The 357,431-nt window shown below is 57.0% G+C and carries 293 protein-coding genes, 28 tRNA genes, 2 other RNA genes and 3 pseudogenes (1 of these 326 cut by a window edge); 171 read left to right on the plus strand and 155 right to left on the minus strand.

From position 1 onward, the window contains the following. Together SH410x_RS20320 and SH410x_RS20325 are read right to left on the minus strand one after the other, a co-directional pair. A protein-coding gene (locus SH410x_RS20320) for a tetratricopeptide repeat protein (RefSeq protein WP_473670333.1) crosses the window boundary here: on the minus strand, positions 1-1,999 show its 5' portion. It extends 116 nt beyond the left edge of the window; only the first 1,999 of its 2,115 coding nucleotides appear in the window; its start codon is at positions 1,997-1,999; the stop codon falls past the left edge of the window. Positions 2,000-2,042: 43 nt separating this feature from the next. Next, on the minus strand, positions 2,043-3,221 hold the full coding sequence (locus SH410x_RS20325) for a DegT/DnrJ/EryC1/StrS family aminotransferase (protein WP_473670334.1): 1,179 nt from the start codon (positions 3,219-3,221) through the stop codon (positions 2,043-2,045). Between the two features lie 509 nt (positions 3,222-3,730). On the opposite strand from SH410x_RS20325, the gene SH410x_RS20330 reads away from it, so the two are divergent. From SH410x_RS20330 to SH410x_RS20365, 8 genes are all read left to right on the plus strand, one after another. After that, entirely contained in the window at positions 3,731-4,843 is a 1,113-nt protein-coding gene (locus SH410x_RS20330; protein WP_473670335.1) for a transposase, read from the plus strand. 405 nt (positions 4,844-5,248) lie between these two features. Further along, positions 5,249-6,565 (plus strand): Gfo/Idh/MocA family protein, encoded by a 1,317-nt coding sequence (locus SH410x_RS20335; protein WP_473670336.1) that lies wholly within the window; start codon positions 5,249-5,251, stop codon positions 6,563-6,565. Between the two features lie 190 nt (positions 6,566-6,755). After that, on the plus strand, positions 6,756-7,913 hold the full coding sequence (locus SH410x_RS20340; RefSeq protein ID WP_473670337.1) for a leucine-rich repeat domain-containing protein: 1,158 nt from the start codon (positions 6,756-6,758) through the stop codon (positions 7,911-7,913). Positions 7,914-8,572: 659 nt separating this feature from the next. Then, positions 8,573-10,162 (plus strand): alpha-amylase family glycosyl hydrolase, encoded by a 1,590-nt coding sequence (locus SH410x_RS20345; RefSeq protein WP_473670338.1) that lies wholly within the window; start codon positions 8,573-8,575, stop codon positions 10,160-10,162. A gap of 1 nt (position 10,163) precedes the next feature. Beyond that, entirely contained in the window at positions 10,164-11,174 is a 1,011-nt protein-coding gene (locus SH410x_RS20350) for a glycosyltransferase family 4 protein (RefSeq protein ID WP_473670339.1), read from the plus strand. Positions 11,175-11,580: 406 nt separating this feature from the next. Next, positions 11,581-12,666, plus strand: coding sequence for a DUF1559 family PulG-like putative transporter (locus SH410x_RS20355; RefSeq protein ID WP_473670340.1), 1,086 nt, complete (start codon positions 11,581-11,583; stop codon positions 12,664-12,666). After that, entirely contained in the window at positions 12,666-12,968 is a 303-nt protein-coding gene (locus SH410x_RS20360) for a hypothetical protein (RefSeq protein ID WP_473670341.1), read from the plus strand. The genes SH410x_RS20355 and SH410x_RS20360 overlap by 1 nt, the downstream gene beginning before the upstream one ends. Positions 12,969-13,575: 607 nt before the next feature. After that, positions 13,576-13,917, plus strand: coding sequence for a 2Fe-2S iron-sulfur cluster-binding protein (locus tag SH410x_RS20365; protein ID WP_473670342.1), 342 nt, complete (start codon positions 13,576-13,578; stop codon positions 13,915-13,917). Positions 13,918-13,939: 22 nt separating this feature from the next. Here the strand turns inward: SH410x_RS20365 and SH410x_RS20370 are convergent, their stop codons facing one another. Then, positions 13,940-14,914, minus strand: a complete 975-nt coding sequence (locus tag SH410x_RS20370; protein ID WP_473670343.1) for a PP2C family protein-serine/threonine phosphatase — start codon at positions 14,912-14,914, stop codon at positions 13,940-13,942. Between the two features lie 12 nt (positions 14,915-14,926). Further along, entirely contained in the window at positions 14,927-16,021 is a 1,095-nt protein-coding gene (gene rlmN / locus SH410x_RS20375; protein WP_473670344.1) for a 23S rRNA (adenine(2503)-C(2))-methyltransferase RlmN, read from the minus strand. Positions 16,022-16,147: 126 nt separating this feature from the next. Here rlmN and SH410x_RS20380 point away from each other — a divergent pair, with 126 nt between their 5' ends. The 7 genes from SH410x_RS20380 (at position 16,148) to SH410x_RS20410 (ending at position 24,280) form a co-directional block, all read left to right on the plus strand. Continuing rightward, the gene (locus SH410x_RS20380) at positions 16,148-16,816 is read left to right on the plus strand and encodes a ClpP family protease (RefSeq protein WP_473670345.1); all 669 of its coding nucleotides are present in this window, start codon (positions 16,148-16,150) and stop codon (positions 16,814-16,816) included. 74 nt (positions 16,817-16,890) lie between these two features. After that, positions 16,891-17,544 carry an ATP-dependent Clp endopeptidase proteolytic subunit ClpP gene (gene clpP / locus SH410x_RS20385; protein WP_473677361.1) on the plus strand — a complete coding sequence of 218 codons (654 nt, stop codon included), beginning with the start codon at positions 16,891-16,893 and terminating at the stop codon, positions 17,542-17,544. Between the two features lie 319 nt (positions 17,545-17,863). Beyond that, positions 17,864-19,429, plus strand: coding sequence for a Ppx/GppA phosphatase family protein (locus SH410x_RS20390; RefSeq protein ID WP_473677362.1), 1,566 nt, complete (start codon positions 17,864-17,866; stop codon positions 19,427-19,429). A gap of 131 nt (positions 19,430-19,560) precedes the next feature. After that, positions 19,561-20,817 carry a protein-L-isoaspartate(D-aspartate) O-methyltransferase gene (locus tag SH410x_RS20395; protein WP_473677363.1) on the plus strand — a complete coding sequence of 419 codons (1,257 nt, stop codon included), beginning with the start codon at positions 19,561-19,563 and terminating at the stop codon, positions 20,815-20,817. 110 nt (positions 20,818-20,927) lie between these two features. Continuing rightward, a complete protein-coding gene (locus tag SH410x_RS20400; protein ID WP_473670346.1) occupies positions 20,928-22,349 on the plus strand; it encodes a TIGR03000 domain-containing protein in 1,422 nt (473 codons plus the stop codon). A 321-nt stretch (positions 22,350-22,670) separates the two neighbouring features. Continuing rightward, positions 22,671-23,744 carry an FAD:protein FMN transferase gene (locus SH410x_RS20405; protein WP_473670347.1) on the plus strand — a complete coding sequence of 358 codons (1,074 nt, stop codon included), beginning with the start codon at positions 22,671-22,673 and terminating at the stop codon, positions 23,742-23,744. A 20-nt stretch (positions 23,745-23,764) separates the two neighbouring features. Next, positions 23,765-24,280, plus strand: coding sequence for a hypothetical protein (locus SH410x_RS20410; protein ID WP_473670348.1), 516 nt, complete (start codon positions 23,765-23,767; stop codon positions 24,278-24,280). A 39-nt stretch (positions 24,281-24,319) separates the two neighbouring features. On the opposite strand, the gene SH410x_RS20415 is transcribed toward SH410x_RS20410, so the two are convergent. The 5 genes from SH410x_RS20415 to SH410x_RS20435 all read right to left on the minus strand — a co-directional run bounded on the left by SH410x_RS20415 (position 24,320) and on the right by SH410x_RS20435 (position 28,347). Then, a complete protein-coding gene (locus SH410x_RS20415) occupies positions 24,320-25,018 on the minus strand; it encodes a pirin family protein (protein WP_473670349.1) in 699 nt (232 codons plus the stop codon). A gap of 192 nt (positions 25,019-25,210) precedes the next feature. After that, positions 25,211-26,200: a DUF3500 domain-containing protein gene (locus tag SH410x_RS20420; RefSeq protein WP_473670350.1), complete on the minus strand. Its 990-nt coding sequence runs from the start codon at positions 26,198-26,200 to the stop codon at positions 25,211-25,213. Positions 26,201-26,446: 246 nt separating this feature from the next. Beyond that, on the minus strand, positions 26,447-27,127 hold the full coding sequence (locus tag SH410x_RS20425) for a methionine-R-sulfoxide reductase (protein WP_473670351.1): 681 nt from the start codon (positions 27,125-27,127) through the stop codon (positions 26,447-26,449). A 79-nt stretch (positions 27,128-27,206) separates the two neighbouring features. Further along, positions 27,207-27,698: a response regulator gene (locus tag SH410x_RS20430; protein ID WP_473670352.1), complete on the minus strand. Its 492-nt coding sequence runs from the start codon at positions 27,696-27,698 to the stop codon at positions 27,207-27,209. A 37-nt stretch (positions 27,699-27,735) separates the two neighbouring features. After that, positions 27,736-28,347 carry a hypothetical protein gene (locus tag SH410x_RS20435; protein ID WP_473670353.1) on the minus strand — a complete coding sequence of 204 codons (612 nt, stop codon included), beginning with the start codon at positions 28,345-28,347 and terminating at the stop codon, positions 27,736-27,738. Positions 28,348-28,519: 172 nt separating this feature from the next. Here SH410x_RS20435 and SH410x_RS20440 point away from each other — a divergent pair, with 172 nt between their 5' ends. From SH410x_RS20440 to SH410x_RS20495, 12 genes are all read left to right on the plus strand, one after another. Beyond that, a complete protein-coding gene (locus tag SH410x_RS20440; protein WP_473670354.1) occupies positions 28,520-30,475 on the plus strand; it encodes an alkaline phosphatase in 1,956 nt (651 codons plus the stop codon). 145 nt (positions 30,476-30,620) lie between these two features. Continuing rightward, positions 30,621-31,400: an enoyl-CoA hydratase/isomerase family protein gene (locus SH410x_RS20445; RefSeq protein ID WP_473670355.1), complete on the plus strand. Its 780-nt coding sequence runs from the start codon at positions 30,621-30,623 to the stop codon at positions 31,398-31,400. Then, complete coding sequence (locus SH410x_RS20450) at positions 31,400-32,494, plus strand: extracellular solute-binding protein (RefSeq protein ID WP_473670356.1); 1,095 nt, start codon at positions 31,400-31,402, stop codon at positions 32,492-32,494. The genes SH410x_RS20445 and SH410x_RS20450 overlap by 1 nt, the downstream gene beginning before the upstream one ends. Positions 32,495-33,043: 549 nt before the next feature. After that, on the plus strand, positions 33,044-34,555 hold the full coding sequence (locus SH410x_RS20455; protein WP_473670357.1) for a BamA/OMP85 family outer membrane protein: 1,512 nt from the start codon (positions 33,044-33,046) through the stop codon (positions 34,553-34,555). Beyond that, positions 34,552-36,153, plus strand: coding sequence for a BamA/OMP85 family outer membrane protein (locus SH410x_RS20460; RefSeq protein ID WP_473670358.1), 1,602 nt, complete (start codon positions 34,552-34,554; stop codon positions 36,151-36,153). The genes SH410x_RS20455 and SH410x_RS20460 overlap by 4 nt, the downstream gene beginning before the upstream one ends. Before the next feature lie 139 nt (positions 36,154-36,292). After that, positions 36,293-38,323 carry a hypothetical protein gene (locus tag SH410x_RS20465; RefSeq protein WP_473670359.1) on the plus strand — a complete coding sequence of 677 codons (2,031 nt, stop codon included), beginning with the start codon at positions 36,293-36,295 and terminating at the stop codon, positions 38,321-38,323. Between the two features lie 824 nt (positions 38,324-39,147). After that, positions 39,148-40,248, plus strand: coding sequence for a DUF1559 family PulG-like putative transporter (locus tag SH410x_RS20470; RefSeq protein WP_473670360.1), 1,101 nt, complete (start codon positions 39,148-39,150; stop codon positions 40,246-40,248). A 168-nt stretch (positions 40,249-40,416) separates the two neighbouring features. Beyond that, on the plus strand, positions 40,417-40,902 hold the full coding sequence (locus tag SH410x_RS20475) for a carboxypeptidase regulatory-like domain-containing protein (protein ID WP_473670361.1): 486 nt from the start codon (positions 40,417-40,419) through the stop codon (positions 40,900-40,902). A gap of 128 nt (positions 40,903-41,030) precedes the next feature. After that, positions 41,031-41,759, plus strand: a complete 729-nt coding sequence (locus SH410x_RS20480; RefSeq protein ID WP_473670362.1) for a hypothetical protein — start codon at positions 41,031-41,033, stop codon at positions 41,757-41,759. A gap of 159 nt (positions 41,760-41,918) precedes the next feature. Continuing rightward, positions 41,919-42,446 (plus strand): hypothetical protein, encoded by a 528-nt coding sequence (locus SH410x_RS20485; RefSeq protein WP_473670363.1) that lies wholly within the window; start codon positions 41,919-41,921, stop codon positions 42,444-42,446. A gap of 152 nt (positions 42,447-42,598) precedes the next feature. Next, positions 42,599-43,138, plus strand: a complete 540-nt coding sequence (locus SH410x_RS20490; protein ID WP_473670364.1) for a PH domain-containing protein — start codon at positions 42,599-42,601, stop codon at positions 43,136-43,138. Between the two features lie 93 nt (positions 43,139-43,231). Continuing rightward, entirely contained in the window at positions 43,232-44,341 is a 1,110-nt protein-coding gene (locus tag SH410x_RS20495; RefSeq protein ID WP_473670365.1) for a lipid-binding SYLF domain-containing protein, read from the plus strand. A gap of 21 nt (positions 44,342-44,362) precedes the next feature. Here the strand turns inward: SH410x_RS20495 and SH410x_RS20500 are convergent, their stop codons facing one another. The 5 genes from SH410x_RS20500 to SH410x_RS20520 all read right to left on the minus strand — a co-directional run bounded on the left by SH410x_RS20500 (position 44,363) and on the right by SH410x_RS20520 (position 48,316). Continuing rightward, positions 44,363-44,743: a histidine kinase gene (locus SH410x_RS20500; protein WP_473670366.1), complete on the minus strand. Its 381-nt coding sequence runs from the start codon at positions 44,741-44,743 to the stop codon at positions 44,363-44,365. A gap of 167 nt (positions 44,744-44,910) precedes the next feature. Next, a complete protein-coding gene (locus tag SH410x_RS20505; protein WP_473670367.1) occupies positions 44,911-46,119 on the minus strand; it encodes a hypothetical protein in 1,209 nt (402 codons plus the stop codon). Between the two features lie 42 nt (positions 46,120-46,161). Continuing rightward, positions 46,162-46,824, minus strand: coding sequence for a BamJ family beta-barrel-assembly machinery protein (gene bamJ / locus SH410x_RS20510; RefSeq protein WP_473677364.1), 663 nt, complete (start codon positions 46,822-46,824; stop codon positions 46,162-46,164). A gap of 391 nt (positions 46,825-47,215) precedes the next feature. Beyond that, entirely contained in the window at positions 47,216-47,770 is a 555-nt protein-coding gene (nusG, locus tag SH410x_RS20515; RefSeq protein WP_473670368.1) for a transcription termination/antitermination protein NusG, read from the minus strand. Between the two features lie 204 nt (positions 47,771-47,974). After that, positions 47,975-48,316: a hypothetical protein gene (locus tag SH410x_RS20520; protein ID WP_473670369.1), complete on the minus strand. Its 342-nt coding sequence runs from the start codon at positions 48,314-48,316 to the stop codon at positions 47,975-47,977. A gap of 181 nt (positions 48,317-48,497) precedes the next feature. On the opposite strand from SH410x_RS20520, the gene SH410x_RS20525 reads away from it, so the two are divergent. The 4 genes from SH410x_RS20525 (at position 48,498) to SH410x_RS20540 (ending at position 51,852) form a co-directional block, all read left to right on the plus strand. Next, positions 48,498-48,674, plus strand: a complete 177-nt coding sequence (locus SH410x_RS20525) for a Flp family type IVb pilin (RefSeq protein ID WP_473670370.1) — start codon at positions 48,498-48,500, stop codon at positions 48,672-48,674. Between the two features lie 2 nt (positions 48,675-48,676). Beyond that, positions 48,677-49,234, plus strand: coding sequence for an A24 family peptidase (locus tag SH410x_RS20530; RefSeq protein ID WP_473670371.1), 558 nt, complete (start codon positions 48,677-48,679; stop codon positions 49,232-49,234). Positions 49,235-49,392: 158 nt separating this feature from the next. Further along, entirely contained in the window at positions 49,393-50,430 is a 1,038-nt protein-coding gene (gene cpaB / locus SH410x_RS20535) for a Flp pilus assembly protein CpaB (RefSeq protein WP_473670372.1), read from the plus strand. Positions 50,431-50,529: 99 nt separating this feature from the next. Continuing rightward, positions 50,530-51,852 (plus strand): type II and III secretion system protein family protein, encoded by a 1,323-nt coding sequence (locus SH410x_RS20540; protein WP_473670373.1) that lies wholly within the window; start codon positions 50,530-50,532, stop codon positions 51,850-51,852. Between the two features lie 162 nt (positions 51,853-52,014). On the opposite strand, the gene SH410x_RS20545 is transcribed toward SH410x_RS20540, so the two are convergent. The 4 genes from SH410x_RS20545 to SH410x_RS20560 are packed head-to-tail and all read right to left on the minus strand — an operon-like array spanning position 52,015 to position 56,333. Further along, positions 52,015-53,916 (minus strand): hypothetical protein, encoded by a 1,902-nt coding sequence (locus SH410x_RS20545; RefSeq protein WP_473670374.1) that lies wholly within the window; start codon positions 53,914-53,916, stop codon positions 52,015-52,017. A 31-nt stretch (positions 53,917-53,947) separates the two neighbouring features. Beyond that, positions 53,948-54,322, minus strand: coding sequence for a hypothetical protein (locus SH410x_RS20550; RefSeq protein ID WP_473670375.1), 375 nt, complete (start codon positions 54,320-54,322; stop codon positions 53,948-53,950). Continuing rightward, positions 54,315-55,223: a septation protein SpoVG family protein gene (locus SH410x_RS20555; RefSeq protein ID WP_473670376.1), complete on the minus strand. Its 909-nt coding sequence runs from the start codon at positions 55,221-55,223 to the stop codon at positions 54,315-54,317. Before SH410x_RS20555 ends, SH410x_RS20550 begins: the two co-directional genes overlap by 8 nt. A 9-nt stretch (positions 55,224-55,232) precedes the next feature. Then, entirely contained in the window at positions 55,233-56,333 is a 1,101-nt protein-coding gene (locus SH410x_RS20560; protein WP_473670377.1) for a 4-(cytidine 5'-diphospho)-2-C-methyl-D-erythritol kinase, read from the minus strand. Between the two features lie 197 nt (positions 56,334-56,530). Between SH410x_RS20560 and SH410x_RS20565 the strand changes: the two genes are divergently transcribed. From SH410x_RS20565 to SH410x_RS20615, 11 genes are all read left to right on the plus strand, one after another. Then, positions 56,531-57,751 carry an amino acid aminotransferase gene (locus SH410x_RS20565; protein ID WP_473670378.1) on the plus strand — a complete coding sequence of 407 codons (1,221 nt, stop codon included), beginning with the start codon at positions 56,531-56,533 and terminating at the stop codon, positions 57,749-57,751. Between the two features lie 326 nt (positions 57,752-58,077). After that, entirely contained in the window at positions 58,078-60,075 is a 1,998-nt protein-coding gene (locus SH410x_RS20570) for a peptide ABC transporter substrate-binding protein (protein WP_473670379.1), read from the plus strand. After that, positions 60,072-61,001 (plus strand): ABC transporter permease, encoded by a 930-nt coding sequence (locus tag SH410x_RS20575; RefSeq protein WP_473670380.1) that lies wholly within the window; start codon positions 60,072-60,074, stop codon positions 60,999-61,001. The genes SH410x_RS20570 and SH410x_RS20575 overlap by 4 nt, the downstream gene beginning before the upstream one ends. Beyond that, positions 60,998-62,254, plus strand: coding sequence for an ABC transporter permease (locus SH410x_RS20580; protein ID WP_473670381.1), 1,257 nt, complete (start codon positions 60,998-61,000; stop codon positions 62,252-62,254). Before SH410x_RS20575 ends, SH410x_RS20580 begins: the two co-directional genes overlap by 4 nt. Then, the gene (locus SH410x_RS20585; RefSeq protein WP_473670382.1) at positions 62,251-63,318 is read left to right on the plus strand and encodes an ABC transporter ATP-binding protein; all 1,068 of its coding nucleotides are present in this window, start codon (positions 62,251-62,253) and stop codon (positions 63,316-63,318) included. The genes SH410x_RS20580 and SH410x_RS20585 overlap by 4 nt, the downstream gene beginning before the upstream one ends. Next, the gene (locus SH410x_RS20590) at positions 63,315-64,322 is read left to right on the plus strand and encodes an ABC transporter ATP-binding protein (protein ID WP_473670383.1); all 1,008 of its coding nucleotides are present in this window, start codon (positions 63,315-63,317) and stop codon (positions 64,320-64,322) included. The genes SH410x_RS20585 and SH410x_RS20590 overlap by 4 nt, the downstream gene beginning before the upstream one ends. A 322-nt stretch (positions 64,323-64,644) precedes the next feature. Next, positions 64,645-65,853 carry an Lpg1974 family pore-forming outer membrane protein gene (locus SH410x_RS20595; protein ID WP_473670384.1) on the plus strand — a complete coding sequence of 403 codons (1,209 nt, stop codon included), beginning with the start codon at positions 64,645-64,647 and terminating at the stop codon, positions 65,851-65,853. Positions 65,854-66,746: 893 nt separating this feature from the next. After that, the gene (locus SH410x_RS20600; RefSeq protein WP_473670385.1) at positions 66,747-69,128 is read left to right on the plus strand and encodes a peroxiredoxin family protein; all 2,382 of its coding nucleotides are present in this window, start codon (positions 66,747-66,749) and stop codon (positions 69,126-69,128) included. A 381-nt stretch (positions 69,129-69,509) separates the two neighbouring features. Beyond that, positions 69,510-71,564 carry an alpha/beta hydrolase fold domain-containing protein gene (locus tag SH410x_RS20605; protein ID WP_473670386.1) on the plus strand — a complete coding sequence of 685 codons (2,055 nt, stop codon included), beginning with the start codon at positions 69,510-69,512 and terminating at the stop codon, positions 71,562-71,564. A gap of 458 nt (positions 71,565-72,022) precedes the next feature. Continuing rightward, complete coding sequence (locus SH410x_RS20610) at positions 72,023-73,669, plus strand: alkaline phosphatase (protein ID WP_473670387.1); 1,647 nt, start codon at positions 72,023-72,025, stop codon at positions 73,667-73,669. Positions 73,670-74,062: 393 nt separating this feature from the next. Beyond that, positions 74,063-75,076: a glutamate--tRNA ligase family protein gene (locus SH410x_RS20615; RefSeq protein WP_473670388.1), complete on the plus strand. Its 1,014-nt coding sequence runs from the start codon at positions 74,063-74,065 to the stop codon at positions 75,074-75,076. 113 nt (positions 75,077-75,189) lie between these two features. Here the strand turns inward: SH410x_RS20615 and SH410x_RS20620 are convergent, their stop codons facing one another. Together SH410x_RS20620 and SH410x_RS20625 are read right to left on the minus strand one after the other, a co-directional pair. Continuing rightward, positions 75,190-76,107, minus strand: a complete 918-nt coding sequence (locus SH410x_RS20620) for a 3'-5' exonuclease (RefSeq protein WP_473670389.1) — start codon at positions 76,105-76,107, stop codon at positions 75,190-75,192. Further along, positions 76,104-77,462 (minus strand): Gfo/Idh/MocA family protein, encoded by a 1,359-nt coding sequence (locus SH410x_RS20625; RefSeq protein WP_473670390.1) that lies wholly within the window; start codon positions 77,460-77,462, stop codon positions 76,104-76,106. Before SH410x_RS20625 ends, SH410x_RS20620 begins: the two co-directional genes overlap by 4 nt. A gap of 201 nt (positions 77,463-77,663) precedes the next feature. Between SH410x_RS20625 and SH410x_RS20630 the strand changes: the two genes are divergently transcribed. Continuing rightward, positions 77,664-78,575 carry a GDSL-type esterase/lipase family protein gene (locus tag SH410x_RS20630; RefSeq protein WP_473670391.1) on the plus strand — a complete coding sequence of 304 codons (912 nt, stop codon included), beginning with the start codon at positions 77,664-77,666 and terminating at the stop codon, positions 78,573-78,575. A gap of 115 nt (positions 78,576-78,690) precedes the next feature. On the opposite strand, the gene SH410x_RS20635 is transcribed toward SH410x_RS20630, so the two are convergent. From SH410x_RS20635 to SH410x_RS20655, 5 genes are all read right to left on the minus strand, one after another. Beyond that, positions 78,691-80,160 (minus strand): efflux RND transporter permease subunit, encoded by a 1,470-nt coding sequence (locus SH410x_RS20635; protein ID WP_473670392.1) that lies wholly within the window; start codon positions 80,158-80,160, stop codon positions 78,691-78,693. Continuing rightward, positions 80,049-81,980 (minus strand): efflux RND transporter permease subunit, encoded by a 1,932-nt coding sequence (locus tag SH410x_RS20640; RefSeq protein WP_473670393.1) that lies wholly within the window; start codon positions 81,978-81,980, stop codon positions 80,049-80,051. Before SH410x_RS20640 ends, SH410x_RS20635 begins: the two co-directional genes overlap by 112 nt. After that, complete coding sequence (locus SH410x_RS20645) at positions 81,977-83,596, minus strand: efflux RND transporter periplasmic adaptor subunit (protein WP_473670394.1); 1,620 nt, start codon at positions 83,594-83,596, stop codon at positions 81,977-81,979. The genes SH410x_RS20640 and SH410x_RS20645 overlap by 4 nt, the downstream gene beginning before the upstream one ends. Positions 83,597-83,691: 95 nt before the next feature. Next, positions 83,692-85,923: a serine/threonine protein kinase gene (locus tag SH410x_RS20650; protein WP_473670395.1), complete on the minus strand. Its 2,232-nt coding sequence runs from the start codon at positions 85,921-85,923 to the stop codon at positions 83,692-83,694. 72 nt (positions 85,924-85,995) lie between these two features. Continuing rightward, positions 85,996-86,568 (minus strand): ECF-type sigma factor, encoded by a 573-nt coding sequence (locus SH410x_RS20655; protein WP_473670396.1) that lies wholly within the window; start codon positions 86,566-86,568, stop codon positions 85,996-85,998. 435 nt (positions 86,569-87,003) lie between these two features. Between SH410x_RS20655 and SH410x_RS20660 the strand changes: the two genes are divergently transcribed. From SH410x_RS20660 to SH410x_RS20670, 3 genes are all read left to right on the plus strand, one after another. Next, on the plus strand, positions 87,004-88,320 hold the full coding sequence (locus SH410x_RS20660; RefSeq protein ID WP_473670397.1) for an outer membrane protein assembly factor BamB family protein: 1,317 nt from the start codon (positions 87,004-87,006) through the stop codon (positions 88,318-88,320). Between the two features lie 128 nt (positions 88,321-88,448). After that, the gene (locus SH410x_RS20665; RefSeq protein WP_473670398.1) at positions 88,449-89,447 is read left to right on the plus strand and encodes a hypothetical protein; all 999 of its coding nucleotides are present in this window, start codon (positions 88,449-88,451) and stop codon (positions 89,445-89,447) included. Positions 89,448-89,631: 184 nt separating this feature from the next. Further along, the gene (locus SH410x_RS20670; protein ID WP_473670399.1) at positions 89,632-90,690 is read left to right on the plus strand and encodes a hypothetical protein; all 1,059 of its coding nucleotides are present in this window, start codon (positions 89,632-89,634) and stop codon (positions 90,688-90,690) included. 78 nt (positions 90,691-90,768) lie between these two features. On the opposite strand, the gene SH410x_RS20675 is transcribed toward SH410x_RS20670, so the two are convergent. Then, complete coding sequence (locus SH410x_RS20675; protein ID WP_473670400.1) at positions 90,769-91,545, minus strand: 3-keto-disaccharide hydrolase; 777 nt, start codon at positions 91,543-91,545, stop codon at positions 90,769-90,771. A 351-nt stretch (positions 91,546-91,896) separates the two neighbouring features. On the opposite strand from SH410x_RS20675, the gene SH410x_RS20680 reads away from it, so the two are divergent. The 4 genes from SH410x_RS20680 (at position 91,897) to SH410x_RS20695 (ending at position 95,017) form a co-directional block, all read left to right on the plus strand. Next, positions 91,897-92,493 (plus strand): TetR/AcrR family transcriptional regulator, encoded by a 597-nt coding sequence (locus SH410x_RS20680; protein WP_473670401.1) that lies wholly within the window; start codon positions 91,897-91,899, stop codon positions 92,491-92,493. Between the two features lie 156 nt (positions 92,494-92,649). After that, entirely contained in the window at positions 92,650-93,786 is a 1,137-nt protein-coding gene (locus SH410x_RS20685; RefSeq protein WP_473670402.1) for an alkene reductase, read from the plus strand. A gap of 26 nt (positions 93,787-93,812) precedes the next feature. Next, positions 93,813-93,974 carry a hypothetical protein gene (locus tag SH410x_RS20690; protein WP_473670403.1) on the plus strand — a complete coding sequence of 54 codons (162 nt, stop codon included), beginning with the start codon at positions 93,813-93,815 and terminating at the stop codon, positions 93,972-93,974. 11 nt (positions 93,975-93,985) lie between these two features. Further along, positions 93,986-95,017 (plus strand): NADP-dependent oxidoreductase, encoded by a 1,032-nt coding sequence (locus SH410x_RS20695; protein WP_473670404.1) that lies wholly within the window; start codon positions 93,986-93,988, stop codon positions 95,015-95,017. A 700-nt stretch (positions 95,018-95,717) separates the two neighbouring features. Here SH410x_RS20695 and SH410x_RS20700 read toward each other — a convergent pair. The 5 genes from SH410x_RS20700 to SH410x_RS20720 form a co-directional block, all read right to left on the minus strand. Beyond that, on the minus strand, positions 95,718-97,109 hold the full coding sequence (locus SH410x_RS20700; RefSeq protein WP_473670405.1) for a DUF1501 domain-containing protein: 1,392 nt from the start codon (positions 97,107-97,109) through the stop codon (positions 95,718-95,720). Between the two features lie 78 nt (positions 97,110-97,187). Beyond that, complete coding sequence (locus tag SH410x_RS20705) at positions 97,188-100,106, minus strand: PSD1 and planctomycete cytochrome C domain-containing protein (protein ID WP_473670406.1); 2,919 nt, start codon at positions 100,104-100,106, stop codon at positions 97,188-97,190. Between the two features lie 9 nt (positions 100,107-100,115). Then, a complete protein-coding gene (locus SH410x_RS20710; RefSeq protein ID WP_473670407.1) occupies positions 100,116-101,447 on the minus strand; it encodes a DUF1552 domain-containing protein in 1,332 nt (443 codons plus the stop codon). A gap of 309 nt (positions 101,448-101,756) precedes the next feature. Further along, complete coding sequence (locus SH410x_RS20715; protein WP_473670408.1) at positions 101,757-106,136, minus strand: DUF1592 domain-containing protein; 4,380 nt, start codon at positions 106,134-106,136, stop codon at positions 101,757-101,759. Then, the gene (locus SH410x_RS20720) at positions 106,133-106,840 is read right to left on the minus strand and encodes a GntR family transcriptional regulator (RefSeq protein ID WP_473670409.1); all 708 of its coding nucleotides are present in this window, start codon (positions 106,838-106,840) and stop codon (positions 106,133-106,135) included. Before SH410x_RS20720 ends, SH410x_RS20715 begins: the two co-directional genes overlap by 4 nt. A gap of 376 nt (positions 106,841-107,216) precedes the next feature. Here SH410x_RS20720 and SH410x_RS20725 point away from each other — a divergent pair, with 376 nt between their 5' ends. The 8 genes from SH410x_RS20725 (at position 107,217) to SH410x_RS20760 (ending at position 119,800) form a co-directional block, all read left to right on the plus strand. Further along, on the plus strand, positions 107,217-108,524 hold the full coding sequence (locus SH410x_RS20725; protein ID WP_473670410.1) for a cytochrome-c peroxidase: 1,308 nt from the start codon (positions 107,217-107,219) through the stop codon (positions 108,522-108,524). 173 nt (positions 108,525-108,697) lie between these two features. Then, a complete protein-coding gene (gene dusB, locus SH410x_RS20730) occupies positions 108,698-109,720 on the plus strand; it encodes a tRNA dihydrouridine synthase DusB (RefSeq protein WP_473670411.1) in 1,023 nt (340 codons plus the stop codon). A gap of 139 nt (positions 109,721-109,859) precedes the next feature. After that, positions 109,860-110,795 (plus strand): glycosyltransferase, encoded by a 936-nt coding sequence (locus tag SH410x_RS20735; RefSeq protein ID WP_473670412.1) that lies wholly within the window; start codon positions 109,860-109,862, stop codon positions 110,793-110,795. 55 nt (positions 110,796-110,850) lie between these two features. After that, the gene (locus SH410x_RS20740; RefSeq protein ID WP_473670413.1) at positions 110,851-112,179 is read left to right on the plus strand and encodes a hypothetical protein; all 1,329 of its coding nucleotides are present in this window, start codon (positions 110,851-110,853) and stop codon (positions 112,177-112,179) included. A 2-nt stretch (positions 112,180-112,181) separates the two neighbouring features. Further along, positions 112,182-113,654, plus strand: a complete 1,473-nt coding sequence (gene pseG / locus SH410x_RS20745) for a UDP-2,4-diacetamido-2,4,6-trideoxy-beta-L-altropyranose hydrolase (RefSeq protein WP_473670414.1) — start codon at positions 112,182-112,184, stop codon at positions 113,652-113,654. 2 nt (positions 113,655-113,656) lie between these two features. Continuing rightward, a complete protein-coding gene (locus tag SH410x_RS20750; protein ID WP_473677365.1) occupies positions 113,657-115,123 on the plus strand; it encodes an anthranilate synthase component I family protein in 1,467 nt (488 codons plus the stop codon). Between the two features lie 54 nt (positions 115,124-115,177). Beyond that, positions 115,178-115,798, plus strand: a complete 621-nt coding sequence (locus tag SH410x_RS20755) for a DUF3467 domain-containing protein (RefSeq protein WP_473670415.1) — start codon at positions 115,178-115,180, stop codon at positions 115,796-115,798. A gap of 465 nt (positions 115,799-116,263) precedes the next feature. Next, complete coding sequence (locus SH410x_RS20760) at positions 116,264-119,800, plus strand: PPi-type phosphoenolpyruvate carboxykinase family protein (protein ID WP_473670416.1); 3,537 nt, start codon at positions 116,264-116,266, stop codon at positions 119,798-119,800. A 1,011-nt stretch (positions 119,801-120,811) separates the two neighbouring features. Here the strand turns inward: SH410x_RS20760 and SH410x_RS20765 are convergent. From SH410x_RS20765 to SH410x_RS20780, 4 genes are all read right to left on the minus strand, one after another. Beyond that, a complete protein-coding gene (locus SH410x_RS20765) occupies positions 120,812-121,714 on the minus strand; it encodes a rhomboid family intramembrane serine protease (protein ID WP_473670417.1) in 903 nt (300 codons plus the stop codon). A gap of 100 nt (positions 121,715-121,814) precedes the next feature. Then, positions 121,815-122,516, minus strand: a complete 702-nt coding sequence (locus tag SH410x_RS20770) for a YceH family protein (RefSeq protein WP_473670418.1) — start codon at positions 122,514-122,516, stop codon at positions 121,815-121,817. Between the two features lie 116 nt (positions 122,517-122,632). Then, complete coding sequence (locus SH410x_RS20775; RefSeq protein WP_473670419.1) at positions 122,633-124,477, minus strand: hypothetical protein; 1,845 nt, start codon at positions 124,475-124,477, stop codon at positions 122,633-122,635. Between the two features lie 47 nt (positions 124,478-124,524). After that, complete coding sequence (locus SH410x_RS20780) at positions 124,525-125,433, minus strand: hypothetical protein (protein WP_473670420.1); 909 nt, start codon at positions 125,431-125,433, stop codon at positions 124,525-124,527. A 271-nt stretch (positions 125,434-125,704) separates the two neighbouring features. On the opposite strand from SH410x_RS20780, the gene SH410x_RS20785 reads away from it, so the two are divergent. Together SH410x_RS20785 and SH410x_RS20790 are read left to right on the plus strand one after the other, a co-directional pair. Beyond that, entirely contained in the window at positions 125,705-127,990 is a 2,286-nt protein-coding gene (locus SH410x_RS20785; RefSeq protein WP_473670421.1) for an AMP-binding protein, read from the plus strand. Between the two features lie 252 nt (positions 127,991-128,242). After that, on the plus strand, positions 128,243-128,428 hold the full coding sequence (locus SH410x_RS20790) for a hypothetical protein (protein WP_473670422.1): 186 nt from the start codon (positions 128,243-128,245) through the stop codon (positions 128,426-128,428). A 209-nt stretch (positions 128,429-128,637) separates the two neighbouring features. On the opposite strand, the gene SH410x_RS20795 is transcribed toward SH410x_RS20790, so the two are convergent. The 7 genes from SH410x_RS20795 to tsaB form a co-directional block, all read right to left on the minus strand. Further along, on the minus strand, positions 128,638-129,030 hold the full coding sequence (locus SH410x_RS20795) for a hypothetical protein (protein WP_473670423.1): 393 nt from the start codon (positions 129,028-129,030) through the stop codon (positions 128,638-128,640). Positions 129,031-129,181: 151 nt separating this feature from the next. Beyond that, positions 129,182-132,445 (minus strand): serine/threonine-protein kinase, encoded by a 3,264-nt coding sequence (locus SH410x_RS20800; protein ID WP_473670424.1) that lies wholly within the window; start codon positions 132,443-132,445, stop codon positions 129,182-129,184. A gap of 141 nt (positions 132,446-132,586) precedes the next feature. Continuing rightward, positions 132,587-133,492, minus strand: coding sequence for a 1,4-dihydroxy-6-naphtoate synthase (locus SH410x_RS20805; protein WP_473670425.1), 906 nt, complete (start codon positions 133,490-133,492; stop codon positions 132,587-132,589). Then, positions 133,489-134,346 (minus strand): 4-hydroxy-tetrahydrodipicolinate reductase, encoded by an 858-nt coding sequence (dapB, locus tag SH410x_RS20810; protein WP_473670426.1) that lies wholly within the window; start codon positions 134,344-134,346, stop codon positions 133,489-133,491. The genes SH410x_RS20805 and dapB overlap by 4 nt, the downstream gene beginning before the upstream one ends. 55 nt (positions 134,347-134,401) lie before the next feature. After that, positions 134,402-135,433, minus strand: coding sequence for a ThiF family adenylyltransferase (locus tag SH410x_RS20815; protein ID WP_473670427.1), 1,032 nt, complete (start codon positions 135,431-135,433; stop codon positions 134,402-134,404). Between the two features lie 40 nt (positions 135,434-135,473). Beyond that, an RNA gene (rnpB, locus tag SH410x_RS20820) (RNase P RNA component class A) lies at positions 135,474-135,906 on the minus strand. A gap of 133 nt (positions 135,907-136,039) precedes the next feature. Beyond that, positions 136,040-136,846, minus strand: a complete 807-nt coding sequence (gene tsaB, locus SH410x_RS20825) for a tRNA (adenosine(37)-N6)-threonylcarbamoyltransferase complex dimerization subunit type 1 TsaB (protein ID WP_473670428.1) — start codon at positions 136,844-136,846, stop codon at positions 136,040-136,042. Between the two features lie 129 nt (positions 136,847-136,975). Here tsaB and SH410x_RS20830 point away from each other — a divergent pair, with 129 nt between their 5' ends. Both SH410x_RS20830 and SH410x_RS20835 read left to right on the plus strand, forming a co-directional pair. After that, complete coding sequence (locus SH410x_RS20830; RefSeq protein WP_473670430.1) at positions 136,976-137,734, plus strand: metallophosphoesterase family protein; 759 nt, start codon at positions 136,976-136,978, stop codon at positions 137,732-137,734. 4 nt (positions 137,735-137,738) lie between these two features. Beyond that, entirely contained in the window at positions 137,739-138,497 is a 759-nt protein-coding gene (locus SH410x_RS20835; protein WP_473670431.1) for a metallophosphoesterase family protein, read from the plus strand. 618 nt (positions 138,498-139,115) lie between these two features. On the opposite strand, the gene SH410x_RS20840 is transcribed toward SH410x_RS20835, so the two are convergent. The 4 genes from SH410x_RS20840 to ilvB all read right to left on the minus strand — a co-directional run bounded on the left by SH410x_RS20840 (position 139,116) and on the right by ilvB (position 147,695). Then, positions 139,116-143,750: an Ig-like domain-containing protein gene (locus SH410x_RS20840; protein WP_473670432.1), complete on the minus strand. Its 4,635-nt coding sequence runs from the start codon at positions 143,748-143,750 to the stop codon at positions 139,116-139,118. Between the two features lie 265 nt (positions 143,751-144,015). After that, complete coding sequence (locus tag SH410x_RS20845) at positions 144,016-144,930, minus strand: serine/threonine protein kinase (protein ID WP_473670433.1); 915 nt, start codon at positions 144,928-144,930, stop codon at positions 144,016-144,018. Between the two features lie 2 nt (positions 144,931-144,932). Beyond that, positions 144,933-145,790 carry an acetyl-CoA carboxylase, carboxyltransferase subunit beta gene (gene accD / locus SH410x_RS20850; protein WP_473677366.1) on the minus strand — a complete coding sequence of 286 codons (858 nt, stop codon included), beginning with the start codon at positions 145,788-145,790 and terminating at the stop codon, positions 144,933-144,935. 123 nt (positions 145,791-145,913) lie between these two features. Then, the gene (gene ilvB / locus SH410x_RS20855) at positions 145,914-147,695 is read right to left on the minus strand and encodes a biosynthetic-type acetolactate synthase large subunit (protein WP_473670434.1); all 1,782 of its coding nucleotides are present in this window, start codon (positions 147,693-147,695) and stop codon (positions 145,914-145,916) included. 194 nt (positions 147,696-147,889) lie between these two features. Between ilvB and SH410x_RS20860 the strand changes: the two genes are divergently transcribed. From SH410x_RS20860 to SH410x_RS20870, 3 genes are all read left to right on the plus strand, one after another. Continuing rightward, positions 147,890-148,318, plus strand: a complete 429-nt coding sequence (locus SH410x_RS20860; RefSeq protein ID WP_473670436.1) for a fluoride efflux transporter FluC — start codon at positions 147,890-147,892, stop codon at positions 148,316-148,318. Continuing rightward, positions 148,315-151,317 (plus strand): hypothetical protein, encoded by a 3,003-nt coding sequence (locus tag SH410x_RS20865; RefSeq protein WP_473670438.1) that lies wholly within the window; start codon positions 148,315-148,317, stop codon positions 151,315-151,317. The genes SH410x_RS20860 and SH410x_RS20865 overlap by 4 nt, the downstream gene beginning before the upstream one ends. Positions 151,318-151,708: 391 nt before the next feature. After that, positions 151,709-152,836, plus strand: a complete 1,128-nt coding sequence (locus SH410x_RS20870; protein ID WP_473670441.1) for a hypothetical protein — start codon at positions 151,709-151,711, stop codon at positions 152,834-152,836. Positions 152,837-152,845: 9 nt separating this feature from the next. Here SH410x_RS20870 and SH410x_RS20875 read toward each other — a convergent pair whose 3' ends face one another. Then, positions 152,846-153,754, minus strand: a complete 909-nt coding sequence (locus SH410x_RS20875; RefSeq protein WP_473670443.1) for a metallophosphoesterase — start codon at positions 153,752-153,754, stop codon at positions 152,846-152,848. Positions 153,755-153,787: 33 nt separating this feature from the next. Between SH410x_RS20875 and SH410x_RS20880 the strand changes: the two genes are divergently transcribed. Continuing rightward, positions 153,788-155,521, plus strand: coding sequence for an outer membrane protein assembly factor BamB family protein (locus SH410x_RS20880; RefSeq protein WP_473670445.1), 1,734 nt, complete (start codon positions 153,788-153,790; stop codon positions 155,519-155,521). Positions 155,522-155,584: 63 nt separating this feature from the next. Next, positions 155,585-156,325: a bacillithiol biosynthesis deacetylase BshB1 gene (gene bshB1 / locus SH410x_RS20885; protein WP_473670447.1), complete on the plus strand. Its 741-nt coding sequence runs from the start codon at positions 155,585-155,587 to the stop codon at positions 156,323-156,325. Between the two features lie 103 nt (positions 156,326-156,428). Here the strand turns inward: bshB1 and SH410x_RS20890 are convergent, their stop codons facing one another. After that, positions 156,429-157,124, minus strand: a complete 696-nt coding sequence (locus SH410x_RS20890; RefSeq protein ID WP_473670449.1) for a DUF8091 domain-containing protein — start codon at positions 157,122-157,124, stop codon at positions 156,429-156,431. A gap of 338 nt (positions 157,125-157,462) precedes the next feature. Between SH410x_RS20890 and SH410x_RS20895 the strand changes: the two genes are divergently transcribed. The 3 genes from SH410x_RS20895 to pgi all read left to right on the plus strand — a co-directional run bounded on the left by SH410x_RS20895 (position 157,463) and on the right by pgi (position 162,921). After that, positions 157,463-158,635 (plus strand): MraY family glycosyltransferase, encoded by a 1,173-nt coding sequence (locus SH410x_RS20895; protein WP_473670450.1) that lies wholly within the window; start codon positions 157,463-157,465, stop codon positions 158,633-158,635. A 38-nt stretch (positions 158,636-158,673) separates the two neighbouring features. Further along, positions 158,674-161,229 (plus strand): O-antigen ligase family protein, encoded by a 2,556-nt coding sequence (locus SH410x_RS20900; protein WP_473670452.1) that lies wholly within the window; start codon positions 158,674-158,676, stop codon positions 161,227-161,229. A gap of 66 nt (positions 161,230-161,295) precedes the next feature. Further along, positions 161,296-162,921 (plus strand): glucose-6-phosphate isomerase, encoded by a 1,626-nt coding sequence (gene pgi, locus SH410x_RS20905; RefSeq protein WP_473670454.1) that lies wholly within the window; start codon positions 161,296-161,298, stop codon positions 162,919-162,921. A 210-nt stretch (positions 162,922-163,131) separates the two neighbouring features. On the opposite strand, the gene SH410x_RS20910 is transcribed toward pgi, so the two are convergent. After that, positions 163,132-163,419: an FmdB family zinc ribbon protein gene (locus tag SH410x_RS20910; protein ID WP_473670456.1), complete on the minus strand. Its 288-nt coding sequence runs from the start codon at positions 163,417-163,419 to the stop codon at positions 163,132-163,134. A 410-nt stretch (positions 163,420-163,829) separates the two neighbouring features. Between SH410x_RS20910 and SH410x_RS20915 the strand changes: the two genes are divergently transcribed. Further along, complete coding sequence (locus SH410x_RS20915; protein ID WP_473670265.1) at positions 163,830-164,192, plus strand: hypothetical protein; 363 nt, start codon at positions 163,830-163,832, stop codon at positions 164,190-164,192. Beyond that, a complete protein-coding gene (locus SH410x_RS20920) occupies positions 164,173-165,264 on the plus strand; it encodes a hypothetical protein (RefSeq protein WP_473670458.1) in 1,092 nt (363 codons plus the stop codon). The genes SH410x_RS20915 and SH410x_RS20920 overlap by 20 nt, the downstream gene beginning before the upstream one ends. On the opposite strand, the gene SH410x_RS20925 is transcribed toward SH410x_RS20920, so the two are convergent. Continuing rightward, entirely contained in the window at positions 165,158-165,820 is a 663-nt protein-coding gene (locus tag SH410x_RS20925) for a hypothetical protein (RefSeq protein WP_473670460.1), read from the minus strand. The genes SH410x_RS20920 and SH410x_RS20925 overlap by 107 nt on opposite strands. 253 nt (positions 165,821-166,073) lie before the next feature. On the opposite strand from SH410x_RS20925, the gene SH410x_RS20930 reads away from it, so the two are divergent. After that, positions 166,074-168,227: a recombinase family protein gene (locus tag SH410x_RS20930; protein ID WP_473670462.1), complete on the plus strand. Its 2,154-nt coding sequence runs from the start codon at positions 166,074-166,076 to the stop codon at positions 168,225-168,227. Positions 168,228-168,231: 4 nt separating this feature from the next. Here SH410x_RS20930 and SH410x_RS20935 read toward each other — a convergent pair whose 3' ends face one another. The 3 genes from SH410x_RS20935 to SH410x_RS20945 form a co-directional block, all read right to left on the minus strand. Then, on the minus strand, positions 168,232-168,846 hold the full coding sequence (locus SH410x_RS20935; protein WP_473670464.1) for a transposase: 615 nt from the start codon (positions 168,844-168,846) through the stop codon (positions 168,232-168,234). A gap of 327 nt (positions 168,847-169,173) precedes the next feature. After that, the gene (locus SH410x_RS20940) at positions 169,174-169,743 is read right to left on the minus strand and encodes a hypothetical protein (protein ID WP_473670466.1); all 570 of its coding nucleotides are present in this window, start codon (positions 169,741-169,743) and stop codon (positions 169,174-169,176) included. Then, positions 169,740-170,864, minus strand: a complete 1,125-nt coding sequence (locus tag SH410x_RS20945; RefSeq protein WP_473670468.1) for a hypothetical protein — start codon at positions 170,862-170,864, stop codon at positions 169,740-169,742. The genes SH410x_RS20940 and SH410x_RS20945 overlap by 4 nt, the downstream gene beginning before the upstream one ends. Positions 170,865-171,677: 813 nt before the next feature. Between SH410x_RS20945 and SH410x_RS20950 the strand changes: the two genes are divergently transcribed. After that, positions 171,678-171,977 (plus strand): hypothetical protein, encoded by a 300-nt coding sequence (locus SH410x_RS20950; RefSeq protein ID WP_473670470.1) that lies wholly within the window; start codon positions 171,678-171,680, stop codon positions 171,975-171,977. Positions 171,978-171,995: 18 nt separating this feature from the next. Here the strand turns inward: SH410x_RS20950 and SH410x_RS20955 are convergent, their stop codons facing one another. Continuing rightward, on the minus strand, positions 171,996-172,223 hold the full coding sequence (locus tag SH410x_RS20955) for an AbrB/MazE/SpoVT family DNA-binding domain-containing protein (RefSeq protein ID WP_473670472.1): 228 nt from the start codon (positions 172,221-172,223) through the stop codon (positions 171,996-171,998). 323 nt (positions 172,224-172,546) lie between these two features. On the opposite strand from SH410x_RS20955, the pseudogene SH410x_RS20960 reads away from it, so the two are divergent. The 3 genes and pseudogenes from SH410x_RS20960 to SH410x_RS20970 form a co-directional block, all read left to right on the plus strand. After that, positions 172,547-172,753, plus strand: a pseudogene (locus SH410x_RS20960) (four helix bundle protein); the annotation flags it as partial. 35 nt (positions 172,754-172,788) lie between these two features. Beyond that, positions 172,789-173,118, plus strand: a complete 330-nt coding sequence (locus tag SH410x_RS20965; protein WP_473670474.1) for a DUF1801 domain-containing protein — start codon at positions 172,789-172,791, stop codon at positions 173,116-173,118. Between the two features lie 2 nt (positions 173,119-173,120). After that, a complete protein-coding gene (locus SH410x_RS20970) occupies positions 173,121-173,675 on the plus strand; it encodes a sugar O-acetyltransferase (RefSeq protein ID WP_473670476.1) in 555 nt (184 codons plus the stop codon). Between the two features lie 39 nt (positions 173,676-173,714). On the opposite strand, the gene SH410x_RS20975 is transcribed toward SH410x_RS20970, so the two are convergent. The 4 genes from SH410x_RS20975 to SH410x_RS20990 all read right to left on the minus strand — a co-directional run bounded on the left by SH410x_RS20975 (position 173,715) and on the right by SH410x_RS20990 (position 176,388). Beyond that, positions 173,715-175,019: a hypothetical protein gene (locus SH410x_RS20975; RefSeq protein ID WP_473670477.1), complete on the minus strand. Its 1,305-nt coding sequence runs from the start codon at positions 175,017-175,019 to the stop codon at positions 173,715-173,717. Further along, the gene (locus tag SH410x_RS20980) at positions 175,000-175,362 is read right to left on the minus strand and encodes a hypothetical protein (protein WP_473670050.1); all 363 of its coding nucleotides are present in this window, start codon (positions 175,360-175,362) and stop codon (positions 175,000-175,002) included. Before SH410x_RS20980 ends, SH410x_RS20975 begins: the two co-directional genes overlap by 20 nt. Before the next feature lie 127 nt (positions 175,363-175,489). Then, complete coding sequence (locus SH410x_RS20985) at positions 175,490-176,044, minus strand: GNAT family N-acetyltransferase (RefSeq protein WP_473670479.1); 555 nt, start codon at positions 176,042-176,044, stop codon at positions 175,490-175,492. Beyond that, positions 176,041-176,388 (minus strand): CoA-binding protein, encoded by a 348-nt coding sequence (locus tag SH410x_RS20990; RefSeq protein ID WP_473670481.1) that lies wholly within the window; start codon positions 176,386-176,388, stop codon positions 176,041-176,043. The genes SH410x_RS20985 and SH410x_RS20990 overlap by 4 nt, the downstream gene beginning before the upstream one ends. A gap of 399 nt (positions 176,389-176,787) precedes the next feature. Between SH410x_RS20990 and SH410x_RS20995 the strand changes: the two genes are divergently transcribed. Continuing rightward, positions 176,788-176,859 (plus strand) — tRNA-Phe (locus SH410x_RS20995). Positions 176,860-177,162: 303 nt separating this feature from the next. Here SH410x_RS20995 and SH410x_RS21000 read toward each other — a convergent pair. Continuing rightward, positions 177,163-177,285: a hypothetical protein gene (locus tag SH410x_RS21000; protein ID WP_473670482.1), complete on the minus strand. Its 123-nt coding sequence runs from the start codon at positions 177,283-177,285 to the stop codon at positions 177,163-177,165. A 456-nt stretch (positions 177,286-177,741) separates the two neighbouring features. Between SH410x_RS21000 and SH410x_RS21005 the strand changes: the two genes are divergently transcribed. The 12 genes from SH410x_RS21005 (at position 177,742) to SH410x_RS21060 (ending at position 182,658) form a co-directional block, all read left to right on the plus strand. Continuing rightward, positions 177,742-179,595, plus strand: a complete 1,854-nt coding sequence (locus tag SH410x_RS21005; protein ID WP_473670484.1) for a group II intron reverse transcriptase/maturase — start codon at positions 177,742-177,744, stop codon at positions 179,593-179,595. Between the two features lie 142 nt (positions 179,596-179,737). Continuing rightward, positions 179,738-179,809: transfer RNA gene (locus SH410x_RS21010), tRNA-Asn, on the plus strand. Positions 179,810-179,894: 85 nt separating this feature from the next. Next, positions 179,895-179,966 (plus strand) — tRNA-Gly (locus SH410x_RS21015). 106 nt (positions 179,967-180,072) lie between these two features. Next, positions 180,073-180,147, plus strand: a tRNA-Gln gene (locus tag SH410x_RS21020). A gap of 2 nt (positions 180,148-180,149) precedes the next feature. Beyond that, positions 180,150-180,225: transfer RNA gene (locus tag SH410x_RS21025), tRNA-His, on the plus strand. A 16-nt stretch (positions 180,226-180,241) separates the two neighbouring features. Next, positions 180,242-180,314: transfer RNA gene (locus tag SH410x_RS21030), tRNA-Asp, on the plus strand. 107 nt (positions 180,315-180,421) lie between these two features. Further along, a tRNA-Glu gene (locus SH410x_RS21035) sits at positions 180,422-180,496 on the plus strand. A gap of 239 nt (positions 180,497-180,735) precedes the next feature. Then, a tRNA-Ala gene (locus SH410x_RS21040) sits at positions 180,736-180,806 on the plus strand. 280 nt (positions 180,807-181,086) lie between these two features. Next, positions 181,087-181,165, plus strand: a tRNA-Arg gene (locus tag SH410x_RS21045). Positions 181,166-181,478: 313 nt separating this feature from the next. Further along, on the plus strand, positions 181,479-181,643 hold the full coding sequence (locus SH410x_RS21050; protein WP_473670486.1) for an SEC-C metal-binding domain-containing protein: 165 nt from the start codon (positions 181,479-181,481) through the stop codon (positions 181,641-181,643). 76 nt (positions 181,644-181,719) lie between these two features. After that, positions 181,720-181,790: transfer RNA gene (locus SH410x_RS21055), tRNA-Cys, on the plus strand. A gap of 496 nt (positions 181,791-182,286) precedes the next feature. Further along, positions 182,287-182,658 carry a hypothetical protein gene (locus SH410x_RS21060; protein WP_473670488.1) on the plus strand — a complete coding sequence of 124 codons (372 nt, stop codon included), beginning with the start codon at positions 182,287-182,289 and terminating at the stop codon, positions 182,656-182,658. 74 nt (positions 182,659-182,732) lie between these two features. Here the strand turns inward: SH410x_RS21060 and SH410x_RS21065 are convergent, their stop codons facing one another. Beyond that, positions 182,733-183,080, minus strand: a complete 348-nt coding sequence (locus SH410x_RS21065; RefSeq protein ID WP_473670490.1) for a four helix bundle protein — start codon at positions 183,078-183,080, stop codon at positions 182,733-182,735. Positions 183,081-183,165: 85 nt separating this feature from the next. Between SH410x_RS21065 and SH410x_RS21070 the strand changes: the two genes are divergently transcribed. Together SH410x_RS21070 and SH410x_RS21075 are read left to right on the plus strand one after the other, a co-directional pair. Then, a complete protein-coding gene (locus SH410x_RS21070) occupies positions 183,166-184,824 on the plus strand; it encodes a TROVE domain-containing protein (RefSeq protein WP_473670492.1) in 1,659 nt (552 codons plus the stop codon). Between the two features lie 135 nt (positions 184,825-184,959). Next, on the plus strand, positions 184,960-185,349 hold the full coding sequence (locus SH410x_RS21075; protein ID WP_473670494.1) for a DUF2721 domain-containing protein: 390 nt from the start codon (positions 184,960-184,962) through the stop codon (positions 185,347-185,349). 151 nt (positions 185,350-185,500) lie between these two features. Here SH410x_RS21075 and SH410x_RS21080 read toward each other — a convergent pair whose 3' ends face one another. Then, on the minus strand, positions 185,501-185,899 hold the full coding sequence (locus tag SH410x_RS21080; protein ID WP_473670496.1) for a GNAT family N-acetyltransferase: 399 nt from the start codon (positions 185,897-185,899) through the stop codon (positions 185,501-185,503). Between the two features lie 338 nt (positions 185,900-186,237). Here SH410x_RS21080 and SH410x_RS21085 point away from each other — a divergent pair, with 338 nt between their 5' ends. Continuing rightward, complete coding sequence (locus tag SH410x_RS21085) at positions 186,238-187,296, plus strand: ADP-ribosylglycohydrolase family protein (protein WP_473670498.1); 1,059 nt, start codon at positions 186,238-186,240, stop codon at positions 187,294-187,296. Then, positions 187,296-188,255 carry a M28 family metallopeptidase gene (locus SH410x_RS21090; protein ID WP_473670499.1) on the plus strand — a complete coding sequence of 320 codons (960 nt, stop codon included), beginning with the start codon at positions 187,296-187,298 and terminating at the stop codon, positions 188,253-188,255. The genes SH410x_RS21085 and SH410x_RS21090 overlap by 1 nt, the downstream gene beginning before the upstream one ends. Positions 188,256-188,328: 73 nt before the next feature. Here the strand turns inward: SH410x_RS21090 and SH410x_RS21095 are convergent, their stop codons facing one another. Then, positions 188,329-189,015, minus strand: a complete 687-nt coding sequence (locus SH410x_RS21095) for a hypothetical protein (RefSeq protein WP_473670501.1) — start codon at positions 189,013-189,015, stop codon at positions 188,329-188,331. 79 nt (positions 189,016-189,094) lie between these two features. Between SH410x_RS21095 and SH410x_RS21100 the strand changes: the two genes are divergently transcribed. Continuing rightward, the gene (locus tag SH410x_RS21100; RefSeq protein ID WP_473670502.1) at positions 189,095-189,517 is read left to right on the plus strand and encodes a toxin glutamine deamidase domain-containing protein; all 423 of its coding nucleotides are present in this window, start codon (positions 189,095-189,097) and stop codon (positions 189,515-189,517) included. Positions 189,518-189,520: 3 nt separating this feature from the next. After that, a complete protein-coding gene (locus tag SH410x_RS21105) occupies positions 189,521-189,805 on the plus strand; it encodes a YrhB domain-containing protein (RefSeq protein ID WP_473670504.1) in 285 nt (94 codons plus the stop codon). A gap of 494 nt (positions 189,806-190,299) precedes the next feature. Here the strand turns inward: SH410x_RS21105 and SH410x_RS21110 are convergent, their stop codons facing one another. Then, the gene (locus tag SH410x_RS21110; protein ID WP_473669018.1) at positions 190,300-191,754 is read right to left on the minus strand and encodes an IS701 family transposase; all 1,455 of its coding nucleotides are present in this window, start codon (positions 191,752-191,754) and stop codon (positions 190,300-190,302) included. Positions 191,755-191,908: 154 nt separating this feature from the next. On the opposite strand from SH410x_RS21110, the gene SH410x_RS21115 reads away from it, so the two are divergent. Continuing rightward, positions 191,909-192,172: a hypothetical protein gene (locus tag SH410x_RS21115; protein ID WP_473670506.1), complete on the plus strand. Its 264-nt coding sequence runs from the start codon at positions 191,909-191,911 to the stop codon at positions 192,170-192,172. A gap of 105 nt (positions 192,173-192,277) precedes the next feature. Here SH410x_RS21115 and SH410x_RS21120 read toward each other — a convergent pair whose 3' ends face one another. The 4 genes from SH410x_RS21120 to SH410x_RS21135 form a co-directional block, all read right to left on the minus strand. Then, complete coding sequence (locus SH410x_RS21120) at positions 192,278-192,646, minus strand: hypothetical protein (RefSeq protein WP_473670508.1); 369 nt, start codon at positions 192,644-192,646, stop codon at positions 192,278-192,280. A gap of 25 nt (positions 192,647-192,671) precedes the next feature. Next, complete coding sequence (locus SH410x_RS21125; RefSeq protein ID WP_473670509.1) at positions 192,672-193,115, minus strand: hypothetical protein; 444 nt, start codon at positions 193,113-193,115, stop codon at positions 192,672-192,674. After that, positions 193,112-193,570 carry a hypothetical protein gene (locus SH410x_RS21130; protein WP_473670511.1) on the minus strand — a complete coding sequence of 153 codons (459 nt, stop codon included), beginning with the start codon at positions 193,568-193,570 and terminating at the stop codon, positions 193,112-193,114. Before SH410x_RS21130 ends, SH410x_RS21125 begins: the two co-directional genes overlap by 4 nt. Positions 193,571-194,959: 1,389 nt before the next feature. Next, entirely contained in the window at positions 194,960-195,247 is a 288-nt protein-coding gene (locus SH410x_RS21135; protein WP_473670512.1) for a hypothetical protein, read from the minus strand. A gap of 29 nt (positions 195,248-195,276) precedes the next feature. On the opposite strand from SH410x_RS21135, the gene SH410x_RS21140 reads away from it, so the two are divergent. The 5 genes from SH410x_RS21140 (at position 195,277) to SH410x_RS21160 (ending at position 199,166) form a co-directional block, all read left to right on the plus strand. Next, positions 195,277-195,429, plus strand: a complete 153-nt coding sequence (locus SH410x_RS21140) for a hypothetical protein (RefSeq protein ID WP_473670514.1) — start codon at positions 195,277-195,279, stop codon at positions 195,427-195,429. A gap of 96 nt (positions 195,430-195,525) precedes the next feature. Beyond that, positions 195,526-195,732, plus strand: coding sequence for a hypothetical protein (locus tag SH410x_RS21145; protein ID WP_473670515.1), 207 nt, complete (start codon positions 195,526-195,528; stop codon positions 195,730-195,732). A gap of 679 nt (positions 195,733-196,411) precedes the next feature. Continuing rightward, a complete protein-coding gene (locus SH410x_RS21150; protein ID WP_473670516.1) occupies positions 196,412-196,537 on the plus strand; it encodes a hypothetical protein in 126 nt (41 codons plus the stop codon). A gap of 646 nt (positions 196,538-197,183) precedes the next feature. Then, positions 197,184-198,422 carry a di-heme oxidoredictase family protein gene (locus SH410x_RS21155; RefSeq protein ID WP_473670517.1) on the plus strand — a complete coding sequence of 413 codons (1,239 nt, stop codon included), beginning with the start codon at positions 197,184-197,186 and terminating at the stop codon, positions 198,420-198,422. 168 nt (positions 198,423-198,590) lie between these two features. Further along, entirely contained in the window at positions 198,591-199,166 is a 576-nt protein-coding gene (locus SH410x_RS21160; RefSeq protein WP_473670518.1) for a phosphatase PAP2 family protein, read from the plus strand. A 660-nt stretch (positions 199,167-199,826) separates the two neighbouring features. Here SH410x_RS21160 and SH410x_RS21165 read toward each other — a convergent pair. Beyond that, the gene (locus SH410x_RS21165) at positions 199,827-200,219 is read right to left on the minus strand and encodes a hypothetical protein (RefSeq protein ID WP_473670519.1); all 393 of its coding nucleotides are present in this window, start codon (positions 200,217-200,219) and stop codon (positions 199,827-199,829) included. Between the two features lie 85 nt (positions 200,220-200,304). Here SH410x_RS21165 and SH410x_RS21170 point away from each other — a divergent pair, with 85 nt between their 5' ends. Then, positions 200,305-200,787, plus strand: coding sequence for a hypothetical protein (locus SH410x_RS21170; RefSeq protein ID WP_473670521.1), 483 nt, complete (start codon positions 200,305-200,307; stop codon positions 200,785-200,787). Positions 200,788-200,872: 85 nt separating this feature from the next. Here the strand turns inward: SH410x_RS21170 and SH410x_RS21175 are convergent, their stop codons facing one another. After that, positions 200,873-201,205, minus strand: a complete 333-nt coding sequence (locus SH410x_RS21175; protein WP_473670522.1) for a four-helix bundle copper-binding protein — start codon at positions 201,203-201,205, stop codon at positions 200,873-200,875. A gap of 116 nt (positions 201,206-201,321) precedes the next feature. On the opposite strand from SH410x_RS21175, the gene SH410x_RS21180 reads away from it, so the two are divergent. The 5 genes from SH410x_RS21180 to SH410x_RS21200 all read left to right on the plus strand — a co-directional run bounded on the left by SH410x_RS21180 (position 201,322) and on the right by SH410x_RS21200 (position 206,689). Then, a complete protein-coding gene (locus SH410x_RS21180) occupies positions 201,322-203,769 on the plus strand; it encodes a heavy metal translocating P-type ATPase (RefSeq protein ID WP_473670524.1) in 2,448 nt (815 codons plus the stop codon). Positions 203,770-203,897: 128 nt separating this feature from the next. Beyond that, a complete protein-coding gene (locus SH410x_RS21185) occupies positions 203,898-204,176 on the plus strand; it encodes a metal-sensitive transcriptional regulator (protein ID WP_473670526.1) in 279 nt (92 codons plus the stop codon). 149 nt (positions 204,177-204,325) lie between these two features. After that, complete coding sequence (locus SH410x_RS21190) at positions 204,326-204,709, plus strand: hypothetical protein (protein ID WP_473670527.1); 384 nt, start codon at positions 204,326-204,328, stop codon at positions 204,707-204,709. Positions 204,710-204,828: 119 nt separating this feature from the next. Continuing rightward, positions 204,829-205,128: a hypothetical protein gene (locus SH410x_RS21195; protein WP_473670529.1), complete on the plus strand. Its 300-nt coding sequence runs from the start codon at positions 204,829-204,831 to the stop codon at positions 205,126-205,128. Positions 205,129-205,225: 97 nt separating this feature from the next. Further along, a complete protein-coding gene (locus SH410x_RS21200) occupies positions 205,226-206,689 on the plus strand; it encodes a PP2C family protein-serine/threonine phosphatase (protein WP_473670531.1) in 1,464 nt (487 codons plus the stop codon). Between the two features lie 194 nt (positions 206,690-206,883). On the opposite strand, the gene SH410x_RS21205 is transcribed toward SH410x_RS21200, so the two are convergent. From SH410x_RS21205 to SH410x_RS21220, 4 genes are all read right to left on the minus strand, one after another. Next, the gene (locus SH410x_RS21205; protein ID WP_473670533.1) at positions 206,884-207,342 is read right to left on the minus strand and encodes a hypothetical protein; all 459 of its coding nucleotides are present in this window, start codon (positions 207,340-207,342) and stop codon (positions 206,884-206,886) included. Between the two features lie 439 nt (positions 207,343-207,781). Continuing rightward, positions 207,782-208,927 carry a hypothetical protein gene (locus tag SH410x_RS21210; RefSeq protein ID WP_473670535.1) on the minus strand — a complete coding sequence of 382 codons (1,146 nt, stop codon included), beginning with the start codon at positions 208,925-208,927 and terminating at the stop codon, positions 207,782-207,784. A gap of 113 nt (positions 208,928-209,040) precedes the next feature. Next, positions 209,041-212,556: an efflux RND transporter permease subunit gene (locus tag SH410x_RS21215; RefSeq protein WP_473670537.1), complete on the minus strand. Its 3,516-nt coding sequence runs from the start codon at positions 212,554-212,556 to the stop codon at positions 209,041-209,043. 11 nt (positions 212,557-212,567) lie between these two features. Beyond that, positions 212,568-214,691 carry a heavy metal-binding domain-containing protein gene (locus tag SH410x_RS21220; protein WP_473670539.1) on the minus strand — a complete coding sequence of 708 codons (2,124 nt, stop codon included), beginning with the start codon at positions 214,689-214,691 and terminating at the stop codon, positions 212,568-212,570. Between the two features lie 970 nt (positions 214,692-215,661). Between SH410x_RS21220 and SH410x_RS21225 the strand changes: the two genes are divergently transcribed. Then, complete coding sequence (locus SH410x_RS21225; RefSeq protein WP_473670541.1) at positions 215,662-217,422, plus strand: TolC family protein; 1,761 nt, start codon at positions 215,662-215,664, stop codon at positions 217,420-217,422. 166 nt (positions 217,423-217,588) lie between these two features. Here the strand turns inward: SH410x_RS21225 and SH410x_RS21230 are convergent, their stop codons facing one another. The 6 genes from SH410x_RS21230 to SH410x_RS21255 all read right to left on the minus strand — a co-directional run bounded on the left by SH410x_RS21230 (position 217,589) and on the right by SH410x_RS21255 (position 226,062). Then, complete coding sequence (locus SH410x_RS21230; RefSeq protein ID WP_473670543.1) at positions 217,589-218,140, minus strand: RNA polymerase sigma factor; 552 nt, start codon at positions 218,138-218,140, stop codon at positions 217,589-217,591. Between the two features lie 96 nt (positions 218,141-218,236). Beyond that, positions 218,237-218,815: a class I SAM-dependent methyltransferase gene (locus SH410x_RS21235; protein ID WP_473670545.1), complete on the minus strand. Its 579-nt coding sequence runs from the start codon at positions 218,813-218,815 to the stop codon at positions 218,237-218,239. A 9-nt stretch (positions 218,816-218,824) separates the two neighbouring features. After that, positions 218,825-222,802 carry an efflux RND transporter permease subunit gene (locus SH410x_RS21240; RefSeq protein ID WP_473670547.1) on the minus strand — a complete coding sequence of 1,326 codons (3,978 nt, stop codon included), beginning with the start codon at positions 222,800-222,802 and terminating at the stop codon, positions 218,825-218,827. A 15-nt stretch (positions 222,803-222,817) separates the two neighbouring features. Further along, a complete protein-coding gene (locus SH410x_RS21245; RefSeq protein ID WP_473670549.1) occupies positions 222,818-224,131 on the minus strand; it encodes a DUF3347 domain-containing protein in 1,314 nt (437 codons plus the stop codon). After that, complete coding sequence (locus SH410x_RS21250) at positions 224,095-225,138, minus strand: heavy metal-binding domain-containing protein (protein WP_473670551.1); 1,044 nt, start codon at positions 225,136-225,138, stop codon at positions 224,095-224,097. Before SH410x_RS21250 ends, SH410x_RS21245 begins: the two co-directional genes overlap by 37 nt. A 9-nt stretch (positions 225,139-225,147) precedes the next feature. Continuing rightward, on the minus strand, positions 225,148-226,062 hold the full coding sequence (locus SH410x_RS21255; protein ID WP_473670553.1) for an anti-sigma factor family protein: 915 nt from the start codon (positions 226,060-226,062) through the stop codon (positions 225,148-225,150). A 185-nt stretch (positions 226,063-226,247) separates the two neighbouring features. On the opposite strand from SH410x_RS21255, the gene SH410x_RS21260 reads away from it, so the two are divergent. The 17 genes from SH410x_RS21260 to SH410x_RS21340 all read left to right on the plus strand — a co-directional run bounded on the left by SH410x_RS21260 (position 226,248) and on the right by SH410x_RS21340 (position 239,179). Beyond that, positions 226,248-226,658: a hypothetical protein gene (locus tag SH410x_RS21260; RefSeq protein ID WP_473670555.1), complete on the plus strand. Its 411-nt coding sequence runs from the start codon at positions 226,248-226,250 to the stop codon at positions 226,656-226,658. A 34-nt stretch (positions 226,659-226,692) separates the two neighbouring features. Continuing rightward, positions 226,693-226,932, plus strand: a complete 240-nt coding sequence (locus SH410x_RS21265) for a hypothetical protein (protein WP_473670557.1) — start codon at positions 226,693-226,695, stop codon at positions 226,930-226,932. Then, positions 226,910-227,365, plus strand: coding sequence for a methyltransferase domain-containing protein (locus SH410x_RS21270; RefSeq protein WP_473670559.1), 456 nt, complete (start codon positions 226,910-226,912; stop codon positions 227,363-227,365). The genes SH410x_RS21265 and SH410x_RS21270 overlap by 23 nt, the downstream gene beginning before the upstream one ends. A 49-nt stretch (positions 227,366-227,414) precedes the next feature. Next, complete coding sequence (locus SH410x_RS21275; RefSeq protein ID WP_473670561.1) at positions 227,415-228,221, plus strand: hypothetical protein; 807 nt, start codon at positions 227,415-227,417, stop codon at positions 228,219-228,221. Between the two features lie 969 nt (positions 228,222-229,190). Further along, positions 229,191-229,826, plus strand: a complete 636-nt coding sequence (locus tag SH410x_RS21280) for a hypothetical protein (RefSeq protein ID WP_473670562.1) — start codon at positions 229,191-229,193, stop codon at positions 229,824-229,826. A 31-nt stretch (positions 229,827-229,857) separates the two neighbouring features. Then, positions 229,858-230,226: a DUF1257 domain-containing protein gene (locus SH410x_RS21285; protein ID WP_473670564.1), complete on the plus strand. Its 369-nt coding sequence runs from the start codon at positions 229,858-229,860 to the stop codon at positions 230,224-230,226. Further along, positions 230,226-230,417 carry a DUF2997 domain-containing protein gene (locus tag SH410x_RS21290; protein WP_473670566.1) on the plus strand — a complete coding sequence of 64 codons (192 nt, stop codon included), beginning with the start codon at positions 230,226-230,228 and terminating at the stop codon, positions 230,415-230,417. Before SH410x_RS21285 ends, SH410x_RS21290 begins: the two co-directional genes overlap by 1 nt. 15 nt (positions 230,418-230,432) lie before the next feature. After that, on the plus strand, positions 230,433-231,917 hold the full coding sequence (locus SH410x_RS21295; protein WP_473670568.1) for an AAA family ATPase: 1,485 nt from the start codon (positions 230,433-230,435) through the stop codon (positions 231,915-231,917). A gap of 297 nt (positions 231,918-232,214) precedes the next feature. Beyond that, the gene (locus tag SH410x_RS21300; RefSeq protein ID WP_473670570.1) at positions 232,215-233,159 is read left to right on the plus strand and encodes a hypothetical protein; all 945 of its coding nucleotides are present in this window, start codon (positions 232,215-232,217) and stop codon (positions 233,157-233,159) included. Continuing rightward, complete coding sequence (locus SH410x_RS21305; RefSeq protein WP_473670572.1) at positions 233,156-233,416, plus strand: hypothetical protein; 261 nt, start codon at positions 233,156-233,158, stop codon at positions 233,414-233,416. The genes SH410x_RS21300 and SH410x_RS21305 overlap by 4 nt, the downstream gene beginning before the upstream one ends. Positions 233,417-233,520: 104 nt before the next feature. Next, complete coding sequence (locus SH410x_RS21310; RefSeq protein WP_473670574.1) at positions 233,521-233,736, plus strand: hypothetical protein; 216 nt, start codon at positions 233,521-233,523, stop codon at positions 233,734-233,736. 159 nt (positions 233,737-233,895) lie between these two features. Then, the gene (locus SH410x_RS21315) at positions 233,896-234,120 is read left to right on the plus strand and encodes a molybdopterin converting factor (protein WP_146410036.1); all 225 of its coding nucleotides are present in this window, start codon (positions 233,896-233,898) and stop codon (positions 234,118-234,120) included. Continuing rightward, complete coding sequence (locus tag SH410x_RS21320; protein ID WP_473670576.1) at positions 234,117-235,160, plus strand: hypothetical protein; 1,044 nt, start codon at positions 234,117-234,119, stop codon at positions 235,158-235,160. Before SH410x_RS21315 ends, SH410x_RS21320 begins: the two co-directional genes overlap by 4 nt. 22 nt (positions 235,161-235,182) lie before the next feature. Continuing rightward, the gene (locus SH410x_RS21325) at positions 235,183-235,701 is read left to right on the plus strand and encodes a hypothetical protein (protein WP_473670578.1); all 519 of its coding nucleotides are present in this window, start codon (positions 235,183-235,185) and stop codon (positions 235,699-235,701) included. Then, entirely contained in the window at positions 235,698-236,393 is a 696-nt protein-coding gene (locus SH410x_RS21330) for a ThiF family adenylyltransferase (protein WP_473670580.1), read from the plus strand. The genes SH410x_RS21325 and SH410x_RS21330 overlap by 4 nt, the downstream gene beginning before the upstream one ends. After that, a complete protein-coding gene (locus tag SH410x_RS21335) occupies positions 236,386-236,781 on the plus strand; it encodes a hypothetical protein (RefSeq protein WP_473670582.1) in 396 nt (131 codons plus the stop codon). Before SH410x_RS21330 ends, SH410x_RS21335 begins: the two co-directional genes overlap by 8 nt. A gap of 463 nt (positions 236,782-237,244) precedes the next feature. Further along, the gene (locus SH410x_RS21340) at positions 237,245-239,179 is read left to right on the plus strand and encodes a 3-keto-disaccharide hydrolase (RefSeq protein ID WP_473670584.1); all 1,935 of its coding nucleotides are present in this window, start codon (positions 237,245-237,247) and stop codon (positions 239,177-239,179) included. A gap of 85 nt (positions 239,180-239,264) precedes the next feature. Here SH410x_RS21340 and SH410x_RS21345 read toward each other — a convergent pair whose 3' ends face one another. The 15 genes from SH410x_RS21345 to SH410x_RS21415 form a co-directional block, all read right to left on the minus strand. After that, a complete protein-coding gene (locus SH410x_RS21345; protein WP_473670585.1) occupies positions 239,265-239,489 on the minus strand; it encodes a hypothetical protein in 225 nt (74 codons plus the stop codon). A 55-nt stretch (positions 239,490-239,544) separates the two neighbouring features. After that, positions 239,545-241,593, minus strand: a complete 2,049-nt coding sequence (gene brxL, locus SH410x_RS21350) for a protease Lon-related BREX system protein BrxL (protein WP_473670588.1) — start codon at positions 241,591-241,593, stop codon at positions 239,545-239,547. Positions 241,594-241,604: 11 nt separating this feature from the next. Next, positions 241,605-241,820, minus strand: coding sequence for a hypothetical protein (locus SH410x_RS21355; RefSeq protein ID WP_473670590.1), 216 nt, complete (start codon positions 241,818-241,820; stop codon positions 241,605-241,607). Next, positions 241,820-242,422 carry an ATPase gene (locus SH410x_RS21360; protein WP_473670592.1) on the minus strand — a complete coding sequence of 201 codons (603 nt, stop codon included), beginning with the start codon at positions 242,420-242,422 and terminating at the stop codon, positions 241,820-241,822. Before SH410x_RS21360 ends, SH410x_RS21355 begins: the two co-directional genes overlap by 1 nt. 55 nt (positions 242,423-242,477) lie before the next feature. Next, a complete protein-coding gene (gene pglZ / locus SH410x_RS21365) occupies positions 242,478-245,108 on the minus strand; it encodes a BREX-1 system phosphatase PglZ type A (RefSeq protein WP_473670594.1) in 2,631 nt (876 codons plus the stop codon). 92 nt (positions 245,109-245,200) lie between these two features. Then, positions 245,201-245,593 (minus strand): type II toxin-antitoxin system VapC family toxin, encoded by a 393-nt coding sequence (locus tag SH410x_RS21370; RefSeq protein WP_473670596.1) that lies wholly within the window; start codon positions 245,591-245,593, stop codon positions 245,201-245,203. Beyond that, positions 245,590-245,820 (minus strand): type II toxin-antitoxin system Phd/YefM family antitoxin, encoded by a 231-nt coding sequence (locus SH410x_RS21375; RefSeq protein ID WP_473670598.1) that lies wholly within the window; start codon positions 245,818-245,820, stop codon positions 245,590-245,592. The genes SH410x_RS21370 and SH410x_RS21375 overlap by 4 nt, the downstream gene beginning before the upstream one ends. Further along, a complete protein-coding gene (locus tag SH410x_RS21380) occupies positions 245,811-246,452 on the minus strand; it encodes a hypothetical protein (protein WP_473670600.1) in 642 nt (213 codons plus the stop codon). Before SH410x_RS21380 ends, SH410x_RS21375 begins: the two co-directional genes overlap by 10 nt. Further along, positions 246,449-250,033, minus strand: a complete 3,585-nt coding sequence (pglX, locus tag SH410x_RS21385; RefSeq protein WP_473670602.1) for a BREX-1 system adenine-specific DNA-methyltransferase PglX — start codon at positions 250,031-250,033, stop codon at positions 246,449-246,451. The genes SH410x_RS21380 and pglX overlap by 4 nt, the downstream gene beginning before the upstream one ends. A 2-nt stretch (positions 250,034-250,035) precedes the next feature. Then, entirely contained in the window at positions 250,036-251,802 is a 1,767-nt protein-coding gene (locus tag SH410x_RS21390) for a DUF262 domain-containing protein (protein ID WP_473670604.1), read from the minus strand. Positions 251,803-251,840: 38 nt separating this feature from the next. After that, positions 251,841-255,449, minus strand: a complete 3,609-nt coding sequence (brxC, locus tag SH410x_RS21395; protein WP_473670605.1) for a BREX system P-loop protein BrxC — start codon at positions 255,447-255,449, stop codon at positions 251,841-251,843. 10 nt (positions 255,450-255,459) lie between these two features. Then, entirely contained in the window at positions 255,460-256,089 is a 630-nt protein-coding gene (locus SH410x_RS21400) for a DUF1788 domain-containing protein (protein ID WP_473670607.1), read from the minus strand. Continuing rightward, on the minus strand, positions 256,068-256,658 hold the full coding sequence (locus tag SH410x_RS21405; RefSeq protein WP_473670609.1) for a DUF1819 family protein: 591 nt from the start codon (positions 256,656-256,658) through the stop codon (positions 256,068-256,070). The genes SH410x_RS21400 and SH410x_RS21405 overlap by 22 nt, the downstream gene beginning before the upstream one ends. Positions 256,659-256,679: 21 nt before the next feature. Continuing rightward, positions 256,680-256,901, minus strand: a complete 222-nt coding sequence (locus SH410x_RS21410) for a helix-turn-helix domain-containing protein (RefSeq protein WP_473670611.1) — start codon at positions 256,899-256,901, stop codon at positions 256,680-256,682. A 496-nt stretch (positions 256,902-257,397) separates the two neighbouring features. Then, positions 257,398-259,239, minus strand: a complete 1,842-nt coding sequence (locus SH410x_RS21415; protein WP_473670613.1) for a leucine-rich repeat domain-containing protein — start codon at positions 259,237-259,239, stop codon at positions 257,398-257,400. A gap of 419 nt (positions 259,240-259,658) precedes the next feature. Between SH410x_RS21415 and SH410x_RS21420 the strand changes: the two genes are divergently transcribed. The 17 genes from SH410x_RS21420 (at position 259,659) to SH410x_RS21500 (ending at position 266,787) form a co-directional block, all read left to right on the plus strand. Continuing rightward, positions 259,659-260,039, plus strand: coding sequence for a thermonuclease family protein (locus SH410x_RS21420; protein ID WP_473670614.1), 381 nt, complete (start codon positions 259,659-259,661; stop codon positions 260,037-260,039). Between the two features lie 705 nt (positions 260,040-260,744). After that, complete coding sequence (locus tag SH410x_RS21425; RefSeq protein ID WP_473670616.1) at positions 260,745-261,029, plus strand: hypothetical protein; 285 nt, start codon at positions 260,745-260,747, stop codon at positions 261,027-261,029. Between the two features lie 49 nt (positions 261,030-261,078). Continuing rightward, on the plus strand, positions 261,079-261,771 hold the full coding sequence (locus tag SH410x_RS21430) for a hypothetical protein (RefSeq protein ID WP_473670618.1): 693 nt from the start codon (positions 261,079-261,081) through the stop codon (positions 261,769-261,771). Positions 261,772-262,557: 786 nt separating this feature from the next. Further along, positions 262,558-262,629: transfer RNA gene (locus tag SH410x_RS21435), tRNA-Phe, on the plus strand. 58 nt (positions 262,630-262,687) lie between these two features. Continuing rightward, a tRNA-Pro gene (locus SH410x_RS21440) sits at positions 262,688-262,789 on the plus strand. Positions 262,790-262,957: 168 nt separating this feature from the next. After that, positions 262,958-263,030: transfer RNA gene (locus tag SH410x_RS21445), tRNA-Lys, on the plus strand. A gap of 12 nt (positions 263,031-263,042) precedes the next feature. Continuing rightward, positions 263,043-263,115, plus strand: a tRNA-Ile gene (locus tag SH410x_RS21450). Between the two features lie 28 nt (positions 263,116-263,143). Continuing rightward, a tRNA-Arg gene (locus SH410x_RS21455) sits at positions 263,144-263,216 on the plus strand. A gap of 20 nt (positions 263,217-263,236) precedes the next feature. Continuing rightward, positions 263,237-263,308: transfer RNA gene (locus SH410x_RS21460), tRNA-Ala, on the plus strand. Positions 263,309-263,887: 579 nt separating this feature from the next. Then, positions 263,888-265,741, plus strand: a complete 1,854-nt coding sequence (locus SH410x_RS21465; protein WP_473670484.1) for a group II intron reverse transcriptase/maturase — start codon at positions 263,888-263,890, stop codon at positions 265,739-265,741. 142 nt (positions 265,742-265,883) lie between these two features. Next, positions 265,884-265,955, plus strand: a tRNA-Asn gene (locus tag SH410x_RS21470). Positions 265,956-266,023: 68 nt separating this feature from the next. Beyond that, a tRNA-Gly gene (locus SH410x_RS21475) sits at positions 266,024-266,095 on the plus strand. 108 nt (positions 266,096-266,203) lie between these two features. Beyond that, positions 266,204-266,293 (plus strand) — tRNA-OTHER (locus SH410x_RS21480). A gap of 2 nt (positions 266,294-266,295) precedes the next feature. Then, positions 266,296-266,371, plus strand: a tRNA-His gene (locus tag SH410x_RS21485). Between the two features lie 17 nt (positions 266,372-266,388). Next, positions 266,389-266,461 (plus strand) — tRNA-Asp (locus SH410x_RS21490). Positions 266,462-266,569: 108 nt separating this feature from the next. After that, a tRNA-Glu gene (locus SH410x_RS21495) sits at positions 266,570-266,644 on the plus strand. Positions 266,645-266,723: 79 nt separating this feature from the next. Beyond that, positions 266,724-266,787: transfer RNA gene (locus SH410x_RS21500), tRNA-Leu, on the plus strand. A gap of 16 nt (positions 266,788-266,803) precedes the next feature. Here SH410x_RS21500 and SH410x_RS21505 read toward each other — a convergent pair. Further along, positions 266,804-267,145 (minus strand): SdpI family protein, encoded by a 342-nt coding sequence (locus SH410x_RS21505; RefSeq protein WP_473670620.1) that lies wholly within the window; start codon positions 267,143-267,145, stop codon positions 266,804-266,806. Between the two features lie 241 nt (positions 267,146-267,386). Between SH410x_RS21505 and SH410x_RS21510 the strand changes: the two genes are divergently transcribed. The 8 genes from SH410x_RS21510 to SH410x_RS21545 all read left to right on the plus strand — a co-directional run bounded on the left by SH410x_RS21510 (position 267,387) and on the right by SH410x_RS21545 (position 271,192). After that, positions 267,387-267,462, plus strand: a tRNA-Leu gene (locus SH410x_RS21510). Positions 267,463-267,470: 8 nt separating this feature from the next. Continuing rightward, positions 267,471-267,544: transfer RNA gene (locus SH410x_RS21515), tRNA-Val, on the plus strand. A 105-nt stretch (positions 267,545-267,649) separates the two neighbouring features. Continuing rightward, positions 267,650-267,735: transfer RNA gene (locus SH410x_RS21520), tRNA-Ser, on the plus strand. Between the two features lie 12 nt (positions 267,736-267,747). Then, positions 267,748-267,819 (plus strand) — tRNA-Arg (locus SH410x_RS21525). Positions 267,820-267,958: 139 nt separating this feature from the next. Beyond that, a tRNA-Arg gene (locus SH410x_RS21530) sits at positions 267,959-268,030 on the plus strand. A 706-nt stretch (positions 268,031-268,736) separates the two neighbouring features. Beyond that, positions 268,737-268,886, plus strand: coding sequence for a hypothetical protein (locus tag SH410x_RS21535; RefSeq protein WP_473670622.1), 150 nt, complete (start codon positions 268,737-268,739; stop codon positions 268,884-268,886). 92 nt (positions 268,887-268,978) lie between these two features. Next, complete coding sequence (locus tag SH410x_RS21540; RefSeq protein ID WP_473670624.1) at positions 268,979-270,667, plus strand: TROVE domain-containing protein; 1,689 nt, start codon at positions 268,979-268,981, stop codon at positions 270,665-270,667. Between the two features lie 135 nt (positions 270,668-270,802). Next, entirely contained in the window at positions 270,803-271,192 is a 390-nt protein-coding gene (locus tag SH410x_RS21545) for a DUF2721 domain-containing protein (RefSeq protein WP_473670626.1), read from the plus strand. A 37-nt stretch (positions 271,193-271,229) separates the two neighbouring features. Here the strand turns inward: SH410x_RS21545 and SH410x_RS21550 are convergent, their stop codons facing one another. Next, a complete protein-coding gene (locus SH410x_RS21550) occupies positions 271,230-271,649 on the minus strand; it encodes a GNAT family N-acetyltransferase (RefSeq protein ID WP_473670628.1) in 420 nt (139 codons plus the stop codon). Here SH410x_RS21550 and SH410x_RS21555 point away from each other — a divergent pair. Beyond that, positions 271,609-271,725 (plus strand): annotated as a pseudogene (locus SH410x_RS21555) (ADP-ribosylglycohydrolase family protein); the annotation flags it as partial. The gene SH410x_RS21550 and the pseudogene SH410x_RS21555 sit on opposite strands and share 41 nt — an antisense overlap. A 90-nt stretch (positions 271,726-271,815) precedes the next feature. On the opposite strand, the gene SH410x_RS21560 reads toward SH410x_RS21555, so the two are convergent. The 5 genes from SH410x_RS21560 to SH410x_RS21580 all read right to left on the minus strand — a co-directional run bounded on the left by SH410x_RS21560 (position 271,816) and on the right by SH410x_RS21580 (position 278,648). Continuing rightward, positions 271,816-272,004 (minus strand): hypothetical protein, encoded by a 189-nt coding sequence (locus SH410x_RS21560; protein ID WP_146405612.1) that lies wholly within the window; start codon positions 272,002-272,004, stop codon positions 271,816-271,818. Between the two features lie 846 nt (positions 272,005-272,850). Then, on the minus strand, positions 272,851-274,179 hold the full coding sequence (locus SH410x_RS21565; RefSeq protein ID WP_473670630.1) for a DUF1593 domain-containing protein: 1,329 nt from the start codon (positions 274,177-274,179) through the stop codon (positions 272,851-272,853). Positions 274,180-274,228: 49 nt separating this feature from the next. After that, positions 274,229-275,680: a DUF1593 domain-containing protein gene (locus SH410x_RS21570; RefSeq protein WP_473670632.1), complete on the minus strand. Its 1,452-nt coding sequence runs from the start codon at positions 275,678-275,680 to the stop codon at positions 274,229-274,231. Next, entirely contained in the window at positions 275,673-277,040 is a 1,368-nt protein-coding gene (locus SH410x_RS21575) for a pectate lyase family protein (RefSeq protein ID WP_473670634.1), read from the minus strand. The genes SH410x_RS21570 and SH410x_RS21575 overlap by 8 nt, the downstream gene beginning before the upstream one ends. Positions 277,041-277,553: 513 nt before the next feature. Continuing rightward, positions 277,554-278,648, minus strand: a complete 1,095-nt coding sequence (locus SH410x_RS21580) for a transposase (protein WP_473670636.1) — start codon at positions 278,646-278,648, stop codon at positions 277,554-277,556. An 805-nt stretch (positions 278,649-279,453) separates the two neighbouring features. Between SH410x_RS21580 and SH410x_RS21585 the strand changes: the two genes are divergently transcribed. The 5 genes from SH410x_RS21585 (at position 279,454) to SH410x_RS21605 (ending at position 284,068) form a co-directional block, all read left to right on the plus strand. Beyond that, entirely contained in the window at positions 279,454-280,017 is a 564-nt protein-coding gene (locus SH410x_RS21585; protein WP_473670638.1) for a hypothetical protein, read from the plus strand. Between the two features lie 248 nt (positions 280,018-280,265). After that, positions 280,266-281,483 carry a DDE-type integrase/transposase/recombinase gene (locus SH410x_RS21590; protein WP_473670640.1) on the plus strand — a complete coding sequence of 406 codons (1,218 nt, stop codon included), beginning with the start codon at positions 280,266-280,268 and terminating at the stop codon, positions 281,481-281,483. Between the two features lie 60 nt (positions 281,484-281,543). Then, entirely contained in the window at positions 281,544-282,347 is an 804-nt protein-coding gene (locus SH410x_RS21595) for an AAA family ATPase (RefSeq protein ID WP_473670642.1), read from the plus strand. Positions 282,348-282,393: 46 nt separating this feature from the next. Continuing rightward, entirely contained in the window at positions 282,394-282,714 is a 321-nt protein-coding gene (locus SH410x_RS21600; protein ID WP_473670643.1) for a hypothetical protein, read from the plus strand. Positions 282,715-283,396: 682 nt separating this feature from the next. Continuing rightward, positions 283,397-284,068 (plus strand): hypothetical protein, encoded by a 672-nt coding sequence (locus SH410x_RS21605; RefSeq protein ID WP_473670644.1) that lies wholly within the window; start codon positions 283,397-283,399, stop codon positions 284,066-284,068. A gap of 196 nt (positions 284,069-284,264) precedes the next feature. On the opposite strand, the gene SH410x_RS21610 is transcribed toward SH410x_RS21605, so the two are convergent. Further along, positions 284,265-284,666 carry a hypothetical protein gene (locus SH410x_RS21610; RefSeq protein ID WP_473670646.1) on the minus strand — a complete coding sequence of 134 codons (402 nt, stop codon included), beginning with the start codon at positions 284,664-284,666 and terminating at the stop codon, positions 284,265-284,267. Positions 284,667-284,791: 125 nt separating this feature from the next. Beyond that, the gene (locus tag SH410x_RS21615; RefSeq protein ID WP_473670648.1) at positions 284,792-290,548 is read right to left on the minus strand and encodes an RHS repeat domain-containing protein; all 5,757 of its coding nucleotides are present in this window, start codon (positions 290,546-290,548) and stop codon (positions 284,792-284,794) included. Here SH410x_RS21615 and SH410x_RS21620 point away from each other — a divergent pair. Beyond that, positions 290,508-290,948, plus strand: coding sequence for a hypothetical protein (locus SH410x_RS21620; protein ID WP_473670650.1), 441 nt, complete (start codon positions 290,508-290,510; stop codon positions 290,946-290,948). The two genes, SH410x_RS21615 and SH410x_RS21620, sit on opposite strands and share 41 nt — an antisense overlap. A gap of 145 nt (positions 290,949-291,093) precedes the next feature. On the opposite strand, the gene SH410x_RS21625 is transcribed toward SH410x_RS21620, so the two are convergent. Further along, a complete protein-coding gene (locus SH410x_RS21625) occupies positions 291,094-291,267 on the minus strand; it encodes a hypothetical protein (RefSeq protein ID WP_473670651.1) in 174 nt (57 codons plus the stop codon). A gap of 54 nt (positions 291,268-291,321) precedes the next feature. Here SH410x_RS21625 and SH410x_RS21630 point away from each other — a divergent pair, with 54 nt between their 5' ends. The 3 genes from SH410x_RS21630 to SH410x_RS21640 are packed head-to-tail and all read left to right on the plus strand — an operon-like array spanning position 291,322 to position 295,138. Further along, positions 291,322-293,178 (plus strand): glycosyltransferase family 2 protein, encoded by a 1,857-nt coding sequence (locus tag SH410x_RS21630; RefSeq protein WP_473670653.1) that lies wholly within the window; start codon positions 291,322-291,324, stop codon positions 293,176-293,178. Positions 293,179-293,237: 59 nt separating this feature from the next. Beyond that, positions 293,238-294,086: a LicD family protein gene (locus SH410x_RS21635; protein ID WP_473677367.1), complete on the plus strand. Its 849-nt coding sequence runs from the start codon at positions 293,238-293,240 to the stop codon at positions 294,084-294,086. A 26-nt stretch (positions 294,087-294,112) separates the two neighbouring features. Beyond that, a complete protein-coding gene (locus SH410x_RS21640) occupies positions 294,113-295,138 on the plus strand; it encodes a glycosyltransferase (RefSeq protein WP_473670654.1) in 1,026 nt (341 codons plus the stop codon). Positions 295,139-295,214: 76 nt separating this feature from the next. Here the strand turns inward: SH410x_RS21640 and SH410x_RS21645 are convergent, their stop codons facing one another. Further along, complete coding sequence (locus SH410x_RS21645) at positions 295,215-295,670, minus strand: hypothetical protein (RefSeq protein ID WP_473670656.1); 456 nt, start codon at positions 295,668-295,670, stop codon at positions 295,215-295,217. A gap of 30 nt (positions 295,671-295,700) precedes the next feature. On the opposite strand from SH410x_RS21645, the gene SH410x_RS21650 reads away from it, so the two are divergent. Further along, complete coding sequence (locus tag SH410x_RS21650; RefSeq protein WP_473670657.1) at positions 295,701-296,234, plus strand: hypothetical protein; 534 nt, start codon at positions 295,701-295,703, stop codon at positions 296,232-296,234. 645 nt (positions 296,235-296,879) lie between these two features. On the opposite strand, the gene SH410x_RS21655 is transcribed toward SH410x_RS21650, so the two are convergent. The 4 genes from SH410x_RS21655 to SH410x_RS21670 all read right to left on the minus strand — a co-directional run bounded on the left by SH410x_RS21655 (position 296,880) and on the right by SH410x_RS21670 (position 302,012). Next, positions 296,880-299,381, minus strand: a complete 2,502-nt coding sequence (locus tag SH410x_RS21655) for an SUMF1/EgtB/PvdO family nonheme iron enzyme (RefSeq protein WP_473670659.1) — start codon at positions 299,379-299,381, stop codon at positions 296,880-296,882. Between the two features lie 87 nt (positions 299,382-299,468). After that, positions 299,469-300,077 carry an RNA polymerase sigma factor gene (locus tag SH410x_RS21660; RefSeq protein ID WP_473670661.1) on the minus strand — a complete coding sequence of 203 codons (609 nt, stop codon included), beginning with the start codon at positions 300,075-300,077 and terminating at the stop codon, positions 299,469-299,471. Between the two features lie 104 nt (positions 300,078-300,181). Next, the gene (locus SH410x_RS21665; protein ID WP_473670663.1) at positions 300,182-300,412 is read right to left on the minus strand and encodes a hypothetical protein; all 231 of its coding nucleotides are present in this window, start codon (positions 300,410-300,412) and stop codon (positions 300,182-300,184) included. 1,420 nt (positions 300,413-301,832) lie between these two features. Further along, a complete protein-coding gene (locus SH410x_RS21670; RefSeq protein ID WP_473670665.1) occupies positions 301,833-302,012 on the minus strand; it encodes a hypothetical protein in 180 nt (59 codons plus the stop codon). A gap of 211 nt (positions 302,013-302,223) precedes the next feature. Between SH410x_RS21670 and SH410x_RS21675 the strand changes: the two genes are divergently transcribed. The 3 genes from SH410x_RS21675 (at position 302,224) to SH410x_RS21685 (ending at position 305,400) form a co-directional block, all read left to right on the plus strand. Then, on the plus strand, positions 302,224-303,765 hold the full coding sequence (locus tag SH410x_RS21675) for a hypothetical protein (protein WP_473670666.1): 1,542 nt from the start codon (positions 302,224-302,226) through the stop codon (positions 303,763-303,765). Positions 303,766-304,342: 577 nt separating this feature from the next. Further along, the gene (locus tag SH410x_RS21680) at positions 304,343-304,609 is read left to right on the plus strand and encodes a hypothetical protein (RefSeq protein ID WP_473670668.1); all 267 of its coding nucleotides are present in this window, start codon (positions 304,343-304,345) and stop codon (positions 304,607-304,609) included. A 419-nt stretch (positions 304,610-305,028) separates the two neighbouring features. Beyond that, a complete protein-coding gene (locus tag SH410x_RS21685) occupies positions 305,029-305,400 on the plus strand; it encodes a hypothetical protein (RefSeq protein ID WP_473670670.1) in 372 nt (123 codons plus the stop codon). A 292-nt stretch (positions 305,401-305,692) separates the two neighbouring features. Here the strand turns inward: SH410x_RS21685 and SH410x_RS21690 are convergent, their stop codons facing one another. The 3 genes from SH410x_RS21690 to tnpA all read right to left on the minus strand — a co-directional run bounded on the left by SH410x_RS21690 (position 305,693) and on the right by tnpA (position 307,028). Next, the gene (locus tag SH410x_RS21690) at positions 305,693-306,307 is read right to left on the minus strand and encodes a hypothetical protein (RefSeq protein WP_473670672.1); all 615 of its coding nucleotides are present in this window, start codon (positions 306,305-306,307) and stop codon (positions 305,693-305,695) included. 143 nt (positions 306,308-306,450) lie between these two features. Then, positions 306,451-306,639: an IS66 family insertion sequence element accessory protein TnpB gene (gene tnpB / locus SH410x_RS21695; protein WP_473677368.1), complete on the minus strand. Its 189-nt coding sequence runs from the start codon at positions 306,637-306,639 to the stop codon at positions 306,451-306,453. Then, the gene (gene tnpA, locus SH410x_RS21700) at positions 306,564-307,028 is read right to left on the minus strand and encodes an IS66 family insertion sequence element accessory protein TnpA (protein ID WP_473670673.1); all 465 of its coding nucleotides are present in this window, start codon (positions 307,026-307,028) and stop codon (positions 306,564-306,566) included. Before tnpA ends, tnpB begins: the two co-directional genes overlap by 76 nt. Positions 307,029-307,588: 560 nt before the next feature. Here tnpA and SH410x_RS21705 point away from each other — a divergent pair. Both SH410x_RS21705 and SH410x_RS21710 read left to right on the plus strand, forming a co-directional pair. Next, positions 307,589-307,747, plus strand: a complete 159-nt coding sequence (locus tag SH410x_RS21705; RefSeq protein ID WP_473670675.1) for a hypothetical protein — start codon at positions 307,589-307,591, stop codon at positions 307,745-307,747. Positions 307,748-308,182: 435 nt separating this feature from the next. Beyond that, entirely contained in the window at positions 308,183-308,992 is an 810-nt protein-coding gene (locus tag SH410x_RS21710) for a hypothetical protein (RefSeq protein WP_473670676.1), read from the plus strand. A 380-nt stretch (positions 308,993-309,372) separates the two neighbouring features. On the opposite strand, the gene SH410x_RS21715 is transcribed toward SH410x_RS21710, so the two are convergent. From SH410x_RS21715 to SH410x_RS21790, 16 genes are all read right to left on the minus strand, one after another. Continuing rightward, positions 309,373-310,140 (minus strand): hypothetical protein, encoded by a 768-nt coding sequence (locus SH410x_RS21715; RefSeq protein ID WP_473670678.1) that lies wholly within the window; start codon positions 310,138-310,140, stop codon positions 309,373-309,375. Between the two features lie 57 nt (positions 310,141-310,197). Further along, entirely contained in the window at positions 310,198-310,431 is a 234-nt protein-coding gene (locus SH410x_RS21720; protein WP_473668466.1) for an IS66 family transposase, read from the minus strand. Positions 310,432-310,705: 274 nt separating this feature from the next. Then, positions 310,706-312,019, minus strand: a complete 1,314-nt coding sequence (locus SH410x_RS21725) for a reverse transcriptase domain-containing protein (RefSeq protein ID WP_473670680.1) — start codon at positions 312,017-312,019, stop codon at positions 310,706-310,708. Between the two features lie 649 nt (positions 312,020-312,668). After that, positions 312,669-312,878, minus strand: a complete 210-nt coding sequence (locus SH410x_RS21730) for a hypothetical protein (RefSeq protein WP_473668462.1) — start codon at positions 312,876-312,878, stop codon at positions 312,669-312,671. Positions 312,879-313,625: 747 nt separating this feature from the next. Then, positions 313,626-313,934 (minus strand): hypothetical protein, encoded by a 309-nt coding sequence (locus SH410x_RS21735; RefSeq protein ID WP_473670682.1) that lies wholly within the window; start codon positions 313,932-313,934, stop codon positions 313,626-313,628. Between the two features lie 100 nt (positions 313,935-314,034). Continuing rightward, the gene (locus SH410x_RS21740; RefSeq protein ID WP_473670684.1) at positions 314,035-314,505 is read right to left on the minus strand and encodes a hypothetical protein; all 471 of its coding nucleotides are present in this window, start codon (positions 314,503-314,505) and stop codon (positions 314,035-314,037) included. Positions 314,506-314,618: 113 nt separating this feature from the next. Next, positions 314,619-315,170 carry a hypothetical protein gene (locus tag SH410x_RS21745; RefSeq protein ID WP_473670686.1) on the minus strand — a complete coding sequence of 184 codons (552 nt, stop codon included), beginning with the start codon at positions 315,168-315,170 and terminating at the stop codon, positions 314,619-314,621. 673 nt (positions 315,171-315,843) lie between these two features. Further along, positions 315,844-316,308, minus strand: a complete 465-nt coding sequence (locus SH410x_RS21750) for a hypothetical protein (RefSeq protein ID WP_473670688.1) — start codon at positions 316,306-316,308, stop codon at positions 315,844-315,846. An 813-nt stretch (positions 316,309-317,121) separates the two neighbouring features. Next, on the minus strand, positions 317,122-317,388 hold the full coding sequence (locus tag SH410x_RS21755; RefSeq protein ID WP_473670690.1) for a hypothetical protein: 267 nt from the start codon (positions 317,386-317,388) through the stop codon (positions 317,122-317,124). 278 nt (positions 317,389-317,666) lie between these two features. Beyond that, the gene (locus SH410x_RS21760; RefSeq protein WP_473670692.1) at positions 317,667-318,119 is read right to left on the minus strand and encodes a hypothetical protein; all 453 of its coding nucleotides are present in this window, start codon (positions 318,117-318,119) and stop codon (positions 317,667-317,669) included. 996 nt (positions 318,120-319,115) lie between these two features. Beyond that, positions 319,116-319,766, minus strand: a complete 651-nt coding sequence (locus SH410x_RS21765) for a hypothetical protein (protein ID WP_473670694.1) — start codon at positions 319,764-319,766, stop codon at positions 319,116-319,118. A gap of 13 nt (positions 319,767-319,779) precedes the next feature. After that, positions 319,780-320,193, minus strand: coding sequence for a DUF4275 family protein (locus SH410x_RS21770; RefSeq protein WP_473670696.1), 414 nt, complete (start codon positions 320,191-320,193; stop codon positions 319,780-319,782). Between the two features lie 26 nt (positions 320,194-320,219). Then, positions 320,220-321,059: a hypothetical protein gene (locus tag SH410x_RS21775; protein ID WP_473670698.1), complete on the minus strand. Its 840-nt coding sequence runs from the start codon at positions 321,057-321,059 to the stop codon at positions 320,220-320,222. A 135-nt stretch (positions 321,060-321,194) separates the two neighbouring features. Next, positions 321,195-321,833, minus strand: coding sequence for a protein phosphatase 2C domain-containing protein (locus SH410x_RS21780; protein WP_473670699.1), 639 nt, complete (start codon positions 321,831-321,833; stop codon positions 321,195-321,197). Positions 321,834-321,947: 114 nt separating this feature from the next. Beyond that, the gene (locus tag SH410x_RS21785) at positions 321,948-322,304 is read right to left on the minus strand and encodes a hypothetical protein (protein WP_473670701.1); all 357 of its coding nucleotides are present in this window, start codon (positions 322,302-322,304) and stop codon (positions 321,948-321,950) included. Positions 322,305-322,493: 189 nt separating this feature from the next. Further along, a complete protein-coding gene (locus tag SH410x_RS21790) occupies positions 322,494-323,087 on the minus strand; it encodes a YcxB family protein (RefSeq protein ID WP_473670703.1) in 594 nt (197 codons plus the stop codon). On the opposite strand from SH410x_RS21790, the gene SH410x_RS21795 reads away from it, so the two are divergent. Beyond that, positions 323,086-323,313 carry a hypothetical protein gene (locus SH410x_RS21795; protein ID WP_473670705.1) on the plus strand — a complete coding sequence of 76 codons (228 nt, stop codon included), beginning with the start codon at positions 323,086-323,088 and terminating at the stop codon, positions 323,311-323,313. The two genes, SH410x_RS21790 and SH410x_RS21795, sit on opposite strands and share 2 nt — an antisense overlap. A 501-nt stretch (positions 323,314-323,814) precedes the next feature. Here the strand turns inward: SH410x_RS21795 and SH410x_RS21800 are convergent. The 15 genes and pseudogenes from SH410x_RS21800 to SH410x_RS21870 all read right to left on the minus strand — a co-directional run. Further along, positions 323,815-324,156: pseudogene (locus SH410x_RS21800) on the minus strand (zinc-ribbon domain containing protein); the annotation flags it as partial. A gap of 437 nt (positions 324,157-324,593) precedes the next feature. Further along, entirely contained in the window at positions 324,594-324,749 is a 156-nt protein-coding gene (locus SH410x_RS21805) for a metallophosphoesterase (protein ID WP_473670707.1), read from the minus strand. After that, a complete protein-coding gene (locus SH410x_RS21810) occupies positions 324,694-324,999 on the minus strand; it encodes a VOC family protein (RefSeq protein ID WP_473670709.1) in 306 nt (101 codons plus the stop codon). Before SH410x_RS21810 ends, SH410x_RS21805 begins: the two co-directional genes overlap by 56 nt. 100 nt (positions 325,000-325,099) lie before the next feature. After that, on the minus strand, positions 325,100-325,468 hold the full coding sequence (locus tag SH410x_RS21815; RefSeq protein ID WP_473670711.1) for a hypothetical protein: 369 nt from the start codon (positions 325,466-325,468) through the stop codon (positions 325,100-325,102). A gap of 523 nt (positions 325,469-325,991) precedes the next feature. Beyond that, positions 325,992-326,165, minus strand: coding sequence for a hypothetical protein (locus tag SH410x_RS21820; protein ID WP_473670713.1), 174 nt, complete (start codon positions 326,163-326,165; stop codon positions 325,992-325,994). A gap of 105 nt (positions 326,166-326,270) precedes the next feature. Further along, on the minus strand, positions 326,271-326,738 hold the full coding sequence (locus SH410x_RS21825; protein ID WP_473670715.1) for a dual specificity protein phosphatase family protein: 468 nt from the start codon (positions 326,736-326,738) through the stop codon (positions 326,271-326,273). A gap of 955 nt (positions 326,739-327,693) precedes the next feature. After that, a complete protein-coding gene (locus tag SH410x_RS21830) occupies positions 327,694-327,960 on the minus strand; it encodes a hypothetical protein (RefSeq protein WP_473670717.1) in 267 nt (88 codons plus the stop codon). Between the two features lie 111 nt (positions 327,961-328,071). Further along, positions 328,072-328,428, minus strand: coding sequence for a hypothetical protein (locus SH410x_RS21835; protein ID WP_473670719.1), 357 nt, complete (start codon positions 328,426-328,428; stop codon positions 328,072-328,074). Between the two features lie 420 nt (positions 328,429-328,848). Next, positions 328,849-329,940: an IS630 family transposase gene (locus tag SH410x_RS21840; protein WP_473668492.1), complete on the minus strand. Its 1,092-nt coding sequence runs from the start codon at positions 329,938-329,940 to the stop codon at positions 328,849-328,851. Positions 329,941-330,834: 894 nt separating this feature from the next. Continuing rightward, entirely contained in the window at positions 330,835-330,984 is a 150-nt protein-coding gene (locus tag SH410x_RS21845) for a hypothetical protein (protein WP_473670721.1), read from the minus strand. Positions 330,985-331,537: 553 nt separating this feature from the next. Then, positions 331,538-331,876 carry a hypothetical protein gene (locus SH410x_RS21850; RefSeq protein WP_473670723.1) on the minus strand — a complete coding sequence of 113 codons (339 nt, stop codon included), beginning with the start codon at positions 331,874-331,876 and terminating at the stop codon, positions 331,538-331,540. Positions 331,877-332,200: 324 nt separating this feature from the next. After that, entirely contained in the window at positions 332,201-332,455 is a 255-nt protein-coding gene (locus tag SH410x_RS21855; protein ID WP_473670725.1) for a hypothetical protein, read from the minus strand. Beyond that, on the minus strand, positions 332,452-332,925 hold the full coding sequence (locus tag SH410x_RS21860; RefSeq protein ID WP_473670726.1) for a hypothetical protein: 474 nt from the start codon (positions 332,923-332,925) through the stop codon (positions 332,452-332,454). The genes SH410x_RS21855 and SH410x_RS21860 overlap by 4 nt, the downstream gene beginning before the upstream one ends. An 853-nt stretch (positions 332,926-333,778) precedes the next feature. After that, on the minus strand, positions 333,779-334,039 hold the full coding sequence (locus tag SH410x_RS21865; RefSeq protein WP_473670728.1) for a hypothetical protein: 261 nt from the start codon (positions 334,037-334,039) through the stop codon (positions 333,779-333,781). A 157-nt stretch (positions 334,040-334,196) separates the two neighbouring features. Beyond that, complete coding sequence (locus SH410x_RS21870) at positions 334,197-334,667, minus strand: hypothetical protein (protein ID WP_473670729.1); 471 nt, start codon at positions 334,665-334,667, stop codon at positions 334,197-334,199. A gap of 1,610 nt (positions 334,668-336,277) precedes the next feature. On the opposite strand from SH410x_RS21870, the gene SH410x_RS21875 reads away from it, so the two are divergent. Together SH410x_RS21875 and SH410x_RS21880 are read left to right on the plus strand one after the other, a co-directional pair. Next, positions 336,278-337,177: a hypothetical protein gene (locus tag SH410x_RS21875; RefSeq protein WP_473670730.1), complete on the plus strand. Its 900-nt coding sequence runs from the start codon at positions 336,278-336,280 to the stop codon at positions 337,175-337,177. 348 nt (positions 337,178-337,525) lie between these two features. Beyond that, positions 337,526-337,798 (plus strand): hypothetical protein, encoded by a 273-nt coding sequence (locus tag SH410x_RS21880; protein WP_473670732.1) that lies wholly within the window; start codon positions 337,526-337,528, stop codon positions 337,796-337,798. Positions 337,799-338,081: 283 nt separating this feature from the next. Here SH410x_RS21880 and SH410x_RS21885 read toward each other — a convergent pair whose 3' ends face one another. Next, on the minus strand, positions 338,082-339,983 hold the full coding sequence (locus tag SH410x_RS21885; protein WP_473670734.1) for a hypothetical protein: 1,902 nt from the start codon (positions 339,981-339,983) through the stop codon (positions 338,082-338,084). Positions 339,984-340,121: 138 nt separating this feature from the next. Next, positions 340,122-340,495: a transfer-messenger RNA gene (gene ssrA, locus SH410x_RS21890) on the minus strand. Between the two features lie 279 nt (positions 340,496-340,774). Here ssrA and SH410x_RS21895 point away from each other — a divergent pair. Then, positions 340,775-341,107, plus strand: coding sequence for a zinc ribbon domain-containing protein YjdM (locus SH410x_RS21895; protein ID WP_473670736.1), 333 nt, complete (start codon positions 340,775-340,777; stop codon positions 341,105-341,107). Positions 341,108-341,458: 351 nt separating this feature from the next. Here the strand turns inward: SH410x_RS21895 and SH410x_RS21900 are convergent, their stop codons facing one another. From SH410x_RS21900 to SH410x_RS21945, 10 genes are all read right to left on the minus strand, one after another. Beyond that, on the minus strand, positions 341,459-341,848 hold the full coding sequence (locus SH410x_RS21900; RefSeq protein ID WP_473670737.1) for a CoA-binding protein: 390 nt from the start codon (positions 341,846-341,848) through the stop codon (positions 341,459-341,461). A 224-nt stretch (positions 341,849-342,072) separates the two neighbouring features. Beyond that, a complete protein-coding gene (locus SH410x_RS21905; protein WP_473670739.1) occupies positions 342,073-346,689 on the minus strand; it encodes a DUF6797 domain-containing protein in 4,617 nt (1,538 codons plus the stop codon). 341 nt (positions 346,690-347,030) lie between these two features. Next, positions 347,031-350,393, minus strand: coding sequence for an efflux RND transporter permease subunit (locus SH410x_RS21910; RefSeq protein ID WP_473670740.1), 3,363 nt, complete (start codon positions 350,391-350,393; stop codon positions 347,031-347,033). A 31-nt stretch (positions 350,394-350,424) separates the two neighbouring features. Continuing rightward, positions 350,425-351,534: an efflux RND transporter periplasmic adaptor subunit gene (locus SH410x_RS21915; protein WP_473670742.1), complete on the minus strand. Its 1,110-nt coding sequence runs from the start codon at positions 351,532-351,534 to the stop codon at positions 350,425-350,427. A gap of 221 nt (positions 351,535-351,755) precedes the next feature. Beyond that, positions 351,756-352,874: a DsrE family protein gene (locus SH410x_RS21920; protein ID WP_473670743.1), complete on the minus strand. Its 1,119-nt coding sequence runs from the start codon at positions 352,872-352,874 to the stop codon at positions 351,756-351,758. Between the two features lie 135 nt (positions 352,875-353,009). Continuing rightward, positions 353,010-353,489, minus strand: coding sequence for a bacterioferritin (locus SH410x_RS21925; protein ID WP_473670744.1), 480 nt, complete (start codon positions 353,487-353,489; stop codon positions 353,010-353,012). Between the two features lie 575 nt (positions 353,490-354,064). Next, the gene (locus tag SH410x_RS21930) at positions 354,065-355,495 is read right to left on the minus strand and encodes an MBL fold metallo-hydrolase (protein WP_473670745.1); all 1,431 of its coding nucleotides are present in this window, start codon (positions 355,493-355,495) and stop codon (positions 354,065-354,067) included. A 32-nt stretch (positions 355,496-355,527) separates the two neighbouring features. Further along, a complete protein-coding gene (locus tag SH410x_RS21935; protein ID WP_473670747.1) occupies positions 355,528-356,352 on the minus strand; it encodes a sulfite exporter TauE/SafE family protein in 825 nt (274 codons plus the stop codon). Next, positions 356,340-356,888, minus strand: a complete 549-nt coding sequence (locus SH410x_RS21940; RefSeq protein WP_473670749.1) for a rhodanese-like domain-containing protein — start codon at positions 356,886-356,888, stop codon at positions 356,340-356,342. The genes SH410x_RS21935 and SH410x_RS21940 overlap by 13 nt, the downstream gene beginning before the upstream one ends. Positions 356,889-357,003: 115 nt before the next feature. Then, positions 357,004-357,339 carry an ArsR/SmtB family transcription factor gene (locus tag SH410x_RS21945; protein WP_473670751.1) on the minus strand — a complete coding sequence of 112 codons (336 nt, stop codon included), beginning with the start codon at positions 357,337-357,339 and terminating at the stop codon, positions 357,004-357,006. Positions 357,340-357,431: the final 92 nt, after the last annotated feature.

The following is a 357,431-nucleotide window of genomic DNA, read 5'->3' on the forward strand; positions in this document are numbered from 1 at the left end:
AAATGGTTGCCTCGCGTGTCCTCCCCAAATTCTCAAACGATTTGCCCGCCTGCACGAGAGCGGCGGCGGTCCATTGATCACAGTCGCCGATCGCTTCAACTTGGCGATACGCGGCAATGGCTTCCGAAAATTTCTCCTGCATGAAAAACGTCTCGCCAATCATCCATTGAGCGCGCCCTCGCAAATTCGTATCGGCGCCGCTCGAACGGACAATTTGCTCGAGTAACGCCCGGCCGCGATCAAAACGCAATTGCCGAATCTCGAGATTGGCTGTCAATAAATTCGTCATCGCAACGCCACCCGACGACTCGCCCGCTCGTTCCGCCTGCATCGCGACGGCACGAGCAGCGGCAATGCGGATATCCGCCTGGGCAATGGATCCCACCTCGGCCGCTGTTTCAGCCAACCTCAACAGTGTCGCGAAATCATCGGCACCACCGTCATCGACGATGCGTTCCCAAAGTCTCAACGAGCGTTTTGTTTTGCCGCTCTGCAAGAGTGCCTCGGCGAACAACCGTTCGACATGCAAAGACCGACCGCGAGCGGCAGCAGCCTGTTTAGCCGCCTCTGTGTTTTGAGGTTCATCTAAACCGGGTTCATCTTCGGCAGCCATTGCCAGCATGGACCATTGACCGGTACGTCCTGCCCAGCGGCAGGCGGCTTCACGAACGGGACCTGTGATCAAGATGCCCGATTTCTCTTGCATCGTTGCACTGAGACTGTCGGGATCGCTGAGGCTCTCATCTCGCGCCGACAACCACCTCATCGCGATCCGCTGAGCGGCCGCTGAATGACCGCTTTGCTGCAGATGCTCGAGGACGTGGGTCGCGACTTTCCCCTGTTCATCGATCAACGCCAAGGCGGTCGCGTATGCGGTTTCCGCTTCGGGATCGCCCGCGGTCGCCGAGGCGAGCACCCCAGTTTGTAGCACATCGAGATTCCCCGCTGTGATGGGTGACATCAGCACATATTGAGATCGCTCAATTAAATACGTCTGCAGTGATTCGGATTGCTTGAGATCCGATGCGCACGCTGTCTTGACGGCTTCACAGGCCGCCGAGGTGCGCGGATGTCGGCGCAGTAATTCTGTCCGAGTTGATTCAGCACCCTCCAGATCGTTGAGGCGAGTCTGGCAATTCAACTTCAGTAAAAACGCTGACGCAGCGTCGGAATGCTTGGGATGATGCTGTAAGAAATCCTCGACGGCCGCAAGCGATTTCTCAAGATGATCGGGTTTGCCGCTCTCTTCGGCAGCCATCACGAGTGTCCATGCGTAGCCCAGTCGTGCTGTGGCGATATCCACCCCAACCTGTCGCGAGGGATGCTTCTCGAACATTTCGATGGCGAGCCGGTATGCCTTCCCGGCGGTGAGCTTGTCGTTGCTATCGAGTGCTCCTGCGGCAATGGCGAGCAGCGTGTCTCCGGTACGGCTAATGATGGCCGCCTCGTTCGCCGACTCTGCCGCGAGCGCCGACCAACGCAGAGCGTCGGCATGACGTCCGCAGGCTGTGAGCGAGGACGCCGAGGCATTCCAAATGACCGCGGCTTTCTCGCCGGGCAGTCCCTCCGTGTCATTATCAACGAGGCGTTCACTGATCGCCGAGGCGGTGTGATAGATTTCCGCGGCCTCCTCGCGTCGCTGCTCTTGCTCGCACCGTCTGGCAATACGAACGACCGCGGCAAGCGAGCGCAGGGTCGGCTGATCACGCAGGTCGAGCGAGGAGACTGCGGCGATGGCAACGTCGAGGTCGTCACTGCCGACAGCTTCCTCCGGACTTAGAATCGCCTCAGTCGGCTCGTCGGCAGCAACTGCCCACGAGCACGTCGGTAGCAATACCACCAGGGCGAGCATCGCAGATAGCAACCCACCACTCCGCCTTGGATTGCCACCACAAAACTGCCTACGCACGCGCAGCCTCGATGCTGCCGAGATGCAGTCGGGATGCCTATGCCAGAGGAAGTTGGGGTGACCGAGCGTCGAGTCGTCCGTCCGCGCCATCGTGATTACTCGCCGGGAGAAAAGAAGTCTATCGTCTGTGGGTTCAGGCAGCGGCTTTGGCAGCGACTGCGTAGAACGATCCGATCGCTTCGACCACACGGCACTGTTCGGCTTCTGTCAAAGAGGGGAACACCGGAAGGTTGAGCACCTCGCGGCTGGCCCGTTCCGTTTCCGACAATCCGTTGTGCCGGAATTCCAGATTTTGAAAGCATTCTTGTTCATGCATCGGGACCGGATAGTAAATCTCGGATCCAATGTTGCGTTCGGCTAAGAAGCTACGCAATTGATCACGGCGTCCGCCACCGATGCGAAGTGCGTACTGGTTCCACACATGGAACGCATTTTCGTCGCGAACCGGCAGGGTAATCGCATCGTTGTCAATCACGCCCGCGTCCTGCAGGAGACGGTCGTAGCGTGCGGCGACTTCCGTGCGTGCGTCAATGGCGTCGCCGAGATGGCGAAGTTTGACTCGCAAGATAGCCGCTTGGAACGTGTCGAGCCGGCTGTTGATTCCCACGACTTGATGGTAGTAACGAGGCCGCATGCCGTGACCGGCAAACAATCGCAATCGATCGGCCAGTCCTGCGTCAACGGTTGTGATCATGCCTCCATCGCCCATGCCGCCAAGATTTTTGGTGGGGTAGAAACTGAAACAGCCGATCGCACCCCAGCTGCCGGCGGGGCGGGAATGGTATGCCGCACCGATAGCTTGAGCGGCGTCTTCAACCACTGGAATGTCATGCTCACCGGCAATCTGACAGATGCGATCAATTTGGGCGCATTGCCCGAACAGGTGAACGGGGATGATGGCTTTGGTGTGCGCGCCAATCAAGGACTCGATGGAATCAGGGTCGATGTTAAACGTTCCCGGCAAGATGTCAGCAAACACCGGCGTCGCACCGAGCCGGGTGATGCAACTCACCGAAGCAAAGAACGTGAACGACGGCACAATGACTTCGTCGCCAGGTCCAATGTTCAGCGCCATCAGAGCAAGCAGCAGCGCATCGCTTCCCGAAGCACAGCCAATCGCATTGGGGACTTGGCAATAGCCTGCCAGTTCGCACTCGAGTTCGGTCACGTCGGGACCGAATAAAAATCGACCGCTATCAACCACATCGGTCAACGCTTCGATGAATTCCTCGCGGTGTGGCCCATTGTCACGATTGACATCAAGGAGTGGCACGCCGGCGGGATTTGGTTTGGTTTGGGGCTGTTGGGCCATGAGAGTCATCATCCGTGAAATTGAGCGAGGAAAACCCGAAATTCCATTTTCGGCTTGCTCATGCGACTGCGGTAGCCGTGAGCACTCAAGATCATGTGTACGACTCTCCGGCATCATGGGTCAAGAGAAAAATAGGGTAATCTGGGCTGCTCAAATTTGTTGGTCTCTGCCGTATCTGCATTTCGCAATTTCATTCCGAACGCTAGCAGAATCACCAAGCTCCCCCCCCCTCTCCGGAACCAATGCGTCGATCAATCACTGACGAGATACCTCACCACCCCAGCGACTCAATATGAGAGAATATGAGGGACAGAGCTTGACACCGAGGTATTTGACTTATCCCAACACGAGGTATAGCCTTCATTAGATGAGTTTGCCGGTTCTCTTCCCTCGAGAGGTGAGAGAATATGAGGGACAGAGCTTGACACCGAGGTATTTGACTTATCCCAACACGAGGTATAGCCTTCATTAGATGAGTTTGCCGGTTCTCTTCCCTCGAGAGGTGTGAGATGGTTCGCTTGGCGCGGAGTGAAGTGTTTGATCCTGATGAGGTGGTCATCGGGCATGTCATTTCAAGGACATGCCGTCGCTGCTACCTCCTCGGAAACGATGAGTTTTCCGGGAAAAACTTCGATCACCGCAAGGTCTGGATCGAAGAGTACTTGCAGCAATTTGCCGCCTGTTTTGGGATCGACCTGCTGGCGTTCTCGATTCTTTCGAACCATTTTCATCTGATTTTAAGATCCCGGCCCGATGTGGTGGCGACTTGGAACGATGAAGAGGTGGCGCGGCGGTGGTTGATGCTCTGTCCCCATCGCCGTAAAGCGGATGGTTCCCCGATGACGCCATCGCAGCCCGAGATCAAATCGATTGCAGGGTGTCCTATTCGACGTGCCGAAATTCGCAAACGTTTGAGTAGTTTCAGTTGGTGGATGCGGTTGCTGTGCCAGCGTGTGGCAATGCGGGCAAATAGGGAGGAAGAGGAAAACGGGAGGTTTTTCCAAGATCGGTACCGGGCGACCCGGTTGGCCGATGAGGCCTCGCTGCTGGCCTGCGCCGCCTATGTGGACTTGAACCCGATCCGAGCAGCGATCTGCGAGACGATCGAGCAGAGCGATCACACATCGGTACAAAGACGAATCGGTGCGTTGGTGGAAGCGGTACCCGGGGAAAATCCGGGGCGGGTAGAAGACGGTGGCGGTGGGGAGACTCGGGACGGGCGGAGTCGTCGGCCGACAATGCTGGGCGATGAGTTTCTGTCGCCGCTAACGATCGACGAGGCATCGGATCCAGTGGGTCCGTGTGCGAGCGAGTCGGGCAGACGGTGTAGCGACAAGGGATTTTTGGCGATGCCGCTGGAGAGATACCTGGAGCTGCTGGACTGGACGGCGAGACAGGTGGCCCCTGGCAAGAGTGGTTGCACGCCGAAGACGCTCTCACCGGTGCTGGTCCGCCTGGGGCTCGATGCGGAGACCTGGTGTGAAGTGGTCCGAGATTTCGGGAAGTTGTTCTGTAGCGTGGCCGGACGGCCTGAGTGCGTCGATTCGATGCGCTGTCATCGGACGCAGCGGCGGTATCATCTGCGCCGCCGAGCCCGCGCGTTGCTGACGGCCGCGGATTAGTTGCGACTTTCGATACCTCCGAAGTGGTGGTTGCGATGGCCCAGCGATGAAGGTGCGCGCCCGGCTGGCTGCTTGAGCACCTATTCGGCGTCAATGGCGATTTGAGAACGAAAAACGCACGTCTACCCAGCTGCTGGGAAGCTAGATCCGGCGGGCCGCACCAAACTAAATAAAATTCGATGCGTTGAAAAAATGCTCTGTCCCCATAGTTGTCCCTTGAAAAAATGCTCTGTCCCCATAGTTGTCCCGTAATGAAATGCTCTGTCCCCGTAATTGTTCCTCCGACGCGGCAGAACAACTCGTTCTTTTTTTTGTTATACTGCGTAGCATGAATCCGGGGCCTTCCACCTCGCTTCCCCTTCCACGCTTGATCTTGCGTAAACACCTCCACGAAAGCAGAAATCAATGATCGATCAGCCCAAGCAAATTCAACCCCCTAATCGTCGCCAGGTACTTCGAGGTGCGGCAGGGTTCGCATTGTCGGCAGGTGTCTGGAGTAGCGTAGCGGCGGAACCGTCGAAGTCTGCAAACGACAAACTGAAAATATTATGCGTGGGAACGGCCAATCGGGCTTCTGCCAATGTCAACGGCGTTCAGTCGCAGGACATCATCGGGCTCTGCGATGTGGACCAGAACTACTTGGACCGAGCGTCATCCCAGTTCAAAGACGCGGCGACGTTCAATGATTATCGCGAAATGATTGATGCGAAAGCGGACGAGGCGGATGCGATCGTGATCGCCACGGCCGACCACAATCACGCACCTGCGGCGATTCGCGGCATCAAGGCGGGGCTGCATTGCTATTGCGAGAAACCCCTGACACACACCGTCGAAGAGGCCCGCATCATCGCGACGACGGCCAAGAAGATGGGCGTCGTCACGCAGATGGGGACACAGATTCATGCTGAAAACAACTACCGACGTGTTGTCGAAATCGTTCGAGCTGGGGTGCTCGGCGACATCAAGGAAGTCCACGTTTGGGTTGGCAAGGGCTGGGGCGGTGGTGAACTGCCGAAAGAAACGAGCGCTCCACCGGCCCACTTGAGCTGGGACCTGTGGCTCGGGCCAGCACCGGAACGCCCCTACGCCGCAGGTCGTTATCACCCCGCACAGTGGCGTCGGTGGTGGACCTTCGGGCAGGGAACCCTCGGCGACATGGGGTGCCATTATATGGATTTGCCGTTCTGGGCATTGGATCTGAAACACCCGGTTTCGTGCGAAGCCGAAGGAGCTGAGGTTCATCCCGAGACGTGCCCGTTAGGCCTGATCGTTCGATATAAGTTCCCCTCGCGTGGAACCCTGCCACCGGTCAACCTGACTTGGTACGACGGAAATCTCACGCCGAAGGAAGTCGCGGGCGAACGGGTGCCGGGCAGCGGCGTGATGTTCGTTGGCACCGAGGGCAACTTGTATGCGAACTACAGCAACTACAAGCTGTTCCCGAAAGAGAAATTCGCTGATTTCCAGCCCCCCGAAGAAACGATCCCGAACTCGATCGGTCATCACGCCGAGTGGATCCAAGCGTGCAAAGACGGCTCCCCAACGACGTGTAACTTCGACTATTCCGGAGCACTGACGGAATCGGTGTTGCTCGGCAATGTTGCTTATCGAACCGGAAAACAACTCGACTGGGACGGCGAGAATCTCAAAGCGACCAACTGCCCCGAAGCGGATCAGTATCTACGCAAAGAGTATCGCGACGGCTGGGAAGTAAAAGCGTAGCCGCTGCCCAATGTGGAGTAACGGGCGGTGCTCAAACCGTGAAAAAGACGAGACGAAGCGCTGCTTGTTAACTCCCTGCCTCCCATCTTCCTGTCCAATTCCTGTATGTGATTTTGGACAGGAAGATGTTTCGATTCCGATTCCGATTCCGCTGCCCCCCATCCCACCCACAGACCTCAGAGAGATTCACTTGCGCTACACCCTTCGATCGAAATCAAGCTACCTCCTCGGCTTGATCATTTTTGTTTCCGGTTGCGGCTCGCGTGATGATCGATCCACGACTGACAAGTCGCTGGAGTCCCCTTCCATCTCAGAAGAAGCTGCGGTTGTAGAAACGACACCGCAGTCGGTAAAACCCTCGGATCCTCCCGCCGCAGTCTCCAAGGTGGAAGCACTCAACGGTAAGTTGCGGCGTGATGGCAATGGGCAAATCATCGAGGTCGACCTGAGGGGAACCGATGTCAGCGACGATGGGTTGCAAGCATTGGCTGATTTACCACGATTGCGTTCGCTGCTGCTCGCCGAGACGGCGATCACCAACCAAGGACTGTCCCACGTCGGTAAGATCCAGTCGCTCGAGAACATCGACCTGCGTGATTGCGCGATCGGCGATGATGGATTGGCTCACTTGACCAACCTAACGAAACTCAAAGCACTGCGACTTTCGGGAAAAAGCGGTGACTGCGACGTCAGCGACGACGGGATGGTAAGCGTCGCCAAGCTGAAAAACTTGAAAGTGCTTGCTGTGGATTTCTTATGGGTGAGTGAAGCAGGACTGCAAGAAATTAGCAGTCTTCAAAACCTCCAAGAACTTTACATGGCGGGGACGACCATTGGTGATGAAGCGATTGAGGTGATGGCCGCGTTCCCCAATCTCAAGAAACTGCGCATTGCAGGTACGGGTATTGGCGCCGAGGGCATGAAATCACTTCCCAAATTGACTCAGCTGGAAGAACTGGATCTAAGTGAGTGTTCGCAAATTTCCGATGACGCGATGCCACCTTTGGCTGAGATGAATTCGCTTAAGAAACTGAATGTGTGGCGTCTGAACATTTCCGATGCGGGAATCGAACCCATCAAAAATCTCACGAATTTGCAGTCGGTCAATCTGGACAACACACGATTGTCTGATGCGGGGCTGCCCTTTCTGAGCGGCTTGAATCAATTGACGTTTTTGCACCTCGGCTCGACGCTGATCACTGACGCCGGCCTCCCGAACCTCGAAGGCTTGAAGGCACTCAAGGATTTGAAACTGACTCGTACCGCAGTCACCGAGGAAGGGGTTGCTGAACTAGCGAAGAAACTGCCCGAGACGGACATCCAGCTGAAGTACATCGCTGGACAGTAGCGACGAAAGTCAAACGACTCAGTATCAAACATTGGCAGCAAAACCCTTGGGCTCATCCGACAGACGGATGAGCCCTCTGATTCGCCGCCTTGATGCCGTGGCGGGGCAGGCTGTTGATTCAGCGGAAGTTTGACCGGCAACCGCGAGCCGAATGCACTAAGGCAGCGGGCAACGCGAGCTACCCGGCCGCTCATGCGACTTGGCCCATGAAATCAACACGCCGCTAGGCGTTCAATTCGCTGTCGAACGCTTCGCGACCGACCGCTCTGCGCGCGGCAACCTTGACGGTGTTTTGGCCCGTCAGATCGCCCCACCGAATCTGCCGAAGAGGCAAATGATTTTTCGGTGGATGCACCTGCCGCGATGATGTCATGTGGCTCGATTCGCGTTCAAGCGACTGCTGAGCGGGCTAAAGAAGCGACACGTATTGCTTTTCGAATTCCAACCTTTGCCACTGTTCTTTGCTGGGCATTCGGGTAGAGTCGGATGGCGAGTGTGGACGACGTTGTCGCCATCGTGCGGCGACCGGGTACTCTCGCTGGGGCGATTCGGATCTTTTACGATCGGTCTGGCGGTGCCCCTTCGTCGTTCCAACAAACTGGGGATCAGTCGATATGGTGCGCGGAGATCAAAGGCGGGTTCGCTGGTGGGAAAGCGGGGTGATTTATCAGGTTTACCCCCGATCGTTTCAGGATAGCGATGCCGACGGCGTGGGTGATCTTGCCGGCATCGAGTCGCGGTTGGATTACCTTGCTGGCTTGGGAGTCGATGCGCTCTGGCTATCACCGATTTTCCCCTCGCCGATGGCGGATTTTGGATACGACATCGCTGACTATTGCGGCATTGATCCCATATTCGGCGATCTTGCGGGGTTCGACCGATTACTTTCCGCCGTCCACGCGCGGGGGCTCAGGTTGCTGCTCGATTTTGTCCCCAATCATACGTCTGACCAACACCCTTGGTTTGTTGAAAGTCGGGCATCCCGCGAGAGCCCGAAGCGTGATTGGTACATTTGGCGTGACCCGGCACCCAATGGCGGGCCGCCGAACAACTGGATCAGCGACTTTGGCGGCTCGGCTTGGGAATGGGACGAGGCGACTGAGCAGTATTACCTTCACGCGTTCCTGAAGTCACAGCCCGACCTCAATTGGCGTTCGTCCGATGTTCGCGAAGCGATGATGGCGGTGCTGCGATTCTGGTTTGACCGCGGCGTCGATGGGTTTCGGATCGACGTGCTGTGGCACATCGTCAAAGCCGAGTCACTGCCCGACAATCCGATCAATCCGGACTGGCAGCCCGGCCGCACCCAGCGTGACCAGCTGATCCAGTTCCACTCGACGGACCAGCCCGAAGCGCACGCAATCTCTGCTGAGTTCCGCGCCCTGGCCGACAGCTACGGCGACCGCGTTCTGGTCGGCGAGATCGCTTTGCCGAATGATCGCCTCGCCCGATGGTACGGCACGCCAGATCGCCCTGAAGTGCACCTGCCGTTCAATTTCCAGTTGATCGAAAACGCCTGGGATGCCGCTGAGCTCAGGCGAACGATTGCCGACTATGAGTCTTCGCTTCCGGAATTCGGCTGGCCCAACTGGGTGATGGGAAGCCATGACGCTGCGCGGATCGCATCGCGAGTCGGCGAGGCGCAAGCACGCGTTGCCGCGATGCTGCTCCTGACCCTTCGGGGCACGCCAACGCTATACCAGGGCGACGAAATTGGCATTGGCGAAGTAGCCATTCCACCCGATCGCGTTCGCGACCCCCAGGATTTGCGTCAGCCCGGCCTCGGGATCGGGCGGGATCGTTCGCGCACACCGATACCGTGGGATGCATCGGCCTATGCGGGGTTCAGCACCGTCGATCCGTGGTTACCGCTCAACGAAGACTGGCCGGTGCGCAACATTGCGGTACAGGACACGGACACCAGCTCACTCCTGTCGCTTTACAGGACCCTGCTCGCACTACGGCGTTCCCACGACGCTCTTTCCATCGGAGACATCACTCTCATCGACGCGGCCGAGGACGTGCTGGCCTACCAGCGACGACATGCCGGCGAGTGCTTGCTGATCGTGCTGAACCTCGGCAGCAAGGCGCGACCGTTGATGCTGCCGACCGATACATGCATCGCGGAAGTACTGGCATCGACGCGACTGCCATCAACCGTCGAGTCAACACATCTCGCGATTCGTCCGGTGAACGACATGCTCGCCCCTGACGAGGGCCTCATCCTACGACTGAAAGAGGAACACTGATATGCGAGTCGCGATGTTGGCCCCGATTGCATGGCGCACGCCGCCGAGAACCTACGGCCCTTGGGAGCTCGTCACCAGCATGCTGACCGAGGCGTTGGTTAAGCGTGGCGTTGATGTGACACTGTTTGCGACGCTCGATAGCGTCACGCAGGGGACGCTCGATGGCGTCGTGCCAGCACCGTACAGCGAGGATCCGTCGATCGACGCAAAGGTCTGGGAATTCCGCCATCTGGCCCATCTCTTCGAGCAAGCTGGTCGGTTTGATTTGATTCACAATCAGGCGGACTTTCCCGCGCACGCATTTTCGCGTCTGACCGACACGCCGATCGTGACGACCATCCACGGGTTTTCATCCGACCGCATCCTGCCCATGTATACCGAGTATCAGGACGTGGTCCACTACGTCGCCATCAGCGATGCGGATCGCTATCCAGGCCTTCGCTACGCCTCAACAATTCATCACGGCATTCCTCTCGAGGATTTCCCGTTCAATCCGATAGGTAGCGACGATTTACTCTTCTTCGGGCGTATCCATCCCGACAAGGGCGCGGCGGAAGCGATCGCCGCGGCGCTCGCGAGCGGACGTCATCTACACATGTACGGGATCGTGCAGGACGCTGACTATTTTGAACGGGAAGTCTTGCCCGATGCTGACGGTGTGTCGGTAACGTATCACGGCGTGGTCGGTGGAACGCAGCGTTTAAACGCTCTTGGTAGCGCACGGGCGCTTTTGCATCTCATCAATTTCGACGAGCCCTTTGGGCTTTCGGTCATCGAGGCGATGGCGTGTGGCACGCCCGTCATCGCCTCGCGGCGTGGATCGATGCCCGAGCTGATCGACGATGGCGTCACGGGCTTCCTCGTCGACAGTCTCGCCGAAGCGCATCAGGCAATCGAGCGAATCAACGAAATCGATCGCTCCACCGTTCGTCGCGCCGTGGCGGATCGATTCAGCATCGATCGGATGGCCGACGCCTATCTAACACTGTATCGCCGCATCCTGGGTGTCTAAGCACATCCGATCAAGTCTTTCCGTTTAACCGCCCAGGCATCGCTCCGCACGAGCTGGCGAAAAGCGGCCCGCTGGCCACGCGGTAAAACGAGTGACGCCGAATGATCTCGTGTGATGTCTTTCGCGTCACGACCAGCAACCTGCTACCGCTAATAACTTACTGTCTGAAATTGTGGTCGAACGCTCCGCGGTCGACTCTTCCGACCGCGGAGCGTTCGGCCACTTATTTTCCGCTCGCTCCTAAAATACCGATCGTGCCAGCCGAGACCACTTGACCAACCGGCCGCGACGGGGAACAATCCGCTAAAGTTAGCCTGGGCTAAGTCACTACCCAGGCCATTTTTGACACTCGCAAGTTAGCCAAGGCTAATTCTTGGCGAGCAAATCACTAAGCAGGAGCTTCGCGGTGCAGAGAGAGAAACGACGTCCACCCAACGCGTTCACGTTGGTCGAATTGTTAGTTGTGATTGCGATCATCGGCGTACTGGTCGGATTGCTGCTGCCGGCGGTGCAGGCGGCTCGAGAGGCGGCGCGGCGGATGTCATGCAGTAACCGCCTGCGGCAAGTAGGGTTGGCCAACCAGAATTATCATTCAGCGTTCAATCAGTTTCCGTCGGGATATCGTTCTTTTGCGACGAGCAACGGATCCGCCCCGGCAGCGGTTCAGATGGATCCCGTCACGTGGGACGCCGGCCCCGGGTGGGGCTGGGCGGCGGCGTTATTGCCGTTCGCTGAGGGTTCGGCAGTCGTGAATGGCCTACGGTTCGACCGACCGATCTGGGACCCTGCCAATCAGGCGACGATTGCGACGACGCTACCGATGTTCCTATGCCCCAGTTCAACCGGTGGTGACGCTCCTTTCGAGGTGCAAGATCAATCCGGGCAGCCCTTATTGATCAATGGCCGCGCCCTCCGATTGGGACGTAGCCACTACGTCGCCAGTCATGGTCAAGAGAGCTGCTGGGGTGAATGCGGATCGGCGGCAACCGGAGAGGTTTTTACAAATATCTACACCTCGGAAACAAAAATCGTAAGGATTGATGGTGATGCGGGGCGGGTTGCCGACGGGCCATTCTACCGAAATTCAAGTACCCGGTTTCGAGATGTGCTCGACGGCACGAGCAATACAATCTTTTTCGGCGAGCACAGTTCGACGCTCAGCGAGAAGACTTGGGTGGGCGTCGTCCCAGGTGCCTTCACGCACCCCCAGTTTCATTCGCCTGAAAACGGTCCCGACGCGGCCGCGACGTTGACGCTCGTCCATGCCGGTCCCTCCGGCGGCGAGCTCGACATCACTGGCAGCCCGATTATCCACCCGGTGAATTTTCCGACCTACCACGTCGGGCAGATGTACTCAGAACATCCAGGCGGCGGTTTTGTCGCCATGGGTGATGGATCGGTGCGGTTCGTCACCCATTTCGTAGATCTGATTTTGTGGGCAGAGATTTCCAGCATGGCTGAAGGCGAAGTAATTGATATGGAGCAACTGTGATGAAGACAAAAATTGCTTTCGTCGCGGCCTTAGCGATGATTTCGCTATGGTGGCTGTGGCCGCAAAAAGTAGCGTTGCGTGAGACAGAGTACGATATCGCGATGGCACTCTATCGCGTGTGCAACCAATCGAGCAACGAAGGGCTGGTGAAGATTGAAGCGTTACTGGACGAGCACCAGGACACGGATTCTGATGGCATTGATTCGCCCTTGAAACCCATCGTCGCGACCGCCAAATCGGGTAATTGGCAGGCGGCGGCCCAGGCGTGTCGCCGCATCCTAGACGATCAGGTCGTGCGGTAAAGGGAGCCGAAAGTCAAGGAAATTAATACGGATCATCTGACCGAAGCGTGCGCCGGAGGTTTGGGAGGCATGTCTCAAGTATCCCATGATTTATTTGTGGGATTGGATTGACAGCGTTAGCCTGCCTGCCGGGAAATGAGACTGGGCCTGCCAAGAAAAACGGAGCGAAGCTCTGCAGAGGTGCGGGCTTGGCAAGGGATCTCCCGGTCGATGGTACGCCAATGGTGTTGCCAGTCCCTGCCGAACATTCCTTCGGCAGGGACGCTTCTTTGAAAACAGATTGGATACTGGAGCGATGCCTTCAAAAAAGCTTCCACTGTACTCCCGCGCCCCCTTTCGTCGGATGAGCCATCAAAACGGCAATTGGAAACGGCCCAGTCGCTCCGGTGCTCGGCGAGATCGGTCGTTTGCGGTGGCCCACGCCGTGGTTGAGATTCGGCACCGAATCACCTGTTTTCACACCGTTGCATCATTCAATTTTCGATTCTTATCTTCTACTTTTCCAGAAATCCTGCTGCTCGCATGGGTCCGAGCCATTCGGGCGAGCCGCGTGGTCGGATAGATTTGATTTTTGAACCAAATTAAGTTCCTTGATCCACGATGCGCAGTGTCTACCAGCTCTCTCCTGAATCAATCCTATCGCGTCACCATCATTTTGCTCGATGGTGAAACGCACACGGTTGAGTTTCGCCGGCACGCTTACAACAACCTGATGGAACTAATTGTCAACGAATTGTACGAGAACATCGGTGATTGCAAGGGGCACGCATGGTGCGGCACGTGTCACGTCGAGATCGTTTCGGGCGTGCTCGCCCAAGATATGAATCGTGATGAAATCATGACCCTGGAAAAACTGACAAACACGGTTTCGTCGAGTCGATTGGCGTGTCAGATCATGACGGATGAGTTGATCGACGGGATGGTGTTTCGCGTATTGGGCGATGTTTAAAGATGCCTGATCGACGGCGAACCTAACCTGGCAGCGTGTCCTCGTCGGCGAATTGTTTGACGGCATGTTCATCGCCAGGAGCGATCGATGCTGTTTTTGAGCTGCATGACTCACCTGGGGCCAGCTCTTCGTCGCGAAATTTTCGGTGGCGAGGCTGGGAGACAACCACAGTAATATTATCTTCGCCGCCTGAGGCATTGGCCAGTCCCACGAGACGATGGCAGATGCTTTGGATGTCGTCGCCACCCTCGGCGACGACTTCCGCGAGTGTTTCGGTCGATAGATAGCGGCTCAATCCGTCACTGCACAGCAGCACCGTATCTCCCACCAGCAAATCGGCGCGGCGGACTTCGGCGACCAATTCGTGTCCGCCGCGACCGCCGAGCACATTCCAGAGCACATTGCTCCAACGGCTGTTCGCCTCCTCTTCGGGCTTCATCCCGCCCGAATCAACGAGTTTCTTCGCCAGCGTGTGATCCGTCGTCAATTGTTCGCACTGTCCGTTTCGAATCAGATAGCAGCGGCTGTCGCCGACGTGCACCACGTACATTCGCGGCCCAATGATGTAGGCCATCGTCAGAGTCGTGCCCATTCCTCGTTCCGAGTCGTTGCTCGCTGATTCGGCGAGAATCTTCGCATGTGTTTGCTGGACGAGATCTTTGAGCGCATCGACAAACGCGTCGTCTCGACCGTCGGCGAGATGAAAAAAACAGTGCATACGGTTGAGCAGCTGGGCGATCAGGTGATCCAGTGCGACGCTGCTGGCACGCCGACCGGCGGCTTGCCCTCCCATGCCATCGGCGACAATCAGCAGTTCACCCCGAACGCGTCCGAACAGGGTCGTGCTCGGCTCGATCGGCAGACTCGTCGTCTTCACGACCATCGATTTGCGAAGTTCGGCGACCAAGAATTGGTCTTGATTTTCGGTGCGACGACGCCCCACGTCTGTTAGCCCGCAGGCATGGTTGCGACATGGCTCAGGAGAGGCGGCGTTCATCAAACGAACTCACTACAGATGGGGGGGTGCAGGCTCGACGCTTGCGAGTGTACCAAATTGTGTGCCACCAAGGTGCTGGCGAATCCGATTCTCCTTTCGCACCAATTGGCCGCAGGCGGCATCGATATCCCTACCGAGCGAGTAGCGAACGGTTGTTTTCACGCCCGCGGCCTTGAGTCGAGCGGCAAAATCGACAATCTGCTCAGGCGTGGAGGCCTGTAGATGAGGTGCGTCATCAATTGGATTATAGGGGATCAGATTGACATGGGCCCGCAAATCCCCCAACCAAGCGAGAAGAGCCTCGGCGTCGTCGGTTGAATCGTTGAGCGCCCTCAGCATCAGGTACTCAATCATCACCTCGCGGCCCTGGACCCGCTGGCATTCACCGAGGACGCGGCGCAATTCGGCGAGCGGGTAGCGTCGCGCCAGCGGGATGATTTTCTCTCGAATTGCTTGATCGACACTATGCAGGCTCAGCGCCAGATTAACTTTCGGGAACCGTTCGGCGAGTCGCAACATCGCGTCAGCCACACCCACGGTAGAAACGAGAATGCTGGCGGGAGACCGGTTGAACTGGTCGCCAGCGGTCAGGCAATCCAGGGCCGCCACCAGATTCGCCTCGTTATGAAACGGCTCGCCCATGCCCATGAACACAATATTATCGAGTCGCCCGTCTTCGGCCGCGAGCAATTGCCCGGCCTGCAAGACCTGGTCGAGGATTTCAGCGCTGCTGAGGTTGCGAGCGATGCCCATTTTCCCCGTTGCACAAAAGTCGCAGGCCGCCGCGCAGCCAACTTGGCTGGACACGCAGAGGGTCGTCCGCCCCGTCGCAATGCGCAGAACCACGGACTCGATCAGCATCCCGGTGGCGGTGCGAAAAAGTAGTTTCGTGGCCCCATCGACAGCGGAATCGAACCGGCGGTGCAGTTTGAGAGTATGACAATCGACGCGGTCGGGTGCCGGAAAATCCGCGAGTGCCACAGCGTCGGGACGAAACTGCTTGAACAGCCGATTGCGGAGCGCGCGTAGGTGCTGGGGGTCAAAACGGTGCTCACGTCGGAGCCCGTCAAGGGCGGTCGCATCAAAAATGGAGATCGGTTCGGACACGTTCGGAAGGATCTTTCAGAGGGAATGAGGAGGCTTTCTTGGCAATACCGGTCTTGCCACCTGAATGCGAATCGCGAACACTGACGGCTGAGAACTCACCATAGTACCCCTGAAGGTAATTTTCGCATGTCCGATCCGTTTGGTTCCTTTTCGCCACAGCTCGCCGGTGGCGTCGACTCGATCTCCGATCATCGCTTGGCGGCCAGCCATGCCAGTCAGGGCTATCAGCGTCAGCGTCAGATGACGCTCGGCGATTTGCTCTTGGAAAATCGCATTGTTTTCATGCAGGGCGAGATTCACTATGCCAATGCGAATGAAATTGTGATGAAACTGTTGTACTTGCAGAGCGAGAATCGCCGCAAGGACATCCACTTTTACATCAATTCCCCCGGCGGCAGTGTCACCGCAACTCTCGCGATTTACGATACGATGCAGATGGTATCGTGCCCCGTCGCGACGTACTGCGTGGGTGAGGCGTGCAGTGGGGCAGCGGTTTTATTGGTCGGCGGTGCCAAGGGAAAACGCTTCTGTTTGCCGAACAGCCGGGTGATGATGCACCAACCGATGGGCGGTGTTTCGGGTCAAGTCAGCGATATTGAGATTCAAGCGTCGGAAATGTTCCGATATCGCGATAAACTCAATCAAATTATCAGCAACCACAGTGGCAAATCGGTCGAGCAGATCGCCAAGGACACCGATCGCGACTTTTTCCTCTCAGCGGAACAAGCCAAAGAGTACGGTTTGGTCGATGACCTGCTGAAAAAGGAAGAAATCCCTGCTGACGACGAAGATTGACCACTGAGGCTGCCCTCTCCATTTTCCTGAAGTGCGTGCGAAATCGAGTCCCAAACATTCGCTCGCCGGGGGGCATCGCCGCTCGTCCCAATCGAAACAATTCAACTACTAACGCCAAAGAATCTGATATGTCAATCATCCCCTACGTGGTCGAAAGCAACGGCCGCGAAGAACGCACGTACGATATTTACAGCCGTTTGCTCAAAGACCGGATCATTTTCCTGGGCCAACAGGTCGACGACCAGATCAGCAACGCGCTCGTCGCGCAGTTACTGTTTTTGCAATCGGACGACCCCAAGGCTGACATTCACATGTACATTAACTCCCCCGGTGGCAGCATCACGGCGGGAATGGCGATCTACGACACGATGCAATTCGTCAGCTGCGACGTGGCGACATACTGCATGGGCCAAGCCGCATCCATGGGCGCGGTGCTGTTGACGGCAGGGGCCAAGGGAAAGCGATATTCGCTGCCCAACGCCCGAATCATGATCCACCAACCGCTCGCCGGCATGCAGGGAACCGCTCGGGAAGTCGAAATTCACGTGGGCGAACTGCGTCGGATCAAGAATAAAATGAACGAGATCATGATCGAGCACACGGGCCACTCGCTCGAAAAGATCGAAGAAGACACCGACCGCGACCGTTTCATGTCGGCTGACGAAGCCTGCGAGTACGGTTTGATCGACAAAGTGGTCAGCAAAGTCAGCGAAGCGGAGTCCGCGTAAGTCACCTTTGTTGCGAGTTGATCGCTACGCTCGCCAGAGCGTGGCCGAGTTGACAGAGTTGATTGCGAACCCTTCCGCCGTCCGGCGGCGGTAGTGATTCGCGATTGACATCCATTCCCCCTTCGTCTAGTGGCCCAGGACGTCGGCTGATCCAGCCGGAAACGCTCGTTCGAATCGGGCAGGGGGTGTTTGGCGAAGACTCGCCATTAAGGCTATGATGGTAGTGCGTTTTCGCCTCCGATCGTTCCCGCCAACGTGATTTATGACGCCATCCACACCACCATCGACCGGCACGCCCCCCGAAACGGCAGCGGTGTCGATGATGTCGGCCGCGCACGCGATCCCAACGCCACTGCGAACTGTGGCGGTGATCGACATCGGCGCGATCAGTATCCGCATGGCCGTCGCGGAGATTCATGCCGACGGCCACATTCGCACACTCGAATCACTTCTGCAGCCGGTCGACTTGGGGCGGGAAGCGTTTGATACGCGCCGGCTCAGCCGCAAGGGGATCGAGCGGGCGGCAACCGTGCTGCGGAGATTCCGCCGCGTGCTCAGCGAATACGGTGTGACGGACACGAAAGATATTCGAGTCGTCGCCACCAGCGCCATACGCGAAGCGATCAACCGCATCGCATTTATCGACCGGGTGTATGTCGCGACCGGCCTCGATGTGGAACCCATCGACGAAGCGGAGGTCAATCGGATCACGTACATGGGCATCACGCCGATGTTGATGGCCCGTCAGGAAACCGCCGAGGCGAAGTCTGTCGTGATCGAAGTCGGCAGCGGCAGCACCGAGCTATTAATGATTCGCAGCGGCAACGTGCTGCATTCGGACTCGTTTCGGTTGGGTTCGCTGCGACTGATACAAGAACTCGACGCCTCCGGACTGCGAGGTGCCAAACTCCGGCACTTGCTCGAAACACACGTCCGCCGATTTGTCCACCGGATCGCCCATGAGCTCGAGGCGGATGCCCCCATGCAACTGGTCGTGATGGGCGGGGACATCCGCTTTGCTGCCCACCGCTTGATCGAAGACTGGGACGAGGCTTCGCTGGCCAGACTCGCCACCTCTAAACTCGAGAAGTTATCGACACAGATTCTCTCGATGAGCGAAGACGAGGTCGTGAAACGTTTTGGAGCGACGTTCGTCGAAGCAGAAACGCTTAGCGTTTCGCTATTGGCCTACACTCTTTTCGCCAAGCACTTTGAGCTGTCGCACTTGTTTGTCAGTGGTGCCAACCTGCGAGACGGGTTGCTTGCCGACATGCAGCAAGGAGGCAATTGGACGAGCGAGTTCCGTCAACAAATCATCCGCTCAGCCGCTTCGCTCGGTGGGCGATATGCGGTCGATGCCGCACACGCCCATGCTGTCGCGGAACTCGCGCGACGTTTGTTTGAGCAACTCGCTGCGGAACACCGACTCGATGCACGGCATGAAGTCCTGCTGTATGTCGCAGCGTTGTTGCATGAAGTCGGGCTGTACGTGAATTTGCATAGCAATCACAAACACGCGTATTATTTGATTCGAAGCAGCGAGCTGTTTGGGCTGAGCCAGCACGAACTGCACCTCGTCGCGTTGGTGGCCCGTTATCATCGGCGTGCATCCCCCCAGGCGGCTCACGAGGGTTACGATGCGTTGGACCGGAAAGACCGCGTGGCGGTGACGAAGATGGCCGCTCTACTACGGCTCGCGATCGCGTTGGACGACACCCGTAGCGGACGTATTCGCCAAATTCGATGCAGCATCGAAGAGATGCAGATGGTCATTGTGGCTCCTGGAGTCGATGATGTTTCGCTCGAACAGTTGGCCATGCGCACCAACAGCGTTTTGTTCCGGGACATTTTTGGCGTCCCCGTGTTATTGAGAGCAGGAGAATAGATTTGACGAAGCTTGCGGGACTCCTTCTGGTTCTTTTCTTAGCGTCCGATTGCACTTTCGCAGGAGCGCAACACGCCCCCCTCCTTACTCCGCCTCATCGGCTAGCGACAACCGTGCCCGAACCTTCGCGAATTATCCTAGCCCAAACCAGCCCGCGTGGCCCTCGTTTGGGAGCCCCGGTTGATCCCTATGCCGAGGCTCGCCGACGGTTGGTTGATACCCGCATTCGTACCGCGGGAGTCACCAACGAACGTGTGCTGGACGCGATGGAACAGACGCCCCGTCACGAATTTGTGCCCGCGGCGGTTCGCAACCAGGCCTATTTTGACATGGCACTGCCGATCGGGTCGGCCCAAACGATCAGCAGCCCCTTCATCGTCGCGTCGATGACCGAGACCCTGGACCCTCAACCGACTGACCGGGTGCTCGAGATTGGTACCGGCAGTGGCTACCAGGCGGCCGTACTCAGCCCGTTGGTGGATGAAGTGTACTCGATCGAAATTGTTGAGCCGCTGGGGGTGACCGCTCGCCAGGTGCTTGATCGACTCGGCTACGACAACGTTTTCACGAAGATCGGCGACGGCTTCAAAGGATGGCCGGAGAAGGCTCCGTTCGACAAGATCATTGTCACCTGCAGCCCCGAGTCCGTCCCCGTGCCCTTGGTCGAGCAGCTCCGCGAGGGTGGTTCCATGATTATCCCGGTCGGCGAGCGGTACCAACAAACGCTCTACCAGATGATTAAGAAAGACGGCGAGTTGGTCCGCCAACCACTGCGCCCAACCCTTTTCGTCCCAATGACCGGAACGGCTGAGGAAAGCCGCCACACGCTTCCAGATCCCAAGCACCCCGCACTCGTCAACGGTGACTTCGAATCAGCAACCGCGTCCAGCACCGGCGCCGGGGACAGCGTGGATGATGGGGGCAGTGATTGGGAGGGGGGGCAGGCCGAGTCGGAAACAGACTCGGAATTTGTCGCCGGTTGGTACTACGGCCGCCAGGTGCGGAGAGTCGTCGAGCATGGCAACGCGATGGCGCGATTCGAAAACGAGACTCCAGGGCTAGGCTCGCATTTGCTCCAAGGGATTGCGATCGATGGGGGCCATGTCTCAAGTATTCGCCTGTCAGCGAGAATCCGTACGCATCGTGTCGTCAAAGGCCCCGATGCAGACGCTTGGCCGATGCTTGCGATCAGCTTCTACGACGCCAGTCGCCGTGATCTCGGCATGTCCACGTTGGGGCCTTACCGGGGAACGCGAGACTGGCATACCGACGGCCGCGTGTTGCGCGTACCGCCCACTGCGAAAGAGGCTATCGTTCGCATCGGGCTGTTCGGAGCCACCGGGCAGATTGATTTTGACGATGTCATCGTTGAGAAAATCGGCCGTTAAATTTTACCCAACCTGCTTGAACCTCCACCTATGTTGACTATCCTATCTAATTAGCAAACTCGGCAATATCAAGTTTGCCCTGCCGAAAATTCACAATTAGAATATCGAGGATGAAGGACATGAGGTGTTTTCACCTATTGAGTTGCCTCGCCCTAGCACTGACACTCAGTGCCACGGCAGAGGCAGGTGGCTCGTACGGAAGCTACGGCAGTTATGGCGGTAGCTCCGGTGGCGCTTCCTACGGCAGCAGCGGGGGCAGCCACGGTGGTGGTTTACTCTCTCGGATGCATGCTCGTTTCGCCGCAAACCACAGCGGTTCGTCAGGCGGCAGCTTCGGCGCGTCCTCGGGCGGCAGCAGTGGTGGATCGTCCGGCGGGACGTATGTAGCCAGCTACGCGTCCTCAGGAGGATCATCCGGCGGATACACCGGCGGTGGTCTGTTCAGCCGATTGCGCGCCCATATCGAAGCGAAACGGGAACGCCATGCCGCCCGCCGTGCTGCACGTAGTGGATACTACGCCAGCAATTACTCCTCCGGTGGCTATTCCTCCGGTGGATATGTCGTGGGCTACTCCAGCGGCGGCGCAAGCAGTGGTGGCAGCAGCGGCGGCAGCAGTGGTGGGTACTACTCGTCGGCCATCTCCTACGGCAGCAGCGGCGGCTATGCCGCTCCTGCAGTTTATGGCGATCCCATGATCCAATCAAACTACCCGATGGACGGATATCCCGTGGAATACTATCCCGCGGATAACTTCGTGCCAGCGGAGGGATACGACTATCCTGCCGAAAGCGATACGCCCAGCACCAGTGGATCGGCTCCCGCGAGCGACTCGAAGTCCAAGGACAGCTCGGACGCTAAGAGTGACGCAAAATCGATCGGTGACTCGGTCATCGACAACAGTGCTCGCTACGAAGCTCAGAAACCAAGCCTGGACGAAGACACCGCGTTGTTGACGGTTTCGGTTCCAGTTAGCTCCGCACACGTCACCGTCAACGGTCGCGAAACCACCAGCAACGGCACCCTGCGTCAATTCATGTCGCGGGGACTCAAGCCAGGCTACGTCTACGCTTACGAAGTCGTCGTGACCTATGACATCAATGGCCAAGAGCAAACTGACACGAAGACGATCAAACTGCATCCAGGAGATGCAGAGCGATTGGTATTCCAGCAGGATGCTGCGGCGACTGCCGAAGAAGTCACACCCGCTGGTGAGATGCTTGACACCGAATTGAATGAAGCCGAACTCAATTCCGTCGAGCAAGATCAGGCGACGCAAACCGTCGTGCAACTGCACGTTCCTGCCAACGCAGTGGTGACTCTGGCCGGAAACGAAACGAAGGGCTTCGGTCGCGTGCGGACGTTCCGCACCACCCAACTCGCCGCTGGCCAAAGTTGGACAGACTACACCGTCTCGGTCAGTGCGACCGTGAACGGACGTAACATCCGCCAAGAGCGAACGATCAACGTTGCCGCTGGCAGCACCGTCGAACTCGAGTTCGATGTGACCGCCGGTCAGCTCGCGATGCGTTGAGATCAGTTCCGATTGATTTCCCAAAACACCGTGCTGAAGTCTAACTTGAGCACGGTATTTTTATGGAGTGACCGCTCCGCGGTCGACCCTGCCGACCGTCGAACGCTCGGCCACTTATTTTGCGTTGGATGCCACATCCGAGCGTTCGTGTCAAGCGAGTCGCTCAACGCGTTCACCCGCGAAACGAGTGCGCGGTGTCGAACAGAAATACGGAGATCGGACTGGCTCATTGAACCGCTCGGGGGCGATCCTTTTGGATTGGCCCAGATTGTTCCCATGACGGGATCCGTCTAACCTGACGGCTCTAGGGAGGACGTTGGTTTGCTTGAATTTTCACATCGTGCGATGGCGTGCGACTTTGTCGTCTTGGTTCGCGATGCCGACCAAAACATTGGCCAGCGCGCTGTCGCTGACATGGTGCTCGATGCGCTCGAGTCGGTCGATGCCATCGAGCAGCGACTGACGATGTACGATGCCAATAGCGAAATCTCGGCCATCAATCGCGACGCAGGGAATGGTCCCGTGCGAGTATCGGCGGAGACGTTTGCGGTTCTGCAGCAGGCCGTTCGTTTGAGTCAGCTGACCGGCGGCGCTTTTGATATCACCGCCGGACCACTGATCGACGCCTGGGGATTCACTTCGCGGCAAGGTCGCAAGCCGACGTCGGAGGAAATCGCCAGGGCCCGAAGCCTCGTCGGCATGAACCAATTGCGACTCGACGCCGAGCAGCGCACGGTGGAGTTACTCGAGCCAGCGATGCGGATCAACTTGGGGGCGATCGGCAAGGGCGATGCGATCGATCATATGGCCGCAAGATTGAAATCCGCCGGCATCGAGAACTTTCTCATCCATGCGGGCCAGAGCAGCGTGTTGGCTTCCGGGGATCAATTCGATCCGGCGGATCCTGAGCACCCCGATGAGCCCGAGCAACTCGATGAGCCCAAGCAACCCGATGGGTCTCGGCAACCGGATGACGATCCCGAGCACGCCGATCCGCCACGGGGGTGGAAAGTCGGGGTTGCTCACCCCACCAAACCGAACCGGCGCATCGCCGGGATTTGGCTTCGCGACGCAGCGTTGGCGACGAGCGGCAGCGGGAAGCAGTTTTTTCATCATCGTGGCAAACGATACGGGCACGTGATCGATCCCCGCTCCGGAGAGCCCGCCGGCGACATGTTATCGCTCAGTGTCATGACACCGCTCGCCGTTGAGGCCGATGCCCTCGCGACAGGCTTGTTTGTCAACGGCCGCGACCTGGCGAAGGAGTTTGCCGAAGCGAACGATTCGATGCCATTGATCATGGTCGTCGCGGGAACGCGACAAGATTCCGTCGACGTGCAAACGGTCGGACACTGGGACTGGGTTGATCCGCCCCAGGGTACTCAACCGACATGAAGCCTGAGTATCATGCCGATATGAGCGAACCTTCCCAACGAACGAACATTGACACCCCCGCGTCCACGGATGACGCCGCGTTTGATCCGCCTCGGTCGATCGCGCCGGTACGGCAGCTCTCGACACGCGGATTCTTCATTTCCTTGGCACTGGTGTGTCTGTTCCCACTGACCATTTTGAGCGGCTATGCCATTCTCAATGGCAAAGCGACCGAAAAGAAGCTGCCGGTCGGCGTGAGCATTGACCGTCGGCCGATGTCGGAACAGGTTGGTCCGCAACCGGTCCTTGAAGACGTCGTCGTTATCGAGAATGAAGCTGACTTTGCGATCACACATCTCTATGTCGATCTCAACGGACAGTTTTTCATGTATATCGATCAGCCACTAGCAGCCGGCGACACCCTCGTGCTTCCACAGGCCGGCTTCGTGAACCGGACGAGCCAGCGTTGGGTGCCCGGGAACTATGCGATCGACGAGATCACGGTGATGGGAAAGCTGCCCTCGGGTGCTCGCGGCGTGACTGAATTCCAGTACTAGCTCGACGAAATTACTGTTTGAAGAACGCTGGCGAAACGGCTATGCCAAATCAAAAAACATAATTTCCGCAGCCTGGTTCGCGGTCAGTGTCAACTTCGTTTCATCCGAGATCGCCACCGCGTCGCTGGTCTGTAGTCGCTGCCCGCTTAACGTCACGCTGCCACGGAGCACCTGCAGCCAACCAAATCGCCCTTGGGCAAGTTCGAGTTCGACCGTTTGCTCCTCAGCGAGTTTGCTCAGGTACACTCGCGCATCGGTGTGAATTTGGATCGAATCCTGTTCGCCGTCTGGGGACGCGACCAATCGCAGCTTGCCATCGAGCTGCGTATCGGCAAAACGTCGCTGCTCATAAGTCGGCTCAATCCCATTCTGGTTCGGAATCAGCCAGATTTGATAGAAGTGAACCGGTTCCGTTGCGGAAGGATTGAACTCGCTGTGTTGGATCCCCGTCCCGGCCGAGATCCGCTGGAACTCACCAGGCGTCAGGGTTTCACCGTTGCCCATCGAATCCTGATGTTCGAGCTGGCCCTCGAGTACATATGACACAATTTCCATATTGTCATGTGCGTGCGTACCGAACCCTTGGCCGGGTGCAACCCGGTCTTCGTTGATCACGCGGAGGCTGCGGAACCCCATCTGATCGGGGTCGCGGTATCCGGCAAACGAGAACGTATGATAGCTGTTCAGCCAGCCGTGATCGGCATGACCGCGTTCATCGGATCGTCGAATCGCAAGCATATTTCTTCCTTGTTTAGAGTCCGCATCCACATCCCGTTCGTGGGACAGAGAAATCGGCAGGGGCGCGTCCGTATCCGCTGTTTGCAAAAGCGTTGGCGGCGTACCGACAGGCATTTTATGAGCAAACCGCTTCACCCCTGGAGGGCGAAGCTTGGCGCTGCGAAAGATTGCGTCGCGAAGCGATCGAGTTGCTTACGCGTTGAGTGCGACATTGGCGTTGTCGGCGACGTTGACCCACACATGGACATGCGGTGCGCCGCGGTAGTGCCATACGAAACTAGGTCCTTCCAATCGCCAGTTGTCCCAGACTCCATCGTTTCCAATGTCATGATCGGTGTAGTACATCAATCGGCAGGCATCGAGGCCACCTTGGGCTTTCAAGCATGCGATGACCTCATCCTGGTCACTGTGCCGGTAGGGCTCGATTAGTTTTTGCAGGACAACTTGCAGGTGTTCGCGTTGATCCGAGGCCATGTCGCTAACCGGTAGTCCGCCAAGTTCGGCTTGGCTGCGGAAACCAACGGCTTGCTCGCGTGGGGTCTTTGGAACCTGAGCGGCGGCCTGTTGGCGTCCGTCGAGCATTTTGTACAGACCGTTGGCTGCAACCGCTTGCGACCAAAACACGTTACCAGTGTGCGCCGCGTCTTCTTCGTTGTCGGGGGCATGGCCATAAAAGATGGGACCGCCGAAGGCGACGTGATCGGTCGAGTTGCCGTCGCACCGCAGAGTCAGGTGGCGCCCGGTGAGAACCAATTCAAATTTACCATCGCCCGGCGTGCCGAAAATCGCAATCGCCTGCTCGAAGCCAAATCCGCCCATGTCATCTTCGAGTTGTTGGTCGTAGCGTTCGAGCCACTCGGGGTTGATGATCGATTCGAAGATACCGCGAATCAAGTGCTGCTGATCGGCGGTGTAGAAATCATCATTGATGCTCGGGCGGGTGATGTTCCAATTATTGGCAACGTGCGTTCGCAGCAGTCCACGCTTGGGGTCGTGATGATTCCAATCGAAACAGACTTCCTGTTTTTGCTTGGGGCCGAGCGATTCGTAGAGTTGCTGTGTCAACGATTCCGCGGTAGGCGCCGCGGAATCACTCGGCCCGGCGAGTAGGGAGGGAGCGAGCGAGGCAGCACCGAGGAGCGACCCCGTTTGCAGAAGTTCACGACGGCTGAGTGGGGACATGATTGACATTCCTGGGGGAGTGGGGTGGGAATACACATTCTAACACCTGACAGGAGTCCGCTGTCAAATTAGCCACCACTGCGAGGGGAAGCGGCAGAAATGTCTCAGGGCTGTCCTCCGACCTCCCCTTGGCAATCAGGCCTGCCTCTGCAAAGTCATCTGTAACGAAATCGGCATTCCGCGAGCCCCGCACTCCCGGTCTTGGGGAGACGGCTACTCATGCCGGCGAAATATCAGTGGCTCGCTTCAGGGAGTCTGCGGCGATGTTTTTCCACGTAGTGCGACCGGTTTGATCTTGGGTGGCAGTTCTTTGCCTTCGGGAATGAATTTCATCGAGATCGAGTTAACACAGTGACGCGTGTTTTTTTCGGTCATTTGTTCACCCAAGAAAACATGGCCGAGATGGCCGCCGCAGTTTTTGCAGAGGATTTCGATTCGGACACCATCGGCATCGCGTTGGCGATGGATGGCACCCTCCAGTGCATCATCAAAACTCGGCCATCCGCAGTGGCTCTCAAACTTATCGTCGCTCTTGTAGAGCTGCGCGTTGCAGCGGCGGCAGATGTAGGTGCCTTCTTTTTTGGTATTGGTGAAGCCCCCCGGGCCGGCCGGTTCGGTGCCTTTTTGGAGGATCACCCAGCTCTCGAACTGATTCAGCGGATTGTACCGTCCGTACCTGACAGCTTGTTTCGCTTTTTCGCCTTCACTTTCAACCGTGTCGGCGTCGCTCTTGTCTGAATCGGCGTCCACCTTCGTTGCGTTTTCGCTAACGGTGTCCACTGCGGAATCACTCGTCGAGGCCGGACCATCGTCTGCCCGGAGCGGCAACATCACCAGGCCACCGATCAGGGCGGCAGCAACCAAACCAACCACACCGGGTGCGGTGATCGACAAATTTTTCATCAAAGTGGACTCACGCGATCGCATCGAAAACTCTCCAAAGAGGGGCAATCTTTTTGGGTTCTACATCCCAAGCGGGGATTTCGTTCGGTTCATTATACCCGACCTAGGACGTGGAGACGTTCGTGGGCTGATTTTGCTGGCCCGCTGCGGCCACGGCGACCTGCTGCAAATGAATCATCAGCTTCTTATGATCACGGACGACGCGTAGGAATTCATCTTCGCTGACCGGTTTCTGGATGTAATCGTAGACGCCGAGTTCGTCACATCGCTGCCGGTACGTGTCATCCTCGAGAGCGGTCAACACCACCGTGGCGATCCTCGCCGAATCGGGATGAATTTCCAGCATTTCCTCGAGGACATCCAGCCCCGTGCCATCCGGCAGGATCATGTCCAACAGCAACAGATCCAGACGCGGGGCGCGAGCGAAAATGCCAGTGCGTTTCATGAACAGGATCGCTTCGTGGACCGTTCGCACCAGCGTCAAGCGATGGTGCACGCCGCTGCGCCGCAATGCATGAATGGTGATGCGAGCGTCAACCAACCCATCTTCGACCAACAGGATTTCCATTGGTTTGGTACGTGAATCACCCAACATGATAAAAAACCTCCTTCAGGTTTTTAAGCGTCTTCAATCAGTCATGTGTGCAACCCGTGCGGGCGCGTGAGTCGTGCAGTCGAATCAACTCGGCTTCCAATCGTTCATGCGCCGTCAGGTCGGCGGAGAAACGCTCAATCGATTCCACGAGTAACCGTAAACCGTTGGTTTCACAGCCTCGATATTGTAGTTCTTCGGCGAGTTCGACCAAGTCAATGAGTTGTAAATACAGCTTCCGATGCTGATCCGTCACATTGCGTACCATTTGCTGCCGTTCCTGCTCGGCCTCATTCTGCTCTGCAATCGACTGCAACGCCGCGACTTTGTGCGCGGTGGCTGAATCAGCGGAAATCAAACCATACGATTCCTCCAACGCAAACTGCAATGCGAGCAGATCTCGCAATCCGTCTAGGCAGCCAATGAAGTCGCGAAGCAAGGATTGGGAATTGTCAAGATCAAGGGACTCGGGTTCACAGAGGGTACGTAAACGGTGAACTTCGTGCCACAGATGTGGATTACTGTCCTTGATTTCCTGCAAGAATGCAGCATTGACGAGCCAATGGATCGTGTGGTCGTGGTCGGAGTCAGTTTGCGAATTGTGGCCCATTGCCGATTGAGTCGACGAGGAACCAGTGAAGACGGTAGCCATGGCGGCAGACCTCCTTTGCTATTCATCCGAGAGAGAGAAGAATCATTGAAACTAAAGCGGAGCGTGACGCTCGTCAAGCAAATTCCTATGGTGACCACGGAAAACGCGGGAATGATGCTGTTCGGGGGGTGCGGTCCCGGATAATGAATGTAGAGCCCGCAGAGCGCGTCCCGTGCAAAATCGCGACCAGTTCCCACACGTGATTTTAACGGAATTCTCACCCGGTCGCCCTTCCCTCTGCGTGACGGGGCGAACAAAATGGCTGGCGGACCGTCTCCCCGAGTCGCTGATGAGTGTCGCTCGGCTACCCCGCCCCACTTCCCTCTTAGCTGCCATGCCCTCCGCTCTGCCATTGCCCACCACATCGTTTCGTGCTCGGTTCCTGCTGGGGGCGGCACTCTTAGTCGCGACTCCGAGCATCCCCCTGCGAGTCCATCTCGCATCCGCGGATCAACCGAGTGTGGTGGACCGTGTGCTCGACCTGGTCAAAGACACGGTTGAATCGGGCGGCGGCGAATCCGCAGCGACCGACGATCGTATGCGGTTGCTGCAGTCTGACGCGATTAAGCAACAACATGCCCGTTGGGGACACTGGGGCAACCAACCCAAAAAATTCAGTTCCTGGACCAGTCACAGTAACCGCTTGGTGCCGCTCTACACGTTCGGGATGACACTCTCGCCGCTGCGTCAGCGGGGCAGTTTCTACTCGAATTCGGAGCGGATGGAAAAACACTTCGGAGGCGTTCCCGCAGGAACACTCAACCCGAATGCCACCTACCATGATCAGATCGATGTCTACGAATTGCAGCGGATGGCTGCGGACCAAGGCAAGAAGCACATTATCTTGATGGTCTTTGACGGCACGGATTGGCCAACGACCCGTGCGGCAGCGACGTACCAAAACCACGCTGACCTTTACGACAGTGGTCGTGGCCGGGGATTGTCCTTTCAGGATTATCGCGGTGTGCAAACGGACTTTGCCTTGATCGGCACCACCCCCCGACTCCAAGGTGGGAAAGTGGATGTGAATTCGCAGACGGTCCGCGGTGGTGAGAATCCGGTCTCGGGCGGTTTCGACCCCACCCTCGCCGGCCCGATGCCCTGGCAGGAGCGTTCCCTGAGCGCCTACCCCATCGGCGGCGACCGCCAGCAACCTCACACCGTGACCGATTCGGCAGCATCGGCGACCAGCCTGATGTCGGGCATCAAGACCTACAATGCCTCGATCAATGTCACCGTTGATGGCACACAAAGTGTACCGATCGGCCGGGAGTTGCAGAGCGAAGGATTCCGCGTTGGCGTCGTGACCAGTGTTCCCGTCAGCCACGCGACCCCAGCGTCTGCCTACGCGAACAATGTTCACCGTGGCGACTATCAAGACATCGGGCGCGACCTCATTGGTCGACCGTCCATCGCACATCGCCAAAAACCACTGCCGGGCGTCGACGTGCTGATCGGTGGTGGCTGGGGCGAAGGGGCGGGCGAAGACGGAACTCAGGGCGAGGATTTTCTCGAAGGCAATCAATACCTACACGAATCGGACATCAGTGCCGTTGAGCTCAAGCCTGGCGAAACCGATCCCAACCACCGTAAGTATATCGTGGCCCGACGAACACCGGGAAAAGAAGGCCCTCAAGTGCTCGCCGAGGCGGCCCAACGGGCGATCGCAAGCGGCGACCGTCTGTTGGGATATTTCGGGACGAAAGGTGGCCACCTGCCTTTCCAAACTGCCGATGGCAAGTTCAACCCCACCTTTGATGTCAAGGGCACTGAGCGTTACACCGGAGAGGACATTGCCGAGAACCCAACGCTCGCCGACATGACCGAAGTGGCACTTGACGTCCTTTCAGCCCCCGCGCCGAACAGTGATGCCGAGGCGAAGAAAACGATTCCACCATTCTGGTTGCTCGTCGAAGCGGGAGATGTTGACTGGGCGAACCATGCCAATAATCTGGACAACAGTATCGGTGCCGTGCTCAGTGGCGCGGCGGCCTTCAGCAAAATCACGAATTGGGTGGAGAAACACGATGCCTGGGATGATACGGTCGTCTTGGTCACCAGCGATCACGGTCACTTTCTCGTGCTCGAAGATCTGCAGGCGATTGCCGATGCTAGTCGTGGTGAGTAATCCCTTTCGTTAGCGACAGCGAGACCATAAAACACGCCGAATCAAAGCTAGCCATCGTCGCCAGACGGTGGCATGGAAACGCTGGCGAAGGGTACGATTCGGTTGACTGATTCTTTGTCGCGCAGCACCAACAAACTGGTAAGTCATGCAACATATTGATTTAAAAACAGACGGATCGGTCGCATGGCTGATCATGGGACGCGCCGAAAAACGAGCTGCGCTGAACCCCCGGCTGATGCAGGACATTCGCGATGGGTTGGACGAAATCAACCAGGATCTGCGAGTGCGAACCGTTGTACTCAGTTCCCAGGGGCCGAGTTTTTGCAGCGGCGTTGATCTTTGTGTGCTGCGAGAAATCCGGAACCTGCCCGAGCAAGAACAATTGCAGCAGTGGTTGGAATATTGGCGGCAGCTCGCGGAGGTTTGCGAAATGCTGTTGCGGTTCCCCAAGCCGATCATCGCCGCCGTCGATGGTCCCGCGATCGGGGCGGGCTTTGCGCTGACGCTCGCCTGTGATTTGATCGTGGCTTCGGAGCGGGCGAGTTTTTCAGCCGGTGCCGTACAGCGTGGTCTGGTGGGTGGTATCACCGCTGCATTGCTCTCCTTTCGACTTGGCACCGCTCTGGCAGCACGCATGAGTTTGACCGGGCGACCGCTCTCGGCATTCGACGCGGAGCGGGCTGGGCTGCTGTGCCAATCCCCCACACCGGCCGATCAGATCGACGAAACCGCGACGTATTGGGCCAATCAAACCGCCCGCGGTTTTCCGCACGCGATTCGGGCGACCAAGCGGTTGATTAATGAGAGCATTGGTGAGACGATGCTAACCCAACTCGCTGCCGCGGCCGCTGATTGTGCCACGGCATGTACGACCGAAGCAGCGGGTGAGGGCATTGAAGCATTCATCAATAAGTCAAAAAGCTAATGCTAGGTATCGAACTATCTTGGCGGCAATCTGCCGTGGTCGCGGGACTCTTGAGCGCGGTCGTTCTCAGCGGATGTACGCCGACGAGCGAGGGTGAAGTGGCCGTGTACTCACGCTTGGATGAAGAGTATGCCTATCCGATCCTGGATGCCTATGAGCGTTCGGTCGACTATGAGACCAGCGTGGTCGCAGATTTCGATTTCACTTCGAACAGCGGCTCGGTGGAAAATGAAAGGGGTGCGGTCACCAACAGCGCTCCGACCGATGGATTGTTCCAACTGATCCTAGCCGAGAAAAAATCGCCACAGTGTGACGTCTTTTGGGATAATGAAATCCTGCAGACGGTGAGGTTGCAAAAGCTTGGATTGCTGCAACCCCATGACTGGCAGGTCCCCGCGGATTGGCCTTCCGGTTCGATTGCATCGGACGGGACATGGTGCGGATTTGCCGCCATCGCTCGGGTGTTGTTGATCAACACGGACTTGCTCGACGACCCCGCAAAATATCCACAGACGGTGTTGGAGCTGAGCGACCCGAAATGGAAAGACCAGTGTGCGATGTCGCAGCCGGCGTCCGGTTCCACCGCGACGCACTGGGCCGTGCTGCGTGAACGCCTTGGACGCGACGCCACCCTCGATCAACTCGGCGCCATTGCTGAAAACGCTTTGATTCTGCCCAGCAACCAGCAGGTCGCGCGAGCCGTTTCAGCGGGCCGCGTCGCGTGGGGACTGACCGACTCCAGCAACGTGATGATTGAGGAGGAACTTGGCTATCCCGTTGCTGTCGTGTTCCCCGACCAAAAACCCTCGCAACCAGGCACACTTCGCATCCCCAACACGCTCGCAATCCTGAAAGACGCTCCCGACCCGGTCGCCGCCAGCCAGTTCGTCAACTACTTGATGACGCCTGCCATGGAGGATCGGTTGGCGATGGGCCCGACGAGTCAAATCCCGCTAAGCAAGCAGAGCAAATTCCCACCGGCGGTGCTGCCCGGTCATGCCGTACGCTGGATGCAAGTCGATTTTGAACAGGCCGCCGAAGGCTGGGATGAATGGGCCGCCGACGTGAACAAGATTTTCTCGGCCGGGGAATGAGTTAAGAGCAACGTCTCTGGGCGAACCGCGTCCGCATTCGAGACCGATCCTGCCGAGGCGGACAGCTGCCGACGGCCCCCCGAACGAGTAAACGTAAAAGTGCCCTGGCCAAAATCCAATGGCCAATATCGCCCGGCCCCAGTGACGGCGCCCGGCCCCAGTGACGGCGTTGGGTTGGACCTCGCCCACCCGCATGGGCGTTGAAGGGGCGCGAGTCGATGCCGAAGCCTGTCCGGTGGGACTGAGCGTCAACGCGGAGCTTCCCCGCGAAGCGATGGCAGGTAATCCCAGCGTTTTTCACGCGAATCACGGGGTGCCCGGAGGGAAACGTGGCCGATCGGGTGTCGCAGCTTCGCTCCCGCCCCAAGGAATTTTCGGGCGTGATTCCCGGCTGCGGGGTGGTCTTGATTCCAACTAGCTGACTTTCTCCCTTGTGGTGGTGGCCCTGGCATTGGTAGGTACGAACGGCTTAGGCAATCCAGACCAGCATTTTGCTTGGGAGAGTTGCCTCAGCGATGTTACTTTCCGCTCAAAAGGAACCGCTCGGCGATGTCCGATCTTGTTGCCACCGCTTCAGCACTGCACCGCACATGGGTTTTGACAGCCCTGTTGTGTCTCGTTAGCTCAACTGCAGTTGGGCAGATGGGGAGCGGTATGGGAGGCGGCATGGGAGGCGGAGGCGGTGCGCCCGCGCCAGCCGGTCCCACCAAACAAAAATGGGCGGATCATATCCACGCCCAAGCCGGCATGACCTTCCGACGCGAAACAGGTGACTCCATCGTGGGCGCCGTTCGCATTGTCGGCAACCGCAACGTCGCGACAGAGACGATCTACAAGGAACTGCAGACTCGCAAAGGGCGTTTCTACGATAGCGAAACAGTGCTTACCGACGTCCGCCACCTCAATGACATGGGTTCGTTTGATCAGGTTTCATTCGACGTCAAACCCGTCGATTCGGACTCGCCACTGCATGAATCCGAAGTCTTGCCACAAACTCCGGGCGAGGCGCAGACACCGAGTGTGATCGTGACGTTTCGCGTCCGTGAGCGACCGATGGTGACGAAGGTCGACTTCCACGGGAACCGCGGCTTGGATGATCGTGCACTCAATGGTCGCGTGGGGATTACCGTCGGCGACCCATTGAGCGAATTCTCCGTCGAATCAGGACGGCGTCGGTTGCTCGACTACTATCGGGAAGAGGGCTTCAATCAAGCGTCCATCTCCGCTGGAATTGCCAGAGCACAGAGCACCAGTGTTGGGGCGGTTAACATGGACGGCCTGCCACCCGGGAATGTGGTTTTTCGCATCAATGAAGGTCCACTCGAACGCATTACCGATATCCAAATTGAAGGCAGCACCATCGTCAGCGAAGCACGACTGAAAAAGATCATTCAGAGCCGTGGTCCGATGCTGGGTTTTTTGAGTTATATCGGCAACCAAGCTGATTTGAAAAAGATTGACTCGGACGTCGACCAGCTGTCGTCGTACTACCACACACTCGGCTACCTCACCGCCACGGTCGGACGTCGATTCGACTACGACGAAAGTGGCAAGTGGATGACATTGGTGTTCGTTGTCCATGAAGGCCCGCGATTCACGATCGGTGACATCCAAATCATCGGCAACCAATACATTACCGAAGAGTCGCTACGGGCGAGACTCTCGCTACACGCTGGGGATATGTTCGACGGCACGGTCCTACGCCGTGATGTTGGCGAACTCGTCTATGGATACGGCGAACTCGGTTTCATCTACGCCGAAGTCAAACCGAAAACGATCATGCGTGACGAGAATGGAGTAGCGGATCTTGTGTATGAAATCACCGAGGGTGATCGTTGGAAGATCGGCCGGATTCTTGTCAACATTGACGGGGAGCCCCACCTGATGCGTGAGACCACCATGCTGAATCTTCTCGATATGCGTGAGGGTGACTTTATCGACCGGCGGATGCTGGAGATGAGCCGTCGTCGGCTCGAACACAGTCAATTGCTCGAAACGAACCCCGCGATCGCAGAAGCACCGGATATTAAAGTTGTGCCAAGAGAGGATTTGCTGCGATGATCCACGCCATGACCTCCTTCACTAAGACAAGCATCGTGAAATGCACCGCCATCAGCTTTGCCGTGGGCCTCGGTATCGCGACAGATCTGTTCGCGCCTGCCAACGTGCTTGCTCAACAGCCCTACACGCCGCCCTCGGCGTATTCTGTGCCGCCATCGACAACGCCCTACAACGGCCAACCCTACAGTGGGCAGCCGTACAGCGCGCAGCAGTACAACGGGCAAGTCAATACCGCTCCATCGAACAGCGTTCCTTCCAACGGCGTTCAACCCTACGGCAATACCGGCTATAGCAACCCCGGTGCAGCGACACCTCCGAGTCTCTCTGGACCTGGCTATGGTGGGTCTCCCTACGGCAGCGCGACGGCCGCTCAGCCGCCGGTTAACCCCAATACATATGGCGGCAACACGTACACGCCTCCGCCAGAATTGCCGCCCACGTTCTCCTCGCCGCCTTCATCGTTCGGTACCGTTGCCCCCTATCCTCCCTTGGTGACGGGACCGGAGGTTCGGGAGGCGGATCTGATTATCCAAGGATACCCTGCACGTACGGGCCGAGTCATGTTCGGGGGTGCCGTCAATAGTAGTGCGGGTGTCACCGGTCAGGTCACAATCGACGAGCGAAACTTTGATATCTCGCGATGGCCCACTTCGTTTCAAGATTTATTCAGTGGCACGGCTTTCCGCGGAGCGGGCCAAACGTTCCGGCTCGAAGCTGTCCCGGGCAGCCAATACCAACGATACACGGTTCAGTTCGCTGATCCGAACTTACTCGGCTATATGCCGATCAGCATGTCGGTGAGCGGGTTCTACTATGACCGGCGATTCAATAATTGGGACGAAGGGCGTTTGGGCGGCAAGTTGTCATTTGGATATCGAGTCACGCCTGACCTTTCGCTCTCAGCGGGCGTAACGGCCCAGAACGTAAATATCTCCAATGCGAGCGATCCCACCCTGCCGCAGTTGGCCGAAGTACTCGGTGACAATGCGATGTACAGCGGTTTGATGTCACTCATTCACGACACCCGCAACAGCCCGCTGCTCCCCAGCGAGGGGCACTACATCAGTGCGAGCTATGAGCAGGCGTTTGGTGCTTTCGACTTTGGCAAATTTGAAGGTGAATACCGCAAGTATTGGAAGCTGCGAGAGCGAGCCGATGGCTCGGGACAGCAAATCTTAAAATTCATCACGCAGGTTGGCTTCAGCGGCAGCGATACGCCCATCTTCGATAACTTTTTCGCGGGTGGTTACGCAACCCTACGCGGATTCCGCTTTCGGGGGGCATCGCCAGCGGTCCCCAGTGCGAACGGACTCGTTCAAGTTGGGGGGCGATTCCAATGGCTCAATTCCGTTGAGTACATGTTCCCGCTGACCGCGGACGATGCGTTTCGCGCAGTCACGTTTGTTGACTTCGGAACCGTTGAGCAAGACATTGCGATCCATGAGGACAACTTTCGCGTCGCCCCCGGTTTTGGGCTACGTGTGGCGATCCCCATGTTGGGACCAGCCCCCCTCGCATTCGACTTTGCGTTCCCCGTCATGAAGTCGCAGTACGACGACGAACAAGTGTTTAGCTTCTATATGAGTGCCGCCCGTTAAGAACCGCAACAAAAAGGGGCTGAATCTTTCGGACAGCGTAGCTACAATGCAAATTCCCTGGTGAATTTCGTCCTTCCCGTCTAGTTCGGTTGCGCTCATGTTGGTTTCTCAGTGCCCGCGTTGTCATGAATCTGTCTGCGTGCCCGATGCACTCTTGGTTGGCGACGGTCAATCTCACGACTCAGCCGCGAAGGCTCAGTGCCCTTGGTGCCTAGAAACACTCGACGGTAGCGAGTTGCGAGCTATTCTCCCCCCCGCGTTGGTTCTCGTGGGAGAACAAGCGGTACTCAGCTCAGGGGCAAGCCCGGACGATGATTGGGCAGCCGATACGCAAAGTCTCTCGTCTTTGCCGATGGAGCATGCCGTTCCCGCTTCTCAAACGAAGAGCCACTTTCAAGACGCTGAGATCTCGCGGGAGGATCACGGGGCGTACGAACAGCCCGATGAAAGTGATGTATCCGGTTTCGATTCGGTGGAACTGGATCACTCCCACGAAGGCGACGACGGCGCGTTGGCCTTCCAACAGCCCAGTACTCTTCAACCCGGACCTGCCAGCACTCCCAATGCGGCTCCCCCCCAACGGGTCATCAAAATCAGTGTGCCGGGAAAATCCAGCGGGGGAGGCGACAAAGCGGCAGCCATGATGGATATCGACCCATCTCATAGTCGACGCCGCAGCAGAAAGAGATCGCCCCTCAAGACGATGCTCGGTGTTGTTCTGGGAGGTCTGCTCGCCCTGCCAATCGTCGGCCTCATTCTGCATTTTGCGACTGGGCAATATGTGCCCTACATCAGTGACTTTCTCCCCAGCGTAGGCAACGCGAGCACGCGGAACCGTGCCAGTGCTCCCATGCCTATCGACTATTCCCAACCGCAGTTTGCTGAGCAGCCCACGCTCACCGCCCCGGAAGGACAGCCCATCGGAGAAGACATCACCGGTGAAGACAACGTAAACGTGCAACCCAATCCAGCTGACACGGCGCTCCAAGCGATCACGGGCGAACTATCCACCAACACCGGCGCAGACACTGGAAACAGTGGCCTGCTCGATCCGGAGATGGCAGAGAACAACAACACGCTGCCCGACAACTTGATCGCTGAAGCCACACCGCCTGACGATGATTCTCTCAATGTCCTTGCACCTGAAACAGGTCTTCCTGGCAAGACGGAATCGGACCTTCGCATGCCCAATGCTGACGTGCCGGCCAGCGAGTTCGGTGGTAACCTCCCAGTGGACAATGCCTTGATCGACGTCGCCATGCCCGACACTGCGATTCCCAATCGCGAGATTCCCGAAAGCGCTCTACCCGAGAGCGACACGCCCGAACGCAACCTGTTTGACAACACGCTCCCAAGCGACGATGCGACCGATGGCCTTGGATCGGATAGCTTGGATCCCGACAACATGTTGCCCGGCAACACGACAACCGACCGCAAACCAGACTCGACGGAATTCGCAGGCAACGAATCCGAGGACGCCGCTGGCGGTGAGAGCACTGTCCCCCTCGAAAACACCCCCTTGGACGGTGACCCTCTCGTCGCGGATCCAGTCACCCCAGAGTCGACCACTCCCGAGGCGTCCGACATGAACACCATCGTGGAAACAGAGGACACCGTGGAGACAGAGGACTTGTTTGGTGACATGCCAGAGGCCCCCCTTTCAGAAGCAAGCGCCCCCGACACAGCGGAAGTCCCGGCTCCAGCATGGGATGTTGATACTGAAGTCGCCCAGATAACTGTTTCGCTCGATCAAATTAATAGTTTGGCCGCGGACGCTCCCCAACGCAGTGAAATGATTCAGCAGCTTTACGAGTCTCTGTCAGGGCTTGCGGGCAAGGTGCCAGCCGATTCGGCGGCGAAGCTGAGTCCATTACTCAATGAGATTGCATCCAACACAAGTCTGGTGATCGCGTTTGCCAAAGCCACTCCAGTTTGGGTCGGTCGCACGTCGGCAGATCGTGGCGGAGACGGTGTGGTCGTCGTGGGCAAGATGTCCGGTGACGCCACCAATGCAACGTTCACTCTCCTGAGCCGGCAAGAACTGCCCGTCACGCTGCCGCCGTCAACGACGTCGGTCCCAGCGGGTTTCCAAGTCGGACTGGGGCACATCATCGGTAGCGGCCCAGATGCGTCGCTCACCCTCGATTTGCTTGAGAGCGTAAAACAGTAGCAGAGATCCCGCTTAAATTCCAATCTTCCTGGTTCGTGGCCGGCCATGCGGTCGCCGACGGGCCAGCGACTTGGCCTGTCTCGCTCCGGTGCAGAGTAGTTCCTCAGTCGCGACCAGGCGGTTGGTGCCGGGCATGAATTCCTCAACCACGATGATCCCCCTCAACTCTGCAGAACTTGATACCGTTTCTGCCGGCAAATTCAGGGTACGCTTTGGTACCCACCCACGCACCATCATTGGACATGGGAGCGATACCTCGAAAATCTCCGGCGCACCCCTCCGTCAGATGTGCCCAATGCTCTCGCGCGATGCCCGTTTGAACGCACCGCTGGCTCGGTATGTCCCGCGAATCGCAAATGTGTAGCAGGAACGTCCAGCACGATTGTGCGCGACCTCTTTGATTGCGCCTCGAATAGTGGCATTTTGCCGAATGAGATAGGTCAACAGAGCGATAAATCATCTAAAATTGATTTGTGGGCTTGGAAATACTGCTACTTCTGCGCTTAATTCGTGTTAGATTGTTGGGTTACGCTTGGGTTGAACGCCGTTGTTTGACCTGACTGATCGCATGTCACGTTCTCGCACTGTTTCAGCGAGTGAGGTGCGGTCGGACGCTTCTGAAGTTCTGGGTGCAAGCTGTTTATTTCAATGAACTTGCTCGCGACTCGAGGACCCGCGGTGGATATCCGCTCCACAGACGATATCCACCCCAGAGACACTGAGTCACACGTGGTTGGTCTACACCCTCAGCGCCCTGCTGAGATGACCAACCGGGCTCGATTTTTTACTAGTGCATCTTCCTGTGTTTTCATTGAGGAATTTAGATGAAACGAAACTCACCGAAACCTGCTTTTGGTTTCACGCTCGTTGAATTGTTAGTGGTGATTGCGATCATTGGCGTCTTGGTTGGACTGTTACTTCCAGCAGTCCAGGCGGCGAGAGAAGCTGCCCGACGTATGCAGTGCTCCAACAACATGAAGCAACTTGGGCTGGCGATTCACAACTACCACAGTGCCTATGATCAGCTTCCCGCTGCGGCCACCCATTACCATGGCTACGCCAGCGATGCGAATTACCCGAACGTCAGTGCGGCGATTTTCTTGATGCCGTACATGGAAATGAACGCCCTGTACGACGCATTTTCAACGGACGCCAAAACCTCCGCTGGTGGTACCTCGCCGTGGGGTTCCCCCTCGTTGCGAGCGGCTGGACCTCAAGCGGCGTTCATCTGCCCCTCGGCGGCGGGAGGAGAATCGCCCCAGTACAACAACATTTCCAAATGTCTGTACGTCTTCAGTGTGGGTGACGCCATGTGGCACAACATGCGAACCGATGCACAGGAAGCGAGCAGCAACGCAAAAATCGATTCACGCAGCATGTGGGTCAATGGCCTCGGCACAAGCATGCGAGCGTCACGACGAGCCTTTCGCGATGCACTTGATGGGCTGAGCGGCACCATCGCGATGAGCGAAGTCACCGGAGCACCTCGAGATCAAGAACTCGTACGCGGCGACGTGGCTTCCTTCAATGGAATGTACAACGGCTCGACGGCCCTGCCGGGGCCCTGTTTGACCGTACCGATGACTGCAGATCGACTGTCGTATGTCACCGGTGCCGATTGCTGGCGTGGTTTGATCCTCGGTGACGGTCGGACCGTCAACAATCGCTTCACAACGACTCTGTCACCTAATTCGCCATCGTGCGCCTATGGTGGAGGAAACAACAGCTGGGGCACGTATGCACCGACCAGCCACCACCAAGGTGGCGTGCAAACACTCATGTTTGATGGCTCCGTTCGCTTTGTAACCGATTCGATCGATTCCGGAGACTTGAACGCCGTTCAGGTCAAAGTGGGCAAGAGCCCTTACGGCGTTTGGGGAGCGATGGGATCACCGCAAGGCAGCGAAGTCGTCTCGCTCGATTGATGTCGATTTAACGATATCGATTCGCGGTGGCGACCGAGAGGACCTCTGTCCATCTCGGACCTTCGCCGGACTGATATCGCCATGAAAATCTCTTGTGAGGGCTGGTTTCGACTGGCCCTCACTACTTTAAAATCTCAATACACGAACTCTCAATTGTTATCAGCGAAAATGAAGTTTTCTCAAATTGGCGGTGCTTTACTGGCCGGCCTATGCCTGACGCTCGTCGGTTGTTCAGGTGAAGAACGCCCCGCTGGGTTACCGGATTTGCAGCCCGTTAAAATTAAAATTGTTCAAGGCGGCACACCACTGGATGGAGCGAGCGTTCAGCTCATTCCGCAAGACGTGTCGAATAAGTGGGTCAGTGGCGGATCGACTGACGCGATGGGGGAAGTCATCATCATGACCCACGGTAAATACGAGGGAGCTCCCGTCGGGAAGTACAAAGTAACCGTTGACAAGATCACTACCGATGGCCCCGCCGTCGCCGTGGATGATCCCGATGGTGCCCCCCCGGCAACTTCCTACCGGCTCGTCGACGCGAAATTCAATTCGGCGGATTCAACGACCGCAGAAATTACTGTTGCGGAAGGCGCGCCAAGCGAGGAAACCATTGATGTGGGGCAGGCTGTTAAGAAAGAGCTACCGAAACTTTAGGGTTCCCCCCCCAGAGATAACCTTTCTCGAGCGTCAGCCAAGTGCCAGACGCTCTATCGTGAGTGCCGAACTCCGCTTGCACATCCAGCCTTTGATTTCGTAAGACGACTTCAAAGGCTAGCTGACGCATGACCGAGTATTTCACCACATCCGCTCCAACGAAGGTAACCGCTTCTATTTTATGCGGTTGGCTGGTTGTTGCTGCAATGATCTTCTCGGCGCCCACGGCCCACGCTCAGCTGCCGACGGGTTTAACGAAGTCTCGGTGGGCGATGGACGATCCTGAGTACGCGGAGAAATACGCACACGGGGCGGCGAAAACCGACATTGCGGGCAAGCTGAAACAAGCCAATGATGCCCGCTTTATCGACCACCATTCGGGGTATTACCTGTCCGCTGGGCTAACGGCGATTGGAAAATCAGCCAATCCGCTGGCAAGCCTGGAAGGCGGCTATACGGGCTACGGTACCTCGTTCATGACCAGTCGCGTGGGACTGATCGCGGCCGCGAACCAGGACGACTATTTCCTCGGCGGTGAGCTCGGAATGCGATTTCAATCGCCCACTCGTCTGGCCCCCTTCATCGGGGCGGGACTGTTCACGGGCGCATCGAGCGGCAGCGAACCGGCCGAGCATGACAACATCGACAATGATGACGATGGTCGAACCGACGAGCGGAATGAGACAAAACAAACGTTCGATGGTGCGTTGTCGGCAATCTATCCTGAAACGGGTGTCCACTTCTGGTGGACGCCGCGCATTCGACTGACAGGATTTGGACGCTATCTGATCACGACCGACGGCCGGGCCAATGATGCCTGGTACTATGGATTTTCCATCGCATTCTTGTCGAAGTAGCGCTCGCTCCTGCGAACCATCTCGCATTGGGCATGGAGTGAAAATTACTGTCGCAGCATGGCACGGTATCTGCGGTGATAGAAATCCAGTAAGTCGACTCGCCTTCGAATCGACTTATCCTTCGTCCTCTCACCTCCAGACCAAAGCGCGGACTCACTCATGAAATCGATGCGATCCAATGCAAATCGTCAACGCGCCGACACCGAGAACGACACGCCGGGTTTTATCAAACTCGCGTTGGCCGTCTTCATGATCAACATTTTCGTAGTGTTGCTGCTTCTGTTCGGACTCTTAGCCGGTTGGTTTGGGATCAGTGGCGACCGGATGTCCGACGGGACCTACCGACTCGGATTGGTATTCGACGCCCAGGAAGTGGGCGACGACATCGGCAAGACGATGAATGCCGCCAGCAACCTGACCGAGACGGCAAAGTCCGCCACGGCCTTGGAAACCTACGATGGAAAAATAGACGCAATCGATTTGGCGGCTAATCAGATCGTCCTGACGAGTGAAGGCACCGACTACGAGGTGCGATTTACCGATGCGACGGAGTTCGATGGCGACATCGTCCATGACATTAGCGACCTCCAGGTCGGTGACCCCGTGCGGCTGACGGTCCAAGAAAAGGAGGAGCAGTTGTTCGCCGTGAAGGTGAAGGAAGATCCCTCAGCGATGCCCAAGAAATAACGAGTGCTTTCATCAATCATTTTCACCCCATCGAGGTCTAGAACGTGCAGGTATTAGCGTCCAAATGTCCGTACTGCGGCCATACCGTCGAGACCACCGTTGACCATCTCGAAGAACGGATCGTCTGTCCATCGTGCCACAAGCCCTTCGAAATGGAGGTCCCTAGGGTTCCTGTCACATCGGTTCGTGAGATTGATGTTGACCGCGACAGGATTTCCTCCGAGCTGGCGTCCGAACAGGGCGAGCAAACTCTGCTGAAAGTCCACCCCGTCATCTTTCGGCGGCGCCCCGTGGGCACTTTGATCATCGTGTTGGTATGGGCCGCGGCGGGATTCCTTTTTGTGCAATCTCGAGGCGATGAGCAATCCGCCGCAATGGGATGGGTGGCCCTTGGGATGATTGCCTGTTCGCTGCTGGTGATCATGTATTGGTATGTACTGAGCGTCGCGACAACCTTGACGATCACCGATAGCCGGACCATTTTCAGGCAGGGAATCATCCGGCGAGACACCTCGGAAGTTCAGCATGATGACGTGCGAAATATCCAGATCGAGCAGAAATTCGCGCAGCGTTTGGTCGGCGTCGGTGATGTCGGGATTTCGAGTTCCGGACAAGATGATCTGGAGATTGTCGCGGTGGCATTACCGGATCCGTCGGGAATAGTGGACTTGATCCGCCAAAATCAGGACTAAATCTGCGGTGCCATGGGCAGCAAGATTCGCTATAGTCCACAGAATCTCTTGCACTGACCTGTTTGCCCAATCTACCAAGGACCCGGTATTGCCATGTCTCGCCCAATCTCATTTGCTGTCATTTTCATTACCTCGGCCTGTGTTTTTTCCACGGCCTCACTCTCAGCGCAGCAACCGCCGCCGATAATGGCTCCACAGCAAGCGTTGATGAGCGGCCCGACGTCCACGGAAGCCGGAGTCGTTAACGAAGCAGCGGTCGTGCTCCAAGAGTTGACGGCCGACACCACCACGACGGGCATCCCCAAGAATCTGCTCGCTTCTGCCGAAGCGATCGCGATTGTGCCCCATTTCATTCGGGGCGCGTTTGTCGTCGGTTTTAGCGGCGGGCACGGCGTGCTGGTTCAGCGGGATGCGAATCGGCAGTGGCGTGCGCCTGAATTCATCAACATGTTTGGTGGCAGTTTTGGTTGGCAAGCCGGTGTGCAAGCGACCGATCTGGTGCTGGTATTCCGTTCAGCCCGGAGCTTGCAAAACATCCAGCGGGGCAAGATCACGCTCGGTGTCGACGCCTCTGCGGCCGCTGGCCCAATCGGTCGCACCGCGGGTGCCGCGACCGATGGCAAGCTGCAAGCTGAGATTCTCACCTATTCCCGCGCCCGTGGCCTTTATGCGGGTGTGTCCCTGGGCGGCAGCAGCCTGCAGCTGGACATTCCTTCGACGCAGGCATACTACCAAATCACCCCGACCAATCCCGGTATCGTCCCCCCCTCAGCGATCGCTTTGGTCAACGAGCTGACATCGCTTTCCAGTCAAGTGGTCCCCGCACCCGTCGAATCGCTGCGGCCTGCTGAGGCAACCAATCCAATGTCACTGATTAATCCGGAGGAGCAAGCGGCATTGGACCAGCGATCACATACGATCAGTCAGATTGCGACGTCCATCGCCGCTTTACAGCAGAAAGTGGATGCGCAGTGGCAAGAATACCTTGTGCTTCCCGCCTCGTGGAAGGTTCCTGCGTCGGTCACCCCCAGCGAGATTCAGGCCGTCGTGGTTCGCTATGAACGTGTCGCATCGAATCCCCAATTCGCCGCACTGAGTAGCCAGCCTGAATTTGGCGAAGCCCTGCGGTTGCTCCGGCAACTGGCAACTGAGACCGCCGCACAGCGGCAACTCGCCCTGCCTCCCCCGCCCACTCAGTTCTAGCAGGTCGATCCACCCCATCGCTTAGAACATCGATGCCAGGGCATCGTTGAACTGGCCGCGGGTCAGTACGGTGGGGATGTTGTGCTCGCGAGCGGCCCGTATCCGCTCGATTTGGACGTGCGGTGCGTAGGCGATCACGCGCGCCTCGGGATAGTGCGTTTGGCAGAGCGGCATCAGTCCGTCGACGACCTTCGAACGCGTCGACAGGTCAACAATGACATGGCTGACCGGTTGCGGCAGATCGAGCGGCAGGTTTCCGGACAAACGGAACGTGAGCCCTGCCGCCGTTGCAGCAGCCTGCACGCGCGAGGCAAAAATAAGGTCACCGGTTAGAAAGACGACCAGGCCGGTGGGTGAAGGTGCGGAATCGGGAGTCGATGATGTCACGTTCGGTGAAGTCATGGGGTGGTTGATAGCGTATAGGAAGGGAAACGGGACAAAATCGGCGGTTAAGAAACGAGCGGAAAAGTAGTGACGGAATGCCTCTCGGTCGGAATACTCGACGGCGGAGCGTTCGACCAGAAATTCAGCCCATCATTTTTCGTTCGTTGCTCATCGGTTTGGGGGCATCAGGACTGCGGGCCTTGATTGCGAGCTCGTTCTTGACGAATCGCTTCACTGACGCGGCCCAAGATGGCTCGTTCCTCGTCGCTCAATGCCTCCCGCCCGTGCGTGTGCAATCGCTGCAGAATATCGTCGACACGAGCGGCATCACTGGCTTCCTCGCGTTCACGCTTCGCTGTTTCTAGCAGTTTGCGGGTTCGCGCCCGCTGTCGTCGCCCGGCCTGCCACCGGTGGAGCGTGGGGCGAATGCCGACGCGAGAATGCAGCACGCCGGTCTCGCCATTGGCGGCGAGGATTAATTGCGATGCGAGGAGGTCATCACCTCGCGCGGATACAAACAACCACAAGGCCAGCAGGGTCACGCCGCCCAACGCGGGCCATGCTCGGCCGCCTGACTGCGTACTGATTCCGCTGAGCTGGATCGCCAGAACACCGCTGACGAGAGTCGCCAGCGCCATGCCGACGAGCCACCACTGGACCCGTCGCACCGCGTGAATCGCTTTCCTGCGATCGCCCGCGGCAAGGTCGGGCGGACGTGTGAACAATCCGATGACGGCCGACCATCCCACCCGCCCGAGCGATTGTGGCAGTGGCAGCAACTGCCAAAAACCTTGCAAGCAAAAGATCCAACTCGCCGCGATCCAGGGCCGATCGACGGCGGCGATCAAGGCCTGATCCGATTCCATGTCCATTTCCGGACTTCGGACCAGATCCCCGAGTAGACATCCCAAGCACGCGATGCCGACGGACAGCAGCATGAGTGACCATAACGCCAGCACGCGGCTGGCACCGCCGAACGCCTCGAGCAAACGAGGGCGACTGCGAAGATGCTGCAAATCCGGGATCGCTATCCAGACGCCACCGATCGTGAGAATGACGCTGTGCATGACAGAACCGTCGTCACCGAATATTTCCGGGATTCGGGCGTGCTTTCTCGCCGGTACTGGAATCGCAAACAACGCCTGCGTCACCACGACTTGAATGGCCAGACCTGCCAACCAGACCCCTGCCAAATATCCCCAGGCGGGAGGATCCGCACTGCCGGTGCCGCCGATCATCGACGGCATGACCGAGAGCAGCAGAACCGACAGTAATCCCAGCGGCAAGGACAACGCGACCGACCAGTGCAACGAACCGATCGAGCAGAACCACCATCGCACGCTGCGACCAAAGCTGGCCGCAGCGAGAGAGCTAGACAACGGATCGCGACGCATGACTCGTCCGCCCGGAGTCGGCGATGGGGGATTCACAGGATGCTACAGAATTTCGAGCAATTCAACTTCGAAAACCAGCACTTCGTTGGGGCCAATTTTAGGCTGCGAACCACGTTCCCCATATGCCATTTCTGGCGGGATGTAGAGCATCCACTTGGAGCCGACCTTCATTTTCTGAAGCGCCAATTGCCATCCTTGGATGACACCATTGACGGGGAACTCGGCGGGTTCGCCCCGCTGGACGCTGCTGTCAAAGACTTCGCCGTTGGTCAGTTTGCCGGTGTAGTGAACGCGAACGACATCGGTTGGTGTCGGCGAACCGCCCTCACCTTCTGTGAGCACTTTGTATTGGACGCCTTTGTCCAGTTCCTTAACGCCTTCGGCTTTAGCATTCTGTGCCATCCACGCTTTGCTGGCTACCAGGTTTTTGGCAGCGGCTTCGCGGACTTCCGCATTCTTAGCCGCTTGTCGCTTCTGCAACATGGCCTGGATCTTGCCTTGAGCCTCGGCGAGCTGCTCGTCCGTCAGGGCAGGATCTTTGCCCGAGAGTGCATCGCCCAAACCCTGCTCTAATCCAGGGTTCGTGAAGTCAGTACTTTGGAAACCCTGTTGGGACAACGATTGCCCCACCGAGTAGCCGAGGAAGTATCCGACGGGGTCGTTGACGGGCGCAGGTGTGTCTTGTCCGTGTAGCGGCGTCGTCATGGCCAACGTTGTTAAAAGAGAGAGGGATAGTAGCGTCTGTCGCATAATTGAAGCGTCTTCGTGGTAGGAAGGAGGTGGGGCGATGGAAATTCAAGCGTATTTCCGGTGGGTCGCCAATCACCGCGTAACGAGCCACCCTGGAGCGGGCAAGTCGTGTCACAGCGTCTGGTCGCGGGGAGCATAGAATACCACGACCAGAGCACCGTAGCTACCATCGCCAGACGGTGGCCCAGAGCACCGTAGCTACCGTCGCCAGACGGTGGCCCAGAGCACCGTAGCTACCGTCGCCAGACGGTGGACAGTACCGCGAAAACGCAATCAACTCGCCCAAGCTCTGGCATGCCTCACGACAACCATCGTTCTCGCTTGACGCCGAGCAAACGGCGCTGATTCAGCCGATCGTTTCCAGCTGGCAGTCCTCCAGTTTCACGCTGACCCCCTGTTCCATGAAGCGGACTGCGACCAGCAATCGGGTCTCGTTCTCGCGGCGAAGCACAGTGCCTTCGTAGCCCTGGAACACACCGTTGCGAACACGAACCTGCGTGCCGGGTTGCAAGCGGCTTTCCACCGTCAACGGGATGCCGAGCTCGATCAACGCCCGAATCTGTTTCAAGTCATCGAGCAACTGTTCGACTTCGTGAATCTCAGCAGCTTTCAGAACACATCCCGTGCAGATCGCCGCGTGCCGCTCCTCCTCGCCACCGCGTAGAAACACGTAGGTCGAAAACAGTGGCACATAAGAGGTTCGTATCCGGCCTGCTGGCGAGCGAGTCCGATTGAGAATCATGGGGCCGTAATGCCCAACCTCAGCGTCACGAAGCCGGCGCATCACCATCTTTTCCTGACGTGTCCGCGTGTAGAGCAACCACCACGGTGACTGAAGCGATTCGGGTTGGCCCAACAAATCGTCGGGAAAGCAATCAGGCTCGGGAGGTAGAATAGGCATTTTCGAAAGCTGCTAGCGGTTTGCTGCTAGCTTCTAGCTCGGGGGGGGAAAAGTCGGCGGTGATCGCACTGATCCTACCGCCCGACAGGCCTCCAGCCAACCAGGTGAAAGCCAGGAGGGAGTGGTTCGTCCAACCTTGGGCGTTGGTGAGCCGCATCTTCGATGTTGAGGGAACACGGGTAGCAAAACGCCCGCGGCGAGCAGTTATCGGTCCGGGTAGTCCAGCAGACTGATGGGACTGTCGGCTGCGGCGATCTCCCAGAGTCGTCGGTAGGCGCGGCTGACTCGGTCGGTTTGCGTGGCGACGAAGCTCGCGTCGAGACCGCGTTTATCGAACGCGTCGCTCACTTCGACGGGTGGAAACCGTTCATCGACGATGTACTGCGTGAGCACTGGGTTGCATCGCAAATGACGTTCGGGCGTCAGGTGCAATTTCTCCGCATCGAGTTGGCCGAGGACGTATCGCAAGTAGAGATCGCTGTCGACAATCGACGAGACTTCCGCACCGCATACTTCGCAGAGATATCCCTGGTCACACTTTGCCATCACCATTCCTTCACGATCGTTTTCAGCCTGCTCGGATTCTCCAACCACTATAACCGCTCAGACGGCGGTGACTTCAACGGTCAACCGTTCTTAACGGACATCTCTTGCTTTGACTCGCTAGATCCATGAGGTATTTTTCGGCAAGCGAGGTTGTCGCCCATGGAACCTTATGGAGATCGATATGAAAAAATGGATGGAGAGTGTCGTGGTCTTCCTGAAAGAGGAAGACGGTCCCACGGCGGTAGAATACGCTGTCATGCTAGCGTTGATCGGTGCGACGTGCCTGGCCGTCCTGCAAGGCGTCGATACGGACACCGTGAGCGAAGTTAACGACACCACAACGAGCATGGGTGGTTAAGGATGACCACTCTAATGGAGGGGATCGCCGAAAACTGGGCAATCTGGTTGGTCACCGTCGTTTTGATTTTGGCCGCCGTGATTGACGGGCTGATTCTGAAGGTCCCCAACTGGCTGACGTTTCCGTTTGTGATCAGTGGCTGGCTGCACTGCACATACCAAGACGGTATGGCCGGACTGGGCTGCAGTCTACTGGCCACGTTTGTCAGCATGATGTTGCTGCTGCCGCTGCGCAACGTCGGTGGCATGGGCGCCGGAGACGTCAAACTCCTCGCCGGGATCGGTGCATGGTGTGGGCTGATCGTTACGCTCAAAGCGTTTATCGCGACCGCCATCGTCGGCGGGGTCATGGCGATGGGCATGATTTGGATGAGCGGCGATTGGATCCGGCACTATGCCCAAGCGCTGACGATCTTGAATGAATGGAAAACCGTGCGTCGGCCCGAGAAACTTGCCGCAATGGCGCGTCAACGAAAACCCACGATGCTGCTATTGCCCTACGGTATCCCAATGGCCATCGGGACCATTGTGTACTTTGGATACGCCGACATGCTGCTGTAAACATAAACGGATTAAGACGATTCTTTCGAGAATTGCTTGTCGGTTCGAGCGGACTGGGGCCGCGTTCCGATGATGACTCAGAGACGACCGCAGAGATGCGTCCGCGTGTGGACGACAGCGGCACCGGTTCACTTCGGTTACCCCGAGTAAATTCTGTCATGAGCAATAAGACCGTTCCGCTTCTCATCGCTAGCGTGGGCGGCGTCCTTGCCGCAATCGGCTTAACCCTTGGGGTGCAGTCATCATCAGGGGACGCCGCGAGCGTCGCCAGCGTCGAAATTTTCGTATCCGTCAGAACGATCGACGTTGCCGAGGCAATCACACCGGACAAAGTTCGTCTGGAGAAATGGCCCATCGACCGGGTACCCAAGGGTGCCGGCGGCAATCTCGCATCATTTGAAGGTAAGTTCGCGAGGCAGCGCATCTACGACGGCGAACCCATCATGAGTGTTAAGTTAATGGATGAGGTCGCTGATTCAGCTGAGCTGATCCCGCATCATTATCGGGTCGTTTCGATCACATCGAATACCAACCGTGATGCCACCAGTCAGATCCGTCGCGGCGATTTCGTGGACGTGGTCGCCTATTTCACCAAGGGCGATCGATTTCCCGAGCCAACCGCCAAGACCGTTTTGACTGGCGTCCGTGTGTTCGCGGTCGACGATGACATCCACCGTGAAAACGGTTTGATTGATATTGATGCGCGGGCAACACGCTCGATCTCGCTATTGATCCACCGCAATGACACGGCTGCATGGACCTGTGCGACTGAACTGGGCACGATCCGTTTGCCGCTGGCCAGCCCAACGGAAGTCAACGAACGCGCCGACGATCGGGTGCCCAGCCCAACGGCTAGCGAATTCTTAGCATGGTTGTCGGACCAGCAACCGGCGTACCGCGCAGGCGAAACGGAATTGCTGCAGACCGCGGCAACCTCCTCGCTGCCCACACTCGTTTCGGCTCCGCCGCCCGTCGCACTGCCGACTCCCGAGGAAGTCTCCACGCCAATCGCCATCCCGACGCCAATCGCTGCGGCCACCCAGGAAGCGAAAAAGGGTTTCAAGATGCTCAAGTTGTCAGGCGGCGTGCAGACGGAATACTGGATCGATGCAGGCACCGACGTTCCCGTGATGACGCACCAATCCAATCCAGACGACGCTTGGGAAACAGCCGTCCCCTTTTCGCAAAGGTTCTAGACTGGCCAAGCGATGAACCCACGTAGCTGCGTTCGCCAGAACGTGGCCCCACCGTCCGGCGACGGTGGCTACTCGATCCGACCGGCAAGGATGCCAACGATGCGAGCTCTTACTAAGACACGAAACCTTTCAACGTTCGTCGCGCTCGGCGTGATGATCGCTGTTGGATCACTCGCGCAGCCTGTGATTTCAGCGGCATCCGCTCAATCCGCGTCGCGGCTGACATCCATTGCCGCGAATCATCCGATTACCGAGGCGAGCGAGCGGATGGAGTTGACCGTCAGGTCCAGCCGCATTCTCAACTTGGGGAAGCGGATCCCGCGTTTTCAAGTCCACGACGAAGACGTGCTCGGTGCCACTCCGGTGAGCGACCAGCGGATCCAGATCTCGGCCAAGAAACCAGGCACGACCCAGGTCAACGTGTGGGATACTCAGGACAAACTCTACACGGTGGATGTGACCGTCGTCGCCGATGCCAGCCCCATTGACGACCTGCTGAACTCGCAGTTGCCGCTAGCGTCACTCAAGGTGACTCCGGTCAACGAAAGCGCAATCGTGTCGGGGTTCGTAACCCGTCCCAGCGATGCCGAATGCGCGATCGCCATTGTGGAGAAGTTTTACCCGACAGTCATCAATAACATTCACGTCTCTGGGCCCCCCCAAGTGCTCCTCCATACCAGAATCATGGAGGTCAGCCGTACAAAGCTACGGCAACTCGGACTGAACACACCTTGGTGCGACTCGGCTTCATCAACGGCACAGACGGGCCACTGCTTCCGCGTCAATGGTCCATTCCAAACGTTGATCCAAGCACTCGAGCAGCAAGACCTCGTGAAGGTATTGGCTTCGCCCACCGTCGTCGCCACCGACGGTCGGCACGCCCGTTTCGTCGTGGGAGGCCGCGTCCCCAATGTTTTAGCGGGCGATACTGGCCGATTGCATGTCGAGTATCAGGAGTACGGAACGCGCATCGATTTCCTGCCGACCGTGATCAGTTCGAATCGCATCCGTCTGGAGATTCGCCCAGAAATCAGTGAGCCCGACCCGAGTCGCGCGGTCCAAATCGGCTTCACCAATGTGTCGGCCTTCACGACTCGGTACGTCGAAACGGCGGTCGAGATGTACGCCGGTGAAACCATCTTGGTCGCGGGGCTGATGCAGTCACGAGATGTTTCCGTCCTCAAACGCACGCCCGTTCTGGGCGATGTTCCAGGCCTCGGCGCACTATTCCGCCACGTCCGATGTGAACACAACGAAATCGAATTGCTGATCACGATCACTCCCGAGCTCGTTGAGGCAACGGACGTTGAAATCACTCGCAGCATCGACGCTGACCGGGGCTGGGAAGACGCTCACGGGTACGCCCCCGCCAGTGCCCCGGACGAGGATGAAGGCATGATCTACCAAGACAACCTGAGGTAGTGGATCGTTCACGGGCTGTTGATGGAGTCAAACGATCGGACGGCAATACGGCCCCGCACGCCATTAGGTATCGAGGAACGTGAACCACCCGACCACCTACGCGGCTCGGTTCGTGAAATCAACACGCCGCGTGAGTCTCGGTCGAGTCGTCGTCATCCGAGGTTAGGGCTCAGTCGCCGACAGCAATGTCTGCACGCTACCGTCGGGCCAACGCACCTCGAGATTAAAATCAATCCGGCCGTCGGCGTCGAGAAGTGCAACCAGTTGATCAAGTTCTGCCAAGCGTTTGGCGATCAATGTGCCGCTGCGAACGGCTTCCTCGATACGGTCACGCTGGATCTCCAGTGCAACCTCTTGTCGCTTTGCCCGCAGCTTTCGGGCACGCGAAATCGCTGTCTCGAGTTGCAGCAACTGATCGTCGGCGACCTGCAATTGTTGGGTTGTGGCGTCGAGCGTTTCTCGAATCGACTGGGCGTCGGTCCACTGCCATGGCAACCCGGGTCCGAGGCGTCCTCCATACCGCAATCGCATCGACAAGGTCCCCGAAGCTCGCACATCAATCCTCGCCGCCAACTCACCCGAACCGGCCGCTTCCTCGAGAGTGAACACGGCAATACCCCGGGTCCGCTGTGGTGAGTTTTCGTTGATAGGTTCCATCCATTGCACCGAAACGTCGTCCGGCACCTGCAGATTCAGATGCAGGCGCGCGACCGGATTCAAGACTGGGCCACCCAACATCCATTTCAACTTTTCATCTCGCTCGCCCAGGTCAGCGTGAATCGGTCGAGTGTCGAGTCGGGGCCGGAGATAGACCACGTCCCCCTCGGCGGTCGTGATGCGGCCATGGACGATCGAGTCCGCGAGCGGTGCCTTCGCCGCGGAGGAGAGCCAGCGGAACTGCAACGCCGGATCGCGGTCGGTGTCGCGATTCATCTCAAAAACCGCGATCGGGGTGGGGTGATCGCCCACGATCACATTCCAGACATGCTGCGCGGGCTGCAAGTGGAGGTCCGTCTCGGCGGGGAACTCGAGCTGCAGTCGGGTTGGCGCTGACCTGACCGCGAGCACCACGACCGGCGGCGACAAATCAGCGTCCGGTGTCGTTGGTGGACGCGGCAGTGTCACCGCAGTCGTCTGCTGCTGCGGCGGCACCGTCTCCGCAGTCACTTGGGGCACTGCCTCTGCAGACGATTCGTCGTCGTCCCTTAAGTCGGTAATGTCAATCGAGGGCACTTCGACATCGGCCCGGTTCGACTGAGATTCGTCATCGACCTCCTTCCTCCCGGCGGGCAAAAGGGAATCGAGCGATAGGCGTGCTGCAAGCTCGCCAAGGCCGACGTCCTCTTCACGATCGAAGACCGTTGGAACAACCTGGGACTCCACCGACCCTGGCGAGTCGGACGCCACCGACATCGTTTCGAGAGTTGGTGGGGGCGATGAATTGGGATCCGTGGGCGCTGTTGCGATCAACGCCTCGGGGTCCTCGATCGGCTCAGGCGAAAAAGGATCATTGCGTCGAGCCGGAGTCGGCGGGGCGACCGCCGCAACGGTATCGTCTGCGGGCGGCGTGCTCCTCGAGGCGAGTAGGATCGCGACAAGAACTGCAGCGGCGATGCCGCCTGCGACGACAACCAACCTCAGTGAACGTCGACGCCGTGCGTTGGCGACTCGCGGCCGGCGATTGCTGGGACGAAGTTCCCCGGGGTCTAGATCGATCGCCGCTGCCGGAGATTCGACGGGCAGATCCGGTTGGCCGACTTCCGGGAGTGGCTGCTGCGGCGGCGGTGGTTCATCGGACTGGGACAGTGCCTTCTCGGGGGTCTCCTGATCCGGCTGGCGATTCGCCGGACGCATCTCAGGCGGCATGACGGCTCTGCCGAACTCGTTGACCACCATGCGTTGCCACACGGTTGACTCCGCATCGGACTCCGCATCGAAGCCAGCAATTTCACTGGCGTCGAAGTGTGCGCGGGCGTCCTCCATCCACCGCTGGGCAATGTCGGGGGGCGGTACGCCGAGCCGAGCGACCACACTCGCCACAGTTTCAAATGTCTGATTTGCCATCAGTCCATCCCCTACAGTCGGTTCGTCGTGCTCACCGCTTCGACATGAAGGCCCAAAACGATGTGGTCAGTGACAGCGCCATGGCGATGAGCAACGGCGAGGTGACCGTAAACAAGATGAATAGAATCTGCGGCCCACGGCGACTCCGATCGGCAGTCACTTCCGTACCAAACAGGACCGACCACTCCTCTTGGACCTCAGGAATACGGGCGGCGTAGACGAGTCCGGCCGAAATGACTGCGGCGACAACCACCAATACCAACATCGAGGCGATGCCGATTTGCAACACCGGCCGCGACGGCGGCGATGAATTCGTGCTGTTCGCCGGAGCGGTGCGTTTCGGGACAACATTCGTGGCCGCAGTCCGCGCCGGCGTCAACATGGCGGTATCGATGGGCTCAGCCATCGAAGATGCCGGCACCGAATCCAGAGTCTTCAGGGGTATCCTGGCGAGCGGCGCGGCCGCTGTGCTCCTCATCATGGTTCCCCCGACTCTCACGCGATGGCGGGGTGCTCGGCACGAGACCACGAGAGACGCCGCCGGGACGGTCGCGGAAATGGGGACGTGGCAAACTGTTCTGCACACCGCTTTCACCCCGGACGACGATTGCATCCTCGTCGTGCGTGTTGCTTTCGGACGCCTCTGGCGATTGATCGCTGGCTGGCGGGGTGCTGTCGAACAGCCCTGCCCCAAAAGAATCCAACTCCGCATCGTCCGATTTCTCACCGCCCGGCCCGCCGTCCGGCCCGGCGCCCGGCCCGGCGTCCGTCGCGGACGAGGTGACGATGGGTGCTTGCTCGCTGCTCACACTAGGTTCATCCACCGGGCCAACTGCGGACTGCTGCGTCGTTGGAGCAGTCGCCGTGGATGCGGAATAATCGGCTTCTTCGTAGTCACCGGCATCGAATTCGTCGTCGTAGCGACTGCGATAATTTGGTTGGGCCGCCCGCTGCAATTCGGCATTGAACTCATCGATCACCGCATTTTGGATCATCTCGCGGCACTCACTGTTAATCGGGTGCGCGACGTCAGCATAGAGTTTTTGCGGTGCGTCCACCGTGCCACCATTCTGCAGTTTCACTCCGCATTGATTACAGAATGTCGCTCGCAGGTGGTTCTTGCCACCACATCGGTTGCAGTGTCCGGTTAACTTCCGTGACGGCATCGCGACGAATGGGCCATGACTGCCGTCGATAATCTTCAGATCGCGAACCACAAAACTTTGGTCGAGCGTCACCGAACAAAATGCTCGCAAACGATCTTCCGAGCCTTCCATCAACTTGATGCGAACCTCCGTAATCTCCATCACCGTCCCCTATTCGATAAGAATCTCCGGCGCTGCCGGACACGTCGCAACATTTTGCACCAACGCGCCACGCGGCAACCGCTCACGAATCGTCGCGAGCCATGCCAAGTCGACACCAGCCAATCGACACTCATCATCGGCGAGCCAGCCATCGGGAGTCAACCAAATGAAGCAAGCCGAACCACTGCCCGTCATCTGGCAATGGGATGGGTGTCGCCCTAGCGGCTGCTTAGGTTGCCCTAACCTCCGCAGACATTGTATCGCCTCCCCAATAGGAGGTGATAGCCCGCAAGCGGGTGGCGTCAGTGCATTATAGAGAATCTCAGCGTCGGTGTTGTGGTTGCCGCTGGGGTGAACAAATGCATGGATGACATCGAGCCCGCAACGGGGGTGCTCGGTAACACTGGCACGAGCGTAAACGGCAGCCGTCGATAGCGCGATCGCGGGATAGACGACGAGAAAGCGATGCGATGCAGGCAAGTCATAGAACGTCAGCTTTTCGCCTCGCCCGAGGGCGCGAGCCAACGAACCGGGGCCACCGGCCGCAAATTCGGGCGTCGGAGACGCCGCCTGTCCCGCTCGCAGATCCCCCAAGAAAAAGGGCACATCGCTCCCCAGGCAGGCGGCCAGATCGATTAATTGGTCGCTCGTTAGGGCCGCGGCCCGCCCTCCATCGAGATCCGACAAAGCGACAGCGGCCAACCGCAATGTGGCCGCCGCATCACTGCTCGCCCCGCCCATGCCCGCCCCGCTCGGGATGCGTTTGCCCAGTCGAACCGACCATCCGCCCGTATATCCGGTCGCCTCGCTGATCAAAACGAGGGCGCGGTGAACGAGGTTCGACTCGTCCGTCGGCACGTCCAACAACGCATCATCGGGGGCGACGCCGAGTTCCTCCGCGACCGCCTCACGGCTGGGCAACCACTCCACGGCGAGCGAGATTCCCGGTTCGGGTGTCCGCTGCAGCTGCAGCTCGTCCCGCCAATCCATTGCCACCATGACCGTATCGAGTTCGTGAAACCCATCCTCCCGGCGCCCCAGGATTTCCAGAAAGAGATTGAGTTTGGCGGGAGGGGAGGTGCGGTAGAGAGGTCGATGCGAGTCGCTCATTGGTTGCCAATGCGTGTGCAAAAAAAACAGACAGGGCCTTCCGGATCGCCCGGCGAGATCGATCGGGGCCAGTAATTCGAGCAGGGGGTCCGACACGGGCGATCGCAAGCGTAGCGGATGGTCGCGCCCTCGTTGGTTCGCTAGGATAGGAACCTATTCCATTTTGTCACCTCCCATTCTCGCCGTGTGATCTCCGCATGACCGCGTCCGAATCGGCTACTGCCGCCGCTCACCGTTTTGATTCCATCCCCATGGCCGCCCCCGATGCGATTCTAGGGATCACGGAAGCCTTTGTGGCAGACCCACGGGACGAGAAGATGAACCTCTCTGTTGGGGTCTACAAAGATGCCAGCGGGGTGACACCGGTCATGAAATGCGTCAAAGCGGCCGAACAAATTTTGTTAGAGACCGAGAAATCGAAGGGCTATCTTTCGATCGACGGATTGCCGGATTACCGCACCGCGGTGCGTGAGATGCTGCTCGGTGATCAAATCCCCGCGGATCGAGTGGCCGTCGTCCAAACGCCCGGTGGCACCGGAGCCCTGCGTGTGGCGGGTGAATTTTTGGCGACGCAGTGCTCACCGGCGCGAGTTTTCATCCCCAATCCGACCTGGGCGAATCACTCCGCGATCATGCGGGCCGCGGGACTGGGCGTGGAAACCTACACCTATCTCGGCAGCGATCGACGCAGTCTCGATTTCCAAGCGATGATCGACGACCTGACCACCAATACGCGCCCCGGCGACGCGGTCTTGCTCCATGCGTGCTGTCACAATCCGACGGGCGTCGACCCCACCCTCGACCAGTGGAAAGACATTGCGAAGCTACTCGCGAGTCGCGGCCTGATCCCCCTCTTGGACTTTGCCTATCAGGGTTTCGGCGATGGGCTCGAAGCTGACGCTGGGGGGGTACGAACGGTCCTCGAGCACTGCAACGAAGCGCTCGTGTGTTCGTCCTACAGTAAAAACTTTGGACTCTACAGTGAACGCGTTGGCGCCGTGACGCTGATCGCTGCCTCACCCGAAGCGACAAAGACCGCACTGAGTCAACTTAAAATTGTGGTGCGTGCCAATTACAGCAACCCACCACGGCACGGCGGTGCGATTGTCGCCACCGTGATGGCCGACCCCCAACTCACCGAAATCTGGAAAGCGGAACTTGAAGAATATCGTCTTCGAATCACGCATCTGCGGGAGCAGTTTGTCGCGGGCATGAAGTTACAGACTGGTGCACCGGATTTCTCGTTCCTGCTCAAACAAAAAGGCATGTTCTCCTACAGCGGCTTGACCGCCATGCAGGTCGACGAACTACGCAACAAACATGGCGTGTATATCGTCGGCAGCGGCCGGATCAACGTTGCGGGCATGAACGAGAACAAAATGGATTGGCTCTGCCAAGCCGTTGCTGACGTGATGTGAGGACCGCTGAGGCATCCGCATCCGCCGGAGTGATTTCAAAACGCAGAACGCAGAGGTCATTGAGGCCGTAGAGAGTGACGCTCCACGCATTGATTGCCTCGGCCCTTTCATCCATCAACGGATCAATCTCCCTTCGGAAATTGATCGCCAGCCGCCAGAGTTTCCGAAGGAACGAGCAAGAAATAAGTAAGTAAGTAAGTAAGTAAGTAGCTGAACACTCCGCGTTGGGAATGCTTGACCCGCGGAGCGTTTGACCACAAACCCAGACAACCATTTCCTGCTCGTTGCGAAGCGAGTCGCCCTCCGCTCAATAAAGGACTTTCTCCATGCCTCCTGAACTGCGACGAGCGTTTGTGATCTTGGCCCTGGTCGTCACCGGCATTGCCGTCGTGTGGGCGACACAGTTCGACTCGATGCCGCCGGCTGAGTTCAGCATTCAAAACGGCACCGACCCCAAAACGCTTGATCCCCACCGGGCGACCGGGCAGCCGGAGAGCCGGATTCTATTCGGGATTTTTTCGGGTCTGCTGCAAATGTTGCCCGACGGGGAGCCGGATCCGGTCACGGGACTGCAGCCGATGTCGCCCCAACCGGCCGTGGCCGAGAGTTATGAAGTCGCTGAGGATAAACGAACCTACACGTTTCACCTGCGTCCCGACGCGGTGTGGTCCGATGGGGTGCCGATCACATCGGCAGATTTCGTATGGTCATGGACCCGGATGCTGCACCCGGCAACCGCCTGCGAATACAACTTCCAACTGTTCAGTGTCCCCTATGCGGAACAGTTCAACTCGGGCGTCGTTAACGTTGGCGACCGCTGTGAGGTCGAGCTGTTCGATCGGCCGAACCCAGACGGCACAACGGAAGCCGACACCGGTGAGCTGAGTTTTCAAAACTTCCCACGTGGCACGATGCTGTATGGAACATTGAAGGAAATTCGCAAACCGTCCGAACCTGAGTTCGATGACGATGTCGACGAAAAGGAACGCGAGCAGGCCATCTTGGATTGGCAAGAAAGTTGGGTGTACGTGCTCGACATCGCCCAGGAATCCGAGTCGGGCTCAGTGGACTGGGACGGACCGACGACCACGCAGTCGTTCGCCGTCAATATGCAATCGCCGCTCGCTGAGCCTGAAACGAAGCGAATCCACAGCGTGCTCGTCGCTTTCGACAAACTCGGTGGCATGGAAACGCCCGATCCGCATACCTTCATTGTTCACCTCAACGATCCCCTGCCCTATTTCCCTAGCCTGACCGCATACTACCCACTCTTTCCAGTGCCTCGGCACTGCATCGAGAAATACGGCATGCCGATGTGGACCAAAGCGGAAAACATCGTCTCCAATGGCGCCTACGTCGTCAGCATGCGGCGACTCCGAGATCGTGTCCGCTTGGCCAAAAACCCGAAATGGTTCGCAGCTGACCAAACGTCGATCGAGACCATCGACTGCCTCTCGACCGAGGGCCAAAACACAGCCCTGAACATGTACGTGACCGGTCAGATTGACTGGGTGACGGATCCGCCCGTGGCCCTGATGGAGACACTCAGGGAACGCGACGATTTCTATTCGGCACCCATGTTGTCAGTGTATTTCTATCGCCTCAACACGACGCGGAAACCGCTCGACGATCCACGAGTTCGGAAAGCGATCGCACTGGCAATCGATCGACGTCAGATTGTCGAGCAGGTCACCAAGGCGGGTCAGGTACCCGCATTCACGCTCGTGCCGCCAGGCATCGCTGGCTATGAATCGCCGGCGGGCTTTGAGCCCGACCTTGCCGAAGCGAAACGGTTGCTCGACGAAGCCGGCTATCCCGGTGGCCGAGGTCTCCCCAAGATCAGCGTGCTGTACAACACCAGCGAAGCGCACCGGGCGATTGCAGAGGTCATCCAACAACAGCTGCAAAACAACTTGAATATCAAGGTCGAACTCCAAAACATGGAGTGGGGCACGTTCCTGGATAAGATCAACCAACTCGACTATGACATTGCCCGTTCGGCTTGGATCGGCGATTATGCTGACCCGAATACATTCTTGGACCTGTGGGTAACCGACGGTGCGCAGAACAGCACCGGATGGTCCAATGCTGACTTTGATCGTTTGCTAAAAGAAGCCGCTTCGGAAAACGATGCGGATAAACGGATGAAACTACTCGCTGACGCTGAAGCGATTTGGATCGATGAGATGCCCGTGATCCCACTCTACTTCTACGTCAGTGTTAACATGGTCAAACCCCGTGTGAAAGGATTCTTCCCCAGTCCGCAGGACTTGCACCCGTTGCACCTGCTCAGTATTGACCCCAACGCGAGCCAATCTCCATGACGGACTTCCTCCGTTACGTACTCCGCCGATTCGCTTGGATGCTGCTCACCGTGTTGGCGGTATACACGCTATCGTTTCTGTTAATGCGGGCCGTGCCAGGCAACCCGTTTAGTAGCGAACGCAACGTTCCGCCAGCGATCGAGCGCCAACTTCGCGCCCGCTACAATCTCGACGCTCCACCGCTGACGCAGTACACCGAATACCTCGTAGGGATCGTCACTCGCGGTGACCTGGGCGTGTCGATCAAACTGGAGGATTACACGGTCAATGAGGTGCTCGCCGAAGGGTTTCCGGTATCCGCATCGCTGGCAATTTTGGCACTTGTCTTTGCGATCACTCTCGGCGTGACCGCTGGTGTGGTGTCGGCCGTCTACCGCGGCACACCGGGCGATCTCGCCCTGATGGGATCGGCGGTGCTGGGGATCGCGATACCGAATTTCGTGCTCGCATCACTGGCGATTTTGCTATTCGTGTTTTGGCTTCCGCTGTTCCCCGCGGCCGGATGGGGAACGCTGCGTCAGGTGATCCTGCCGGCACTCTGCCTGGGCGCTCCGGTAGCAGCCTACATCGCGCGTTTGACACGGGCGGGGATGCTCGAAGTCCTCGGCCGCGAACATGTGCGAACGGCGTTTGCGAAGGGACTGCCTAAACGCACGGTGATTTTGAAACATGTGTTGCCCGGGGCACTGTTGCCAGTGGTTTCCTACCTCGGTCCCGCCACGGCGAGCGTGCTAACGGGATCGCTGGTCCTGGAGAAAATCTTTGCCCTGCCCGGTATCGGCAGCCATTTCATCTATGCGGCAACGCAGCGTGACTACACGCTCGCGATGGGCATGGTATTAACGTATACGGTGCTGCTGTTCGTCATGAACTCGCTCGTTGATCTTTCCTACGCCGTCATCGATCCGCGAGTGAAACTGCAATGAGCAAAGCACCTTCCCACCCCCCTCGGCCGCCCGGCCCCGATCAAGAAACGCTGACCAAAATCCTGCAGGAATCGCGTGAAATTCGCGGTGTTTCGCTGTGGCAGGATGCTTGGCGGCGACTCCGCCGCAATCGACCGGCGATGTGCTCGTTAATCTTCCTGATCGTTTTGATGCTCGCCGCGATCTTCACGCCGCTGCTGCCGCTGCAGAGCCCGTTGGACAAAGATCTTAACAATCGTCGTTTTCTGCCGCCCAACATGCAGAAGGTTGTTTTGGGCGGACGACCGGGGCTGAAGTTCAAGGACGGGCGATTGACCTCCCAACTCGCGCAGTACAAATCCGACGTGGCCGAGCAGCGAGCCGAAATCATGGCGAACAGCAACGCTGAGCAACGAACAAAGGAACTCGCCCAGTTCAATGATCGCGCTCAGCTCGACCATCCCTTCAACCAATTGTGGAATGACCTCGGCCCGGTGGCCTTTACGATGTGTCGCATCCGTGTCGCCATCTTCGGTGATTGGACGATCCCATCACTGTTTGGCACCGATAAACTTGGGCGTGATTTACTCGCTCGAGTCTTTTGGGGGTCGCGAGTTTCACTCGTCGTCGGGATCGTCGCCACGATCGTGAGTTTGGTCATTGGCGTCAGCTACGGAGCGATCGCTGGTTACTTCGGTGGCCTCACCGACGCGATCATGATGCGGATTGTTGACATGCTGTATTCGATTCCGTTTATCTTTGTCGTGATTTTCCTGGTCACGTTTTTAAGCGAAGACAGTGTGAAGACTGTGCTGGAATATTACGGAATTCATCAGATCACGATTTTCTACATCATCATTGGTGCCATCTACTGGCTAACGATGGCGCGTGTTGTGCGTGGGCAGGTCCTCTCCCTTCGCACCGAACAGTTTGTCGAAGCGGCCCGCACGATTGGTGCGTCACCCATGCGGATTGTATTCAGGCATCTCGTTCCCAATACACTCGGTGTCGTGATCGTGTATCTCACGCTGACGATCCCGTCAGTGATGTTATTCGAAGCATTCCTATCGTTTCTCGGGCTCGGCGTCGCACCGCCAGACGTTTCCTTGGGGCTGTTGCTCAACGATGGCGTCGAGGCGCTTTCGATTGTTAAATTGTTCTGGTGGGTGGTGGCGTTCCCGGGTGCGGCGCTGGCACTGACGCTCTTTGCACTGAACTTTTTGGGCGACGGACTTCGCGACGCCTTGGACCCCAAAATGAAGAATCGCTCATGACCGAGACCCCACCACTCACGCCCACACAAGTCTCGGGCGGCAGTGCAGAACCACTGCTGAGCGTGCGTGATCTGCGTGTCAGTTTCAAGACCGACGAAGGCATGGTCCGCGCGGTGCGTGGTGTCTCGTTCGACGTGCGTCCCGGAGAAACCGTAGCGATTGTCGGCGAGAGCGGCAGTGGCAAGAGCGTGACCAATTTGGCCATGATGGGTCTGGTCCCCAAGCCGCCCGGGAACATTGATGGCGGCCGTGCGATGTTTGCCAGCCAAGATCTACTCTCGCTCTCCGACCGCCAACTGCAAGACATCCGCGGCCGGCACATCGCAATGATCTTCCAAGATCCGATGACCGCACTCAATCCGTTGATGACGATCGAGCAACAGCTGACGGAAATGACGCGGTTGCACCTCAACATGACGCGTCACGAAGCACGCGTGCATGCCGTCGAGATGCTCGGGCTCGTCGGTATCACCGCACCCGAAAAACGTTTGCGAGATTATCCGCACCAATTCAGCGGCGGGATGCGGCAGCGTGTGATGATCGCGATGGCGCTGTCGTGTGAACCGGAGTTGCTGATCGCCGACGAACCGACGACTGCGTTGGACGTGACGATCCAGGCGCAGATCATGGAACTGCTGGCTGATTTGCAGGCCCGCAAAGGTACCGCGATTGTATTGATCACACACGATCTCGGCGTGGTTGCGGGCGTCGCCGATCGGGTGCTTGTGATGTATGCCGGACGCATCGTCGAGAAAGCCGATGTGCGATCGTTATTCGCCATGCCGCGGCATCCCTACACACTCGGCCTACTGGGGTCTCTACCGAACGTGCAATCCAATCGTGACGAGCCACTGGCGGCCATCCCCGGCCAACCGCCGGATATGTCCGTGCCGATCGTCGGTTGTGCGTTTCGTGACCGCTGCCAATATCGCGTGGAACGCTGCCAGATTGACGATCCGGTGTTGACGCGTCGCGCCGATGCGTCTGTCAACGAAAGTGAATCAGACTCTCACATGGCCGCTTGTCATGCCGTTGATGTTGGTGTCAAAGAGGCCGCCCGATGAATGTCCCCGCTGAAACAACCGCCACGCCACCGCTCCTAAGCGTCAAAGACCTGAAGGTCCATTTCCCGTTTCGTCGCGGGTCACTGCTGCGATCGCAGAAATGCGTGATCCGCGCTGTCGATGGAATTTCGTTTGATATCGCCCGAGGCGAAACGCTCGGCTTGGTCGGTGAATCCGGCTGCGGAAAATCGACCACCGCTCGTGCGATCATCAATCTGGTACACCCCACCAGCGGTGACGTTCGCATTGATGGCGTTAATATTGCAGGCATGTCCGACGCCGCGATGCTGCCGTATCGGCGGCGCATTCAAATGGTTTTCCAAGATCCCTTCGCCTCCTTAAATCCACGGATGACCGTCGGCGGCATCATCGGCGAACCGCTCGTCGTCCATTCGCTCGCACGGGGCCGCGATCGGAAACTGGAAGTTCTTCGGTTGATGGAACTGGTGGGTTTGAACCCGCGATTTCTGAACCGGTATCCACATGAATTCAGTGGCGGTCAGAGGCAGCGGATTGGTATCGCCCGGGCGCTGGCGGTACAGCCGGACTTGATCTTATGTGATGAGCCCGTCTCCGCACTCGATGTTTCCATCCAGGCCCAGATCATCAATCTATTGATGGACCTGCAACAGAAACTGGGATTGTCGTATCTGTTCATTGCCCACGATCTCGCCGTCGTGCGACACATCGCTACACGCGTCGGCGTGATGTATCTCGGACGGATGGCGGAACTTGCGTCGGCGGAGGATTTGTATGCAGGTCCCAAGCATCCCTATACAGAAGCGTTGCTATCCGCCGTGCCGGTTCCGGATCCTGCAGTCGCCGCGTCGCGGCAGCGGATTGTACTCTCCGGTGAAGTCCCGTCGCCGGATGTTTTCTACCCTGGCTGCGCGTTTGCTGAACGTTGCCCAGTGAAAATTGATCGGTGCGTTGGCGAGCGGCCACCGCTGCCGGACAAATCGCACGCAGCAGCATGTTGGGTCCGCGAAGAAGCACTTTCGTAGTGAAACAAACAGAGCGTTCGTCTCACGCCCAAAATCCTTGGTGTTGACTCGACAAGCCCCCCCACGGGGGCAGAAATCAGTGTGATCTGACCGGCCGTACTCCCACCGGCACTCCCAACTCCGTTTGAGGGATGCATTGCCGTTGCGCCGGATGCACCAGATGGGAGGCTACGGCAGAAGAGCATCCCTCCGATTTTGCAGGTTGCTTCGGTTTTCTGGAGTGCCCTACATTTACTGCGGCGGCCCCCCCGACGGCGACGAAAAGGAGAGTGTGGTTCTGTTGATGGATCAAACACTCAACTCTTAGTTTCAGGATGAAACGATGCCTTTTTGCCTTCGTCGCTGGCTCGCTGCTGGCGCACTTTTGACGTGCTGCACTCCAGCGTTCGCAGACGATGCAACGGATGCGTCGTTTGGCTTAATGCGCTCCCAGCCGACGGTTCCATCGATCACGTCCATCCCCATCGTGGGACTGACCACCGATAGCCAAGCCGATGCCGTTGCTGTCTCGAGCAACGTCAAACCTCCCCAGTTCTCCTTTTTCCCCGTAGAAGAAGTGGTCGTCCCCGTGACGCTGGCGAGCAGTCAGACGCCCACTGCGGATAGCGTGGTCATGGGAGCGACCGCTCCCTGCCCCATGCCAAGGACCACGTGCTGTGTTCCCCCATGGGAGCATCGATCCGGCGCGTTCGGCGAAGTTCTTCTTTGGCGTGCTCGCAATACCGACACAGCCTATGCGGCCCCCGTCAATGGAATGGTTCCGGCCGGCAGCACCGGGGTGCTCAATAGCGAATTCGATTTTGGATATCGGGTCGGTTTGGTCAAAGGTCTCGATCGCTGTCATAGTATTGTCGCGACGTATACGGGGTTCATCAGTGAGAACGATGACCAGATCTCTGGCACTGCCCTGAGTAAACTATTGATTCACCCCGCCGCACTCAACGCCGCGTCCAACGCGCTGACGGCATCCGGACGCACGGCGTTGGATTTCCATGTGTTCGATCTCGATTACCGTTTCCTACTGCGGGGCAGTGATTGCAGTGCCATCAACATGCTCATCGGAGCACGTTATGCGCACATGGAACAAGACATTGACGCGATCTATCAACCGATCGGAATTGTCGATGCCGTGTCATCGGACATTGATTTCGACGGGGCGGGCCTGCGTTTGGGGCTCGATGCGGAGCACCACGTCAGACACGGCCTGTACGCCTACGGCAAGGCAAACGCCAGTTTCCTCGCCGGTGAGTTCGACGCCAGCTATCTCAACACTCGAGATGGTGCCTACGTATCGTCAACGAATTTCAATGCCGCACGCTTGGTAACGATCCTCGACCTGGAAGTCGGAGCGGGATGGCAGGCGAGCCAAAACTGCCGCATCTCGGCCGGGTATTCAGTCAGTGGCTGGTTCAACAGTATCACGACTGCGGACTGGATCGACGGCGTTCGTGACAACAACAATCACTTCGCCGATATGAGCCAAGCGATCACGTTCGATGGCTTCAACGCCCGTGCGGAACTTCGGTTCTAAGCACGGTGGGGTTATTCATCCGGCAGCACCTCCTTAGCCGTCTGAGCATTCGCTCCGGTTAAATGGAGTGTCGTGGCAAACAGGCTGGTGATTTTGCCCAAGTTCAGCCGGCAATCATGAGCCGAATTTTGGAAGGCATCGGGTAACGCGTGCCCCCCGGATACTGCCGCGACTCGGCTTATTCAATCAGCCGCCCGCGAACGCCACGACGGCTGAGAAACCGAAATAATTCTCCGGACGTGCTCATGTTCCCGTCGCGTTGATGTGATCGTGGAACGCGGGGAGAAGCGGAACCAAGCTCTGCTCTCGCAGCAACCTTCCGAGGGAAACCTCACCGGGGAATATCTCGCCCCGGGATTTCTCGCCTAGGCATTTCTCGCCCCGGGCTGCCGTCAATGGATTCTCGCGTCTGGCGGTGGGTGCATAGCTTCTTGGGTGCCACTGCCACGCCGCGAAAATCCTGCACACCTGGCTCACCGATGCGAAACCCCATCGTCAAACTCGGTGGAGCAGCATTCTCGACCTTTTCTCGGCGTCCTAACGCAGGTAGAGAATGCGCACAGCGTTCGACCGCGAGTCCCTCACTCCTTCCTGAGGAACGAACGGAAAATTACTGTCTAAAATTGTGGTCGAACGCTCCGCAGTCGACCATTCCGACCGCGGAGCGTTCGGCCACATGTTTTCCGCTCGTTCCTAAACGTGTTCCCGATTCCGACGGGAGTGGATGGGATGCCCACGACGACTGCCGCGGCAAGTTCTTCCAAATCCCATCCCTCAGCGACTAAACTGCTACATTTTACCCTGCCCGCCTCCGTGCTCCGCAGTTTGGTCGTTGCCCCATCTCGATGATGATGACGTCCAGATGCCGCCTTCCTCCCTCCGCTTGCCCCACCATGCCGTTTCAAACTTTCTCGCTTGTCGCTGTTGCGTTGATTTTCCTTTCGCCGTCCCCTCTGTTGGCTGCCGAACCGACGGACGAAACCACGACTGAAGAGAACGCGATTGACGCGGGGCACAGCTTCCACGGTGAAGCGTTTAACGAAGGTCCACGGCAAGCGGCAGTGATCGTCCCTGGACTCGCCAAGATCCAATTTCCCACGTCGACCGAGAACGACCAGGCTCAGCAGTTTTTCGAGCAGGGCGTCGCTTTCCTGCATGGGTTCGCGTATCTAGAAGCCGAACGCTCGTTCCGTCAGGCGCTCAAAGAAGACCCCAATCTCGCGATCGCTTACTGGGGCATGGCAATGGCAAACGCAAACAGTCCCAAACGAGCTCGAGGAATGATCGATGAAGCGAAACGACTTGTCGGCGAGCATGCCGACAAGCGTGAAAAACTTTATATCGAGGCACTCGATCATTACTTGCCCACGTTCGGCGAGAAGGCACCCAAGAATGATGCTGAGGCGAAAAAGAAGCGTGCGGAACGTTGTCTATCGGATATGGAGAAGATCCTTTACGACTTTCCAGAAGACATCGAAGCGAAGGCGTTTCTTGTGTTGCGAATTTGGCTCAGCGATCGTGAAGGTGTCAAACTTGCGAGTCGCTTCGCGGTGGACGCTTTGATGAGCGAAATCTTCGCAATCGATCCGACGCACCCCGTGCATCACTATCGCATCCATCTGTGGGACTCGGCACGCCCACAACTCGGTCTCGATTCGGCGGCCAAGTGTGGGCCCTCCATGCCGGGAGTGGCTCATATGTGGCACATGCCAGGACATATCTACTCCAAACTCAACCGCTACGCCGATGCGGCATGGCAACAAGAAGCCTCGGCCCGAGTCGATCACGCTCACATCACGCGAGCACGATTGATGCCCGACCAAATCCACAACTTTGCTCACAATAACGAGTGGCTGATTCGCAACTTGCTATTCGTTGGACGCGTCAAAGACGCGATCGAACAATGCCAGAATCTTATCTCGCTTCCTCAGCATCCCAAATACAACTCACTCGATAAAAAGGGTAGCTATCAGTATGGGCGAGAGCGAATGCTCCAGACGTATAGCGAGTTTGGATTGTGGGACGACCTAGTCAGTGAGTCGGACGGCTACTTTCTGCCTCCGACATCCAATGCGGAAGCTCAAGAGGAGTGGCTCGGATGGCTCGCAGTCGCTCAGTTCCAAACCGGCAATGCAATCGACGGGGCGAGTACACGACGAACACTCCAGCGGCGGCGGCTTGCACTGGAGCTGACCCTGCTCGACCTCGCCGACGAAGCCTCCCAATCAAAGGACGCCGGTGCGAATCAAGAGGGCGATACAACACTGGAAGACGATGCTACAGCGGAAGACGGTGCTGCGGCGGAAGACGATGCCCCACCCGAAGACGATGCAAAAGCGACGCACAAAACGACGGCCGACGAAGTCCGCAAGCATCGAGATAAACTGCGCCGCGTGATCGCGCGAACGTCCGCTGCCGCCGCGGCGCACCGCAAAGAGCCATCGAAAGTCAAGGAGTTCGCGAAAGAGGCGAAGCTCGACGTTCTGATCCAAGCCCAATTCCTGGCGGACGCAGGCGACCTGAAATCGGCGCTTGAAATCGTCAATCAAGAAGTCAAGAAACGCCCGGGACAGGTGCGACCGCAAGCGATCTTGGTCGATCTGCTTTGGAGAAATGGTGATCGCGACGAGGCGAAGAAGCAGTTTGAATCGCTTCGTTCACTTGCCTGTGACGCCGACTTGGATTCGCCGCTTCTGCAGCAGGTTTCCGTCGTCGCCACGGCCCTCGAGATCGAAGGAGATTGGCGAACGAAGAGTGAACCTGCAAAAGACTTAGGCGAACGCCCGGTTCTAGATACCCTCGGTCCGTTGCGTTGGGAACCCTATCAAGCTCCGACGTGGGACGCGAAATCCGCCGAGGGCACGCCCACGAGCGCAGAGCAATTCAGTGGTCGCCCGAGACTCGTGGTGTTCTATCTGGGGTTCGGATGTTTGCACTGCATGGAACAACTGCATGCGTTCGCACCCAAGCTCGAGGCATTTCGTGAGGCAGGCATCGAGATCGTCGCGATCAGTACAGAGGATACTGAAACGCTCGCGAGCGGAATCAACGCGTTTGACAAGCAAATTTCAATTCCGCTGTTTTCAGACGGTGACCAAACCGCTTTCAAGTCCTATCGATGCTGGGATGATTTCGAAGGCCAACCACTGCACGGGACGTTCTTGATTGACTCGCAAGACCGCGTTCGATGGCAAGACATCGGCTATGAACCGTTCATGGACCCTGACTTCTTACTCGAAGAATCGAAGCGTCTGCTCAATCTCAAAAACGAATAGGTGCCCGTCCACGCTTTTACCCTAGTGCCATTGAAAAGCTGCTCTACTGGGACCGTTAGGATATGCTGGCCCCCTACCGTCGCATTCAGAATTTCATTTCCGAATCCATTTTGAATCGCATCGCCAGACGGCACTACGGGTTGCCAAGGCGGGACAGGTTCCAGCGGTTGATTTGCATCGTTTACTAGCGGATCAACCCGCTTGGTTGAGTGCCGATGGTGTGCATCCGTCGCCAGAGGCGAAACCAGATCATTGCCCGATTGGTCGCAAAAACAGTTCGAGACTTGACCGAACACGAACGTTGAGAAGCGTTTCAAGAATAATGCGTTGACTTACGTGAGTCGTGCCCCCACCCAATCCAATCGAATCCAGTCCAGAGCCATGCACCGAATTGTTATCCTATTTGCGTTGAGTCTCCTGTCGTCGCCTGCGTTCGGCCAACCGGCCGCGTATCCACCGACCTTCGATGATGCCCGAGCGGAAACGTACAAAACGATCGATGATGTCGAGATGAAAGTATGGATCTTTGATCCGCCCGGTCACCAGGCCGATGACTCGAGCCCCGCGATCGTGTTTTTCTTTGGTGGCGGTTGGACGACGGGTAATCCAGCTCAGTTCGAGCAGCATTGCCGCTATCTGGCATCGCAGGGAATGGTCGCAATGACCGCCGACTACCGCGTGAGCTCGCGTAACGGGACCTTGGCGGACAAGTCACTCGAAGACGCCGAATCAGCAATTCGCTGGGTTCGACAAAATGCCAAACGGTTGGGCGTCGATCCCCAACGCGTCGCCGCTGGCGGAGGCTCCGCTGGAGGTCACTTGGCAGCCTGCCTCGGAGTGGTTGAGCCACTGAGCACGTCGACAACAAACGAATCCGCGTCCGAAGAAACCAGCAGCGTGCCCGACGCATTGGTACTGTTCAACCCTGCCTTGGTACTGGCGCCCTTCGAGGACATCAGCATGGGACGAAATGATGATGGAACTGACAAGTTCGATAGCATTGCCACACGCACCGGCGTGCCTGCACAGCGGATCTCGCCGATCCACCACATTCATCCTGGACTCCCGCCAACGATCATCTTTCACGGCGAAGCCGACACGACCGTTCCGTTCCTGACGGCAAAACGCTACACGGAACTTGCGACCGCAGCGGGCAACCGATGCGAGCTCGAAAGCTACCCGCACGCCACCCATAGTTTCTTCAATTACGGTCGCGGCGGCGAACCCGGTGAGTACTATCCGTTGACGCTTTCGCAAACCCATGCGTTCCTTCAGTCATTGGGCTACTTGAAAACTCCTCCCGCGATCGCAGTGCCCCAGTCCCAGAACGTGCACTACCGAAGCCATTTCGATCACTCTCGCAATGCCTTCGAGAACGACAAGCGGGGCACGGTAGCATTCCTCGGCGGATCGATCACCGAAATGAACGGTTACCGCGTGATGGTCCAGGCCGACCTGCAAGCCCGCTTCCCGGAGACGCAGTTCACGTTCATCAACGCCGGAATCAGTTCCACCTGTTCTACCACGGGTGCGTTCCGCTTGGATGAGGAGGTCTTGTCAGCGAAGCCAGATCTGTTGTTTGTCGAGTTCGCGGTGAACGACGATCAAGATGCCTCGCACGCGGCGCGTGAATGCGTTCGCGGTATGGAGGGCATCTTGAGACATGCACGTACGGCTCTTCCCCAACTCGACATGGTGGTCACTCACTTCGTGAACCCGCCCATGTTAGAGCAGCTGCAGAATGGCGAAACGCCAACCAGCATGGGGTCTCACGAACATGTGGCAGCCCAGTACGGTGTCTCTTCGATCGATCTGGCCCGCGAAGTGGCCGAGCGGATCACGGCGGGCACACTGTCATGGGAACAGTACGGCGGCACGCACCCCAAAGAACCAGGCAACCGCCTCGCAGCGGACATGATCGCAGACCTACTCGATACAGCCTGGTCGGATCCGATTGCCGATCACCCCCGCAAGCCGTCGCATCGCTTGACAAAGCAGATCGACAAGAACAGCTACACCCGCGGAAAGATGCTGCCTCCCACCGCGGCGAAACGAGGCACAGGCTGGGTTGTCCACCGACCCGATTGGGCGAGCCTGCCCGGATCCAAACGAGATCGTTTTAGCGACAGGCCGCTCCTGTGCAGTACCGAAGTCGGCTCGGAGTGCTCGATCGATTTCACCGGGACTGGAATCGGCCTATTCATCCTCGCCGGTCCCGATGCCGGAGTCATCGAATATTCGATCGACGGCGGCGAGTCGCGAGAGTTGGATCTCTACCACAACTATAGTAAAGGCTTGCACTACCCCCGCACCGTGATGCTCGACGCCGATCTACATCAAGGCAAACACCGCGTCGAAATCCGAGTTGCGAAAACCAAGCACGAAGCCAGCGTAGGCCACGCGGTTCGTATTCTGAAGATCGCAGTGAATCAGTAGAAATTAGGCACGCAAAGAGCACGCCGCCGTTAGCCTGGACCGCTCAACCCATCCGACCTCCCCACCAATGCCCGGTTCTCTCACGCGAAAGCTGTTCTGAAGTATCGTGATTGTAAAAAGCCCCTCGGCGGGCGATAATCCTTTTCTGGTTTGCGGATTGTCCCGCGACAGCGACATGACCACTGAGCCGATAAATGCTTTCCACAAGAGAGTCACAATGGCTCGACTGTTTCGTTTATCATTTCAGGCGTGTTCGTCGCTGTGGGGCTTTCTCATGGCAGATCGGCTGCCCCACCCGAAGGCGGGCGTCCTCCCATCCGACGATCGAGAACACCAACATCGCGTCTACGATCGCCGAGAGTTTCGAGCGTGACGCTGAACATCAATCGCTTTGCCGGCTTCCTCGGCCCCAGAGTGCCCCACCAACACCCTCCCACCGTACGCTATTTGGACCCACCATGCGTTGCTACTCGCACCTAACACCCCTGTTCGCCCTCCTGATTGGCACGACGTTCGTTACGTCGTTAAGTTCGTCACTCGCGCAGTCCCCGGATCCTATCGCGAAGATGCAAGCGGATGCTGTTGCAACACGAAAAGCGGACTGGGGGTATTGGGGCCCCAACCCAGACACCTATTCAAGTTGGAAAACGCATAGCAATCGGTTGATTCCGGTCTACACGTTTGGCATCGATCTCACGGCGGTCGGTGGCGAGAATAGCCTCTATCGTGATGCGGCGGCCATCGAGAATCTCTACGGCTATCTGCCTGAAAAAACACTCAACCCGAATGCGGAGTACTTTGACCAAACAGACGTCTACCGACTACAGAAACAATCCGTCGAATCAGGCAAGAAGCGAGTTATTCTGTTCGTTTTCGACGGCATGGATTGGGACACCACGCGACTGGCGGCGATTGCAAAGTCCAACCGCGTTGGCTACCACCAAGGACGCGGCGAAGGTTTGCATTTCCAAGATTATCGTGGCGTGACGACCGACTTCGGCTACTGCGTGACCAGCCCGCACAATGATGGCACCAATGTGAGTGTCGACAAGCAATCCGTCGTCAATCCCGACGGTAAGGTTCGTGGTGGCTATGACCCCAGCTTGGGCGGCGACGCCCCCTGGAGCCGGATCATGGACGCGGACTACCCCATTGGTAAAAGCAAACAGAACCGACAGGCCTACACCGATTCGTCTGCCTCGGCGACCTCGTTGACCAGCGGCATCAAAACCTACAACTCGGCAATGAATGTCGATTCGATGGGGCGTGAGGCATTGCCGATCGCACGAACACTACAAGATGAAGGCTTCGCCGTGGGCGTGGTAACGAGCGTTCCGATCAGCCACGCGACGCCTGGATGTGCCTATGCCAACAATGTTCATCGCAATGATTATCAAGATTTGACGCGGGACCTGATTGGTCGTCCGTCAATTTTTCATCCCGGCGGTCTGCCAGGCGTCGATGTGCTAATCGGTGGTGGATGGGGAATGGAACTGGACAAAGATGGCTCGCAGGGTCAAAACTTTGCCCCGGGTAACCGCTATCTCGCGCCGGAGGATTTGGAAGCGATCGATGTTAAAAACGGCGGCAAGTACATCGTGGCTCAGCGCACCAGTGGTGTTGATGGTCACGAAGTGCTGAACGCGGCCGTCGAGAATGCCAAAACCGGTGGCGACCGATTGTTCGGTTTCTTTGGTGCCCAAGGCGGTCACCTGCCGTTCCGTACCGCCGACGGCAACTACGATCCCGTCGTCAGCTTTGGCAATCCCAAGCCGGAAAAGGCGGAGGTCTACAGCGAGGCGGATCTGGTCGAAAACGTCAAGCTAAGCGACATGGCGGTTGCTGCGATGGAGGTGCTCGAGTCGCGAAGCGATCGCTGGTGGTTGATGGTTGAATCGGGAGACGTCGATTGGGCGAACCACTCCAACAACATCGACAATTCGATTGGCGCCGTGATCAGCGGCGACGATGCGTTCGCAGCCGTCGTCGAGTGGATTGAACAAAACGGTGGCTGGGACGATACCGCCTTGATTCTAACCGCCGACCACGGACACTATTTCAACCTCGTGCGTCCCGAAGCATTGACTCAACCACTCGACCAGTAGGTTGCCATTGAGAGGGCACATCCGACGAGAGCGTCATTCGCGGTGACGGGGGTTTCTCCCGCAATTCCCCGCGAGCACAAAAAACCCGTTCTCAACGGGGTCAAACGTGCTAGTACTTCGCGACATCTTCACTGCCCCGGATCCCCTAAGTGGTTTTTCCTCAATCACTTACAAAACGCAGTTGTTCTCGCTCGCCGAGAACAACTGCAGTTTCTTGGATCCATCCGGGCACCTCGTGAGTAAATCCAGCATGTTGGATTTTGGCGCCATCACGATATCCAACACCGCCCGAGTGGATTGCCCGAAATGCATGAGCGGGACGCCGCACCGCTTCTCCGGCCCTTTCGTAGACTCGCTCCGGTGCGAGCAACGACGCTCTGGTACGATGCCGCCATGACCCAACCTGCAAACAGATCACCGGTGTGCCGCTTGGCTCCCTCCCCGACCGGCGCCCAACACCTCGGTAACGCACGCACGTTCTTGCTCGCGTACTGGAGCGCCCGAGCTCAGAGCGCGGAGTTGATTCTCCGCATCGAGGACATTGATTCACCCCGCGTCAAACCGTGGGCCACCGATCAAGCCATCGAAGATCTAACTTGGCTGGGGATCGATTTTGATGGCCAACCGATCATCCAAACGCAGCGAACAGACCGGTACCAAGCCGTGCTCAACCGCATGATCGCCGATGACCGAGTGTATCCCTGCACCTGCACCCGGACGGATATCGAGTCGGCGTCGTCGGCGCCCCACGAGCAATCGACACGACCACCCCAGGGACCGACACCCGCACACCATCACGAGTCGACGATCACGGCCGAGTCGACAATTTACCCTGGCACCTGCAGCGACTGGCACGTTGGCGATCCACTGCCCGAGCCCGGCACTTATTGCTGGCGTTTCCGCATCGCCCCGGCCCCCCAATGCTTCGATGACCTCGTCGTCAACCGCGTCCACTGCCACCCGGCCACCGCGATCGGCGACTTCCCCGTCACCCGTAAAGAGGGCGTGGCCGCGTACCAGCTAGCCGTTGTTGTCGACGACATTGACGCGGGTGTGAGCGAAGTGGTCCGCGGCGACGACCTGCTGTTGAGCACTTTCCGGCAACTGCAAATCTACGAATATCTCGATGCCGAGCCCCCCCACTACGCCCACGTGCCGATGGTTGTCGGCGAAGACGGGCGTCGTTTGGCAAAACGTCATGGCGACACGCGATTGTCGCAGTACCGCGATCAAGACGTTGCACCGGAGTCAATCATCGCCTGGGCTGCCCGTTCAGCCATGAGCAACCCGGGATATTTGCCGGGTTCGGAAGAGACCGCCACCTGGGGCGTCCGGCGCTGGCACGATGAAATGATCGAGCGATTGGACTGGTCACGGTTGGCACGAGAGCAGGTGCGGTATCCTTGAATTCGCTGTCGGTGCGATGTATCGCAGCAACGTGACGTATGGATACGAAAGTGTGTTGTTGCACTACGGGGCCCGCACACCCTGGGCGAACGGCGCGCCCAATGAACTCTTCCTTACTTGGGGGTCGCTTCGCTCGGCAACGTTTTCGACTCGGGATCGGCTGCTGGCTCGGGAGTGGCCCGTGTGGCCGCTGCAAGGGTTTCATCTTCGTCATGCTGCCATGGATTCTTCCATTCCGACCAATGGTCCATGTAGTCGGCGCAGGCTTGACAGCCAGTGGCTTGCTGCTCGATCCATTCTTTGGCTTGGCCGACCAGTTCGGTCTCCTGCGGGAGGCTCGCCCGCCCCGTCAACACCATGCTCCGCAGGAAAACGAAGTAGGTATCCAGCACATCGCAGCGACAGTAGTCGCTAATCGCCTTGAGGTCGCCACGGTCATAATAGGACTGGACCTGGTCACCGCTGAGTCCCATTTTCCCTGGCTTGCCGAGCGTTTGCGCGGCGAGGTTCAAGCCGCCGTTGAAACGGGCGGCGGAAAAATTGGTCAGTAGTTCTTGCAGGTCTAAGTGGGCCCCCGTGCTGAAACGATTCCGACGGGACTTGTAGCCGCTGTCATCAAACCACTTTGGAATCGACAACCCGAATCGAAACGCCGCCAATTCCATCAGTGGGATATCGAAAGACCGTCCATTGAAGGTCACCCACTGGGGCATGTGATAAGCTTCCCAGCCCTGCCAGAAATGCTTGGTCATCACATGCGGTCGAAACTGGGGTTCGTCGAGCGATTTGATGTCGAGCAGCCGAAAATCCGCGGTCACTTTTGCGATCACGACCGAGATCGGAACCATAAAAGTGTGCGGGATGAACGTCGATCCGGTTTGTTCGAACCGTTCGGCTTGGTACTTAGCAACGGCCTCTTCGGCAGACAGTTTCTCGCCACTGTAGCGGACAGCGGCGATCAACTCTCCATCGGCGATGCTCTCGACATCAAAAATCAAATGCGCGACGGCGTCACGATTCGCATCGGTCATACGAGTTTCGTTTTTCCTGGAATGGCACAGCCTTCGGAGGGTGGGACTCCCTCGGTAGCCATGTTCTTCGGAAAGAGGTCGAGCGTTGACTTGTCGGTGACAAAATCCCACGTGACTTTCTGACCGGTGTAGGCGGCCAAACGGCCCAGGACGGCGGTCAATGAGCTGTTGGCAGTCTCTTTCAGTTCCACAATTGGTTTACCAGCGCGGATGGAATCAATCAGGTCCTTGTGTTCCTGCTTGTAAGCGTCCGAGATGCTACCGGTTGCCGACCAAACTTCTTTGCCCTGGCGATCGATGATTCGTGATCCACCACTCATGGCCGCGATATGCATGTCCCCCTCGGTCCCATAAATCACACTCCCGTTGTCACCCTGCGTGTTCGGGATTTGCCGGCACATGAACGATACGACGCGGTCGCCGGGGTAGACGTAGTCCAACGACATGCTGTCCCACATTTCGCTGCCTTCGGGACGAGTGAATTGGCCGCCGGCACCGTAGGCCGATTCCGGTGGCGATCCCATCACCCAGTTGATGGCGTCGATGTTATGGACGGCTTGCTCGGTGATTTGATCGCCCGAGAGCCAAATGAAGTGCATCCAGTTGTAGAGTTGGTATTCCAGGTCGCTCATGCCTGGTTTGCGGTTTTTGAACCAGATGGAATTCGAACAGTAGCGTGTCGTGGCGCTGACGATATCCCCGATCGCCCCCTCGCGGATTTTCTGCACGGCCTCGATGTAGTTGGCTTGTCGGCGGTACTGCGTTCCTGTCACGATCGCAGTGCCATTGGCGACCGCACGATCATGGGCTTCCAAACAAACGTGGTAGCCAGCGGGATCGACGCAGGACGGTTTCTCGGCAAAGACATGCTTGCCCGCGTCAACGGCATCGGAGATGTGATAAGGTCGGAAACCGGGAGGCGTGGCCAACAGGACGACGTCGACATCCGGGTCCGCAAGAATTCGCTTGTACGCATCCAATCCCGCATACATCTTGTCGTCGGCAACGTTCACCTTGTCGCCGTGTCGACTGCTCATCCCGCGACGCGTTTGGTCGCACTTTTGCATGTCGAGATCAGCCAAAGCGACCAATGTGATGTTGTCGTTGATGGTCAGCGAATCATTGACCGCTCCGGTACCCCGGCCACCGCAGCCAACCAATGCGATCCGGATGGGTTCGCTGGAGTCGGAACCTTGTGCTTTTTCGCTAGTTGCTTCGGCAGCAGATGCGCCGGATGAAATTGCCAGTGTCGAAGCTGCAATCGCCGAGGTCGCGACTCGGTTTCGTAAAAAATCACGTCGATTTTCATTGGTGTTCGTTGGCAGCGACTCAGGATTACTCTGTTGATTTGTCATAAATTTACACGCTTAGGCGAAGGAAGGACGTGAGGCGGGATGAGCGACCGCGGCAAGTGTTGTCAGGAACAGACACCCGCTCGATGTTGGCCACTCAGACGAAGCTGTCTGTTATTCTACACCAAACTAATTTCTCGCGGGTATCCTGAGTTGATCTCGCAATTTTCAGATCCAAGCAACCATCCACCGAGCGTTTCCACCATGACGACGCAATCTCACTTCGGCTTCGATAGCCCCAACCCCCTACCGCGGGTCTCATCGGCACGTTCTCTGCCGCTACGCTCTCTCGCCGTGCTGACGACGCTGTGGACAACGATGTTTGTCCTGTCGGTGGGCGCATCGTCGCAGGCTATGGGCCAAGAAAAAAAATCGCCGTCCTCCTCGCTCAACGCCACCGATGCGGAGCTGGAAGGGATTCTCTCACCGACCGATCGAGCCAAAGCGGCGCGCCGGTGGGAGCAAGAGATTGCTGGTCTGGACCGGCTCGACCGCACGCAGAGCGATCCAGAGAATGCCGTCATGCTCCTGGGCAGTAGCAGCATTCGGTTGTGGGAGGATGCCGCCGACATGCTGGCGCCCTACCCGATCATCCGCCGGGGCTATGGTGGTGCCCGCTACAGCGACTTGGTCGTGTTCGCTAAGCGGTTGGTCACCCCCCACCAATACAGCGCCCTCGTGGTGTTCGTTGCCAACGATATTACCGGGTCGCGTGAGGACCGATCGGTCGACGCGGTGCGAAAAATGGTACTGCACGTAATCGAGGTCTCCCACAAGCATCAACCCGACGCGCCAGTGCTGCTGGTCGAGGTCACCCCCACGCCATCGCGGTGGGGTGTCTGGCCACAAATCCGTGATCTCAACGCGATGATGCGAGAGGTTGCCCTGACTCACCCTGGGGTGTCCTTCATCAGCACGGCAGAGTACTACCTCGACAGCCAAGACGAGGCGCGGCCGGAACTGTTCCGCCAAGACCAACTCCATCAAAATGAACCTGGATATCAGCTCTGGGCGGACATCATCCGTCGCCGTCTCGATGAAGTGTTGGGCAACCCCGGTTCCGCGAACACGTCGCAAGCTAGCGAAGTCAGCGGTACCCGAGTCGACGCAAACTAGGTTTGCATTGCGTTCGGAACGAGCGGAAAATTACTGTTTGAAATGGTGGTCGAACGCTCCGCGGCCGGCCATTCCGACCGCAGAGCGTTCGGCCACTTATTTTCCGCTCGTTGCGTTAGACAGCGACGGGCACGGGTGCGGGGGCTTCATCGTGATCCGGTTCAGCGGACGTCAGATGGGCGAGTACCTGATACATCACAGGGGCGAGCACCAGAACGACCATCGTGCTGAAGGCGAGCCCGAACGTCAAACTGGTCGCCATCGGTGAGACAATCTGTGCCTCCTTGGAGCGTTCCAAAAGGATGGGCATCATCCCGGCGCATGTCGTCACCGAGGTCAGCAACACGGCGCGGAAGCGGCGGCGGCACCCGTCAATGATCGCGTCGTACTGGGGTAGCCCTTCGGCGACGCGTTGATTGATGAAATCGATTAGAACGATTGAATCGTTCACCACCACACCTGCCAACGCCACGATGCCAAAGATACTGAACAGCGTCAGGTCGATATCCATCACCACATGCCCCACGATCGCACCAATGAACCCGAACGGAATGATCATGAGAATGAGCACGGCCTGCCAGCACGAATTGAACTGAATCGTCAGCAGCAAAAACATGGCGCCCAGGACCACGAAAAAGCCAAGCGTCAGACTGTTGACGGTTTCGTCGGTCTGTTCCTGCTGCCCCCCCCATTCAAACTCGACCCCCGGGAATTCACTGGCGAGCAGGGGCACGAAGTTTTTCTTCAAATCGGAAACCACGTTGAACGCGTTGCCACGGGTCTCGTCCACATCCGCCACAACGCCAATACTGCGCATTTGATTGACGCGGCGAATTTCGGAATATCCTCGTTGCACGTCGACCTCAGCGACCTCACTGAGTGGGCGTTCGGTTCTGTCGGCACCGCGGATACGGATATCGTTAAAACTGACCAGAGTGTTTCGTTCCTCGCGTGGATAACGAACACGGAGCGGGACCTCGTGGCGACCGCGCTGCAGTCGCATCACCTCTTCGCCGTAGTACGAGGCGCGGACCGTCCCGGCCACGTCGGCTAACGAAACCCCCATCGCTTGGGCATCGTCGCGAACCTTGATGCGATATTCCCACTTCCCTTGGCGGGTGTCCGTGGCGATGTCAGAAACATAGGGATACTCTGCCAGTTTCAACTTGCAGCGTTGGATCGCGGCATCGAGTTGATCGTAGTGCTCGGCTGTTGCCATCAAACGCATTTCAATGGGCAACGAAGCGGGACCGCGTGGCGTCGCGGCAAACGCAACGGCTTCGGCACCCGGGAACCCGCCCGACTCCTTCCGCCACATTCGCACAATTTCGTCACTGCTGACGGTCCGCTCCCCGATGTCGTTGAGCTGAATGAACAAGCCACCAATGTGACTGGTCGGCGCGATGCCGACCTCGTCTCCGGATGATCCGACGGTGCGCTGCACCGCCTGGACGAACCCTTTCGGATCGCTCGTCAATTCCTCATCAATCGAGCGTTGATTGACTCGCCAAATGGCGTCTTCGAGTCGCTGTGTCGCCGCATCGGTGATTTCGACTGGCGTGCCATCTGGATAGGTGACCGCCACCGTGATGAATCCGAAATCAATTTTGGGCAGCAATAGAAAGGGCACATTCCCGACCTAACAACGCCCATCGAAAGGATCAGCATACCTGCCAAGGTTGCGATCACGATCGCAGGATTCCCGAGTGACCAGCGGAGGATCGGCGTGTACAGGTTGTCGATGACCCTCGTGAGCAGACGTGACATTGCGGCATTGGCCCTCTGCATCAACCAACCGAGTGGACGCAGTGGGAGTAACAGATACCCGAGCGCGTCAAGAAAACGACTGCGACGATGCGATAGGTGAGCGGGCAAAATCGTCAGACTCTCGAACATCGAGATCAGTAACATGGCCCCAACGCACATCGGCAACACGACCGTCAGTCGTTTGATGCGGCCTTCCATGTACATAATCGGCGCGAATGCGATCACCGTCGTCGTGACGGCCGTGATCACTGAAGGCATCACCTCATAGGCACCGTCAATGGCCGCTTGGCGATAGCTCTTACCCATTTCCCGGTGCGCATAAATATTCTCACCGACCACGATCGCATCATCGACGACGATGCCCAACGCGATCAGAAACGCGAACATGGACGTCATGTTGAGTGTTTGGTTGCCATAGTACATGTAGATGCACGCACCGAGCAGCGAAATCGGGATGCCTAACATCACCCACCACGCCAATCGCATTTCCAAAAATAACGCCAACACCACGAACACCAGCACCAACCCCATCCAGGCATTCTTGCTGAGCAGATGCAAGCGGCTCTTGACGCTAGTGGAACGGTCGCGGAGCGTTGTCATCGTGTACCCCGGAGGCAGGTTTGCCTGTTCTCGTTCGACGAACTTTTTGACCTCCTGCGAGACTTCGATAATATCGTCGGCGCTGGTGGTTTCGACGGATACGAGCACGGCGGGGCGCCCATTGATTTCGTTGATCGTGCCGTCGACGGCAAACTCGTCGCGGACGACGCCTAGGTCACCCACCGTCAAGACCGCGCCACCCGGTTCACTGACCAATGGAATTTCCGCGATGCCCTCACCAACGTCACTCTTGTCGCTGCCGCGCAGCAGGATCTCTTGCGAACGTCCTCGCAAGGTTCCTGCGGGCAGTTCCACATTATTGCCCCGCACAATGTCCGCGACGCTCTTGAGTGATAGGTTGTACTTGCGCAGCGTTTGTTCGGGGATTTCGATATCGATTTGATAGTCGGGTGTGCCCACTAAATCGGCGACCGAGACCGAGGGGAGCGCGAGCACGTCGGTCCGAACTCGCTCGGCGACACGGCGCAGCGAGAGGGCAGCTTCCGCCCTCGCGACAGCTGACTCGGTCGCACTTTCATCGGCGGATTGATAATCGTCCGCGCCACTCTGCTGGTCGCCCGGCCTGTCCATCTTCGGGCCCATCACGGCGATACGGATCGCGGTGGTAAAGTTGGTGTTGAGCCGTATGTCTGGCTTTTCAGCCAGTTCCGGGAAGCTGGGGATTTGGCCGATCAGGGTGGTGACTTCGGTCAGGATGCGTTGGGCATCGGCTTGGTTGGCGTCGGGATCGAGTTCCAGCATCACCGTGCCGATCCCCTCCCGCGCCGACGAAGTCATCTCGTCGATCCCATCGACCGTGTGGATGGACTCCTCGATTTTCTCAAGGATCCCCTCTTCGATCTCGTCGGGACTCGCTCCGGGGTACGCCACCGAGACATTCAGGACGTACAGTTCAAAGTCGGGCCAGAAATCACGGCGGAGTTGCGAGAGGCTGTAGGCCCCCAACAACAACACCCCGAGCATCACGACATTCATCGCTTGCCAATTTTTGACAGACCAGGCAATGATCGACTTCATTGCGCTGCCCCCATCGCATCTCCTGTCTGCACGGCCGACGTCAAGACGTTTGCAGCGGTCTCGCCCGATTCGAATTTCTCCTTCAACCCGGCGTCAGACGTGCCGATATCTGCGGCGACGGGGCCGTGAGCGGGCGTTGCCGCGATCGCCATCCCATCGAGCGGATCACTCACCGGGGACACGATGATGGTCGCCAGGGCCAGCGAAACGTTCTGGCTCTCGTCGGGATGCATGTCAATCACGATCGATTCAGCCAACCGGCTGACGATGGTGACGGGGACGACGCGAAGCCGTCCGTCAACGCTCAGCCAAACGCGATTGCCGGGGCGGATCGCAGTCTCGGCGACCTCATAGAGAGTTTGCTCAGGTCGTGTTTGCATCACGACTGAAACGAACATGCCCCGCGTCAAGTGGTGCCGACGGCCCGCTGAGCCGGAGGACTGCGGTGTGTTGACACGAAATAGGCACGGATAGGTCCGTGTTTGCGGATCGATCCCGGCGCCATCAATGCGTTGCAGGACAGCGGGCCAGTGATGCGTTTCGGATCCGAACTGATACGATATCGTTGCGGGGATAGGCGGCACGCGATTATCTTCGCCCTCTTCGATTTGCTCGAGCGATGCACTTAAGTCGACTGGCTCTGCGATGGTGAGTTCCGGGGTCGCCGATCCGTCGTGCCGATTGAGGCTTCCGCTACTCCAAACCCAAATCATTTGATCGGCGGTGAGATTACAGCGAACCTCGACCGCCGACGTATCTTCGATCGTCACGAACGAGGTGCCCGCGGGGACATATGACTGCTCCTCAACCGACGATGCGACGACGCGTCCGCGGATCGGTGATCGGACCACACAACGAGCGAGATCCAACTGGGCGCGTTGCGACATCACGTCGGTCATCGCTCGTTTCTCGAGTAGCAACTGGCGCTGGGCCTCCAACTCGCGAAAGCGATTTCCAAGTTCGACCAACGATGACTTCGCCGTCAGCTCGGCTCGCTTGACCACATCGAGTTCCGTTGCCGATGCCGCTTGCCGTTTCGCCAATATATCCACACGATCGCGTTCGCTCCTGGCAAGTTCAAACTGCTGCTGAGCCAACTGCGAAAGCTCATGGGTGTTTTCAATACTCACGATGACGGACGCAACTTCCGCAGCTTCCTGAGAGGATTGAGCTCGCAATCGTTTGACTTCCAGTTCGTACTCGATGGGATCGAGCCGGATCAGGACTTCGCCGGCCTCGACCATGCGGCCGGTGCGCAGGTTGGGCGACTGCTCGACGATGGGGCCGGAGACTTCGGTTGCCAAGCGAATTTCACGCAGCGGCACGGCCACTCCGTTGACTTCGATGGGAACGGGGCCTTCGTGAATTCGCAACTCTTGCGTCGTCACGATCGTCTTGCCGGATTTTGCGACTTTGGCCCGCTCGGGGCGCTCTCGCTCACCTAAAAACGTGTATCCGAAGACACAAATTGCCAAAATACCGCCAGAGATCACGACATTCAGGAACCGGCCCAATGTGCTGCGGGCGGGTTCGGCCGAGGCAGCCATGGCCGTCCTGGCGGTGTCCGGCGTGGTTTCGCCGTGATTCAGCGTGGGGGGATCCGGTGTTGCGTTCATAGGGAATGGTTCGTGTGCGGGGTGGCTGTGATTCGTCATGCGCAAGCGGCGCGGGGGCGGGGTCACATAAAAATGACGTAATGTTGAATTGGCACCTATTCGATCGCGGACTTGGCCTTGGCTCGCTGCTGTTCGTAGCGAGGATCGATTGGCAATTTTTCTCCGCCGATCAACTCCGCCGCCTGGCGATGATTGGCAATGAACTCAATCCAATCAAACCACGGGATCGGCGGCACCCCCTGCATTTTGTCCAACGATTCATCGAGCCAACCATCTAGAAATGCCTGCGATTTCTTCAGTGTGTTGTTTGCGTCTTCGTCTCGGCCCACCTTGGAATACGCGATGGCCAGCAGCGGATAACTGATTCCGAGCCCAGCCCAGGTGACATCTTCGCTGAGGGATTGTTGGAGCCGCTCGATTGCCTGCTCGTATTGCTGGGCCTGCAAATGTGCCCAGCCGGCCAAGTACAGTTTGACACCCCGGGGAAACCGCCGACTGCGGTTACTCAGCCCTGGTGGAATGGACGTTTGGCGATCTTCGATCAAGTCCTCCGCGGTCGCGGCGAGTTCGAGGGCGGATTCCACCGACGGTTTCCCCATTAATTCTCCCCGCAATTTTGTGCCTGTCGCGCCACTATTGGAATTCGCCAGATCACTGGTGAGCTCCTGATAGGCTGCGGTATCACCCGTATTGAGAAATAGCTGAGGGACCCCCAGATACTCTGCTCCATCGACGGCCGAACCACGCTGCAATGCCCGGCCGTAATCAGCCGCCGCCATCTCCCACAATCCGAGTTTGGCGTAGAAAGAGCCGCGTTCCATCCACACGTGAAAGTACTCCGGCTGGATCTCAGTGGCGGCGGTATACGCTGCGTTGGCGTCCGCCCAACTGCCCGCTTCGGCATAGGCACGCCCCGAGGCGAGCAACACATTGGCGTGTTTGAGCCGGTTGGTAAATTCCTGCAGGTCTTCGCGAGACTTGTTGGCCTCGTCGGCCGAGATGCGAGCTCGATTCATCGCATCGATGGCCACCCGCGCCTGCCAGATACTGATTGCCGACCCCAACAGCAAGGCGGCCGCGACCAGTGAAACGGTTGTCAGGATGACTCGGTTGCGGCGAGCAAACTTCGAAAAACGATAGAGCGCTGTCGGCGGGCGCGCTTCGACGGGCTGCTCGTTCAGATGTCGCCCCACATCTTCCGCCATCGCCGCGGCGCTGACATATCGGCGATTGCGATCCTTATCGAGCGCCTTCATCACGATCCAATCCAGGTCACCGCGAATGATGGACTCGAGTTGAGCGGGTTCGAGACGTCGGTTTGCCGATAGCGTGCTCGCCCGTTCCCCATTGAGTGTGCTGACCAGTTTGCTCGGGCGGAGCGGTTCCTCTTCGCGGATGATGCGTCGCAGTTCGTCAAATCCCACCTGATTGAGCCGGTCCATCGCCAGCGGAGTTGATCCGGTCAATAGCTCGTACAGCAGCACCCCGAGTGAATAGATGTCGCTCCGTGTATCGACATCGCCCATCGTCATCTCGGCTTGCTCTGGACTCATGTACGCGGGCGTCCCCACCATCGATGCCAATCGCGTATAGATGGTTGTATTCGTCAAACGCTGACCGATTGCTTTGACGACGCCGAAATCGATCACCTTGGCGATCGGTCGGCTGTCTTGTTGCGTCACGAGCACGTTGCTCGGCTTCAAATCGCGATGAATGATGCCTTTTTGATGGGCATGCTGGACGGCATTGCAAATCGAGATAAACAGGTGCAGCCGATCCGCCGTGTTGAGACGATGGTTGTCGCAGAATTGATTCAGCGGGATGCCACGAACCAACTCCATCACAAAGTAGGACTGTCCGCTATCGGTTACCCCAGCATCGAACACACGAGCGATGTTCTCATGATCCATCATTGCCAGCGCCTGGCGCTCGACCTCAAACCGGGCCATGATCTCCTTCGATTCCATGCCGGGTTTGATGATTTTCAACGCCACGCGTCGGCGAACCGGATGCAGTTGATCGGCGACAAACACCAAACCGAATCCACCTTCGCCGATCTGCTCACGCAATTTGTAGGCCCCGAGCATCGTCCCCGGAGCAAACCTCGCGTCGGCCGGCTTCATTTCGTTTTCAAGTGACGTGGGCATGAGTGCCACGGCGGCGGGACTGTCAATCGGATTGCATTCTCGATCGTGTTCACGCAACAACTCTGAGATGGCCATCAATCGGTCCGCGTCACCCTCGCAGGCATCCCTCAGGTACGCTAATCTCGCGTCGGGATCATCAAGTTCCACCGCGCGGAAAAAAATGGACTTTTCGCTTTTCATGATTGAATCCGTCGAGATAGAGCTCGGTCGCATGTTGATGCGACAACCAGGTCATCGCCGGGCCAAGAAAAATCAAGATTTTGAATCCAGGTTGATTTCACGCCCCAACCAAGCTCGCGCGAATGCCCAATTGCGTTTCACGGTACGGGCCGAGACGCCCAACGCCGCCGCAGACTCGTCGACGCTCAAACCGGCGAAGTACCGTAGCTCCACTAACTTGGCAAGCTCGGGTTCGTCAACGGCGAGCTTCACGAGCGCGGCATCCAGATCAAGCAATTCGTCAACATTGGTGGCATCGACCATGGCATCGGCATCCACGATCGAACCGCATTTTCGATCTCCACCCCGCTTGAGACTTTTTCGTCGCCGCGCACTCTCAATCAAAATCCGCCGCATCGCCTCGGCTGCAGCACCAAAAAAATGTCCTCGACTATCCCAGTTGGGGGCGTCGTCACCACAGCCAACGACCCGCATGTAGGCCTCGTGCACGAGAGCGGTCGGTTGGAGGGTATGCCCAGCCGGTTCCTGCTGCATGCGGTGTCCGGCCAGTCGGCGCAGCTCCGCGTAGACCAGCGGCAATAAATCGCTCGCCGCCGCAGCGTCTCCTTCATCGATTCGGTTCAAAATTTGGGTAATTTCTGACATGGGTGTCCGTCCGAAGCATTCCACAACGCTCACTTGCTGATCCGCAGACGCGAAACCCTCAATAAGCTTGCTGGTGCCCGTGAAGCTCGCACATTGTAACTGGAGTCACTCAACTCCGGTAATCTCTTGCCCCGGCGAGGAAAACAACAAAGGGGGCCACGCCACCCCCGTTCGCGGGAGTCCTCGGCGGGCTGGTCTCCTCGGTGGGCTGGTCTGCTCGGCGGGCCAGCGGCGGGGAGACGAATGCGACTCGGATTCGGTTGGCAGGAGGCACTGAACGAGGCCTGAAAAACGCCTAGAAAAGGGCCCGGGAGTGGCACGGAACGACACAAAGGCGAACAACGGCTCGGGTAACGGTCTCACCATCCCGGAACGTCTAGTACAATGTCGTTTTTGAGCCTCCCACCTTTACTGTCTTTCTAGCAAGCAACCGTCATGACTCGATTGATCTTCTTAACGACATTCGCGTTCGCTTTTCTTGCAGCGTTCCACTTTTCAGCGGAAACAGGCTCGGCACAGTGGCCCGATCGACACGGGCCGACCCATGACGGCGTCGTTGCCGACGCTGATGCCGACGTCCTGCCCATCCATTGGACGGACACTGAAAACGTCGCGTGGAAGACACCCCTACACGGTGAAGGACACTCCTCGCCGGTGATCGGCGAAGGCCGAGTCTGGTTGACCACGGCAACGCCTGACGGCAGCCAGCAGTCGATCATGGCGATCGATGAACAGACCGGCGAGATCCTTCACGATCGAGTGCTGTTTGAGAACGAGGGTGTTGAGCCCCTCGGTGGGGCGGTTGGATTCAACAACTACGCCGCACCGAGCTGTGTGCTGGGCCCCGGCGCCGTTTACGTTCACTTCGGTAGCTACGGAACAGCGAAGCTTGACTCGAAGACCGCCGAGGTGATTTGGCAGCGACGTGATCTGCCCTGCCAACACTTTCGCGGACCGGGTTCTTCGCCGCTCCTGTACGAGGACAAACTCGTGCTCACGTTCGATGGTGTCGACCAACAGTACACGACGGCGCTCGATGCCCGAACCGGCAAAACCTTGTGGCGAACCGATCGTAGCACGGACTACCAAGACCTCGGTGACGATGGAAAACCACTGCGTGACGGTGACATGCGGAAAGCCTACTGCACGCCAGCCATCGTCAAGGTCGGCGATCAAGTGCAGCTCCTTTCCGTCGGCGCACGGGCGATGCAAAGCTACGATCTCGAAACCGGCAAGGAGCTTTGGACACTGCGACACGACAGCTACAACGCGGGCATTCGACCGCTCTGGTTGCCCGAGAAGAAGCTTGCGATCATCAACACCGGTTCCCGTGGCGCGCAGCTCGTCGCGGTCCGACTCGATGATTCCACCCAAGGTGATATCACCGACTCGCACGTCGCTTGGGTACGAGAACGTGGCAACCCGCGTTTCGCCAAACCGATCGAACATGACGGCTTGATCTTTCAAGTCACTGACAACGGCGTCTTGGCATGTATCGATGTGGACACGGGCGAGGAAGTTTGGAAAACACGGATTTCCGGCGACTACCTGTCATCCCCCATTCTTGCCGGAGACCGCCTGTACTTCTTCAACCAGAGCGGGCTCGGCACCGTCGTGAAAGCTCAACGTGAACCGGAGACCATCGCGGCTAACGATGTCCCCGCCATGGCCACGACAGCATGTCCGGCGGTATCGAACGGAGCGATCTTCATCCGCGGCAAAAAACACCTGTATAAGATCCAATCGAAGTAGCAAGATGCGTCGGGGGGCGCGGTACCGCGGGTGTCAAAGGTCGCCTGCGATGCTCGCCTTCGATTCTCGCCTGCGATGCTCTCAGGCCGGTCCATCGCCCTTCACTTTTACGCCAAGGCACCTTCCCGATGATCGTTGAGATAAACTGGGTCGCTCGAATCACGCCGGACCGCTGCGATCAACGCCGCTCGCGAGAGTTGCTGCGTACCACACGTCACGACAAAGGGCCGTGGGCATTGCCGTGGGCATCGGGCATTCGCATGGGTCGCTGCGGTCCGTTGAGTCTTGGGCGTCACATGCTCGTCAGCCTAGTGGTGTGGTCAGCGTGTTTTTTTGCGGCGTCCGATTCGCGGTGTCTTGGCGACGAGTCGGCTGCCGATGCACGCATCGATGAAGCGTTGCAAGTCACGACCGACGCTGCCCAGCATTACGACTTTCAGCTTCAGGGAGATCAGTCCGAGCAATTGGACTTTGGTCCCGATTCGGTGTTGCGTTGGTCCAATCCGGAGGCCGGTGAAATTTTTGGAAACGTTTTCCTGTGGACTCGGAGCGGACGGCCGGAGGTTGTCGGCTCGTTTTTGCAGTGGTACTCGCCGTTCACGCACGGTTCGCACGAATTCCAATCGCTCTCGACGAAGCCGCTCCGCGGCATGCGGGGCAACAACACGGTATGGACGACCGATCAGCCTGGAATCGTGTTCGCACCGGTCCCCAACCGTCCCGAACTTGCCGACTCGCCCGCCGTCCGTAGCCGCCAAGCTCGGACGATCGCACGAGGCTTTCGAGTCCGCAAAACGGATCGTGACGGCAACGCCAGCGAACTGCGACTGCTCGTCCATCCGCTCGCTCGATACGGCGACGATACGTCGGAGGTCTTCGATGGTGCCCTGTTTGTTTTTGTGCAAGGCACGGACCCCGAGGCATTCTTGATGATCGAGGCGAGAAAAGAGGGCGACCAATGGCAATGGCAGTATGCACTGGCCCAAATGAACAGCGTTCAATTCGTCGCTACGTATCGCAACCAAGAAGTTTGGCGGACCGACATTTGGCCTTGGGCAAAAGTCCAGAGCGGTCGCGAAACATACACGAGTTTCGGCCCGTTCGAGCGTGGCCAACCGATCCGCTAGGCGTTGAAGACGAAACAGGTCCCAAGGGCGACAAATCCGAACGGGCCGTTCCTGTAACGCGTCCGATCAATGCTCATCGAGAATACTCAAGTGTTCGTCTGACCGTTTTGATTTTCGGCTCAAGCCCCCTGTGAGGGTCGGCTTTTGCTACCCGCACCCAGCATACCTATCCAGAGAGTTCAATATGCGTCCCAGTCTGATGGCATGCTCGCTCGCTTTCCTGCTCATCAACGGCGTGGAGGCCCTACCGACAACAGCACGCGGCGACGATCCGACCTCTCTAAAAACCGATCCCGCGAGGCTCGCCCGTATCCACGCTGCTCAAATGCCGAAGTTTGCCGAGCCGGTGATGTTCGATACTCCGGAAGCCGATGCGATACTCTCGGCGCTGGAGATTTTCCCGGCAGACAACGCCTTCAATCAACTCGTCGACGATTGGCCGCTGCACCCCAACTCCACAAACATCGTCGCCTCGATCGGTGCTGAAAAACCGTTCCGCTACAACCCGGACATGAGCTTCATCATCGTCCCGCCGCATCAGCTGCGCGTCGACGTCAAACTGGCCGAGTACGCGGACGAGTCGGATTCCGGCCCGTTTCCTGTGCCCGACAACATTCCGATCGAAGGCTGGCCAGTGGCCTATCAGCGAGCCGGGAATTCTCGGCTGCTGGCCGAAGTCCAACGACGCCCGGCGAAATACGAAGGAGACCGCCACGCGATCGTGGTCGATCCCTCGAACCGCATGCTGTACGAATTTTTCACCTTCGGAAAGACGACTGACGGCTGGATGGCCGGGCAGTCGTCCATTTTCGATTTGAAGACCAATGAATCGCGGCCAGACGGTTGGACGTCGGCCGACGCCGCCGGCCTGCCGATCTTTCCCGCCGTTGTGCGTTACGATGAACTCAAACGCGGGTCGGTCGAGCACGCCATGCGAATGACCGTCCGTCGCTCGCGGCGTGCCTACGTTCATCCAGCAACGCACTACGCCAGCCAACTGAAGGACGAGAATTTGCCTCGCATGGGCGAGCGGCTGCGGCTGCGTGCAGACTTCGACACCAGCGAATTCTCTCCGCCGGTTCAAGCCATCCTGACCGGATTGAAGCGATACGGCATGCTCGTCGCTGATAACGGCATCGACTGGGCCATTTCCGTCGCTCCCGATCCGCGGATTCCCGTCTTGCACGAAGAGCTGCGCAAGATCAAGGGTGCCGACTTCGAAGTCGTCATCGCTCCGAAATAAACGATCCGCCAAATGATTCCGATGACACGCCGGCGCAATGAGCCTCCGCCAACGCGCCAACGCTCAGGCTAGAGGATTCTACTGAATGACTTCGGCGGTCTGTTCAGGTGTCGTGATTCCGGGGGGCAGTTCGAGAATTCGGATGTTGCGAAAGTGCACTTCCGAGCCTTCCGATTCCAAGCACAGATAGCCCTTCCGCACGGACGAATCGCGAATGGAATTGACGAATTTACCATTGATCGCCAGCTTCACCGTGCCGTCGACACAAACGACATCGTAGACATTCCATTGGCCCACACCCTTGCAACGCAGTTCCACCGACATACTGCGACTGCCACGGGGATGGTCGGGCGTGGCCACCAGTCCGCCAGCGCCGAACAACTCGCCGGAAATGTAACCGATATGGTTCGGCTCGCCGTTTTTCAACGGATGCTGATTGACCCAGTCCAGTTCGAGCATCTGCACTTCCATTCCTTTGGGAAGACGCCTGCCATCAGGGACGGATCCCTCACTCCATGCAAATACCCCCGAATTGCCTCCGGGCTGCATGTGCCGCCACTCGATGTGCAGAAGGAAGTTCTCGTATTGCTTCTCCGATCGCATCACACCGATCGGTGTGCCGCGGCATACCAGCAATCCGTCCTTGACCGTCCAAGTATCCGGATCCGTGTTGACGTTCACCCACCCCGACAAATCATGGCCGTTGAACAGATCAACCCACTGAGGGATTTCCGTTGACATCTCCGCAGCGGGTGGCTCGGCATACAAGTTGGACTCAGCTCTCAGCGAGACGAGCAGACCTCCAAGCATCAATGGGACCATTCCCAATACGTTCATTCGTGAAGTGAGTCTCACCATCGGCTCCTGAGTTGCGTGAATTCGATTCAGCACGGTCGGCCGGGAGTGACACCTTCAATGTCGAGACCGCCGACTCGCGCTCTGCACCGGAGTGTTATACCACGGCTAGACACACGAAAGTTCCTTGCCAGCCTGTTCCGAGGGCGCTTCCTCGATTCCGGTCGGCTTTGCGCTTCATCCGGCGGAAACGCATGTTGTTGCGACGCCGTTGACCCGCCCAAACCCCGGTTGCGAAACGCCGAACGGCTCATGACCCGGTAGCGTGGCAACCTTCCCGCCGGCATTCGCCGGGTCCAAAATCCCCACCACCACTAGACGACCGGTCTACTACATGATAGAATACCCATTATGAACGCCAAGCACTCGGATACTCGCAACCACATTCTCGCCGTCGGACGAACCGCTATCGCCCGGAAGGGATTCCATGCCGTTGGACTGGCTGAATTACTCAGGGCGGCGGAGGTGCCCAAGGGCTCGTTCTATCATTACTTCCAATCCAAAGAAGGTTTTGGCCACGCATTGATCGTCGATTACATGGCCACCTACATAGAGGATCTGAACACGCTGCTCGAAGACGCCCCCGGGAACGCGGCGGATCGACTGATGGCGTATTTTTCGTATTGGAACGAATCGCAAACGGATGAGTCCACGGCAAACAAATGCCTTGTCGTCAAACTAAGCGCTGAGATTTGCGATCTTTCTGCTGAGATGCGGCAGGCCTTGCGGCAAGGTACCGATCAGGTCGTTGCCAGACTGGCCGCCGTCATTGAGGCCGGCCTTACCGACGGTTCGATCCATTCCGATGCACCGCCTGCAAAACTGGCCGAGTGGCTTTACCAACTTTGGCTCGGCGCGAGCCTTTTGGATAAGTTGCGACGCGACAAAACAGCATTCACCGAGTCGATGGAACTAACCAATCGCCTGCTCGGCAGAGGAAACCGTTGACTTTTTACTTGTCATCAATAGACGACCGGTCTACTAAGAAAGGGCGCGTCGTCGCTCGGAACCGTTCTCACTCTTCGAGCAATGGAATCTGAAATGAACACTTCCATGCGATCCTCAGTTTACCCTCCCCAACCAACACTTCAGTGAGTCTCCACAATGACCAACCCATCTGCTACCAACCCACAGCGCCGTCATCTATTCGAACCGCTGCCGCTCGGCGGAATGACATTGCCCAACCGCATTGTGATGGCACCCTTGACGCGAGCCAGAGCGGGAAAGAGCCGCATCCCGAACTCGCTGATGGCCGAATACTACTCGCAGCGAGCGGCGGCCGGACTGATCATCACCGAGGCAACGGTGATCTCGAAACAGGGAACCGGATGGACGGAGTCACCGGGCATTTATACCGATGAGATGACCGCAGGTTGGGCGAAGGTGGTCGAGGCAATCCATGACAGGGGCGGTCGAGTGTTCTTGCAACTTTGGCACATGGGCCGAGCCTCACATAGCGACTTCCATGAGGGCGCGTTGCCGGTGGCGCCTTCGGCAATCGCGATCGCGGGCGACACCATCCATACACCGTTGGGCAAGAAACCATATGAGGTGCCTCGAGCACTCGATACGGTCGAAATCCCGTTGATTGTCGAAGACTATCGGGCAGCTGCCGAACGCGCCAAATCCGCTGGATTTGATGGCGTTGAGATTCATTCGGCCAATGGATATCTACTCGACCAGTTCCTGCAATCCAAAACCAATCAGCGCACGGACATCTACGGCGGCAGCGTCGAGCATCGCTATCGGTTGCTTGGCGAAGTCGTCGACGCCGTGACCAGCGTTTGGCCGGCGGATCGCGTCGGCGTGCGTCTGTCACCCAACGGAGTCTTCAACGACATGGGATCGCCCGACTTCCGCGAGCAGTTTTCGTACGTCGCTGGGCAACTCGACGCATGCAAGTTGGCTTACCTGCATGTTCTCGATGGTGTGGAGTTCGGATTTCACAAGCTTGGAGAGCCTATGTCGCTACGCGATCTTCGCAGTGTGTATCACGGAACCTTGATGGGTAACGCTGGCTACACGCAGGAGACGGCAGAAGCGGCGATCGCGAGAGGCGATGCTGATCTTGTCGCGTTTGGCCGGCCATTTATCAGCAATCCCGATCTCGTTGAACGCTTTGCCAACGGCTCGCCCCTTGCCGATACCGCTCCCATGTCCGTCTGGTACTCGTCGGGCGCCGAAGGCTACACCGACTTCCCGGCGTACTCGGAAACGACGGTCGCGCCGGCAAACTCGTGATCGGTGTCGGCAACGACTTCACTTCAATGGAAACTGGTATCGGCTCAAACGACAACGTCGGGAACATGCTCGACATCGACGTTTCGGGTTCCTCCCCTTCGGGAACCGAAGCCTGTGAACTCGCCGAGGCAACGGTAGCCACGGAAGATATTTTACGAACGACTGAACAAATTCATCTCACCATTTAGGACACCTCACGATGCCTCAATCAAAAACGGTCAACCGACAATTCGTGCTCGCCGAGCGGCCCATCGGAGAACCAGACGAAAACACACTTCGACTGGAAACGGTTGATGTCCCGGAACCCGGCGAAGATCAGATGCTGCTGCGAAACGAATACCTGTCGCTCGATCCTTACATGCGCGGCCGGATGAGTGACGAGCCATCCTATGCCGCCCCAGTCGAGCTGGGCGACGTGATGGTCGGTGGAACCGTTTCGCAGGTGGTGACTTCGAATGTACGCCGGTTTTCCGAAGGAGACTGGGTCGTCGCATTCGGCGGCTGGCAAGATTATGCGCTGTCCGATGGCAAGGGCGTCATCAACCTGGGTAAGAACCCAGAGAACCCATCATGGGCACTGGGCGTTCAGGGGATGCCGGGCCTGACGGCCTGGGCAGGATTGACGCAAATCGGTCAACCGAAGGCTGGTGAAACGCTAGTCGTTGCCGCGGCCAGCGGGCCGGTGGGCGCGACGGTGGGGCAGATCGGAAAAATCCTGGGCTGCCGCGTTGTCGGCATCGCTGGCGGCCCGGCGAAGTGCCAGCATGTGGTTGAAACACTGGGGTTCGATGCTTGCATCGACTACAAGACAACGGATTTTGCGGATGCTCTGACCGCTGCAGTGCCCGACGGCATCGATATCTATTTTGAGAACGTCGGCGGAGCCGTTTTTGACGCAGTTCTGCCGCTGTTGAACCCCTCATCGCGGATTCCAGTGTGCGGGTTGGTCTCACAGTACAATGCAACCTCCTTGCCCGCGGGGCCGGACAGGATGGGATACCTGATGGGCCAGGTGCTGACACGTCGGATCACCCTACGTGGCTTCATCGTCTTTGATGACTTCAGCCACCTCTATCCCGAATTTGCCCGTCAAATGACGGCGTGGGTGAAAGATGGCAAGATCAAATACCGCGAGGAGATGATTGAGGGTATGGAACAGGCACCATCGGCATTTATCGGCCTCCTACGGGGTGCGGGATTCGGTAAACGCGTGATCCACTTGAACGACTGAAAAATCCCGCATTCGGAATGCTCGACGGCTGTCCCCAAGACTGCACCGGGATTTTTTCCCGAGCAATCTGCCGCAGTCGGTAAGGACATCAGAAACAATAAATGACGGACTGACCGTAGTGGATCTTGTTAAAGATCCTGTTATGGAGGGATCTTTAACAGACGCGCCCGACAAAAGTCTCATGCTACCAGCATCTTTCGTGGGCGAGATGCGTTGCCTTTTGCTGTATGGATTTAGCTTTTTTCTTCGAGCGGTCGGTTAGTCAGTGAAAACCATCGAACTACCTACGCAGCAAAGACTTTTCGACCCGTTCGAGGGCGTCATCGGCCCCATGGGGCGAAAGATGATTGACAACGGATGGCAGGGCCTCCCGAGATCCCCGGCTAAAAACTTTTGCACCACCAAAAAAAGTCGCCCGCAGCAAAGCCGCCTAATGTCGGTCGCGTCTGTTAAAGATCCTGTTATGGAGGGATCTTTAACAAGATCCACTACGCCAGTTATTGATCCCGCGTTGCTAAACGACGCATCGGCACCTCGTTTGGGAACGTTATTGCCAGCATGCGCCGGCATGCGGACTGGCGTCCCGCACAGCAGGCTCACGGGCCGCAGGAGTCGATGCCTCTGAATATTCAACACCTGGCACGACCAGCGATCGGCGAGACACAAACACCGAGGGTGCCGGTTGGTGGCAGGGTGTCGCTCATGCCAGTATTGCCTTCACCACATTCCCTTCGACATCGGTGAGTCGGTAATCACGACCGGCGTGGCGATAGGTAAGTTTTTCGTGATCGAAACCCATCAGGTGCAGGATCGTGGCATGGAGATCGTGAACATGGACCGGTTTGTCGACAGCGCGGAGGCCGATCTCGTCGCTGGCTCCGTGAACGATGCCAGGTTTGACTCCCGCTCCAGCGAGCCACGAACTGAAGGCCCACGGGTGATGCTCACGGCCTTTGGCTTCCGCGGTATTGTTGAAGGGCGTGCGGCCAAACTCCGTCGTCCACACGACCAGCGTATCGTCCAACAGACCACGGCGTTTCAAATCCTTGAGCAGCGCGGCGATCGGGCGATCGACATTTTGGGCCAGGGGCACGTGTGTCATCATGTCACCGTGTGCATCCCAGTTTCCTGAGGACCCCGTATCGATCAATTCCACGAAGCGTACGCCTCGCTCGACCAAACGCCGCGCGGCGAGGCATTGCCAACCAAACCCTGACGTTTGGCCTCGCTGCAAACCATAACTTGCCAGCGTCGCATCGCTTTCTTGTTTCATCTCAAACGCATCCGGGACGGCCATTTGCATCCCGAACGCCGTCTCGAAGGTCCGCAGTCGCGCGGCCAGCAACGGATCCCCATCGCGGGTTGCGAGATGCTCTTCGTTGGCCATCCGCAGGGCGGCAAGCTCAAGCTGCTGGCGATCCGCTGGAATCCGAGGGGCAACATTCGCCACCGGTTCTGCACCCGGGACGACAAGTGTGCCCTGATGCGCACCGGGCAGAAAGTCACTGGCGTAGACCTGGGTACCGGCATACGTCTGTTGGGGCGCAATAACGACGAAGCCAGGCAGATTGCGATTCATGGTCCCCAGGCCATACGTCGTCCATGATCCAAGGCTGGGACGAGACTGCGTAAAAGACCCCGTGTGCATGCCCAATGTGGCGTTGTAGTGATTCGAGTGCGAGGTATGCATCGAGCGAATCAACGCGATGTCATCCACACACGTTGCAATGTGAGGAAACAACTCGCTCACCTCCGTGCCGCACTGCCCACGTGGCGAGAACTCCCACTGCGGGCGTTTCAAATAGATCCGTTCGTAGCCCGCTCGCCCTTTGATCTCGGGATGGTCAGCCTCGATCTCTTTACCGTGACCCCGAATCAGTTCCGGCTTCGGATCGAAGGTATCGACATGCGAGACACCTCCGGTCATGAAGAGAAAGATCACCCGCTTCGCCTTGGCGGGAAAGTGAGGCTCGCGAGGGGCGAGCGGCCCAGCATCCTCGGCCATCAACTGCTGCATGATGCCAGGAAATAACAACGATCCGGTGACCGCAGACTGCACAAATTGTCGGCGAGTGGGGAAGGGTGGTTTCATGAGTATGGGAACCTTCGAACAATGGTTGTCTGATTGGATACCGAGCGATTCAGCGACGAATCGCTGACGCTCATTTGCTCAGTCCAGGTAAAGGAATTCATTGCTTGCCAGCAGCACCCGCACACAAGCAGCCCACTGTTCGTCTGGCGAACCCGGATAGCTGGCAACGAAAGCGTTCACGCGATCCTGTTCGGCGGCCGAGGGTGATCGTTGAAACAAGTCACGATACACTTTGAAAGTCCGCGCGTTGTCATCCGTTAGCTTCATCAGGGATGTGGCCAAGGCGGCAGCCTGAGCATGAAAAAACGGATCATTGAGAAAATACAGAGCCTGCGTGGGGACGGTGGTCATCTGCCGTTCGGGGGTGCTGGCGTTGGGGTCGGCGCCATCGAATAAAGCGAGAAACGGATGCCTCCGCTGACGCTGCACCATCAGATACGCACTGCGTTGGGTGGTGTCATAGACGGCGCTGAAGGGGGTGTGCTGGGTAAAAGTCCACGTCGATTCCGGCGGGAACGGATGCGCTTCAGCGGGCGTGGGATCGAGTCGCCCGGAGACCACCAGCAGGCTGTCGCGGATCTCCTCCGCGTTCAGGCGGCGACGGTTGAAGTGAGCCAGCAGGCGGTTGTCAGGGTCCGTCGTCGTTGGTGAGACGCTGCTGCGTTGATACGCCGCCGTGCTCATGATCAGGCGGTGCATCGCCTTCACGCTGAAACCACTGGCAACGAACTGCGACGCCAGCCAATCGAGCAATTCGGGATGTGTCGGCGTCTCACCGCGGGAACCGAAGTCGTTCGGTGAACGGACGAGACCATGCCGGAAATGCCACAGCCAAATGCGATTCACCATCACTCGGGCAGCGAGCGGATGGTTTGCGATCCAATCCCCCAGCTGTCGCCGACCGCTTCCCGCATCGTCGGAAACCGGATCGCCACCGAAGACGGAGAGCCAGCGGCGCGGCACTTCTTCGCCTAGCTTTTCCGGATCGCCACCCTGTTGAACTCGCAAATTTCCCGGAGTCGATTCGACCACGGCATAAGCCACGGGGATCACCGGTGGAGGCTCCGTTTCGCTGGCTCGAATCATCGATGCCGCTCCGATGCGAATGAGCGTCGGACCGACGTCGGCCGCAGCGATGTGGTCGAGCTGAAAGGCAACGCCATCCTCACCAGCGGGATGCACATCGGCCACTCGGCCTGAGATGCTGACCTGGCCGTCCAGCGGACTGATCCACGCGACCGCGACGGGGCGGTTCGCTCCCGGATGGACAAAGAACGACTCCGCCGGCAGTTCCGTCCACACCATCACCGGATGATCCGCCGTGTTAACGAACACCGACGGCTCGCTGCCGATACTCCACTTTTTCAAAGCGAGGCTCCCGTTGATCGAATCACTCTTTTCGTTGAGGAACTTCGGACCATCGGTGACGTCGAGGAAACACCATGTGCCGCCGTCTCGTCCGTCCTGCGGATTCCCCTGTGTGAGGCTCTGAATGAAATCGGCCACACTCCACTCGCGTTGCCCCCCGGCGGTTTCGGTGATCGTCCATTCGACCAGCGTGGAATCTCCGCCATGGCCTGCGTTGGGCGAGACGCTCAGCTGGATGAGCTCGCCCTTCCGCACGTTGATGTGCTGCAGCGATTCTCGCTTGCCAGCGGCGAACGAGACCGACGCTCCTTCGTCTACGTGCGACGACGAGAGCGTGTGGGTGGCGTCCTTGGCAAGGACGCCGATGGTTTTCGATTCGGCGGCGATCGATCCCAGCCGCCGTTCCTGCTCGGCTTCGGCGATTGCGATGCGTCCCCGCCAGGGATTCATCAAGGCATCAATGCCGGCTTGAGGCAGTAGTGGGACGAGGTCGCGTGGCTGTCCTATCGGTTCACAACCTGGGAAAGCGAAGCGAGTGCTGTTGAAAATGCCGGAGAGCGCGTAGTAATCTTTCGCGGTGACAGGATCGTATTTATGATCGTGGCAGCGAGCACATCCCGTGGTGAGCCCCAGAAAGTTTTTGCCCAGGTTATCGATCACATCCTCGTGCATCAGGTGGATGTCCTTGTCGATGTCGTGACCAAAACGCCTCGCAATGGCGAGATAGCCCGTAGCGATGATGCCCTCGCCACGCTGCGTCTGGTCGCGGTCCGCACACACGATGTCACCGGCGAGTTGCCAACGCACGAAGTCGTCATAACGCATGTCGGCGTTGAAGGCGGCGAAGACCCAGTTCCGATAGCGCCACGCGTGCGGCAGCGGCCGGTCGGTGTTCTCGCCCGCCGTGTCGGCATACCGAACCACATCGAGCCAATGACGGCCCCACTGCACACCGTACTGCGGCGACTCGAGGAGACGTTCGACGACATTGGTGAACGCGTCCGGCGATCGATCGGCGATAAACGCATCCACTTCCGCGGGCGTCGGCGGCAGTCCCGTGAGGTCGTAGGTGGCGCGGCGAATGAGTGTTCGCTTGTCAGCGATCGATTCGGGTTGGACATCGTGTCGATCCAGTTCACGTTGAATGAACGCATCGATTTTCGCCGGCGTCGGCGAGCCCTCGGCTGCCGGCAATGGCTGGAAGGCCCACCAGCTTTTTGCGTCTTCCACCTTCATGCCGCCAAGTTTCGGAGCAGCGACGCGAGGGTCGTGGGCGCCCATGGCCACCCATTTCGTGAGGACAGCGATTTCGTCCGCCGAGAGCTTCCCAGCCTTATCGGGCGGGGGCATTTCCAGCGAATCGTAGTTCACGGCCTCGATCAGCAGGCTTTCGTCGGGCTTCCCCGGCACGATCGCTGGCCCCGAATCGCCCCCCATTTCCCAGCCCAACCGGGTGTCCAAAGAGAGGCCGCCCATGGATTTCGTGCCGCTGTGGCACTCATAACAATGCTGGACAAGGAGCGGCCGCACATTCGATTCGAAGAATGCGTCGTCGGCCGCTGCCGCTGCATCCGTTGACGCAGTGACCGCTAGGAAGGCTATCCAAAGTAAAAAGAGTCGTTCGATCATGAGCCTGACTTAGACCTCCTGGAGCATGGTTGTCGCGTCGCCGAACGTTTTGGGATGGACGTCCATCTTGTCCATCATCGAAAGGAATAGGCGGCACAACTGGCGTTCGGGTTTGTCCTGGTAGTCCAGGACACGGCCGCCCTGAATGCGGCCACCGGCACCGCCCAGTAGGATCACGGGAAGCTGGTCGTTATCGTGTTTCGATCCGGCCATCATGCTCGAACAGTGCATCAGCATCGTGTTGTCCAGCAGCGTGCGCTCGCCCTCCTGAATCGAGTCGAGCCTGCGAGCGATGTACGCTACCTGCTCCATGAAAAACTGATTGACCTTCAACCAGTCCTCGCCATCGGAGTGCGATAACAGGTGATGGATCATGTAGTCGATCCCATGCTGTGGTTGCTCGACGCTTGCTAGATTCGGGAACCTTAAGGCGCTGTGATCGTTGTTCAGTTTCAACGTCGTGATCCGCGTGGTGTCGGTCTGAAAACCGAGCACGAGGATGTCACTCATCAATCGCATATGCTCGGCGATGTCCTGCGGAATTCCGTTGGCGGGACGATTCATGTTCGGCGTGTCGAGAGTAGGCCGCCACCCCTGCACGTCGCCGCGTATTCCAGCGTTCTCAATGCGGGTCTCGACGTCGCGGACCGAATCGAGATATTCATCCAGTTTCCGTTGGTCGCCGGTGCTGATGCGGCGTCGCAGGTCCTGAGCATCGGCCAGTACCGCGTCGAGCACACTCTTGTCCCCGGGGGCGACCTCGTCTTTGAAGAGGCGGTCGAACGCGAGCGCGGGGTAGAGTTCCAGCGGCGTCGGCGTCGTGGCTGAATTCCACGAGATGTGCGAACTGTAGAGCATCGAGTAATTTTTGTGGACCGACGGGTTGGAATGCTCGCAGCCCAGCACCAGACTGGGCACCTTCGTCGATCGCCCGTAACTCTGTGCCAGTAATTGGTCGAAGCTGGTTCCCGATCGAATCTCGCCGCCCGATGCGATCGGCGCCCCGGAGAGGATGTTCCCGGTCTGCGAACTGTGGATGTTTCCCTTCCGCGCTTCTTCATGATAGAGGCCACGGACGAACAACAGTTTCTCTCGAAAATCGCGTAGCGGCGCCAGCGTCTTGCCGAGTTCCATCTCGCTCCCTTCGCCCTTCGCCCACCATTGCTTCGAATGAAAACCGTTCCCCGAAAACAGCACCGCCAGACGGACGGGGGCTTCGCTGGCCGGCTCTTGGGCGCGCGGCTGATCCCCCCACACGTTGAACGATTCCAGCCACGGCAACGCCATGCTGACGCCCGCACCACGCAGGAAGAAACGACGTGAGAAATGATGTTGGTTCATGTTGATTCCGATGACGTTGCGAGCTTTCAAGCGGGTCGGGAGATTGGTAGGTGGAACAACGAATGGTTACCCAACGCGTCGCGGCGGCATCGGCGATGCATCGCCGACGCATTGTCGAGGGATCGCCGACGCATCGATCGGCCAGACATCCCGCACACACCGGACGGTTGTTGGAATGAGCCGAGTCGCGTCAGCGGCCGGGTGCGGTGCATGACTCGATGCCTCACAGCATTCGGTTCACCCTCGCCAGCGAAAACTCAATTCAATCAACAGCCCGATAGGTATCAGGTTGCGAAGTCATCAGGCACCTTATTGGGTCCTCTCGGTACTGGAAGAAAACTCGCGCCCGCGGATCTCGCGGAACTGCGGACTCAGGACGATCCGTTCAATGGCGGTGCTCACCCGATAATCGTGCGATTTCAGATCAGCGAGGATTTCGTCCAACAGAGGCTTGTCTGACAGCTGCACGCTGCGTCCCAGCGAATAGCCGAGTAGTTTGCGGCAGAATTGACGTAGAAAGTCGTCTCGACGTTGCTCTAGGAGATACGATCGCAGACCATCCAAGCCGTTTAGCTCTCCTCCACCCGGGACTTTCGCCAGCGTATCGATCGGCAGTCCCGCGGCATCTGTGCTGCGTGATCTGCCAATCGCGTCGAAGCCTTCCAGGGCGAAGCCAAAGTGGTCGATGCGATCGTGACAGCGAGCGCAACTGGGGTCACTGCTGTGACGTTCGATCAATTGGCGTTCGGTCAGCCCGTCGGGGGCTTCGTCGGGCAGGATCGGCACGTCTTTGGGGGGGCGGGGAAGTCTCTCGCCCAGCACGACTTCGCTGATCCAGTTACCTCGTAGAATCGGGCTGGTGCGAGAGGCGCCACTCTGCTTAGCGAGTGTGGCGGCGAAGCCCAACATGCCTCCACGACCACGGGCACGCAAGCCATCGACGCGCTGCCAGCGGTCGCCCGGTGAGTGTTCGTCTGGTAATTCGATGCTCGACAACTCGATGCCGTAGTGGCTGGCAAGTGCGGCGTTCATGAAACTGTGGTCGGCATCCAGCAACGACAACACGGACCGATCCGCCTGGAACAGATCCATCAGAAAACGGACGGCCTCTTCCTGCATCTCGTCGCGCACGCCGATGAAGGTTGGGAAATGCCGCTCGCTCTTTTCGTCCAAATTCTCCAGATCGCGAATGTGCAGCCATTGGCAACCGAACTCAGTCGCGAGCCGCCGAACGCGGCCATCCTGCAACATGCGGCGGGTTTGAGCGACCAGCACCTGACCGGAATGCAGCTTGCCCGAGGCGGCGACGGCGCGGAGTTCTTCGTCGGGCCCCGAAGACCACAGGAAATAGCTCAGTCGCGTTGCCAACTCCCAGTCGCTGACCGGCGTGGAGGTCGCTCCCGGTCCGGCCACCTCGCCGCGATACAGAAATGCGGGCGACGTGAGGACCCGAGCGAGAAGCAGGCGAACGGCTTCCTCATGGGCGACGCCTTTGGTTCGTAGCGTTTGATAGAGATCTCGCAAGTCCTCCTGTTCAGGCCCCGTCAGAGGGCGACGCCACGCCTGCGGAGCAAAGTCGATCACAGCCTGAACCTGGACGGGCTCGAGGGCGACGAGCCGTTTCTGGAACCGCTCGGCGCCGCGCATGATCGGCTCCCGCAACGGCTCCAATCGCTTGTCGCCGTGCGGGGCATCGGGACCGTCTTGCGTTGAGAATTCCCAAATCTGTTCGAATGCGTCGACCAATGTCAGTGCATCTCGACTGACGAAATGCAGGTCCGCCCACAAGCGATCGAGGATGGCGTGTTGGTGATCATCGAGCATTAATTGCGACAGCAGTTTGTCTTCGCGATGAAACAGCGTCAGGGTCACCACTTCGTCCGCCGGCACGATGGTCGTGTAACAGACGGCGGCGGGAAACAACTGGCGAAAGTCATCGAATGCCGCTTCCAATCGTTCGCGAGCCGAGCTCCCCTCCTGGACCAGCACAGGAGCCTCGAACGCCATGGACGGCAAACTAGATGTCCAGGCCCCGTTGAGCTCCTCGGAATTGCTGGAACTGGGACGCAACTGCGTGACGGTTGGTTTCGTGCCGGTGACCTGCATCTGAACGCTACCCTCGCCGCCGCTGGTAGGATGCAATCGCCCCTCCACCACGAACTCCGCGCCGTCGACCAGGGATGCGGGAAGGTGTACTTCGATCAGTGACGGGGCCTGCACGCACAGACTGTTCGCGGCGACATCACCGTCGCCGGGATGTTTGCCGAACAGCGTCGAATCGATGCCGTAGGGGAACTCCGATTCCACAGCATGCGTGCTGCTCGGCGAACGCAATGCGGATGCCGGCGTCGATGCCAGCAGCGGTCCCGTCAGTGACAGCAGCTCTGAATGCGTCGTTCGATCAGGCGAGTCGGCGGGAATCGAATCGAATTCCTGCTGAAGGAGCTGCTGTAGCTCAACCGCGAGACGCGAGCGTTCATCGGCCTCTGCTGCGCGACGCCACTGAGCCAATAGCGACTGACTCGGAACGATCCCCTCAACGCCCGCCGTTTCCGGTTCTCCAAAGAAATGCCAGACTTCGTCGTTGCCAAATCGGTCGGCGTGTGGATTGCCCGCCAAAATGTCGGGGACAATGTCCTTGGCCAAGTCCCACTCTTTCTCGGCACCTTGAATCGTCAGTTCGATTGCCGTGAGATCACAGACGTGGTTTCGCTGGCCCGGACCAATCACCAGCGAGACCATGTCGCCAGGCTGCACCGACACGTTTTCAAAACGTCCCACACTGCTGACGGCATTGCCTGAGGTGACACCACTGGCAAAAGAATCCCGTGTGTTGCCGCGACGTACCTCGAGCGCCCACGTGACCCCGTTGCCGCAGGCGGTGTGTGTGTCCTGTACGTTTCCAGTGATCGTGACGAGCCCCGCTTCCGGACAACGCCAGCCGATGACGGATGAGAGCGCGGGCGAGGGATGCGTGGCAATGCTGTGTGGTTTCATTGTGCCAGGGATCTGGACCGTGACATCGGAAGCATTCGCGAGCACGCTATAGGCCTGTTCGCCGCTCCAACCTTGGATGAAGTCGTAACTGGCTACGCTTTCAGTCTTGCCCGTCAAGAGTGTCCCGATCTTCGCGTCCTGCGATGCCTGGATGCCCAGATAGCTGAGCCAATCGGTGAGTAAGTCACGATCGACAGCATGCTGCTGTGCAAGGATTGCGACGTCGACGGGTCCTTGCGACATCTGCGCCTCGTGTGCGGCGGCGAGGCATTGAGGCACCGTCGAAGCGATCGCGTCGCGCCGCATCGTTAGCTGCCGCACCACGCCACGCAAATCTTTGAGAGGCAGGTCGGGCCTACCCTCAAAAACAATGCGGCCATTTTCCCACAAGGCGAAATCATGCGTGTTGCTGTCGCCCGCGTCGCCAGCCGACAAGTAGACCACGACGTCCCCACCATCGGCGGGAGCAGCCAGCTTCACGCGGAATTCCTGTTGCGATGCCAGTGGCGTCACGGGTTCCATCCACGCCGTCGGACCGCCCGCCTTGCCCAGGTGACCAATGTTCGTGAATCGCCACAGTGAGTGCTGCCACGGTTCGATATCCGCGACCGAGAGTTCTCCGTTTCGCCACTTCGCACGCAATGAGTCCAGCAGCAACGACGGGTGCTCGTCATGGAGCATTGTCCAGAGGAGACCGAGATACTTCCCATTGAGGTTGCCCTCACGGGCGACCGAGGCGATGGTCGCCCTTCCGCTGGCGAGAGCATCGCGATGTTCCGCGAGTGCCGCAAAAAACTTCTCCAGCGGAATTCGCCCGCCACCGTTATGGACCACTCCCGTGCCCCCGACCGTGGTTTCTTCATCCAGCGTCACGGTAAACTGGCGATAGAAGTCGCGGATTCGGACCAGCGACTCGTTCGTCCAATCGCGCCGGGAGGTAGACGGAGAAAATCTCATCCCAGTGGGCAGAAACACCGCGTGGTCGGCAACACTTTTCGCGGCGTCTAGATATTTTGTTAAGAAGGACGGAGACATGACCAGGGCCGCCCCCGTGTTCGTGAACCCCTCACCGGCAGCCCCATCGGCTGGAAACTCCTTCGCCGGATCAAGCGCGACAACGCCCGTTAAATCACGCAGCGTGTAGGTGTACTCCATGTTCGAAAGCCGCCGCAGTACGACATCTCCGGGATCGCCAGCACTGGCGAGTGCCAGCTGATTCAACCGTTCCTGTAGCGATGTTATCAGCCTCGTCTTGAGCTGATCAGGCAGTTGCGGTTCCTCTTTCGGAGGCATTTCGCCATCGGCAACCTGAGCCAGGACCTGTTCCCAAATTTTGGGTTGCGCGACAGGCGTTTGCGAATTTGCAAACGGTTCCAGGTCCAACTCGCCCTCGTTCCGCTCTGTCGAGTGGCATCCAACACAATACTGACGCAGGATAGGCTGAACCGTTTCCTCGAACCCGCTGTCTGCCCCGGTTGCGGAACCGGCGACGAGCAAGGTCCACAGGGCAACGGTGCATCTTCGTGCACGAACCTTCGCGGCCGCTGGTGGAGTCCTCGGTAACGAAATCGCAGAACGGCTTTTCCAGACCTTCGATAAAAATCCGGCGACGGCTCGGCTAGGATGCTTCTGAGTCTCTGGCGAGGCCATCTGCAGCGGTGGCTCGCGAAGGTTCGAGATAGCCAGACTCATACTGCAGAACTCCTGAGCGGTCCTGAGGAACACTCATTGGTCGCGGACGGGAATGACTCCAGGTCCACCATGGGAATCCATTCACGCCAACTGAGGATATGTTCGCGTGCCAGCTTCTCGCAGGCGGCGGCGGAACGGGTTTGAAAACAATGCAGGATCACTTCGTGCGAATCGGCCGTCTCGACTCGCGTGTTCAAATCTCGGTCCCGATGCTGTTGGTGGAAATAGCCCAGCCAGAGTTCCAGTTCGGTACGCAGGGAACGCCACAACTTCAGAAGCCGCGTGTTCCCGGACGCCGCCACAATCATCTGGTGAAAGTCCAGATCAAGCCGGGTTACCTCGTCCAACGCTTTTGCTTTTCGGGTCGCCGAAACATTCTCTTCGAGCAAGCGCTGTTGCTTTCGACTCAGCGGAAAGGCCGCTCGCGCTGCGGCCGGTTCGAGCAGCAGTCGCAGCGAGAACAGTTCCTCGAAATCCTGAGGGGTCAGTTGTTTCACCACCGTGCGTCCGGTCTCGGTGAACTCGAGCAGCCCGTCTCGCTCCAACGCAGCGAACGCCTCCCGCACCGGCACGCGGCTAACGCCCAGTCGCTTGGCTTCAGCGGCCTCGGCCAGCCGAGTTCCCGGAGGAAGCTGCCCGTCAAAAATTTCACGCCGCAGACGATCAACAGCGGAAGCGGCAAGGGTGGAAGGGTTCGCATGCATCATACGGTATACCATACAAGAAAACGGTATACCGTCAAGCAGCTCTCGCCCGTCATCCAGGCGGGGACCTTTCCCGAGGCTGAGAACAGGGGGCCGCAGGCTCGGCCCGACAACCAGCGTAGACGACCGCGAGATGCGCCGGCGTGCGCCTCGGTCACGGCCCGGTTTCGAGCCCCCTTGGCAACTCCTCGGCAGGAGGCCAAGAGAGAGGACGTGTGATTGCTCGATCCGGTGCAATCGGCGTGCAATCGGCGTGCGAAGGTTTGCGTCTTGGTTTAGAATGGGTTACTGCCGGCGAACGGAGTCGACAGATGTCCTCCACACGTCACACTGGGTATTTCGCTGGTTTCCCGCCTCGTTTTTAATTGAATTTGCCATGAATATCACTTTCTCTCCCCATCGACGTCAGTCGCTCAACGGTCGCAATCTCGCGGCAAATATCGCTATTCTTGCTGGCCTGAGCGGCCTGTGCCTGTGCACAGGCGACGTGCGGGCCGACGACACGCAGCCCGCTGCCACCCCCGTCGAAGCAGTCAGCCTGGGAGACCCCTCGTTGACCGAAGGCGTCCCTGGCGAAGGGCCGCTGACGATGGAGCAGGTCGAGCAGTGGCTGGCCAGCCCCAAAAACCACGCGGCGCTCCAGGTGACACTGCCACGGGGGCTCGATGCTGCGGCCGGGAACATCTACATCCCCGAAGACAACCCGATGACGCGGGCCAAGATCGAACTGGGCCGCCAGCTCTACTTCGACCCACGGCTATCCTCCGATGGCACGATCTCATGTGCGTCCTGCCATGCACCGGAACTCGGCTGGGCATTCGATACTCAGTTTGGGGTGGGCGTCAGAGATCAGACGGGCAATCGAAATTCACCTGTTTCCTTCAATCGGATCTTGAGCCAGCTTCAATTCCACGACGGGCGTGCGGGATCGCTCGAAGAGCAAGCCGTTGGCCCCATCGAAAACCCGATTGAAATGGCCAATACCCACGAGGCTTGTATCGAGACGCTCGCCGCAATCCCAGTCTATAAAACCCAGTTCGAGCGAATCTTTCCTGACGGCGTGACGATCGACAACGTGGGGAAAGCTATCGCGACTTTCGAGCGAACGATCGTGACCGGACCGGCTCCCTATGACTACTACGTGCCCTTGGCGACCTTTAAAAAGGCCTTTGCTGACGATCTCGAGTACCTCGACGAGGAACCCGAACTCGCTGAGCAGTACGCGAAACTGAAGGCTGAAGCGGCGAAGAACCCGATGACCGAATCGTCCATTCGCGGCATGGAGCTCACCTTCGGGAAAGCGAACTGCACCAATTGCCACGCCGGTGCGAACTTCACCGATGAACAGTTCCACAACATCGGCGTGGGGATGACGGCCGATGACCCCGACCTGGGACGCTACGTCGTCACGAAAGAGGACAAAGATCGCGGTGCCTTCAAGACGCCCACGATGCGAAACGTCGCCGTGTCCGGCCCCTACATGCACGATGGCAGCCAGAAGATGCTCGCCGAAGTCGTTGAGTGGTACGACAAGGGTGGCCACCCGAACAAGTGGCTCAGCGACAAGATGAAACCGCTGAAACTGACCGACGCGGAGAAAGCCGACTTGGTCGAATTCATGGTCCAGGGATTGACCAGTGACTTCCCTGTGATCGAGATTGGTCGGCTGCCCGCCGCTCCGTAACGTTTCTGTCGATTCGTCGGTCGTTTGCGATCGAACCTGCGAGGGGGAACCGAAGCCCGTCCGGCAGCTACCGTTGCCGGACGGTCGATGAAGCGGCAGCAGATCGCTGCCAACCGCGGCCCACGCTCTGGCGAGCCTCGCCACGAGATCACTCCCTAATCTTTTTGTCTGCCATGCCCGTCACTGCTATCGCTCCGCTGAAAATCGGCAATCTGACCATCGATCCGCCGATCTTGCAGGCGCCGATGGCGGGGTTCACCAATGCCGCATTCCGGCAAATTGTCCGGCAATTCGGGGGTGCGGGCTTGCTCGCGACCGAAATGGTGAACGCGCGCGGGTTCGTGTGGATGGACGAAAACGAAGCCGAACATCCCGATCGGCTGTGGGGAGTGGCCGATGAGCCGCGGCCTTTGGCGGTGCAAATTTGGGATAATGATGCGGCCACGATGGCCAAGGTCGGAGCCCGCTTGGTGGAGGAATATCACGTCAGCGTGGTGGACATTAACTTTGGTTGCCCCGTCCGCCAGGTCACGCAGAAGGCGCACAGCGGTAGCTACCTGCTGCGAGAACCGCAGCGGATGCATGCCATCATCTCCCAACTGGTGCAGGTCTGTGCACCGACCCCCGTCACTGCCAAAATTCGCCTTGGCTGCCACCCCAATAACATCAATTGCGATGAGATTGCTCGCGTGGTCGAGGAGGCCGGTGCGGCGGCCCTGACCGTACACGGGCGCACGGCCGCAGACATGTTTCGCGGCCACGCTGACTGGGACCGGATCAGCGAAATCAAGGCCCACCTGAAGAACATTCCATTGATCGGCAATGGCGATCTCGATAGCCCTGAGAAGGTCGTCACGGCATTCGAAAAATACAACGTAGACGCCGTCATGATCGCCCGCGCCTGTTTGGGGCGACCATGGCTATTCTCCCAAGCCGCTGCAGCGCTCCGCGGAGAGCCGATTCCACCGGAACCCACGATGATCGAGCAGCGCGACGTGATGCTGAAGCATTACCGGCTCGTTGTGGACCGCTTTGGCGAGGAGAAAGCCACCATTTTGATGCGGAAATACGCCTGCTGCTATGCCCAAGGCAAACGCGGGGCTCGGCACTTCCGCACCCACGTCGCCAAAGTCTCCACGGCGGTGGAGTTCCATGCCGTCGTCGAGGAGCATTTTCCGCTCAGCCTCGCGGATTGAGCGTGCCCCCGACGCCCCGACATGCATGGGGGGGCACAAACACCTTGCGGTGATTGGCCTCGGTTTGCTAGCGTCCCACCCGTTACTGATCAACGGCGTGTCTGATCGGTAGGATTGCGGCCATAACCGAAAGCCCAAGATGACTCAGGCCCTTGATCGAACAGCAGTGCACACGACACTCGTTGTGCCTTGTTTCAACGAAGCGAAAAGGCTAGACCACCGTAGTTTCGCGAACTTCCTCCTTGCCAACGACCGTTTTCGAGTGCTGTTCGTTAACGATGGCAGCACGGATGATACCGTGGAAGTACTCAGCCGTATCCAACAATCATCGCCAGCAGATTGTGTGGAGATATTGAGCCTGTCGAAGAATTGCGGCAAGGCAGAATCGGTTCGACAGGGCATCCTACATGCGCTCGAGCGATTTCCCGTGGGGACCGGCTCACCCCCTCACTACCTTGGCTATTTCGATGCCGACTTAGCCACACCTATTGAGGAGATCCCAAGGCTGGTGGACGTGGCGATACGCCGCCAAGACATCTCCGTCGTGACGGGTGCACGACTAAACCTACGCGGACGCCACATCGAGCGTGCGAGAATGCGGCGGTGGTGCGGTGCTGGCTTTGCCCTGATGGCGGACTGCTTGCTGGGCTTGAATATACGCGACACCCAATGTGGTGCGAAAGTATTTCGCGTGCAGGACGGCACCCATGAACTATTTCGCAGCCCATTCATGAGTCGATGGCTGTTTGACGTCGAGCTCTTCGCTCGCCTCCGAACTCTCGCACAGGAAAACGCTGCCGACGATCGACCGGATGCCATCGCCAGGTCTTTCGAAATTTTCGAATACCCTCTCGAGCAATGGCGGGATGTCGCCGGTTCGAAGTTGCGACTTCAAGTATTTCTCTCGGCCCCCTTCGAACTCCTGCGCATCGCGTTGGTATATCGTTTCGGCATCAAACTGCCTGGCCATTTTGAGCATGATCACGAATGCCATCTGGAACCCGTGCATTCGACGATCGAAGCTCCAAACAGGGTGTCGCTTCCGTTTCATGATCCAGAACGCAAGGCCGCATAGGGGCATGTTCGCAACCAGGCCGGTCTACTCTATCGAATGCTATTGAAATTCACTTATGAAACTGAACTTGCAAAGTGGCGTTGATCGATATTCGATCTCGATCTTCGTCGTCGCCTGCGTCATTGGACTGTCTGTTTTCCTCGCCACTCCTGATCGCTCGGTCTCATTTCACTATGAGCACGCCGCCGAGCGTTGGATGCACGGCGAGTCGCTCTATGAAACATCCATGGTCACCGGCGGCGGATTTATCTATTTGCCGCAGGCTGCTCTGATACACATTCCTTTCGCCGTCGCATCGTCGGTGACTCATTGGGAATATAGTGGCGATGTTTTGTGGCGTTTGTTTTCATGGGCCAGCTTCGCGTTCGCCGCCATGCTATTGGTCGCACGCGTATGCCCGGGGACGGGGCCGGACGGACCGGATAAGGAACGAGCGGAAAACAAGTGGCCGAACGCTCCGCGCTCGGAATGGTCGACCGCGGAGCGATCGACCACCATATCAGACAGTCATTTCCCGCCCGTTCCTAACCGGCTCGCGATTCAGTGGCGCGTCGCCTTGCTCACATCCTTGCTGGGGTTGAGTTGCCTACGAATTGGCCAATCGACGTTGCTGATGACTGCTCTGATTCTGTTCAGCGTCGACTCGTGGTATCGCCAAAAGTGGATTGTCTGCAGCTTGATGACGGTCTTGGCAGTGTGCGTCAAACCGCTCGCTGTGGTCCCGCTCCTGCTGTACTTTGCCATCGCCCCCAGGACGCGTGTGCCACTTTTACTCTTTTCGCTTGTTGCGTTTGCCCTGCCGCTCGTTTTGCAGTCCCCCGCGTACGCTTGGCAACAGTACCTCGACTGCGCCACCATGCTGCAGGCAGCATCGGATGCCGGCACATCGGCGAAATGGGCACAGCTATTTGGGATGTGTGCTCAGCTCGGCTTTGCGATTCCCGTTGCGTTTCAAAATCCTGTTCGGATGCTCGCAGCAATTTTGGTTCTCGCCGCGGTGATCCAGGCAACGCGAAATCTGCCCCGGTCTCGACAGTACCTGTGGTTCTTTGGATGGACGGTCATCTACCTGATGCTGTTCAATCCCCGTACTGAAAACAGTACCTATGCGATGGTCGGGCCGCTCTATGGAATTTGGATTGGAATCTGTCATGTCCGAAAGAAATATGTGGCGGGTTGGGCACTCTTTGTGTTGGCTCTTGTGACGATGGGGAGCTATGAAATCGGCAAGTTCATCACACCGGAGGGAGGGGACCCGACATGGCTGGCGCCCCTTTGCTGCTGTTTCTTCAGTCTCTTTCTTGCGATCGAATTCGGTGGCGAGCTGGCGTGCGCACGAGCAAAATCGCTGGATGATTCACCGGCTTGCGAACAGGGAGCCTGAGCATGCCCTGCCCCGTTCTCCTCATTCGTGCTGACGCGTCCGTCCAAACGGGTACGGGGCATGTGATGCGCATGTTGGCCCTGGCCCAAGCATGGCGACGACGCGGTGGCCAAGCCCACCTGCTTTCACGGTCGCTGCCACCAGCCCTAGCGGCGCGTGTCGCGAGCGAATCCATTTTGCTACACGACATGGATAATCCGCCGCCGAGCGATGAGGATGGCGATCAGCAGGTGACGATCGACGTCGCCCACCAGATCGATGCACGCTGGGTCGTCGCCGACGGCTACCATTTTCCGCTGGAATTTCAAAAGGCCATTCGCGACGCGTCACTGCGTTTAGCGGTCGTGACCGATTTCGATTACTGCCCGCTGTGGTCGGCCGACGTAATCGTCAACCAGAACCCGCACGCCTCGCGGGAACCGTACGCGTGTGATGTGGCTGATTGTCAACGACTATTTGGAACCCGGTATGCGTTACTGCGTGAAGAGTTTCTGCGCAAACAGCGCGACACCGAAGAGTCGTCTCCCGCCCGTTCACGACGGCTCTTGGTCACTCTCGGCGGCAGTGACCCCGACAACGTCACCGGCAGGCTTTTGGCCCTGCTCGACTGCTGCGAGACGCCGCCGCTCGAAGTACGCGTCCTCGTCGGAATGGCGAACCCGCATCATGACAGCCTCGCACGGCAAGCCGCCGAGTCGCCGCACCAAATTGAATTGCTAACCGGCGTTGACGACATGCCCGCGCAGTACGTCTGGGCGGATGCCGCGATCACGGCGGGGGGCAGTTCGTGCTGGGAGTGGATGTACTTTGGGCTACGGGCGGCCATTATCGTCATCGCGGAGAACCAGCAACCGATCTACGAGGAGCTCGTGCAACAACAGATTGCCGTCGGGCTGAGGTCGGCCCAGCAGATCGATTGCCATGCCCTTGAGAAATTTCTGCAATCCCTCTCGGCAGGCGATCGGAATCGCGGACGCTACCGGGACTGGGTCGATGGCTGCGGCGCCGATCGGTTCGCAGCGGCCATGGGCACCGGCGTGTGGCTACGACCGGCGATGGCATCTGATCGTCAGATGTACTTTGACTGGGCCAACGATCCGGTCGTCCGTCAGAACTCGCTCCAAAGCAGCGTGATCACGTGGGCTGAGCACTGTGATTGGTTCGACAACCAATTCGATCGCGACGATCGCAGGATGTTCGTCGCCATGCGTGACGAGCAACCTGTCGGACAGATTCGCATGTCGCTGACCTCCGAGGGTGATTGGCTGATCGGATTCTCGGTCGCTGCCGCAGCACGAGGCGGGGGGCTGGGCCGTGAGATTTTACGACTGGGAATCGCCGCGATGCAGCATGCAGGCGTCCGGCGTTTTGTCGCCACGGTAAAGCAGGCCAACACCGCCTCGGCAAAATGCTTCGAGCGGTTAGGATGGGAACGAACCCAAGCCGATCAAACCTATCAATTTCGAAACGCATGACGATGCCCACTGCCAACCGAACGATCCCCGTCGCCCGGCGGCTCGATCGGGCCAGCGGCATGGACCTGACGCCTTGGTTTCAGCGTCTGAGCCGTCTTCCCTACTGCGCGTGGTTCGATTCGGCCTCGGATCACCTGCTTGATCGGGGCCGCTATTCCTTTCTCACAGCGGATCCAGTCGCCTGGTGTCTGGCCGACACAGCCTCCCCCGATCCATGGCCGGTACTGCAACAGTGGTGTCGCAGCCTGCAGCATTGCCCCTTGGCGACTGAGTCACTGCCGCCCTTCTGTGGCGGCATCGTCGCGCTGATCGCCTACGAAGCGGCGTGGTGGCTGGAACCGTCACTGCGGCCAGAGGCCCATGCAGCGACCCCGGCAATACCGGGGATGGCCATCGGGCTCTATGACTGGACAATTGCCGTTGACCATCAACTGAATCAGGTCTGGTTGCTCAGTACCGGATTGAGCGAAACCTTCACGCTCGATGCGGGGCGAGCCGAGAAACGCGCCGATCAGGTGATGCAGTGGCTCGAGCAGACGCCGCCAAGTCAACCACGCCCTGGCGAGCGTGGCGACATCGAAAGTAATCCACGCTCCGGCGAGCATGGTGGCGAGGCGAAGGTAACGAGTAATTTCACCGATCAGCAGTTTGCTGCCGGAGTGCAAGAAATCATCGACCGAATCCGCCAAGGCGACACCTTCCAAGTCAACCTGGCACAAACCCTGACGCATCCGGCCACCTGTTCCCCGGAGTCACTGTACCAGCGGTTACGACTCAAAAACCCGGCTCCCTACGCATCGTATTTTGATTGCGGTGAGTATCAGGTCATCAGCTCATCGCCGGAAGGTTTTCTGCAGGTTCGCGGTGGCGCCGAGGGTGAGCGGATTGTCGTCACACGTCCAATCAAGGGAACCGTGCGCCGCACTGGAGATTTCGCGACCGACACGCGACTCGGGGAAGAACTTCTCGCCAGTGAGAAGGACCGGGCGGAAAACATCATGATTGTGGATCTGATGCGAAACGACTTGTCGCGCGTGTGCAATGACAGCAGCGTGGAAGTCACCGGCCTATGCGAACTCGAGAAGTACCAACGAGTTCAACACCTGGTGTCGACCGTCCGCGGCGTGCTCGGCCCGGATGCGTGCATTTCCGATCTGCTCGCCGCTTGCTTTCCCGGCGGCAGCATCACGGGGGCACCCAAAATGGAATCCATGCGGACCATCGCGAGGTTGGAGGGACGGCCCCGGGGCGCCTATTGCGGTTCGCTCGGTTACGTCAGTCTCGGTGGCGCGGCGGACTTCAATATTTTGATTCGCACCGTGACTCAAAAATTCAACGAACAGAATGCGGCGATCTGGGAGTTCCCCGTCGGCGGCGGCATCACCGCACGCAGCGACCCGCAGCAGGAAACCGAAGAAACATGGGTCAAAGCGGCCAGCCTCCTCGAAGCAATCGAGCTGGCAGACTAGATTGAAGAAGACACTCGGAGACCAACCTCCCGCCTCCCTTTTCGGCCGCGTTCTATGAATCCTGACCAGCCTGAGCCTGATCCCGACCAACCATCACCCGATGAAAATCCCGCGTTGCGGGCGCGGGTTCCTGATCACGTCGCCGGCGGCTGTTTCAGTACTGGCGCGATCGTCATGACGGGGCCAACGGAATTCATTATCGACTTTTTGCAAACGGTGGGACGACCCCATCGCGTTGCTGCTCGGGTTGTGATCCCACATCCTGTGATGCCCCAGTTCGTCGATGCTTTGCAGAAAAATCTGGATATCTATCGCAGTCGTTTTGGTGAGCCCTCGGCGCCGCCGGTCCCGACAAACCCCGACCAGCGACGGCCCACGCCGCAGGAACTCTATGACGACCTGAAACTTCCCGACGAAGTGCTGTCGGGCGCCTATGCAACCGGGGTGATGATCGGACACGGAGCCACCGAATTTGGTTTAGATTTCTTGACGAGTTTTTTCCCGCAATCCGCCGTTAGCGCCCGCGTGTACTTGGCCGCCGGTCAGGTCCCACGCCTACTCGATTCACTCAAGGGCGCGGTGCGTCAACTGCAGGAGCGGCGCAACCCGCCTCCGGAACATCTCGCCGACGAAGGACCACAGAAGCCGACCGAACCGCCTGAGGACATCGCCTGAGGACATCGCCTAGGAATGAGCGGAAGTTTACCGTCTGAGTTGTGGTCGAACGCTCCGCGGTCGACGATTTCCGCCGCGGAGCGCTCGACCATTCCGACCGCGGAGCGTTCGGCCACTTATTTTCCGCTCGTTGCTTCGCGATCGAAATCGCGACGGAAGTCGCTCGAGACCGCGATCCCGCGTGCCCGCAAACCGCTCCAACGGCCCAGGGGTCCATCCGGGGCTGCCGAAAACCGTCGGGGTTCCAATCTCGTACCCGCTGCGACGAACGGGGGGGACTGACGTCAAATTGAATGCCCCTAATTGCGTGTTAACGGCGAATTCGCCACACGTTCAAACGCTGGAACCGCCCTGCCCGCTGTCTCTTTTCCGGCATTTTGATAAGCTAGCGATGCGACAGGGCCTGCTGCCGGCGGGTTCTGCCGCTCTTGCTAAACATCGTTTCCACCCCTGAGAGGCCGCTCCATGTCCTTGCTTCGTGATTCCGCTGAACTGCAAAGAACCGTGGGTTGGGACGCTGAATTGGCTTCATCGCCGGCCGAGCGTCAACGCCGACAAAGTTACCTTACTTTTCAACTCGCGATGGCTGGCCTGACGCCGCCTGATGAGTCCGGACAGGCGCAACCGGAGTCGGCTCTGCCGCGTGAACTGCTAGAAAGTTTTCGCGAACGCAACGCGATTCTGCGCCAAATCCAACCCCCGATCGATGGTCGCATCGAAGCGTTTCTGAAACGATATTTTTCAGATTGCTCGGGTGTCGGATCGCTCAAGTTGCCCACCCGCTCACTCTCGCTCGACCGTCATGGTCAAGCCCGCGAACTCAGCCTCCCGCTGGGGAAAAACAGCTTTGAGAGCGACCTGGTTAAGTCATATCGCTGTTTCAATGGCGTCTTGAACAACCCGCGGTCCGATCGCCGGACGACGGCGGGGACGTTTCACATCGTGGAGGGCAGTTTGCCGATCCCGAGTGACAAGCGTGCTGTGCCGAAGGCCGTGTTCGTGAAGATGTTTGCAGCGGCCATGAACCCGCCCGCTGCTGACCTCGAACTCCCTTACACCAGCGGTTCGCCCGATCCGGCACGGACGTGGGTGTCGCTGATGCTGCGGCCCCTCGTTGCTCCCGCAGTGCAGGGCGTCAGCGAAGCAAAATCGATGGAAACTCGGTTTTTTGCCCCCGGAGTTCACTGCAGTAATCTCGATTTCGTCGAGTCTATTTTTGGAAACGCCGGCGATCCGCTGGTCGCAGGTGCCGACGCGGGTCTGGATGCACGGCACTGGAGCGGTCATACGGGCTGCGTGATCCTAGCGACGCACCTGGTCAAGCTCACCAAGAAAGAAGTCGGACTGCCGCATCATGACGACGCGACCAAGCGGCAACGTCGCGACGGTATGTGCTGGAAGAATGAATCGGAACTGTACAATGACGGTTCCGCATTCAAGCTGACATGCCGAGACGATTCCGGTGTGATCGTGACCTTGATCGCCGACAACTACTACGGCTACTGCAAAAAAGAAGTCAAAACGCAACTCAGTTTCGCCGCCAACTTAATGGGTGGCGCCGAGGAAGAACACGCCGGTGGCGCCCTCGCGTTTGCCTCCTATTCACTTGGCGATCATTTCCAAGTCAACAGCCGTTTGTACAACGGCCAAACCTTCGCGGATGTCGCTGAGCGATACAGTGATTTCGTTGACGTGCAGAGGGAGGGGTATGGAATTGATAAAAACTTCCCGGAAGTCTTGTACATCCCCGAGAGTGCTTTTGCGTCGTTGCATCACCGCCATATTCGCTGGAAAGATGCCAACGGGATGACGCAATCGATCCCGCTATCGCCGGATCAGGTATACATCGCGCCGAGCGGATACAAGCTGCAACTCGAAAAACACACGCACGCACCGAGTTGGCGATTGATCGGCACATCCGCCGAGGGCGTCTTCTGTCACAAACCATGCACGGTCAGCGGTGGTGGCAAGAGCGAGATCAGCAAGAGTCTGCGTGACTACATGTTGTACGGCCCGATCTTTGTCAAAGACCAAGAGAAGGACTTTGCACTCGTCGACGAGATTTTCGCCAAGGATTACAGCACGCGGTGGGCCGACGGCGCCGAGGGGCCTAAAGTCTACACCGACCGTGCCAGTCGCAGTGTGCTCGACCCCACCCGTTCGCTCGGCAGCGTGATTCAGCTGCTGACACCGTCGCCGGAATACAACGACGCCTACAACGAGTGGCTGCGTTCGATTCCTGAGCATGTCTACGCAATCGCCCTGATTGTTAAACGCTTTAGCGGAGCGTCTGCGGACGTGAGCTGGCGCGAGCATTTCCGCGTTGATATTGTCAACGGCTCGCCAGGCCATGAACTCAAACTCGGCGACCGCACACTTGTGGGTAGCTATCTTCGCGTTGGTCTCGAGGACACCCGTTGGCGGACTTTCAAACTTCGCCAGGACTTCATCGCGGCCGCCAAGGTGCAACGCGAGGACGATATTTCCTGTAGCGTGGTCGTCCCAGCGGGCAGCGTGCATTCGCTCGGATCGATGATCAGTGAGGCGGGCAGCTACAAATTCGTCGAGAACTGCGAGTACCGCTTGTTCCAACGGCCCGACGACGCCGTCCATCGTGGTCTCGACAAGCAAACCGAACTTGACCTGTCCGGTCCCGGTAACTTCATCAGCAATTTTGAACCGCTGACGAGCAAGCAGGCCCGCGAGATCATGCGTGACGCGATCGAGTTTGATAAGTTCACCGGTCCGATGGAGGAGTTGATCGAGCAGGCTGCTAACGCCAACGATGGCTTCGTCGTCAGCACCGCGGACCCCCGCATCGTCAACGGCGCCCGAACCAAGAATCCTCGTTATCTCCAAGATCGCCCCGACATGGTGCGTGAATTGGATACTTACGTGGCCATGCGGGGCATCCAGTTGCATCGCAAACTCGAGGCCAGCGAGAGCGTTCTGACGCCCGTGGGCGCCGTGCTTGCCGGTCGCCGCAACAATCCACCTGACCGCGAAGCTGGCATTCGGTCGCTGGCGGTCTATTCGCCGCTGCATTACCAAGAGATGCCCGAGTTGATCATGGATTGGGTCTGCTCCCTCACAGGAAAGAGCCCCAGCACGACGGGAGCCGGCAGTGAAGGGGCACTCACGAAAGGGCCTTTCAACGCATTGCATCCCGCGATTGATATGAACTCCGCCATCGTCTCGATGATCTTGACGCAGCTGGGTGGGTTCAGCACACCAGCGGGACATATCGGCCCGAACTTTGAAGTGGGGCACGATATTTCTCTCTTGATCCCAGAGGTATGGTGTCGGATGTCTGCGGACGAGCGTGACCCGGCACAACTCATTGCGGATCGGATGCTCGAGAAGGTGCAAGATTTTGAGCACAACGGCACCTTGATCCCGGCCAGTCGACTCGGTTACCGGGTGACGCAGAAATTTGTACGAACCTACCTCGCTCGCGTCTTTGATAACCCTGTGAAGATCTTCCCAGAATCGATTTTACGACCGGAGAAGCAGGACTTGGATGCGTTTGCCGATGGGGTCCTGCAAATTGCCGAAGCCCAAACCCGTGTGTCGCAGAGCTACTTCAATGACTTCGGTTACGAACTGGCGTGTCCACCGCTGCGAGCGGTGCTCGACATCATGGCCAAGGGCGAACACAACGGTCACACCATCGATTCGCCCGAGGTTCGCAAGCTATTCGATCGCGACGAACTGATCGCCAGCGATTGGTATCAGCGGCGATTGCGAACAAAACAGACCCACGATATCGCTCACTGGAAAGCCTTTGAGGAGCGATTGCAAGCCTTCATTGACCGGCCCGAGAACGAGGAAGCGGTCGAGCGTCTCGGGCTTCGCCAACGGCTTGAGTATGCTGCCTCGCAGCGGGTATTGGCCGAGTCGGATACCTACATCGATTCGCTCGTCGGCACGATTGGGCTCGACCCCATGAGCCCCGCGTCCAACGATCCCGTGCTGCTTAATCGCCTCGCCGAAACGACTTAGGAACGAACGTAAATTGACGGTCTGAAATTGTGGTCGAACGCTCCGCGGTCCACGATTCCGACCGCGGAGCGTTCGGCCACTTATTTCCCGCTCGTTCCTTAAGAAGCCAGCCACAGGACGCCCCCCCGCGGGGCGTCCTCATGTTGTGACTTCAGCGTTCGCTGAACGCTTCCTGGGCGGAAATCGAAGGTGCCAGGTACCGAATGGCGTTGTCCACGCAATAGAATAGGGACAGGCAAGGAATAGTTGCCTTCGATCGCGGCTTGTATACCATTGCCGACCGGGGGGAAAAGTGGGTGGCCCTCTTTTCCTCTCCAAGGGCCTCGGCCTAAACGATAACCAGGTGCTATTTCGGTTCGCGTGAGCGGTCTTGGACCCCATCCGGGGTCCACTGCCGTCTTCGATTTTGGTTACCGGAGGTGTGCTGCGTTGCAGCGACCTCCGGCTATTGTCTGAAAACCGCTTCGCGGTGGGAGCGAAGCGGGTGAGCGGCGTAGCTCGTGACAGAGCGATGAGGGTGCGAGATTTGTTCGATACGATCGGGATCGTGTCGTGTATCCCGGAGGGATATCTGAGACAATAGCCGGTAAGCGCAGCGCCACCACCGGATAATGAACAGAGAAACTCGTCCGGATCCCGGAGGGATCGAAGATCATCCCACCCGGGGAGGGTAGAACAGGGACAGGCAAGGAATAGTTACCTTCGAGCGTGGCTTGTATACCATTGCCGACTGGTAGCAGTGGCGGCGGGCGCTGGCCGCGAAAGAAGTGCTCCAGTGATGTTCGCAGGACATCCAAAAGCGATTTGTTTTGATCCGAGCAGGTTGCCAATACCGTCCAAATCCGTTGGTGATCACCGAAGAGTTCATTCAGCGTTCGCAGAAACGTCTGCAGAACGCTGAATGAACAGCATCGACGCCCCGAGGCGTGGCGACATTGGGATGGCCCATTGGCTGGCGACGCTTGCACACACACTGTCGGGCCCTTGGCCTGAAAACAGTCCATCAAGTGTTCACCCGGCTGCGGCGGCCAGCATCCACGCACCCACCAAAGTAACCAGCGTGGCGGCCGCGGCCCCGAACTGCACACGCGAGCTGGCGAGTAGGCGTGTGGGCAATAAACTGCACAGACCGCCGATGACGAGCCCCGCCACGAAGCCTGTCACGTGGGCGAGCACATCGGTTCGCTCGCCTTCGAGGCCAAGTGTCGCCAATAACAGGATCCCCGCGACGAGTGGACTCCAACGCTGCATGGCAGTCGCTGATCGCCAATCGGCTTGAGGACGCATCGCCAGTGCCACGAGTATCCCGAGGGCGGCGAAGACAGCCGTCGAGGCACCGATAGAGAGGTGTGCGGGCTCACGGAGGGCCGCGTTGAGCAGGTTCCCGAGGGCGCCACCCCAAACGATCGCTAGCCACGCCACACCGCCACCGAGAATGCGTCCGGCCAGCAATCCGAACACGCTGCCGAACGCGAGATTCGACAGCAGGTGCAGCGTGTCAGCGTGGAGCGTCAATGCGGTCACGGTTCGCCACACTTGGCCCGACATCACCGGCCCCGCACGCATCTCGCCAGCCACCATCCAGTGCACACCGTAGGCTGAAACCTGGTTGAGGACGGCCACCGACACCAAGATCGCGATGTAGAAAACGACTCCCACGAACGCGCCGCCGAGCAACGGGTCACGGGCGGCGACCGGTATCGGCTCAGAGGCTTTGTCTTGCCCATAGGCATCGACTTCGGCGTTGGCCGCAGCAAGGTCATCATCGCTGACCACCACACCCCAGCCCAACTCGGTTCGAGCGAGCTCGGACGCGATGCCGATGGACTCCAACACCATGCAAATCTCTTGGCTTGCGGCGCGGTGCTGGGATTGGAAAACGAGGGCATGCATGTTACGTGACTTAAACTCCATCGTGGACCTTGCTCAAGATCCGTCAGCTTTATCGACAGTCTGCAAAAGAACGCTGCACCTTGGGTCTGGAGCAAGATCCACAACATGGCGGTGTGGCGGCCTACTTTTCCCAATCAGCAAGTTTCTGTTCGAGAGATTCCAGACGTGCGGCGACCTCATCGAGTCGTTGTTGAATCTTGTCGATGCGACTCTCGTTGGCAGCAGCTCCGGGGGCTGCCGCGGGGGGCGAAGTCGGCGCGGCGGCACTGGACTGTTTTTCAACTTTAGCCGCCAAGTGCTGTCGCTCGGTGGGTGTGTAGAGTGTGTGAGCAAACGTTTGACCGCGGCCCGGTGGCGTGATGGCAAACACAAGCCCTTTCTCGGCCAACGCATCGAGTTCGGCCTGCGTGGCGGCCAGATCAGCGAAGGGGTGCATGCGTGATGCCCGAGTGCGAATTTCGCCAACGGTTTGCGGGCCACGCAACATCAGCTCGGTCATGATCGACGCCCCGGGGCTATCGCAGTCAAACCATTCATAGGCGGCATGCCGATATTTCGTCACCCGGCCACTGCCTTGGATCTCACGGACCGCGCCGGCTTCGCGTAGTTCATCGAGAGCGAGTAACGCGTTATCCTCGCTGATGTTCATCTGGGGATCACGATTCGATTTCTGGTTGCTGCCCGTGACGATTGCCGCGAGGCTGAGCGGGTAGGAATCCGGAGTCGTTTTCGCCTTTTCAATTAACACACCGAGGCAACGACGCGCCGTCGCAGAGATCGGTTTGGCAAGTGGCTTGGCGTCGTGGTTGATTTCGTCGCTCATGACAGGCAGTGGGGAGGGCAGGTGGAGGAGGATCGAAAACGGGGGGCGAGCCGCCGCCGAATCTTATCATTTCAGCGGCGGATGCGTAGCCCAGCGGTGGGGCGGCCGAGGATCCCTCAGTCAATCACCACCGCGATCGGGGCACATCCCGCTTTCGCGTCTTGGGCAACGACGACACTCGGTGTGTCTTTACCAGCTTTCACGATGAAGCTCCGGCCCTTGGGAACACCTGGGGTAAACGTCTTGCCTTGGGCGCGAACGGTGTACAGCACTTCATTGTTGGCGGCATCGATCAACTGCACCACGGGGTTCTCAATATCGAAGGACAGTTCACCGAGCTTGCCCCAGGACGGCGGGTTGTAGTTATCAAACTGCGAGATCGTTCGTGGCCAACCGAGATACTGCTTCGCAGTCGGGTCGGTCACGTCGACGTTTCGGGGCCAGCATTCCATCACGATTTCGCGGGTTTTCGTATTGAATCGAACGATGCCAAACCCGGCCGCTCGTGTATTCAGGAGATTGCCAGCGGGTCGTTTTTCAGGATTGGCAGCGGCGTAGTTGGTGATCTTGTTTGCAAATCCGTCGAGCTGATCGCCGGTATATTCCGGCGCGCCGGGCTCGCGGTTTTCGCCGGGCTCGAGTGGTTCCCACCAACGCAGGTAGAGGTTGGCGATCGAGGGTACGCAAAACGACCAAACCGAGTCGCGGTACTCGTCGATGCCGTGATGAAAGAGTGTGGCTAAGTGCTGGTCACCTGCCAAGTGAAACGCGAACGCTTTACGAAGCCCGGCGAGGGCTCGATTACGCCCTGTTTGAGGCCAGCCATTGGAGTCCATGTCTGCGTGCAGACGCCCATTGGCGTCTCCATGAATGTGGGCCCCCCCACAGAAAATCGTTTGCGAAAGGGCGACTTTCATATCGGCATCACGCCAGTCCTGAGCCCACTCGTCAAGGAACTTCAATTGACGGTCACCGAGCAGGATAGCGCCTTCGACATCGACACTTGCGGGGTCATAGTCTGGATTGCGAATATGGTCGGGACGGGGGCCTTGCTTGGGCACTCGGCCGGCGGGACCGGTTTTGAATTTGCGATCTTCGAGAATCGCGAAATCGATATTGCCCCAATTCAAATTGGTGAAATAAACCCCAATGCCCTGATGGACCTTACGGGGATCAACGGGATCGGGAAGATGGCTGGTTTGGGCCCGTTCGACCTCTTTGACATAGACTGCGGGCTTGGAATATCCACCATCTGCGGCCCCGCTGAGAGTCGAGATCTTGCCGGATTCGCCCCACAGATTGGGCTGGCCGGCATCATGATCGTCGGGCAAACAAATCGTCGGACGATCTTTGATGATGTCACCAAAGTCGCGTCCAAATTTCAGCCAAGCGGCCAAGTGCCGGTTGTGGTCGTAGACTTGATCGCCGGAAAAGAACAGCACATCGGCGTCGACTTTGTTGACGTTGTCGATGAGGTCTTGGCGAGAGATGTCACCGCCATGGGCGGGCTGGATAGAGTTGCCCGTAAACCCCGCGACGACAATTTCGTCCTGATCGACTGGGTTCTTGCGAATGGTGCCCTCGTAGAACGCTTCGGTGCCATGTGCGACGCGATACCGTACTGATTTCGAATCATCCCAATTCTCCACACGAAAGGGGGCCGTCCAGCCGGGTTCGATCACGGTCGTTTGTGCCACTTCGGTCCATTGACCCTCTTTCTCAATCTCCAAACGGACGGTCGTTGAATCGCTCGGCGATAGTGGATAGAGCTGGGCGGTGAGCTTCAGGGTGTGGTCATGGACGGTGTACAGGGCAAAACAAATGAGATCCTTTTTAGCGACATCGGGGATACTCAGATCTGCACGCTGTCTTTGCCGGGAACGATTCTGCTGCGCAATAGCCGGGGGACAGGCGAGTAAAAGAGCCAAACAGCAAAGAGCGGTACGATTGAGTAAGTTCATGGTGTTTCCTACTGGAAAAATGATGCTGGATTCTGCGATCGATGAGTTCAAGCGGTGACTTCGTGGGACGGTGGCGTGGAATCGCTGACTGATCGCTGGCGACCCCACAGGATAACAAGATAGAGCGGAATGAGAAAATGCGGTGCCCGCAGAACGGCTTCCTGCAGGAATTGGTCAGCGCCCCAATAGTTCAAACTCAACGACATGCCCGCGAAAGGCCGCGCCACCGCGGTGAGAAATCCCCACACGACCGCGTACATCGCCGCCGGCCGCCGCAGGGGTGGAATGAACATCGCGATACAGACAACGAAGTCGAGGACACCGAAACAACGCAGCAGGATATTTGCCGTTTCGTACTCAACGCCGAGTGAAATGCAGATCATCCCATAAAACGTGCCAGGGGTCGGCCACCATCCGAGCGCATAGCTGCCGTGGCCCGCGAACGTCATGACCACTGCGAGAATCGCGGTGCCGACGGTGACCCGGTGACGAGCGCCCAGCGTGAGCGCCATCACCAGCAGGACCGGAGCGAGCATTTGCCCCCCATGCTCAATGAACATGGGCAGCTGAAACTGAGACTGGACATACTTCGCATAGCTCAAAATGACGAGCAACCCTCCGCCCCCGACCAGAGCCGCCATCTGGAAGTACGATCGAGCGCGTACGGTCAGTGTCAACACCATGCATGCGAGATAGAGCCAACCGATGCGCGCGATCCATTTTTGGAACCAGCCATCCTCGCTACCCGTTCCGACAAATTCGTCCCAACTGATGCCCCATCGATTCGCGAACTCGTACGTGCTGTCGTGCCAGAGCAAGATTCCGTAGGGCCCCTCCCAATAGAAGTGCACCCAGGTCCAGCCCGCGAAGCACAGGAAGGCCGACCAACGCAGCACAAAGACGAGGACTCGGTCGGGATCGCCGTGGTCCGGTGCACTCGGCCCAGCTGATTCCATTTCATTTACTTTCATCGATTGAGGCAGCGAAACAATAAAAACGCAGCGAATTCTAGGTAGCGGCCCTCGCCAGACGTTGCCACCGGCGTGCTTCCTGGTGCTACGGAGCGCGGCATCATCGTCGCTGCATCATAGTCGGTTTTTTAGCGCATCGGCCTCCGCGCCGTGGGCACTGAATTGCTATCATCACGGGTTTGGCCTATTGTCGCGATATTTCCGTGGTCGCCAGGGCTGGCGACGATAACGGCGTGTTTGCCAGGGAGATTTTTTGTTGAATACATTTTATACCGTCCTGATTATTTTCGCGGTCCTGATTGCGATCCTCGGATTCATCGCATGGAAATACCCACGGAGGTTCGTGCGAGCTGTCTTTCGCCCGTTCCTGGAGATGTTCTATCGCGGCCGAACCGTCGGATTGGAGAATCTGCCCACCGAAGGCGGCGTGATGGTCGTGAGCAACCATGTTTCGTGGATCGATGGGCTGTTGATCTTGTGGCTGCTGCCCCGCAATGTTCGCTTTGTCGTCGACGGCGGTAATTTCCACTCAGCACTGGCGAAGTACCTGTCGGGCGCGTTCGATACCATTCTGATGATGGGTGGTCCCAAAGCGATCGGGCGAGCTCTGCGGAGCGCCCGTGAGGGACTCAATAATGGTGACGTCGTCGGGATCTTTGCCGAAGGCACGATTACTCGGACCGGGCAACTGCAGGCGTTCAAACCGGGGATGACCAAGATCCTGCAGAAGACCACTGCGCAAGTCGTCCCGGTGTACATCGAGGGCATCTGGGGCAGCATCTTCAGTTTTTCGGGCGGATGTTTTTTCAAGAAATGGCCCACCCAATTTCGCCGCACGATCACGCTGTATGTGGGCGAACCACTCCCGCCCGAAACACCGATCTCGACGATCCGCACGCGTGTGCAAACCCTCGGTTCCAAGGCTCAGATTGACAATCGCCAGCAATTCCCTGTCTTAGCTCAACGCGTTCTGCGATGTTGGCGCCGCCGTGGAAAACGCATGCAAGCGGCGGACTCATTGGGTGTCGAAGCCAGCGGACGTGACCTGCTGATCCGCACACTGGCACTGCGTCGGTGTCTGGCCCGCGAAGTGTTCACCGCGGACGAGAAATTTGTCGGCGTCTTGCTACCACCCAGCGTCGGTGCGGTTGCCGTGAACGTTGCCTTGGCGGCCGACCGGCGGGTCAGTGCCAACCTGAACTACACCGTCAGCAGTGACGTGATGAATCACTGCATCCGGTCCACGGGCGTCAAACATGTGCTGACGAGCGATCGGTTCATGGAAAAACTCGACCTCGATTTGGATGCCGAAATCGTCTCGCTCGATGAACTTAAAAACAAAGTTTCGACCGCCGACAAAGTGATCGCGTTCCTCCAAGCAACGATTGTGCCTGGGTGGTTGCTCGATCGTATTCTCGGACTGCACAAAATCGCCAGTGATGATCTGCTCACCGTGATCTTCACGAGCGGTTCGACCGGGATGCCCAAAGGCGTGTTGCTATCCAATGCCAACGTCAGCCACAACGTTGACGCCGTGGGCCGCGCCGTGCGACTCAATCAAGACGATACCATCATCGGTGTTCTGCCGTTTTTCCATTCGTTCGGCTATGCCGTCACCCTGTGGGCCGCACAGACGCTTGGCCCCGCTGGCGTGTACCACTTCAATCCGCTCGATGCGAAACAGATCGGTAAACTCGTCGAGAAGTACAAAGCAACTGTGCTGTTGGCGACTCCCACATTCTTGCGAGGTTATTTGAAACGGGTGCCGCCGGAGCAGTTCCAGTCGCTCGACGTGGTCGTCGTGGGCGCCGAGAAGATGCCCTTGGATTTGTTCGATGCTTTCGAGCAGAAATTCGGCGTTCGCCCAGTCGAAGGGTACGGCATGACGGAGATGAGCCCATTGGTCAGCGTGAATATCCCCGTGTCGCGTTCGGTGGCCAAGTATCAACCCGACCGCATCGAAGGCAGCGTGGGTCGCCCCCTGCCGGGCATTTCCGCCAAAGTGATCTCACCCGATGACGCCCGCGAACTGGCCACGGGTGAAGATGGCTTGCTGATGGTCACCGGACCCAACGTGATGCGCGGCTACGCCGGCCAGGACGAGCTGACGAACAAGGCGATCGTTGACGGCTGGTACAGCACCGGCGATATCGCCCACATTGACGCCGATGGATTCCTGCACATTACCGGTCGGCTAAGTCGATTCTCGAAAATCGGCGGTGAGATGGTGCCCCACCTCAAAGTCGAAGAAGAGGCTGGCAAAATACTCAAAGAGAGTGAGGACGACGATCAGTTGCGTGCCTGTGTGACAGCGGTACCGGATGCCAAGAAGGGCGAGCGGTTGATTGTGCTGTACACCGAAACAGTGAAAACGGTCGATGAAATCCGTGTCGGCCTGCGGGCCGCTGGACTCGCCAACCTATTCATCCCCGGCAATGAGGGGTTCATCCAAGTCGACGAGATTCCTCTTTTGGGCACCGGCAAACTCGATCTCAAAGCCGCCAAAGACCTGGCGTTGGAACGAACCTCTGGAACTAAATGAATTTTGTGAGGACGGTCGCAATGGTGATCTGCAAAGTCGGTGCGGAGCAAATCAACGTAAACAGAGTCGACGTTTTTCGAGCTGCCATCGGCGAGTGGCGTCGGCTACTGGCCGGTATCGCCGAGCGGCTAGACAGTTGGAATGTTGTCCCATCACCGACCGTTGAGCTCAATTCAATCGTACGCTGGTACGAGAACGGGTTCCCGCCAGAGCCCATCGCTATCCCCACGAAAAGCTCTGAAGGAGCGCTCGATGCGAGCCATTGACCTGCTAGGGTTTGCCGCTGTGGCCCTGATCGTCGGCCTGGTGATCGGATACCGGATTGGCAAGGCCAAAGGAGCGGCCGCAGGCGACGCTCGTTGCCGTGACAGCGAGCATCGGTTGAAAGAAATGCAGAGCCAGATGAAGCAACTGCTAGGCGTTCCTGACGAGCACTGAGCGGGTAAACGCCCGCAAATGAATAGACCGAGTAGCTACATTCGCCAGAACGCGGGTCCTACTCAACGCCCGGGCAACGCCCGGGCAACGCCCGGGGCGATGCGGTCAAACGCAGCCCGAAGGGCACGCGTTTGACCGTGGATTCCTCAAATTTCTTATTTTCGGGTGCCTCGAAATGCGCTACCGGAAAACCGAATGCGTGCGAGGGACTAGATGCCGGCGTCGGTCGCTGGCAGCTTGTGAGCCTTGATCTTGGCGCCGAACGTTTCGCCGTCGGTGCTCTTGAGTTCGTTGGCCTTTTTGAAACCTTCGAGAATCTTGGCCTTGGCTTCTTCGGGATTGCTCTTGATGTATTCCTTGGGGAAATCTTCGGCCGTGAGATACTTCTTGACGGCTTTGCCGTACTCGTTCCGAACGTCTTCCTTCTTTTCGCCCTTGACGTGACAAATGTAGCAATTGGCCTTCTTGACGGCTTTCTTGAAGTCGTCAGGGGCCTCGGATTCCATCACCTGCCCCTTGAACTGCTTACCAAATTCACTGATCGCGAATGAGGGAGTGGTGAACAAGGCGACGAGTCCGAACATGAGAGCCAAACGTTTCATCGAGGTTTCCTGGGTTACTTAGGTGGGTTGAAAAAGGTAGGAGGGTGAGCAGCGGAGCCGATCACGCCACTATTAAAGTCACTTGGAGGGTGAAAAGTCAAACGCCGATCACCCGAACTGGAAGAAAGTCGCAATTTTTTCCGACCACTCGCTATGGTGAGTCGAGAACGCGTGAGTCCAAGACGGGTACCTGGAATGTTCGCTGCATCGGCAGTTTCGGCAAGCTCTTTTCACGAAATCCGGCAAATAAAGAGCCATCTTGGCGAAAATCTGCTGGAATCAGGTGGCTGATAGGGACCCCATCAGGCAGCGGTTCGGACCAGCGGACTACCCACCGTGGCGTTTCATCGTCTGCCCAGCTCGGCGAGTTCGCAATATCCGCTAGCGCGTTCATGGTCGTCGTCGCCGTTTGCCCGGTCTCGTCGCGGATCAGCAACAGGGGGTCGCTGAGGGTCGTGTCGGTTTCGTAGGCGTTGGACGCGCCTCGGATGCGCAGCCACGACTGGTCGCGGTCCTCGCGAGAAATACCGGTAATCTCTATCTGGGGGACGCCCCGATCGATCACAAACACGCTCTCTTCGGCTTGCCGTTCGATCGACACCGGGTAGGGCGTGCTGACACCTAACCGCATCAAGAGCAGCCCCCGAGGGATGTAGGCGGTGAGCCGCTGCAATGACAATCGAATGGAACCTGACTTGGGTTGGGGGCGGTAAACCGAGCCACCGGTTTCGATCATGCGGCGGGAAACGGCCAGCAGCCCGTTCTCCCATAGCAGCTGCAGTTCGGCGGCAACGTCCATTCGCAGCATCGAAATCTGGCCGCGGATGATCACATTGTAGAGCTCTAGAGAAACCAGCGGCATGGATTCCGCTAGTTCGCTCGCCGCACGCCCCCCGGCCTTGTCACCCGGCGACGTTGATTCGGGATCCGTCACGACGTTAAACGCATGAATGTCGTCACGGCGTGATGGGTTGTCGATCGTAATCGAGCTGTCCGTCAACCGAACTCGCCGATTATCGTTGAGAGCCAACATCGCGCCCCCGTCCGTCTCGCTGGCAGGAACGGTCCAATACATGTGAATATCGACTAATTCGAGCCGGTTGGATCCGACCGTCAACATATCGCTACGCTGCATGTCGACTTCACGGTTGGAGGTGAACACGATGGCCGTCCCCCCTGGCACCGACGAAGAGATCACTAAATCGTCCTCTGCGACCACCACCGGCTCGGTGGCCAGCATGGGTGTATCGATCTCGATCCGCTCCACGTGATACTGCTGAGCCAACTCCAACGCCGCCTGCAGCGTCGTCGTCAACGCGATCCCCTCGGCTTGGGCCTGGCGCGAGAGCATCAGAATCGACTCGGGGGCGACGATCCTGATTTGGTGCGGTGGATCCACCAGCGTGGCCCGTCCTGACTCAAGAGCATCGCGAGCGACCGAGACCGCGTCCTCCATCATTCCTGCCGCGTCAGGTTCACGACTCTGATTTTCGAGACCCACGAACGAGGGAATTCGCGGAGGCAGGGAAATCGTGTCCGCGGCTTCACCGATCGCTCCCGAGCCGATCGGCAGTGGAAAGTTACGCAGGCTCGGCGGGTCACTGGGAAAACGATTCAGACTTCGCGGGGTGACTTCCACACGCGGGGGCAACGGATTCGTGGTCGCCGCGACACTGGATTGCGACGAGGCTGAATCGACCGCGGGGGTCACGGGACCGGGATTGAGCATCGGCGAATATCGTTGCACAGCGATCGCTTGCCCGGTCGCCGCTCCGGCAGCGACGACGGGGAATGCCGAACCGGGCGACGCACTTCGCAAGACCTCTAATCCTGTTCGCGAATTGATCTCGGCAAGATTCGCGTCTCGCGCGACACCCGTGTCGGGCCGTGACATGTCGGTCTCTGACGAGGCCGGGGCCGGCACATTGCGACTCGACGCAGCCGAACTCTCTGATCCGGTCCCAGCACTGGCGGCAGGCGGCGAGGAAGCGGGCGAATTCGCCGCCGCATCAACCGACGCGGGTTCCAAGGTGAAGGGCTGCGCAATCGATGGCCGCGGCGGCGAAAACAGTGGTGGGCCGCCCGGTGGGTGGGTGACGCTCGAGTTCACCACAGAAACATTGACGGGAACGGATTCAAATGCCGAATCGGGAACCGTCGCGGCGACTTGCGAACTGAACTCACGCCGCTGCTGGGACGACAGAACTTCTAGGGCGAGTGCACTGCTCACCAACACGACGGCAGCGACCACCCATGGCAGATGCCGGAGCAATCGCCACACGAATGGGTTCTGCTCCGCCACGGTGACGACGTCCACGCCGCGGCTACGACGGAGGTTTTCACGTAACGCCAACTCCCGTAAATCGGCGATCAGTAATTGTGAATTCTGGTATCGCTGCTCGGGCTTCTTAGCCAACATTTTTCGCAGGATCGCTGCTAAATCATCGCTTGCGTCCTCACGATGCTCGCGAATATCCGGAATCGCTGCGTTGCCGTGATTGAGCAGCTTTTGCAACATCGTCCCACCGGGAAATGGGGGCGATCCGGTGAGCATGTAGTAGAACGTGCAGCCAAGTGAGTACAAATCGCTGCGGATATCGGCCAGCCTGGGGTCGTGTGCCTGCTCCGGCGAAATGTAATCGAACGTGCCCAGCGTCACGCCGCTCGCCGTCATGTCCTCACTGGTGTCAAAATTCTCCGAGCGAGCCAATCCCATGTCGACGAGCTTGATCGAACTCTCTTCGGTCACCACCACGTTGGAGGGCTTGATATCGCGATGCACGATCCCGCGGCGGGATGCGTGGCCAATCGCCTCGGCCACCTGGGCTGTGTAGAAAACGGCATCGTCGAGCGACAACGGACCGTTCTGGGTCACGATGTCGCGGATGTTGCGACCGTCGATGTATTCGAAAACGATGTAGTACCACGGCCCGTCATTGCCGACCTCGAACACCCGTGCGATCAACGGGTGATCCAGCTTCGCGGCGCTCTGGGCCTCATTGCGGAACCGCCGCTGCAGATCGGGATCCCCTTCTGCAAACGGTACGACTTTGACCGCCACGGTGCGTCCCAGGCGATCATCGACGGCGCGGAACACCGCCCCCATGCCGCCGCCGCCAATCTGTTCGAGCAGCTCGAAATGATTCAGTCGCTGGCCTTGCAGCTCCCGCGTCAACGAAGCCGGTGTGTGATGCGTCGGTCCCCGCAACGATCCGCTACCAGAACCTTCGGCGACCGATCGGCTCGACCCCATTCCACCGCCACTGGACGTCGTCTCCAACCGCGATGAGCCCCCGGACAATGCCCTGAGCGGATCTTGCCGAATGACCGTTTCGGCTGCCTCGAGCTGCTCCGCTGTCACCAAATCGTGATTCTCTGCGGACAGAACGTCTCCATTCGATGCCGAGCGATGCACCGTCGAGCCTTCAGGTCGGATTGCAGACGAGGGTTCCATGCAGCCGTGCATCGAGCGAGAGAAGAGAAAAGACGCGGTCCATCACCACCATGCAGCTTAGTTGGTCCATCAGATGATGGCAACAATTTTAGCTCTCGTTGACTATAGAACGCACAACATCGGCTGACGTTCTCGGCTATTTCTCATACCACTCGCTAATTGCGCCATTTCCTGCAATGAATGCCTTCCAGTGGCTCCTAAATCCACCGTCCAGTCATTGACGTACAAATCCACGTGCTGCATCAACACACGGTCATCCATGGATTGAGCGTACCTCCGCATCGCTGGCAACGCCGTCTCAGGTGATTCCCGAGCGATCGCTAAAGAGCGAGAAATCACTTGGCTCACCCGCCGCATCACCTCGGAACTATGCCGCTGGCGCATGACTAACCCACCCAGCGGCAGCGGGCATCCCGTCCGGCGCTCCCAAAGTTCCCCTAAATCGGCCACACGATGCAGCCCCGCCTCCTCGTAGGTGAACCGACCCTCATGAATACAGACACCAAAATCTGCCGTGCCGGCAACCAATCGGGGCATGATCTCCGAAAAAACCACGTGTTCGACCGGCGTCGTGTCGGGATAAAATAAATCGAACAACCATTTCGCCGTCGTGTGCTCGCCAGGGCACAGCGTCAGCGCGGGAGTCTCACCGGATCCGGGTTGACTCGGCGAGCAGTTCGGTTGGCTCGCCAGCAATAACGGCCCGACACCAAAACCGAGGGCGGAACCGACCGGCAGCACCACGACTTGGTCGCCCAACGACAGGGCCGCGTGGAAGCTCGTTTTCGCCAGATCGAATTGCCCAGCGATCAGGGCCCGATTGAGTTGATCGATATCGAGCAAGTCAATCTCGAAGGCGAACCCATCGGTATCGACCCGGCCCTCCAATAACGCAGCAAAGGCGAACGTATCGTTGGGGCAGGTCGAAATGCCAAGCCGCAGCCTCTGTCCGCTGTCGGCGAGAGTATCGGGCCCGACGCAAACCCGCTGCGCTGCCGGATCGCTCATTGGGGCGAGTCGGCCATGCCGAGGACGTCAAACATGTTGTACAAACCCGCTGGCATGGGTGCCCCGTCGTGCCCCCGGACCAGCCATTTGGCAGCCGCGAGTGCCCCGGCAGCGTAGCAATCGCGGTTGCTCGCGGCCACGTTCAGCTCAATCCGCTCCCCCAACATCCCGAACACGATCGTGTGCTCGCCTGGATTGTCACCAACCCGGATCGCGTGATAGCCGATTTCGTTTCGCGTCCGCTGACCGGTATGGCCCTCTCGCCCGTGCACATGCATGACGGGCTGCTCTTCCGCGATGGCCTCGCCGATCAACTCGCCAAACTTGAGCGCCGTGCCGCTCGGCGCGTCGGCTTTGAAGCGGTGATGGCGTTCGAGAATCTCAATGTCCACGCCACCGGCGACGTCACGCAGCGCCGTCGCGATCTGCTGCGCCACACGCATCGACAAATTCACCGCCAGCGACATGCTCGGTGCCCACACGATCGGAATCGAGCGAGCGGCGTCGGCCAGCGAGTTTTTCTGGGCTTCGCTGAGTCCCGTGGTGGCGACGACGAGCGGGCAGGTACTCGCCAAGCAGTGTTCCACGCAAGCATCGAGCGCTTCGGGAAGCGAGAAATCAATCACAACATCCGCGTCGCTGGGCCAGTCCGCCGAAATCGGCACGCCGACGCTACCGACACCCGCAACACTGCCGGCGTCCAAGCCTATTTTAGGATGCCCCGCATGATCGATTGCCGCCGTCACGACAAAATCCGCGTTGGACCTGTCGTTCGTATCCGACGCCAAAGCGACAACACGTTGTCCCATCCGTCCGGCAGCCCCGTGGACCGCAAGTTTGATTGTTTTGCTCATGCCACCAAATTTAACGCCAACCGCTGTACTCGCCCAGGACCGTCAACGGCAACGATCACGAACCGACATAGCGGTCATATAGCGAGCGTGCGTGGGGGATGTCGCGAACACCGCTGATCACGGCTCGGCCGTCTCGAAAGAGCGTCACCATTTGATTCTCGCAAAGCGCCAGTCGCACAAAAAAACGCGAGGAGGTCACCGTGCCGATGGACTGCCATGCTCGCGACATTCGCAGCAGATCGACACTTTGTCCCGATCCCGCGATCTGAACCGCATCCCGGCCACAGAGTAATTCCGCTGCCACGGTGTTCATCCCGGCGTCGAGGAAGTCATAGCGATGGTGAGCGCAGGCCGGGCAGTGGGGATCGGCCTGCAACGCGATCGCGCGAAAGTGATTATTCCACAGGTCAACTGACAAAATCTCGCTGCGAACGCTCGACCGGTTTCCCGAAATCCATTTGATCGCTTCACAGCTTTGCAGGCTAGCGATCAAGTGCGTTGCGGGCGCAATGACGCCTGCGGTGTCACACGTCGCCGTTTCGCCTGGTGCCGGTGGATGGGGCAATAAGCATCGCAGACATGGTGCGGTGGCGGTGAACAGACGGACTTGCCCGGTCGCGCCAATGCAGCCGCCATGCACCCACGGGGTCTTTGATTTCAGCGACCAGTCATTGAGCAACAAACGGGCCGCAAAATTGTCGGTCGCGTCGATGACAATGTCGATATTCTCAAGTTGCCGCGAGATGTTGGCGGGGGTGATGTCGACAACTCGCTCCTCGATATTGATCGACGAATTGATTTCTCGCAGGTGTGTCGCGGCCGCTTCGACTTTCGCCGCTCCCGCCTCAGCGTCCGCTTCGGTGTACAAACTCTGACGCTGTAAATTACTCCACTCCACAAGATCGCGATCGATCAGACGCAGGCAGCCGACGCCGGCGCGGGCGAGTTGGTCGGCGGCGACGGTGCCGAGTGCTCCGCAACCGAGCACCGCGACGCGGGCGGCCTCGATCCTACCCTGGCCAGACTCGCCGATCGGACCGAACTGGGCTTGGCGGAGGTAGCGTTCGTGGGACCGGGGACGGGGCATGGATCGGTTGGCAGAGGGTGCATGATTGACAGAAAAGGACCGAGACAGTGGGCTTGTAAGCCGGGTTTTGTAACAGCGAATTGCTGCCAGTGACCATTTATCTGTGCGCGACGATTGCTCGCCGCCTCAATTGCGACCTACCCGGGTGTCGATAGCGAGGCGGGCCGCCTCATGCACCCTGTTTGGTCTAGCTCCGGATGGGGTTTACCGAGCCGGCCGAGTCACCTCGGCCGCTGGTGCGCTCTTACCGCACCGTTTCACCCTTACCACGCATTCGCGGTCACAGCTCAATCGAGCAAGTGACCGTGAACCGTTCGGCGGTTTACTCTCTGCTGCACTTTCCCTAACCTCGCGGCCGGTCGACGTTATCGACCATCCTGCCCTACGGAGCCCGGACTTTCCTCCAGCAACGAAAGATCGGCGATGGACCAGCCACCGCGACCGCCGCCACCAGCGGTCACCCCGCCCACTGTCTCAGTCAGCCTTTACAATCCCCCGAAATGATCGCGGTGACAAGCCGTTGACTTCGTAGGGAATCGGATCACGGTCCCCTCCGAGGCCGATTGGCGAGCTCGGGACAATGCTCCCAAGCTACCAAGACTCGTTTCACCCCACCTTTTCCTCGGCGGAACTCGGGCGCAGATAGTCAGGCACCAGTTCGAGTGGGTCGGTCGTCTCACCGCGTGCGAACATTTCAGCAGCGACGCGGCCGACGCCGACAGCCCGCACTTCGCCGTCGCCCGACCACTCGCTGAGGTCAATCGAGCCGTCCGCGGACTTGAAAACGGCTCGATCGCCTGCGAAAAGAAATTTATTTTTGTCCTGATCTGAGCCCGGCGTTTCCGGGGCACCCGCCGCCCACGCGAGCTCCGATTTCCACTCCTCGGCGGAGACGATATCGATTTCCGCTGGCTGCCCCGGCAGAAATCTGCCCCGATACAACTGCCCTCGATAGGCTGCCAAACCCACCAGAATCGGGCGTGGCAGTCGCGGCAATGACGCGTGATCGCGATCGGCAAGCATCGATTGTTGAGCCGCGATATTGGCAATCCCGACAAGCGAGTTGACAGCCACCAGCGGAATATCAAGCGCGTAGGCCAGCGTTTTTGCAGTCGTGACTGCAATCCGTAGCCCTGTGAACGACCCCGGGCCCGCCGCCACGGCGATGCTGCCAAGCGAATCGAGCGTGCCGCCAGGGAGATATTTGGCCGCGAAATCCGCGATCAGCGGCGCCAGACTGGCCGCGGCCCGCGTATCCTGTGTGAGCGGCCGAGCCGCAACTACACTGGTGCCTCTCAGCAATGCGATCGATCCTTCCCGCCCGATGACTTCGATGGCAAGTGAATTCGCGTTACTGGATTGGGCGGGTGGCCCAGATATTTCCTGCTGCATAGGTTGTTGCACAATTTTCATAAACGCTACAATCCCCAACTCGCTACCGACGATCGGGAAGCTGGGTCGCAGACAATCGTTTGCATGGACCTGGTAGGCGAGCGAGGTGTTTTTTGAGTGTCCGAGTTTAACTAGGTTTCGAGAGTTTTCGTGAAGCGAGCATTGATCAGCGATATCCACGGTAACCTGGAAGCCTTGCAGGCCGTGATGGCCGACATTGATGCCATCGGTGTCGACGATATCTTTTGTCTGGGTGACATTATCGGCTATGGACCCAATCCCTGCGAGTGCCTTGACATCGTGATGCGCCGCTGCAAGCGGACGATCCTAGGCAATCATGACCAGGCCGCCTTATTCGACCCCGATGGGTTCAACCCGATGGCCTTGAAGGCGATCTATTGGACCCGCGACCAGCTCGATGCGGGCAATGGCAGCCAATCCCAAATCAACGCGCGCTGGGATTTCCTCGGCGAGTTGCCGCGCTTCGTCAATGACGAACCGTATCGATTCGTCCACGGCTCCCCTCGCGACCCCACCAACGAATACGTGTTTCCCGAATACGTCTACGACACGCGGAAAATGGAGATTCTGTTCGGCAAAATCGACCAGTACTGCTTCATGGGGCACACCCATCTGCCGGGAGTTTTTACAACCTCCTGCGAATTCATTCCGCCCGAAGACTGCGATCACACCTATCCACTGGGTTCCACCAAGTTGCTGGTCAACGTCGGTAGCGTCGGCCAACCACGCGACGAGAACCCACGGTCGTGCTACGTCATCCTCGACACCGACGCAAAGACGATTACCTATCGACGTGTGGCTTACGATATCAATGCCACCGCCGAAAAAATTTACGCACAGCCCGATCTCGACAACGCGCTCGGTGACCGGCTCAAACGAGGACACTGATCGGGTGACACGTACCGCAATCTTAAGTGATATTCACGGCAATCTCGCTGCGCTGAACGCCGTGATGGCGGATATTGAATCACAAAAAGTCGATCGCATCGTTTGCTTGGGCGACGTCGTGGGCTACGGTCCCCAGCCATGTGAATGCTTAGACCAAGTCATGGAGTTTGACTTCTGTGTGCTCGGCAATCACGACAGCAGCTCGCTGTTCGACCCGGAAGGGTTCAACGTGGCAGCCGAGCAAGCAATCTTCTGGACGCGCGCCCAGCTTGAAAAAGAGGGCCCCAATCCTGAACTCAGCCGCCGACGAATCGAGTATCTATGTGACCTACCGAGGACGGTGCGCGAACGGGATTGGCTGTTCGTCCACGGTTCCTCCCGTGGACCCACGAACGAGTACGTCTTCCCCGAAGACACTCAGAACGTGAAGAAGATGGAAAAACTGTTCTCGCTGGTGCCCCGGTTGTGCTTCCAAGGTCACACCCACGTGCCCGGAGTGTTCACGGTTGACCACCGCTTCATCCGGCCTACCGAGACAGGCACCGGCTATTCACTCGCCGACCCGCACGCGAAGCTGATGATCAACGTTGGCAGCGTCGGCCAGCCCCGGGACAGCGATCCCCGCAGTTGCTACGTGATCGCGGACCCCGAGGTGCTTGAATTCCGCCGCGTGGAGTATGACATCGAACGCACCGTCAAATTAATCGAAGCGGAAAGCGACCTCGACAACTTCCTGGGCTACCGACTCCGCGAAGGCCGCTGAGCACGGCGTTGGTGTGTGGGCTAGCCACGGCATCATACCGGGCTGGCGATCGATTGGTGGTGGCTCAGTTTCAACTCTGCAGTTGTGTCCACTAACCTAACGCTGCGAAGCGTTTTTGTGCGGTGAACTGCTGGATTCGTAGCGTGGGACCATTGTCCCGAGCGCGCAGGCTGGCGACCGTTTACCGAGAAAACACCCCGGACGGGACAGTGGCCCCGTCCTGCGTTCGGAAAAATTGCTTCACAGCGTTGCCCGCAACCGCGCAGCGGTGGCATGGGACAGCCCCGGACGCCAATCCGGGGTCGTCGTTGCGCAAACATTGGGAATCGCGAAGCGATGGCAGGCGTTTCCAATGTCCTTCCTGCGAACGATCTGATGCTTGAAACACATGTCGTCCCTTCGGGATTGTGCGGTCATCTTTCGCGGCCCCACCCCCTGGACTGGCGTCCAGGGCTATCACCTGCGGTGACTTCGTCACTAAGCGGGGGCGAATAATACGGCGCACCTCCATGCCGTGCGGCCCCAGATATCGTTCCGTTCGACCAGGCAATAAAAAAATCGCCACTCAGATAAGCCTGAGTGGCGATTTTGAGGGTTTCAGAGAGCGGTTACGCTGGCTTAGAGACTATTCAGCAATTCGTCGATCGCGTCCTCGTATTCTGGATAGAGGTCCGTGATGTCGGTCACGTCATCGACATCGCTGAAGACGAAGTCGTTGGTGCCACCGAACAGATCGACGCGAACGTCGCTACCGGTATCGAGCACGGCCAGGTGGTCGGCATCGATGCTGGCCGATTGAGTCTTCAGATCGTTGTTGACGATAACCAGCAACGCATGGTCGCGATCCTGATTCATCAGCAGTTCGACGTACTTGGCATTGCCGAAGTCTCTGCCCACCAAGACTGCCCTTTGAACCAAGGTGTGATCAGTCGATTGGGAGTAGAAGAAGCTCGACGTCTCACCGAAGGTGACGGTGGGTGGGAGCCCCTCGCGATTCGGATCGGTCGTCAGGATGTTTCGGCCTGCGTAGTACTGCGAACCCAGATCTTCGATCACGAAGTTCGCCGTGACAGGGGCTGGATTTTCCGAACCGCCTGCGTCAGGAACGCTGATCGGGATCACACCGTCGGAGCCCTCACCGGCGATCTCCATGCCAGGAGCCAATTCAAAGCGGATCTCATAGTCTCCGGGCGGCACATCTTCGAACGAGTACCGACCACTACGATCGGTGACCACGGTCAGGCTTGTGCCCGCAGCACTGCCGACACCGACCAGATGCACGCGGGCACCGACGAGTGTCGTTTCACCTGTTTCGTAGGTACCGTTGCGAACAGGGTCCGCACCGTTGTTAGCCACCTCACCAATGTTCGAGATCGAATCGAGGAACAGTTGGCCAGTGACCGTCGATCCGATGACGACATTGTCATTGACGGTAATCGAAACGGTCGCGGTATCGCTGCCGCCCTGGCCATCGCTGAGCGTGTAGACGAACGAATCCGAACCCACAAAACCACTATCGGGCGTGTAGGTCACAATGTTGTTTGCAACGGAAACCGTACCGTGGGCAGGCATATCACCGGCTGCGACCGTGACCGTTACGGTATCGGCTTCACCGCCTGGGTTCGGCGTATCGTTGGCCAGCACGTTGATTTGCTTAGCCGTGTCCATCACGACAACAGCCGTGTCGTTGTTGGCGATCGGAGCATCGTTGACGGCGGTAACCGAGATCGCAATCACACCCGTGTCGCTGCCAGCAGAGTTGGTGGCTTGGTAGGTGATCGAATCGGAACCGAAGTAGTCCGCTGCCGGTTTGTAGCTCAGCACGCCGTTAGTGATGGTCGCGGTGCCGTGACTGGCACCGGTAATGAGCGTGATCGTGGCCGTCACTTCGGAGGTCACGAGCAGCGTCAGATCCTTGGTGGTGGTGGCCGCATCTTCGGCGAGCGTCAGTGTTCCGTCAGCGGCAACGGGGGCAGCAATCACATTCGTGACGTTGATCGTGACAGTGGCTTCCACTGGGGGTGCGATGCCGTCGCTGACACTGACGCGGAAAGAGTCAGACCCGCTGTAGCCTGCATTGGGTTTGTACTGAATCAAACCGTTGGACAGCAGTTCGGCGGTACCGTTGCTTGGATTCGTAACCACGCCTGCCGTCAAATTCGTTGAATCGATATCCGTGGCAGCACCGGCGACGTCAATGTCAACCGAACCATCCTCGACAACCGTTCGCGAAAGATCGCCCAACACAGGAGCATCGTTAACCGCATTGACCATGAACGTCAGCGTACCCTCGTCTGAGCCAACCGCATCGGTTGCACGATAGACGACGGTCCCGGATCCGTTGGCGTTTTCAGTGAGATCGAGAACCAGGTTGCTGCCGCTAATTGATGCAACCCCCAGGCCGCTGGCTTGGCTGACGATCGTGTAGACAACCGAACCGGCTTCCGAGGTCGTCAGGGCACCCAGATCGACAGTCACATCGCCGGAATCTTCGTCAACTGCGGGGACGTTTTCGTCGCCAGCGACAGGGGCGTCGAGCACATCAATCACGCTGATCGAGATCGTACCGCTGTCCGAGATGCTGCCATCGGCATCCGTGACGCGGTATTCAAAGCTAAAGCCACCCTGGGCCGCGGTTCCAAGCGAATTAACGACGAGCTGGTTGTTAATGACCGATACAGCCCCCAGCGGCGAGTAGGTCTGATCGGGAAGCGAAACGATCAAGTCGTTCGTGGGTGTTTCCACGTCCGAAGGACCGGTTTGCCCGCTGCCAGGCTGGAGCACGTTGATGGTCCGCGTCGCCATTTCGTTGACGTCGAAGCTCAGTGGCGGTGCGATGGGGGTATCGTTGACGGCGGTGATCTCGACAAAGATCGTCCCACTGGCACTGCCAGCATCGTTGCTGGCCGTGTAGGAAATCGAAACCGGCCCATTATCATTCTGGGCGGGCGTGTAGAAGATCTGCTCGCCGTCGATGCGAACGGTGCCGCGACCGGCAGGTGCAGTCGCACTGTCCAACGAGATGCTGGTGCTGCCGCTATTCACGGTGATCAGATTGTCCGCGGTGAGATCGGCCACCAAGACTTCGCTCGTGACACCGCCACCATTGTCTTCGTCGATGGTAATGTTCTTGTCCGCGGCTGAAATTCCGCTGACGTTACTAACGACGCTGACGGTGACCGTCGCACTGTCGCTGAGTCCACCGGTATCGGTGATGGTGTAAGTGAACGTGTCCGTCCCCGACGCCGCACCGGCGTTGGGGGTGTAGCGAATTTGATCGCCGACGACGGCGATCGTGCCGAGCGTGGGAGCGAGCGAACCCGGTGTGATCGTCAATTCGCTGAGTGGCTCGGAGTTGTCGCCGCCCGCATCATCATTGGCGAGTACCGGGATCAGAATTTCGCTGCCGACATCGACCGACAGAGTCCCCGAGGAGGGGTCATCATTGGCAATCGGCGAATCGTTGACGGCGGAAATGTTGACAGTCACCGTGGCTGTGGCGGTCCCACCGCTTGGTGTCGTGGCGGTGTACACGACCAGATCCGTGCCAAATTTGTTGGCATCGGGCACATACGTCATCACACCGCCGGCGTCGATCGTCCCGACTCCCAGTGCACCCTGTCGGGCCGGCACATCGTAGGTGATCGTTTCTCCGGTCAATGCGCCGGTTACCTGGAGCTGAACCGTCTCGCCATCCGTGTCATCTTCCTGGACAGGCAGGGTCGCATTGTTCGCGGTCAGTTCGCCGGTGTCTTCGCCCACAACGTTGAGCTGGAACTCAGACCGCTCGTCCAAGTGAATGCGGTCCGGCGACACGGTTTCTTTCCCGTTATCGGTACCGTAAACCAGCACACCTTCGAAACCGACTCGAGGTTCGACTTTATCCAGCTTGACGCCGACATTGGTGGCAACCTTCACGGCCCGAACGGGGATACTGAAGGCGTCGTAGGCGGTCGTGAAGCTATAATCTGTGATGATATCGGTCAGCTTACCGACCGGACCGAGCGTTCCGACTTCATCGAAGATGTCGGTGCCATTGCCCTCAACGTCCACGTCAAAGGTTCCGATGTTACGGTCTTGGCCATAGATCAAAGGGCCGAGGCCGTCGTTAAGCGATGGATTCGGCGGAACATTTCTGCCGTCGTTCCGCATGAATGTTTCATAGCGTGACGTCAGAGTGATGGGGTTGAAAGAACCGTCGGGCAGAATCACGTTCTGCTCAATCGTCGACACGGTCTGATCAACACTGTTGATCACCAGACGTGTTTCCAGACGCGGCACGTCAACGTCAGCCAAATCGAGCCCGTTGTATTCCACGCGAACCTGGAATGGACTCGTTGCCGAAGTGGTGCCTGCGCTAACGTCGATTTCGTCGGCGGTGATGTTCAATTCACCCGCGCCGCTGCTCAGCTGCACGATAGCATCGTTAACGAACTGCTCGGTGTCCGAATCGCTGTTGCCCAAGAAGTCGGCCAGTGATGCCGAGACAACATCCGAGGGGTTATCAGCGAAGTAAAACTCGATCGTGCTATTGGGCGTCGAGGCGTTGTCGAGAATCGTGCGGTTAAAGTCGAAACCTTGAATTTCGCCGACCGCTGGGATCAGCACACCGGTTTCGTTGACGAGAATATTGGTCACCGCCTGGAAAACACCAAACGAACTGCTGCGTCCGCGGTCGTCCTGGACAGCAACTTCGAGTTTAAAAATGTCGCCGTTGTCGACGGTGTAACGGACACCCGTTGCCCCGGTGCTGGTCGTGTACGTGCCGTCTTGCGCGATCAGGCTGTCATCGAGATTCCGTGGCGTCAACTCAAACCGCACATCATAATCGGCGGCCCCCTCCGGCCCGTTGAGCTGGTTGATGACCTGCAGAGAATCCAACGCCGAAACCTGGTGATCCGCATTGACGTCCACAAACCCCACGCCCATCAGCATGGCACTCGAGGGCTCACCCTCGGCACTCTCGTTCATGTAGTTGATCACACGCAGAGCGTCGAGGGCCGTCACCTGGCCGTCATTATTAACGTCGAACTTGTTCCAGTAATTGTGTGCCACCGCGTAATCGTCAACATCGTCGACGGGAGGTGCTGCATCCAAACCCAAGCCGAGGTCGCCCGCGAAAAGCTGTCGTTTCTCCAGCATCTCCGTCAATAATCGACGGTTATTCGAAAGTGGGCCACGCGACCGATCTTCGCTGGCTCGGCGTGACTTCGTCGGCTGCACGCGGCGAAGGAGGTGACGCAGATTGTTCATCTGTTTTCTCGGCAATACGGTGTGATGGACAGGGTCGTGAGGAACTTTTGACGCTCATGCGCAGGCAGACAGCGTAATTACAAAAACTGTAAGCTGGTAGGGAATTTCAGTGAGCATCGCCATATTACCTAGGACGCCTACGTTATCAACGTTATCGGCGCTTTCGGTGACGGCCATTAGGCAGAAAGTTGGCAGTGGTGATGAATAGACGAATTGTTCCAGGCAATAGTTCCAAAAAAACTCATGGAATCCGTCTAGACTGCCGCTACTTGACGAACGCAGAGTCGATTTTTTCGCTCTGTTTCAGAAATTCGTCAATCGATTTTAACCGCTTATCCACGTTCGGTTCGATCATTTTCATGATCAAACGGGCCAATCGGGGGTCGACGTCAGGACGCCGCTCGAGCAGATCGGTGGGCTCGGTCGAATCGTGCTGCAGAGCCGCCCGGCCGGTCACAATTTCCCCCTGCCAGGGGTGAGAAAACGTCAACAGACAGTAAAATGTCACTCCGAGCGAGAAGATATCGACCCGTCCGTCCGTATGACGGCGACGAACAATCTCAGGTGACATGTACAGCGGTGTGCCGGTGCGGTTGCCCGGTGTCATGAAGGGCGGGGTCGCGGGAACGGTCAGGCCGAAGTCGATGAGCTTGATGCCCGACACGACTTTTTGGTCCTCGGCTGGCAATGTGCAAATAAAGTTTCGGGGGCAGATATCCCGGTGAATGAACCCGCTGCGGTGCACGTACGACAACGCTTGGGCCATCTCACGCATCAACATCAACTGTACCCCGTCGATCAATTCGAGCCGCTTCCGGACGATGACGTCCTGCATACTCGGGCCGCGAATGTATTCCATCACGAGGATCCGCTGGCCCTTGGTCGTGATGCCGTGCTCGTACGTTTTCGCGATCAATTCGTGCTGCATTTGCATCGCGATCTCGCCTTCAGAGGGCTTTTTCAAGCCCTTGAAACGAGATTCGAAGAGCTCAAATTTCTCGATGTCGAGAATTTTGACACCGACATCCTCTTTGCGTTGGAGATCGTAGGCGACAAAGAAATTGCTCATCGTGCCCGTTGCGGCGGTGCGCGAACGGGCAAAACGCGCGTCGACATCAATTTTCTTCAGTGACGCACTGCCACCGGAAAACATGCCCTTGAGGGAATCGAGCAGGCTCACGGCTATTTCCCGCAGTAGTCGATGGCGCTGGCGATCTCGGTCTTGAGATTTCGTCGCGGCACGATGCGGTCGATATAACCGTGTTCGAGCAGGAACTCGCTGGACTGGAACCCTTCGGGCAGCTCAATACCAATGGTTGCCTTGATTGTCCGCGGCCCGGCAAACCCGATCATGGCCTTGGGTTCGGCGAAGATCAGATCGCCCAGCGACGCGAAACTGGCCGCGACGCCGCCCATGGTTGGGTTGGTCAATACGCTGATGAACAAACCACCGGCTTCGTGATACCGGGCCAATGCCGCGGAGACCTTGGCCATTTGCATCAGCGACAGGATCCCCTCGTGCATGCGGGCACCACCGCCACTGGCACTGATAATAATCAGAGCGATGTTTTGTTCGGTGGCGTGCTCGATCAATCGCGTCAAACGCTCGCCCACGACACTCCCCATGCTCCCCATGATGAACGCACTGTCGGTGACAGCGAACGCGACACGGCGGGCCCGGATCATGCCGGTGCCCGTCACCGCGGCGTCACTCAAACCGGTCCGCTTCTGTTCGCCGACAAGACGCTCGGCGTAGGGGCGGCGGTCTTTGAATTCGAGCGGATCGCACGGACGCAGGTGCTCGTTCATGGGCTCAAACGTGCCCTCGTCGAGCACCTGAGCGATCCGTTCGAATGCGCTGACATAGAAATGGTGATTGCATTTCGGGCAGACATTGAGCTGTTGCTGGACCTCTTTGCGGTACAGCGATGCACCACAACCGTCGCACTTCAGCCACAATCCTTCCGGCACGCCACGACGCCGAGGCGCCGACTTACCCGCGCCAGCCACATCGGTCGCCGCCGACGCTTCAGGAGCCACGGGCGAGTTTGACAGCGTTTTGGCGGCCGTGTTCGGCGACGCGCCAGCCGAATCAGTAGGAACGGTTGTATCCACGGGATAGTCAGCTCGAAAGTTCGAGAAAAAGTGTCGGAAGGGCTCGTCTCAAGCCAAGATCATATCGTCGACGGTCGCGCCGCCGGGGATCATTGGCAAGACGTGTTCTTGATACGGAACCTCGACGTCGAGCAGGAACGGACCCTTGGAGTCGATCATTTCTCGCATGGCATCCTCCAAATCCGCTTTACGCTTGACCGTCGCGGCACCGCAACCGTAGCCCTTGGCGATCTGCACGAAATTCGGGTACCGGTCGCTCGCATATTCGTAACGATCGGCCGAACTCTTGCCCTTGGCTTCATCGTGATGAATCGGCCCCAGGTAGGTGTGGGCACGATTACGCTCCATGAAGCGATCTTCCCACTGCACCACCATGCCGAGGTGCTGGTTATTGAGCAAGAGCACCTTGACCGGCAGTTCTTCGCAGAAACACGTGGCGAGTTCCTGAATGTTCATCTGGAAACTGCCGTCGCCGTCGATGTCGACGACCAAGGCCCCAGGATGAGCCGCTTGCACACCCATCGCCGCAGGCAAACCAAAGCCCATCGTGCCCAGTCCGCTGCTGCTCATCCAAGTCCGCGGTTGGCGGAATTTATAGAACTGAGCCGCCCACATCTGGTGCTGGCCAACGCCAACGGTGATGTAGGTTTCCCGTTGGGCGGTGAGATCGCTCAACGTGGAGATCGCGTGCTGCTGGAGAATGCCGTCAAACTCAGTGTCGTACTTGAGTGGGTATTTCGCCTTCAATTCGCCGCAGTGCCGCTGCCAATCAGCAATATCGGGCTTCTGCACGATCCGGTTCAGTTCCGTCAAAACCTGTTTGACATCACCCCGCACGGGAATATGAGCAGTCTTGTTCTTATTCAGTTCCGATGCGTCGATATCGACGTGGATGATCTTAGCCCCCTTGGCGAACGCCTCTACCTTGCCGGTGACGCGGTCGTCGAAACGCACCCCCAAGGCGATCAACAGATCGCAATCCTTGACGGCGTAATTTGCGTAGGCCGCCCCGTGCATGCCCAACCAATCGAGGGAATGTGGATTATCGGGTTCCACCGAACCGAGCCCCATCAGCGTGGTGACCGTTGGGATACCGGTTTTACTGATCAGGGTCCGCAATTCTTCAGTCGCTTCGCCAAGAATGATACCGCCGCCGGAATAGATCACCGGTCGCCGGGCCATTTTGATGGCGGCCGCGATCTGACGAATCGTTTCGGGGGGCACTGTGGGCGTGGAAGCGTCGTAACCCGGCAAATTCATGGGCGGATCGAGATCCTCGGGCATCTCGCTCAACTGCACGTCTTTGGGCATGTCGACGAGCACGGGCCCAGGCCGGCCGCTCGCAGCGATATGGAACGCCTCCTTCATAATCCGCGGCAAATCCTTGATATCCGTCACGAGATAGTGATGTTTCGTGATGCCACGACAAATCTCGACCATCGGCGTTTCCTGAAACGCATCGCTGCCAATCGAGGCGACGGGCACTTGGCCGGTGATGCACACCAGCGGGATGCTGTCGAGTTTCGCGTCAGCGATTGCCGTGACCAGGTTCGTCGCCCCGGGACCGCTCGTCGCCATCACAACGCCGACCTTCCCGGTGCTGCGGGCATAGCCTTGGGCGGCGAAGGCGCCGCCCTGCTCGTGTCGCGGCAGAATCGTACGAATCGATTCGCCAAACCGAGTCAGTGCCTGGTGCATCGGCATGCTGCACCCACCTGGGTAGGCAAACAGTACTTCGACACCATGGTCGACTAACGATTTGACCAGGACATCGGCTCCGTTCATCACATGCTGCGTGGGCGCGGGTGACGTGCTCGAAGCAGTACTCATCAGCGGTATCTTTCTGTTCAAAAAGGGTGTGTGTGGGGACCGGCGGTAACAATTCTAGCCACTTTGCTGCAGTTTGATGCAGATGGACCTTGCCCCCGAGCGGAAAAACTTCCGATTCTTAACCCCTCAAGTTAAATTCCCCGCAGCAAACTGACAATGGTGAAAACAGGGAAGTGTCCATGATGGGTTGGTCAATGAACGTGCTCGCTGTCGCGATTGGTGGTAGTCTGGGCGCTTTATGCCGCTACGGACTCACCGTTCTGTTTACGCAGGGGCCGCTACACCGTTTTATTGCGGGAATTAGCCACTTCGTCGGCGGAGAGGCGGGTTTCGCCACCACCCTGGCGAATTTATTGGGTTGTTTGCTGCTGGGACTGATTTATCAATGGTCTGAAAGCTTCGCCAGCCTAGGTGAAACACCGCTGAGCCCGCGCATGTTGCTCGCGATACGGGTGGGTGTCCTGGGCAGCCTGACCACTTTCAGTACTCTGATCGGGGATATCACCGTGCTCGGCGGCGAGGGACGCGCGACTGCGAGCCTGACCATGCTCGGCGTGAATCTGATCGGCGGATGCACCCTATTTCTGCTGGGGGCCGCCTCGGTCAGAGGGGTGCTATCATGACCCGGCTCACAGCGTATCCATTGACATGGCTGCTGGTGGCGGTATTGGCCACCAGCCGGGCTCCAAGCTCAGGAGCGGGCGAAATTGACCGTTTCGACCTGGACAGCATTTCGCTCCAGCCGGCCTACATATCCCCCTCGCTGCTGCGCCAGAGTAGCAGCTTGCGGGCGGTCGCGATCTCGCCCCCTCAGCGCACTCCGTCGGGGCCCCGCGTCGCCATTGCCGTGGGAGACGCCGGTGCGATTCTCCGCAGCGATAATCGCGGTGAAACCTGGCACGCGGTGGAACACATTCATCTTGATGGGCCGGCTGATAACACGCCCTTTGGTCGCTCCCCACGCCGCTCCGTGGAGCCACCGCAGATCCCGTTTTGCGATTTCACCGATGTGTTGTGGGCTTCGCCGCTCGATGTGATTGTCGTGGGCGGTGGCTACGAGCCGGTCACGGGGATCAGCCGGGGCGTCTGTGTGGTCAGTCGCGATGGCGGCCAGACATGGGTCCTGGGAGATGCTCACGAACTTCCTCGACTACAGAAATTGCGGATGGGAGGTCCGGTGACAGCGTCTCGGGACCGGCCCCAACGTGAATTGGCCCCCGGCGTGCTCGAGGCGACTGGCGACGTGTCCGAAGCCAGCGGCGTGGATCAGTTCTACAGTTACGACGGCGGGCAAACCTGGGTCGAAGATATCCGAACGACGGATTCGTCGCGGGATGCAAATCGACTCCCCCTCGGCGGCCAATCATCCGTTCCAACTCAGACGATCGAGACACCGGTGGGCCCCGTCACGGTCAACGACCTCACGGTGCCGGGCGATACCGACCAATTCGCGGTGTCCTCGCACGGTCGTATTTGGCGTCGCAGTCAACCGAACTCATCGTGGGAGGCCGTTCGTGGCCAAGGCCGCGGTACCGCGGTCCTGTTCGTCGCGGCGTCACCGGCAGCGGTTCCGTGGTCGCTTGCCGGACGTGAATCACTGCACGAAAACCGTCGCACGGCGATTTTGATCGATACCGAACAATCAGGGATTGGAAAAACAGATCCCATCGCCGAGAAAGACGTCAACCGCTGCCGTGCCGCCGCGACGATGCTGGGCGTCTCCGACGTTGCCTGTGTCGCCAGCAATACTCAGCGAACGAATTGGCTGGCCGAGCATCGGCCTACCGTTGTGGTCCTCGACGAGAGTCTGAGCCCGGCAACCCAGCGGGCCTGGTGGGCGTTGGTCCAGCAGACTCGCACCCGCCCGGCTTCACAATCCGAGCAGGTCCCAGGAACCGATTGGAGTGGCCCCCAACGGGTGATCCTCACCCGCCGGGTAACCGCGGGGTCGGATCGAACGCATGGTTTCAATGAATCGAGCACTGCATCGAACAAGGCGTGGTACCGAAACGATGCCGACCCGCGTTGGCAACGCGCCTGGAATCATGCCTCGGTGCTTCGCGGCAACGCCCTACTGAGCGGTCCCGGCGTGCTCGCCAATGACCTCGCGACCGACGCCCTGATGCTGGCGGCGCCACAGCAGTCAGCGCCGCCAGCGATTGAGATGGCGACGCTCGACGATGCATCGGGGAGTGTTCGCCGCGACGTGGCCCTCGCCGCTGGTCTGGCATTGACCGATGGACAAAATCGCGGGGTTGCCGAAACCCTGACCGCTTCAAACCGCCGTTTGCAGATTTCCACCGCCCGGATGAACCAAACCCGACGGCTGCAGGACGAGCTGCTCAACTTCGGTCTCGCCCATCGCTCGCCTACTGAGCAGTCACGCCTGAGCGACAAAATTGAACAACTACTCGCGGTCACCGCGCCCGAGGATCGCGCACGATTGTTGTGGGATGCCATGGCCGTCGCGATGACCACCGAACATGACGTCCCGCAGGTGCGTGAATCGCTACTGTCACTGATCTCCAAGCATGGCCAACCCGCTGCGATGCGGCGATGGGCGGAAGTCTACGTGGAAACGCTGGCCTCTAGCGTGGAACGTCGCAGCGTGACTTCGCCCGTTCAGATTGCCGACTGGCAACGAAAAACGTCCAAGTCGGTCGGCAACGTCGCGGCAAATTTGGGCGGCGATACTGAATCGAGCGGGACGACCGTAGCCGCAGCGGGACACACCGAAAATGGGCAGACTCTCTCTCCCTTTCAAATTGCACCGGTCTCCTACGAAGAGGAAATCGAACCGCCCGCGCAGCGATACAACGCGGCCTACACGTCGGCGATGCAGTCACCTCAGCGGACCGCACCGGCTGTCATTCTGGTGCCCGAAAGCAAACCGATTCCGTGGCAAGCCACGCGTAACTGGAATTCCTTGGCCACGCCCCTGGGTGAGATTCCCGGAGCCGAGCCGCTGTCACGAACGGATGAAAAGGCAGGTAATTTGCCCGCGCGAATCAATTGGGATTACCACCCGGTCGTCATGGCCGCCCGTGGGATCGTCCCCCAAGATCGCAGTGGTGGCGCGCCGGTGCCGGGACAGGGTGCCATGCATGCACAGGGGACCCGCGACGAGTCTGGCCGCAAGACATCCCGCTACGTTCCACCCCATACCTCCGACCGACCGCTGCTCGACGGTCACGACGATGATGCCTGTTGGACCACCGCCGATCGCTGGACAGGTAATGGCTACGAGGCTCGCTGTGTGGCAGATGAGGACTATCTGTATTTCGCAGTTTCAGCCGCCCAGAGTGATCGCGTGCGATTGTCGTTGGACTGCGACGGTGACTATTTCACTGCCCTGCGATTCGAAATCAGTCGTGACGGGGCTCGCCGCGTCAGCGTTGACGCGATCGGGACGATCTCGCCAGTGTGGTATTCTGCAGTGGCCAGTGAAACGGCCCCATCCGCCTCCGACACAGCTGCCGGGCCGCTGCTCGCCGAGATCGCAATTGCTCGTTCGAGCCTCCCGGCAGCGGTGTGCCGAGTTCAAATCCGCCCAGCCCACTCTCACCCGAAATCGCAATGGGATGTCATGCCCAAGGCCTCCGAGTGGTACCCCACGCGGTAACGCAGAGCCGCTCTGTGGGTCGCGGCAGCAACGGGCTGTAGCGAGCCGGGTGCGACCGCCCTGCCGATTCCCCCGCTTTCGTGTCCCCAAGGCGTTGCAAAGATTTACCGGCGGACGAGCGAAGCCAGCACGGACAGAGACTCATGCGGGCGGGACGCCCACTTCGATCGTCGACAACTCTGACCGCAGAGCGTATCAGCCATCTTTCTTCCGCTCGTTCCGAATTGCTTCGGAAAACAGTCCACCGCGTTGCCCTGCGGCGCTTTGCGACTATGTTTTCGCCTGCAACTGGAACTGACGGTCCAGCCAGAACGCTGGCGTGCCTCCGGCACCTGGCAATTGCAGCATCGAGCCTATCCCGCAGTGAGCCCCGCGCATCCCTACGAAACTAATGACCACTGATTCCCCAGACGCCGCACCGTCCACCACCTCCGCACCATCGGATCCGCCGGGGCGTCAGCGGCCTGCAGCATACGGCCCTGCTGCATACGGGCCCGAAAAACGCTTGTTCGACAAGGTCCACACGTGGGTCGACGTGTTTCCTTGGTTGCGTTTGGTCCGCGTCTGCCGCGTTGCGGGCGGGCCGGTATGGATCACTCACGCGTTGATCATTTCGCTGGTCTGGCTGCTTGGTCTCGCATGGCTGTCGGATCAACCGGTGCGCTCGCTCGGTACGGCGGGCGTCGTGCCGATTTTTGGTTTGCCGCAGGTGAGCTCGACGATGCTGAGCGATGCGTGGGCTGCCCTACCAGGCGGGAACCTAGCGGCGCGGATCGATATTTCGCGGGACTGGAAAATCGCGGTGTGGACGATCTTGCTGTGGTTACCGACCATGATGGCGCTGCTGCGTGTGGGAGCGATCCTGACCGCGGGACGGGATATTCCGTCCTACATCAGTACGTTTCGAGCCGTCGGCGGGCGTCTGCGAGGTGCTGCGGTGATCGTGCTGCTGCCCACTGCCGTGGCGGCGTTCTTTGCCCTGGTTGCCTGGGGCGTGACCTGGCTGGCGGTCGCCCTCGGCGGCGAATCCGAGCAGATGACGTGGGCGACCTGGTTGAGCCTACCCATCGTTTTGCCCGCAACGTTGATTGCCGGCCTGATGATCCTGGGTGGCAAGTTCGCAGTTCCGCTGGGGCTGACCGCGGCGCTGATCGAGCCGGATGCAGACCCCATCGATGCCCTCAGTCGCGGCTACGAATACACGCTGCGGCGGCTGCCCCAGCTCGCCCTGTTGTCAATCGTCGCCCTGGCGATCTCCTCGGTGGTCGTGTTGGGATGGGTTGGATTGTCTCTGGCCACTCGCAGTCTCGCCATGTCCTTCACGCCGACAAACCTGCCTCTGCTATTTTGCCTCACGCTGCTACCTTCTGCGATCGCCGTGATGATGCTGTGGTCGATGCTGGGCGGCATCTATTTGCTGCTGCGCCAGTCCGCTGGCGGTCAAGAAGTCGAAGATCTGGCGATCGATTCAGACCACTGGACGTCCCCCAAAATGCCCTCGGTGCAAGAGAAACCATGACGATCGCCGCTACACCTGTGTCTGGAGTATCACGGGGGCGAAGGGGACGTGTTTGACCGTGGCGCCGCCGTTGTAAAACTCGTAGCCTGCGATGTGCACGCCCCGCAGGCGGCGGTGGGTGTGGCCGAACACGATGCGGCGCACACCGTCGCTGACCCAATCCGGTTGACTGCGCGTCCAACGGAGTAGTCGCAGACAGACATCCTTCCGCCGGTGCGCCACACCAGCGGTCGCCAGGTGCAATCTCGCGTTCACGGCGACGTTGTACATGCTGTTGCGGATCGCGGGAGGCCGAGCAACTCCCGTGCGCTCGTGTTGCCATCGCGACCGATATGCCGCCAATCCAGTATCCACGCCACCGCCTTCGATCACGTCTCCATGAACCATCAAGCAGTCGCCAATGCGGATCGCATCGAGCCCCACGTGAACCGCCGCTGGCTGGATCGACAGCTGGTGCTGCGGCGGCGAATCGGATGGCCCTTGCGGGGTTCCCGCTGCCCATCCAGAGGGAACGATTCCTTCAGAGGGCCCCGCCCATTGCGAGAGGGCGTCTTGAAATTCCGGTTGAGCATCGTGGTTTCCAGTGAGATACACGAATGTCTTCATCGGAAATTCACATCTCCAGCGATCGAGCCAATCGATGGCCAGTTTACGCGATGTCGGACCATCGCCCTCGCACGACCAACAGAAGTCAAATAGATCGCCACCCCACACGCAGACATCCGCGGCCTCAATGGCGTGGCGAATGGCGAGTTCATGGTCGGCGTAACTGCAGCGTGAACTGAGCAGATGTAAATCGGAGATAAATGCTGTGGTGCAGGGCGCGGTTGATTCGCTGCCGCGTCGATCACTGCCAGGTCGAACCAATGTCGCGATATTGGGCAAGTTGTTATCATGAGGGCCGTGGTCGACAGACATTCGCTCGCCTGAAAAATTGAAGCAGTGACAAAGATGACCGAATCGAATGACGGATATTCTGTTTCGGACCAGCAGGGTACTCACGACATCCCGGCCGACAACCCATTCTTACGCCGCTCGGCCGTCTCGGCCATCGTGGGTGGGGTGCTGATTGCGATCGTGCAATATTTTGCGCCGAATTTCGACTATCAAATCGCCTTCTTACTGTGCGTGGGTATCGGAGCCCTCTCTCTGGGGCTGACGCTGTTTTTTTTGCAGCGTGCTGCATGGAGAGCGGGACACGCCTGGCTGGTGCCGATCTCTACGCTCGCCGTTGCACTGACGCTGTTCGGATTGGTTCGCGTTCGCACCCTCTCAGGTGAGATGATCCCACAGATCGAGTGGCGATTCACATCGCACCAAGTTCCCGATCTGCAAACCGAGGTGGCCGGTCCCGACCCCGCATCGGAGCCAAACGCCAGTCGCGGGACCGCCGTCGCAGGGGAGCCTGACGCGAGCGCGGATGCCGATGGAAAGCTCAACGAGAACAGTCCACCGGCGGAGTGGGGGCAATTCCTAGGGACTCATCGCGACGGAATCGTTGAACAGAGAGAGTTCGCGATCCCCGCATCGGCGGCGGAAGTCAACACGCTCTGGAACATCGGCATCGGGGCGGGCTGGTCATCTTTCGCCCTCTCAAACAATATCGCGGTGACTCTTGAACAGCGAGAGCATCGTGAATGCGTGACCGCCTATCGCCTGACCGATGGTGAGCTGTTGTGGATCGTCGACCATGATGCGATGCACACACATCCACTCGGCGAGACCGGACCGCGATCGACGCCGACGATCTGGAACGGCCGAGTCTATGCGCAGGGCGCAACCGGGATGCTTTGGTGCCTCGATCTCGCCAGCGGCGAGGTGCTCTGGCAGGTCGATCTGCTGGAACTGGCCGGGTGGGATCAGACGGAGTCCGAATCCGCTATTACCTGGGGGCGGAGCGCCTCGCCCCTGCTGGTCGATGGCCTGTGCGTGGTGCCCCTGGGCGGGAACGATCGCGTCGACGCCCGCTCGCTCGTTGCCTTCGACGCCGACAGCGGCGAGGTGCGCTGGACAGCGGGCGAGGACCAGATCAGCTACGCTTCTCCACAACTGCTCACGCTGGCCGGACAGCGTCAGATTGTGATCGTCAACGAGAATACGATCACCGGTCATGCGATCGACTCGGGGGCCGAACTCTGGCAAACCGATTGGGCCGGCCAGAGCAACGGCGGCGCGAATTGTGCATCCGTTGTGCCGGCGGGCGAGAACCGGTTTCTCGTCGGCAAAGGATACGGCGGCGGCAGTGCCTTGATCGAAGTCAAACCGACCGAATCCGGTGACGCCTTGGTTGCCGAAGACGTGTGGCGTTCCAACCGGATCATGAAAACCAAGTTCAATCATGCCGTCATCCGTGACGGTGTCGCCTATGGGATCAGTAACGGAGCCCTCCAAGCGATCAACTTGGAATCGGGAGCGCGGATCTGGGAACAGTCCCGCCGCAATCGATCGGGACAGGGGCAAGTCATCCTGGCGGGCGATACGTTGATCGTGCAAGAGGAAATGGGCGACGTCCTGCTCGTCGCGGCCGACCCCAGCGAGTACCGCGAATTGGTCCGCCTGGAGGCCCTCGATCACAAGACATGGAATGTGCCCAGTCTCGTTGGGAACGTGCTCCTGATTCGGAACTCCGTCCAAGCCCTGGCTTTGCAACTTCCAGCTTTGCAACTTCCGCCTGGCGAGAAATGAGCGAAGAAGAGGTGACCGGCATTCATTTTTCGATCCTTCCTTCATTAAAATCGACAATCCATCATGAGCAACACCCTACTGCCGAGTGAGCCCCCCAACCCCGACGAGTTCGAGCCGCTCGATTTTCTCGTCGTTGCCCCGCATCCCGACGATGCCGAAATCGGCATGGGTGGCACGATCATGCGAATGATTGACCAAGGCATGCGTGTCGGTGTCTTGGATTTGACCTCGGGTGAGCCAACCCCTCATGGCAGCATGGAAACCCGAATTCGCGAAACCGCCGCGGCGACCGCCGTGATGAAGTTGACGTGGCGTGGCAATGCCGGCCTGGTCAATCGCGGGCTCGAAAACACCCTTGAGGCGCGTGAGCGGATCGCTGGCTATGTCCGCTGTCTCCGCCCCCGCTGGTTGTTCGCCCCCTACCATCACGATGCCCACCCGGACCACTTGGCAGCGACCTTGCTAACCGAAGCAGCCCGATTCCACGCGAAATTAAGCAAGACCGATATGCCGGGGCCGCGGCATCATCCCGAGCGTTTGTACTACTACTTCTGCATCCACTTGCGTCTGGCTGTCCAGCCCGGTTGGATCGTCGACATCTCGGATCAGTGGGACCGCAAAATGGATGCCGTGCGAGCCTACGACAGCCAAATGGTCGCGGGTCGCCCGACAACGCCTCCCACACAACTCGATCGCATCCGCCATGAAGGCGAGCACTGGGGCCGCTTGATTAACCGCAACTACGGCGAACCCTTCGACACCAAAGAACCGCTCGCCATGAACAGCCTGCGGGACTTGATCTAGATGCCCTGTATGCCGAGCAAACGTCTCCGGCATATCGGGTGGTTTCCTCAACATCCAGCACGGGCCCGGCAGCGCTGAACAAGGGCGAGCGGTTCCGTGGCATTTACGCGGCGCGGTAGCGGACGCCGGATTTGTCGCGGGAGGTGGGCTCGATCGCTCCCGAATGCCGCATCACATAGGCCACCCGCTGGGCAATCCAACGCGGGCAATCGATGGCCGTCGCCAGATCCTGTGTGTTGAAATCGCCCCGGGCAAAATCCGCCAACGGGGTGCCCTGGGGAGCGACTTCGACGGGGAGCAAACGCCATAGATCGGCAGGCTCATGCAACTCAATCGAACCATGGACCTCGGTCAGTTCCGTGTCTTCGATCACGTAGCCCGGGTCGCGGCGTCGACGCTTTTGAGATTTGCGAACCCAACGATGCTGGTCGACATTGATGATTGGTATCTCCACCGTCAGCCGGGGATGCGGAAAAACGTCACGCAAATAAATCAATTCTTCGAAGAGCTCGTGGGGGTGACCGCGGCGCGGACTCAAACGGCGTGAGACGGTGTCGCCGCCCCGGCAGTTGCGGCGACAGATGCGGGTGCGATCAATGGACGGTTTGACGATGCGGACATCGTGCCGCTGGAGCAAGTCAAGTGTTTTTCGCCGAATGGCCGACAAAGAGGCACACTGGATCTCGACGAGTTCTTCGCCCCGGACCACATCAATCCGGTACGCACCCATCGCTACCTCAATCTGATCGGGTGACACGGCGTAATGAGATTTCAGTTGGCGGTGGAGGGAGGTTTCCAAGGTCGGATCACGGTGGGATTTGGGCGGCGAATGGCAGTCACACGTTAGTTACCAAAATCCACGAGAAATGCCCAGTCCTGTTGCTCTCGGCCCCATTAACCGAACAATATGGCGGCGTCTGCGTACCGGCAGCAAAGCGATTGACATTGACGAACCGAACGAGCAGTAGCCACGCTCGCCAGAGCGTGGATTTTGACGTTGGCTTCCATGCTCCACCCTCTGGCGAAGGTCACCTTCAGCGAATCGCTGAAATCGATTCGGAATAGTTGTGTATAACTAACCTTCGCATTGGCACCCTGCCCTCTCACGCTCTCCCTCTCTATCACCCCCTCGTTCCTATGACCGCTACCGTCGTGCTTGTGTTGGCGGTTGCTGGGATCGCGGGAGTGATGAGTGCCTTGGCTCTTTTTCCCGTGCGACGCTTTGCGCAGGCACTGGGGCTACTCGATCGACCGGGCGGGCACAGTAGCCATCTCGTGCCGACGCCGCTGGGTGGTGGGATCGGGATTTATCTCGGCGTTGTGGGCACGGTCGGCTTAGCGATTTTGGCTGCGTGGTGGCTGCAGAACGCTGCCGGCGATCCTGGCTGGCAGCAGCGAATGGCCGATGGGCCGCTGAGCACGCTCTGGTCGGCAGCGACGACGCATGCTGCCGGCGTGTGGTCGCGTGCTGCCGAGGTGCTGTGGCTGCTCGCCGCGGGCACCGTGTTGCTGTTGTTGGGGCTGTGGGACGATCGTCGAGGGTTATCAGTCATCATTCGGCTGGGGGTGCAGTTTGGCATGGCGGCCGCTGTTGTCCTTGGTCTCGGGATCGAATTGACGGCGTATTTCCAAGCCGGGTGGCTGACCAAGACGCTATCGGTGTTGTGGATTGTCGCGGTGATCAACTCGTTCAATATGCTCGACAACATGGATGCGCTCTCCGGAGGCATCGCGGCGATCATTGCTGCCGCGATGGCGATCGTGATGTTGACGACACCGGATCCAGATACCCATCATCCGCAATTGCTCGTCGCGGCATTGCTGGCGGTCGTGGCCGGGTCGCTGGTGGGATTCTTGTTCCACAATCGCCCGCCCGCAAAAATATTCATGGGTGACGGCGGCAGCTACTTCGTGGGCTTCCTTGTTGCAGTCTCGATGTTGATGGCGACGTTTGTGGGCGGGCCAGCACCGGATGGTTCAATCCGACCCCACGCCGTGCTGGCGCCGTTGTGCGCGATGGCGGTGCCGCTGTATGACATGACGACCGTCTTGTGGATTCGAATGCGTGAAGGCCGCAGCCTGTTTCAAGGTGATCACAGCCACCTGTCGCACCGGCTCGTCGAGCTCGGATTGTCACGTACCGCGGCAGTCGCGACGATCCATCTGATCACCGCGACCTGTGGCTTGTCAGCGGTCTTGCTAACACACGTTGATACCGTGCAAGCGATCATGGTGCTGGGGATTGTCGGCTGCATGTTAACCCTCCTGGCGATTTTAGAATCGACTCGCAGTCGGCGGTCGGAGTCGTGAGTCGCAGGGGCCGTCGACACCATGCGGGGCATGATCCCGTGGCCAAGACGCGGCCTGCCTACAGGCAGAACGCCAATGCAGCGGCTCGAGAACGCAGGCAGGATGCCTATGCCACCGTTGCACTGGGGGCAGCAGCGGCGATCACGGTCTGGGCCACGTACTATCCCGCCGATTCGACCGCCGTCGAGCAGGGACATGCGCTGGGCTTAACGTGTTCCCTGATGGGATGGGGGCTCGTTGCGGCGATCATGTTACGAATCCGACCGGCGCTGGATGCCCGAAACCCGGCGTGGTGGATGAATGTCTCCGCGTTGGGACTGGCCGCCTGGGTATTCACAGCGGCTTGGGTGACCGCCGGCGTTTTTTCAACCTCACCGCCCGAAGTCGGTGGAGACATGCGAGCGGCGACCAACGAAGCGTGGTGGTGGATCGCAGCTGCGGGTTTCCTAGTCGTGATGCGGCGGTTGATGGCGAACACCGATCGCCTACGCGCCGTTTTCGGATTGATGCTAGGACTCGGGACGCTGTTGGCCGTGCACTCGCTGCACCAATATTTCGTGTCGCTGCCCGAGACCATGCAAGAGTATCTCCGCGATCCCGACGGCACGCTCGCAATGATCGGAGTGAACGCGCCACCGGGTTCCGCAGCGCGGATGATCTACGAAAATCGACTGCGTGACGGTGGGCCGACCGCGACCTTTGCACTCGCAAATTCGCTGGCCGGACCGCTGGCCATGATCGCGACGCTCTGCGGTGGTTGCTTGACGTGTTTGCTGACGGGGTTTCGGAGTAGCGGAAACTCGCAAAGGGTTGCTCGCCGGGTCGCTGATAGCGAGGACCGCGGCACTGGCGAGGACCGCGGCACCGGCGAGGACGACGCGGATTTCGTCGAGCGAAGGGCGACTCGGGCTCGCTCGCTCGCTCTCAGTGTGATGTTGAGCGCCGTGCTTTGCTTGTTGATCGTAGCGTTGTTGACGACGGGGAGCCGCAGTGGATTCCTGTCCGTTGTGGTCGTCGGGATGGCCTTTGCCGTTTCGTCCGTCTGGACGCGAACCGGGCGTCAGGTGCGCACGGTTCTGGCGATCGCGATGGGGCTGGGCTCGGTGGCGGTCGTCGTGTGGTGGCAAGCCGGGGCCGAATCTCGGTTCGGCCAAGGGGCAGCGGGAGCTCGCCAAACGATCGAACTTCGCTTGCAGTACTGGGCCTCCACTCTCGCAATGGTTTTCGATCATCCGTGGTTCGGTGCAGGGCCCGGCAACTTCCAACTCGTCTATCAGAAATACCGTGACGTGCACGCGCACGAAATGATCGCCGAGCCTCATAATTTCTTTGTCGAAACATTGGCCTGCGGTGGTTGGATCGCCGCCATGCTATTGGCGATGTGCATGATCGCTGGAGGTATGGTTTACCGCCGTAACATGTCGCTGCACACTGCATCCGAACCTGATTCGGTGGCGCCGGATCTCGCACCAGAGAATCGATCAACACGGTCTGGGTTCCTGCAACAAAACAATGAATCGCTGGTTGGCCTGGCCGTCGCGATCGGAGCGTTTGTGGGGTTGCTGGCGGTCTGGTACGCAGGCATTTTCGGCGGCGCGTTGCCCGATTTCGAAGCGCATCAATACGGGATCCCGGCGGCAATCTTAGTAATGGCGACTTGGTCGATGGCGAGTCCATCAGGGGCAATGGGTTTCACGAACCGCCAGTGCCGGCGGATCGCGGCCGCCGCCGCCGTATGCGGTTTCGTGCATTTGTGCTTTTCCGGCGGTTGGACCCTCCCAGGGGTGAGCCTGCTGTTGATCTGGCTGGTCGGAGTCTCCACGGGCGTGCCAGCCAACGCTCGTGTGGCCGAACACTCGCCCGAATCGCGAGCCCCTCAGGAAATGAAATCAAGCATCCCACGTCTGGGCAGCGGATTGGTTTGGGTTGCTCTGATTCTCGTCATGGTGTTCTTTTCACTTCGTCCTGTGGCGCGGACTCGAGCCGCGATGGCAGAGGCCGCCACGCTGCTCGGTACCCATCGTGTCGGCCATGCGGAAGCGGTACTACGATCCGCACTGCAAAACGATCCGCTCGCACAGGATGCGGCCGTTTGGTTGGCTGAGATTGAAAACCGCAAATGGCTGCAACACTTCACTTCGCCGGCGACCGCATCACCTCGAGAATCGAGGGATGCCGACGAAGCAATCTCGGAGGCGATCTCGCGTGCCGGTAACCATCCGACACTGCTGCGTGCGATCGCAGAACTATTGGTCCACCGCTATCAAGTCGGCGGACGCACAGACGACCTCGTACGAGCCCAGCAGATCTTTTCCAAGGTGATGGTACTCTCGCCGACGCAGGAAAGCACCGTTGCTCAACAATCCGAAATCGTCCGCGAATTAACGGCCCAGGGACGCCATGTCGACGGTGATTCGGCTACGCACCTGGCCGCGCGTGCTGAGGAACTGGCCGCCTCAGGCGAGATGGTCACGCGCAAACTCGAACTGCAGCCGATTCTGGTCGCTCGCAAGCTCGGGAACGCCGCGCTGGGGCAACCTGTGCGCGCCCCTGCAGCCGAACTCCTAAGGGACCAGCCGGATGGTCCGAAGTAGCGAAATCGCGCAGAATGACGGCGGCAGCCACCGCCCTTCTCACACCCGTTCTCAATGAAGCCAACCATGACCGACACCCTCAAAAACCTGCCACAGTTCCGAGCGCTTGCTGAGCACTACGACGCGATCAAGGGCAAGCATCTTCGTGACTTGTTCGCCGAAGAGCCCGAGCGTGGCAAGAAACTGTCTGTCGAAGCCGCTGGGCTGTACCTGGATTATTCCAAGAACCGCATCACCGACGAAACGATGGACCTGCTCATCGATTTGGCTCGGGGTTGTGAGCTCCCCGAAGCAATCGAAGCCATGTTTTCGGGTGATAAAATCAATTTGACCGAAGGACGCGCCGTGCTGCACACGGCGCTGCGTGCCCCGGCAGGAACGTCTGTGGTCGTCGATGGCGAGAACGTCGTTCCCGACGTCCACGCGGTGCTCGATAAAATGGCGGCGTTTTGTGACTGCGTTCGTGGTGGTAAATGGGTCGGCCACTCGGGACTGCCGATTCGCAACATCGTCAACATCGGCATCGGCGGTTCGGATCTGGGGCCCGTCATGGCCTATGAAGCACTCAAGTACTTCAGCGCTCGCGAGCTAAACTTCCGGTTCGTCAGCAACGTCGACGCAACCGATTTCGCCGAAGCGGTCGCGGATCTCGATCCGATGGAAACGCTGTTCATCGTGGCATCGAAGACCTTCACGACGATTGAAACGATGACCAATGCCAACACGGCTCGCCAGTGGTTGCTGCACCGGATCGGCGGCGACGAATCCGCCGTCGCAAAACACTTCGTGGCCCTCTCGACCAATGCCGAGAAAGTCAGTGAGTTCGGCATCGATACCGCCAATATGTTCGAGTTCTGGGACTGGGTCGGTGGTCGCTATTCGATGGAGTCGGCGATCGGCCTGTCGACGATGCTGGCAATCGGCCCAGCGGGCTTTCGCGACATGCTCGCGGGGTTCCATGAAATGGACGAGCATTTCCGCAATGCACCGCTGGAAAAGAATCTGCCCGTACTGATGGGCATGCTCGCGGTCTGGTACGCGAACTTCTTCGGCGTCGAAACCACTGCCGTACTCCCCTACGAACAATATCTCAAACGCTTCCCCGCCTACCTGCAACAGCTCACCATGGAGAGCAACGGCAAGTCGACTACCTTAAACGGACGGCCGGTCGACTACCAAACCGGGTTGATCTACTGGGGCGAACCCGGCACGAACGGCCAGCACTCGTTCTACCAATTGATTCACCAAGGCACACGTTTGATTCCCTGCGATTTCATCGCGTTCGCGAAATCACTCAATCCATTCGGTGACCATCACGATATTTTGATCGCCAATGTCTTGGCTCAAAGCGAAGCACTGGCGTTCGGGAAAACGGATGCTGAAGTTCGCAGTGAAGGCACCCAAGATTGGTTGGTTCCACACCGCGTGTTCGAAGGCAATCGCCCCTCCAACACGCTCGTCGGTGAGCGGATGTCACCCGCGATGCTGGGCAAACTCGTCGCCCTCTACGAACACAGCGTCTACGTGCAAAGTGTGATCTGGAACATTGACGCATTCGATCAATGGGGCGTCGAACTCGGCAAAGTTTTGGCCAAAGCCATCATCCCCGAACTGGCCGCCGATGATGAATCGGTATTGGATCACGATAGTTCGACGAACGCGTTGATCGAGCGGTATCGGAAGATGAAGTAAATCCTCACTCTAACCGGATCACATCCAGGTGAATGCCTCGCCGTTGGCGAGGCGGAAAAGTAGTGGATTTTGAAAAAGTTAAAACGAGAACTGAAAAGGTGAAATTCGGTGCGCGCAATCAATTGCGCCACCGCATCACCCAAAATAGAAGCTGCCAAGGACAATGACGGGCGCGAGATTGCCCATCATCCGCTGCACAAAAACCGCCGTTTAATCGGTCTTCTTAGCAGCCGCAGCCTTGCCAGCCGACTTTTCCGGTTTGCTAGCTGACTCGGATTTCTTCGCTTCAGCCTTCGCACCTTTCTTGTAACTGTCGCTGCGATAGTCGGTTTGATAGAAACCGCTGCCCTTAAAGACAATGGCAGCTCCGGTGCCGAATTGGCGTTTCAGCTTTTTCTTTTTGCAAGCCGGGCACTTGGTTTCCGGCTCGTCATGGATACCTTGGAAAATTTCCAGCGTATGACCGCAGGCTTCGCACAAATAATCGTAAGTAGGCATCGTCGTGTTACAACGCAGAGAGGTGGGCTAAGGAATGGGGTAAAGCGAAAGGGGGTCGCGACTGCGAGGCAGTCCGGCCGGACAGAGTCGTTTAAATTAGCCGGTCGAGCATTCGCCCCGGGTAATATGCGACCGACGCGAGAACCGTGGTTAACGCCTAAGCGGCTAATAGACTCGGCAAGATACATTGTTTGTTCATCATCGTGGCGTTGTCCAGCACGGCACCGACTCTACGGTAGCCTTCGGGCGACGGAATGTCTAGAGATTCGCCTACGACGCGAGCAGGACGGGTGCATGACAGGGTTTGCGGCTGGGATTGGGGTCGGCTTGAATTTGGATATGAATTACACTTTGCGGCGTGCAGCCGGGAAGGCTGGGAGCTTTAGAGAACACTTTTCGAGGGAATCGCCATGGAATCGGCATCAGCCACACCCACCGCCCAACAAATCGCTGACCTCGTCATGCAGCGGCTCATCGATGGTGGCGGGATTCCCGATCTCGCCAACGCCAACTTGATGACGATCGAGCAACGGACCATCGAGGAAGTCGACCGGGTCACGCAAATCGTCATGAGCGAACTGCTCGCCAAGCAGTCTCGAGAGGCCGATCCGGTGACCGCCTGTCCCAAATGCGGTATGGAAATGACACCGAAAAAGGCTCAGCATCGCTCGCTGCAAAGTAGACGAGGCCAAGTGAAATTCAAAACCGACGTATCTCATTGCGAGGCTTGCCGCCTCGATTTTTTTCCCTCAGATGAGAACATTGCAGTGTGACATCGACATCGAGCAAACGCCCGCAGTCCTACAGAAAGTTACCATCGCCGCAGCGAGAGACCGTTCCTATGCGGTGGCCAGTCGCAACCTGCGAGACCTCGCTGAACTGACCATCTCTTCCAAGCAATGTCAGCGGATCGCCATTCGCATCGGCAACGAACGACTCGGCGAACAGCAACAAAGCATTGATCGCTACACCGCCGCGAGCATCCCCGAGCAACAGCACGGCCAAAGCCACGATGCACCAGCAAATGATTGGAGCGGACGTGCCGCAGTGATACAGGGTGACGGTGGTCGTGCTCAGATTCGCGATTCGCTTTGGGGGCAGGACAAACCGAGCGACAAAAAGCACCGTTGGTGGCGAGAGACTCAGGCCGGCGTGCTGCAAACGTATCAGTCCAGGCCATCGGACGTGGACCCTCACCCCGAGGTCCCAGAATGTTTGAAAGATCCGCTGTGGATTATTCCCAAAGTGAATGAAATCCATCGCAGCAGCGGTTCATCAAGTGATTCAGGCGAACCTGAGAGTGAGCCATCGCGTGACAGCCAGCCGTCATCAAAGCAATCAGCTTCGGCAGAACCAGCCAGCCAAAACAGCAAGTCGTCACGCAAGGATCACAAGCGTTGGAGCGGCGGTGATCCGTTGGTACAAACGATCGTTGCGACCCGACTGGGATATGATCATCTCGGGTTGGCGTTGGCGGCCGAGGCGTATCGGCGTGGTTTTAACAAAGCCAAAATCAAAGCCTTCATGGGCGACGGCTTGAAAGAAACAGGAAAAGGAAAGAAGGAAAAGGGCCACCCACTTTTCAGCCCGGGCTGCGGCTTGTTTTTGGCCGATTTAGCGACTATCCGCTCCTCGCAGAATGCCGCCACCGAGCATCTGGCTGATTCTGATCCGATTCTCCGATATCGGCGCAGCAGCGACCCCGGAGGGAATCAAAGCGGAAGGTTTTCCGAGCGGGTCAGGCCGAAGATATCCCGAGTGGGTTGTCACGGGCGCAGAGCCAACCTTGACCGCGACGGCTGGCTTCCTCGGCGAGGTGTTCTGGGCTGCCCGCTGCTCGCTTGAACACCCGCCCAAATCGGCTCACGACGTCGCACCAGGCATGGGTATCCAAGCCGATGCGTGTGAGGATCGGCTGCAAGTGCGAGGGGATCGCACCGACCTTGTCACTGCGGAGTTGACGGCCCGTCCAGTCGACCAATTCCAGATAGCTGGCCAACGAGACACTTAGGAAACCCTTCAGGCTGCCTCGCCTGCCCGAGTGATCCAGGTGCGGCCCGACGGGATCGTGCTGCTCGTCAATCTCGATCGGACTCATCCAGCCACTGTGCTGGCGACCGCGGCTTCGCTCCCAGTCATGGGTGCTTTGGCGGGTCCGATCGGAGCATTGAGTCAAGTCGTCAATCCGATCCTTGGCTCCGGTGTACTTGCTTGATTCAGGCGTTTCCGCCATGGCGGCACGAATCGGGTTGAGATCCACGTAGGCCGCACACGCCAACAAACTCGCTTCATCGAGGAGTACCTGTGCCCGAAAACGCCCTTCCCAGAACCATCCCTCGCAACGCGATGGAAATCGGGATTGGCCGATCTGACCAAATCGGGATAATTGACTTTTCCGCACTCAAATCGCTCGTTTGCTGGCTGGAGCGGTACCACCGCAAACAAATCACGGAAGGTCTCCCATGCGCCCCGACGGAAAACCCGCCGCTGTCCCCCCCCGCGCCTATCGTCGCCATCGATAGTAAAAGCGGTTCCTCTCGATCGCGTGTGGGAGCATGCGATCGACCCGCAGACCAAACATCGAATTCTGCAACTCCTGTCGCAAGCAGCGGCCAAGTCATCACTGAAGTCGCCCCGCGGCGAGGAGGACAGTGATGAATAATTTTGCAATTAGCGCGAAGGCAGTTCTCGAAGCGAGCCCAAGGAACTTCCTTCATCCGAAAGTGACGGCGGAGCATCTCGAGCTTGATGCGGCCGTGTATGTCAGACAGTCCACCTGTGCCCAACTACGAGATCATCAGGAATCAACCGCACGTCAGTACGCGATGAAAGATCGTGTCATTGCACTGGGCTGGGAGCCCGACAAAGTGATGGTCATTGATGACGATCTTGGTCTCAGCGGAAGCGGCAGCGCCCAGCGAGAAGGTTTTCGCCGACTGCTCGAATTAATCACCGATCAAAAAGTCGGTCTTGTCGCGGGACTCGAAATGAGCCGCTTGGCTCGCAACTCAAAGGACTGGAGCGATCTGTTTGAAGTATGTGCGATTTTCAATACGTTGATTGCAGATGAAGATGGTGTCTTTGACCCCCATGATCCGAACGATCGACTCGTCCTGGGCCTCAAGGGAATCATCAGTGAGATGGAACTGCACACCATGAAGGTCCGACTGGAAAGAGGGCGTTTGAGCAAAGCTCAGCGCGGGGAGTTGTTTCACGATGTTCCGGTTGGCTATGTCCTCGACGCGCGTGGAATGCCACAACTCGATCCTGACGAATCCGCACGTCACGTGATGAAAATATTCTTTGAACAATTTCAAGTGATTGGTAGCTCTCACGCCTTATTTCATTATTTGTCTGAGCATCACATTCGACTTCCGTTTCGCAACCGACAAGCAGGGGTCACGAACGAGATCGACTGGCGTTTGGCGGCCAAGACGACCGTTTACGAGATGCTCAAACACCCGCTCTACGCTGGCGCGTATGGCTATGGACGTAAAAAAAAGTACGGTCTTAAATCACCACAAAAAACGTCAAAAAAACATCTTCCGCCCGAACAGTGGAAGGTGCTACTGCTTGATCGACATCCTGCTTACATTACATGGCAGCAGTACTGTGATAACCAACAACGTCTGGCCGAAAACGATAGTCGTCCCGACCGCAGTGGTCCGGTTCGCGGTGGCACAGCGTTGTTAGGTGGAATCATCAAGTGCGGCCATTGTGGTCGTCGCTTGTCGGCCAACTATCCGAAGAATTCTCATTCAATGTATGGCTGCTTTCGCCACCGAACGGTCGCCGCTGCCACGCCATGTCACAGCTCGATTCGTTGTGAGATATTGGATAGCTTCGTTGAAAGTAAAATCCTTGAAGCTCTCTCGCCAGCAGGCGTCGAACTGAGCCTGCAAGTGATCGAGAATGAAGAGACGCGGAGGCAACAAATGGAGAAACTGTTTGTTGATCGCGTCGAGCAAGCACGTTATGCAGTTGAGGTTGCTGAGCGAGGCTATCGTCATGTTGATCCGGCCAATCGTTTGGTAGCGGCACAGTTGGAAAACAATTGGGAGCAGTCGCTCATTGAACTGCAAGCCACTGAGCAGGAATTGAACGAGCTACGAGGCCAAGTTTCAACAAAACTCGCACAGGCTCAACGCGATGTGATCCTTCAGTGTTCTCGCGATGTGCATTCACTTTGGAACGAATCGTTAAGCATTGTCGATCGTAAAGAGATCATTCGACTGCTACTACAACAAGTGATCGTAGCGGTCCAGAACAACACTCAGCGTGTCGACGTTCGATTGCAGTGGCGAGGTGGATATGAGAGCGTCTACGAGATAACACGAACGGTCACACTGTATCCGCAGATGGACAACTATCGTGAACTCATGACACGTATGCTTGAGTTGGTTTTGGAAGGGCGTCGAACTCCTGAGGTGGCCAAGATACTTGAGCAAGAAGGCTATCGTTCGCCGCGGCACACCAAGCCGATTTCAGCGTCGATGATCGGTAAGCTGCTAGCGGACGATCCAACAAGTCGTCAGCAACTGACTGCCCCCGAGCCACTTGATGACCAATGGCTTGGTAGCGATCTCGCATCCGCGATTGGAGTCGCTGAGAAAAAATTGAAAGACTGGGTGACGCGTGGTTGGGCGATTGCCGACCAACGACCGTTCGGACGCGTCTGGTTGTTCTGGGCAGACGAGAACGAGGTACAGCGATTGCGTCGGTTATCTGAGCACCAAAGCGGTCAAGGTCGCCCTGCACCACCAGAATCACTTCGGACCCCGCAACGTACTGTCCGAAAGACAAGCTAGAAACTCACGCAGCTACTGCGTAAGCACACGACAAATTCAACTTCTTCCAATTGAGAGTTTCGACGCATGGCACCGCACGTTTCCAAAAGTGGCCGCGAGCTTTGTCCTCGACGTTACTGCGGCGGGCAATATTCTCGGCGAGACAGCGCATGTACCAGCTCACGTCAGACAATCGCTGACGCCGCGAGGCAAGAACCTCCGGCTGATTCAGGATCATGTTCAGTTCCGGTCTCGTCGGCACAGCAGGGCTGCCGTCAGGGTTACGACGTTCGGGGAACAGCCGCAGCCAACGCTGGGCGACCTCTTCGTCCGACCACGCCGCGACGACGTCCGGGCGACTTCGTAAGACGAGGTGCAGGTGATTGCTCATGATCGAAAAAGTCAGGCAATCGATCGCGAACACGGAGGCGAGGAACTCCATTCGGTCGCGGATCCAGCCCCTGCGGTGCTCGAAGGACTCTCCTGTAACGGGATCGGTCCCACAGAGCCACGCCTTGCGGACGCACCTCTCGATACAGTGGAGGATCTGAACCTCATTCGGATCGATCACTTCCCCACGAGCTTGCCTGGGCATCTTCATCACCTCCGTCAGCGTCACGGTCTTGAGCAGCGAAACCATCGGCAATGGTACGCAAGCCGCGATCGAAGGCAACCATTCATTGCCTGTCCCTAATCTACCCTGTGGATGTTTCCATCCGGTCAGGCGATGTGCTGGCCGATCCGTCGACTGGCCAGTCATTCATGCTGAGTCGCGGGCAGTTCAGGAGTCACTCCCCGGGATTGCCCGCGCCCCGACGACCACCTCAACGATGAGGAGTCGCGCCGGAGGATGGATCAAGGGAACCTGCTCGGAGGACGTGACGGGTGTTCCGTCACGGACGATGAGCAACCCCTAAACCCGGAGTGATGCCGATCCGATATCCATGTGGGCCGAATTACTCTCATGTCACTTGCCTTTCGCGATTTTTGCCAATTCAGCGTCACAGATGAATCCGACTTCATCGGCCGCAATCATCGCGTTGGCCCAAAGCTTTGCCTGTTCGCCTCCCGCTTTGGCAACCGTCTTGATCACCGGCTTCAAGCAATCTTCGATCTCCTCGGTCATCAGTCCTTCGTCACTGCAAGCGACTTGATAGCTTCCCTTCCGCATCAGATCAAGCGATAGCCGTTTGGCCTCTTCGAGTTCTCCGGTTTCGACAAGCCGTTTCAGACCGGATTGAACAGCCTCGTAGGCGCCGTAGTTGTAGTCAAAATTGTAATTCAGGCGTCGTTCATCAACCCGTGTCGCCTGCACGATCGCGATTTCAACATCCGTCACGAGAAGCGTTGTGGGCTTCTCGATCTTGAGCCGGCGTTCAAGGTCGCGCTGAATATCGACGTGCTCATCGGCATACTCCCCAAGCAACTCGACAAGCTCCGCCTTCTTTAATTTGGTCAAAGCGGTTCGCGTCAATTCACCGGGTGAGACTTTAAGTTGACTCGGGCGTTTACTCGGTTTAGAGGTTTGACGTTTCATTTGAAATTCAGTCCTTCGGCTTTGAACGCTCGTTTCAGATGTCGTATCGTAGGATATTTTTTTGCAAGACGTTTGGCTGCTTGGTCGGTAAGCCGTGTACCCTGATCACCCGGCAGTGCATCGCGTAGTTCAGCGAGCAGTTTCGCGGCCTTGGAATAGTTGCCCGTCGATCGAGTTTCAACCAGCCGCTCGACTTCTTCGATCGCTGAATCTGGATCACCGCGAAGCTTTTCAAGATGTTTTTGAAGCTTCCTTTGCTCGGCGGTCGCTTCCCTTTTTTCCCGCGTCGCCGTTTTTCCACTGGCCAACTCTCGCAGTTCCGCAAGTGTTCGAGTTCCCTCGGCAACCGGCCACGTCGATGCGCCGGAGTTCTCGCGAATGTCGGCAAGCGATTCGGCGCGCACCGCAGCGGCGTCGCCATCAAGCACACGTCGCATGAGGCCCCGAAGTGTCCCAGCGGTTTGTGATTTCAGCCAGCCATCAAAATTGGGCTGCGAATCAGCATTCTTTGCAAGTGCAGTCGACTCGGAAGCGGCGGCGGCGAGCAAATCCACATCAAGCTCATAGAACCCAGTGAATGCCTCCAATTCCGGAGATAATTTCTTCAGTCCCGCCGGCACCGGCGGCTCGACAACTTCCTCATCCCAATTGCACGCCAGCCAACCAAGGTATAGCAACCGAGTATCGCCACCGATCAAAGCGTCGCGAATCTTGGGCAGCATCGCCGTCATCCGGTCAAATTCGAAATAGTCTTCGCAGTAGCTGCCCCCATCGGACTCCGGCTGAATCGAAAGTACGCCCCCCTTGCCTCGCGGATCTTTTTTCCATTCCAAGCAATAGTCCAGTTCGTATTGCTTCAGCATCTTCGCATCGACCGGCAGCCCCAGCGGCAAACGAAACATCAGTTTGCGAATGCCAAAGTTCGCGTAATGCAGATGCACGTCATAGCCACGCCGCATCATCTCGACAGCGTTGCCGCAAAAATCACTGTAGTGATACTCGACTTCAAACTGCCACCGCGACACATCGGCCCGTGAAGATTGTCGCTCCATATAGGCAAGCTGTTTGTCGTCAAGCGGTTTGTCAACCGCCGCGAATTGGATGTATTGGAATTCGCTCATACTGTTACATTCCCTCAGTTTGCGTCACGATACCGGGCACGAGATTCTCTCAGATTCCAATCTCCCGACAAGGACTCTCGGTGCTGACGAATCCGATTTACTCGTGCGACTGAATTGCTTCCTGAAAAGCCTGTTCAGGCGTGGGATGGAAGATCGCAATCAGCGACGATGTCTCCCAGCGTTCTGGTGCTATCTCGTTAGGAACGTGGGATCAATAACTGGCGTAGTGGATCTTGTTAAAGATCCATCCAGAACAGGATCTTTAACAAGATCCACTACGGTAAACCCGTCACTTATTGTTCCTGGTGTCCTTAATAACACTTCACTGCTGGAGGGTGAAGAGAGTCTCTTCTACCAGAGACCATTTATCGGTAGGCTGGGTCATGAGGGAAATTGTCAGATTCATGCTGATGCGGCATGATGGTGACGCCGCAGGTTGCCCGTTGCGGAAACCGCCAGACTCTGGACGGCATCGACTCCTCCGATCCAGTCGCTGGTGAGATCGGCTACCCCGAAATCAAAGATTGACGAAACACTTTCCCTGCGATGCTCAAAATACGAGATTCCACGATGAATAAACTGCATAGCGTCCGCAAACACAGCATGGGAAATCGACGAAAGCGAGGACGAAAGCGATATTGCATATACTGCGGACACACACCGCGCCGAGGCCAGGGAATCTGCCGCCAATGCGAAGCCCGCCCCAAGGCAGAGAATATCAAGCGACGGAGAACTTGTTTGGCATTTGAAACGCTATTTGGCTTTCTTATGCAAACAAACATTTCGGCCGGAAACATCAAAACCATGCAGTCAATGAGCGACATCGAAGACGATTCTTTTCGCTCCCTGCTGTTCATCGTTCAGGAAATCGCAAGCCTCCATCCCCGCAAGCGTAGGCGTTGGAAATGGCTCCAAAACGAGCAGCCAAGCCTATGGCACCGGATCCGCGACAATGAAAGTTTGGATTGGTTGCGCGATGAGCAAGAGATGACAGCATGCTGGGATTCCGACGAGTTCGAGCACAACATCAACAGCGATCACATCAACAGTTTGTTCGCCGAGTTGGCGTATGACGCGCAGCAAGTAGACGAAGCAGATTCGTACTGGGAGTAACAGTCGTACAGTCTGCCATCACTCGGCCAAACGCGTCAGATCGTCGCTGTACCGTTCGTTGATCTTCGTCAACGACTTGTCGAGGCGAGCTTGCCGGCTCTTGTTGCGGACCGGCCTCACCAAAATGGCGTCACCGTTGGTCGTCAGTTCGAGCTTAGTGTCGGGCGTGATTCGCAACATTTCTAGGATCGGTTTGTCGATCACCAGAGCCAAGCTGTTACCGTGCTTGATCAATGATTTTTCCATCGAATGCATCCTTTGGCCGTGTACACACAGTGCAAACGCTTTTTCTCCAGCACAGCAACACAAAATGCGGCCGTTTTCGGACGAGAGAGGATCAAAGCCTTGGGTGAGACCATTCGCCTCGAACGGCGAAGGTGCCACCATGAGTCTGACATTACTACTTGAAAGCACCACCAACGGCCAACGCCAGCGACGTCTGAACCGATGGTCCGCCTATCGACAGCTAGTCGCCCAAATCTGCGACGGCAAAGAACCGACGCCGACGAGATCGCCAGCGTTCTGGCCGACAACGAACAGACGCGCAAGCGGGCCGTCGCTATCGTGAGGGAACGCGAGCTAGGTCCAACGCTGAGTTCATCAGCAAGATTGAAGGCGGACTTCAGGAACTGGAGGAAACACAGTACTGTGTTGAGTTGCTTGTCCAATCCGGTGTCCTCACTGAGGAACGACTCGATTCTCTCATGGCAGAAGCCGACGAGCTGACCGCCATCCTGGTAACCTGTGCCAAGAACGCAAGAAACCGAAACAACTAATTCATCCTTCATCCCTCCACCTTCATCCTTCCAACATGACTGACGCAGACAAACAGAACCTCATTGAACTGCTCGATTCGCTGGTGATGGCAGCGGTTCCTAAGGCGTCCAAAGTCGCGAAGTACGGCGGGACGCTCTACACGTTGAGGCCCGACGAGAAAGAAGGCCAGTTCTGCGGCGTGTTCCCATACAAAGCTCACGTGCAGTTGTCATTTGCTCAAGGTGCTTCGCTCGACGATCCGGATGGATTGTTTGAAGGTGGCGGCAAGTTCCGTCGGCACCTGACGTACAAGAGCATGGACGATGTCGATGCGAAAATTGTCAAGCGATTCACGAAGGCTGCATCGAAGTTTGGAGACGGGTAGTGATGTCGAGTGAGCGAGACAAAATGCTGGCCGGCGACCTGTACGATCCAAGTGATCCAGAGTTGGCGGAAGCTCGGATGATGGCGAGGGAGCGTTGCCATGTGATTAATACAACCGCGCCCCGTGAGGAGAAGCTACGTCGCAGCATTTTGAAAGAACTGTTCGGAAGCGGTGGAGACTCAGTCTGGCTCGAACCACCTTTTCGCTGCGATTACGGGACCAACATCTATCTTGGCGAGAAGGTGTATTTCAACTTCGATTGCGTGATTTTGGACGTTTGCGAAGTGCGGATCGGGAGCAATGTGTTTATCGCTCCCGGCGTGCACATCTATGCCGCCACCCATCCGCTTGACGCGATCCAACGCCGCACCCAAGAGTTCGGCAAGCCTGTCACGATCGGAAACGATGTGTGGATCGGCGGCAGAGCGATCATTTGTCCTGGCGTAACGATTGGCGACCGGAGCGTCATTGGTGCTGGCAGCGTGGTGACCAAGGACGTACCAGCCGGCTTCGCCGTGGCCGGCAACCCAGCGAAAGTGATCCGGGAGATTGAGTAACTCGCACTCGAAGTAGTTCAGGGTGCATGACAGGGTTTGTTAGGTAAGTTTGGTTTTGGTCTTGCTGCGGCGATGGCGGAAGCCATCGTTTCGCTGGCCTCGACGATGCCAGAAGGCGTCTCGGTCGTGCGTTTCGCTCAGGTCGTCCGCCTTGAGCTGCAGCAGCGGCTCGAGTGACTCATCTCGCCAGAACTTTTCGGTGCCCTTGATCCGCTCGTTGATTTGTTTCTGAGCCGATTCCACCGGCGACGTGGTCACTGGAAGTCCGGCACGCCGATACTCCGCATACTTCATCCGCGAGGCATTGTTGCTCAGGTACGTGATCGCCCGACGCAAGTCTTCGGGAACCTCTTCGTGATCCGCTGCATGCTCCTTCATCGCGGTGATCACCCGAGCGACGTCACCGCTCCATGTCCACTGCAGCCACTGGACATACAACTGCCAGCCGTCTTCGATCCGGCCGCACGATGCAATCGCCCCGCCGTAGACGTAAGCCAACGCGTGCATGATGTCGACGATCGGCGTGTAGTGCGAGAAGTGAGTCGCCCACAACGACCAGTTCACTTTCAAACCGTCGCCCATGAACGCTTTGACTTTCGCTTTGTTGAAGCCACGCCGATGGGCTTCGGCGGCAAGCGCCAAGCCAAGACGGTCGTAGCCCTGCCGGGTCGCAACGATCGTTTGCACCAGCGGATCACCGCCGCTCCAACGCCGGTGATCTTTGCGGGACGACTTGCTGTTTGGGAGGTGTGAATCTGTCGAAGTTGATTGCCTCTGCGATGTCTGGTTGCTCGGTGACGCTTCACTATCGGTGTCACTCGATGAACCGCTACTTCGGTGGATTTCATTGACTTTTGGGATGATCCACAGCGGGTCTTTCAAACACTCGGGCACTTCGGGGTGAGGATCAACTTCTGATGGTTTGGACTGATAGGTTTGCAACACACCGGCCTGAGTCTCTCGCCACCAACGGTGCTTTTTGTCACTCGGCTTTTCCTCTCCCCAAAACGAATCGCGAATCTGAGCGCGACCGCCGTCGCCCTGAATCACCGCGGCACGTCCGCTCCAACCGTTCGCCGGTGCATCGTCGCTTTGGCCGTGTTGTTGCTCGGGGATGCTCGCGGCGGTGTAGCGGTCGATGGCTTGTTGTTGTTCGTCGAGTCGTTCGTTGCCGATGCGAATGGCGATCCGCTGACATTGCTTGGCAGAGATCGTCAGTGCGGCGAGGTCCTGTAGGTTGCGACTGGCCACGGCATAGGATCGGTCTCTCGCTGCGGCGATGGTGACCTTTTGCAGAACCGCAGGCGTTTGCTCGATGTCGATGTCACACTGCAACGTTTTCATCTGAGGGAAAAAAATCGAGGCGGCAAGCCTCGCAGTGAGATACATCGGTTTTGAATTTCACTTGGCCTCGTCTGCTTTGCAGCGAGCGATGCTGGGCCTTTTTGGGCGTCATTGCCTTGCCGCATTTGGGGCAGGCGGTCACCGGCTCAGCCTCTTGAGATTGCTGGGCCAGCAGTTCGCTCATGACGATTTGAGTGACCCGGTCAACTTCCTTGATCGTCTGTTCTTCGATCGTCATCATGTTGGCATTGGCGAGATCGGGGATCCCGCCACCCTCAACAAGACGCTGTACGACCATGTCGGCGATTTCTTCAGCGGTCGGTCGATTCGGTGCCGATTCCATGGCAATTTCCCTTTAATGTGTCACCCAAAGCTCCCAGACCTCCCGGTTGCATGCTCAAAGTGTAAATCATCCAAGGTTTCAAGCCGACCCCAATCCAAGCTGCAAACCCGGTCATGCACCCAGTAGTTCAAGCACTCCAATACTGAGGTAGCCCCAGCACTTGCGAACACTTTACCGTTCCCGCGTTTGCCGCGATCGCTCCATTGGCTAGTTCAAGTACCATCCAAGCATCGGCGTGTTCCGATGGAATGGGGTGTGGTGCCAGAAATCCCAACGGTCCGCCAGGCTGGAATCCAAAACGTCCGTAGTAGTCAGGATAGCCTAAGACGAAAACCAATCGGACGCCCTCCGCTGTGAGTCGATGAAGTCCCTCACGGATAAGTCGTCTTCCCACTCCCGTTCGCTGATGCGATGCGGCGACTCCGATGGGAGCGAGAATCATCGCGGCGACATTCTCTTTCGACGACTCAACGGACACGGAGGTGAAAAGAACATGGCCAACCGCTTCATCGTTTGCTTCCGCGACAAGCGACAGCATTGGTTTCGCGGTCTCGTCATCGAACAAATCATTGACAAGCTGAACGATCGAGCCGCCCTCTTCTCCGAAAGCAGAATGGTGAACGATGGCAATTGCGTTTCGATCGTCATCCCGAGATTCTCGAATTTGAATTTCGTCGGTCATGATTGCCGTGCCAATAGCACGAGAATGCAACTGCCATCGTCGATGACAATGATGCCGGCTTCGCGTGCGGATTCACTGGCCTGCTCGTCTTCAGCTCCGGGTTGCATCCAAATGTGCTTCACTCCGGCTGCGATTGCGTCGGCGACGACTTTGCGAGTGACCTCGGGTGGCGTAATGATCGAGAGAGCTTCGGGGACGAGCGGTAGGTTCAAGATCGACGGGTAGGTCTCACGGTTGGCAGCGAGCAGGGCGCGGAAGACTTTGTTGCCGTACTTGGGTTGACGATTGGATGCACCGGCGACTGCATAAGTTCTTGCCTCGAGAAACTGTTCGATTGAGTTCATTGTGGCGAGTATTTCTTGGGTTTCTCGGCGTTTGGTGAAATAGAAACTCGGATTCGCGCATCTCAATTTTTGTGAAAGCGAGATTTTACGCGAACCATCGGGATGCGAAAGCGTCTATCTCTCCGAACACACAAGTCACATTCATGGACAAGCGAGTAACGAGCTTTCTGATGTTTTTACAATTGAATATTCAATCCAGTCAACTCGAACAGATACACGAAGGCAATGCATTCGGCGGGCAACCGTTGAATATTAATAATGCCCCGGCGTATCCGCGTCTGATGTGACACTCGCTTTCATTAGCGAACGACTTCTTCATGAAGGCTCGGTGTCACGCAGACACCTGAGCCTTTTTTCGTGTCCGCATTGCAGCGGGCAACCCCACAACGAACCCAATTTGGGCTGGTAGCTGAGACGGTCTAGCGGCGGTCTGAAGAACCGCAGACGAAGATTCGAGCGCCTCCCGGCCCACTGACAAGGAAGATATGCGCCGACGGCAAGCGCTGCGGCGGTGGAAGCAACACAACATCGGATACAGGTGCAGATGGAAGCACGCCTGGTTTGGGAGCAGGAGACGGTTTTCATTTGTGGGTGGCTCCGCCACGGGGCGGTTCGGCTCCGAGGTGTCCGACTTTTGAAACGACAACATGGTAGTCGAGGGCTGGTCGCCCAGGCCTTGCTGATAACGAGGTTGTGCCGAGTTCGATCCTCGGGGCTACCACTTTGGAAGTTTGAAGAGTGAATGGTGAAGAGTGAAATTTCACACCTCACCCTTCACATTTCAAACTTCAATTGATTTTTGACAATTTGGTAGTGATGCATTTTTGCGCCCATGATGTAGCGGTAGCCTGCTGCCTTGCCATGGTGCGCCCGGAGATGCGTAACTGTTTTTGCCAACGATGGTTGGCTCCGCTGGAAGAACGCGGATAAAGCAGCAACTTACCTTCGCTCGAAAGGATCGGGGGGACAGTAGCATGTTGTCTAAAAGGCACGTGAGGTTGAACATTAACGACCGAGAAGTGTGCCAGCTAGGCTGTATATGGGTAAAGCTGAACTGCCTGAACTCTAGTTTCCTGAGGCCCAGGCTGCCTATCGGGAATGATGTTGAAACCCGAATTTTCGATGTCGCGGGATAAGTCGTGGCTATCACGCGAACTTCCCATCGAGACGGACCCTCAATGAGAGGGACAAGAAACGAACGGAGGCCCTACGTACAGACCGAAGCGGTTACGTAACCCGGGGATCGCCTAAGGGTGGCAACACCTAAGGTGACGGAGTTCCCATAGTAGTTTGGGGTCGGACCTCAAACGAAGGGGAACAGAACACAGGGCTTCAACGACGGGGATGTTCCGTATGGAAACACAAGCTCTCGAACGATTAGAAGCACTACGCAAGCGAAATGTCGATCGCGATTGGTTGAACTCGGATCTTTACCGACTCCTCTACAGGTCTGACCTGTATGAGGTTGCCTACGAAAAGATTCGCTCCAGTCCGGGAAACATGACTGCGGGAACGGACGGAATCACACTCGACGGTTTTTCATATGCAGCCCTTGGTGGCATCATACGGCAACTGCGAGATGAGAGTTTTCAATTCAAGCCAGCGCGACGGGATTATATCCCGAAAGCCAACGGCAAGATGAGACCACTCGGGATTCCATCACCGAGGGACAAGATCGTCCAAGAGGCCATTCATATGATCCTCGAAGCGATCTACGATAGCCCCCACGGTGCCTATTTCCTGGATTGCAGTCATGGATTCCGACCCAATCGAGGTTGCCATACGGCGTTGCGGGAATTCGGCGGTAAATGGAGAGGGGTGACCTGGATCATCGAAGGAGACATCAAGTCTTGCTTTGATGAAATTGATCACCATGTCCTGATTTCGTTGCTCCGGAAAAAGATTGCGGATGAACGCTTCATCAACCTGATTTGGAAAGCCCTCCGAGCAGGTTATCTGTGGAAACGGGAACGATATCCATCGCTCCTTGGTTCGCCACAGGGAAGTATTTGCAGCCCCATTCTTGCCAACGTCTATCTTCATGAACTCGACTGTTTTGTCGAGGTATTGAAAAGGCGGCATGAACGAGGCCAGCGCCGCAAACATAATCCAGAGTATATGCAGGTTGCCAAGAAGCGGCAACGCTTGCTGAAAAAGAGCGAAGGGCAACGGACATCTGAAATCGACGAGCTTACAAAGCGACTTCGATCATTGCCGTCCAAAGTGATTGACGATCCGGATTTTGTTCGGATCAACTATCTCAGGTACGCGGATGACTGGATTCTCGGAATCATCGGTCCACAATCTCTGGCCGTTTCAATGAGGGATGAGGTTAAATCCTTCTTGAAGGATACTCTTCATTTGGAGTTGAGCATGGAGAAGACCCATATTCGACACGCCAGGACCGAGGAAGCGTTTTTCCTCGGGACCCGATTGACGATAGGGGGATCGAAAACCCAGGAAGCCAAAATCGGAAGTTGCCGGTCATCAAGTGGCCGACGCTACCGAAAGCGGGTAACCGGATGGAACCCCGTGATGAAGGCCCCGACCAGCAAATTGGTCGAGAGACTTCATCAGAAAGGGTTCTGTTCCAAAACTGGATACCCAACATCCAAGTCTGGATGGACGCTGCTCGATGCGGATCAAATACTGAACCTGTTCAACAGCATCAATCGCGGTCTGTTGAACTATTATCGGTTCGTGCATAACTTCGCTTCGCTAACACGCGTCCAGTACATCCTGCGACACTCACTTGCGATGACTCTCGCGCATAAGTATCGGATGACAGTCGGAAATGTCTTCCGGAAACATGGACAAAACTTGTGCTTTCGTTGGCAGCTTTCCAATGGGAAGTTTCGCGAACTTCAGTTCGCGGAAAACACAGACTGGCGAAAAAACACGAACGCGTTCATGGTAAACCCGGAACCCAAAGATATTTTGGGCTGGCATGTTACGCTGCGAGGCAAATCTAAACTTGGATTTCCTTGTCTCATCTGCGGGTGTGAAGAAAACGTGGAAATGCACCACGTTCGACACATTCGCAAGATGGGTGATCGAAAGCCAACCGGTTTTCGATCCGTAATGCGGGCACTGAATCGAAAGCAGATTCCAGTCTGTGCTCCATGCCATCAGAAGATCCATAACGGTGACTACGATGGCATACGCCTGACCGATCTTGCTTACGACTTCAAAGCCCAACCGACGTAGCTGTGTTTGGAGAGCCGTATGCGGTGAAAGCTGCACGTACGGTTCGGAGAGGGGTGGTTGATGTTCCGCGAACTTAACGCGGACTTGGCCATCTACTCTACGCGGAAGTGTGGGTTCGACTCCCACTGGGCGCTTTGCAAAATCCGGTGTGGCCCAATGGTAAGGCGGCTCCCTGTTAAGGAGACGAGTGATGGTTCGAGTCCATCCGCCGGAGCTTCGCGAAGTTTGAAGGGTGAAGCGAGAAGTGTGGAATAGCTCGCTTCGTTCCACACCTCGCCCTTCAAACTTCTGCATATTTCGTGTCCTTGGCCGAGCGGCAAAGGTTCCGGACTTCCAATCCGGCTAGGTGGGTTCGACTCCCGCAGGACACTCTTCTGTTTTGGAAAACTCTCTCCGGCGCGTAGTCGCGACGTGAGCCTTTGAAGCTCGCAGATCGGGTTCAATTCCCGGACGGAGTGCTTTGCAAAGTTTTGTTACGCCGGAGTAGCAGTTGTTGGTCGCTGCACCTCGCTCTGAACGAGGAGTTCATTGGTTCGATTCCAGTCTCCGGTGCTGTGGCCAGATCTGGTGTTGGTTTCCAGAGACTCACTGTGAATGAGTTTGTCGCCGGTTCAATTCCGGTTGGTCACCCTCCCCGAACATTTTCGGTGGCAATTTCCTCTGGGAAGGAAGCTTGATTGTCTATCAAGTCGCTGCGGGTTCGACTCCCGTTGCCATCGCTTTCAATTCGCCGCATTCGACTACTGGCTAGGTCGGCTGCTTCTCAGGCAGCAGGAAGGAGATCGAAACTCCTATGCGGTACTCGCTTCGATCGAAGCAACAAAACGGCGTGGTAGATTCTGATGGCAGAATCGTCTGGTTTTCATCCAGGAGTCCGCGGGTTCGATTCCCGCTCACGTCACTGCGTTTGATAGCGCAATACGGAAGTCACCCGGCCGGAAGCAAGGCCTGCCGCCGACCAAGTGGGAGGATGAAGGCAATGGCCACGGTAGTGACCGATGCTTGAAAACAGCTGCGGTCAAAAACCGTTGCCCAGGTATGCCAACTGGCAGCGAGATCCGGCCCCGTAATCATTAACACAGGGCCCGAGTGTCTGCAGGTTCGATCCCTACTCTGGGTACTGGTATTGAAAAACAACATGGGGCGCTCGTCCAACGGGAAGACGTCTGCTTTGCAAGCAGAAAATCGGGGTTCGATTCCCCGGTGCTCCACTGACGGCTCGGTAGGCAATTGGCAGGCCACCTTGGCTTAGCAACGCGGGATCAATAACTGGCGTAGTGGATCTTGTTAAAGATCCATCCAGAACAGGATCTTTAACAAGATCCACTACGGTAAACCCGTCACTTATTGTTCCTGTTATCCTTAGAACCAGGGATGCTGTGGGTTCGACTCCCTCGCCTTCCGCTTTGAGATAGCGATTTAGCCGTTAGCAAATTTGCGAAGACGACAACCGCTAACAGCAAACAAGCTAGATGCGAACCAGCTTTTCCTGGCTCGATGGTGAAACGGACATCATCTCTGGCTTCTAACCAGAAGTTTTTGGTGCGAGGTTCGATTCCTGGTCGGGCTACTGATGGAAACAAAGCCAGCCGACGTGGCTCGATGTAGAAAGGCACCGCTCTTGGCTGTCATTCTTTTTTAGCGTGACCCATGCTAGTGCGAACCCAGTCGTCGGCTCTTGTGACTATGAAGTATGAAAACAACCAAATGACTCGCGGGTGTGCTGGATCGCATGGCAGTCTCCGAAACTGTCGGACCAGGTTCGATTCCTGGCGAGAGCACTGAACACCAACGATTCCAAACCGCGTTCTCAAACCGGAGCAGACCCATGCGATACCAAAACGACGACGAGCGACTCGACGAAGCCCACTGCTTTCGAGCCAATGAGTAAACGCCGCCGCGGCTATCCGTCGGAAACGAAGGTCAAACGCGGAGTCCGAATGATCCAAGGTAAGCTGCTCGAGGAAAAGCTCGGTCGCAACGACCTATGCCCCTGCGGCAGCGGCCAACGGTTCAAGCGTTGTTGCCTACGATCGGGGCGTCTGTGATGGCGTCAATCGCGATGACTACTTTTAGAGACGACGACTCAACGACACACGCTCGCGGCAACCCCGCGAGCAACAAAACGCTGGCGCCAGATGGCCAGGCAGCCGCTTGCAACCCGGCCAAAGTGGGTTCGACTCCCACCGGTGTTTCTGACTGATCGACTGCAGGCTCGGATTACATATTGAGAATGTGAATCATCTGAGTTGTCCCTTCGTCGATCCGTCTTCAACCAAACCACGGCGACTGCCGGTTCAGACTACATGGTGAGAGCGCGTCGCAATGCGGCGAGGTCGCGGGTTCGATCCCCGCCAGCGGACAAGTGTTCGCGAGTAGCTCAGTAAAAACGTCTGGCCAAAACTTCGTCGCCACCCGCACACGATTGACTGCCCAATCGGACTACATCTTTAGAAGTTTGAAGAGAGAAGGGTGAAGGGTGAAACTTTCAGACTTCTAACTTCACCCTTCACCCTTCACCCTTCAAACTTCGTGACGCTTCTTCAATCGTTTTTCCCTCGTCCGTGAGAGACCGAACTATGCGTGTTTTACATTGCTGTTTCGCCATTACGACCGGCCGCGAGTGATCCAAACTCGCTGCCCGACAGAGAACATACATGCACAATTCAATCTTTCAACGATTACGGAAACATGAAAACCACAACCGAAAATCGATCCAAAACCGTGACGACCGTCGCGGCCAGGATCGCCGGCGAAGACATCGCCAAGGGTGACTACATCACCATCCTCAGCGAGATCATCGAACTTCCCTCCTTCCTCTGGAGTTGCTCGGGCATCTCGCTACCAATCGACGAACCCGTTCGGACTCGCTACCTGCCGCGTGCAGTCGGCGAACCGCACAAAGTCGTCGCCGTTTGCTTGCCATTTGTCTATGCGAAGCGACCCAAGGGAAACCTGATCGCTTTCGACACACGGCAGCAACAACTCGTCCGGCTCGACCGAGACAACGGCCGTTCCCTTTGGAAACAAATGGGAAAGACCACCAAGAAGAAAACGAAATAGAAATCGCACACGATCGACTGCCGATTCGGAGTACATGGACGGAAGTTTGACGGGTGAAGAGTGAATAGTGAAAGCTAGTCGCGGAGTTTCTTGACGATAGAAGTCAGGATCGCGACTAGCTCGTTACACTCGTCCATCATCGGTTTCAGTCGATCGTGCGGAACGATTTCGGTTTCTGCAAGCAGCCTAAGCCAGTACAGCGTTTCACGAGCCTCTTTGCACGCGATGTAGTATTTGAGCCGGAAATCCTTCCGGCTCTGGCTCGCTTGCCCCTCTTCAACGTTCGCACCGACTGATGTGCCCGAACGGATCAGCTGGCGGCTGAGCGTTTGCGCCACGCCATGCTGCTCTTCCAGTGTCTGGCAGAGTTTCACGATTCGCTTGGCAAAAGTGAACGTCCGGTCCGGCAAATCAGTCTTCATCGAACTCAAGATACCAGAAGTGCATCACTACCACCTCCAAAGTTTTTCCTTTCACACTTCACCCCTCACTATTCGAACTTCTCCCGTGGCCAACAAGTCTCTCTTCCAAAGCATCACCAGCGTCCTGCCGCGAGCGACCGTCGCTAACGAAGCCGGCGGCCCAGCGTACAAGTTGTCCGCGAAGCACGCGCTCGCGCAAATGGCGGCGACCGGCACGTTCGGCAACGTCTACTACGCGTCCGCGCAAAACCAACTCGACGCAATGCGAAAGCTGATCGACGAGATCGACGACAACGAGTTCATGGCAAAGCTGGCTGTCTATTCACGTGAGCGTGCTTACATGAAGGACATGCCGGCAGCGTTGTTGGTCGTACTGTCGACGCGAGACACCAAGCTCATGCACCAAGTCTTCGACCGAGTCGCCGACAACGGCCGCGTTCTACGCACCGTTTTCCAAATGACTCGTTCGGGACAGTTCGGTCGCAGGGGCCTGTCGTCCTCGCTGCAGCGTGCATTCCAACGTTGGCTGAACGATGCGTCTGTTGGCAAGTTGCTCTCAGCTTCGATCGGAAACGATCCAAGCCTGCGAGACATCTTGCGAATGGCACGTCCAACGCCAAAGGATGACGCGCGTCGAGCGTTGTTCGGATGGTTGACCGGCAAGCCAGTCGAAAGGTGGGCACCAGCAACAGCTGACCACCTGCCTTCGACGGTTCAGTCGTTGGTCGCTTACCGCGCAGCCGATACGGCCGAAGCCCAAACGTTGATCGCCGGCGATTTGCAAGTTCGATGGGACTTGCTAGCCGACGCAGCCAAGGGACCGTTGGTTTGGAAGGAGATTGCCCGACAAATGGGACCGCAAGCACTGCGAATGAACCTCAACACGCTTTTGCGTCACGACGCATTCAAGAAGCCTGGAATCCTCGGATTCGCAGGAACCGACAACGCGATGATCGACTACGTGGCCGGCCAACTGGCTGACCGCAACGCGATCGCTCGCAGTCGTCAGTTCCCGTACCAGTTTCTGGCGGCTTACATGAACGCATCGGACGAGGTTCCAGCCAAGATCAAGACGGCGTTGCATGACGCTGCCGAGATCGCGTGCGGAAACGTGCCAACACTACCGGGACCAGTCATCATCGGCCTTGATACTTCAGGTTCCATGGCGAGTCCGGTCACGGGTAGCCGAGGCCGCGGCGGAACGTCGAAGATGCGATGCGTCGATGTTGCGGCACTGTTCGCAGCAGCGATCCTGCGTCGCAACCCAGACAGCGTCGTGATTCCGTTCGATACGCAGGCATACAAGGTCAAGGTCGATCCAAGCGATTCGATCTTGTCACTTTCAGCACGCTTGTCGAAGTACGGAGGTGGAGGAACGGATTGCTCGTTGCCATTTGTCGAAGCCAATACGCGTTACGCGAAGCAAGCCTTCGCGGGCATCGTTCTGGTCAGCGACAACGAAAGTTGGATCACCTCGGGACGTCGTTTTGGCTACGGGCAAAACGGTTCCACCGGAGTGATGACCGGGTGGGAGAAGTTCAAGAAGACACAGCGTGGACACGGCATCGCCGATCCGAAGCTAGTCTGCATCGACATCCAACCCTACGGAACCAGCCAGGCACCCGAGCGAGACGACATCCTGAACATCGGTGGCTTTAGTGACGCCGTGTTCAACGTCGTCAGCTCGTTCCTGGAAAACGACATATCCCGGTTCGTCCGCGAAGTCGAATCCGTCGAACTGTAAGCCGAAAGGGGAACCGAAATCCAAAACGCCCGCGGAAAAGCAATCCCCGTGGGCGTTTTGTACTGATGGGTCGGATCAGCGCCAGACATCGCTATTTCGTCTAGGAGGCGTATAATCGGCTTAGAAAGGTAAAACATGAATATCGATCTCACCACTCCCGCGTTGCTATTCTCAACAATATCACTGCTTTTGCTTGCCTACACCAATCGGTTCCTTGCCTTGGCAACCGTCATCCGCACGCTGCACCGACAGTACCAAGAGACACCGGATCCAGTAGCTGCGGCACAAATCGCAAACCTGCGCCGACGCGTGAACTTGATTCGGGACATGCAGACTCTCGGTGTCGCTAGTCTCCTGTCATGCACAGTATGTATGGGGCTGCTGTTTGCTGGCTTGGTTTTCTTCGGCAAAGTCATCTTCGCGATCAGTCTCGTACTGATGGTCGGATCACTTACCATTTCTTTGATTGAAATCCGCATGTCCGTCGGTGCGTTGAATCTGCAACTAAGCGATATGGAAAAATAGACGTAAGGATACCAGGAACAATAAGTGACGGGTTTACCGTAGTGGATCTTGTTAAAGATCCTGTTCTGGATGGATCTTTAACAAGATCCACTACGCCAGTTATTGATCCCGCGTTCCTAAGTCCGATTCATCCCGAATCTCGCTCGACAACCTACCGCGGAGGAATCATCCAGCACGAATCGTGCTGCTCCATGCCGACATGCGAATAGTAGCTGGCCGCTCCGGGAGCCGCCAACAGAATCAAACGAGTGACCAGCCCGACGTGCTCATGAGTCACGCGAATCAGCTCCCGACCGATCCCCTGACCCTGGCGAGCCACATCAACTGCCAAGTCCGACAGATAGGTGCAATATGCGAAATCGGTGATCGCTCGCGACACGCCAACCAGCGTCCCATCTTCATCTCGCGCCGTCACGACCAAGTCAGCCCCCGCCAGCATCCTCGCGATCCGAGCCACATCTTCCACCGGCCGCCGTTCCGCTTGCGTCGATCGTCTCAACACGTCGATGAACTCCGCGGGCGTCAGATTCGGTTCGATCGCGTACTTCATGATTTGACTCCTTGGAGTTCCACCACAAACCCTGGGTTCAGCAGCTTGCAAGCGAGGTCGCAGCACGAACAATTGATGAAGGTCGTCGCACCGCGAGTCACCATGCCGTAGTTTCGATGGCCAGCTTCGTCGTGGATATGATCGAATGCGCGGAACCGTGGTCGGATCCGCTCGGTGACTTGACGCATCAATGACTTGGAACCGACATGAATCGGGGCTTTCGTTTCAGTGTCTCGGGTGACATCGAGCACGCCCTTTGCGGGTCGTGACGAAAGTCAATAACATAGGACCAATTGAAATCGTGGAAACCAACTTTTAGACTTCTTGGAACAGATGCATTGAACAGCGAAGCTATTTTCGGATGCATCCTTGGAACCGCGGTGGGCGATGCGTTGGGGCTGCCCTACGAAGGTGTCTCACCGCAAAGAGCACCGCGATTGCTTGGGCCGCCCGATCGCTATCGATTCCTGTTGGGTCGCGGCATGATTTCCGACGACACCGAGCACACTTGCATAGTGGCTCAGTCGCTGATTGAGGCTCGCGGCGACGTTGACGTCTTTACCAAGCGTTTCGCAAGTCGGTTGCGGTGGTGGATTTTGGCACTGCCGGCAGGCGTTGGCAAAGCGACCGCTCGTTCGGGGATGAAATTGTGGTTAGGCGCAAAGCCACGAAATGCCGGTGTCTTCTCCGCAGGCAACGGGGCAGCGATGCGAGCGGCCATTTTCGGTGCGGCGATTGACGATGTGAAGCTGATGCTTGAAATGGTGCGAGCATCCTCGCGGCTGACGCACAGCGATCCGAAAGCAGAATACGGCGCCATCGCCGTGGCGTTGGCAGCGAAGCACTCACGGGATCACGAAACCGTCGATGCGAACCTGTGGCTCGATCAAGTTGTCGATGGAGTCGGCGACGATGGAGTCGAATTAACCGATCTGCTTCGCAAAGCGGTCCTGAGCACCCGAGCAGGGGAATCCACATCCGATTTTGCGCAAGCCTTGGGGCTGGCCAAAGGTATCACCGGATACACCTATCACACCGTTCCAGTCGCGATCCATGCTTGGCTCTCACACCCGAAGGACTTTCGCCACGCCGTCACCACGATCATCCGCTGCGGTGGCGATGCCGATACGACCGCCGCGATCGTCGGCGGCATTGTTGGCGCCGGCGTCGGTGGTGAGGGTGTTCCCGAAGAGTGGATTGATGGCCTATGGGAATGGCCACGCAGCGTGGCATGGATGCGTTCGCTCGGCGAATCGTTGGCCGACTCAATCGATGAGAAACCGACCACCGTCATGAAGGCTCCCTCCATCAATCCTCTCGGCGTCCTCGTTCGCAATCTGCTGTTCCTTCTCGTCGTCCTCTTTCACGGCTTCCGCCGGCTTGCCCCGCCATACTGATGCCCACTGAATCAAAAATCGTCGACCGTGACGAAATCGAAGCGAACCTTCGCCTTCATGTCGATCGACTTGCGGGGCTGATCGGCCCACGCACTTTGAAGAAGCCCAAGACGATTCAGGCGACCATTGGCTACATTGAAGGTCAGTGGACCGAGATGGGGTATACGAATGAACGTGAGTGCTACGATGCACTCGGTGACGAAGCCACCAACCTGATCGTCGAGCGTCCCGGAACCAAGCGGTCCAACGAGATCGTATTGCTGGGAGCCCACTACGACACCGTCTATTCAACGCCTGGCGCCGACGACAACGCTTCGGCAGTGGCGGTCATGTTAGAAGTCAGCCGTCTCCTGCGCCAACACACCGGTCGACGAACCGCACGCTATGTCGCGTTCGCCTGCGAAGAGCCTCCGTACTTCAACGTCGACGCGATGGGCAGCCAACACCACGCCCTCGAGTCACGCCGACGCGGCGATAACATCGTCGGAATGCTGTGCCTAGAAATGGTCGGCTATTACTGCCTAACAAAAGGCTCGCAAGCCATCCCGCCAGCGATCCCGAAATGGTTGCACCGTTTCTTCCCCCAACGCGGCAACTTCCTCGCGGCAGTTGGCAACATGCCGTCATGGAAGCTGAATTGGCAATTTCGCCGCGGTTTCAAACGAGGAACACGACGGATGCCGTTGTTCTCGATCTGCCTACCCGAAAAGATCAACGAGATTCGGCTGAGCGACAACAGTTCGTTCTGGGACCAAGGCTACCCCGCATTGATGCTGACCGACACCAGCTACCTGCGCAACCCCAACTACCACCAATCAACCGACACTCCCGACACGCTCGACTACCCCCGCATGACCGAAGTCACCCTCGGAGTTGCCTCGGCCATGCGACGGTTGCTTGGTGTCACAGCGATGCCAGTGTCTTCATGGGAGTGCGTCGGCGATACCCGAGAAAGGTGATCCCAGCGAACGCATTAAAATGGCGAGACCAACCGCTGTAGCGGAGAGCAAATTATTTCGGTTTACCGCCTCGCTAATCACCGTTTGGGGATTTAGGAAGTGCGGCGATGTCATACACCGAGAACATCAAGTCGATACCGAGGAACGACATCACGCCCATCAACTCCGCCGGTAGCGTATTGTATTGCCCGATGATGCCACGAGGGAAGTTCCAAGAGAGATCGAGCGTCAGCTTGCAGTCCGCGGCGACGTTGGCCAATCGCGATATCGCCGCGATGTTCGCTCGAAGGAAGGCGAGGCTTTCGTCAAGTTGAAGCGGAACAGAGCCACCGGGTGCGTCCGATATCGTCAAGTTGAACGTTGTAGTTGAGTACCCTACAACGGCGAGGGTGGCGGCAGTGCCGCCTGGGCGGGCTTCAAAGCATTCATCGCAGAAGCGTCCTACCAGGTAGCCAACGCGGTCGCCGATGAACTCCCCGTCATCGGTAGCATCAAAGGAGGGCTGGAAGCTGGCACCGGCTACGACGCACGATTCGGCGAACTCTCCGGCACCGATCGATTCTTGTCGGGCCTGGGAGCCCTGCCTATGGGCTCCACCATCCGCCGCGTAGGAGGCGGTCTCGGGATCAGCGGCAAAGGTGCTCTCGGCTTGGTTGACGATGCCGTCGATGCGGTGTCTGATGTGAAAAGGGCAGTGGCCCCAAAGGGACCAATTTGAGCGCGTAGATGCAGGACTTTGGAATGCTGAACTACTTGTCATGATCGTTGAACAGGAGGGGCTTACCGACGGGGTGGAAGTTAGGCAAGCTCCTTATTAATCTGTCGCCCCAAAGAGTGTATTGGATGGATCAATACGCAATGTCAATCCAAAACGAGGGCTTCCGGGTTACACGAAGAACTGCCAAAACTGTGTGATTGCTGCTGACAGAACGCTCGGCGGAACGCCAACCATCGCAAAGCCGAGTCTTGTCCCACTACCACGCAAGAACCTGGAGGTTCTTTACGGAGGGAAGTTTGAAAATGCATCGGGGATGATGGAAATTGGAGCAGCGCTCCGCCGTAGTGGCGATGGAGCTCGAGGAATAGTTGGCGGATCGCACCCTCGTGGCTATGGACACGTTTGGACTGCTGTCAACCAAAAAGGTGTGATACGATTCCTCGATTCTCAGGGAACACGTGTAAAGCCGGGTGGGCTTGGCGTTGATAACTTCGACGACTTCTCAGACTTTCGATTTTTGCTTACGGCGCCAGGAAGGAAATAAGAGATGACATCTCTAACAGACGCAAAACGAATTGCCGAAGAACGACTTGCGACGATGCAAATCGAAAGCTCCGTCTCCATTGTGTTTAATCACGAATTGACTGAGGAGATCGAAAATGGCTACGTATTTTTCTACAACACGCCAGAGTTCTGGGAGACTCGTGACCTTTCGTTTACCCTTGACGGAAACGAGCCGATTTTCGTTTCCAAGACGAATGGGCAAGTGAAAGAAATAACGATGGAGCAGTTTCTTGCCTACGAGAAAGGGGATAAATCTGCGATAGCTTGATGCCCCAAACAGTGTAAGTACTGCAGTACATTTTACGGGCAAGAAAGGAAAGGAAGGGATCGAAGCAACTCGATACTTGAATGGGCCATACTCCGTTTGGACGTTCGCTGCCAACAGAGTTCCATCAAACAAATTTAGCGTTGGTATCAAATCGTTGGTACGACCAGAACGTCTAACACATACGGTTGAGGGAATCAATGCAGCAAACCTAGTCCAACCCAAGCTTCGAGGCCCTTGGTCCGCATTCCAGAGAATAACCGGAGTTCGCAGAACACCTGGTCCTGGTACTTACCAAATTGATACTGGCGTCTTTCATCCCAATCAACTGTTCGATAAGACGACACGGCAACTTCGCCCCATGACCCGTGAGGAGCTATTTTGGGGAGGACGCAACCACGATGTCGCCCTTGAGGCGATAGGGTGGGGCTTTGTTTCATTGCCGGTAGCGGGATACGTATCGTACAGCTTAGTTCCAGTTTTGCACTTTCCGCATGCTATCCGGCGAGCGTCGCCAGGAACGTGAGCAGACGTCTGGAATTATCGTCGGGTGTCGCAGCGAGCGACACCCCCGATAATTTCTCTTCCCAGGATTTGCGGCGTAGCGTCGTGAGCATGTCCGCGAAGCTCGGTTCAGACTTCCAGTGGTACCAAGGTCGATTCGGAAACTGGAGTTCCTCGTGGCCTTCGGTCGCGAACCACAGGATCGACAGGCTGTACAGGAACATCGCCATCGGAGCGGTTCGTTCGACCGCTTTGGGAGTGCGGTTCGCCGGATCTTCTAGTCCGAGATGTTGCTTGCAATCGAAGTGCGTCACTTCAATCGACCAACGTTGCGAGAAGATCGAAAGAATTTCCTGGGGCTTCATCGACACGTCGGTGCAGTAAAAGATTCGTGTCGGCCGCTGACCCACGGTGTCTTGCGAGAGCACCAGGCGAAGCAGTCGGTCGTTGCCGGCTTTGTAGTACAGTCCCGTGCGAGTTTTCACCCGCAGCGATCCGTGCAGCCCGTATTGATCGTAGTGGAGCGTTTGCCAACGTGAACTGTCCTGCTCCCAAGCAGCGGCATCTTTCAACCGCTCACCTTTCTTACGGCGAGGCCCACGACGGACGGTTGTTTCTTGAGGGGCCGGTGAGTAGAGCGCCGCCTTGGCATGAACTGGGCCAATCAACTCAAAGTTCTCAGGCAACTTCGACAGCACGCTCTTGCCGCTGTAAAGACTGTCGACGACGAGAATGAACTGGCGATCTGGGAACCATGCAGCAACCATGGCCACCATCTCAGCCATCAGTTCAGGCCGTGTTTTATGGGCTTTTGGATCGGGTTTGTTTTTCTTCTTGGCGTTCTCAGCTGCCTTCTTCTTAGCTGCTGCGGCTTGCTTGGCCTGCTTGGATGCGGCACGCACCTGCGCGGCGGTGGGATTCTTCTTGCGTTTGCCTTTCCCTTTGGCGAGCCCCTGGCGATTGCGATAGAGCCTCATGCAAATCGGCAGAGAAAAGACTTTCGTCGGTGCCCACCATGGATGAGCAATCACGATGCACAGGTCCACCCAATCGTGCCCCCAGTGACAAATTTTCTTGGACTTCGACGAACTCAACGCATCGTGGTGCATTCCAGCACCAAAGATCCCCAGGCCGCGTTTACGACAGAGGGTGTCATCCCCCGAAAGCACGATCGTGGCATCGGCACCGATCAAGTTGTTCAGGATCAACTGGGCCAACAGTTTCCAGAGATGATCGATGTCCCAAGCCGCTTGCGAGAAGAAGCGGTGGTAATCAGAGAAATGCCCGTTGCCAACGGAGTCGCTGGAAATAATCAGATCGGTGACATAGCGATGTCGGGCTGACAGAATCCAGCCGGTCATCAACAGGCGAAACGTTTGGAAGCTGGGAGCGGTGAAAGCTGGGGAGAACGTGCGTAGCAGAGTCTCGAACGAACTGGTAAGTTCCATGGTGGGCGGCTTCCGTGCCAAAGGATTTGAAAGTTTGAAGGTTCAAATCTCATTGGAACGGGCCGCCTTTTTCGTGCCAATATCAGTTAGCAAAAAGTGCAAAACTGGAACTTAGTATTCGGGGATGCATTCGAGTTGATGTACGGTGATCCAAATGAAGAATGAACTTAACGTGGATGGATCATGGAGGCTCGAATCGATGCTTGCTTTGGCGATCGGAGTACCGTGGTACTTCTTTAGTGCGCATCTGATCGCCTCGTTAACTGTTCACTTGGTATTAGCAACGGTCTATTTCATTCTTGTGGGTAAGATTTTCGGGCGCGGAAGCGCTATCGCTTCATTCCTTATTATCTTTTTGTGGTCAACGATTACAGGATTACTACTGGTGGGATTTAGTGGCGGCAAGCTTTTTCAATAGGTATCAGATTTCCCATCTGAGTCCTCTGTCGCCCCAAAGGCAGGAGGCGTTGTTTCCGGCGGCTGCTTCGTACCCAGTACACCGGTCCGCCTGTGTGCGGAACCGTCAATGGTGATAGTCGGGGGCAAAACTGAAGCGACTACGAATACCGCCAACGTCACGCTGTCTATATCTACGACCGCCATCGAGAACATTGCCCTGGGCGCACGTGTTCCAGACCAGAATCCACGTCCAGAAGACTACGACTTCGGTCTTCGTGATGTCGATCAGGAGACGTGGAGACACGCTGGTCGCGTGCGTCGAGCCCTGCGTTGTATCCGCTGTAGAAGACGTCGCGCATTGCTGCGAAAATAAACTCGTCGAATTCTCCGCCATCGGCGCCGAGCCCTTGGATACGATCAGCGAGCGATTCGCAGTCAGGTTGGCATCTTCGTTTCTGAGCCCAAGCCGTACGGGAATGTCAAAAAGGTTCATCGCAATCGTTCTCCGCTCGTTGTCGCTACACAGGACCGGACCACAGAAAGCGTTCGGTGTGAATGTTGCCACCCCGGATGCCAGCACGCGAACTGCCGACAGTATCAGAAGTTAAGTTCTCTGAGTCAAGAAAAAAGTGACTGGAGCAAATGCAGCGACCATCGAGGTAGTCGACGGTCACACAAACACCGTCAGACATCACCGCGAGAACGAAGCGAGCCGCGTCGATTGCTGCTCTGAGAACGTCAGTTGTGTCCGGGTATTGAAATCCGCGAAAGTGCGTGTGATGGATGGTGCCAACATCGACAATGAACTCGTCGCCGTCCTCGTGAACGACAATGGGGCCGAGTTTGCCGGATGCGGCCGGCAAAGTGAGACGGTGGCCGCTGTCGTCGGCGTAAATCCAGGCTGAGGGATCCAGCCCAAGGTCGATACACGCGTCCAGGAACAGGCTTAGGTTCGGGGTCACCGATGAACTCGCTGCGACGCCACTGGTTCGTTGGGATGAGAGTATTCAAGAATGCAAAACCACGCGATGATGACCGGGCAGATCAACACGGCCAAGACACCAGGCATGGCATGTTGCGGCCAGTTGAGCGAGGCAAGCGACTCCGGGGTCGCGTAGAGCGAAGTCGCGAACCAAACGAGTGGCGTTGCGACAGAAAACGCAGCAAGCAATCCCATGAGTGCGGGGAACGGGAGAATCCGGTCACGTCGATACCAAAGCACACCGCCGAGAAGGTTCATCAGCACGCAGCTCCCGGCAGGCAATACTGCGAGTTTCGGTTGGCCATTGAACGCGAGAATTGCCGCAATTGGAACGAGCCAGGCCGATCCACCGAACACGCCACCGAACCAACCGCTAACTTGCCATTGGAAGCGTCGTGGCCCAATCATCGCTGATTTACAGTCCGATTTGTTCATGGCATATGTCTCGGGATACAGTTTGATTCATTCGGGGAGCGGTAGTCGTTAACGGGCACGGCAGGCTAATTTTCCAATTCTAAACGCCTGATACTGATTCCGCTGCACGGCACGGCCACTCGCAGTCCTTTCATCACGTCATCCAATTCGCGATCGGAAGCGGTAGCACTTCGTTGCAGTTTGGACATCGCGTTCCAGGTTCGACAGTGTCCGTCAAAGTACCACGCTTCGAGCAGCAATCGCAATCAATCGAATCTTTGTCACGAGTTGATACGCTACGACGGTTGGACCAGTCATCGTCGGGAATCATGATCATTGTGTCAGCCAATCGTGGGACATCAATCAGTATCGATGGCATGGACTCGAGGGCAAATTCAAGCAGACGGTCAGGATGCGGAATTTCGAGTCGATGTTGTCGGCCAGTGCACGTGCAGACAAGCAGCGTCGACCCGATAAAGCCAGTGTCAAACGAATGGTAATGATACGTACCCACGGAGAAGCCGAGTTTGCAGGTCGTGCATTCGAAGTCGGATGGCATTGGAGCAAAGCTACCTTGGAGAGAGAATCGCTCTTCTTTGACCTCCGTGTTTCAACCCGATTTCTGGCGACTGTGACGTCGCGTGATTTTCCCATTGGGCTGGTTGATGATGACCTCCGAGGACCTATCCAGTAGCGTCCAATTGGCCGCAGAGATCCGCCTAATTGGCCCCATTGAACGCTGGATCCCCTTGAAAATCAATAGAATTGCCGTAAGTCCATGAAAAAAGCCGAGTTGTGATTTCTCACAACTCGGCCTTAGTGGAGGCGGGGAGCTTCCGAAGCGAAATCTGTAAAGTCATTGATTGCAAGGGTTTACGAAGGAAGCATTTTTCTAATTGGACCCAGGCTTGGCCAATTCTGGCCTCCTAATTGGACCTGCCGGTGACCGCGATTTTTTGTGTGCTGACCGGCGGCTCGATAGGACAGTAAGGGTTCAGTATCCACTGGCCCCGACTGAGCTCGAGCTTGTTTTCCTGCTCACCCGCTGGCAGAACCTGCCACAGCACATCCGGCAAAGCATCATGACGCTGGTTCGGTCGGTTGAAACTCCCGCAGCGAAGTGCGAGGTGTGGTGATTTAGGAAAAGTGTCAATCGCTTCAAGCCCATGCCCGAGCAATAACTGCCGCCGCTCACGGCGTATCCGATTTGGAAACCCAGAGCGTCGTACGTCCGCTCAAGGATCCCTTGAAACGAATGAAGTGGTGACTTCGCCCCAGTCGGCTTGGAACCCATTGCCAGGTGGATGGTCGATGGGAACATCAACTTCCTGCCGGGCGACTTCAACGTCAGCATCCAGCAGAACTCGGAATGGGCGACTAACCCGGTAATGCAGTCGTATATCTACCACTTCATCGGCAAGAGCAAGCCGTACATGAGGGAGTGCCAATTCCGCGTTCAAAGTCTGCATGCAGAAGACTTGTACGCAACTCGTCTCCGGCGGCTTGCTGGCGAAGTGTCCCGCGCTCGCGTACTTCGCCCAACTCGAAGCCTAGCTCAACCTGCACGATCTCCCGCAGTGGCAACTCTTCCGCGACTGCAAAGCGACCGCCACCGACGATGAACTTCGCACCTTCATCGAAACCAAAGGCATCCCGCAGTGCGGCTCGTGCCCGAACAAACGCACCGGATTCGTCCATCCCGATCCTCTGCAACGGAGTGCATTGCAATGACCACGCCCGGACCCTACGAACCAGACATGCCGCCGTATCCGTTTGTCCCGCCGTTTGATCCACCGGACGACGATCCACCTTACGAACCGGAGGAACCCGACGGCCCAATCATCCTGACGCCGCCGCCCGAACTACCGCCACCGGTTTAGCCGAACGACTATCCGCCCGGCACGCCCGATTCTGGCCCACGTCCGCCGTGGTGGCCTGAAGACTACGATTAGCCGCCGCGACCGGAAGAACCAGTCGTGATCGAAGCGCCTTTGTCACCGCACATTTGGCCGCGACTTCGGCCGGATCACCCATACCACGTGCCGCCGGGGCATTCGTATCCAGACAACCTGCCGCCGGGTCACCTCGGCAAAGCCTACCCCGGCATGCTGGACTACCCGGTCGTGCATCCTGGTGACTGGGGCGACGACTGGCCCCGCTATCCCGGCATCCTCAACGACTAGCCGCCGAGATGTGCGGATGATGAAAGTTAGGATGCCCGGCAACTAGGTGAATGTGACGGCCGAAACACCTGGCACTGTGCGAGCGATGGCAACGACAAGGGCTCGGTCGTTGGCGTTCTCAGTCGAGCCGGAAAGTTGAATCGCTCGGTTCCCGAGATGGGCGACCGAAATCAGTGGAAATCCATAGCGACGAAGTGATCTTGCGACCCTTTGGGCAAGCAGGCCGGCTTCGTCGCCTTTTTTGTGCGCTGACGGACTTCTATCGCCCACGTTGACCGTCTTGCAGCCAGCTGGTGGGCGATGATCCATGGCCGCGTTTTGATTTTCCATCGTGTTTTGTAAATCCCGTTGCTTATAGGTGGTGCTGGCCGTGGCGTCGTGCTTGGTCAGAATCTTTTGCGTAGTCGTTCGGCAGAGACGCCCTCGTACAGATGAGATTTATCGCCCTCTCCTTGAAAGGGCGAGATTCGTTGCGGTTTGTCACGCTTCTGGTAGCGGATTTCGTCAAAAGATTCGGCGATCCAGGTGTTTCTGTGGCCGAAAGTCACGAATGACTTCCATTACGAAAAATTTCGCGAGAAGGAACTGTGACACCGGCGCGTGTGAAACGTCCTTCAAGAGCGGGGGAGTATTTTGATGTCCCCGACGCTCCTCTTCAACTCGTACGGGAAAACTTTCCATGTTCTCGAATATCCGCGGATTTTCGATGATCGCAGCAATTGCTGCGGTGATGATGTCTGCCGCCGACGATGCCCAGGCTCAGTGTTCACGCGGTGGAAGCGGCGGCGGTGACTTCCTTGATTGACATTCGCTACCAAGAACTGGATCGTGTGACCGACCATGGCATGTTGGATTTGCCGAAGGGCACCACGCTTGATGCGATTTTGAATCCATCACAATGAGGTTTCTTTGCTGTTCGCGTTGCATTGAGGGACGGTTTTCGTCCTTGCAGTGTATAGGGATTGCTACGCCGCTTTTTTTTCTCTTTTCGTGCACCGCCGAGGAAACGTCTCATGGCTTTCAAGCATCGGTACGGATTGGCTGGGTTTCTGATCTTGGCCCTGATCATCGCCCCTCAAGCAATCGCTCAGGATACAATCGCTGGCCGCGAGCTGTTTGAGCGGGAATGGGAATTCGTGGACCGTGCACCAGCATTCACGGAATTTGATTCAACGCATCTGGATCCGCAGTGGGGACATCGGGGACGCGGTCGAGGAATGGGGCGAAGTCCCCATCCACAACACCGCGACAACTCTCGAGAGTTAGCATCCACGCTCCCAGCTGATGGACTGGGGCCACTGCACAACGCGATCTCATGTGCAGCGTGTCACCCTGGCGGTGGGGCCTCGGGCGTGAATCACAATGTGACTCAGATCACTGTTGACCCGCGCTCGCCATTTCTTAGTCAACCGACTAATCGTGGTGGCCACAGAGATCCCGCAAGTTCAGTCATGGATCTCTTTCCGGGGCTGTTGTCCGGTAACTCGCTGTCGTTTAACACGGTCGTGCATGACCTTTCCACGCGGCCCGGTTATGAAGTCATTCGTCAACGTTTGTCCGTTGGAGTGCCCTCCGGTTTACAGCCAGAGTGGTTCAGTCCTCAAGAGCGAACGGTTGATGCAATCGCAAAGCAACCCGTGGTTGCCGGGAGATATGGAACGCTCGACTACTATCTCAGTCAACGCAACTCACCGCCGCTGCATGGCATGGGCGATATCGAGAAAATCTCCATGAACCGGTTGCGAGCCATCTCACTTTCCCAGACTCGATCATCCGGTGGTACCATCTCTGGCAGAGTGGCTGGGAAGTATGGCTGGCGGGGCCAAGTCAACACGTTGTCCGACTTTGTTGCAGGAGCGTGTGCAACAGAGATGGGGCTGAATGTGACCAGCATCGCTCAACAAGCCAATGATCCGGCAGATCCTCACTACGTCAGCTTGGCATCCGATATTTCAACGAGGCAGGTCGCGGACCTAACGAGCTACGTCGCCGACTTACCAGCCCCAGCCAAGCAATTGCTACCTTTGGAAGACCGCAAACGAGTTCGCCGTGGAGAACGTGTTTTCAGCTCAGTTGGATGTGCCGCTTGTCACATCGCTGACATACTGCCAGCGCGAGGCATCTTCAGCGATCTATTATTGCACGACATGGGCTCCGAGCTGCAAGATCCATTCCCGGCTCCTGCGAACCAGTTGATTGGCACCAACTCAACTGGACCTGCGAGTCCTTACCGGAGTCAATACGGCGGCGGCGAAACATCCTCTTATCGTATCGGCTCTTCACCCAACCGTAGCGGGTCTCCGAACCGTCCTGGGCCACCGCGCAATCGCAGACGTTCAGCCCCGAGTGTCGTCAGCTCCTTGGTACCGGCGGGGACGCCTCAAGCGATTGCTATGGATTATCCCGAGCAACCGCAGTTTCCCCGCGGCGATGTCAGTCAGGCTGAGCTGAATGGTCGATATCGATTCTCTTGGGATGCTCTACAACGGGAATGGAAAACACCGCCGCTATGGGGAGTCGTGGACTCGGCACCCTATCTTCACGATGGTCGCGCCGAAACCCTGACCGACGCAATCCAATGGCATGGGGGCGAAGCGGATGAATCCAAGCGAAACTTTTTCGAGCTGAAAGAAGACCAAAAGGAATTGATGCTTGCGTTCTTGGAAAGCTTGAAGGCACCGTCGGACTGATCGCCCACTGCGGAATCCCATCGTCGAATGGTAACAGGATGATGTAACGTCGTGCGGTATGCTAAGAATCCGACCGAGCTGCGAGGGCGAGAGCCCCTATTTCGCTGGAGTGGCCGGGCCTCCCAGGTGGAACGATGTAGTCATCTAAATCCATGGGCGGTAATAGATGTGGATGAAGAAAGCATTGCTGCCGGGCAAGAGATCGGAGAAATCGCGCCGCTGGCGATCTCGATTTTGCGTTCGGACGACAGCTCGGATGATCCAGAACCCGATTGGGGCGAAGGAGGGCGTGTTGCTGATGGAACTGCGTCGGCGAACGGTTTTCCCGTCAATAGCGGAGCGACGGAATCCTTTGATTGGGAGCCCGATCCACTTACACCCTCCGAGTCCGGAGATGCCAGTTTAGCGCTAGGTGCCTATTGGGGCGGAGTCACTCCGTTCTCACTTGATTCGGGAGATCTGTACCGCATCGGCGCACCACCGGAGCCGGGCTCGAACGAATACGTTGAAGACTATTGGATGGTGCAGGCTTTGGGATCATCCCCCGACACGACTGGTCGCTTGTCGAATCCGGACACAGGGTTCATCAACTATTGGAGGTATGACGCAACACCGCTACTGGGAACTCCGCCCAGACTTGACCGCCAGATCGCCGTGCTGGTCGCTCGCAATGAAGGTATCCGGGATGCAACGGATATGGCCCGATACCTCGCGATGATCAACACCGGGTTCCCGATGACATGAACTGGACGGGTGCAGAGATCAGGCCCTGCTGCCGTCTGTCGGCACTTTTGGATCTTTCACTGAAGCTGGCGGCTCAGAACGTGGTTCCTGTCGCCGTCACTGCGTCTGAGTCGATGGATCGCCTGCGGTCGATGTCTGTCGGCCAGTCGCTCAGGAATCTATCAGCAGACCGATGGGGCGCCAAAGACTCGTCGCCGTGTCAACGGCGAACCGACGAACAACTGAGCCGGGTTTAAAAGCCGGATTTTAAAACTAGCCGGACGATGTCGGTCGGCAATTAAACAACTTCGCTCGATCATGGCCGCGGCTCGGTTGAGTTTCAATTGGTTGGCGACGGTGACACGTCATCGAGAAAGTCGGACCAACCCGCGAGAGTATCGCCGAGCAGGCGATCGAGAGCGGATTTGGCCCGACGGCGGAGAAAGGAAGCAAGTGGCGACACTTTGGCCGCATCGAAGCAGGATCTTCCCGAAGTGGCACCGCCGCCTATGACGCGTGTTGCTATCTCCAAACGGAGCAGCGACGGACCGATTCGGTAGCTGAGGATGGCAGGTGAGGTACACCAGTCCAATCCCACTTTTCAGGAGCTTGGGTAACTGCACATCTCATCGTGCTGCCCGTCGACGCTCCCCGAACAACATGCAGCAACCACCTGTGCGATCAGCTCAATGACAGGAAGCCGCCCACTACGACTGAGGCCCGCTGGAATGCCCTTGCTGCGTGGCTCCACCACCTTAACCGAGTTCGCGGCGGCCCTGCCAATGACGCTGCGGGTGCTGGTCTCGCATCACTCACGCGTTTCGTCGCCGCGTCGTCTGAACCTGCGTTGCGACGCTTCAGCGTGTGACCCTTGGGTGCTGAAAGTTCACTGACCAACGCCGTCACCTCGCGAGCAACCCCGACGTTCTCGCTAGCCGCCAAGTGCTCGGGATTTGCTGACTCCGCTTCCGAGCCTTCGACTGCCCCGTCACCGCCACACGATTCCTCCTGCGACGAGTCTCCCGTGTCAGCCGCTTCGTGGTTGGGGGCAATCACAGCGTGATTTGACGTCATCCGGTCCAGCGGGCTGAGAGGTCCGGTTCCGACGACATGGCACCGCCTTCGTCCAACCCGATCCTCTGCAACGGAGTGCCGAGTGATGCCCGGACTTTACGAACCCCACATGCCACCGTACCCGTTCGTCTCTCCCTTCGATCCGCCCGGCGTTGATCCACCCTGTGAGCCAGAAGAACGCGACGGCCCTATCATCCTGACGCCGCCGCCCGAACCACCGCCGCCGGTGTGGCCGGACGACTATCCGCCGGGCACACCAGATCCCGGCCCACGTCCGCCGTGGTGGCCGGACGACAACGACTGGCCGCCGCGACCGGAAGAACCGGTTGTGATCGAGTCCCCGTTGCCACCACACATCTGGCCGCGGTTGCCGCCCGATCATCCGTACCACGTGCCGCCGGGGCACTCGTACCCCGACAGCCTCCCGCCCGGTCACCCCGGCAGCCCGTACCCCGGCATGCCCGACTACCTCGTCGTCCATCCCGGCGACTGGGGCGAAGACTGGCCCAGCTACCCCGGCATCCTCGACGATTGGCCGCCAACTTACGCAGACGACGCAGAAGAGTAGCGAATAAACACGAACAGCGAAATGAAAACGCCGGCGTCTCCGATTGGGGCGTCGGCGTTTTTTCGTTTTCGGATTTTGGTTGGTGCTACGCTGCCATCGACGAACAACTTTTGTGGCACTTGCGGCAGCACTCGACGCACTCGTCCATGTTGCCGACCTTGTCGCAGCTGTCTGCACATGCTTTGCAGATCTCGGCGCAGGCTCGGCAATACAATGCGTGGTGATCGCTGTTTCGACTCATGAAGTCGACGCAGGCTGCACAAGCGGCGATGCAGTCGAGCATTAGTTTTACGTGCGTTTGCTCGACGTGATCGCCGCCTTCGGATAGGCAGTGGCTGGTCAGCATGTCGGCACAGGTCGTTTGGCATTCTTGGCAGTTTTGAAGGCATTCTTTCATGGATGCAGTTGCGGTACTCATTCGTTTCTCCTTTGGAAATGGTTGTGCGGCCCCGTTGCCGCTGCCGTAGCGGTATGCAACTTGCATACCGCTATGGGGTATATTGGAGAATGACTTTTTGACAGACTGGAAAAATCATGGACCACGCCGAGAAGCACATGACATCGCTGCCCGTTGCTGATACGCCGACGAAGATCGACCCGGTTTGTGGCATGACCGTTCCGGCAGATAGTCCACGATCGGCCGAGTATGACGGCGAGAGTTACGTTTTTTGCAGCGATGGATGCTTGAAAAAGTTCCAAGATGATCCTGCTGGGGTGCTGGCAAAGCGATCACAGAAAGAGGCATCAAGCGGTTCGTCTTGTTGCGGTGGAGACACAGCGGTACAGATCGGAGAAACCTCGAACAAGTCTTCGTGCTGCGGTGGTCACTCATCGACCAAGGCGAGCGATTCCCCGGCGGACCCGGATGCTATCTACACATGCCCGATGCACCCTGAAATCGAGCAGGTTGGGCCAGGCGATTGTCCGATTTGCGGGATGGACTTGGAGCCGAAGGTCGTCGCTTTGGATGACGAGGGTGACGATAAACAGTACGCCGACATGAAACTTCGCTTTTGGGTGGGCGTTGGGTTATCGGTGCCATTGCTCGTGATCGCGATGGGGCCGATGGTGGGTTTGCGGATCGCGGATTGGATGAGTCAAAGCGTCTTTGGCTGGTTGCAGTTGGCTCTTGCGACGCCGGTTGTGTTCTGGTGCGGATGGCCCCTGCTGGTTCGCGGAGCCAAGTCGTTTCGCACGATGAACTTGAACATGTTCTCGTTGATCGCGGTGGGAACGTTAGCAGCCTATCTTTTCAGCTTGGTCGTTGTGTTGCTTCCTGGTGTGATCCCAGAAGCCTTCTTCGAGAACGGTGTTCCACCTCTGTATTTTGAAGCGGCAGCAGTGATCATCACGTTGGTGTTGCTTGGGCAAGTGTTGGAACTGCGAGCACGCCAGCAGACGGGCGGAGCGATTCGCGAACTCATGAAGCTTGCCCCCGATACGGCACACCGAATCACAGACGATGGCGAGGAAGACGTCTCGCTCGATTCGGTCCACAAGGGCGATCGGCTGCGAGTTCGTCCTGGTGAGAAAGTTCCGGTCGATGGGAAAGTTCTCAGCGGGTTGAGCAGCGTCGATGAGTCAATGTTGACGGGCGAGCCGATGCCGGTGAAGAAGGTGGAAGGTGACGAAATCACGGGCGGGACGTTGAACCAGACCGGTGCGCTCGTCATGGAGGCCGTCGGTGTTGGCGGGGACACGGTTCTGAACCGCATCGTGCAAATGGTTGCCGACGCACAGCGGAGTCGCGCGCCGATTCAGAAACTGGTCGATGTGGTCGCTCGTTACTTTGTGCCGGCGGTGATCGTTTGTTCGATTGCGGCGTTCATCGGCTGGGCGGTGTTTGGTCCGGAGCCGCAACTGGCTCATGCGTTCGTAGCGGCCGTTGCCGTGTTGATCATTGCTTGCCCGTGTGCGTTGGGGCTGGCAACGCCCATGTCGGTGATGGTGGGCGTTGGCCGAGGTGCCAAGGAAGGCGTATTAATTAAGAACGCGGAAGTCCTAGAAGTCTTGGAGAAGGTTGACACGATCGTCGTCGACAAGACCGGCACACTGACCCAGGGACGACCGGAAGTGACGGGCGTCGAGACGTTTGGTGACTGGAATGAGAACGATTTGTTGACGTTGGCTGCGGCGGTCGAAGCGCAGAGCGAGCATCCGTTGGCTCAGGCGGTCGTTCGCCGAGCGAAGGCGGATGAGTTGCAGCTTGTGGAGGCAAGTGAATTCAACAGTATCACCGGTGGTGGCGTTCGCGCTCGCGTCGATGATCATGATGTTTTGATCGGCAAAGCTGACTTATTGGACGAACAAGGCATCGAGGGCGTCGATGCGGGGCGAGACAAAGCGGGATCGCATCAGGCTGAAGGTGCGACGGTTGTGTTCGTGGCGATCGACAACAAGCTGGCAGCAATTCTCGCGATCACTGACCCGATCAAGGAGAGCACTCCGGCAGCGCTAACGACATTGCATGAACTGGGATTGAAAGTCGTGATGTTGACCGGTGATGCCGAACCGACTGCGAAAGCCGTCGCATCGAAACTTGGCATCGACGAGTTTCATGCTGGGGTTTCGCCCGAGGAAAAGCATGACTTCGTTCGTGAGCTGAAGAAGCAAGGCAAGACGGTTGCGATGTGTGGCGATGGGATCAACGACGCTCCGGCACTCGCCGAAGCCAACGTTGGCATCGCGATGGGCACCGGAACGGGCGTGGCGATCGAATCCGCGGGCGTGACGCTGGTCGGCGGTGACCTTCGCGGAGTCGCGGCGGCCGGGAATCTGAGCCGAAAGACGATGAGCAACATTCGTCAGAACTTGTTCTTCGCATTCATCTACAACGCACTGGGCATTCCAGTCGCAGCGGGGCTTCTCTATCCCGTCTTCGGCGTCCTGCTCAGTCCGATGATTGCAGCAGCGGCAATGAGTTTGAGCAGCGTGTCGGTGATCGCGAATGCGTTGAGATTGCGGGCGGCAAGGCTCGCATGACGTATTTCCGCCTTGCACATGCAGGGTTCAGCGTGCGACCACCGTAGAACCTTCCCCGTCTAACGCCCGACGGTCTTGGAAGCTAAAATCCGGTCTGAAGCCGCGTATTTGTATTAAAAGTTCTCTCCATGCTCTCAGACGACGAGAAAAAGAAGCTCAACAATCGACTCCGGCGTGTCATCGGACAGGTCGAGGCGGTTGGTCGTATGATCGAGGAAGAGGAATACTGCGTCGACATTCTGATGCAGTTGTCGGCCGCGACGGGAGCATTAGATAAGGTCGGGCAGATCGTTTTGGAGCAGCACATCAAGTCATGTGTGAGCGATGCGATCGAGAACGGTGACGCTGCCGATCGGGATGAGAAGATCGCAGAACTGATCAAGATCTTCCGTAAGTATTCCGACTGAATGCTGTCCCAGTCGGCTGGGGACTTCTCAAAAAGTTTTTTTTGATTCTCTATTCTCGCCGTGAAGAAGCGACGGTGTCACGCATCCAAAGAGTATCAAGAGAAGGATTCCTATCCGAATCCCCAGGTGCTCTTACGGAATCGTGGACCATGAACCGCCGTCGCAACAACACCACCGCTCGAGTCTTTGCCGCTTTCGCGGTGATGGCGGTTTTGTTGGCAGCGTCACCGGTGGTTCGGGCGGCCAAACCATGTCCTGGTTCTCATCACAAAGCGTGCTGCTCAACGCAGCCTGCCGGTCATGGTTGCTGTGACGGTGGTGATTCATCGCACGAGTGTCCCTCGATGGCTTCGTGCGAGCCAACGGCGTGGCTGCCTCCGCGAACGACTGGCGAGGAACCCACTCCTCGCGGATTGATCGACAGCGATTACTCGCGGATCGTTTGGCAAATCGAATCGGTGTCGTTCGGCCGACCGATCCAGTTTGCTCGCTCCAACTCCCTGATTGAACAACACGTTCGTCTTCAGATTTAGCCGTTGGCAGTGCTTCGACCTGCGAGGCCAGAGCCAATCTGAATCAAAGATGTTTCCTGTTTGTTACCCAATAGGTGCATGTCGATGTCGGCTGCGCCGCCAACCCTGGAGTTCCCAAAATGTTAGCGACTGTATTCTCTGCTGTTTTGTTTGCCGTCTCGTTCGCTCCCGCAAGTAATGTTGACGCTGCCACTGCAGCCAAACCGACCTGCTGTGCGAAACACGCCTACTGCTGCACGATCAACGCCGCTTGCTGCGGTGACCGTTCGTCATCACGGGCCACCATTGACGACGTTGCGACTGCAACGTCTCAGCCGACTTGCTGTGCCAAACGAGCCTACTGCTGCTCGATTAAAGCCGCGTGCTGCGGCGAGAACGCTGCCAGTGTAAACGAGCCTGAAGCGTCGCGGCTGATCTAGTCGCACGTTCTCCGTTTGAATCGTTCATCAGCCGAGCGAGACGATTGTTTCGTTCGGCTGATGGCGTTTGTTCCTGCCGCACCCAAGAGATTCTTCCTTGTCGTTCTCATCAAAGACCATCACCAAACGTTGGCATCGGTTGCCAATAAGTCGCCAGCTTCTTTTTTTGGTCAACCCCATCTTGATCGGCTTGGTCGCTGTCTTTCTGGTCGGCGACTATCGCATTCGAATGTCCCGACGGATCGGCGAAAAGCAGATCTCGCTGACCGAGGAAGCTAAGACGATGTACGAATCGTTGTTGGTGACTGAGGTCGGTGGAGGCGAGGCAATCCAGGACTTGGTCGACAACGTCTGTGCTCGAATGAACACGGATGATTCGCCTGGTCACCATATCGCTGCGGATTGGCGTGGATTTCCGTTCCAAGCCGTCTCGCACGGACACGCGTCTGATCAAATGCTCGCGGCAATGAAGGCGGAAGCAAATGGAATTGCCGGCAAGATGCCGGAGATGCCAACGATCGTGGTCGGCTCGTTCAGCGGCCCGGGGGGCACGGTGTATATCTCCGAGCTTCGTTCGGCGGTCATCGACGCAACCCGGCAATCCTTGCTGCGACAGACAATTGGAATCATGGCGATGGCTGCGATCGCACCGGTGATCGTCAGCGTCATGCTGCGGCAATTGATCGCAAAACCGATCGAGAAACTGGTTTCGGCCCTGCGATTGGTTGCATCCGGCGACCTTAGCACGATCGCACACACCCGCAGTTGCAAAGAGCTGAGCTACCTGGCAGACCAGATCAATTCGATGACCGAGGCGCTCGCCCACGCTCAACGCGATCATCGCCTCCACATGGACAAGGCTCGCCAGATTCAACAGAACCTGCGACCTGACCTGACGAACTTCGATGGTCTCGACGTCGCGGAACTGTTCGAGCCAGCCGACGACGTTGGCGGAGACTACTACGATGTGATTTCGTTGCCCGATGATCGCCATCTACTCTGTGTCGCAGATGTGTCAGGACACGGAGTGCCGGCGGCGATGGCGGCGACGCTGTTAAAGGCTTTCGTGTCCGAAGCAGCGAAGAAGTCATCGAGTCCTGCGGAGATTCTGACTGACGTCAATCAGCGTTACTGCGAATATGTGGTGCTGGGGCACTTTGCGACGATGACGCTGCTGGTCGTCGATCCGAAGAACCAACGAATGACGTACGCCAACGCCGGCCACGAGTTGCCATTTGTCCAAATGGGCGAGGAAACGCCGGTCCGTTTGAACGTCGGTGACTTGATCTTGGGAGTCGAAGAAGACACGCGTTACGGAGAAGAGACGATCAAAATTGACGGCCCCGCACGCATTGTCATCGTCAGCGACGGAGTGACCGAAACCTTCAATCCGAGTGAAGAACAGTACGGCACCGATCGAATCAAGCAACTGATGAGCCAAGTTCCAACGTCGACCGCTCGCGAGCTGGTCCAAGAGTTTGAGACATCGCTCGACGCCTTTCGCAATGGTCGCAAAGCGTTCGATGACACGACGCTCTTGGTTGCTCAGCTTTCGCGTTAGGATTCATCGCCAGCGTAGCGGCCGATTTTGAAGCCGCTGGTTTCTGGCAAATTTGCGTATGTTGCTCGGCATAGTGGGCCAAACCGAAAAAGCGATACTTGAGCGACGTTTTGGAAGCCCATTCGGTCGACTGCTTTTAGAGCTCGATAGTTGGAGCCTTCGGTGGTTAGCACGAGCGTTTGGATTCCATCGGTTTACAACTGGTCAGCCATCTGGCTCATGATGGCTGCGTAGAGGCGACGGCCGCGGTAGGTGGGAAGGACCAACACTTGGAATACGAACGCAGCATTGTCGGCCAATTGGATTTGCAAACCGGTTTCAGGTTTGCCGTCGTGGTTCATGTCGCCAGGAACATTTCCGTAGGCCACCCACGCGAACCCGGCGAGTGAATCGGACTGGAACGCTGCGAAGCACTTGGCGTGTCCGGTAGCCAGCAATTCAAAGTCCCGTTCTGGGATTTGGTATTCCAGTTCGTGTGCGTGCGAGCGAAGCCGATCGGAGGAACACGACTCGATCGTGTATCCATCGGGGATGGGTGTTCGCGGCAGCTGGTCGATGGGGGGATTGGTAAAATGACAGATGTTCGCAATCGCGAGTCGCCGCATCGCTCGATACAGCAACCACCGTAGCGAGCGAGAGGATGCAATCTTCATTGGGAGGATTCCGCAAGCGTTAGTGACAACAGCTGCCACCGCCTGAAGACGATCGAGGCGGCGCTGAACTGGGAGCAGTGAATGAGGAACGCGGTGCGGGTGGTTGATAGTCTGTGTCCATGTCGACCGACGTGTCGTATTGAATGTTGGCGGCGGCCTGCTCGATATATTGATCTACAGTCATCACCGGCTTGTCGTTTCGGTTGCCAGCCCTGGGCAATGATTGGCATCCCGTGGATAGCAATGTGGTGCTTATGAGCGCAGCGGTGGCGCAGGATTTCCATTGAGATTTCATGACGACGTCCTTGTCGTGAGTGAAAACAAAACAGGCAGGGACGGCGTGGTGACGTCATCACTTGCGTGAATCAGACGCGACACCGCCCCCGCGTGTGTCAGAAAGGAAGCGAGCGGCAAACTTGCTGTCTCGCTCCCGAGTGGATTAACGAATGAATGGAGCTTCGACCCCTTGCGATTTCAACACCGCCAACCACTTTTGCGGTTCTGCGGCGATCTTCTTTGCGCAACCGGGGCAGCAAATGTAAATCGCTTTGCCTGCCGCGTTGACTTTGTAGGGTCCACCCATCGCGTCGAGCGGTTCATCCATCACCGGGCACTTCTTTTGTGCGGCGATGAAAGGTGCGTCAGCAGAAACGACCTGGAAGATGCCTTCGCGAACTTGCTCGGTTCCCGCTGGAACGGCTGAGGCGGTCGCTGTGCTCGATTGGTCGTCACCGTAGACCATCGCAAGGTACTTCGCCGGTTCGGCTTGTATCTTCTTGATGCAACCTTTGCAGCACAGGTAGATCGGCTTATCGCCAACCATCACTTTGATCGGTGTGCCCATTCCACCGAGCGGTTCATCCATCACGGGACAAACCCTCTGGGTAGCGATTCCGGCTGCATCCGCTTGAGTCGCCGTGGTGACCGTGATTTGCGGACGACCGGCAGCGTACTTGGTTGGGTTTAATTTGACGGCGCTCACGCAACCGGAACAGCAGACGTAGAGCTTTTGTCCGTTCACATCGACGGCGATCGGATCACCCATGCTGCCTAGCGACTTGCCGCTGACGGGACAGATCTTTTGGCGTGCGATTGCGGCGGCGGCCAGTTGTTGTTCGCTGGCGGGGACCGTGGCGACTTCGTTAAAGCTCACCGTGCTGGCGGTGATGCCGACCAATTGAATGTCGACGTCGATTTGCCGCCCAGCGAGTTGCGACAAGTTCACGGGAGCCGTCAACGCTCCTTTGCCGTCGGGCAGTAAGTCGTAGCGATAGCGTTTCGCGTTGCCTTCGACTCGCACTGACACGGCACCGCGTCCTTGATCGACTGAGATCGGCTTGCCGGTGCGATCATAGACAAACATTTGCATGCCGCCTTGGGAAACGATGGTTTCGATTTGCAGGTTTCCCGTTTGCTTCAAGCTGCCACCATGTGGTCCGGCTTGAGTCACCTCGCGAGCCTTCGTCATGCTGGGCATCGCGTGGTTGTGACCGGCATGGTCGTGTTGCGATTGGATGGTTTGCCCAAACACAGTCGATGCGGACATCGCGAGCGAGCAAGCGGTGATGATAAATGTTCGTTTCATGGGAGAACTCCGTTGTGAAAGTCAGGACACAATCCGTATGGTCCGTCGATATTGGTGAGGTTGGTTAGTTGGATGCCCGAGTCGAAGGATTCTTCACGAGCAAACGATAAGTTTTATGCCGCTTTCATCAGTTCCTCCTCGGGCATCGCTTCGGTTCCGTCCCAAAGCTCGTCTTGAAAACCGAATCGCATCTTCAATTCCAGATAGCCGCAATACAGCGTCGGCACGATGAACGACGTGAACGGTTCGGCTAGCATTCCACCGAACACGGGGATCGCCATCGCGCGGGCCACGTCGGCACCGCGGCCGGTTGCGATCAAGACTGGGACGAGCGCTGCCAGCGTTGTCACGGTCGTCATCATGCACGGTCGAATACGTTTCAGGCCGGCTTCGTAGACCGTGTTGCGGATGTCTTCGACCGATTGAACTTTTCGCTTCTTGAGCAGTTGATGGATATAGGTCGCCATCACCACGCCATCGTCAACGGCGAGGCCAAACAGTGCGATGAAGCCGACCCAGACCGCCGTGTTGAGTTCCACGCCCATCGTTGCGACGGCGATCATGCCGCCGGCGAAGGCGACGGGGATGCCCGAGAACACTGCCAGCGAGATCGCGAAGTTGCGAAACTCCATGTAGATCAACAGCAAGTTGATGCAGATGACCAATGGAATGATCCACATCAAACGAAGGTTTGCTTCAATTTGATTGCGGAAGCTGCCGACGGCTTCGAGCGAATAGCCAGCGGGCAACGACAACCGATTTGGGTTTGAAGCGGGAAGCGACTGAGCGTCTCGAAGTTGTTCCTCGATCGCGGCGACCGACTCCAAATCGCCTTTGCTGCCATTGGCCATGAAAGAGACGTGAGCGACCAGCCGACCGTTTTCGCTGTTGATGGCACCAGGCCCCCAGGTCGTTTCCAACTTGGCGAGTTCTTCCAAGGGAACGACGGCACCGGAGTGCGTGACGACCGGCAGTCTTTTTAGTCCATCTATTTGTTCGCGAAGATCTCGGTTGTATCGAAGCCGCACGGGATATCGTTCGCGGCCTTCAACCGTCTTGATCAAATTCATTCCGCCGAGTGCCGTTTCGATGACTTGGTTCACCATCGCCGCATTCATGCCATACCGCGACGCGGCTTCGCGATCAACGGTGAACTCGACGTAAGGTTTACCGAGCACGATGTCAGGATTGACCGTGCCCGCGTTGATGAGCGGCGACTTCTTCAACTCGGCCGCAACGTTCATCGCGGCATCGGCGAGCGTGTCCAATTTGTCACCGTAAACGCGAATCGCCATCGGTGCCTTGATACCGGATTGCAACATCACGACACGGCCTTCGATCGGTTGAAGAGCCGACGCAGGCGTGACGCCGGGTAACGTGGCCACGCGATTGATCTCGTCCCAGACATCGCGAGCGGTGACGCCTTCTCGCCATTCACTCTCGGGCTTGAGCATCACATAGGTTTCGATCATTGACGCTGGCGCAGGATCGAGAGCGGACTCAACACGGCCGATCTTGCCAAGCACGTCTTTGACTTCGGGAATCTGTCCGATCAAAACGTCCTGCGTCTGCAGAACCTGCATCGCTTGCGAGAAGCTGGCCGCCGGATAGAGCGTCGGCATGTAGAACCAACTTCCCTCGTCCAGCGCGATCCAGTCGTCACTCTGCAAACCGGTAAAGACGTGTTTCGCATCGACGTATCCGGGGAAATCATTCAGTTCGGCTCCGAACCAATTCGCGACCTTTTCGACCGGACGCAGCACCGTTGGCATGCCGACAAACGCTCCGACACCGATCACCAGCAGGATCAACGGGAACGATAAAGCGAACGCTTTGTGATTGAGAGCATGACGCAGCCGCGCCGCATAGATCCAACGAACAAAGCGGCTTGACGGGATTTCTTCGATGGGACGAATCCGTTCTCTCATCAATTGCCAGCCACCAACGAATCCGACGATTGTTGCGACCACGGTGACGATCCAAGTCTCGATGTCAAAACGCTCGGCCAATCGTGATCCCCACATGAAGTGCGAGGCCGAGCCGAGCAAGCTGGCTAGCGAAAGACCAGCGACCAGGGCGGTACTTTTGCGGCGGACCGAACTGCGTAGCATCAGCCGGCACAACGCTGGCACGATTGTGACCGCAGCGATCATCGCGGCGGCGATCGCGAACGTCTTGGTGTAGGCGAGCGGTGAGAACAACTTGTAATCGCGGCCCGTCAGGAAAAAGACTGGCAAGAAACTGACGATCGTTGTCGCCACCGCGGTCACGACGGCCGGTGCGACCTCAACCGTGGCTTCGTAGACTACATCGGTGCGAGATTGTTTCAATCGCGATTCGTCGCTGCCGGACTCCCAGTCGGAAAGGTGCTGGTAGATATTCTCCGACACGATGATCGCCATGTCGACCATCGTTCCGATCGCGATCGCGATTCCCGCTAGCGACATGATGTTCGCACCAACGCCGACCACTCGCATCGCGATGAATGACATCAGTACAGCAGCGGGCAAACAAATCGCAACGACAAAGCTACTGCGGACGTGCAGCAAGAACAGCAGGATGATGATCGCCGTGATGATAATTTCATCACGCAACGCATGTGTCAGCGTCGCCATTGTTTCATCAATCAAGCCACTGCGATCGTAAACGCCATGAATCGTCACGCCTTGAAGTGACGGCGTGATCGCGGCGATCTTTTCTTTGACTCGGTCAATCACAACTCGCGGGTTTTCGCCGTATCGCATCACGACGACACCGCCGACGGCTTCGGCCCCGTTGTAGTCCAACGCCCCACGGCGGAAGTCCGGGCCGATCTGGACGCTCGCAATATCACGGACGCGAACGGGAACGCCGTCGCGTTGCATGATGACCGTGTCCTCGATGTCTTCGACGGCTTTGTTTTTGTCGCCACCCGAGCCGAGAAAACCCTTGCTGCGAACGATGAACTCCATGCCCGTCGTTTCGACGGTCTTCGCCCCTACATCCAAGTTCGATCCCTTGATCGCCATCGCCAGTTTGTCGAGAGAGACGCCATGGAATCGAAGTTTGTCGGGATCGACTTCGATTTGATACTGGCGAACATAACCACCAATCGAGGCCACTTCGCTGACGCCTTCGACGGCTTGCAGTTCGTACTTCACGACGAAGTCTTGCATGCTGCGTAGTTCCGCCAACCCCAATCCTTCCTCGGGTGGCTGAAGCGTGTAGTAGTAGACCTGCCCAAGTCCCGTTGCGTCGGGACCGAGCTGCGGCACGACGCCATCGGGCAACTGCGATGCGGCACTGCCGAGCTGTTCGCTAACGCGGCTGCGTGCCCAGTAGAAGTCGATTTCGTCTTTGAACGTGACCTGCACAAAGCTGTAACCGAACATGCTCTTGCCACGCACCGACGCAGCACCCGGCACTGCCAGCAACGAAACGCTCAGCGGATACGTGACCTGGTCTTCGATGTCCTTGGGCGAACGCCCCGGCCACGGCGTTAGCACAATGACTTGGTTCTCGCCAATGTTCGGAATCGCGTCGATCGGGATCGACTTGAAACTAACCCAGCCAGCAATGCTCAGTCCGATCGTTAGCAGAACGATCAGCCAAGGTTCTTTGACGCAAAAGCGAATGATAAAATTAAGCATGGTTCGTTTCCTTACTGCACCGATCGCGCGATTGAGGGAGTTTTGCCAACCGGCATCACCATGTCTTCAACGACCTCTCCGCACGTCAACATTTCGCTGCCCCAATAGGGGTTCGCCAAGTCGCCGCCAGGCTGCATCCAATCGCCCCCGCCGCCGGGAACCATGGGGCAGTAATAGTGCGTCAGCTTCATGGCCGTCTTTGGGCCACGAGCGACCGTTGCGGCTCGCAGCATCGCATGACTGACGCCGCGATAGGCTTCGCGAGCCGTTTCTAACGATCCGTCCATACGTGATGCCGCACGACGAGCGATTGCGAACTTGCGTTGAGCTTCATCGGGAACGCTGGCCGACATCTCCAGTTCTCGCAGTCCCTCGATCATTGTGTTCAATGCGACCGGCGGAGGCGTCTGGTCAGCCGCCATCGCACACTGAATCTCAAAGTAGGCGTCGTAGGCTCGATCAAACTGCTTGCCAGCGTAGACCGCCAACATCACAGGGTTGGATTTTGGAAGTTCCAACGGTCCTGGAGAGTAACTCGGAGCCTTGGTTGGGTCCATCAACGATGGGTTGCCAGCGAGTTGCATTTGCGAGTCGATCAGGAAATTGCCGCCCGTGGCAACGGTCTCACCGGCGGAAAGTCCTTCGATGATGACCGCTTCCTTGCGATTCATTGGGCCGATGGTGACACGGCGAATCTCAAACCGTCCCGGTTCCGTTTCGACATAGATCACACTGTTCTCGCCGGCCAGCAAAACCGCGTCGCGAGGGACCGTGACGACTTGCTGCATAGGCAATGGCTCCGACGAGAAACCGAGTTGCGATGTCGGCACGAGGTCCATGTCACACAAGGGGCATGTCCCCGGCTCGTCACGGATCACTTGCGGGTGCATGGGGCTGATGTACTTGTTCGCCAGCGCCGGATCGTAGACCTCGTCCATTGGGATTGCGGGTACAGTCACGCGTGCGGTCGCGTAGTCGCCCGGTCGCAATTTGCCGTCGAAGTTCATGATCTCCACACGCACCTGAACGGTTCGCGTTGTCGGATTGACGGTAGGGTCGATGAACGCAACGCGGCCCGTGAAAACTTCGCCGGGCATCGACTGAATTTCCGCTTCGACTTGTTGGCCAAATCGAACCGAGGACGCGTCGTCGGGAAACAGATCAAGCATCAACCAAACGCTGCTTAGATCGGCGACACGGTACAGCTTATGGCCGGTCTTAACGTAATCGCCGTCGACTGCCGACTTCTCGATCACCGTACCGCTCTGAGGTGACTTGATCCGGATACGTGACATCGGCTTGCCGGTTTTTGCCAACAAGTCGATCTGGCTTTGCGTCATCCCAAGCTCGGCGAGGTTCTCGCGGGCCATCTTGTTGAGGTCACCTCCTGAAATTTGAAAACGCCCGATCTTGCCGTCGCTGTTCATGCTGGTGATGAACTCTGTCTGAGCGGTGTAGAGTTGCGGGCTGTAGATCAACGCTAGGTCGTCGCCTTCGTTGACTTTCACACCGGCATAGTTGGCGTACATCTTTTCCAGACGGCCGTCGATGTAGGCACTGATGGTCGACAAGCGGCTTTCGTCAAAGTCGATCGAGCCAATGGTGCGGATCGTGCGATTGACTTCGCCCATCTTCGACATCGCGGTTTGAATACCGACCAATCGCCGAGCGGCGGATTCAATCGTGACCGAGATGCCATCTCCGCCTCCGCCACCAGTCGCCTCGACTAACTCCATCGCGCAAACAGGGCATCGCCCCGGTTCGGTTGATGGTGGCGTACACATCATCGGGCAGATGTATCGTTTGTCTTCGCCGCCGCCGGCTTCCGCGACGGCTTCGCCTTGCCCGCCGGAAAAGCCATCCGCCGTCAACCACTTCGTTCGCTGTGCGACGCCGAGCAGAAAGAAGATCAGCCCGACGACTACGACGACCGTGGCCGCTTGCACGCCGGTGCGGACAAGCCACTTCGTACCGCCATCACTCTCCTTGGCCGTTGGCTCTGCGGAGACTTGGGGTGGCGTTGTTTCGGTCGTGGTTTCCGTTGGCGCGTTCTCGACCGGCGCGGTCACATCCACGCTATTAACATGGTCTTCAACGTCGATGCTGTCGGGTTTGCTGGGCTCATCCTGATTCATAAAATTGCTCACGGCGGTTGCCGGCGTAACGCGATGGTTCCATCCATACGCGTTCAGCGTAGAGGCGACCGGCCGACGACGCATGCAAGGCACGAATCGCCGACCGGTCAGTTGCTTCCAGGCTGTGACCGGTTCATTGTTTTGGGTGACGCGATCGAATCGCGTTGGGTTGCATCTGGATGGGCTTCGCAACCAATGAGCGCGCAGCATCATTCGCTTGGAAGCCAACTGGGAGTCGAAGAACTGCGAGCGCGCAGCTCTCCTATGAAGACGCCGTTAAATACGCCAGATGCAAAGAAACCGCTGAGAGAAATGCGGTGAGAGGTCGCCGATTGGGAGACGTGATGTCGCGGGATTTGAACGAGCCACAAGACCCGTGTCGGTTGCGACGTGATCCAAATACGCGATCACCACAAAGCTGCGAACTTGAGGAGCCGGAACTCGATGGGGCAACGGCGCGACAGGTTCAGAGTGAATACCACACATGCACGATGAAATCGTTTCTTGTGTCAGCGACTCGTTGTCCGTCTTGGGCGGCTCTGGCACAACGTCGGAAATCACTCCGAACAATTCGTCGACCTTCGGCTTGCCGGCCATCTTCGTGCAGCAGCTAGCGGCGTTGTCTTCGCTTCCGCTGCAGCAACCGCACAGGTCGCCATCCGTTTCGACTTCACAGCTCTTGCACGCGGTGCAGACCGTTTTAGCCTCGCAACACACGCCATTTCGAGCGCCTTGAGCACATGTTCCCTGCGCAGCCGCCATCGCCATCGGCTGAATCACTATTGCAGCGATCAGACAAAGATTGACGGCGGTACGAATTAGGGGGGAGTTGCTCACTGTGACCTTCCGAAAAGTATACCCATGCCCGGTATGTGAACTGTATCGGAAATCTGGCCGAAATGTTCAATAGGAATTAACCGGTTGGGCAAACTTTGACAGTTGAAATATAGCTCATTAGGACTCGGACGCCATGCTTTGGCAATTACGAACCCCCGACACGAAGCACGCCAAACGCCTTCTATTGGCAGCAATGGTCGCTGCGACAGTGTCTGGCTGCGCGACCGGGCGAGGCGTTTCGTTGACAAAAACGTCGCTTTCGACGCCGCAAGGGACCGCTGTGGCTGCGCAACCGATCCAGGATTCGGCTCCGGAACCCAACGTCCTGAGCGACGTTGATTGGAGCCAAGTGATCGCTCAGCCGTCGTCCACTCCCGTCCAGGCGGTTGGCTACAACGACGGCGACTTCGGCGCATCGCCCGCCGTGTTCGTCCAAATATCCAAGGATCAGAGTGATCGCAGCTTCGGCGAGTTCTTGCAGCTTGACCCGCCTAGAGACGACGACCCGGACGCGATGCCTCAGGAGATCGAGGCGGAGGAGTTAGACGTTGACGAGAAAGACACGGATGACGACGCCAAGGACGGAAAGGACGATGCCGACGACGCGTCGGATGAAGATTCTGCCGGAACCGGCGAGTCAGACGAAGAGAGCCAAGCTGAAACCATCGCGACGCCAGACTCCACCGGCCAGCCCGTCGAGTACTTCGTCGGCACCGCGTTGGCACGTCACCCCAAGATCCTTGCCGCACGTCAGCGCGTCTCAGCAGCAACGAACGTCATCCCCCAAGCGAAGGCGTTGCCCGACCCGACGTTCAACAACACGTTCTGGCCACTGCATGACAACGCCCTGCAAACGGCAGCCGGACGCGTCGGCAACCAGATGTCGGTCAATCAAATGGTTCCGTTCCCTGACAAGCTGAAAACGAAAGCCATCATCGCTAGTCGCGAAGTTCAGATGGCTCAAACGGAAGTCGACGCGATCGCTCGTGAGATCACCGAGTCCGTGCGGCTGGCGTACTACGAAGTCTGGTTCGCGACCCGAGCGATCAGCATCATCGAAGAAACCAAAGACTTCGTCGCTGACCTGACCGAAGTTGCTGAGGCTCGCTACCGCAGTGGCGGTTCGCAACAAGACGTACTTCGCGCTCAACTCGAAACCGATCGACTCGATGAAAAGCTCATCGGGCTTCGCAAACAGAAGCAGGTCGCCCAAGCCGATTTGGCCACACTCCTGCAACAACCCGTCGGCCTGCTTCCCGAAGCGTCCAGTGAACTGGGCGTCACCGACACGCCACAACAGATCGAATCATTGATCGCCCAAGCCGAACAGTGCAATCCGAAATTGCGCGGCCTCGCCTGGGAAATTCAACGCGATCGTGACAAAGAACGCTTGGCATGTTTGCAGCAATATCCTGATTTCAGCGTCGGCCTCAACTGGGGAATCATTAGCGACGGTCACGACGTCCTCAGCCCCGTCGCGGACGGCAACGACAACCTGAGCATCAGCTTCGGCACGACGCTGCCGATCTGGCGTGAGAAGATCAACGCCGGCATTCGCGAAGCCGCCCACCGCCGCAGCAGCACGACCCGCCGCCTGGAAGCCGAACGCGACGAGCTATACGGCAAAATCCGTCGCCTGATCGTGCAAGCGGACGCTCTGGTCGAACAACGCGACATCTACCAAGACCGCATCATCCCTCGCACCGAAGACACACTGAAACTGTCGATCGCTGACTACCGAGGCAAACGCACCGACTTCTTCACGCTGATCGAAACCTATCGCGAACTCTTAATGTTCGAGACTCAGCTCGCCCGCATCGACGCCACCATCGCCGGCACGATCGCCCAGATCGACCGCACGGTGGGATGCCCGTACTCAACGCAATCACCGTGATTTGGCTACCAAAGAGTTTATTGAAAATTCTCTGTGAGAATGTTGCGATCCGAACTCTTCCAAGGGAACGAAGAACCTTACCGGAGTAAAACGCATGAAGAACGAATTGATACGGCTGAGATTTCGAGGCGGTGATCCGTTTGGACGCTCCACAGAGGACGACGAGTCACTTCATTTTCCCGAACAGTTTCCGCAATTCCCGCCGCGCCCGATTCAGCCGTGAACCGACAGTTCCTTCGGGGATGCTGAGCGTCGTGGCGATTTCTTGATAAGACAATCCGTTCTCTTCTTTGAGCGTGAAGATCGCTCGCAGGTCGGGGTCGAGGGCGGCGAGTGCTTGTCGGACAAATTGAGCACGCTCGTCTTGTTCGACGGAATCACTTTGCCTTGAGGTTGGTTCAACCACCAACTCGCTCGTTCGCCGATGCTTTTCTCGTCGCAAGTGTTGCAAGGCTTCGTTGGTCGCCAGGCGGTACAACCAAGTCTCGAACTTCGAGTCGCCACTGAATTGACTGAGCTTGGAAAACGCTCGCACGTAGACCTGCTGCGTTAGGTCGTCGGCATCTTGGACGCCGACCATCCGAACCATCAACCGAAACACCCGATCGCTGGTCGCCTCGTAGATCTCCCGCAGCGCACGTCGATCGCCGGCCGCAGCGGCTTGCACCGTCGGGTCGTCAATCGAATCATGAGCAGGGTTTTCATGCGAAGGCTCCATTGTCGACATTCTACCCATACCCACTGGGGGTAAACAGGACGCTTGAAATGGATGCGTGATGGCCAGTGGAGGGCACTTCGCTCAACTTCCCACCAATCAATCCAACCGCCGAAACCAATCGAAGACGTGGTCGTGTCCGTCGATGCCGGTGACTTGGTGCCTTGCGGGGGCGTCAATGAATCCAGTGTGATCGAAACGGGAAGTGATGTCTTCGTTCGTGGTGGGGTCGGACGTTCGGTCGGCGTCCCAGCCAAGCATCAAGTGGCCGCTGGGTTGTAGCAATCGGTGGCATGCGGCGACCATTTCGCGGACGCTTTTGGGTGTGTCGACGCCAAACCCCAACAGACCGTTGATGTGAATCATGTCGAAACGCACTCCGCGAAAGACTTGATCGACTTGGCACATGTCTCCCGTGCGGTGCAGTTGTCCGTTGCCGAAGCGTGCTGCCGTGGGATCGAAGTCGATGGTCCAAACGGCTGTCATCTTTCGATCGAACACTTCGTGATACCGGCGCGTGTATCGCCGCGTGCCGGCCAGCAGCACATTGGCGGGTTTCATCCTCGCCATCGCCGGTAGCATGACTCGGCGAAGGTAAACACGATCAGGCAGCGAATGAACTTGCCAGTTGAATTTGATCGCCGAGACGACGGACTTGGTTTTGGTGGTGAATGGCATGGTGTTTATCTAAGCGTCCTTCACGAATCGCTCGTCCTTGATTCCTAGTCGCAGCTTCCATTCCATCGCACTGCAATACAGCACTGGCACGACCAGCATCGTCATGATCTCGATCGTCATGCCGCCGAAACTTGGAATCGCCATAGGAACCATGATGTCGCTACCTCGGCCGGTGGAAGTGAGGACGGGGATGAGTGCTAGCAGCGTGGTTGCCGTGGTCATCAAACACGGTCGTACGCGGCGCATGCCGGCGGTGACGGTGGCTTCGCGAGCGTGTTTGGCGTTTTCGATGCGGTCCTTGCAGAAACTTTCGTCGAGGTAAGACGCAATCACGACGCCGTCGTCGCTGGCGATGCCGAATAGCGCGAGGAAGCCGACCCAGACTGCGACGCTGAGGTTGATCGTTTTGACTTGAAACAGCTCACGCATGTTGGTGCCGAGCAAACTGAAGTCGAGGAACCATTCGGTGCCGTACAACCACAGCATGATGAAACCGCCAGCCCATGCGATCAGAATGCCGCTGAAGACCAACGAGGTCGTGATGGCGGATTTGAACTGCATGTACAGAATCAAGAAAATGATCCCGAGCGCCAGTGGCAGCACGATCGCTAGCGTTTTCTGCGATCGGATTTGGTTCTCGTAGTTGCCTGCGAATGTGTACGTCACTCCGGCCGGCAGCGTGAACTCGCCCGAGTCGATCTTTGATTGCAAGAATGCCTGAGCTTCTTCGACGACATCGACTTCCGCTTCGCCAGGCTTCTTGTCGAACAGGACGTAGCCGAGCAAGAACGTGTCTTCGCTCTTGATGACCTGCGGGCCGCGTGTGTAGCGAATGTCGGCGAGTTGTCCGAGCGGAATCTGCGGCCCCATCGGCGTTGGGACCAGGATGCGATCGAGCGATTCCAGGTCGTCGCGTAACTCACGGGCGTATCGCACTCGAACGGGGAATCGTTCACGGCCTTCGACAGTCGTCGTGATCTGCCGCCCGCCGATCGCGACTTCGATCACATCCTGAACGCTGCGGATATGCAACCCGTATCGTTTGATTGCGTCGCGGTCGATGTCGATTTCCAAGTACGGCTTGCCGACGATACGATCGGCGATGACGGCGGATGATTGAACGGTCGGGATTTGCTTCAGCAGCGACTCCAATTCCAAGGCAACTCGCTCGATCGTTTCTAGGTCCGGGCCTTTGACCTTCATTCCCATCGGCGCACGCATGCCGCTTTGCAACATCACAATCCGAGCGGCGATCGGTTGCAGTTTCGGTGCCGACGTCGTGCCGGGGATTTGGGCCGCCGTCGTGATCGCTTGCCAAATGTCATCCGGCTTGCGAATCTCATCTCGCCATTGTCGCAGCGGTCGGCCGCCGGGATCAGGGATCAGCTCGCCTGCTTCGTCGCGGACAAATTCTTCGGATCCGTTGTCGTAGCGAAAGTTCAGCCGATGACCGTTTTGATCGGTTTTGTATTCCGACTTGTAAGTGATGTAGGTTTCGAGCATCGAAACGGGAGCCGGATCGAGCGGCGTGTCGGCGCGACCGATCTTGCCGACGACCGATTCGACTTCTGGAATCGAAACGAGCAATCGGTTTTGCAACTGCAACACGTCGAGTGCTTCGCCGATCGAAGCGTGCGGCATCGTTGTCGGCATGTAAAGGAACGAGCCTTCGTCGAGCGGTGGCATGAACTCTTTGCCAAGACCCGGCAGTAAGTTGCTTGCTGCTTTCCAAGGAGCGGTCTGTCGAACGGTCGTTTCAGAAACGCCAACGATCGAGAGCGTCTGGGGGACGAACCCGAAGACCTTGTCGAAGCCCAACCAAGCCGATCCGCCGAACATCAGGATCGCAGTTGGCAAGCAAAGAAATGCAAGTTTGTGATTCAGGCACCAACGGAGGATCGGTTCGTACAGGAATCGCTGAAAGACGGTAAAGAACCCGAGGATGCTCCCGATTAATCCGCCGACGAACAGCAAATTCAGCAGCAAACCTTTCTGTGGCCCCAGCGGCAGCCATTCCTGAGTCAGCAACACCCCGACGACCAACGCCGCGAGTGCACTGGCTGCGTACGGACCGTAACGCTGGAACCGTTCGGGAATCCGTTCTTCGTACAGCTTGTATGCCGACAACACGATCAAGATTGCACCGACCCACCACGTCAGCAGCATCGACGCGGCGATGCCCAGGATCAGCAACGCGAACCAAGCTCCGCGACGCAGGCTCTTGGATTCAATGCGTCCCCCCATCAGGACGTGGGCGGCTGGCGGAATGATGGTCAACGCGACAATCACTGACGCAGCGAGCGCGAATGTCTTGGTGAACGCGAGCGGCCGAAACAGTTTTCCTTCGGCACCTATCATCGTAAACACGGGCAGGAAACTGACCACGGTGGTTGTCACGGCGGTCAGCACCGCACCGGCCACTTCGTGACTGGCCTTAAAGATCAACGTCATCTTGTCGTCTTCGGGATCGGCCTCATCGAGATACTTGAGAATATTCTCCGTGACAATGATTCCCATGTCGACCATTGTCCCGATCGCGATCGCGATGCCTGACAACGCCACAATGTTGGCGTCGACGCCGAAAGTCTTCATGGCGATGAAGCACATCAGTACCGCCAGCGGTAACAGCGAGCTAATCAGGAACGAGCTGCGCAGATGGATGACCATCACCAGGATCACGATGATCGTGACGAGGATTTCTTCAAAGAGCGCCGTGTTTAGCGTGCCCAGCGTTTCGTAGATCAAGCCCGTACGATCATAGAAGGGAACGACCGCGACTTGGCTGGTCGTGATCCAGGTCGGCCACTGTTCTTGAGGCATGCCACGAAGATGTTTCACCCACGCATCACTGCTGGGGGGTGTTCCTGTGATCGGTTCCAGGTCATGCTGATCAGCGTACAGATCAACTTCATCGGCCGACGCCTTGGTGTAATCAACGAGCACCTTCGTCGGCAAACCCGGCGAGACTTCTTTAATACGTTGCTTGATGTTCTTGATCGCCGCCAATGGGTTGTACCCATAACGCACCACCGCAACGCCACCGACGGCTTCGGCACCAGCTTTGTCGAGCGCACCGCGACGAAGCGCTGGCCCAAGTGATACGTTCCCAACATCGGCAACGGTGATCGGAACATTGTCAGTCACCTTCACGACGGTCTTTTCGATGTCTTCGATGCTCTCGATAAAGCCGAGACCGCGGATGACGTATTCGGCCTTGTTCAGTTCGATCGTTCGCGCACCGACATCGACATTCGTCATGCGAATGGACTCAAACACGTTGGCCAGCGTCACGCCAGCGGCCCGCATCGCGTCGGGGTCCACGTCGATTTGGTACTCTTGGACGAAGCCGCCGATCGAAGCGACTTCGCTGATGCCTTCGGCCGAAGTCAACGAATAGCGAACGTAGTAATCCTGGATCGTCCGCAGCTCTCGCAAATCCCAACCACCCGTCGCGTTGCCATCCGGGTCACGGCCTTCGAGCGTGTAGAGATAGATCTGTCCAAGCGCCGTCGCGTCCGGTCCCAGCGTGGGTTGCACACTTTCCGGCAGGGTTCCAGCCGGAAGACTGTTCAGTTTTTCTATCACCCGCGTTCGCGACCAATAGAAGTCCGCGTCTTCGCCAAAGATGATGTAGATCGACGAGAATCCGAACATCGAATAGCTGCGGATCGTCTTCACTTCAGGAATACCGAGAAGCGCGACCGTCAGCGGATAACCGATTTGGTCCTCCACGTCTTGCGGGCTACGACCCATCCACTGCGTGAACACAATTTGCTGGTTCTCGCCGATGTCCGGAATCGCATCGACGGGTACGGGATCGCGAGGCAACGCTCCGGTGTCCCAGTCGAATGGAGCGACCATGACGCCCCAACCCATCGTCGCAATGACCAACAACAAAATGACCAGCTTATTGGTCAAGCAGAACCAGATCAGTCGACCAAGGATAGAGCGTTTCGCGATTTCAATGGTCTCATCGTTGTTTGTCATGCTAAATTACTTGGCCTACAGCTTTTCGACTTTGTCGGCACACTTCAGCATCGAAGCGCCGTAGTACGGATTGCGAACCGCGTCATCGGATTGAAGCCACGACGCACCGCGACCCTCGAAGGCCATCGGGCAATGAAGCTCATAGAGGGTTTCGTCGGTCGGCAGTCCGAACATCCGCTCGAGACTCAACATCTGCTCGGACAGTAAAGCGAACCCGCTACGCAAGGGTTCGAGATCGTTCGCCTTCTGCAGTCGTGCAATGATCTCAGACAAGTCGCGTTTCTCTTTGCTCCACACTTCGACCGATTTGGCTTTGGAGACGATCGGCAGCAAGCCGGCCAATCTCCGATGCAACGGTTCGACTGCTCGCTTCGCCGCTTCCATGTCGTCGGCCGAGAGTGCTTGACTAAGTTGCAAGTAAGGAGCGACAAAACCACTGAGTTGTTCAACGACTTCTGGCGGAGCGTCCATGGTCGCCATCGCTGGCATCTGCATTTCGTCATGCGACATCGGCAACGGAAACTGACCCTTCATCTGATCGACGTGCTGGCGAGTCAACGCGAACACCCGATCGGCATCACGCATGGAATTGACCTCGCGGCCTTCGGTGACATCGTTCCGCAATAGCATCGCAACCTCGAACCACTGCGGTCGCATTTGAGGACCGATCAAGTCTGCCGGGACGGCCTCCACATTTTTACCCAGTTGACCGTAGCCTTCGCGAATCGCTGCGAGGTTCGCCGCTTCGACCTTTTCTAGAATCCTTTTGTATCGCTCAACAATACCTTGCATCGCGTCACGTACCGCTGCAGCCAACTCCATCGGACTCGTGTCCATTTTCACACCTTCGTCTGCCTTAGGCATTTCCATTCCGCCGTGGTTGTGGCCTCCCCCGCCGCCACCTTGCGGCGTCATCATTGAGGGCTTCGCAGAAATCTGCAGCGCACTATCGAGTTTGAAGTTGCCGTTGGTCACGACCAAGTCGCCTTCTTCGAGCCCGGACTTCACTAGGTAGAAGTCGCCGGCTCGCGGCCCGATCACGATCTCGCGACCGGCGTATGTCGGCTTCTCTGCATCGGGAATCTGGACGTACACAATCGCTCGCGTTCCAGTCAGCAGCACAGCCTTTACGGGAACGATTAAAGGCTTCGCGGCATTCGTTGGCTCCGCTGTGACGTAGCCAAGCGACTCGGCTCGCACCAACGGCATGCCGCAAATGTCACAATCGCCCGGTTGGTCCTTGATGATTTCCGGGTGCATCGGACTGATCCACTTTCCCGCCAGCGAAGCATTCAGTACTCGACCGCCGGCCGCGATATTGCTCTGCACGATTGCGCCACGAACATTTCCGGCTTCAAGCGACCATCTTCGTTCGGCACATTGACTCGAACCTTCACGGTTCGCGTGTCCTCGTTAAGTATTGGGTCAATGAACGCGATTCGGCCGCGGAACACCTCGCCGGGATATGCTTCTGTCGTGAACTCGACGTCTTGCCCGTACCGCAACCAAGCCAGGTCCGATTCGTAAGCATCCATCTGAACCCATAAGACCTTCAGGTCAGCGACGGTGTAGATGCGGTCGCCAGTTTGAACACGGTCGCCTTCTTGCTTGTTCTTCGCAACCACCACGCCGCCGGCAGGTGAATAGATCGTTACGGTCTCGGACGACTTACCTCGCTGTTCGATGGCCTGAATTTGCTCTGAGGTCAAACCGAGCAAACGCAGCTTCTCGCGAGCGGATTCGGCAAGATCAAGTGGTTCGATGAAGCGTGAGGTACTCAGCGGTCGATCACGCTTCGTCACGGAAAGCAATTCTTCTTGAGCCGTGTAAAGTGACTCGCTGTAAATTTGCACCATGTGATCGCCCTTGTTGACTTCGACGCCCGTGAAATCAACGAACATGCGTTCCAAGCGACCAGGCACCCAAGCGGTGATGTGTGCGAGGCGAGTTTCGTCGTAGTCGATCTTGCCGACCATGCGAACTTCGGCCGTCACATATTGCCGACGCACGGGACTGACTTGCACCTTCATCAGACTCTTGATTTCTGAACTGATCGAAACCGTGCGGACTCCGTCGGCCGATTCCCTGACTGGCACCAAGTCCATCCCGCAGATCGGACAACTGCCTGGACCGTCCCGACGAATCTGCGGGTGCATGCTGCACGTCCAGATCGAAGGCTTGGATTGAGCTTCCCCCGTAGCGGAAGTCGCAGAGACTTTCGACTCGCCTGATTCCCCGCCACCAAACCACGAGGCAACGAACACACCGAACAGCACAAACGCTACCGCCTGTGCAATCCAGAGTTTTCCGCGGTGTCGTTTGATCAGTTCGTTCATGAGATTTCCTTAAGACTTGTCCAACCAATTCACCAGCGTCGCCACTTCTTCTTGATCGCGAACGCCGACGGCGGTCACACTTCGTGTGCCTTGCTTCCAGGTCGCCGCGATGCTGGAATCGAGATCAACGAGACAGCAATCCTTGTCGCCACACATCGCCATCGTAGAGGGACGATCGCCGAACCACGCGGTGTCTTCGTCGTCGTGCTCAAACAACACCAATGTCGATCCGTCACTGCGTTTGCAAACCGCTTTCACGCACGTGCAACACGGCATCTTCAACACGCTGGTCGACGCCAATGAATAACCCTCTGGCAATCCGCCTGAGATGATCGGTCGATAGCCGACCAACCTCACAGCACCATCCGAGTCGACGGTTTCGCCGCTGTACTTCGACAGCAGCATCTTTTCCGCAGCGTCCGGATCGCTGGGCAATTTCTGCAAATAGTCGGTCATCACGCCGGCGAACTCGGCCATGTGCTCGGCTGGCATCTTATTGTTGTGGGTATGCCCGTCGCTGCCGTGCATCGCCATCTTACCACCGTTGCCAGCCATGTCGTGCTTATTGTCGCCGCCGTACCAAAGTCCCGCACCCAGCAGCACCAAAACGGACGCCGCCGTCGAAACCAATCCCGCCCCGTACGGTGACTCGCGAACCCAAACGCCAAATCTCCGCGACAGTGTTACCGGCTCTGCTGGCGTCGGAAGCTCACGTTCAATTCGCTGCCACAGATCGGCCGGTTTCGCCGGGACGGGAGCCTGATAGAAAATCGAACCAAGCGATGCGATCGCTTCCAGTTCGGACGAACACGCTGAGCACGATTCGACGTGTTTCGTGATCACAGCAACCTGCGCAGCCGACAACTCACCGTCGTGGTAGGCCGACAGAAAAGGCTGCACCGATTGGCACTCGTTCGTAGACATGACCCGCTCATTCTCCAGGGGCGTTTTTGCTGACGTGGTTTTGGATGCTCGACGAGTCCATTTCTTCACGGTTTCAGCAGAAAAAGATAATTCTCTCGCCAAGTCGTGAAGAAAGCCACGCCCCACGCATCCAAACGCACATTCGACGGAACATCCGCCCTCGTATCTCTGCAAAGGCAAATCCAATGCGTTTGACAAAATCGCTTCCCGTCCTGCTTGGCGGTCTACTCGTACTGGGTCTCTACGGCTGCAAAAAGCCCGAGACCGATCCCATCATTCCGCCGGCGACCCCCGCCAGCGAAACAGCCGATGACCATTCGGATCATAACCACGGCGAACACGCCGACCATGACCACGCCGCCATGGATGCCGATTCACCGATGGCCAAGATGATGCTCGGTCTGAAAGAACTGTCGCCGGAAGACTCCAAGTCCGCGATGGCCCAACACATGTGCCCCGTCAGCGACGAGATGCTCGGCACGATGGGAGCCCCGGAGAAGGTCGATGTGAACGGCAAGTCTGTGTGGATTTGCTGTGACGGCTGCAAGGAAAAACTGCTCGCCGACCCCGACAAATATCTCTCAAAATTGAAGTAACCGGCAACGACAAAGCTTAATCCCGAAAGTACCAATGGCCACGAATGAGTTCCTGAAACAGATTTCCTCCACGAGACAGACAACGACGATGCAAAGTGTCTTGAGCGTCATCGACGACTACACGTTCGATAAACGCTACAAGCTTGATACCCGAACCGAGGTCGCAATCAACGACCTGGACATCAGCGAAGAAGACAAACAGCACACTGGTAAAATACAAGCCAACGCGTGCGAGGTACTTTCGCAAGATCGTGGACAAGGTCGACCTCCCTGACGAAGGCGTGTTCGTCGACGTTGGATGCGGCAAGGGCCGAGTCTTGTTGCTCGCTACGGAACACGGATTCGACCAAGTCCTCGACTTGGAAATCTCGCCCGCGTTATGCCGGATCGCGGAGCGAAACGTCGAGGCGTTCGGCAAGGTCTGTCCCAATGCTGATTCGATCAAAGTCACCTGCACAAATATTCTCGACTATCAGATGGCCGGAAACGAAACCGTCTTCTTTCTCTACTCACCGTTAGACTACCCCGTTACCGATCGCTTCCTCGAAATGATCCGGTCGTCGCTCAAGGAACACCCTCGCGACCTTTGTTTGATCATCGACGAATTTCGGTTCCCAGAGTTGTTGGCCGACGCCGAGTATTTCGAGCAGTCCCTGATTTACGAGTACGGATCGGCTGTCTTCCACGTGTATCACCACACAAGCTAACCCACGACGGATCGCCTTTCTCCCAATTTCCTCCGCAACGGAACATTCCATGAGACGTCAATTCTTCGCAACCGTATGCACTGCCGCACTGTTGGCAGCACCCCAGTTCGTATTTGCCCAAGAAGCGGCCACACCGCACAACCACGCTGACCATGACCACGCGGCTCACCAGCACGCCGGTCATGCCGCCGAAGCGATCGCAGCACCCGATGCGACTGGCACCTTGAAATTGCGTGTCGGCGACAGCGAGAAGGAATACAACTACGAACTCAAGACACTGAACAACCTCGCCATCGGAGTCGGCGTGGATCTTTCCAAGGTCGCTGATCAGCCGCTGCACATGAACGTCCAGATCACAAACATCGGCAGCGAACCGCTCGGCTTCCACGCGATGGGGAAACTCGCCAGTGGCAAACTATCCGACGAGTTACTCATCAGCCTTCAAGCCACGTGCCCCGTTAGCGGCCAACCACTCGGCTCGATGGGCAAGCCACCCAAGATCTCGATCGGCGACAAATCGCTGTTCGTTTGCTGTGCCGGCTGCACGAAGAAAGTCGAAGCATCGCCGCAGCAATATCTGACCGAGTACTACACCGCCAAAGGCGAACAGGTCCGCGAAGGTGTCTTCCAGTCGACGCTCGCCGACGCCGACGCCGACGCCGACGCGATCGCCGCTCAGAAAACGTGCCCCGTGATGGACGAACCACTCGGCGGCATGGGCGTCCCCGGCAAAGTGAATGTGAACGGTAAAGCCGTCTACATCTGCTGCCCCGGCTGCGCCAAAAAGCTAGCCGCCGAGCCAGACAAATACCTCGCCGCCTTAAAAGCCAAAGGCGTCACACCGCCCGCGTTCTAGCAGCGACACTATTCTTGGTTTCTCTAAGCCGCATTACCCAGCGTTCTCGGCCGGTCTCCCAAGAGACCGGCTCTTCTTAGGAGGTAGCAAAAACTAGTCTCGCAAAAAGCGAGCGTTTTGCCGAGCCAAACCCTTTTCACGTTGGGACCGTCAGGGCGATTAAGACATTCCTTAACCCGGAGCGGCAGAGAAACAAAGAAATCCCGCCCAGAGAGGCCAAATCACCGCCGATCCCATTACCCAATTCATGACGCGGGCAGAGAAACGAAGAACTCGGCCGGGCGTCGGTGAATTCGCAAGCACCGCGAAATACGGCGTAAAAAAAAAGGCTGACATGGGAGCCATGTCGACCCCTTGTTCACATCAGGGTCGGAAACGCCTTTGATCGTTCCGAGAAGTTGTGGGAATCGGATTCGGATCAGCGACTGCGGGGTTATGAACTGGACCGATATTTCGCTGCATCGGTCAACTCGACCGATGCGACTTGGCAATTCTGCTACGGCGCGGCGGTTGGACAAACCTCCGCAACTCAGCCAGCCGCGAAGCTTGCTTCGGTCTTGGCCACCTCGGCGTATTACCGCGGCGACAGAACACCGTTTTGGACGCGAAAACGTGTCTTTTTTTGTCGAGTATCCAGAACTTTGGGCAGGCAGCTCGAGTTTCCACGTTTTGACCCGAATCTTTGGCCAATTGGTGTCACTATTAATAGGGAAGACTTAGATTTCCTGAGTCCCCGGAACCCCCGCCAAAGCCCCGTCGTTCAGTCATCTCACTCAGAGATGCCTGGATTGCGGGGCTTTTTTCGTTTCTATCCCATCGACTTTGAAGGAGACCCAATGGCTTTTGCCGTTCTGGCGGCCAGCAGCGTGCTGGTCGTGCTTCTCACCCTGGCTTGGGCGAAGGAGATTCGACTCAGACGTGCTCTGCAGTCACTCCTGGCCCGAGTCTTTTCCCAATGGAGAAATCCTCGTGAAGCAAATGAACCATCTTCGACGCGTCGTGATGTACCTGGCTCTGCTGATTCTCAGCGTCGCAGGGTGCAGTGACTCATCTGACGAACGGCTTGCTGACTTCGCTCAACAATCGATGACCGAACAACGCAAGCAGAACGATCGGCTCGCTGATCAGTCGCAAGCCGTCGTGGCCGAAAGTCATCAACTCGCGGAAACGGCGAAGGAACTGGTCAAAAGCGACGCGGAAGCTCGCCGGGAACTGATCGCCGCCCAAACTGCGATGACTTCGCAGCTCAATGAGCAGCAATCGGTCATCTACTCTGGCCATGACCAGCTCGAACAGGATCGTCGCGATATCGCATCGCAACGCCATCGCGATCCCATCATCGCAACGGTGATTCAGAACTTGGGACTGACCGTTGCGTGCGTGCTGCCGCTCGTCGTCGCGGTGTTTGTGATCCGCCAGATGCAATCGCAGGAACCGGACCATGCGGCCGTCGCTGAGATGCTCATTCTCGAAATGACATCGGATGAACCAAGGCTGTTGTCCGGTCCCATGACTCGGCGTCCAGCTCTGGAACACGACGACGAGGAAACCAATCACGCATTGTTCAGTGGTGACTCGACGGATGACGTCGAGCCACCCCGCTAACCATTTCACTCAACACAAGGAGAACCAATCCATGAGTCACATCGTGGAAATCAAAACGGAAGTCCGAGACGAGGTCGCAATTGGCTCCGCCTGCCAGCGTCTCAAACTGGATCCACCCACGCGGGGCACGGTCAAGCTGTTCAGCAGCGAGGCAACCGGCGTGATCGTCAACCTTCCCGGCTGGCGATACCCGGCTGTGTTCGACACACAGACAGGCGAGGCCCGTTACGACAACTACGGCGGCCACTGGGGCAAGCAGGTTCAACTCGATCGCTTCTTGCAAGGCTACGCCGTCGAGAAGGCGAAACGGGAAGCTCACCTGAAGGGTCACACCGTCACGGAGGTGTCACTCGCGGACGGTTCCATCAAGTTAACCGTCACGGTGGGAGGTGCCGCATGATGCCAACCATCGAAATCGTCGTCTCGCCCACGGGCCAAACGCAGGTTCAGACCAAGGGTTTTACAGGCAGCCAATGCCGTCAGGCCAGTCAGTTCATCGAAACGGCACTTGGTCAACGCACCAGCGAGCAGCTGACCGCTGAATTTCATCAATCGGCAAGTCAGCAGCAATCCAATCAACAACATCAATAAGAAAGGAGATCAACCTTGAAACTCAACACTCGCCTCACGGAGTACGTGAGAGCCTGTTTTACCGGCATCTGGATCGAGTCCCACGAGCACCAGGATGCCCTCACCGAAATCGCTCAGCTCTGCCGCGATCAACAGTGGCAACTGGCAACGTGGGACATTGAAACCGGACTGAACGTTCCCGATCAACCGCAACAGGACACGATCGGCAACGATCCGTTGACCGCGATCCGGTCGATCAACGCTCTCGCCTCGCCTGATGGCACAGCGATTCTCGTGCTGCAGAACTTTCATCGGTTCTTGCAATCCGCTGAGATCGTCCAGGCACTGGCACGTCAGATCGTGGCTGGCAAACAGAACCGCACGATCGTGGTCGTGCTTTCGCCGGTGGTGCAGATCCCGACGGAACTCGAAAAGATGTTCGTCGTGATGGAGCATGACCTGCCCAACCGCCAGGAACTCGATGAGATCGCTCGGGGAATCGCCACTGAAGAGGGGGAATTGCCGAAAGACTCTGAACTTCAAACGGTGATCGACGCCGCGGCTGGCTTGACTCGCATGGAAGCCGAGAACGCTTTCAGCTTGTCACTGGTCCGTCAGGAACGGATCACTGCCGATGCGGTTTGGGAAATGAAGACCCAAACGCTCAAGAAAAGCGGATTGCTTTCGCTGTATCGCGGCGGCGAGGACTTCAGCAGCCTGGGAGGCCTGTCGGCACTCAAGGCTTTCTGCAAGCGGGCCATGCTGCATCCGCAGCGAGGAAACCCGCTGAAGCGATCGCGGGGCGTTTTATTGCTGTCACCACCGGGCTGCGGCAAGTCGCAATTCTGCAAAGCCCTCGGCAAGGAGGTCGGTCGCCCGGTGTTGAATATCGATGTCGGCAGTCTGATGGGTTCGCTCGTCGGCCAGTCGGAGGAACGCACTCGCCAGGCACTGAAGATCATCGATGCGATGGCGCCCTGCGTGGCGATGATCGATGAAGTCGAAAAGGCATTCGCGGGAATGAACGGCAGTGGAGACTCAGGCGTGGCATCACGGATGTTCGGCACGTTCCTATCGTGGCTCAATGATCACGAGTCGGATGTGTTCGTGGTTTGCACAGCGAACGACGTCTCGAAGCTGCCACCCGAGTTCAGTCGCAGCGAGCGTTTCGACGGTGTGTTCTTTCTCGATCTCCCCAGTCGTGAAGAGAAGGATGCGATTTGGAAGCTTTATCGGGATCTCTATGAAATCGACTCGGCACAGAGTGCTCCCGATGACACCAACTGGACTGGGGCCGAGATCAAGTCGTGCTGCCGTCTGGCAGCGTTGCTTGATCTGCCTATGAATCAGGCGGCTCAGAACGTCGTGCCGGTGGCGGTGACTGCGTCAGAGTCCGTGGGACAGTTGCGTTCTTGGGCCAGCGGTCGATGTCTGTCGGCCAGTCGCTCCGGCATCTATCAGCAGACCAACGGGACTCCAAAGGCTCGTCGCCGCGTCAATCGAGAACCGTCGAACAACTGAACTCCGTTTCTAAATTCCGGTTCTTAAAATCCGGATTTTAAACCTAGCCGGACGGTGTCCTCACGTGGGATGCCGTCCGGCTGATCGTCAACTGGCTGGGCGTTCGTAAGTCACTGAGCTCGTCCCAGAAGGAGGCCATCAAAGCCGCATCGAGAAGTAGATTCGTCCCCAAGATTGCGACAGCAATCCTCGAACACCTGGCGACCGCTAGCTGTTCTATCAACTCGTTTTTTGCCACCCCTGCCGGGAGTCGATCATCGCGATCGGCTTCCGGCTTTTCTTTTGGAGATTTTTGACATGTCCACTGTCCTCGAAGAGCCGACGTCCCAAAGCGTCACCACCTCCAGCGATCGACTGCGGTCAACGATGGCTGCGGCCAGGCTGAGTTTCAACTGGCTCGGCGTCCGCAAGACGCTGACGTCGGAACAGAAGACTCAGGCTGCCGATTCCTTCGACGCGGAGTCGAAATACCTGTCGGCGTCGAAGAAGCTGATCGATACGACTCATCCCGCGTACAAAGCGGTCACGTCGGTTCGATCGCGAGCGGTGTCGTACTGGAAGACGGTGTCGCTGCCCTATCCCGAACCGGGATTGCGGCTCATCAAGCGTGAAACCATCGGTGACTTCGATTCGCAGATGGAAGTGTTTCGCGATGAGTTGGCTGTTGCCGTTTCCGAACTCGATCTGCATTTCGCTGAAATGCGTGAAGCCGCTCGTGACCGACTCGGCGACCTGTTCGATGTGAGTGACTATCCAGCCACGCTGGTCGATGAATTCGCGATCACGCACGACTTTCCGGCTGTCGAGCCGCCCAACTACCTGCGGCAGCTCAACCCGGAAGTTTATGAATCGGAATGTCGCCGCGTGCAGTCTCGCTTCGTCGAGGCTGTCGAGCTTGCCGAGCAAGCGTTCTTGGAAGAGCTCGCGAAGCTCGTCGAACACTTGACTGAGCGGATCGCTGGTCAAGAGGACGGCAAGCCGAAAGTCTTCCGCGACTCGGCTGTGACGAACCTGAACGAATTCTTCGATCGATTCCGATCACTCAACATCGGTTCGAACGAACAACTCGATCAATTGGTCAGTCAGGCCCGAGCGGCAGTCAATGGAATCGGGCCGCAGGAATTGCGGACGAGCGAGCAACTTCGCCAGAGTGTTTCCACTCGAATGGCGTCGGTGCAAGCTGGTCTCGATCAACTTCTGGTTGATCGCCCACGCCGCAATATCCAGCGACGACCCCGATGAGCGGTGACATGAAAATGGTCATCACGCCGGCTGGGATTGTGCGAACCGTGTACTGCGAAGCGATCGAGCTTCACAGACTCGGGAGCATCGATATACGCCGTGGTTCGCACGTTGAACCTACCGACGACGGCCAATGGATGGCCGACCTTTCACCCGTTGACGGTCCGATGCTCGGTCCGTTCGACATCCGTAGTGAGGCACTCGATGCCGAACTTCAATGGCTCAACGAGCACTGGCTTTTGCCCGCGTCGCGTTAAGCCTTCAACAATCGATTTGATTCTTTCCCAGCCCTCGCGAATTGGCACCATGCCGATCGACGAGGGCTTTTTCGTTGACACCTTCCAACTCAGGAACCATGCCCATGTTTCAAACAGAAATGTACCGCAACATCGCTCGTACCACCGGCGACTCTGTCTCCACCATCAAGCGTCTCGGCTTTCTGATCGCCAATCCCTCGCAGCCGATCAGCGATCCGGAAGCCGAACACCTCGGCCCCCACGTCATCGACTGGGACGAGTTCGAGGCCCACCAAGAGGACTTCGATGTGACCACATCATTCGATTTTGCAGCGTTGTAAACCGAACACCGGTTTCACCGTTGCAACCCACGACCGGCGGCACTCTGAACGTGTCGCCGGTCGTTCTTTTGTCTCCCGCGGAACCCGACGGCGACGACACCAACACACGCCGGCGACGACCGCACATCCCCATCACAACAAACCCAGGAACCACAAACCATGAAGATTCTGTTCATCAACAACGACGGAGCCGGATTTGCCAACCACATCGATATCGAAGCCGATACGACGGTGCAATCTCTGTTCAATCAGCGTATTGGCGAAGGCAGGGAATCGAACTACTTGATTCGTGTCAACCGCCAGCCTGTCTCCAGCGACCAAATCCTAGTCGAAGGAGATCGGGTCTCGATCACACCAACCAAGATCGAAGGTGCGGCATCGTGAGTCGCGTCACACCACAGAGCCGCCGCACCGTCAAGCGTGCTTGGCGGATGGCGGGACTCGTCAAGGCGGCCGTTGATCGTCATTGCTCACAGCAGGAAAAGACGCTTCGAGTCCCATCGGCGGATAAGGTGAAGCGATGGCAACGCTTGATATCAGTCGCTAGATCACGTCAATATCCCGGTGCTGAGCGGTCGCTTGGCAAGCGTATGCTTGACGCTCTGAACGATCTTCAACGCGAAGTCGATGACGCCATTTATGTGGCAGCCGCGTCGATGGCTCCACGACGTAGCATTTCGCTAGCTGATGTCACAGCCGACCTGTTGGTGATCGAAGCTGAGTTTCCAGCCTGCGATTTTGACTTTACGAAGCAAACCATCGCGGTCACCACTGAACCCATCGAGATCGAGTACACCGACCTCGGTGCGTTCCGAATCGAACTGGAGCTGAAGTATCTGGGACAGTCTTGTCCCTATCGCGTGGTCGCAGTTGATCCCAACCCAGCGTCGAGTTGTGATTCGACGACTCATCCGCACGTGCAGTCTGAAACACTGTGCGAAGGCGAGGGCCACGGGCCGATCAAGTTGGCTCTGACCGAAGGACGACTGCATGACTTCTTCACAATCGTGAATCAGGTACTGCACACGTACAACCCACACAGTGCCTACACAACGCTGGGTGACTGGTCGGGCACCGAGTGCCGGGACTGCGGCAGCACGGTTGATGAAGACGACATTTGCTCGTGTGATCAATGTGACGCCCAGATCTGCAGCGGTTGTACGTGCTCATGTGACGGTTGCAGCGAAACTCACTGCGACGACTGCATGACGAAATGCGAAGGCTGCCAAGACTCATTCTGCGGAAGCTGCATTTCAAGCTGCGACCGATGTAACAAACCATTTTGCCAAGACTGTCTGACGGAGGACAAATGCGATGATTGCGTTAACGAAGAAGAAGGGGAGTCGACGTCGGATCCCAGCGAGGAATCGTCAGAGCCTGCGGTTCACGCCCTATGCGTGGGCGAAGCTGTTGTTCCTGCGTGACCTGGGGAATACGGAGGTCGGAATGTTCGGTATCACCAGTCCCGACGATCTACTGCTGATCGAGTCGGTGGCGATGGTTCAGCAGATCTGCACGCCTGTTACCGTGTCGTTCGATGATTCCGCAGTTGCGGACTATTTCGATGATCAGATCGACGAGGGGCACACGCCGGAAACGTGTGGGCGAATTTGGCTGCACACGCATCCCGGCTCGTCACCGCTACCCAGTGGCACGGACGAAGAGACATTTCAGCGTGCCTTTGGCACTCCGGACTGGGCCGTGATGTTCATCGTCGCACGCGGCGGTGCCACCTACGCTCGGCTGCGAATGAACGTCGGTCCGGGATGCAACAAGCGGCTTGCCGTCGAAGTTGACTATAACACCGAATTCCCGGAGACCGATCAAGATCTCTGGGAATCTGAGTATGAAGCCGCTGTCACGGTTCATGACCCGTTTACTCGGCGTCCGAGGACACTGACTGGTGATCCCTTTGAGTGGCGGGATGACACCGGCTGGTCGGAAAGTGAATGGGTGGCATCTTGAATACCAACCAAGATCGCTTCGACCGTCAAGCGAGTCTCGTTCCGCGAGAGCGTATTCGAGAAACGAGCGTCACAGTGATCGGCGTCGGAGCGATCGGTCGTCAAGTCGCACTGCAACTCGCCTCCATCGGCGTCACGAAGTTGCAATTGATTGACTTCGACACCGTCGAGCTGACCAACGTGACCACCCAAGGCTACCGAGCCGATGAGATCGGGCAAGCGAAGGTCCTTGCCACGATGTTGGAGGTCGAACGCATCGATCCATCGATCGAAATCGACTTCATCATCGACCGCTTCCGCTCCAGGCACCGCGTCGGTGATGTCGTGTTCTGCTGCGTCGACAGCATCGCGACGCGGGCAACAGTGTGGCGATGCCTTCAAAGGCGGATCCAACTGCTGATCGATACCCGTATGAACGGCGAGACGATTCGTTTACTGACGGCTGACCCCAGCAAATCACGTCACTCCTATGAATCGACGTTGTTTGCCCAGGGTGACGCTCACGCAGGAACCTGCACGGCAAAATCGACCATCTACGCGGCATCCATTGCCGCGGGCTTGTCCGTGCATCAATTCACACGCTGGCTCCGTGATATGCCACTGGACAGCGATTTCACCTTTAACTTGCTCGCCAGCGAACTGAACGTCGCTGGCGAATTCACACCCTCATTTCAGGAGAAAAGATTTGCATAGTACAATCACACTTGGCATTACGGCCGAAAGCTCACATGGACAGTCAGGACCAGCTGTCCGAGTGTCCGTGCCCCTGGACGGTCAGGCGAGCAATGACGCGATTCTTGCTGTTGTCCGGCGTTGCCGGATGCTGGCAGAACAATCACTTCCGAACGAGCCGCAGCAGCGAGAGACCTCGCCAACCGCACCGACCGGTCACCAACCATCGGTGAAACGCTTTGCGACAGAAAAACAGATCAACGCGATCGCGGTCATGTCAAAGCGTCAAGGCATCACGCTCGACCGCACGCTTCACGATCGGTTTGGTGCATCGTCACTGTCCGACCTGGCCATCAGCGAGGCGTCCACGTTGATTGATGAGCTGAAGGGCAATCTGCAGTCAGCGTAGGCGTTCGATACACCAAGGCTCGCGAACCCAGCCGGACCACGTCCGGTTGGGCATCGCGGGCTTTTTTTTAGCTATCAGCCAAATTTTCTTGGCAATAACTGATCGAGTTTGGAATCCTCAACTGGGTAGCTATCAGTTCAGACCTGACGATCGAGGTGATGCAATCGCTCGATAGAACAGCCAAGGCAAGCGGCTCCGTTGAACGGCGTTTGTCGCGCGGGTAGTCACTCAACGCCTCTTGGGCAGTCCCCCGCGAACGGAAGCGTCCGAAACGCTCTACCAAATTGACTTGGACAGGGAACGGGAACGGTCACGCATAGTCAATTTCGAGCCCTCATTCACTGATTCCGCCGCTCCGGGCGGTGGATCCGGCGAAGTGTGACGGCAGGCCAACTTTCAAACGCGGCCGCGACGAACTACACTTTTGCTACCCCCCTTCCGTCGACCTGCTGGGAAACGAGTAATGCTCCGGATTTCGAACCTTATATTGTCGTCAGCAATCACGTTTCTGCTCACTAGCGCGGTGGCGGCCCAAGTCACCACGGTGCCGATCGAGGTTCAATCCGTCGACGCAAGCGAACGCAAGATCTCAGTCCGCTACAACGGAAAAATTTCCACATTGGCGTTAAGCGGTGACGCAGCGATCATTGTTGAAGGCAAAGCCAGCGTTCTGACCATGGTGATCCCTGGCGACATCGGCACGGTCGAATTCGACAAGAAAATCGCTGCTGTCACACGATTGGACGTTAAACGCAGTGAGATGGCCCCCGCGGAAAGCCTAAATGCGGGCTGGGAAGAGGTGGACCAGCGGCTAATTTTCTTGATGGTCCGCTTGGTCGATGTGGAGGCGAACCTCGACGCAATCGACAAGGAGATCGGGAATAGCAAATCCCGGGCAGGTGTCGCGAAAGGGCAGGCTAGCAGAGCTCAGTCCGGAAACGACCGAATGGATCAGAGAGGTGGCGGACCGGTTCGCTGGGACAAGTTCTACGGAACGACCGCTGAGAAGTTTTTCTATCATCCAACGGAAAACCACACCTACCACACTCAAACCGTCTTGAGTCATCAGTCATCCGGGCAAAGCAACCAAGGCAAAGGCGGAGTTCCCTCCTACCAAGGTCTCCCTGTTCATCAACGACCACCGCAATTTGACTACATGTATCGAGCCAATCAGAATGCACAGCGGAGAGCCCAAGCAGAGGCAGCCAGTTTCAAGGGCAATGCGGTGGCGCTGGCCGGTCGCCGGCACGAATTGGAATTGGAGCAAAGCAAATTGTGGTGTGAGATTGCGTTTCGAGCGGTCGCCAGGAATGACTTGGATCGAAAGGCTCTCTACCGATTCGCTCCGTCAGGTTCGGGAAAAGAAGACCTGCTCGCTGCCACTAACTTTGTTGTCACTGCTTTGTCTGTCGTCGAAAACGGACAGAAAGATCAGTCCAAGACGTTTAGGCAAATCAAGACACTAATTTCCGACGCTCGATATGAACTCGGTGATCGTTGGCTGAAACTTGGTATCAAAAGCCGGGACGAGTCGACCGACGAGTGGCGATTCGTTGCATTGGCCAGAAAGCTGGAAGACGTATCGGCAAATCTCGGTGACAGTTACACCGTGTCGGTCGAACGAGAAAATGCGGGTGATTGGGAACGACGGGACTTGTACCGTGGCCTATTGCAGAAGGCGCTTTTACAGTATGCCGAGACGGTTTTGGCACTCGATGAGATGGCGTCGCAGATGGCGAACTCGAGGGGATTCGAGCCAAATATCGATCTTCCTCTGGTAATAGTCAAAGCAGAGCCAAAGGGGGCCGCATCACCAATGCCCGCATCAAAGGACGATACGGTCATTCAGGCGATTCATTTGACAAACGGAAATTCGTTCGATGGCTGGGAGCCAATGCCTACCGCGGAACAGTCGACGTGGGATGTTCAGAATGGAGTGTTCAGCCAAATGAGCAGTGGACCATCGCTTAGGACAACAGAGGAGTTCAGGAATTTCGACCTTGAGCTCGAGTTTTTGCTCACGCCCAAAGCCAACAGTGGAGTCTATTTGAGAGGACGATATGAAGTGCAGCTCCTCGACTCGAGCTACAGATCGGCTTCTGGACAGCCTGCAGCTGCTGTCGGTTCGTGCGGAGCAATCTGGGGTCAGATCGCTCCCGCGAGGCAACTGTACCAGGGCCCCAACAAATGGAATAAGCTCGAAACACGCCTAGTGGACCGAACTGTGACGGTTAGAGTCAATGGTGTCACCGTTATTCAGGACCAACGTATTTCGAAGCCATCTGGTGGTGCGCTGGACATGAATGAAGACCAACCAGGGCCATTGCTGCTTCAAGCTTCTGCACTTCGCGGGGAGGGCGTGAAATTCCGAAACATCGTCCTCACGCCGCTCCCGTAAGACTCTGAGGAAAAAACAGCGCTGTCCGGATCAAACATGAAAATTGACCTGCGTGCTAGCGGATCGCGGCACTGCTCGCCCGCATTCACGCGGCTCCGCCTGCCGCATAAATGCTCTGCCCTTCGCCCTGGTAGCTGCCGTCGACGTGTCGGTACACGTTGTCGCATTCCTGCTCGTACAGCTCCGTTGTGTACGCTCGGGGCAGCACGTCCAGGACCATTTTGACCGTGGTGTAGACGTCCGCCCGCGTGCGTTGCTCCTTTCGCCAATCGAGAACCCGCGTGGCTTCGTTGAGCGTTTGCACGAGCATTCGGGCGATGCTCTCCCCATAGTAGCACTCGACTGGGCAATCGAGTGTTCAGTCTCTATTCCACCCCCAACGCCTTGAACGCTGCGTCTCTGGGGTCGGAGTAGAAGCTGGTTTGGAACTTGGCGAATAGTTCGCCGGGGATGGTGGGGATGTCGCTGACGCTGGCCATGGGGAGCAGGACTCGTTTGGCTCCGGCGTCGTGGGCTACTTGGAGGGACTCAGCGAGGCTCTGGACCGGGATGATGTTGCCACCCAGGCTCATGCTGCCTAGAACTACCATCTGGCTCTGGATCGGTTTGCCCAATACCGCTGAGCAGAGGGCGATAAACGTGGTCAGCGTCATTGCCGTGGTTGGGCCGGTATTTTGCAGCTCGATGATGTGCAGGTGGTAGTCGTGATCGCTGACTTTCACTGACGCACTGACGCTGCTGGCGTTGGCCTTGAAGTAATCGAAGCCGACTTTGATTGCCTCTTTGGCTTTCATGTTGGAGCCGAGCCCCGACATCTTCAGCGAGCCGTTGCCTGCGGTGACCTGAGTTTCCAGACGGTATAGACCGAGGTGCGAATCGTTCCCGCCCGTGGCAACAGTGTGCATCACGCCGGGGTTGAGTGGTCCGTCGGGGATCAGTGATCCGCCGCCTTGCTCACGCACCGAGATGAATTTCTCTTCGGCGGTCTCCATGTCGATGTAGCTGAAGTGGACGTCGTAGAACTCCATGCCACCGATCTTTTTGAGTTGCTCCTTCACTCGACGACGAGCCTCAAGGGCATATTCCAGGCAACGGCGGACGGCTTCCTTGTCGTATTCCTCGTTGGGGTACAACAGCTTCAGTAAACCGGAAACCGTGTGCTTGACCGCGATCGAGTCTCGCTGGTTCAGGTCTCGCCCGAGCTTGAAGTATTTGTTGATCGCATCACCGAAGTTGCGTTTGCGCATCTCACGCACCCACTCGGCGAAGTAGTCCACGATCATGCCGTACTGGTTCGTGAAGAACTCAGGCCGCATCTTGGGGATCTCCCAACCGGGGATGTACGCATGGAAGCGGTCAAAGAACGCTGAGTCGATCATCGCGTCGGGAAACGGTGCCAGTAAATGACTGGTTTTCACGAGCGTATCGACGGGCTGGTTGATGTTGCCGACGAAGACCATCGAGGCGTAGGCATTGATGGAATCACGACCACGGGCAAACGACCCGCTGGCCATGTAGTCCTTCATGATCTGGACGCCGTCCTTGTCCTTGAACGAGATCCCTGCCACCTCGTCGAAGGCGACCACATCCCACAATCCAACCAGACCGACCTGCCGTCGTGCCAAGTTGTAAAACAGGTTGGCGACCGTTGTTTGACCACCCGAGACCAAGATGCTGTTGGGGCTGATCTCTTTGTAAATGTGACTCTTGCCAGTTCCCCGTGGCCCGAGTTCACAGACGTTGAAGTTATTTTCGACCAGCGGCACCATCCGGCAAAGCAGGTGCATCTTGACCCGTGGCTCGAAGTGCGTTGGTTCGTAACCGCAAGATCGCAGCAGTGCATCGATCCATTGTTCCTCCGTGAAGTACTTTCTTCCAGCGAAGAGCTCATCCATGTCCATGTTGGGCATCTGGATGGGCTTCAGTTCTTGGATTAGGAACGGCGATCCCTTTTGGCCCTCCTCGAAAAAATATTGCATCGTGATGATGCACCAGATGCCGCCAGCCAGCAGTTTCTCGTACTTCTTGACCGTACCGGTGGGAATTTCGACACCCTTGGTGCCGAGGTTCGACAGCAGGGCCTCGTACACGTCACGCTTCTCGTTCAGCGTCACGGTCACTTTGTCGATGATCTTCAAGCTGCCACGCTCACGGATCGTGGATTTCACCTTCTCGGCTTCGTCAGGGCGGACGTAGTTGTCGGCCAGCACCTTTTTGACCGTGTTCAGTCCGTCTTCGATGACTTCGGGGTCATTCGAGGCGCAGTAATTCCCCAGCAGGTATTCCAGCACATAAACCGGGACGTTAGCCCCTTCCTTGACCAGCTTGGTCAGGTCTTTGCGAACAACCTTACCCGAGAAATGCCGGTTGAGCAGCTCGTCGAGGTCCGTATCGGTCTCGTTGATCTCGTTCATGCCAATTCGTGTCACGGTGCGTTAGTGTCAGATTGCGATACCGGCTCTTCACGAACGTGATAGTCAACGATCGCCTCTGGGGCGATTCGCTCAATCTGTCCATTGCGAAAGACGATCACTGGTGTGTTTGTTCGGCTCGCCAAATCAACAACCGACTGCATTGCAGCTATTGCAGCGGCGTTTGCCTTGTCGAAGAGGGTGTCCTCTTTGAGCTCTCCACGGATCATTACATCAACCTCAATAAATTTCGCATTTGTTCTTCAATGTGTTGCCACAGCGTTGGGTCACTGATGGATCTCGAACGATCTTCCTGCCGAGCGACTTCGCGTGGCGGGAATTGAGAACCGTCGAGCAGCAGCCAGTCGTCAACGATGGGGCTGTAAAGGCTCCGGAAATTGGCGAGCCCCCGATTGTATCGCTGCCGAATCGTCGGAACTGGAATGTCGTGCCCGCCCTGTTGAACTCGGTTCGCAACTCGCTCGATTGCCAAATCTTCGGATGGCAGCCAGAGAAAGAACAAGGATACTCGGTAGCCGCTCGCCCGCCACTCCGGGATGCGTCTCGCATAGCTTCTTGCCGCCAGTGTCGTTTCAAACGAAAACGTCTGGCGATTAGCCAGCAGTTCTCCCATTCGCTCAAGCATCAATTCTGACGCTCGCATATTTTGTGTTGCTGGTGAAAACGGTGACAGGCCAACAGCAATCAAGTCGGCATTCAAAAACTCTTGACAATCGGCATAGTGCGGTAAAAACCGAGTAGCAAACGTCGTCTTCCCCGCACCATTAGGTCCGGCGATGATGTAGATATTTTGGTCCGTATGATGGGCCATGCGTTAGCGTCCTTAGCTTGGTATCGACAGGCTCGAAGCCTATCCCACGTTTCTTTCAGAAGTCGAAGTCATCTGCGATCGCTCTGTCGATGGTCACGTCTTGGCTGTGGATTTCAAATTCGGTGGTCGCGTCCTTCAGAACCAACCGATAACGTCGCGTCTTGTCGAATTGCCGGTCCTGGAGCGTCAGCATGACCGACTGCTGGCGATCATCAAGGCTAGTGGACTCACTTGCGAAGCTCACCGTCTCGATGCTGGAGACCGGATCGTCGCCGTCGTAGATGGCGATCTTCACCGTAAGGGGCTTAGCGCGTTCGCTCACTGGTTCCATTTGAACCAGTTTGAAACGGTGGGCGTGCGTCGTGATCTTGTGGTTGTTCCCCAGGACCGACACTGCCACCTGCTTCGTTTTGGTCTTTTCCAGGGCATTCTTGCTCTTGGCCTGACGAACCGTGATCACCGGCACGATCACCTCTTGGGGCATCGCCCCGCCGTGGATGAAACGAGCACCGCCCACAAAATGGAAGCGGTTAGAGCCCTTGGGGATCCAGAACTCCATCCCGCCGTCACATTTGGCCGTGATCTCGGTTTTACCGTGCCAAGCATCTTCGTGGTCCGGCAGGTCGTGCCCAATCAGATAGCGTTTCTTTGCTTTCACTGTGCCATCGGGTTTCTCGGTCAGCTTGCTCTTGTCCGTTTCCTCTGGGGCCGATTCCGAGAACAGGAAACCGTGGTCGGCGGTCACGACCACGTAGTTTCCGTTCAGGCTGTTGAAGATATAGCGGACCACATCGGCAAGCTCACGGATCGCATCGCCCGTCGCGTGGAAGGTATCGCCTTCGGTCGCCGGATTTTCCCCGCGAGTATCGATCTCGTTGTGATAGACATAGACGACCTTTTTGCCGTCGATCAGCTCTCGCCCCTCCTCTTTGCTCAGCTTCAGCAGATCGTCCGCCTGAACTGCCATGCCTTCCCTCTTGGCCAGGATCTTGTTGCGGTTGTCGCTGCCCGAGGTTGAGATCCCATCGGCGAGCACGTCCCCCTTGCTGGTGTACTCCAGCTGAGTGTGAGGCAGCAGGCTGGCCATCCCCAGTGCCGTGTAGGACGGCAAGACCGACAGCTGCGTCGACAACTCAGCTTGGAACCGGTATTCACCGTTTAGCACCTTGGTCAGTTCTTTGCCTGCCTCGTAACGAAAGGCGTCACTGATCACGACAAAGGACCGCCTGTTCTCAGCTTCCCGTTGGCGTGGTGCCACGTGCGTTTCATAGAAGCGATACTGATTGGGGACATCTGGGATCTGCCACCTGTCGAGCAATCCCGTGGCGTTCCCACCGGGCCCCATAAACTTGCTCCACTTCAATCCCAACTGCACCAAGTACCAATTGTTGTAGGCCGCCTCCACTTCCTTCCGAAGCGTCTTCAGGATGTCCCAGCCATGGGACTCGGCGACATCGGCGTTGCGACAGAAATGCCGGTAGAGCTGATCGAACTTATAGAGCTCGTTCGTATAGAGGCTGTACACCTCCTCGGCGGTGTTCCCTGTGAACCCATTGGCATACTGATTGCGAAGTCCAATGAACTCAGCGGCCACAGCCACGGCCTCGTAGGCAGCGAAACGGGACTTGCGTTGCTGCTCGGGCACCGAGAGCGAAGCGATCCAGTGCTCATCCTGTCGCCGGCTCACCAGCCTACGAATGTCATCCGCTTTCAAATGATCTTTTGTTGCCGACAATCGTTCCAGCAATCCAAGCAAGATAGCCCGGTCGACATTGCGAAACGTCACCGCCTCAGCCAGCGTCTCTGGCTCGATTCCACTCAACTGATCATCGATGTGCGTCGTCGCGGCGATCGCGTCGGACAGGGTATTGAAGCTAGTTGCCTGCTTGCTGCTGTCACGCCATTGCGCCAAGCAGACGACCGCATTGTGCGTCCCACTACGGCCTAGCTGTTGCTTCTGGATCGCTGGTGGAGCGTCAATCCCGAGTTGGTGGCCGAAGTCGGACAGCATCAACCGCATCAGCAGCTTCTGCAGCGACGGTACCTCATCGTCGTAACCAAAGGAGGCCGCGACCAACTTCCAAAAGGAACCGTCTAAGTCGAACTTCTCAATTTGAGTCCATGCCGGCGGCGGGACTTCCAAGTCCAGTTCGTCCTGTTCGGCCATGGAGTGGAACAGCGTCCGCACGATATTGAACAGTTCAGGTTGGTCCGCCTTGGTGACCACCGCCAGCATTTTGCGATCGAGGTCCAACTCATTGTCGTCAGCGTTGACCAGTTGCCTGAGTTTGCTGAGCCGCCCCTTGCTGTCAAAGAACTTCCGTCGCAGAGCGAGGTGACCCCGCAGGCTTTGGCGTGCGAGACCGAGTTCGTCCAGGATGATCGAAGAACGATCTGCCCGGAAGTTGCGGCTGTACAAACGGATGTCGAGCAGGATGTCATCTTCAAACTCCGGCTCTTCCTCGGGCGAATACAGCAGGAATTTTGAGTCAGGTTCCCCCCGTTCGACGCGTAGCTTCGTCTCGATGCTGCCGACCTGATCCAGTCGCACGAGGTGAACGCCATCGAGTTCGAGGCTCTCGACGACGCGAGCGAACTCCTGCTGCGGATCATTCCAAAAAACGATCCGAGCGTGTTTGTCGCTGTAGATCTTGCTCAGTGCTTCGTTGAGTTGTTTCGTGTCCATAGGTGTCGGTGAGCAGTGAGCGGTTGGCAGTTGTTTCGCCACGGATGGGCACGGATCTTCACGGATTGGGTCGGTACTTCACGTCAACGACATCACCACAGGCGATTCACAGCGTAAGCATCCAGCTTTTTGTCAGCACTGACAATTGCGATCGCTTCGTGAGTGGCTTGAGCGACAAGCAGCCGATCGAAGGGATCACGATGATCTTTCGGAAATGCCAACTTAGACACTTCGACAGTATGGGCGGGCGTGATTGCCAGCCATTTGAAGGCGTATTGATGTTCGCACGCTTCCAGGAAATGTTCCAAAGGCTGCGACAACGTCATTTTTCCGATGCTGATCTTGATTGCCAATTCCCAGTAGCTCGCTGGACTCACGAAAATTTCGTTGTTGCCGTCAAGAATCAATGCCTCCGCAGTGCTGCTCAACTGCGGATCGTCATGCGTGTACCACAGCAGAGCATGGGTATCGAGCAACAGCTTCATGGCATGTACTCCTGGAAGTCCTGGAGATGCTCGTCGTCGTCACTGATGACGTTGATCATTCCCTTGCACAAGCCGGGACCAGGCCGCTGCTTGGGCTTCCGGTCCAGTACGAGAATAGCGATTTGCCGATCACCATCGGTAATCACCACCTCATCGTCGGGGCCAAGCCTGGCAATGATCTCCCGCAGATTAACGGTCGCATCTTCAAGCGAAACGGTTACAGACATTTCTTCACTCCTTTGAATGTTGAAGGTTCTAACGACGGACAGGCCGGAAGGGACTTGGTGGGTTCGTCAAGCCAGACGTGAATAACTGTGTCGATATTGAAGATCGAATTCACCAAGCGAGGTATCGCCTTTTGAAGAGCGGCATTAAGTACGACTTGTGTTTGCTGATCGACATCCGGGCGATCAAGATCGACATGAAACAATCCAGCGTACCCGTAAAAAACATCCTTAATCGCGTCTTTGACCGGCCCAGACTCATGAAAGAACATCAATCGGTCACTGGGCAGGCTATTGAGCGTTTCTCCCCACTGTTTCCGAGCGAGTTTTACCCACGCCGTAAGATCCTGTCGGTCGCAGTGTTTCAGGATGACATTATGAATACCGAACAGCGAGACAGGTTCGCCTTCGAGGATGAACTGACGCAGGACGGGAAGAACGGCTAGAAACTCGGTCTCGTCGTAGCCCTCAAAAGTCTGTTTCGTGTCACCGGTCGTGAATGAATGAGTCGTCTTGAATTTGAAGGACACCTTGCCGCTTGAGAGCAATTTGCTGTTTCGCAACCAGTCCACCTGACAAGCGTAGGCTCGAAGACGCTTCATGTCGCCTGCCGGGATTTTGGAGAGGTCGGTCATGTGCTCACCTCCACTGTTGGTTTCTCGCCGGTGATGGCTTTCACTTCGGCCAGCAGGTCTCCGAACTTCCCGTAGTTGACCTTGACACCGTCGTCGAGGTCGAGTTCGATGCGTTGGTCGGCGTGGTGGCGGAGTTTGTCGTCGAAGGTTCTTAGTTCGTCGCGTTGTTTGATCAGCTTGTCGCGTTCTCGTTCGAGGGTTTTGCGGTGGCTGGTGCTGGAGGCGGCGGGGATGTCGGATTCGAGTTGTTCGAAGCGAGAATTGACCTTGCCCTGCAGCGGGACGACGTACTCGGTTCGCATGCGGGCGAGCGTGCCGCCGTTGTAGCGGTGCAGGTAGACCAGGCACTGGAAAGCCTTCTGCTTGCCACTGCTGAACAGCCAGTAGATCGGACGCTTCTTGTAGGTCTGGAGGTGGTCCTTGAAGAACTTGTCGCACAGGTAGCGGCGGATTGTGTCGCGGCTCGACTCGTTCTTCTTGGGGGCGAGGTTGATGGCTAAGAAGGCGAGGTTGGCTTCGAGGTGGGAGGCGTCCCAGGCCTTGGAGATGAACTCGACGAGCCGGTTGCAGGCGTCGTCTTCGAACCAGTCCACATCGGTCAATGGGATGATACCGTCGTCGTCGGCCGGGAAGGTGGTGTACTTCGAGGCGTCGAAGCCCTCGTTGCCGCTGTGGGCATAGATGAGGCCAGGGTGGTCCAGGCTGTAGCGGCCCATTATGCAGCCGATAGCGTAGGAGATCAGCTCTTCCATCGTGTCTTGCCGGAAGCGGGTCCACTGTTCCTCTTCGGTGACCTTGCCGCCGTAGCGGTAGGCGGGGTTCACCGTGATTGTGATCTGCTCGATGGGGACGTCAGGGGTGAGCTCGTCGGCCAGGCCGTAGGCGTCGATGAAGAGGCGGTTGTTCTCATCTTCAAGGCGCTTCATCTCGGCGATGGTGTCGCGGTTCTTGGTGATCCAGGCGGTGTAGCTGGATTCGAGGGTGGGCGCGGACTCGGTGGAGGCCGTCAGGAGGGGGAGAGATTGGAAGTCCCAGGAAGTTTCGAAAGAGTCCCAATCAAATTTGGACACGCCCACCAAGCGATCGAAACAGGTGCTGTCGACTTCAAGATACGGAAGCTTGCGCAGGTGCTCGGCTTCGTAGTTAAGCGTGGGCGACAAAGCCCCAAGGTAAAAAGAAGCAATCTCAGAATTGAGCAGGCCGGCAATCGCAGTTAATTCATGCTTCTGAGCGGGAAAAAGTGCAGAACCGGCGACGTCGAAGATAAATCCAGCAGGGAAGTACCTTACAGAAAATGATCCAGACGAAATTTTTGACCAACTCAACTGCTGCTTGAAGTAGCAATCTTGGTTTTTTAAACGCCCACCCGGGCTTGTCTTGTTCAGAATTTCATGGAATGCCTTTATCTCTTCGCCATCGTTTCGGTAGTTGACCACGAAGTCCTGATTGCCATACCAACGTCGAAATGCACCGCCCTTGTTGTAAGGGAACCACCTGAGACTACTCGATGCCGCTTGCTCACGATTCGAATATCCGAAGCCGACAGCGCTGACCGCAACCTCGAACCATTGCCTTAAGAATAGGTTGTTGTCAGACGTGGTCGCGCCCTGCTTCGGAACCGAAATTTTCTCGAGAAGAACGGCTTTCAAATAGTTGTCTCTCGCAACAGGACCTACCCAGTACGCCACCGGACTACTGGGAATCTTCTTGAACTCGTCTTGGGCTGCCTCGAAGAACCATCCACAATTGCGGTTGCTGATAGCCTCAAGGGTCTTAGGCCCTTGGTTGTCCGATCCGCGGAAGTCGGAGAGCCGGATGAAACATCCCTTTTGGCCGTTCACATGATTCTTTTGCAGCGTGAAGGTACAGATCGGGACTGTCGCACCTTCAAAGCCCGAGTATTCAAGTTGGACGAGAGACGTGATCGTCTCATCTTCTATGAGCCGAGTCCGCAGATATTCATGACTCGAGATGAACATCCAAACAAATGGCGACATGAAGCCGAGGCGGCCATGTGGCTTGCTGAACGCGAGGTCGCGGTCGATAAAGGCTGAAAAAACGTCTTTCTCATAGCCGTTGTAATGGTCCTTGAGGAATTCCTTCAGCACCGGGATGTGGAACTTACTGCCGATGTAAGGTGGATTCGCCACCACCGCGTCGTACTGCGACGCCAGCAGGTCGGCCTGCTGCACCAGCGGCTCCAAGTGCTTGAGCGCCTCCGACACGAACAGGTTCTGGCTGGTCGCCTCGCTCAGCTGCTTCAGCCCCGGCAATTTCTTCGCCAACTCCTCCGGCACCCGAATCAACGACCCAAACGTCGTCGCGTGCTCGAAGAGCCTCTTCAGCTCCGCGAGGTCCCCCGGCCTCAGTCCGTAGTCCCCGAGCTCCACGCCCTTCCCCAGCCCTTCCGCATCAAACCCAGCGCTATCCACCAGCGACATCACATTGAGCTTTACCCCCCGCTCAAATAGCCGCCGGTCATCCGCCCGCCCCTTCATCATCAGCGCAAAGCCCGTCAGCTGCGCCGCCCGCTCGTCGATGTCGAGGCCGTAGAGGTTCTTCTCGAGTATCAACTGCGGGATATCGCGTTGTCGATAGCCGCGTTCCAGGTAGATGGCCTTGAAGAGCTCATAGGCCTCCACCAGGATGTGCCCGGAGCCGCTGGCCGGGTCGATGAGGGTCAGCTCCTGGGGGTTGAGTTCATCTGGCGTGATGGCCGCGAGCTGGGCGTTGACCTCGTCGGTCTGCTCGGCGGGTTCGATGTAGTACTCCATCTGCCCTTTGAGCGGTGAGTCCGGATAGGTCGCCAGCCACTGCGCCCCCAGCGAGTTCTGGACCATGTACTTCACGATCCAGTTGGGCGTGAAGAGCTGGGTCGCCGCCGGAATGTCTTCCGACTTCACCACCTTACCGATGACCTGGTCCTTCTTCTCCGCGATGTAGAACTGGTACAGCCAGCCGATGATCTCGATCTCTTGCCAAGACTCCTCGGGGATTTCGTTGACCAGCGTGCGGACTAGCGAATCGGTATGCAGCAGGTTGTCGGGCAACAGCAGCTCGTCCGCACCACCGATGGGGGAGAACAGGAATGGCAATGCCTGATGAAGCGCGGAGCACTGAGCCAACAGAAGCCGCTGGTACAGCTCTTCATCCTTGCCGCCATCCAGCTTCAGGTCGACGACGTTGTCCGGATCCAACCCTGGCAGTTCCAACCGCTCGGCGTTCTCGATGATCTCCGGCGTGGACTTGCCATCGGGATGACTGAGCACGCGGTAGCCATGATCCAGATACCCGTGCAGTTCCATGTAGCGGATGGCGATCAAACGGTTGAACCAGGTGTAGGCAACCGCCTCGACGAACTGATCAAACCCCTGGGTGCGAACACGCTCCTCCAATGTGTTGCGTTGAGCCGCGACGGATGCCGGGAACGCCCTATCGCCAATGATCGCGACATCGCCTTCCTTGCGGACCGGCAGAATCTCTTTCGGCAGCAAGCCATACACGGCGGCCTTATTCGTGACTGCCTCGATGAACTGCTTCCGGGCCTCAGGTGCGTAATTCTTTAGTTTCGATGTCTCCATGATTATTCAGCCGCCTCCTTCGATACGCCTAGCAAGTCCACAATCTTATGTCGCAGCGCCGCAGCCCGGACGTCGTAAAACTCTCGAAACTCCCGCAATGTGGGGGGCACCGTTCCGAGCACGTGGATCTTGCAGTAGTGTGAGCGATCCGTATCATCGGTGAACGCCGTTTCCATCCAGTTTGCTGGCGTGACGGCCTTCTTCTCTAGGTTTTCCGGGCCATCCAAGAGCTGGAGATTCGGCAGACTGTCCCCCATCTCCTTGAGCTCATCCCACTCTTCCTCAGACAGCCCCACATACTTGAATCGTGTCTTCGTGAAGCGTGATTTGGGGAAGACATGATCGATATGGAAGTGGTGGTTGGTCACGTCGACGAACGGGAACAGCAGCGTCAGCAAGGCGAAAACTCGCTTGTCGCCATATTGCATCTCCGCCAGCGTATCGATCTCTTCTTCGTTGAACTGCAGTGACTTACCACGCTTAGCCATGACCTCCTGGAGTTTCGCGACCGGAAACGCATCGTCGCCCTCCTTCTTGATCGTCTCGCGAAGTGCGGTGAGCAGTGTGTCCAGCCCGCTTCCCCAGATCCCTGACGTCTTCAGAAGACTTCGGATCAGCCACGTGCGGATCGCTTGCCGGTCATCGTTGTACGAGCTTTTGGTCACGTACTTCCCATCCAGATTGCGGTGCCCAATGTAGTAGGCAATCGGCAACAACGCACTGTCGGCACGCAACGACTTCTCGTTAAATCCAAAGCTGGCCAGCAATTGGACAGCCACCTTCAGTGACCGCTTCACATCCGGCCAGCGATCTTCCAAGATTGCCATGTTGGCATGATTGAAGTTTTCGACCTTGAACCCGACGCTGCCAATGTCCGCAAGCATCAGTCCGGCCTTCAGCACGAGATCTTTGGAAAAGCTGAATCCTTCGCCGGTGTTGTTGAGTTCGTCAACGAGCGTGTGGATTTCTTTGCGTGCATCGCCCTGCCACTGAGCGACGGCGACCGACAGCAGTAGGTCCGAGTAGGAAAGTTTGGTGCCGCCGCTGTTCATCCGGATGAAGATGTTCAGGACCTTTTCGAGGTCTTGGCTGGGTTCTTCGTAGTATGAGATGAGGTGCTTGTCGTGAATCACCCTGTAAAGGGTTTCGAGCGGTTCGCAGGCTAGATCAAACTTATCTTGTGGCAGATGGGCATTGAGCCACTTGATCATCTCGGACGTCGGGTTTTGGATCGACAGGATATCCGCGACCTTGTACCAGCACTCGTTCTCGTCGGCTGATTCGACTTGAGCTTGGGTGAGGAACTCGAACCGATACTGCTCACCGGTCTCGTCGGGAACTCCGTTCACCGCCAACAGGTCGAGGTAAAGTTCCCGAGTTGGGTAGGCATCGGGATTGTTCTTCCACTTGTACGGGATCCGCCACGCCATCGAACCACTCAGCCCAATGTTCAGTGCCGTCAGTCGCTGCTGTCCATCGAGGACGGCGGTGAGCTCCGTTTCGTGGAAGATGGGTAGCTGTGGGCAGTGTGGATTGTCACGTTCGTGGTAGTCACGTACGAAGCTGTAGAACTTGTACTTGCTGCTGTTCTGCTTGTTGACGTTCCAGAACAAGAACGTTCCGAAGGGGTATCCCTGCATCAGGCTGTCGAACAACCGAGCGATCTGCTCGGGTTTCCATACGAACTCCCGTTGGATCGCCGGAAGGACATACTTGTTCTGATGAACTGAGTCGAGGACCTCTTTGATCGTGCCGCCAATTTGATACATGCTGCTGCTCTGGTGGGTGCGGTTGCCGGGGGATGTTGCTATCTGATTTCGATTCGTTCGTCGTTGCTGATTGCCGTTTCCAGTTGCGTCCTCATCGCCTGAAGGAACTGGTCGACATCGTTCTGGTCTTCTAAGTAGGTCTTGCTAACTAGTTTCTTGGGATGGATCACGCGTGGAGGCTTGAACTTGGGCGTGTCATCTTCGGTGTCGCCCGCGCCGGGCCCTTTCTCGGCAACCTTGGTTGCTTTCGAGGCCTCTTGCTGGGCAACGAACTCGCTGATCTTGGAGATCGCTGAGTCCTTCAGGTTGATCGCGTCAGCTTCGGCCTGGGTGATGTGTGCCAAGCTGCTTTGTTCGGTTACCTGGCTCTTGAGCGACTCCAGAGGCCCTAAACAGGACGTGGACAGTGTCGAGTCATCGCTGACTGACTCCAGTTCTTGCTGGATTGCCTTGATCTGGGCATCGATCTGCTGGAGTGACCGTGTTCGTTGCTCGGCGACCAGTTTGTCGTTGACCTTTTCGATGGTGCTGACCAGCGGGTCGACCTCGTGCACCATTCCGTATGGATTGGCCGCCTTGCGGATCGCTTGGATGCGATCCATCGCCCGCCGGGCTTCGTCGTCTTGCCGAAGCTGGCTTTGGTTGAGGCTGAACCGCTGATCGGCCTTGAGGAGCTTGTCCCAGGTTGGCTTTTGGCTCTCGTAGAAGTGCTCCAGGTCATGGAAGTCATCGGAAAGGTCGAGCAGGCTGCTCTTGGTCTCGTTGAACCGTTCCAGGAACTTGTTGCTCTCTTCCACCGCCAGTAATGGCTTGATGGTCGCCAGACAATCATTGATAGTCTGCTCACCGGGATAGTCGCCGCTGGAGGCGAACTCGGCGTAACGTTTCAGGCTGACCTGCTGGCCCGAGAGTTTGCTTCGAAGGAAATCGAAGAGGCCTTCTTCGGTTTCGGGACCCATCTCATGAAACACCTCCTTGCCGATTTCCCGGGCCTTCTTCACGTCTTCGACCTTGGCGGTCACTTTCTGGACGATCGTGATTTTTCGCCAATTCTTGGATTCCGACAGTGCCGAATAGAGATCGTCATGCTTGATCGCGTCACCGCTCCGCATGAACAGAATTTCTCCGCTCGCATAGAGTCGCGTCAGCAACAACGCCGTTTCCTGCTCTGGCCAACCGCACGGCCGATCTGAGAAACGCCCGAAGCAAGTGTCGTACAGAATGATCTCGCGATCCCTTTTGGACGCCAGGTTGAGATAGCTCCGAACCTCATCGAGGGCTTGCGGGTTGTTCTCAGGCAACGCCATTTGCAACACCTGCTGAGTGGTGTCGTCACTCTTCAGAATCGCCTGGATCTCTTTGTTCGGGTTGTCGTTCAGGTGCTTGAGGTAGCTGAGCTTGGTGAACGTGTTCTCGACCAGATATTCCAATGCTTCTTCCATCGCCGAGATCGGGGCGTTGGCATTGATCTCCAGTTTTTCGCCGGCGACGAAGTAACTCGCCTCGACCAGCATGTCGCTGAGCATGTTGGCCAGCAAATTCCGTCGCTGCTGGTTCTCGGTCGCCACGTCCTTGTGGATGCGACGGGTCGTCGGCGGAGAGGTGCTGTCGTCTTTGGTGCGGATATACTTTTCGGTCCGTAAGTACGTCCTGAGTTCCCGCCCCAGGGCTTTTTCATCGTCGAGCCGCACGATCGCTTGGCCATCGTCAGCACTGCTGTTGAGGATGCATTTCTGATCACTGCTTTGCTCGAAGTCGTCGTCCAACGGACTGATGACCGAAAACGTCATGGCTCCCTCGGTGCTCCGGCCGACGGGATGGTGGTCGCAGACGCGGTTGAACGGGATGTCCTTCTTGGTGGCGGCGTAGCGGTGCTTGCGTTGGTCCTTGAGGACATCTTGAAAGATGATTTCGCCGAGCAGCTTCGCCTCGTCGGCACTCGAGGTGATTTCCTTCTTGATCTCCTGGTTGATGTCTCGTTCTTCGTTGGTCAGGAAGTAGTACAGATCGCCGCTGCGGTTGACCAACGAGTCCCGCTCCAACCGGGTCAAGCTTTCTTCGATCTTTCGCTTCAGGGCCAGTCGGTCGGCATCGATTTCGTCCAGACACAGTGTGACCAGATTGTCGACGTTGCCCTTCATTTCATCGACATAGCGAATCAGGAAAAGGACCTGCAGCACGTGGATATCGAACGGCTCGAGGCTGTCGTTGTCCTTCGCGTGATCGATCGTGCGTTTGACGGTCGTGTCGAGAAAGCTCTCGATGGACGGATAGAACATGTAGACGGGCACGAGCACGCCGACTTCCTGGTCGGAGACTGTCTTGGCGGCGTGCTGAAAGGCATCGAGCAGCGAGCGTTCACCTTGGGCCAGGTGCAGACCCGTTGCACCGGCTTTACGGATGGACTCGAAGATGCGCTGCAACAGTTTGAACTGGTAGGGAGCGAACGGGTATGTGTCAACGAAGTCGTCCGCTTCCTTGAATTGCTTGTACGTTGTCCCCACGGCTCGAAACGAAAGCTGATTCTTGAGGATGTCGCCTTTCTCGTGATAGAGCTTCGTCAGCTCAGGTTTGACGGAATCGTGCTTGCGGAGGAGACGCTCCTGGATCACTTCGTCCACGTTGGCGCTGGACAGCGACAGTCGTGTCTTGAACCTGCCTGTAATTTTCGAAAAGTCATTCTGCTTTCCAACAGACAATTCGCCGAGAACTGAATCCACATCCGCTTGGGACGTAACCACAACCCATGCACGGCCATTGCAGACCGTGCCTAGTTGCTCGGTGATCGTCTGGAGGTTGAGCATCAGGGCGGTGTCGGAACCGATGAACTGTCCGACTTCGTCTACCAAGAAGATAACCCGGTGATTGGGGCCATTTTTGTCGACGTATTCTTTGGTCCATTTAGCGAAGTTTTCTACAGTCAATGAGAAGTTCTGCTCACCGCCATCAATCCATGATTCGCACGATTCTTGACTCTGGCCCAGCGTCTTCGAGAGGGCTTCGATGACTTCGTCCCGGTTGAACTCGTAGGCATCCCGTTCATCCTTCCATTGCGTCTGCGTGAGCATCGTGTAGATGTTCTGGAACTCTCCGAACTTGCCCTTTTCATCGAGATAACGCTCCATGTGGGCGATGTGGGCGTGATCAGGGCTGTAACCGAGCTTCTCGTTCAGGACTTTGAGGAACACGGCGAGGATCGCGTCTCGGCCCGTGCTGCTGTCGGCCTTGCTGTCGATATTGAAGAGAATGACATCGGTGTCGGAAGCGACAGCTCGTTTGATGTCGCCGAGGATCGTGGCATCGGCAATCTTGTCGTCGAAGAAGTCCACGGCCCGCTTGGTCTTGCCGTCATGGGTGTGTTCTTCGTTGGCCAGCAGGTGCGACAACACTTTGATGAAGTGCGATTTACCCGAACCGAAGAAGCCTGAAACCCAGACGCCGATCTTGCCCGAGATGTCGGAGTCTTTGGGGGAGTCGATGGCCTCGCAGTACCGCTCGAAGAACTTGCGTAGGTGACCGTCGAGTTCTTTGGTGACGACGAACTCGTCCAGCTCCTGCCAGATGGATTCTTCATCCAACTGGTCGGCTTTGACGACACCGTTGATCGGGCGAGCGATATCTTTTCTGAAGAGTTCGGCAATTTTCATAGTTGCATTTTCAATCAATCAGCCGGAAGGCTCGGTAATATCGGGCTTTGCGTTTGCGGTCGGAAGATGATGAATCGAACGCCAAGCTGGCCTTGCCAAACAACTTGAGCGTGATCTTGTCGTACACGCCGGGATAGAACATCACGAGAGGCGTCAGTCCCATGTGCTTGTGCAGGTTGTTCAGCAGCTCGTGCGTGCGGATGATCGGGTACGACGAACCGACACCGGAGACCAGCACCAGGCCGGGCTCTTTAGTCATGACCTCGTTGTAGAAATGGTCGGCCAGTTTTTCGGCACTGGCGATGGACTTGATCGATTTGACGGCCTTGGCGCTGCCCAGCTTGCGTTCTTTCTCCAGCGACTTCTCGAAATACCCACGCCCCTTGATGTAATCGATCAGGAAGTCGTAGAGGTTGACGTGGACGACCTTCAGACCGGGTGCCTGTTTGGGCAGCTTGCTGTCCAGGAAGGCTAGGTGCTCCCGGATCCGCAGTTCGTCTTCCGCCGGGTAGTCGAAGACGTAAAACGGGATCTCGTTGCCGATCCCTTGGCCGCCCAGGAAATCAGGCGAGGTGATCTTCGGCAGGATCGCATTGAGCCGCTCGGTTAATCGATCACTCATGGAGCCACCTGGATGCAACGCAGAACGCCGCCCTCGTCATTGTTAGTCAGGTAACGCACGACCTCGTCGGCGATGTGGACGGTCTGCAGCCGCAGCGACTTGGTGCTGTCGATGTATCCGGCCTGTTGCAAAATTTGAAATACCGAGGACCGCAGCCTCTTGATTGTTGATTCGCTCCACTCGGGTAGCTCGGCGTCACGGTTCTGGCAGTCGGCGATAAAGTCGTCCCAAAGCTGGTAGGTGAGCTTGTCGGCGAAGATGCGGTACTGCTCTTTGACGACCAGTTCGAGAAAGTCGGCCAGCAACGCGCTGTGTTTGACCGCTGCGGCAAGACAGGCGTGGGTGGCAGCTGTGGAATTGCCGTCCCTGACGAGTTTCCAAAGGTCGGGCGTCATCGTCTCCAGTCGATTGCGAATCATCCGCGACAACCGACGAGCCGTGGCCGGTGATCGAGCTTGCAGTAGATTGTCACGGCCCAACGCAGACTTCCAGGCATCATCATCGGCCTGCTTCAACAGCAAGTCGGCAATGACTCGGCTCTCGGCAACTTTCAGGGAGCCAGCAGTGATGTCTGCTCGATAACGCAATGGGGCCTCGCAAATCACTTTTCAGCGTGCTTTTTTCGGTCGTCTGGGTGTCGGGTCATAAGGTTCCTGCACTTGCCTCAACAAGGCATCCAGGTCCTCCCGCTTGAACAATCGGTAGCCATTCATGGGATGACGTTGAATGACGATCTTCCCGTCGCGTTCCCAGTTCCTCAGGGTGTTTGGGGCCACGCCCAAATACTCGGCGGCCTCTGATATACGCAGGTATTCACTGAGCTTAGTCACTTGACGATGTCCTGGATCGGTCCGATGTTTACGCAGCTTTGCGCAACCTTACCAAACTTCATTGACGGGGGGTATCAGCCCGGTAAAGACTTTTTGCGGGCAGAAAGGAAGCTTGCTGCCGGCGATCTTCGTTCATTGCCGGGCGTGCGTGCCGGCCTGCTTAAAGTCGCCATTCCAGAAGCACTCAGGCAGTCCCGACTGTGCCATTGTGGTTGAGCGAGAGGTGGTCAAGCCCATCTTCTTCGCCGCCGGAACGAAGGGCAACATTGGCTTACAGGGGCTGAAGAAGATCGAAGCCGCCACGATCGACCGCGGACGAAAGGTTCTTCGCCACGATTACCATCGAGCAAGTCCGCTACGATGTCGTCGACAGCTACGACATACTGATAGGGCTGGTGACGTGAGGGTAGACCACCGTCAACTCGAAATATTACCTCCCTGCCATTTTGCGAGCCCACATTTTCGGGGCCTATCCTACTCGACAATTGCTGCAAAACTATCGGCGAATCTGACGAACGCTGACAAACACGTTTGTGTCGGGAAGTGCTTCTACAAGTGTCTGCCTAACCGATGCAATGTCTTCAGCATCAGCCGATACTGAAAGCGACTCCAGCATTCTGAGCCCAGCAAGTTCACTTAACGCGTGCGGCGTGAGTTGATAACCTTGCAGATCAAGCGTTCTGATCGTAGGCGACTGTGCGATTCCAGCGAGACCCTGATCTATTCGGACGCTATCCATGGGAGAGAGAAGTCCCTCAGCATGAGTATCGCTTAGATCAAGGTACTTCAGGTTGGGAAGCGTTCCAAACACGCTCAACTGACTATCTGATACGGGCGAACCATGGAAAATAATCCGTTCCAGCGTCTTGCAGTATTGCAATGGCCTTAAACTACCGTCCAGTCTTGCGTGTGAGATCGAAAGGCTAGTTAAAAGTGGCATTTCAATCAGCCAGTCAACTGGAAACTCTTGATATCCGCAGTCAACATGCAGCTCTCTTAGCGAGAGGCGTGGCAATACTGTTTTTAGCATCTTACTTTGCTCTGACGTATTGATGTTGAATTTCAAGTATCGCAATTGCCTGCACTCTGCGAGATGTCCCAAAAATGACTCGTTGATATCCTCCATCAAAATGGCACTGGGTGTTGAGGCGAATCCTTTTGGCCAAGGAACTTCATTGCTCAGGTCTGACGCTAATGCAAGAGTACTGAGCGAAGTGAAACCAGAGAGCCATTCGGGGTTAATTGGACCATCGCAGCTAACGTAAAGGCTAGTGACACCCGGGAACTCCATGCCATTGTCGAGAGCGGCGAGCGACTTATCGACAGAGTAGAATATCACGCTTCCAATAGAGCGACAGCGACTTAAGCACCTAGCTAAGCCGCCAGGAGTTACGCTGGTGCTGACGAAGGCAATCGCTTTGAGTTTGGATGAATTGCTCAGCAATGCCAGCCAGTTATCATTGCACGCTTCTCCAGTCACAGCTAGTTTCTCGATGCCAGATCCTGCGAGATTCACCAGACAATCGTGCGACAATGTAAATCGATCGCAATTTATTTCAAGTTCTCCGATGTTCAGGAGAGCAAGAGCACGATTCATCAATTGCGAAACGTCCAAAGATTCGTTTGAACGCGAAAACTCGGAATCTCCAACAAATTCGTTGGTGTGAGGAATTGGTACTAAGAACGGCACGTTCTCGCTGAGCTGACTCTGAGTCACTCTCAACTGGTCAAAAACCACCGAATATGTTGTTTTGTCGGCAATTTTCTTGACGGTAATTTGGCCACCAGCCTCAAATAGCTCGAGAAGCAGATCTGATTTCTTGTTGTCTCGCGAGATTGCTTCGTAAAGCTGGCCTCTCTCATCACGTAGTCCTGCCACATCACCCTCTAAACGTTTTGCTTCAGCGTGAAGTCGCTCGCTTGTCATTGTGTAGCTCTGCTCAGTTGCGTTCAGCAATTGCCGCAGCGACAACTCGCTCGACTGCAAATGATTGCGGTTGCGAGTCAGTTCTGAAATTTCAGTGCGAAGTCCATTAGTCTGCGTATCGAAGTAACCAGACAATAGTCCGGTCAGAAATAGCAACGCTGCTGCAGCCAGCGAAATGAGAGGGGCGGCAAATACTGGCTTCTTCCACCACGTCAACTCCAACTGCCGTATTTCTGCTTTATTTCTCTCTGCCTCCGAACGCAATCGAAGGATTTCAGCCTCTTCCTTCGGGGATAAAGGCGTGTCTCCATCGCGAACAAGATCACGCTCGCTTCCTTGCTCATTTGTAAGAAGCGTCTCGTTCTGAATGGGTTGGGCGGATGTGTCTTGTTGGTAGTGGCGATCAGTCACAATTGGCGTTCATCTTAGTGAGGGGCAGTTGTTCTCAATGAATCAGGCATTTTAGGTTGTCCCTGAGGGCGCTGGAAATGGACTTCTTTTTAGGAAACTCCTTACGGAAGTTAGGGCGGTCTTGCCGGCCCCTCGCGTGCTCGATGGCAATAACCGAACCTCAGGGATCTCAAGTTTCGCGAAGGATGATTCCGAGGATGTCGTGCCCGTCCTGGTCATCTGAGTGATAACGCACGTAGTCTTCGATCTGGGACCGGGCCGTAGGCCGACTATCCAACACGCGAGCGAAACCAGTAACGCTTCGCCGCTCTCGATTTCTGATCCCGCCATCAGGAAGTACAATGAGATGAAGGCAAACACGATCGCAGCGGCGATATTCAGCGATGGTCGTTTGTCAGGCGGTTGGAGACACAATCGACGTGCTCACTGATCAGAATCAAGTCATCCGCGTGCGATTCAACGGCATCGACACACCAGAACGCGGGCAGCCGTTCGGGAACAACGCCAAGCAGTTTGTCAGCAATGCCGTGTTTGGCAAGGGGGTCTCGATCGTTGACCACGGGACCGATCGGTATGAACGAGCACTTGGCGATGTCATCTACGACGGGCAGAGCCTGAATCTCGATCTCGTCGTGGCAGGTCTTGCGTGGCACTACAAGACGTACTCAGACGATGATCAGCTGGTCGCCGCGGAACTGGAAGCACGTGCCGCGGGGAAAGGCCTCTGGTCTGATCCTCGACATGTCGCACCGTGGGACTGGCGGAAGCTGTCGAAGGTCGAGCGGGATCAGCTGCGATAGCTCGAATTGCTCACAGCAGCCGGAAGGCTGACTGGACGACGAACTTGCTGCAGAGAGCAGAGACACGCGACTGGCTGCCGTGCCACACAATACTCACGATTCGTCGCTGTTGCCTGCTTCAAGGTAGAGTCGGGCCGCTTCTTCATAGGCTGGATCTTAGCCGAGTTCTGGGAGCAGGTCCCGCCATTTCTTGAGGTGCTATTTCGGTTCGATGGATTGCCAGCTTTCCTCGAGCAATCCCGACGCTCGCCCATTCTTGCGGCTCGCCGCAACATCCGATCCTGAAGGAGAACGAAAGCGGGCAGGTCTGGACTCGCTTGCGTTGTCAGTCGCTGTTAGGCATTTGAAAGCTGTTCCTCATAATGATCTGGATTCGTGACCGGCCGTCGCTCTCGCACTTCCGGCAATTCGCGATAGGCCAACGCTCGTCCTAATCGGTATCGAGTGTACGCCAGGACCCAATCTGTCGGTGTCGCTCCGAGTCCCGTCGTGCTGCCTCTGGGAACTCAGGAACAACGCACCGTGGGGATGCTCCTCTCTCCGCTGCCAGGCGTATAGAAGAGCGGTTTAAAATCCGGATTTTAACCCACCGGTTGCAGGCGACCGCCTGCCGAGACGGACGTGCCCCAGACCGTGGAACAGTGACTGATCGAGTCCTGGATCCCGTCATGCGTATCGATTTGCGGTCCATCCGCTGGTCACGTGATGAAAAAGCCAACTTGCTGGTTGGACTGGCCGCCTGACTTGCGGATAGCTGTCGCGTTGAACTTTGTCTTTGCACTGCGGACTGCGGACTGCGGACTGCAGACTGCGGACTGCGTGCCGAGTAACGCAGCAACAGCGACGATGCTGTCGAGTCTATCGCGCAGTAGCTACGAGACTCTGGTCGTGAAAGGAACAACGGGCTACTTTCTTCTAGCGGGTGCTTTGTTCGAGAACCGTCGCCAGACCGTGGATGGAGCGATCTGGTTGGCCCGACGCACTGACTGATCTATCATTGAATCAGGCACACACCCAGTGGAAATGACCAGGAAGACCGATGATCGCGATTAACAAATCCTCAGAGCCTCACAAGCGACCCGATCCGCCATGGCCGATCGATGCCCACGCCAGTATTTTTGTGGAAGTCCTCCAAGCCTCCGGTCAGCGTTTTTTGCATCCGTCGACCGTGCAACTACCTAGCCCGGATCCGTTCAGCACTGGCGTTAGCCATCCTGATCCCATTTCCCCCTTCACTTCACCGGGACTGGGAACGGAGCCGACCTCCGAACTGACGTATTCCCTGTTTCTCAATCTCGAACTTGGCAACCTGAACCCCTTTCCAATCGCTTTTGAAACCGTGGTGATTCATTTTGATGACGGACCGGTACCACGAAACGAATCGGATGCGATTGAACAAACAACCATCTTCACCGAGAGCGGAAAGATCGTTTCCAACTTTTCGTATTCACGTGTGAATTTTAGGAAGTCTCCGTCCGGAGAAACGCCACTAGCGTTTCAGATCGAGAGTCGAGGCAACATCAGTCTGCCCGCTTTTGCGTTGGGAGCCGCTCGTGAGATTGAGAAGCGATATGCCACGCGAGTCATTCTCCAGCTCTTTCATCAAGAGGTGGCCGTTTCGCGGCCAGTCGTTGCCAGCATTCCGCACGAAGCTCCAATGCCAGTGCATGACCCGGTGCAACACGGCATCTCGCCATTCAAAGGCCTCCCGGTTCGCTTTACACAGTACTGAATACCAGCTCAGGCTGTTGGTCAGCATGCATGTGCCGTTCAAAGCCATACGCTACTTCACATTCGCACGGGATCGAAACGAGGCATCATTTCAACTCAGCTCCGCAACACCGCTCGACTAGCCATCACCACACGCCATTCTTCCGTAGCGGCCAGTGAGTTCGGCGCCCGAGCTCGGCAATCCCTTCAGCAAGGAAGCTGCACGTCGCGAAGCACGATCTACGCAGCCAGCATCGCGACGGGCGTGATGGTTCACCAGTTCACACGCTGGCTCCCAAATATTCCGATCGACGCATGCGCTAGCGTCAATCTGTTATCCGGCGATCGGCCCGTCCGCGACACTCCATTGGCAAACGCTCAAGGCATGTGCTTTCACCACGGCGCCCAGCCCATGGCAACGAGTACTTTGTTGAATCGTCAGTGTTCCAAGTCCGTACGAGGCCATGTCGCGGAGAAGGTTTTTACAGAATCTGACATTTTGGCGAACCATCCGGCCGCGAGAGAGTCTATCTCTTCGAACACACAAGTCACATTCACGCCACGAGCGAGTAACGAGCTTTCTGATGTTATCAAATATTCAATCCAGTCGACTCGAACAGAGATACGAAGGCAATGCGTTCGGCGGGCAACCGCTGAATATCAATAATGCCCCGGCGTATCCGCGTCTGATGTGACACTCGCTTTCATTAGCGAACGACTTCTTCATGAAGGCTCGGTGTTACGCAGACACCTGAGCCTTTTTTCGTGCCTGCATCGAACGGGCACCCCCCAACAACGAACCCAATTTGGGCTGGTAGCTGAGACGGTCTAGCGGCGGTCTGAAGAACCGCAGACGAGGATTCGAGCGCCTCCCGGCCCACTGACAAGGAAGATATGCGCCGACAGCAAACGCTGCGGTGATCGAAGCAAAACAACATCGGATACAGGTGCAGATGGAAGCACGCCTGGTTTGGGACCAGGAGACGGTTTTCATTTGTGGGTGGCTCCGCCACGGGGCGGTTCGACTCCGAGGTGTCCGACTTTTGAAACGACAACATGGTAGTCGAGGGCTGGTCGCCCAAATCCGCCTGATACGCGGGTCGCGCTGAGTTCGATCCTCGGGGCTACCACTGACGACAACAACACGAAAGGAGAACCAGCATGCTGCCTGTACTGCGATTGAAACGCATAGCCGTGACTGAAAAAGCGGGGCTGTGGTGTAACTGGCAGCATGACGGACTTTTAATCCGTTCGGTGAGGGTTCAACTCCCTTCGGCCCCATTGGCTACGCATCGGCGTGTAGCTCAGGGGTGAGAGCGGCGTCCTTATAAGGCGACGGTCGCGGGTTCAATTCCCGCCACGCCGACTGAAACGAAACAACAACGACGACACATGGGATTGTGGCAGACAAGGTAATGCATCGGACTCCTAATCCGAGCAATGTGAGTTTGATTCTCACCGATCACACTTGAGACATTTTGAAACAAGCACTGATGGTCTAACTGCAAGACTCCTCCGTCGCGAGCGAGGTGATGCGGGTTCGATTCCGGCTCGGTGCTCTTGAACGCTTCGGCGTATTGATCTTTGACAATTTGGTTGTGATGCAATTTTGCGCCCATGATGTAGCGGTAGCCTGCTGCCTTGCCATGGTGCGCCCGGAGATGCGTAACTGTTTTTGCCAACGATGGTTGGCTCCGCTGGAAGAACGCGGATAAAGCAGCAACTTACCTTCGCTCGAAAGGATCGGGGGGACAGTAGCATGTTGTCTAAAAGGCACGTGAGGTTGAACATTAACGACCGAGAAGTGTGCCAGCTAGGCTGTATATGGGTAAAGCTGAACTGCCTGAACTCTAGTTTCCTGAGGCCCAGGCTGCCTATCGGGAATGATGTTGAAACCCGAATTTTCGATGTCGCGGGATAAGTCGTGGCTATCACGCGAACTTCCCATCGAGACGGACCCTCAATGAGAGGGACAAGAAACGAACGGAGGCCCTACGTACAGACCGAAGCGGTTACGTAACCCGGGGATCGCCTAAGGGTGGCAACACCTAAGGTGACGGAGTTCCCATAGTAGTTTGGGGTCGGACCTCAAACGAAGGGGAACAGAACACAGGGCTTCAACGACGGGGATGTTCCGTATGGAAACACAAGCTCTCGAACGATTAGAAGCACTACGCAAGCGAAATGTCGATCGCGATTGGTTGAACTCGGATCTTTACCGACTCCTCTACAGGTCTGACCTGTATGAGGTTGCCTACGAAAAGATTCGCTCCAGTCCGGGAAACATGACTGCGGGAACGGACGGAATCACACTCGACGGTTTTTCATATGCAGCCCTTGGTGGCATCATACGGCAACTGCGAGATGAGAGTTTTCAATTCAAGCCAGCGCGACGGGATTATATCCCGAAAGCCAACGGCAAGATGAGACCACTCGGGATTCCATCACCGAGGGACAAGATCGTCCAAGAGGCCATTCATATGATCCTCGAAGCGATCTACGATAGCCCCCACGGTGCCTATTTCCTGGATTGCAGTCATGGATTCCGACCCAATCGAGGTTGCCATACGGCGTTGCGGGAATTCGGCGGTAAATGGAGAGGGGTGACCTGGATCATCGAAGGAGACATCAAGTCTTGCTTTGATGAAATTGATCACCATGTCCTGATTTCGTTGCTCCGGAAAAAGATTGCGGATGAACGCTTCATCAACCTGATTTGGAAAGCCCTCCGAGCAGGTTATCTGTGGAAACGGGAACGATATCCATCGCTCCTTGGTTCGCCACAGGGAAGTATTTGCAGCCCCATTCTTGCCAACGTCTATCTTCATGAACTCGACTGTTTTGTCGAGGTATTGAAAAGGCGGCATGAACGAGGCCAGCGCCGCAAACATAATCCAGAGTATATGCAGGTTGCCAAGAAGCGGCAACGCTTGCTGAAAAAGAGCGAAGGGCAACGGACATCTGAAATCGACGAGCTTACAAAGCGACTTCGATCATTGCCGTCCAAAGTGATTGACGATCCGGATTTTGTTCGGATCAACTATCTCAGGTACGCGGATGACTGGATTCTCGGAATCATCGGTCCACAATCTCTGGCCGTTTCAATGAGGGATGAGGTTAAATCCTTCTTGAAGGATACTCTTCATTTGGAGTTGAGCATGGAGAAGACCCATATTCGACACGCCAGGACCGAGGAAGCGTTTTTCCTCGGGACCCGATTGACGATAGGGGGATCGAAAACCCAGGAAGCCAAAATCGGAAGTTGCCGGTCATCAAGTGGCCGACGCTACCGAAAGCGGGTAACCGGATGGAACCCCGTGATGAAGGCCCCGACCAGCAAATTGGTCGAGAGACTTCATCAGAAAGGGTTCTGTTCCAAAACTGGATACCCAACATCCAAGTCTGGATGGACGCTGCTCGATGCGGATCAAATACTGAACCTGTTCAACAGCATCAATCGCGGTCTGTTGAACTATTATCGGTTCGTGCATAACTTCGCTTCGCTAACACGCGTCCAGTACATCCTGCGACACTCACTTGCGATGACTCTCGCGCATAAGTATCGGATGACAGTCGGAAATGTCTTCCGGAAACATGGACAAAACTTGTGCTTTCGTTGGCAGCTTTCCAATGGGAAGTTTCGCGAACTTCAGTTCGCGGAAAACACAGACTGGCGAAAAAACACGAACGCGTTCATGGTAAACCCGGAACCCAAAGATATTTTGGGCTGGCATGTTACGCTGCGAGGCAAATCTAAACTTGGATTTCCTTGTCTCATCTGCGGGTGTGAAGAAAACGTGGAAATGCACCACGTTCGACACATTCGCAAGATGGGTGATCGAAAGCCAACCGGTTTTCGATCCGTAATGCGGGCACTGAATCGAAAGCAGATTCCAGTCTGTGCTCCATGCCATCAGAAGATCCATAACGGTGACTACGATGGCATACGCCTGACCGATCTTGCTTACGACTTCAAAGCCCAACCGACGTAGCTGTGTTTGGAGAGCCGTATGCGGTGAAAGCTGCACGTACGGTTCGGAGAGGGGTGGTTGATGTTCCGCGAACTTAACGCGGACTTGGCCATCTACTCTACGCGGAAGTGTGGGTTCGACTCCCACTGGGCGCTTTGCAGAATCCGGTGTGGCCCAATGGTAAGGCGGCTCCCTGTTAAGGAGACGAGTGATGGTTCGAGTCCATCCGCCGGAGCTTGACTGTCGCCGAACACTCCGTGGTCGGTTCTAGAATGGACGGCCACCGAGTGTCCGGCGACTCATGTGTCCTTGGCCGAGCGGCAAAGGTTCCGGACTTCCAATCCGGCTAGGTGGGCTCGACTCCCGCAGGACTCTCTTTTGTTCTGAAAAACTCTCTCTCCGGCGCGTAGTCGCGACGTGAGCCTTTGAAGCTCGCAGGTCGGGTTCAATTCCCGGACGGAGTGCTTTGCATGTTTGATGTACGCCGGAGTAGCAGTTGTTGGTCGCTGCACCTCGCTCTGCCCAGTAACGATTGGACAGGCGAGTTCATTGGTTCGATTCCAGTCTCCGGTGCTGTGGCCAGATCTGGTGTTGGTTTCCAGAGACTCACTGTGAATGAGCTTGTCGCCGGTTCAATTCCGGTTGGTCACCCTCGCGTGAACATTTTCGGTGGCAATTTCCTCTGGGAAGGAAGCTTGATTGTCTATCAAGTCGCTGCGGGTTCGACTCCCGTTGCCATCGCTTTCAAGAACGCCGCATTCGACTACTGGCTAGGTCGGCTGCTTCTCAGGCAGCAGGAAGGAGATCGAAACTCCTATGCGGTACTCGCTTCGATCGAAGCAACAAAACGGCGTGGTAGATTCTGATGGCAGAATCGTCTGGTTTTCATCCAGGAGTCCGCGGGTTCGATTCCCGCTCACGTCACTGCGTCGCGATCACGCAATATGGAAGTCACCCGGCCGGAAGCAAGGCCTGCCGCCTACCAAGTGGGAGGATGAAGGCAAGGGCCACGGTAGTGAACCGCTTGTCTTAGGAACAAGTGCTTGCGGGTTCGACTCCCGCCCTCAGTACTTCGCCAACTCGTCATGCAGCCGGCAACTTTCCAAGGTACAAGAACGAGCGAACAAGCATGACGACAACGCCAATTCCATAGGTAGCCCCAACGATGCCAGCGTAGACGCCCAAATCCAAATTGGGAATCAAGAACGCGCCAGCAGAAACAACGATTCCTGCGACACCGACCCAGATCATTTGCCAAGCAACGTACACGTTCGCCGGGTACCAGATGTTTGGGTTGCTTAACGTACGACGCACGCGAAAGCCATACCAACGATTCGGTGGAACTTTGCCATAAACCAACGGAAGACTCAAGCCAATGAGAAGTGCACCGACGACGAGAAACAGAAACAACAGGGCAGTGTTCATCGAGTTTGTCCGAAAGGTTTCGATCCATGATACCAAAAGCGAGACGATTGCTTTGGTCACCCATCAAATGCGAACAACGATGCGGGTGAGCCAGGCTCATCCGGGCCTCATAAGCCTGGACCGTCGGGTGCGACCCCCGAACCCGCTACTTCAATGCGACAACAACGCGGATGGGCCAGAGCTCAGCCCGGCCTCATAAGCCAGGACCCCCGGGTGCGACCCCGGATCCGCTACTTCATTCGGCCGGGTACGCAAACTGGCAAAGCGACGAGGTCGAGAGCCTCGTGGCTTTGTGGGTTCGACTCCCACCTCGGTCATAAAACACGATCGCGTGGTCCAGCGGGCTAAGACGCCTGCGTGACAAGCAGGAGACAGATGGTTCGATTCCATACATGATCACTTTCAAAGATGGGGAGTGTGGGAGACAGGGAGTCTGGGAGAAACCGTGCACGATTCACTTTGACTTCTAGACTCCCCATCTCCCTGACTCCCTTACTCAGAAGCGGAAGGCAGCCGGATACGGTTTGCCGGGCCGCGCTGCTAACGCGTGCCACCTTCGGGTGATGAGGGTTCGACTCCCTCGCCTTCCGCTTGTTTGAAACGGCTCGATGGTGAAACGGACATCATCTCTGGCTTCTAACCAGAAGTTCCGGGTTCGATTCCTGGTCGGGCTACTGATGGAAACAAAGCCAGCCGACGTGGCTCGATGTAGAAAGGCACCGCTCTTGGCTGTCGTTTTTTTTTGGCGTGACCCATGCTGGTGCGAACCCAGTCGTCGGCTCTTGTGACTATGAATGATGAAGACAATCAAACGACTCGCGGGTGTGCTGGACAGCATGGCAGTCTTCGAAACTGTCGGACCAGGTTCGATTCCTGGGCGAGTTACTCGGCTCTGAACCAGAGCCGAGATCGAATGTTCTCGGAGTGTGCCGGGTTCGATCCCCGCCAGCGGACAAGTGTTCGCGAGTAGCTCAGTAAAAACGTCTGGCCAAAACTTCGTCGCCACCCGCACACGATTGACTGCCCAATTGGACTACATCACCTCGACTGTCGTGGGTTCGAGTCCCACCGAAGTGAACCTTGCGTTCGCTTCGTAGCTCAGTTGGTAGAGCATCGAAACGTCTGATTAACAAACTTCGTCAATTGTTTTTACAAACAACACCAGAACAAGGCGACTGCCGGTTCGGAGTACATAGGTAGAGCGCGTCGAGCGATCGACGAGGCCGCGGGTTCAAGCCCCGCTCGGTATCCGCAAGGAACGCCGGTAGCTCAGAAAGAAACCTCCGGCCAAAAACTTCGTCGCCCATCGTACACGACTAACTGCCGTTTCGGAGTACATCTTAATTCGGAGGTTGCGGGTTCGATTCCCGCCGGCATTGCCAAGCGGTGCCGTAGCTCAATTGGATAGAGCATCGAAGTGATTCTGATTCAACCACTTCGTTAGTCGCGTTTTCCCCAATCGTCTCGAGAGATCGAACTATGCGTGTTTTACATTCCTGTTTCGCCATTACGACCGGCCGCGAGTAATCCAAACTCGCTGCCCGACAGAGAACACACCTGCACAATTCAATCTTTCAACGACTACGGAAACATGAAAACCACAACCGAAACTCGATCCAAAACCGTGACGACCGTCGCGGCCAGGATCGCAGGCGAAGACATCGCCAAGGGTGACTACATCAACGACCGAAAGGTTCAGCGAGTTCAAATCCCGCGTCCGCTTGGCAACATTCGGACGTGATCTCTGTCCACCCATTCGTCGAGTGTGTTCTTCGATTCACTTCGTGGAGCCAGCAGCGTGCCGGTTCCACTGCATTTCCGTAGGAGGTCACGATGGCCAACAAGTCTCTCTTCCAAAGCATCACTAGCGTTCTTCCTCGAGCGACCGTCGTCAACGAAGCCGGCGGCCCAGCGTACAAGTTGTCCGCGAAGCACGCGCTCGCGCAAATGGCGGCGACCGGCACGTTCGGCAACGTCTACTACGCGTCCGCGCAAAACCAACTCGACGCAATGCGAAAACTGATCGACGAGATCGACGACAACGAGTTCCTGGCAAAGCTGGCTGTCTATTCACGTGAGCGTGCTTACATGAAGGACATGCCGGCAGCGCTACTGGTCGTACTGTCGACGCGAGACACCAAGCTCATGCACCAAGTCTTCGACCGAGTCGCGGACAACGGCCGCGTTCTACGCACCGTTTTCCAAATGACTCGTTCGGGACAGTTCGGTCGCAAGGGCCTGTCGTCCTCGCTGCAGCGTGCATTCCAACGTTGGCTGAACGACGCGTCTGTTGGCAAGTTGCTCTCAGCTTCGATCGGAAACGATCCAAGCCTGCGAGACATCTTGAGAATGGCACGTCCAACGCCGAAGGATGACGCGCGTCGAGCGTTGTTCGGGTGGTTGACCGACAAGCCAGTCGAAAAGTTTTTCCCAGCAACGGCGGACGACTTGCCATCGATGGTGCAGTCGTTGGTCGCTTACCGCGCAGCCGATACGGCCGAAGCCCAAACGTTGATCGCCGGCGACTCTCTCAGTAAAGTTCGATGGGACTTGCTGGCAGGCGCTGCCCGAGGACCGTTGGTTTGGAAGGCGATTGCCCGACAAATGGGACCGCAAGCACTGCGAATGAACCTCAACACGCTACTGCGTCACGACGTGTTCAGTGTGGCCGAACACTCCGTGGTCGGTACTGTGGGTGAAATCGGCCGCGGAGCGTCCGACCACAATATGATCGACTACGTGGCCGGCCAACTGGCTGACCGCGACGCGATCGCTCGCAGTCGTCAGTTCCCGTACCGGTTTCTGGCGGCTTATATGAATGCATCGGACGAGGTTCCAGCCAAGATCAAGACGGCGTTGCATGACGCTGCCGAGATCGCGTGCGGAAACGTGCCAACACTACCGGGACCAGTCATCATCGGCCTTGATACTTCAGGTTCGATGGCGAGTCCGGTCACGGGTAGCCGAGGCCGCGGCGGAACGTCGAAGATGCGATGCGTTGATGTTGCGGCACTGTTCGCAGCAGCGATCCTGCGTCGCAACCCAGACAGCGTCGTCATTCCATTCGACACGCAGGCTTACAAGGTCAAGGTCGATCCAAGCGATTCGATCTTGTCACTGTCAGCACGCTTGTCGAAGTACGGAGGTGGAGGAACGGATTGCTCGTTGCCATTTGTCGAAGCCAATACGCGTTACGCCAAGCAAGCCTTCGCGGGCATCGTTCTGGTCAGCGACAACGAAAGCTGGATCACCTCTGAACGTCCTTTTGGCTACGGGCAAAACGGTTCCACCGGCGTGATGACCGGGTGGGAGAAGTTCAAGACGACCCAGCGAGCACACGGCATCGCCGATCCAAAGCTCGTCTGCATCGACATCCAACCCTACGGAACCAGCCAGGCACCGGAGCGAGACGACATTCTGAACATCGGTGGCTTCAGTGATGCCGTGTTCAACGTTGTCTCATCGTTCCTGGAAAACGACGCATCCCGCTTCGTCCGCGAAGTCGAATCCGTCGAACTGTAAGCCGAAAGGGGAACCGAAATCCAAAACGCCCGCGGAGGAGCAATCCCCGTGGGCGTTTTGTACTGATGGGTCGGATCAGCGCCAGATATCGCTATTTCGTCTAGGAGGCGTATAATCGGCTTAGAAAGGTAAAATATGGATATCGATCTCACCACTCCCGCGTTGCTATTCTCAACAATATCACTGCTTTTGCTTGCCTATACCAATCGGTTCCTTGCCTTGGCAACCGTCATCCGCACGCTGCACCGACAGTACCAAGAGACACCGGATTCAGTAGCTGCGGCACAAATCGAAAACCTGCGCCGACGCGTGAACTTGATTCGGGACATGCAGACTCTCGGTGTCGCTAGTCTCCTGTCATGCACTGTATGTATGGGGCTGCTGTTTGCTGGCTTGGTTTTCTTCGGTAAAGTCATCTTCGCGATCAGTCTCGTACTGATGGTCGGATCACTTACCATTTCTTTGATTGAAATCCGCATGTCCGTCGGTGCGTTGAATCTGCAACTAAGCGATATGGAAAAATAGACGTAAGTCCGATTCATCCCGAATCTCGCTCGACAACCTACCGCGGAGGAATCATCGAACACGAATCGTGCTGCTCCATGCCGACATGCGGATAGTAGCTGGCCGCTCCGGGAGCCGCCAACAGAATCAAACGAGTGGCCAGCCCGACGTGCTCATGAGTCACGCGAATCAGCTCCCGACCGATCCCCTGACCCTGGCGAGCCACATCAACTGCCAAGTCCGACAGATAGGTGCAATATGCAAAATCGGTGATCGTTCGCGACACGCCAACCAGCGTCCCATCTTCATCTCGCGCCGTCACGACCAAGTCAGCCCCCGCCAGCATCCTCGCGATCCGAGCCACATCTTCCACCGGCCGCCGTTCCGCTAGCGTCGATCGTCTCAACACGTCGATGAACTCCGCGGGCGTCAGATTCGCTTCGATCTCACACCCGAAGGACTTTCGCGCAGCCGTCACCACGATCGTCCGCTGCGGCGGCGATGCCGATACGACCGCCGCGATCGTCGGCGGCATTGTTGGTACTGGCGTCGGTGGTTAGGGTGTTCTCGAAGATTGTGTGGATGCGAACATCTGTTTCGTTCATGGATCAGCTCGCTGCGAGATCCGTAGTCGAAACATCCGACTACTTCGAAAGCTTCTTCTTGGCCGTGGTTAATCCTTTGGAGATTGTGTCCGCTGACTCCGTTGCGTCCATGCCAGCAAGCACCATAAACGCTTCGCTGAGCACTCGTTTTGTTTCCGCCACCGAGATAGCGGTCTTGTCAGTGTCCACTCGGCGTGACACTTCGTTGTAAAAATCAGTCAGTTTCATCGAATCAATCCAATCAAATCCTGGAGAAGTTTGCCAGTCGAACTGGCGTGAGAATATCGAAGTTATTGCCAAACAAACTGCTGCCGCCAACCCATGGGCAACCTCGCAATGGTGAACTTCACACTCAGTGTAGCGAGTCATGCGAAACGGTGGCTGCCGTGCCGCACACGCTCACGATTCATCGCTGTAGCCTGCTTCAAGGTAGACCCAAGCGGTCGGTGTTGCTCCGAGTTCCACCGTGCTGCCTCTGGAAACTCGTGAACAACGCACCGTGAGGATGCTCCCCTCTTCGCTGCCAGGCGTATCGAAGAGCGGTTTAAAAGCCGGATTTTATAAAGCCAATTGCAGGTTACGTATGCCGAGACCTACGTGACCCAGACAGCGTACGCGAGACTGATCAAGTCCTGGATCCCGTCATGCGTTACTGGGCACGCTTTCGGCTGCTGAATCGTCGCTGGTCGCCGGAGTCCATGCTCTGCATGGCCGGGATGGGGGCATTAGCAAAAGCCTTCGACACCGTTGCTGATCGCAGACTTTCAATTGCTATCAGAGACTGCCGCCCTTGTCTCCTTTCTGAATGCCATCTCCATCAGTTCATTGATCAAGGACGACGCCTTATCGATGGCCATATCCGTCAGTGACGAAACGCGGAACCGATCGTGTAGTCCACCAGAACAAATCGAAGTACGCACCGGTGTCGGCCACCGGTGCAGCTTACAAGCGTCCGAATCTCGCATCGGTCCCTCAATCCGGAACCACGACTGAAACTGCTTTTGGGCCTGTCTGACGTTGCTTGAAATCAAAGCATCATCGAATCAACTCCGTTCAGCTTTGGGATTTGTACTGTTATTGCGACGACCTGCAGGGAGTCGCACAACGGTCCATTCGCTCCGCGAAGTCGCGCAGAAACTCTTGGCGCCAGCGGCTTACCGATTTTGCACCGTTGTGCCCGTCCTCGACAAACTTCGAAGAAGGATCATCGGTCCACCAGTGCGGGAGGCTCGGAAACGGATGCTGGGCAGACCTGGCTACAGGCGCGACGGACTTGATCCCGCCCGTCTTTCCATCGAGTGCAGGTATATTGCTGCGGATTGTGAACAGGTAGGTTTTTGCGGCTTTCGGGCAGAAACGAAATCTCACAGTGCCGTCGCCCGGAACGTGTCCCGGGATCGACTGGTTTTCAACCATGAGCTGCGATATGGGCTTGTCCGGCGGATCGTCGCCAAGCGGCAATGCCAATTCGAGAATGTCAAACACTTCCATCGGCTCGTCCGGCGTCGTGAGTCGGTCGAAACGCCAGTTGGGACGCCGCAACGCAGGTACAAATTGGCCGCCCCATCCGGGATTCGATGGATCGTCTGGCGTTCCTTTCAGTAGCCAGCCCACCGAAGGAGTGTCGCCCATCTTGATGGAGTTCATTTTCGAGTGAAAAAAGTCACCAAGTGCTCCATGGCCGGCAAGATGTCGCTTCACAAATTCGGTGTTGCCCCATTCGCCTGATTGCTCACCGCCGGTGAACCAACCTCGGTAGGTGGAGTTTGCTTCGATGATCCGGAGTTCGGGATGATAATTGACGATGTACTGGTATGCATTGGGCCCCCATTTCTTATTGGGACCGCCGATGTAATAGACTCGCAACTTCGGCAGGATGTCTGGAGCATCGTGCAGGGCCTGAGCGAGATCTTCGATGCCGCCCCAGACCAAAACATGTAGCGGCCGCGGATCGTCCCGCCGGGCGCACTGGACGATCCACCGCGAACCCTCGGTTGACTGTCTCACGCCCGCGTACGGAGCGACTTCTGTCTGCCCCTGTTTGGTGATAGCTCGCAGCGCGGTTGGCGATGGATACTTGCCCACATACGTCCTCAGGTTCGCGTAGTCTTGTTCGTAACTATCAATCACATCCAGAATGTGTCGTTTCCGTCCAGGCCCAAACGGCGACGAAATCAGCCCTTCGATATCCAGCACATCGGCGTAGACCAACAGATGCACCATCGATTGAAAATCGTCCGGATCGGTACCTCCGATGTCTGTTGAAACGAGTACGCGATGGCGATTGCCGGCCAACACGCCGTCCGCTGCGTTACCTGATTCCTGAGCCGACACATTCGTTTCAGCGGTAAAAATGAACAAGAACACAGCAAGTTTTGTGATGACGTTGAATTGATCCAACATTAGAATCCCAATCAGTTGAGTGGCAGCCAGACCGACACCACGAATGAATTCAATTCGGTTTGATTTCGCAGACGACGCGTTGATAGCCAACGAGTGGTGGCGTGCCGTCGTCGGTCACTTCGAGAATGATGTGAATCTGTTTACCCGGCTCGTCTGGCGCGACGAAGCTGGCCTCGTACGCCGAATCACTTGCGGCGAGGGTGACGGTCGCCGCCGCTGAATCCGCCTCGCTGTAGTGCCACCAGCGGAATGTCAGTTTGTTTCCATCTGGATCGGTGGCGGTGGCGGCGAGCTTCACCATTTCGCCTGGCTTCACGTCTCGCGTCAATTCGCTGTCTAGTTTTACCACAGGTGCGTGGTTGGCTTTGTCGAATTCCTTCACGCACCAGTCGGCTCGTGCGGCAAAATCGTTTTGCAAAACGCGGATCCAACGCCACTGAGGTTTGAGGTAGGCGATTAGTTCGGCATCATTGGGAACTTCTTTCTTCAATCGCTGGCGGCCCCACGCCGAATTCGTGTACCAGCGACCCTTCGGATATTGATAGCCGGGCTCCGACACGGGATCGAGCCAAGTGTTGTCGCGGACCTTGACAAAACGTCCGCCCCAGCCACCCCAGTCCGGCGATTCATCGCTGCGCAGTCCATTGGGAATATTGTGGAAGAACGCTGGCGAATCACCTTCCGAGCGGAAGTCGCCTTCGCTGAATCCTTTGTCCTCCCCGGTATGTGCCTTGTAAAGAGAGCACAGCGGGCCGTGATCCTGGAGGATCTTCGACTTCATCCATGAACTGGCAAGATATGCCTGCTGGTCTGCCGGAATGTACTTCTTCCAGTGATAGAACAGGGCGATAAACTGATCGGAAATGATCGTCGGAATGCCGTATTTCCCCCAGTGCGGACGGATGTACGTCTGGTAAGTCTCATCTTGCTCCCAGATGAAATAGAAGCGGATCTTTTGCGCCACCGCGGCCATCTTCTCCGGATGTTGCTGCTCGATTGTCTTCAACGCGCGCGCGATGGTGTTTGTTCCACCCCAAGCCTGAATCCAGACGGGACGTTCATCGGACTCGTCCAGCAATACCTTGACGATCAACTGCGAACCTGCGGTGACCTCGTCCATCTCTCCTTCCGACTTTACGTCTCCGAGCAACGTTCGAGACTGAAGGAACTCAGGATTGGGATAGCGAGAGTCGTGCTTGACAAGGTTCGGATAAACTTTGGCATACGCCGCCAAATAGGGTTGCGCCCAATCGTCTCCGGCCCAGTTGTGTCCGTGCGCGTGGTACTGCGAACTGGAAGTGATGATTCCCTCGATGTCGAAATCGTTCGCGTAGAGCAGAAAACGAACCATCGAACATTCGTCGTCGATCTCGCCGTCGCTCGTAACAATCACACGCGGCTTATCCGACGCGTTCAGTAAGTCAGATTCGCCGAGTGTGATCATCGCCAACAGGGCGAACAGCAGCCGAATTTTCAGGAAGTGATTCAAACGACTACTCACGGGGCGTCTCCAGTGTATTTGTATTGTTTTCCAGCTTCGTGTAGTCCACGAACACCGCCGGGTCTGTGCCGTTAAGATACTCCTCGACATTGGTGTAGCCGTCACCGTCCATGTCGGATGCATGGTCATCAGCATTATTGGCGTCCAAGCCGAATCTTCTTTCCCAGTCATCGGACATACCGTCGTTATCGGAATCGGTGGGGGCTGTTCCGCTTTTCAAGTCCGGCCAACCACCAACATCCTTTGGCGTTGTGATGACGCCGTTCCTGCCATGAGTGCCGGTGCCATTGCGAACTTCTTCGATGATACGTACATCGATCGAGTCACGGGTCGGCAGTGTGCATCCGGCATGATTAAGCACAGCCAGATATGCGTCTTGTGGAGATTGCTGGTGAATGGGCATCGCCTGCCACGGCTCCGCGAGCTTCTGAAAGGAATTACCAGCCATGCCCAGCCAGTTGTCAGCAGTCACATCGGGAGCCCCGTCGACATGATTACCTGCCACATGCCAACTGCCGATATCGTCATCGCCGCGGCTCGACGGATTTGCAATGCGAGCTCTCACGTCGCTGCGGGTCGCGGGACCGGGCTTGTAGAAATTGGCCTCCATATTAATCGTCGAGAAGGGGATGGGTGGCTTCCGCCGATCTCCCTTTTGTTGTGCCTCCCCACCATAGCTGCTTTCATAACCCCAATTGTAAATCACGTTGTTGCGGTAATCGTTGAAACCACAGCCCGATGCCCAACGTGGGTTACGACTGTCGTTGTGAGCCAACAAATTGTGATGGTAGGTGCCAAATTGGTTGCCCCAGATTCCGCCAAAACGATGCGACCCGTCGGCTTTTGCGCATGCTTCGGTGATCATGCACCATTGAATAGTGACGTTCTCGTTGTGGTACAGGGAGAGCACCTCGTCTGTGCTCCAACTGGCCGAAACGTGATCCAGAATGATGTTCTTCTTGTATCGAGTGCCAACGGCGTCCCCCTCGTGATCGGTTCGGACTCTGAGATACCGAATAATGACATCATTGGCATCGATGCCGAGGTTTCCTTTGATCGTGACGCCATCGCCGGGTGCAGATTGGCCGGCGACCGTGATATGGTCGTGCCGGATTCGCACATCGCCGTCGATCGTGCCCGCTACCTTGAACACGACGATGCGCGGCCCCTCGGCTTCGCAAGCCGCCTGCAGGCTGCCCGGCCCCGAGTCGTTTAGGTTCGTTACCGAGATCACGCGTCCACCGCGCCCGCCTGGGGTGCGGGCACCATATCCTTCCGCACCAGGAAACGCGGGCAGATCTTCCGCGAAGACCGGTCCGGTCGTGATCAGCAAGAGCAAAAGGGCAGGCATCCGTGGCATCAGAAACCTCATTAGATTCTCCTCGTTGTGTTTTGGGGAAAATATCGTGGTCCGTTGGCCGAAACCTATCGACAGGTCCGGGTCAGCGTTTTTTCAACCGTCGGGGAAGTTGACGCCGCCTACATCGCCTCAATCTACCTGCTATTTGCCGCAAATCTTACTGTTTCAGGTGAGATACTCACGGTATTCTAAGGTACATGAAACAGTTCGACATCCGACGCGCCGAGTTCTCGCCCTACGGGTTCACGTGCGAGCTGTGGAAACCGGCTCGCACGGGAAAACCTGGGAAAACCTGGGGAAAACCTGGGGACAGGAAAACCTGGGGACACGACACTTTGTTGACCCCTGGCAAGCGGCCCGTTGGGGGGTAGACGGCAATCCCTGAGATCTCTCCAGCCGCTCAGGTACCGAAACGAGCTACTTTGCCGTCTTGGCAGCCCGAAAGTGTGCACCTCAAGCGTTATCGACCCGGGAAGGTGATCCGCTGGAGCGAAGAAGATGCGATCGTCCCGTTTAACCAGCGTCCGCGAATAGCTCTCTTGCCCGCCGACGCATGTGGTAGCGGCGATGGGTACGGTGACTACGCATCGCGTCAACACAACCGGGGCGTCCCGCTACCGTACCAAACAGCTTGCCAAAATCGCTAACCAGTTCACACCACGAGGCCCGATCCAAGCCCAGTCGCTGCAGGATCGGCGGGACGCTCGCGGGTGTTCTGCCGCGCTTGCCAGAGGCCGTCTGGCGGGCGGTCCAGTCCAGCAATTCCAAGTAGCTCGCCAGCGACATGGCCAGAAAACCTTTCTCACTGCAGCGTTCCTCCGACTCACTCGCACAGGGGCCTACCGGATCGAGTAGCTCGTCGATCGAAACCGGAGACAGGAACGAATCACGCCGATGACGCAATTTCGACGCAGGCGTTCGCTGCGACTCTCTGCTGGCAGGTGATTCGTCTTGGGCTCGCTCTTGCTCTGCCTCGATTCGCCGCTGCACCGACGTGAAGTCGCTCTCTTCGAGTCGCTCGCACAACGCCGCTCGAATGGGATTCAAATCCACGTACGCCGCACACGCCAGCAACGAGGCTTCATCGGTCAACCGGGTGGCTTTGTAACGATCTTGGAAAAATCGGCCGTGTTCGTCGTCTTCACGATTCGCCCGCATGGCCACACGCTGGCACAGCAACCGCATCCACCAGCTGATATCACTCAGCCTGCTACGAATTTCCTCCCGTTTGATCGGGCAACCCGCGATCGAGTTAATCTCCGGCTGGGTTGGTTCCATGGCCGTACCATCCGGCTTGCGGCGATGCGGGCACAGCCTCAACCACCGGCGAGCGACTTCCTCGTCGTCCCAGGTCGCCACCACGTCGGGGCGCGAGCGCAGGATCAAATGAAAGTGATTTGAGAGTAGACTAAAGCACAGCAGGTCAATCCCGAAAGAGGCAGCGAATTGTTGCAAATACTGTTCAATCCATCGCTTGCGATGGTCGAAGTTCTTTCCAGAGATCGGGTCCTCTCCCATCAGAAAACAGCGTCGGACCGTCCTGCTGAAGACATGCGCCACAGCAACTTCGGCGGGATCAAAAACTTCCGCTCGACACATACGGGCCATCACTCACCTCACTTGGCTTTGCACTCGGAAAACTCAACCAAATCATCATTACCCTGAAGATCGGCAAGTCAACACCTGAAAAGGAGCTATGTCCCCAGGCTTCGTCCCAGGCTTCGTCTCCCCAGGCTTCGTCCCCAGGCTTCGTCCCCAGGCTTCGTCCCCAGGCTTCGTCCCAGGCTTCGTCCCAGGCTTCGTCCCAGGCTTCGACACCTGAAAAGGAGCTATGTCCCCAGGCTTCTGTCCCCAGGCTTCGCGCTGGGACAAACTCTTTCTGCCGATCACTCCTGTCGTGATGCGGTGATGCGTTTGAATGCGTGGCGAGTCGAACGCGACAAAGCGACGGTCTGCACCAATACCACGTCCTATTGCCACGCCCGGCAGAGACTTCCTGAAGAAATGGTAGCCGAACTGGCGAGGCGAAGCGGACGTGCCTGCCAGCAAACGGCCCGCGAAGATTGGCGATGGAAAGGACGGCCTATCAAGATGGTCGACGGGTTGACTTTGACGATGCCTGACTGTTACCGACCTCGCTCTGATCGCATTTTACGGTCTTTTCCTGCCGAATTGTTGTCGTAGTCACGGACTGTTCTTACACCGGTAATTCGGTAGGCAGCAGCCCGCCGCCCGCAGACCAGAGCCTTGCCCCCCGCGCCTCGCAACCCGCCCCCTTCAACTAAATCGTACCCCGCCTCTCCCCTCGCCCCCCGACTCACTTTTCAGGCAGTCGGTTCGCGATCATTCGAATCCCTGACTCGACCAACTATCCTGCTGGACTTTTCTACTTCAAGTTCAAAAGCCAGCGCCCGTGCGAGCCAGAATCTTCCGCTCTCAAGCAGAACGTGATGAGTTCCTGCTGGAGCTCAAGCTCACCCAGTGCCCCCACTGCAAGAAAGTCGGCGCGCTCAATCGCCATGGGTCCTTGCGCGGATACGACGAGAACAACTTCCGCCACAAATCTATCCGGGCACGAAGGGTCTTCTGTAGCAACCGAAATCAAGCCGCCGGATGTGGACGCACCTTCAGCGTGTGGATTGCTGACAAAGTCAAACGACTCTTTCTCAGTGCAGAGCAACTCTGGGCATTCCTCAACCAGGCCGCCGCGACCGGCAACAAACGCAAGGCATTCAAAAAGCTCAATAGCAGCATGAGCGATTCGGCACCCTATCGAATTTGGAAACGATTGCAAGATGCACAATCCGCGATTCGGACCGCACTGTCGACCATGTGCCTGCCGCCAAAAATCGATAGCTCACAGCCCAGCAACACGCCCGCTGAGAGCACACTCGCTCATCTGATCAAAGCCTTCGCTGGCCACACGCTCAATCCCATCGCCGCCTTCCAGCTCACACTGCAGACCTTCTTCATCTGACACGCTGCGGCCGCACCTCAGCAGGCCGATTCGGTCCGTGATCACACGGCAACCTGTCGATCCTGGCCAGCATCGTCTGCCTCGGATGGTCGATTTGCCATCGTAGCTCACGCTTGCGAAATTCTTTTTTCTGCTCGACAACACAACCCAACGATAGATCCACCGCCGACCGCACTTAGACTCGCCTGCGAATCGATTTCATGAATCGATTTCGTTCAATCAAAAGTCAAAAACCAGCGGAGCGGTCCATGAAACGACCATCGATCTACGTCAAAATGAAAGTCCTCGGAGCGATCGAAGTCGCCCCCGGAAAAACACGTCACGAGAGAATCCACAACGTCGCGGCGATGACGTTCCTGGACGACCAAGGAGACCCACACCAGTTCACCTGGCGGACCATCCAAACGTGGTACTACCGCTACAAAAACGACGGCATCACCGGCATGAATGCTTCACCGCGAGCCGACAAAGGCAAGCCACGCAAGGTCACGCCCGAAGAAGTTCTCGAAGCGATCAACACCGCGCTGCCGCACTTTGTATCTGCGAAAACGGGGCACAAGAGGACGCCCACCAAGTCAGCCGTCTATCGGTTCTGCATTGAAAAGGGACTCCTGCACGCTAGCCAGATCGCTCTGACCACGTTCTGCCGCTTCGTCCGTGAGTACGAATTACTCAAGGACGATCCAGGCGAAAATCGACGCCGACTCGCCTTCAGCATGCAGTACGCCAACCAACTTTGGCAGGCCGATACCATGTTCGGACCGCACATCGGTGGCCGGCAAGCCAAGCTGATTGGCCTGATCGATGACGCCAGTCGTGTGCTCTGTCATGGCGAATTCTTCTTCGAAGAGAACACCGATTCGATGATCAAGGCGCTTCGCTCGGCCTTCTACAAACGAGGCTTGCCCGAACAGCTATACGTTGACAACGGCTCGATCTACTGCAGCCAAGAGATCACGCTGATCTGCGCCCGCGTGGGCTGCATCCTTCGTCACACCGCCGTTCGAGACGCCGCCGCGAAAGGGAAAATCGAACGCTTCTTTCGTCGCGTGCGTGATCAATTTCTAATCCGCAAACTCGACCTCTCCTCGATCGACGCTCTCAACAAACAGTTCACTCACTGGGTCGAACACGACTACAACGCCACTGTACACACGACCCTCGGTATGAAGCCGATTGATCGCTTTGGTGTGGATCTTTCTCGGATCCGATTTCTCTCGCCATCGGAGGATACCGACGAGTTGTTCTACGCCGAGGCGACTCGCAGTGTCAAAAAGGACAACACGTTCAGCTTCCAAGGCGAGCGTTACGAAACTCCGATCGACTTGCGTGGCAAGAAGGTCACGCTGCGGCATGAGCGACATCACCAAGGTGTGGTCGTCGTCTACGAAAACGATCGACGCATCGGCAAGGCCCGGTTGCTCGATGCCGTCGCCAACGGCATGAAACGCCATAAAGACTCATAAATGCCCGGCAGCCAATCCACCGTGATCCAACTCCTTCTTTTTCCAAAAGTCCACCTCACCATGATCCGTTCTTACTTCGGCTTGTCCGAAAATCCCTTCGCGCTACGCGACATCCAACTACTACAACATCAGCAGGAAATCCATGACACGCTCCGAGTCCACAGCCAACAAGGCGGCCTATGTCTGGTCGTCGGCAGACCCGGCACCGGCAAATCCGTGATCAAAGAATCGCTCAAACGACTTCCCGAGAAAGAGTACTTGGTCGCCACGGTTGCACGCACACTGCACACCTATACCAATACAGTAAAAATCCTCTGTGAAGCGTTTCGGATTGAGTTTGAAAGCTCGGCGTTCAAGTGCGAACGCAAGCTGATCCAGCAAGCCTTCAGCCTCAATCGCAGTGGCAAGATGCTCGTCACGGTGATCGACGATGCCCATCTGATGGCGATGGATAACCTTCGCCGACTACGACTCCTCTTGGAAGATTTCCCGAAGAATCACAACCTGATTCTGGTCGGCCAGCCGGAGTTGCTCGCCGATCTGGACTTGGCGGTCAACCTGGATTTGAAAAGCCGGGTGACGTATTCGGTGATCACCAAGCGGTTGCACGACGATGTGATGCGCGCGTTTATCGAACGTGAACTCGATTCGATCGGTCTAGCGCACAGCACGTTCACTGCTGGAGCAACGGAGTTGATTATCCGCTCTGCCGATGGAGTGTTGCGCAAGTGCCGCAACCTGTGCTTAGCGTCGATGCTCGAAGCGGTCCGAGCCGCCGCTGGAACGACGATCGATATCGACTTGGTCAATCGCGTGTTGCTTCAACCGCACTGGCAAAACGAAGTCGACCTAACAGATTTTTAAGACCCAAAAATGCTCCCTCCCCTCCCTCTAACTCCAGGCTTCTGTTATGAAGATGACGAACGACTTACTCCGCGCGATCCGCAACGATCTACCGATGAAACTGACGATCGTTCGGCTCGGCCAGCACGGTCCGATAGCGAAACAAAGCGACGGCTACTTCCGTTTCCAATGCCCATCGTGCAAAGAACTTCGAGCGACCGTGAACCCGAAGAACAATCTCGCTCATTGTTTTAGCTGCGGCCAGAACTACAACAACATCGATCTGATGATGACGCAGGGCCACGACTTCTTGCCGGCGGTCGACATCCTGAGCAACTGGCTTGTGCAATACCAAAGCGACCTCGGCCAAAGAAAGTCTTCGGCCTAATCAGTCAATCGCATCGGCCCCCAGCCAAAGCTCTTTCAATCAGTGCGACCGCTTTGCCCAAGCGATCGCACTTTTTTAATGCGCTGAGCACACACGGCTCCGAGCACACACGGCTCCGAGCACAACAGGTTCGAGCACAACAGGTTCGAGCACAACAGGTTCGAGCCTCGACTCGGTCGCTCCTATCGCACAGCCCCGAAACACGCTCTCCAGAATTCTCAACAATTCGGCAAAAGGACCATTTCGGGCTTCAAATCCCTACAGTCACAATTCGGCAAAAAGTGCGACCGCAATTCGGTCGGTAACAACGACCCGGCGAACGCGGCGTCGGCCTCTCTTCGCTGGCCTTCCTTGACCGCGTTCGCCGGGTGGCATCCTGCCACCGGGCTTAGTCATGCGGCGACGTCCTGTCGCCGTCGTTCAGCGATCTATCGGCGCGTGGCGGCATCCAGCCGAAACAGCCACGACGCACTTCGTGTGCGTCGCCCGGTCGCTTCGCTCGCCGGAAGAACCAACGCTTGGGCGGCTTCGTGCCGCAAGAGTGGCGGACTTCGTGTCCGCCAACGAAAAACGGCAGCCTGTCGGCTACCGTTCGAACGTCGCTTCCATCCGGTGCATATGATGGTTCACTCATCAAAGAGGTCTGACCCATTAGATTTCTTCTGCTTCGGCGTGGAAGACCATGAAACGCAGGCGTAGCCAGAACCCGGCCGTGGAGAAACCACGGGCTCGGCGGCCTCGATTTAAAGAGCAGATCGTTGTCAGGAATGGCTACCTCAACAAGAAACTTGCCAGCGAACGAATCGCTGAGTTCGACTATCAACCGGGCAAGTGCAACCGGACCTACCGCGTGGTGGTGCTTCATAAAGAAGTACATTTGACTCGCGGGCAGATGCGGCTGTTCGATAAGGAACAGCCGGTCTACTTTTTCTACATCACTAACGCGACGAAGAAGATGAAGTCGCCGCGCCAGGTGGTCGTCGACGCCAACGCACGGTGCAATCAAGAGAACAACATCGCCCAACTGAAGCAGTGTTGCCTGAGCGCACCGCTGAGCGATCTAACCAGTAACTGGGCCTACATGGTGATCGCATCATTGGCCTGGAATTTAAAAGTTTGGTCAGGTCTGCTGATCAAGCCCAGCGGGACGGAGCAAGAACGTACCGAGCAAGCGGCGACAAAATCACGTGTGATCGGAATGGACTTCCGAACTTTCCGCGACCGCATCTTGATGGTCCCTGCTCAAATCATCCGCCGGAGTCGGACTTTGGTGTACCGCTTGCTGAGCTACCGGCCATCCGTTGATGTGCTACTGCTAATTGATTCCAACATCCGTCGTCCGCTTCGTTGCTGACGGGCGTGGTCTCAACGAAGTCAGTGTCTGGATGCACTGATACCGCCGTCAACGCCTGACCCAAGAAAGCCCCTCGCCGATGAGCAACCAACCTACAAGAATCTCACTGCCAGCATCTCTGGCGGGGTGGATACTGCGCGCCAAGAAAATCCGCCGCCAACGGCAAATCTTAAATCAAGCTTCGCTTGATTAAGGCCTAGTCCTCTGTTTCGTCCTTAAACACAAATCTGTAGAACTCGCCAAGTTCATTATCATTCGGGTCATAGGTAAGCAAAAAATCGGCTTCACTAAAACCGAGACTGGTCGCTACTTCACGAAAATCAGCTGCGGTATCGCACTCGAGTAATTTCACCAATTTTCGTGCAAGTGTCCTGGCATCAGAGTCATCAAGATTCATAGAGTCCACGCGGTCTCGGACGGAAAACAGTTTGATCACCATCGAAACGAGCGTGCCTTGCAGATAACGAGAGAATTTAGGGGCCTCCAGTCTTTGGTGTTCACTGCAAATATCAGCAAGTGTCATCGCTTCTTGGCGAACCGAAAGACCTAGGTACATACTATCGATTTTTTTTTCATGTATCGACTCGACGATTTCCAAGCGTCTGCTAAGACGAAACCGATCTAAACACCATCCCGAGATTAGTGCAATCACAACTACGAGGTACAGCAAAAACGTGACCCGAAACCTTAGTATAGACTTGTGCGTGACGGAATTCATGGATACTAACGCCCTCCCGCATTGCCCAAACAGGCCTTATTGCAAAGCGTTATGGCTGAAGGATTACCGGCCTTTTCAGTGCTGCAGCAGGTCGTGCATCTCAAAACGTCCAAATCACTAGGTACTGGTCCTCGCTCAAACATTTTTCCGACGCATTTGGCAGAAGGAACTCCGTCCGGCAGCGTGCCGCTACAGCAGACAAACTCAATAACTTCGCCCTTTAAGCTTGGTATCCCAGTCGCTTGTTTAGCTTCTTTGCAAGCTTTCTGGCACAGCTTTTTCACCGGATTATAGTCTCCTCCAGGAAGCTTCTTGCAGTAGTTGCATATATCTGTTGGGTCTTTAATCAGCGGCAACACTTTAAATATTGTCTTGCACAGTTCAATAGTTGGTGCGAACTCTGGGTCAATGTCCTTGCCTTTACATGGTCCCTTTTCATCTTCATTGTCTTCCGTGTTTGGGCACCATCCGCTGAAGTCCATCCAGCGTAAAGGGGAACTGTTCGCATACGAGTACAAATTAACCTTGCTTCCGACATACCCGATCGGATCTCTGGAGCTAAACCTGCCCAGTTGAGCGTCGTACCAGCGGTTGCGGAAGTAGTACAGCCCGGCATCCGGTGTCCACTCCCGGCTAGTATAAGTGTAGTGGACGGCGTAACTACTGACCGCTCGCGGCGTGAAGTTGGCCTCGAAGATGCTCAGGTTACCGTACGGGTCGTACTCGTAGCGTTCTTGCACGCTACCCGAATCGCTCACTACCGCGGTTGTGTTCCAGTTGGCATCGGCCAGGTAATACAGTCGCTCGGTCAAGAGTCCTCCCGACGGTGAGATATCACGATCGCGGAGTATGAGGTCGTCGATGTAACGCATTCCCCACACGTACTGACGACGCGGGGTGTTGGAGGTGTCAACGTGTTCCTCCACGCACTGCCAAGCGTCGGTGAAGTAGTAGTCTCGGGTCCGCGCCACTGTTCCCGACGTGTATTCCTTCGCCATAACGCGGAAGTTGCGCCCGTCGTACTGGTTCTCTAGTAGCGTGTTGGAGGTGGCGTCCTCGACTAGCTTGGTCATCCGGTTCCACGCGTCAAACGTCGCCGTCATGGTCGCGTCCGTACCCAGGTCCGGACGTGGGTTCGTAGTCGTGTTGCCGTTCTTGTCATAGGCAGGCGTGGCCCAGATGTCGCTCGGCGTGTTGCTGATGTCGGTGATCTCGTTGACTTCGTTCGCAGTGCGCGTCTGATTGAAATCCCAGGTTCCGTCGCCGTTCTTATCCTGCCGGAATTCTTTCCAGTTACCCGTCGGATCGAGTGTCCAGCATTGGGCGGCGTCGAGCGATGTGAGCGCGGTGTGCGTGCCACTGAGCTGGCCACGTTGAGCGGACTGCAGGCGGTTGAGTCCGTCGTATGCGTACAGCCAGTCGTGTTCCCGATTGGGATCCGACGGGTTCTCTCGCCACGTGCGGTTGCTGGCCCGATCATAGCCATATTCGACCCGGGATAGATCGGTGCCTGCCGAGACATCTCGCCAGCGAACGTCTTTTACCCGACCGAAGCGATCGAGACCGCTGTAGATGTCGCCAGTGCCGGGGTCGGTCGACAGGGTTGGCGAGACCAGGGTGTAACGTAGATCGGCCTGTGTGCTGTCCTGTTGGACGAAGGTGCCTAAACCCAGGTATTCGTAGGCGGCTAAGACGGTCGAATCATCATCGACTAGGCTGGACACCTGGTTCAGTTTATCGGTGATCGAGCCACTGCTGCCGTAGTCGAGCGTGACTTCTCGCCCGTTGGGATAGAGCGTGGCGGTGGGACGCAGCACGTTCCCGCTGCCGTCGGTGTACGACCGTCCCACGCTGGGTGTCGAGGCGGGGTTGACCGCGCCGCTGTGCGACTGGAACGTTTTCGTCACTTGTCCGAACCCATCGAACTGTCGGTTGATTTGATTCTCGATCGAGCCGCTGCCGACCGATGCGTTATTATAGCAGGTCACCGCCGAGACATTCCCGCGAACATCGTAGGTTTGCTCCACGCGGCGAATGGTTCCGTCGACGCCTGCGCCCAAGGTCGTCACCCGGTCTTGCGTCTGACGACCGAGGGCGTCGAAGTCGTACTGGCGGGTCGTACCGTTTTGATCCGTGAGGCTGGTCCGTTGCGACTGGCGGTTGTACGTGTAGCTGACGCTATCGGACGTGCCGGTTGAATCCGGATAGATCTCACGACGCAGCAGGCTGCTGGAGGCGATCGCGCTGTCTGAAAGCGTGGTGCCGTAGATGTACTGCGTCACCTGATTGCCGGTGGAGGCGTTGATGGCGGTGAGTGTTTTGAGATCACCATCGGGTGTGAACGTGAACCGCACGGTTTGGTTCTGATCGTCCGATGCTGTGCAGGCAGTGCCGGTGCTCGAGCTGGCGGGTGGATCGACGACGTTATCGATCGTTTCGCTCTGGCGACTGGCCGCATCGTAAATGGTCCGCGAAATCTTGCCGGCAGGGTCGATACTGTCGCGCAGTCGACCCGCGCTATCGTAGACTTGCCGGGAGACGAGGACCGTATCGCTACTGGCGGGAATCGTGGCCGAACGGGTCAGGGCCGTGCCACCGTTGGTTCCATACTCGGCCGAGGCGATCATGCGGCCCACGGCGTCCGGGTAGCTCGCTGAGTACTGAACACGTGCATTGGGCGTCGCCGAGGGCGAGCCCAACTCACCGGTCTGGGCGGCCGGGGCATTGTGGTAGCGTTGCCGCGTGGTGGATTGGATCGTGTTTCCCGCATCGTCGTAAGCCATGTCCGTTTGCGAGAGGATCACGTCGCCGGTGACGCTCAGGGCATCGGCATAGGTCGTGTCGTTGCCATAGCCGGTATACGAGTGGACCATCCAGCCCGTGCTGTCAAAGACTTGTTTGGTAAAGCGGCTCGAACCTCCAGCCATGGATTTGACCGGGTTGCCGACCGCATCGAACCAGGTATTGCTGGTGATCGGGTTGCCGACCGTGCCCGTGTTGGGATCGACTGCATAGCCGATGGACTGGTAAACCCGTCCCAGGTTGTCGTACTTGGTCAAATTTCGGGAGACCAGATTACCGCTGGCGGAAGTATCGTAGCGGTCGGACTGGATCACCCGGTTCAGGTTGTCATAGACAATTCGCAGGAAGAGATCGAGCTCCCCGTTGGTGTCCACGCGGCGGTTGCGCCAGTCATAGGTGAACGTGGTGGTGCGGGTGTTGACGCCATCGACGTAAGCGATCTGGCTGGTGAGGTTGTTATCGCCCCCGTCATTGCCGTTGTCGAAGACAGAGCCGCTGACCTGGACCATGTTATTGCCCGAGGCACCGCCGCCGGTTGGGTCGGACTCGGTGGACCCAGTGTCATTGGTGCCCACAAAGATCGCGATGACGTTGTCGCGAACGTCGTGAACACGTTGGCTAATGGTGCCGCCGGGCGAAATCTGCAGGTTCTGCCGCTTCTGGCTGTCGTAGCCGTAGGTTGTCTGGTCGTAGTTGGTCCCACTGGATCCTTCGCCAGAGGCCGGGATGGTGTGATAGACGCGTGTCGACGAGACCAAGCAGCAATCGGTGTAGTGCCACGTGGTCCAGCTCGTGAACGACGCTTGCGAGAACGTATCGGTGGGCTGCAGACGGCCCGAGGTTGATCCACGCGGCACTTGGATCTGCTCCAGAATATTGCCGCGTGCATCCCGTTGCTGGATGTTGACCGGGTTGATCAGCGTGTAGGTGTAAGCAGGTGCCGTTCCGGTGGCGTAGCCGCTGGCGGTCCAGGTCGCGTGCTCAGCATCTTTGTAAACCGTCCAGTGGGCACGTCGCACCGCAGTAGCCGTGCCGCCGATGTCGATGGTGTGAACAGGACCCAGTTGCTGGGTCGTGCGTCCCCGTGAATCGATCTCGTAATCAGAAATCAAGTGTTTTCCACCGCCGCTCGGTGTGCTCCAGCCCGCTGGCACGCCGGAGAGCAACGAGGTGTCGGCATCGTCAATTCGCTGCAGCATCGCTCCGAGAACTTGATCGTAGAACATTCGCGTGATGAACCCGCGGGCGTCCATCGACCACGTCAGGTTACCCCGTTCATCATAAAACTGCTTTTGAGTGGTCGCGGTATTGGGACCGTTTTGGGCTGTTGTCACTACTGGCAGCGTGACCGTTCGCTGCTTGACTTGGACCGTGTCGGCGTACCACTGGTAAGCGTAGGTCGTTTCAAGTGGTTCGGCCCCGGCATCGTCACGGTACCGAGTCTGCTTGGCGATCGGATAGATCGTCGCCCCGCCACCGGTTCGTTGGGTGTATTCCAATTCGCTTTGGAGTACTGGTGTGCCGCCGCTGCCCTGCTTCAGCAAAGTCGACTCCAGGTAACCTTCAACTGCACCGCTTCCCGTGGTCGAGTAGTAACTACGCAGCTTGATCAGACCCTCTGTGGATCGCAGCGTGATCCCGAGGTCTGCATCACCCTCATTAAAACTAATCACGGCGGAGGGCAATGCCACTTGCAGGAGTCGCCCCGCGTCATCGTACGCGTTGGCACGTAGCCACTGATCGGCCCCAGAGGTGAGCTCACTGAGCAGGCCCTGTCCGATGAAGTTGGTGTAAACCGTATTGACGGAACCTCCCGGACGCGTCTCGGTGGTCTTGCGGCTCCAGTTGTTGTAGCCATCGGCATTCAGGCTTTGCTCGTACGCAAAGGTGTATGTGAGCGATCCACGATCAACAATCTCTTTCGTCACTCGGTGCTGAGCGTCATACTCAAAGCAGTACTTGGCGTATTGCAGGAGCACTCCGTTGCTGACCGTGGTAGGATCGAGCGAATCAGCCAGCAGGTCTTCGTAACCGTCGGGCTCGACGACATATCGCAAGCCATGCTGAAAACCTTTTGGGTCACCCGTTTTGTAGTAGCGATAGTAGCTCTGCTTGACATTGACCCAAGTGGCCCCCGAAGGCACCTGGATGCGCACACGCATCAGGTCACCCGAAGAGCCGAAGCTGTTCGAGCCATCGTAGTATTCGTACGTCACGCGGCGGATGTTGACCCAGCCGTCCGTGTTGACCTGGCGGCGGTAAGTCACCGAGGTGGTGAGCCCCATGCCGTTGAATTCATATTCAAATTGAGTCGTGGTAGTGTCGCTGCCCACAACCGTTTCACGCTGAATCGTCTGGATCCGCCCCGAGGCAGAGTAGGCAACCACATCGGTCTGCTGTCCTGATACGTCGATCATGCCGGTCAACTGACCTGGCAGCGGCTGGGTACCCGATGCGCTCGAGGATGATGTTGAGCCGCAGGGTTCGTCACCAAAGTCTTTGAAGAACCAAATCTCACCGGAGGGCTGCGTGAGGACGTATTGACGCGAATCGCAGTCGTGCGTCAATGTGGATTTACCGCCGTAGCGTGCTACGAACGAGACGTCACCACCGGATTCGACGCGGTCGAACCACATCGCATTGCGGGTACTGCGAACAAACGCGATCGTCCCGTCTGGTCCCTTCAGTAGGTAAGGCCACGCTTCGACGATCCAATTATAGCCCAGTCCCACTTCGTTCTGACCCTGGAGTTGATTGCTGTACTGGCGTCGCTGTGCCCAGGGGCCACCGGCTCCAAACGCCTGCAGGTCCGTGACAGCCAGTTGCAACTCGCCGTTGAAGTAGCGAACCGGTGCACCGCTTTGACTCGGGACGCCATCAACGTCTGTTGAACATAGATTCTCGGGCGGTAGTGGACACGTGCCGGCATCGTCAGAACCACTACCTGCCGATCTTGCCATACTCGCCCCGCCGCCGGACGATGACATCGAATCACTTGGAGGGAGATCGCAAGGCTCGTCGGGTGGTCCTGGATCGGGCAAAGGACCCGGGCCTTGCCAGGGACTGGATGATGAACTCGATGGCCACGAACTGCTTGACGAGCCCCCGCTCGAAGACGAAGAACTGAGCGAGCTACTGGATGACGAGGATCCTGTTGAACTGCTCGACGAGTTACCACCCGAAGAAGAGCTCGAGTGCGAACCCGATGAAGATGAGCTGAGCGAGTCGCTGGAGGATGAGCTGCTCGTCGAAGGAGAGCTACTCGACGACGAAGATCCAGACGAAGAACTGCTGGAACTCGAAAAACCACTGCTGCTACTAGAACTCATCGATCGACTCTTTCGATGCGGGAAGGCGTGAGTTGAAGCCAGTGTTGAATCGCGAAGGAGCAGTGTCAAGCGCGAAAGCTAATGGGGGGTGCGTTTTTCCGCAAATAGCGTTTTAATTCACAACCAATGTTTCGGGACACTTGTGCCAAAGACGCAATCGCCTGTGAGAATCGCATTCAATAACGGGTCACCAACTTAACGAGATAGCCATGCGGCTCGCGGTGATCGGTGATCGAAGACTTGCTCTGATGAGATTGACACTCGGCTTGGCGACTGCGAGAGTAGACGCCCTTCTGGCTCGACGTGGCGAAGCCATGCGTGACACCAGGCACAGGGGCTCCGTTGCTCATTGACCTCGTGATCCCTGAGCCAATATCGCGTCCGTGCCATTACGTGTTCTTAGCATGCAACCACGACAGACTGACCACTCTCTCGCGACAATTTCGGATCTGTCGGATTCTCAGAAAGTGGCTGCATGCCTGTCCACGGGCAACAAACCAGTGGTCTCGGCAATCATGCCAACGTTTGGACGCCCTGAGTTAGTCAGTGAATCCGTTGCGATGTTTTTGGCTCAAGACTATCCGCAAAAAGAGCTCATCATCCTGAACGATTGTGACGGACAGATCTTTCGCTTTGACCATCCGCAGGTGCGCGTCGTCAACCAGTCTCAACGGTATGCAACACTGGGCGAGAAACGCAATGCTTGCATCGAACTCGCCGTGGGGGAGGTCATTGCCGTATGGGACGACGATGACGTTTATCTGCCGTGGAGATTCTCAGATGCAGTGCGCGAAATGTTGTCCCGCCAAGCAGCCTTCTACCGACCGAGCGAATTTTGGGCGTACTGGGGTGACGCCAATTTGCACGACAATCAATCCACGCCCGGCTGGGTAAGTCATGGATTTTGTTGCTTTACGAAGAAACTCTGGGAGACCGTTGGGGGATATCCGCAACAGAGTTTGGGTGAAGATGCGGTCTTCTTTAAGCGGATACACGAGTTTCTCGGGCTGCCGTTCATTACGATGCCGGTACTGAAGTACAAGCGACCAGGAATTTTGCGGGGTGCGTCGCCCTACCAGCATCTCTCGATCAACGGCGGCCAAAAATCACTCGATTCGGCACCTGGGGAGTTCAACGTTCGCCCAATACCCATCGCGGACCCATGTCTTCGCCAGGCCGCTGAGTCTATTGTCGCAACTCACACTGAAGCCGCTACGAAATCGGGGGAGCTGTCCACCAAAGATTCGCTCTGTTCGAATCTTCCAGCGTTATCGGTATGCGTCAGCCTCAAAAACCGTTCTCGGATTGCCCATCAGGATCATCTGTTGGAGCTATTTCCAAAGTGTGTGGAGACGATCGTCGCAGCGTCCCGAGAGCTTATGGAGACTCGGGTTGAGCCCAGTCCGCAGGGATCGCTGTTTTCACATCGTGCGACCGTGGAGTTGGTAGTCGCAGATTTCAACTCAGACGACTGGCCACTTTCTCAGTGGCTTGCAAATACCGCAGGTAGCTTGACGCTAAAGCACTTCAACTTGACGGAAGGCTTTTCCCGGGGGCGTGGTCTCAATATGTCTGCGATGCATGCTTCGAGCGATCGATTGTTATTCCTGGATGCTGACATGCTGGTGACGGCCCAGTTGATGCGTGATGGAATCGAAGCGATCGATCAGGCGACGGCGTATTTCCCCGTTTTCCGCTATCTGAACATTCACGGAGGCTTGCTCGACTTGGAGCATGCGAGCTTCGGTAATGTGTTTCTATCCAAACAAATGTTCGCCGCGTCCGGAGGAGTTCCCGAGTTCCAAAGCTGGGGCGGCGAGGACGACATCTTTTACGAGCGAGTACGCAGGATCGCAAATATTCGCCGTGACGAGGGAGCTGGCTTCTATCACCAGTGGCATCCAGAACGCTGTCGACACGAGAACTATCAAAACCCGCCGCAAAGCGATTTCCACGCCTATGCAGTAAGCCGGGCAGCAGACCGCGAGGTCAGGCATTTTTCCGTCTCGCATAGGGACTGGGCTGGAAAGATTTCCTTGTATCCTGATGGCACGATGCAAGCGTGCCACGGCGACCGAGGACGTTACGAATGGTCCGATCAGAACGTGTTGAGCCTTCTGTGGGACGATTGGCCGGCGGAAACGCTGTTCCATGACGACGAAAGTAATCAGTGGAAGAGTGTCGAGTATCATTTCGTCATCGAAGAACTAATTGCACAATCGAACCCTCGTGAAATCACCTCGTCGCCGCAGATGTACTGAGGCGGTTGCGTATCGTGACACTACAAATACAGGCAGAGTCGACGATGTTCACTACCCGAATGAGTGATACTGAAAAACAGTGTCTTTACGAGACTGTGACGCAGGCGGGTAGCCTGCTTGATGCTCTCGGTTATCCATGGTGGCTCTCTCACGGGACACTACTCGGAGCGTGGCGGCATCACGATGTCATTCCCTGGGATGACGACTTGGACGTAGCATTTCCTCGCGAAAGAATCTCTGAACTGCAAGCGACGGCAGCAGCGAACGGCTGGGAATTCCGTCGCCTAGGGCCCTTCCTTGCAAAGATCTGGAATCCACGAGCTGCCATGTACCAGACCGGGGCCGATTGGAGCTGGCCGTTTGCTGATATCACGCTCTATGATGAAACTTCGTCGACGATCATCATCGAGTATATGTACCATCGTTTCTTCGCTGTCGTCGATAAATCGGCCGTGCTGCCATTGCAAAAAGTGAGTTTCGGGCCTTTGGAGCTTCCGGTTCCCAGGTCTCCCGAGACTCTCTTAAACCAGATTTACCCTTACTGGAACCGCCAGCCGTCCTCAAGTAGCTATAGCCATCGCTCCGAAGGCTCCTATAGCGAGCCATCTGAACGACGTAGGATCGCAGACTTGGCTCATGAATTTCCGATGTTCAATGTGAATCTAGATTTCACCGACGACTCAGTGGTTGTCTACCATGGTGAGCATCCGAGTTGGTCAGGTCCCGTCCATTTTTTCTCGGACGGGCGGATGAGCAGGCCGGGCGTTGACGAAGGACGCTACGAGAGAATCGAGGACCATGGAATAGCGCTTTTCTGGGATCGGTGGGCGCCAGAGGTTCTCGTTCGCAAGGACTCCACATCTGCCTATCGCGACCCCACAAAGCCATTCTTTCTCTACCCGCGTTAGCTCATCTGAAAGCCAGGGAAGATTCGTTGATCGATGAAATTTGCGTGATTGGGTATCCATCCCGCCTTGGCGGGGCTGATACAGAACTAGATCATCAGATCCATGTTTGGCAGAAACTGGGCGTGAAGGTGCACCTGGTTCACACCGGCCCCATGGATCACAACTGCCACCTGATGGGGATGGGCGAACGCGGTTGCATCGTCCACGAGCCCTGCGACTGGAACGCGTGTGCGGGGAGACACGTCATTTCCTATTGCAATGCAGGGTTCTTGGATAACCTCGATGCGATCCGGTCACATGCCAAGTCAACCACTTTCGTCAACTGCATGACGTGGTTGTTTGAGAAAGAAAAAGCGATGCACGCCCGTGGCATGATTGACTTCTTTCTCTACCAAACGGACCACGCCATGGAGAAGGTGTCCTCTGAGTTGAGGTCGATCAACGACACCTACCGGCCGATTAAGGTGCGGCCACACTTTCACTTGGATGCCTTTCCATTTATCGAAGATCGCGATGAAGAGACCTTTCGGTTCGCCCGTCTTTCTCGCGCAGATCCGGGGAAGTTTCATCCGGCCCAGTTGTGGATTTATGAAACGATGGTGGCACCTGTGCTGAAATGCGGGATCATGCTGGGCGTCGACGCGGGCGTGCGCGCAAAAATTGGACAAGAGCCAGATTGGATCCGTGCCTATCCGCCAGGAGAGATGACGCCGCAGGCTGTCTACAAACAGTCTCACTGCATCATCCAAGCCACCGAGACATACGAGAACCTTCCTCGCGTGGGCTTCGAAGCGATGGCGAGCGGATGCCTGCTGATCGTGGACGACCGCGGTGGCTGGCGCGACTTAGTTCAACACGGCAAGACTGGATTCCTCTGTTCGGACCAACGCGACTTCGTGTACTACGCTTCGCGAGCCGCTTACGAGGTCGAGGAGCGGAAAGCGATGATTCGTGAAGCCCGGAATTGGCTCGCGTCACACTGGTCGATGGCGTCTACCGCGGACGATTGGAAGAACTTTTTCAGTGAACTGGCTGTGTACGATGGTCGTTGATTATCGACCATTTATGACGGATAGGCAGTGCGAACATCCCCGGTGATCTCGTCAACATCACCGCTGTCAATCTAGATTAGACAGCCAAGGAGCGGGCCAGCGTCACGTCTCCGTGATGGAATCGGTCCATGGCGATGATCTCACCGAAACGCTCTGTGATGGCTTCCATGATCATCGTTGCGGCTTCGTCGCGGGAATCAGCAACCAAGAAATGACGGGCCACGGCGATGACGATCCACGGGACCGACTGCGGCATCGCGTCGATGACTAGGAGGTAGTTCCGGCAGAGCTTTTGCGATTGTGTATGGTCACTCTCGGTCGCGTGCGCTGAGCCCTTCCAGGTATCCGATGTGAAAAACGTTCCGCATCGCCGCAAAAATGAACTCGTCGTCTTCGCCGTCATCGTCGTCGAGTCCTTGGCCATCTGTTGCCAATCGTTGGGCCCGATTCCCGCTGGCCGAAGCAGCTCGGCAAGCAAGGGCTCCTCGCCCCGTTCCGATTCGACCGGTGCATCTCCTGGCGAGAGAGGCATTCGCTCAGGTCTCTATTGAGGAAGCCATGATTGTGTCGCGACGTACTCAAGACGTTCGTCGTCCGAATCAGCCTTCTGAATATTCTCGGCAACTATCGCCAATCGTCTGCATCTCCAGTTTTCCGCATCGATCGCGTTAGGCTCTGCCGCAGTGGCACCGATACGAGTTCCGCCGTGCTGCCTCTGGGGACTCGTGAACAACGCCCCTTGGGGATCTTTCGTGCCGATCTCATCTCGTTCACTCGCTACTACGAATTCCTGTCTCAAATCGTCGATTGCGACAGCACCGACTTGGAGAAACTGAATCTGTGCGCACGACACCTCGCACCACTGCTTCGCGAGGATGCCGCCATTGATGAACCCATCGACTTGGCGTCAGTGGACATGCCCCATTTCCGCCTCTCGAAGATCAAGCAGCAAGACTTACTGCTGGTCAAAAAGGTTGTCACAGGTCTCCAGGTTGGACCCGACATCGGGGCGAGCAAGCCAGATTCCAAGCAAGAGGTGATGCTCCCTTCTCCGCTGCCAGGCGTATCGAAGAGCGGTTTAAAAGCCGGATTTTAAAAAGCCAATTGCAGGCGACCGTCTGCCGAGACGGACGTGACCTAGACTGCGGAACATTGACTGATCGAGTCCTGGATCCCGTCATGCGTAGCGGATAGCCATGCGTACGCATGGCTATCCGCTGGTCACGTGATGAAAAAGCCAACTTGCTGGTTGGACTGGCCGCCTGACTTGCGGATAGATCGAGCATTGAACTTTCGCACCACACTCTGGCCTGTGTGACGAGTGATGCAGCAGCTGCGCCGAATATCATTCTACTGCGTAGTATCCGCGGGATTCTAGTCCCGGCATGAACTGGCGACCACTTTGGGGACGCAGATGCACCGGCGGTTTCGCTCATGCAGGGAAAGAAAATTCCATCTGATAGTTCAAGTATCTTCGCCATTACCAGAGTGCAAAAAGTCGATCCCCCACATCTGGTCCGCGAACGATTGAACGTCGACCGTCTCGAAGACGTATCGTTTCGCGAAGCTAGCTCCCTGATTGACGACCTCAAGCGTGGGCCGGGCGATGTGCGGTGCTGCCTATCGAGCATCGCGTTTGAAGGCAGGGTGTCTACCTATCTCAAGCGCGTAACACGGAGACTGCAGAAAATGGAAATCGCCCTGAAATCTAGCGAAATCCGGTGCCACCGAGGGCAGACGGTTACCGGGCAGGCAGCTCAATGACGGGCCGCAGGCCGATGTTGCCGCTGCGGGTGTCGGGCTCGTAACTTTGCCGCCAATAAGACGTCGCAGAGAATGGCGGGTTGGAATAGCCGCCGCCGCGGATCACCTTGCGGGAGCCATCGGTGGGGCCTCTGGGGTCAGCTTTGCCGGATGAGGCGTAGAAACCCGGGGAAAACCAGTCTGAGCACCATTCGGCAACGTTCCCGTGTACCTGGTAGAGGCCGAACGGATTGGGTTGGAATGAATTAACGGGCTCCAGCTTCATCTCGCGACCGCTGATCCTGAGGCTGGCCTGACGCGGCCCGATCTCGTCACCGCTCCAAAATCGAGTCGTCGTGCCGGCTCGGCAGGCATACTCCCATTCGGCTTCAGTGGGCAGACGGACGTTACCGCCTTCCGGGATGTTCGTTCCGGAATTGGATAAGCGATCGCAAAAGTCGACGCAGGCGTCCCACGGAATCTGTGTAGCGGGAAATTTGGTTCCGTCGCCCGTGACGGGTGTCAATCCGCCTCCCATGACATCACGAAACTGCTTCTGCGTCACCTCGTAGGGGCTCAGGTAGAACGGCTGCGTGATCGTGACCTGATGAGCCGGTCGACTGGCGGCAGCCCATTCCTGCTTGTTTCCTGGCATCATCGGCAGCGTTGCCGGCATGCCCATTTCAAAAGTGCCCGGCGGAATGAGAACGAACTCAAGCTGAAAGGCTCGATCGTTGGGCATCCCAACCGTGATCATCTCCGGCAGCTTTCGGTCGTTGCTCCAAGCCTGGCGAACGGGTCGAATGTCCGTCGCGGTGAGAGGTGCCGTTAACGGAGCCGAACCGGTGCTGGTCCCTTGGCTGATCGGCTCTTGCTCATTCGGGGTCTGCGCGGTGTTCTCAGCAACCATCGGCGCGGCAATGGTCGGCGCAGCAATGGTCGGCTCGATATCGTTGTTTTTAGCAATGCGGTCCTCGATTTGTACCGTCAGCTGGTCTTGGCCTGTGACCGTGATGCTGGCGGGGCTGAGTCGACGATGATCAGGGCCTTCGAGTGACAGCTTGTATGTACCCCGATCAACGACGAACTTCGCCTGATCCCCAAGTTCAACCGATCGAACTTCCCCATCCTCGCTGGTGATCCGAATGACGTCACCGGGTTGGTGATTCTCGACAAAAACGGTGGCTTGGCGGTCAGTCTTGAAGAGGATCTGAAATGCGGCGAATCCACCCGCCGCGAGCATCAGCGCGACCAGAATTAGCCCGCCGATGCCGCGACGTCTTGGCTTCGGTTTCGGTTTCGGTTTCGCAGCGTCTGCCGGTACAGCTGTGCGTATGCGAGGGAATGCCCGCTCGGTCTCTTGAGTACGTGAAACCGGCGGAGGTGGCGGAACGATCGGAGGAGCGTCCACTTTCAACGGCGCGTGCGCCGGCAGGTCCGGATACTCAAGTTGCTCCAGCAGCACGATGACGGCGTAGACGCTTTGAAGGCGATCCTTCGGTTTCTGCTGCGTCAATCGCTCCGCGAGTGCAGTGAGCTTCTGGACGGGCTCGGTTCGCTTCGGTTCTGTGACAACTTCAGGCAACTTGCTGAGTAAATACATCAGCACGCGGCCCACTGAGTAAATATCTGACCGGTGGTCGATCGAAACATTCCCCAGCGTCTGCTCGGGCGACATGTACCCCGGGGTCCCGGCCCGAGATCGCGGGACCGTCTTTCCGGATTCAGTCGCCAAAGTCAGTCCGAAATCAATCAGCTTGATCGTGCCGTCATGAAGCCGCATGACATTTCGCGGTGTGACGTCCCGATGCACGAAGCCCTGCGCGTGAAGTTGATCCAGACCCCGGCAAGTACCGAGCAGAATCTCAATGACCTCGGCAGTCGCGCCGATCTTCTGGTGCTGCCCTAACTCGTGAAGCGACTCGCCTTCTAAGTATTCCTGGATCAGGTAGTGACACCCTTTGTCCTCCCACGCATCGTGGGCCAGCACCAGGTTGGGATGCCCCAATTGGCCAGCGGTCTCAATCTCTTTGATGAACTGGTCGTAGGCCGCCGGATCTTCCTGTCGGAAACTGCGAATGACTTTGACGGCGGCCCGCCGTTTCAGCTTCGTGTGCTGTGCCTCGTACACCTCACCCATGCCGCCCATGCCAATCAGCCGAGTGACGTTGTATTGCCGAATCGTGCACGGCAACTGGAGGACAGGTTCTCGCCGGGACGCATTGACCTTGTTCGAGAAGAAATCAACGACCGAAACTGCTGTTTCGTTGAGTAACTCCCTATCAGTGAAGACTTTCGCTTGTTTCAGGTCTTCCGGGGTGATCCCGGCGATCAAGTTGCGAAAGTTATCGTCAGGCTTCTCGATGCCAAAGAAGATCTGCTGGCATTCCGGGCAAGAATCCAGGTGATCGTACAATTCGTCGATCTCGTCGCCGTAGATTTCTCCCCTGCTAAGGCGAATCAAGTGCTCCCGCTCAGGGCAAGTTGGTGATGCGATCATTTGCAGACAATGTGAATGAGTTTTCAGTCTTCGAGGAAATGCCCTAGCACATGCCTATCGCGTGACCGTAACACGAAATTGAGCAAACTATGACTTCGGGGCAAAATCATCCCTGAGGATTTCTCGCAGTTTCGCTTTGACTCGACTCACGCTCATGCGGATGTTTTCCAGCGTCACGCCCAGATCCGATGCAATGTCGGCAGGATCCTCATCATTCAACTCTCGTCGCTCAAACATCTCCCAGGTCTTGGGTTTGACCTTGCTCCGAACGATGTTCATCGCGGCACTGACCGCCTCTCTGAGTATCTTCAAATCCTCGTCGTTGCTTTGGCCCTCTTCGCCAGCGGAATGGTCCAGCATGGACTCGACCAGCGGATCCTCCACCGCGTCAAAGTAAGCAGGGTCAAACTCGAGTTTGCCCTCGGGCCGTTTTCGGCGGTAGTCGGCAGCCTTCCAGCGGACGATATTCCGCATCCAGCCCCGAAACTTGCCCAACTTGGGATCTCGTTCGAATTTACCGATACTCCCGTATAGTGAGTTCAAAACGTCCTGTAGCACATCGTCGACTGCCTCGCGTGGCACCCCCTCGTGCCGAATGTAATACCTCAGCCATTTCGAATAGACGGCAACAAACTCGTTCCACCGCTCTGGCGAGAGCCCCTTCAAGTCAACGATCATGCTGGATCGAGTTGCCAATCTGGACTGAGATTGAGAGTGCGATGGCGGCGTGGAATGTTCATCGTGTCGCATCGGAACCCCACTATGCTCATCTTTCTCTGGTCTCTCGCTTCTCGTCATGCTCACGCTCCTGTTGCTCGGGATTTGAGTTTCTCGTACAGCCCCAGTTGATTCAATATCAGACCTTTCAGGCTTTCGTGGACTTCCGCTGAGTTCAATGCATTGCTGCTCAGTTCGACCTGTACATCTCTCGCGTCGATGATTTTCTCAATCAAAACGACATTGTGATACCAAGGAATGCCAAGCAAGAACGAGGAAGACGGCTGATCCGGCTGGGCGGGCAATTGTGCCACGGCCTGCGGCGTCAGTGGAGTGAGACCGTTGTGGGTTCTGCCCCCCAAAGGGTAACAGAGTCTGCGGAGGAACACAGCAAGGAAGGGCCAGCCCTCCAGTACCTAAGGCCCGAATCCCAGGGAGTCCTTGTATTGCCGCCGCATGCCCGTCAGCCACCACATGGGCCTGGGGGCCATGAAATGCCAGTTCGGTGCCCCTGAGGCTCTGCGAATCTCCCGACGCATACATCGACTACGCCTCGCGTCCGGAAGCAGGGTGCTTCGAGGTAAAGTGTTCGGCGCCCACCGACATCACGCAGCCGGATTGGGCTCAGTGACGCTTTGACTGCTCGGCTGCCTGTCGGCAGATTTTGATCGGAGACTGCACTTCAAAATCCGGCTTTTAAACCCGGATCGCAGGCAATCGTGGGGACCAGTCTTGCCTCAATCAGGCGCGGCGTGCATTCGGGAAACCGTCCGGCAAGCAGGCGGCAGAGATACCTGAGTTATCGTTTGCTCTGAGGAGCCGGGGCGCACCGGCCGATCCCGGAGATCTTCAACACGGATTGCCTTAACGAGTGCTTTGGCTCGCCTGTCGACATTCCCTTTGCTGACCTTGCCGTTGTCGCCCGTCACTTCAGCCATCAAGCCCACTTCGCCCACGTGCTCCTCGACTAGCTCATCCAGTTCGCTCGACTTGGCTTCCTTTCCGATTTCCAGTTGCTGTAGCCGTTGCTGCCTCGTTCACCGCGAATGCAGCAGCCGCGAATCCGGCCAAAGCTTTCATTTCGTCATCAGCAATTGCGAAGTTGGCGTCAGCTTAGTTGGCTCCCATCGCTAAGGGTGTCCTTATCCCGTCTGAGGCCGCTGGTAGCTTCTTTGAGTACTGAGACTGACCCGAGGCAGCAGATTCCGCCAATCATCTCAACTGCGTCACAGGGGCTTCCGCACTGCTACTAATCCGGCAATCCGAAGTCCGCGATCAGAGCCAAGAGAAACAGGCAAGATGAAGCCATTAACCGCCTTTCAGGCTCTGCCAGCACGGCACCATGGGAAAATTCTACCCTTCGTGTTACGCCCGTGCGATAGGTATTGGGCGAGTCCAGCAAGGGTAGTTTCTCCTCACTAGAGAACGACTGTGTGGGTGCAACAAAGGGTCCAGAAAGCAAAACCCGAATGGTGTTTTCTCCATTAGAGACCCCTGCACACCCTACACACCCGACACAGCACCTCGGTTGGACTCGATTTTCAATCCCAAGAACCCATAACGAAAGGAGGACTGACCGTGACCGATGCTGTTTTGGCCAAGAGGGAGAGAACAGCATTGGGCCCATTGAGCTGATGGGCACCCGAGCGATGACGTCCCTTCAGCCCGGACGTCTTCGCGTGACGACTGCGACCACCAGGTTGCAGGCACATCGGGAATGGGCCGAATTACCTGTCACAGCATCCGCTGGCCATGAACTTTGACGGGCGGCTTGGGAGTCTCCATTAGGGATTCTCCCTTGCCAATAGGCGATCTCGCTTCGGCAGGATTGCTCCTCGAAGTCGCCTCGTAGGCGACGATCAGCTTTCGAGGATCCAAGGACGGAAGGACCAGTTTGTACGTGGTGTCAGCCATCGTGGCGCACCGCAACCTCACAACATCAGTCTGCAAGGTGCAGTGAACCATGATTACGCGAACATCGCTGACGTCAATCGCTGTGCAAGGTGTGACGGGTGTGTGGGGGTCAAACGACTCTTTCACAGAAAGTTTAACCTTGTTTTCAAAAGTAACTAAAGAGGCACCAGATGTTTCGAAAGTGTTTCAGGGCCCGATCCCCCGCCCAAAGGTGTTTTGGCACGATGAGTCTCCAGATTCCGAGAACTTTGGGGTCCTCGGCGAGGCTTTGGCTCAGTCGCCTGACTTGTTCCGTCAGCCTGGCTATGACGGTGGTCTGTTCTTGGTGCTGCCTGATGGCAGTTCCCGGAGCATCCTCAAGGGGAGACCGCTTGCCTCGGTGATAGCCGATCGCATTGATTTGCATCGGTTCCACAACGGAAAGCCGAAATCCTGCAGTATTTCCAACGGGATGCTGGAAGTAATGCTTCACGCCGAAGTGTTTCTGTCAGAGTTTCGTCTCATCGATCGCGTCGCTTCGCAGCCCGAGTATCTGCCAGGATTCATTCTAACGAATCCCGGCTACAACGACGGCGGTGACGGGCATCGTTGTTTCTTCGTCGGCGACTCTCCGGAGTCTTCGGATTCGATGCAACGGATTAACACGTTTCTGGACGTCATGGACTTCCAGACGAAATCCGATCGGGCGAATGCGGTTGCCGGTTTGTTGACGGTTGCACTCAGGCACCATTGGCCTGGTGGCAAGCCGATCATTCTGGCGACGGCATCCAAGAGCCACAGTGGCAAGGATACGGTGCTTGACTTCATCGCGGGTCAGACGCCCAAGACGTCCGTCAGCTGGGAACCAGCCGACTGGGCGACTCAAAAGGCGATTACCATCGAGCTCAATACGGATCCTTCCCTGGGGATGATTCGACTTGAGAATGCTCGAGTGAGTGGAAGCTCGAAGATCGCATCGGCGTTTGTCGAGCGATTTGTCACGAATCCGGCGCCGTCTCTGTACTCTCCGGGGTGCGGAGCAGAGCCACGTCGGATCCGCAACGACATCGTGATGGCGATATCGACGAATTTCGGCGTGTTGTCTGAGGACCTGTTGAATCGCGGTTTACCGATTCATCTGGAACCGAAAGGCAGCATCACGGATCGTCAGAGTCCGATCGGGAGCCCGCAAGAAGAGTACCTGCCTCGTTATCGTGAAGAAATTGCCGCCGAAGTCCACGGCATGATCGAACGTTGGCGAGTCGCGGGTATGCCACTGGATTGCTCCAGAAAGCATTCCCGCAGGGTATGGGCTCATCACATTGGAGGCATTTTGATGGTCAATGGTGTCGAAGGATTCCTCGACAACTATGGCGACCGTCGCATCGCGGATGACCCGATTCGCAGTAGTATCGCTGTGTTAGGTTCGCATTTGCTCGGCAAGTGTTTACCGATCAGCGATATCGTGGTCGAAGTCGACCGCCTTGGCCTGATGGACCCTCTCGTTCCAAAGCACGAACGCAGTAGGTTCGAGGCACAAAAGCGTGGACTCGGCAAAGTGCTGAGTGTTCATGCAAACGAGAACTTCACCGTTCAATCGGAAGATGAGCGTGTCGACTTTCGACTGGAGAAGCAGAGGAGGCGGTTCGAGCAAGGAAAGCCCGAAACTCGATACGGCTTTGTCGTCGCCAATAAGGCGGAGCCAGATGAGGTCGACGGTCCCGAGGATCTGACGGAACATGTGATCGACCGGGAGATCCCAAGGATCACCTGATTCTCGACTTCGATATGATGGCCTAAGCTAGGCCTGTCGGCCCGCTGGCTGCGTGATTCGCAGTTGGCGGGCCTTTTTCGTTTGGGCCCGTCAGGGCACCCGAGATGAGATAAGTCTACCAAATTGTAGAACGATCACATGTGACCTTTTTGTGCTCAAGCGATCAAGTATTTGGGTCGTCGTAAGTCCCGGGAGGCGTAGGAAGCCTCTCACGCCACGTTGGGCCCTACTTCGACTCAATTTCCACGCGATCCTGTTTGAGGCCCTGAGCGAGCCAGCTGGCCCTGTCTCCGTCGATTTCTACGGCTGACCGTCCTGCGATGCCGCGATGGTGCCATACCATGGCCCTACGGCTCACGTAGAGACCGAGCTCGGCCTTGGAGGCCCCAATGTTGTCGTCGACGTTGCGTCGGGCGTGGTGTTGTGCTTCGGCAGAGATCCTTCGTCATCGGTACTGCCTCCAGTTTGGCAGTCCACGTCGCATTTTCTTCGTCGCCTTCTCCGGGGCAAACTGCTCGGGATCGAACTCGCCCCGCCACGCTAACACATCTTCGTGTTGTTCGTGTTCTGGATCGCGATGGCTTCGAGGTATTCGGCGTACCTCGTCAGTCCGAATCGATGTCTGGTCTGGAGTCACACCGACGAGGACGGCATCGCCGACATCGCGTTAATCCCTGAGAGCTACTGGGCTAACTTCGCTGAGACCACGGCCGCCACGTTCGGCGAGGTCGTCGACGTCGAAGCAGGGGAGCACTACTCAACTCACGGCGTTCAGTATCCTCACCAAGCCCCCGGCAATTACGATCAAGACGGTTTCCGTATCGTCGTGAAACGCCGAGGATAGTCAGACCGTCACGGGACTGATTAGCTTTTAAGGTAGAATTAGTGTACTTCATAACCTCCAGTTATGAAGAAGGGGGCTCGTTAAGATGCCCACATGCTTGTTCGGATAGAAAGAGACGGAGGCAAACAAGGTCGAAAACTAGGCGTCTTAAAAGCCGGATTTTAAACGACCTTCAGAACAACGGCATTGGCACCCTGAAGGTTAGGTAAGACTTCACGCTCCAAAAAAACGTGCCATCTTACCTAACCTTCAGGCGAGATGACGCGGGTTAAAATCCGTCTTTGAAAGAGTCGGTCGTTGTCGTCCCTATACCAGCACAAACAAGCATGTGGGCATCTTAACGAGCCCCCTTCTTCATAACTGGAGGTTATGAAGTACACTAATTCTACCGACCAACCTCCTCTAACCCTGAAGACCCTATGCGTAAGCCGTTTGACCTTACCGCCCCTGTCGTCATGAAGGGGGCCATCAAGCACAGGTTTGCTAAGCCTGAGTTCCCGACTCTCGCCAAGATCGCGAAGGTATGCGTTACTGACGTGATGGTGAACGATCCTGAGACGCCCTTGATTAAGAGCACTCTCGGTGCGACGTTAGCCTTGCAGTTCGCGGTGCGTGGGCATTACTTTCAGGCGACGCAGTTCAATCCGTCGAAGGCGTTGGATTACGCCTACGCCCTGAACTGCCCGCCCAGCGGTTTCCACGTCACCCCGTACACCAAGCTATGTGGGAATCCTCGGGTGTGTCCTTGGTGTTTCTTTCGACGGATGCTCAAGGTGTTCAACCGTCGATAATCGTTTTCGACCTCATTGCCCTCGGTGCTCTGATCGAACCAGCGAGAACCACACAACTCCAGCAACTCGTCATCCAGTTCGGCCGCCCGCGCCGCCCGGGTCGAGTCGAGCAAACGCCCATCGGCTTTGATGCGTTTGGCAGCGTTGCAGATTTCCAGCAAACGATCGGCGAATTGGCGATACGGCACGTTGTCGGGTTCTTACTGCGTCAGCTTGATCGCCTTGGGGATCAAGTCAGCCCAACAAGTCTGGGACTTGGTAAAGTTCTGGTACACCGCCGCGTCGTCGCTGGTCAACACTCCGGCGAACGTCTCCTTGTCCAGGATCCTGCCAGCGTCTGTCCGTCTTTGTGAACGCCGTAAAGCAACACGGTCAACTTGTCACTCAGGAAAGCCCAGACGCTGTTGATGCTCCAAGAAGTCTCGTCGGTATGCACCACCGCGCTGTGGGCCAGCAGCGTGCAGAGATGATCGAACTCGCTTTCCCACGCGGCAGCGAGTTGATTGAGCAAGGCGTCCGCTTGGCTCTTACGAAGCTTCAACTGTTGAAAGAACGACAAGACCGCACAAGCCTTGTCGATCGACAATCCCAGGCAGAATACTTGATAGGCCAATGCGACGATGATTTCGATTCCGAATTCACCACGACCGATCGCACCGGCAGGCTTGCCGAATAGGTTGCCCGACCGGAAGACCTCGTAAGCGACCAGCACGGCTCGTTCGTTCTCCTGTCGCCACATCACCCGGGTGTGGGAAAGGCGGCAGTCTGCGGTGGGCACACCCTCGGGGAAGACCTGCTCCGTTCGCTTGGCGAGCTTGACTTTGTCAGCGGTGCTGATGCGTCGCTGCACGCCCATCTGCCGACGGTTCGGCGAGCGTCTTGGCAGTCCTGCGACATCAGGAGCCACTGGAGGCCCCTGTGAGCGTACTGATGGGGCGGAAAGTGCATTCCTCGTCAATCGCCTCCCTGAGGCCTCCAGTGGGCTTCTCGTGGCCGGGTCGCTCTTTGCTCCCGTTCGCCTTCCCTGTTGAAGTCTGCGATACCAAAGCGTCAACCCACCGGTTTCCCACCACAGGCCTTGATGCGATCCCGCTTTCGGTTGACAAACAGGAACAACGATCCATCGGTGACGTTCTTGCCGAGCGACGTAGTGACGATGCCGGTCAGCCCGTCGAAGCCTTTTCGGAAGTCGACCGGGTCGGTACACAGATAGATTGTCGTTCCGGTAGGCAGTTCGATAACGACCGGTCCTCCGTGCCGCCGGCCGAATTTGAATTGGCATCGTGTTGCGGATCGGTCGGCACTTCGATTCGGATGCGAATCCCACCGGGCAGTTCGATGGTAGTGCAGACACGAGGCGGGTCGTCAGGCTTGGTGGCTTGCTCGGCTTCGGTGACTTGTTCGAGCTGGGCTACTTTGGGAGCGAGCATGACAGGCAGGAATGCAGTGGGCGGAATCTTTGATTTTGATCGGGCTCTACTGGCCAGCCCCCGCAGTCTGCGTCGCCAGTAATAGTAGGATGGCTGGGAAACGGCCTCGGCGGCACAGAATGCAGCGACGGTGGTGCCGGACAGATCAAAGCGCTGCAAACGCTCGTCCCAAAGTCGGGCGGTCTCGGACTTGGACATGGGTTTTCTCCGCTCAAGTGAAACGAAACAAAACCCACCAAGCTAAACTCCGCGCCTACCATGGTTCTGGTGTACGGTTACGTACTAAGACTGCCCCAAGGCAGCCGATTCCGCCAACTGGAGCCAATTCATGGCCCTGAAGCTCTCAACTGCGTCACAGGTGCTTCGGCACTGCTACTAATCAGGCAATCCGAAGTCCGCGATCAGAATCAAAGGAAATAGGCTAGATGAAGCCATTAACCGCCTTTCAGGCTCTGCCAGCACGGCACCCTGGGGAAATCCTGAGATCTCGTGTTGCGCCCCTGCGATAGGTATTGAGCGAGTCCAGCAAGGGCTGTTTCTCCTCAACAGAGATCCCTGCACACCCTGCACAGCACCTCACCACGGCCTCCTATCATCAGTCCACCAGGCGCAGTGAAACATGACTACTCGAACATCGCTGACGTCAGTCGCTAAGACGGGTGTGTGGGGGTCATGCAAAGCTTCAGAAAACAGTTTGCAAATGCTCTCCAAAGGAACCAAACATGTACCAATTGCCTCGAAAATGCGTCGTGGGCTAAATGGCTACCTTCACAAAGACCACGGCCGCCACACTCGGCGAGGTCGTCGACGTCGAAGCGGGGGAGCACTACTCGACTCACGGAGTTCAGTACCAACACCAAGCCCCCGGCGATTACGACGAAGACGGTTTCCGTATCGTCGTGAAACGCCGAGGATAGTCAGACTGTCAGGACCCCGGTCTTCATGGGGTCCTGTTTTAGCTTTTAAGGTAGAATTAGCATTCTATTTCTAAAAAAGAAATAGAGTAGGGCTCCTGAAGATGCCCACACGCTCGGGTTAGTATTAATAGAGATAACCCGAGGCAAACAAAGTCGAGAACCAGGCGTCTTAAAAGCCGGATTTTAAACGACCTTCAGAACAACGGCATTGGCACCCTGAAGGTTAGGTAAGACTTCACGCTCCAAAAAAACGTGCCATCTTACCTAACCTTCAGGCGAGATGACGCGGGTTAAAAGCCGGATTTTACAGGGGTGACCGCCAACGTCTCCCTCTTAATAATAATACGAGCATAGGGGCATCTTTAGGAGCCCTACTCTATTTCTTTTTTGAGAAATAGAATGCTAATTCTACCTCCTCTAACCCTGAAGGCTCGCATGGCTAAGTTATCCGACTCCGTTGACCCTGCTCTTTTGAAGGGGGTCATCAAGCACAAGTTTTCTAAGCCCAGATATCGAGCTCTCGCCAAGGTCACAAGAGTGTGTGTTACTGACGCGATATCGGCCCATCCTGAGCTGACCACGGCTCGTACTCTTCTTGGTGCGACGGCGACCTTGCAGCGAGCGGTACGCGCTCACTACCTCCAAGCCATAACGTTCAATAAGGATCAAGCACTGAAGTACACGTATGACCTGAACTGCCCGCCCAGCAGTTTCCACGTCACCCCGTACACTAATCTCTGCCAAAACTCCCGGGTGTGTCCTTGGTGTTTCTCTCGGCGGATGCTCGATGTGTTCAGAGTACTGACCAAGCCTCCGCTTAAGATCCAGAAGGAGAGCAAGATTCTGTTGTGGAAACGTAACCTTGGCTTGACCAACGAGCTGTCGTTCCTCCCTTCGACCCGTGGACCACACCAACGGCTTAACGCCTTGGCGACCGTTCAGCTGATGCTTCCGATCTTCAACCCCCACACCCGATCGTTTTACTTGCGACACGTTGGGATTCAGGTGGTCCCGAAAACCACCACCAATGTTGCCGGTAAAGTGAACCACAAGAACGCCGGCCCTCCGTTGGTTGTCGCCGAGACGACCTCGTGCACGCACGACGATATCTTCAAGGTGTTCAGGAACACCGTGAGGGTGCCTTGGATGGACCTGTACCAACCTGACAACTTCCCTCACTTCATTGACTTACTCGACATGTACCCGCGGAAGCAACTGCTGCGGATCAGTCGATACAAACCCTAAGGATATCTCTATGGAGATTGACTCACCCCCGTTTCCGAAGGACTCAACGAACCCGGAGCAGCTGTTCTGGACACTGAGTGCCCTTTTTGATTGGACACTGAATCAGGAGGCCTGGGCGAACATGGAGGCGTCAAGCCTGATAAGGCCGATGTGACGGACTGATCGAGTTTCACTACTCAAATACTCACCGAGTCGCTGCACGGATGGAGATGAGCCGGCGGTTCGGCGAGTGTTCTGGCAGTCCTGCGACACCAGGAGCCGCTGGCGGCCCCTGTGAGCGTCTTGATGGGCCGAAAGTGCATTCCTCGTCAATGGCCGATCCCTCGCCTCCCTGAGGCCCCCTATGGGCTTCTCGTGGCCGGGTCGCTCTTTGCTCCCGTTCACCTTCCTGCGGCCAGGAGCCCGGCCTGACGGGGCCTGAAGGGATAGCCAGCGTCGTTGGGGGTGCAAAAGCGATCAGCGATCGCCGCTTCGACGGCGGTGGCGTCCATCAACCAGTTCACCGTCTCGATGTCCTCTTTGGGCTTGGCTGGTGTCGTTGCCGCTGAATTCACCGCTGTGATGCCTCTCATGAGCGGATAGCGTGTCGGTGCCATCATCTGAATGATGGCCCAGGCCACATCTGTCGGCCCGCTGGCTGCGATCACTCGCAGTTGGCGGGCTTTTGGCTTGAGGCAGAGCGTGGGCGTGTGACGGGCACTACTATGTAACCGTTCACCCGTACCATTCGGCCCGGTGGGTTGACGGCTATTTCTTGAGGCGTCAACGGCGGGCGCGCCGGACTCGCTTGCGGTCGGCTGCTTGTCGGCCTTCGTCTTGTCGGTAGTCATGCGCCCAGCACGCTGCAAACGTGATTCGCGAGTCGCTGCGAACATCGATCTTTTGTAAACCTGACCAGCAGTCGCCGAGCAGCGTTCCTTCGCAATCCGCCAGCACATCATCGGGGCCGTCACGGTGACGACTGACCGTGAAGTCGCACGCGACCACTGGAAAGACGGGAGGCGTAGTAACTCCACATGCTTGCTTGGCTTGCCAGAGGCGATCGCCTTTTCAAGCACCTCGCCGATTCGCTCAGCACGTGGATGATTCGACAAGTCGGGAATCGCCTGGGGCGTGATCAACACCACGCCTGTGTCATCATAGCCCACGCAAGCGTTTGTCTTGAGAAACGGCCGCAGGCGTTCAGCCAGTGGGCGTAGCGCGAACTAGACAGAGGTTTCGATATTCGCCAGCGTGCTACGACTGGGCGTCCAGTCGCTGCCGGCGAACAGGTCTTGCTGGCGGTAGAACGGCAGATGATAGAAGTACTTCCAGGCAATGACTTCGACACCGATTGAAACATCAAAACGATCCCCTTCGACCAGCCCAGTGGGCCGCTCGGAGCTGACGACGCTTTTGTTCTTGTCGACTGGACTGGCTTCTTTGGCGTATTTGGTCACGCGGACTTTCAGCTCCGGCGCAGTGAACTCGAGCGTTTCGACTTCGTCGTAGCCAATTAGGGCTAGTTCACGCTGTCGGCCCGCTGGCTGCGTGATTCGCAGTTTGCGGGCTTTTGGTTTGAGGCAGAGCGTGGGCGTGTGACGGGCGTGCAGGGCGTGTAGGGCACTACTATAGGAAACGTGAAATTAGAAGGCGTTCACGGTTTCCATCGCGACGCCGCCGATCGCCGCGTCGTGTACGTTCCTCGGCGGATTAAACTTTTCGCGACCGGAATCAATCGAGAGCGACGGGTTGTGGCACCCACTGCGCCACTTCGTACTGGGCACGCTTGGCAACTTTTTGGCCCGCCTGCCACGCAAGTTGAGCCTGCTCGTCGCTGAAATGCGACATGTCCAAACCACACTGGTCGGCCAACAGGCGAATCTGTTCAGCAACAACGGGCACCTGAGCCGCCGTGACGCCCACGGCCTTCTGTGCCAGCCATTGGAATCCGATGGATGCGACATCTTTGACCGTCAGTGTCTCACCTTTGTCGCTTTTGCACTTTTGCTCCGATAACTTCGCTTCCAATTTGCACCAGCTCGATTCGCTCAAGCTGACTCGCGTCTTCCCATTGGCCCACCGCACGCGGAAACCAATCCAGTCCACGTGGTCGCCTGATGCGAGGTCGTAAACAGCGTCCTCCTGGCTTTCCTTGATCTTCATTCCGATCGCTTCGATGCGTTTTCGGAGTGCCTCGTAGCATTCGACCGCTGCCTCGTGAGTCTCACAGAAAATCGCGAGATCGTCAGCGTATCGCACGAGCACCGTGCCCGGGAAATTCTTGACCCACCAGTGATCAAGAAGGTGATCCAGATAGACATTCAGGCAGATCGGTGAAATGGCAAGCCCCTGCGGAATTCCGAGCTTGCGTTTCGGGTCAAGCAGCTCTTCGGTCAGTCCCATCACCGGTGACTGATGCAGCCGAGATCGTAGGATTTGCAGCAACCGCTTCTTGGGCACCGTGCCGAAGGCATCACGGATGTCACACGCGACCATGTGGTGCATGCCATTCTTTATCAGCGACTTGGCAGCCATCACACCATGTGCGGGCGACCGCTTGGGCCGGAACCCAATGCTGAGATCGTAGAAATCAGGATCGAGCAGAGGCGTCAACAAGTTCGAGAGATTGCGTGCAACGATCCGCGCTTCGGACATCGGCACCTCGATCGTTCGGAAGCCCGCTTTGCCAGGTTTTGGGATCTTGTACTTCGTAAACTTCCCGCGTCGAAAGCTGCCGTCAAGGATCCGCTTCTCGATGTCACGCAGCCACTTCCATGGATACCAACTTGCAACGGCTACTCGCGGGTCGTCGCCCAAGATTTCCCTGCGACCGATGTCGTCGAGGGCGATACTCAGCATGCGAGGGTTGGCGACGGTACGGAGCAGCGACTGGCAGTGCTCGTGCATCCTTTTTTCCGAGGTGCGAGCCCAGTTCTCGACATCATCCCTGTACGACACCAGTGGCTCGACATCCTCTGAGCGGTTGCCGAGATAGTCGCGTTGCCGATAGCGGTGCCACTGCGGCGAGAGGGATTGGTAGGTCATTGGCTCAGTTCACGGTGATCTGAATGGGGCGTCGAAAAACAACCGGGGCCGAGCAGAACTGCCCAGCCCCGGCTGTCGTGAAAAAACGAGGTTCTGGCGGGAGCCAGAGATAGAGAAGAAAGAAATCCTCTCACTATTTCTGAACTAATCCTTAGCCGGCTCCACACATCGAAAAATCACGTTCAACGTGATCAATGCGTAGATAAAGCGGACCAAGGACTGATGGAGTCACCAAAGTGATATTCCTCTCCATCCAGGAATGAAAAAATGTTCTCCCTTTCTATTAGAGACATAGGGACAAGGGACCAGAAAACAAAAATTCAGACAGTTGTTCTTCTCGACACCCTCCCTCTTTGAAAAGACCTGTTCAACAGACAGAGACCTCAAGGAACCGCAAGTCTCGAAGGTTGTCTCGGTTTCCGAGAGTGGCTTCAAACGATGCGGCAAGGAATCAACTCTTCGGTAATCGAATGTTACCGCTGCTGGTCAAGTCGATCAGCATGAGTGAGTCCAAGGGGAATGAATCAAGAAAAGCCGTCTTGTTCAGTAATCAGGTGCTTTCAGTAGTTGGCCTCGTTGGTTCAGGTTCACGGGACTGGAAGTAATCGTTGGCCACTGGCTTCATGGCCCGCTTTCTAAAAGCCGGATTTTAAATGGAGCCAGCCAACTGACTGATTTTGTCGTTCATCGCCGTGATGTCTTTCTTGGCCTGTGCGACAACAATCGATCTCATGTACTGGTTTGCCGGCATGCTGTTCATGCTAGCCACGAGTTTCACGAATGTCTGTTCGTCCGGTGTGAATAAGACTTTCATCAACTTGTTTGGTTTCTTCACGTCGCTGCTTCCGTTCGTCTTCATCTTTCAGCCTATCGTTTTAGTTCTGTGACCTCAGTGCCTTCATGGCACCAGTTTAACGCCGGTCCTTAATATACCGTGGCGCATTACGTGGTCAACAAGATTACTGCAAATGCTCTCACTAAACGTAAACCGATCGAGCGAGTCACATCGGCACTGAACTACTGCCACGTCGCTTGAGAAGATCGATCGCATTCTGAGCCACAATGACACTCACGCACCCGACACGAAGACGAGCACTCACCAGGGGATCAAGTCTGGACAGACGCGGTACAGCAACATCTTCACCCTGCTTTTTGCACAGTGCGACGACGATCTACTTTTGGCTACCCGAGCCACCTGTTCTATCGACGTCTGCAAACAAAAGTTTGGATATCGGTCCTTGCTGAGCCAACCAAAACTCCACGCATCACTCTTGCGATCATAGAAAACGATCACATCGTCAATCTGAACGACTCCCTCGCGTAACACGCTCGAAAAAAAGCCTGCCAGTCCTGACGCTCCCGCACGGCCGCTGCTGCTCGATAGTGAAAATCGCTCAAGAAGGCCCTGAGCCGCTCAGCAGGGCTCTGAGAGTCCATCGTGGGCCTCCTTGGCAGCGTGTCTGCTCAAACGCCCTGATCTCGCTTCGCCGAGCACGAGACTCATTACACTGTTCACCTGAGAGGCAAGAAGCTCAGTCGAAGTGCGTGACGAACAGACTTGATGATGGCCAGCAGGCTTTCAGAACGCGTCTTTAAAATCCGGATTTTAAAACCCAGCTCCCGGTGCAGCGTCAATGTTGAGCCAGGTGTCGTCATCGCACACGATCAGTGAATGCTCTTCGTCGCCACCGTCGGGGCCAACTACTGTAGCGTCGTACCAGAAGCATCCGTATTCATCGATGCGTGAAATGCTGACGACCGGTGATTGTTCGATGATGCATTCAATACTGTCAGCCGTCCATCCCGCCATGCCCGTCTTTTCGGCGAGTTCTCGTTCGCGTTGTCGCAAGTCGTTCTCGGGAACACGCAGAATCTGAATCCGGTCCCCGACCTTCAGCGTCTTGGGATCGGGCATGTGCGATGCTGGTTCCAGGTTTGAGCGACTAACTTATCTGCCAGTTGTCGTTGCGACGAGAACAGTCTGACGGCACAGCGACAGCAGTTTAACCTTCTCGTCATCCGCCGCGTTGAGGGACGGTCGACACGACGGTTGCGGTTGTTGGCGGGTTCGGGTTAGGTGCGTCGGGATTAAAATGACGATGCAGCATACCATCTGGCCCATCCCCGAAGCATGGGCCGAAAATGGACGTTGAGCCGACAACGTCAAACGGAGCGGAGTCCGAAGAAGCAGACGCGGCACGCAGATCGTCGGCGTTCGCAGTGAAATCGATCCAAACATGTTCGGTGAACCGGTTGAAGTCCCAGCCAGAGACACGGCCGCCACCAGCGTCGAAATAGGGTTTTAGGTCAGCCCATTGGCTTGGCCAGTCGCCATCGTGGTCGCTCATGTAGTCAACGAGCATGTCGGCGGCACCCCATTGGCCGTAAGCATCGTCAAGACGGTTCAGCGAAGCGATAGTAGCACCGACAATCGCGATGACGCCCAGTACGATCGCAACGGCAGTGCAAAGGAGGAGTCGACGCATCATGTTCAATGAATTTCAGGGACCAAAGCTAGAGATCACGGAGGAAGGGCGAATGGCTTGCATGCTGAGCAGCAAATAGGCCACCTGTCCTCCGGTGTATGCCGTAGTTCCGACTACATCGGATTAGCGAAAGTTGATGCTGGCAGCGAATCTTTGAATTCCACGCGCGTGATCTCCACTTCAAGCATTTTTGTACCGTCGGATGTTGCCGAGAATGCCATTGGCACCGGAATGCCGTCGATCTCCTCGTACTTACCGAGTCGAGTTTCGATGGTTGCATGAACGCCGGTGAGCGGGTCGTGTGTTTGCTTAGACGTTCTCACGAGCAGCCCCGACTGCAGATCCACAAAAAACTCCCCCCGACCTAGCTCCGCTGACTCAAGACGCAGGTGTACGGCAGGCTTTCCATCAACGTCGAGTCTGTCCACAATCGACAATTGTGAAACATTTGCACGAAGGTGTGCGACGTTCGCTATATCTGCAAAGGTATGCCGTTCACGATCAGCAAATGATCGGGAGATTTCCATTGTCGGCATGCCAGGCGAAGTCATCCAGCCGCCTTGTTCATTGATAGTGAATGTAAAGTCGATTTCACCGTCGGGTGATTCGGCGACGATCGACCGCTTGAATGAGCTCGGGAACTGGAATGACTCGGTCACCGTCACAGATCCAAGGATAGCTGGAAAGATCCCCGCACTGGTCGTGAATTGTATCGTTCCACATTTCCAACGGTCAGCCGCTTTGCTGCCGCCATGTCGGGTGACGAGCGTGTCGACAATTTGCGTTAACGAGGCATCTTCTTTGATCGCCGGAGACTCAGCGTGTGTGTTCACAACTAAAATGCATGTGAACAAGGCCACGCAAACGATTGCAGCACGAAGTTGTGTCATGTCAGATTCCGATAGTCTCATGTTGGGAAACCTAAGCTTCCACAGCCGCTCAGGAGCGAATTAAAAAAACAGCGTTTTCGCCGGCTTCAGCACGGGCATGGTGTGCGCCACCCAAACATTCTCACCGATTCGCGAGATCGCATCGTTGGCATTCTCGTTCGTGTCCGGTACCCCGTCAACAAGAACCGGGAAAGCACCCTCCGTGGTCATCGCTCGCTACAACGGGGTTTCCACCTTAGTAAACCGACTCCTGCACGTTGCCGAGCAGGCAATGCTCGCGAGCGTGCGGTCTCGGCGATGACAGACGGACCCTCGGAAATGCGTTTTTCAAATCCGGCTTTTAAAGAGCGTTTTCGAACACACTCCTGCTCAGTAGTGCATTCCCACCTCTCGCCAATCCAACGATTGTTTGGGGTCGATCTTCACCATTTCGCTTGCTGCAGATCGCCTACGGCCCAGCCAAGCTCGGCCCCCAAAACCATAGCTCGCCTGACTCACGATCCAGTTTACCGAAAGCCTTTGGCTTCATGCTAGAATGTCGCGATGAGATGCCAAAATCCTCCGCTCCGTTGAGCCAAGAAGTGAACGCTTCAATCAGTAATCTCAGGCCCGCGCCAGTCATTTCAATTGTCGCAGTATCAGAGTCATGCCGGACGCTCATGACCCGTAAGTCTTCACGCTTGGGAACAACCATCAGCCGCAAGTTCGACATGGCTCGTTCGCGAGAACAAGGGGCGAACGTGAGCTTGCGTTGTGCTGGGCACTTCTCGCCCGTCAGTTCGTTCAGGGCATCGAGAATCGGTGATCCGGAACCCAATGAATCGTGATAGAGGCAAAGCGAAGGTTCTGTGAAGCCGAGCTTTCCACAATGGACCCAGAGATCGATTTCAAAATTTGCAAATGCTGGTTTCATATCAGTCTCGCCCCCATTGCCGCAGGCTTCCTATCAGGCTGATCAATCGCTTGCTTTTTCGGCTTTGGGTGCTGATGTCGGATCCTCTGCGTGAACGAGGCCAGTGACAGCGAGCAAGCAAATGCAGATCAAGAGTCTCATCGATCGTTCCAGCTCAATAGGTGGGGAGTCGGATTTCAGTCGGACGACGCTCGCCAGCAGCGGGCCGCGACGAGCGATTCAGGTTCATCCACTGCGAAAAAACCTTGACACGCGGTCCCGTTGCATGGTTTTTCTATTCGCAGTACTCGTGTGGTGGTTTCGGGCTATTTGTCAATCCAGGATAAAGTGCAAAAATCATACACGATAGGTAAAAGCCGTAGATGTAGCCAAGAAACACTAGATCCGATCTGGTTAAAGCACCCTTCGGCATCACGTTGGTGAGGATGATGACCGCGTCAACCACAGCGAGCACAAGTATCGCACAGCACAACGCCACAAATTGCCCAGATCGAACGATACGTCCGCATCGGTTTATGGAGATGTGCCAGACGCCGACTTTGAAACGAAGAAAGAACGCGACAATCGGCAGGATGACAGCCATTACTTCGATGAGTAGTGGGATCTTCGGCACTAGCAATCTAACCGCAAATGGTAGGAGTCAGATTGCCGCTGGAACGAGCCCATCCCATCCGAGAAAACGGATGAGCCACGTCATCAGCGGATGTCGATGCGAACGCTCCATTGCAGTTGTGATGGTTTCCGGCAAATCACGGCAGATAGTGAGCTGATCACACATTCTAGCAGACGCCGCAAGTCGTCCGCCTGGGCACGTCATTGTTCTGCCTTCAGCGGTATGTTGAGGCGTCGTGTTCCACTGATGAAAATACCACCCGCAACCGACACGCCAACAATCAATCCGATCATCACGATTGCGGGTCCTTGTCCATTGGGCCCTGCGAACAGAAACAAGACCGCAGGAGGCAACGCGACAGCAAGTGCCGAGTAGAGGATTTGCTTTTGACGAATTGTCGGGTCGTGCGGCCAGTCGCGTGACCGAATGCGATAGGCCAGTCCGCCAAGGATGCATCGGGTGAGCACTACGACGAATCCAATCCGATTCTGAAGTGCGAGAAACGGTATCGAACCAACCCCTCCCAGAAGTCCAAAACCGGCTATGTAGAGGGCAGGTCCACGACGAGCCCGCTGAGTCGCCGAGTTCGGAGACACAAACGTCAACTCTGCTGTCGGCGGTGCGTATGGGTTTGATGTCACAGCAATGTCAGCGTCTTCATGGGAGTGCGTCGGCGATAACCGAGAGAGGTGATCCCAGCGAACGGGTTAAAATGGCGAAACCAACCGCCGTAGCGGAGAGCAAATTATTCCGGTTTACCGCCTCGCTCATCACCGTTTGGCGATTTGGGACGTGAGGCGATGTCATACACCGAGAACATCAAGTCGATGCCGAGGGACGACATCACGCCCATCAACTCCGCCGGTAGCGTATTGTATTGCCCGATGGTGCCACGAGGGAAGTTCCAAGACAGATCGAGCGTCAGTTTGCAGTCCGCGGCGACGTCGGCCAATCGCGATATCGCCGCGATGTTCGCTCGAAGGAAGGCGAGGCTTTCGTCAAGTTGAAGCGGAACAGAGTCACCGGGTGCGTCCGATATCGTTAAGTTGAACGTTGTAGTTGGGTAATGTCCGGTTGGATCAAGACGTCGCCAACGTGTTGAAGCGTGAGAGTCCTTGAACGAAAGCGAGCAGTCGCTCAAGATGCTTGCGATCGCTTGACGGTTGCCGGATAATCGAAGTACAGCAGGCAGTGTCAAACTCGCAGTAAATGGGCTTCAGTCAAACCACTTGCTTTTCAGCGGTCGGTCGTGTGAGAATAGCAGGAAGCAGCGTTCTCGCAATCTTCACATTAGGCATGCCGGGGAATGCCGTCACCGATCGTGAGGTCGCGACAAGAGAACTACGATTTTCAGAGAAATTTGACTGCTCCGATCCAGTGCACACGGAATCGCTATTCGCCGTCTTGCGGTTTCAGAACAGTCGCGTCAGACAATACTGAGGGCTCAGCAGTGTCGTCGTCGGTGGGATGCATTTTAACGATCAAGTATTGTTTACTTCCAGCGCCGAGCACGTAAACGTCTTGCGTGACCGGCTTGAACCCGTGACATGAGAAAGAAAACTTTCATTGGCCACCGACTCAGAGATCCGCATTTATTCTCCCCGGTGCCCGATGCCCCGTCAACAGTAACCGGGGAATACACTGCTTGCGGAAAAGACGGTCGCTCGCTGCCACTGCGTTCCCACGCTCGTGAACGTTTGAAATGCATCTTTCCGACAGGCAATGTTCGCTAAAGTGCAGCCTCGACGCCGGCCGCCAAACCTTTAGACCAGTAGTTTAAAATCCGGATTTTAAACCACGTTTTCTGACATACCTTTGCTCAAAGAACCAACGCCAGTTTGGTCACCGATGATTCGGGCTGCGTTGGACGCGACTTCAAAATACCATCGAGAGCGTGCGGCCGAGCAATTCCCGTATCCAGAGTGGTCGATTGTGCCACGGTGAATTCAGAGGCTCCCGGGAGCAGAGCCCCGGTCATATTTTGCCCTCCCAAAAGAGGCCCTCTGCACGCCCTCAACAGCCGACACGGCGTCGCCGAAGAAAGGCGAAGAGTCGCCCAGCAGGGCTCTGCGGGCCCATTGCGGGGCTTCTAGCCGCATGTTCCCCGAGACACATGGCAACCGGCGGCGAATTACCGCAAACCCCCGGCAGACATGGGCTCAGTGGAATCCATCGATCATTCGCATCCGTCGGTTCACTCGCGGTGGGCATGCTCTTCGACGAACTGCTCGATTTCGCGACCAGATTCGACGGAAAGTTCGCTCGGAACCGAAAGGGCGTCGAGTTGAATGCGGTCTCCGAGCCAAACATCCACATCAACTCTTCGCCGATCGCATTTGCAGCGACCGCTGAGCACATCTTCAAACGGGCAGTATCTGCGAACCGACCAGTCGATCGCGAGTTGATTGGAAGCCGCAAGTTGCTTTGAAGCTTGGTCACCAAATCCAGTGGCCGGCTGTTCCTCCGGGCTGTCGACTTGTTTCGCGCCTGCGTGCAGGACGACCTTTCCAAGAGGATGACCCGCAATCTCTGCAGCGAGCGAAGCCAACTGCACGTTGAGCAGTTCAGTATCACCACGGAAATAGGCGATGTTGCCGTGTTCGGAAATCCACCCGCCAACGCATCCAGCACCAGCCTCCGTGACGTCGCGTTGTCCGTACCCCATCGTGAGTGCCTGTGCGATGGTTGCGGCAAGCAGGCACACGATCAAAGAAATGAAAAAGAGCGAGAGGCGTCGCATCGTCTTACATCCCTGCGTGTTGATGAGTGTTCGTTTCGATCGACGAGCGGTGGCGATCCAGGCGTTGATGTCAAAATCGTCGTCGCTGCCGCTCGTAGGCAACACATTGGCTATTCGACTATTTTATGAGGGACGGTTGGCGAACGAAGTATGGACCGATTCCCGAGGCGTTTTCGTGGGTAGTAATGTACAGCCAATCGTAAGTAGCGGGGAAAATGTAGGTGTCATTGCAGGGGTGAGTGCTGGAGACCGCGATCGCCCGTGGGCAGTACCAGAGCATGTCGAGTTGCTCGTCGTGAACATAGTGCTCAGCATCATCGCACTCGGCAAAAGCAAATTTGGCAGAGTTGCGATCCAGGGCGAACTGATAGCCGTAGCTGAACGCGTGCCAGAGGAAACCACGAAAGCGGTATGAGCCAGTTTGCTGGTGAACGTCGGAAAAGAACGTTTGAGTTAGCCTTGTGAACGTTTCACGAAAGGCACGACCCTCGATTCGATATTCGTCTGATGGGTAGTCACGCATTGGATGCATGGAACTGAGTCGCCTAACGTTCAGGGTCACTGATTTGCGATGTTCGTTATGTTCTTCATTCTCTTGATTCGAGTCCGTCGTGCAAAGAACCACGTTATTGCGGCAGCAACAACAATCCACGGCGTATAAGACCGCAAGGGCCGGAGATTCAGCGTTGCATTCGCCGGATCACCCGATGTCATGATTTCCGTGTCGCGGTTCGGGTGCTTCCCACGGATGATTTGTCTATGCACAAGTAGGTCGGCGTCAATGACACCATTGGATCGATCAATATCACAGAATCGTTTGGCCGCAAATTTGGAGCGAATCAACCCGGTCGATTCGTCTGGAACGTTCGAATTCTGGTAGCCATAGACTCGGCTATCAAATCCAGCGTGTTGCAGATAGAGAACGTGATCGAATTCCTCCGTGTCGTGAACCTCGCCATCGTGAATGTGCAGAGTTGGAAAGTAGATCGAATCGGTGCCTTTCTCGAATTCGAAAGCCATCGGATGTGGTTTCAGGGCTCCGGCGGCAAGTTGAAATACAGCAAATCCGTAATCTTTGTACTGCGGGAGTTGCGACCAGGTCGGGTCCGGAAGGGTGAACCGGTCGTCGAGCCGAGAGAATTCTGACATCTTTGGCACAAACGAGGCGATGTAATTGCCAACTTCGAACACCTCCAATGCACTTCCGAGTGCCACCTCGAATGGTTCAGAGCAACCGATCGCAAATGCCGGAGCTGAATAGGGGAAGCCATCGTTTAGGTCATCGAATAACCCGTCGTAGGCCCGCAAGTCAATGAACCGCAAGCTATCTTCGTTTGCAGGTTGCTGAATGGGAACTGGCAGAATCATCGCGTTAACGTCGCGAGACTCGTAATTCATCTGATAGGCAAGAAATTGCGTGCCGCGGGCCGAAGCACGAGCGAAGATCTGCGTGCTGTTTACGGAGATTACAGGCTGAGAGAAGATGCACATATCTAACGATCTGACTCTGGGACCGAGATAATCGTTCTGAGATTAAATAGTGTAGCGTTTTCTGGCTGGCCGAGGATTGCTAACCCGGCAGGCCACGACGGCAGTGTCATCCCACAGATCGCCGGACGGAAGACGCACCAAGTTAATGCAAGCACGTGGAATTCCAAAAAAGTCCGTGCAGGCAATCAATCGCGTTACCTGGTCACGTTTTGCGTGGTCGAAGAAGCCGTCTGACCCGACGAGAAGGATGCCATTCAGCGGACCGTGCCCGAATGGAGCGGGCTTCGCGGCCTGTGAACCGAGTAACGGTTTGCGAACCTGAGTTCGCGTCAAGTCGGTAATATCAGGGCCGTCGATCACCCAGGCACAACTGTCGCCGACACTTGCACCGAGGACGCGATCCAGGCGAAGATCGACGACTACGGCAGTCGTTTCACCAGACGCCACTCGCAGATCGAGCTGGGAGAGGAATTGTGACCAATCGGTTGAGCTGTCAATCGTCGCGTAGCTGGCTCGTGTTTCTCGGATGACAGTTTCTGCTGCAAGGTGGCCGTCACCCGTGCCGCCGGCACCATCGGCGACAACGATCACGGTGCGTTCATCATTCGTGATGACGTCGATACGATCCTCGCACGACTCACGATAGGCTTCGATTCGTTGTGACGTTTCAAACGACGGCATGACTGGGCATCGAGTGTTGAAGTTGACGAACGCAAAGACACAGGTAAGCGGGCGGTGAAGAGCAGGAAATGCCAAGACGCGTGACGCTGGGTGCCCTTGCAGGTCATTCCTCTGTCACGATGTGGGCCATTGGGATTCGATGGCGTGAGTTACCCGGTTTCCGTATCTGCGAACGTAGTCTTTGTTGGAGCGAGCAGCAATGGAAGCCGCATGTTCAAGTCGCTCGCGGTCAAACCGCATGGCCATTGAGAGCTGATCCTTGAATTGTTCATAAAAGTATCCTCCCAAAAGACGGTCAACGATCGCATCGACTAATCGATCGCAGTCGCCTTTAGGCGGTGGATGGTTTTTGAAGTGACGACAAAGCTTCGCACGTGCCCGATTATGCCAGTAACCAAAGCTCTCTGCGATCACGAATGCAGTGGAACTTGAAATCGCCTCCGTGTCACCGCTTTTGACATCAGCGATCAATGATTCGAGGTCGGATTTGGAAAGTGAGCGAATCCAAATTCCTGCATAAGTAGGTCGCATGGCAGTCATGTAAGCAATACGGATTCGAACCAAATAGAACCTGAAGCCAAACCATTGAGGCCAAGCGACTAAACATCGAGAAAAGCGAGATCCACAACTCGAGTGCAATTCTATGCTCGTCGACCATTTTCAAAGTGATGGACCAATCGTGCGACCCAGCAGGTTCACTAGGAGTTCATCATCTCCGCTGGAAAACGATCTGCGTGGAATCACAGAAACATCACGGGTTCCATGATACAATATGTAAAATTCGTTGTCACTCAACCATGAGTGGTAGAGCGACCACTTGAGGTTAGAATCTATCTCGATCGTCTTGAACCCAATTCCATCGTCACGAAACTCAAGTCGATATTCGTTTTTCAACTTGGGTTGGGAGCGGTAAATGAGCGAAGGCAAGATGTAGATCACATAGACAACGAGGGAAACGAGAACGACTCCTGCAAGAAGTAAGCACCAAGCAAGCGTATCCGCTCCGGGCGTGATCAAAAGGTAAACCCCAACTACGATGGCGATCACGCCGCCAACAAGGTCACGCTTTATCTGTAGTTTAGTTTTGTAGTGTCGCCTCATTGCTCGGATGTACTCGCTCCGAGTGATCGTGAACATGGTTGAAATCGATCCTGGCAATTGGCTGCCCTCTTTCAATGAACTTAATTCTCCACCGACTCGTGAGATATTCTCGCGTGTGCCGAACTGTCGGTCAACAAGAGCGGGAAAACGCATGCCTGTCGGACAAACTAACGCTCGCTGCGAAAGCGTTTCCCAATTGGTGACCGTATCTTTGCAGGTTCCCGAGCACTTAACGGGCGGGACAAGACTCCTCTACGCCGACCGCCGAACTTTCGGAAAGAGTTTTAAAATCCGGATTTTGAAGTGCATGTTCGAGCATGAGTTTGTTCACACGCGGCAATGTCAGTCGGACCCACTGGCGGCCCAGGCTACATTCTAGGCTGCTTCCGAATCCTCCGCAGGAGTTGGCAAAGCAATTTCCGCCGAAAGCGTGAGCGAACGTACCGCAGAGAGCTCGGAGATACCTAAGAACAGAGCCCAAGTGATGTTTTGTTCTCCCTTAAGAGAACCCCTGCACACCCGACACGGCGTCATGGCCAGTTAGCCCGTGACCGTCGCTTAATCTCAGCAAACACGCCACAGACCGCGATTTCGGTCAGTACCAATTGCACCGTTATCCGCTCGACGAACTGTTGGCCAGAGTTCGCTTCGACCGATCGTCAACATCACGGAAAGTGGCTCGTCGACGAACTTTGGATTCCATTGGAATTGCGTTCAGATGGCGACGAACAACTTGGATGGTGCGATGTCCGAACTGCCCAAGGTCGATCATTTCCTGAGCCAAAGCTGCCAATTCAAGATTCTGGTCGTCTGACAAGACGGACCCGGATTTCGTGAGAGCGACGTACCGATCCCGCAGCCCACTCACGCGACGCTGTTCCTTACGACATTCGGGGCAGCGAACACAGTCTGCCCCGACGTAAAAGTGGAGTGTCTCGTACCAGTACTGCTGCTCCTCTGCGAAAAAGATGAACGGCCGAGAACAGTCGCGACATCGTCGCTTGAGGTCGACGTAGTGCGTGACCGGGATTGTCGCTTTGATTTGTTGGGACGGTCGAGATTCAATAGCAGTTTCAGGTATGCGGTCTTCCGGTGATGCCCACCATCCAAGCCGGACTTCCGAGTAAGTGCCGGGTTGAACTGTCATGCCGGTGATCCGTGGCCCCCGCCCGTAGCGAGGGTGGATTACGTAGTCCGAAAAGGCGTCTTCAGTACGCTTCATAGCATGGAATCACGTAGAGGTCACTGGGAACGTGGCATTGCAACGGAGGCGGTGAAATAGCAAAACCATCTGCGCCCACAAGCCCAGGTGTCGATGCAGATTGCGTGTCCGACCGATAATGGCACGCCGCCACGTTGGGGCGTGTGACCGCAAACCATCGTCAAACCGGATTCGTGTGGCGTGGGATTGCCGAACGGCTCCCAATAAAGCATGAAGTCCGGTTGGGCATCAATTGGGATGTCGGCGTAGGCATTTGCGTGCACGAAGAAATGAGTCTTCGTGCAATAGTGCGATCGAAGTGACGTCGCCAGGAAGTCCCAGTGATCGCCGGGAATGTCGTCAACTCGATCTGTGCGATATGACGCAAGCACGGCGTCGCCACCGCACGCGAGCCATTCATCGTGGTGCCGTTCAGATTGTCGGGCCGCGAGCCTCATTTACTCATGGTTGCCGCGTAGTGGGATCAGTCTGCCAGTTGCGCTGCGGTCAATCAACCACTCGATGACACGGCGCGAAACGGGGCCACGGTCGACATAGTCACCGTCCCCATTCCGAATCCGACGGTCCCGACAGCAATGTTCCGCTTTGGTCACTTAGCATGACAACGACAGAATCGACGTCGTCAACCGAGAATCCAATACGAACTGTTGACGTCGGACCCGTCTTTCCAGCTAAATAAATCTCAAAAGCGAATCCGCTGACCTCTGAAGCGTAATGCTCCGGCCCGCTACCGTGCCGGTGCTTGCTAAATGTCAGCCCCATAGCCGTGTAGAACGCGGCGGCTCTCTCGATATCGAAAGACCGAAGTACAATGAGGTTCACGATTGGAGGTGCTGCAAACATTTTTTCGTCAAGCGGTAGTCTACTGCGGGCGGTGGCGATTGATTTGCAGACAGACGCAACCGAATGCCTCCGCCGCACCTTCACAGCCCATGCTTCGTCGCTATTGTACACGAAGATCGAGTCTGAGCGTTACCGATTCGCGTTCAAGAACAATCGTCTCGGGAATGGGATCAGGGGCCTGCCAGACTTCGTACGGCGGTCCATCGCGTTCCGACCAAACGGTTCGATAGTCTCGGTTGGTCAAGCCGAGATCATTCACACGTGGTTGAGTGCCAACGTGCGGTCCTTTTAATCGGATGACAAGTTTGCGATCCTTCTCAATCCAAACCTGCACGGGTTCGTATGGTCCGAGTTTCGCACCTTCGGGAACTGAGTATTCGGCGGTTAGAACGCCGCGAGACGTTGCGTCTTCGACCGAATACGACGACGACCCAACGTGGGCTCCATTGCAGCCGACAGTAAAGAGCACGGCGATTGTGACTGTAGTTGACGCTAGCTTCATACCTTCCTGCTGTCGACGAACGGTAGGGTTTCCGTGCGATACTTCAGATTACCCCGGGAGGCAAGCCAAGAACAATTCCCGCAAACGAATAGGCGACAAATCCATAGAACGCACCCAGTTCGGCAGATCGCCCTGTTCGATATGAATCGTAAGCCACGCTTGCGGCAGTCATCGGAACTACGATGAACCCGCCGAGAACGCATGTCAAAGCTGTCACCATCCGTGCATTCTCGGAGTTCGCATTCGCCGATGCGATGAATGCCAGGACGCCAGCAACCGACAGCGTCACCAGCAATAGCGAACGTATTGAGATTCGAGGAAGGGGCAAGGTATTTCAGCCAAGGACGGCTGGCGAAATGGGGGACGGTCTATTGATTTCCAACTTCTAAACGCCTGATAATGTTCTCCGCTGCTCGGCGTCGTCCACCCATCCCCGCTGCTATTGAGGACCGAATGAAGTCGTTTACCTCCGTTGGATGCGTGAGCGAAATCACGTGGACGTTGGAATCAGTTGCAATTCTTGATTCAGCATGACGAGTCCGGGTATCGCCACGACGGTGCCCAATGCAAACGACAATATTGCTGCGATCACGAATCTCCGCTCACTGCGTCGCCAGTTCATTGGCGTCAAAGTGGAATCAATCGCTTGGTAAGGATTTGGCATCAGCGACAATAGTAGATCAACGAACGGTGGACATTGGTGGGAACGGGCGAACGGCTTGCAAGCAGACGAGAAGACGGACCACCTGTCATCCACTGCATGCGATGGTTAATCGCCGGCTTGGCTCACGTCCGCACCGTGCATTGTAGCGTGAATTTCCGCGACAGATGACAGGAGCGGTGGCGAAACATCGTGCGGCGAGTCCTGGACGATCGTGGAAAGCGAATCGTCGAGCGAAGCACCATTCAGCAACGAAACAGCGGCGGACGCGACCACGGGCGACCGGCTCATGCCTGCGTGTCGATAGCCTGCGGAACAGGCAACAAGAAGACGAACGTCGTTAAGCAAGAGTGACCTCACGCAATCGACGGCAGCACGCAACAAGTGCGGCGAGTTAGATCCATCATCGTGCAACGGAAATCGGCAATAGATTAGGTCACGCCCAAGTTGTGCAGGAGGTTCATTCGCGGCGAGATCAACGACGGCGGCAATTTCACGATCGTAGAGTTGACGCAAATCGCGAGCATTGATCGCGTCGCCGATAAAGAGCAGACTATGGTGCGTGGATCGAATCAACGTGACGTTACCGCAGCGGAGATTTCTGTCGAATAATGAGGCAAGCACTGCCAGCTAAGGCGGAGGTAAGTCGGTCCAAGGATTGTCACCAGCGGTTGGACCTTCGGCTCTTATGGTGACCCGTCGAGTGTTGCCGCCGGATTGACGGGGCCTATCACCGGTTGAGCGTTTACCGAGTATGGGCGATCCCAAAACGTCGGTCAAGCAAATGTGATCCCAGTTTTCCACGAATGGATTGACCTGTCCGGCAACATGAGCGAGAAAACGCATTCCTGTCGGACAAAACTGACGCTCGCTGCGACAGCGTTCCCCAGTTAGTGTTCCTATCGATTCAAGTTGCCGAGCACGTAAACTCCGCACAATCCGCCTCGACGCCGACCGTCGAACTTTCGGAAAGAGTTTTAAAATCCGGATTTTGCAGTGCGTGTTCGAGCATGAGTTTGATCAAACGCGACATCCGCTTTCTCAGGGTTCGGTTGGAGCATTGGATCGCTCAGGTGGCTTTACCGCCCAGAACCCAAGCCCAAGTAGAACAAGAACAATGGGAGTTGTGACGATGATAGCTCCGGTAATGTCTCCACCAATCGCACGATATCGTGATAGAGCGGCGATCACGAGTTGGCTGGCGGCTGCAAGGATCGCGAGGTTACCGGCAAGTTTTCTTGACCGAAAAGCCGCGAGCAACATGGAAGTCACGATCGGTAGGTTCCAAATGAACATGACGCCGTGTCTTCGATCAACTGGAGTCGACGACAGTAAAATCAGGGTAAAAACAAAGTATGCGACCGCGGCACAGATGAAGGCGAGCAGCAACTTCGGCGATGCATTCGCTCGTCGGTCGGACGCGACCGGCTCGATGCTAGCGGGCGTCGAGTATGGATTCGGATCAGATGACATACTCAGCCAGACGTGCGAAAAATTAACCGCTCCACATCGCATAGATCGACGTGTTTCGCTAACCATGATTTCGAGACTGAGCCCGGCGATCAACCACAAATGCATGGCCCAGTAGGCCCAGAAACCCAGTAAAACCAAAGAAACCGAAAAAGCCCGACAGCCGCTGCAGGCCAAATCCATCGAGGCCCGGAACATACGCGAGGAAGCTGAGGAAGCCTAAAAATCCGATGAACATCAGTAGCGACAGCTTGATTGAGAATCGAGCGATTCGAATGGCATCTTCGTTTCTGAGCCCAAGCCGCACGGGAATGTCAAAAAGGTTCATCGCAATCGTTCTCCGCTCGTTGTCGCTACACAGGACCGGACCAAAGAAAGCGTTCGGTGTGAATGTTGCCATCCCGGATGCCAGCACGCGAACTGCCGATAGTATCCGGGGTTAGATTCTCTGAGTCAAGAAAAAGTGACTAGAGCAAATGCAGCGACCATCGAGGTAGTCTACGGTCACACAAACACCGTCAGACATCAACGCGAGAACGAAACGAGCCGCGTCAATTGCTGCTCTGAGAACGTCAGTTGTGTTCGGGTATTGAAATCCGCGAAAGTGCGTGTGGTGGATGGTGCCAACATCGACAATGAACCCGTCGTTGTCTTCGTGGACAACAATGGGGCCGAGTTTGCCGGATGCGGCCGGCAACGTAAGACGATGGCCGCGGTCCTCAGCGTAAATCCAGGCTGAGGGATCGAGCCCGAGGTCGATGCACGCGTCCAGGAACAGGTTTAGGTTGGGGGTCATGAAATTTCAGCCTGAAGCTAGTCGCCGTTGCCGACCTTTTTCGATTCATCGCAATCTTCATCCACCGGTCGACACAAAACGAAAACGGTTTCGACGCAAGTATCGTTCATGCTTGCCACGATTGCATTGAACCTCCGTGTTAAAAAGGTAGCCATGGTTCAGTGATGTGTAGTGAGCATCGTTCAAGACGCTGATGTATGGATCGAGTGAGTCTCTCACAAACAAACGAAAAAGTTTTGGAGTGTAGTTCAAAAACATCGAATCGACATTCAAAAATGAAGCGACGGAAATATCCCACAACATCCGTATGGTGGCGTACGCAGTCGTGTCAGGTCGTCGACAGGAAAGCGGAGCTATGTCGATGATGTCAGCGGAATATCGAGTAATTGCAAAGCAGAGAGGTAAGCACGTCGGGTGAATTTATTCGGCATAATTAAAAAGCGTAGGCATATACGACACTTCTCCAAACTCATTGAGTGTTTTCGTAAGTGTGTTTAGCAGTGTACTGAAGCGCTCCCAGGCGCCAGCGGGGAGCAGTTGGTACTTGAGTTTTTTCCAAAGCATTTCAATTGCATTCAGCTCTGGACTGTATGGCGGCAGATGGTAGATGTAGAGTCCTTTCTCTGCCCAGTCTTCCATGCGAGTTTGAAATGCTCCGCTCGTGTGGACTGAGGCATTGTCAAGGACCACAACAGTTGGACCGTCGATTGTTTGGCAATAATCATCGAAAATTGCAATCACCATTTCGCTGTTCACGTAGCCTTTGTGGAGATAGGTGTGGGTTTCACCGTCTTGACCCTGAAACCCAATCGCTTGAACGTTGCTGCCGTGTGCCCCGGTTACGGGTATTTCGTAGCGTCGACCGATCGGTTGCCATCCGTAGGGAACAACTCCTTTGAGCGAGAAACCCGCCTCGTCAAAGTAAACAACGTTCAAATCCGGTTCTTCGAGAAACTCGGCTAGCTCTTCCTTGGCCAATTGAAATTTCTTTTCATCCCGTTTTTGCCGCAAACTTCGACGATAACGTTTCCAACTCAGCCGAAACCGCCTCGCGTATTCTCGCAGAGTGGGTCGCTTGATTTCCTTGCCGGTTTTTTCTTTCAGCTCTTTCAGCACCTTGGCTGGTCGATTCGGGTATTTTCGAAGTAGTCGCCGGAGAGTTTGCTGCTCTGAGGCGTTGAGTATCGGCGGCGCACCGGGATGCTCGGAGTCTTCAAGTGCGTCGGGGCCGCCTTCTGAAAATCTGTCAATCCAACTGGATACCGAATCTCGATCCACGCCAAAGATATCGACAAGGGAACTTATTTCGTACTGTTGGTCGCTGAGTAAGATTGCGTGCGCACGAACTCGCGTATAGTGGCAATGATGACTTTTCCACATTTCCGTCAGTTGCTGTTTTTGCTCGACTGAGCCAATTTGTGCGAATTTTGTAGAGGGGCGTGCCATTTGAATCTCCCGGTTCGTGAAACAGGGAGAAACATGATGCTTCGCATAATCTCGACCATCGAGCATTTGCTAGCAAATCAGAAAGGATTCCCAACTCAACATGGGTGCAAAAAGCTTGCCAGTTATACCGAAATACTTACCCAGATGTGCTTAGCACCAACGAAGCGTGTATTCGGTTGATTTCGCGGATCCGGTGTCGAGTGCTTCCGCGTGGCCGAATGTGTGAATAGAGTGCCGCCTTCATTCGGTCGTTTGATTCCACCAACTGAACTGGGAACGCATCGATAATCCGAGCGTCCGTGGCCGCATTCGGGAAACTGGAAGAGTAGTGGCGTCGTAAGTCCGGGTCACGTCCGACAACAGTAAGCGACGCGTCGAATTGGCAAACGTCACCAATGACCAGCTCGATCTCGGTTGAAGTGTGATTAGCAAATCGCTTTAGTTTCAGTCGGATAGCAGCGAATTGCGATGACCGCGTAATGCGATCTGAACTTAGACCATAGAATATCGAAGCCGACCACCGTAGCTGAGGGCAAGTTACCGCGATTCATCATACCTGTTCCCCGCCGTTCTAATTGGCGCACTCCATCGCGAACGAAAGTGCCGCGATAGCTGAATTGGAGCGAAGTTCAGTAGCAATCACCGATGCCGTTCGAGCAAGTACGTCAATCGTAACGTCTTTGAACGTGATTGCAAATTGACGTACGGCGAGAGAGTTCCATGTTTCTGTCTCAGCAGTTCCGAATATTTCGTTGAATTCGTAACAGCGTATCCCGCGAGACGCATACCCGTCGGATTCTGGATGTCTTGCATGGTGAACAATTAACGACCTTACCATTTCGTTGGGCTTAGTGCCGACCCAAACTGTCCGGAACTTGCCGCCGTCAATTCGAGTGACGGGTGAATCGTTCGCCTCAGGAACCGTCCGCAACAAAGCAAAGGTCGGGATTGAACGTGACGTCAATCGTGATGTTCACTGTCTTTCCGCTGGCCATTGCGGCTTCCTTTCGCGAGCAGAATGACGAAGACGATGATCGCAAGCGGAAGTCCAAGCAAGATGAGCAAGATCGCGGCAATCACCAGAAGTTCAGACGTACCAGGGAGACCCATAGCGAAAGTTCCAGAGTTGATTGTTTTTCAGTACGACAGTCAGCGTTGTGACAGTGGAATATCGGGTTGTCGGAGATGTGCGGACAGCGGCGAAAGATTCAACCACGGCGAGAACGGCGAACAACGCCATTCCGTCATCATCGCACTGTTAACGCCGTCGGAACAGGCTACAGCGGCAATCCGAACAACACGAAGTACATGGCGGCAAACGGAAACAAACCGATCACGACCGCCGTCACGAAGCCTAGGGCGATTCCCGCTTTGATCAAGGTTTGTGACATACGGAATCTCGTTTTCAGGGAGATGGTGGCGGCGTAGTGGTTCAACGTCTCGCCGTTAGTATAGCCAAAACCGAGCATATCAAGGTCCCGTGACAATAGTAGTAAACCAGGGACGGAGCGCGTGCGATCTAATTGGGCGTGCCGAACGGTTCAAGCGACAGTCGTCATGTTGGTCGGCCATTGAAAAAGCGTCAATCGCGATAACTGTAGCGATGTGCGGGCGGCGACGATTGGTTTTCCATTGTCAAGACCGACGACTCCGCGTCTTCGGTTCATACGTTGGTTCGTCGCTTCTGCTGGGGATTCCCGTGAGGCCAAAACGGTTTCTTAAACGCGTTCTTGATTGTAAACCAAAATGAACCCACAAATCGTTCCGTTTCGACGGATTCCGGGCACTTCTCGATTCTGCAATATGCGTTTCCATCAACTGCCAGCCAATCATCTTGGGACGCGGTTTTGACGTCAATCGAAATTGTGATCATCCCATCGCGGACCGGAGCGAGATCGATCAGTTGTGCCCATTCAAAGATGGCGTCGCTTCCGGAGAAACGCCACATGGCGTTTGGCTGCTTCCATGTGAGCACACAGGAACCGATGACATCATCGTCCATGTGAGCAGTAAGTCTCGTTTGCTCTACGTAGTCATTGTTCGACGCATTGCTGGCGAGGACACCAAGTCCGAAAATCATGTACAAGCTAGAGTAATCAGCAATGACGCGATCGACGTTGACCTGCGAAAACACCCAGCCTCCGCGACCATCTGCACAAAGATTTCGATGCGGATCCCATCGTTTACTCGGAACGCTAGAGATCAGTGAAAGTTGCATCTATCTGTGGGCGAACGCCACCGATCACGCGGCGGCAACGAAAAAGTGTCACATTCGAATTCGGTCAGCGGTGCCGCCGACGTGCACTGGGTTGGTTATCTGCCGTCGCTAGTTGTCGAATGGTGATGCAGCAGGATCAGCAACCGTCATCGCAGTTGTATCGGTATCCGGCCCGATCTTGTCGAAATCAACGAACAACTTTTGCGTTGATCCGTTGCCAACGAAGTGCAGCAAAGTCTCGAACTTTCGCTTTCCACTCATTTCGACCTGAATCTTCACGGTCGACCGCGAAAATCGAAACGCCGGAGTGTGTCCGTGAAGGTTAAAAATCAAATCCCCGGTGTAGTCCAGTGTAGTAGTCAATTATCGAAATAAATTGGATCGTACAAATTCCAATAGCCGGTGAAGTATATCGCGTAAAACACAGCGTAGAACGCGACGTTTGCTACCACGATCATGGCAACGGAGTGCAGTGCAGCCATCCCCAACCCACGAATTCCGCGTGTACAAATGAGATAAATCACGAGGGAAATTGGGCAGAACAGCAGATGAAGCATGCGGAGTACCGGATGAAATGTCCGGTCGCGTAAACGAGAGTCATTTATCGCCCAAGTAGTCGCAAGAATGGCAAATACGATCGAGCACGTATAGTAAGCCGTTGCGTTGTCGTAGTGAAATACGCTGAATGCTGCAGCGAACGCAAGCAAAGCGTAGAGCGAGAGAATGAGACGAGTTTGCGTTGAGAACCGTTTGTGGACGTCATCGGCTGAGGACGGTGATTCGCTTGGAGTCGCGTACGGTTCAGCGTCAGGGTGGTTTCTGGAAGTCGTCATCGAATATTTTACGATGCAGCGTTGGATGATCGGTTGATTTCAGTCGGGCAACGGTGGAATTTACGTGGTGGCGAAAGTTGATCATCAACTTCCAAAAGCACACCACCGCCACTGGCGTGCGATTCTCTCGTTATGCGATTACAACGGGCCGAGTCTAGTATTCACTCGGCAGCTAGCGGCCGCATTTGCGCACCACGGAAAGTAAGTGTATCGCCCAGATTGCAAGTGTTCCACCAGCGAAGCCGAATGAATCGGCGAAGAACGGTAGTGTCCGGAATCGGTCTGTCACCGAACCATTTTTGTCAACGACGTCAAGCAGGCGAGGCAGGCAAAAGATCGCAATGCCGGCAATAAGCATTGAGTACAGATGCCGAGTAAGCAGCGATCGGTTGAATACCGAAGGCGAATCGCTCGCGTTGTTTGTCGAGGAGGGTTGATACGGGTTCAAGATGGGAATTCAGTCGGATGACGAGGTAACTATCCCCGGTTGGGCCAAGGACAAGAACGAGAGAAAAGCGTGACCGCCGGTTGCACCTTCGGCTGCTTCGGTGACAGGTGAGGTACTCTCGCCGATTCGACGGGGACTTATCACTGGTGCCCCCCGTCTGTCTTGGATTTAGCATGACAAGTTTAGGGTCCGATTGCAAGCAGAATCCAGCGGCACAGGTTGTGAAAGGCAAGTAGACGACCGCGTGCACGAACATCATGAAGAGAGTGAGTGATTCAACCGTCGCGTCGGTGAGACGTCAAATCCACGCTAAAAAGTTCGCCGTCTTCGCGATTAGCTGAAACCTCATTGAGCTCGGAGAAGTCTGGGCTCCATCGGTACCTTCGTGGGTCAACGCATGCGGCGTTAGAACAGAGCTTCAGGTGATACGTTGGGCATCAGTTTGGCAGCCAGTTCCGCACTCTCAGCATCCATTAGACGCTGCAGCTTCCATCTGCGTACTAAGCTTGCGGCGTTCCATTCGTCTGCGTACTTCGCCTCAACAAGTCGCCGGGCGTCTGAATCAACTCCTGCGGCGACGTTCGAGTAACCATTGGCGACAATCCCCGAGCGGCAAGCAATCGTCGTTCTGCGAGACGTTGGATCGTTGCCTGAATGTTTGAGCATCATTAGTCTCTGCCATAGGATCAGTGGGATTTTGTACATTTTGCGGCAGCACAACGTTGAGGTTAGGGATCAGGCCAAGCATCAGGGAGTTCCGAGTGAAAAACGTGAGAATCGATTTCGCTGAACAGCGTTGGCCGTCATTGGCCCCCGCGACCGGTCAGCCGTTTGGAAACGCGTTGTCGACGGTTGCGGGTTCGTCGCTTGGTTCATTGGCTTTCAGGCGATCCAAGTACTGGTAGATCATACCATTAGGGTCACCCCAGTATGCGTGCAAAGGCGAACCATCTGGCCTCGTCACGGGCGTTGGGTTCTGAGGATTTGCGGTGTCAAATGACCAGTCGATCTTGATCGTACGTCTCATCCGTCCCATGTAGTCGGGCTCCTCGGGGTGGCGTCCCCGCAAGAACAACTCAGGTTCACTTTCAATGGCGGACTGAAAGTCATCCCAGCTGTTGGGCCAGTCGTTGTTGCGGGAACGCATGTACCAAAGCAGCATGTCACCGGCATCCCACGCAGCATAAGCCTCAGGAATATGCCACCACACGTAGGCAACCCGGCCAACGAACCCGGCACAAAGGGAGAGGATGAACAGTCCAGCGATCAACCATGGCCGTTTGAAAATGTTCATGCACAGACCTCTTCATCCGATGAACTCGTTTCTCAGCGGTCGGCCCGGTGAGAAAGGAAACTATCCGCGTTCGCAAGGCTTTTCTCAGCCGCTCGTGAGATATTCTCGCTGGTGCCTGACCCCCGGTCAACAACAACGGGGAAAGCACTCCTTGAGGAAGGGACGCTGGGTGAACCAGACGGTCTGGGGCCTGCTTCTGAATGGTAGGAGTGGGCTTACCCGGGAGGGTCGCGACGAGCACATCAACGCTGCCGGAGAGATTCTTGAACCGGAGCGTCAAAATCCGGATTTTAAACTCGTTCTCGGGCATTGCCTCTGGTCGGAGGCAACAGCGCCGGTCTGGATCGCTGGCAAACCGCTCCATGTCGATTCTCGTCAAAGGAGCCCAGCGAAGCGATTGAGTTTCGGTTCAGAGTGGACAGCCATGCTGGTGAAAGAGCGGATCGAGGAAGCGAAACCGGAACTGGTGTCTATTCTCCTCAAGGACGCCGACACACCCGGCACGGTCGCTCGGCTGGAATCCCCAGGCCGCGGTTACGACAGAGGTTGTCATCACCCGAAAGCTCTATCGTGGCATCCACACCGATCAAGTTGTTCAGGATCTACTGGGCCACCAGTTCCCAGAGATGATCGATGTCCCAAGCCGCTGGCGAGACGAAGCGGTGGTGATCAGAGAAATGCCCGTTGCCACCGGAGTCGCTGGAAATAATCAGATCGGCGACATGGCGATGTCAGACTGAAAGAATCCAGCCCGTCATCAACGGGCGAAACGTTTCGAAGCTGGCTTTACTAGTGAAAGCTGGGGAGAACGTGTGAAGCAGCGTCTCGAACGAACGAGTAAGTCCATGATGGGCGGATTACCATCATTTTCCCTACGTTTTCGTGTGATGGACGAGTGTCGGGTGCGATCGCGCGGAAGGCAATCATCGGAGCAGAATTCTAAACTGGCCCTACATCGCCTCGCCGAAGCTATACAAATCCGGAGGATCTTATTTACGCATTTTGGCAATATCCTGCTCGCTAATCGACCTAGATAACCACTTCGATACCGAAACCAGACAGATTCGACCGGGTCGATGGCCGCTTTTAGGACTTAGCGACCGTCTTTGGCAGCCACTGCGAAAACACGTTCTGAACATTGTCGCCACGACTGCCAGGCGTTCGGGGCGTGCTTGTCGGTAAGTTCGGTCATGGGATCGCTGGCTGGTTCTGCATCTTCAAAGGAAAGGTCGCGAAGGTGCATGCCAGACATCCACTGCCAACTCGATCAGCATGTCTTGCTGATCATCAATGCCTTTCGCATCCCAACGGTCAAGTGACTGCACCTTTTGTTGATACGATTGATGCTGGAGGATTTTTCGATGACCTTTAACTCAACAATGCTACTTGCCGGGTAGCCTTGGCATTTCCGGCACTCGACCGGAGTCACCAATTTTCGACAACTATCGAATCTTGACTCTAGCACTTAAATTGGCGTTCACTAAACACCGCGCGTGCGGTACAATGTTAAGTGAGTAGATTTTGTATGACCGGGAACTTTAAAGGGTGTAGTCTACGTGGCATGGGAGAAGCGCCAAAGCGGTCGGAAGTACTTTTATCTTTGCCGACGCATGCCGGATGGCCGAGTTCATAAACAGTACTTGGGCAAGGGACTGCGGGCTGAGATGGAATCGCTGCGTTTGGAGTCGAAGGCTTTTCAAAAGCAAATTGACTCGCAGCTTCGAGAGAGAATTGTTGAGCTCGAGGCGATGGCAGAGGATTACGCGAGCTCAACGCGATTACTCTTGGACGCCCACCTTTATGCGACCGGATACCACAACCCAAAAAGCCGAGGATGGCGAAAGCGACGGAGCGTTCAGATGAACAAGTCTGCAGAGTGCGAGAATCAGGAGCAGGGAGACAGCGATCTGGAACCAGGTGAATGGGTTTCCGAACAAGTCACTCTGGATGAAGTGGTCCGCCGGTGTCGTAACGGTGATCAAGACGCGTTAGTCACGCTTCGCCGAGCGACGCAGGAGCATCCAGATCTTTTCAGCCAACATGGTCACATCGCAGCAAAGGTTCAAACGGAATGGATTCGCGCCCTGTCTGGCCATGATTTGTTCGAGCGAGAGGTGATGTTCAACAGGACCCGAGAGCTTCGGCAAGGATTGATCGAAGAAGGCACCGGCAGCCATCTGGAGCGACTGATGGTTGACCATGTGGTTGCCACGCATCTTGAACAGGGCTTTCATGGCCTGATAGAGGCGAGGTGCGTCGGTAAAGGCACTGAGTTGCCCAAGTTCGAGATTGAAGCGTCACAGCGTTCTGCTCGCCGCCATGAGAAGGCTCTCGCGGCTTTGACCACGATCCGTGCTCTTGCCCCGCGAATGGAGTCGCACGTGGAGCTGGTCAGGGAGGAACCCGCTGAAGAAGCGGCTTGCGAGCAATCCACATCTCATGCTTATGCTGAGAACAACCGTATGACAGCCGTTTTCGATAGGACGCGACATCCGGTTCCATTGAACTGATCAAGCCGCGGGCAGCCACTGCGACACCTGGTTTTGAGCACGCCTGGCTACGCTTCGGCCTGTCTGTCAACCGCCCTCAACACCTGGCGAATGGCCAGTGAGATTTGAATTCGCGTCTCAACAGTCCGACCGAAACCGAACTAAATGAGTTCAGAGATGCGGACGCCTTCAGAATCGGCTTAACGGTCCGAAGTGCTTGGCAGTTGCATGATCACGACACGACTATCCGCCTGGATGCACTGGCCAGAGAAGGGTTTGGCGACAGCGGCTACGATCCCGTTGCGGCGATTCTGTCGGCAGTCTGATCATCGCGAAGGCTCAAGAGTTACTTCGCGGGGAGTTGGCAAAATGACCGCATACGAAGACGAGGAAGACCGACGCGACCGCGAAGAGGATGAGCGGATTTGGCGTGAGCGAAAGCAATACCTTCAGTCGCGAGTCACGCCGGAAGACTTCGCATTCTTTCTTCACGAGCTCGAGCAGATCGAGGCAAGAGTCGTCGGCCGAGGACTCGGCGGCGATGACGACCAAGGTGAAGCAGACGTGTTTATTTTCGCGGCGATGCGGAACGTCTTCTACAGTGGGTACGTGGCAGGGCTCGACGCAACAAAACGTGATTGAGCGGGCCCAAGTCCAGGTCGGGGTTATGATCCGCAACGTCTGGCGGTTCTACGAATCACGTTCGCCGACTGGCCACCGAGAGCGAGCCGTGCGGCTATGACCCGCATCAACAAACCCAGATCCATTGGAGTCAACCTCTGAGTCCCGGCACGGAATCCGCTGATAGTATCCTCAGGCCGTTTCTGGTGATTTCCCGCCGGGCACGGACAGGACAAGAACATGCCCGCAGAACTGCACGCGTGCTCACCAAAGCGGCGGAGTTGGGTTCCTAAGGCCCATCAATCTAGCCTGCGAGCGGATCGTGAGTTGCGAGTGGGTCAGGAACCCCGTCGAAGATCGGCTGAAGCAGCTGACGGTATTCTTTTTGGGCTTCGAAGAGATGAGCCCATGGCCGGTTCGAATAATGCTTGAAGAGCAGCTTGTCGCCCTTGTGGGGAATCCCATGAGCCAGTGCAACGCTGGCGAGAACGGCACGGTTCTGGTCACTGCCAAGCCAATTGCTAAATTGATCTCGTAGCGTGCCAAAGGGAAGTCGCGGCACTGTCTTCTTGCCCTCTGCTTTGGCCACGCGATCGAGCAATCGAGACCACTCATTCCCAAACGAAGACTGGGCGTTGCGGGACGAATCGCGGTAGAGGTTCGCACCCTTGTCTGTCAGCATCATTCGCTCAGCGGATTTCAGCTTTCGATCTAGGCGTCGTTCAAGGTCAGCTTTCCACCACTGAATCAAGCCTACGGTTTCTGGCCACAACCACCACCAGCCAACAACGTCAGTTTTGGGTCGTAGAAGACCACACCAGGAGTCATTGTGGTTGCTGGCAATTTCGAGGCCTTCTTTCGTCCATGGGTGCGGCTGCTTTAAAAACAGGTCTTCCCACTCGACTCGTCCGATCTCTGCCGCACCATGCGAACAATTCAGGCACCACACCATTTTCAGTCGCTGGGCGGGCAATGCGTGCTTGTAAAGTAGCTTGAGGTGCTCGACGTTGAACGTCTTGATGTCGATGTCTTGGATGGAACGTCGATCGGAGGGCAATCGCTTGACTTTGTTTTCGATCAGGTCGAAGTCTTGAGGCCGCCTCCAGGCAAACTTGTCGCTCGTGTGCAGCCACTTGAAGAAGCGATTGAGTTCGCCGATATGGCTGGAGCAATGTTTGAGCGAAAGCGGTTCTTCTGTCCGCAGGTTCAGCGGACGGTTTCTCCAGAAGTCGTAGATCTCCTGGCATCGGGTGAAATCCAACATTGCCAGAGGCACATCGGGCTGTCGTTTCTCGAAGTTCTCAATCAGACCGAGCATGTGGTGGCCGCTACCATCGAACTGTCCGCCTTTGGTGAAATCGTCCGTGCGTTTCTTTGTGTAGTCCCGAATCGCCTCATGGAATGATCCAGCGATGAGCGGAACGTTTTCCGCTGGTGGCCTTTGCGAGCGGATCTTTGCAGTCGTAGCGATTGCTTCCCTCGCTGATTGATCGTGGAACCGGGCGGTTTCATCAATGTGATGTTGTGGCATTGTCCACGGCACCGACGGGTACGCTTCCGTCAATCGGTTGAGCAATTTGAAAGCGTCCTGCCATCGGAGTTCAGCGATCGTCCGTGGATGCGATTCGCTGGGCCCCGAAAACACGTGGGCAAAGTGCCCGAATCGGTAATCGAGGAGTTCGTTGTGGAAGATGGAGCTCAGTAATTTCGAGATTGGTGGCAAGGGCACCGGCTGAACGCCCTGCTTTATCTGATCGGCAATCCAAAGTGCGAGCGGCGACCATTGGGCTGCATCATCGCCGGTCGTCACGGCACCGCTTCGCCCGCTGCTGCCAAAAGGGGGCCATGTGCCAGACGATGCCGTTTGCGCACTTTCGTGCTGAGCCTCAGCGACGGACGTTTGCCGCTTCATGAATCGCTTCGCCTGTTCCTCCACGATAAATTCCGGTACGCCTGACAATTCAGCCGGATCGACGAAGAGCTGGCTGTGGCAGAAGCGTTCGTGGTCATCCCAGAGCGCTCTGAGGCGCGTGATCCGAGTCTCGACTTCCTGAGATGCGAGGCCACGAGGGAACCGCCATCGCTTCCCTTGGAGAGAGAATCGCTCCCCTTTGACCTCGGTGTTTCGACCTGATTTCTGGCGACTGTGACGTCGCGTGATTTTCCCGTTGGGCTGGTTGATGATGACCTCCGAGGACCTATCCACTAGCGTCTAATTGGACCCAGAGATCCGCCTAATTGGACCTCTAATTGGACCCATTGAACGCTGGAGAGCCTCGGAAATCAATGGAGTTGCCGTAAGTCCATGAAAAAGGCCAACTTACGATCGCTCGCAAATTGGCCTAAGTGGAGGCGGGGAGGATTGAACTCCCGTCCCGCGACACATCCACGACACCGTCTACATGTGTAGTCAGGCTATTTGTACTCTTGCGAGCGATTCGCTTCACGAGGCGCTGCCTAACAGGCTCCCCGATTGGCTAACTCAAATCAAATTTAGCCGACCGCGTCTTGAGTAAGACGATCAGCGATCCAGAATTGTGACGGACATTCGGGCGACTCTGGCGATCCCCCTCAGTCCGCGCTACCTGTTCTTAGGCGGCGAGTGCAAAGTTTTCTTCTGCAACTAAAATTTTTGATCAGATTTTTACGTGGCCTTCTGATCAACCACGACACGCAGGCATTCGCTTCTTGATATCCGGTCGATTCCAAGTCGCCCCCAGGTACCTGGGATGACGCAAAACGGGCATTTCTGTCCCGCCACGCGTCAATCTTCATTCTATCAGACGCAGCGGCGGAGCAAAAGGTTCGTGGGCATTTTCGTCTTTGGGCACGATTGTTTCAAGCGACAGGACCGACCTCGGACGGGATCACGATCCTATCCGGGGCAGCTAAAAACAGGATGCTCGCCTGTCGGCATGGAAAACAATAGGCTTCTCAAGCGTTCGCAAACATGGATAATTGTGGCAACAATCCATCGAACAGATCGGCAAATGACCCATGAGCAATTTACCTAACTGCCCTCAATGTGACGGCGAGTATACCTATGAAGACGGGCCACTCCTCGTGTGCCCGACCTGCGCCCACGAGTGGTCGCCAGCGGCGGAGGAAGCGGCCGCTGAAGAAGACGCGACCCGTGATGCCAATGGCAACACGCTCGAAAACGGTGACGCTGTCATCGTCATCAAGGACTTGAAGTTCAATGGCGGTGTTGTCAAAGGTGGCACCAAGGTGAAGAACATCCGTATCGTCGACGGGGATCACGATATCGACTGCAAAATCGACGGCATTGGAGCGATGTCGTTAAAGTCTGAGTTCGTCAAGAAGGCGTGATCTAAGTTCCTTCAACCAAGTCTTTCCGCTTCGCCACGCGGGCATCGCCCCCGGACAAACATCTCACTGCCCACGCGTCCGCGAAACGCGGCCCGTTGGGCACCCCGGTCCAGCGAGTTAGGAACGAGCGGAAAATAAGTGGCCGAACGCTCCGCACATCGGAATGGTCGACCGCGGAGCGTTCGACCACAATTTCAGGCTGCTCGGCCGCTACCCAACCGGGCCCGGGCTGAGTTCCAACCCCAAGCGACCTCACGCGAGACTTCGCTAGAGCGATCGGCGGCTGTTCGGTTCCGCCCACCCCTCCAAACACGGGCCTGGGTCCGTGTCATCGCCCATGCCGGCCGACCGTCACTGTCGGGCCAGCAGGACCAGCACGCATGCGCCGTCGTCGATGACGTTGATACCCGCTTGGCGTGCGCTCTCGCTGGCTTGGTCGTCTTCGGCTCCGGGTTGCATCCAGATGTTCTTCACGCCGGCGGCGATCGCGTCAGCGACAACTTGGCGGGTCACGTCCGGTGGCGTGATGATCGACAGCGATTCGGGGATAACGGGAAGGTCGGCGATTTTCGGATACGCCTTGTGGCCGTCGATCTCCTCGGTGATCGGGTTGAGTGGGTAGGTCTCGCGCCCCGACACGATCAGGGCTTGGAAGACCTTGTATCCATACTTGTGGGTGCGGGCGGAGGCTCCGGCGACGGCGTAGGTTTGGGCGGCAAGAAATTGATCGACTGAGTTCATGGTGGCGAAGATCCGTTCAGTTTGGGGGGCGTTGGGTGGTCGTGAATTGCGGTCTCGAGGATCTCTGTATGGGCGGAAGCAAGATTTCATGCGAACCAGCGAAATATCAAAGCGTCGGTCTCTGCGAGCTCGGATTCCCACCAACGGACCGCATCGGTGCCGCTGCGCCGGGCCCAGACGCGGGGAGGGCGAAACTCGCTCGCCTGCCTCCCATTTTCTCTGTGCTATTCGGTGACGATCATGGTTCCGTTCATGACCATCCAGTGACCGGGAAACGTGCACAGGAACGGATACCGACCGGGCGTCGTTGGCGCGACAAAGTAGATCGTCTCTTCTTGCCCGGCAGTCACGATGTCCGTGTGGGCGAGGATCCGATCCGAGCGTGGGATGTATTGCCGAGCGAAGGCATGCGGATCTGCGATCATCTGGTTGCCAAGCTCACCGATGTGTCGCAGCGCACCTCGCTCAGCGAGCACCCAGTTATGGGGAACCACATCGGGATTCGAGAGCGTCAGGGCCAGCGGTTCGTCGGCACGGACAGTGAATTCGCGGGTGACGTAACTGAGATTGCTGCCGGTTTCGATTTTTACTTGGCGAGCGTTGGCAATTTTCCGATGCCATGGATTGGGGGTGCGCTGGGTCATCGACGCCAAGTCGACGAGCAGCGGATGCGCTGCAATTTGCTTTTCGTGGTGTTGATAGCCTTCGAAATCGGTGAAGGGTTTATCGAGTTGATGGATCGTGACGAAGAGGTCGTGGTCACCGCCAGCGGGATTGCAGGAAAACGATTCGTGAAGATTGACGTGCATTCGCAAATGCAATTGGTTGACCGGCTGCAGTTGAGGGATTTCGAGAAACAGCGAACGACCATCATCCAGGACGTGGGCCGATTGAATGCGCAGGGGATCGTGGCCCGCCGTTCCCGGGTGCGTGCTCGAATACTCGGGTGATCCGTACCCGCCGCTGTAGCGATAGTTCCAGCACTGTGCAAAATGCTGTGCCGGGTCCGCGGCAACGGGGGCATCAAGAGGCTCCGCAAACGCGATGCGGATCCCGTTCTCATGAGCGTGGAACCCGACGGGCAATTGCACGGCGTCACCGGTAAAGCGAACCCGTTGGAAGCAACCATCGTCGCGGGTGTACGATCCCCATCCGGACATTCCGGAGACATACAACTGCCCATCGAGCGGATGGAAGCGACCGCGATGCACGCCCGACAAAAAATCGCCGGCCAGTGGGATCACCGCGCCTTGAAGTTGACCGTTGACCTCGTCGCGAAGCACGCCAAACCACGCGCCGGCGCCGAATGAAAAATGCAACAACTGGTCCGCCAGGGGGCCGAACGAGTCGCTGTCCACGTGGACTTGGCCGCCGCTCGAGTTATCGAGCCCGCGCGGCAGGAACACCAGCGGCAATTCGGGCGGCTCGCCATTGCGTGGACCGCCGTATCCGTGATGAGGGGGACGATCAGCGGCCTGCGAAGGGTCAGACTCGACGACATGGATCGCCGACGCGGGTGTCCATCCGCCTTCGGAAACGGGCACCGTGAGCGTCCCGTTGGGCAACATCCCGACGCCGTCGGGGTTACGGAAACCGGTGGCGATCACCGTTGCGGTCTGCCCATCGGGCGAAATACGCACCACGCCTTGATTGCCCGACGCGGTGTAGAAACGACCTTGTTCGTCGCGTTGCAAACCACAGATGAAATCGTGCCCGGCGGGCGAGGTGATCATCGCGTTGCTAAAGCACTCATAGAAATCGGCTTCACCGTCGTCGTTCAGATCCGTCAGCCGCGTCAATTGATCGCGGCATTGAACGTAGACCTGCCCCTCGGCCACCACCAACCCCAGTGCATGATGCAGCCCCGCTGCAAACCGCGTCCAACGCGCCACACCCAGTTGCGTCTCGCCCGCCAAATCCGTATTGGAATTCAACCCACTGACTCGCCACACGTCTCCCTGCATCGTACAGACGAAGGCAGTCCCGTCGTCGAGGAAGTCGTGCCCTCCACAGAAGACAAGTGCATTCCAGGGGTTTTCATAGGGCAACTCGATCGTATCGATTGCATAGGGTCGCTGAGTGCCAGGGATGATCTCCGTTTCAATCACTTCGGGCCATTGTCGCTGTCCCCCTGCGGTCATCCGCCGCAGGGGATGTTCCTCCGCGGGTGCGACCTCACGAACAAACTCGCCGTCATCCACCCAGGCCGAATCGAGATACTTCACTTCGCCGATCGTGTACGAAAAAACGATTCGTTTGCCACTTCGATAAAAGCCATGGTAGTGAAAGGGACCATCGATCGTCTTTCCCGCCGGCACCGAAATCAGTGTTCCAGCGGGCCGCAATCCACCGAGAAACCCCTCGCGAACGGAACTGAACTTGACGAAACCGCCGGTCCAAACGGCATCGAAGGACAGGGTCTCCGGGTTGAAACAGGCTGACATTTCGCCCTCGTCCCCGAGACGAACACACACGCCGCGGGGCACCGTGATCCCGCCGTCGGCTCGAAACACTCCGGCTTGCAGTGAACCGAGTTGTGTCGCGTTCCAGCGATCGTCGGCCCAATCCGCTTCACTCTGGTTACCCCAGTGTCCTTGCTCGCCACCATCAAGTCCCGGGTAGGCACCGATCAGCATCGGCAGATGCGTTTGTTGACGAAAATACTCGGCTTGTTTTGTATAGAAGTCATACACACGGTCTCGATTCACCCGCTGCGTCGCATGCGGCCAATTCGCGGGCTGCAGTGGCGCGTTGGTCAGCGGGAACTCCATCGGGCCGTGCATCTGGCTGTGAGCGATGACCTGCTGAAGTGATTCGGATAGCGGCTGCCCGTCACGTCCTAACTCGCCCAAGAATCGAATCAGGTCCAGTTGCTGTTGCGGTGACATCGCGGCGGTCAATCCATCGGGCATCACCGACCCCGCAGCCATCTCCTCTTCGATCTCGTCTTTCGCCACGATGATCAACTTGTCCGATGAGGGATCTCGGACCACCAACGACTCGTCGTTCGAGCGATGTTGGAACCCCGTCACGATGTCGCCATCGGTCGTCAAAATCTTCCAGGTCATGTACTCGGGTGCCACCTCTCGATGAGGCCAGAGGATCGACTCGACGATCTGATTCAACGTGCGATCCTTCGCGATCACGGACAAGTCTGGGCCGATCGTTCCGCCTTGCATTCCGACCTTGTGGCATGACAGGCAGGCTAGTTTCGCATCGGCAAAGACACTCGCGCCTCGCATCGCGTCGCCCGAGAGTTGCGTTTGGTGGACGAGTCTGGCAACCTCCGCTGGATCGTATGGCAGTTCCGTTTGACCGATGCTCTCTTGCATCTCGGCACTCTCAACGGGACGTTCAGTGGGATCACTCGCAGGGAGCGTCCCCGCCCCGCTCTCGCTCTCGAAGTTCCACAACTTCAGCGTCGACGCATCGTCGGTCACCTCGACCACCGCCTCGCCCGAGATCTCACGCACTCCTTGGGAAATACGCAGCCAATGGATCTCCCCGTCGCATGTAAAACGACCCTCGACGAGTCGCCCGATGCCAAGGGGGCCGGGGACGCTCACCCGTCCGTCAGTGGCAACCATTTGCTGGTCGGCAACCTGTTTCCCATCCACGTAGAGGCGGACGCGATGTTGCTCGTAGATCATCGACAGCGTGTGCGGTTTCCCGTCGCAAATCATCTCGTTGGAACGCACGTGATCAGGAACCCTGCCGGGCAGGTAGGCCGTCAACCGACCATTGCCACTCATTGAGAACAGCTCCCAGTGATCGGTAGACCTTTTGGAATCACTCGCCACTAAAATATTAAAGCGATCGCTTCGCCGGATGGTCGCGCGGACTTCGACGGTGATCGGTGGCGTACGATACGCGTCCGAGCCCGGGAAGAGGCGTCCGGAAGATGCTTCGTCGGACAGGTCCGGTGCCGCGGAGGGTTGCGGTGTGGGTGGGAGCGGACCTCCGCTGCCGCGTGTTTCGAGTTCCTTGCGAATCCAAGCTAACCCATCGCGATTCTCGATCAGTGATTGGCGAGCATCGAGGTTGTCGCGGTGGTCGAGAATCCCGATCGGGCCATCATAACCGCTTTCAATCACCACCCGAATCATCTCCAATTCGTGTGCCCCTTTGCCAATGCCGAGAATCTTAGGTTGCTCGTTCGGGTTCATCCCGTTCAGATTCAAGCAGAGCAAAAACGGCTTCATCAGCGCGAACGATGCGGCCCAGTCCGCGATGTGTGAGTGCGCATGATGGAAATTGTAAACAATGCCAACGTGATCTTGGCCGAGCTCATGCAAACGTTGACACACCGCAACCAGATTCCGCGGTTCCCCGCCCCAGCCGCCGTGATTGTAGAGCCCCAGGGACGATCCCATCGCCGCGGTGCGCCGCGCCAGCGGAAGCATCTGTTGCGCCGCGGCTTCGACCTTGGCTGCCTCGGTGTCTCCGTCGCCCTCCCGAAGCGTTTGCCAGATTTGAGGGTGCAGATGATATTTCGCAAACAACTGGAACGCTTCTTCGTGCACTCCCCAGAACGCGAAAAACTCAATCCCTTGCTGCTGGTACGCTTGGATTTCCTGCTCGAACTCCGGCACATGTTGAGCACGCCAGTCGTACGCCGAACGAGTGATGCCAAGTTCCTTCAACATCGCCGCCCGCTCCGCCGGTGAGCGATGTTTCGCGTCGAAGGGAACGATGCACCAAGCCACCAGGTGATGGCGGTCGAGCACCTCGGTGCCATCTGCGGCACTGACCGGCGTCGTTCGTTGACTCACAACGCCAGAAACAAGCATGCCCAGCACACAGAGGGCGATTGCCTTGCGCACGATTGGTTTGTCGATCACAGAAAATAATTCGTTCGTTGGTGGGGTGGGCGGATGCAGTTTGAACGCTCGATGACCCGAATTGGGTCGCCTTGGACGGCCGACGTCCCTGAACAGGTGGCCTCGGACCCGCGGGAGCAGGCCCTCATCGTAACGAACGGACTCACCCGGCAAACGACCCTTGGCATCGGTGGCTCGCTTCGCCACGTAGGGGCTCGACCATTTTAATCGGAGTCGGGGATGCGACCGAGAGCCCTTTGACGTGAAATCCCGTTCCCCCAACGCGTGCGCGGCCGCAGGGCGGGAAGGGCCCCCGAAATCCGAGGGAAACGTCGAAACCGCGTCGCTTGCCGTGGGGTCGTTCACACGCTCGCGTCCGGTTGCATAGCGTCCGGTTGCTCAGCGTCCCGTTGTTCAGCGTCCGGTTGTTCAGCGTCCGGTTGTTCAGCGTCTTGGTACAGGATCCAGTACGCGGCGGGAATCACAATCAAGGTGAAAAAGGTGGAGGTCACGATCCCAAAGATGATCGCCCAGGCGAGTCCAGAGAAAACCGGGTCAAGCGTGATGACCCAGTTGGCCAGCAACGTCGTGCCGGCGGTGAGGAGGATCGGTCGCGTGCGGATCGCGACGCTGCGAATGATCGACTCTCGGAGATCGAAACCTTCCGATTGGGCCAAATGAATGAAGTCGATCAAGACGACCGAATTCCGCACGACGATTCCCGCCAGCGCGATCATGCCGATCATCGCGGTGGCGGTGATGAAGACGGGGTTGGGATGCCCGCCGACGGGATGGTTCATGATCGCGTTGAGCCCCCAGAACCCTGGCATGATCCCGATCATCGAGAGTGGAATCGCGGACATGATCAGGAGCGGCAGCGTTCGTGAACCGGTTTGGAACATCAGCACCACAAAGATGCCCAGCAGTGCCGCTCCAAAGGCGAGTCCAAGATCACGAAAGACATCCAACGTGATGTCCCACTCGCCCTCGCCCGCCCACTCAACGCGGTAGCCGGCCGGGACGCTCCACGCAATGCCACCCCCCAGCGACAGCCACGAGCGATCCCTGAGATTGCGGCCAGACGTTTCGTGTGCGGGATCTGTCCGGCCGACTGCGGCACCTGCGGCCGCAGGGGTCTGATCCGATTGCACATCGACGATCGCATCGGCCGGCGGTCGGCCAGCGACTTCCGCATAGACATAGACCACGCGTTGAAGATTTTTGTGATAGATCGACTTGTCCTCAATCGTCTCGCGAAAGCTACCGAGCGCCCCTAACTGCACCATTTGGCCGCCTTCACCTTGGACGTACACCTCTTCCAAGTCATCCAACGCCGAGCGACTCGCCCGTGGCAGACGCAACTCGATCCACAATGGGTTGACTTCGCCGGGCAAGTGAAGCACCGTTGCCTTGTGCCCGCTCAACGCCGTGCGCACGGTGTCTGCAATCGTCTGAGTTGAGATGCCCGACAGCGCCGCCTTGGGCTTATCCGTTTCAAACACGTAACGCACTTGATCGTCTTCGGCGCTGACGTCCAAATCCACCACGCCCGGCTCATGGCTCAGTCTTTCCAGCACCGCGCGTGCCGCGCCGATTTGCGTGGCGTAGTTCCCCTCTGGTGGCCCATAGACTTCCGCCGTGATCGTCGCCAACACGGGGGGCCCCGGCGGAACTTCGACGAGCTTGATATTCGCCCCCATCGACTCGGCGAGCGCGGTGATCTCGTCGCGAATGCGCAGCAGGATCTCGTGGGATTGTTGGACGCGCTGTTCCTTCGCCAACAAATTCACACGAATGTCAGCGACATGGGTGCCCTCCCTCAGGAAGTAATGTCGAACCAGCCCGTTGAAATCCATCGGCGAAGATTTGCCAACGGTGATTTCGTAGTCCTTCACCTCCGCCAAACCGCCCAAGTACGCGCCCAGCCGCCGCGACACCACATCGGTCCGCTCCAGCGTCGTCCCCTCAGGCATGTCGACGACAATTTGAAACTCGTTCTTGTTGTCGTAAGGCAACATCTTCACGGGCACCCATCGCATGACGGGCGGGATCAACGAGGCGAAGAACAGAGCGGTCACCAGCAGCAACACACTCCACGCGGCCAGTCGGCCGCGTAAGATCGGCGTCAACGACCAACGGGATAGACGATACAGTGGGTTCTTCGTCAAATCGTAGGAGCTTTCTTCGCCCGCGGATGCATTGATCTGTTTCAATGACACCATCGCCAGCCAGGGCGTGATCAGGAACGCCACCATCGTCGACACGGCCACGGTGAGTGGCACGTTGAGCGCCATCGGTGCCATGTAAGGCCCCATCATCCCCGTGATGAATGCCAAGGGCAGGAAACTGACGATGATCGCCAGGGTCGATAGGATCAGGGCGGGCCGCACTTCCTGAACGGCGCGCAGCACAGACTGCCGCGGCGACAAAACCTTCGTCGTGAAGTAGCGGGCGATATTCTCGACGTCGGTGATCGGGTCGTCGACGAGCAAACCAAGCGACAGGATCAACGCAAACATCGTCACCCGGTTGATGGAGTAGCCGACCATCAAATTGATGAACAAGGTCAGGCTATAGCAAACCGGAATGGCGAGCGCGATCACCAGCGCCGGACGCCAACCCATGGTCACACCGATTAGCCCGACGACGGTCAACACGGCTACGACAAGCCCTTCGATCAGTTCGTTGACTTTTTCGTTGGCCGTCTCGCCGTAGTCGCGAGTGATCCGGAAATGCACGCCGTCGGGTAAGTGTGACGCGGTCAGTTCGCTGAGTTTGGCATCGACGGCCTGGGCGACGTTGACCGCGTTGGCCCCTTTTCGTTTGGCGACGGAAATTTGAACCGCAGGGTACACGTCTGTCTTGTTTCCATGCTCGTCGTCCGCCGCTCCAAACCCGATCCAGCTATAACTGTCAGGTTCGGCTGGCCCGTCCACAACCGTGGCAACGTTCTTCAGGTACACCGGCCGGCCACCGGCGACGTTGACGACAATCTCTTTCAAGTCGTCGACACTTTGGATGAAGGTGCCTGTTTCGACATTGAACTGCGTGTTCTGCTGTTCGAAGCTTCCGTTACGAGCGGTCACATTGCTGACTTGAAGCGCCCGTGAGACTTGCAAGGGCGAGGTCGCATGCGCGGCCAAACGCTGGGTGTCGAGATTGACTGTGATCCGCCGCGGGCGACCGCCAACGATTTCGACTCGATTCGTATTCTCGATACCCTGCAATTCATGCTGGACCTCTTCGGCAATCCGCCGCAATGAGTGGTCGCCATATCGCTGTGGCTGGTCCGACCACAATGTCGCGATCACGATCGGGACATCGTCGACCTCGATCGGTTTGACGACCCACGACTCGACGACGGGAGGAATCAAATCCACGGAGGAATTGATTTTGTTGTAGATCTTAACGAGCGAATCCTCGCGATCTTCGCCAACATAGAATCGCACCGTGACGACGCTCTGCCCCGGTCGGGACGTGGAGTACACGAATTCGACACCGTCGATCTGGTACAGCAGATTTTCAAGTCGATCGGTAACTTGACGTTCCACCTCCTCTGCCGACAAGCCGGGTGCCGAAGCGAACACATCGGCCATCGGCACCACGATTTGTGGTTCTTCCTCGCGCGGCGTCAGTACCAGCGCTGCCGCCCCGAGCATCAGCGATACGAGTACCAGCAGCACCGCGACGTCGCCTCGCAAGAAGACTTCGACGATTCGCGTCATGAGGGGAACGACAGGTTCGTCTTGCTCAGCGTTATCTGGCATCGGACTGCACCCCGTGCTGAATCAACACCCGTTCGCCGGCGTCAACACCGCTGAGGACTTCTTGTCGGCCGGGCATTCCTAACTGGCCAATTTTGATCAGTCGACGTTCGATGCTGCCACCGGGTAGAACGACGTCCACGAAATCGAGTTGTCCGACGCTGATCACCGCGTCGGTGTTCAGGCACAGGTGACGCCGCTCACCGGCGGGAATCAACAGGCGACCGAACATGCCTTCGTAGAGATCCTCGGACTTGGGCAGAGACGCTTTGACTAAGAAGGATCGACTCGGAGCGTCCGCTTGGGGAACGATCTCATCGACCGTTGCGGTGTACTCGCGGTCGAGCGCATCGACCAGAACGCTCAATTGATCGCCAACTCGAAGCTTGACCGCTAACTGCTCCATCACGGGCGCCTCCAGTCGCAGCGAGGTGGCATCGTAGAGAGTGAGGATTGGCACACCGGGCCTGGCCATGTCTCCAGGTTCCGCACTGCGATCGACGATCCGTCCCTTCTTGGGTGCTTTGATGGTCGTATAGGAGAGCATGGTTTCGAGTTCCGAGACCGCCTGCATCGCGCGGGATTCCTCCGCCATCGTCACCTGCACGTCGCGTGATGCACTATCTAACTCTGAACGAGAGGCCGCATTTTGCTTGCTCAGCGTTTGAATTCTTTGGAATTGCTGTTCCGCTTGCTTGCCGTTAGCGACCGCAGCATCGAGTGACCGCTTCGTCTGGTCGAGGCGTGATTGGTATTCCTTGTCGTCGAGCCGAATCAATACCTGCCCTTCGCTCACCTCATCGCCCGCGGCAACGGTGATCTCGTTGATCGTTGCCATGATCTTGGACGACACGACTGTGCGACTGGAAGCTTTCAACGTTCCGATCGCTTCTTCGATGGTCGACTTTTCGATCTCATGAACCACATCCGTCGGCTCGCCGGCAAGCTGCCGCACGGTGCGCTCACTATGTCCGGGCGGTACCTTTTGCTCAAACATGCCGGACAGCCAACCGATGACCAGAACCAATCCAACAAGCCCCACGGCAACCATCAAGACTCGTAGCGAGCCGCGTGACCCGATCCTCAGTTTTTTAAAATTCATCGCCTCCCCTTCCGTTTTCGGTGGACTCAAAATCGACCGACCTAAGCACATTCGCATAAGTTCTGGGATAGAACCCCGAGATTCGCCGATTGGCATTGGCCCCGGTTACCGCGTGAAACGCGGAGCGTTTCGAGAACCAGGCTAGCGCCCATCGGCGAATTTCACACGAAAACTTCTGCACCGGTGCTGACGTCGGGTGTTCGTGCCGCGGGGCACCGTCGTCAATTCGCCAACGGGAGGTACGAGTACCCGTCCGATTGCAGATTGACAAGCGTCGTCAATGCCGACACGGCGGTGTCGACAACGATGGCAACGTCCTCTGGGTGAGCCCCCTTCGAGATCAATGATTGACCGCAGACATAGAGTTCGACGCCGGATTCGTGCAGTTTTTGCAACAAGGCTAGGTTCGGATTCCCTTTCGTCTGGAACTCAGCCGCATACGCGTCAGCGTTCAACACCGCGAGCGTTGCATCGCCGTGAAAGATGACCGCGATTTGAACGGTGGCTGGATCGGCACCCGCGCCGGCGTAAATATTCACGTACTTCGCGACGTTCTTCAAACCAGCGTTGATCTGTTTCGGATCACCACCAGCCGTCAAGTCAACTAGCAGCTTCGAACCCGGCCGAGGCTGCTGAGCCGCATCGGCGAGCTGCACGACCGAACCGTGTTCGAGGATGACGGGATGTGCGGCTGCGTGCGGTTTCTTCGCTTTGCTGCTGGGAACCGAGTGATTTTTCATCGCTTCGGCGAATCCATGTTCGACAAATCCAGTGATGACTTTGGCATGCGCTTGAATCAGCTTGGCAACGTACGGATCATCGGACGTTTCCGTCACCCGGACGCCGTTGTCGGTGTCCGTGTGAACCAACTTGATTTTGTCGGTGTGCTGAAACAGTTCCGCAAAGAGCGGATCCCGCATCCGAATCGGGTTGGTGTTCTCGACGCGATACTCCATCCACTCGACATGCTCTTTGATCTTCTCAGCGACCTCTGGGACGCTGGACTCGGTGAGTGTCTCGACGCCGTCGGGAAGTTCCTTGACGGTTCGCGTTATCTTGTCATGGTTTTGCAACAAGTAATGAAACACGTCGCGATCTTCATCGTGGCGATCATCGTGCCCATGCTGCCCTTGCCCGCCCGGTTGCCCCTGCGAGTGTTGTTGAGCTCCACGTCCCATGCCCCGTCCCATGCCGCGTCCCATGCCTTGGCCACCGCCGGGACCACGGCCACCGCCGGGGCCAGCCCCCTGTCCTTTCCCCTGTCCTTGTTGAGCAAAAATCGAGCTCGGCAGTGAAGTCACCAACAACAACACGAGCGTTGAAAGGAGTAAACGATTCATGGTTTCACTTTTTAACAGGAAAAACGGAGGGGGGTAGGTCGGCGGGTCGGATGTTCGCCCGAACGTGGACACCACCGTCTGGCGACGGTAGCGACTTTTGATTCGACGGGTTTCAATGTCTCGCTGTCGCCAAGCCTATTCGGCTTGGGATGCAGGCATGTACTTGGAGATGAATGCCGGTTCGCCCATTCGATTAAGCAGATCGAGTTGCAATTCGAGCCAGCTCATGTGGCCCTCTTCGTCCAATGCGATCCGTTCGAAGATTTTCTGCGATCCGATGTCTCGATCGTCGTGCGCCTGGAACGATGCCGAGGTGTAAAATTCGATCGCTTCTTTTTCATCCGCGAGATCAAGCTCAAACATCTGCTTGAGCGAAGTGGCACGGACGGGTTGCTTCTCCATGACGACGATAGGATCCGCTCCCAGGAACAAGCACCGGACCATGAACAATTCTGAATGGCCCAGCTCTTCCTGCATCTCTGCTCTCATTTGTGTCGCGAGAAGTTCCAAGCCCCAATCGTCGAGCACGCATGCATGGAGTTGGTATTGGTGCGCTGCGGTCAGTTCCATCGACAAGGCGCGTTGAAGGTTTGAGATGGTCGTGTTGTTAGACATGTTCTAATTCTCGGAGGTTGAGGTAGTGAAAATTGAAGTGGTTGAGTACCTGCGCATCAGTTCTTGGATAGCATCCAGAAATTAGCCGATGGGCGCGGACCCCGGTTACCGCGTGAAACGCGGAACGCGTCAACAACCGGGGCTAGCGCCCATCGGCTAATTCAATTCAAAAACTTCTGCACAAGTGGTTAGTTTAGCTTGTTGGCACGTGTGAAGTGTCAACGACGGAGTCTTGACCACGCAACGACAGTCGCTGAGGCGGCCGATAAAGGCCAGAGCGTCGTTTCCCTGGGGATCTCCTGTGATGTCCGACGATCGAACGGATTGCCGGGCGGCGTGTTGATTTCAGGGGCCGAGTCGCGTGAGCGGTCGGGTGCCTCGTGTTACCCGATGCCTCACGGCATTCGGCTCAATATTGCCCTTCAAATCCCGACTGAATCAACATCCTATTGGACAGGTTAGGGGAATCGTGTGGTTCGATCAGCCGTTGTGGCATCGGCCACGGTCCTCGTGTTCGACCGGGGCGAACGCCCAACCGGCGAATGCGGCTACGCGGAATAATTTCCCAAACCCGCTTAGGCTTGGGCGTTCATGGCAGGCTGAGCTTTCACGCTCGCCAATCCGTCGCCTTTCCATGCCGTGTATCCGCCGGTGAGGTTGATGATGTCCTTGAATCCCGCGGCTTGCAATACGCTGACGCCGATCGCAGACCTGGCACCGCTGCGGCACTGAACGACCAATTTCTTATCGTGTGGCAGCCCGTCCAAATGCATCGGTAGTCGACCCAAGAAGCGATGTTCGGCTTGCTCGATGTGACCCTCGTTCCATTCGTCGTTGGACCGCACATCGATCAGCTTCACACTGCCGGCTTCGATCGACGGTGCGAGGTCTGCCGGTGTTCCTGTTGCGTAGACTTCATCGGCCAAACCGGATCGTCGCACTTCGCTGGCATCGAATCCGCCCTTGATGTCCTCGACGCCGATATTGTGCAGCAACTGGGCCGCTTCCTCCAACTGTTCCGGTTGGCAGATCAGGTAGGTGGGGCGATCGTAATCCACCAACCATCCCGCCCACGCAGACAGCATTCCCAACGGAATGTTGATCGTTCCGGGGACGTGCCCCTTGGCAAACTCCGGTGACGGCGTCAGGTCGACCACGGTTCCCAACTTGAGAGCCTGAGGCAATTCGCCGGTGTCGAGCATCTGATGATGATGGTCGGCTCCCAGGATCGCGGGCCCCTCTTTATTGACCCGCTTCATGACCGCGAAATACTTCGGAGCCTCGGGCTGATCGGCCAGGATGTATTGGACGAACTTCTCTTCGTCAGTGAATTGCAGCGCCGGATTGAACAGCTTTTCGTAGCCCACGGTTGATGAGGGGATCGCTCCGAGCCCTTTGCCGCATGCGCTGCCGGCGCCGTGTGCGGGCCAGACCTGCAGGTAGTCGGGCAACAACTTAAAACGCTCGATCGAGTGGAACAGGTCGCGAGCACCCGGTTCGGCTGTGCCCATCAATCCAGCCGCTTCCTCGAGCAAGTCCGGCCGTCCGATCGAGCCGACGAAGACAAAGTCACCCGTGAAAATCCCCATGGGCTTGTCGGCGCCACCGCCTTGATCGGTCAGCACAAACGAAATGCTTTCGGGCGTGTGCCCCGGAGTGTGCATGACGTCAAACCGGATATTACCAATCATGAAGTGATCGCCGTCATGCAGCAATTCACTGTCGTAGCCATCGAGGTAGTGATACTTCCAGTCCGCCGTCCCCTCGTCCGATACGTATAGCTTCGCATTCACGCGATCGGCAAGCTCCCGTGCACCGGAGACGTAGTCGGCATGGATGTGAGTTTCAGCGACCGCGACCAACTTGACGCCCTCACGCTCGGCCATTTCGATGTACTGATCCACATCGCGGCCTGGGTCCACAACGATCGCAACATTAGCTCGCTGGCAACCGACCATGTACGAAGCGTGGGCGAGCTTTTGGTCGTAGAAATATTTGAGCAACATACTTTGTTTCCCCTATGGAAAATGGACTTGAGTTATAAAGCGACCGACTTGTAGATCACGAATATCGCGACGAACACGACCGCAATGGAAAACGTCTTCTGAAGAGTGGGCCCCTTCAATCGCTTGGCCACCACCCCGCCAAGCCACATGCCCGCAAACCCACCGATCATAAATTGAATCGTCACCTCCAGCGGAAGCGGCATGCCCGCAGCCAAGTGTGAGGCGACGCCGCTAACACTCACCAACACGATCACGAACAGCGAGGTACCAACGGCTTGATGAATCGCCATGCCGCTGAAGAGCACCAGAGCGGGAACGATCACGAAGCCGCCGCCCACACCGAACATGCCCGCCAGGACGCCTGTCATCAGGCCGACCAACACGAGCAGCCGAACGCATTTCGACGTCAACCGCAGCTTCCCGTCTGCATCTCGCTGGCAGGCGCTATGGTCACTGCCCGGTTCGCTCTCGCTCACGCAGACGCCGCTGGCAACCTTCGGATTGGTCGCCTTCGACCACATGCGAAAGGCCACCACTAACATCAAAAACGCAAACAAAACCAACAACACATGCTCAGGAATAAGCTTCGATAGGTAGGCTCCGAAAGGTGCTCCCACCATCCCCGCGACAGCAAACAACAGTCCCGTTCGCAGTTCCACTTCGCCCCGCACCATGCGTGGCACCGCACCGAACAATGCCGTCCCGCCGACCGACGCCAGCGAGATGCCAACGGCCTCACGCGGTGCGATCCCCAGTCCGTAGACCAGCAACGGCACGGCGAACACGCCGCCACCGCCACCGGTCAATCCCAGTGCAAAGCCAACGATCAAGCCGAAGAGGATCGCTATACCGAGCATGACCCGCTTTCCGAACACTTATTCCAAGGCATCTTGGACAGCATCATCCCCATCGCACAGGTGTCCGTGATGCCCGCGAAGGTGAGCCCCGCGCCGACGAACGCCGGAATACCGGCGAAGTAGACGTTGCCCGTGACCAACGCGGCCACCGAACCGACCAAGGCGATCGAGCCGGCCGCGATACGAACCTGGCGTTCCAGCGAAACGCCCTTCTTACCACGCACGACGGACAATCCCGCGTCGACCCAGGCGTTCGTTCCGCCCTCGACGTTGACCACATTCTCGATGCCCGCATCAAGAAACTTCTGGACCGCCTTGCTGGAGCGGTTTCCACTCTTGCAGATCACATACAAGGGCTCCTCTGCGCGACCGTTACGAGCCCCCGCGATCGCTTTCGGATCGAGGGCGTCGAGCGGATAGTTCTTCGCGCCCACGGCATGGACTTCGCGATATTCCGTTGGCATCCGCACGTCGATCAAGTCGACTTCGCCACCGCCCTGCTTACTCGCTAACTGCTTCACATCAATCGTTTGCATCTGAAAACCCCGCTTCGATTTGAATATTGTCTTAGAAACTGACACCTTCTGACCTCGCCATGCGGCGATATGTCAGGCTAAAAAAAGCAGTCCGCAGACCGCCCGTGATGGATCGCTATTCGGCTGTGCTGGGCAGGAATCGCCCTTCGATACAGGCCATCAGTTGCGCCAGGTGCAACTCAGCGACTTGGTAGTAAACCTTGCGTCCCTCCCGTTCGCTCGTCAGAAAACCACAGCGTTGCAACAGCCGCAGGTGATCCGAGCCGACATTGTCTTGGACACCGCAATCCGAAGCCAATTCACCGACCGTATACCGGCCATGCAGCAACAGCTGCACGATTCGCAGCCGCACAGGGTGCGCGAGGACCTTCAAGCACTCTGCGGCTTGGGCAAAGTCATCGACGGTACCGAGCGGCTTGGTAGGTTTTGCGGTCGTGGTTTTGGTCGTCATCGTTCGATTCTCCGAAGGCTGTTACATTCAATATATCGGCAGGTCGCGATATGTCAACAAGTCTTTTGTGATCCAAATGCGAATTTTCATGT

The sequence above is a fragment of the Rhodopirellula sp. SH410 genome, from assembly GCF_055811895.1.

Coding starts and splice junctions, on each gene's coding strand:
- SH410x_RS20325 (WP_473670334.1), bottom strand. CDS start 3,221: ATGGCCCAACAGCCCCAAACCAAACCAAATCCCGCCGGCGTGCCACTC.
- SH410x_RS20330 (WP_473670335.1), top strand. CDS start 3,731: ATGGTTCGCTTGGCGCGGAGTGAAGTGTTTGATCCTGATGAGGTGGTC.
- SH410x_RS20335 (WP_473670336.1), top strand. CDS start 5,249: ATGATCGATCAGCCCAAGCAAATTCAACCCCCTAATCGTCGCCAGGTA.
- SH410x_RS20350 (WP_473670339.1), top strand. CDS start 10,164: ATGCGAGTCGCGATGTTGGCCCCGATTGCATGGCGCACGCCGCCGAGA.
- SH410x_RS20360 (WP_473670341.1), top strand. CDS start 12,666: ATGAAGACAAAAATTGCTTTCGTCGCGGCCTTAGCGATGATTTCGCTA.
- SH410x_RS20370 (WP_473670343.1), bottom strand. CDS start 14,914: ATGAACGCCGCCTCTCCTGAGCCATGTCGCAACCATGCCTGCGGGCTA.
- SH410x_RS20380 (WP_473670345.1), top strand. CDS start 16,148: ATGTCCGATCCGTTTGGTTCCTTTTCGCCACAGCTCGCCGGTGGCGTC.
- SH410x_RS20390 (WP_473677362.1), top strand. CDS start 17,864: ATGATGTCGGCCGCGCACGCGATCCCAACGCCACTGCGAACTGTGGCG.
- SH410x_RS20400 (WP_473670346.1), top strand. CDS start 20,928: ATGAAGGACATGAGGTGTTTTCACCTATTGAGTTGCCTCGCCCTAGCA.
- SH410x_RS20410 (WP_473670348.1), top strand. CDS start 23,765: ATGAGCGAACCTTCCCAACGAACGAACATTGACACCCCCGCGTCCACG.
- SH410x_RS20415 (WP_473670349.1), bottom strand. CDS start 25,018: ATGCTTGCGATTCGACGATCCGATGAACGCGGTCATGCCGATCACGGC.
- SH410x_RS20420 (WP_473670350.1), bottom strand. CDS start 26,200: ATGTCCCCACTCAGCCGTCGTGAACTTCTGCAAACGGGGTCGCTCCTC.
- SH410x_RS20425 (WP_473670351.1), bottom strand. CDS start 27,127: ATGCGATCGCGTGAGTCCACTTTGATGAAAAATTTGTCGATCACCGCA.
- SH410x_RS20430 (WP_473670352.1), bottom strand. CDS start 27,698: ATGTTGGGTGATTCACGTACCAAACCAATGGAAATCCTGTTGGTCGAA.
- SH410x_RS20435 (WP_473670353.1), bottom strand. CDS start 28,347: ATGGCTACCGTCTTCACTGGTTCCTCGTCGACTCAATCGGCAATGGGC.
- SH410x_RS20445 (WP_473670355.1), top strand. CDS start 30,621: ATGCAACATATTGATTTAAAAACAGACGGATCGGTCGCATGGCTGATC.
- SH410x_RS20450 (WP_473670356.1), top strand. CDS start 31,400: ATGCTAGGTATCGAACTATCTTGGCGGCAATCTGCCGTGGTCGCGGGA.
- SH410x_RS20455 (WP_473670357.1), top strand. CDS start 33,044: ATGTCCGATCTTGTTGCCACCGCTTCAGCACTGCACCGCACATGGGTT.
- SH410x_RS20460 (WP_473670358.1), top strand. CDS start 34,552: ATGATCCACGCCATGACCTCCTTCACTAAGACAAGCATCGTGAAATGC.
- SH410x_RS20470 (WP_473670360.1), top strand. CDS start 39,148: ATGAAACGAAACTCACCGAAACCTGCTTTTGGTTTCACGCTCGTTGAA.
- SH410x_RS20475 (WP_473670361.1), top strand. CDS start 40,417: ATGAAGTTTTCTCAAATTGGCGGTGCTTTACTGGCCGGCCTATGCCTG.
- SH410x_RS20480 (WP_473670362.1), top strand. CDS start 41,031: ATGACCGAGTATTTCACCACATCCGCTCCAACGAAGGTAACCGCTTCT.
- SH410x_RS20485 (WP_473670363.1), top strand. CDS start 41,919: ATGAAATCGATGCGATCCAATGCAAATCGTCAACGCGCCGACACCGAG.
- SH410x_RS20490 (WP_473670364.1), top strand. CDS start 42,599: ATGGAGGTCCCTAGGGTTCCTGTCACATCGGTTCGTGAGATTGATGTT.
- SH410x_RS20495 (WP_473670365.1), top strand. CDS start 43,232: ATGTCTCGCCCAATCTCATTTGCTGTCATTTTCATTACCTCGGCCTGT.
- SH410x_RS20500 (WP_473670366.1), bottom strand. CDS start 44,743: ATGACTTCACCGAACGTGACATCATCGACTCCCGATTCCGCACCTTCA.
- SH410x_RS20505 (WP_473670367.1), bottom strand. CDS start 46,119: ATGCGTCGCGATCCGTTGTCTAGCTCTCTCGCTGCGGCCAGCTTTGGT.
- bamJ (WP_473677364.1), bottom strand. CDS start 46,824: ATGACGACGCCGCTACACGGACAAGACACACCTGCGCCCGTCAACGAC.
- nusG (WP_473670368.1), bottom strand. CDS start 47,770: ATGCCTATTCTACCTCCCGAGCCTGATTGCTTTCCCGACGATTTGTTG.
- SH410x_RS20520 (WP_473670369.1), bottom strand. CDS start 48,316: ATGGCAAAGTGTGACCAGGGATATCTCTGCGAAGTATGCGGTGCGGAA.
- SH410x_RS20525 (WP_473670370.1), top strand. CDS start 48,498: ATGAAAAAATGGATGGAGAGTGTCGTGGTCTTCCTGAAAGAGGAAGAC.
- SH410x_RS20530 (WP_473670371.1), top strand. CDS start 48,677: ATGACCACTCTAATGGAGGGGATCGCCGAAAACTGGGCAATCTGGTTG.
- cpaB (WP_473670372.1), top strand. CDS start 49,393: ATGAGCAATAAGACCGTTCCGCTTCTCATCGCTAGCGTGGGCGGCGTC.
- SH410x_RS20540 (WP_473670373.1), top strand. CDS start 50,530: ATGCGAGCTCTTACTAAGACACGAAACCTTTCAACGTTCGTCGCGCTC.
- SH410x_RS20545 (WP_473670374.1), bottom strand. CDS start 53,916: ATGGCAAATCAGACATTTGAAACTGTGGCGAGTGTGGTCGCTCGGCTC.
- SH410x_RS20550 (WP_473670375.1), bottom strand. CDS start 54,322: ATGGCTGAGCCCATCGATACCGCCATGTTGACGCCGGCGCGGACTGCG.
- SH410x_RS20555 (WP_473670376.1), bottom strand. CDS start 55,223: ATGGAGATTACGGAGGTTCGCATCAAGTTGATGGAAGGCTCGGAAGAT.
- SH410x_RS20560 (WP_473670377.1), bottom strand. CDS start 56,333: ATGAGCGACTCGCATCGACCTCTCTACCGCACCTCCCCTCCCGCCAAA.
- SH410x_RS20565 (WP_473670378.1), top strand. CDS start 56,531: ATGACCGCGTCCGAATCGGCTACTGCCGCCGCTCACCGTTTTGATTCC.
- SH410x_RS20570 (WP_473670379.1), top strand. CDS start 58,078: ATGCCTCCTGAACTGCGACGAGCGTTTGTGATCTTGGCCCTGGTCGTC.
- SH410x_RS20575 (WP_473670380.1), top strand. CDS start 60,072: ATGACGGACTTCCTCCGTTACGTACTCCGCCGATTCGCTTGGATGCTG.
- SH410x_RS20580 (WP_473670381.1), top strand. CDS start 60,998: ATGAGCAAAGCACCTTCCCACCCCCCTCGGCCGCCCGGCCCCGATCAA.
- SH410x_RS20585 (WP_473670382.1), top strand. CDS start 62,251: ATGACCGAGACCCCACCACTCACGCCCACACAAGTCTCGGGCGGCAGT.
- SH410x_RS20590 (WP_473670383.1), top strand. CDS start 63,315: ATGAATGTCCCCGCTGAAACAACCGCCACGCCACCGCTCCTAAGCGTC.
- SH410x_RS20595 (WP_473670384.1), top strand. CDS start 64,645: ATGCCTTTTTGCCTTCGTCGCTGGCTCGCTGCTGGCGCACTTTTGACG.
- SH410x_RS20600 (WP_473670385.1), top strand. CDS start 66,747: ATGCCGTTTCAAACTTTCTCGCTTGTCGCTGTTGCGTTGATTTTCCTT.
- SH410x_RS20605 (WP_473670386.1), top strand. CDS start 69,510: ATGCACCGAATTGTTATCCTATTTGCGTTGAGTCTCCTGTCGTCGCCT.
- SH410x_RS20610 (WP_473670387.1), top strand. CDS start 72,023: ATGCGTTGCTACTCGCACCTAACACCCCTGTTCGCCCTCCTGATTGGC.
- SH410x_RS20615 (WP_473670388.1), top strand. CDS start 74,063: ATGACCCAACCTGCAAACAGATCACCGGTGTGCCGCTTGGCTCCCTCC.
- SH410x_RS20620 (WP_473670389.1), bottom strand. CDS start 76,107: ATGACCGATGCGAATCGTGACGCCGTCGCGCATTTGATTTTTGATGTC.
- SH410x_RS20625 (WP_473670390.1), bottom strand. CDS start 77,462: ATGACAAATCAACAGAGTAATCCTGAGTCGCTGCCAACGAACACCAAT.
- SH410x_RS20630 (WP_473670391.1), top strand. CDS start 77,664: ATGACGACGCAATCTCACTTCGGCTTCGATAGCCCCAACCCCCTACCG.
- SH410x_RS20640 (WP_473670393.1), bottom strand. CDS start 81,980: ATGAAGTCGATCATTGCCTGGTCTGTCAAAAATTGGCAAGCGATGAAT.
- SH410x_RS20645 (WP_473670394.1), bottom strand. CDS start 83,596: ATGAACGCAACACCGGATCCCCCCACGCTGAATCACGGCGAAACCACG.
- SH410x_RS20650 (WP_473670395.1), bottom strand. CDS start 85,923: ATGAAAAGCGAAAAGTCCATTTTTTTCCGCGCGGTGGAACTTGATGAT.
- SH410x_RS20655 (WP_473670396.1), bottom strand. CDS start 86,568: ATGTCAGAAATTACCCAAATTTTGAACCGAATCGATGAAGGAGACGCT.
- SH410x_RS20660 (WP_473670397.1), top strand. CDS start 87,004: ATGACTCGATTGATCTTCTTAACGACATTCGCGTTCGCTTTTCTTGCA.
- SH410x_RS20665 (WP_473670398.1), top strand. CDS start 88,449: ATGATCGTTGAGATAAACTGGGTCGCTCGAATCACGCCGGACCGCTGC.
- SH410x_RS20670 (WP_473670399.1), top strand. CDS start 89,632: ATGCGTCCCAGTCTGATGGCATGCTCGCTCGCTTTCCTGCTCATCAAC.
- SH410x_RS20680 (WP_473670401.1), top strand. CDS start 91,897: ATGAACGCCAAGCACTCGGATACTCGCAACCACATTCTCGCCGTCGGA.
- SH410x_RS20685 (WP_473670402.1), top strand. CDS start 92,650: ATGACCAACCCATCTGCTACCAACCCACAGCGCCGTCATCTATTCGAA.
- SH410x_RS20690 (WP_473670403.1), top strand. CDS start 93,813: ATGGAAACTGGTATCGGCTCAAACGACAACGTCGGGAACATGCTCGAC.
- SH410x_RS20695 (WP_473670404.1), top strand. CDS start 93,986: ATGCCTCAATCAAAAACGGTCAACCGACAATTCGTGCTCGCCGAGCGG.
- SH410x_RS20700 (WP_473670405.1), bottom strand. CDS start 97,109: ATGAAACCACCCTTCCCCACTCGCCGACAATTTGTGCAGTCTGCGGTC.
- SH410x_RS20705 (WP_473670406.1), bottom strand. CDS start 100,106: ATGATCGAACGACTCTTTTTACTTTGGATAGCCTTCCTAGCGGTCACT.
- SH410x_RS20710 (WP_473670407.1), bottom strand. CDS start 101,447: ATGAACCAACATCATTTCTCACGTCGTTTCTTCCTGCGTGGTGCGGGC.
- SH410x_RS20715 (WP_473670408.1), bottom strand. CDS start 106,136: ATGAGTCTGGCTATCTCGAACCTTCGCGAGCCACCGCTGCAGATGGCC.
- SH410x_RS20720 (WP_473670409.1), bottom strand. CDS start 106,840: ATGCATGCGAACCCTTCCACCCTTGCCGCTTCCGCTGTTGATCGTCTG.
- SH410x_RS20725 (WP_473670410.1), top strand. CDS start 107,217: ATGAATATCACTTTCTCTCCCCATCGACGTCAGTCGCTCAACGGTCGC.
- dusB (WP_473670411.1), top strand. CDS start 108,698: ATGCCCGTCACTGCTATCGCTCCGCTGAAAATCGGCAATCTGACCATC.
- SH410x_RS20735 (WP_473670412.1), top strand. CDS start 109,860: ATGACTCAGGCCCTTGATCGAACAGCAGTGCACACGACACTCGTTGTG.
- SH410x_RS20740 (WP_473670413.1), top strand. CDS start 110,851: ATGAAACTGAACTTGCAAAGTGGCGTTGATCGATATTCGATCTCGATC.
- pseG (WP_473670414.1), top strand. CDS start 112,182: ATGCCCTGCCCCGTTCTCCTCATTCGTGCTGACGCGTCCGTCCAAACG.
- SH410x_RS20750 (WP_473677365.1), top strand. CDS start 113,657: ATGCCCACTGCCAACCGAACGATCCCCGTCGCCCGGCGGCTCGATCGG.
- SH410x_RS20755 (WP_473670415.1), top strand. CDS start 115,178: ATGAATCCTGACCAGCCTGAGCCTGATCCCGACCAACCATCACCCGAT.
- SH410x_RS20760 (WP_473670416.1), top strand. CDS start 116,264: ATGTCCTTGCTTCGTGATTCCGCTGAACTGCAAAGAACCGTGGGTTGG.
- SH410x_RS20765 (WP_473670417.1), bottom strand. CDS start 121,714: ATGGAGTTTAAGTCACGTAACATGCATGCCCTCGTTTTCCAATCCCAG.
- SH410x_RS20770 (WP_473670418.1), bottom strand. CDS start 122,516: ATGAGCGACGAAATCAACCACGACGCCAAGCCACTTGCCAAACCGATC.
- SH410x_RS20775 (WP_473670419.1), bottom strand. CDS start 124,477: ATGAACTTACTCAATCGTACCGCTCTTTGCTGTTTGGCTCTTTTACTC.
- SH410x_RS20780 (WP_473670420.1), bottom strand. CDS start 125,433: ATGGAATCAGCTGGGCCGAGTGCACCGGACCACGGCGATCCCGACCGA.
- SH410x_RS20790 (WP_473670422.1), top strand. CDS start 128,243: ATGCGAGCCATTGACCTGCTAGGGTTTGCCGCTGTGGCCCTGATCGTC.
- SH410x_RS20795 (WP_473670423.1), bottom strand. CDS start 129,030: ATGAAACGTTTGGCTCTCATGTTCGGACTCGTCGCCTTGTTCACCACT.
- SH410x_RS20805 (WP_473670425.1), bottom strand. CDS start 133,492: ATGAGCGATCCGGCAGCGCAGCGGGTTTGCGTCGGGCCCGATACTCTC.
- dapB (WP_473670426.1), bottom strand. CDS start 134,346: ATGAGCAAAACAATCAAACTTGCGGTCCACGGGGCTGCCGGACGGATG.
- SH410x_RS20815 (WP_473670427.1), bottom strand. CDS start 135,433: ATGCCCCGTCCCCGGTCCCACGAACGCTACCTCCGCCAAGCCCAGTTC.
- tsaB (WP_473670428.1), bottom strand. CDS start 136,846: ATGAAAATTGTGCAACAACCTATGCAGCAGGAAATATCTGGGCCACCC.
- SH410x_RS20840 (WP_473670432.1), bottom strand. CDS start 143,750: ATGAACAATCTGCGTCACCTCCTTCGCCGCGTGCAGCCGACGAAGTCA.
- ilvB (WP_473670434.1), bottom strand. CDS start 147,695: ATGAGTACTGCTTCGAGCACGTCACCCGCGCCCACGCAGCATGTGATG.
- SH410x_RS20860 (WP_473670436.1), top strand. CDS start 147,890: ATGAACGTGCTCGCTGTCGCGATTGGTGGTAGTCTGGGCGCTTTATGC.
- SH410x_RS20865 (WP_473670438.1), top strand. CDS start 148,315: ATGACCCGGCTCACAGCGTATCCATTGACATGGCTGCTGGTGGCGGTA.
- SH410x_RS20870 (WP_473670441.1), top strand. CDS start 151,709: ATGACCACTGATTCCCCAGACGCCGCACCGTCCACCACCTCCGCACCA.
- SH410x_RS20875 (WP_473670443.1), bottom strand. CDS start 153,754: ATGTCTGTCGACCACGGCCCTCATGATAACAACTTGCCCAATATCGCG.
- SH410x_RS20880 (WP_473670445.1), top strand. CDS start 153,788: ATGACCGAATCGAATGACGGATATTCTGTTTCGGACCAGCAGGGTACT.
- bshB1 (WP_473670447.1), top strand. CDS start 155,585: ATGAGCAACACCCTACTGCCGAGTGAGCCCCCCAACCCCGACGAGTTC.
- SH410x_RS20895 (WP_473670450.1), top strand. CDS start 157,463: ATGACCGCTACCGTCGTGCTTGTGTTGGCGGTTGCTGGGATCGCGGGA.
- pgi (WP_473670454.1), top strand. CDS start 161,296: ATGACCGACACCCTCAAAAACCTGCCACAGTTCCGAGCGCTTGCTGAG.
- SH410x_RS20910 (WP_473670456.1), bottom strand. CDS start 163,419: ATGCCTACTTACGATTATTTGTGCGAAGCCTGCGGTCATACGCTGGAA.
- SH410x_RS20915 (WP_473670265.1), top strand. CDS start 163,830: ATGGAATCGGCATCAGCCACACCCACCGCCCAACAAATCGCTGACCTC.
- SH410x_RS20920 (WP_473670458.1), top strand. CDS start 164,173: ATGAGAACATTGCAGTGTGACATCGACATCGAGCAAACGCCCGCAGTC.
- SH410x_RS20930 (WP_473670462.1), top strand. CDS start 166,074: ATGAATAATTTTGCAATTAGCGCGAAGGCAGTTCTCGAAGCGAGCCCA.
- SH410x_RS20935 (WP_473670464.1), bottom strand. CDS start 168,846: ATGGTTTCGCTGCTCAAGACCGTGACGCTGACGGAGGTGATGAAGATG.
- SH410x_RS20940 (WP_473670466.1), bottom strand. CDS start 169,743: ATGAAACGTCAAACCTCTAAACCGAGTAAACGCCCGAGTCAACTTAAA.
- SH410x_RS20945 (WP_473670468.1), bottom strand. CDS start 170,864: ATGAGCGAATTCCAATACATCCAATTCGCGGCGGTTGACAAACCGCTT.
- SH410x_RS20950 (WP_473670470.1), top strand. CDS start 171,678: ATGAGCGACATCGAAGACGATTCTTTTCGCTCCCTGCTGTTCATCGTT.
- SH410x_RS20955 (WP_473670472.1), bottom strand. CDS start 172,223: ATGGAAAAATCATTGATCAAGCACGGTAACAGCTTGGCTCTGGTGATC.
- SH410x_RS20965 (WP_473670474.1), top strand. CDS start 172,789: ATGACTGACGCAGACAAACAGAACCTCATTGAACTGCTCGATTCGCTG.
- SH410x_RS20970 (WP_473670476.1), top strand. CDS start 173,121: ATGTCGAGTGAGCGAGACAAAATGCTGGCCGGCGACCTGTACGATCCA.
- SH410x_RS20975 (WP_473670477.1), bottom strand. CDS start 175,019: ATGAAAACGTTGCAGTGTGACATCGACATCGAGCAAACGCCTGCGGTT.
- SH410x_RS20980 (WP_473670050.1), bottom strand. CDS start 175,362: ATGGAATCGGCACCGAATCGACCGACCGCTGAAGAAATCGCCGACATG.
- SH410x_RS20985 (WP_473670479.1), bottom strand. CDS start 176,044: ATGACCGACGAAATTCAAATTCGAGAATCTCGGGATGACGATCGAAAC.
- SH410x_RS20990 (WP_473670481.1), bottom strand. CDS start 176,388: ATGAACTCAATCGAACAGTTTCTCGAGGCAAGAACTTATGCAGTCGCC.
- SH410x_RS21005 (WP_473670484.1), top strand. CDS start 177,742: ATGGAAACACAAGCTCTCGAACGATTAGAAGCACTACGCAAGCGAAAT.
- SH410x_RS21050 (WP_473670486.1), top strand. CDS start 181,479: ATGAGTAAACGCCGCCGCGGCTATCCGTCGGAAACGAAGGTCAAACGC.
- SH410x_RS21060 (WP_473670488.1), top strand. CDS start 182,287: ATGAAAACCACAACCGAAAATCGATCCAAAACCGTGACGACCGTCGCG.
- SH410x_RS21065 (WP_473670490.1), bottom strand. CDS start 183,080: ATGAAGACTGATTTGCCGGACCGGACGTTCACTTTTGCCAAGCGAATC.
- SH410x_RS21075 (WP_473670494.1), top strand. CDS start 184,960: ATGAATATCGATCTCACCACTCCCGCGTTGCTATTCTCAACAATATCA.
- SH410x_RS21080 (WP_473670496.1), bottom strand. CDS start 185,899: ATGAAGTACGCGATCGAACCGAATCTGACGCCCGCGGAGTTCATCGAC.
- SH410x_RS21090 (WP_473670499.1), top strand. CDS start 187,296: ATGCCCACTGAATCAAAAATCGTCGACCGTGACGAAATCGAAGCGAAC.
- SH410x_RS21095 (WP_473670501.1), bottom strand. CDS start 189,015: ATGACAAGTAGTTCAGCATTCCAAAGTCCTGCATCTACGCGCTCAAAT.
- SH410x_RS21105 (WP_473670504.1), top strand. CDS start 189,521: ATGACATCTCTAACAGACGCAAAACGAATTGCCGAAGAACGACTTGCG.
- SH410x_RS21110 (WP_473669018.1), bottom strand. CDS start 191,754: ATGGAACTTACCAGTTCGTTCGAGACTCTGCTACGCACGTTCTCCCCA.
- SH410x_RS21115 (WP_473670506.1), top strand. CDS start 191,909: ATGAAGAATGAACTTAACGTGGATGGATCATGGAGGCTCGAATCGATG.
- SH410x_RS21120 (WP_473670508.1), bottom strand. CDS start 192,646: ATGAACCTTTTTGACATTCCCGTACGGCTTGGGCTCAGAAACGAAGAT.
- SH410x_RS21130 (WP_473670511.1), bottom strand. CDS start 193,570: ATGAACAAATCGGACTGTAAATCAGCGATGATTGGGCCACGACGCTTC.
- SH410x_RS21135 (WP_473670512.1), bottom strand. CDS start 195,247: ATGGACGAATCCGGTGCGTTTGTTCGGGCACGAGCCGCACTGCGGGAT.
- SH410x_RS21140 (WP_473670514.1), top strand. CDS start 195,277: ATGACCACGCCCGGACCCTACGAACCAGACATGCCGCCGTATCCGTTT.
- SH410x_RS21150 (WP_473670516.1), top strand. CDS start 196,412: ATGTTCTCGAATATCCGCGGATTTTCGATGATCGCAGCAATTGCTGCG.
- SH410x_RS21155 (WP_473670517.1), top strand. CDS start 197,184: ATGGATCTCTTTCCGGGGCTGTTGTCCGGTAACTCGCTGTCGTTTAAC.
- SH410x_RS21165 (WP_473670519.1), bottom strand. CDS start 200,219: ATGACGTCAAATCACGCTGTGATTGCCCCCAACCACGAAGCGGCTGAC.
- SH410x_RS21170 (WP_473670521.1), top strand. CDS start 200,305: ATGCCCGGACTTTACGAACCCCACATGCCACCGTACCCGTTCGTCTCT.
- SH410x_RS21175 (WP_473670522.1), bottom strand. CDS start 201,205: ATGAGTACCGCAACTGCATCCATGAAAGAATGCCTTCAAAACTGCCAA.
- SH410x_RS21180 (WP_473670524.1), top strand. CDS start 201,322: ATGGACCACGCCGAGAAGCACATGACATCGCTGCCCGTTGCTGATACG.
- SH410x_RS21185 (WP_473670526.1), top strand. CDS start 203,898: ATGCTCTCAGACGACGAGAAAAAGAAGCTCAACAATCGACTCCGGCGT.
- SH410x_RS21190 (WP_473670527.1), top strand. CDS start 204,326: ATGAACCGCCGTCGCAACAACACCACCGCTCGAGTCTTTGCCGCTTTC.
- SH410x_RS21195 (WP_473670529.1), top strand. CDS start 204,829: ATGTTAGCGACTGTATTCTCTGCTGTTTTGTTTGCCGTCTCGTTCGCT.
- SH410x_RS21205 (WP_473670533.1), bottom strand. CDS start 207,342: ATGAAGATTGCATCCTCTCGCTCGCTACGGTGGTTGCTGTATCGAGCG.
- SH410x_RS21210 (WP_473670535.1), bottom strand. CDS start 208,927: ATGAAACGAACATTTATCATCACCGCTTGCTCGCTCGCGATGTCCGCA.
- SH410x_RS21215 (WP_473670537.1), bottom strand. CDS start 212,556: ATGCTTAATTTTATCATTCGCTTTTGCGTCAAAGAACCTTGGCTGATC.
- SH410x_RS21220 (WP_473670539.1), bottom strand. CDS start 214,691: ATGAATCAGGATGAGCCCAGCAAACCCGACAGCATCGACGTTGAAGAC.
- SH410x_RS21225 (WP_473670541.1), top strand. CDS start 215,662: ATGCTTTGGCAATTACGAACCCCCGACACGAAGCACGCCAAACGCCTT.
- SH410x_RS21230 (WP_473670543.1), bottom strand. CDS start 218,140: ATGGAGCCTTCGCATGAAAACCCTGCTCATGATTCGATTGACGACCCG.
- SH410x_RS21235 (WP_473670545.1), bottom strand. CDS start 218,815: ATGCCATTCACCACCAAAACCAAGTCCGTCGTCTCGGCGATCAAATTC.
- SH410x_RS21240 (WP_473670547.1), bottom strand. CDS start 222,802: ATGACAAACAACGATGAGACCATTGAAATCGCGAAACGCTCTATCCTT.
- SH410x_RS21250 (WP_473670551.1), bottom strand. CDS start 225,138: ATGAACGAACTGATCAAACGACACCGCGGAAAACTCTGGATTGCACAG.
- SH410x_RS21255 (WP_473670553.1), bottom strand. CDS start 226,062: ATGTCTACGAACGAGTGCCAATCGGTGCAGCCTTTTCTGTCGGCCTAC.
- SH410x_RS21260 (WP_473670555.1), top strand. CDS start 226,248: ATGCGTTTGACAAAATCGCTTCCCGTCCTGCTTGGCGGTCTACTCGTA.
- SH410x_RS21265 (WP_473670557.1), top strand. CDS start 226,693: ATGGCCACGAATGAGTTCCTGAAACAGATTTCCTCCACGAGACAGACA.
- SH410x_RS21275 (WP_473670561.1), top strand. CDS start 227,415: ATGAGACGTCAATTCTTCGCAACCGTATGCACTGCCGCACTGTTGGCA.
- SH410x_RS21285 (WP_473670564.1), top strand. CDS start 229,858: ATGAGTCACATCGTGGAAATCAAAACGGAAGTCCGAGACGAGGTCGCA.
- SH410x_RS21290 (WP_473670566.1), top strand. CDS start 230,226: ATGCCAACCATCGAAATCGTCGTCTCGCCCACGGGCCAAACGCAGGTT.
- SH410x_RS21300 (WP_473670570.1), top strand. CDS start 232,215: ATGTCCACTGTCCTCGAAGAGCCGACGTCCCAAAGCGTCACCACCTCC.
- SH410x_RS21305 (WP_473670572.1), top strand. CDS start 233,156: ATGAGCGGTGACATGAAAATGGTCATCACGCCGGCTGGGATTGTGCGA.
- SH410x_RS21310 (WP_473670574.1), top strand. CDS start 233,521: ATGTTTCAAACAGAAATGTACCGCAACATCGCTCGTACCACCGGCGAC.
- SH410x_RS21315 (WP_146410036.1), top strand. CDS start 233,896: ATGAAGATTCTGTTCATCAACAACGACGGAGCCGGATTTGCCAACCAC.
- SH410x_RS21325 (WP_473670578.1), top strand. CDS start 235,183: ATGTTCGGTATCACCAGTCCCGACGATCTACTGCTGATCGAGTCGGTG.
- SH410x_RS21340 (WP_473670584.1), top strand. CDS start 237,245: ATGCTCCGGATTTCGAACCTTATATTGTCGTCAGCAATCACGTTTCTG.
- SH410x_RS21345 (WP_473670585.1), bottom strand. CDS start 239,489: ATGCTCGTGCAAACGCTCAACGAAGCCACGCGGGTTCTCGATTGGCGA.
- brxL (WP_473670588.1), bottom strand. CDS start 241,593: ATGAACGAGATCAACGAGACCGATACGGACCTCGACGAGCTGCTCAAC.
- SH410x_RS21355 (WP_473670590.1), bottom strand. CDS start 241,820: ATGATCCGTGGAGAGCTCAAAGAGGACACCCTCTTCGACAAGGCAAAC.
- SH410x_RS21360 (WP_473670592.1), bottom strand. CDS start 242,422: ATGGCCCATCATACGGACCAAAATATCTACATCATCGCCGGACCTAAT.
- pglZ (WP_473670594.1), bottom strand. CDS start 245,108: ATGGACACGAAACAACTCAACGAAGCACTGAGCAAGATCTACAGCGAC.
- SH410x_RS21370 (WP_473670596.1), bottom strand. CDS start 245,593: ATGAAGCTGTTGCTCGATACCCATGCTCTGCTGTGGTACACGCATGAC.
- SH410x_RS21375 (WP_473670598.1), bottom strand. CDS start 245,820: ATGTCTGTAACCGTTTCGCTTGAAGATGCGACCGTTAATCTGCGGGAG.
- SH410x_RS21380 (WP_473670600.1), bottom strand. CDS start 246,452: ATGACCGACCTCTCCAAAATCCCGGCAGGCGACATGAAGCGTCTTCGA.
- pglX (WP_473670602.1), bottom strand. CDS start 250,033: ATGGAGACATCGAAACTAAAGAATTACGCACCTGAGGCCCGGAAGCAG.
- SH410x_RS21390 (WP_473670604.1), bottom strand. CDS start 251,802: ATGTATCAAATTGGCGGCACGATCAAAGAGGTCCTCGACTCAGTTCAT.
- brxC (WP_473670605.1), bottom strand. CDS start 255,449: ATGAAAATTGCCGAACTCTTCAGAAAAGATATCGCTCGCCCGATCAAC.
- SH410x_RS21425 (WP_473670616.1), top strand. CDS start 260,745: ATGAAAAAGCCAACTTGCTGGTTGGACTGGCCGCCTGACTTGCGGATA.
- SH410x_RS21430 (WP_473670618.1), top strand. CDS start 261,079: ATGATCGCGATTAACAAATCCTCAGAGCCTCACAAGCGACCCGATCCG.
- SH410x_RS21465 (WP_473670484.1), top strand. CDS start 263,888: ATGGAAACACAAGCTCTCGAACGATTAGAAGCACTACGCAAGCGAAAT.
- SH410x_RS21505 (WP_473670620.1), bottom strand. CDS start 267,145: ATGAACACTGCCCTGTTGTTTCTGTTTCTCGTCGTCGGTGCACTTCTC.
- SH410x_RS21535 (WP_473670622.1), top strand. CDS start 268,737: ATGAAAACCACAACCGAAACTCGATCCAAAACCGTGACGACCGTCGCG.
- SH410x_RS21540 (WP_473670624.1), top strand. CDS start 268,979: ATGGCCAACAAGTCTCTCTTCCAAAGCATCACTAGCGTTCTTCCTCGA.
- SH410x_RS21545 (WP_473670626.1), top strand. CDS start 270,803: ATGGATATCGATCTCACCACTCCCGCGTTGCTATTCTCAACAATATCA.
- SH410x_RS21560 (WP_146405612.1), bottom strand. CDS start 272,004: ATGAAACTGACTGATTTTTACAACGAAGTGTCACGCCGAGTGGACACT.
- SH410x_RS21565 (WP_473670630.1), bottom strand. CDS start 274,179: ATGTTGGATCAATTCAACGTCATCACAAAACTTGCTGTGTTCTTGTTC.
- SH410x_RS21575 (WP_473670634.1), bottom strand. CDS start 277,040: ATGCCACGGATGCCTGCCCTTTTGCTCTTGCTGATCACGACCGGACCG.
- SH410x_RS21580 (WP_473670636.1), bottom strand. CDS start 278,648: ATGGCCCGTATGTGTCGAGCGGAAGTTTTTGATCCCGCCGAAGTTGCT.
- SH410x_RS21590 (WP_473670640.1), top strand. CDS start 280,266: ATGAAACGACCATCGATCTACGTCAAAATGAAAGTCCTCGGAGCGATC.
- SH410x_RS21595 (WP_473670642.1), top strand. CDS start 281,544: ATGATCCGTTCTTACTTCGGCTTGTCCGAAAATCCCTTCGCGCTACGC.
- SH410x_RS21600 (WP_473670643.1), top strand. CDS start 282,394: ATGAAGATGACGAACGACTTACTCCGCGCGATCCGCAACGATCTACCG.
- SH410x_RS21605 (WP_473670644.1), top strand. CDS start 283,397: ATGAAACGCAGGCGTAGCCAGAACCCGGCCGTGGAGAAACCACGGGCT.
- SH410x_RS21615 (WP_473670648.1), bottom strand. CDS start 290,548: ATGGCAAGATCGGCAGGTAGTGGTTCTGACGATGCCGGCACGTGTCCA.
- SH410x_RS21625 (WP_473670651.1), bottom strand. CDS start 291,267: ATGAGCAACGGAGCCCCTGTGCCTGGTGTCACGCATGGCTTCGCCACG.
- SH410x_RS21630 (WP_473670653.1), top strand. CDS start 291,322: ATGCAACCACGACAGACTGACCACTCTCTCGCGACAATTTCGGATCTG.
- SH410x_RS21635 (WP_473677367.1), top strand. CDS start 293,238: ATGAGTGATACTGAAAAACAGTGTCTTTACGAGACTGTGACGCAGGCG.
- SH410x_RS21645 (WP_473670656.1), bottom strand. CDS start 295,670: ATGCCTCTCTCGCCAGGAGATGCACCGGTCGAATCGGAACGGGGCGAG.
- SH410x_RS21655 (WP_473670659.1), bottom strand. CDS start 299,381: ATGATCGCATCACCAACTTGCCCTGAGCGGGAGCACTTGATTCGCCTT.
- SH410x_RS21670 (WP_473670665.1), bottom strand. CDS start 302,012: ATGGCTGACACCACGTACAAACTGGTCCTTCCGTCCTTGGATCCTCGA.
- SH410x_RS21680 (WP_473670668.1), top strand. CDS start 304,343: ATGGCTTCGAGGTATTCGGCGTACCTCGTCAGTCCGAATCGATGTCTG.
- SH410x_RS21685 (WP_473670670.1), top strand. CDS start 305,029: ATGCGTAAGCCGTTTGACCTTACCGCCCCTGTCGTCATGAAGGGGGCC.
- tnpA (WP_473670673.1), bottom strand. CDS start 307,028: ATGTCCAAGTCCGAGACCGCCCGACTTTGGGACGAGCGTTTGCAGCGC.
- SH410x_RS21705 (WP_473670675.1), top strand. CDS start 307,589: ATGGCTACCTTCACAAAGACCACGGCCGCCACACTCGGCGAGGTCGTC.
- SH410x_RS21710 (WP_473670676.1), top strand. CDS start 308,183: ATGGCTAAGTTATCCGACTCCGTTGACCCTGCTCTTTTGAAGGGGGTC.
- SH410x_RS21725 (WP_473670680.1), bottom strand. CDS start 312,019: ATGACCTACCAATCCCTCTCGCCGCAGTGGCACCGCTATCGGCAACGC.
- SH410x_RS21730 (WP_473668462.1), bottom strand. CDS start 312,878: ATGAAGACGAACGGAAGCAGCGACGTGAAGAAACCAAACAAGTTGATG.
- SH410x_RS21735 (WP_473670682.1), bottom strand. CDS start 313,934: ATGCCCGATCCCAAGACGCTGAAGGTCGGGGACCGGATTCAGATTCTG.
- SH410x_RS21740 (WP_473670684.1), bottom strand. CDS start 314,505: ATGCGTCGACTCCTCCTTTGCACTGCCGTTGCGATCGTACTGGGCGTC.
- SH410x_RS21750 (WP_473670688.1), bottom strand. CDS start 316,308: ATGAAACCAGCATTTGCAAATTTTGAAATCGATCTCTGGGTCCATTGT.
- SH410x_RS21770 (WP_473670696.1), bottom strand. CDS start 320,193: ATGCATCCAATGCGTGACTACCCATCAGACGAATATCGAATCGAGGGT.
- SH410x_RS21775 (WP_473670698.1), bottom strand. CDS start 321,059: ATGAATTACGAGTCTCGCGACGTTAACGCGATGATTCTGCCAGTTCCC.
- SH410x_RS21780 (WP_473670699.1), bottom strand. CDS start 321,833: ATGCCGTCGTTTGAAACGTCACAACGAATCGAAGCCTATCGTGAGTCG.
- SH410x_RS21795 (WP_473670705.1), top strand. CDS start 323,086: ATGCCTGTCGGACAAACTAACGCTCGCTGCGAAAGCGTTTCCCAATTG.
- SH410x_RS21790 (WP_473670703.1), bottom strand. CDS start 323,087: ATGCGTTTTCCCGCTCTTGTTGACCGACAGTTCGGCACACGCGAGAAT.
- SH410x_RS21810 (WP_473670709.1), bottom strand. CDS start 324,999: ATGTTTGCAGCACCTCCAATCGTGAACCTCATTGTACTTCGGTCTTTC.
- SH410x_RS21820 (WP_473670713.1), bottom strand. CDS start 326,165: ATGCCAAATCCTTACCAAGCGATTGATTCCACTTTGACGCCAATGAAC.
- SH410x_RS21830 (WP_473670717.1), bottom strand. CDS start 327,960: ATGAACCTTTTTGACATTCCCGTGCGGCTTGGGCTCAGAAACGAAGAT.
- SH410x_RS21835 (WP_473670719.1), bottom strand. CDS start 328,428: ATGACCCCCAACCTAAACCTGTTCCTGGACGCGTGCATCGACCTCGGG.
- SH410x_RS21840 (WP_473668492.1), bottom strand. CDS start 329,940: ATGCTCGATGGTCGAGATTATGCGAAGCATCATGTTTCTCCCTGTTTC.
- SH410x_RS21845 (WP_473670721.1), bottom strand. CDS start 330,984: ATGGGTCTCCCTGGTACGTCTGAACTTCTGGTGATTGCCGCGATCTTG.
- SH410x_RS21850 (WP_473670723.1), bottom strand. CDS start 331,876: ATGGACGATGATGTCATCGGTTCCTGTGTGCTCACATGGAAGCAGCCA.
- SH410x_RS21860 (WP_473670726.1), bottom strand. CDS start 332,925: ATGACGACTTCCAGAAACCACCCTGACGCTGAACCGTACGCGACTCCA.
- SH410x_RS21865 (WP_473670728.1), bottom strand. CDS start 334,039: ATGCTCAAACATTCAGGCAACGATCCAACGTCTCGCAGAACGACGATT.
- SH410x_RS21870 (WP_473670729.1), bottom strand. CDS start 334,667: ATGAACATTTTCAAACGGCCATGGTTGATCGCTGGACTGTTCATCCTC.
- SH410x_RS21875 (WP_473670730.1), top strand. CDS start 336,278: ATGCCGGATGGCCGAGTTCATAAACAGTACTTGGGCAAGGGACTGCGG.
- SH410x_RS21880 (WP_473670732.1), top strand. CDS start 337,526: ATGACCGCATACGAAGACGAGGAAGACCGACGCGACCGCGAAGAGGAT.
- SH410x_RS21895 (WP_473670736.1), top strand. CDS start 340,775: ATGAGCAATTTACCTAACTGCCCTCAATGTGACGGCGAGTATACCTAT.
- SH410x_RS21900 (WP_473670737.1), bottom strand. CDS start 341,848: ATGAACTCAGTCGATCAATTTCTTGCCGCCCAAACCTACGCCGTCGCC.
- SH410x_RS21910 (WP_473670740.1), bottom strand. CDS start 350,393: ATGACGCGAATCGTCGAAGTCTTCTTGCGAGGCGACGTCGCGGTGCTG.
- SH410x_RS21915 (WP_473670742.1), bottom strand. CDS start 351,534: ATGAATTTTAAAAAACTGAGGATCGGGTCACGCGGCTCGCTACGAGTC.
- SH410x_RS21920 (WP_473670743.1), bottom strand. CDS start 352,874: ATGAATCGTTTACTCCTTTCAACGCTCGTGTTGTTGTTGGTGACTTCA.
- SH410x_RS21925 (WP_473670744.1), bottom strand. CDS start 353,489: ATGTCTAACAACACGACCATCTCAAACCTTCAACGCGCCTTGTCGATG.
- SH410x_RS21930 (WP_473670745.1), bottom strand. CDS start 355,495: ATGTTGCTCAAATATTTCTACGACCAAAAGCTCGCCCACGCTTCGTAC.
- SH410x_RS21935 (WP_473670747.1), bottom strand. CDS start 356,352: ATGCTCGGTATAGCGATCCTCTTCGGCTTGATCGTTGGCTTTGCACTG.
- SH410x_RS21940 (WP_473670749.1), bottom strand. CDS start 356,888: ATGCAAACGATTGATGTGAAGCAGTTAGCGAGTAAGCAGGGCGGTGGC.
- SH410x_RS21945 (WP_473670751.1), bottom strand. CDS start 357,339: ATGACGACCAAAACCACGACCGCAAAACCTACCAAGCCGCTCGGTACC.